The organism is Pseudoduganella sp. SL102 (assembly GCF_027856995.1).
Lineage (GTDB): Bacteria > Pseudomonadota > Gammaproteobacteria > Burkholderiales > Burkholderiaceae_D > Rugamonas > Rugamonas albidiflava.
The window spans coordinates 4,474,581-4,935,953 of the sequence record NZ_CP115554.1; the positions used below are offsets into that span (position 1 = coordinate 4,474,581).

Sequence of the window (461,373 nt, forward strand, 5' to 3'; positions counted from 1 at the left end):
GCTGCTGACAGCCGCGATTTTCGCGCTCGATGCGTTGACCTCGATGGACAGCGCGATCGCCGTCATGTACGTGGTCGTGGTCCTGGCCACCGTCCATGTCTGGCCCACGCGCGTGCTGGCGGTGACGGCCCTGTGCCTGGTGCTGACGGCCACCGCGCACCTGGTCACCAGCTGGTTCGGCGTCGTCAATTCCTCGCTGGCGCGCTGCGCCGTCAGCCTAGCGGCGATCGGCATCAGCGGCTACCTGGCCCACGCCGGCGCGCAGGCCACCGCCCGCCTGCTGCAACGCGAGGAATCGCTGCGGCTGTCGCGCATGCAGCTGGCGCACGTGACGCGGGTCACGACGCTGGGCGAACTGGCGGCGTCCATCGCCCACGAGGTGAACCAGCCGCTGGCCGCCATCTCCGCCAATGGCGAAGCGGCGCTGCGCTGGCTGCGCCGCCAGCAGCCCGACCCGCAGGAAGTCGAACATGCGCTGCAGCGGATGCTGGCCGACACCTGCCGCGCCAGCGAAGTCATTCGCCGCATCCGCGCGCTGGCGCAAAAGGGCGAAGCCACGTTCGCGCCGGTCGACCTGGCCGGCATCATCCACGATTGCGCGGCGCTGCTGCAGCGCGAACTGGCCAGCCATGGCGCCACGCTGGTCGTCGAGGTGGCGGACGGCCTGCCGCCCGTCCCCGGCGACCGGGTGCAGCTGCAGCAGGTGCTGATCAACCTGCTGATGAACGGCATGCAGGCCATGGAGCCGCGCGGCGGCACGCTGCGTCTCGTCGCGGCGGCGCTGCCGTCCACCCATGGCGACGGCGTGCGCATCGCCGTCACCGACCAGGGCCCGGGCATCCCCGACGACCAGTGCGGCCGGCTGTTCGAGCCGTTCTACAGCACCAAGCCGGACGGCATGGGCATGGGCCTGCCGATCTGCCGCTCCATCGTCGAGGCGCATGCCGGGCGCATCGCGGCCGTGCCCGGCGGCCCCGGCGCGACGCTGGAAGTCACGCTGCCGGGCTACCGGCAGGCTGCCGCATGAAGCCGCTCGTCTACATCGTCGACGACGACGCGGCGCTGCGCGAGGCCCTGTCGAGCCTGTTGCGCTCGGCGGACATGGACGTGGCCACTTTCGGTTCCGTCGCGGACTTCATGGACCACTGCCGCGACGACCGCAACAGCTGCCTGCTGCTGGACGTGCGCCTCGGTGGCCACAGCGGCATGGACCTGCACGCCGAGCTGAAGTCGCAGGGCTGCGCGCTGCCGGTCGTCTTCATGACCGGGTTCGGCGATATCCCGATGTCGGTGCGCGCGATGAAGGCCGGCGCCGTCGACTTCCTCGCCAAGCCGGTGCGCGTGGAGGAATTGCTCGACGCCGTCAACCAGGCCCTGGCCCGCGACGCCGCCGACCGCACCGAACATGCCACCCTTTCCGGCCTGCGCCAGCGCTACCAGGCGCTGACACCGCGCGAACGGGAAATCATGGCGCTGGCCGCGCGCGGGCTGATGAACAAGCAGATCGCCGCCGAAGTCGGCACCAGCGAAATCACCGTCAAGATCCACCGCGGCCAGGCCATGAAGAAGATGCAGGCCAAAACCTTCGCCGACCTCGTGCGCATGGCCGAAGCCCTGGACCTCCGCTGACGCCCCTGCACATCCGCGACACCCGAAAACCGGTGACAGGCTCCGATTATGAAACCGGTGAAAAAAAACCGGTGACAGGCTCCGATTTCGTTTGAAACCTCATCTTCTTTCGGTAACTCGTATCCGGTTGCGTTTTCAGTTTCGCAATCGCCTGGAAGAATATTCGGAGCCTGTCACTGGTTTCGAAGACGTAATCGGAGCCTGTCACCGGTTTTGCGAATTGCTTGGAAACATAATCCGAGCCTGTCACCGGTTTTGCGTCACCGGTTTTGCCGAGGCGCTATACCCACGTATGATTCCCCTCCTCCGCCGCGCCCGCTAAGCTTCTGCCGATTGCACCACCAGGAGCCGAAGTGTCCCTTTCAGATCAGGAAGTCTGCATCGTCGACGACGATGCGTCGGTGCGTACGGCTGTCAGCAGCCTGGTACGCTCGCTGGGCCTGCGCGCCCGGCTGTTCGCGTCGGCCGAGGAATTCCTCGCGGCCGGCTGCGCGGCGGACCTGGTGATCTCCGACCTGCAGATGCCCGGCATCAGCGGCATCGAGTTGCTCGAGCTGCTGCGCGGCCGCGCCGACCAGGTGCCGTTCATCGTCATCACCGCGTTCCTGCAGGATGCCGTGAAGGGCCGCGCCACCCAGGCCGGAGCCGCCTGCGTGCTCGGCAAGCCGTTCCGCGCCGATGCGCTGATCGGCTGCATCGAGCGCGCGCTGGCGGCCGGCCCCGATCATACCCACGTATGATTTCCGCCTCCGGCACGCCGCCCTATGCTGTATCCACGATGAACGGCGGCACGGGCAACCAGGCCGCCGGCATCACCGACCAACTCCCAGCCAACGAGTCGCCATGAGACAGCTGACGATCCCCCGCGCCGCGCCGCCGATGCCGGCCATCCATGAAACGCCGGCCGACCGGCACGAGGCATTGCACGACAGGCACGAGGCGCAGCATGAACGGCACGAGGCGCTGCGCGCCGAAGAGCGCCTGCGCTGCGCCCGCGACGTGCACGACATCGTGCTCCAGGACCTCACCGCCGTGCTGCTGCAACTGCGCGCCGCCAGCGGCAGCGGCGATCCGGCGCAAGTGTCGGCCTGCCTGGCCACGGCGATGCTGGCCGCCGAGCAGGGCCTGGCCAGCGCCCGCGATTTCGTGCGGCGGCTGCGCGCCACGGCGCCGCAGCGGCAGCGTTCCGCCAGCCTGGGCACCACCATCCGCGCGGCGCTGGACACCCAGCCGCTGGCAAACGGCAACCGCGGCACCCGCCTGCGCCTGCAGCTCGACGACGATGCCGTGCTGCCGCCCGCGGCGTGCGAACAGGTGGCGATGATCGTTCGCGAAGCGGTCGGCAACGCGGTCAAGCATGCGCGCGCCCGCACCGTGTCGTGCCGCCTGCGGGTGCGGGCCGGCCGCGTGCAGGTGCAGGTGCGCGACGATGGCAAAGGCTTCGATCCCCACCTGCCCCGCGCCGGCTTCGGCATCGGCGGCATGCATGAACGGGCGGCGCTGGCCGGCGCCGCCCTGCAGGTCGACAGCGCGCCCGGGCGCGGCACGACCGTCCACCTTTCCCTTCCACTCGACGCAGGAGAATGACATGTCCATATCCGTGATGCTGGTCGACGACCACCCCCTGGTACGCCTCGGCATGGCCGGCGTGGTATCCCGCCAGCCCGGCTACGCCGTCACCGCCGAAGCGGCCGATGGCGCCGAAGCCATCGACCTGTACCGCCGCATGCGCCCCGACGTGGTGCTGATGGACCTGATGATGCCGCGCGTCGGCGGCCTGGAGGCGCTGCACGCGATCCGCGAACTCCACCCCGAGGCGCGGGTGGTGATGGTGTCCGGCTCCGACGGCGAGGAGCACGTCTACCGCGCCCTGCACGCCGGCGCCCGCGCCTACCTGCTCAAGGATGCGCCGGAAAGCCAGCTGGCCGAATGCCTGCAGGCGGTGGTGGCCGGGCGCCGCTACGTGCCGCCGGACGTGGCCACCCGCCTCGCCGCGCGCCTGGACAACGATGCGCTGACGGGCCGCGAGCTCGACGTGCTGCGCTTCCTGGCGCAGGGCCTGTCGAACAAGCTGATCGCCCGGGCGGCCGGCATCGCACCCGGCACCGTCAAGTACCACGTGAAGAACATCATGGCCAAGATGGGCGCCTCGTGCCGCACCGAGGTACTGCGCGAGGCCGTTCGGCGCGGCATCGTCGATCTCGCGCACTGAGACGCGGGTCCACCGCGGCGGCCCGGGGGCGGCCTGGTGGCCGCTTGGTGGCGGGAGCGCCATGGGGTACAATCCCGTGCTCCTGATAATTCATTCTCATTTCGATGATCGACCGACCCCGCTTCCGATACCGCCGCGCCACGCGCGGCCGGCTCGCGGCGTGGGCGGTCCCGTTGATCGCCGCGCTGGCCGGCATCATCCTGCTGGTCCAGCTGTTCGCCGCGGCCGCGCACCACGACCACGAACTGGCCGCGAAGTCGCAGCATTGCGTGGCCTGCGCGCTGCATGCCCATCCGGATACGGCACCGCCTGGCACGCCACCCGAAGCGGCGTCGCCCGCCCGGACGCTGCTCGGGATGCTGCCCCCGCTCGCGCGCGCCGTATCGGCCGCGCCGGCAGCTGACCACCTGCTGCCCCCATCCCAGGCACCGCCGCCGTTCCTGTCCTCCCGCTGATACCGGCCGCGCGCTCACTTGCGCCGCGCGGCTCCCACCGTCGACACGCCCGGCTGGCGGTGCGCGCCCGCGCGCGCCGTCATCCCGGGTGACAGGAACACCATGAACCACCACACCGATTCCACGAAACGGCGACTGGCGCTGGCCGCCGCCCTGGCCGCGACCGCGCTGCCGCATTCTTCTTCCCTTGCCGCCGATGCCGGCACTGTCGTCATCGAGGGCCAGCGCGGCGGCTACCGCACGCTGGCCGTGGCCGGCGCCACCAAGACGGATGTGCTGCCGAAGGACTTGCCGCAAAGCGTGCGCACCCTGGCGGGCGAGCTGCTGCAGGACGCCGGCGTGACCTCGCTGGCCGGCGCGCTGGACCTGGCCAGCGGCATCGCCCGCCAGAGCGACCTCGGCGGCCTGTGGGACAGCTACGCGATGCGCGGCTTCACCGGCGACCCCAATTTCGGTTCCGACTACATGGTCAACGGTTTTTCCGCCAGCCGCGGCTACAACGGGCTGCGCGACATCGCCGGCACCCAGGCGGTCGAGGTCCTGAAAGGCCCGGCGTCGGCGCTGTATGGCCGCGGCGAGCCGGGCGGCACCGTCAACATCCTCACGAAGAAGCCCCGCTTCACGCCGCGCTACGCACTGGAAGCGGGCGTGGCCAGCCATGCGACGCGGCGCGTGGCCGCCGACCTCACCGGGCCGCTGTCGCAATCCGTGGCGTACCGCCTGAATGCCGCGCACCAGGGCGGCGACAACTTCCGCGGCCTGCACACGGACCGCGACTACCTTGCGCCATCGCTGCTGTGGATGGCCGGGCCGGACACCACCGTGTCCTACGAAGTGGAAGCGTCGCGCCAGCGCTCGCCGTTCGACCGCGGCATCCCGGTGCCGGATGGCCGCCCCGAGGTACCGGTGGAGAGCTTCCTCGGCGAACCGGCCGATGGGCCGATCACCGTGAAGTCGCTGGGCCACCAGGTGTTCGTCCAGCATGGCCTGGGCAATGGCTGGTCGCTGCAGGGCGGCGCCGCCTACCGCGACAGCTCGCTGGCCGGCTATTCGACGGAAGCCAACGACGTGCTGCCGGACGGCCATACCCTGCGGCGCCAGCAGCGCTTCCGCGACTGGTCCGCCACCGACCGCTCGGTGCGCGCCGAGCTGCTGGGCAGCGCCAGCGTCTTCGGCATGCGGCATGCGCTGCTGGTCGGCGTGGACGCCTACAAGTTCGACGACACCCGCCTCCAGCTGCGCCGCAATCCTTCGGCCGCGAACCCGTACGCGATCGACCTGTATGCGCCCGTCCATGGCGGCACGGCCGCTCCGCTGGCCGTGTCGGTCGATACGCTGGAACACCAGCGCGCCCATGCCGTCTACGCGCAGGACCAGCTTGCCCTGGGCGAGCAATGGAAGATGCTGCTCGGCGTGCGGCACGACCGCTACCGGCAAACCGTGATCAACCACCGCACGGCGGCCGTCAACGCGCAGGCGCTGTCGGCCACCAGTCCGCGCGCCGGCATCGTCTGGCAGCCGACCGGCGCGTTGTCGCTGTACGCCAGCGCGGCGCGCGGCTTCCGCCCCAACAGCGGCATCAGCGTCGACAACCAGGCGTTCCCCGCCGAGCGCAGCATCGCTTATGAACTGGGCGCGAAGGCGGAAACCCGCGGCGGCCTGGCCGGCACGCTGGCGCTGTACCGCATCGACAAGGAAAACGTGCTGACGACGAACCCCGCCAACACCGATTTCGCGATCGCGGCCGGCGAGGTGGCCAGCCAGGGCGTCGAGCTCGACGTGTCCGGCGAACTGGCGCGCGGCGTGCGCCTGTCCGGTGCCTATGCGTACACCGATGCGCAGGTCACCCGCGGCGACGCGGCCATCCCCACCGGCAGCCGCCTACCGAACGTAGCGCGGCACAGCGCCAATGTGCTGCTGGTGGCGGGCAACGCGGTGGCCAGCATCGGCGGCGGACTGTCGTATGTGGGCGAGCGCCGTGGCGACGTGGCGACTTCCTCCGGCTTCATGCTGCCCGGGTACACCACCGCGCGGTTGCTGGCGACCTGGCGCCCGGCGCCGCGGTTGAAGCTGGCCGTCAACGTCGACAACCTGTTCGACCGCCGCTATTACGCCAGCTCCTACAGCCGGCTGTGGGTCGCCCCTGGCAGCACCCGCACCGCCTCCCTGACCGCCACGTACGTATTCTGAGGACAGACGCTTGAACCATTCGAACCGGATCGCCTCGATCGACATCGCGCGCGGCATCGTCATGCTGCTGATGACGGTCGACCACGTACGCGAAACCTTCGTCCTGCAGCACCAGGTGGGCGACCCGATGGACGCCGCGGCGACCGACCCGGCGCTGTTCTTCTCCCGCATCGCCGCGCATTTCTGCGCGCCGATGTTCGTCTTCCTCACCGGCCTGGCGGCCTGGCTGTATGCCAACCCGCCGTCCGGCCCGCGCCATGCCACCGGCTTCCTCGCCAAACGGGGATTGCTGCTGGTCGGCCTGGAACTCACCGTCGTCAACTTCGCCTGGACCGGCTCGCTCGCGCCGTCGACGCTGTACCTGCAGGTGATCTGGGCGATCGGGCTGGCGATGCTGGCGCTCGCGCTGCTGCACAAGCTGCCGCTGCTCCTGCTCGGACTGCTGGGCGCGGCCATCGTGGCCGGCCACGATGCGCTGTCGTTCGCGCCTGAGCCGGGGACGCTGGCCGCGGCGGCATGGACCATCCTCGAACAGCGCGGCTTCCTGCTCGACGGCCCGCCGCGGGTAAAGATCAGCTACCCGCTGCTGGCCTGGGTCGGCGTGATCCTGCTCGGCTATGCGGCCGGCCCCCTGTATGCGCGCGCCATGTCGCCCGCGCTGCGGCGCCGCCGGCTGACCGGCATCGGCGCCGCCTGCCTCGTGCTGCTCGCACTGCTGCGCGGCCTGAACGGCTATGGCGAACCGGTGCCGTGGACCGCGCACGCCGACCCGCTGCGGACCGCGATGTCATTCGTCAATTTTACCAAGTACCCTCCGTCGCTGGATTTCATCCTGCTGACCCTGGGCGTGGGATGCATCGTGCTGGCGCTCGTCGAGCGGCCGATGCGGTGGAGCGGGATTGCCGCCGTGTTCGGCGGCGCCCCGATGTTCTACTACCTGCTGCACCTGTACGCGCTGCTGGTGCTGCAGCGGATCGCCGCCTTCATGCTGGACGTGCCGCGCGCCGACCTCGATCACGTCTGGCAGGTGTGGCTGGCGAGCGCGTTGCTGGCGGTGGCGCTGTACTGGCCGACACGCTGGTTCGGGCAGTACAAGCGCAGCAGCGGCAAGGCGTGGGTGAAGTACTTCTAGCATTGCCGAGGCCGTGTCAGGGTGGCATTGCAGGGGTTTCGAGGAGCCCTGCTCCTCGCCTGCAATGCGGTAATGCCATGCAAGGCATTACTCCATTCCATTGCAGGGGTTTCGAGGAGCCCTGCTCCTCGCCTGCAATGCGGTAATGCCATGCAAGGCATTACTCCCTCCAGGCACCATGACACGGCCTCATCAGCTAACCTGCGTATCCGGAAACGCATTGGTGGGCTTGGCCCCCCACAGCGCATAGAACAGGATGTACAGCTCGCACACGACGGTCAGCAGGAACGACATCTGCAGGCCGTACATGTCGGCCAGCCAGCCCTGCACGACGACGAGGGCACCGCCGGCGATCGCCATGATCAGCAGGCCGGCGCCTTCTTCGGTCAGCGGCCCCAGCCCGCGGATCCCCAGCGTGAAGATGGTGGGGAACATCACCGAGTGGAACAGGCCCACGGCCACCAGCGCCCACATCGCGGTCGGGCCGGAGGCGAAGGTGGCGACCAGCATCACGATGAAGGCGCCGATGGCGGCGCCGGCCAGCACGCGCTCGGCCGGGATCGAGCGCATCAGCACGCTGCCGGCGAAGCGGCCCACCATCATGCCGCCCCACAGCAGGAACAGGTAATGCGAGGCGCCCTCGTGCGTCAGGTTGCCGATGTCCGGCTGCGACACGAAATTGATGAACAGGTTGGCCACGCCGATCTCGGCGATCAGGTAGATGAAGATGGCCGGGATGCCGAACACCAGGTTGCGGTGCTTCCACAGCGAATGGGCGCCGCGCTCTTCCTTCGACACGCGGCGCGACGTCATCGCCGGCAGCGGGTAGCGCGCGATGATCACGGCCAGCAGCACCAGCACGGCCGCCACGATCAGGTAGGGCAGCTGCACGGCCTGCGCATCGGCCAGGCGCTCGGCCTGGGTCAGCACCTGGCCCGCCTCGGCGGTGCCGCTGGTGGAGCGGCCCAGGATCAGGTAGCCGCCGAACAGCGGCGCGAACATGGTGCCCAGCGAGTTGAAGGCCTGCACCAGGTTCAGGCGCGCCGATGCCGTCTGCGGCGGGCCCACCACGGCCACGTAGGGGTTGGCCGCCACCTGCAGCAGCGTGATGCCGCAGGCGATGACGAACAGCGCGACCAGCGTCACGGCGTACGACGGCAGCCGCGCCGCCGGGATCATGCCCAGCGCGCCGGCGGCCATGATGCACAGGCCGACCACCATCGCCTTCTTGTAGCCGACCCGCTCGATCAGCCGCGCCGACGGGATCGACGCGACGAAGTAGGCGATGAACCAGACCGATTCGATCAGCGTCGTCTGTGTATAGCTGAGCTCGAACACGCTGCGCAGGTGCGGCAGTAGCGTGTTGTTGATGACGGTGATGAAGCCCCAGATGAAGAACAGGCTCGCGAGCAGCGAGAGCGCCGACTTGTAGCTGGCAGGCGAGGCGGCCTGTCCATCCAGTGTCGCGCCTGCGGAGGTGATTGGGCCGGCCACGAAGGTTCCTTTGTCGGAGAATAAAAGCACGTATCGTAGGGCCGGGGTTGCCGATTGACCAATTCCATTAATGATGGCCGCTATATCGATTCATGATATCTCGGCCATTATTTTTCCGTCCGGGCGGGCGTTTCGGGCGCCGCGGCGCCGATATTGTTGCGTTCCGTACAATGCGCGGCCGTGCGGCCGGGCCAACAGGTGTATCCTGCGATGAATATCGGCTTTCATGGCGCCAGCGTACCCGCGGGCGCCTTCCATTACCGGACTTTCCATGCCCTTCAGGTTCGCCAGCTTGCGCCCGCCCCCTTGGGCGGCCCTGCGCCCCTACCTGGTGTTCATCCTGCTGTGGCCGGTGGCCGGGCTGCTGATCGCCGGTGCCTCCTGGCTGTTCCTGCTCAACAACTTCAGCCGCGAACTGGCCGCCGCCGAGCACCAGGTGCTGGCCGCCACGCTGAAGGTCGCCCAGGATGGCGCTACGCAGTCCCGGGCCAACCTTGGCATGATCGACCAGGTGCTGACGATGATCCGCGTGCAGTGGCAGGCGCTGGATGGCGCCATGAAGCTCGACCAGTTCGGCAAGATGGTCGATCCGGCCGGCATGCCGCTGCGCATCAGCGTGTTCGACGCGAACGCGCGCCTGCGCATGACCAATGCGAACGGCCTGTGGGCCGCCGACGAGCTGGCCCGGGTTGCCGAGCTGCCCTTCTTCGCTTCCCAGCAGTTGCGCGCCGCGGACGACATGTTCATCGGCATGCCGCTGCCCGACCGGACCCGCATGCGCTACATGGTGCGTTTCTCCCGCAAGCTGCTCGACCGGGACGGCGAATTCGCCGGCGTGGCCGTGGTGTCGATCGATCCCGCCAACCTGATCGCGGAGTACGATGACGGCCACCTGGGCAGCCACGGCTTCCTGGCCGCCGTGGGCAGCGACGGCACGGTGCGCGCCTTCAAGCTGGGCGAGGCATTCCGCCGCATCCAGCTGCTGCCGCCGCCGCTGCAGCAGGCGCTGACCAGCAGCAGCGGCAGCGCATTCGTCCGCGGCGCCGAATTCGGCGACGGGGTCGGCCGCTACGTGGGCTGGCAGGCGGTCGAAGGTTTCCCGCTGATGGTGCTGGCCGGGGCCGACCAGCCGCATGCGCTGGCCCTGGTGCGCGAGCGCGAGCGGGCCTCGCGCCAGACCGCCGTCGGCGCCTCCGTGGCACTGCTGATCTTCGTGCTGGTCGGCATGGCGCTGTCCGGCCGCCTGGCGCTGCAGCGCTACCGGCTGACGGTGGCGCAGGATGCCTACCGCAAGGCCACCGAGGCCAGTACCGAGGGCTTCTTCATCACCGCGCCGGTGTTCGGCGCGAACGGACGGATCGTCGACTATGTCACGATCGACTGCAACGAACAGGGCGCGGCGCTGTCGCACAGCACGCGCGAGGCGCTGATCGGCAAGCGGGTTTCCGCGCTGAGCCGCGAAATCCCCGTCGAACCGGCCGTGGCATTGCTGGCGCAGGCGATGGAGCAAGGCAGCGCCGAGGGCGACATCGAATCGACGTTCGGCGGCGAGACCACCTGCGTGCGCGTCAAGGTGCGGCGCTCCGGCGACGTGCTGGCCGTGACGCTGCGCGACGTGACGCTGGAACGGGCCCACCTGTCGAACCTGGAGCGCAAGAACTTCGAGGATGTGCTGACCGGCCTGCCGAACCGGGCGTGGGTGGGCAAGTGCCTGCCCGAGGCGGTGGCCCGCGCGCAGGCCGGCGGCAGGCTGCTGGCCGTGCTGTTCATCGACCTGGACGGTTTCAAGGCCGTCAACGACACCTTCGGCCACGCCGCCGGCGACGAATTGCTGCGCATCGTGGCGCGCCGCCTGAAGGTGGCGGTGCGCCCGGGGGACCATGTGGCGCGGCTGGGCGGCGACGAATTCATCGTCATCCTGGAAAACCTGAACGGCACCGGCGAGGCGGCGCAGGTGGCGGCGCGCGTGCTGCAGGCCTTCCATGCCGGTATCGCGATCGGCGCGGGCACCGCCAGCGTCGGCGCCTCGGTCGGCATCAGCATGTGCCCCGGCGATGCGCACGACGTCGACACGCTGCTGCGCCACGCCGACATCGCCATGTACGAGGTGAAAACGCGCGGCAAGAACGGCTACCAGTTCTTCGACCCGGCGTTCTACGGGGCGATGCGGCAACGCAAGCAGCGCGAACGGGAACTGCAGGCCGCCATCGCCGCCAACGAATTCGTGATGCATTACCAGGTGCGCGTGGAAGCCGCCACGCAGCGCGTCGCCAGCCTGGAAGCGCTGGTGCGCTGGAACCATCCCACCGCCGGCCTGCTGTACCCGGACGAGTTCATCCCGCTGGCCGAGGAAACCGGCATGATCGTCCCGCTCGGCGAGCTGGTGGTGGACAGCGTGTGCGCCCAGATCGCCGCCTGGACACGCGACGGCTGCGCGCCGGTACCGGTGTCGATCAATGTCTCGAGCCGGCAGTTCAACGAGCGCGACATGCATGCCCTGTTCCTGCAGTCGCTGGAGCGGCACGGCATTCCCGCCGACCGGGTGGAGATCGAGCTGACCGAATCGACCATGATCCGCGACCCGGTGCGCACGTCCGAGCGCCTGCAGGCCATGCACGCGCTGGGCATCCGCCTGCTGGTCGACGATTTCGGCACCGGCTACTCCTCGCTGTCGATGCTGCAGCAGCTCGATTTCGACCTGCTCAAGGTCGACAAGTCGTTTACCCACCGGCTGGGCGGCGACGGCCAGGGGGAAATCCTGTTCACCGCCATCATCACGATGGCCCACGCGCTGGGGATGAAGGTGGTGGCGGAAGGCGTCGAGCGGCCCGAGCAGGCCGACTTGCTGGCGCGCCTGCAGTGCGACGAGCTGCAGGGGTATTACATCGCCTCGCCGCTCGACGCGGTGGGCGTGCAGCACGAGATCCGGCGGCGGCAGGCGGCCATGCACTGAGCGCATGGTGCCGGGCCGCCCGGCGCGCCCCGGCCGCTACTGCTTCGTCCGGGCGCCGGACAGCGCCGCGAAACGCGCCATCTCCTCCTCCGTGAAGCCGGCCAGGCGCCGCGCCTCCAGGTTGAACGGGCCTTTCAGCACCGGCGCGCGGTACTTCTCCACCAGCTCGTCGTAGGTGCCGTAGGGTTCCAGCCCCTGCCCTTCGCATAGCCAGCGGTACCAGCGGTTGCCGATCTCCACGTGGCCCACTTCATCGCGCAGGATGATGTCGAGGATTTCCGCCGCAACGCGGTCGCCCGCCTGCGCCAGCTTGGCGCGCATCGGCGGCACCGCGTCCAGCCCGCGCGCTTCCAGGGTGCGCGGCACCAGCGCCATCCGGGCCGTGATGTCGCCGCGCGTCTTGTGCACCATTTCCCACAGGCTGTCGTGGCCCGGGAAGTCGCCGTACGCGTGCCCCAGCGTGGCCAGGTGGGCAGCCAGCAGCCGGTAGTGAGTGGCTTCCTCGTTCGCCACGCGCAGCCAGTCGGCGTAGTACTGCTCGGGCATGCCGGGAAAGCGCCACAGCGCGTCGAGCGCCAGGTTCACGGCATTGAATTCGATGTGGGCCAGCGCGTGGATCAGCATCGCGCGCCCTTCCGCGGTGGCCATCGAGCGGCGGCCCACGCTGGCCGGCGAGACCAGCTCGGGGCGTGCCGGCCGCCCCGGGATCGCCGGCGAATCGGCCAGCGCGGCGCCGGCGTCGAGCGCACAGGCGCCGTCAGCCCAGGCGGCCGCCATGCGCGCTACTTCGCCAGTTTTCGCGACCGGGTCGGTGTCGAGCAGGCAGCGCAGCGCCCAGGCGCGCAGTTCGGGAGACGACGACGGGTCCGATGACGAAGAGTGGGATGGCGAAGAGCGGGATGGCGGCGTGGGGGATGGCGGCATGCTGGATGACGGCATGGGAAACACCTCGTGCGAAGGCAAAAGGCGGGAGTGTAGCAAAGCCGCGGCAGGCGCGCCGCGGATCGGGGCACAGGGCCCGTGCCGGATGGCCGGCATGGGCCCCGCCGCGCCGTCAGCGCTGGGGAGCGATGCGCAGCACCACGCCGGTATTGCCGCGCGTGGTGCCGGTGGCGTTGCCCAGCACGTACAGCTCGCCGGCGGTATCCTGCGCCATGCCCAGCACCGGCATGCCGAGCGGGTCGCGTTTCGGCGCGATCAGCCGCTCGACCTGGTTGCGCACGCCGAGCGTCATCAGCTTGCCCGTGCCGTCGTCGCCGACATAATCGGCGAAGACGTACTGGCCGCTCAGTTGCGGGATCGAGGTGCCCGTGTAGACATATCCGCCGATGACCGCGCGGCGCAGCGTCGGTTGCCCGACCCCGTCCGAGTGATCGTATTCGGCCAGCGGATCGACCAGGTTGGCCGGGGCGCCGGGGCTGGCCGTGTGGATGAAGCCCGGGGCGCTGCCGTTGGCGTCGAACAGGAAGCTGCCTTCCTTGATGCGCCAGCCGTAGTTGCCACCGGAAACGATGATGTTGACTTCCTCGATCGCGCCCTGCCCCACGTCGCCGGCCCACAGCCGGCCTTCGCCATCGAAGGCCATGCGGAACGGGTTGCGCAAGCCATACGCGAAGATTTCATCGGCGCCCTCGCGGGCCACGAACGGATTGTCGGCCGGGATGCCGTAGGCGCCGTTGGCGGCATTGCTGCCGAGCGGGTCGATGCGCAGGATCTTGCCCAGCACGTTGCCCGGCGCCAGGCTCTGGCCATTGCCTTCCGGCGCGTGGCCCGGCCCCTGGTCGTCGCCGCCACCGCCATCGCCGAGCGAGATGTAGAGCATGCGGTCGGGCCCGAACGCCAGCGCGCCGCCGTTATGGTTGCCCTGCAGCTTGGCGATGCGCATCAGCACGCGCGCGCTGCCCGGATCGACGACCGGGCTGGCGCTGCCCGGATTGGCCACGCGCCATTCGGACACCACGTTATGGTAGGCCGGCGCCGTGCCGGCCGGCAGCGTGGAAAAGTCCGCCGTGCCCAGCGCCGGCTCCGACGTGTACAGGTAGAAGCGGCCATTGGTCGCGTAGTCCGGATGGAAGGCCAGCCCCAGCAAGCCACGCTCGTCGCGCTCGTTGAGCGGCACGAGCCGGCTGGCGACGTCGAGGAACAGGGCCGACGAGCCTTTGGACACCGCGCCCCGCACCGGCGCTTTCACGATCTTGCCGACCTGGTCCACGATATACAGGAAGTCCGGTTCGCCCGGTGCCACCGCGCCGGCGACGGGTGCCGTCAGGCCCGCCAGCAGCGGACGCAGCGACACGCTGACGGCGCTGGCGGGCAGCGTGCCTGGTATCGGATCGGCGATCGGGGTGTTCTGGGCCAGCGCGGCGGGTGCGGCGAGGGTGGCGGCAAGGGTGGCGGCAAAGGTCGTGGTAGCGCAAACAGCGGCGATGGAAGGTGCAAGGGACAGCGGGCGAATAGGTCTGCTGGTCATGGCGGTCTCCGTCTTGGATGTGGCAATCGGGGGAAAACAAGGAAAACCAGGAACTGATGGGTGGCGCGAATGCTGGAAAATCATGCTCCACTACCGCTAGTCACACAAGCATGCTCTGCTGTCCCGTGCGTAAAGTGTCGAGTTTTCGCTGCGTTTTTCCGATGCAATATTGCCTGCGAAGATCCGCTCTTTCCAACGATCAAAATCACGCCCGGTCCGGGCGCAAAAAAGCCGCCCGGAGGCGGCTGATGCATGACCGGCTTATTGGCCAGCTTGTTGGCCAACCACTGGCCAGCTCACCGATCAGCGGTCGTTCTTGTGGCTCTGGCGGCCGGCGGCGGCGTGCTGTTCTGGCGAGCCGCCCTGCGTGCCGCGGCCACCCTGGTTACCGGACTGGCTGTTGCCGCGGTTGCCCGACTGGCTGTTGCCGCTCGAGGCGCTCTGGCGGTTGCCGTCGTTCTTGTGGCTCATCTGGCCGGCGCGGCGTGCTTCTTCCGACGTGAACTCGTGGGCGTTGCCCGAGGCGTGGGCGGCACGGCCGCCTTCCGAGGCGATTTCACGCTGGCGCTGCGGATCCATCGATGCAAAGCCGCGGTTGCTGGTGCCGGACTGGCTGTTGCCGCCGTTGCCCGACTGGCTGTTGCCGCGGTTTTGCGTGTGCTGGTTGTTGCCTTGCGGATTGTTGTTGTTCGAACGATTGGCTGCCATGATGATCTCCTTGTTGAGTTGAACATTCAGATCCTTCATGCGACCTGGTGATGCAGTTCGCTTGAAGGAGCCGCCATGGTAGGCCGGTCCCGCGGGATTTTTTATAAGCCCTGCCCTTACCGGCACGTAGGACTGCGCGCCACGGCCGGGTCGGAACGATCACTCAACGTTTGCAACAGGTGATGCCGCGCGCCCGCGGGCGGCCTGCCGCGGCGTGCAGCCATAGCGGCGCCGGTAGGCGGTGGCGAAATTGGTGGCCGCCGAGTATCCCGCCACCGCGGCCGCGTCGGCCACGCTGCCACCGCGCATCAACACGTCGTGCGCCCGCTCCAGGCGCAGCATGCGCAGGCGCTCGAACACGGAGCATCCCCAGGCGCGCCGTGTCAAGGCCTGCAGGGACACGGGATTGGTGCCGATGGCGCGCGCGATATCGGCCATGGATAGCGCTGATATCGACAGCCCCGGCGTGGACAACCCCGACATGCAAGGCACGGCCGCCGATGGCGCGTGGGTCGGCATGTTCGGCATGTTCGGCAGGGCGTCGCTGGCCGCCGCATGCAGCAACTCATCGAGCCGGCGCAGGCGCCGCCGGTCGATCTCGCGCAGCGCGGGCGTGCCGGGCACGTGCTCACCCACCGCCGCCAGCGCTTCGGCCGCCAGCTCCAGGCAGCGCGCTTCCAGCCGCAGGCGGTGCAGGCCCGGCTCGAACGATGCCGGTTCGAGGATGGCCCGCGCCAGGTCACGGGCCCGTGCGGACGGCGTCCAGGGCTGCCGCGCAAGGTGTTCGCGGCAAAAGGCGCGCAGCGCGGCATGGTCGCCGTGGGCCGCCAGTCCGCCCTCTTCGATCCACTCCGGCGTCAGCGTCAGGCTGACCTTGCGTTCGGTGCGGCCGGCCTGCCAGCGCCGCGCGAACAGGTCTTCCTCGGCCAGGTTGACGAGCGCCCCGCTGGTCCGCTAGGCCGGATCGGCGGAGCGCGGCCCCAGCTGGAAGCGGTGGTGGCCGAACGACAGGTCGGTGGCGCCGTCGACCAGCAGCACGATCTTCACGGCCGGGTCCAGCTGGTTGCTGGTGTCCATGGTGCGCAGGTCGCGCACGCAGGCCGCGTGCAGGATCAGGCCGGGGCGCAGCTTCAGCGTGTCGAACTGGCCGTGCAGCACCTGTTCGTCGGCGGGCGCGCTGTCGTTGAAGGTGTACGCGGCCCCCAGCAGTCCGGCGCTGCGGACCAGGTCGGCCCGTGTCACGTAGCGCATGGTTCCGCATGGGTACCGGGTGCTCCCCGATTTCTTTTCGGACTCAAACATATTCTTATTTTTAACAAATATCCCTTTTGCAATAGTCTGCCACAATTCCCGTTTTTCGCAAATAAGAATCATTCTCAAATGGGGAAGTCCATGAAATCCGCAGTCCTTCGCCGCCGGCCGCTGGCTGGCGCCGTATTTTCCACCTTCGCTACCACCCTCGCGTCCCCCTTCTCCCGCACGCTGGTCACCACCCTCTCCGCCGGCCTCTCGCTTGGCGCCGCCTGCACCGCGCACGCCCAGGACAACGAAGCCCTGCCCACCGTCGTGGTCACGGCATCGGCCCACGAGCAGGCCGTGCGCGACGCCCCGGCCAGCATTTCCGTGCTGACCCGTGCCGACATCGAAAAACGCCCGGTCCTGGAAATGGCCGAGCTGCTCGGCACCATCGAAGGCGTGTCGCTGTCGCGCGGCGGCAACCTGGTGCCCGGCGTGCAGCTGCGCGGGCTGGGCGCCGCCTACACGCTGTTCCTGGTCGACGGCAAGCGCGTCAACTCCACCAGCGCCAGCTTCCGCGGCAACGACTACGATACGGGCTGGGTGCCCACCACGGAGATCGAGCGCATCGAGGTGGTGCGCGGGCCGATGTCGTCGCTGTATGGCTCGGATGCGATCGGCGGCGTGGTCAACATCATCACGAAGAAGGTCGGCAAGACCTGGCGCGGCACCGTGAAACTCGATGCCGTGGCGCCGCGCGACGACGCCGCCGGCGATACCCGCTCGGCCAGCGTCAGCGCCAGCGGTCCGCTGATCCCCGACGTGCTGGGCCTGCGCGTATCGGCCGGCTACGACAGGCGCGATGGCGACGGCCAGGTGAATGCGCCGGTCAATGGCGTGGCGCAGGCCGGCATGCCGCTGATCGCCAACCGGCAGTACAGCGCGCTGCTGTCCTGGCTGCCCGCCGCGGGCCATGAAGTGAAGCTGGGCCACGACACCAGCCGGCGCGACCACGGCGGCTTCATCCTGGAACGCGATGCCAGCTCGCTGAGCCACTCGGGCCGCTACGGCTTCGGCCGCTCGGACCTGTCGATCAACCTGGACAAGACGCAGAACCTGGTCGGCACCGTCACCGGCCAGAAGAACCCGAACGAAGCCCGCAACGACACGGTCAACGGCAAGCTGGTGCTGCCGTGGGAATCGGCCGGCCACACGCTGACGGTGGGCGGCGAAGCACGCCGCGAGAAGCTGCACGATCCCGCCAACGTGACCGGCCTGCCAGGCACGCCGGGCTACCGCGCCGATCCGGACATCGCGGTCCGGCAGGAAGCGCTGTTCATCGAGGACGAGATCGTGCTGCCGGGCGATGTGCGCGTGACCCTGGGCGACCGCTACGACCACCACGAGAACTTCGGCGGCCACCACAGCCCGCGCGCCTACGCCGTGTGGCACGCGGCGCCGCAGTGGACCGTCAAGGCCGGCTGGGCGCGGGCCTTCCGTGCACCGACACTGCTGCAGGGGTCCAGCAACTGGGGTTCGGTATCGTGCGGCAGCGCCACCGTGGGCTGCTACATCATCGGCAGTCCCGACCTGAAGCCGGAAACCAGTACCAGCAAGGAACTGGGCATCCTGTATGAACAGGGCCGCCTGGCCGGCGGCGTGACCGCCTTCCACAACAAGCTGCGCGACATGATCGACATCACCAGCCGCACGTCGGACCGCGCGCTGGCCCCGTCGTATGCCAACTTCAAGGGCTTCCTGCCGGATGGCCGGCCGGTGTTCGCCTACCAGAACATCGCCAGCGTGCGCACCCGCGGCATCGAGGCCAGCCTGCGCGCCACGCTGACGAACACCGTCACGGGCCGTGTCAACTACACCTACACCGACACCAAGAACACCAGCGGTGCGAAGGACCTGCCACTGGTCTACCGGCCGCGCATGAACGCCAACGTGTCGCTCGACTGGCGTCCGGCCGACGCGTGGAGCACGTCCGCCACGGCGCGCTACATCGGAGAGCAATACCTGAACGTGCCCGCCAGCGGCGTGAACATGCTGCGCAAGGGTGGCTATACGGTGGCCGACCTGTCGGCGGCGTTCCGGGCCGGCCAGTACACCGTCAGCGCCGGCGTGCTGAACGTGGCCGACCGGGGCACGCAGCGCGACGTCTCGGCCGACTTCAACGAGGAAGGCCGCCGGCTGTTCCTGTCGCTGCTGGCGAGGTTCTGATGCGGCGCTTCCTCGCAATCGCGGCGCTGGCGGCGCTGTGCTCTTCGGCGCTGGCGGCAGCCGCCGGCCTGCCCCGCTTCACCGGCACGCTGGCCGCGCAGACCCACCGCGAGCATCCGGTGGAACTGGCGCCCGGCGATTTCGTGCAGGGCCTGCTCGCGGGCCAGGGCATGCGCCTGGTGCTGCTCGACCGCGATGGCCAGCGCGCCCGCATCCTGGCCAAGGGCCGGCGCGACGAGCAGGACTTCATGTTCATCGCCGGCGACCGCGGGCCGTACACGCTGGACGTGCGCGCCCCGGTCGCGGGCTCCTACGAACTCCAGTTGACGCGGCAGGTACCCCGCGCGGCGCAGGTGGCACCGGCCGTGCTGCCGGACAGCCCGAGGCTGCGCGCCCTGCGGGACACGCTGGCCGGCGGCGGCGGCACCGAAGCCTTCTGGGCCGAGGCGGCGGCGGGCGGCGGGCCGCTGGTCGAAACGGCGGGCGTGGTCCCAGCACTGGAGAAAGACGAAGTCCTGCTGACGTTCCTGTGGCGCGGCGCCGTCGCCAACGTGCGCATCCTGGGCGCGCCATCGTCCGACCACGATGCGATGGCGCGGCTGGGCGACAGCGATGTCTGGTACCGCAGCTACCGCGTGCCGGCCAGCACGCGGCTGTCGTACCGGCTTGCGCCCGACGTGCCGGACTTCGACGGCACGCCGTCCCAGCGCCGCCGCGCGATCCTGGCGACGGCGCAGCGCGATCCCCTCAATCCGCGCAGTTTCCCCGTGAAGCCGCTGGACCGCTTCGATGGCAATTCGGTGCTGGAACTGCCGGCCGCGCCGCCGCAGGCGTGGGTGGAACCGCGCCCCGGCATCGCCGCCGGCACGGTGGAAACCTTGCGGCTGGCCAGCCGGGAACTGGGCAACGAGCGCGACATCGTGCTGTACCGCCCGGCCGGCTGGCAGCCCGGCGCGGCCGGCAATGCGCTGGTGGTGCTGTTCGATGCCGAGAACCTGACGACCGAGGTGCCGGCATCGGTCATCCTCGACAACCTGGCTGGCAGCGGCGCACTGCCGCGGACCGCGGCCATCCTGGTCGCCAACCCCAGTGCCGAATCGCGCGGCGCGGAATTGCCGCCAAACCCCGCGTTCGCCCGCTTCCTGGCGACGGAACTGATGCCGTGGGCGCGGGCGCGGGGCGTGTACGCGGAGGCGGCGAAGACCGTCATCGGCGGCGCCAGCTACGGCGGCCTGGCCGCTGCCCACGCGGGCTTGCGCCATCCCGAGCTGTTCGGCAACGTGTACAGCCAGTCCGGCTCGTTCTGGTGGTCGCCCGGCCGCGAGGAACCCGAATGGCTGACACGCGAATTCGCCGGCGCGCCCGCGGTGCCGGTGCGCTTCCTGCTCGAAGCGGGCCTGTACGAAACCGGCCGCGCCGGCTCGCCCGGCATCCTCGACACCACGCGGCACCTGCGCGACGTGCTGCGCGCCAAGGGCTACCAGGTGGCCTACCGTGAATTCGCCGCCGGGCACGACTGGTACCACTGGCGCGGCAGCCTGGGGGACGGGCTGGTGGAGCTGCTGGGCAAGCGGTAGCGGTGGCGCTGGTCGGGAAATCGGTGACAGGCTCCAATTTCGATGCCGGGAAAGACCGCTCACCAGGCTCGAATGTCGTTGAGGAAAGCCCACCCAAGTGCAAATTCCGGGGTCAGGATGGAGTGCTGGCATGCATGCCAGCACCGTTGCGCAGGCGCGAAGCATGCTTCGCGAAACCCTGCTTCACCCCGCCGGGTCTGACCCCAGCCCTCCGCCGTTGAGGTGAATGCATGGGCTTTCCCTGCGTCGGCAGCCTGTCTCTGCGTTATTCACGATCATGATAGTCAACATCCAAACTCGAAATTGGCCTTATATCTATCGAGACCGTACCATTCGTCCATCGCATAACGCCAACGACATCGAGAACCGCCATGAACGCCACGATCACCGCCTCCCCCGCCGCCAGCGAACGCCGGTCCGGCTCCGCCATTGCCCGCGCGCTCCGCAACGTGCTTGCCTTCCTCCGCAACGCCATCAAGCAATACGGCGCGCCTTACCTGAACGGCCCGCTGCCGCCGCTGTAACAGAGTCCGGCAGGAGGTCAACCGAAAGCCAGGGTTGCCGCCCTGGCTTTTTTCTTTGCAGAAAGATATTCATTCGGGCAGAAATAAGAAAAACGTATATTTACATGACGCAACAGTGATGACAGGCCTCCAAGAGATATACAAAACACTTATCGCCGGCATGGGAAATCAAAATTGGATCTATATCTGGACGGCGCGTAAGATCCAACCATCGCCAACGCAAACGCATTCAGGAGCATGACCATGACGACCACCACCGCACCGCGCTTCGACACCGCCACCGAAACTTCGGGCTTTTCCCGCCTGGTTTCCGCTTTCCTCGCCGAACTGCGCCGCGCCATCGAACTGGCTGGCGCGCCATACGTGAACGGCCCGCTGCCGCCGCTGTAATCATCAGCCGCCGCAAATGAAAAAGCCTCCGCTCGCGGAGGCTTTTGTTTTACCGGCCCGCGCCGTCAGTGCGCATGCCGCGGCGCCCGCGTTCGGACCGCCGGCATCGGGAACCGCGCCGACTCCACGGCGAACCGGTCGCCATCGCGGCGATTGTCCGGCGCCGACAGCACGCGCGTGATCACGTTGCGCGGCACGCCTTGCGCCGCCATGTACACCCAAGCGTTCGCCGAGCCGCGCTGGGCATCGACCACCAGGCCCTGCCGCACGACGGCTTCCATATCGCTGTTTCTTCTTGCTTGACGCTTCATCATGGCTGCTCCACTGGTTGGGGTCCCGGTTCGATCGCCGGCACCGTCTGCCTTGCCAGCACGGCGAGCTCGGGGCCGCCGTTCCGCAAAGCCTGGATCACCCGCGCGACCAAAGCCTGGTCGGCGAGTCCGTACTCCTGGGCCTTGATGCCCTCGATCTGCAACTGCATGGCGCGCAGCTTGCGCACCGCTTCGGAATCCTCGCCATCGGCACGCGCCGCCTGCTCCAGCAGCACCTCGGTGATCAGCCCGAGCTGCTTGCCGTACGATGCCACTTCCTCGAATGCGCGCCGTTCGATGCGCGCATTGCCGGCCCCGGGCCGGATCAGGTTCTGGAACCAGGTAATGTCGGGATCGATGGCTTGCGACACGGCGCCGCTGAACGGGAAGTAGAACTGCGGTGCCAGGTGGAAGCACAGGAAAGGAATCATCTGCCAGCCTTTTAATTGTTGAATGACGGAAGCGGCCCCGGACAGGCGCTGGTAGCGCTCGCCGCGATGTATTCAACATGGTAGCGTCTGGCAGATAAAAAACTGTCATCGATTGTAACCACTGCCTGCCGGAAACAGCCCGGCCGTCAATTCCGCGCCGGCTCGGCGGCCGGCATGCGCGGCGGTACCGTGCCGTTGAGCCAGTAGTCGCCGATCATCCGTTCGCGGAAGATCGCCGGGTTGTGCGACGCGGCCGTGCGCGCGTTGCGCCAGTGCCGGTCGAGCCGCCGCGCCTCGCTGGTGGCCGATGCGCCGCCCACGTCGAACAGCAGCGTGCTGGCCTGCAGCACCAGGTCGATCACCACCTGCTGCGCCTGGAACGCCTCGATCTCGACGGCGGCATACAGCGCATCGTCCGCGCTGCCGGCCCGGGCGCGCTGCCAGGTGTCCTCCAGCGTGCGCGCGACCGTGCCAACGAGGCTGTCGGCCGCATACGACAGGCTGGCGATCCGCCCGACCACGCGCTGCACCAGCGGATCCTCGCGCGGGCTCGACTCGCCCGGCACGTCGAAGGCGCGCGTCTTGCGCTGCACGAAGGCGATCGCCTCGCGCAGCCCGGCGCGGGCCGCCCCGGCCATGCTGGTCAGCAGCACCAGTTGCAGGAAGGCCTTGTTGTACGAGGCCGGCACCGTGCCGTCGAAGCGCCGCACCACGTGCTCGTCGCGCAGCCGCACGTTGTCGAATACAGTAGTGCCGCTGCCGGTCATGCGCTGGCCGAAACCGTCCCAGTCGTCCAGGCGGGTCACGCCCGGCAAGGTGGCGGGAAAGGCGATGCTGGCCAGCTGCTCGCCATCCTTCGCCGTCGCCACGATCCAGTCGGCGTAGATGGTGCCGGTGCTGTAGAACTTCTTGCCGTTCAGCAGCCAGCCGTCGCCATCGCGGACGATGGTGGTGCCGATCGTGGTGCTGGCGGACTGCTCGGCCATCGCGTAGCCGATCAGCGCCCCGTCGGCCACCTTGGGGAACCAGAATGCGCGGGTGGCTTCGTCCTCGTGGTTCAGACGGCTTTCCAGGAAGGAGAAGTGACCGCGCAGCAGGTGCGAGACATTCGAATCGGCGGTCGCCAGGTCCAGCAGCAGCGTGAAGAACTGCGGCAGTGTCGCGCCCAGGCCCCCATAGCTGCGCGGGATGCGCAGCGCGCCGAAGCCCGCTTCGCGCAGCAGCCGTACTTCGTCGAACGGCAGGCGGCGCTGCTGCTCGCGCTCGACGGCGCCCAGCGCGATGCGCTCGAACACCGGCCGGAAACGCTCGCGCAAGGCCTCGGTGGTCCATTGGGCGGCCGTTGGAGCCGGCTCCGGCCGGTATGCGGCCGGGTGGAAAGATGCGTGGATATCGCTCATGGTTTCTCCGTTCAACGGAATGCGTACTGGATGCCGGCGTACACGCCGAAGCCTTCGCCGGGCGCCGAACGGCGCTGGTCGGTGCCCGCGTCGTTGTAGGCCGGCGCCACGCTCGATACATAATGCTTGTTGGCCAGGTTACGCAGGTCGACGAACACCTTCCAGCCGTCGCGCGGATGGTCGTAGCCGACGCTGGCGTTGACGATGCCGTAGCCATGGGTGCGGAACGAGTTGGCGTAGTCGACATCGATCCGCGACGCCGCCTGCACCGACAGTCCGCCGTAGAAACCGCCCGGGTGCTCGTACTGCAGTTCGCCCTGGTAGAAGCGTTTCGGGATTCCCGGCAGCGTATTGCGGCCGAAGCGGGCATCGTTGCGGAAATAGAAGTCGTTCAGCGTGAACGACTGGCGCGCCGACAGCCGGCCCGCCGCGCCGCCCTCCCACAGCTGCGATTCGAGCCCCGCCTCGATGCCCTGGTGGACGGTGGGCGTGGCATTCGACTCGGCCGTGATCGCCGCCGATGTCGCCGAGGCGGGAATCACCTCGACCGACAGCAGCTCGTTTTTCACCAGCGCGCGGTACACCGACAGGCTCCAGTTCGAGTCGAAGGCGCGGCCGCGCGTGCCCAGTTCCACGCTGTTGGCCTTCTGGTCCTTCAAGTCCAGGCCGCGCCGCGACAGGCCGGTGGCGGGGCCGGTCGTGAAGGTGGGCGGAATCGTCAGGAAGGCCCAGGAGTTCGGCGGCTCGACCGAGCGGCTGACGTTGCCGAACACCTGGATCTCGTTGTCGAAGGTGTAGCGCAGCCCGGCACGCGGCGCCAGCGCCGTGGTGCTGCGGCGGTACGGTTCGTTCGTGACCGGATACACCACTTCCGTATAGCGCTTGGTCTTGATGGCGGAAACGCCGGTCGTCAGCCACAGGCCGGGCGCCACTTCCAGGTCGTTGCCGGCATGGAGCACGTGGTCTTCGCCATCGTACTCGGCGCGCCGGATCAGGGTGCCGACCGGCAGCGCGGCGGTGGCCGCCGCCGGGATGCGCACCCGCGTATCGAGCCAGCCATGGTTCAGGTGACTGGTCGACAAGGCGCCCACCCTGGTTTCGCTGCGCTTGCCGAACAGCGTATCGCGGCGCGCGTACTGCAGCGAGAACGAGGTGTCGGCGAAGCCCCAGCTGCCGACATTGACGGCCAGTTGCTGGTCGATCGGGTAGTCGTGCACCACCAGGCCCGCCTCCAGCGACGAAGCGTCGTCGATGGTCCAGGTGGTCTTGTTGGCCAGCCAGCGCGAACCGGGCTGGTTGCGGTGCGCGTTCTGCGCAACGGCGACCGGGTTGGCCTGGCGCGGGTCCTGTTCCACCTGCGCCACGGTCAGCGCGCCCGGTTGCCAGTTGTCGGTCTTCCGGTAGCGGAAGTAGAAGCGCGTATCCAGGTTCGGGGCGATCCTGTAGCCGAGGTTGCCGATGAAGCCGCGCGACTCGCCCTGCGACAGCGCCTGGTAGCCATCCCGCTCGGAGGCGATGCCGGCCACGTAGTAATCCCAGTCGCCGATCGCGCGGCCCGAACTGACGGCCACTTTCTTGTAGCCGAAGCTGCCGGCCTCCACGCGCGCCTCGAAGGGCGCGGCATCGCGGCCGGTCCGCGTCACGTAGTTGATCGCGCCGCCCAGCATCAGCGCGCCCGCGTCGAACGCGTTGGCACCGCGCAGGATCTCGGTGCGCGACAGGCCGAGCGGCTCGAACAGTTCATACGGCGTGCCGCCCGGCCCCGTGACGGGCAGGCCGTCGAACAGGAACAGCGTGCCGGAACGGAAGAAATTGGTGCCGCGGTTGATGGCCGAACCGCGGATCGAGATCTTGATGCCGTCGGTGCCGCCGGCCGCCTGGGCATACACGCCCGGCTGGAAGGCCAGCACGTCTTCGTTGGTGAACACGCGGCCCCGCTCGACCCGCTCCTGGCTGACGACGCTGACGCCGCCCGGTACCTCGTCCAGCCGCAGCCTGGCGCGGTCGGCGCCGTTCAGGGCCTTGCCGGCGACGTGCACGGTACCGGCCATCGCGATGCCGGATTCGGCTTCCGCCGCCGCGCTCGCGGCAGCCGCGGCCCCGGCCACCTCGGCCTGCTCCGCCATGGCGACGGCCAGCGCGGGCGCCGCCTCCACGGCGGCAACGGCCGCGGCAACCGATGCCGCGTGCGCCGGTGCCAGCATGGCGCACAGGGCCGCCGCCGCCGCCGCGCTGGCGGTCAGCGCGCCGCGGCCTCTGTTGTTCCGGTTCTTCTTCTGGGTGTTCGACTCTGCCTGGTACACGTGCGGTTCTCTCTTTCGATGGATGCGATGGGAATGGTGAATCGCAAGTTACCGAACCGTGCCGCGTTGCACAAACAATCAAAAGTGGAATCGATATGAACGCCGCCGATATATGGATCGGCGGCTCCGCACCGCTTTGCAAAGTAGCCGTGCACGTTTTCGATATCCATATTCGGAACGCTTCGTTGTCATTCGCGCATGGATAACTATCATGGTGGCGTGATAGTGACCGGAGGGACCGATGAATTTCCAGCAGCTGCGCTTCGTGCGCGAAGCCGTGCGCAACAACCTGAACCTGACCGAAGTGGCGGCCGTGCTGTACACGTCGCAGTCGGGCGTGAGCAAGCAGATCAAGGACCTGGAGGATGAACTGGGCATCGAACTGTTCGTCCGTTCCGGCAAGCGCCTGACGGCGCTGACGCGTGCCGGCGACGGCGCGGTGCAGATCGTCGGCCGCATCCTGCAGGAGACGGAAAACCTGCGCCGCTATGCCAGCCAGTATGCGGGCGTGGACAGCGGCCGCCTGGTAATCGCCGCCACGCACACGCAGGCGCGGTACACGCTGCCGAAAGTGGTCGAGGAATTCAACCGCGCCTATCCGAAGGTCACGCTGGAACTGCACCAGGGCACGCCGCGCCAGATCGCCGCGATGGTCAGCGAAGGCGACGCCGACATCGGCATCGCCTCCGAGGCGCTGGACGCGGCGTCCGCCGTGCGGGCATTCCCCTGCTTTACATGGAGCCACCGCGTGGTGGTGCCGGCCGGCCATCCGCTGCTGGCGCGCACCCCGGTCACGCTGGCCGACATCGCCGCCCACCCGCTGATCACCTACAACGAACAGTTCACCGGCCGCAAATGCGTGGACGCAGCGTTCCGGCAGGGCGGCCTGGTGCCCGACCTCCGGCTGACGGCGATGGATGCCGACGTGATCAAGACCTACGTGCGGCGCGGCCTGGGCATCGGCATCGTCGCCGAGATGGCGCTTGACGACCTGGCGCAGTCCGGCCTGCACGTGCTGGAGACGGACGGCGAACTGTTCGGCTCGTGCACGACGATGCTGGGCGTGCGCAACGGCGTGTTCCTGCCCAGCTTTGCCTACCGCTTCATCGACATGTTCGCGCCGGGGCTGCAGGTGGCGCCGCAGTAGCTGGCCTCCTGCAGGTGCCCGGCGTGGTGTACCGGCCGGCCTGGCCTGGGCAACGATGAGGGGACCGGTTCGCACGATAGCGGCGCGGCCTCCATCTCACCCAGCCAGGTAAAGATCTCCCCCGTGCGGATTGCGCGGAACTGTTCAGGCGCGGCCTATTGCCGTTTCGATGCCATCGGGTCGAGCTTCCGTTCGACCGGCAGACGCAAGGTCAGGCGCGTGCCGGCAGCATCCGACTCCAGCATGATCCCCGCACCGATCGAGGCCGCCCTGCGCAGCTGGTTACGCAGCCCCTTGCCCTCCTTGCCCAGCCCCGCCTCCAGCGAAAAACCCACGCCGTTGTCGCTAATGACGACCAGTACGGCATCGGCCTCGACACAGGTAGTGACGCGCACTTCCGTCGCTTCCGCGTGCTTGACGATATTGGCGAATCCCTCCTGCAGGATGCGCAGGATGTGCAGCGCATTGCGGGGATCGATCCATTCGATGACCGGTACATTCTGCACCTCCCAGCGCAGGTTGATGCCGGCGCTCTCCAGCCGCGGGCCCAGGCGGAATCGCAATGTCGCCAGCAGCAGCAGCAGGTCGGCCTGCACCGGCTCCATCGAGTCGATCGTGAGCTTCAAATCGTCGATGCAATTCTTCAGGATGTCGGCGACCATCGCGGGATCGGTGTGGCCGCGCTCCACGGCCAGCAGCGCGGTGAGCAGCGAAGAACCCATGCCGTCGTGCATATCCTGCGTCAGGCGCTGCCGTTCATCGTGGAGGGTCTGGACAAGGGCGATTTCACGCAGCCTGCGGTGGCTTTCCTGCAGTTCATCTTCACGCTCCTGCAAGCGCTGCTGCAGTCCGGCATTGACCAGCCTGACGCTGTCGTTGGCTTCCAGGAAGCGGCGATAGATGATGTACATGAAGATCAGGAAGGCGCCGATGTTGTTGTAGGGGCCCAGATAGATGTTCTCGATATCCACGTAATTATTCTGCAGGAGCCAGTCATAAACACCCAGCAATAGCCCGACAATGCCCCAGATACTGAGCAGCAGGCCATCGTTCGAGTGGCTGCGCCAGCATTGATAGCCACCTACGGCTCCCACTGCGGTGCCAACGAACATCAGGACGATGTAGGCCAATGGCGCCAAGGTATAGGCATCGAGAATGGTTGCGAACGTCGGCAAGGTAATGACCGCAACGCAGGCGGTGACCGTGCAGACTGTCCGATCCAGCCAGGGCACGGGGTGCCGATGGAGATGGTTCAGGAAGAAGTGGGTGACGAGTACCATCCAGAAAATCGCATTGATGGTCAGCCAGGTAAACCATTCATCGCTGACCGGCAGGCGACTTTCACCCACGTGGTAATGCAGGGTGCGCAGGAACGAGGCAACCGATATGGCGAAGAACAGCAGGTAAATGGTTTCGCTTCGCAGGCGCAACCATACGAAGAAGGAAAACACGCCGACGGCCAGGAAGGCTGCGCTGCTGGTATAGGGCAGTTGTACCTGCACCAGGTAGCGCGCCCGGTAGCGCCAGTTCAGGGCGTCGGAGCCCAGCCAGACCGTGGAAATGCCACCGCCGGACGTGCTGGGACGCTCTATGCGCAGGAAAATGGTCCGTGGCGGCGGGACGTTCGATGTGTCGGCCAGTGCGATCCAGAGGGGAATGTTCCAGCCGTTCCAGTAGGTATTCTGGTGCGACTGGTACAACAGCCGTTTGTCGCCATACACGGCGATCTGCCCATCGGTTTTCCAGCGCGGTATGTACAGGTAACCTGGCGTGGCGGAAGCCGGGAAGGCGGGGACCTGCAGGCGATACCAGATCACCACCGTTGCCGGGCCGGTCGAGCTGTCCTGGCTGGCCAGCGGAGTAAGCTGGCGAATCAGCGCATGTGGCAACGCGACCCTGCGCCACTGGCCCCGCAACTGGTCGACGTCAATTTCATAGGGCGGGTCGGAATATCCGCGGCCCCCGGCGACCATGATGTCAGCCTCGGTCAGGTGCAGGGGCATTTCGGCCCGTGGTGCCCCGGCTTGCGCCCACGCGAGGCGAAACAGGCTGCACAACATCATCACGGCCAGCACCCGTCGCATCGCTTCAGTCTTCCAGCAAGCCCTGGTGCCTGGCCTCGTAGATCGCCTCGGCCTTGGATGTTACCTGGAGTTTCCTGTAAATACGGCGCACGAAGGTCAGCACCGTGTGACGCGAGACCGAGATCAGCTCCGCGATTTCATCGGCGGTGAAGCCCTTGGTGATCAATTCCAGGACCTGCTGCTCGCGGGCCGACAGCGGAGGCCGCGATGGTTTCGGCAATGACGGCAACGGCGCCGGCACCACGGGATTCTTTTCTCGAAAGCGCATCAGGATCTGGCGTGCAATGATCGGGCTGATGGGACTGCCGCCCAGATGCAGGCTGCGGATCTCCACGACCATGCTGTGCGCCGCGCTATCCTTGAGCAGGTAGCCGCTGGCACCGGCTTCCAGCGATTGCATCACATGCATTTCATCGCCAAAGACAGTGCACACCATGATGCCGCAATCCGGCTGCTTCAAGTGTGCCGAATGGATCACATCGATGCCTGAACCGTCCGGCAAACCCAGATCGACCAGTAACACATCGATGTGCAGCACGTCGAGCAGCTGCATGCCCTGCGCACGCGTGCTGGCGACCGCCAGCAATGTCATGTCGGGTGCGCCATCGATCATATGCCGCACCATGTGCTGGAAATTGACATCGTCTTCCACGAGGACGACCTGGATGACGCCGTTGCTGGACGTTGTGTGCATGAGGAAGCCGAAAGTCGGCGCGGGGCGGGCCTGAAAGAGTGACGCCCGTGCGCGCCAGGCACGGTGCGGGTTCCCCATCATGCCACATCCCGTGTCATTCACCGACAGGGAAAGCTGTTTCCGTGTCACCAGTTCTGGGGACAAACGCCGTGTCGCCAGTTGTGGGGACAGACCGCGGCCCACCCCGGAAATACAATCGGTCCACTCGACGAAAACCGGGGAAACACAAGCGCGATCATGAACCGGGCAACATCGATTGATCGACCAGCGCAACGCTCGTCGATCAATCCCCATGATCCTGTCGATGCGTATTTTCATTATCTCGGCCGCACGCCCGACCGGTCCGCCAATTTGTCCTGACTAACCGAGGAATCAACATGCAAAGCACATTCGAGGAATACGTGACAACCGCCACAGCCGCCGGTAGCGTTCCGGCCGACGATGGCCTGGAGGCTGTCGAAGCAGCGTCAATGGACGGCCCAGCCAGCGTCTTTCAAGGGTACGACTCGTTCATGAGCGCTATCCGCAGCGCTGCTGTCACGGGGACGACCAGCTCCACGGGCGCGAGCAGCGCCATGACCTACACGATCTGTACGACGATGGAGGAGATCAGCAATGCGCTGTCGATTTCCGCATCGGTCTCGGCATCATGCGGATTCGGTTCAGTCGATGCAAAATCCGAGTTTGTCAGCAAACTGAAGGTAACGCGCACCAGCGTTCACCTGGTTGCGTATGCAAAAGCCGTTACACAAGGCACTCAATTCGACAGTGTTTCACTCAAGATCACCGCGCCGGACGATGCCAGGACCTTTTTCAGGATCTACGGCGACAGCTTTGTCAGCGCCATCGAGCGGGGCGGCGAATATGCCGCCGTATTCTCCTTCCAATCCAGGACCACGGATGAACAGACCGACGTCCTGACCACGTTGAATGTCAATGGCATCAGTACGCAGGGCACCATCGAGGCTTCCCTCCAGGTCAACCTGCAAAATGCCTTCAGGAATATCGAAACGACCAAGTCGTTGACGCAATTCGTCCGGGGCTCGACAGCCAAGGCGCCGGATGCCGACGATATCGTCCAGTTCGCACTGGATTTCCCATCGAAGGTTTCCGCCACCGACCTCGTCACCTTGTCCTATGCCACGTCCAGTTATGTCAGGGTTCCGGATTTTCCGCCGCCGCTGATCGATGACTTCCTGACGATCCAGGATAACGTCGCGCTGTTCGTCGGCACCCCCGATGAGCCCGGTTTATCGGTCCTGTTTGCAAAGGCCAATAGCCTGGCCGCCAGCGTCACGGAACTCGAGGATCTTTACCAGTTCTACGCGTACCGCGGCGATACTAAACTTACCGAGCACAAGAAACTGCTGCTGTCGGATATCCAGACCCTGAAGACTATGTTCAAGCAAATGGAGAAAGACCCGACCAAGGAATACACCAACCCCGACTTGAACTCCAGTGGCTGGACGCCGCCGGTCCTCAATTACACGCTTGGCACCACCTCCTTGTCCGGCGGCGGCGGCGATCATTTTTTCAGCGACGTATCGGCGGACCACGTTCGCCAGAAAACCAGGATTGCAGAGATTGTCGGATGGGGCGGAAATGTGATCGATTCCATCACCACCACGTATTCCAGGGGCGGAATCATGCATAGAATGGACCGGCGCGGCGGCGATGGAGGCGATAACCAGAGCACCTTGACCTTGCAACCGAACCAGCGCATCACCAGTATCCAGACAAGATTCGGTAATGTGGTGAACTGGATATCCTTCAAGGGCGCGGATTTCGAAGTCACTTGCCCGGCCGACCCCCAGGGCTGCGATGGACAAGGCTACTGGACCGAGCCGGCAGACGAGTGCACGCGACTGCTGGGATTCAGCGGTTCGTTCGGGAACGTCCTGGATCACCTCGAGGCCGTCACCGTGCGATTCTCGCCGGCGACATTCGGCCCCGCGTGAACCGGTGCGGCGGGCAGCGAAGGAACAGGTGCAAGGGTGATCCTGCCCGCCGTATCTCACGTTTACGCTATCCCGGCACCAGGTCGTCGAACGAGGCACTGCTGCTGCGGTGCAGGGCCGCGTACATGCCGCCCCGCGCCAGCAGTTGCCGGTGGTTGCCCTGCTCGACGATGCGGCCGCCGTCCAGCACCACGATCAGATCGGCGTCGCGGATGGTGGCCAGCCGGTGGGCGATGATGATCGTCGTGCGGCCCTGGCGCAGCACGTTCAGCGCGCGACCGATTTCCTGTTCCGTGAAACTGTCGATGTTGGCGGTGGCTTCGTCCAGGATCAGGATCTTCGGCGACGCCAGCAGCGCGCGCGCAAAGCTGAGCAGTTGCCGCTGGCCGACCGACAGGTTGCGCCCGCGCTGGCCCAGCTGCGTGTCATACCCCTGCGGCAGCGCGGCGATGAAGCCGTGCGCATGCACCGCCTTGCAGGCATCGATCACCTGCTCGCGGGTGGCGCCGGCCAGGCCGTAGGCGACGTTGTCGGCCACGCTGCCGCTGAACAGGAACGGCTCCTGCAGCACCATGCCGACGTGCCGGCCCAGCGAATCGAGCGCCAGTTCGCGCACGTCGCGCCCGCCCACCGCCACCGAACCCTGCCAGGCGTCGTAGAAGCGGTGCACCAGCGCGGCGATGCTGGTCTTGCCGGAGCCGGTCGGCCCGACCAGGGCGACGGTCTGGTACGGCGCGATCCGCAGGTTCAGGTCATGCAGCACCGGCTGGCCGGGCCGGTAGCCGAACGTCACGTGCTCGAACGCCACCGATGGCGGTGCATCCGTCCACGCCGCCGCGTCCGGGCGGTCTTCCAGCGTGACGGGCACTTCCAGCACTTCGATGATGCGCTGGCCGGACGCCATGGCCCGCTGCATCACCGTGTACTGCATGGCCAGCGTGCGGATCGGGTCGAAGCAGCGCTGCACGCAGAAGATGAAGGCCAGCATGACGCCGACGTCCTGCTCGCCGGCCAGCACGGCACGGCCGCCCACCACGACCACCACGGCCATCGCCAGTCCCGTCAGCAGGTCGACGGCCGGCATCATCACCTGCGACACCAGCGAGGCACCGGTCTGCGCTTCCAGGTTCTCGCGCGCCCGTTCCTCGTAGCGCCGCAGGTTGACGGCTTCGCGCCGGTTTTCCTGCACGGTGCGGATGCCGTTGATGTTTTCCGCGAGCGCCGCGTTCACCGAGGACGACGCCTCGCGCGACCGCGCGAACACCCGTTTCGCCCAGGGCAGCCACGCGTGCCGCAGCACCAGCAGCGCCGGCACCACGCCCAGTGTCAGCAGGCCTAGCTGGAAGTCCATCGCCAGCAGCAGGATCACCAGCCCCGCCAGCAGGAACAGCTCGCCCAGGGCCGTGACGGAGGTTTCCATGAATTCCTGCAGCGCGTTGACGTCGCCCTGCAGCCGCGCCATCAGCCGGCCGACATGCGTCTGGTCGAGGATGGCCAGCGACACGCGCTGCAGGTGGGCAAACATGGCGCGGCGCAGGTCGAAGATCACCCGCTGCGCCAGCCGCGCCGCCAGCCATTCCTGGAAGAAGGTCAGTATCGCATTCACCACGACCAGCAGTGCGAACGCCGACAGCACCGTGTCGAAGGCATGCGCCGACCGTCCCAGCGCGCTGTCGACCGCGTGCCGGATGGCGACCGGGATCAGCACCTGCACCACCGTGTAGAGCAGCACGAGCAGCACGACCACCGCCAGCATGGCGCGGTGGCCATGCATGAATTGCCACAGCCGCGCCGTCACGCTGCGGTCGAAGCGGGCGAAGACTTCCTCCTCCTGCCCGCGCACATCGTCATTCACGAAAGCGCTCATGTGCCCACTCCCGCCAATGGTTCGTCCATTTCCGGCGCGCCGTCGTGCTGCCTGTCGTATTTTCTGTCATACCGTCGGTCGTTCCGGGCACCGTCCAGGCCGTCGCGCGCCGTGCGGTGCTGCAGCGCCCACAGCTCGGCATAACGGCCGCCGGCCGCCAGCAGCGACGCGTGGTCGCCCCGCTCCACGATCGCGCCGCCATCGAGCACGATGATGTGATCGGCATGCCGCAGCGCGCCGAGGCGGTGGGCGATGATCACGGTGGCCGCGTCGCGGCAGGCTTCGCGCAGCGCCTCGCGCACCCTGGCCTCGGTGACGGGGTCGATGGCGGCGGTGGAATCGTCCAGCACGACCACCGACGGGTCGCCAACCAGTGCCCGGGCGATCGTCATCCGCTGGCGCTGGCCGCCGGACAGTGCGGCGCCCCGTTCGCCGACGCGCGTGGCATAGCCATGCGGCAGCCGCGCGACATGGTCGTGGATCTGCGCGATGCCCGCGGCGGCCGTCACGGTCGCCGCGCTGGCGTCAGGCGATGCATAAGCCACGTTGTCGTGCACCGACGTATCGAACAGGAAGTTCTCCTGCTGGACCAGCGCCACGTCGCGGCGCAGCGAGGCCAGCGAGACGTCGCGCACGTCACGCCCACCCAGCGTGACCCGGCCGCTGCCGGCATCGTAGAAGCGCGACACCAGGTGCGCGATGGTCGACTTGCCGCTACCCGGGGCGCCGACGATGCCGAGCACCTGCCCCGGCGCCACCGTGAAACTGACATCGCGCAGCACCTCCCGGCCGCCTTCCACGTAGCGGAAACCGACGTTCTCGAAGCGCAGCGTCTTTGGCCCCGCCGGCAGGTGCGCCGCGCCGGGGCGGTCGGCGATCTCCGGCACCGCATCCAGCACTTCGAACAGCCGCGCGCCCGATCCCGTGGCGCGCGCGCTGGAATTGACTACCATGCCGACCTGGCGCAGCGGCTGCTGCAGGATCGTGATGAAGGTGAGGAACTCGGTCAGCGCGCCGACCGTCAGTTCGCCCGTGGCCACGCGCCGCCCGCCCACCCACAGCACCAGCGCCAGCGACACGTAATAGAAGAACGTCATCAGGCTGATCGATCCCATCCGCTCGGTGATGCGGGCGTTCGACAGCCGCAGCGCGCGCCGGGAGATCTCGTCGAAGCGCGCCAGTTCGGCCAGGCTCGAATGAAAGGCGCGCACCACCCGCACGCCCTGCAGGTTTTCTTCCATCCGCAGCGTGAGCTCGGCCATCATTTTCTGCAGGCGTTGCCAGCTGGCGCGCAGCCGCACGGCGGCACCCGCGGCGATGGCCAGCACGAACGGCACGAAGGACAGCGCCAGCACGCCGAGGCTGGCATCGACACTGAGCAGCCGCCACGAGCCGACGCCCAGCAGCAGCGCCAGGGTAATGGCGCGCAGCACGCCGAATTCAAAGAAGGCGCGCACGCCTTCCAGGTCCAGCATGCCACGGGCGATCAGGTCGCCCGTGTGGATGCGGTCGTGATAACCGAACGACAGCTGCTGCAGCTTGTCGAAGAACGCCAGCCGCAGGTCGTAGGCCACGCGCTGCGACAGCGTTTCCCCGCAATATCCCTGCAGGCCGGTCAGCGTGCCGCGCATGGCGCACGCCGCCACGATGAGCAGTGCCGTCCAGGTCAGCGCCTGTCCGGCATCGGCCAGGGTTGCGCCACCAGGGTGACCCGCCTGGTCGACGGCCTGGCCCAGCAGCCGGGGCATGACCAGGTTGAAGACCGCCGCGCCGAGGGCACACGCCACCGCGGCGGCGCAGCGCCACGGATGCCGCAGCGCCAGCCGCAGCAGGCGCCCCAGCACGCGGGGCATCGCGTGGACGTCGACGTATTCTGAAAACTGCGCGGGAACCTGCGCTGAAGACTGCGGCGATGCGGATGGTTCGGGTGCCGCCGCCGTCATGCCCGCGCCACCCGGCCCGTCACCGGATAGGCCGGGTCGGTATAGCCGGGCGTGCTGGGGTGCCCGGGCGGCACCAGCCGGTCGAACAGCGCCTCATCCTCGGCGGTGAAACGGTAGCGCAGCGCGGCACGGTAGTTGCGCCACTGGTCGAGCGTGCGCGGGCCGCCGATCGCGGACGACACAAGCCGGTTGTTCGATACCCAGGCAAACGCGAACTCGGCGGTCGTGATGCCGCGCGCCTGCGCCGCTTCGCCGATGGCCTGGGCCAGCGCCAGCGACTCCGGCCGCCACTCGGTCTGCAAGGCACGCGTATCGTTGCGGGCGATACGGCTGCCCTCTTCCGGCGCCGCGCCGGGACGGTACTTCCCCGTCAGCACGCCGCGCGCCAGCGGGCTGTAAGGCACCACGCCCAGGCCGAAATGGGCGGCGGCCGGCAGGTGTTCCACTTCCGGCATCCGGTTCGCCGCGTTGTAGTAAGGCTGTGTGACGACGGGCCCGGCGATGCCCAGCTGCCGCGCCAGGTGCGCCACCTCGGCGATCTGCCAGCCCTGGAAGTTGGACAGTCCGTAGTAGCGGATCTTGCCCTGGGCAAGCAGGTCGCCCAGGGCGCGCAAGGTTTCTTCCAGGGGTGTCAGCGCATCGGGGCGATGCAGGTAATAGATATCGATGTAGTCCGTGCCCAGGCGCGCCAGGCTTTGTTCGGCCGCGTGCAGCACGCGGCCGCGCGACAGGCCCGACTGGTTCGGCCCGTCGCCGGCCTTGTGGCCGACCTTGGTCGCCAGCACCCACTTGTCGCGCCGCGCGGCGATGGCCCGGCCGGCCACGCGTTCCGATTCGCCGCCGTTGTATACGTCGGCCGTGTCGATGAAGTTGATGCCGTGTTCATGCGCATCGTCGATGATGGCGCGGGCCTCGGTCTCTCCCGTGGCGCCGCCGAACATCATCGTGCCGAGGCACAGCGGAGAGACGCGCAGGCCGCTGCGCCCCAGTTGGTTGTAGTCGCTCATTGCTATCCTTGCACCCTGTCCTTGATTGTCATGATCATGCCTTCGCCAGCCACACGTTGGCGAAGTTGTTGCGCGTCGGGTACGGGAGTTCGTCCGCATTCCGCAAACGCCGGTTGTACACCGAGAAGAAATACACTTCGAGCAGCGGCAGCACCGGCAGTTCGGCCTGCACGATCTGCTGCACGCGCTTGTAGTTCACCTTGCGCAGGGCGGGGTCGGCGCCCGAGCGGGTCGGTTCCAGCAGCGCATCGATCTCCTTGTTGCTGTAGCCGGACACCTTGCTCCACGGGACGCCGCGCCGGTCGCCGCGCTGGCCGAAGCGCACGTCCAGGCTGGCCTGGGGATCGCGCGACCAGCCGCCCCACGTGCTGATCACCTGGAACTTGCGGTCGGTGAACACGTCGCGCGTCCACGTCGACAGGTCCTTGCCGCCGAGCGATGCATCGATGCCTACCTTGCGCAGCGCCTGCCGCACGAACTCGCCGGTACGCCGGTAGTCGTCGCCGAACGGAATGAAGTCGTGGGTCAGCTTGAAGCGCCAGCCGCCGGCCTTGCGGGGGAACCCGGCGGCGTCCAGCAGCTGTTCGGCGCGCTTCGGATCGAACGGATACTTCGGCACGTCCTTCGTGAAATACTCGGCCACGCCGGATGGCACCGGCGCATCGAGCGGTGCGCCGAAGCCGCCCCACACGGTCTTCACCAGCGCCGCGCGGTCGATCGCATGGGCGATGGCCTGGCGCACCGCCAGCTTGCCGACCAGCGGATCGCGCAGGTTGAACTCCAGCCAGTACGAATTCGGCTCGTACTGCTTCGTGTCGATCACCAGGTCGCGGTGGCCTTTCAGCCGCGCCACGTCGCTGAACGTGATGGGATTGCGCGCGGCGAAATGGGCCGCGCCGGTTTCCAGCGCGGCGGCGCGGCTGGCCGAATCGTTGATCACCTTCCAGACGATGCGGTCGAGGTAGGGCTGGCCGGCGATGTAGTAGTCCGGATTGCGTTCCAGGACGATGTGGCTGCCGCGCTGCCATTCCTTGAAGCGGAACGGGCCCGTGCCCACCGGCCTGTTGTTGTGCGGATTGGTGACGATATCCGTGCCTTCGTACAGGTGCTGCGGCAGGATCTGACCGGCGCTCTGGCCCAGGTAGCGCATCAGGATCGGCCACTTCTCCTTCAGCCTCAGCACGATCGTGTGCGCGTCGGGCGCCGTCACCCGGGCGACCGCGTTGGTGATGGTGGAGAACTGCAGCGGCCAGATCTTCTCGATCGAGAACTTGACGTCGCCGGCATCGAACGGATGCCCGTCGTGCCACTTGACACCCTTGCGCAGCCTGATCGTGATGTCCAGGCCGTCGGCCGACTGTTCGGCGGAAAGGCCGAGGCGCGGCAGCAGCTCATGCTGGTTTCCCTCGACGAACAGGCGGTCGTAGATCTTCGACGTGACCAGCGAGATCGGATTGGCGCCGTTCAGGTGCGTGGCCAGCGTGGCCGGTTCGGGGAACGCGATCGCCACCAGCGTGCCGCCACGCACGGGCGTCTCCGGCGCGGCCAGGGCGGCGCCGGGGAACATGCCGGCGGCCAGGGCGGCGCCGCCGAACCGGAACAGCCGGCGGCGCGAAGGATCGGCCAGCGCGGTCAATACAGGATTGTCGGATCGCAGCATCGGCGCCCTCCTCACAGGCCTGCCGCCAGCCGGGGCTGCGGCAGCTCGCCCGTCAGGGGTTCCGGCCCTTCCGGCATGGCCTTCGGCTGGTTCGGCTGCTCGGCCCACTTCGGCCGGCGCAGCGGCACCTTGTCGTTCACGTAGTAATTGCCGACATCGAACAGGCGCCAGCGCACCGGATCGTGCAGCGTGTGGGTGCGGGCGTCGCGCCACAGCCGGTCCAGGCCGTGGTCCGGCGCCGTCGAACGTGTACCCGCCAGCTCGAACAGTTTATTGGTGATCAGCAGCGCGCTGTGCGTGCTGGCCGCCCGCACTTCCGAGACGGCGATCGCGGCGCGGGTCCAGTCGGCCGCCAGGCCCGTCGCGTAAGCCTTGTCGACCAGCAGGCCGGCCCGTTCCAGCAGTGCTTCGGTACCGTGCAGGGAAACGGCCAGGTCGCCGATCTCGCGGATGCTCAGCTGGTCTTCCTCCCACACCGCCTCGGCCGGCGCATCGTCCGCCTTCGGATTGCGCTGGCGGATGAAGGCCACCGTGGCCTCGAAGGCGGCGCGGGCGATGCCGGTATCGATCCCGGCGTGCATGATCTGGCCGACCGGCCCGACCGGCTTCACGTGGTCGGCATTGACCGAATGGGGCACCAGCCATTCCGGCTTCAGGTACGCGTTGTCGGCGATGACCGTGCCGCTGGCCGTGGTGCGCTGGCCGAACGACGCCCAGTCGTCGACGACGCGCAAGCCTTCGGCCGTGCGCGGGTAGATCGCCAGGAAGTGGCGCTTTTCCTCGTCCGCCACCGCCACCGGCACCCAGTCCGCGAACAGCGCGCCGGTCGAATAGTACTTGCGGACATCGACCCGGTAACCCTCGCCGTCGCGGCGCAGGCTGACCTTGCGGTCTTCCGGCCGGCGCACGTCCGGCTCGACCAGCGCGTTGCCGAAATGGTCGCCGGCCAGCACGCGCTCGAAGAAGAATTGCTTCTGCGCCGCGCTGCCCTCGTGCCGGACGATCTCGAGGATGAAGTAATGGTTCTGCGGGATCTGGCCGATCGAGCCGTCCGCCGCGGACAGGATCGCGAATACCCTGGCCAGCGTGGCATAGGAGACCCCGGCGCCGCCGTACTCGCGCGGCACCGTGATGCCCCACAGCCCGCTCAGGCGCAGCTGGCGCAGCTCGGCCACGGGCAGGCGGCGCTCGCGGTCGCGCAGTGCGGCGCCGGGTGCGAAGGCGGCTGCCAGCGCCGTGGCCACGTCGATCGCTTCGGCGTCGTCGCGGATCACGTGCACGCGGCCCTGGCCGATGGCGGTGATCGAGGCGTGCGCGCCGGATTGTTCGGTACTCTTCGCTACCGTGGTCGGCAGGGTATTCAATGCTTCGTTGCTCATCGTCGGTCCAGTCCAGTCCAGTTCAGTTCGGTTCAGTTCAGCTTAATTGCGCAGTTTCGGGTTGAAATAGTCGTTCAGCGCGTCGCCCAGCACGTTCAGGGCCCACACCGTCAGCATGGTGGCGGCGCCGGGGATGGCGATCATGTACCAGCCGGTGCGGATCGCCTCGCGGCCGGTGCCGATCATGGCGCCCCAGCTCAGCGCGTTCGGATCGCCCAGGCCGAGGAACGACAGGCTCGACTCCAGCAGGATGCAGCCGGCCACCACGATCGAGGTGCTGACGATGATCGGTGTCAGCGCATTCGGCAGGATGTGGCGCAGGATGATGCGGGCGTGGCTCATGCCCGCCGCCAGGCCGGCCTGCACGTATTCTCGGTTGCGCAGCCGCAGCACCTCGGCGCGCACCACGCGGGCGGTATGCACCCATGACGTGACGCCCAGCGCCAGCACGACCACCCAGATCGACGGTTCCAGCACGGCCACCAGGATGATCGCCAGCAGGAAGCGGGGAACGATCTGGAAGAAATCCGTCACCCGCATCAGCGCGTTGTCGGCCCAGCCGCCGCAGTAACCGGCCAGCGTTCCCACCACCACGCCGATCAGCAGCGTCAGGCCGGCCGACGATGCGCCGACCAGCAGCGAGACGCGGGCGCCGTGCGCCAGGCCGGTGGCGATGTCGCGGCCCATCAGGTCCGAGCCCAGCGGGTGGGCCCAGTCCTGGCCCGGCCACAGGTACGGCGTGGCGACCATGTCGTGCGGATCGCCCGGAAAGAATACCGGCGCGGCCACCGCGGCGAACAGCACCAGCAGCAGGATGGCCAGGCCGGCGGCGGCGGAAAGGGGAATCTTCATTGTTCGGCTCATTTGCGCAACTCGATGCGGGGGTCCAGCGCGGCGTACAGGATGTCCAGCAGCAGGCTGGTGGCCATCACCAGCAGGGAGCTGAGGAACAGCATCGACAGCAGCAGGTTGGTGTCGCGGTTGACCACCGCGTCGTAGGTCAGCTTGCCCAGGCCAGGCCACGAGAACACCGTCTCGATGACGATGCTGCCGGCCAGCAGTTCGCCGAAGTGGCCGGCGATCAGGGTCAGCACCGGCAGGATGGCGTTGCGCAGCGCGTGGCGGAACACCACCACCGGCTCCGACAAGCCTTTTGAGCGCGCCGTGCGGATATAGTCTTCCTGCAGCGCGTCGACCATCGACGCCCGGGTGAAGCGGGCGTACACGGCGATCGAGTAGACCGCCAGCGTGGTGGCCGGCAGTACCAGGTGCCACAGCACGTCACGCGCTTCGCTCCAGCGCCCCTGCGCCTCGATGCCCACCTCGCGCATGCCGTCGATGGGGAACCATTGCAGCGTGACGCCGAACAGCACCACCATCATCAGGGCCAGCCAGAACACCGGCACCGAGTAGCACAGCGCCATCAGCGCGGACACGGCGCGGTCCAGCCGGCCGTTGCGCCAGCGCGCGCACAGCACGCCGAGCAGCACGCCGATCACGACGGCCAGTGCGAGGCTGGTCAGCCCGAGCAGCGCGGTGGCGCCGACCCGGTCGCCGATCAGTTCGGCCACCGGGGCGCCGAAGCGGTGCGAGTAACCCAGGTCGAATGTGAACAGGCGGCCCAGGTAGGCCAGCAGCTGCATGTGCAGCGGCGCGTCCAGGCCGAACGAGGTGCGCAGTTGCGCCACCTGGTCTTCGACGATGGCGCCCTCGACCTGTGCCGACTCGGCGGCCACCACTTCGGCCAGGTCGCCCGGCGCGGCCTGGATCAGGATGAAATTGAGGATGCAGATGCCCAGGATGACGGGCACGAATTGCAGCAGCCTGCGCTGGATATAGGCTCTCATAACGACGCTTTCACAAGGGACACTCTCATGCGGTTCATTCAGGCGGTGCGGACGGCCAGTGCCCCGTCCAGCGGGATCGCCGGCGGCTCGGGCCAGGCCGGCGTGGCGGCGATCAGCGTGCGGGTATAGGGATGCTGCGCGCCGGTGAACAGTTCGTCGCGCGGCAGCGTTTCCACCGCTTCTCCCTTCTGCATCACCATTACGCGGTCGGCGATGTAGTTGATCACCGACAGGTCGTGCGAGATGAACAGGTACGACAGCCCGAACTCGTGCTTCAGGTCGACGAACAGGTTGAGGATCTGGGCGCGCACCGACACATCCAGCGCGGACACCGGTTCGTCGCAGATCAGCAGCTTCGGGCGCAGGATCAGCGCGCGGGCGATGCCGATGCGCTGCCGCTGGCCGCCGGAGAACTCGTGCGGATAGCGGCGCGCCGCGGCGGCCGGCAAGCCGACGGCGTCGAGCATCGCCGCGACCCGGCGCTGCCGCTCGTTCCGGTCGCGCACCTTCTGGACCACCAGCACTTCGTCCAGCGCGTCGCCGATGCGCAGGCGCGGGTTCAACGACGCGTACGGGTCCTGGAATACCATCTGCACATTGGCGCGGTGCGGGCGCAGCGCGCGGCCGGTGAGCGGCGCGATGTCGGTGCCGTCGAGGATTACCTGGCCCGCGACGGCGCGGTTCAGGCCGACGATGGTCTTCGACAGCGTCGACTTGCCGCAGCCCGATTCGCCGACCAGCCCGAGGGTTTCGCCACGGCCGATCTGGAACGAGACATCCTTTACGGCGGAAATGGTGCCGTAGCGGGAAGAGTATTGCGCCACCAGGTTGCGGACGTCGAGGACCGGCAGCTGGTGGATGGCGGCCGGACGCGGCGCCGGCTGCCGTTGCTCCTGTTCCGTGAAACTGAAGCTGCGTTCGCCGGCCGCATCGACGGCATGGCGGATCTCGGCCAGCTTCACGCGGCTGTAGTGGCAATCGGCATCGACATGCAGCGAAGAGTCCAGCAGGCCCTGGCTGTAGCGGTGGCGCGGCGCGAAGAAGACCTCGTCGCGCGTGCCCTCTTCCACCTTGCGGCCGTGCTGCATGACGGCCACCCGGTCGGCCCACTGGCCGACGACGGCGAGATCGTGCGTGATCAGCAGCAGCGACATCGACAGCTGCCGGCGCAGGCTGGCCAGCAGCTCCAGCACCTGGGCCTGGATTGTCACGTCGAGCGCGGTGGTGGGTTCGTCGGCGATCAGCAGGCGCGGTTCGCAGGCGACGGCGATGGCGATCATCACACGCTGCCGCTGTCCGCCGGAAAGATGGTGCGGGTAGTCGTCGACCCGGCGCTGCGGCTCGGGAATGCGCACCAGGTCGAGCAGTTCGATGGCGCGGGCACGGGCCGCCGCGGCGCCCAGCCTGCGATGGCGGCGCAGCACTTCCTCGATCTGCGTGCCGATCGTCAGCACCGGATTGAGCGACGTCATCGGCTCCTGGAAGATCATGCCGATCGCGTTCCCGCGCAGGTCGCGCAAGGCACGCTCCGGCGCCGCCAGCAGGTCGCGCCCTTCGAACAGGATCGCGCCATCGACGCGCGCCTGGTGCGGCAGCAGGCCCGCGATCGCCCCGGCCGCGGTCGACTTGCCGCAGCCGGATTCGCCGACCAGTGCCACCACTTCGTTGCGATGCACGTCCAGGTCGAAGCCCTGGACCGCCGCGCCGTTCGGATACCACACGTCGAGCTTGCGCACCTGCAGCAGCGGTGCCGCGGCGTCGTTACCCGCCTGGTGCCAGGGTGCCGTCATTTCCATGTGCGGAACCTCGCTGCGTGGTGGTTGCCGGGCAGGCGCGCGCGGCCGGCGCCGAACAGTTTTTCGCGCAGCGTGCCTTCCTTGTACGAGGTCTTGTACAGGCCGCGGTTTTGCAGCTCGGGGATGACCAGTTCGATGAAGTCGCGGTAGCTTTCCGGCGCCACGGTGCGGGTCAGGTTGAAGCCGTCGAGGTCCGTTTCGGCGACGATCCGCTCGATCTCGTCGGCCACCTGCGACGGCGTGCCGACCACGGGCGGCTGCTGCGAGCCGAAACGGCGCGCTTCGAGCAGCTTGCGGCGCGTGGTGCCCGCCGCCAACCGGCCGGCACGCGCCTCGCCGACGCGGCGCAGGCGGTCCGGATACAGCGCCTCGAGCTTTTCCTCGGTGATTTCCTCGTCCAGGCCGAAGCGGTTCAAGTCCACGCCGGTGCCGCTGACCATGTGCGCCAGCGCCCCCTCCGGGCTGGAATAGCCGCGGTACTCCTCGAATTTTTCCCGCGCCGCCTTTTCATTGGTGTCGACTACCACGGTGAGGCCGGAGAGGATCTTGACGTCGTCGCGCTCGCGGCCCGCCTCCACGGCCTGGCCGCGGATCGTGGAGACGATCTTCGCCAGCGCGGCGCGGTCCGGGCCACCCGTGAACACGCACTCGGCGTGGCGGCCGGCAAACGCGTTGCCCCGCTTCGATGCCCCTGCCTGGTACAGCACCGGGGTCCGCTGCGGCGACGGTTCGGTGAGGTTGTAGACGTTGTCGATCTTGTAGAACGGGCCGTCGTGGCTGACCCGGTGAATCTTCGCCGGGTCGGCGTAGACGCCGCGCTCGCGGTCAGCCAGCACGGCGCCGTCTTCCCAGCTGCCTTCGAGCAGCTTGTAGAACGCGTCCATGAAGTCGTCGCCGCGGTCGTAGCGGTCGTCGTGGTCGTGCTGCTGCTTCAGGCCCACGCCGCGCGCCGCGCTGTCCAGGTATCCGGTGACGATGTTCCAGCCGATGCGGCCGCGGGTCAGGTGATCGAGAGTGGCGAAGCGGCGGGCGAACAGGTACGGGTGCTCGTACGTGAGGTTGGCGGTGACGCCGAAGCCGATGTGCTTCGTGGCCTGCGCCATCAGCGGCACTACGTAGCTCGGGTCGTTGACGGGCAACTGCACCGCCTCGCGCGCCGTGACGTCGATGCCGTCGCCCAGCACATCATAGACGCCGACGATATCGGCCAGGAACACCGCGTCGAACAGGCCCTTCTCCAGCAACTGCGCCAGTTCGATCCAGTACTCCGGTTTGCGGTAGTCGACGGAATTGTCGCGCGGATGCTTCCACAGGCCGTGGTGGATATGGCCCACGCAGTTCATGTTGAACGCGTTCAGGCGAATCTGCTTCGCAGTTTGCTTCGTCAATTGGTGCTCTCCGCTGTCATCACCGGGCCCAATGCCCAGCCGCAATGCAGCGTACCAGCGCCCCTTGCGAACCGAAACGAACCATTTCGCAGTTGGTAATGCGGCGTTTCGTCATAAGCAAAGCAGCCGCACTGCTAAGCACCGATGCGCTCGCAAAAGATTTCCTCAAACCGGGGTCCGACCCTAATGCCGCTTGGTTAAGCGTTATCCAACCCATTGAAAGCGCATGCATTCACCCCAACGGCGAAGGGCTGGGGTCAGACCCGCCGGGTCTGACCCCGGCATTTGCACTTGGGGTAGGCTTATCTAAACGGCATTAGGGTCAGACCCCGTTTTCTGGAAACATTTCCTGGAATCGGGGACAGTCCCCATTTTTTGGAAACTTTCGCCAATTGACTCCTTGCCCATATATCCCTACACTGGCTATTGGTTGCGCTAACAATGATAATGCCGGGGGAAGCGGATCATGGTACCGGCGCCCCACAAAGACGGAGAATGATAGCGTTGATATACGCTACCAAGCCCCATCGGACAGCGCAGCGAGACAACTTGGAGGATTCGTGAAGCATGTACCCCATGGGCGGCCGCTGGCTGCCCGGTTCGCACGCCCGTTGCTGGCGGCCCTGTGCCTGGCCGCGCTGCCGGCCACCGTCATGACCGTCGCGGCGGCACCGCTGGAAGCGGCTGACAAGCAGTCGCCGCGCCAGCGCATTCCATTCAATGACGGCTGGAAGTTCCACCTGGGCGACCCGGACGGCAATTCGGCGCCCTACCTGTACGACATCCGTCCCGAAGTGAAGGAATCGGCGGATGGAAAAGTGGCCGATGCGATGCCGGAAGAAGCGGCGCGCATCGCGCGCGGCAACGCGCCGCTGCTGAAACCATGGGTCCTCCCGACCGGCAACGCCTTCATCAAGGACCCCGCGAAGCGCCACGCGCGCCCGGCCAGTGAACCGGCCATCGATGCGCCTTATGCGAAAGCCGGTTTCGACGACAGTGCCTGGCGCGCCGTGACGCTGCCGCACGACTGGGCCATCGAAGGCCCGTTCCTGACCACCGGCCCGTATGGCGGCATGGGCCGCCTGAAGACATGGGGCCCGGCCTGGTACCGCAACAAGATCACGGTGACCGGCGCCGATGCCGGCAAGCCGGTCTTCCTCGATATCGACGGCGCGATGGCCTATTCGTCGGTCTGGATCAACGGCAGGCTGGCCGGCGGCTGGCCCTACGGCTACAACTCGTTCCGCATCGACTTGACGAAGTACCTCAAGCCGGGCGACAACCAGCTGGCGATCCGCCTCGACAACACGCCGGAATCGGCGCGCTGGTATCCCGGCGCGGGCCTGTACCGCAATGTCTGGCTGACGAAGACCGCGCCGCTGCACGTGGGCCAGTGGGGCGTGCAGGTGCGCACGCCGAAGGTATCGAAGGAGTCGGCCCAGGTGGCGTGGAACGTCACGCTGGACAATGCCGGCGGCGCGCCCGCCGCGGCCGACGTGACCACCGAACTGTATGCGCTGGACGACAAGGGCCGCATCACCGGCAAGCCCGTGGCCACCGTCGTGTCGCCCACCACGACAGTCGCGCCGGGCGCCAGCGCCACCGTGGCCGGCGAGACCACGCTGAAGAACCCGCGCCTGTGGGGTCCGGTGCCAACGCAGAAGCCGAACCGCTACACGGCCGTCACCACGGTGCGCCAGAACGGCCGCGTGATGGACCGTTATGAAACGCCGTTCGGCATCCGCGAGCTGCGCTTCGACGGCGTCAAGGGCATGTATATCAACGGCGAGCACGTGCCGATCCGCGGCGTGAACAACCACCACGACCTGGGCGCGCTGGGCGCCGCCTTCAATGTCCGCGCCGCCGAGCGCCAGCTGGAGATCATGCAGGAGATGGGCATCAACGCGGTGCGCATGAGCCACAATCCGCCCGACCCGCAATTGCTGGAACTGACCGACCGCATGGGCATCCTGGTGCAGAACGAGGTGTTCGATTCATGGGAGCGCAAGAAGACGCCGCTCGACTTCCACCTCATCTTCCCCGACTGGCACGAGCAGGACCTGCGCTCGATGCTGCGCCGCGACCGCAACCACCCGTCGATCGTGATGTGGAGCGTGGGGAACGAAGTGGGCGAGCAGTACACCGGCGAGCATGGCGCGGCGATCGGCCGCAAGCTGGTCGGCATCGTGCACGAGGAAGATCCGGATGGCCGCCCCGCCACCACGGCGATGAACTGGGCCAAGCCGGACATGCCGCTGCCGGCGACGATGGACGTGATCAGCCTGAACTACCAGGGCACCGGCATCCGCACCCTGCCCGGCCAGTTCCCGGCGTTCCACGAGAAATTCCCCGGCAAGGCGATCCTGCACACGGAAAGCGCCTCGGCCCTGTCGTCGCGCGGCGAATACCAGTTCCCCGTGCCGGGCGCGCTGAGCGCCGCGGTACGTCCCGGCGCCGGCGGCGATCCGAAGACGCAGCAGGTCTCGGCCTATGAACTGTTCGCGGCGGACTTCGGCAGCTCGGCCGACCGCGCCTTCGCCTCGCTCGACCAGAACCCGTACACGGCCGGCGAATTCGTCTGGACCGGTTTCGACTACCTGGGCGAGCCGACGCCGTACTACGGCGCGCGCAGTTCGTATTCCGGCATCGTCGACCTGGCCGGCTTCAAGAAGGACCGCTTCTACCTGTACCAGGCGCGCTGGCGCCCGGAGCTGCCGATGGTGCACATCCTGCCGCACTGGACGTGGCCCGACCGCGTCGGCGAAGTGACGCCGGTGCACGTGTTCACGTCGGGCGACGAGGCCGAGCTGTTCGTCAACGGCAAGTCGCAGGGCCGGCTGAAGAAGGCCCCCTACGCCTATCGCCTGCGCTGGGATTTCGTCGCGTATGAACCCGGCACCATCGAGGTGGTGGCCTACCGGGAGGGCAAGGAATGGGCCCGCTCGTCCGTGAAGACGGCCGGCGCGCCCGCCGCGCTGCAGGCCAGCGCCGACCGCGCCACCATCGCCGGCGACGGCAAGGACCTGTCGTTCATCACCGTGCGCGTGGCCGACAAGGCCGGGCTGACGGCGCCGCGCGCCAGCAACGCGGTGCGCTTCACGGTCGAGGGCCCCGGCGAACTGGTCGCCACCGACAACGGCGACCCGACCAGCTTCGTGTCGTTCCAGTCGCCGCAGCGCGCGGCCTTCAACGGCCTGGTGCTGGGCATCGTGCGCGCCAGGCCCGGCGCCAGGGGGCCGATCACGGTGCGCGTGACGGCCGACGGCTTGCAACCCGCCACCGTCGCGCTGCGCAGCACCGGCCGCTGAACCGGTTCGCCGGAGCGCGCCACGCTGGGTGGTGCGGTTGTATTTTCCGTCACGTTTTGTCATGCTGTGCCCCGCGGTGCTCCACACCACCGCAGGGACTTCCATGACCGCCGATGCCACCACTTCGCCACGCCTGACCCGCACCGCCTTCCTGGCCGGTGCGCTGAACCTTTGCCTGTACCCGGTGCTGACCACGCTGGCCGGCAACGCCATCCTGCTCGGCCTGGAACAGGCCCGTGAAACGCTGGTGGCCTTTGGCGAGCCCGATGGCGCGGGCACCGCCGATCCGCTGGCCTCGCCCAGCTATGCGCTGTTCATCGCCGCCCTGGCCTACTGGGCCTTCGCCAGCTGGTACTGCGCGCGCATCATGCTCGGCAAGCGTTTCCCGCGCGACCGCCTGCGGCCCTGCATCGACGAGCGCTTCGCCGATATCGCGTCGCGCTGGCTGCCGCGCCTGCTGGGGCTGCTCAGCGTGGTGCCGATCACCGTCTTCTTCGTGCTGGCCACGCCTTCGCCGCGCTACTGGGTCGCGCCGGCGGCGCTGGCCTTCACCTTCCTGGGGCTCGTGGTGTTCCGGCGCCACCTGCCGGCCGCGCACGCCGGCTGGTCTTGCCGCGACGACGATCCCTACCCCCGCTTCGCCAGCCTCAGTCGCGGCGCCATTGCCACCGTGCTGGCCATGTTCGCGATTTCCTTCGGCGTGCTGCTGGCCACCGTGGCCGGCCGCGAAACCGCCGCCCGCGCGATCGGTTCGCCGGCGCTGGTGCTGATCGCCCTCGGCTCCTGGACACTGTTCGGCAGCGTCGTGCTGACCTATTGGCCACGCAGCGGCGGCTGGCCGTCGCTGGCGCTGCTGCCGTTCGCGCTGGCCTTCGTGCTGTCGTTCTTCAATGAAAACCACTTCGTGGCGGGCGACGGCGTGCCGGCCGGCAGTGGCGCCCGCCCCGCCTTCCCGGAAGACCTGGAGGCGTGGAATGCCGCCCGCGGAGCACGGGGCGACGATCCGATCTACCTGATCGCGGCCGCCGGCGGCGCCTCGCGCGCCGCGTTCTGGACCGGCGTGGTGCTGACCAACCTGGAAAACCAGGCGCGCCTGCGCGACCGCGAATTCGCCCGCAACGTGTATGCGGTCAGCGGCGTGTCCGGCGGCAGCCTGGGGCTGGCCGCCTACGTGGCCGCGCTGGCGGCCGAGCGCGAGACCGGGGCCGATGGCAGCGGCCCGCTGGCGCCGCGCCCGACCGACTTCCTGGCCCGCGACTTCCTCGCGCCGGCCGTGGCGCAAATGCTGTACAGCGACACCATCGCCCGCTTCCTGCCGTGGCCCTGCATCGCCTGCGACCGCTCGCGCGGCCTGGAAGAAGCCTGGGCGCGCGACTGGGGCCGCCACAGCCCGGCACAGGCATCCTGGTTCACGCAGCCGCTGCGCGCGGCGGAGAGCACGCCGAGCGTACTGCCACGCACCATCTTCAATACCACCACGGTCGGCGACGGCCGGCTGGTGGTGCAGTCGGACCTGCACTTCGTGCCGACCGATGCCTACGACGTGTTCGACGGCACGCTGGCCACGGCGCGCCTGACGCGCGCCGGCGCCATCCACAACTCCGCCCGCTTCACCTATGTCAGCCCGGCTGCGGCGATCCGCCACGCGGACGGCGGCACGGTGTGGGACTACGTGGTCGACGGCGGGTACTTCGAGAATTCCGGCGTGGCCGCGCTGAATGCGATGATCGGCAAGCTGCAGGGCGGCACGCCGGCCCAGCAGGCGCTGGCACGGCGCATCGTCGTCATCGTCATCGAGAACGATCCGGCCGGCAGCGCGCAATGGATCTGCGATCCGAAGCCGCAGCCCAGGTCGCGCAAGCTGCCGATCGCCATGGAGCTGAGCGCGCCGGCGTTCGCGCTGTACCAGACACGCACCGCACGCGCCCACGCGCTGGAAGCGGAAACCATCCGCCTGCTGGGCGGCTGCGCGGCCGGCCGGGTGATCGAACTGCGCTACCCGGAAGCGGACCGCAAGCGCCCCGGCCACTTCGGCGCCGGCCTGCTGAACGACGACCCGCCGATGAGCTGGTTCCTGAACGCGGCCAGCCGCACGCGGATGGCGACGGTGCTGTGCAGCGACGGCCGCTGGGATCCGCGCGACCTGCTGGCCCGCGAATGGCGGCGCGCGCTGGGCTGGATCGACCGGTCGGCGGAACGGCCGGGCACGCCGCGCGGCGACGCGTTCGCGCCGGCCGACACGACGCTGGCCTGCGGGCGCCGCCAGGGTAATTAAGGCGCGATACCCTTGCCGGTGGCGGCCCACCAGATGCCGCCATACAGGTGGTCCAGGTACTGCGGGTTGCGGTACATGTTGACGTCGTGGCCCAGCGCGGTGACGAACACGCGGGCCTTGTTCGCACCATTGCCCCCCCCCACATGGTGATACCAGCTGACCGGGTGCTCGGCGCCCATGCCTTTCGCCACCTGGCCAGGCCAGATCCTCGTCGGATCGTAGCTGCGTTCATCCACGTTCAATACGGGCCGTATCGCCACGTTGTGCGGGTTGGCCAGCTCGTACCACTCGTCGCTCCAGATCCAGCGCGCGGGTACCCCGAAGGTGGCCGGGAACGTTGGGTCGACGGTGCGCACCACGGCCGTCTGCATCATCGGGTGGATCGTAAACGAACGGCCGACCAGCTTTTCGTACCACGGCCATTTGCCTGGCGGGATGATGATGGCCCGGTGCACGATGGCGACATTGCCGCCGCCGTTCACGTATTCCTCGAATTTCCTGCGCTGCGCCTCCGAGAATTCCTCGCCGGAAGTATTGAGCAGCACGATGGCGGCATACTGTTTCAGGTCGCCGTCCAGCGCCCACAGCTGGGTCGCATACGTCATGCCGAACGCGTGCAGCTTGCCCAGCTGCTCGAAGCTGTCGCGCGCGACCGGGATGTATTCGTAGTGGTACTTGTTCGGCGCCGCCAGCACCAGGAGCTTGAATTGCGGATCGGCCCAGGCGGGATTGCACAGGGCAAGACAGCTGGCCAGGATGGCGGGAAGGAACGGGCGCATGGGCGAACAGTCGGGCTGACCGGAGTGGAGGACGCCACAGCATAGCGCAATGCCTTCATCCGCATCAACGATGCTGTTCACTGCGCTCATGGTCGATGCGGCCGACCTGCCCGGCGGCGCGGTGACCGGCACCGCTGGCGCTCAGAGATCGATCGCGGCGCTCAGCTGCACGGTACGCGGCGCCGCCTGCGACAGCGTGCCGTAGGAGGCCACGCCGCCCCAGTAGCGCCTGTCGAACGCATTCATCAGGCCCGCCCGCAGCGTCACCGGCCGCCCCGCCACTACCGTGGCGCAGCGCGCGCCGATATCCACCCTGGTCCACGATGGCACCGATTGCAGGTTCGCCTGGTCGACGTATTCCTTGCCCGTGTAGGTGAGCGCGCCGGTGAGCGTAACGGGGCCTGCATCCCATTCTCCGCCCAGGTTCGCCATGGCCCTGGCCACGCCCGGCGGGCGCCGCCCCAGCGTGGCCGGATTGTTGGTGCGTGTCAGCTCCCCGTCGATCAGCGTCACGCCGCCCAGCAGCCGCACGCCAGGCGCCGCGCCGCCGGACAGGTGCAGCTCCACGCCGCGGTTGCGCTGTTCGCTGTCGGGACTGTAGACCGTGCCGTACAGCTGGCCGCTCGGCTTGGTGATCTGGAAGGCCGCCAGCGTGGCCAGCAGGCCGGCGACCTCGGACTTGGCGCCGATCTCGACCTGGCGGCTCTTGTACGGCGCGAACACCTGACCCGCGTTGCTGGCCGTGTTCGGCGCGATATCGCCCTTGCTCAGGCCCTGGATGTGGTTGGCATACAGCGACAGCCGCGGCGTGGCCTTGAACACGACGCCCGCCAGCGGCGTGACGGCGGTTTCATCGTAGCGGGCCGTGCGCAAGCCGGTGGCGGCGTTGAAGTTCTCCGATTCCACGCTTTGCCGGCGCAGGCCCAGCGTGGCTTGCAGCCGGCCATCGAACAGGGCCAGCGTATCGGCCACGGCAAAGCTGGACAGCGTCGACTCGGACAGCTTCGGAACACGCGCCGGTTCCGGCACCGCCTGGGCCGCCGCCGCGACTGGGGCGTAGAGGCTGGACCGGATGATGGTTCCGGCGTTGCTGGCATTGGCCAGCCGGTCGTGGTACGCGTTCGCCATCAGCACCAGCGCGTGGTCGACCTGCCCGGTGCGCAGCGCGGCTCGCAAGCCCACGTCCGCCGCGGCGCGATTGATCTGGAACTTGAAGTGCGTCGGCATCGCCGAGGTGTCGCCTTGCGCGTTCAGGATGGTCGGCGTCTGCTCGGAAAGCCGGCCGACGTCCGATTTGGCCGCCCCCAGATCGGCGAAGACCGTCACCTTGTCCGACAAATCGTATTCCACGTGGCCCAGGGTCGACACATCGCTCGAACGCCACCAGCCCCACTCCTGCGTGACGTTGCGGCGACCATCCGGGGCCGCCGGCACGGGCAGCCCAGGGCTGACCAGGAACGGCCGGGTGGGCGCATCGATCTTGCGGTACTGGCCGATCAGGTCCAGCGTGGCGCGCAGGCGCCGGCCCCGGTAATCGAGCGCCAGCGCGGCCACTTCGGCGCGCGCGTCCTGCTTGTCCAGCGCCGTGTCGCCCTGGCGGTGCAGCGCGTTGAAGCGGATGCCGAAGTCGCCCTGCCGGCGGCTGACGTCGACCGCGGTGCCGAACTGGCCATCGGCGGCGTAGTCGAAGGTCAGCCGCGTCAGGTCGCTGTGCAGCGAACGCTTCGGCACGGCGTTGACGACACCGCCCACGCCGCTGTTCGGCGACATCCCGTACAGCAGCGCGCCCGGCCCCTTCAGCACCTCCACGCGCTCCAGGTATTCGGTGGACAGATGGTAGTTCGGCGACACGCCGTACACGCCATCCAGCGCCACTTCGCTCAGGTTGCCCTCATTGACGGGGAAGCCGCGCAGGAAGAACGAATCGGTCACGCCGCCGGTCTGGCCGGTGAAGCGGGCCGACGAATCGCCCCCCAGCACCTCGGCCAGCGTGACGGCCTGCTGGTCGCGCATGCGCTGCGACGTGTAGGACACGATGCTGAACGGCTGGTCCAGCACGTCGCGCTCGCCCAGCAGCCCGGCACGGCCGCGCTTCGCCACCTGTTCGTTACCCTCCCCCTCGGCGGTGACGACGACCGTCGGCATCGTGGCAGCCGTGGTTTCCGCGAGGCTGGCGGCGGCGGGCAGCGTGCCGGCGATGAGAAGTGCGAGGGGGCGAAGAGCGGCGCGCATGGGGATGGTGGTTGTCAAAAGATCAGCATCGTATCGCAAATACGAATCATTCTCAACCGGAATCATTCTCAACCGGAATCATTCTCAACCGGAATCATTCTCAACCGGAATCATTCTCAACCATATACCGCCCGCCGACCGCCGTGCTCGCCGCAAACTCGTGCCGGGAATCACGCCGAAGGGGCGCGCTTGCCAGCGTTGCGCCGGCGCCGGTACACTGCGCGTGCCGGCACACGGCCCGCAAGCCGGTCGATGCAGTATCAGGGATACGCCATCGGGCTACCTCGCCCAACGGCACTCGAACGACATCTGAGGGATTGCGGCATGCTGGAATTCGTACTGTACGTCTTCATGGAACTATTCCTGTACAACCTCGGCAGGGTGGTCATCTGGATGCTTTCGCTCGGCCGTGTTCGCGCCGAAAACCTGAAGGAAGCGTTCGCCATCGGGAAACGCGACCACGTCACGCACGGCGGCCCGGCCGTCGTGCCGGCTGCCGCCGGCCAGCTGGTCGGCGGGCTCGTCTTCACGCTGATCCTGATGGGTTTGTTCGCGTTGTACCGCTAGACCGCCCGGCGTTTCAACGGCCCCGCGGCACGCCCAGCGTACCCAGTACCTCCAGGCTGCCGTCTGTCCGCGCCCGCGCCACCACCATTTCTCCCTGCGACAGGCTGGTACCGGTCAGCGCCCGCACGTTGACGTCATGCGTCACCAGCACCAGGTTGCCCGGAGCGCGGTAGGCAGCCACGTACGTGCGCACGGCGGCGGTTTTGCGGTCCGCCACCGCGGCATCTTCCTGCCAGATCGAGTCCACCATCGGCGCCGGTTCGGCACGGCCGAAGGCCAGTTCGGCCGTGTCCACGCAGCGGCACCAGCGGCTGGCCAGCACGCGGCCGACCGGCACCGCGTGGCGGCGGAACGCGGCACCGATCGCGGCGGCATCGGCCCGCCCGGCCGGCGACAGGTTGCGCTGGGTGGCGCAGTCGCCCAGCCTGAAGCCGGCGGGGTCGCCGATGCCGGGCGTGGTGACGGCATGGCGCATCACCACGACATGTCCGCCATCGGCCAGGCGCTTCCACAGGCCGGCTTCATCGGCACGGGCCGGCGAAGCGTGCAGCAACGCTGCGGACAGCAGGAAGGTTAGCGAACGTGGCATGACGGCTCCCGGTGGTGGTCCGGGAGAGCGCACTGTCCCGGTCTCGCGATGCGCTCACCATGATGAGCGATGGGCACGGCGATTATGCAGCGCCGCAGCGTAATATATCAGCGTTCCACAGCTGATCCGATACGCTCCATGCCCCTTCGCCGAACCTGCCTCGCCCTCGCCATTGCCCTGCTCTCCGCCAGCCACGTCCATGCCGCCGATTTCGACCTGGCGCGCGAGGGCGTCACCGCCGCCGTGCTGGCGGAAGACCACGCGACGATGCGGATCGCGGCCGACCTCGTGCGGCGCGATTTGCGCGCGGTCGGTGGCGCCGCGGCGGCCCGCGCCGGCAAGCTGGAAGACTGCAGGGAAGTCTGCATCGTCATCGGCCGGCACGATTCGGCACTGCTGCGCGGGATCGCCCGCGCCGAAGGGCTGGACTTCACCGCGCTGGCCGGCCAGTGGGAAAGGTACCAGCGGGTCGGCATTGCTTCCCGTGCCAGGCCGGGCACGCGGCTGCTGGTGATCGCCGGCTCGGACGTGCGCGGCGCCGTGTTCGGCGCGGTCGACCTGACCCGCGAACTGGGCGTCTCCGCGTGGGAATGGTGGGCCGACGTGAAACCGGCGGTGCGCGAGCATGTCGCCGTACGCGGCGAGAACATCCTGTCCGATACGCCATCGGTGCGCTACCGGGGCATTTTCCTCAACGACGAGGACTGGGGCCTGCAGCCATGGGCCGCGAAGACCTACGATCCGGCCGGCGATATCGGCCCGGCGACCTATGCGCGCATCTTCGAGCTGCTGTGGCGCCTGAAGGCCAACCTGGTGTGGCCCGCCATGCACGACTCGACGAAGCCGTTCTACCAGGTGCCCGGCAACGCGCAGGCGGCGAAGGATTACGCCATCATCGTCGGCACATCGCATGCCGAGCCGATGATGCGCAACAACGTGCGCGAGTGGAACAAGCGCGATGGCGACTTCAACTTCTTCACCAACCGCGAAGCCATCACCCGCTACTGGAAGACCCGCGTCGATGAAACGAAGGGCGCGGAGGCGATGTACTCGATGGGCATCCGCGGCGTGCACGATTCGGCAATGGAAGGCGCGGGCACGATCGACGAGGCGCGTGCCGGCGTCGGCGCGGCGATGGCGGTGCAGCGCAAGCTGCTGGCCGAGGCCTGGCGCAAGCCGCTGCCGCAGATCCCGCAGGCACTGACGGTGTACAAGGAAGTCCTCGACATCTACAACAGCGGCCTGCAAGTGCCGGACGATATCACGCTGGTCTGGCCGGACGACAACTACGGCTACCTGCACCAGCTGAGCACACCCCGGGAAGCGGCGCGCGGCGGCGGCACCGGGCTGTACTATCACCTGTCCTACTGGGGCCGCCCGCATGACTACCTGTGGCTCGCCACCACGGCGCCGGGCCTGGTGCGCGACCAGCTGCAGCGCGCCATCGCCACCGGCACCGACCGCGTCTGGGTGGCCAACATCGGCGACATCAAGCCGGGTGAATACCTGGCCCAGTATTTCCTCGACGCCGCCTTCGACAAGCGCCAGCTGGACCGCCCCGCCCACGCCCACATGGAGGCGTGGTTCGCGCAGCAGTTCGGCGCCGCCCAGGCAACCGCCATCGCCGGCGTGATGCGCGAGTTCTATGCGCTGGCGTGGGAGCGCAAGCCCGAATACATGGGCTTTTCGCAGACCGAGCCCACCACCCCCACGCGGCAGTCGGACTACCTGCAGTCGGGCGGCGAGGAAGCGGAACGGCGCCTGGCGCGCTATGAAGCGCTGGTGTCGCGCGCGCAGGCGATCGGGGCCGCGCTGCCGGCCGACCGCCAGGATGCGTACTTCCAGCTGGTGCTGTACCCGGTCCGTGCCGGCGCGAACCTGAACGCGCGCATCCTGAAGCTGGATTTGGCGGCGCAGTACGCCCGCATGGGCCGGCCGTCCGCGCAGCACTACGCGCAGGCGGCGAAGGCGGCGCAGCAGGCGATCGCCGCCGATACCGCGCACTACAACGCGCTGGCCGGCGGCAAATGGCGCGGCATGATGGACGCCGCGCCGCGCCGCCTCCCCGTATTCATGGACCCGGTGTTCCCCACCTATGCGGCGCCGGCGCGCGGCGATTGCGCCCTGGCCTTCCCCACGCCGCTGTCGGCGCAGGGCGGCGCATTGTGGTTTACGCGCGGCGTGCCGGAGACGAAAACGCTGACGGTGATCCAGTACGGCGGCACGCCGCTGCGCTGGTCGGCCGGCCAGGTGCCCGCCGGCCTGCGCCTGTCGCCGGCCGGCGGCATGCTCGATGCCGCCAACGGGTACGAGCAGCGCATCGCCGTCACGTACGACGGCCGCGGTAACACGGGCGGCCTGCAGGTCGGCTGCGGCGAGCGCCGCCTCGCCGCCCGCGTACAGCTCGCGCCCGGCGCCGATGTGCCCACCGAACACGAACGGATCATCACGCTGCCGGCAGCGGCCGCCAGCGCCACCGGCTGGACGCCGGTCGATGTCGGCAGCCTCGGCACCGCGCAGCGCGCCGGCTTCTCGCTGCCTCCGCGCGACGACCCGGCCGGCGCCCCCGCCCTCGAATACACGTTCCACAGCCACACGAAGGCCGAGGCCCGTTTGCGCATCGTGGCCGTGCCGGTGCATGCGCTGACCTCGGCCAGCAGGCTGCGCATCGCCGTGTCGCTCGATGGCCAGGCACCGGTGACGCTGGACTTCGCCACCGTGGGCCGCAGCGACGAATGGAAGCGCAACGTGCTGTCGAACAGCGCCGTGCGCACGCTGCCGCTGCCGGCGCTGCCACCGGGCCGGCACGTGCTGCGCGTGCATGCGCTCGATCCTGGCTTCGTGCTGGACCGCATCGAGGTGGTGTTCGATGGGGCGCCGGTGTATTACGGAGCGGCGCCGGCAGCGGCACCCTGAGCGCCGCCCGCCGCGCCGTTACCGGTGCAGCTCGCCGGCACGCTCGGGCTGGTACACCACCTCCAGCAGCTTCACCGTGAAGGCGGCGCCATCGGGCCGCGTCCAGGCGATGCTCTTGCCGGTCTCCAGGCCGAGCAGCGCGCTGCCGACCGGGGTGAGGATCGACAGCCGGTCCGCGGCGCCTTCCATGTCCCTCGGGTAGGACAGCACCATGTCGTGCTCCACGGGGTCCTTGTCGAGCACGAAGCGCACCCGCGAATTCATGGTGGCCACGTGCGGCGGCATGCCTTCCGGCTCCACCACGTCGGCACGCGACAGTTCCTGCAACAGTGCCTGCTGGGCCTGCGCCTGCGCCGCGGGCAGCGCGTCGAGCAAGGCTTCCAGGCGGTCCATGTCCAGCGACGAGACGACGATGTTCGGTTTCATGAGTATCTCTGCAATAGTGGCCCGGCCGGCGGCCGGGCGGTCAAATCGGTCCGCCCGGTCAGGCGGGCGGCATGGGCAGGAAGGATGGGGCCCGGGAGGCCAGCTGGCCGGCGGCCGGCTGGGAGTTCCTCACCGAGCCCGGGAAAGCCGGGCGAGATCTCGCGAGCACAGCGCCAGCGCGGGCGCGGGAAAGAATGCCAGCCGTACGGACGAGCAAACGCCTCCCTCGTTCAGGGGCGAACCATGGCTCCGGCAAGGAAGTGATGGGTTCGTGGTCGGCATGGGTATCGGCGAACGCCGAGGAGCGTCGCTCCGGCTGATTATACACAGTCAAACTACCGGCCATGGCGGGCTGGCCTGCGGGATGCCGGAATGTCACGTATCATCCCGGTCTTGTCGATATTTCATATGTGAAGGACCATGGATCCCGCTGTTTCCTCCAATACCCGCCCGTTCTTCGCGCGCCCGCGCACCGTGTTCATGCTGGCCACGCTGTGCTGCCTGCTGTGGGGCAGCTCCTACCCGTCCATCAAGACCGGCTACGAACTGCTCGGCATCGTCCAGCACGACGTGCCCTCGAAGCTGATCTTCGCCGGCTACCGCTTCCTCATCGCCGGCCTGTGCCTGGTGCTGCTGGCCATCGTGCTGCGCAAGCCGGCCTTCCAGCTGAGCGGACGCCAGCTGCGCCAGCTGGGCATGCTGGGCCTGGCGCAGACCGGCCTCCAGTACGTGTTCTTCTACATCGGCCTGGCTTACACGACGGGCGTGCGCGCATCGATCCTGAATGCCACCACCACCTTCTTCAGCGTGCTGCTGGCGCACTTCATCTACCACAACGACAAGCTGTCGCCCCGCAAGGCGGCGGGCTGCCTGCTGGGCTTTGCCGGCGTGGTCGCCGTCAACCTCGGCAGCGGTCCGCTCGATATCGCCTTCACCCTGCAGGGCGAAGGCTTCATCGTGATCGCCGCGTTCGTGCTGTCCGCCGCGTCGATCTACGGCAAGCAGGTGTCGGCCGGCATGGATGCGATGGTCATGACGGGCTGGCAGCTGGCGATCGGCGGCGCCGCGCTGCTGGCGGGTGGCTATGCTACCGGCGGCACGGTCGGCAACATGACGCTGGTCCCGGCACTGCTGCTGGCCTACCTCGCGCTGCTGTCGGCCGTTGCGTTCACCTTGTGGAGCCTGCTCCTGAAATACAACCCGGTGGGCACCGTGAGCGTGTTCGCCTTCCTGATCCCCGTGTTCGGCGCGGCGCTGTCGGCGCTGTTCCTGGATGAAAGCATTCTCGAATGGAAGAACCTGGCCGCGCTCGCCATGGTGTGCGCCGGGATCTGGCTGGTCACCCGCCAGCCCAAGTAATCGCGTCACCGGACCTCATGGGGGCGCTTCCTGTTCGGGCGGATAAACCAGGTTGCCGCCCTCCACCCGCGCAAAGCCGGTCAGCACATGGGGACGCGTCTTGCCACGGTTGATGATGTGCAGGGCCGCGATGCCGCGCACGGCCAGCGCGTCGGCCACCATCGAGCGGTGGCAACGCCAGGGCACCGCTTCCGCGCACATCAGCGCGATGCGTTCCCGCCCTGCCAGGGCAGCCACCTCGTCGACGCCATGCCAGAATGCATCGGTCTGCATGTAGTCCGCATAGCCGCGGAACGACTTGTTGCGCCAGCCGGCATTCGGCGAATCCTTGCGCGGGTGCCGGAGCCCGCCCAGGGCGCCGATGTACTGGTACGCGATGCCGGCGTCCGCCAGCGAGGCAGGCAACTGGTCCTGGCCGAACTGGGGATTGTGGCGTGACTTCGGCACGGTGCGGATATCGAGGAGCCGCGCGACGCGGTGCTCGCGCAGCAGGTCGATGAATTCCTGGATCGGGCGGTTCGAGTGGCCGATCGTGAAGACGGGCTCCATGTGCGGCGGGCTCCTGTGATGGGATGAACCGCCATTGTCGCGCCGCCCGCCGTCACGGGGCGCCACGATGCCGGCGCCGCGTTGCCAGCGCGCCGGAGCTTACCAACTAGTCGATTGCACTTGACTTTTGGTTAACATTAGCCGATGCTGCCTTGCACCATGACTGCCGGAGCATCGCATGCACCCACTCGACCGCCGAAACAATACCGACATGGCGCGCGAGATCGATCGCGCCATCTCCATCGAACACCAGGAAGGCACGCTGAAAGCGTGGTCCCATCTCATTCAGATCGGGATTTCGCCGAACGCGATCCGCCGCATCCTGGAACTCGATTCCGGTGCCCGCCGCCGCCGCCGCGCCGCGATTCCGCTGGAGGAAGCCGAAGCATAAGCACGTGTGCGGGCGCACAAAAAAAAGCCGCGCGGACCGAATGGCCCGCGCGGCTTTTCCTTGACTGCTAGCCGGCTCAGGCGGAAATCACGCCCGCGCCCGGCGAAGCCTTGCACACATAGATGGTGGCGCCCTGCCCGTTGGGACCCGGGTACTGCTGTTCCACCGCGGCGCGCACCGGCGACACCAGCGCTTCCGGCACCAGCGCCACCACGCAGCCGCCGAAGCCGCCGCCGGTCATCCGCACGCCGCCCTGCCCGCCGATGACGTTCTTGACGATCTCGACCAGCTGGTCGATCAGCGGCACGGTAATTTCGAAATCATCGCGCATCGACGCATGCGACGCGGCCATCAGTTCGCCCATGCGCGCCAGGTCGCCCTGGCCCAGCGCCGCGTTGGCGGACAGCACGCGGGCATTCTCGGAAACGATGTGGCGCGCACGCTTGAGCGTGACGGCATCGAGTTCGCCGCCGCGCGCATCGAGCATCGCCTGGTCCACGTCGCGCAGCGCCTTCACGCCGAAGTGGCTGGCGGCCGCCTCGCACTGCTTGCGGCGCGTGTTGTATTCGCTGTCCACCAGGCCGCGCTGCACGTTCGAGTTGAAGATCATGATGGCCGCGCCGGCCGGGATCGGCACCGGCGTGGTTTCCAGCGAACGGCAGTCGATCATCAGCGCATGGCCGGCCACGCCGGAAGCGGAAATGATCTGGTCCATGTTGCCGCACTTGGTGCCGACGAAATTGTTCTCGGCACGCTGCGCGGTCAGCGCGATGTCGATCGGCGTGACCTTTTCAAAGCCCGGCAGCGTGGCGAACAGGCGGCCGATGGCCACCGTCAGCGACGCCGACGACGACAGGCCGGCACCCTGCGGCACGTCGCCCGACACCACCATGTCGAAGCCCTGCAGCGGCAGGCCCTGCTCGATCATGTCGATGATCACGCCGCGCACGTAGTTGGCCCACATGGGCTCGTCGCGGCGCTCGATCGGCGCATCCAGCGAGAACTGGTCTTCGGCGCCCGCGTAGTCGGCCGCCACGATGTGCACGATGCGGTCGGCGCGGCGGCGCGCGGCGATCACGGTGCTGTAGTCGATCGCCGCCGGCAGCACGAAACCGTCGTTGTAATCGGTATGCTCGCCGATCAGGTTGACGCGGCCGGGGGCCTGCACCACCACTTCGGGTGCGGCACCGAACTTGTTCTCGAACGCGGTGCGGGTATGGTTAATCAGCGTATCGCTCATCAGGATCTCTTCTTGTTTGCGTGGCTATTTGGATGTTGTATTCGATGCTCGTCTTTGTCGCTTACGGGCGCTGGAGGTAGTGTACATCCGGCAGTGCGCGCAATTGCGCCGCCGCCTGCTCCGGTGTCAGGTCGCGCTGCGCCTCGGCCAGCATTTCATAGCCGACCATGAACTTGCGCACCGATGCGGAACGCAGCAGTGGCGGATAGAAGTGCGCGTGCAGCTGCCATGGCTCGGTGCCCGCCTCGTCGTCGGCCTTGCCGTCGACAGCGTACGGCGCGCCGTGCCAGCCCATCGAATACGGGAACGAGGTCTGGAACAGGTTGTCGTACTTGATGGTCAGCTGCTTGATGGCCACGGCCAGGTCGGCGCGCTGTTCCTTCGTCAGGTCTTCCAGGCGCTTCACGGCGAAGCGCGGCAGCAGCAGCGTCTCGAACGGCCAGCTGGCCCAGTACGGCACCACCGCCAGCCAATGTTCGGTACCGACCACGGTGCGCTCGCCCGCCGCCGCCTCGCGCTCGGCATAGTCGAGCAGCATCGGCCGGCCGTTTTCCCGGTGGTAGGCGCGCTGTTGCACATCTTCCTTGGCCGGCGAATTCGGGATGAAGCTGTTGGCCCAGACCTGGCCGTGCGGGTGCGGGTTGGAGCAGCCCATCGCCTGGCCCTTGTTCTCGAACACCTGCACCCACGGATACGTCTTGCCCAGCTCTTCGGCCTGCGCGCACCAGGTGTCGATCACCTGTTCCAGCCCCGGCAAGTCCATCTCCGGCAGCGACTTGCTGTGGTCCGGCGAAAAGCAGATCACGCGGCTGACGCCGCGCGCGCTGGTGTTCTGGAACAGCGGGTCGGTGCTGGCCGGCGCGTCCGGCGTATCGGCCATCAGCGCGGCGAAATCGTTGTTGAAGACAAACGTTCCCTTGTAGTCGGGATTGACTTCGCCATTCACGCGCGTGTTGCCGGCGCACAGGTAGCAGTGCGGATCGTGGGCGGGCTTCGGTGTATTGTCGACCGCTTCCTGCTGCCCCTGCCAGGGGCGCTTGGCGCGGTGCGGCGAGACGAGCACCCACTCGCCGATGAGCGGGTTGAAACGACGGTGTGGATGGTCTGTGGGATTGAACATACGGCTCCTGTTTCTGTGGCTTGCTGTGAGACTGTATCGAGACTGTACCGATACCGGGCGGTTGCCGGCGCACCATGCGGCTCGCCGGCCTCGGCAGGCGAAGCGGAGCGGGTGTGCAGGAAAACCGGGCGCGACCCGGCATGATAGCGCGTTGCGCGCAATCATGAAGCCGGGCCGCGTGAAGGGTGCGGGCTAACCCGCGGGGAAGATTACCACCATGCGCCGTAGACGGCGATGAGGATCGCGCAGATGATGGCCGAGCCGATCGCGAAGCTGCGTTCGACGCGGAACATGCCGGTGTCGACGATCATGCGCTTGGCTTCGCCCGAGACGGCCGAGGTCTTGCTGATCAGGACCATGCCCGCGACGACCACCCAGAACACGATGAACATGCGGTCCAGGAACGGGATCTCGTAGACGCCCGTGCCATTGTCGACGGCAAAGCCGATCGGTGCCAGGAACGACAGGTCCATCATGCCCGGCAGGAACTTCAGGATGATCGACAGCACCAGGCCGCCCACGGTGGCGAACATGGCCGCGGCGTGGGTGGTCTTCTTCCAGAAGAAGCCCAGCAGGAACATGGCCAGGATGCCCGGTGACACGAAGCCCGTGTATTCCTGGATGAAGGCGAAGCCGCCCTTCTTGTCGATGCCGAGGAACGGCGCGATCAGCGCGGCAATGGCGATCGACACCATGACCGTCAGGCGGCCGACCCACACCTGCTTCTGCTCGCTGGCGGTCTTGTTGAAGTGCTGCTTGTAGATGTCCAGCGTGAAGATCGTCGCGATACTGTTGGCCTTGCCGGCCAGCGAAGCGACCACGGCGGCGGTCAGCGCGGCGAAGGCGATGCCCTTGATGCCGGTCGGCAGCATGGCCAGCAGGGTCGGGTAGGCACGGTCCGGATTCAGTTCACCACCCACGCGCATCGAGTCGCCCAGCGCGCCGGACTTGTCCAGTGCGTAAGCGGCGATACCTGGCAGCACCACGATGACCGGCATCAGCAGCTTCAGGAAGGCGGCGAAGAGCAGGCCCTTGCGCGCCGTCTTCAGGTCCGCGCCCAGCGCGCGCTGCGTGATGTACTGGTTGCAGCCCCAGTAGTTCAGGTTGACGATCCACATGCCGCCGATCAGCGTCGTCAGGCCCGGCAAGTCCATGTAGTTCGGGTTGCCGCGGTCGAGCACCATGTCGAAGTGCTCGCCGGCCCGCACGAACAATTCGCTGGCACCGGCGATCGAGCCGCTCTTGCCGCCCAGCGTGGCCACCAGGTCCAGCGCGATCCAGGTGGTGACCAGGCCGCCGACGACCAGGCACAGCACCTGGATCACGTCGGTATAGCCGATCACCTTCATGCCGCCCAGCGTGATGATCGCGGCGAACACGGCCAGGAAGATCATGCAGGCGAACACGTTGATGCCGGCCACACTGGAGATCGCCAGCGCGCCCAGGTACAGGATCGACGTCAGGTTGACCACCACGTACAGGCCCAGCCAGAACAGCGCCATCGTCGTGGCCACGGCCTTGCCGTAGCGCTGCTCGAGGAACTGCGGCATCGTGTAGATGCGGTTCTTCAGGTACACCGGCATGAAGAACACCGCCACGATGATCAGCGTGGCCGCGGCCATCAGTTCATACACGGCGATCGCCATGCCGATCTTGAAGCCGGAACCGCTCATGCCGATGAACTGTTCGGCGGAGATGTTGGATGCGATCAGGGAGGCACCGATGGCCCACCAGGTCAGCGAGCCTTCGGCGAGAAAGTAGTCATGCGAAGCCTGGCCGGAAGTGCTCTTTTTTCGGCGGTAGATCCAGATGCCGTAGCCGGAGATGACGATGAAGTAAAACAGGAAGACAAGCGTGTCCAGGGTCGAAAATTGATTCATCGGAATATTTTTGAGTGTGTCTCTGGTAATGGGCGGTCTTGGATTTCCGCCCTGCTTCTACTTATTGGGACGCCGGTCCGGCCTACGCTCATGGCCGGCTCCAGCGCCTTTTTTCCCCAATGCGGCGACAGGATGCACCACGCAGTGCCCCTGTCGGCGATCGCGACCGGAATCACTCAGCAGGTTGATTGCTGGACGGCTCAAATGGTCATTGTTGCGATAGCGCTAACTATACCATGGGCAATTACATAGCAGACACAAAAAATGTAGTCGAACATGCGCTTCCGGTGCGGACGAGCGTCAGGTAATGAAAAATTACTACGCCCGCTGTTGAATATGTGAACTGCAAGGAAAGGGAAACGCAGCGGCGCGCAGTGCGCGTGTCGAGGAAAAGCTCAGGTACCGAAGCGCACCGGCTCCGGCGGGGGAAACAGGAAGGTGCCCAGCACGCCGTTGCGGCCATCGTGTTTGACGGCATACAGCTGCGCGTCCGCGGCCGAGATCAGCGCGTCGGCCGATAGCGGCCACGCCGCCTGCGCGCCGGGCACGCAGGCGACGCCGAAACTGGCCGTCGCGCTGACGTCGACGCCGTCGCCGATGCGGCATTGCGCGCTGGCGAAGGTGGCACGGATGCGTTCGGCCAGCGCCAGCGCCAGCGGCCAGTTCCGTCTGGGGCAGCACGACGAGGAATTCCTCGCCGCCGTAGCGCACCACGCTGTCGACTGTCTCGCGCGTCATCGCTTGCAGCAGGCCGGCGAAACTGGCCAGCACCTGGTCGCCCGCCGCGTGGCCATGGGTATCGTTGATGCGCTTGAAATGATCGATGTCGCACAGGATCACCGACAGCGCGGTGCCATAGCGGCGCGCCCGCGCCAGCTCGGCGGCCAGCAGGCCCTGCTGCAGGACCCGGCGGTTGTGGCAGCCGGTCAGCGGATCGCGGTCGGCCATCTGCCGCAGCAGGATGGTGGCGCAGAACTGCTCGCGCTGCGACAGGTGCAGGCGGCGCGCCGCCAGATAGCCGAGCACATTGGAGAGGATCAGCAGCAGGACCAGCGTCAGCACGTCGTCCGTCTTCAGGTAGCCCTGCACCACCTGCATCGCGCCGAACACGGCGCTGGAGCCGGCCCCGATCGCCACGGTGTAGCCCAGGCGGTTGGGGAAATTCACATACACCGCCATCACGATCAGCGCCTGGGACATCACATTCCATGGCAGCGTGCCGGGCTGGTACCAGCACACCACCATGAACACGGCCAGCGCCACCACCAGCAGCGCGCTGGAGGCGCCGGTCGAGGTGGCCACCGATTCCGGCCACCGGCAAATGGCGAGGTAGCCGCCCAGGGCCACCAGCGCCACCGCCACGCGCAGCGCGATGAGGGCGAAGGCGATCCCGGTGGGGCCCAGCGTGGCGATATCGGTGGCGCCGAACACCACGTAGAATCCCGCCGCGCACAGCAGGCTGGTCTTCAGCTGGGCGTTGCGTTCCGGCAGACAATGCTGAAGGAAACGCGCTTCGCATGCCGGATCCGCGAATTCCGCGCGCCGGCGGTCGATGGTGAGTCGGGAGGTGGACAGGTCTTGGAGAGGCACAGGGTCGTTCCGGCAGCTGGCGGTTATAGGGGGCCGACCGCCCGCACCACGCGGCCGGCTACCTCCCGCGCTGGCGCGAGGGTGTCGCCAACCCGGCCATTCTACTTCAAAAGGAAACTTTTATTGCCGTGTGGCATTTTTATAGAGTGTTTCCTCACTTTGGCAACGCTGCCGCCACCGCCGCCCGGTCCCCGGCACCGTCCGGCGCGGCGCCGGGCGTCGCCGGCCGCCAGGGATACGTGAAGAGATAGTGGCCGGCACCAATCCGCAGCGTCACGTCGTTCCCGGTCTGCCGCGCGCCCGGCGGCACTTCGCCGTCGAGCGACAACTCTTCCAGCACGGCGCCCGGCAGTACCACGGTCGACCGCGTGTTCGGCGGCACCGCCACTGCCAGCCGCATCGTGCCTCCCCGGAGGTCCCAGCGTGCCGCCAGCCGGCCGTACGGCGTTTCCACCGCCGCATCGACCCACGTCAGCCCGCCGCCGGGCCGTGGCCGGACGATGCTGCGCCGGTAGCCGGGCGCCGCCGGGTCGGTGTCGATGCCGGCGGCCACGGCATACATCCACTCGACCACGGCGCCGTACGCATAGTGATTGAACGAATTCATCGCCGCATCCTGGAAACCGCCATCCGGCCGGATGCCGTCCCACCGCTCCCAGATCGTGGTGGCGCCCTGTTTCACCGGATACAGCCAGGAAGGATAGGTTTCCCGCGTCAGCAAGCGCCACGCCGTCTCGATCTGGCCATGGTCGCCGAGCGCGAACAGCAGCGCCGGCGTGCCGAGGAATCCGGTGCTGAGGTGGTCCTTGCGTGCCGCCACGGCGCCGGCCAGGCGCCGCGCCGCCGCCGCGCGCTGTTCGGCCGGCAGCAGGTCGAAGCGCAGCGCCAAGGCATAGGCCGTCTGCGTGTTCTCGCCGACCCGCCCGCTCGCGGTGACGAACTCGCGATTGAACGCTAGCCTGACGCGCGCCGCCAGGGCAGCGTAATGGCGCGCGTCGCTGTCCTTGCCGAGCACGGCGGCGGAACGCGCCAGCAAGTCCGCCGAGCGGGCAAAGTAGGCGGTGGCGACCAGGTCCTTGCCGGTCGTCGCGCCCGGATAGTCGCGCGCTTCGTGCGCCGGCGCCTGGTATGCCAGCCAGTCGCCGAACTGGAACCCCGTGTTCCACACGCCGTCCGGCGCCCGGCGGGCCACATGGTCGACCCATGCCTTCATGCTGCCATAGTGCCGCGCCAGGATCGCCCGATCGCCATATGCCTGGTAGATCACCCACGGCACCACGGTCACCGCGTCGCTCCAGCCGGCGGCGCCGTCGATGCTGGCCTTCTTGCGCGACACGATATCGGGAATCACGAACGGGATGCTGCCATCGGCCTTCTGGTCGGCCGCCAGGTCGTCCATCCACTTGGCCAGGAATGCCGCGCTGCCGAAGTTGTAGGTGGCGGTGCGGGCGAATACCTGCACGTCGCCGGTCCAGCCCAGGCGCTCGTTGCGCTGCGGGCAGTCGGTGGGCACTTCGAGGAAATTGCCGCGCTGGCCCCACTCGGTATTGCGCACCAGCCGGTTCAACAGCGGATGCGAGCTTTCCCAGCGGTTCGGAACCCCCAGGTCGCTGTGCAGCACGATGGCCGTCAGCGCCTCCAGGCCGGGCCGGCCCGGGAAGCCGTCCACGGCCACGTAGCGGAAACCCTGGAAGGTGAAGCGCGGCTCCCATGTCTCGCCGGGGCCGCCCTTCAGCGTGTAGCGGTGCGTCTGCGCGGCGGTGCGCAGGTTGGCCGTGTAGAAGTTGCCGTCCTTGTCCAGCACCTCCGCATGACGCAGGCGGATCGTGGTGCCGGCCGGGCCGCGCACGGCCAGGCGCACCCAGCCCGCCATGTTCTGGCCGAAGTCGAACACCGTGTCGCCTTGCGGCGTGCGCAGGATGCGTTGCGGACGCACTTCCATGATGCGCCGCACACCTGGCGCCGCCTGCCCGGCCAGCGCATCCTTCGGATGATCGAGCACGGCAACGGTACGCCAGGCCTGGTCGCCGAAGCCGGGCGCCGCCCAGCCGGGCTGCTCCAGGCGGGCATCGTAGGTTTCGCCTTGCAGCAGGTCCGACGACAGCACCGCGCCGGTCGAGGCGCGCCATCTGTCGTCGGTGACGATGCGCGTGGCCGTGCCATCGGCATGCGTCACGCGTAATTCGGCCAGCAGGGCGCGCCGGGTGCCGTAATGGTCGCGGCCATTGAAGCCGATGCCGCCGCGGTACCAGCCGTCGCCCAGCATCGCGCCGATGGCGTTGTCGCCCTGCTTCAGGTGGCCGGTGACGTCGTAGGTCTGGTAGTGCAGCCGCTTGTCGTAGCTGGTCCAGCCGGGGCGCAGCACCTGGTCGGTCACCTGCCGGCCGTTGACCTGTGCCTCGTAGACGCCCAGGCTCGTGATATAGAGCCGGGCCCGCACGACGGGACGGTCGAGCCGGAACTGCCGCCGCAGCAGCATTGCCGGCCCCGGTGCGCTCTTTGCCGCCACGGGGTCGGCCGTGATCCACCGCGCCCGCCATTCGGCGGGCCTGACGAGGCCCGCCTCGAAGTATGCCGGCACGCTCCATGGCGAGACCGCATCCGCGCCGTTCCAGGCCCGCACGCGCCAGTACACGCGCTGCCCCGGCGCCAGGAGCGGGCCGCCATACGGCACATGCACCGAGTCGGCCGTGTCGACGCGGCCGCTGTCCCACAGCGGCGCGCTGCCAAAGGCATCGGGCGCCGCCGCAACCTGCACCTGCCAGGCCCGCTGCACCGCGCCGCGCTCGTGGAAGCCCAGCTTCCAGGCCAGGCGGGGCCGAGGCACATCGATGCCGACCGGGTCGGTCATGTATTCAGCCGTCAGCGCGAACGGCGCCTCGGCCGCACGGGCCGTGCCGAACGCCATGGAGGCCAGCACGCACAGCAGGCAACACCGCAGCACGCGCATCATTCCAGCCTCGCTTGCGCCCACGCGGCAAGCACCGGCGGGCCGGCCTTGCCCTGCTCCTCGACGACCAGTTCCAGCAAGCGCACCCCGGCCACCGGCACGTCCAGCCCCGCAGGTGCCGCGACGGCCCGCTCGGCAAGCACCTTGCCGTCGCCCAGCACGCGAAACGTGGCGGTGGTGCCGGCATCGAGCGGCCCGACGGTGGCCCGGAAGGTGCGGAATCGGCTGTCCAGCGCGACCTGCAGGCGGGAATTGCCGAGCACGCCCAGGCCGTCGTCGTGCCGCTCGCCCGCCAGCACCAGCGGCTCGCCGGACGGCGCGGCATTCACCTGCGCCGGCACCCACGCCGGATCGACCCGGCGCCCTGCCCTGCCATCCTCCAGCACGCGGATCCTCCCGGTCATTTCAGTCAGGTGGACGCCCGCCAGCGGCATGCCGGTCACGCGCAGCAGCGCCGTTTCGCGCGGGCCCAGGCGCCGCGTGACCGTGTCGCCTTCCAGGCGTTCGGAACGGCCCCCCCAGACGTCGCGCACCGCCACGCCGGGCCGCAGGCGCAGACGGTGCAGCGGCACCGAGACGGTAAGCGGCCGGTTGCCGCGGTTGACCAGCGCCACCGCCTTCGCGCCACGCTCGCGAAGCGCCTTGACGATCACTTGCGCGTCGCCGTCCCGGCTGACCGTGATGCCCTGGTTGCCGGCCGGGTCCTGGTCGATGGCGATCGCTTCCCGGTTGCCGGCGATCGCGATCAGGCTGTCCGGCGATCTCGTCAGGTCGTAGCCAAGCAGCAGCGGCGCCCCGAGGATGGCCCACAGCGACAGGTGCGCGCGCGCTTCCACCAGGCGTCCGGCGCCGAACTCGCCGTTGCCGATCTGGAGCATGTCCGGATCGTTCCAGCGGCCCGGCCCGGCATACAGCGCGCGCCGCTCCGCCGTGTCGAAGCTGGACAGCATCGATTCCCAGGTGGCGCGGATATCGGGGCTGGTACGCCACAGCTGCCCGTACTTGCCGGCCCAGTTGGCGGCATCGGCTTCGCCCCAGGTGCAGATCGACAGCATGTAATCCCCGCGTGGCCGTACCGCCGCGATTTCCGCCGCCAGGCTGGCGTACAGCGCTTCGACCTTTGCCGCGTCTCCTTGTTCCGGCCGGTGGCGCACGATGAATGGCCCCAGCTCCCGGTACGTGCCGTCGCGGACGTGCCTCCTGTCCGGCGCATAGTCGGCCATGCCGCACGCATCCACCTTCAGGTAGTCGATACCCAATTCGCCGAACATCAATTGCATGTCCTGCCGCTGGAAATCCATCGAGCCGACTTCCCGTTCGGCCCGCGCGCCGGCTGGCAGGTTCGGGCTGCTCGGGTCCCACGCCTGCGAACAGATATTGCGGCCGATGTCCGTGTACAGGCCGGCCTTCAGTCCCATCGCGTGCAGCCGGTCGACGAACGGCTTCAGGCTGGTCCTGCCGTCCGGCGTGGCGGCGCTGGGGAACATCGACGTGCGCACCAGGATGCGGCCATCGGCGCGCCGTGCCAGCCACCAGCCGTCGTCGACGTTGACGTAGCGGTAACCGGCAGCGGCCAGGCCGGACGACTTCAGCTTTTTCGCCACGGCGAGGATCTTCGCCTCGGTGACTTCGGTGCGGAACGCGTTCCATGGATTCCAGCCCATCGGCGGTGTCGCCGCGGCATTGTCCACATCGGCCATATCGGCCGCGTGCGTCGGGACACCGAAAAGCGTCCCGGCCAGCAAGGCCAGCATCATCTTCATGCGCATCGCAGCCTCCGCTCCTTACAGGCCACGGTACACCAGGCCCACCGTCACGCGGCGGCCCGCATAGGCGTAGTTCTGCAGGTACGGCGTCCCATCGCTGTAGCCGGTCGAGGCGATGCTGCGCGTTTCGGTCTGGTTCGACAGGTTGCGCCCTTCGACGAACAGTTCCAGTTCCGGGCGCAATTTATAGGAGATGCGCGCGTCGATGAAGCGCGTCGCGTCGCGGATGTTGGCCGTGCCCGGATTCCATGGCAGCGCCGCCGGCGCGTTCACGTTGAACGCCGGGTACGAGTTCAGGTTCGTACCCGTCGCGCCGCACGGCGCCGTGCAGCCGTAGTACGCGGCCACCGCCTGCACCGCCACGCGGGCGGCCAGCTTGCCGTCGTCGTACCACAGCGCCAGGTTGTACGAGTACTTCGGCTCGCCCGACTGCGGCTGTGCCTCGCCGGTCAGCGGGTCGATCATGGCCTGCTGCATCGTCGACTTCTGGCGCGTGTAGTTGGCGTCCAGGCCCGTATGGCGCAGGTATGAGGGCAGGAACGTGAACGCGCTGCGGGTCCCGAATTCAATCCCGGTGCGCGTCGCCGGCGGGCCGTTCGTGTACGTGGTGTAGTCGAACACGATGTCCGACAGCGGCTGGCCCGTCACCGGGTTGACGCCGGAGGAGCCGGCGAACAGCGGCACGTCGAACACGCCGGTGGTCTTGTTCGGGCCGATGCGGCCTTCCTGGCGATACCCCGCCACGCTGAACATGGTGTCGGCGTTCGGGTACCATTCCACCGACAGGTTCTGGTTGAAGTTGCTCTGCCCCTGCAGCGCCGGATTGCCCACCGTGTTGCAGCGCAGGTTGCCGTCGTCGCCCTCCACGTCGCCGGCATCGCGCTCGTCGTACGTGCAGGTGCCCGAGGCCAGCAGCCGCGAAACCGGCGGCAGCGCCGACGACTTCGCCGCGCTGTAGCGCGCCACCAGCTGGTTCGGGATCAGCCACAGGCCCACGTTGTAGCTGGGCAGGAAGACGTGGCTGGTGGCGTCGATCGCCGTGTTCTGCGTGACCGAGCTGGTGGCGATGCCGGCTTCCGCGTCCGGATTGGCCGGATCGAAGCGCGGTGTCTTCGTGATCACGCGGAAGGTCATGCTGCCGGTGCCCTGCACCTTCCGGTGCACGTAGCGGTAGCCGAAGTTGCCGTCCACTTCCCAGCCGAACGGCAGCGCGCGTCTGGTGAACGGGATCGTGTCGAAGCCGAAGTCGGTCATCAGGTAGAACGCCCTGGATTCCTCGCGCACCTTCGCGATCGGCTGCTGGTACACCTGGCCATCGCTGCCGGCGCACTCCCTGGTGCAGTGGTAGTCATAGTTCGGCATCTTGAGGATGTCGATCACCTTCAGCACGTCGAGCTGGCTCCAGTTGTCCAGCGTGTTCCCGGGCCGGCCCGAGGCGCCGTTGAACAGCTTCGTGGCGGTCGCCGGGTCGGTCATCGCGGCGCCCAGCAGGTTCTGGAAATCCTGCATCGGCAATACCCAGGTGCCGGACAGCGACGGCGCGGTGCCCGGCGTGTAGCCGTACTTGCAGGCGTTGGCGGTGCCGGCGGAACCCGGCGTATCGGTGCAGCCGCGGATCACGCCGCGCACTTCGGTGCTCGGCACCGTGATCGCCGGACTATAGTTCGGCTGGCCGGCCGTGCCCTGCGCCGTGCGCACCGTGTAGCCGCCGGCACCCCAGCTGTCGTTGCCGCTGCGGCGCAGGTTGAAGCCGGACTTCAGGTATTTGAAGACGGGGATCCTGTCCGACAGCGCGTACGACAGGTCCAGCTTGGCGGTCTGCTCGTCGGTCTCGCGGATCTGCGGGCTTTGCCACAGCAGCGTGCGGTCGCTGGTCACGTTCGGCATGGCCGGGTTGGTATTGACCACCGTGGCGCCGTAGTTGGCCGGATCGCCATTGTCCGGAATGCCGTTGGCGAAATCGTAGCCCCAGGTGCCGTTCGGGCCCACCGAGGCGGTGGCCGGGCCGGCATTGTTGAAGCTGACCGACCAGCGCGCGTTGGCGCGGCGGAAGTCCGAGCGCGATGCGCCGACCAGCAGTTCGGCCGTCAGCGCATCGCGCTTGAAGGTACCGCCGAACTGCAGGTACTTCGTGTTCACTTCCATCAGGTTGCGGATCTGGTCGGTACCTGCGCCACCGTTGTCGAGCGAGAAGCTGGTCAGGTGGTGGGTCGCGTCGACCACCGCGGTGGCCGGGTTGAAGTTCACGGCCGCGCCGCGCACCACGCCGGTACCGCTCGCGCCCAGCCCGTAGGTGTAGGGCGACGTGTGGTAGCCGATGCCCGGCGCCGCCGTGCGCACGCCGTTCGCATCCACGTAGTTGCCGGTGCCGTTGACGCCCACCTGGCCCAGGTTGTAGGTCATGTAATGGTCGTCCACCGTGCGGCGGCTGTACGACCCCTTGGCGTACACGGTGAGATGCTCGTTGACCTTGAAGTCGGTACGCAGGTCGATGCCCTTGCGCACATCGACCTGGCGCTTGACGAAGTAGCGCAGCAGTTGCGGGCTGTAGTCGTTCCACTGGTTCAGGCACGTCAGCAGCTCGTTGCCGCGGTGATCGATCGCCTTGTTGATGTTGTCGGACGACAGGCCGGCCAGTGCGGCCGAGGTCTTCGTCAACTGCGGGAACGCATTGAAGCATTCGTCCTTGCTCTGCGCGGCGGCGGCGCGCCGCAGCAGGTCCTGCGGCGTCGCGCCGGAAAAGATCACGCGGCCGCCGGCGTCCTTCAGCGTGGTGGTCGGTTCCAGAGAAGCGGGGTTAGACATGTCCAGCGACCCTGGCTGGAAGGTAAACGTCTTTTCCGGCGAATTGTCGATGTCCACGTAGCGGCCATAGCCGTTCTGGCCGCTGCCCGAGGTCTGCGTCTGGTGCGCCTCGTTGTCCAGCTTCTGGTAGTTGGCGTTCACCACCACGCCCAGCCGGCCGTCGCCGAACTGGCGCGCGCCCGTGAAGGACACGTCCGGCGTCCACTTCTCGTTCAGGCTGTGCTGCGTGCCCGAGGCGCGCACCGACACAAACGGTTTCCTGAAATCGAGGCCGGTGCGGGTCTGGATGCGGATGCCGCCGCCCAGCGACCCTTCCACCATGTCCGCCGTCTGGCCCTTGATCACGTCGACACTCTTGATCAGGTCCGCCGACAGCGAACGGAATTCCACCCCGCGGCCATCGCCGCCGCCGTTCAGGTCCGAACCGCCGGCCGACTGCACCGACATGCCATCGAGCTCCACCCGCGTCAGGCTGGCACCGTTGCCGCGCACCGACAGGCTGACGCCTTCGCCGTACTCGCCCCGGTCGATCGCCACGCCGGCCATCCGCGAGATGGCTTCGCCGATATTCCGGTCCGGCAGGGAGCCGACGTCCTCGGCGACGATCGAATCCATCGCGGTGGAGGCATTCTTCTTGCGGTCGATCGACGACTGCTGCGAACGGCGCGTGGAGACGACGACTTTTTGCACGTCGCCGGGATCAGCCAGCCGAGCGGCCGTGTCACCGGATGGCGTGCTGGCTGGCGCGGGCGGGGCGGCCTGCTGGGCCAGCGCATGGCCGGCCATCAGCGAAGCCAGGGCCAGCGATACCGCGCGGGCGGCGATCGTGGGCTGGGGGAAGGCGCGTGTGCGATTCATCGGTCGGTCTCCGGTAGTGTGTGGTGATGGCAGCCGTGGCACTGCCTTGTCCGATAGACGAGTCCTGCGAACACCTTCCGCCGCTTTTGCGCAAACAATCACGCAAGGTGAGCGTTTCGGCCGCCGCCGGTGAAATAGTCACGTTTTCGCTCAATGGCTGCTTGAGCCGTGCCCCTGAACCGTGTATACATGCACACACTATTGATATGCCGCAGCCCCCCCGGCAGTACGGACCAGCGGCAACGAGACTGACCTCGCGGACGGAGGAGACCCATGGAACAGAGCATCGCTGCACACGGAAACGGCGGAATCGCGCGCGCCGTTCGTCATCACGGTGGGAGGCCCGCATGATCGCGCCGCTGGATCCCGCCATCGTCGCCTGGGTCAGCGCCAACGTGATTCCGTATGAAGCGGAACTGCGGCAGCGGCTGCGGCGGCTGTGCGGCAGCGACGCGGAGGTGGACGACCTGGTGCAGGACGTCTACTTCCGCATACTGAAGATGGACACCGTGCAGCACGTGCTGGAACCGAAGGCGTTCCTGATGCAGGTCGCCAAGAACATCCTGGTGGACAGGTTTCGCCGCGAAGCCATCGTCCACATCGAGGCGGTGGCCAGCCTGGAAGCGCTGGACGTGGCCGATCCCGGACCGTCGCCGGAGCGGGTGGCGCTGGCCCGGGCCGAACTGAAATGGGTGCTGGGCCTGGTGGCCAACCTGCCGGAGCGCTGTCGCCGCGTGTTCAGCGCGCGCAAGATCGACGGCCTGTCGCAGCAGGAAACGGCGCAGCGCCTGGCGATCTCGGAGAACGTGGTGGAAAAGGAAATGATGCGTGGATTGAAGCTGGTGGCCGAGATGGTGGCGCGTGTCGGCGTCGAGGGTGGCGCCGCTGCCGGCCAGGCGGAACTGGCGCGCCGCGCCCCGCGAAAGCACAATGTCTAGCACCGACGACGACGCGCTGGCATGGGTGGCCCGTGAAGCGGCGGGCTCGCTGGACGCCGACGCGCAGGCCGCATTCGAAGCCTGGTACCTGGCCAGTCCCAGGCACCAGGGCGCCTACCTGCGCGCCCGGGCCATCGCGCACTCGGTGGACGGGATCACCGTGCAGGCCAGCCTGAAGCCGGCTGCGCGGCACGCCGGGAACGAACCGCCCCTGGATGACTTGCCGTGTACGGATGCACACGCTGCCACCGCGGCGAACCACGGCCCCGCCGCCATGGAAGCGGCGCCGCCGGCGCGTGGCCGCCGCGCCTTCGTGCTCGGTGGCGCGCTGGCCGCCGGCATCGCCGCGCTGGCGGTCACGTCGCTGGCACCGGATCTGCTGGGCCCGGTCACCTATGAAACGGCGCGCGGCGAGTTCCGCAAGGTGCAGCTGGCCGACCGGTCGACGGTCAGCATCAACAGCGCCAGCCTGGTGGAGGTGCGGCTGACCGATGCCCAGCGCCGTGTCGCGCTGACACAAGGCGAGGCGTGGTTCGAGGTGGCGAAGGACAGGGCCCGGCCGTTCGTCGTGGAAGCCGGCGACCTGCGCGTGCGCGCCGTCGGCACCGCGTTCTCGGTGCGGCGCCACGCGCAGGGCGCCGAGGTGCTGGTGACCGAAGGCGTGGTCGAGGTATGGGCCAACGGCGGCACGGCACCGCGCCGCCGGGTCGGGGCGGGCGGCCTGGTACTGGTATCCGGCGACGGCAGCGGCCCCCGCATCGACACCGACCCCGCCGAGGTGGCGCGCCGGCTCGCGTGGCGCGAGGGCAAAGTGGTGTTCCAGAACCAGCCGCTGGACGATGCCGTGGCCGAATTCAACCGCTACAACACGCGGCAGATCGTGGTGGCCGATCCGGCCCTGCGGCGCAAGCCGCTGGTGGGCCATTACCGGATCGACCAGCCGGAGGAATTCGCCAACGACGTGCACGCGCTGCTGAACGTGCCTGTCGCCATCCGCGCCGACACCATCCAGATCGGCACGGCGCGCTGAGGCGCCGCCCGATGCGCCATTGCCGATGAGGTTCCGCAGCCTGATGTTCGCGGCGGTGGCGGCCATTGCGCTGCCCTGCCCCGCCCTGGCCGCCGCCGTGACGGTGGCGCTGCCGGCCGGCCCGGCCGCCCTGACGATGCCCGAATTCGCCCGCCAGGCCAACCTGCGCCTGCTGGCCAGCGGCGACGACCTGGCCGGCGTGCGCACCCGGGCCGTGCACGGCGCCTTCACGCCGCGGCAGGCGCTCGACCGGCTGCTGGCCGGCACCGGCTTGCTGGCCACGCTCGCCACGAACGGCACGGTCCTGGTCCGGCGCGCGCCGGTGCCGCCTGTGTCCTCCGTGCCGCCGGAACCGCCACCGCCTGCGCCGCCGGCAGCGCCGCCAGCCAGGGTCACGATCGTCGGCACCCGGGCCGCCGAGCGGGACTCGATCTCGCACAAGAAGCATGCCGCCACGGCGGTGGACGTGATCAAGGCCGACGAGCTGGGTGCCTTCCCCGACCGGAACGTGGCCGAGGCGATTTCACGGGTGGCCGGTGTCACGCTCGACCGGGGCGAATACGGCGAAGGCACCACGATCAACGTGCGCGCCAACACGGCCGAACTGGTGCGGGTGGAGATCGATGGCCTCGGCGTCCAGGCGGCCGGCGGCACGGACCTGAACAATGGCGGCTCGGGGCGCGGTGTCGACCTGCGCGAACTGTCGACCGACCTGATCAAGAGCATCGAGGTGGTCAAGGGCGCCACCGTCGACATGACCGAAGGCTCGCTGGGCGGCGGCGTGCTGATCCGCACACGCTCCGGCCTGGATTTCAAGCAGCGCCACGTGGCGCTGCGCGCCGCCGCGCAACGTAATTCGATCAACGGCCGCACGGCGCCGAACCTGAACTTCCTCTTCGCCGACCGTCTACTGGACGGTCGCATGGGCGTGGTGCTGAACCTCACCCGCGCCGCCGCACACAACGAGAACCACACGGCGCTGTACTCGGCCTACAACCTGGGCGCGGTCCGGCAACTGGATTTCGACGGCTCGCCGGACAAGACGTTTTCCTTCAATCCCGCCACCATCAACCTCGCCGATCCCGCCGCCACGGCGCCGCTGGCACGCTGGGACCGCACCGGTGGCGGCACGTTCGATGCGCTGAGCCCGCTCCAGATCGTCCAGCGCTCGGCCGCCGCGCAAAGCAAGGCCGACTGCCATGGCGCGTTCCCGCAGTACACGGCGGCCGAACTGGATGCGATCGCCGGCCGGGCCAACCGGGCCACCGCGCAAAGCCACCGCGCCAACGAACTCCTGAGCTGCCTGAACCAGTGGAACGACTACACGCCGCAACAGGTGCGCTACCTGGTGCGCCGCGAGTACGACGAGCGGCTGTACGGCGACCTGCGGCTCGACTTCAAGGTGAGCGACAGGCTGTCGCTGTACGCCAAGTTCAACCGCAACACGCGCAAGATCGACGACGAGCAGTCCTTTTTCTCGCTGGGGAACATCAACGTCAATCCGACCGGCCGCTACGTCGACACCGGTGCGGCGCCGGCCATCGCGCGCACGCCGGCGCCCGGCGCCAACACGTATTACTATCCCTCGCCCGTCAACCTGGGCGGCGGTACCGGCACATGGCGCGGCCTGACGGATGGCTCGGTGGCCAATGTGGTGCCCGGCTCGGTGGTGGTCGATGCCAGCCACCACCTGCTGCGGTACACGATCGCCGACGCCTCCGCCAACGTGGACCAGATCTACGACCGGATCGAAAGCTCGTCGCAGTATGCGCAGGCCGGCGGCACCTGGCGTTCCGGCCCGTGGCGCGCCGAGTTCCTGTACGGGCACGCCCGCTCCGATGCCTGGCGCATGCAGTGGCGCACCAACTTCGGCTACACGTACGGGTCGGCGACCCTGTCGGTGGCGCCGAACGGCATGTGGACGCACGCGCTGCCGCCCGGCGTGGCGTACGACCAGGCGAACGTCGCCAACTACGGCACGCTGAACGCCCCGGCCGAAGCGGCGGCGCCGCGCACCTCGGCCGCCACCCAGCTGACGATGGCCAACCCGAGGATCATGGAACGGCGCGAGGACACGGCGCGGCTCGACGTGGCTTATGCCTCCGCCGGCCGGATTCCCTTCCTCGGCCGTCTCAGGTTCGGCCTGCAGGGGCGCGACTACGGCACCGTGAACTGGTCCGGCGCCGGCTACACGGTGCGGCCGGCCAGTGCGGGTACGCCCGCCGTCGTGGTGCCGTGGGCGCAGGTACGCGGCAGCTTCCAGGCGTGCGAGAACACGCCGGGATCGCTGGCTCCCGGCGGCCGGCCGTGCCAGTACGGCACCGGCTACGGCAGCGACCCGGCCACGGCGTTCTCCGGTTCGATCGTCATGACGCAGGCGCAATACCGGGACATCGTGGCGCAGGCGCTGACGAAGAATGCGATCCGCTATCTCCACAGCGCGCGCGGCGTCCCGGACGGCATGGTGGCCGGATGGACGGAAGTCGACGTGCGCAAGGTGATCGCGCTGACCGGTGTGCGGCATTTCAACCTGGACTGCGTGAAGACGTGCCGGGGCACCGATGGCCAGCTGCACGAGCAGCCGAAGAGCGCCGTCGACGAGCGCGTGCTGGCCGGCTACCTGAGCGGCGATTTCACCGTCGACCGGTGGCCGCTCACGGCGCTGGCCCTGCCGTTCGGCTCTTCCATCGAGGGCAATTTCGGCTGGCGCGTGGTGCGCACCGACGTCGCCGGCACCGGCCTGATGACGCTCCAGTCGGTGACGAAGACGGCGGCCTACGAGCCGGACGACAGCGATGCCGCCGCCGGCATCGCGCGGCAGTCCGTGGCCCGCAACACGACGCTGCGCAGCGGCGGCACCGACGTGATGCCGGTCCTGAACCTGGCCTGGTGGACGGCCGGGAACCGCCTGGCCGTGCGCTACCACCGCGCCAAGGCGATCGCCCGGCCGCCGGTGCAGTACCTGTACAGCAACAACGTCACCTGTACCTACGACGAACGCCGGCTCGACGGTACAGCCGCAGGCCCACAGGCCAGTGGACCGGAGCAGGACATGACGTGCGACGGCACGCTGGGCAACCCGGGATTGCGCGCCCTGAGCAGCCGCAACCAGAACCTGTCGCTCGAGTGGTACCCGAACCGGGACACGATGCTGTCGCTGGCCGGCTTTCGCCAGCGCGGCCTGAGCGGCGCGCCGATGCGGGTGGCCGTCTACGCGGCGCAACCGTTCGCCGGCGCGGGCATCGCCGACCCGGCCACCGGCGCCGACCTGTCGGCCCTGCGCTATGCGTACGCCACCTATGTCAACGGCCCGTCGACGGCGCGCAACGGCATCGAGGCAAGCGGCAAGAGCGCGTTCACCTTCCTGCCGTCGATCCTGCGCCATACGGGACTGGATGCGAACTACACGCGCATGCGCTCGAAGGTGCTGGGCGCACCGATCCGCGACCTGCTGACCGGCGCGGCGCTGGGGCCGCAGCGCGAGCTGCGCTACACGTGGAATGCCTCGCTGTGGTACGACGACGGCAGGCTGCAGGCGCGCGTGGCGGTGCAGAGCGCCGCCGGGTCGTTCCGCGAATTGCCGGCCGGCGCGAACCATTACCCGGCCGTCGGCGTCGAAAGCGCACCGGCGCTGCCGTTCAACCCGGCGTCGCCCACTTACAACAGCGCCACGCGCTTCGTCGATGCCCGCATCGCCTGGCGCCTGTCGCGCCATGTCGAACTGTTCGCGGAAGGCCGCAATATCGGCCGCGCCGCCGAATCGACCTCGCACGGGCCCTATGCGGCGTATGCGGATGGCCGCCCGAACCTGCTCGACTATGCCTATTCGGGCGCGCAATACCTGTTCGGGATCGTCATCCGGAATTGATGCTCGCGATCGGGGCCGCGATGCGGCACCGTATCGGCCATCACGGGACCGGTGTCAGCCGGCTTCCAGAGCCCCGAGCAGTGCCGGCAGCGGCGCCGGCTTGGTGAGGTGCAGGTTGAAGCCGCAGGCGGCGGTGCGGGCGCGCGCCTCGGCATCGCCCCAGGCGGTCAGCGCGATGATGCGCAAGCCGTTCAAGTCCGGCATGGCGCGCAGCAGTTGCGCGACCTGGTAGCCGTCCATCTCCGGCATGCCGATATCGAGTAGCACGACATGGGGCTGGAAGCCATGCACCGTGCGCAAGGCGCTCGGGCCACTGAACTCCACCGCTACCTCATAGCCGGACAGCCGCACGAGTTCCGCGAGCAGCTCCGCGGCATCACAGTTGTCGTCCACTATCAGGATGCGCCGCATGGCAGCGCCCTTGTCCCCGTCATTGCCCATCATGCCGCCCGATCCCGTGTTCCCGCACTCATACCGGGACATTACTCCTTATCGCGCGGAAACTTGTAGGACGGAATCCCGGCTTCCTGTCGGAAATGGACTTGCTGCAATTTAATGCATCACGAAAAACTTCGTGATATATCAGTCAACCGATGTGTCGCCCGGGCGCAGCAGCCGCCAGGCCGCACATTCCGCTACGCCCAGCGTCTGCGCGCATCCCCGAGCACATGGGTCCAGACGGGATGTTTGCGCAACCAATTTATGTTAGATCACCAATAGTTGCACTTGGCAAGCGCTTGTTCAGTGAACTGACTGAACAACAACGCCTTACAAGTCGGCATTGCTAGGGCTGGCGAGTTCGTCTAAATTCGCTCCTGGATGGGTGAAAACGGTTTCAACACGAAAGCCGCGCCCTCACCCACCGGTGTGCCGGGCTCCAGCAGAGGGCCGGCACGCAGGTCAACTATAAAAAACACAGGAGACAAAGTGAGAAACCTTCAAAAGACGGCGATCGCCGTGGCCGTCGCTCAACTCGCCATCTGGTCGCACGGGACCGTCCTGGCCCAGGAAGTTAGCGCTAACGAAAACCAGTCCGCGGGAGCCAACAGTGCCGTCGTGGTCGTCAGCGGTCAGCGCGCCGCCCTGCAATCGGCGCAGAAACTGAAACAGGATGCCGACGAGGTGGTCGACTCGATCGTGGCCGAGGACATCGGCAAGCTGCCCGACCGTTCGGTAACCGAAATCCTCAGCCGCGTGGTCGGCGTGACGATGGACCGCAGCATGTCCAACGACCCGCAGCACTATGCCGTCGAAGGTTCCGGCATCGCCATTCGCGGCCTGACCTACGTGCGCTCCGAACTGAACGGCCGCGAGTCGTTCTCGGCCAACGGCGGCCGCTCGCTCAGCTTCACCGACGTGCCGCCGGAACTGATGGCTGGCGTCGACGTCTACAAGAACCCGTCCGCCGAGCAGACCGAGGGCGGCGTGTCCGGCCTGGTCAACCTGCGCACGGCGATGCCGTTCGACTTCAAGGGATTCAAGGGCGCGATCTCCGGTTCGTACACCTATTCGGACCTGCGCAAGGGCCAGGCGCAGCCGACCGGTTCTCTGCTGCTGTCGGACCGCTGGAATACCCGTTTCGGCGAGTTCGGCGCGCTGATCGACCTGGCTTCGTCGATCAGCCATACCCGGACCGATGAAATGTTCATCGAAGCCTACTACCCGAACCTCAACGTGGAGCCGGGCAGCACGCGGTGGATTCCGCGCGGCGCGCAGTGGCGCTCGATGAACTGGGAACGCGACCGCAAGGGCCAGTACGCCGCCTTCCAGTGGCGGCCGAACCGCGACATCACCGCGGCGCTGACCTACTTCCAGTCGAAGTACAAGGAAGGCTGGTCCGAAGTGGCGCTGCTGTCGCAGGAAACCGGCGACCGGCCGTACGGCATGCAGGTGGAGAACGGCGTGTTCGACAAGAACGGCGCCTTCATCTCCGGCGTGATCTCGAACCCGGCCAACGGCGGCATCAACCTGAACTCGGACCGCCGCGTGTCCGACCGCCGCTCCGCGACGCGCGACCTGGCACTGAACCTGAAATGGCGCATTTCGCCGGCATGGAGCGCGACGACCGATTTCCAGGTGGTGCGCGCCAGCACGGAGGCGCTCGATTCCGACGTGGCCACCGGTATCCGGATGCAGAAGGAAACGCTGGACCTGTCCGGCGACCTGCCGAAGATCACGTTCGACGCGGACGATGTCGCGTACCTGTCGGACCCCAAGAACTACTACTGGGCCTACACGATGGAGCACAAGGACCGCTCCAAGGCCGAGAGCAAGGCGTGGAAAACGGACTTCAAGTACGAATTCGACCATCCGGTGCTGCGCGACCTGCGCTTCGGCGCGCGGCTGCAGAACCGCAATTCGCGCAACCAGAACACCAACCCGAGCTACAACTGGCAGGCCATCAGCCAGCCGTGGATGCTGGGCTGGCAGGTCGATCGCCTGGCCACGCTGGATGACCCGAAGTTCGCCGGCGGCGCCACGCTGCGCACACTGGACAACTTCTTCGGCGGCGACGTGAAGGTGCCGGCGATCATGTTCCCGGACGACGCGGTGGCCCGCGGCTATCCGGACAGCTATGCCAAGCTGCACACCTACCACGACATCCTGTGCGCCGAGAAGGGCACCACCTGCACGCCGTGGCCGGCCGCGACCTTCGACAACGATCCTGCCGGCACCAACTTCCAGGAAGAAAAGACCCGCGCGTTCTATACGCAGCTGCGCTTCGGCTGGGACAACCTGAAGTATCCGGTCGACGGCAATATCGGCGTGCGCTACGTGAAGACCAAGTCGACCGCCTTCGGCTACACGACGTACAACCCGACGATCCCGACGTTCGAGGATGCCAGCCAGGTGATCGACCGCAGCAAGATCGTCATCATCGAACCGTTCGCCACGCGCCGTGACTACGAGAACGAGTACCACAACTGGCTGCCCAGCCTGAACCTGCGCCTGAAGTACAACGACCAGCTGCAATTCCGCGCGGCGATCGCCCGCTCGATGTCGCGGCCGGACTTCTCGCAGATGAAGGCCTATACGCCGCTGTCGCAATCGATCACGACCGTCACCGATACGGCCAACAATATCGTGACCGTCACCAATACGTCGCTGACCGGCACCGGCGAAGGCAACCCGAACCTGCGCCCGACCACCGGCACCTCGGTCGACGTGACGGCCGAATGGTACTTCGCCAAGGCGGGCTCGCTGACACTCGCGCTGTTCAACAAGGACCTGAAGAACATCATCGTCAACCAGATGTACAACTACGAGGTGCAGGACGTGGGCGGCAACGTCCAGCGCTTCGCCGTCACGGGCCCGGTCAACGGCGCGCACGGCTATGCGCGCGGCTTCGAACTGGCCTACCAGCAGTACTACGACTGGCTGCCGGGCTACCTGAAGGGCCTGGGCGTGCAGGCCAGCCTCACGTACGTGGACAGCAGCCGCAAGCTGGACAACCCGGTGTTTTCCGAGTACTGCTCGGGCAATGCCGATGCCAACAACCTGAACCTGTACATCAACGGCTGCGACACCGATGGCCGCACCTTCGGCAACATGCCGCTGCAGGGCCTGTCGAAGCACACCATCAACCTGGCCCTGATGTACGAGCGTGGCCCGATCTCGGCACGGGTGGCCTACAACTGGCGCTCGCGCTACCTGGCCGGGGTGAACCAGTGGGGCACGCGCGACACCAACGGCACGGACAGCAACCCGGCCAGCCCGACGTACGGCCAGCACAACGTGGCATGGGGCCTGCCGCTGTGGCAGGAACACTATGGCCAGGTGGATGCCTCGGTGTTCTACAACGTGACCGAGAAATTCCGCATCGGCCTGGAAGCGCAGAACCTGAACGACGCTACGTCGAAGCAGACCATGCAGCAGCACGCCGGGACGTTCGGGCACGCGTGGTTCGTCACCGGCCCGCGGTATACGATCCAGGCGAACTACTCGTTCTGATGTAGACAGTCCGCCGGCGGCCGGCAGCTTCTTGCCGAAGCTGCTGGCGGCCGACACCGGTTTTTTTACGCGAACAGTTGAATCATGCGACAAGCAAGGCCAGTTTCACTATCATGTGCCGCGGCTTTTTAAAACGACCAAGGAAGAGAAATGCAAACACGACAATTCGCCGGCTTCGCCATCCCCGAAATCGGCCTGGGCTGCTGGCAGCTGGGCGGCGGCTGGCGCGACGACTGGGACGACACCATCGCCCAGCAGACCCTGTCGGCCGCCCATGATGCCGGCGTGCGCTTCATCGACACGGCCGACGTCTACGGCGACGGCGCCAGCGAACGTTCGATCGGCAAATTCCTCGCCACCCGCAAGGATCCATCGCTGGTGGTGGCCACGAAGCTGGGCCGCGCCGGCATCTACCCGGATGGCTACACCCGCGGATCGCTGCGCGACGCCACGCTGCGCTCGATCGACCGGCTCGGCGTGGACGCGCTGGACCTGACACAGCTGCATTGCGTACCCACCGACGTGCTGCGCCAGGGCGACGTGTTCGAATGGCTGCGCGAGCTGCAGCAGGAAGGCCTGATCCGCCGCTGGGGCGCCAGCGTGGAGTCGGTGGAAGAAGGCCTGATCTGCCTGGACCAGCCAGGGCTGGCGTCGCTGCAGGTAATCTTCAACATCTTCCGGCAAAAGCCGGCCGAGGAACTGCTGCCACGCGCGCATGCACAAGGGGTCGGCATCATCGTGCGCCTGCCGCTGGCCAGCGGCCTGCTGGGCGGGAAGATCACCCGCGAGACCGTGTTCCGCCAGGACGACCACCGCCACTTCAACCGCGATGGCCAGCATTTCAACGTGGGCGAAACCTTCGCGGGCCTGGAACTGGAGCGCGGCATCACCGCCGCCGAGCAGGTGGCCGCGCTGGTGCCGCCGGGGCTGACGATGGCGCAGATGGCCTTGCGCTGGATTCTCGATCACGAAGCCGTGTCCGTGGTGATCCCCGGCGCCAGCTCGCCGTCGCAGGTAGTGGCCAACGTCACCGCCGCCGACGCCGCCCCGCTGCCGGCCACGCTGCGCGCCGCGCTGGCCCAGGTCTACGTGCAGCACGTGCGCGACCACATCCGCGGCCCGTACTGATCGCGGCACCGCTTCGCGGCCTTGCGTGCCGCGAAGCCGGCGATATGGGATAATGGCGCTTTTTCCGATACGCATCGCCATGGAACGCTCAACCCGCCAGCGCACCGCGATTCGCGCGGCGATCGAAGCCGCCGCGCGCCCGCTCAGCCCCCACGAAATCCACGACGCCGTCCGCGTGACGGTGCCGGAGATCGGCATCGCGACCATCTATCGCAACCTGAAGCTGCTGCTGGGCGAAGGCGAGATCCAGGCCGTCACACTGCCGGGCGAGAATCCGCGCTATGAAACCTCGCACCTGGCGCACCATCACCACCACCACTTCCACTGCGTGCCGTGCGACCGCGTGTTCGAAGTCGAAGGTTGCCCCGGCCGGATGGACGACCTGGCGCCCGCCGGCTTCGTCATCGACCGCCACGAACTGACCCTGTACGGCGAATGCGCCGAATGCGCCGCCAAGCGCAGGGGCAAGGCGGCCCCGGAACCTGCCACCGCTGCCACCAAGCGGCCGGCACGCGCCCACAAGCATTAATCGGCAAGACCATTCCGCTGCGGCGATCGTGTAGCCCCTGCCGACATGGTTCAGTCCGCTCAGGGGGTAATGCCGCTAAGTTAAGCGTTACCCGATACGTTGGAAGCGCATGTATTCACCCCAACAGCGAAGGGCCGGGGTCAGGAAGAAGTGCTGGCATGCATGCCAGCACCGTTCCGCAGGCGCGAAGCATGCTTCGCGAAACCCCTGCTCCACCCCGCCGGGGCGCAGTCGGGGTTTCAAGGAGCATCGCTCCTTGCCGACGTAGCGATACTGGCTTACAAGCCAGTATTCCTCCCTGACCCCGGAATTTGCACTTGGGGTGGGATTATATAAGCGGCAATGGCGTCAGGGGAGCATCGCAGGGAATGGCGCAGGAGTTCCGCAGTGCGCTGCTCTGCGCCAGGCACGCTGACACCGGCTCGGCAACGGCGATCAGAACGTCACGCGCAGCCCGGCCGTCAGGTTACGTCCCGGCAGTGGCGCGGCGGCCTTGATGAACGAGGTATGGCTGTACGCCAGCTCGTCGGTCAGGTTGTTCAGCCGCGCATACAGCTGCACCGGCAGGCCGGCGATGCGGGTGTTGTAGTGCGTGCCCAGGTTCAGCATGTTGTAGCCGGAGGTACGGCTTTCCTGTTCGGCCACGTCGTCCTGCGTGGCGACGCGGTAGGCTTCGATCATGCCGTGCCAGCCCTGCCATTCGCCATCGAGCCTGGCGCCGATGCGCCCGGCCGGGATGCGCGGGATGTTGCCGCCGCCATTGTCCAGCTTCGCGCGGACGTAGTCGCCGAACAGCGTGGCCTGCAGGCCGGCTCCCAGCTCCTGGCGCAGTTCCCCTTCGATACCGGTGAACGTGGCATCGCGCTGCGCGTACTCGACCAGCTGGAAGCCTTCGTGGTTGTCCAGCGTGCGGGCGTAGATGTAGTTGTCCACGCGGTTGTGGAAGGCGCTGACAGAGAAGGTGGTCGGCCCGGCGAACTTGCGCAGCGTGATGTCCAGGTTGTTCGAGGTTTCCTTCGCCAGGTTCTCGTTGCCGATCTCCCAGGTGCTGGTGGCCAGGTGGATACCGTCGGCATACAGTTCCTCGGCGGCCGGCAGGCGGTGGCTGCGCGAGATGGCGGCTCGCAGCGAGTACTGCGGCGCGAACTTCCAGACTGCGCCCAGCGCGAGCGAGGTACCACGCGCATCGCGGTCGCGCTCGCGGGCGCCCTCGACCTCGATATCCTGCCATTCGTGGCGCAGGCCCGCCTCGAAGCGCCAGGCGTCCAGGCGGTATTCCTCGGTCACGAAGGCGGCATGCTTCTTGGTCAGCGTGGCCGGCACGTAGGCTTCCTCGCCCAGCGCCGCGAAATCGCGCCGCGTCGTCTGCAGGCCGATCACGCCGCGCCAGCCGGCCACCGGCTTGTGCTCCATTTCCAGGCGCGCGTCATGCGCCTTGCTGGTGAACGTGGTCGCCACCTCGCTGCCCTCGATCTCGTCGTGCCGGTAATCCGTGAACGAGGCGCGCAGCCGCACCTTCGAGAAACCGGCCAGCGGGTCGCGGTACTCGCCGCGCACGTCCCAGCGGTCGCTGTCCAGTTTGACGTAGGGTACCGGGCCTTCCTCGTGTTCGTGCCCGTGGTCGTGGCCTTCTTCCTCTTCTTCTTCCTCGTGGTCGCCGCAATGCAGGTGGTCGCCATGCGGATGGCAGCCTTCGAATTCATGGCCGTGGCCGGGAATGCCGTACTCGGTGCGCTCCTTCGTGTAGGCCGCGCCCAGGTAACCCCGCGCGCCGATCCACGACACGCCGACCGTGCCCGTCTCGGTATCCTTGTAGCTGCCACCGACGCGGCGCCCTTCGGCCCAGTCCTTGCCGACGCGGTAATCGTCCGCATCGCGCTTCACGCCCTCCGCGTGGAAGGCCACGTTGCCCGCCGCCGCCGTCATCTCGAAGGCGCCGGCCTTTTCGCGCGCCGCCGAATTCGCGCGCAGCTCGGCGCTGCCCTCGACAGCCTTGGACGGCAATGCCGTGGGGATCTTCCGGTCGATGATGTTGACCACGCCGCCCACCGCGCCGCCGCCGTAGGCCAGCGCCGACGGGCCGCGCAGCACTTCGATGCGCTCGGCCAGCAGCGGCTCGAACGCCACCGCGTGGTCCGGGCTGACGGTCGACGCATCCTGCACTTCCGCGCCGTCGGCCAGGATTTTTACGCGCGGGCCATCCATGCCGCGGATGACCGGCCGGCTGGCACCGGCGCCGAAGTGGCTCGACGTGATGCCCGGCAGGCGGCCCAGCGTTTCGCCCAGGGTCGATTCGCGCACCCGCACCAGTTCGGCGCCGGACAGCGTGGTGGCCGGCGTGATCATGTCGTCGGACAGCACGCCCAGCGCGCTGGCCGAGACCAGCACGGTGGGAATGCTGTCCGGATCGCCGCCATGGCGGTCGCCGGCCGCCTGTGCGGTCTGCGCATGGGCGGCCGGCGAGGCGCAGAACGTGGAACCGAATGCCAGCGCGATGGCCAGCGCGAGCGGAGTGCGTTTGTCGTACATGGAATGCGATCCTTGTGATGGGTAAGCAATTCCACTAATTATAATGATAAGTCATTATCGTTAGAAGAGGTAATTGATCCCATCTGATCGTCTCCGTGCGAACGTTCCCGTCGGGGACGGCCCGCCACGTCACGCAGGTGATGCCGTGCCCGTCGTCCTCATCGCATCCGATCCGACCGCTCCGCAGCGATCCACGGCCACGCGAGGCGCTGTCATGCCACTGCCAGCACTGCGCGCACTTCCGCCGGCACGGCCGGCTTCAGCAGGTGATGGTCGAAGCCGGCGGCGCGGCCGCGGGCGCGGTCCTCGGCGGCGCCCCAGCCGGTCAGCGCGGCCAGCCGGATGGCCTGCATGCCGGGCATGGCGCGCAGGCGGCGCGCGGTTTCGTAGCCGTCCATGCCCGGCATGCCGATGTCGAGGAACACCACCTCGGGCTGGAAACCGGCGGCCAGTTCCAGCGCGGCGGCGCCATCGGCGGCGACCCGGATCTCGTGGCCTTCCAGCGCCAGCAGGTCGGCCAGCGAATGCGCGGCATCCACGTTGTCGTCCGCGATCAGGATGCGCAGCCGCCTGCCCGCGGCCGCGTCGGGCGCCGGCGGCGCATCCACGGCGGCCACCGGCGATGCTTCCGCGAGCGGCAGCCGGATCGTGAACGTGCTGCCCTGCCCCGGGCCCGCGCTGGCCGCCGTGGCCGTGCCGCCATGCAGCGCCACCAGCCGCCGCACCAGCGACAGGCCGATCCCGAGCCCGCCGTTGGAGCGCTCCACGTGGCGCGCTACCTGGGTAAACATGTCGAACACGGCGTCGAGCGATTCCGGCGCGATGCCGATGCCGTTGTCGGCCACCGACACGACCGCCATGCCCTCTTCCGCATGGGCGGTTATGCAAATCCTGCCGTTGCGGGGCGTGTACTTTGCCGCGTTGGTCAGCAGGTTGCCGATCACCTGGCTGATGCGCACCGGGTCGGCATCGACCGGCAGCGGCGTGTCCGGCAGGTGGACCGCCAGCTGGTGGCCGGCCGCGTCCAGCGCCGGCTGGGTGGCCTCGATCGCCACCGCCACGATGCGCTGCAGTTCCGTGAGCTCCCGGTGCAGCACGATCTTGCCGCTCGAGACACGGGCGATGTCGAGCAGGTCGTCGATCAAATGCGTCATGTGGCTCAGCTGGCGGTCCATCATGCCGCCCACCCTGGCCACGGTTTCCCGGCTGCCGCCGGAAAGGCGCAGCAGTTCGAGCCCGTTGCGGATCGGCGCCAGCGGGTTGCGCAGCTCGTGCGCCAGCACGGCCAGGAACTCGGACTTGTGGCGGTCCGCCTCGCGCAGCGCCTCGGTCGAGCGCACCCGCTCGATGTGTGCCCAGCAGCGCTCGACCACCGCCTCCACCAGCGCCAGTTCCTCGGCGGTCCAGCGGCGCGGATGCACCTGGTGCACGGCCATCATCGCCACCAGGTGGCCGCCCTTGACGAGCGGGCAGCAGATGATGGCCTTGATGCCGATGCTGTTGAACATGCCGTCGCCATCGCCTGGCGCCAGTTCCACGTCGACGTCGTTGATGACGAGCGTGCGGCCGATGCGCAGGTTCGACGTGGCGCGCGAGCCGAACAGGTCGAGCGAATACACACCCGCGGTGCTGATCGCGCCCGGCACGCGCCAGTCGTGCCGGATCGTGAAGCGGTCGTTGTCCGGCTCCAGGTCGGCATAGGCCACCCGCGTCACGCCCAGATGCTCGCCCAGCAGCCGCGTGGCTTCTTCCATGATGGCGCGCGGTTCGCTGGCTACCCGTGTGGCCTCGCCGATTTCGTCGAGCAGCCGCAGGCGCTCCATCGCGTCGTCGCGCTCGCGGCGCGACGCCACCCTGGCCGTGGTTTCCACGCAGGTGACCACCAGGCCGGCGATCATTCCGGCGTCATCGTGGATGGGGCTCGTGAAGAACGTCACGTAGATCTGCTCGGGATAACCGTTGCGCTCGACGATGAATGGATGGTCTTCCACGGCGCCGGTGGCATGGCCGCGCAGCGCATCGTCGAGAATCGGGGCGGCCAGGTCGGCGAGCTCGGGCCAGGCCGCGCGGACCGGCCGGCCCATCACGCCGCCGTGCGCACGCGCGCCCAGCAAGGTGCGATAGCCATCGTTGAACAGCAGGCGCAACCCGGCGCCCCACATCACGCACATCGGCTGGCGCGACTGCAGCACCATGCCGGCCGCGGTGCGCAGCGCCGAAGGCCACCCCGCCACCGCGCCGAACGGCGTCGCGCCCCAGTCGAACGCGTCGGCGAGAACGAGGGCGGGCACGGAGCGGTGGTCGGACATGGCAAGGGACAACGTGGCGCGGCATGCCGCAAAGCCGCACCTTACCATGCCGGGAAACAACACGTCGCCGGGCAGCACCCCTGTCCGCCGTGACCACCCATCAACGGCTGTTCCAGAAAAACCGGTGACAGGCTCCAATGTCGCTTGGATAAGCCCACCCCAAGTGCAAATTCCGGGGTCAGGGAGGAATACTGGCTTGCAGGCCAGTATCGCTACGTCGGCAAGGAGCGATGCTCCTTGAAACCCCGACTCTGCCCCGGCGGGGTGAAGCAGGGGTTTCGCGAAGCCTGCTTCGCGCCTGCGCAACGGTCCTGGCATGCATGCCAGGACTCCCTCCTGACCCCAGCCCTTCGCTGTTGGGGTGAATGCATGCGCTTCCAACGTATCGGGTAACGCTTAACTTAGCGGCATTAGTGGCAGGCTCCATTTGTCGGGAAACATTGTGGACTCCCCGCAGGCGTCCGATACAGTCGCCTACCTGCCCGTGCCGACCGGCGCCACCGCCTTCCCGTTCCTGACCGGCTCACCCACGTCACCCGGCCGGAACGGCACGGCCATCGGGTCCATCGGCTGGATCGAGCCATCGGGATTGAACGCCATCCTCGCCAGCACGGTCTGGCGCTGGTAGCCGTTCCCCTGCGGCAGCGCGTGGCGGTGATAGGCGACGTACCAGCGATCGGTGCCCGGTACGTTGACGACGCTGTGATGCGCGGTGGCGACAGCCGGCCCGCTGCGCCGCAGCACGATGAAATCCCGCTCCGGCGAACGCACCGGGCCGAGCGGCGAATCGGCCACGCCCCAGCCCACCCGGTAGTCCGGGCTGCGCGCGTCGTCGATCGACCACATGAAGTAGTACTTGCCGTTGCGCTTGAAGACCACCGGCGCCTCGCGGTGGTCGCGCAGTTCGATCGTGTGCACGGGGCCATCCAGCGTGACCATGTCCGGCTTCAGCTTGTAGACGTTGCCCAGCTTGCCGTTGCCGTAGTAAAGATAGGCCTGGCCATCGTCGTCGATGAACGGATACGGGTCGATGGTATTGGTCTGCACGCCCGTGCCCTTGGCGACCAGCGGCTTGCCCAGCGCGTCGACGAACGGGCCGGTGGGCGACTTCGACGTAGCCACGCCGATATTGCCCTGCGCGCAGAAGTACATGTAGTACGTGCCGTTACGCTCGATCACGTCCGGCGCCCAGGCTTCGACCTTGGCCCATTTCAGGTCGTTGGCCACGTCCAGGATCATGCGCTCCTTCTTCCACTCCACCAGGTCCTTCGACGACCACACGGAAAAATCGGTGGTCTGCCAGTTCGGCTTGTCCGATGTGGGATATATATAGTAGGTGTCGCCGAACAGCCGGATCGACGGATCGGCCGTGAAGCCATCCAGGATGGGCGGCGGGGCCGGCTTCGGCTCCACTGCTTCCGCCCTCGGGCGCGCGGTGCCAAGCTCCTTCGCCAGCCAGGCCGGCACCGCCAGCACACTGCCATGCCGCTGGCCGTCCGCCACCGAGACTTGCGCCGACACATCGGTCCACGTCTTCCAGTCGGTGGTCTGGAAGGCGCCATAGCGCTTGTCCGCATAGAAGTCGACCAGCAAGGTCGTCCTGCCGTCCTGGGTGTACAAGGTCGGCCCCTCGGCGCGCAAGCCGCTGACGATCGGCTCGGGCATCACCCGCCAGGGACCGAGCGCGCGGTCGGCCACGGCCCATCGCACCGCGCCCCATTTGCCCGCCTTCTGCCGGTCGCCTTCCTTGAAGACGCTGAAATAGCGGCCTCCATCGCGCACCACCGTGGTATCGATATGGTCGAAGCCGGGGTCGAGGAACAGTGCCGGTTCGCTGAACGTGACGAAATCCTTCGTCGTCACATAGTACGTGCGGTGGTTCATCCGCTCGGCCGATTTCGTCTCCGGGAAGCGGCCGTCGATGTCGGACGATACCGTGATCACATACTGCCCGCCCGCTTCATCGTAGAACGTCTCCGGTGCCCACGCATCCGTGGCTCCCGCGGTCTTCTCGAAGATCGGCAGGTAGCGCTGGGCCGACCAGTTGACCAGGTCCGTCGATGCCGCGTAGCCGATGCCCCTGTCCTTCCAGCCGGTGGTCCATACCATGCGGAACACGCCGTCGGGGCCGCGCAGGATATGCGGGTCGCGCATCAGCCCCGATCCGACCGAGGGGTTCAGGAAGATCTTGCCCAGGTCCGTCCACGCCTTGCCGTCCGCGCTGGCCGACAGGTGCAGGCCGTCGCCCTTGCCGTGGAAGGAAGTGAACAGCCACGTGATGTCGGGCCACTTCGATTGCTGGGCCTGGGCACCGGCGGCAAGCGCCAGCAGCGCCATGGCCAGCGCGGGGCGGCGCCAGGTCGGATTGGTGGGCATGGTCTCCTCCTTCGTCGTGCAGGGTTCGTCGTGCAGGGTTCGTCGTGCAAGGTTCGTCGTGATGGGCGCCGTACCTTAGCACGCAGAGCGGCGGCTCGAGCGGCACCCGGGGCGATCGCTCATCGGGTTGATCGGACGGCCGTGCCATCTCCCTGCCATGGCGGCGCTATAACGCTTCCGGATAGCGCGCGGCAGAAATGGAATAGCAACGGTATTGCAATAGGGTCTACACTTTTCGGTCCACCATCACACGTGCAACCCATGTTCAGACGCCTGTTTCCCCTTGTCGCCTTCGGCTTCCTCGCGCTCGCGGGCGCGACCGCGCATGCCGCCGAAGCCCCGGTCCGCGAACGGATCGCCTTCAACGCCGACTGGCGCTTCCACAAGGAAGCCTTCCGTGAAGCGGAATTCCTCAAGGGCGACGCCGGCAGGAGCGGCCCCTCTGACCAGCCAATCGCGCAGCCGGGCTTCGACGACAGCGCCTGGCGCAAGCTCGCCGTGCCGCACGACTGGGGCATCGAAGGCCCGTTCCGCCAGGAGTACCCGAACGACACGGGCAAGCTGCCGTGGTGGGGCACGGCCTGGTACCGCAAGCACTTCACGCTGCCGGCCACCGATGCCGGCCGCCGCGTCTACCTGGACATCGATGGCGCGATGTCGAACGCGCAGGTATGGGTCAATGGCCGGCACGTGGGCGGCTGGCCGTACGGCTATGCGTCGTGGCGCGTCGACCTCACGCCGCACGTGAAACCCGGCGGCGCCAACGTGGTGGCGGTGCGGCTCGACAATCCGCCGGCCTCGTCGCGCTGGTACCCGGGCGGCGGCATCTACCGCAACGTGTGGCTGGTGAAGACGGCGCCGGTGCATGTGGCGCAGTACGGCACCTTCGTCACCACGCCGCTGGTGACAAAGGAATCGGCAACCGTGAACGTCGAGGTCACGGTGGACAACCGCGGCACGGACACCGAAGTACAGGTCGCCAACGAGATCTACGCACTCGATGGCGCCGGCAAGCGCACCGGCCCGGCCGTGGCAAGCAAGGCACCGGCCAGCCCGTGGAAGGCGCCGGCCGGCCACCAGGTGCAGCTCACGCAGGCGCTGGCCGTGGCCAATCCGCGGCTGTGGAGCACCGCCGCGCCGCAGCGCTACGTGGCCGTCACGACGGTGACCGACAAGGGCCGCGTGGTCGATGTAGTGGAGACGCCGTTCGGCATCCGCACCATCGCCTTCGATGCGGAGCGGGGCTTCCTGCTGAACGGCACGCGGCTGACGATCAACGGCGTGTGCCAGCACCACGACCTGGGCGCGCTGGGCGCGGCGATCAATGTCCGCGCGCTGGAACGCCAGCTGGAGATCCTGCGCGAGATGGGCGTGAACGCGATCCGCACCAGCCACAATCCGCCGGCGCCGGAACTGCTGGACCTGGCCGACCGCATGGGCTTCGTGGTGGTGGCCGAAGCCTTCGACATCTGGGGCCTGAAGAAAACGCCGAACGACTATCACCTGCATTTCGCCGAATGGCACGAGAAGGACCTGCGCGCGATGATCCGCCGCGACCGCAACCACCCCAGCGTGATTGCCTGGAGCATCGGCAACGAGATCGTCGAGCAGGGTGCGCGCGAAGGCTGGAAGGTGGCGGCCCGCCTGTCCGAGATCGCCCGCGGCGAAGATTCCACACGCCCGACCACGGCGGCCTACAACCATGTCGGCTCCGGCTACAACGGCTTCCAGAACGCCGTCGACGTGTTCGGCTACAACTACAAGCCGCACGAGTACGCGAAATTCCACGAGCACGCGCCGCACATCCCGCTGCTGGGCAGCGAAACCGCGTCGACCGTCAGCTCGCGCGGGAAGTACTTCTTCCCCGTCAGCGACGACCAGTCGAAGGGCCAGGCCAACTTCCACGTCAGCAGCTATGACCTGAGCGCGCCGCCGTGGGCCTCGCCGCCCGACAAGGAATTCCGCGGCCAGGACGACAATCCGTTAGTGGCGGGCGAATTCGTGTGGACCGGCTTCGACTACCTGGGCGAGCCGACGCCGTACAACAGCGACAGCACCAACCTGCTGAACTTCACCGACCCGGCGCAGCGGCAGCGCATGGCGCAGCAGCTGGACAGCCTGAAGAAGATCGCCGTGCCGTCGCGCAGCTCGTACTTCGGCATCGTCGACCTGGCCGGTTTCAAGAAGGACCGCTTCTACCTGTACCAGGCGCGCTGGCGCCCGGAGCTGCCGATGGCGCACCTGCTGCCGCACTGGAACTGGCCGGAGCGCGTGGGCCAGGTCACGCCGGTGCACCTGTACACGTCCGGCGACGAGGCCGAGCTGTTCCTGAACGGGCAATCGCTGGGCCGCAAGAAGCGCGGCCCGCGCGAGTACCGCCTGCGCTGGGACGACGTGGTCTACCAGCCCGGCACGCTCCAGGCGGTGGCGTACAAGGACGGCAAGCGCTGGGCCGAGGACACCGTGCACACCACCGGCAAGGCGGCGAAACTGCTGCTGTCGGCCGACCGGCAGGCGATCCGTGCCGATGGCGACGACCTGTCGTTCGTGACGGTGACGATCGCCGACAGGGATGGCCGGCCGGTACCGCGCAGCGGCAACCGCGTGAAGTTCACGCTGAGCGGGCCGGGCGACATCATCGCCACCGACAACGGCGATCCGACCAGCTTCGAATCGTTCCAGTCGCGCGAGCGCAATGCGTTCAACGGCCTGGCGCTGGCGATCGTGCGCACGCGCGCGGGACAGCCGGGCAAGCTGGTGTTGACGGCAACGGCCGATGGACTGGGCAGCACGAAGGTGACGCTGGAGAGCAAGGCGCCCTGAGCGCACAGGGTTCAGGGGCAGACGCGATGCCGCTTGGATAAGTCCACCCCAAGTGCAAATTCTGGGGTCAGAAAGGAATGCTGGCATGCATGCCAGCACCGTTCCGCAGGCGCGAAGCATGCTTCGCGAAACCCCTGCTCCACCCCGACGGGTCTGACCCCAGCCCTTCGCTGTTGGGGTGAATGCATGCACATCCAATGTGTCGGGTAACGTTTAACGTAGCGGCATTGGAGGCAGAGGCAAGCGGGTAGCGCCAGGAGGCTTCCGGCTGCGGGCTGCGGCTACAATAGCCGCTTTGTCCGGCTTCGCCCTCCTTCATGATCCCCGGCCTGCCCGCCTCCCCCTTCCGCCTCGACCGCACGCGCAACGCATCGGCGCAGGTGTTCGACCATTTGCGCCAACTGATCGTGACGCTGGCACTGGCGCCGGGCACGCAACTGCACCGCAACGAGCTGGCGGACTACTACGGCCTGTCGTCGACCCCGCTGCGCGATGCGCTGTCGCGGCTTGGCGAGGAACGCCTGGTCGACATCGTTCCGCAGCAGACGACGACCGTCAGCCGCATCGATGTCGACGCGGCGCGGCAGGCGCACCTTCTGCGGCTGTCGCTGGAACTGGAAGTGGTCAATACGCTGGCGCGGGCGCCGGATACGTCACTGGGCCTCGCACTGGAACAGCACATCGCACAGCAGCGGCTGGCCGCGCAATTGCAGGATGATGCGGCGTTCGACCGCGCCGGCACGGCGTTTCACCGCCAGCTGTTCGAGTTCGCGCACGTTGCCGACCTGTGGGAACTGCTGCAGCGCCAGGGCGGCAGCCTGGAACGGCTGCAGCGCCTGCAGCAGCGCGCCGATGTGGAACGCGTGCTGGCGGATCATGCCGGTATCGCGGAGGCGATCGCCGCCGGCGACGGCAGGCTGGCGATGGACTGCGTGCGGCGCTGCCTGGGCGATGCACTGGAGGGGGTCGAGGCTATCCGGGAACAGTATCCGGAATACCTGGCACTCGGCGCCGGCGCCTGAGGTTAATCCCGCGCGAGACTCGGCTTGTTCGGATGGTAGGTCCAGCCGGGCACCAGGTAGCGCATCGCCATCGCATCGTCGCGCGCGCCGCCGGCCACTTCCTTGTATAGCGCGTGGGCCGCCTCGATGCGCTCCATGTCCGGCTCGATGCCGAGGCCCGGCTTGTCCGGCACCGCCACGGCGCCTTGCTCGATGCGCAGCGGCTCGCGCGTCAGGCGTTCCGCGCCCTCCTGCCAGATCCAGTGCGTGTCGATCGCGGTGATCTCGCCCGGCGCCGCGGCCGCCGCATGCGTGAACATCGCCAGTGACACGTCGAAGTGGTTGTTCGAATGCGAGCCCCATGTCATGCCCCAGTCGTGGCACAGCTGCGCCAGGCGCACCGAACCCTGCATGGTCCAGAAATGCGGGTCGGCCAGCGGGATGTCGACGGCGCCCAGCAGGTGCGAGTGGCCCATCTGGCGCCAGTCGGTGGCGACCATGTTGGTGGCGGTGCGGATGCCGGTCGCGCGGCGGAACTCGGCCATCGTCTCGCGGCCCGAATAGCCGTTTTCCGGGCCGCACGGGTCCTCCGCGTAGGCCAGCAGGTGGCCCTTGCCCTTGCACGCGGCGATGGCCTGCTCGAGCGACCAGGCGCCATTCGGGTCCACCGTCACGTTGCCGTTCGGGTGACGCGCCTTGATCGCCGCCACCGCCAGCAATTCATCGTGCGGCGACATCACGCCGCCTTTCAGCTTGAAGTCGCGGAAGCCGTATTTCGCCACCGCCGCATCGGCCAGGTCGGCCACCGATTCCGGCGTCAGCGCCTCGCGGTGGCGCAACTGGTACCAGTCATTGCCAGGATGGGAAGCGTCGGCCGCGCGCAAGTACGGCAGATCCGTCTTGCCGGCATCGCCGATGTAGAACAGGTAGGCCAGCATCGTCACGCTGTCGCGCTGCTGCCCGTTGCCGAGCAGTTCGCAGACCGGCACCCCCAGGTGCTGGCCCAGCAAGTCGAGCAGCGCCGCTTCGACCGCGGTGATCACGTTGTCCAGGCGCAGGTTGATCTCGTGCGGCTGGCGCAGCACGGCCGCTTCCGCCTCGTTGGTGACCTGGTGCTGCATCCCGCCAGCCGCTCCGAATGCGGCGCGCAAGCTGTTCAACGTGCGCTGGTAGCGGCCTACCGGCATGCCCACCACCAGCGGGACGATCCGTTCCAGCGCCTTGAGGATGCCCTCTCCGCCCGGCACCTCGCCCATGCCGGTATGGCCGGCGCTGTCGGTCAGCAGCACGATATTGCGCGTGAAATACGGCGCATGCGCACCGCACAGGTTCAGCAGCATGCTGTCGCGGCCCGCGACGGGAATCGCGCGCATGGAGGTGATGACGGGAGTGGTCGAAGTCATGGTCGGATGGGCAGGAAGTAAGTCGCTAGCGGTCAGCAATGTGTCCGAAAACCGGGGTCAGACCCCGGTTTTTGGAAAGATATTGGCAAAGCGGCATACACTCCGCCGTGATGCACTAATATATCACGGCGGGCGAGATGACAGGCGGCAAATCAACCGGCCAGGTAGTCCGGATACTGCTCGCGCAGGGCGATGAGCCGGGACAGCGTGCCGCTCAGATGGTGCCGGACGCATGCCTCGGCACGGCCGGCATCCCCGGCGGCGATGGCGGCGGCGAGGTCGGCGTGCTCGCCCAGCACCGATTCGGCCTTGCCGTTCAATTGCATGTGCAGCCGTCGCAGGCGATCCATGTTGCCGCTGTTGCCGCGCATCAGCCGCCACAGTTCCGGCGCCCGGGCGGCGGCGAACATGCGTTCGTGGAAGGCCTGGTCGGCATGGATGAACGCTTCGACATCGCCCCGCTCCAGGCATTGCCGCTGCCGCGCGACCAGTGACTGCAAGGCCTGCGCGAGATCCGGGTCGCGCCGCCGGGCCAGCGTGCGGGCGATTTCCAGTTCCAGCGCCAGCCGCAGGAAGTGCGCGTGGCGCGCCGAGTCGATGTCGACCGCGCTCACCCGCGTGCCGTGCTGGGGGAAGATGTCGACCAGGCCCTCTTCCTCGAGCTTGAGCAGCGCATCGCGCACCGGCGTGACGGAAACGCCGTAGCAGCGCGCCAGCTCGTTGCGGTCGAGGTCTGTGCCCGGCTTGAACGCCAGCGTGACGATGGCGGCGCGCAGATGCTCATAGACTTGCCGCGCCGCGCCGTGCGACCTGTCGATCACGAAGGGAGCGGCCAGTTCAAGCATTGCCGGGGTGCGCCGATGCGGCAGGCCGCGCGCCGTAGGCATCGCGCAGCGCGCGCAAGGCCAGGCCGATCAGGTCGCCCGCCGTCAGCCCGGCATGCAGCTGCGTCGCGTTGCCGTAGGCGATGTCCATCACCAGCGCGCCCAGTTGCAGCACGGGGACGGGCGCCACACCGCCCGGGAAGATCTTCGTCAGCCGGGAGCCCACCTGGTGCCACTCGTCGTCGAACATTTTGGTATGGCGCGCCGCCACGGCGGCATCGGCGCGGGCGAGGCGGGCCATGTCCACCACCAGCAGGCGCAGGTCCGGTTCGTGGCGCATGCCGTCGGCCCAGCCGCAGACGGCGGCGATCAGTGCATCGGGATCGTCCAGCGCATCGAGGCGGCGGCACAATTCGTTGGCCTGGCCCAGGGCGTAGAAATCGAACATCGCGAAGAACAGCTCGTCCTTCGATGCGAAGTTCGAGTACATCGCCCCTTTCGAGTAACCCGCTTCCTCGGCGATGCGGTCGATCGACGCGCCGGCATAGCCCTCGCGGGTAAACACGACGGCGGCGGAAGCCAGCAGGCGTTCGCGCGTGCGGGCGCGGCTTTGTTCCCGGGTCAGGCGCAGCGGCCTGGCAGGGGGGATACCGGCGGGCGTTGCAGTGGCGGCGGCAGATGCGTCCTGGTCAGTCATGATCCTGTTCGTAGAAGGGTCAGCCCGCGTCGCAGATGACGGTCGGCGTGACGGACATGCCCACCTTCAGCAGCTGCGCGGCGCGCTGCCCCGGATCGATGACGATCTTGACGGGCAGGCGCTGCACCACTTTCGTGAAGTTGCCGGTGGCATTGTCCGGCGCGATCGGCGAGAACGATACGCTGCTGGCGGGCGCGAGGCTGTCGACATGGCCGGTCAGCGTGGTCCCGGGCAGCATGTCGACCGCAATTGTAACGCGCTGGCCGGCACGCATCCTGGCCAGCTGCGTTTCGCGGAAGTTCGCCTCGATATAGGCATGCTGCAGCGGCACGATGGCCAGCATCGCCGCCCCCACCTGCGCATAGGCGCCGACCCGCACGGCGCGCTGGCCGACGATACCGTCCACCGGCGCCTCGATGCGCGTGTACGACAGGTTCAGCTGCGCGGCCGCGAGGGCCGCCGTGGCGCGCGCCACCTGGGCCTCGGCCTGCGCCACCTGGGCACCCAGCACGTCGAGCTGCTGCCTCGCCGCCGCCAGCGCGGCCATGTCGGCCGCATGGTTCGCCGCGGCGGCTTCGGTCTGCGATTCGGCCTGCTGGCGGTCCTGCACGGAAGCCGATCCATCGGACGCCAGGTCGCGGTAGCGTTCCGCATTGGCCTTCGCGTATTTCAGCGTGGCGGCGCCGGCATCGATCGCGGCGGCGGCGCGCCGGATGGTGCTGCCTTGCTGGGCCGTGGCGGCGCGGGCGCTGGCCAGGTCGGCCTGCGCCCTGGTCAGCTCGGCGCGGGCGATGTCGACGGCCACCACGAAATCGCGGTCGTCGATCCGCGCCAGCAGCTGACCCTTGCGCACGGCCTGGTGGTCCTCGACCAGTACCTCGGCCACCTTGCCGGCCACCTGCGGCGCGACCAGCGTGAAGTCGGCCGTCACGTAGGCGTCGTCGGTGCTCTGGCGGCTGCCGCCGCCTTCATCATGGGTCAGCGACCAGGCGCTGCCGGCTGCCAGCGCGGCAAGGAGCACGCCGATGGCGATTTTTGCGGAAGTGGGAAGAGACATCGTATCCTCGATTGATTGCAATTATTGTTTGGACGGCAGCGCGGGCGGCGCGATGTACTGCAGCGACAGCACGGGCGGAACCAGGGCCAGCGCCAGTGCGCCGAGGGCAGGGTAGCCATCGGCGATTGACAGCACGAAGGCCTGGTGCGACACGCGCCCGGCCACGCCGGCCAGCGCGTCCGTCGGCATGGCGCCGGCGCTGCGGCGCATGTTGGCGGCACCATCGAGCAGCACGTTGGCATGCGTGGCTTCGCGCACCGCCAGCAGGCGCGCCACGATGGCGCTGCCGAACATGGTGCCGAAGGCGCGCAGCGTGTTGACGATGCCGGACACCTGCGGCCCTTCCATCGGCTGCACCACGCTGGTGGCCAGGAACAGAAGCGCGATCACGGCCATCGGCTGGCCGAACGCATGCAGCGCCTGCGCCAGCGCGAATTCGGCCGCCATCCATTCCGGCGTGATGCGCGAGCCTACCCAGCAGGCAGCAGCGATCAGCACCAGGCCGGCGCAGAACACATGGCGCGCGTCGATCCATTTCTTGTACAGCAGCCAGGACACTGCGGGACCGAGGATGAACTGCGGCAGCCCGACCTGCAGGCCGATGACGGCCAGCTGCGGCGTACGGAAATGCCACGCATGGCCCAGGTAGTCGGCCGGCAGCAGGGAGCCGGACAGCAGCACCACCAGCATGCCGACAAACACCGTGAAGCCCAGGCCCAGGTTGCGGCGGTGCAGCAGCTGCAGCTTGATGAAGGGCATCGGGTGGAACCATTCGCAGACCAGGAAGATCGCCAGCAGCGCCGATCCGCCGCCCAGCAGCCAGCACACCAGCACGCTGTTGAACCAGTCCAGCCGCTCGCCCTGCGACAGGCCGATGCCGATCATGACCAGGCCGGCCAGCCCCGTCACCAGGCCCGGCAAGTCGATCTGGCGGAAGCGCTCCAGGCGCACCGGGTCTTGCGGAATGCCCCACCCCACCGCGGCCAGCGAGAACAGCGCCATCGGCACCGTCTGCCAGAACAGCAGCCGCCAGTCGGCCACGCCATCGGTCCATGTGGCGGACAGCCAGGTGGCCACGTTGGGCGCGAAGGTGGCCGTCATCGCATACAGCGCCAGGCCATACAGGCGGATCGGGGCCGGGAAGAAGCGCAGCGCAGCGGCCATCAGCACGGGGATCAGCAAGCCGCCGAAGAAACCCTGCAGGCAGCGCAGCACCAGCAGCGCGGCCGGATCCGGCGCCAGCGGCGTGGCGAGGCCGAGCAGCGTGAAGATCGCCACCACGGCCATGTGGTAGCGGCGGAACGAGAACGTGATCGCGAACCACGCCGAGAACGGCATCGCAGCCAGCTCGAAGGCGCCATACAGGCTGGCGACCCAGCTGCCGTCGTCGATGCCCATGCCGTACACGGCGCGGATGTCGCCCAGCGCCAGCGTGCCGATGCGGCTGTTCAGGCCCGACATCATGGCCGCCACGAAGACGCCCATCACGCCGGTGAAAAGCCGTGGGCCGAAGGGGTGGATGGCGGGTGCGGGTGGCGCAGCGGGAGTCGGTGCCGGTCCGGCCATGCTCAGTTGCGCGGTCATGCTCCCTGCTCCCGCGCCGGCTTCGCGGCCAGCCGGAGCGCTGCCCCGACCGCTGCCTGCTGCGCCTCCGCCAGCGTGGCGCAGGTGCCGCCATCGGCCAGTCCAGCATCCTCCCAAGTCTGGATTTCCCAGTGCCAGCGACCATCGAACTCGTCCGGCCAGACGCACAGGCGGCGGTGGTCAACGCTGTAGAGCTCGGCGTCGAGATCGAGCACCCACAGCGGCAGGTCGGATTCGTCGGAAGGATGCCAAGCGTGCATGGGCAGTCGGAAATTGATGAAAAGCATCAATTATACCGACCGGTATTTGAATTACAAGCGGTATTACACTTGTGAAGTTTTTGCCGGGTAAGCCACCGATATGGTGTCGGACACCGGCTTTACGGTGTCGGTCACCGGTTTTCGCGTGCGTTCCCGCAGAAGACCGGTGTCCGACACTTTTCCTGATGAAGCCCAGGAAAAATGTCCGACACCAGGCGCATCGCGGCTAGCGGTTTTCCAGCCAGTCGGCCAGCACCTCGTCCGTGTGCTCGCCCAGCATCGGCGGGGCGCGGTGGTACGTGACGGGCGTGGCGGACATGCGGATCGGGTTGGCGACCAGCGGCACGGTGCCGGCAAGCGGATGCGGCATCTCGATGCGCATGCCGCGCGCCTGCACCTGCGGGTCGTCGAACACCTTGTCGAGCGTGTTGATCGGGCCACAGGGAACGCCGGCGCCTTCCATTCGCGCCACCCAGTCGGCCGTGGCGCGGGTGACCGTGACCGCATGGATGCCGGCGACCAGTTCCGCGCGGTGCCGCACCCGCTGCGGGTTGGTGGCATAGCGCTCGTCGCTGCCCCACTCCGGCCGGCCCAGCACCTCGCACAGCTTGCGGAACTGCCCGTCGTTGCCGACGGCGACGATCATGTAGCCGTCCGCCGTGGCGAACTCCTGGTAGGGAACGATATTCGGGTGGGCATTGCCCATCCGCCGCGGCGCCGCGCCACCGACCAGGTAGTTGGACGCCTGGTTGGCCAGCACGGCGACCTGCACGTCCAGCAGCGCCAGGTCGATGTGCTGCCCTTCGCCGGTGCGCTCGCGGTGCGCCAGCGCGGCCAGCACGGCATTCGATGCGTACAGTCCCGTCATCACGTCGGTCAGCGCCACGCCCACCTTCATCGGGCCGCCGCCCGGTTCGCCGTCGGGCCGGCCGGTCAGGCTCATCAGCCCGCCCATGCCCTGGATCAGGAAGTCATAGCCGGCGCGCTGCGCGTACGGGCCATCCTGCCCGAAGCCGGTAATGGAACAGTAGATGAGACGGGGATTGACGGCCGCCAGGCTGGCGTAATCGAGCCCGTACTGCGCCAGTCCGCCCACCTTGAAGTTCTCCAGCACCACGTCGGCCCGTTCCGCCAGCCGCCGCACCAGCGCCTGCCCCTCGGGCGTGGCGATGTCGATCGCCACCGAGCGCTTGTTGCGGTTGGCGCTCAGGTAGTAGGCTGCCTCGCTGGTCGGATTGCCGTCGCCGTCGGGCAGCCACGGCGGCCCCCAGGCACGGGTATCGTCGCCGCTGCCGGGCCGCTCCACCTTGACGACATCGGCACCCAGGTCGGCCAGCAGCTGGCCGGCCCACGGCCCGGCCAGCACGCGCGACAGGTCCAGCACCTTCAGGCCGGCCAGCGCGCCGGCGTTGATCGCGTGCGCCATGGCGGTCAGAACGCCGCGATGCCCGTCATCGCGCGGCCGAGGATCAGCGCGTGGATGTCGTGCGTGCCTTCGTAGGTGTTGACCACTTCCAGGTTGACGAGGTGGCGCGCTACGCCGAATTCGTCGCTGATGCCGTTCCCGCCCATCATGTCGCGCGCCACGCGGGCGATGTCCAGCGCCTTGCCGCAGGAATTGCGCTTCATGATCGACGTGATCTCGACGGCTGCCGTGCCCTCGTCCTTCATGCGGCCCAGCCGCAGGCAGCCCTGCAGGCCCAGCGTGATCTCGGTCTGCATGTCGGCCAGCTTCTTCTGCACCAGCTGGTTGGCGGCCAGCGGCTTGCCGAACTGCTTGCGGTCCAGTACATACTGGCGCGCGCGGTGCCAGCAATCCTCGGCCGCGCCCAGCGCGCCCCAGGCGATGCCGTAGCGGGCGCTGTTCAGGCACGTGAACGGGCCCTTCAGGCCGCGCACGTCGGGGAAGGCGTTTTCTTCCGGGCAGAACACCTCGTCCATCACGATCTCGCCCGTGATCGAGGCGCGCAGGCCCACCTTGCCGTGGATCGCCGGCGCGGTGAGGCCCTGCCAGCCCTTCTCCAGCACGAAGCCGCGGATCGCCCCTTCGTCATCCTTGGCCCACACCACGAACACGTCGGCGATCGGGCTGTTGGTGATCCACATCTTGCTGCCGCTGAGCTTGTAGCCTCCGTCGACCTTCTTCGCGCGGGTGATCATGCTGCCCGGGTCGGAGCCATGGTTCGGTTCCGTCAGGCCGAAGCAGCCGATCCATTCGCCGGTAGCCAGCTTCGGCAGGTATTTCTGTTTCGTCGCCTCGTTGCCGAACTCGAAGATCGGCACCATCACCAGCGACGACTGCACGCTCATCATCGAGCGATAGCCGGAATCGACGCGCTCGACCTCGCGGGCCACCACGCCGTAGCTCACGTAATTCAGGCCGGCGCCGCCGTACTGCTCGGGAATCGTCACGCCCAGCAGGCCCAGCTCGCCCATCTCCCGGAAGATCTCGATATCCGTCTTTTCGTTGCGGAAGGCTTCCAGCACGCGCGGCGCAAGGCGGTCCTGGCAATAGGCGCTGGCGGAATCGCGCACCATGCGTTCCTCGTCGGTCAGTTGCTGGTTCAGCAGCAGCGGATCATCCCAGTGGAAGGCGGCTTTGTGCTTGGATGTCATTTCAGGATCTCGGGCAGGTTGAACATTAACGCAATGTACAATCACGCCAAACGTGCGGCAAACGTTTTATACGCACTGATCTGTGCGGTTTACGCACTTGGAGAACCCGATGCGCAGGAAAATCCCCTCTACTCTCGCCCTGTCCGCGTTCGAAGCGGCGGCCCGCCACCAGAGCTTCACCAAGGCTGCCGACGAGCTGGCCGTCACGCAGAGCGCCATCTGCCGCCAGATCGGCGCACTGGAGGAATTCCTCGGCGTGGCCCTGTTCCGGCGTGGCCGGCGCGGCGTCGCGCTGACCGAAGCGGGCCAGGCCTACAGCCGCAAGGTAACCGCCCGGCTGGACGACGTGGAACGCGATACGCTGGAACTGATGGCCGGCGGCGGCGCCGGCGGCACGCTGGAACTGGGCGTGGTGCCGACATTCGCGACGAAATGGCTGTTGCCGCGCCTGCCGCGCTTCCAGGCCCTGCACCCCGGCATCACGGTCAACCTCGCTTCGCGCACGCGCCCGTTCCTGTTCGACGAAACGCCACTGGATGCCGCAATCCACGCCGGGACCGGGTTCTGGCCGGGCACCGAGGGCATCGTCCTGATGCATGAAGACCTGGTGGCAGTGAGCAGCCCGGCCCGCCTTGGACCGGCAAGCGTCACCATGGACTGGCAACGCCACCCGCTGCTGCAGATCAGCACCCGTCCGTACAACTGGCGCGACTGGTTCCGTTCGCTGGGTCTCGCCGTGGACCACGACATGGCCGGCCCCCGCTTCGAACTGTTTTCCATGGTAGCGGAAGCAGCGGTGCACGGCATGGGCATCGGCCTCGTGCCCCAGATGCTCGTCGAGGATGAGCTGGCCCGCGGCACCCTGGTACTGGTCACGCCGCATGTGTACCGCGGCGACAGGTCATACCGCTTGCTGTACCCGGAGCACAAGACGGAACACGCACCGCTCGCGGCCTTCAGGCAATGGCTGGCGGATGAGGCGGCACAGTACCCTCGGGCGCGAAGCAGGTAGTCCAGGCGAGGCGACCGGCAAATGCTATAAATATATTTTCTTGACGGCCATACATGTGGATGCAAATATAGCAACTTTCAACCACAGGAAATGTCATGCGCCTTCCCGTTCTGCTCGCCGTCCCCCTCGTGTCGCTCCCGGCCCTCGTTGCCATGCCGGCCCAGGCGGCCCTTGTCCAGTATGCCTATACGGCCACCGTTTCGAAGATTGCCGAAATTCCAGGCGGGACGGGAACCGTCAACTGGCTGGATTCCAGCACCCTTGCAGGGCCGACGATCTCGGTCGGCAATACCTGGACGGGCACCTTCTTTTACGACACCGACCTGGCCCTGGACACGTACCAGCCCGGTCCGGAGGAACACGGCAGCTACCAGATGTATACCGGGGCTATCGGCTCCACCATCACGGATGCGCAAACCGGCCTGTCGTTCAGCTCTGATCCGGCACTGAGCTGGCTATCGCGGCTGTCCGTGCAAGACTCGCCAGACGGTGCGGGTTCGGACTCTCTGTCGTTCACAGCCCACCGTTCCGGTACGGATTTCGAAACGGGCTCGTTCTGGTTCCATGACCTCCATGGCAATGCGCTCGCAAGTTCCGCCGTGCCATCGAGCTTGGCACTTGGCGACTTCCAGTTTGCCCGCGTGAGCTACAGCTTCCTGCAGGACGGTACCAATAACTGGATGAGTGCCGATGCCGACATCACCTCGCTGACGCTGGTGACGGCCCCGGTTCCCGAACCCTCGACCTACGCCATGCTCGGCCTGGGCCTGGCAGCACTGGCGATGACAAAGAAGCTGCGCCGCGCCTGACATGCGCGCACGCGATTCACGGCTGGTCCATCGCCGCGAATCGCTCCACCAGGAAATCGACGAAGGTCCGTATCCGCGCCGACAGCTGGTGCCGGTGCGGATACACCGCATGGATGTCCGCATCCGGCGTGCGGTAGCCCGGCAGCACCTGCACCAGCCGGCCGCTTTCCAGGTAGCGCTCGATATCCCAGCCCGCGCGCATGAGGATACCGTGTCCGTCCAGTGCCCAGTTCACCGCGATCTCGCCATCGTTGGTCGTCAGGTTGCCGCGCACCTTGACGGCAACCGCATCCCGCTCGCCCTCCTTGCCCGCATGCAGCCGCCACACGCCATACGCCTCGTCACCCTGCCGGATCGCGATGCAGTTGTGCCGCGCCAGGTCGGCCGGTGTCTTCGGCTCGCCGTGGCGGGCCAGGTACTTCGGCGCGGCGCACAGCAGCCGGCGGTTGGCGGCCAGGCGGCGCGCGATCACGCGGGTATCGGCCGGCGCGCCGAAGCGGATGCACACGTCGAACTGGTCGTCGGCCAGCGGCGGCGGGTCGACCGACAGTTGCAGTTGCACGTCCACTTCCGGGTAGCGCAGCACGTACTGCGAAATCGCTGGCGCGATGTGCAACCGTCCGAAGCCCAGCGTGGCGTTGACGCGCAACTGGCCTTTCGGCGTGCCTTTCGACTTCGTCAGCATCTGTTCCAGGTCGGCCAGCTCCTGCAGGATGCGCTGCGCATGCTCGTACAGCACTTCTCCCTCCGCCGTCAGGCTCATGCGCCGCGTGGTGCGGTTCACCAGCGGCACGCCGATACGTCCTTCCAGCAGTGCGAGACGCTTGCTGACGGCGGACGTGGTGATGCCCAGTTCCCGCGCCGCGCCACTCAGGCTGCCGATGGTGGCCAGCGTGACGACGAAGCTCAGTTCCGCAGGTTGCAGGTTGACGTTCATTCTTGAGCTCCAGGTTAAGAACGGATTGAGTTTAATGGCCATTCGTGCGCGGGTCCACCCGCTACAGTGAGCCCACTTTCAATCGTTCCAATGAGGAGACAGCATGAAGACCTACCAGATCGCCACCATTCCCGGCGACGGCATCGGCAAGGAAGTGGTACCGGCTGGCCGCGAAGTGCTGGCGGCGCTGGCCGCCGGCAGCGCCACCTTCAAGTTCCAGTTCGAGGATTTCGACTGGGGCGGCGACTATTACCGGCAGCACGGCGCGATGATGCCGGCCGATGGCCTGGACGCGCTGCGGGGCAAGGATGCGATCCTGTTCGGCTCCGCCGGCGATCCGGACATCCCCGACCACGTCACGCTGTGGGGCCTGCGCCTGAAGATCTGCCAGGGCTTCGACCAGTACGCCAACGTGCGCCCGACGCGCATCCTGCCCGGCATCGATGCGCCGCTCAAGCGCTGCGCGCCGGAAGACCTCAACTGGGTGATCGTGCGCGAAAACTCGGAAGGCGAATACTCCGGCGTGGGTGGCCGCGTGCACCAGGGCCACCCGATCGAGGCGGCGACGGACGTGTCGATGATGACCCGCGTGGGCGTCGAACGCATCCTGCGCTTTGCCTTCCGGCTGGCGCAGTCCCGGCCGCGCAAGCTGCTTACCGTGATCACCAAGAGCAATGCGCAGCGCCACGCGATGGTGATGTGGGACGAGATCGCGCTGGAAGTGTCGCGCGAATTCCCCGACGTGAAATGGGACAAGGAACTGGTCGATGCCGCCACCGCGCGGATGGTCAACCGCCCCGCCACGCTGGACACGATCGTGGCCACCAACCTGCACGCGGACATCCTCTCCGACCTGGCGGCCGCGCTGGCCGGCAGCCTGGGCATCGCCCCCACCGGCAACATCGATCCGGAACGCCGCTATCCGTCGATGTTCGAGCCGATCCACGGTTCCGCGTTCGACATCATGGGCAAGGGCCTGGCCAATCCGGTCGGCACGTTCTGGTCGGTGGTCATGCTGCTGGAACACCTGGGCGAGCACGAAGCCGCCGCGCGCGTGATGGCGGCCATCGAGCACGTCACCGCGAACCCGGCCCTGCACACGGGCGACCTGGGCGGCAAGGCCACCACCGCCGACGTGACGCGCGCCGTCTGCGACTTCCTGGCGAAGGACGAGGACCGCAAGGCCGCCTGATCTCCCGGCATCATCGTTGCCCGTTCCGACCAGCCGCCGAGAGCCAGGCGGAGCGGGTGCTGCAGTACCCTCACCAGGGCCCTCACCGGGACCATCATGGAGACAAGCATGTCAAAACGATTCTTTGGAAAGCTGTACGTGCAGGTGCTGATCGGCGTGCTCGCCGGCGGCATCCTCGGCGTCCTGTATCCGCACTTCGCGGCGGACCTGAAGCCGCTGGGCGACGCCTTCATCCGCCTGATCAAGATGGTGTTCGCGCCGGTCATCTTCGCGATGGTGGTGCTGGGCATCGCCAAGATGGACAGCATGAAGGAGCTGGGCCGCGTCGGTTCGCGCGCGCTGATCTACTTCGAAGTGATGTCGACATTCGCACTGGGCCTGGGCCTGGTGGTCGTCAACCTGGCCAGGCCCGGCGTGGGCATGAACGTGGACATCGCCACGCTCGACACCGCCGGCATCAGGAACTACACCGCCGCCGCCGGCCACTCCGGCGGTTTCGTCGATTTCCTGCTGCACATGATTCCCACCAGCGTGGTCGAGGCGCTGGCGAAGAACGACATCCTGCAGATCCTCGTCTTCGCCACCATGTTCGGCGTGGCACTGTCGCACATGGGCCGCCGCGCCAAGCCCGTGGTCGATTTCCTCGAAGCGTTCAGCAACAGCATGTTCATCGTCGTCGGCATGATCATGCGCGTGGCGCCGCTGGCCGCGTTCGGTGCGATCGGCTTCACGGTCGGCAAGTACGGCCTGGGCTCGCTGGTGTCGCTGGGCTACCTGATGGCCTGCATGTACCTCACCTGCTTCGTGTTCGTGGCGGTGATCCTCGGGCTGGTGGCGCGCATGTCCGGCTTCAGCCTGTGGAAGTTCCTGCGCTATATAAAAGACGAGATCTTCACCGTGCTGGGCACCAGTTCGTCCGAATCGGTGGTGCCGCAGCTGATGCGCAAGCTGGAACACGTGGGCGTGTCCAAGCCGGTGGTCGGCCTGGTGATCCCGTCCGGCGTCACCTTCAATCCGGATGGCCAGTGCATCTACTACACGATGGCGGCCATCTTCATCGCCCAGGCCACCAACACGCCGCTGAGCCTCACCGACCAGCTGGTGGTGCTGGCCGTGCTGATGGTGACCTCGAAAGGCTCGGCCGGCGTCACCGGTTCCGGCTTCATCACCCTGGCGGCCACGCTGGCCTCGATGGGCAAGATCCCCGTCGAGGGCATGGTGCTGCTGCTGGGCGTGGACCGCTTCATGTCCGAGGCGCGCGCCATCACGAACACGATCGGCAATGCCGTGGGCACGATGGCGATCGCCCAGTGGGTGGGTGCGCTGGACCGCGGGCAGATGGACCGGGTACTCGGCGGCCAGTCGTCGCCCGAAGAACTGCGGGCGCTTTACCAGCCGGAAGGCGACGGCGACCAGGGCGCACCGGAACTGGTGCCGGTGCACAAGGTCTCCGCATGAGCTGTACTATCCGTTTATCGAGCAAGCGAGGAGACAACGATGGATGACACCGAAGCAGGCGCGCTGCTGCGCCGCATGCTCGACGCGGCCATCGCCGCATCGCAGCCGGCGCTGTGCATACCCGGCCAGCTGCCAGCGCCTGGGGAAGTGGCAAGGGGCCGGCTGATCGTGATCGGCGCCGGCAAGGCGTCGGCCGAGATGGCCCGCGCCGTCGAACGCAACTGGAGTGGCCCCCTGGCGGGCCTGGTCGTCACCCGCTACGGCTACGCGGTGCCGTGCGAACGCATCGAGATCGTCGAGGCGGCGCACCCGGTACCCGATGCGGCAGGCCTTGGCGCCGCGCGCCGGATGCTGGAGCTGGTGCGCGGCCTGTCCGAGGAGGACACTGTCCTGTGCCTGATCTCCGGCGGCGGCTCCGCGCTGCTGCCGCTGCCGCTGGAAGGCATCACGCTGGAAGACAAGCAGCTCGTCAATGCCGCACTCCTGAAATCCGGCGCGACGATCGGCGAGATGAACTGCGTGCGGCGGCACCTGTCGGCCATCAAGGGCGGCCGGCTGGGCGCGGCCTGCCATCCGGCGCGCCTGGTCACCCTGCTGATCTCCGACGTGCCCGGCGACGACCCGCGCGACATCGCGTCGGGCCCCACGGTGGCCGATGCCAGCACTTGCGAGGATGCGCTGGCGATCCTGCGGCGCTATGGCATCGCCTTGCCGGAGCACGTGCTCGACGTGTTGCGCAGTGGCCGCGGCGAATCCGTGAAACCGGGCGATCCGCGCCTGGCCCGCGCCGAAGTGCGGCTGATCGCCACGCCGCAGATGGCGCTGGAAGCGGCAGCGCGCGTCGCGCTCGACGCCGGCATCACACCGCATATCCTCGGCGACAGCCTGGAAGGCGAAGCGCGCGACGTGGGCAAGGTGCTGGCCGGGATCGCGCTGCAGGCGGCGCGCCGCGGCCAGCCGTTCGCGGTGCCGTGCGTGCTGCTGTCGGGCGGCGAGACCACGGTCACGGTGCGCGGCAACGGGCGCGGCGGGCGCAATGTGGAGTTCCTGCTGGCCTGCGCCCTCGCCCTGCGCGGCGAACCGGGCGTGCATGGCCTGGCGGCCGATACGGATGGTGTCGACGGGCAGGAGGAAATCGCCGGCGCGGCCATCGCGCCGGACACGCTGGAGCGCGCCTGGGCCGCGGGCTTGCGCCCGCACGACAGCCTGGACGACAATGACGGTCACGGCTTCTTCTCAGCGCTGGGCGACAGCGTCGTCACCGGCCCCACGCTGACCAACGTCAACGATTTTCGCGCGCTGCTGGTCGTGCCGCCGCGCGCCACCTGAAACGGGAACCCCATGCACCGCCAACGCAATGCAAAGATCGTCGCCACCCTCGGCCCCGCCAGCTCCGATCCGGACACCATCCGTGCCCTGTTCGATGCCGGCGCCGACGTATTCCGCCTGAACTTCAGCCACGGCAGCCATGCCGACCACCGCCAGCGCCTGGAGACGATCCGCGCCATCGAAGCCGAAACGGGCCGTCCGGCCGGCGTGCTGCTCGACCTGCAGGGTCCCAAGCTGCGGCTGGGCACCTTCACGGAGGGCGCCGTCACGCTGGCCGCCGGCGATGCGTTCCGGCTCGACCTCGACCGCGAAGTGCCTGGCGACGCGCGCCGCGCGCCCCTGCCCCATCCCGAGATCTTCGCCGCGCTGGTACCCGGCACCGACCTGCTGGTCGACGACGGGCGCGTGCGCCTGCGCGTGGATGCCTGCGGGCCGGATTTCGCGGACACGCGGGTTGTCACCGGCGGGCGCATCTCCGACCGCAAGGGCGTCAATGTGCCGGGCGTGGTCCTGCCGCTGTCGGCGCTGACGGACAAGGACCGGCATGACCTGGAGTTCGGCCTGAAGCTGGGTATCGACTGGGTCGCGCTGTCGTTCGTGCAGCGGCCCGAGGATATCGCCGAGATCAAGGCGCTGGTCGGCAACCGCGCCGCCATCGTCGCCAAGCTGGAAAAGCCGGCGGCGATCCACAGCCTGGAAGCGATCGTGGCCGAAGCCGATGCGGTGATGGTCGCGCGCGGCGACCTGGGCGTGGAAATGCCGCCGGAACAGGTGCCGGCGATCCAGAAGCGCATCGTGCGCGCGTGCAGGAAGGTCGGCAAGCCGGTGATCGTCGCCACGCAGATGCTGGAATCGATGGTGACGGCACCGGTGCCCACCCGCGCCGAGGCCTCCGACGTGGCCACCGCGATCTACGACGGCGCGGACGCGGTAATGCTGTCGGCCGAATCGGCTTCGGGCCAGTATCCGCGCGACGCCGTGCGCATCATGAACTCGATCATCGCGCAGACCGAGGCCGATCCGTACTACCGCGAGGAACTGGCGATCGCCGGCGGCGCCGCGGCCACGCTGGCCTCCGACGGCATCGGCATCGCCGTGCGCAGCGTGACCGAGGCGCTGCGCGTGGCCGCCGTGGTCGCGTACACGTGCTCGGGCTATTCGGCGCTGCGCATGGCCCGCGAGCGGCCACGCGCGCCGATCATCGGCATGACGCCCTCCGTCGAGACGGCGCGGCGCCTGGCGCTGGCCTGGGGCGTGCATCCCGTGCTGTGCCCCGCAGTGGCGGACGTGGCCGAGATGAGCGACCAGGCCTGTGCCATGGCACTGGGCGAAGACATCGCCCGGCCGGGCGATACCATCGTCATCACGGCGGGGATGCCGTTCAGCGTGCCCGGCACGACCAACCTGCTGCGTATCGCGCAGGTGGGCTAAGCGTCTGCGCGGCGGCCGGACTTCGCCAGCAATCCGCTCCGGTTCGCGAAGGCCGGGTCAGCCGCCAGCGGCCAGCGGGCCCGGATACGCCTCGCCGACATAATCCGTTCCGGCCGCCCGTGCGGCGGCCAGTTCCGCCCGCACCTGCGCCCGTGTGAGCTGGTTCGCCGCAGGCGTTCCGGCCGGGCCGGAATAGGCTTCGCCTTCGTACAGCGCCCCCGCGGCGCGGGCCACCTCCAGCTGGGCGCGTACCTCGGCCCGTGTCAACGTCGACGGGATGTCGAATTGCAGCGCCTGGTAACCTTCGCCGCCGCTGCCCAGCGTGCCGGCGGCGCGCGCCGCGAGTACCTCGGCGTGTACCTGTTCGCGCGTCAGCGATTGCGATTGGGCGTTGGCGGCATTGGCGATGCCGGCGGCGGCCAGGAGGATGGCGAAAATCGTGGTGGTGGTGGTTTTCATGTCGTGCTCCGTTGAAGTAGGTGTAGGAGCATTACAACCGGCGCGTGTATATGGCATATGTCACGGATACCTTCCGGTGTCAGCCCGGGTATCGTGCATGGGCGCTGATACATCGGGATACAAAAGAGCCGTAGCGTTCTTCGGCACCGATGCGGCGCCAAAAAAAAGGCGCTGTTCGCGTTGGATAGCTTTGCCGTTGAGAACGAAACTTTGTCCCAAGTCGAGCTCGACAAAAGAGCCGATCAGTTAGTCTGGCGCCACGGCAACGCGCAACCAGTGCCGCGGTGCCGTCAGCTCGGCGGCATCGAGCACACGTAGCCAACCGGTGTAACTCGCCAGGTAGCGGCTGGCGACACCGTTGAATCGCCGCAACCAGGTATTGAAGCGGCCATGCCATCCGTTGACACCCTGGATATGCAGTGCACCGCGTGATCGAATGCCGGCACGCACGTTGATCGCTTCGTGCGTGATGCCGGCCTGCTTCGCAAATGCCTGGTACGCCTTGGCGGCATCGGTCACGAGCAATGCATCGGGCGCCAGAACGGGCTTCAGGTGTTTCATCAGCTGCCTGGCACTGACCGGGCCGCGGCCCGTGACGAAGTCACAGGTTTGCCGGTTGCGGTCACGGGCGACGAGGATGCAGTCCAGCTCGCGGCTGATGCCGCGCCGGCTGGCCTTGCCGCCGCGCTTTCGGGGCGGGCGGTCCAGGTGGCGCGAGCCTTTTTGTGATTCCAGATGATAGGTTTCGTCAGCCTCGACGATGCCGGACAACTGCGGACGGGGCGCCCGGAAAATGGCGGCGACAAAACGGTGGCGCCATCGAAAGCTGGTCGACTTGGCCACCGCGACGCGCTTGGCCGCCGGACGCACCGGGGTCGACTCGATCAGGCATTGCAAATAGTGCAGCCACTTGTCGCGCAGGCGAAGACGGGCAAGCGGTGTTCCGGTCAAGGCATTGAAGCTGCGTCGGCAGATCACGCAGCGATAGCGCTGCAAGCCACTGGCCTGTCCGCAACGGTGGGACCGCTGGCAACCGCAATGGGGACAAGGCGGCCTTCCGGCGGCTTCCTCGATCAGGCGAAGACACTGGCCTGGTTGCTCGACGCTGGCCAGAAGGCCTTGCAGCAATGTGACCTGATCTTCTGAAAGCTGTTGCTGCATCAACGCTTCGATCAGTGCTCCAACCTCCGCCGTGCCCATGTCGCCTCCTGATATACATGAAGTAGCTCAACAAGAGGTCAGACCGTCATTCCGCCAGGAAGTTCCCACAATTACCGCGTACAGCGCCAAAAAAAATGCCGGCTCTGGGCCGGCGAAGTCCAATTCTCTGGGAGAGTTGGAGGAGACAGGTGCATCATCGCATCCACCCCGTCATTGCGCCACTTTATTTCCCGCATACCTCCCATCAGCTTCGTGAATGACGGGAGGAAGGCTGCCGTTCCCGGAACTCCCCGGAGCCGGCTTACTTGACCAGCGATTTGGTCAGCACCACGCGCTTGATGTCGCCCACGACGAACAGGTAGCAGAAGATCGCCACCGCCGCATTGGCGCCGACGAACACCAGCGCGCCGGCGAAGGAACCCGTGTTCTGCACGATGTAGCCGATGACGATCGGGGTGGTGATGCCGGCGGTGTTGCCAAAGGTGTTGAACAGCGCGCCGGACAGGCCGCCCGCTTCCTTCGGCGACGTGTCGGCCACCACCGCCCAGCCCAGCGCGCCGATGCCCTTGCCGAAGAAGGCCAGCGACATCACGGCCACCACCAGCATGTCGGTCTCGATGTAATTGCAGCCGATCATGCTCATCGACAGCAGCATGCCCAGCACGATCGGCACCTTGCGCGACACCGACAGCGAATGGCCCGCCTTGCTCAGGCGGTCGGACAGCCAGCCGCCGGCGATCCCGCCCAGGAAGCCGGCGATGGCCGGCATCGACGCCACGAAGCCCGCCTTCAGGATCGTCATGCCGCGTTCCTGCACCAGGTAGACGGGGAACCAGGTCAGGAAGAAGTACGTCAGCGTGGTGATGCAGTACTGCGCCACGTACACACCCAGCAGCATGCGGTTCGACAGCAGCTCCTTGATGGCGGCGAACACGTCGACCTTGCTGGGTTCCGCGCCGTGCCTGGTCTCTTCCAGGTCGACCAGCGCGCCGCCTTCCTTGATGTATTGCAGCTCGGCGGCATTGATGGACGGGTGCCGGCGGGGGCCGTGGATCACCTTCAGCCAGATGAACGACAGGCCGATACCCAGCGCGCCCATCACATAGAACACGCTGTGCCAGTCATAGGTGTGCACCAGCCAGCCCATGATCGGGGCGAACAGCACGGTGGCGAAGTATTGCGCCGAATTGAAGATGGCCGCGGCAAGGCCCCGTTCCTGGGTGGGGAACCACGACGACGCGATGCGGCTGTTGCCCGGGAACGAAGGCGCTTCGGCGGCGCCCACCAGCAGGCGCAGCGCGAACAGCATGGCCACCGCGGCGCCGCCGGTAAAGAGCCGATGGCGCCCGTCAGCATCGTGAACAGCGACCACAGGAAGATGCTGAAGAAGTACGTGATGCGGGTGCCGAAGCGGTCCAGCAGCCAGCCGCCCGGCAGCTGGGCCAGCACGTAAGACCAGGCGAACGCCGAGAACACGTAGCCCATCTCCACGGCCGACAACCCGAGATCGGCCTTCAGGTTCGGGCCGGCGATCGAGATCGTGGCGCGGTCCGCATAGTTGATGGTGGTGACGGCGAACAGCATCGCCAGAATGGTCCAGCGCGCGCGGGTGCGCGTCTGGGTCGCGGCGGCGGCGGTGGCGGATGGTGCGTGATCCATGGGGTCTCCTGTCATCTTGGTCTGCTCCAGCCGCCCCGGGCGGCTGTCTTGTACCGCACGATCATATGCGCGGCACCGCTGCCCGACAAACCAAAGTGTGATGACACCTATTCACAAATTGAATTACTGGTTTTGGACCTCCAGGGGTTGGCGTCACCGCCGATGCAAATTTGCCTACGCAGAAACCCGTACCCGACATCGATCAGGGACTTGATCGAGTCATCAACGGCATCGGTGGCTCAGCGCACATCGAAGGTGGGGAGGACTTCGTTGAGGAACAGCTGCAGGACGGGATTGTCGTTGCTGCGCCGGTAGGTGCACACCATTTGCACCGGTTCGGTGGCCATTTCTCGCAGCACGATGCCTTCGAAGTGCAGGCGCGAGGCACCGGCGGCGATCAGCGCCGCGCCCATCCCTGCCCGCACCAGCGCCAGCATGGTGTGCACTTGGCCGATATGCTCGACGATGTCCGGCACCACGCCGTCTCGGGCGAAGCGTTCGGTGAGCATCTGGTGGAAGGGCCGCGCCTCGTAGGGCGAGTACATGATGAAGGGCTTGCCGTGCAGGCTGGCGAGCGTGGGCGCTTCCGGCCATTGCGCCGCTTCGCTTTCCGGGATCGCCAGCATCAGCGACTCGGTGGCCAGGCGCAGGCTGGCCAGTTCCGCGTTGATCGGGTGCGGCCGCATCAGGCCCAGGTCCAGCTGGCCGGCGTTGAGCATCTCGACCTGCGTCGTGCTGACCAGCTCCTTCAGGGTCAGCGAAATGCCGGGGGCGCGGTCGCGCAGGCGCCGCACCACTTCCGGCAGCAGGTTGTAGCCGGAGGCGGAGGTAAAGCCGATGGCCAGCGTGCCCTGGTCGCCCTTGGCCGCGCGGCGCGCCGTGAAGGCCGCCTCCTCGGCCATGCGCAGGATGCGCGCCGCCTCGGGGAAGAAGGCCCTGCCGGCCGCCGTCAGCCGCACGGTGCGGCTGTTCCGTTCCAGCAGCTGCGCGCCGACGTGGTGCTCCAGCAGGCGGATCTGGCGGCTCAGCGGCGGCTGGGTCATGTTGAGGCGCTCGGCCGCGCGGCTGAAGTGCAATTCCTCCGCGACTGCGACGAAGCAGCGGAGCTGGCTGATCTCGAACATCGGTAAGCGATTCCCGGAACAATGGAGCAGCCATTCTACGGTAGACAGCGCGGCAGGCATCGCGGTAGACAGCGCGGCAGACATCGCGGTTGCCACTGCGTAGCCATTGCGGCGGTCATGGCACAGCCATCGCCGTCGCCACCGGGGAAGCCATCGCGTTCGCGATGAAGGGTGCCATCGGGCAGCCAGCGCGGTAGCACGCGTACCACGTTGGCCGGCTTCGCGGCAGGATCGGCGGAGCCGGGCCTTGCACCTTTGTCTATAATGGCCAGCCCATCCCCTCACCCGCCGATCATGACTTCGTTGCCACCATCGTTCTGGCCGCTGGCCGCCACCTGGATGCTTGCCGTACTGTCGCTATGGGTACCGCCGCTGGGCCGCCTGCCGGCCTGGATGGCCGGGCTGGCCATCGCCATCGGCACCGCCCTGGCGCTCGGCGCGATGCAGCCGGCCGGCGCGCTCGCCTTGCTGCTGCTGGCCGCGCTGTGCGCCGGCTGGCGCACAGCCACGCACCGGCTGGCGAAGGGCCTGCTGCTGGCGGCGATCATCGTGCTGTCGCTGGCGCTCGCGCTGCACGTGGTGCCCGGCTTCGCCAATCCGCTCCTGCTCGACAAGGTGCAGGTCAGCGCGGCATCGAAGCCCGTATCGCTGTACCTGAACCTGGACAAGACGGCGGTCGGCATCATCCTGTGCGCCACCTTCGCCGTGCCGGCGAGCGGCCGCGCCGCGTGGCGCGCCGTCGTCGCGGCCTGGCCCGTGATCGTGGCGACACCGCTCATCGCGCTGCTGGCCGGCTACGGTGCGGGTGTCATCGCCATCGATCCGAAGTGGTTCGCCAGCTGGTTTGCCGCCTATGCGCCGCTGTTCCTGCTGACGAACCTGTTCACCACCTGCCTCGCCGAGGAAGCGTTCTTCCGCGCGCTGGTCCAGGGGCGCCTGGCCGATGCGCTGTCGAAGCGGCCGGACGGCGCGCGCATCGCGGTCGGCGTGGCGGCCGTGCTGTTCGGCGTGGCCCATGCGCACGGCGGTCCGGCGCTGATCGTGCTGGCCACGTTCGCCGGTGTCGGCTATGGCATGGCCTACCAGCGCAGCGGCCGGATCGAGGCGGCGATCCTCACGCACTTCGCGCTCAATGCCACGCACTTCCTGATGTTCACCTATCCGGCGCTGCGCTGAGACTCGCGTTGAAAATTTGCCTGGAAAATGGAGTATGTCCCAGTTTTTTCGCGACACGTTGAAAGCGCATGCATTCACCCCAAGAGCGAACGGCTGGGGTCAGGCCCGCCGGGTGTAGCAGGGGTTTCGCGAAGCCTGCTTCGCGCCTGCGGAACGATGCTGGCGTGCATGCCAGCATTCCTCCCTGACCCCGGAATTTGCATTTGGGGTGGGCTGATCCAACCGGCACCCAGGGCTCCCTCTTTTTCGCGCAATATCTCCAAGTAAAAAAAATGCCGGCGCTGGGCCGGCTGAAGTCCAATTCTCTGGGAGAGCTGGAGGAGACAGACGCATCTTCGCATCCGCTTCGGCATTCCGCCACTTTATTTCCCGCATGACACAGATCAGTTTCATGAATAACTGTCTGCGAAGCAACGCCCTCAGCGGCGCGCGAACCCGGTAGCGCAACCAGAAAGTTTCCAACGCGGTGCCGACTTGGGCTACCATACGGCGATGGTTGCGCTATTCATTTGCTGCGTGCGATTGGTATAGCCACCGGGAAGCGGCGCGACCGATCCTCATAACGATAAAGCGAGACATCATGACCAACACGCAACGGACCTCTTCCGACAGCGCTACCGGCCGGCTGGGCGTCACGGAGAAAGTCGGCTATTGCCTGGGCGACCTGGCGGCCAACCTGATCTTCCAGACCCTGCTGACCTTCATCGCCTTTTTCTACACCGACGTGTTCAAGGTGTCGCCCAACGCGGCGGCCAGCATCATCTTCATCGGCGGCATCGTCGGCGCCTGCTTCAACCCGCTGATGGGCCTCATCGCCGACCGCACCGTGACCCGCTGGGGCAAGTTCCGGCCGTGGATCCTGTGGACGTCGGTACCGTTCGGCCTGATCGCGATCCTCGCCTTCAGCACGCCGGACCTGGGCCCGGACGGAAAGATCATCTACGCCTCGCTCACCTACGTGCTGCTGATGCTGGTATACTCGGCCAACAATCTGCCCTACTCGGCGCTGTCCGGCGTGCTGACCGGCAGCATGAGCGAGCGTAACAGCCTGTCGGCCTACCGCTTCGTGGCCGTGATGGTGGCGCAGTTCATCATCCAGGTGCTGCTGCTGCCGCTGGTGCTGATCCTGGGCGACGGCGACAAGGTGGCCGGCTTCCGCAACACGATGATCATCTTCGCCGTGGCCGGCACGATCTGCTTCCTCATCACGTTCTTCACCACGCGCGAGCGCATCGTGCCCACCGCGGCGCAGCGTTCCACCATCGGCCAGGACATCACGGACCTGCTGCGCAACCGCCCCTGGATGGTGATGCTGGCGGTGACGATCCTGGTGTTCGTCACGCTGGCACTGAAGGGCGGCATGTACATCTATTACTTCCGCAGCTACCTGTCGGCCACGCACCTGGCCACCTTCCTGCAGGACGTGGGCTTCAACGGCTTCATCGCCGGGCTGAACGCCGTGCTGGCGAGCGTGGGCCTGACCGCGTTCCAGTGGCCGGAAGACGCGCCGACTTCGGCCTTCAGCGTGTTCAACGCGATCGGCATCGTGATGATGATCATCGGTATCGGCTTCTCGCGCCCGCTGGCCGACCGCTTCGGCAAGCGCGAAGTGTTCGGCATCGCGCTGTTCATCTCCACCATGTTCATGCTGGCGTTCTACTTCTACGCGCCCACCTCGATCGGCCTGGTGTTCGTGTCGCAGCTGCTGCACGGCTTCTTCTACGGCATCACGATCCCGCTGCTGTGGGCGATGATCGCCGACGTGGCCGATTATTCGGAATGGAAGAACAACCGCCGCGCCACCGCCCTGCTGTTCTCGGCGATGATCTTCGGCCTCAAGGCGGGCCTGTCGGTCGGCGGCGCGCTGGTCGCCGCCCTGCTGTCGACGGTCGGCTACGACGCCACGCTGGCCACCCAGGCACCGGCGGTGGCGGACGGCATCCGCCTGTCCGTCAGCCTGTACGCGGCGATCCCGTTCCTGCTGGCCGTCGGCTGCCTGGCCTTCTACGAGATCCGCAAGTCGACCGAACGCACCATCGAACAGGAACTTGGCCTGCGCCGCGCCGCGCAGCAGTGAGATGAAGTGAGCAGCGCCGAGCTGCCCGCATAACAACACCATTACTCATCAAAGCAAGCATATGGCACACAACGAAGACGACAAGCGCAAGCACACGCTGGCACGCGTGGAACAGCTGAACACGAGCGCGATCTCGCAACCGCTCGTCAAGCACCTGTACACGGCCGATCCGTCGGCCCACGTGTTCGACGGCCGCATCTACCTCTATCCGTCGCACGACATCGAAGCGGGCATTCCCTTCAACGACAACGGCGACCACTTCGCGATGGAGGACTACCACGTCTTCTCGATGGACCGGCCGGACGGCGAAGTGACCGACCATGGCGTGGCGCTGCATGTCGCCGACGTGCCGTGGGCGGCGCGCCAGATGTGGGCGCCGGATGCGGCGCGCAAGGATGGCAAGTACTACCTGTACTTCCCGGCCAAGCGCGCCGATGGCATCTTCCAGATCGGCGTGGCCGTGTCGGACAGCCCAACCGGGCCGTTCGCGGCGGAGCCGGCACCGATCGAAGGCAGCTACTCGATCGACCCGGCCGTGTTCGAGGATGGCGGCGAACACTATCTCTACTTCGGCGGCATCTGGGGTGGCCAGCTGCAGAAGTACCGCGACAACGTCTACGGCGCCGCCAACGAGGAACCGGCCGACCACGAACCGGCGCTGCGGGCCCGCGTGGCGCGCCTGTCGGCCGACATGAAGCAGTTCGCCGAAGCGCCCCGCGCCATCGTCATCCTCGATGAAGACGGCAAGGAACTGCTGGCCGGCGACCATGACCGCCGCTACTTCGAAGGCCCGTGGATGCACAAGTACCAGGGCAAGTACTATTTCTCGTACTCGACCGGCAACACGCATTTCCTGTGCTACGCCACGGCGGACAACCCGTATGGCCCATTCACTTACCAGGGAAAAATCCTGACGCCGGTGATCGGCTGGACCACGCACCACTCGATCGTCGAGGTGGATGGCCGCTGGTTCCTGTACTACCACGACAGCAGCCTGTCCGGCGGCGTCACGCACCTGCGTTCGGTGAAGGTCACCGAACTGTTCTACGACGAGGAAGGGCGCATCGTCACGCTGTATCCGTATGGCGAGGACAACCAGCACGTGGATATCGCCTGACCGGGGTGTCACTGCATGCGAATGGCCCGGCAGCGCTTGCTGTCGGGCCTTCTTTGCGTTCTGGGGGCTTCACGGGGCGCAGGGCATGAGCTGGCGGGGGCGGTCGCCAGGCAGCCAATCGATGCGCACCGACCGAAATGCAAAATCGCCGGGCATGTTCTGGTCGATCTGCAAATGAGGTACCATCTGTCGCGCGCCGCGCGCCCGTATGGCGGCGTGTCGAACCTGTTCGACAAGGCTTGCTCACTGCCGGCCGGCGGTGTACGTCTCGCCGGCTTCGTCAACCACCGTACCGGCCTGCTGCGTCCCTGCCTGGCTACGGCCGCTCGTTCGATACCGCGCCATCTTTGATCTTTAGGATGCTGTAGCCATGAATGATTATTTGCCGATGCGCCGCCGTCTGCTGGAGTCGGGCCTGGGCGCCGCCCTGGCGACGGCACTGCCGCGCGCCGCCCTGGGCACCGCACCGGGGACCCCGCTGGCCGTCGGCGGCTTGCCCGTCACTTGCAATCTGACCTTGCCGATCGCCTGCACCGCCAAGACCCTGGCGAACCAGCGGGCCGGCCTGGGACCGGCGCCGTTCGTGTATCACAAGTACAGTGGCTGGCCCGAGATCAAGGAGTCGCTGATGACCGGCCGCATCCAGGCCGCCTATATGCTCGCGCCGCTGGTGATGGACCTTGTGAACACCCGCATTCCGCTCAAGATCGTCTCGCTCGGGCACCGCTCCGGCGCGGTGATCATGGTGCGTACCGATGCGAGCTACCGCAGGTTTCGCGACTTGCGCGGACGCGCCATCGCGGTGCCGAGCCGCTTCGCGGTCGACTATCTTTTCCTGCGCAAGATGCTGGCACGGGAAAACATGACCTTGAAGGACATCGAGATCATCGAGATGAACCCGCCGGACATGCCCGCAGCCCTGTATGCCAGGGCCGTCGATGCCTATTGCACCGGCGAGCCGTTTGGCGCGGCGGCCCAGCGCGCGGGCTATGCGCGGCCCCTGGCGATGACGCGGGATGAATGGCGCAACTATATCTGCTGCGTGCTGACGGTGCGCGACGACGTGATCCAGACCCGGCGCCCGCTGGTGCAGGACCTGGTCGATCACATCCAGGCCGCTGGCACCTGGCTCGACCAGGGGCCCGCAAACCGGGACCGCGCTGCCCATATCGCCGGCGACAAGAAGTTTTTCAACCAGGATCCGAAGATCATCAAGTTTGTCATGGAGACGCCGCACGATCGCGTTACCTATGGCGACCTGCGGATGATCCGTTCCGAGTTCGACGAATTAATGCAGCTCTCGCTCGAAGCACGCACTCTCAAGAAGCCGATCGCCTACGAACGCTATGTCGACGACAGCTTCTTCCATGCCGTCAAACCGCTCAAGCTTGCCCTATGAAGATCCTTGTCCTTGCCCTGCTGCTGTGCACGGGCGCAGCCTGTGCCCAGCAGCTCAAGTCCGGCGTATTCGAGCCGCCCCGTGCCGCGCCGGAGATCGCCCTGCCGGCTTCCACCGGCAAGCCCTTCAAGCTGACCGACCTGCGCGGCAAAGTCGTGGTGCTCGAATTCGGCTTCAGCCACTGCGAGACGGTGTGCCCGGTGTCGCTGGCGGCGCTGGCCGAAGCCAGGAAGCTTGTCGGCCCGGCGGCCAGGGACGTCCAGGTGCTGTTCATCAGCGTCGACCCGGAGCGCGACACGCCCGAGCGCCTGCGTACGTACCTGGCGCAGTTCGACCCCGGCTTCATCGGTATCACCGGCACCCCGGCCCAGATCGCCCAGCTGCTCAAGGACTATGGTATCGCCGCCAGGAAGCATCCCATCGGCGGCGGCAGCGACTATTTGATGAGCCACTCGTCTTATTTGTACTTCATCGACCGTCAAGGGCGCCAGCGCGCCATGATGCCTTTCGGCCGCCCCGCCAGCGAGATCGCCCACGACCTGGCGATCCTGCTGAAGCGCTGAGGCATGCGACCCTTGCGGCCTCTCTGGCTGGCATTCGCCGTCGCTGCCGCGATCTCGGCATGGAGCGCGTTCGCGCCCCTGCCGGACGAGAGCAGGGACGAGCTGTTCGAGATCCCGAAGGGGACCTGGGCTCGCCGCATGGCTGGTGACAAGGTGGACATCCTGCCCGACACGATAACCCTCACTGTCGGCGTGAAGGATGTACTCCTTCTGCGCAACGCCGACACGGTGCCGCAGATCTTCGGCCCCGTGCTGATCATGCCCGGGCAGGATTTTCGCCTGCCGTTCGACACGGTGTCGGTCAATGAATTCAATTGCTCCGCCCACAGTAGCGGATCGATGAAGGTCATCGTCGAGCCCCATCCGGCGGCGGGCATCGCACGCCTGAAGTGGCGCGTGCGCCGGGCGAGCCGCGTCTTGCCGGCGTCATTTCATTAATTCGCGTTAGGGAAGTACTCGCACGTGGAAAAACTCAATCGAATCTGGCCCCCTGTCCTGTTATTGGTCGTCCTGGTCGCGCTCTGGCACTACACCGTCACCTTGACCCAGTCGGTTATTTTCCCGACCCCCGGCCAGGTGCTGGACGGGACCATCGAGCTGGCGGCCGATGGCACCTTGTGGAAGCACATCGGCGCATCGCTGCAGCGGGTCGCCACAGGCTTCCTGCTGGCCACCGTGGTAGCGATCCCGATCGGCCTGTGGATGGGCCGGGTGCACGCGGTGTACAACACCCTGAACCCGGTATTCCAGATCCTGCGGCCGATATCGCCCATCGCCTGGATCCCCCTGGCTATCCTGTGGTTCGGCGTGGGCGACATGGGACCGGTATTCCTGATTTTCCTGGCGTCGGTGTTTCCGATGATCGTGCAGACAGCAAACGGCGTTCATACCATCGAGAAGCGCTATATCCACGCTGGCATGAATTTCGGCGTTTCACGCTCCAAGCTGTTCCGCCAGGTGGTGGTTCCGGCCGTGCTGCCCGATATCGTCGTCGGCATGCGCGTCAGCCTGGGTGTGGCATGGCTGGTGGTGGTGGCGGCCGAAATGATCGTGCGCAGTTCCGGCCTCGGCTTCATGATCATCGACGCGCGCAATGCGGGCAATCGCTATGACCTGGTGATCGCAGCCATGGCCATCATCGGCATCATCGGCCTGTTGCTGGACATGATGATGCGGCGCCTGGAAGGACTGGACTCGGTAAGGTGGCGCTATGGACACTAAAATCAGCATCGACAACATCAAAAAGAGCTTCTCGCGCAATGGCCAGCGGCTCGATGTGGTGGACGGCCTGACGCTGGAAGTCAAGGACGGTGAATTCGTCGCCATCGTCGGGCCATCGGGCTGCGGCAAGTCGACCATCATGAAGATGATCTCCGGCTTCGAGCAGCCGGACACCGGCGCCGTGCGCATCGATGGCCAGGTAGCGAAGGGGCCGAGCCCGAAAGGCATCGTGATCTCGCAGAGCGGCTCGGTGTTCCCCTGGCTGACCGTACGGGAAAACCTGATGTTCGGGCTGAATCAGGGCACCGCGGCGGAAAAGCACCGTCTGGCCGATCACTACGCCGAGATGGTGGGACTGAAAGGATTCGAGCATGCCTATCCGCGCGAACTGTCCGGTGGCATGCTCAAGCGGGTGGAGATCGCCAGGGCCCTGGTGGTGAAGCCTGAAATCCTGTACATGGACGAACCGTTCTCGGCCCTGGACGCGTTGATGAACTTGCGCATACGCGATGAGCTGCTGCGCATCTTGCAGGAGGAACGCCACACGGTCATCCTGATCACCCACGATGTCGAAGAAGCCCTGTACCTGGCCGACCGCATCATGGTGCTCTCACCCCGCCCCGCAAAAATCCAGCGCTCCTTCGCTATCGACGCCGCACATCCCCGCAAGCTGTCCGAGCCGCGCTTCCAGGAAATGAAGGACGCCATCCTGGCAGAACTGGGCCTGACGCTTCGGTAGAGCTGCGGCATGGAGCAGTATATGGAGCAGTATATGGAGCAGTATATGGAGCAGTATATGGAGCAGTATGCACCGGTGCTGTCCGACACCTGCATGCCGGAGCGCCCGGCAGTATTGGACGCCGCCTCCTGGCCGCTATATCAGGAAGGAAGCGGCTATTCGAACCCGCGGCTGCCTCAGGCGGCAGCCTTCTTCCGCCGCCCCGCCACCGCCAGGATGCCCAGGCCGGCGAACAGCATCGCCACGCTGGCCGGTTCCGGCACGGCGCTCACGTTCGTGTAGGTGCCGTCGAAACTGTACGTGACGGCCAGGCTGTCGATCGTGGTGGCGCCCATCAACTGCGCAAAGGCGGCATTGCCCGCGTAGTCGCCCAGGAAGCGCAGCGTGTAGCCGGCGCCGTCGTGGGTCAGCGCCAGGGTCTCGCCGGCAGCGACCGCGCCCAGGCCCTGGAACGTCAGCACGGTATCGCCCAGCACGATGGCCGAGCTGTCGGCCAGCGCCAGGCTGGCGAATGCCTGCGACGCGGCGCCGGCCAGGTCCAGCGTACCGCCGCCCAGCAGCAGTGCGCTGCCGGCCGCCACCACGTCGGCGCCCTCCAGCGCCAGCGTGCCACTGCGCAGTTCCACGGTCGTGAAACCGGTGATCGCGCCGGCGTAGCCGAAAGCGTTGCCGGCACCGGTGTCGACCACCAGCGTGTCGGTGCCACCGCCGCCATCCACGCTGCCCACCACGATGGCATTGCCGCCGCTGATCACCAGCGTGTCGTTGCCGGCACCGAAGGCGATCGCCCGCCCGCTGCTGCCGCCATCGATCGTGCCGGCATTGGTGATGGTCGCATTGTCGCCATTGGTACGGATCGCCGCGGCCGTGCCGCCGCCGCGGAAGGTGCCGCCGGCACGGTTGTCGATGATCACCGTGTAGCCGCTGGCCGCGCCCGTGACGGCGATGGCGGAGTCGCCCTGGCCGCGGATCATGCCGCCGGCGGCGTTGACGATCGCGGCGTTGCCGTACAGGCCTTCGCGCGTGCCGGCCAGCGGGCCGTTCGTGATGTCGTTGCCGGCCAGCGTGATGCCGCGGCCCACGGCGCCGCCATTGCCGGGCGCCACCAGCCCTTCGATCGTGCCGGTATTGAAGATCGTGCCGCCGCCGGCCGAGATGCCTTCGCTGAAGGCCAGGCCGCCCGCTTCCACCGCGTTCAGCGAGCGGATCACGCCGCTGTTGGTGATGTGGACCAGGCCATCGACATCGACGCCATCCCCATCGCCCGAGACGCCGTTCCCGGAAATCAGCCCGCCGTTGACGATGGTGACCAGCTGCCTGCCATTGAAGCCATCGACATTGATGCCGGAGCCGTCGTTGCCGCGCACGATGCCGCCGGCCAGGTTGGCGAGATCCAGCGTCGAAGCGGTGTTGGCGTTCTTCTGCTCGAACGTGATGCCATGGCGGCCGGCGTCGACCAGGCCGGTGGCGGCATTGGTAACGCGGATGCCGCTGCGGTCCTGGCCATCGATGCCGTCGCTGCTGGCTCCGACCGTTGTCACGGAACGGATCGTGCCGGCGTTGAACAGTACGCCGCCTTCGCCCGGACGCACCGCATCGGCTTCGCTGGCCAGCAGCAGGCCGCCGGCGAAGTTGTTGATCGTGTTCGCGCCGGTGACGGCGTTGAAGTCGACCGCCTGGGCGCCGCCCGCGGAGCCGTTCAGCGACACCATCGATCCGTAGTTGTTCAGGATGACGCTCGACGCGGCGCCGTTCACCTGGATCACGTCCGCGTCGGCGGTGCGGACCAGGGCCGCCGCATTGGTGATGCTGCCGTTGTTGATGACGAATTCGGTCACGGCGCCGCTGGCGCGGATCGCGCGGCCACTGCCCGTCTGGGCGATGGTGCCCAGGTTGTTCACCGTGGCCTTGTCGCCGGTCACCGCCACCGCCACGGCCGATCCGCCCACTGTCAGCGCGGCGCCGGCGGCCACCGTCCCGGTATCGCCCTTGCCGAGGTTTTGCGCGGTCGTGCTGGTGCCGGTGATGGTGAACGCTGCGGCATGGGCCAGCGCCGGGCTGGCCAGTGCGACCGCCAGCACCAGTGCGTTGAACGGCAGGCCGGTGCGGCGGCACAGGAACGGGGAACGTGGCAGGGACATCGATGGACTCCGGGAGAAAAGATAGTTGTCAAAGTTAAACTACTTTGATGACAACCGTGTGACCCCGCAGTCTTCGCTGCTACGGCATCCTGCCCGGCAATGCGGCCGCCTGGCGGATCCAGTCCGCCAGCGCCTCCTCGTCGAGCATGTCGTCCTCATGGATGTGGAAGTAGCGCGTGTCGTCGCCCTTGCTGGCCACCGGCGGCGGTGGCTGGAGCGAGGCGCCCTGGAAGAACGCGACCTTGATGTAGCGGTTGAAGCAGTGCAGTCCGAGGAACCAGCCCGTGTCGCCGGCACCATACAGCGGCGAGTTCCATTTCACCGCCTTGCGCACGCCCGGCACGGTACGTTCGACCAGCGCGTCGAGCCGCTTGCCGGCCGCGCTTTTCCAGCCCGGCATGGCCGCGATGTAGGCTTGTACAGGTTCGTCGCCGTCGCCCTTGGCGATCTGCGGATTGCCGCCCGAAAGCAGCACGGGTGGCGTGGGGCCCGCGCCGGATTGCGGCGGAAGGCTGGCGCGGGAATGTCTGGTGGTCATGGCATGCTCCCCAAATGCGATCACGCGAGCATAACGCAGGGTGCCGCCCCCGGTCCAGCCGGTCATGGCGCCTCGAAGCGCTGCCGGTAGCCGCTCTCGCCGAAGCGCTCGACGATGAAATCGATGAACAGCCGCGTCTTCGCCGGCAGCAGCTTGCGGCTCGAATAGTAGATCGACAGCGGCCTGCTGCCGGCATGCCATCCCGGCAGTACGCGTACCAGCTCCCCGCTGTCGAGCAGTGGCAGCGCATGCGGCAACGGCAGCAGCGCGATACCCATGCCGCTGGCGGCGCCGCGCGCCATCGCTTCCGGATCGTTCATCACGGCCACCGGGCGCACGGCCGCGAAGACTTCCTCGCCGGCGGCATTGTTCAGCACCCACGGCAATACCCGGCCCGAGTCCAGCGAACGGCGCACCACGCCGCAGTGCCGCGCCAGGTCGGCCGGCTCGGCGGGCGCGGGATGGTCGCGCAGGTAGGATGGCGCGGCCGCCAGCACGATGCGCACGCGGGCCAGCTCGCGCGCGACCACGCCCTCGGACAGTTCGATGCCGCCGCCGATCGCCACGTCGAAACCGTCGGCCACCAGGTCGGCCTGGCGATTGTCGAAGTGAATGTCCGGCACCACGGCGGGATAACGCCGCACGAATTGCTCGACGAGGGGCAGGATGTAGAGGCGCCCCACCGTATGGGCCAGTGCGATCTTGAGCGAGCCGGCAGGTTGCCCGGCGCCCTGGCGCAACTCGGTCAGGGCATCGCCGATATCGCGCCATGGCCGGCTCACCTGGCCGTACAGCCGCTCGCCGTCGGTGGTCAGCGCCAGGCTGCGCGTGCTGCGCTGGAACAGCCGCACGCCGAGCCGCGCCTCGAGCCGCGCCACGCTCTTGCTGACCGCCGCGGGGGTGATCCCCATGCGCCGTGCGGCGGCCGAGAAGCTGTGCTCATCGGCCGCGGCGAGGAAGGCGTCGAGATAGCTGCTCAGTTCAGTATCCATGCGGTCATTTTATACCGTGGGTTGAAACTGAAACGGCCATTCATGCGCTACCGCGACGGTCTCGCCGTGGCCATACTGTGTCCATCCCCACTCACTTTCAAAGGAACACACCATGACCACGATACTCGACGGCAAAGTCGCCTTCATCAACGGCGGTTCGCGCGGCATCGGTGCCGCCACGGCACGCCGGCTGGCGCGCGATGGCGCCACCGTCGCCATCGGCTACGCCGCATCGGCGGCGGCCGCTGAAGCACTGGTGACGGAGATCACCGCGGCCGGCGGAACCGCGCTGGCGATCCGCGCCGACGCGGCCGATGCCGCCTCGCTGAAAGGTGCGATCGACGCGGTAGCCGACCGCTTCGGCCGCATCGACATCCTCGTCAACAATGCCGGCGTGCTCCGTCTCGGCGACGTGGCACAGTTCTCCCTGGAAGATTTCGACCAGACCGTGGCCGTCAATGTGCGCAGCGTGTTCGTCGCGTCGCAGGCGGCGCTGGCGCACATGGGCGAAGGTGGCCGCATCATCAACGTCAGCAGCACCAATGCGCTGCGCATGCCGTTCGCCGGGGGCGCGGTATACGCGATGAGCAAGTCGGCGCTGACCGGCCTGGCGAAAGGCATGGCGCGCGACCTGGGGCCGCGCGGCATCACCGTCAACAATGTGCAACCGGGTCCGGTCGATACCGACATGAATCCCGCCGATGCCGAATTCGGCGCGGTGATGCACGGCCTGATGGCATTGCCGCGGCATGGCCATCCCGATGAAGTGGCCGGGATGATCGCCTACCTGGCCAGTCCGGAAGCGGCGTTCGTCACCGGCGCCGACCTGCTGATCGACGGCGGCTTCGCGGCCTGAGCGCCGATGAGCTGGTGGCGGGCGATGCGGCCCGCCCTGCCTTACTGTGCCAGCACGCGCTCCAGGGTGGCGAAGAAGGCGTCCCGCTCGAACAGCGTCTTGACGGAACCGTCGGGCAATTCGAGCACTTCGCTGACGTCGGCGCGCATGTCGGCCACCACGCCGCCGGCGCGCAGCATCTTCGGCGACGGCCGCCGCGCGCTGGCCGGCAGGTGCACGATGCTGTCGACCCGGTCGACGATCACGCCATAGCGCTCGGTGCCCCGTTCCAGCACGAGGATGCGGCACTCCGCGGTATCGTCCAGCGGCGGCATGCCGTACAGCCGGCGCAGGTCGATCACGGAAATCACCTGGTGGCGCAGGTGCAGCATGCCGTGCACGCAATCCGGCGCGCCGGGCGGGCGCGTCATGCCGGGCGCGTACGGGATCAGCTCGCGCACCTGTCCGATGTCGGCCGCCCACGGGCTGCCCAGCGCGAACGCGAGGTAGACCTGCTTGCGCGCCGCGGCGGTACCCGCGTTCTTCGCCGCCTGCGCCTCGCCGGCTGCCTCGTCGCCGTAGATGCGTCGGTGGCCCGCGCAGACTTCGGCCAGTTCCGTATCGCCCAGCACATGGGCGTGGTCGAGGAACAGCGTGTCCGGGCCATCGGTACGCGGCAGGCAGCCGCGGAACATCGCGCCGCGCCGCGTGCCCAGCAGCGGGATCGGCAGCACGTCGCTGTCGAAGTAGTGGATGATGGTGTCGACCGAATCGACCACGAAGCCCAGCAGTTCCTCGCCGATGCGGGCGATCAGGATACGCCGCCGCACCTGGTCTGCCTGCGCGGGCGCGCCGCCGACCAGCGCAGCGAAGTCGACGATGCCGACGGCACGGCCGCGGAAGTTGATCCAGCCCTTGCACAGCGGCCCGGCCATCACGGACGTGCGCAGCTCGGGCACGGCGATGATTTCCTGCACGGCCGTCATCGCGAACGCGAACGACGTGCCGCCCGCGGAAAAGCACAGGCACTTGCGCGCCTCGGCATGGCGCAGGAAGCGGGCGCGCTCGGCGGCCCGCGCGGCGGCCGACATCGAGCGCACCTGCGGCACGTTATCGATGCGCACCAGCGCCTCGGGCACCAGTACCTGCAGCAAGCGCTCGCCGTCGGCCAGCAGGATCGTGCCGCCGATCACGGATGACCGCCCGCCGCCATAGCTCACGGTACTGCGCTGCTCGGGGCGCACGCGCAGCACCTCGCCGGTGGCGTCGAACACCAGGCCGACCAGCACTTCCTCGTGATCGAGGATGGCGATCTTCTGGGTCGCATCGGCCGGCGGGGCCGACGGATCGAAAATGCGCGCCAGGTTGACGATTGGGATCGCCGTGCCGCGCAGCGTGAAGATGCCTTCCAGGCAGTCCGGCGACAGCGGCATGCGCGTGACCCGCTCCGGGTAGCCGACCACTTCGCGGATCGCCAGCGCCGGGAGCGCGAATTCGGCGCCGCCCAGGTGGAAGGAGCCGAACAGTTCCAGCCCCGCCGCGTCGACCAGCGCCCGTGCGGCGGCCGCGCGCGCGGCGGCCATCGCCTCGGCGGCGGCGTGCACCTCCGGCGCCGGGGGCACGCCGGCCGCGGTCATCTGAAGCGTATGCATGGTTGCGCCGCGCCGCTCAGACGGTGAAGCCGGAAACCGTCTGGTTCAGTTCCGAGGCCGTGCGGTTCAGTTCCTCGGTCTGCACGGCGATGCTGTCGCACGAACCGGCCGACTTCTCCGATTCCTCGGAGATATGGGCGATCGCCACCGCCACCTCGCGGGCCGACAGCGACTGTTCGTTGACCGACGCCGAGATGTCGCCGATCGCCACCGACGTCCGCTCCACGCCGGTAGCGATGCGGTCGAACGCATCGCTGGCCTGGCGCGAGATCTCGCTGCCCTGCGCCACGCGCTTGACCGATTCCGTGATCAGCTTGGAGATTTCCTTGGTGGCCTGCGACGAGCGTTCGGCCAGCTTGCGCACTTCGTCGGCCACCACCGAGAAGCCCAGGCCGTGCTCGCCGGCGCGCGCCGCCTCGATCGCCGCGTTGAAGGCCAGCATATTGGTCTGGCTGGCGATCTCGCCGATCACCTTGACGATCTCGCTGATGTCCTCCGACGACTGGTTGATCAGCGCCATCGCCTCGATCGAGCGGGCCACGGCCTTGGCGCCCGTCTCGGCGGCTTCCTTCGTGCTTTGCGCCAGCGTGTTGGCTTCGTCGGCGCCGCGCGCGATGGTGGCGATCGACGCGGTCAGGCCGTCGACCGACGCATTCATCTCCTCGACGGTGGCGCCCAGCGCCTGGGCGCCACCCGCCACCACGTTCGAGCGCTCGGCGATGGTACCGGCCGATACCGACAGGCGCGCCACTTCGGACACCACGTGCGCGATGACGCCGCGCAGGTCGGCAATCATCTTGCCGACGCCGGCGCCCAGCTGGTCGACCGGCTCGCTGCCGTTCATCTCGAGCGTGCCGGTCAGGTCGCCGTGCGCGGCGCGTTCCACCTGGGCCAGCAGCAGCGCCACCTTGCGGCGGTCGGCCTCGTTGCGGCGCACGACTTCCTCTTCCAGCGCCACCTGGGCGGTGATGTCGGTGGCGAACTTGACCACCTTGACGGGCTTGCCGTCCAGGCCGAAGATCGGGTTGTAGGTGGCCTGGATCCAGATCACCCGGCCATCCGCGCCGACCCGCTTGTAGCGGCCGGCATCGAACTCGCCGCGGTTGAGCTTTTGCCAGAACTTGCGGTATTCCAGGCTGGCCGCGTAGTCGTCCTCGCAGAACACCCGGTGGTGTTCACCCTTGACGTCGGAGAGTTCGTAGCCGGTGACGGCCAGGAAGTTCGCGTTGGCGTCCAGCAGCAGGCCGTTCATGTCGAACTCGACGACCGCCTGGGCCTTGTCGATGGCGCTCACCAGGCCCGCGTGCTCGATGGCGCGCACCTTGTGGGCCGTGATATCGCTGGCGAACTTGATCACCTTGCACGGCTTGCCATCCTCGTCGAGGATCGGGTTGTACGACGCCTCGATCCACACGTCGCGGCCGCCCTTGCCGATGCGGCGGTATTGCGCGCGCTCGAATTCGCCGCGGCGCAGCCTGGCCCAGAATGCCTCGTACTCGGGCGAGCGCACGTAGTCGGGATCGCAGAACATCGAATGGTGCCGGCCCACCACGTCGTCGAGCGTGTAGCCGAGCGTGGCCAGGAAGTTCTCGTTGGCGTGGATGATGGTGCCGTCGAGGTGGAATTCGATGATCGCCTGTACCCGATCGACGGCGCTGCCGATGTCGTGCGCGTCGGCGCGGAGATCGGGTTTGACGGCGGTGCGGGCGGGGGCGGCGGCGATGTTCATGGCGGGTCCTGGTATCGATGGGGTGGATCCGCCTGGCGGCGAACCGGCGCGACATGCTTGCAGGTCGCACCCCATTATTACGCCGCTATTGCCTCAGGTAAAGTTTTTCCCAGCTGAACTTTTAACAATGTGTCGCGCTGAAGTTACATTCAAGCCATTGCTGACCGGCGCGACCAGGCGATACTCACCAATACTCACGGTTTCCCGCCGAACCGCGCGGATACTTGGCAATACGTACCGTTACTCGACAATGCGGACCGATACTCGGCAATATCCAGGGATAGACGAAAACCGTCAGCCGACAACCACTGTGTCTCGGGCGGCACGCGCCCACACGCATCGCGCGCCATGACGCGCGGTGCCGGACACCTTGCATGTCCGGCACCTGCTCCACTCGGAGCCTTACTTCGGCGCGAGCGCGCCCTGCAGCTTGCCGGCGGCCGCCGCCAGCGTGCCGTTCGGCTGGCGCACCTTCACCAGCACGCTGGCAATGCCCGCCTCCGTGCTCGCCTGCGGGCTGTGGATCACTTCATAGCCCGGATCGGCCGTGAATGTCACCGCCTCGCCGGAACGCGGCACGGTGGTACCGTTGGCGTCGACCAGGCGGGCGCGCGCGAACACCAGGTCGCCGACAGCGGGCGGCACGCCCATGTCGTCCAGCGCCACGTCCAGCTTCACCGCTTCACCTGGCGTGCGCACCTTGTGCTCGGCCACTACCTTGCCGCCCGTGTAGGCCACGGCCACCAGCTCGCCCGGCTGGAAGCCGCCGGTATCGAATTCCACCGGCGGATGCTTCAGCCGCGGATGGGTGGACGACGGCGCCGCCTTCTTGCGGGCCACGACCTTGCCGTTCAGGCGCAGTTCCACTTCCCCGGCGTTCGTGAACACGCGCACGCGCGGCGACGATTCCGGCGTCCAGTAGCTCGCGATGAACACCATCGGGCCACCGCCCCACTGCGCATTCGCCTGTTCCGGACTGCGCTGCGAGCGGAAGAATTCGGCCGCGAACTTCGGCAAGCGGTCGATGCTCACCACGCCGGAAGCTTCCAGGTCGGGTGCATAGCCACGCGCGTAGTCGAACATCACCCAGTAGCCATCGGCGAAGGCCGGCGTGGTGAAGTTGTCGTCATGCGCTTCGGCCACGTTGGCGGCCTGCTGCAGCAGGTGCTTCTCGCCTTGCGACAGCAGCTGGCGGCTGGACCGGTCGGCCGGCTTCAGGTCGCTCCAGGCACCCTGGTTGAAGCCCGCGTTCATCGCATAGTATTCCCAGTCGCCGTACTCGGAAACGATCAGGGGTTTCTTCGGCAGCGGGTGCTTGTCGCCGATCCTGTGCTGGCGCGCCTGCATGTAGATGTCGTAGGAGCGCGGCAGCCAGCCCACCGAGAAGGCCTGGTCGCCCGGATATTCGGTGTGCACCGTCTTGTGCAGCGTGTCGACGAACGCGTCCGGCATGTCCGTCTCGTTCAGCGAGCATTCCCAGGCCAGCACGCTGGCGTGGTTGCGGTTACGGCGGATCATGTCTTCGCAGGTCTTGATGACCTGCCGGCTGAAGGCCGGGTCCTTGTTGAAGTATTGCCAGCCCGGCACGCCCGGGATCACCAGCAGGCCCAGTTCATCGGCCGCGGCCATGAAGGCGGGCGACTGCGGATAGTGCGACAGGCGGATGTAGTCGAAGCCGTATTTCTTCACCAGCAGCGCGTCGCGGTATTCGGCCTGCGGCGACAGCGCGTAGCCCACGTGCGGATATTCCTGGTGGCGGTTCACGCCGCGCAGCTGCAGCGGTTCGCCGTTCAGCACCAGCTTGTGCTGGTTGTCGAACGACAGGCGGCGGATGCCGATGCGGGTCTGCACGCTGTCGCCGGCGCCTTCGCCCACGACAGCGGTGTCCAGCACATGCAGGTTCGGCGCCTGCGGCGACCACAACTGCGGCTGCGCGACGTCGAGCGGCATCGTCACGTGGCGGCGTTCGCCCGCCTTCAGCGTGACCTGCTGCTCGGCGCGGGCGACTTCCCTGCCCTGCCATGCCAGCGTATTGCGCACGGTGACGGTACGCGCCACCTTCGCGGTATTGGCCACTTCGGTTTTCACCTGCACCGTGGCCTTCTCCTTGCCGGCCCGCGGGAACGTGACGAACACGCCGCCGCCGGCCGGCGTGGCGGCCAGCATTTCATCGGTGATGTGCACCGCCGGCTTGGTGATCAGGCTGACGCCACGGTACATGCCGCCGTGCTGGATATAGTCCAGGTCCTTCAGCGGCTTCGGGCCGGTGATAGCGTTATCTTCGTTGTTCGCGCGAACGATGACTTCGTTCTTGCCGCCTGCCTTCAGCAGCCCGGTCACGTCGAAAGCGAACGGCAGGTAGCCGCCCAGGTGCTGGCCCAGGTGCTTGCCGTTCAGCCAGACATCGGCCACGTTCATCACCGCCTCGAAGCGCAGGATGGCCCGCTCGCCCGGCTTCAGCGCGGCGTCGAAGGTCTTCTTGTAGAACACGGTGCCCTGCCATGGCGCGGTCGGCACGCGCGGCTCGATGTGCGCCGCATGCGGCAGGTCGACCGTGCTCCAGGCGCCGGCCGGCACCTTGTCGGCGGTGATGGCCTGCTTGCCGTCGGCACGGTGGAACTGCCAGGATTCATTCAGGCTGGCCGTCGCGGCCTGCGCGGCGCCGGCCAGCGCCAGCGCGGACAACAGTGTGGAGATTAATGCGGGGGCCAGCGCGGTGCGCGCCAGGCCGCGCGGGGCGGAATGCAAAGTGCGAAATGGCTTCATTCGTCTCGGAGTATGGTTGATGGGGCCGATCCAAGTCGGCGCGTGATTGTACGCGATGCAACCTTCCTCCACTGCCGGAGCCAATCTACTTGTCGCGCTTTTCCCATTCCTTCGACTCGGTGGCGGCTTTCTCCTTGCAGGCCTTGCGGTCGTTCCAGTCGACCAGCTTGTCGCAGGAGCGGCCGTCGTCGTGCGGCAGGTACTTGCAGCCGGCCAGGCCGAGTGCGAGTGCGGCGAGGAAGATGGCTTGATAGCGGGCTCTGAACACTACGGTGGTCTCCTTATTTCTTGCGGATGCGGTGGTGGATATCGTTCACGGCCATCAGCGCGGCCGTGGAAAAGAACTTGTGGTACTCGGCCACCATCTCGCCCTGGACGATGACGGGATCGGTGGCTACCAGCGCCTTTGCTTCATCGATGTCGGCGGTGGCGAACACGAACATGCCGCGCAGGCCGTTCACACCGTCCAGCGGACCCGCCACAACGAGCTTCTTTTCCTTCGCCAGGCGCTCCATGTTGGCGAAGTGGCCGGCGAACATGCGGTCCCGTTCCGCGCCTTTCGGCACCGGCGTCGTACCGGTTTTCAGCAGCACCAGCACATAGGGCCGCATGCCCTGCTCGCTGCCGCCGAGCGATTGCGCCAGCGCCGCGTCGTAGGCCGGCGGCGCCGCCGGCGTGACTTGCGCCTGCGCCGACAGGTGCAGCAGGGCCGCGGCCATCAGCGGCGGTGCCAGCAGCGTGGACAGTCTGGGCAGCCTTGGCAGTCTGGACATCGCGCACCTCCGCAAACAATAATCAACATGTTGACACAACCACAAAATCAGCGCAATCCGGACCGCGCGCCGCGCTACCATCACGCATCCGAACCGCGCCACCCACTGGAGACCCGATGCCCCGCCCGATGTCCTGCCTGCCCGCCTTGCTGCTCGCGCTCGTCGCTTCCGCTACCGCCGCCACCGCCAATGCGGGCCAGCCGATCGCGCAACGCTTCAATGCCGATCCATCGCCGCACTATTTCACGACGCAAGACGGCACGGCGCAGGATGGTGGCAAGTTCTACCTGTACGCCACCGACGACGCCAGCAACTCCGGCAACTACTGGGATTCGACGACGTGGCGCCTGTACACGTCGCCGGACATGCAGGCGTGGACGGATGCCGGCATCCCGCTCGACGTAAAGGTCTTCAAGTGGGCGCGGCCGGATGCCAAGGCCTGGGCGCCGGAAGCGGTGCAGCGCAATGGCAGGTTCTACTTCTATGCGCCGGTGGGCGGCGACACGATCGGCGTTGCAGTCTCGAACCGCCCCGACGGCGGCTTCGCGGATGCCCGCGGCACGCCGCTGGTCGACAAGGCACGCGACACCAATGCCGGCGACGAGCCGATCGACCCGGCCGTGTTCATCGACAAGGATGGGCAGGCCTACCTGTACTTCGGCACCCGCGTGCCGAAAGTGGTGAAACTGAAGGCCGACATGGTCACGCTGGACGGCCCGATCCTCGACGTGGCGATCGGCAGCTTGCCGCCGCTGGAGAAGACGGAGAAGCCGGACAAGGCCAACAAGACGGGCAGGAAAGCCTATGGCGAAGCGCCGTTCCTGCATGAGCGCAACGGCACGTACTACTTCACGTTCTCCACCGGCTGGCCGGGCCAGATCGTGTACGCCACCGGCACCTCGCCGCTGGGACCCTTCACCTATCGCGGCGTGGTGCTCGACTTCCTGAAGATCTCGACGAACCACCAGGCCATCCTCGAGCATGCCGGTAAAAGCTGGCTGTTCTACCACGACAGCCTGCTGCCGGGGGGTGGCAGCCACCGGCGCTCGATCGCCATCGCGCCGCTGGCGTATGGGGCGGATGGGAGCATCCGGCAGGTGCCGCTGGAAACGCGCTGACAGGGCACCGCCGCAGGCCGCCAGGCTGCTGAGTGCCAGGAGACCCGGCCACTATCGGGCAGGTTCACTGAACGGAGCGGCCCTCAACGACGCTTCAACTCGATTGCATGGGTAGCAGGCGCGGTGTGTAGCGCGACAGCACTGGTGCGCATCTCGTCACGCGCATGCCTGATCACGGATCGCGAGGCGGCTATACCGAGCCCTCCCATGACACAGGCGACCACGATATCCGGCCAGCCAGCTCCGGTGCCGAAAACACCCGCGGCGGCCAGCATCACCGCCATATTGCCGATGGCATCATTGCGGGAGCACAGCCAGACGGAACGCATGTTCGAGTCGCCGTCCCGGTATGCATACAGCAATCCGGCCACGGCGAGATTCGATGCCAGCGCCACTGCGCCGATGCTCCCCATCGCTACCGGGGCCGGGACAGTCCCGTTCGCGAAATGCCAGGCTGCGGCCAGCAGGACAAACACGCCGTAGCCGCCCATCGTTGCCCCTTTCAGCAGGGCGGTGCGCGAACGCCAGACTGGCGCCAGCCCCAGCACGAACAGCGAAACGCCATAGTTAGCCGCGTCACCGAAGAAATCGACAGCGTCGGCCAGCAGCGAGACCGAGCCGGACCGGATGCCACCAAACAGTTCGACGGCGAACATGACAGCGTTGATGCACAAGGCGATCCAGAGGATGCGACGGTATTTCGCGTCGACGGGTGGTTTGTCGGAGGAACAACCTCCGGAGCAACAGGCGGACATCACAATCTCCATCAAGGTATAGTGCCATTTAAAACCCTGTAGCCGCTACAGAGTCAAGCGCTCCTGCCAGGAAGAATCATGAAAATTGGTGAATTAGCGAAGCAAACCGGATGCGATGTGGAAACCATCCGCTTCTACGAAAAGTCGGGCCTGCTGGATGAGCCGGTGCGCACCGCTTCGGGATACCGTGCATACCAGGCCGTGCATCTGGAGCGCCTGCAGTTCATCCGGCACTGCCGCTCCCTCCAGATCGGACTCCAGGACATCCGCACCCTGCTCGACCTGCAAGCACGGCCTTCGGCGGGATGCGACCACGTCAATGCGCTGCTGGACCAGCATATCGCGGCGGTGCAGTCGCGGATGGCCGCTCTCCGGACGCTGGAGACGCAACTGATCGCCTTGCGCCGCAAGTGCAACGCCCCGCATTCGGTGGAAGAGTGTGGCATCCTGCAAAACCTGGCGGATCGCGTGCCGTGAATGCCGCCCACGACGCGGCTGCGCAAGCCGTCGCGCTAGCCGTCACATCAACCGGCCAGCGCTGAATCCAATTCGCCCTCCCCTGAGTTTTCCTCGTTTGTCTTGATCACCCCCGTCGGCGACGATGGCGGCACGACATCAACAAACCGGAGACTCAAATGTTACTGAAAGATCGCGTGGCAATCGTGACCGGCGGCGCCGGCATCAATGGCCTGGGCTTTGCGACGGCGCGCATGCTGGCGGCGCATGGCGCCAGGGTGGTGATCACCGACCTGGCGGGCGCCAATCCGGCCGGTGCGGCGGCCGAGCTGGGCCCGCAGCACCTCGGCCTGGTGGCGGACGTGACGAACAAGGAACAATGCGAGGCGGCGGCGCAGGCCGTGCTGGAGCGCTATGGCCGCATCGACGTGCTGTTCGCCAACGCCGGCATCACGCAACCCCGCAAGACGCTGGACATCAGCGCCGACGATTACGACGCGGTGCTCGACGTGAGCCTGCGCGGCACGCTGCTGATGGCGCAGGCCGTGCTCCCGGCCATGCAGAAGCAGGAAAGCGGCAGCATCATCTGCACCTCGTCCGTCTCCGCGCAGCGCGGCGGCGGCATCCTGGGCGGACCGCACTACTCGGCCGCCAAGGCTGGCGTGCTGGGCCTGATGCGGGCGATGGCGCGCGAATTCGGCCCGAGCGGCATCCGCGTCAACGCCATCACGCCAGGCCTGATCGCCACGGACATCATCAAGGGCAAGCTGACGGAGGAACGCAAGGGCGAGATCGCCAACGACATCCCGCTGGCCCGGCTGGGCAGGGCCGACGACATCGCCGGCGCCGTCGTGTTCCTGGCCAGCGATCTGTCGGCGTACTGCACCGGCGTCACGCTCGATGTCAATGGCGGGATGCTGATCCACTGAGCGGCGGCGGGCGCGGTGAAGCGCCCTTGCCGCTCGCACAGGACCGGTGGCGGCTCATGCGGTGCTGCTAACGATAATCCGCCGCGCTGAACGGATAGGCGTAGATGTTTTCAATGAACCGGCCATTCTCGCGCCGTTGCCGGGCCAGGTACAAGGTGGTGCCGTGCACGAACGGGGTGAATTCAGCGTCGGCGGGATCGGCGGAATTGATCGGGGCCTTGAGCCGGCGCGGCGCGCTCCACTGGCCATTCTCGCGGAAGCTGATGAACAGGTCGGGTTGATCCTCCGCTGTCGCCGCCGAAAAATAGATCAGGTAACTTTCGTCGGGCGCCACGTACGGGTTCGACTCGCGGGCCTGCGTGTTGATCGGCAGGCCGAGGTTGCGCGGCACGCCATGGCGGCCTTCGCGCAACGCGGACACCCACAGGTCGGAGTCCATGCCGGGGGCATTTTTCATGAAATAAATGCTGCCATTGGCGGTGATCGCGGCGGACGATTCCGATTCGTCCGTGTTGATGTCGTGGCCCAGGTGGCGCACCGCGCCCCACCCCTGCGCGCCGCGCTCGACAGCATAGATATCGAAGCCTTTGCGCGCCGGCTTGTCCGGTACCGGGCGGTTCGACTGGAAGATCAGGGTCTTGCCGTCGGGGCTGAACATGGGATCGATGTCCTTCCAGCCCGGCGTGCCCGAAAACGGCGCCACCGACGGGGCCTGCCACGCGCCGTTCACCTTGCGCGTCTCCATGATCACCAGGCGCTCGCGGCCGCCACCGGACGCCACCCAGAGCGCGTGCGCGCCGTCGGGTGCCAGCGTCAACCCGAACGCGCCATCGTCGGAGACGACACCGGGAAGGAATTTCGCCGGATCGACAACGGTGGGCGCGGCGAATACTGCCGAGCAGGACAACAAGACCATGCCGACGATCATTTTCATCCATCACCTCCAGCGCCTGTCTATAGGTATTGATCGCGGGCCGCCATCGCGGGCCGCGGCCCGGAGCAGTCTAGCACCGGGAGAAGCTTGCCGGCAGGGCCGACGAGGCAGCGCAAGTCCCCCGCACCCTACGTTACAAAGGTCGTTACGCCCTACGGGCTGGCGCCATCCGTGACGAATCCCCTGATCCAGTCCGCCACCGTCCGCACCGCCTGCAAGCCCTCGCGGCTCTTCGGCACGGCCAGGTAATGCCCGGTGGCCTCGATGGCCAGTTCGCCGAACGGACACACCAGCCGCCCTTCCTTCAGGTAGTCCTGCACCAGCACCGTGCTCTCGATGCACATGCCCAGGCCATTCTCGGCCGCGCTCAGCGTCATGAACGCACGGTCCAGCCGCAGGCCCCGCACCGGGTGCCGGCACTCTGGCGCGAAACGGGCGATCCATTCATCCCACGACGCCAGCGACACATCGTTCTGGATCAGGTAGAAGTTCTCGATATCGGCCGGCGGCAGCGGCAGGGCCCAACCGTCGACCAGCTTCGGGCTGCACACGGGCAGGTAGCGTTCGCGCTGCGAGATCGGCTCGACATGCACGCCGGCCGAGGCGGTCGGCCGGCCGTACAGCACGGCCACGTCGACCCCGCTGCTGGAAAAGTCGGGCGGCTGGTGCACGGCCCACAGCCGCACGTCGATGTCCGGATGGGCGCGCAGGAAGGCCGGCAGTTGCGGCATCACCCAGATCGCCGCGAAGCTGGGCGCGCACTGGATCGTCACGACCTGCTGCTTGCTGCCGCGGTCGAGGATGGTACGCAGCTCGTCGTCGATGTCGCCGAACGAGCGGCGGATCACGTCATACAGCCGGGCGCCCTCCTCGGTCGGCACCACGCCGCGCCGCGCGCGTTCGAACAGCAGCGTGCCGAGCGCCTCTTCCAGCGTCTGGATCGAGTGGCTGACGGCCGATGCCGTGATCGACAGTTCCTGCGCCGCGGCGGCGAAGGAACGGTGCATGTAGGCGGCCTCGAAAGCCTGCAAGCCCTTCAGGGATGCCTTGCGCAGGGCGCGGTATCGTTGAACTGGTTTCATCTATCGCCAAGAATTACTCGCTATACGGTCCGTCTTTGCATTCTTACACTGGTTTCGTGACAAGACCAATGATTCGATACCGGAGACACCCATGAAACTTGCATCACCAGACGTGAACGTGCCCGACCAGCTGCTCGCCCTGCAAGGCGCCGCCCACCGCATCCGCCGCTTCGCGTTGCGCATGGGCGAGGTGCAGGGCCAGGGCTATGTCGGCCAGGCGCTCGGCATGGCCGACATCCTGGCCGTGGCCTACCGGCACGCGCTGCATTATCGTGCCGGCGAGCCGGAATGGGAAGGCCGCGACCGGTTCCTGCTGTCGCATGGCCATTACGCGATTGCGCTGTATGCCGCGCTGCTGGAGGCCGGCATCCTGCCCGAGGCCGAGCTGGAAACCTATGGCAGCGACGACAGCCGCCTGCCGATGTCCGGCATGGCCACCTATACGCCCGGCATGGAGATCTCCGGCGGCTCGCTGGGCCAGGGCCTGACGATCGCGGTCGGCATGGCGCTGGGCCTGCGCCAGAAGAACAACCCGGCGTTCGTCTACAACTCGATGTCGGACGGTGAGCTGGACGAAGGTTCGACCTGGGAAGCGGCACTGTCCGCCGCGCATTTCGGACTGGGCAACCTGATCACCCTGGTCGACATCAACAACCAGCAGGCCGACGGGCCGTCCAGCAAGATCCTCGGGTTCGAACCGCTGGCGCAGAAGTGGGAAGCGTTCGGCTGGCATGTGCAGCGCGCCGACGGCAACGACATGGCCGCCGTGCTGGCCGCCTTCGATGCCGCGCGCAACCATCCGGACCCGCAACCGCGCGTGATCCTGTTCGATACGCTGATGGGTTCCGGCGTGCCCTTCCTCGAACAGCGCGACAAGAACCACTTCATCCGTGTCGAAGCCGACGAATGGCAGCAAGCCATCGCGATCCTCGACGAGAAACAAGCCAAGGCAGGAGACCAGCAATGAACGCCCCCATGAGCAAACCGCGCCTGACCACGTCGGCGATGATCGCCTCCATCGCCAGCGAAGGCCAGCGCACCGTGGCCGCGCCGTTCGGCAACGCCCTGGTCGAGCTGGCCGGCCGCCGGCCCGACATCGTGGGCATGAGCGCCGACCTGGCCAAGTACACCGACCTGCACCTCTTTGCCAAGGAATTTCCGGAGCGCTTCTTCCAGATGGGCATGGCCGAGCAGTTGCTGATGGGTGCCGCCGGCGGCATGGCCAAGGAAGGTTTTACGCCGTTCGTCACCACCTACGCGGTATTCGCGTCGCGCCGGGCCTATGACTTCATCCACCAGGTGATCGCCGAGGAGAACCTGAACGTGAAGATCGCCTGTGCGCTGCCCGGGCTCACCACCGGCTACGGCCCCAGCCACCAGGCCACCGAGGACATCGCCATCTTCCGCGGCGTGCCGGGCCTGACGATCGTCGATCCCTGCGATGCGCTCGATACCGAACAGGCCACGGTCGCCATTGCCGAGCACCAGGGACCGGTCTACATGCGGCTGCTGCGCGGCAAGGTACCGCTGGTGCTGGACGAGTACGATTACAAGTTCGAACTGGGCAAGGCCAAGCTGCTGCGCGACGGGCGCGAGGTGCTGGTGATCTCCAGCGGCATCATGACCATGCGCGCACTGGAGACCGCGCAGGCGCTGAAGAACGATAATGTCGGCGTCGCCGTGCTGCATGTGCCGACCATCAAGCCGCTCGACACCGAAACCATCGTGCGCGAAGCGTCGCGCAGCGGCCGGCTGGTGGTGGTGGCCGAGAACCATTCGGTGATCGGCGGCCTGGGCGAGGCGGTGGCGGGCACGCTGCTGCGCGCGGGCGTGGCGCCGGCCTTCCGGCAGATCGCGCTGCCCGACGCGTTCCTCGATGCCGGCGCGCTGCCGACGCTGCACGACCGCTACGGCATCTCGACGGAGGCGATGGTGGCCAGCATCCGGTCCTGGCTGCGCTGAGCGCGCGCTGCACCCATTGCACCGGGCAGCGATGCCCGGCATGCGCAAGGAGGCGGCAAGACCTCCGGCGCGATGACAGAACAATTTGGAGACACGCATGAAAACACCGATCGTCACACCCGCGGCAGGTGCCGCCTATCACTCCGGCGTCGACGACGTCGAAACGCGCGCCTATGCGAAAGTCACGCGCCGCCTCGTGCCCTTCCTGATGCTGTGCTACCTGGGCGCCTACCTGGACCGCGTCAACGTGGGCTTCGCCAAGCTGCAGATGCTGTCCGACCTGCAGTGGAGCGATACCGTCTACGGCCTGGGCGCGGGCGTCTTCTTCATCGGCTACTTCCTGTTCGAAGTGCCGAGCAACATGATCCTGCACCGCTTCGGCGCGCGCCGCTGGCTGGCGCGCATCATGATCACCTGGGCCATGATTTCCGCCAGCTTCGCCTTTGTCAGTTCGCCGACGATGTTCTACGTGCTGCGCTTCCTGCTCGGCGTGGCGGAGGCGGGTTTCGCGCCGGGCGTGATCCTGTATATCACCTACTGGTTTCCGTCCGCACGGCGCGCCAAGGTGATGGGGCTGTTCTTCATGGCGATCCCGCTGGCTTCCATCGTCGGTGCGCCGCTGTCCGGCTGGATCATGGAAGCGTTCGCCGGCGTGCAGGGCCTGCGCGGCTGGCAGTGGCTGTTCGCGCTGGAAGCCATCCCGTCGCTGATCCTCGGTGTCACGATCCTGTTCTACCTGGACGACAGCATCGCCAGCGCGAAGTGGCTGTCGCCGGAGGAAAAGGCCGTCCTGCAACGTAATATCGCCACGGAAAACGATGGCAAGGTGGCGCACCAGACGATCCGCGACTTCCTGGCCGACCGGCGCCTGTGGCTGCTGACCGGCATCTACTTCTGCATCGTGATGGGCCAGTACGGCCTGACCTTCTGGCTGCCGACGATCGTGCGGAACGCCGGCGCGACCGGCCTGTGGGAAGTCGGCATGCTGGCCGCGATCCCGTATGGCGTGGCGCTGGTCTGCCTGCCGCTGGTGGGCCGCAACTCGGATCGCACCCGGGCGCGCCGGCTGCACTGCGGCGTGCCGATGCTGGCGGCCGCCGCGGCCTTGTTCGCCCTGCCTTTCACCGACGGGATCGGTACCGCACTGGCCCTGCTCAGCGTGGCGGCCGCCGGCGCCCTGTGCGGCACGTCGCAGTTCTGGGCGCTGCCGACGGCCTTCCTGGGCGGCATGACGGCGGCCGCCGGCATCGCCACCATCAACTGCATCGCCAACCTGGCCGGCTTCTTCTCGCCCTCGCTGGTGGGCTGGCTGAACGACTTCACCGGCAAGCAGGGCGCCGGCCTGATGCTCACCTCCGGCATGCTGCTGCTCGGCGCCTGCCTGGTCGTCCTGTTGCCGAAGCAGGCCGTCGACCGCTGACCGCTTGCCGGGAGATCTCCCGGCAGTTCCCCTCGCTTTCCTTCACGACGCCGGCCCGGCAAGGGTCCGGCGCGTCCATAAAAAAACCGGAGACACCATGAAACGCAAGCTCGCCTGGGGCGTTTGCGCCCTCGCCTGCGGCACCGCCGCGGCCCAATCGAATGTCAGTGTGTATGGCCTGGTGGACATGAACGTCGGCGCCGTTTCCGACGCCGGAGCCAATGGCGGCAATGGCGGCAATGGCGGCAATGGCGGCAACATCGTGCGCGTCAATTCCGGCGGCATGAACACCTCGCGCCTCGGCTTCACCGGCAGCGAGGACCTGGGCGGCGGCCTGAAGGTGCTGTTCCAGCTGGAGATGGGCATCGCCGCCGATACCGGCGTGGCCGACACGCCGCTGTTCAAGCGCCAGGCCACCGTGGGCCTGGAAGGCCGCTGGGGCACCATATTGCTGGGCCGCGCCTTCACCACCGTGTACGACTTCGTGCTGCCCTACGATCCGATGGGCTACGCGCCGCAATATTCCTGGGCACCAGCCGGCAATGCCAGCGGCGCCAGCAAGTACGGCATGGCCTTCGCGTTCGACAACCTGGTCAAGTATGCCGGCAAGACCGGCAACTGGGCCTATGGCGCCAGCTACGGCGCGGGCGAAGGCAGCTCGTCCGGCGATGGCAGCAAAGGCGCCGTGGCGGTCAACTACGCGAGCGGCCCATGGTCGGCAATGGCTGCCTATGAACGGATCAACGGCGTGCCCGACGCCACCGGCGCTCGCGGCGACACCACGGCATGGCACCTGGGCGCGATGGTCTCGGCCGGCAACGTGAAACTGCAGGCGGCGATGCGCGACTACCGGCAAGGAATGGCAGGAGCGGCGGGAACGTCCGCGCTGAAGGCACGGCTGTATTGGGCGGGAACGAATGTCATGGTGACGCCGGCCGTCACGCTGGCCGGCGTCGTGTACTACCAGGATGTGCGGCACGGGCCCATCGAAGCAGACCCGGTGATGGTCGTCGGACGGGTGCGCTACGCGCTCTCGCGCCGTACCGACCTGTACGTCACCGCCGCGTACGCAAAGGCGAAACACGGCCAGCTGGTCGGCCTCGCGCGGGACGAGCCCGGGTTCGGCAGCCGGCAGAAAAGCGTGCTGGCGGGGATCCAGCACCGGTTCTAGCCGGCATGCCCCTTGCGCATGCTTACCCCACAGGCAAAGGCCGGGGTCAGGGTGGAGTACTGGCTGGCAGGCCAGTACCGCTGCGCCAGCAAGGAGCGATGCTCCTTGAAACCCCCGGCTACGCCCCGACGGGGTGAAGCAGGGGTTTCGCGAAGCATGCTTCGCGCCTGCGGAACGGTGCTGGCATGCATGCCAGCACTCATTCCTGACCCCAGGTTCTGCACTTGGGGTTACTTCATGTGCCGCCGAATGACATGCTCTGATCAGGCGTGGGACAGGTGCCCCTCTTCCTGCCCCTCAGCTTCCTTTGTGCCGGACCCATTGAAGAACACATTCAGCACCACGGCGGCCACGGCGGTCAGCAGGATACCCGACTCCAGCAGCGGGTGCAGGCTGTGCGCCATCTGCTGCGCCCAGTGCGGCGCCACCAGCGGAATCAGGCCGAAGCCGATCGACAGCGCGACGATGTAGAGGTTGAAGCGGTTGGTGCGGAAGTCGACACGGTTCAGGATACGGATGCCCGCCGCCGCCACCATGCCGAACATCACGAGCCCGGCGCCGCCCAGCACGAACTGGGGAATCGCCTCGACCAGCGCGGCCAGCTTCGGCAGCATGCCCAGCACGATCATGATCACGCCGCCGGCTACGCACACCCAGCGGCTCTTCACGCCCGTCACCGCCACCAGCCCCACGTTCTGCGAGAAGCTGGTGTGCGGGAAGGTATTGAAGATGCCGCCGATCAGCGTGCCCAGGCCGTCCGTGCGCAGGCCGGCGGCCAGCTTCTGCTGGTCGACCTTGGTGCCGGTCATTTCGGACAGCGCCAGGAACATGCCGGCCGACTCGATCATCACCACGATCATCACCACCGTGAGGGTGAGGATCATCACGATATCGAAGGTGGGCGTGCCGAAGGCGAACGGCGTGACGAGCTCGAACCATTTGGCGCCTGCCACCTTGGCGAAGTTCATCTTCCCCATCGAATACGCCACGGCGCAGCCGGCGACGATGCCGAGCAATACGGAGATATTGCAGAGGAAGCCCCTGGCATAGCGCACCGTGAAGACGATGAACAGCAGCACGAAGGTGGCGATGGCCAGGTTGTCCAGCGCGCCGTAGTTCGGATTGGCCAGCGTGGGGATCGGGCCGGGCAGCTTGGCTGCCAGCGGCGCGGCGGAAGCGGCGGCGTCGGCCTTCAGCTGGTCGACCATCGTGACCAGGGTGGGCACGTCGACCGCGCGCGCGGCGGAATCGGGGCCGCCCATCGCCCAGCCCACCCCTACGCGCATCAGCGTGATGCCGATGACGAGGATGATGGTGCCGGTGACGACCGGCGGGAAGAAGCGCAGCATCCGGCTCATCGCCGGCGCCAGCAGCAGGGCCAGCACGCCGGCACCGATGCCGGCGCCGAAGATGGCGCGGGCCCCATCCACGCCCGGCAGGCCGTTGGCGATCGCCACCATCGGGCCGACGGCGGCAAAGGTCACCCCCATCATGACGGGCAGGCGGATGCCGAAGTACCTGGTCATGCCGAGCGACTGGATCAGCGTGACCAGGCCGCAGCAGAACAGGTCCGCCGAGATCAGCATCGTCACCTGTTCGGGCGACAGTTGCAGTGCGCGGCCGACGATCAGCGGCACGGCGATGGCGCCGGCATACATCACGAGGACGTGCTGCAGGCCAAGGGCGCCCAGGCGGCCGAGCGGCAGGCGCTCGTCGACCGGGTCCACCGGCGCGGATGTCCGGGCCGGGTCCAACTCTTGTTGCTTCATGCTTGTCTCCTGGTTGTTATATAAAACTTCAGAATGCATGCTGCTCATCGGCCGGACCCGGCACGTCTTACACGTATTGCGCTTGCCGCCTGACTAGATGACGGCTTGTTTCATGTCGGCTTGTTTCATGACCGCTTGTTTCATGACGGCTTGTTTCATGACGTCTTATTCCGTCTTGGCACCGTCCTCGTACCACTTCTTCAGCAGGTCGCGCTCGCCCGGGGTCATGCTCGTCGCGTTATTCAGCGGCATCAGCTTGACCACGACCGCCTGCTGGTAGAGGGCCTGCGCATGGCGCTTGATCTCGCCGGTGGAATCGAGGCGGATGCCCTTGCTCTGCATCGCCGCCGAGTGGCACATCACGCAGCGCTGGTCGACCACGGCCTTCACCTTGGCGAACGGGTTTTGCGCGATAGCGGCGGTGGCATCGCCCGCGGCTGCCGGAGCCGCCGCTTCGACCGGTGCTTCGGCCTGTGGTGCCGGGACCAGCCAGATGATCAGTGCGACCATCGCCGCGGTACCGCCGAAGGCGTGTTCCCATGGAACGCGCTTGCCGTGCACCAGCGCCTTGTGGCGGGCCACGAAGCTGTGGCGGATCAGGGCGCCCGTCATCATCATCAGCACCAGCACGATCCAGTTGTGTTCACCGGAGTACAGGAAGCCGTAGTGGTTCGACAGCATGGCGAACAGCACCGGCAGCGTGAAGTAGGTGTTGTGCACCGACCGCTGCTTGGCGCGCCAGCCGTAGATCGGATCGACCGGCTCGCCGGCCTTCAATTGCTTCACGACCTTGCGCTGGCCTGGAATGATCCAGAAGAACACGTTGGCGCTCATCGCGGTGGCCATCATCGCGCCCACCAGCAGGAAGGCGGCACGGCCGGCGAACAGCTGGCAGGCCAGCCACGAGGCGAACACCACGAAGCCGAACACGATCAGGCCGACCTTCATGTCGCCGTTCTTGGTACGGCCCAGCGAACGGCAGATGGTGTCGTAGATCAGCCAGAACACGACCAGGAAGGCCAGCGCGCCGATCACGGCCGACTGGGCCGGCCAGTCGTACACGGTCTTGTCGACCATGAAGGTGCCGGCATTGAACAGGTACAGCACCGTGAACAGCCCGAAGCCGGACAGCCAGGTGGCGTAGCTCTCCCAGTAGAACCAGTGCAGGTGATCCGGCATGGACTTGGGTGCGACGAGGTATTTCTGCGGGTGGTAGAAACCACCGCCGTGGACGGCCCACAATTCGCCGTCGACGCCCTTGGCGACCAGGTCGGGCGCGGTGGGCTTCTCGAGACTGTTATCGAGGAAAACAAAGTAGAACGACGCGCCGATCCAGGCGATCGCGGTAATGACGTGGGTCCAGCGCAGCAGCAGGTTGACCCAGTCCATCAAGTACATATCCATAGAGCCTCAAACAAGCAGAGAAGCACGGTGTGAAAACCGTACTGTCCCCTCACCACAGCGGGCTCTGTGTGGGGCAAATCATCGCAACCATCGGCAGCGCCCTGGTGGGCGGTACCGGTGTGCTCCGCGGCGACACTAGTAACTGTATACGATCCAGTCTTCGCTGGATATACGTTAGCTAACTTATTGGCTGATGTGGTTCAGGAACCACGGTACGTCGAATACGACCACGGGCTGACCAGCAGCGGCACGTGGTAGTGGCCGGCCGCGTCGGCGATGCCGAAGTCGAGCGGTACCTCGTCGAGGAAGGCCGGTTCCGGCAGGCGCACGTCGCGGCCGCGGAAGTATTCCGCCACCGAAAACACCAGGCGGTAGCGGCCGGCGGCCATCGTTTCCGCATTCAGCAGCGGACCGCCATCGTTGCGGCCGTCGGCGTTCAGCGTCAGGCTCTTGATCGTGGTGACGGTGTCGCCATCGATACGCTGCAGCTGCACACGCATGCCGGCGGCCGGGCAGCCGTGCATCGTGTCCAGTACGTGGGTGCTCAAATGTCCCATGGGGCTCCTTTTTCTCAGTATGGGCCGGCGGGATTGCCGGCGGGGCTTATGACAATCAGTGCACAAACTTCACACAACCATCAATGTACAGGATTGCATACACTTTTTGCTTTTCTTTTTTTGAAAAGTGTATACACTCTGGTTCACATGTCAACCAGTTTATGTTCTGCTCACCTGTTCCGATCACTCGATTCATGACCCGAACCCGCACCCAACTGAAGATCGTCGCCACCGACCTGGCACCGGATGCGCATGCGCCGGCGGCCGGCGCCACCCAGCGCATCGTCGATTCGATCACCGCCGCGATCGCCGAACGCCGGCTGATGCCGGGCACCAAGCTGTCCGAACAGAAGATCGGCGACCTGTTCGAAGTCTCCAGGACCGTGGTCCGGCAAGCGCTGAACCAGCTGAGCCGCGACCGCCTGGTGGTGCTGGAACCGGCGCGCGGCGCCTTTGTCGCCACTCCCACCGCCGAGGAAGCGCGCGACGTGTTCGAGATGCGCAGCATCCTGGAAACGGCCGTCACCAAGCGGCTGTGCGCCACCATCACGGACGAGCAGATCCGCCAGCTGCGCGAACACCTCGCGCTGGAGGGCGCCGCCGTCAGCGATGCGGCGGTGCCGGGGCGCACGCGCCTGCTGGCGGACTTCCACCTCGTGCTGGCGCGCATGCTGGGCAACGAGGTGCTGACGCAGATGCTGAGCGAACTGCTGACCCGTTCCTCGCTGATCGCGCTGATGCACCAGTCGTCGCACTCGGCCGGCGAGTCGCACAGCGAGCACGTGGCGATCGTCGACGCCTTCGAGCGGCGCGACGTGAAAGCGGCGGTGCGCCTGGTGGGCAAGCACCTCGTCAACGTGCAGCACAACCTGAACCTGGATCCGCAGCAGGTGGATCTGGCCGAAATCCTCAACCGATAGAAGAAGAGCAAACATGAATCCTCGCTATCCACGCGACCTGAAAGGATATGGCCGCGAGCGGCCGCAGGCGAACTGGCCGGGCGGCGCCCGCGTTGCCGTCCAGTTCGTGCTGAACTATGAAGAAGGCGGCGAAAACTCCGTGCTGCACGGCGATGCCGGCAGCGAGCAGTTCCTGTCCGAGATGTTCAACCCGGCCGCGTTCCCCGACCGCCACCTGTCGATGGAAGGCATCTACGAATACGGCTCGCGCGCCGGCGTATGGCGCATCCTCCGGGAGTTCGAGAAGCGTGGCCTGCCGCTGACGATCTTCGGCGTGGGCATGGCGCTGGAGCGCTGCCCGGAAGTGACGGCCGCCTTCGTGGAACTGGGTCACGAGATCGCCTGCCACGGCTGGCGCTGGATCAGCTACCAGAATGTCGACGAAGCCACCGAGCGCGAACACATGGCGCTGGGCATGCAGGCCATCGAAAAGCTGACGGGCGCACGCCCGCTGGGCTGGTACACGGGCCGCGACAGCCCCAACACGCGCCGCCTGGTGGCCGACTACGGCGGCTTCGAGTACGACAGCGATTACTATGGCGACGACCTGCCGTTCTGGCTGGACGTGCGCAAGACAGACGGCACCCGCGCGCCGCAACTGGTGGTGCCGTACACGCTGGACTGCAACGACATGCGCTTCGCCCTGCCCCAGGGTTATTCGCACGGCGATCCATTCTTCCAGTACCTGAAGGATGCCTTCGACGTGCATTACGAGGAAGGCGCCGAGACACCGACCATGATGAGCATCGGCATGCATTGCCGCCTGCTGGGCCGGCCCGGCCGCATGAAGTCGCTGCAGCGCTTCCTCGACTATATCGGCCGGCATGACCAGGTATGGGTCGCCCGCCGCATCGATATCGCGCGCCACTGGAAAGAGGCGCATCCATTCAACCCCGACACCGCTTTCGCCTGGGACTAATATGCCTCATCCAATGCTGACCCTGGAACAACTGAACAGCGCCACGCAGGCCGACTTCACGGCCTTTCTCGATGGCGTCTATGAACATTCGCCGTGGATCGCCGAGCAGACGTGGCACGCCCGCCCGTTCGCCAGCCTGGCGCACCTGAAGCGCGCGCTGATCGAAACGCTGCGCAGCTCCCCGCACGAAGCCCGCCTCGGCCTGATCAAGGCCCACCCGGAGCTGGCCGGCAAGGCGATGGTCACGAAATCGCTGACCGCCGAATCCACCAACGAACAAAGCAAGGCCGGCCTCACCGATTGCACGCCGGAGGAATTCCAGCGCATCCAGCAACTGAACGCCGACTACAACGCGAAGTTCGGCTTTCCGTTCATCCTGGCCGTGCGCGGCCCGCGCGGCCTGGGCCTGAACCGGCACGAGATCATTGCCACGTTCGCCCGCCGCCTGAACAATCCGGTGGAGTTCGAGTTCGACGAAGCGCTGCGCAACATCCACCGCATCGCCGAGATCCGCCTGAACGACAAGTTCGCCACCGAGCCGGTGCTCGGCAACCTGGTGTGGGACTGGCACGAGGAACTGGCGCGGCACACGGAAACCGGCTACGCCGAGCGCGGCGAACTGTGCGTCACCTACCTGACCGATGCCCACCGCGCCGCCGCCCGCGAGCTGGCCAGCCGCATGCGCGAGGAATGCGGCTTCGATGAAGTCACCATCGATGCCGTCGGCAACGTCGTCGGCGTCTACTTCGGCAGCGACCCGCAGGCGAAGCGCCTGCTGACGGGCTCCCATTACGACACCGTGCGCAATGGCGGCAAGTACGACGGCCGCCTGGGCATCCTGGTGCCGATGGCCTGCGTGCGCGAACTGCACCGCGCCGGCCGCCGCCTGCCCTACGGCATCGAGGTGGTCGGCTTCGCCGAAGAGGAAGGCCAGCGCTACAAGGCCACCTTCCTCGGTTCGGGCGCGCTCACCGGGCACTTCAACAAGGCCTGGCTCGACCAGCTCGATGCCGACGGCGTGCCGATGCGCGCGGCGATGGCCGCCGCGGACCTCGACATTTCCGCCATCGATGCGCTGCAGCGCGATCCGTCGCGCTACCTCGGCTTCGTCGAGACGCATATCGAGCAGGGCCCGGTACTGAACGACCTGGACCTGCCGCTGGGGATCGTCACCTCCATCAACGGCAGCGTGCGCTACGTGGGCCAGGTCACCGGCATGGCCAGCCATGCCGGCACCACGCCGATGACGATGCGCCGCGACGCCGCCGCGGCCGCCGCCGAACTGGTGCTGTACGCGGAAAAACGCGGCGGTGCCGTGCAGGACCTGGTGGCCACCGTCGGCATGCTGGAAGTGCCGAACGGTTCCATCAACGTCGTGCCGGGCCGCTGCCGCTTCAGCCTGGACGTGCGCGCCACGACCAACGAGGTGCGCGACGCCGCCGCCGCCGACATCCGCAAGGAACTGGCCGCGATCTGCGAACGCCGTGGCCTGCAGTACATGCTGGAAGAAACCATGCAGGCCGATGCCGCGCCGTGCGCGCCGGAATGGCGCGCGCGCTGGGAAAGCGCCGTCGAGGCGCTGGGCCTGCCCGTGTTCCGCCTGCCGAGCGGCGCTGGACTTGACGCGATGATGCTGCACCGCGTGATGCCGCAGGCCATGCTGTTCCTGCGCGGCCTGAACGCCGGCATCAGCCACAACCCGCTGGAATCCATCACCAACGACGATACGGAACTGTGCGTGCGCGCATTCCAGAACCTTCTCAATCAACTCGCTTCGGACCTGACATGACCACCAACATGACCACCTCTGCCCCTTACGCCACCCTCGACGCCTGGATCGACGCGCACTTCGACGAACAGGTGCGCTTCCTGCAGGCACTGGTGCAGGTGCCGACCGACACGCCACCCGGCAACAACGCGCCGCACGCCGAACGCACCGCCGAACTGCTGAAGGAATTCGGCTTCGACGCCGAGCAGCACGCCGTGCCGGAAGAGCGCACCCGCGCGGCCGGCCTGGAAACCATCACCAACCTGGTGGTACGCCGCAAGTACGGTGAAGGCCGCACGGTGGGCCTGAACGCCCACGGCGACGTGGTGCCGCCGGGCGAAGGCTGGACGCAGGACCCGTACGGCGGCAACGTCGTCGACGGCAAGCTGTATGGCCGCGCCGCCGCCGTGTCCAAGTGCGACTTCGCCACCTTCACCTTCGCCACCCGCGCGCTGGAAGCGCTGGGCGCCCCGCTGAAAGGCGGCGTGGAACTGTACTTCACGTACGACGAGGAATTCGGCGGCGAACTGGGCCCGGGCTTCCTGCTGGAGAACAAGCTGGCCAAGCCGGACGTGCTGATCGCCGCCGGCTTCAGCTACCAGGTGGTGACGGCCCACAACGGCTGCCTGCAGATGGAAGTGACGGTACACGGCAAGTCGGGCCACGCGGCCGTGCCGGAAACCGGCGTGGACGCGTTGCAGGCGGCCACGAAGATCCTCACCGCGCTGTATGACCAGAACCGCCAGTACAAGGAAATCCGCAGCAACGTCAAGGGCATCAATCACCCGTACGTGAACATCGGCCTGATCGAGGGCGGCACGAACACCAACGTGGTGCCGGGCAAGGTGGTCATGAAGGTCGACCGCCGCATGATCCCGGAAGAAAATCCGGCCGAGGTGGAAGCCAGGCTGCACCGCGTGATGAAGGAAGCCGTGTCCGATTGCCAGGGCGTGACGATCGAGATCCGCCGCATGCTGCTGGCCAACGCGCTGCAACCGCTGCCGGGCAACGCCCCGCTGGTCGATGCGCTGTCGCGCCACGCCACCGCCGTGTTCGACGAAAAGATCGGCGCCGCCGGTACCCCGCTGTACACGGACGCCCGCCTGTTCGGCGAAGCCGGCGTGCCCGCCGTGCTGTACGGCGCCGGCCCGCGCACCGTGTCGGAATCGAACGCCAAGCGCGGCGACGAGCACATCGTGCTGGAAGACCTGCGCCGCGCGACCAAGGTCGTGGCGCGCTCGCTGTTCGATCTGCTGGATTGATTTTCAGATTCGTGGAATGAAGAAAGCCCGGCCTCGCGAGAGGTCGGGCTTTTTTGTTCGAGAAGCGCTGGCCAGGAGCACCGTTCCGTGTCATCGACTAGCGATAACTCAGTACGGCTTCGTTGGCGTGGCTGTTGATCGCTTCGAGCAACGCGGCGTTGCGCTTGTACTTGGCGCGGAGCTTCGGCAACTGCCGACTCGCAGCCCCGCAGTATTTTCGAACGTCACGCTCGATTTCCCGCTTTTGATCTTCCGGCAATTGCCCATCGTACTCGCCGCCGAGATGCTCGCAAGCTTGCGCATTCGCGACGAAGGCCTTGATGTCGCGCGGGAGCGATTTCGAACCGCAGAGCGCTGGAAGGTGGGTGGCAAAGAGGATCGTGAAGATCAGGTGAAATCGCATGCCATCCTCCAGAAGTCCATTACCGGATTCGCCGCTTGCGCAGGCTGGCTACGCACCGCCATTCCGCACGATGAAGGGGCGCCGTTCGAAACATGGCGCCCTCTGACCGGCTAGGCGGCAGCGGGCGCCGGCTCGCGCAGCATTGCCCTGATGCCCCGCAATCCCTGGCGGATGCGGGCTTCGTTCTCGATCAGCGCGAAGCGGACATATTCATCGCCGTATTCGCCGAAGCCGATACCCGGGGAGACGCAGACCTTGGCCTGCGCCAGCAGGCGCGTGGCAAATTCCAGCGATCCCAGGTGGCGATACGCTTCCGGAATGCGCGCCCAGATATACATCGACGCCTTGGGTTTTTCCACCGGCCAGCCGGCTTCGTTCAAGCCCTTCACCAGCACGTCGCGCCGGCGCTGGTACTGCGCGCAGATCTCGCTCACGCACTGCTGGTCGCCTTCCAGCGCCGCGATGGCTGCGACCTGCACCGGGGTGAAACTGCCATAGTCATGGTAGCTCTTGATGCGTGCCAGGGCTGCCACGAGTTCCTTGTTGCCGACCATGAAGCCGATGCGCCAGCCGGCCATGTTGTAGCTTTTCGAGAGCGTGAAGAATTCGACGGCGACGTCGCGCGCGCCCGGCACCTGCATGATCGACGGCGCCTTCCAGCCATCGTAGACGATATCCGCGTACGCCAGGTCGTGCACGACGAGGATGTCGTGCTGCCTGGCCAATGCCACCACGCGCTCGAAGAAATCGAGTTCCACGCATTGCGCCGTGGGGTTCGATGGAAAGCCGAGCACCATCATTTTCGGTTTCGGATAGCTTTCCCGGATCGCCCGCTCCAGTTCCAGGAAAAAATCGACGCCGGGGGTCATGCGCACCGAGCGGATATCGGCGCCGGCAATCACCGCGCCCCAGATATGAATGGGGTAGCTGGGATTGGGCACCAGCACGGTATCGCCACGGTCCAGCGTCGCCAGCATCAGGTGGGCCAGGCCCTCCTTCGAGCCGATGGTGACGATGGCTTCCGAATCGGGATCGATGTCCACGTCGTAGCGCTTCTTGTACCAGTGCGAGATGGCCCGGCGCAGGCGCGGGATGCCTTTCGAACTGGAGTAGCCGTGGGTATCGGGGCGCTGGGCCGTGTCGGTGAGTTTCTGGACGATATGGGCCGGCGTGGCGCCGTCCGGGTTACCCATCGACATGTCGATGATGTCTTCGCCGCGGCGGCGCGCCGCCATTTTCAGTTCGGCGGTGATATTGAAGACGTACGGAGGCAGGCGATCGATGCGCGAAAAGCTGCGCGGAGTGCGGGATGTAGTCATGGATGATGTTCACGTAAGCGCCCGGAACCGTCCGAGCGACGCTGATGCATTATTTGCATCGAAAGCCATCATACGAGAAAGCCGGTTCCGATGACAAGTGCCTTTTAAACCCTGCCTCGCGCACGGACAGGCGTCCCCTGCGCCGGGATCTGGCGGAACTCGCTGGCCCGTATTCTTCGACACCGAATAATGTTAATGTGGCCGTTTTCACCACAAGAGGGATGTCATGTTCAAGAAATTCGCAGCGGACGCACTGGGCATCAGCGATGTCGGCGTCATCGTCGGCCCGGCCGACTACAACAAGGTCGACGCGGACGACTACCTGTTCAGCGAGGACGGCGAACAGATCTTCTTCCTCATCAAGAGCAAGATGGACGAATACTGCTTCACCAACCTGGCGCTGATCCACGTGGACGGCGACTCGGCCGTATCGTCGAAACGCACGATCAAGCGCTACGAATATGCGTCGCACCAGATTTCCGGCGTCAGCATCGAGACCGCCGGCACGCTGGACATGGACATCGAGCTGAAATTCGCCCTGGACGAGACGCGCTTCTCGATCGACGTGAAGAAGTCCTTCATCGAACAGCTCAAGGATGTCTACAAGGCCCTGATCACCATCGGCAAGCAGCAGCGCCGCGATGCCGTCTGCCGCAAGCATGCGCTGCAGGCGCTGGAAGCCACCACCTCGGTCCACAAGCTCAATATCGCTCCCGAAGGCGGCACGCTGACCACCCAGTTCAATGCCCTGCTTGACGCGCTGAACACCGCCGTGCTCGATACCCACACCAAGCGCGATTTCAGCGACGTGTTCACGAAGTACATCCACAACTGAGCGATGTTCGCAGGTCGTGAGCGGCCTGCGCCCGCGTCGCCTGGCGCCTCACGCCTGATAGGTGGCGTTCACGAAGGCGACGGTCAGCGGGATGGCCGCGATCGCGATGAACAGCGGCATGAGCGCGAGCAGGCGCCGGCCGCGGCCCGCACGTGGGTTGCGGACCCTCGACTGCTTGTACGACCTGACGCCGAGATAGATGGCCAGCGGGCCGAGCACGAAGAACGGCAGGACCGCCCAGCCGGTCACGAACAATAGCAGGGAACAAAGCAGCGACAGGAACGCCATGTATGTGATGTGGAAACGGATGAGTGATTCGCAAGCATAGCACCAGCCGTGGCGCTTCCAGCCGCACCGTTCGGGACCGCCGGCCGGAGCCATGTTTTCAATCCCGTGGTCCAAGTCCCCTGCTCCAATCCCCCTCTTTGATCCCCTCCTTCAAGCCCGTGTATCATTCAGGGACTTTGCAACCAGCAGCAGATTTCCACAGACAGGCGTCGGTCCGCCGGATCGACGGGCAATCCATGAAGAACAATTCAACAGGTGGCCTGGTGTATTCCACCGAAACGGGGCGCATGTGTCCCGGCTGCCGCCAGCCGGTGGCGGCATGCCAGTGCAAGGCCGCGGCCGCGCCGAAAGGCGATGGCGTGGTGCGCGTTTCGCGCGTGAGCAAGGGCCGGGGCGGCAAGACGGTCACGGTCGTCAAGGGCATGGCGCTCGACGCGGCGGACCTGGCCGCGTTGGGCAAGCAGTTGCGCACCGCTTGCGGCTCCGGCGGCACGGTGAAGGACGGCGTGATCGAGATACAGGGCGATCACTGCGATCTCGTCATGGAAGCGCTGCGCAAGCATGGCCACGATCCGAAACGTGCCGGCGGCTGACACCTAGAACCACGCATCTCCTCACCGGCCCGCGCGCTGCGGCGGCCATCATCTCCACCATTACAGAATGCCTATGAAAACAATCTGCTTTGCGGCCGCCATGGCCTTCGCGACGGTGACCTGGGCCGCGCCCGCGGCGCCGGCAGCGCCCGTGCAGACGCGCGACGTGCCCGTCAACGTCTTCATGCAGGGCCGCCTGCCGCAGCCGATCGCGCTGAACGTGCCGGTGCCCGTCCAGTACGCGCAGTCGAAGGTCAAGCGGATCGGCTATTCCTACTGGATGCGCCCGGAAGACGCGGCCACCGCCACCGCCGACAAGCTGCCCACCGCCCATGGCTACATGTACGGCTCGATGGCGACCAGCGTCACGTACGATGCGCGCTACAAGGTGTTCTACGGCATCGACGACCCGGGTTCGCTGAACAAGCTGAAAGAGTCCGCCACCAACGTGCAGGTCCGGCAGTTCAAGGATGGCAAGCATCCGGCCGTGATGATCTCGATGATCAGCCGGAGCACTGGCCAGCCGGCCTACTTCATGTACATGTCCACCGGCGTGAAGAAGGACGTGTTCTTCCTGGTGCTGCGCGCCCCGGACGGCCGCCCCGATATCGGCGCAGCCGTGTGGGAAAAGCTGGCGCAAAACATCAAGTAAGCGTTGCCGTGTCCAGCGGCCGCGCCATGTACACCGCGCCTTCGCCATAGGTGGCGAGCCGGGCACGTTGCCCTGCATCCCGCAACGGCTGAACGACATAGCCACGCCGTGCCCAGAAATCCAGCGAGTCCTGCACCGACACCAGCGCGGTATGGCGTAATCCCGATAGCCGGCCTTGCGTCCAGAGCGATTCGAGCAGCGCCTGCGCCAGGCCCTGCCCCGCGCAGGCCGGGTGGACCGCCATGTCGTGCAGGTACAGCGTGTTCGCCATGTCGTCCGGGACCTGGAAATCGCCGTGCAGCGGCGTAATCTTCCCGTACGACGAGCGATACGCGGCCAGATAGGCGTACACCTGCCCATCGCGCTCGTACACCAGCGAGCAATTCGCCGCACTGGCCAGGCGCCGCAGGTACACGTCGCCGCTTTCGATGAATGCGTCGCCGTAGCAGGCCCGCTGGATGTCCAGCAGCATTGGCAGGTCGTCAGGATGGAGTGCGCGCAGGATGGGCGCGGAGGGTGCGGGGATCAGGTTCAACATGGTCGATTGCAAGAGAGCCGGGATATTACCGCATCCCCGCACCGGCGGGCCCACATAAGAAAAAGGGACAGGCCCCACGCCTGTCCCCTCCCCCATTCCACAGCAAAAACAGATTACTCCACGCGCACCACGTGCAGCAGGTTGGTCTTCCCGGCCGAGCCGGAAGGATAGCCGGCGATTACGACCACGTCGTCGCCCAGCGTGGCAAGGCCGCATTGCACGGCGGCGGCCGGCGCGTCGGCGATCATGCCGCCCAGCGTCGTCGCCTCGTCGAACGGCATCGGGTGCACGCCCCAGGCGATTGCCAGACGGCGAGCAATCGCCGGTTGCGGCGTCAGCGCCAGGATCGGCGTATTCGGCCGTTCACGGCTGGCGCGCAGGCAGCTCGCGCCAGACAGCGTGTAGGTGACCGTGGCGGCGGGCTTCAGCAGCCGGTCGACGCGGCGCAGCGCACAGCAGATCGCGTCGGCCGTCGTCGCCGTGGCCGGCGAATGGCTGGCATCGAGTCCCTCGCGCCACAGCGGGTCCTGCTCCACTTCGGTGATCACGTTGTCCATCACCGTCACGGATTCGACCGGGAACTGGCCGGAAGCCGATTCGGCGGACAGCATCACCGCGTCGGCGCCCTGGTAGATCGCGGTCGCCACGTCGGAGACTTCGGCGCGTGTCGGTACCGGCGCGGCGATCATCGACTCCAGCATCTGCGTGGCGACGACGACCGGCTTGCCGGCCGCACGGGCCGCATGCACGATGCGCCGCTGCAGCACCGGCACCTGGTGCGCCGGCAATTCCACGCCCAGGTCGCCACGCGCCACCATGATGCCGTCGGCCAGCGCAACGATGCCATCCAGTGCATCGATCGCGGCGGGCTTTTCCAGCTTGGCCATGATCCACGCCTTGTCGCCGACCAGCGCGCGCGCCTCGGTGATGTCTTCCGGGCGCTGCACGAACGACAGCGCCACCCAGTCCACGCCCAGTTCCAGCCCGAAGGCCAGGTCGGCGCGGTCCTTTTCCGTCAGCGGAGAGATCGGCAGCACCACGCCCGGCACGTTGACGCCCTTGCGGTCGGACAGCACGCCACCGGTCAGCACCGTGGTTTCGGCATAATCGGCGCTGCAGGCATCGACCCGCAGGCGCAGTTTGCCGTCGTCGAGCAGCAGGTCGGTGCCCGGCTCCAGCGCGGCGAAGATTTCCGGGTGCGGCAGGCAGGCACGTGACGCATCGCCCTCGGCCGGATCCAGGTCGAGCCGGAACGGTGCGCCATCGCGCAGCTGCACCTTGCCGCCGGCCAGGCGCCCGATGCGCAGCTTGGGACCCTGCAAATCCATCAGGATGCCGATCGGCCGACGGATTTCCTTTTCCACCTCGCGGATGGTGCGGTAACGCTCGGCATGGTCGGCATGGCTGCCGTGGCTGAAATTGAGCCGGAAGACATCGGCGCCGGCCTTGGCCAGCGCATAAATCGATTGGTACGTGGAACTGGCCGGCCCGAGGGTGGCCAGGATCCGTGAGCGGCGCTTGCGCAGCATGCGTTCTCCAGGGTGTTAAATAGTCAAGGCAACGGGGATCAAGGCAGCGGATTCAAAGCGGCAGAATCACAGCAGCAGAATCGCCCGGAAGTCGTTGACGTTGGTAAGTGTCGGGCCGGTGATCAGCGCGTCGCCCAGCGCGCCGAAGAAGCCGTGTCCGTCGTTGTTGTCCAGGCTGTCGCGGGGCCGGATGCCATGCGCCCAGGCGCGCGCCAGCGTGTCCGGGCCGATGAAGGCGCCCGCCACTTCCTCGGCGCCATCGACGCCATCGGTATCGGCGGCCACGCCATGCACGTCGGCCGCGCCATCGAGCGCGATCGCCAGCGCCAGCAGGAATTCCACGTTGCGCCCGCCGCGCCCATTGCCGCGCAGGGTCACCGTGGTTTCGCCGCCGGACAGCAGCACGCATGGCGGCTTCACCGGCTGGCCGTGGCGGTGCACCTGCAGTGCGATGCCGCCCATCACGCGCGCCACTTCGCGCGCTTCGCCTTCGATACTGTCGCCCAGGATCACCGGCGTCACGCCCGCATCCAGTGCCACCGCGGCAGCCGCTTCCAGTGCCATTTGCGGCGAAGCGATGATGTGGGTCGTGACGTTTTCCAGCCGCCGGTCGCCCGGCTTGACGGTTTCGCCGTCGCCGCTCTCGAGCAGGCGTCGCGCGCCGGCCGGCAGGTCGATGCCGTAGCGCTTGACGATGGCCAGCGCGTCGGCGCAGGTGGTGGCATCGCCCACGGTCGGGCCGGAGGCGATGTCGGCCGGGTGGTCGCCCGGCACGTCGGAAATCAGCAGGTTTACCACGCGCGCCGGGTAGCAGGCCGCGGCCAGCCTGCCGCCTTTAATGGCGGACAGGTGGCGCCGCACGCAGTTCATTTCAGTGATGGTGGCGCCGGAGGCGAGCAGCGCGCGGTTGATCGCCTGCTTGTCTTCCAGCGTCACGCCGGCACCGGGCAGCGGCAGCAGCGAGGAGCCGCCGCCGGAGATCAGGCAAATCACCAGGTCGTCGCTGGTGAGTCCCTGTACGGCGCCGAGGATGCGCTCGGCCGCGGCGCGGCCGGCCGCGTCGGGTACCGGGTGCGCCGCTTCGAGGATCTCGATGCGTTCGCACGGCACGGCATAGCCGTAGCGGGTGACCACGATGCCTTCCAGCGGCCCCGCCCAGTGCTTCTCGAACGCCTGGGCCATTGCCGCCGATGCCTTGCCGGCACCGATGACGATCGTGCGGCCCTTCGGCGCCGGCGGCAGGTAGCGGCCGATGGTCAGCGAAGGCTGCGCCGCGTTCACGGCGGCGCTGAACATTGCCCCAAGCAGTTCACGCGGCGCGGCACTCATTTCGTGTTCCCTGCCTGCTGGCCGATCTCGAAGTTGGCCATCACTTCCAGCGCCCGCACCATGGCCGAGTGGTCCCAGCCGCCGCCGTCGCGCGCGGCGCAGGCGTTGAACAGTTCCTGCGCGGTCGCCGTATTCGGCAGCGACATGTTCAGCTGGCGCGCGGTGGTCAGGGCCAGGTTCAGGTCCTTGCGGTGCAGGTCGATGCGGAAGCCCGGATCGAAGGTGCGCTTGATCATGCGCTCGCCGTGCACTTCCAGGATGCGCGAGGAAGCAAAGCCGCCCATCAGGGCTTCGCGCACGCGGGCCGGATCGGCGCCGGCCTTGGCCGCCAGCAGCAGCGCCTCGCCCACGGCTTCGATGGTCAGCGCCACGATGATCTGGTTGGCCACCTTGGTGATCTGGCCGTCGCCGTTGCCGCCCACCAGCGTGATGTTCTTGCCCATCAGCTGGAACAGCGGCTTGACGGTTTCGAACGCCTTGTCGCTGCCGCCGACCATGATCGTCAGCGACGCGGCCTTGGCGCCCACTTCGCCGCCCGACACCGGCGCATCCAGGTATTCGCAGCCCAGCGCGTTGATGCGCTTGGCGAATTCCTTGGTGGCCACCGGCGAAATGGAGCTCATGTCGACGACGATCTTGCCGGCCGCCAGGCCCTTCGACAGGCCGTGCTCGCCGAACAGCACGTCTTCCACGTGCGGGGTGTCCGGCACCATCACGATGATGATGTCCGCGGCCTTGGCCACGTCGGTACCGCAGGCGCACACGCTGGCGCCGGCTTCGATCAGGTTCGACGGGGTCGGCGTCTGCGAGTACGTGAACAGTTTGTGTCCGGCGTCCGCCAGGTGTTTCGCCATCGGGGCGCCCATGATGCCCAGGCCGATGAATCCGATATTTGCCATGATGTTCTCCTCTGTGTTCTCTTCAGTTGTCGGGGTACTGCCGTGGTTTGACGGCTTACTTCACTTCCTGCAGCCAGCGCAGGCCTTCGCGGGTGTCGCCGGCCGGCTTGTATTCGCAGCCGATCCAGCCGTCGTAGCCAAGCTTGTCGATGTGGCGGAACAGCCAGCCGTAGTTGATTTCGCCGGTGCCCGGTTCGTTGCGCCCCGGGTTGTCGGCCACCTGGATATGGCCGATGCGGCCAAGGTGGCGTGTCAGCGTGGCGCCCAGCTCACCTTCGGTGCGCTGCGCGTGGTACACGTCGTACTGCACGAACAGGTTGTCCGAGCCCACCTCGTCGAGGATGCGCAGCGCCTGTTCCGTGCGGCTCAGGTAGAAGCCCGGGATGTCGTAGGTGTTGATCGGTTCGATCAACAGGCGGATACCCGCTTCCTTCAGCTTCGCCGCGGCGTAGGCCAGGTTGTCGACGACCGTCTGGCGCAGCACGTCTTCGGTCACGCCGGCCGGCGCGATGCCGACCAGGCAGTTCACCGTGCGGCAGCGTAGCGCGGTGGCGTATTCGATGGCCCGGTCCACGCCCTGGCGGAACTCTTCCACGCGGTCCGGGTGGCAGGCGATGCCACGCTCGCCCTGCTCCCAGTTCCCGGCCGGCAGGTTGTGCAACACCTGGGTCAGGCCGTGCTGTTCCAGCTGCGCCGCCAGTTCTTCCTTGGCGAACGGATACGGGAACAGGTACTCGACACCCTTGAAGCCGGCGTCGGCCGCGGCCTTGAAGCGTTCCAGGAACGCCAGCTCGTTGAAGAGCATGGTCAGGTTGGCTGCGAATCGTGGCATCTCAATCTCCTCTTATTTCAGGTTGCGCTTGGCGACGGCGGTCGGTGCATCGCCTTCTTCGGTGGCCAGCGCCTCGAACTCGTTGATGGCGTTGATCTCGGTGCCCATCGCGATGTTCGTCACGCGTTCCAGCATGATCTCGACCACGACCGGCACGCGGAATTCCTTCATCAATTCGCGGGCCTTCGCGAAGGCTGGCTGGATGTCGGCGATTTCACGAACGCGGATCGCCTTGCAGCCCAGGCCTTCGACGACGGCCACGTGGTCCACGCCGTACACGCCCAGTTCCGGCGCGTTGATGTTTTCAAAGGCCAGCTGCACGCAGTAATCGATGTCGAAGTTGCGCTGCGCCTGGCGGATCAGGCCGAGGTAGGCGTTGTTGACGACAACATGCAGGTACGGCAGGTTGAACTGGGCGCCGACGGCCAGTTCCTCGATCATGAACTGGAAGTCGTAGTCACCCGAGATGGCCACGACCTGGCGTTCCGGATCGGCGGCGCACACGCCCAGCGCGGCGGAAATGGTCCAGCCCAGCGGGCCGGCCTGGCCGCAGTTGATCCAGTTGCGCGGCTTGTAGACGTGCAGGAACTGGGCGGCGGCGATCTGCGACAGGCCGATCGTGCTGACGTAGCAGGTGTCCTGGCCGAAGGCCTCGTTCATTTCTTCATAGACGCGCTGCGGCTTGATCGGCTCGTTGTCGAAGTGGGTCTTGCGCAGCATGGTGCGCTTGCGCTCCTGGCACTCGGCCACCCAGGCCGAACGGTCCTTCAGGGCGCCCAGCGCATCCAGGCCGCAGGCTACGTTGATCAGCTGGTCCAGCGCCGCGCCGGCGTCGGACACGATGCCGTAGTCGGGGCCGAACACGCGGCCGATCTGGGTCGGTTCGATATCGATGTGGACGAACTTGCGGCCTTCCGTATACACCTCGACCGAGCCGGTGTGGCGGTTGGCCCAGCGGTTGCCGATGCCGATCACGAAGTCGGAAGCCAGGATCGTGGCGTTGCCGTAGCGGTGCGACGTCTGCAGGCCGGCCATGCCCGCCATCAGCGGGTGGTCGTCCGGCAGCGCGCCCCAGCCCATCAGGGTCGGGATGACCGGCACGTTCAGGATCTCGGCGAACTCGCGCAGCTTGGCCGCCGCGTCGGCGTTGATCACGCCGCCGCCGCACACGATCACGGGGCGTTCGGCCGCATTCAGCATTTCCAGCGCCTTCTCGGCCTGGGCACGGGTGGCCGCCGGCTTGTACAGCGACAGGCTTTCATAGGTGTCGATGTCGAACTCGATCTCGGCCATCTGCACGTCGAACGGCAGGTCGATCAGCACCGGGCCGGGGCGGCCCGAACGCATGATGTGGAAGGCCTGCTGGAACACGCGCGGCACCAGTGCCGGTTCGCGCACCGTCACCGCCCACTTCGTGACCGGCTTGGCGATCGATTCGATATCGACGGCCTGGAAGTCTTCCTTGTACAGCCGGGCACGGGGAGCCTGGCCGGTAATGCAGAGGATAGGTATCGAATCCGCGATTGCCGAATACAGGCCGGTGATCATGTCGGTGCCCGCCGGGCCCGACGTGCCGATGCACACGCCGATGTTGCCGGCCTTGGCGCGGGTGAAGCCCTCGGCCATGTGCGAGGCGCCTTCAACGTGGCGTGCCAGCACGTGGCGGAAGCCGCCATCCTTCTTCATCGCCGAATACAGCGGGTTGATCGCCGCACCCGGCACGCCGAATACGGTCGAAATTCCTTCCTTGCGCAGTACTGCTGCCGCTGCGTCGATTGCTCTCATACGGGCCATGCTCGTCTCCTGGTTTCCAAACAATGACCCCAGCATACGGAGATGGCGGAAACAGTTGAATTGCTGCTAGTATTCGATCAGTCGATACTTGGAGTATGGAATTGGACCGTTACACAGAAATCCGCAGTTTCTTGCTCGTTACCGAGAAAGGCAGCTTCGCGGCTGCCGCTGTTGCCGAGGGCGTCACGCCCGTGGTGATGGGGCGCCGCCTGGACGCCCTGGAACGCCGCCTGGGCGTACGCCTGATGCACCGCTCAACGCGGGGCCTTACCCTCACCGCGCTGGGCGAGCAGTTCATCGAACCCTGCCGCCAGCTGTTGCGCGATTTCGACATCGCCGAAAACAGCATCAGCGCGGGCCGCGCCACGGTGCGTGGCCACCTGGTCGTCTCGGCGCCGGCGGCGTTCGGCCGCTCGCACGTGGCGCCCCATGCGCCGGCCTTCCGCTCGCACCACCCGGAACTGAAGATGTCGTTCAACCTGACCGACAGCGTGGTGGACCTGGTACGCGAAGGCTACGACATGGGCATCCGCATCGGTGAAGTCACCGATCCGAACTACGTGGCCGTGCCGCTGTTCCCGAATCGCCGCGTGGTGTGCGGCACCACCGCCTACTTCGAGCGCCACGGCATTCCCCGCACGCCGGACGACCTGGTGCGGCACAACTGCCTGGCGTTCAACCTGCAGGGCGGCCAGCAGCGCGGCTGGATCTTCCAGGACGGCGGCAAGCCGTTCGCCGTGCGCGTGGATGGCGACCTGTCGTGCAACGACGGCGAACTGCTGTTCGACTGGGTCAAGCAGGGATTGGGGATCGGCTGGCGCTCGACGTGGGAAATCCAGGCCGAGCTGAAACGGGGGGAACTGGTGACGGTGCTGGACGAATACGCGGTGCCGAGCTATCCGATCCAGGCAGTGTATCCCCAGCAGCGCTACCTGCCGGCGAAGATCCGGCATTTCATCGATCACCTGAAGCTGGTGTACAACGCACCGGGGTACTGGGAGAAGGCGCGGGGCAGCTGACCGCGCGGACATGCGCTCCGGCGCGCCGGGGGCGCATCGGAGCGCGGCAGCGCCGTGCTGCTTACGGCTTCACGATCAGGATCGGCACCAGGTTCGCGTTCGCAGCGAACTGCGTACCCCAGTCGACGCCCTCATACGACCAGCCATTGTTGATGTCGAAGGACACCGCACGGGAATTGCCGGGCGCTCCTGTCAGGTCGACCAGCATGCTTGCCGAGTATGCCTGCTCGACAACGGCGCCGTTGTTCAGCGGCTGGGTGCTGAACATCAACAGCACCTTCTGGATCGGCACGATCACGTCGAGCCCGTTGCCGAACAGCGGGAAGGCGCACAGTGGATTGTTTTCCCCTTCCACCAGCTGGGAAATCCCGGTCGTGAACGGCGTGCTGACGGTATTGCTGATCGAGATCGCACCGGCCGTGCCGCCGGCCTGCACGTTGCCGATACCGGTCTTGTCGGTCACGACGAGTGTCTGGTCGAGACTGATGGGCGAGGTGAAGGTGGCCGTGATCGAGCCGCTGCTGATCTGGTCGGAGCCGCTCGTGTAAGCGCTGTATGACTCGGTCCACTCCACCTCCGTCTGCGTCGAGAAGGTACTGGTGGAGAACCAGACGACCGGTACGCCGCTGCCCATCGACGATTTTACCGCCTTGAAACCGTACAGCTGGTAATTGTTGTCTGACAGTGCCTGTACGGTATCGATGCTCATCGTGATGGAAACACCATACTGGTTGCCGATACGCGCTGCCGCGGCCGGCGAAGTGATGTCGACCTTGATCGACAGCTTTTTCGCGGCGTTCTCCAGCCGGTTCACGTTCATCGGCACGGCACCGCGTGCGACAAAACCGTCGTCGTCGACGCGCGGCTCGTACCGGTAGGCGAGCGGATCGAAACCGGCCTCGGCGATGATCTGCTGGACCTGGCCTTCGGTGATCTTGCTGCTGACGAAGTCGTATACATGCGTGACTACTGCGCGTTCTAGGACATCCATGGTGATTCTCCTGGTTCCGGGGTTTTGGGGAAGTCTTCGTGGCGGCGTGCCGCGTCGACAGGTCCAGAATAGGCGTGCGCCAGCGTCGAACCGGGATCAGTCCGGCATCACTTCGGTGTCAACCGCGCAAGCACGTGCGTCAACGATTCGCCATATTCGCCGCAACGCCGCCACACGGCGCTTGAGCCTTCGCAAATGGTGAGCGACAATCAGTCTGTTTCGCCGGCGCCGGCCACTTCCCCAGCGGGCGGCGCCTGGCTTGCTTTGCGCTAGTGACTGCGCTACTGACCGCGCTTCCACCGCCCGGAAGACCGGTGACCCGGCGGGCGGAAACTTGCTTGCCAAAGGAGCAGCATGGACACCGCACAACAGCACGACTTTCGCGCGGTGCAGGACGGCCGCGTGACCCTCGACGCGCGCCGCCTCAAGGCGCTGCGCCAGCAGCGCGGGCTGAGCCAGGAAGCCCTGGCAAGACTGTGCTTCGAACAGCGCCTGTGCGTCTCGATCGCATCGATCAAGCGTGCCGAAACCAGCAAGTCCGTGCTCTACCGCACGGCCAGCCACCTCGCCCGGGTATTCGGCAGCGATATCGAGGCGCTGGTCGCGGGTCCGCAGGAGCAGCAACAGGCGAGCGCGCCGGATGCCGGCGCTGACCAGGAGGTGCGCAGCGTCGTGATCCTGGAACTGCCATCGGCCCCGCTGCCGGAAGAAACGCTGGCCGCGATTCGCCAGCTGGTGCTGCAATTCGGTGGCAGCCTCGCGGACCCTGGCCTGGCGGTCTTCGGACTGCCAAAAGCCTATCGCAGCGATGCGTTGCGATGCGTGCAGTGCGCCGTCGAGCTGGCGCAACTGCTGCGTGGGCGCCATGCCGCGCTGCTGATCGGCAGTGGCGACTGGCCGCCCCCGGCATCACGCCGGTCGTCGGCGCTGCCGGACACGCCGGGCGATCGTGCGGTCTTTAGTCCTGGCACGGTATTCGTCGAGCGCAGCCTGAGCCTGCAGTTGCGCGAACGTTTCGTTTTCGCGCCGTCGCTGGCGATGCCGGGCCACGTGCGGCTGCTGCATTCCTGCCATTCCGAACGCGTCGCGCAGTATCCGCTGATCGGACGCTACGTGGAGATCGGCCAGTTCAAGGCGGCGCTGGATAGCACGCAAACGTACCAGACGGGGCATATCTGCTACCTGCGCGGCGTGGCAGGCATCGGCAAGTCCCGGCTGATGAGCGAGTTCATCGAGATTGCCGAGCAGGGGCAGTTCGACTGCCACGTCGCTTCGGTCCTCGACTTCGGCCAGGAGGGCGATGCGGCGCCGCTGCGCATGGTGGCGCGGAACCTGTTCGCCCTGCCCCGCAGCACGGCCAATGCCGGGTTCCAGCTCGGCGAGCAGATGCGCCGGCTGCAGCTCGACGAAGCGTTGACGGTGCATTATCACGCCCTGCTCGGCCTGGCCCCGCCGCCCGATCTGGCGACGGTCTATGCGGCGATGACGCATGCGACGCGCCGCCAGTTCCAGGTCGCCGCGCTGCGGCAGCTGATCATGCGCCGGGCGATCGAGCGGCCCGTGCTACTCGCCGTCGAGGATATACACTGGGGCAATGCCGAGCTGCTGGAAACGCTGGGAGAACTGCTGCAGGACGTGCAGGAAGCGCCGGTCATCTGGCTGCTGTCGTCGCGCTTCGAGCAGGATCCGCTGGAAAGCACGCTGCGCCCGTACCTGAATGGATCACCGCTGACGGTGTGCGACCTGCCCGCCTTGCGCAATACCGAAGCGCAGACGCTGGCGATGCAATTCGGCAGCCAGGACGCCGACTTTCACGCACAGTGCATCGCCAGCGCGCAAGGCAATCCGCTGTTCCTGACCCAGCTGCTGCAGGCGGGCCGCTCAGGCGGCGTGCCGAGCAGCCTGAAGAATCTCGTGCAGACAAAGCTCGACCAGTTGCCGGCGCCATGCCGCACGGCGTTGCGCGCCGCGTCGGCGCTCGGCCAGCGCTTTTCGCTCGACCTGCTGCGCCAGCTGACAGGTGATCCGGCATGCGACATGGACCTGCCGCTGCGCCACCATCTCGTGCGGCGCCTGGCGCGCGACGAGTACCTGTTCGTGCATGACCTGGTCATGCAGAGGATCTACGAGTCGCTGCCGGAACGCCAGCGCACCGGACTGCATGCGGCGATTGGCGCCCTGTACGCCGGTCGCGACGCCGTGCTGAGCGCCCAGCACTACCACCGGGCCCGGCATCCGGCCGCGCCCGCTGCTTTCCTGGCCGCGATCCGCGAGCAGATGGCCGCCTACCAGTATTTCCGGGCACTGGAACTGATCAGGCAGTGCCAGGAAGTGGACTATGCGGGCCGGGACGATTTCGAGCTTTGCCTGCTGTCGGGCCGCTGCCATGCAAAGATGGGTGAAACGCGGCGTGCCAAGGCATGCTTTGCCGATGCGCGCATGCTGGCCCCGGACGACCGTCGCCGCATCGCCGCCGTGATCGGCCTGGCGCAGACGCTGAACGTACTGGAGGACATGACCGGGGAAGAGGCGCTGCTCGATGAAACCATTCCGCTGGCGGTGGCGTGCGGCGACGACGCCGGCCTGGCCGAGTTGTACTACCTGAAGGGGAATATCTATTTCCCGCAGGGTCGTTTCGCCCGGAGCCGCGGCTTGCACGAGCAGGCGCAGTATCACGCACGGCGCGGCAATGCGGTCAGCGTCGAGGCGCGGGCACTGAGCGGCATTGGCGATTCGTACTACGGCGAGGGCCGCATGCGCACCGCGTACGATGTGTTCGATCGCTGCCTGGGACTGTGCGAGCAGCATGCGCTGACCGAGATCGAGGCGTCGAACCGCTTCATGCGGGGCACCGCGCGCATCTACCTGAACCAGTCCCGCGATGCGCTGGAGGATGCATTGCAATCCGCGGAGCTCGGCGCCCGGGTCGGCAACCGGCGCGCCGAAATCGTGTCGCGCCTGACGGCCGGCTGGGTGCTGCTGGCCGACGGCCAGGTGCCGGCCGCGAGGGTGCAGGTGGAAACCGGGCTGGAACTGGCCCGCAAGATCGGCGCGGCGCGCTTCGAACCGTTCCTGAACGAGAGCCTGGCCCGCGTGCTGCTGCTGGAGGGCCAGCCGGCTGCCGCGCACGAAGCGATCCTGTCGGCTTGGCGCCAGGTCGAACAGCTGCGGCTCGAGCGCTTCATCGGCCCGTGGGTCGTCAGCACCCTGGCGACGTTGGAGCCGGATCGTACGCTGCGCGACGAGGCCTTGCAGCGCGGTGCGACGCTGATCGAGCAAGGCTGCGTGGCGCACAACGTCTATCGCTATTACGTGAACGCGATCGAAGCACGACTGCTGCACGACGAACTGGACGCCGCCCGCGCGCTGGCCAGCGCGTTCGCCGATTTCGTCAGCGCCGAGCCGTGTCCCTGGGCCGCATATCACCTCGAACTGGCCCGGCATTGGGCCGCCTGCCGGCTGCGGCCCAACCCTTCGGCCACGGCGGCGCTGGAGGCGACACTGGCTGCTGGCCGCGCCGCCGGCCTGGGCTGGGTCATGCCACGGCTGAACCTGTATCCGCGGCAGGCTCCGTTGCTTCGCTAGCCATGCCGAGCCACATCACCAGCTGCCGGGACTGCTGCAGGCATTGCTCTTGCAGCCCGGCGCCGTTGGTCCATCCTCCAGCAAACAGCAGCGGGCACTTGACCTTGCCCGCGCTGCTGAACGCCACGGCGGTCGCCTGGTTGTACGCGGCGATTGCGTGCTGTGCCCGGTAGCAGGCGGCGTCCAGCACGTTATGCTTGAACATGGTCCAGGCCTTGCCAGCCAGCCGTGAGCCCATCGGGTGCGCCCGCCCGTACTCGGCTGGATGGTAGCCACCGCGCACCGCCTCATGTTGCAGGCTGCGCTGGGTCGCGCGCGGCAAGGCAGCGAACAGCCGCGGGTGGACGCGCCCGGTGCCCTGCACGCGGTCCAGCATGGTATCGATCGGGATGCGGTTCAGGTCATCGACCAGCGACACGAAAAACTGCGGCAGGCCCGCCTGGTTGTAGGGCGGATTGACCGGATCGTTCTGGTGCAGCGGGCACACATAGCTCATCCGGTATGGAAAGACGCTGTCCGCCCGGCTGCGTTTGAGTACATTGTAGGTGCGCCAGATATTCCGGCTGGGCGGCATCACGCCGTCATAGGTATGGCAGACGGCATAGCCGAATGTGTAGTCGATGCTTTCGAGCACCTGCCGCAGCTGCGCGCCAGCCGCGGCGACGCCGTCGCCGAACGCGACGATGCGGGCAGCGTCGTCGGCGTGCGTGGCCATGACGCACAGGTCGAACGTCGCGTCGGGCAGGCCCTCGCGCGCCAGCGTGACCTGGCCGGGATTTACGGTCACGTGCACCGCCGCATCCGTATGTAGCCGCACGGCCGCGTCACGACGATGTCCGGCGGTCAGCCATGAGGCAAGTGCCTCGAGCCAGGTCTGGGCGCCCATGTCGAAGTAGCGCCGGTCGGGCGCCACGCCGCCTTCCTGCAGCTGGTAGTACTCGAACGGCGCGAGCAACGGCATCACCTGCGGGCCGCGCTCGTCGGCGAAATACATCGCCGAGATGCGTGGATAGTATATGTCGTCGCGCACGCGCTGCAGGCACGGCGGCAGCGCCGGGTCGCTCCAGTCGACATGCACCTTCAACTGCAGCGCCGCCGCGGCCAGCATCTGCTGCGGCGTTTCAATGCAACGCTGGAAGAATTCGCCCACCGTGTAGTCGGGCGTAATGTCTGGCAGGAGATCGATGGCGGCACGGTGTACCACGGCGATGAGCAGCGCGAGCAGGCCGTCGTCGGCACCGGCCACGCTGAAACGGGGATCGGTGACGCCTGTCGTGAGTGCCGAATCGTCCGTCAATGCCAGGCTCCCGTCGCCGCTGAAGTAGCTGGTCGTATCCTGCAGCGGCTTCATGTTCTGCAGATAGCCGATGTCGTCCATCACCTGCTTCAGCAGATGGTACGTGGCGAGGTTGACATCGTTGACACCCAGGTCCGCCCAGCGCAGGTAGGCCCGGTTCGGACCATCGGCATCGACCCGGTCGCCCAGGTCGACAAGCACGGTCTCGGCATTCCCGCCGAGCGCTGCCTTCTTCTCGAAGATGTCGATCGAGAGCGGCCCGGGGCAATGCTTTTGCAGGTAATACGCGGTGGACAATCCGGCCACGCCGCCACCGACAATGGCGATGCGGACCGTTTCACTGGACAGGGACATGATGGGCTCCGTGGATAGGCGACGAGCCATTATCGGGCGCCATCCCGGAGGGGCACAATAAGGTGCCGTCCCTTGATACCGAACTGATCCTGCTTATGGGAAAGTACCGCCGGTGGACTGCCGGTGGCGCGTCAGAACTTCGCCACCGCCGCCGGCCCGTCCAGCTGCTTCACGACGATGTTGCGGTAGAACGTCTCGGCGCCTTCGGACTGGATCGAGAACTTGCCGCGCGCCAGCGGCACCGTCTTGCCATCCACCTTCTGCAGCGAATTCTCGCCGCGGAAGACTTCATGGCCGTTGACGATGTGGATCAGCGTCTTCCCGTCGGCGATCACTTCCATCGTGTTCCACTCGCCGGACGGCTTCTCGTAGTTGCCTTTCTTGAGGATGCGCGCGGCCAGGCCGGTGCGCAGCGGCAGCGACGGTTCGTAGCGGAAGAACTTCCAGTCGCCCTGGTTGGCGTCGCCCACGCGGGCGTCGACCGTCACGCCATCGAGGCTGTGGTAATCGCCGCAGTCGCCTTCCTGGATCTGGAATTCATGGCTGCGCATCCAGTGGCCGCTCTGCGCGCCTTCCGGGCCGACACCGTAGTACAGCAGGCCGCTGTCGCGCGGCGCGTCCAGCCGCGGGAACCATTTCTTCTGGCCCCACTTGACGTCGAACTTCAGGTGGAAGTTGGCGTATTCGCCGGTGGTGTGCACCCCGCCCCACTCTTCGCCGGAAACGCGCAACATGCCGTCGACCACCGAGAACACCTTCTTCGGATCGCTGTTGGCGCCGCGGATCGTGGTCGGCGTCTTCATGTTGTCCGAGGTGGGCTGCATGCTGACCCAGGTCGTCCAGCCGGTCAGGTCCTTCCCGTTGAACAGCGGCTTCCACCCGCCGTCGAAGGCAAGCGCGGGGGCGCAAAGGGCGATGGCGGCGGTGAACAGGCCAATACGGGCGGAACGGAGGGTCGGGGTCATGGTGTCTCGCTGTGGAATTAGAATAGGAACAACAATGGTAGCGCAAGAATGGTAGCGCAATCTTACCGCGATTCCGCGCCGACCGGCTATCACGGAATCGGCAATCGCCGACTACGGCGTCAAATCCGTAGTGCCGAATTCGTTATAAATTTTTCCGATTTCCTGACACTTCCGGAATTACCCGAATGCTACTATTTATCGCATAACAAAACGGAGACAGCCATGCGGAGACAGCCATGAGCACCATCGTCCTTGGCAGGGGAGTCGTTGTATCCCAGGGTACTCGCGAGGAGCGCCTGCAAGACGGACCGCACGCCGACACGCAGCGGACATCGCACCCCGGCCACGCCGGCCGGGACGCGCCGCGCGCCGCCGCACAGGCGGAATGTGCCAATTTTTTTACCGCGCATGGCATCTCCAAGCCCAGCGCATTGTTCGACACACTGTCCGATACGTACTACTTCGCCAAGAACCGTGCCGGCCAGTTCGTGTGGGGCAACCGGCTGCTGCAGGAACAGCACGACCTGGGCGACGTCAACGACATCCTCGGCAAGACAGACCATGACTTCTTCCGCCGCGACATCGCCGACCGCATCCGCGCCGACGACCTGTCCGTGATCGAGCGTGGCGTCACCGTGAAGAACAAGCTCGAGGTGCTGGGCAGCGAAAGCGGCGAACTGACCTGGCTGTTCACGACAAAGGCGCCGATCCGCGACCGCGATGGCGAGATCGTCGGCATCGAGGGATTCTCGCGCGACGTCAAGCGCTCGCAGGATGTCATCGCGCCCTTCCACGAATTCCGCGCCTGCATCGAATACCTGCAGGCCCACATGATGGAAACCATCAGCATCGAGCACCTGGCGCGCCTGTCCTGCATGTCGCTGTCGACCTTCGAACGCAAGTTCAAGCAGCATTTTTCGCTGACGCCGAAACAGTACATCCTGCACCTGAAGGTACAGGAAGCCTGCCGCCTGCTGCCGCAAGTGAACAACATCGCCCGCGTGGCGGCGGAGACGGGCTTCGGCGGCCAGAGCTACTTCACCAAGCAGTTCCGCACCGTGGTCGGCATCACGCCGAAGCAGTACCAGCTGGCGCTGGCCGGCCGGGGCACCAGCGTGCGCCGCCCGCGCCTGGCCCCGGCCTGACGCGGCGTTGCGCCGGCAACCCTTGCCGGGTTGCCTGATTTCGTAGTCTTTTTGGAGGAGACCCCCCATGAACCGTGGAGAACAAGGGCCGCAAGAGCCCTCCGACGTACCACACGCCAATGCACTGCCCTCTGCTGCACGCCCGGCAGGCTCCCATGCCGGGCGCTTGTATCCCGAGAATTCGCGCCGTTCCGCCCTGCTGCGCATCGGCGCGCTGTGCGGGCTGGCCCTGTCCGGCGATATCCTGGCCGCCGTCACGGCATCACCGGCAACGGCGCGCCGGAGCTGCTGACGCGCGACGAGCTGGCGCTGACCGGCGTGCTGGCCGAGCTGATCATCCCTCAGACCGACACGCCGGGTGCGCTGGCGGCCGGTGCCCACCGCACCATCGACCACCTGCTCAAGGCCTGCGTGCCGAAACGCGACCAGGCCGACTTCCGCGCCGGCCTGGCGCGCATCGAGGAAGCCGCGCTGGCCCAGGGCGGCAAGCGCTTCGGCGCCCTGCCGCAAGCCCGGCAAGTGGCGCTGCTGCACGCCATCGACAATGGCACGGCCCCCTTCAAGGGAACGGACCAGCATTTCTTCCGCCAGCTGAAGAGCTACGTGGCGTTCGCCTACTACACGTCCGAGGCAGGCGCGTCGAAGGAACTGGCCTACCTGCCCTTCCCCGGCGGCTACACCGGCAGCATCAAAGTCACCCGATCCACGCGCACCTGGGCAATCTGACCATGGAACCTGTCTCGTCGTTTTACATCAAGACCAGCCCGGAGCGTTTCGACGCGATCGTCGTCGGCTCGGGCATCACCGGCGGCTGGGCCGCCAAGGAACTCACGGAACGCGGCCTGAAGACGCTGATGGTCGAACGCGGCCGGCCGGTCGAACACGGCGTCGACTACATCGGCGAAAACAAGGACCCGTGGGTCATGCCGAACCGCGGCAAGGTCGACGCCACCGTGGCCGATGAACAGTATTTCAACCAGAAGATGTGCTACGCCTTCGACGAGCACACGCAGCAATTCTTCAACAACGACCGCGACATGCCGTACTCCACGCCCCAGGGCCGGCCCTTCAGCTGGATCCGCGGCAACCAGCTGGGCGGCAAGTCGCTGATGTGGGCCCGCCAGTCGTACCGCTGGAGCGACCTGGATTTCGAGGCCAACCTGAAGGACGGCCATGGCGTGGACTGGCCGATCCGCTATGCCGACCTGGCGCCGTGGTACAGCCACGTGGAACGCCACGTGGGCATCAGCGGCAGCAAGGAAAACCTGGCGGTGCTGCCGGACAGCGAATTCCTGCCGGCCTTCGACTTTAATACGGTGGAACTGGCGCTGAAGAAGAAGTTCGACGCGAAATACGCGCCGGCGCGCATGATCATGGGCCGCACCGCCAACCTGCGCACGCCGGGCGAAACCCAGCTGGCGCAGGGCCGCGGCCAGTGCCAGGCGCGCAGCCAATGCCACCGCGGCTGCTCGTTCGGCGCGTATTTTTCAACGCAGAGTTCGACCCTGCCGCCGGCCGTCGCCACCGGCCGCCTGCGCATCGCCACCGACAGCATCGTGCACAGCGTGATCTACGATCCGAAGACCAATCGCGCCACCGGCGTGCGGGTGATCGATGCGAAGACGCTGGAGATGCGCGAATTCCATGCGAAAGTCGTGGTGCTGTGCGCGTCGACGCTGGCCTCGACGGCGATCCTGCTGAACTCGAAGTCGGAGGCTTTCCCGAACGGCCTTGCCAATTCGTCCGGCGTGCTGGGGCACTATTTGATGGACCACCTGTTCGGCGCCGGCGCCAGCGGCCGGGTGGAAGGCTTCGAGAACGACTACTACCAGGGCCGCCGCCCCACCGGGCCGTACATCCCGCGCTTCCGCAACGTGATGGAGAAGCACGAGAAATTCCTGCGCGGCTATGCGCTGTCCGGCGGTGCGGGCCGCGAGGGCTGGACCTCGGCCGCCTGGAAGCCCGGCTTCGGCAAGGACTTCAAGGCCATGATCAGGAAGCCCGGCGCCTGGCGCTTCGGCCTGGGCGGCCAGGGCGAAATGCTGCCCCGCTTCGAGAACATGGTGAGCCTGCACCCGACCAGGAAGGACAAGTGGGGCATGCCGCAGCTGCACATCGACTGCAGCTATTCGGACAACGACCGCAAGATGCAGCAGGATATCGCCGATACGGCCGCCAATATCCTCGAGGACCTGGGCCTCAAGGATATCGAGAAGCACATCAAGTCGCTGGAGGACTGGCCGCCCGGCCTGTCGATCCACGAAATGGGCACGGCGCGCATGGGCCGCGACCCGAAGACGTCGGTGCTCAACGGTTACAACCAGGCGCACGACGTGCCGAACCTGTTCGTCACCGATGGCGCGGCGATGGCGTCCTGCGCCTGGCAAAACCCGTCGCTGACGTTCATGGCGATGACGGCCCGGGCCTGCGCCTATGCGGTGGACGAGCTCAAGGCCGGCCGCATCTGACTACGCATCCGACTACGCATCTGACTACGCATCTGACTACTCACAATGGAGACGAGATGAAAACATTCCGGACGATCCCCCTGGCCGCGCTGGTCGCGCTGGCCGGCGCAGCGTCATTGGCGCAGGCCGCGCAGCCGCGCCTCGGCGTGCAGCTTTGGTCCGTCAAGGACGAGATCAAGCAGGACTTCGAGGGCACGCTGGCCAGGATCGGCCAGCTGGGCTTCCAGGGCGTGGAATTCGCCGGCGAGTTCGGCCCCTACAAGAACAACCCGGCCGGCCTGAAAGCCTTCCTGGACAAGAACAAGCTGCAATGCGCCGGCGCGCACATGCATTTCGACGCGCTGGACGACGCCCGATTCGAAGCCACCACCGCCTTCTACAAGACGCTGGGCTGCTCGAACCTGGTGATCTCGATGGATGCGCGCGGCAAGACGACCGAGGGCAGCGCACAAATGAGCAAAGAGCTGACGGCATTGTCGGGCAGGCTGGCCGGCAAGGGCATGCGCATCGGCTACCACAACCACGCCGAGGAATTCGCCGGCGCGGTGGGCAGCACGCCGTGGGACGTGATCGCGAAGAACACGCCGCAAGCCTCGATCATGCAGCAGGACGTGGGCTGGACCACCTATGCCGGCAAGGACCCGGTGGCGTACGTGCAGAAATACCCGGGCCGCACCGTGACCACGCACTTCAAGGCCAAGCTGGCCGAAGGCGCGTCCGGCACGCCGATCATCGGCCAGGACAAGACCGACTGGGCCGGCCTGGCGCGCGCCGTGCGCCAGGTGGGCGGTACCGACTGGATCATCATCGAGCAGGAGGAATATCCGAACGGCATGGGCCAGCTGGAAACGGTGGCCGCGTCGCTGAAGGGCCTGCAGGCCGTACTGGCCAAACTGCCGAAGCAATAAGATGAGCCTTTCCGTACGTTTCAGCCATGTCGTCAAGGAGTTCGGCCCGGTGCGCGTGCTGCACGGGGTCGACTTCGCGCTGGAGGCGGGCCGCGTGGTCGGCCTGCTGGGCGAGAATGGCGCCGGCAAGTCGACCCTGATGAAGATCCTGGCCGGCTACGAGCGCCCCACCGGCGGCCAGCTGGTGGTGGACGGCGTGGAACGGCGCTTCGCCAGCGCGCGCGATGCCGAGGCGCTGGGTATCGCACTGATCCACCAGGAATTCAACCTGGCCGAGCACCTGAGCATCGCGCAGAACATCTTCCTCGGCCACGAAAAGACGCGCGGCTGGCTGCTGGACCACCGCGCCATGGCGCGCGAAGCCGCCCAGTACCTGGAACAGGTGGGCCTGGCGGTCGATCCGGATACCCGCGTGTCGGAACTGATCGTCGCCGAAAAGCAGCTGGTGGAGATCGCCAAGGCGCTGTCGCGCAAGGCGCGCCTGCTGATCATGGACGAGCCGACGGCCACGCTGTCGCCCGGCGAGACGGCCAAGCTGTTCAAGCTGATGGCGCGGCTCAAGGGCGAAGGCGTGACGATCGTCTACATCTCGCACAAGCTCGACGAGATGGAGGCGCATACCGATGAAGTGGTGGTCATGCGCGACGGTAAATTCGTCACGCGCGCCAACACGGCGGACGTGAACCGTCAGCAGATGGCCAACCTGATGGTGGGCCGCGACGTGTCCGACATGTTCCTGCCGAAGGCGCCGCCGCCCGCCAGTGCGCCGGTCCTGCTGGGTGTCGCAGGGCTGACGGTGCCTGGCTGGGTGGAAAACCTGGGCTTCGACGTGCGCGCCGGCGAGATCCTCGGCTTCGCCGGGCTGGTCGGCGCCGGCCGCACCGAGGCGTTCGAGAGCATCGTCGGCCTGCGGCCCCGCAGCGGCGGCACCATCGCCATCGCCGGCAAGACCGTCAGGATCCGCAGTCCGCGCGACGCGATGGCCGAGGGCCTCACGTACCTGAGCGAAGACCGCAAGGGCAAGGGCCTGCACATGGACCTGGGCCTGCGCGAAAACCTGACGATGATGACCCTGGAGCGCGATGCCCGGCCCTGGGTCGACCCGAAGGCGGGCCGCGCCGCGCTGGACCAGGCGATCGCCGACTTCGGCATCCGGCTGCGCGACCCGGAATGCGCGGCCCGCTCGCTGTCCGGCGGCAACCAGCAAAAGCTGGCGCTGGCCAAGTACCTGCGCCCCGGCCCGAAAGTGGTCGTGCTGGACGAGCCGACCCGCGGCGTGGACGTGGGCGCCAAACGCGACATCTATGCGCTGATCCACCGCCTGGCCGCCGAGGGGCGCGCCGTGGTCGTCATCTCGTCCGAACTGATCGAACTGATCGGCCTGTGCCACCGCGTGGCCGTGCTGCACGGCGGCCGCCTGAACGCCGTGCTCGGGCCGGACCAACTCACCGAAGAAAACCTGATCTCCCATGCAACCAACACCCACCACTGACGGCGGCGGCGCCCTGCCCGGCACGCCCGTGAAAGCCGCTGACCCCGCGCTCGCGCGGTCTCTCACTGGCTCACTCTCCCGATTCAAGGGCGCCGGCCCGATCGTGGCCCTGGTCCTGCTGTGCATCGCCGGCGCCCTGCTCAATCCCGGCTTCGCCACCTTCGACAACCTGATGAACGTGCTCACGCGCACCGCCTTCATCGGCATCATCGCCGTGGGCATGACGTTCGTGATCGCTTCCGGCGGCATCGACCTGTCGGTCGGCTCGATGGCCGCGCTGATCGCCGGCGTGATGATCGTGGCGATGAATGCCCTCGCCCTGGGCGCGTCGCCCCCCTCCGCGCTGGCGATCGTTGTGATCGGCATCGGGCTGGCCCTCGCCTTCGGCGCCGTGGCCGGCCTGGCGCACGGCTTCCTCGTCACGCACGGCCGCATCGAAGCGTTCATCGTCACGCTCGGCACGCTGGGCATCTTCCGCGCCGTGCTCACCTGGCTGTCCGACGGCGGCGCCATCACGCTCGATTTCAATCTGTCCGAGACGTACGGGCCGGTGTACTACCAGAGCGTGCTGGGCGTGCCGATCCCGGTCTGGATCTTCGCGCTGGTCGCGATTGCCGGCGTCGTTATCCTGAACCGCACGCCGTTCGGCCAGCACGTGCAGGCGATCGGCTCGAACGAACAGGTGGCGCGCTATGCATCGATCCGCGTCGACCGCGTGAAGACGCTGACCTACCTGCTGCTGGGCGTGTGCGTGGCGATCGCCACCATCCTGTACGTGCCGCGCCTGGGCTCCGCCACGCCGACCACCGGCATCCTGTGGGAGCTGGAAGCGATCGCCGCCGTGGTCGTGGGCGGCACGTCGCTGAAAGGCGGCTCGGGCCGCATCATGGGCACCGTGGTCGGCGCGATCCTGCTGTCCGTGATCGGCAATATCCTGAACCTCACCAGCATCATCAGCGTGTACCTGAACGCCGCCGTGCAGGGTGTCGTCATCATCACCGTGGCCTACCTGCAGCGCGGCCGCCGTTAAGTATTTACCTGGATATTTACCTGGATATTTACCTGGAACCGATATGTACTCATTTACTCTCTCCTTGAACAAGATCGCCGCCGCCTGCCTGCTGGCCAGCGCCGGCCAGGCCATCGCAGCGCAACCCGCGGCCGCCCAGCCCGTCACGCTGGGCGTGGCCATTCCCACCGCCACGCACGGCTTCACGGGCGGCATCGTCTGGTGGGCCAACCAGGCCAAGAAGGAACTGGAAGCGGCCAATCCGAACCTGAAGGTCATCGTCAAGACGGCCGGCAGCACGCCGGAGCAGGCCAACCAGGTGCAGGACCTGCTGGTGGTGAACAAGATGAACGCGCTCGTGATCCTGCCGCTGGAATCGGCTTCGCTGACGCAGCCGGTCGCGCAGGTCAAGAACAAGGGCGTGTACGTGACGGTCGTCGACCGCGGGCTGACCAGCCCGAACGCTCAGAACGCCTACGTGGCCGGCGACAATACGGCCTTCGGCCGCCTGCCCGCCGAATACCTGGCGAAGAAACTGAACGGCAAGGGCAATATCGTCGTGCTGCGCGGCATGCCGAGCACCATCGACAACGAGCGGGTGAACGCCTTCAACGCGGAGATCGCCAAGCATCCCGGCATCAAGGTTCTCGACGCGAAGTACGGCAACTGGAACCGCGACGATGCCTTCAAGGTCACCCAGGATTACCTGACCCGCTTCAAGCAGATCGACGCCGTGTGGGCGGCCGACGACGACATGGCGATCGGCGCGCTGAAGGCGATCGAGCAGGCCAAGCGCACCGACATCAAGGAAGTGTTCGGCGGCGCCGGCGCCAAGTTCGCCGTCAAGAAGGTGATCGATGGCGACCGGCTGATCCAGGCGAACGTGTCGTACTCGCCGAAATTCATCTACGACGCGATCAAGATGACGGCCAACGCGCGCCTGAAGGGTGAGACGCTGCCGGCCAAGACGATCATCCCGTCGGTGCTGATCACGCGCGCCAACGCCAGCCAGTTCTATTACCCGAATTCGCCGTATTGAAGACAAAAGGAAAAGCATGAAGACCATCAAGGGACCGGCGATCTTCCTCGCCCAGTTCATGGGCGGCGAGGCGCCGTTCGACACGCTGGCCGGCCTGGCCGGCTGGGCGAAGGGCCTCGGCTACGAAGCCGTGCAATTGCCGACCGACCCGCGCCTGATCGACCTGGACAAGGCCGCCGACAGCCAGACCTATTGCGACGAGATCGCCGGCGTGCTCGCCGAGCACGGGCTGCAGATCACCGAACTGTCGACGCACCTGCAAGGCCAGCTGGTCGCCGTGCATCCGGCCTACGACCAGCTGTTCGACGGCTTCGCCGCGCCGCACGTGCGCGGCAATGCGCAGGCCCGGCAGGAATGGGCCGTCAGCCAGGTGAAGGCCGCGGCGAAGGCGTCCCGGCGCCTGGGGCTGTCCACGCATGCGAGCTTTTCGGGCGCGCTGGCCTGGCCCTACCTGTACCCGTGGCCGCAGCGGCCCGCCGGCCTCGTCGAGGAAGCGTTCGGCGAACTGGCGAAACGGTGGAAGCCGATCCTCGACGTGTTCGACGACGCCGGCGTGGACGTCTGCTACGAGCTGCATCCCGGCGAGGACCTGCACGATGGCGTGACGTTCGAGCGCTTCCTGGCCGCCACGGGCAACCACCCGCGCGCCAACATCCTGTACGACCCCAGCCACTTCATGCTGCAGCAGCTCGACTACCTGGCCTTCATCGACATCTACCATGAACGCATCAAGGCTTTCCACGTCAAGGATGCCGAGTTCCGGCCCGACGGCCGGCAAGGGGTGTACGGCGGCTACAGCGGCTGGGTCGACCGGGCCGGCCGCTTCCGCTCGCTGGGCGACGGCCAGATCGATTTCACGGGCGTCTTCTCGAAGCTGGCGCAATACGACTACAGCGGCTGGGCCGTGCTGGAATGGGAGTGCTGCCTGAAGCACCCGGAAGACGGGGCCCGCGAAGGCGCGGCGTTCATCCGCCGCCATATCATCCGCGTGGCCGAACGGGCTTTCGACGATTTCGCCGGCAGCGGCACCGACCGCGCCGCCGTGCGCGCCCTGATGGGGATCGACGCATGAGCATCATCAACACGAAGGGCGCCGGCACGCCGCTGCCCCGCAAGCTCCGCCTCGGCATGGTCGGCGGCGGCGACGGCGCCTTCATCGGCGCCGTGCACCGCATCGCGGCACGGCTGGACGACTGCTATGAAGTGGTGGCCGGCGCCCTGTCCAGCAATCCGGAGCGGGCCCTGGCCAGCGGCACCGCGCTGCGTTTCGATCCGTCGCGCTGCTATGCCGACTTTCGTGAAATGGCGCGCGCGGAAAGCCAGCGGCCGGACGGCATCGACGTCGTCGCCATCGTCACGCCGAATTACCTGCACGCGCCGGTGGCCACCGCCTTCCTCGAAGCGGGCATCCACGTCATCTGCGACAAGCCGCTGGGCATCGCCACCGCCGAAGGTGAAGCACTGGCGTCGCTCGCGCGTGAGAAGAACCGGGTCTTCGCGCTGACCCATACGTACACGGGTTATCCGATGGTGCGGCATGCGCGCGAACTGGTGGCGGCGGGCGAGATCGGCGATGTACGGCTGATCCATGTCGAGTACGCGCAGGACTGGATGGCCGAAGCGGGCCCGCAAAGCGAGCAATTCCAGCGCACCAACTGGCACAACGATCCGGAGCGGGCCGGCCCCACCGGCTGCACCAGCGATATCGGCACGCACGCGTTCCACCTGGCCGGCTTCGTCAGCGGGATCCAGCCGAACGAACTGCTGGCCGAGCTGCACTCGTTCACGCCGGACCGCGTGCTGGACGACCACGTGCAGGTGATGCTGCGCTACCCGAACGGCGCGCGCGGCATGCTGTGGTCGAGCCAGATGGCGACCGGCTGCGAGAACGCGCTCAAGCTGCGCGTGTTCGGCTCGAAGGCCAGCCTCGCCTTCGACCAGGAAAACCCGAACGAGCTGTGGCTGACACCCCTGGGCGGCAGTGCGCAGCGGCTCACGCGCGGCCGCGTGCGCGGCGCCGCGGCGGAACATGCCACGCGCGTGCCGTCCGGCCACCCGGAAGGTTACCTGGAAGCGTTCGCGCAGCTGTACCGCGATGCCGCCGCACGCATCCATGCCGTGGATGCCGGACTGCCGGTTCCAGCGGAGAGCGCCGACCTGCCGACCGTCGACGATGGCGTGGCCGGCATGCGCTTCATCGATGCGGTGCTGGAGAGCGACCGGGGTGGGTCGCGGTGGACTGCGCTGCGGTAGCGCACTGCCGTCTTGCCCAGGGTGTTGTCGCGCGCACGTGCCGGCAACACCCGTCCCGAAGGGCCCCCCGTCGGCCCGCACGTTCCCCCTTCCCTCCTGAAAATATTGTCGTCCAGTTACATTGTTTACATTGACTTAAGAATGCGAATCGTTATCATTCACGTTCCTAAGTAAAATGACTACCGGTGCACGTCTCGTCCGCACCGATCACTGGACAACAACATGAACAAGAAACACCGCCCGGCCCACGGGCACAAGCTGGGCCGCCTCTCGATGGTGGCCGGCCTCACCGTCACGATGCCGCTGGGCGCCCTCGCCCAGGTCGCCGAACAAACGCAGCCGGTCATGCCGACCGTCGAAGTGCAGGCGCAGAAGGAAGGCGACAACGGCTACACCACGCGCGTGGTGGGCACCGCGACACCGCTGGGCCTGTCGATCCGCGAAACGCCGCAGGCGGTTTCCGTGATCACCCGCGAACGCATGGAAGACCAGGGCCTGGCCACCATCACGGACGTGGTCAACAACACCACCGGTGTCTCGGTGAACCAGTATGAAACGCACCGTGCCGGCTTCACCGCGCGCGGCTTCGACATCACCAACCTGCAGATCGACGGCATCCCGACGACGTGGGAACAGTCGTGGAGCGCCGGCGAAACGCTGGGCAGCCTGGCCATCTACGAGCGCGTGGAAGTGGTGCGCGGCGCGACCGGCTTGATGACCGGCGCCGGCAATCCTTCCGCCGCGATCAACCTGATCCGCAAGCGCGCCACCAGCAAGGAACTGAGCGGCACGGCCGAACTGGGCATCGGCCGCTGGAACGAGCGCCGCGCCATGGTGGACGTGGGCACCGGTCTGAACCAGAGCGGCAGCGTGCGCGCCCGCGTGGTCGGCGAATACCGCCAGGCGGACAGCTGGGTCGACTACCTGGAAAACAAGGACAAGACGGTATTCGCCACCGTCGAGGCGGACCTGGCACCGGGCACGCTGCTGTCGGCCGGCTTCAGCCGCCAGGAAACCGATCCGAAAGGCTCGATGTGGGGTGGCCTGCCTTACTACTACACCGATGGCACGCCGACCAACTGGGACCGCTCGAAGACCACCGCCGCCGACTGGACCACGTGGAGCAGCAGCTACAACAACGCCTTCGTCAACCTGGAACACAACTTCGCCAACGGCTGGCAGGCGCGCGGTTCCTTCAGCCGGGGCGATCGCCGGGGCGATTCCTACCTGCTGTACCTGTCGGGTGTTCCGGACCGCGTGACGGGTCTGGGCATGTCCGATTTCTCGGGTTCGTACAACACGCGCTCGAAACAGGACGACATCAGCCTGCACGCCAGCGGCCCGTTCGCGCTGGGCGGCCGCCAGCATGAAGCGGCCTTCGGCTACCTGCATTCGAAGCAGGAATTCATTTCCGACAGCCGCGCCGCCGACTACGGCACCGTCAGTTCGGCCGTGGGCGACTTCAACAGCTTCAACCCGGGCGCGTATCCGGAGCCGTCCTGGGGGCCGCGCACGTTCTACGAAACCAGCGAAACCAAACAGGAAGGCCTGTACGGCGTGGTGCGCTTCTCGCTGGCCGATCCGCTGAAGCTGATCATCGGCGCGCGCGTCAGCAACTATGAAAAGAGCGGCCACGGCCTGTGGACTGCCGCGTACACGATCAAGAAGAACCGCGAAGTGACGCCGTACGCCGGCCTGGTCTACGACATCGACCGCAACTGGTCGGCCTACGCCAGCTACACCGACATCTTCCAGCCGCAGAACCTGAAGGACATCAACGGGGGCCAGCTCGATCCGGTGGTCGGCAAGAGCTATGAAACGGGCATCAAGGGCGCGTTCCTGGACAATCGCCTGAACGCGCAGTTCTCGGTGTTTCGCATCAAGCAGGACAAGCTGGGCGTGGAAGCGGGCCTGATCGACCGCGACGGCACCGGCCCGCTGCTGCCGGAAGCGTACTACCGCGCCGCCGAAGGCGCGGAGAGCAAGGGCTTCGAGGCCGAAGTGTCGGGCGAACTGGCACGCGGCTGGAACGCCACCGCCGGCTATGCGTACTTCAAGGCCGAGGACGCGGCGGGTGTCGAGTTCAACAGCATCTACCCGCGCAAGACGTTCCGCGTGTTCACCACCTACCGCTTCCCGGGCGAGCTGAGCAAGCTGACGGTGGGTGGCGGCGCGAACTGGGAAAGCCGCACCTGGACCAACGACCCGACCGCGCCGGCCAATACCGGCGGCCAGATCGTGCAGGGTTCGTTCGCGCTGGTCAACCTGATGGCGCGCTACGACATCAACGACCGCCTGTCGGCCCAGCTGAACGTCGACAACGCGTTCGACAAGACGCACTACGCCATGTTCTCCGCCTTCAACGCGATCACTTACCAGGCGCCGCGCAGCGTCTCCGCCACGCTGCGGTACAAGTTCTGATCCCGCTGCACGCGTGAAAAAGCCCCTGGATTGCTCCAGGGGCCTTTTTTTGAAGATTTTTCCGATGTACGAGATTCGGTCCCAATTCACCCAAGGGCAAGTTCCGGGGTCAGACCCGGCGGGTCTGACCCCAGCCCTTCGCTGCTGGGGTGAATGCATGCGCTTTCAATCTACCGGATGACACCTGACTTAACGGAGTTGAGGTCCGTCCCTCACTGTTTTATTACAGCGCCCAGCGCATCGACAGCCCGATCACCCGGTCATAGCGCCGGATGTCGCGCGGGTTGCTGGGGATGCCGTGGTAGTCGTGGTACTTCCGGTCCGTCAGGTTTTCCACGTCCAGCGTGACGCCGATCTTGTCGTTGATCTTGTACGTGATCGACGCGTCGGCGGTCTTGATCGGGTCGACGATCAGGTCGAAGCCCAGGCCGCGGTAGTTGTAGGTATCGACGAACTTCGAGCGCCAGTTGTAGGCCAGCCGGCCGGACCATGGGCCGCGCTCGTACAGCGCGACGATGTTGTAGGCGTTCTTCGACATGTTGACGAACGGGCTTTCGATGCCGCGGTCTTCCAGGTGGCCCTGCATGTACGTGTAGTTCGCTTCCAGCCCGAAGCCGTTCAGCCAGCCCGGCAGGAAGTCGTAGAACTGGCGGTACGCGATCTCGATGCCTTTCAGCTCGCCGCCTTCCATGTTGCGCGGGCGTTCCACGAGGTAGCGCGTACCGTTGACCGTTTCAAAATCCTGCCGGCGGATCACGTAGTTCTTGAAGTCGTGCTTGAACAGCGTGGCCGTCAGGCTGCCCGTCGGCGCGAAATACCACTCGGCCGCCACGTCGACATTGGTGCCCTCGATTGGTTTCAGGTCCGGGTTGCCGCCGTTGCCGTTCGGCTCGACGGTGCCGCCGCCGCCCGCGTTATACGTGGTGCCCGGATTGAAATCGGCGAACGCCGGACGCTGGATCGCCTTGCCGGCATTCAGGCGCAGGACCACGTCTTCCACGGGCATGGCCTTCAGCGTCAGGTTCGGCAGCGCGTCGGTGGTGCTGGTTTTCTTGTTCACGGCCACCGGGTTCAAGACGCCGTTCGTCCATACGCCGTTGAAGCCGTTCACGTCCAGCTCCGTGCGCACCACGCGCACGCCAGCCGTGCCTTCCACCGGCATGCCGGCCACGGTGAAGCCGAACTTGGTCTTGCCGTAGATGGCGCTGGTGTCTTCCTGGTTGGTGTACAGCGAGTATGGGTCGGGGGCGCCCTTGCCGGCCGGACGTCCATAGGCCTGGCGCAGCGTGTCCATGTTGGCGTGCATGTAGCTTGCGCATGGGGTGATCCACGAAGCCAGGCCGTAGTCGTTGGCCATTTCCATCGACTGGCAGGCGAAGCCCTGCAGCGACGTCACTGCAGGCAGGCCGGCTGGCGCGCCGATCTGGCCATTGCTTTCGTGCTGGTACTGGGCCTTGCGTTCCGCCAGGCGCATGCCGAAGCTGATCTCTTTCAGGAAGCCGTCCGAGCCGGGATTCCACGTGGCATCCACGCGCCAGTCGTTCGACTGGCCGCGCGCATTGCTCCAGTTGTCGAACAGGGTGTGCAGGCGGTAGTTGGCCGGGTTGTCCATGTCGTAGCCCGGATACGTGAAGTAGCCGCCACCGTTGCGGTAGGTTTCCCCGGCCACGGTCGGCGGCGATGTCAGCAGGTCCAGGATGGGGAAGTCCTGCTTCCATTTGCTGTTGGTGCGCGCCAGCTCGGTGGTGATGGTCCAGTCATCGTTCACCTTCCAGCGCGCGCCGAACGCGCCCTGGTGGGTTTCCGAATCGTCGTTCGGCGCCTGGGTGGACGACAGGGCAAACGGATTCGAATTCACGCTCGTCATGGTGGCGACCTGGTTGGTGCCCGGGATCAGCGTGTACTGCGTGCTCGGGCTCCAGGCCTGGCCAGCCACGAAGAACTGGCGCTGCGCGTCATGGTCGATGCGGGTCGACCAGCCTTCGGCGAACATCTCGAGCGAGCGGTTCGGGCGCCACTGGAAGGCCCAGTTGGCGGCCGTGCGTTCGCGCTTGCCCTGGTACAGCGTGTGGCCCAGGTCGAGCGGTCCGGTCACCGGCGAGCCCGCACCCAGCACCGCCACGGGCGGCGAGTTCCACGTCACTTCGTCATGGTAGTTGCCCTTCTGGTAGGACACGCCGAGCAGCGCGCCGAATTCGCCGAAGTCGCCTTTCCAGCGGTTGCTGATCGTGCCGGAAGCCTGCGGGTCGTTGGTGTTGGACTTGTCGCGGTTTTCCACGCGGGCCTGCACGTTGGCGGAGAAGCCCTTGAAATCGAACGGACGCGCGGTGCGCACGTCGATCACGCCGGCGGTGCCACCCTCCACCATCTCGGCGCCCTGCGTCTTGTACACGTCCACGCGCTGCAGCATCGTGGTGGGAATGTCGGCCAGGTGCAGGCTGCGGTCGCGCGACGTATAGACTTCGCGGCCGTTCAGCAGGGTAACCAGGCCGGTCAGGCCGCGGATCACGACATTCGACGCCTCGCCGTATTCGCGGCGGATCTGCACGCCGGAAACGCGGCCCAGGATCTCGGCCACGTTCTTGTCGGGGAACTTGCCGGCTTCCTCGGCGACGATCGAATCGATCACTTCATCGGAATTGCGCTTGATCGCCTGCGCGCTCTGGGCGGCGCGGCGTACGCCGGTGACCACGACCGTGGTGGCGGCGGTGGCCTGCTGTTCGGCCGCCACCTGGGCATCCTGTGCCCACACGGACGCGCTGGAAAGGATGCCCGCGCCAGCCAGCGCGGCAACCGACATTTTCATTTTCAAATTGCGGGATGGGCGGACCGCGCCGGTTCCGGTGTCATTCATGCTGCATCTCCTGTGGTTCTGTCTTTTTTATGCGCTGCGTGGGCAACGTTTCATGGTGCTGCGAATCCATCTTAAGTGAGTGGAAAATTACCGATCCAATCAATTTTTCAGGGTTTTCGATACCGAAACTGGTATCACGCATCATTTCTGGCCGCCCGTCTGGCCACCTGAGCGATCCCCTGCCGCGATACGTCGTCCAGACCCTTTTATCGACGTGCACAAGAGTGACGGCGCTTCGGCCGACCGGTATTGTCGGGTGGCATCCGCGCGCCCCAATTGACCGTGCGGATGCCAGGCCAGGAAGCTGGCAAGGTGCCAGCCAGCCATGCACACGGGACAGCACGGACGTTCGGTTTTTTAACCATATTGTGACCATTTCGCAACAAGAGCTTCCACCAGGCCGGTTCCCCGACCGTGGGCGGATGCCAAATACCCTTTGCATGAGTGGGCAATGCAGGCTAATCTGCCCCTTGCGGGCTTCCCGATGGCGGAACGCCGGCCGGCGATGGAGACCCGAGCAATGAGAGATTCACGCCACGATGCCGACATGGCGCGCACGATCGATATCGCGCTGGTCCTGCAAAAGCTGCGCGGGACCGAAGAGGCCACCGACTACCTGCGCTGCGCCCACGTGGCCGAGGCGCTCGTCGCACGCGTGCTGTCGCCGGGCTGCTCGCGCGCCACGATGACGGTGGTGTGGCGCAGGCCGCCAGAAACTGGCGATGGGCCGTGCGAATTGGAAGCGCCCAGGGCGCCCCGTTTCTACCATGTCGACAGCCGGCGGCACGACGTGGTGCGCGCGGCAGTGGTGCAGGCAGCCATCGCGCTCGCCGGGAAGATGGATCCCGCCCGGGCCGAGCGGCTGCTGCGCCGCGAGGCACTGTCCGACGAAACGATTGCCCGCGTGCTGTCCGGCGACGACAGCCGACGGCGCCTCAGGTAACGGCACAACCCGGCGTAGGCCCCACCGCAGCGCCGCCTTCCGCGCGGAGCAACGATACTTCATGAACGATGATTCATGACCGATCTTCATGACCGATAATCATTAACAATAATTAATGATTCGGCCATTCCCCCTTCAGCCGCCACGCGGCATAGTGCGGGGTGGACTCCATCGTTAACCTGTCATCCGGACCATTCATGCCATTTTCCCTTCCCCGGCGCCGCGCGGGCCTGGCTGCCGCATGCGCCGCGGCAGCGCTGGCGCTGTACGGCTGCGGTGCCGACCCCGCCCCGAAAGCCGCCGCCGTTCCCCAGGTCGCCACGCTGACCGTCGAGCGCACCAGCGTGCCGCTGGCCCTCGAACTGCCCGGCCGCACGGCGCCGTTCCTGCTGGCCGAAGTACGCGCGCGGGTCGACGGCATCGTGCAGGACCGCCGCTTCACCGAAGGGGCCGACGTGCGCAAGGGCGACCCGCTGTACCTGATCGATCCGGCGCCGTACCGGGCCGCGCTGTCGAGCGCCCAGGCCACGCTGCAGCGGGCCCGGGCGAACCTGGCCAGCAGCACGTCGCAACTGGAACGCTACAAGGTGCTGGTCGGCGGGAATGCCGTCAGCAAGCAGGCGTTCGACAATGCCGAAGCGGCGCAGTTGCAGGCCGCCGCCGACGTGGCCGCGGCGGAAGCGGCCGTGACCACGGCGCGCATCAACCTCGGCTATACGAGCGTGACCGCGCCCATCGCCGGGCGCAGCAGCGTATCGCAGGTGACCCAGGGCGCCTACGTGCAGGCCGGTTCGGCCACGCTGCTGACGACGATCCAGCAGCTCGACCCCATGTATGTCGACCTGCAGCAATCGAGCGCCGAGGGCTTGGCGCTGCGGCGCGATATCGCCAGCGGCAGCCTGAAGCTGGAAGGTGCCGGCAAGGCCCAGGTGCGCCTGAAGCTGGAAGACGGCAGCACGTACGCGCACCCGGGCACCCTGGAGTTTTCCGGCGTGACCGTCGACCGCGATACCGGCTCCGTCACGCTGCGCGCCCGCTTCCCCAACCCGGACAAGCTGCTCCTGCCGGGCATGTTCGTGCGCGCCAGCGTGGAACAGGGTGTGCGGCAGGGTGTGGTGCGCGTGCCCGCCACCGCCGTGACGCGCAACCCGCAGGGCGAAGCCACCGTGATGCTGGTCGGCGGCGGCAACAAGACCGAGGTGCGCACGGTGCAGGCCAGTGCGCTGGTCGATGGCCACTGGCTGGTTGAGCACGGCCTGGCGGATGGCGAGCGCCTGATCGTCAGCGGCGTGCAGAAGCTGCGCCCCGGCATCGTCGTGACGCCGCGCGCCGCGGCACCGCGCAAGCTGGCCACCGCGCCTGCCGCGGCCGCGCCTCCCACGGCCCCCGCGGCCCGCTGAGGATGAGCACCCATGGCTAGATTCTTCATCCAGCGGCCCATCTTCGCGATCGTGATTTCGCTGCTGATCATGCTGGTCGGCGGCATCGCGCTGTTCAAGATGCCGGTCGAGCAGTATCCGCCCGTGTCGCCACCGTCCGTGCAGATCCAGGCCAGCTTCCCCGGCGCCTCGGCCGAGACCATGGCCAACACCGTGGTGCAGGTGATCGAGCAGCAGATGACAGCGATCGACAACCTGCTGTACATGACCTCCACCACCGACGATACGGGCCAGTCGACCACCACGCTGACCTTCGCGCCGGGTACCGATCCGGACATCGCCCAGGTGCAGGTGCAGAACAAGCTGCGCTCGGCCGAGCCGCGCCTGCCTTCGGAAGTCCAGCAGTCGGGCCTGCGCGTGACGAAGTCGACCAGCGATTTCCTGATGGTCGCGGCCTTTGTTTCCGAAGACAACAGCATGACCAAGTTCGACATCGCCAACTACGTGGCGTCGAACATCCAGGACCCGCTGTCGCGCATTCCCGGCGTGGGCAGCCTGAACGTGTTCGGCACGCAGTATGCGATGCGCATCTGGCTCGATCCCGTCAAGCTGACGGGTTACGCGCTGACGCCGCTGGACGTGAACCGCGCGATCCAGGCGCAGAACGTGCAGATCTCCGGCGGCCAGCTGGGCGGTTCGCCCGCCGTGGCGGGGCAGACCCTGTCGGCCACCATCAACCAGGCCAGCCTGCTGCGCACGCCCGAGGAATTCCGCCGCATCCTGCTGAAGGTGCAGCCGGACGGCTCGTCGGTGCGGATCGGCGACGTGGCGCGCGTGGCGCTGGGCCCGGAAAACTACAACGTCGACGTGCGCTACAGCGGCAAGTCGGCGTCCGGCGTGGGCATCCAGCTGGCGCCGGGCGCCAATGCGCTGACCACCGCCGACGCGGTGCGCGCCCGACTCGACGAGCTGAAGGCGTTCTTCCCGCGCGGCCTGGTGGTGGTGTACCCGAACGACGTGACGCCGTTCATCGAGGTGTCGATCCACGAAGTGGTCGTCACGCTGTTCGAGGGCATCGCGCTGGTGTTCCTCGTGATGTACCTGTTCCTGCAGAACCTGCGCGCCACGCTGATCCCGTCGATCACCGTACCGGTGGTGCTGCTCGGTACCTTCGGCATCATGTCGGCGCTGGGCTTCACCGTCAACACGCTGTCCATGTTCGGCCTGGTGCTGGCCATCGGCCTGCTGGTGGACGATGCCATCGTGGTGGTGGAAAACGTCGAGCGCGTGATGCACGAAGAAGGCCTGGGCCCGTACGAGGCGACCGAGAAGGCGATGAGCCAGATCACCAGCGCGCTGGTGGGCGTGGCGCTCGTGATCTCGGCCGTCTTCGTGCCGGTGGCGTTCTCCAGCGGCACGGTCGGCGCGATCTACCGGGAATTCTCGCTGACCGTGGTGGCATCGATGCTGCTATCCGTCTTCATCGCGCTGACGCTGACGCCGGCACTGTGCGCGACGATGCTCAAGCGGCCGGACCCGGACCACCATGACAAGCGCGGCTTCTTCGGCTGGTTCAACCGCGGCTTCGACAAGAGCCGGGACCGCTACCTGGGCGGCGTGGCCGCCATCGTGCGCCGGCGCGGCGTGTGGATGGCGCTGTACGTGGTGCTGGTCGGCGTCGTCGCGCTGCTGTTCCTGCGGCTGCCGGGCGGCTTCCTGCCACGCGAGGACCAGGGCTACATGTTCGTGCAGGTGCAGACGCAGCCCGGCAGCACGCTGGAAACCACCGGCAAGGTGCTGGAAGAAATCAACCAGTACCTTCTCAACGACGAAAAGGCGATGGTCGATTCCACCTTCGCCACGATCGGCGCCAGCCAGCCGAACCGGGGCCAGAACCAGGGCCGCCTGTTCGTGCGGCTCAAGCCGTGGGACGAGCGCACCGGCGACGAGCTGTCCGTCTCGGCGCTGAGCAGCCGCATCTCGGCCCGCTATGGCGACTTCCAGGGTGCCCAGGTCACCGCGGTGGAACCGCCGCCGATCCGCGGCCTGGGTTCGGCCACCGGCTTCTCGCTGCAGATGCAGGACCGCGGCGGCCTTGGCCACGAGGCGCTGGCGAAGGCGCGCGATCAGTTGCTGGACCTGGCGAAGAACGAACCGGCGCTGGCGCGCGTGCGCTTCACGGGCCAGGCCGACAACGCCACCTACAAGATCGACATCGACCGCGAAAAGGCCGCCGCGCTGGGCGTCAACCTGACGGATGTGGACCAGACCTTCTCGACGGCCTGGGGCTCGCGCTACATCAACAACTTCCTCGACACGGACAACCGCATCAAGCGCGTGTACGTGATGGCCGATGCGCAGTTCCGCATGAATCCCGACGACATCCGCTTCCTGCACGTGCGCAACGCGGCCGGCACCATGGTGCCCTTCTCCGCGTTCGCCAGCGCCCGCTGGACCTGGGGCGCGCCCGCGGTGCAGCGCTACAACGGCATCGCCTCGGCCGAGATCCTGGGCCAGCCCGCGCCCGGCCACAGTACCGGCGAAGCCATGGAAATCATGGACCGCCTGATGGGCCAGCTGCCGGACGGCATCGGCTACGAATGGAGCGGCATCTCGCTGCAGGAAGCGCAGGCCGGCGCCCAGGCGCCGCTGCTGTACGGCCTGTCGATCCTGGTGGTGTTCCTGTGCCTGGCCGCGCTGTATGAAAGCTGGGCCATTCCCGTCTCCGTGATCATGGTGGTGCCGATCGGCGTGCTGGGCGCGCTGGCCGCCGCCACGCTGTTCGGCCTGGAAAACGACGTGTTCTTCCAGGTCGGCCTGCTGACGACAATCGGCCTGTCGGCCAAGAACGCGATCCTGATCGTGGAATTCGCCCGCGAACTGCAACTGGAAGGCCGCGGCGTGCTGGAGGCCGCGATGGAAGCGGCCAAGCTGCGCCTGCGCCCGATCCTGATGACGTCGATGGCGTTTGTGCTGGGCGTGCTGCCGCTGGCCATCGCCAGCGGCGCCGGCGCCGCCAGCCAGAACGCGCTCGGCATCGGCGTGATCGGCGGCATGCTCACGGCCACCTTCCTGGCCACGTTCATGATTCCGCTGTTCTTCGTGCTGGTGGCCGGCAAGATCAGGGACCGCCGGCGCGCTGCATCGAAAGCTGGTATTCACCCGCGGGCTGACGGCACGCCGGCGGGCCAGGAGGTCAACTGATGAAACACTTGCCCGTCTTGCTTGCGGTCGCCGCGCTGGCGTCGGGCTGCACCTTGCAGCCCGCCTACCAGCGCCCGGCCGATCTTGCGCCAGCGGCGTTTCCCATCGGCCCGGCCTACGTGGCGGCGGCTTCCGCGAACGCCACCCCGGCCGCGGACACGGGCTGGCAGGATTTCCTCGCCGATGCGCGCCTGCGCCAGCTGGTCGGTCTCGCGCTGGCCGGCAACCAGGACTTGCGCATCGCCCTGCTCCGTGTCGCCCAGGCGCGCACGGCGCTGCAGTCGCAGCGCAGCGCCGCCCTGCCCCAGGTGGGCGTGGAAGCTTCCGGCACGCGCGGCAGGAACGCCGCCGGCGCCGCCACGCACGCCAATGCCGTCGCGTTGTCGGCCGCATGGGAGGTCGACCTGTTCGGCCGCCTGCAAAGCCTGACGGATCCCGCCCGCGAACAGTACGTGGCCAGCGCCCATGGCCGCCAGGCCGCGCACATCCTCCTCGTTGCCCAGGTGGCGGAGCAGTATTTCGCCATGCTGGCCTACGAGGAACAACTGGCCGTCACCGAGGAAACGCTGGCGGCGGCGCGCGAGTCGTACCGCATCGTCAAGCTGCAGTTCGATACGGGCACCGTTTCCGAACTCGATGAAACGCTGGCGCGCGGCACGCTGGAACAGGCGCAGGCCAACCATGCGGCGCAGCAGCGGCTGCGCGCGCAGGCGGAGAACGCGCTGGTGCTGCTGCTGGGGCAGCCCCTGCCGCCAGCCCCGGGCCCCGCCACGCCGCTGGACCGGCAGCCGATGCTGGCCGCGCAGTTTCCCGCGCAGTTTCCCGCGCAGTTTGCCGCGCAGTTTCCCGATATCCCTGCCGGCCTGCCGTCCGACCTGCTGCTGCGGCGGCCGGACGTGCTGCAGGCCGAGGCGCAGCTGCGCGCGGCGTACGCCGACATCGGCGCGGCCCGCGCGGCATTCTTCCCGAACATCCAGCTCACGGCCGCCGCCGGCACGGCCAGCACCGCGCTGGGCCAGCTGTTCGAGGCCGGCACCGGGGTCTGGTCGTTTGCGCCCAGCCTGGTGCTGCCGCTGTTCGATGGCGGTGCGCGCCAGGCCAGCCTGGACAACGCCCGCATCGCCCGCGATATCGGTGTGGCGCAGTACCGGCAGGCGGTGCAGGTGGCGTTCCGCGAGGTGGCCGATGGCCTGGCCGCGCGCGGCACCTACGATAAGGAACTGGCCGCGCGCCAGCGCGACGTCGCGGCCCAGCAGCGCCGGCTGGAACTGGCCGAGCTGCTGTATTCCAGCGGCGCCAGCGACTACCTGGCCGTGCTGGCGGCGAAAACGGACCTGTACAATGCCCGCGTCTCGCTGATCGCGGCCCGGCAGAACCAGCTCGCCGCGCTGGTGGGGCTGTACCGCGCGCTGGGTGGCGGGTGGCTGGAACGGACCGGAGAGACGCCGGCGCGGGCCGATGCCGGGGTGGCGGCGCCAGCCAGCTGATCCGGTCAACCCAGGCGCGGCTGCCGGGGTCGGCCCCTGGTGCCGTCCAGGTAAGCCTACCCCAAGTGCAAGTACCGGGGTCAGGAAGGAATGCTAGCATGCATGCCAGCATCGTTCAGCAGGCGCGAAGCATGCTTCGCGAAATCCCTGCTTCACCCCGCCGGGTCTGACCCCAGCCCTTCGCCGTTGGGGTAGATGCCTGCGTCAACCACACGCAAGCAGATAAAGCAGATGAGCACACCATGAAACTCCTCCTCGTCGAAGACAACGAACGGGTCGCCCGCTTCGTCAAGAAGGGCCTGGCCGAAGCGGGCCACACGGTCGATCACGCCGACAACGGCCGCGACGGCATGAACCACGCCGTCAGCGAAACTTACGACGCGATCGTGATGGACCGCATGCTGCCCGGCGGGATCGACGGCCTGGCCATCGTGGCGGCGCTGCGCCAGCAGGGCAACCGCGTGCCGATCCTGATCCTGTCGGCGCTCGATGGGGTGGACGAGCGCATCCACGGCCTGAAGAGCGGCGGCGACGATTACCTGGTGAAACCGTTCGCGTTCGGCGAACTGCTGGCCCGCCTCGACGCCCTGCTGCGCCGCGCGCAACCGCAGGCGGTGGACACCACGTTGACGCTGGACGACCTGAGCATGGACATGCTGGCCCACAAGGTGACGCGCGCCGGCAGGCCGGTGGCTCTGCAGCCGCGCGAATTCAAGCTGCTCGGCTACCTGATGCGCCACGCCAACCAGGTGGTGACGCGCACGATGCTGCTGGAAAATGTGTGGGACTACCACTTCGATCCGCAGACCAACGTGATCGACGTCCACATCAGCAAGCTGCGGCAAAAGATCGACGCCGGCTTCGGCAAGCCGCTGCTGCGCACCGTGCGCAACGCCGGCTACATGCTGACCGACCAGCCGTAGCGGGGACCAGGCATGAGACTCCCCGGCTTTTCCGCCCGCACCATCGCGATCGGCTATGCGTTCGTCAGCCTGCTGGTGCTGGCGATGTTCGCCGCGCCGCTGTGGTACGCATGGCACACCAACATCCAGGAAGTGCGCACCGAGCTGCTGGCCTCCGAAGCGCAGCGCCTCGCCAACCTGTTCCGGCGCGGTGGGCCGGCCGCGCTGACCACGGCCATCGACAGCCAGGTGGAGGGCACCAACGATGGCGTGCGCAAGATCATCCTGTTGATGGCCCCGAACGGCGCGAAGCTGGCCGGCAACCTGCCCGCCTGGCCCGGCGGCTTGCCGGACCGCGACGGCGTCAGCTCGGCCACCATCCGCGTCGACGGTGTGCCACGCCGGATCGAACTGGTGCGCGTAACGCTGGGGCGTGGCTACCGCCTGCTGATCGCCAGCAACCTCAATCGCTTCGACGAGCTGGAACGGCTGTTCGTGTACGGCTTGCTGGGTTGCGGCGCGGCCGTGCTGGTGGGCGCCGCGCTGGGCGGGGTGCTGATCCGCCGCGCCCTGCTCACGCGCGTGCAGGGCATCAGCCAGACCACGGCCGCGATCATCGAGGGCAAGCTGTCACGCCGGCTCCCGGCACCGCGCGATGGCGACGAACTGCAACTGCTGACGCGCACCGTGAACCGCATGCTGGACCAGATCGAACACCTGGTGACGGGCGTGCAGGACGTGTCGAACGCCATCGCGCACGACTTGCGCACGCCCCTGTCCGAACTGCGCGCCCGGCTGGAAGAACTGTCGGTCAACCGCCCGAACGAGGAAGAAACGTTTGCCGAGATCGATGCGGCCATCAACGACGTCGACCGCGTGATGAAGATCTTCAATGCGCTGCTGCGCCTGGCCGAGATCGACAGCGGCAGCCGCCGCAACGGTTTCGTGCCGGTGGACGTGACGAACCTGGCGGCGGAAGTGGCCGAATTCTATGCGCCGGTGGCGGAGCTGCGCAATATCGCGCTGGCGTTCACGCCGCGCGGCGCGCTGCGCGCCGTCGGCGACCCGGTGCTGCTGGCGCAGGCGCTCGGCAACCTGGTCGAGAATGCGTTGAAGTACGCGCCCGAAGGCGGCGTGATCGCCATCGCCGTGCAGCGCCCGCAGCGGGACATGCTGGAAATCGTGGTGAGCGACAATGGCCCCGGCATCACGGAAGATGAACGGCCGCGCGTCGTCGAGCGCTTCTACCGGGGCGACACCAGCCGCGGCACGCCCGGCGTGGGCCTGGGGCTGTCGGTGGTCTCCGCCGTGGCACGCCTGCATGGCGGCGTGCTGCTGCTGGCCGATAACAGGCCGGGATTGCGGGCGACGCTGCAGGTGGCGGTCAGCCCGGCCGGCGGCACGCAGGCCTGATTCGGCGCGACGCCGCCCGTTCGCTACGGGTGGCGCCAGGGCCGGAAGACGACCACCCGTCGCTGCCCCAGGCCCGTCGTCAGTTCGAGAAGTCGCACATCAGGACAGCACGTGCGGTTCCGTCTTCCACCAGCAGTTGCGGCCGCGACGGATCTTCGTTGCCCGTTGCCGGCTTCATATTGCCAAGCGATTTGGACACGGCCGCCAGAGAACCGGCGAACGTCAGCGAGATGCCGTTGATGCCGTTATCCTTGCCGACCCAGCGCTCGATACCGGTCACCGCGGCACCGCGATACGACGCGCCCGTCACCGGTGCGGTCAGGGTCCAGGAATCGCCATCATCCTTCACCTGGATCCGGCCAGCGCCGATGGCTGCACGCATTTCGGCACCGGCTTTGGCGGTCGCCGGCGCCTTGCCCGAATGCGTCGTCAGCCATCGCAGTACCGCGTCGAATTTCGGATTGCTGCCGGCGCAGTCCTTTTCCATTCCGGCGAAGACCGGCGTCAGGTCCAACGTGGCTTTATTTCCGGTAGCGCCAGCACTGGTATTGCAAAGCGCCAGGATGATCACGGCCCCGGCTGCCGATACGGATGTCGATAATTTCATGTGTTCGAATGGATACAGGTTTGAATGGCGAATGGCGTCGCCAGGCACATACGCTTGGCAGGTAGTGGCTGCATCGCGCATGCTTTGAATACGGGCGCTTCCTGGAAATTACTGCGCCAATGCTGCCGGGGAAGGATCCATGATTTCTTGGCCCGCATGATCCGGCGTGAGCGCAAGTTCGACGGCAACTTCGCCATCGAACCTTGCGTCATGGGGATATCACCGTCTGCAGATCCGGACGAAAGTCCGGATAACGCGCCGTCAACTTCCACGCGCCGGTAACGGTCGGTTCCTTCAACATCGCAGGCGTCGAAACATGCATGCGTATTTTCCGGCGCCCTGCGCGCTGAATACAAGCGAGCCGCTATCAGCCGCGACGCATCAAGGAAGCACGGCGGCGCCAGCTGGCCGGCCAGCTTTCCGGACAATCAGCCCTTGACGAAACGGATGGTCAGCGGATAACGGTAGACGGCACCGTTGCTGGCCTTGATCGCAGCGATGACACACAGGACGAGGTTGCCGAGGATGGCGACCCAGAACAGGAACAGGCCGATAAGGACGAACGACAGGATGAAGCAGCCGACATAGGCGACGAGCAGGGTCAGCTGGAAATTCAATGCTTCCCGCGCGTTATCCGCCGAAAACGTATCGCTGTCATTTTTCTTGATCAGGTACAGGACAAATGGTGCCAGCCACGAAAAGAAAATCCCGCCGATATGGGCGAGGATGCCGAAGGTCTTGTCACCTGTGTAGTTTGTGTTCATTGCATTCCCTGGTTTCTACCGTAGCGGTAAGTTGTATGTTTTATTTTGCTGCCCGCTTCACCCGTCATCTTTTCCATCAGCGAGAAAAGAACAGCTTCATGGCGCGTTTCTCGCGTGCCTGGTTGAATGGGGGCCGCAGGCGAACTTGTTTACCAGACGACCGCGCTGCTCAATGAACCGCCGGCGTTACGCTGGAATTACCATTCTGCATCACATATAAACATTTTGCAACTTCTGTTGCCAAATTGGCAGACGACATGCAAGCACCGCCGTGGCATGGTCGGCAGCCATGCGAAAGCCGGCACGATCGAGTTTTAATGCAGCGCTAAGGGCCAGCGTTAATACTCATCGGCCATCACGGATTGTTATCCGCCCAGCCCCTGAATCCGCAAGGATCGAGGCACATCCTGGACTGAAGAATAATGAAGAGAGTCTCGATCCTGATCGCAGCGACGATCGGCGCAATCCTGTTCACCGGAATCGGCTTCGTTACGGGCGCCATTACCGCGGGCACCAGGGGCTGGTTTACGCCGGTGGTGCGCGTCGTCGTGGAAAACCAGAGCGGCGAGGACATCACGAACGTCGTGCTGACCCATCGAGCGGGCGGCCAGGCAAGCACGGTGCAGTTGCCCGCCCTGGAAAACGGCCAGTCGGCCGAGTTGAGATACTACGCGGGCAATGCCGGCGGCTACGAGATCAGCGCGACATTGGCCGACGGCAGAACGCTGAAGGGCGGGTCCGGCTATGCCGAAGGCGGAAATTCGACGAGGGAAGTCATCACCGCATCGAAAATCACGGGCAGTCCCGGCTCCCTCTAGTGATCAGGATGACCGCTGTCGATCCCGGATTCCGCGAGTGTGCAAGCGAGCCTGCCTCGACTTTCCTGGGGCGCCGTGCACTGCAATCCGGCGCCATACGCCGCGAGCGCTTGTCCGTACACTGCGGCTTGCCCGATAATCGCCGGACCGGCCGCCGCGGCGCCTTGCAATCGACTGGCCGCCCCTTCACCTGCAAAGGACAGAACCATGAACAGGCCCGGAAGAACGTCGCTCTTGCTGCTTGTGCTGTTTTCCTGCGTCGGCTGCGACCAGGCGACGAAACAGCTTGTCCGTGTGTGCCTGCCGGACCCCGTCACGTACTCGTTCTGGGGCGACTTCGTGCGCTTGCAGCATGTGCAGAATCACGGTGCCTTTCTCAACCTTGGCGCCACGCTTCCCGAGCCGGTCCGGTTCGCCATCTTCACCATTGCCATTGCCCTCGTGCTGGCCGGCCTGGTGGCATACGCTATCCGGAAGCCCGGCATCATCACGATCCACGTCGTGGCCATCGCGCTCATTGCCGGCGGCGGCGCCGGCAACCTGATCGACCGGATCCTGTTCGGCGGCGGGGTGACCGATTTCCTCAATATCGGCATCGGGCCGCTCCGAACGGGCATCTTCAACCTTGCAGACGTGGCGATCATGGCGGGTGCCGGCTTGCTGCTGTACCGGGGCCGCCGTGGCGGAGGCGGGATACCGGGCCGCAGGTAGAACAATTGTGCGCGGTGACGGGCGCTACATGCCCAGCCACCGCAGCACCAGCGGAATCAGCCCCGGCGCCAGCAGCGCGGTCAGCACCCCATTCAAGCCCATCCCCAGGCCGGCGAACGCGCCCATTTCCGCGCTGACCTGGAACGCCCGCGCGGTGCCGATGCCGTGCGACGCCACGCCCAGCGCGAAGCCGCGCACTTCGTGGGAATGGATCTTCATCCAGCCGAACAGGAAGCGCGCGGTGACGGCGCCGAAGATGCCGGTGCCGATCACCAGGACGGCGGTCAGCGATGGCAGGCCGGCCAGCCGTTCCGACACGGCCATGGCGATCGGCGTGGTGGCCGATTTCGGGCCGGCCGAACGGGCCAGTTCCGCCGTCCCGCCCAGGGCAACGACGATGCAGACCGCCGAAACGATGGCCGTGACGGAACCGCATACCAGTGCCAGCGTCACCGGCAGGAAAGCGCGGCGCAGGCGGGGCAACTGGCGCACCAGCGGCACGGCCAGCGCCACGGTGGCGGGGCCGAGCAGGAAATGCACGAACTGGGCGCCGGCGAAGTACCGCTCGTACGACATGCCGGACAACCACAGCGCCGCGCAGACCAGGGCGATCGCGATCGCCACCGGGTTGGCCAGCGGCGAGAACCTGCAGCGGGCATAGATGGCTTGCGCCACTGCGTAGGCGCACAGGGTCAGTGTCAATCCCAGCAGCGGCGAGGCGGAAAGATAGACCCAGAAGGAGCGCAGCTCGGCCAGCTCAAACATCGCCATCCTTCGGGCTGGCCGCGCGCAGCACCAGGGCCGTCACGGCCAGCGTCAGCAGCGTGCTGCCCATCAGGCCTGCCAGCAGTGCCAGCCAGTGCCCGCTGCTGGAAGATGCCGCCGCCACGATGCCGACGCCGGCCGGCACGAACAGCAGCGACAGGTGGCGCAGCAGCTCGTTGGCGTCGGCTTCGATCTTGCGCAGCAGCGCCGGCGCCGCGACCAGCGCGGCGAACAGCAGCAGCATGCCGATGACCGGCCCGGGAACGGGCAGGTGCAGCACATAGGCGATGCCCTCCCCCAGGCACTGGAACAGCAGCAGGATGGTAAAGCTCACGAGCATGGCGTTTCCTCTTCGGGTTTTATCGGTGATGTCTTGTCCGGGTTGCGCAGCGCGCCGCTGCGGGCCATTCGCAGAACGCGTCGGCCGCCAGCGTGCGCAGCCAGCGGTTGCCTTTGTCCCGATTGTAGCGCCCGTGCCGGAACACGCCGGTTTGCAGCGCGGCGAGCCATCCGCGATCACGCTGCCCCATGGCGAACAGCGCACCTTCCTCGAGGATGGCGACACGGTCGTGCTGCGCGGCCGGGCCTGCCGCGCCTCGGCTTCGGCGAGGCTGCGGGCGCGGTTCTCCCGCCCCGCCGAGCGCCCGGGCCGCATGCGCGCTCATGCCTGCGCAAGCCTGCTACACTGGAATGGCGGCGGCGTGGAGAGCATGGACGCGGAGAGCATGGACGCGAAGATCATGGACGCTAAGGACATGGACGCTAAGGACATGGGACGATGAGCATCCGGCAGCGCAACAACGTGAAGGCGTGGGGCAGCGGTTCGACGACGCTGCTGTTCGCGCACGGCTTCGGCTGCGACCAGTCGATGTGGCGCTTCCTGCTGCCGGCCTTCGAAGGCCGCTACCGCATCGTCGTCTTCGACGCGGTCGGCAGCGGCGCCTCCGACTGGAGCGCCTACGATCCCGCCCGGTATGGCACCCTGCTCGGCTATGCGCGGGACGTGCTGGAAATCGCCGATGAATTCGCCGAAGGGTTTGCCGACCGGCCGGTGGTATTCGTGGGCCACTCGGTGGCGGCCATGGTCGGGCTGCTGGCCACCATCCTGCAACCGGGGCGCTTTGCCGCCCAGGTGATGGTCAGCCCGTCGCCGTGCTACCTGAACGATGGCGACTACCGCGGCGGCTTCTCGCTGGCGGACATCGAAGACCTCCTGCAGACGCTGGCGGACAACTACGAGGGCTGGGCGCGTGCCATGGGCCCCGCCATCATGGGCGTGCCGGCCCGGCCCGAGCTCAGCGGCGAACTGGTCGACAGTTTCTGCCGCGCCGATCCGGCCATTGCCGCCCACTTCGCCCGCGTGACCTTCCTGTCCGATCACCGTGCCGACCTGCCCCGTTCGACCACGCCGACCCTCATCCTGCAATGTTCGGAAGACCTGATCGCACCACGCGCCGTCGGCGAATTCACGCACCGTGCGCTGCGCGGCAGCGAATTGCACGTCATCGATAACATCGGCCATTGCCCCCACATGAGCGCGCCGCGCGAGTGTGCGGCCGCGATGTCGCCCTTCCTGCGGCAATGGACGGATTGACCCATGGCCGCCACGCGAGGTCCCCTGCCAGACAAGCCCGCTTCCCGCGATACCTTGCCGCAACCCGCCCGGCCGCTTGACCAGGCATCGCTTCCCCTGGGCGAGGAACTGTTCGACCATGCGCCGTGCGCCCTGCTGCTGACCGATCCGGACGGCACGATCCTGCGCGCGAACGGCACCAGCGTGGCCTGGCTCGGCTACCCGCAACACGAGCTGACCGGCGGCATGCGGCTGCAGGACTTGCTCAGCATCGGTGGCGGTGTGCTGTACCAGTCGCACTGCCAGCCGCTGCTGCGCCTGCAGAACGCCGTGGCCGACGTGCAGATCGACCTGGTGCGGCGCGATGGCGCACGCGTGCCGGCGCTGCTCAACGCTACGCGCCGCCGCTTCGCTATCGGAGTGCTGGATGAACTGGCTTTCTTCGCCGCCGGCGACCGCCGCGCCTATGAACGCGAGCTGCAGCGCAGCCGGGCCGAATTGCTCGCCGCGCAGGCGGCATCCAGCGAAGCGACGACCAGGCTGCGCGCCGCCATCGGCGAACTGGCCGCCGCCGAGCACCGCCGGCAGGAGTTCCTGGTGGCGTTCTGCCATGACCTGCGCAATCCGCTGGCGCCCATGCGCAGCGGGCTGGACCTGCTGAAAATCATGCTGCCGCCCGATCACGGATCGGCCCGGCTGGTGGCAATGCTGGACCGCCAGCTGCGCGAACTGGTGCAGCTGGTCGACAGCGTGGCCGATGCCGGCAGACGCACCCCCTGGGCGGCGGGGATGGCGCGGCACCGGACACACCGCCGCCGCCCTGAACGGCAGCCGGTGCGTCAGCCCAGCAGTTTGTCGAGCGTGGCCGGCAAGTCGCGCACGCGCGTGCCGCAGGCGTTGTAGAGCGCGTTGACCACGGCGGCGGCGGTACCCGTGATGCCGATCTCGCCGATGCCGCGCGCGCCGGCCGGGGCATGCGGGTCGGGTAGATCGGTCCAGATCACGTCGATCGGCGGCACGTCCAGATGCGACGGCACGTGGTAATCCCACAGGCTGGGATTCATCACACGGCCGTTGCGCGGGTCGGACTGGGTTTCCTCCATCAGCGCCATCCCCAGGCCCATGATCATGCCGCCCCGGAACTGGCTGGCCGCCGTCTTCGCGTTCAGGATGCGGCCGCAATCGAAGGACCCCAGCAGCCGTGTCACGCGCGGCTCGCCGGTGACCACGTTGACGCGCGCTTCGCAGAAGATCGCGCCGGTCGAGTGCATCGACCAGTGCCGCGCTTCCAGCGGCGGCGCGGCCTGCCCCTCCACCTGCAATTCGTCGCGGCCGGCGCGGGCCAGCAGTTCCGCATAGCTGGCGCGGCGCAAGCCATCGCCCGCCTTGCACAGGCCACCTTCCAGCCCGCGCACCTCATCGAAGTGCAGTCCGTCGAGCGCGGTGCCGTGGCCGCCCAGGCGCAGCAGGTCGGTAAACAGCGCGCGCAAGGCGGCAATGACGGATGCGCCGATCGCCGCTGTCTGCTGCGAGCCGCCGGCCAGGATCGTGCCCGGCATGGCCGAGTCGCCATACGATACCGTCACGTTTTCCAGGGGCACGCCGAGCCGGGCCGCGACCAGTTGCGCCTGCACGGTCGCGGTCCCCATGCCCATCTCGTGGGCGGCAACTTCCACCCGCACGCGGGCTTCGCGCGTCAAGGTGATGCGCGCCGCGCCGCCACCCATGCGGTAGTAAGGATAGGTGGCGGTGGCGCAGCCCATGCCGATCCACCATTCGCCCTCGCGCCGCATGCGCGGCCTGGCTTGCCGCTGCGCCCAGCCGAAACGCTCGGCACCCATCCGGTACGCTTCCACCAGATGGCGCGACGAGAATGGCGCGCCGGTGGTGGGATCGTGGTCCGGCTCGTTGCGGCGCCGCAGTTCGATGGGATCGATGCCCATCCGTTCGGCCAGTTCATCGACAGCGCACTCCAGCGCGAACGAGCCGACCGCTTCGCCCGGGGCGCGCATGAAGGTGTTGGCGAGCATGTTCAACCGCACCGCCTCCACCGACAGCTTGAAGCTGCCGGCGCTATACAGCGACTTGGCCGGCATGATGAAAGGTTCGGCCAGGCCGTTATGGGGCGACATCGCCACCATGCCGGTGTGGACCAGGGCCGTGAAGCGGCCGTCGTCCGCCGCGCCGATGGCCACGCGCTGCTCGGTCAGCGTGCGCCCGCCGGCCACACGGTACACGCCTTCGCGCGACAGCATCAGGCGCACGGGCCGGCCGGCCAGTTTCGACGCGGCCGCGGCCAGCACCTGGTGCTGCCACAGCAGCTTGCCGCCGAAGCCGCCGCCGACGAAGGGCGACGTCACGCGCACCTGCTTTTCCTCGATGCCGAAGGCCTGCGCCAGCGACCACGCCGTGTGCGCCACCGCCTGCGACGCATCGTGCAGGCGCAATTCCTCGCCATCCCAGGCTACCGTGACCGCGTGGAGCTCGATGGCGTTGTGGTTCAGCCGGGGCGTTGTATACGCGGCGTCCACGCGGTACGGCGATGCCGCCAGCGCGGCTTCCGCGTCGCCGACCCGCACGTCCAGCGGCTCGCCCATGAACGCGGCGGCCTCCATGCCCCGCGCCTTCGCGGCCGCCACCGACGTGGTTGCAGGCTCTTCGTGATACGTGACCCGGACCAGCGACTTCGCGTACTCCGCCTGCTCCTGGGTCTCGGCCAGCACCAGCGCCACCGGCTGGCCGTTCCAGTGGATGGCGTCGTCCTGGAACACGGGCAGGTCGTCGCCGTGCGCGGCCTTCGGCTGGGTGAAGATCATCGGCACAGGTTTGATGCGCGGCGCGTTCCGGTACGTCATCACCAGCGCCACGCCGGGCGCCGCCTCGGCCGCCGCGGTATCGAGCGTGGCGATACGGCCCCGCGCGATGGTGCTGTACACCAGTGCCGCATAAGCCATGCCGTCGAGCGCGAACTCGGCCGCGAACGGCGCCGCGCCGCGCACCTTCACGGCACCGTCGACGCGCGATACGGGCGCGCCGATCAGCGCATGGCCCTCGGCGATCAGCGGGTCGGGAATGCCGCCGGGGATGAACGCATCGGGCGCCAGCTCGACCGCCTTCTGCATCGCGGCCTGGACTGCTTTCTGAAGTATGCTCATCGCGGCTCCTCACGATCGGGTATCGACGAGACCACCCAGCACGGCCACGATGGCGCGGCGTGCCAGGTCGATCTTGAAGGCGTTGTCGCGCAGCGGCCGCGCGTCGGCCAGTTCCGCGGCGGCCGCGGCGGCGAACAGCTCCTCGGTGGCGGGCCGGCCCTTGAGCATCCCTTCGGCCGTCCACGCGCGCCAGGGCTTGTGGGCCACGCCGCCCAGCGCCAGCCGCACGTCGCGCACCACACCGTCGTGCACGTCGAGCGCGGCGGCCACCGACACCAGCGCGAAAGCGTAGCTGGCCCGGTCGCGCACCTTGCGGTAGCCGGACCGGGCGGAGAAGCCCAGCGGCGGCAGTTCGATGGCGGTGACCAGTTCGCCGGGCCGAAGCACGGTCTCGCGTTCAGGATGGTCTTCCGGCAGCAGGTGGAAGTCCGTCAGCGGCACCGCGCGCGCGCCGCCCGTCCCTTGCAGGTGGACGATGGCATCCAGTGCGGCAAGCGCCACGCACATGTCCGAAGGATGGGTGGCCACGCAATGCGCCGAGGCGCCCAGGATCGCATGCATGCGGTTGAAGCCCTCCAGTGCATCGCAGCCCTGCCCCGGCTCGCGCTTGTTGCAGCGCGAACCATCGCTGTCATAGAAGTAGCCGCAGCGGGTGCGCTGCAGCAGGTTGCCGCCGACCGTGGCCATGTTGCGGATCTGCGGCGAGGCGCCGGCGGTGATCGCGCGCGTCAGCAGCGGGAAGCGGGTGCGCACGGCGCGGTGTTCCGCCAGCGCCGTGTTGGTGGCCGCCGCGCCGATCAGCAGGCTGCCGTCGGGCCGCTCGTCGATCGCGCCGGACAGCCCGGTGACATCGACCAGCATGGCCGGATGTTCGACCGTCTCGCGCATCAGGTCCACCAGGTTGGTGCCGCCGCCGAGGTATCGGGTGCCCGGCATATTCCCGCGGGCCACCGCATCGGCGGCATCGGCCGCGCGGGCAAAGGCAAAGGGTGTCATCGCGGCTCCTTCGCGTGGTGTTCCGCGACGGCGTCGACGATGCCGTTGTAGGCACCGCAGCGGCACAGGTTGCCGCTCATCCGTTCGCGGACTTCATCGTGGCTGAACTCGACCACGTCCGCCGCCAGGTCGGGGGTCACGTAGCTGGGCACGCCCCGTTTCAGCTCGGCCGCCATCCCCAGCGCGGAGCACAGCTGGCCAGGCGTGCAGTAGCCGCACTGGAAACCATCGTGCTCGATGAAGGCCTGCTGCAGCGGATGCAGCATATCGCCGGCGGCAAGGCCTTCCACCGACGTGACCGAGCGCCCCTGGTATTGCACGGCCAGCGCCAGGCAGGACAGGATGCGGCGCTCGCCGTCCGCCAGCACGGTGCAGGCCCCGCAGGCGCCCTGGTCGCAGCCTTTCTTGGTGCCGGTCAGGTGCAGGTGTTCGCGCAGCAGGTCGAGCAGCGATACGCGCGGGTCGGTGGGCAGCGGCGCCTCGGCGCCGTTGATGGTGAGAGTGGCTGGGACGAGGCGGCTTACCGGTGCATGGGTAACGGCCGGATCGGCAACTGCGCTGGGGGCTGGCATCGGCGATTCCTTTCGGCTGGCGGTGGGAAAGACCGGCGGGCGAAACCGCCGGTCGTCGACGGACAACTACCGAGTGTAATGCCGCGAAAACGTTTGCGGCGCCACGCTGGGCCGGGGTAACGCGGCCTGGAAGGGCGCTGGATTGAACAACAATGCGGCCGGCGCGGCAAGCTGCTGTCAGGTCAGGCGCCTGCCCTCGGCGCAAGCCTGCATCAGTTGCTCGAGCCGCTTGCTGCGCGTATCTTCCCGCTTGGCCTTGGTAATCCAGTGCAGCAAGGTCTTGCGGTAGCCGGGCGGTGCGGCCTGGAAGTAGTCCCACGCCGCCTTGTCGCGCTGGAAGCGTTCGCGCTCGGCATCCGCCAGCTCGGGCATGTCACTCCGCTCGTGCGCGTAAATGCCGGACTTCGCCTCGGTGCGCAGCGCGAAGGCCGCTTCACCGGCCGGTGTCATCTTTCCCTCGGCGCGCAGCTTGTCCATCTTGGCGATGTTCACCACGCTCCAGATCGACGACGCCTTGCGGGGCGTGAAGCGGATGGAATATGTCGCGTTGTCGATGCCCGTACGGCGTCCATCGATCCAGCCGAAGCACAGCGCTTCATCGACCGATGCGGACCAGCTCATGCATGGCTGGCCCGAGCCGACCTTGTGGAAACCGACCAGCAGTTCGGTCGCGCTGGCGGCGTGCTGTTCAAGCCAGGAACGGAAGTCCCGCGCATCGGCGAAGAAAATTGGTGTCATGGCGCCATTATGCGGCGAACGCAAGCTAAAGCGATGCCGTCGATCCGCGCGGTTAAATCGACATGTAACGATTCCTGTCATTGATGTGCATCAGGACAAGGCTGGGTTATACTGCTTGCCGGGTGTTCGTACCGCAGGGGTACGGCAGGACATGCGTTGGTCGGGCCGCCGCGCGGCTTTCTTGCGACCACCATGACCATCCATTCTTTGCCGCACTGCCACGCCGTTCCCCCTCATGCCGTTCCCTCTCATGCAGCCCCGGAGGCCGCATGATCCGCGTCGAACGCAGCCTGTCCCGCACCTTCAAGGAATTCATTCAGTCGAGCAAGGCCGGCGGCATCGTGCTGATCGTCTGCACGCTGGTTTCCCTGTCGATCGCCAACTCCACCTTCGGACCAGCCTACCTGCACTTCTGGCACCAGGTCGTGGCCGGGCTGAGCGTCGAACACTGGGTCAACGACGCGCTGATGGCCGTGTTCTTCCTGCTCATCGGCCTGGAACTGAAGCGCGAGCTGTACAACGGTGAATTGTCCGACCTGCGCAATGCCATGCTGCCGATGCTGGCGGCGGCCGGCGGCATCGCGGTGCCGGCCCTGATCCACTTCGGCTTCAACGGCGGTACGGCCACCCAGGCCGGGGTCGGCATTCCGATGGCGACCGACATCGCGTTCGCGCTGGGCGTGCTGGCCCTGCTCGGCAGCCGGGTGCCGGCCTCGCTGAAAGTCTTCCTGACGGCGCTGGCCGTGATGGACGATTTGGGCGCGATCATCGTCATCGCGCTGTTCTACAGCACCGACCTGTCCTTCCTGTATCTGCTGGGCGCCGCGGCCGTCTTTGCCGCGCTGGCGGCGATGAACCGGCTGCTGCGCGTGGCCGCCCTGCTGCCCTACCTGCTGGGCGGCGCGCTGATGTGGTTCCTGATGCTCAAGTCCGGCGTGCACGCGACCATCGCGGGCGTCCTGCTGGCCTTTGCGATTCCGTATTCCGCGAAGGAAGACGATGAGGCATCGCCGTCGCACCGGCTCGAACACTGGCTGCACAAGCCGGTGACGTTCCTGATCCTGCCGGTCTTCGCGCTGGCCAACACGGGCATCGTGATCGGCGCGGACTGGGCCACGGAGCTGATGAGCGCCAACAGCCTGGGCATCATCGCCGGCCTGGTGCTCGGCAAGCCGGTCGGCATCGTGCTGTTCAGCTTCGCGGCAGTGGCGCTGAAGCTGTGCCGGCTGCCGCTGGACCTGGCCTGGCGGCACATCGCCGGCGCCGGCCTGCTGGGCGGGATCGGCTTCACGATGTCGATCTTCATCACCAACCTGGCGTTCGTGGGGCAGGCGGAGATCATCAATGCATCGAAGATGGCCATCCTGGCGGCATCGCTGGCCGCGGGGCTGCTCGGCTTCGCATGGCTGAAAGCGAACGGTGCTCCGCTGGCCGGCGACCGCGATCCGGATACGATGGATTACGAATCGGGCCCGGCTGCCTGAACGCTGGCGATGGTGCCGGTGGCGCCCGCCTCGTCACCAGCATGCTGACGAGGCTGGACGCCTGCCTCAGCCCGCCAGCCATGACATTTTGATCGAGCATTCGGGAGGGCCAGGTGATAAGCTGACGCTCCACGAGTATTCTCCAGGGAGCGTCCATGTCGAATCTTGAAAAGAAGTGGTGGTTTATTGGTACCGTGAGCTTTCTCACGGCGCTTGTTACGCTCCCGTTGCTCGAGAGTGCCGGGATATTCCCGATAACTGGCGTTGCTCAATTCGTGGTCGGCATCATCTGTTTCCACGCGATCTTCCGGCTACTCTCGACTGCCGTGCGGTTCGCGTTCTTGTTCGCGTTTCCATCCAGTAAATTACTGGACTGATCCGGTTTTCCGGGAATTTTTCACTGTCTGCCCGGACTGATCTCCTGTCAATGCCGCGCTGCTTTCGGCAACGGAAGCTGCCGATAGTGACCATCGCCAATCCTGGATCTGGTACGCCTCGCTTACACCAACCGGCCTCTACAAACCGGTGCGATTCGGACAGCTAACCTGGCGCGACAGTCTGCGCTGTTCTGGCTCGGCAACCCGCCATGCAGCGGCGAACGGCCGAGTTCGACCAAAACCGGATCTGGAATCTGGCAAAGTTTTCCGGCCGTCTGCTCGCGGGACACCGCCTTGACCGTCTGATCCGAGCGGTTCAGGTCAAGCGCAAGCCGAGCAACTCAAGTAGACGGGGTACTCGGGCGCGCAGGCACTAAGCCTGCCGCGTACTGATCCACCAGGATGTGCCACCCGCATCGAGCACGCCGCCGCGCTTGTCGGGGTCTTCCTTGCGCACCGGGGCCTGGAGCGGTTGGGCTCCTGCCGCGAGCGCCTTGGCATACGTGGCGTCCACGTCGGGCACGTAGACATGCACGTGGGCGGGCCGCGGCTCCCAACCGGCGTTCGGGTCCGACAGCATGACGACGGTGTCGCCGATGCGCACCTCCGCGTGGAGGATCGATCCGTTTTCGCCTGGATGGCGGTACAGCTCCTGGGCATCGAACACGGTTTTCATGAAGTCGATGACCGCCGCCGCGCCGTTGACGACCAGATAGGGCGAAAGGTCGCTGTGGCCCTGTGGCTTGTAGTCGGTCATGTTACGTCCTCTATTGGTTGACGGGACCGCACAGGATAGCCCAACGTTCGCGACGGGGGATGGACTGCTGGCATGAGCCGCTGCGCTGACCCCGGATAGGCGGCTATCGGATGCATTGACCGGTTGCCCGGACGTCAGTCCGCAAAGCCGGACATCCGATGATTCGCATCTTGCCGGGTGTGCAGTGAACGCACGACGACGCGTGACGCCTTTGATGAAGCCAACGCAGCGGAACCCGTCGTCCCGCGTTCACTGATGCATTATTGAACGCGACGCATGCGCCGGCGTGCAGCCAGCCCCACCAATCCCACGGCCATCATCGCGTAAGTAGCCGGTTCGGGGACCGGCGACAGCGTCACGACAAAGCCGCTACCGGTGTCATCCATGCCGTAAAAGGTCCGTCCGTCGGCCGACACGCCAAGCGGCAATGCGAGAATACGTCCCTCGAGGTCCACCCCTTGGCTGGTGATGTAGTCGGTCAGGCTGAGCATGCCCTGCCCTTCGATCCAGATGGTGCCTTGACCGAAGACAGCGGGACCGAAGCCCCGGTCGTAGCCGACAATGATCTGGCCATCGGCCGAGATGCCGGTTGCCCCCTGGAAGTCTGCCGTCGGGTCCAGATCACCCAGCCACTCCGTTTGCTGGGTGACGGTGTTGTAGCGCCAGGTCTGGCCATGAATGCCATCCCCGACGATCCAGTTGCCATCCGCCGATACCGCACCCGCCTCCTGCAGCGCGTTGCCCTGGCCATCGACCATGTTGTGCAAGGTGCCGTTATCCCAGTAGGCACCGGTCCATTGCCCGTCCGGCTGCTCGACCCAGCCGGCGATGATGCTGCCATCATGGGAAACGCCGTTGGCACGTGACGAGCCCCCGATCGAGCCAAGGTCGGTCATGCCGCCGGCGGGAGTCGACGCGATCGCATGCGCGGTGGCGCCGCCGACCCACCCCAGGCCAACCACGGTCTTGCCATCGCCGGAGATATTCCAGCCGGAGCTGGCCGAGTTATCCAGGGTGCCGCCGATGCCGCCCAGTGTCGTCCACTGGCCGGTGCCGACCGAGTAGTAGCCCGCGTAGTTCAGGCCGTCGCTTCCGAAGGCCGAGCCGGAGATGCGTGATCCATCGGCCGACACGCTGGCCACCCCGCCTTGCCATGCCCCGCCGATGGACGTCACGCCGGTGGCAGCGGTCCACATGTAGTACGAATCGTTGGCGACATAAGCGCCGATCACGCTGCCGTCAGCCGATGAACCCGAAACCGTGATGCCATACCCGAGATCCCAGAACTTCCCCGCCGCGTGAGCGCAAGGTGCGGTAACGCTACCAAAAACAGCGGCTGCCGCGAGAGCAAAACGAACTGAAGCCTTCATGTGGTGAACCTCCATATCGATGAGTCATGCTGGGATCGCCAGCTCGGGTAGAACAGTCGAACCCCGCAGCCGCAGATAGCGACGGCGGGGCCGACCTGATGCCGATTATTTGAACGAGTAATCCAGCGCGGCGTAGAACTGGCGTCCACGCGGATCGGTATAGCTGGGATCGTAGCCGACCGAGAAACTGAACAACTGGTTCGAGCGCGGTGGATTCTTGTCGAGCAGGTTCTTGATACCAGCCCGCAGCCTGAGCCCGGTCGTGATCCGATACGCGCCGGTCAGGTCCAGCAGGGAATAGTCCTTGACGCGATGGACCGACCCGTCGGCCAGCAGGTTCTGGTCGCGATAGCCGCTCAGGTAGGTTTGCTGCAAGGTGAGGTTGAGGGGGCCTCGTTCGTAGTCCAGGCTCACCGTGTGGCGCCAGCGCTGGACGATCTGGTCGTTGGTGTACACGCCCAGCGCGCTGATGTCCGGGCCGTCGTTCGCTTCGCGCGTCTTGTATTCGAAAACATACGTGCCATTGAACCCGATGCCGAACCTGCCCACGTCGGTGGCCGGCAGGCGCCAGTTGATGCCCAGGTCGGCGCCCGAGGTTTCCAGCGCGCCGATATTGCGCAGCCGCGAATCGATCGACAGGATCGGTCCCGGGATCCCCGGCAAGGCCGGATCGGGCTCGCCACGGATGATGTAGGCGGCATTGCGCACCGGGTCGGTGAAGTACGAGCCTTCCGGCGAGACGATCACATCGGTCTTCTTGATGCGCCAGTAGTCCAGCGTGGTCGTGAGGTCGCGATACGGTTCGAGCACCAGCCCCACCGAAAACTGCTTCGATTCCTCGGGGCGCAGCGACGCCGAGCCGCCCCGGAGCTTATCCGGCTGCAAGCCGCAGTAATCGGGATTGTCGGTGTTGTCGATCGCCCCGACCTGGATGCAGCCGAGCGGGTCGTTGTAGATGCCGTTGGCCTGGCCCAGCCGCACCGGGCCGTACAGGTCGGCAAGGGATGGCGCGCGGAAGCCGGTGCCATACGAGCCGCGCAGTACCACCTGCTTCGTCGGATTCCAGCGTACGCCGATCTTGGGGTTGGTGGTCGAACCGACGTCGTTGTAGCGGTCATGGCGCAGCGCCAGCTGCGCTTCCAGGCTTGCCAGTACCGGCAAGTTGAACTCGGCATACACGGCCTTGACGTTGCGCCCGCCCGAGAACGGCGTGGCTTCCCCCTCGCCGCGGATTTCCCCGGCCGCCAGCAAGGCCGAGGGCGTGAAGGCCATCTTCTCGCGGCGGTATTCAGCGCCGACCGCGACGGCAGCGTTGCCGCCAGCCATCGCGAACAGGTCGCGCGTGGCCTTGATATCGAACGAGTCGGTGGTGCCGCGCGAATGGCGTGCCAGGTCGTTGATCTTGGCCGCCGCCAGCAAGGCCTGGCCGTCGGGACCGGAGGGTCCGAAAGGATTGATGTTGCCGCTCGCGAAAGCCGCGTCGAACAGCGAGGTCTTCACGTAACCGTCGACATATTTGTCGTCGACCTCGTTGACGCTGTGGTTGAGCGCCATGTCGTAGTCCCATCCCAGCACGACGCCCTTGACGCCAGCCACCATGCGCGTGGCTGTCGCATCGATCTCGTTGGTGCGCGGTCCCCCTTCGGTCAGGCGCATGTTGACGACGAGCGGCGTCTTGTCGGTCGTGATCAGCGCATGGGGATAGTACTGCCCGGCCAGCGGATAGATCTCGCCCGAGACCGTCAATGCGCTGATGCGGTAGATGGTCGATGTCCTGTTGACGAGCAACTCGCCGTACAGGGCGGTGTCCTTGTCGAGCGCGAACTGGCCCCGGGTGAGCAGCGACGCGCGCTTCGATTCCGGGAAGAGTTCGGTGTCCTGCATGTAGTCGTACATGCAGGCCGCGGGACCGACGAAGCTGTCCGGCGCATACACGGTGGCCGGCGGATTGCAGGTCGGCGCGCTGGGATTCAACCGCGGACCGGTGGCGGTGGTGCCATTGGCGCGCGTGCGGCGGACGTTCGCGGGAAAGGTATTCGAACTGCCCGAGTCGAGATTGATATCGGGCTGGAAGGCCGAACCGATCCAGCTGCGCTGCGACGAGCGCAGGCTGCTGGTGTCCTGGAAATCGAGCACGGCCAGCACGTTGTAGCGATCGGTCGCCAGGTCGCCGATGCCGCCCGACAGGGTCGCCATTGCCTTGCGCGCACCGCCGTGTTCGGTGTCGGCGTAATAGGCGCTGGCGTCGACACCTTCGTAATTGCGGCGCGTGATGAAGTTGATCACGCCGCCGATCGCATCGGTGCCGTAGATCGCCGAGGCACCGTCCTTGAGCACTTCGACCCGGTCGATCGCCGCCGACGGGATCGCGTTCAGGTCGACGCCGGCGTTGCCGCCAGGGGAGGCAAAGTTCGCCAGGCGCCGGCCATTGAGCAATACCAGCGTCGACGACACGCCGATGCCGCGCAGGTTGGCGCCATTGAAACCGCGCTGCCCGGCAATGTCGCTGAAACTGGCGCCGTCGGTCAGCGCGGCCGTGTTGGCGGACACTTTCGACAGCAGTTCAGCCGCGGTGGTGACGCCGCTCTTGTCGATATCGGCACGGGTGATCAGTTGCACCGGCAATGCGGTTTCGGCGTTGAGGCGCTTGATCGAAGAACCTGTGATTTCGACCCTTTGCATCGGTTGGATTTCTTGCGCGGCGGCCGGCAAGCCCAGGGAAGCCAGCAAGCCGGCGGTGGCGGTGACGCCGAAAGCCTGCAAGATACCGGCGGCGATACGCGTTGGAACCGGGCGGTTTCCGTGCTGATATGACATTCAATCCCTCCAGGTGATTTCAATCGTAATGTTCTTGAATTTCCATTGCCTGCCACGAGTTGACTGCCGGCGCGGGTCTTCGCCTCCACGGCGGCTCGCCGATCTGGCGGCAATTAAAAGAAATATGTTTGCGACTAAACGGGATTTGGCGAGGGCGGTCTCAAACGATGCGGGATCGGCCGCCGTTACCGGTGGCGATATATTCGCGAACGCTGGCGCCATGCGCGGTCATTCTCCGTGTCGATGTACAGGGATTTCGCATCGATGTAGCCGATGAGCAGAGTTCCCGCTTTTACACTAGCGCGGACGGGACAAATGAGCAACGGATTTGGCGCGGATTGCACCATCTTGCAAGCGATGTGTAAAAAATAATACATCTATGGAACGATACAGGTGGTGGATGGACGCTGTTGAATCAGCGCCCGTGCGTGAGCGAACCATGGCGCGGCCAGTTATTCAATCGCGGGAATATGGACAGCCGCCAGTGATTCCGGGCGCCAGCCTGCGGTAATGCCGTTAAAATATGGCCACCCAAAGGCAAATTCCGGGGTCAGACCCGCCGGGTCTGACCCCAGATCTTCGCTGTAGGGGTGAATGCATGCGCCTTCACATGCCAGCATCAGTCTTCAAAGGAATTGTTAATACCAGTCCGCAGGGAATAACACGCCGGAATTGACATCCAGATGTTTGTACAACGGCACGCCGGTCCAGTCGGTCAGATTGAAGACACCAGCCGGGTCGGCCAGCTTCCGTACCTCGACGGTGGAGACGGTTAGCGGTGTCTTGGGCTCGCATACGCTTGGCGGAACGGAGGGGCGAACAAAGTACACCGCGCTTTCCGTCGTTGTCGAAGGGTTGGTGACCCGTTTCGCCGTGACAGGCTTGCCGTCGCCATTCCCTTGCACCAGTAATGCGGTTTCGACGCCGATGCCGATTCCGCGCGCGGTCGCATTACCGCTGGAGGATGCGGGAAGTACACCGCCGGCGCAGCCGAAGGTCCCGCTCGCGCTTGCTTTCGGTGCCACGATCCTTGAAATGAAGGCAATGAAGCGGCCCATGCGATCGCGGCTGTCGAAATGCGAATCGAAGATCAGGCTTGCCAATGCGGGAGGGGCGATGAAACCGCCTTGCAGGCTCAGGGGAGCCGGGTCGAAGGTTATATCCTTGTAGTACGGATCCATCATCGACAGCTCCGACGTGGCGGACTTGTAAAGTGCGGAATAATCGAACTGTCCCAGCACCGCCAGCCCGGCGCTGGTACCGCCCACCGGGACGTTTTTCGCCATCAGTGATTTCAAGGTCTGTTCCAGCGCCGTGCCCTTCCAGAAACGAATGTAATGGCTCTGGTCGCCGCCGGCGATAAAGACGACGTTGGCCCGGGCCAGGATGGCATTCACGGCCGGACTGTTGGCGGCCTTGATACTGGGGATCACAAGCGTTTCAACGGAGCTCAGGCCCAGCGAAGCGCCGCCCACCCACAGCTCGGCGATCGTCGTGGACGTCGACAAGTCTTCGTCGCTGTAGTAGATGTAGGGGTTATAAGCCTCCGTGCCGGTGGCGCGGATCACCACGAACCGCCCACCTGTTCCCGGCGTAATGCCGGCCCGCTGGATCAACCATCGAAAGGCGGGATCCACGTCGGGGCCGCCGCCCATGAGCACGAATGATGGCGTGGGAAGTACCGACGGTGCCGTGACCGGCGCATCGACATCACCCGTCGCGAAATAGGAATACAGCGGAATAGGTTGCGCGGTTTCGAATTTCGGCGCTGCCAGTGCGGGAGCGGCAGGTAAAACCGCCGCCATCGCGAGCACGATGCCGCCGAGACTTGCAATGACCGGCTTGAGCGACTGGGAGAAAAGGCGTGTCAACATGTTTCGAGCTCCGGTAATGGCTGATTGAGGGATTGCGCATGTTTTCAACAACTGGCTCCAGGGTCAGGCCAAAGCTGTTTTTATAGCGTGGCGCCGCTTGAGTGCGCCTGACATCACCAGCAAACCGCCCAGCACCATCGCATACGTGGAAGGCTCGGGTACTGGCGCAATACCGAAGGTCAGCGTGCCGGAGTTCCACACGCCTTCGGGCTCGTCGAATGCCAGATCCTTGAAGCCGTCGTGAAACTCCAGACGCAAGATGCCATCGGCCCCCACGGCAAAAACCTGGCCGATCTCTGCCAGATCCTGGAATCCGGCGTAATCCGTTGTGCCATCAAAATCGTCGCCATCACCGGGCGTAAATGTGACACCGTACCCCGATGTGTCGCTGAAAGTGACCTGCATTTCGGAGAGGTAGCTTCCCGCATAACTCGTCACGTTGACGTTCCATTCGAGACTGGTAATGGACGCTCCGGCTCCCACGTAGAAGTCACGGATAACGTTGCTCGTTGCGCCCCTCTCGTCGTTATTCAGGATGCCTGTGACATCCACCTGCAGTTCTTGCATCGCAATACTCTGGCCAGACACGGTGTCCGTATTGGCACTCATTGCTTGCGCCATACTAAAAATCATTGCCGCAGAGATTAGTAATGAGTGCCGCACAGCCGTCATTTTTGTCATGATATTTTTCCACAAGTAAATACCACTGCACGCAGGAAAACACTCGACGGGAATATCGGCATCGAGCGTTCGAAAGGGTCAGCCGTAATCCATTGCATGAGACAAGGCCAGTGTATCGCTAACTCGTGCTGGCGAATCGCTGGCGCTAAAGAAAATCCGGCGGCGATTTTTCTTTGCAGTGCTAGGCGAATCCTTGGGGGGCCGTGAAAACTGCTTTTAGGTGGGAAATAACACGTAGCGGATCACAATGAGCATCTTCGGAAGCCGTGACGAAACGGCGGCATGGGAAACCGCGCACGGCGGACATTGCGCCCGCCCTGTACAACACCATCATCGCCGCCGCGGACCAGTGAAACGCAGGCTGTCCGTGGCGGCTTCGCTGTAGACCGCCTGGGTTACGAAAGCTGCGCGGTGCGGCGGGCGCGGCGCCTTGCCAGCGCGCCGATGCCCGCCAGGCCACCCAGCAGCATCAGCCCGGCCGACGGTTCGGGCACGGGGCTGATATTGATGGCCCCCGGACCGCCGGCCGTGATGCTGAACTCCCCGAATTCGCCCATGTAGCCGGTTACCACGAAGGTATAGTGCTTGCCGGGCTCCAGAAACGTCTGCATCGCGGAGAAATGGTAGAGATTGTCCGAGATGTTCATCAGGTTGGTACCCGGGTCATTCGGATCGAGCGCGCCATTGTAGAGGAAGGTGATGCAGGCGAATTCGCAGCTCGTCAGGAACGAGTTTTCCCAATTGAACGGGCTTGGCCCGGGGCCGGTGACGACGTCGAAAGCCTGATAGGCGACGGGCGTGGCCGATGGGTCGGGAGGGGTGCCCCACGGGGTGGGAGAAATGAACGTCGGGCCGAAACTCGTGTCGCCGGTGACCGTCACGATCTCGGCGGACGCGTGCTGGACGACGCCGGCCAGCAGCAGCGTGGCGGCGATCGTATTGCGGAGCATGTTTTTCATCGGTTCTCCTGGTCAGGCTGCGGTGTGGATGGATGCTCCGGCGCGGCGGCGCGCGGCGACACCGAGGCCGGCCAGGCCTGCGCCGAGCATCAGCCAGGTCGAAGGTTCCGGCACGGGATTGAGCGGGGTGATCTCGTACGCGCCGATGGCGGAGACGGTGGTGCTGAAAAAGCCGAAGGTCGTGGCGTCCTCGCCCGTGACGAGGATCGTGTAGTGCCCCTCTTCCAGCGGGCCGTGGAAGTATGCCGAGCTGTCGGAAGCCCCATAGCCGTTCGCAAAGAGGAAGTTGGCCGTGGGATTGGCCGGGTCGAACGTTCCGGTGTAGATGTACATCGAACAATCGAAGGCGCACGTGGTGGCGAAGTTGATGTCGTCCAGGTACTCGAGGGCATGAACGTCGTAGGCCCGGTACGCGGTGTCGGGAACCGGCTCATAGAAGGGCCAGTTGCCGGGGCTCTCGTTGATCCGGTCCCAGGTCGGTCCGCCGGTCGTGTCGCCGGTGAAGGTGGTGATGGTGGCGCCGGCCTGTTGCGCGAAGCCGGCCAGCAAAGCGGCGCCGAGCAGCACGCGGCGCAGGATGGGTAGTGGCATTGAAGAAGTGCTCCTATCGTAAAGCCCGTACTGGTCTCACGCTGGCCCGGCAAAGCGTGGCTCGTGGCCATGCTGCCAGGCACAGACATGCCAGGACGAGATGGATCGATCGATGATAGCGCTAACACATTTAGCCCGACACCGGGTGGATTGCCAGCGGCAGCACGTCGCATCCAGCCGGTGCGACTTGCCGCCGCCTTCGTCCCTAAAGGTCGGAACCCGTGCACCGGCGGGGTCCTGATGAATCGCCGGCGCATGGTAAATAGTAAATCGGGATGCATGGATGAGGTTGAAGGATGATAGCGTTATCAAACAATCCATGTTCCCAGCGGCTTTTTCGTGTCTTTTTTGTCACAGTAGAGCACTCCGGAACAGCCGGCCCGGCGGCACTAGACACGAAAAACCTGGGAACGCGGCGGCGCGCCCCCACCTGGCGGTTATCTTCGACCAGACAAACGCCACATGCGAACGCTCCTGCTGACCCTCCTTGCTGCCGTGCTCCTCATGCTGGGCTACGAACTGGCGGCGCCGGCCATCGAACGGGCCCTGTATCCGATGCGCCTGGTGGCGATGCCGAAGCCGCGCACGCTCCCCGTGCCGGTCGAGGGAGTTCGGGCACGGGCGCTGCGCGACACGTGGGGTGGCGCACGCGGCGCGGGGCGCAAGCACGAAGGCATCGATATCTTTGCAAAGCGCGGCACGCCCGTGCTGTCGAGTACCGAGGGGATCGTCACCCAGGTGGGCACCAATCGGCTCGGCGGCCTGGTGGTGTGGGTGCTGGGGCCGGGTGGCCAGCGCCATTACTACGCCCACCTCGACCGCTATGCGGACGTGGCAGAAGGCACGCGCATCCAGGCCGGGCGGGTGCTGGGCTATGTCGGCGATTCGGGCAACGCGAAAGGCACCCCGCCGCACCTGCACTACGGCGTGTACGACATCGGCGGCGCGATCAATCCCTATCCGCTGCTGCGCTGTGCACCCGCCGACATCGCGGCGGCGACCACGCAGGCACCTGCCGAGGCACCGGATTGCCAGCGGCTGTCCGGCGGGCCAGGCAAGGCTTAGAGCGCCTGACAGAACCTCGGCGAGGGCGCGGCATGAGTCGCTCCGGCAGTGCGCAGCTTGAGTCGAGAAGTTTTCTCTGGGGGCTGCAGGCTACCCATCCCTTCATGCCAGCGTTGCGATGATTTCCCGCAACCACTGATGCGCAGGATCCCGATGAGAACGCTCATGCCAGAGCATGACCATGTCATAGCCGGGAACATCCAACGGCGGTTCGATAACCTGCAGTGCTTGCGTATTGCGCACCAGACGCGAGGGCAACATCGCCACGAGGTCGGTACTGGCCAGGACGGACAGCATGAGTAAAAAGTGTGGAACGGAAAGGACCACCTTGCGCTTCAATCCGGCGTTGGCCAGCACATCGTCAGTCGCGCCATGGAAGCCGCCGCGATCCGGCGACATCATGACATGCTCCAGTTCGCAGAACTCCGCCAGCGTCAGTCGCGCGCGCAAACGCGGATGCCCCGCTCTACCGGCAAGTACATAGCGCTCTGCGAAAAGCTTGCGACGGCGCAGTCCGGGAGGGGAGCCTTCTTCAGTATGGAAGGCGAGGTCCACTTCCCCCTGTTCAGCTTGTTTAGCAATGTGTGACGGTACCAGGTCCAGTACTGCAAGCCGGGTTCCGGGCGCTGCCGCCCGGATAGCGGTCATCGCCGGTAGAAGGATGGTCGCCCCACTGGAGTCCGAAGCAGCGACGCGCCAGGTGTGTTCGGACTCGGCCGGGTTGAACGGGCGGCCTGGCGTTACTGCGCGCTCCAGCGATTCCAGCGCTTCGCGCAATGGCTGGCGCAACTCCTCAGCTCTCGCGGTCGCCTGCATGCCACGCGGACCAGGCAGCAGGAGCGGATCACCAAAAATATCCCTGAGCTTGGCAAGGTGAACGCTGACGGAGGGCTGTGAATAGTTAAGGCGCCGGGCTGCGCGCGTGACATTCCGCTCAGCCAACAGCACGTCGAGGGTGACCAGCAGGTTCAAGTCGAGGCTTCTCAAATTAATCATCTTAATAGCTCGTATATTGACAATTCATTTTTAATATACCTGAGGGGAGCCTATCCTGTCGCTTCTGTTAACGCCTAAAGATCACTCATGAACATTCTTCTCATCCATGCGCATCCGGAATCCAGGTCCCTGAACGGAGCGCTGAAAGATTTCGCCGTACAGCGCTTGAAAAGCGCTGGACACCTCGTGCAAGTGTCGGATTTGTACGGTATGCAATGGAAAGCCATTGTCGATGCCGCGGACACCACCCAACGGCTGTCCACGACCCGGTTCGACGTGGCCTTCGAATCCAGGCATGCTTTCGAGAACGGCTTTCAAAGTGAAGACATCACCCGCGAGCAAGAGAAGCTGTTGTGGGCCGATGCGGTGATTCTCCAGTTCCCGCTGTGGTGGTATTCCATGCCGGCGATTTTGAAAGGCTGGATAGAGCGGGTATATGCGTTCGGCTTCGCCTATGGCGTTGGCGAGCATTCCGACACACACTGGGGAGACCGTTTTGGCGAGGGCACCTTGGCTGGAAAGCGGGCCATGCTCATGGTGACAGCAGGTGGTTGGGAATCACACTACGGCCCGCGTGGCATCAACGGTCCGATCAACGACATGCTCTACCCGATCCAGCACGGTATTCTGTTCTATCCGGGCTTCGACGTCCTGCCGCCGTTCGTGGTGTACCGAACCGGCAGCACAGATGAGAGCAGGTTTGCTCGCATCTGCGACGAACTCGGACAACGTCTCGACACTCTCTTCAGCGCGGATCCCATCGCGTTCCGTCCTCAGAACAAGGGCGATTACGATATCCCGGCGCTGACCTTGCGGAGCGACATTCTCCCTGGTCAAACCGGTCTTTCATTACACCTCTCAGGCCGCAATGACAGGAATCTGAAGTAGCCACACAAGCTGCAGTGGACAACGCTCTGCCAATTCCGGGCAGGCAGAACACGCCCGACCGGCGAGAACCAGCCGTCCTGGCCCATCTTGAATCGAGGAAGTACTCATGAATATCACTGCAAACAAGAATCTCGTCAAACTCTTCTTCAGCCACTTTCAATAAGGTGGCGTGAACGAGATTCTTGACATGATGAGCGATGACGCGACCTGGTGGGTCAACGGGAAACCGCACTTGTCAGCTATTTCCGGATTGCGGACGAAAGAAGAAATGCGGCCGGTATTCAACGATCTCTTCGCCTTTTTCGACGGCCGGCTGGCAATGCAGTTGAAGAGCTCAATTGCGGAGGGCGATATCGTCGCTGCGGAAGCTCGCTCGCTGGGAGAAACAAGAAGCGGGAAAATATATGAGAACGAGTATCACATTCTGTTCCGGATTCGAGACGGAAAGATCGCCGAAGTTCGGGAGTACACTGACCTGTTGCATACGGCAGAAGTCATGAATGGATAATATTCATTGCGGCGGAATACTGATCAGCGGTCTGGTTACTCTTGGTACGCTGACAAAACCTCTCAACGTATCTCCAACAGATGAGTGAGCACGCAAGCGAAACGCAGGCTCGATCCCACATGATCTGGTCATACTCTCGAAGGCGCCGCAGGACTACCACGTGGTCGCGTTGCCAAACACCGGCTTGCATTCATTGGTGAGGGCGACGCCAGCACGTCATGCCGCTGCCGCACCCAAGTTCACGCAGCAGGAATTCCCAAGGTATCCAGTGTTGAGAACAAACAGAACGCCGGTCAGGGCTGCACGATCGTTGATCCGCGGTCGCCCCCTTTCGGCGAGCGACTGTGAGCAGGCAGGTGGGACTCTATAAGGGACCAAATAAGGGACCAAAGGTCGTCGGGGAGAAGTGCTTGGGCCATTGCATCAGTCCGACAGTGAAAACGGCCGTCATCTTGTGCGCGGACAGCGGCCATGTACGCCCGCTTCCGCCCCAGAGCCGACCTTTGCACCCTCGACTCGCCACGCTTTCGCATGTACATCCCCACTCTTCCAATAATCTTAGTGCTATAAGCACTTTCGGACGGTTCAGCATTCTCGTGGTAACGGAATTCAACCGTGCCAAGGGTGGCAGAAACCGCATATCGCCCCGGTTGCCTCATGCGTCCCGGAACTTTCGTGCGCCAAGCACGATTATCACCGCCGTGGCTAGCACTAGAATACAGAACAGTGCTAGAAACAGCTCGGCGTACGACGGCGCGAAAAGCGCGGCCAAGGCAAGCAAGGCTGTGGCAATAGCAGCTCTAGAGAGCCACTTGGCGGCCCAGCGGTGCAATTGCCTGGGATCAGTGATCTTGGCATAGTCGATTGTTAATATATGGGATTGCCCAGCGGACAGGACCAGTTTTGCTACGCCGGCTAATACCAACGCGCCGAGCAAGATTGCGATATAACTTTGTTCCATAGCGCTCCCAATAGATGACAGGCGAAGTCAGGGACAGGCTTACTGTAAGCATATCGAGTGCACGAAAATTCGTTCACCTGCGAACGAAAATGTCTTACTGAAAGCAAATAAGCTTAAAGCAAGGTAGGGCGATGTCGAACAGGGGCTTCTGGCCAAACTCGACCGTTCGCCGCAGCATACCAAGTCGCAGACCGGGAAAAGGCAGAGACTGTCACGACGGGCGGCTCCCGCCCCAAAGCGGACGCATAATCAGCTTACGTAGGCTTACTGTTTCGCGTTGCTAAAGCGAGTGATGTCGCCGTTGCAATGCCAATTCCAATTCCAAGTGCAAATCCCAAAATCGAGTCACCGAGAGCAACAGCAAGTGCTGTCCCGGCACCTGCTCCCGCTCCGGCACCACTTAAGATCGCTACAAACATTTCATTCCTTCACATTGAATGAGGATTGAGGATTCAGGAATTACCAATGAGAAGCTCATCAATTCGCGTAACTTGGTTGCAAGACCGATGAATCCCCTCTTGTGACAGAAGCCTATCCTCCTCAAAACAACCTCTTACGATTAACTGCACCTAGCTAAACTCGGCCGTTCGCTGGCGTAACAGGCCGACAAGCCGGATAGATACAGACTGTCACGACCGCAACTTCTGCTCCATAGCAGATAGCTACCCGAGTTGATGGAACTTCAGTGAACTACTCACACAAACAGTGTGCCTGTAAGGAGAGTCCCTGAAGCTCCGATCACAAACAATAAAAACATCGCAATCCGCCCGTCTCGATTACCTGCCAGGGAGAGCCGCCAGAAGTACCGGAAATACCCAAATCTATCTCGCTTTGTCCTGCCGCTACCAACGTGACGAATGTAAAGCAGGTTATTGATGACGCTGCCCCCTATCAGGAGCACTGCGAACAATGGTCGATAGAGGGCAAGCCATTGCATTAATTCCATGATGAGGTTTGTTCTAAATAGTCTTTTAAAGTGTTGGCATCTGGTCGCTTCGCGATGCAGTGAAGGTCGGCTCCTGTCCGAAAGCGGCCGATCGCATTGCCAAAGTGTACGTGGTGGTTGCGTCCAGGACAAGCGGCAGGTTCCGTTAGGCAGCCTTAAGCGGACTGACGCATCACCTGCCACAGACCGCCTGCAAGCAATACAAGCACGAGGCAGGCAAAAAAATAGTCCAGTACATCAAGGCCATCGGTGTAGATGATCCCGATCTTGGGGCTGATCGGGTCGTATCGAACTTTTATGTGGTTTCCCGGTTGAATTTTTTGGAGCTGAGCAGTGATCAATGCTTTGGTACGATCACAGCCAGCATTTCCAGCCAAAGACGTAGAAAGCCGGTTCGACACGTATATCCTCCCGTCGACGGAATATCGGTATCGTAGTCGGACGCACCAATCGGTTGAGCGGCCCGCCCGTTGATAGATATCACTGCTCAACACTGTTCCATACGTAAATGGCCATGAAATCGAGGCAATCTTGTCAGCCGATCGGGAAAATGTAAAAAAGCCAAGAGTCAGCGAACTCAAGATAAAGAGCCAGCCGGAAAGCTTCATATTTTTATTATTCAGCGCTTGCGAGGTACTAATCCTTGGAATCTGTTCTATAAGGAATTCTGCGTGCTAGAAGTCCGCTTCTGGGCCGAAAGCAGCCGGTCGCAATGGCTCAGTGTACGATACTGTTGCTCTCAGGACAACCGACCGGTTTTGTTACGCGTTCTTGGTCAGTGAGCGAGACGCTCGCACACCCCGTCACTCGGGCGGGCATCCGGCTCAGCAACCGCCCTGCCCGCCGCCTTGCCCGCCACTCTCCCGATCCCGCACGCCGGCGGCGATCGCTTCCGCCAGCTTGCCAAGCGCCGCCCGGTGCGCCGCCACCACGCCTTCGTAGCCGGCACCGGCCTCCTCGCGCAGCACGCTGCGGCAGGTCAGCACGGTGCCGCTGCCCACCTGCCGCACACTCCACACGGCATCGACCAGGGCATGGCTGCCCGGCACGGATTCGAAGCGCTGCACATTGGTGCTGATCCGGTACACCGCCGCGCCATCGGGCGCCGGCGTGCGGTAGACATCGATCGCGCCGAGCCGCGCCGTGACTTCTTGCGACAGCGCGCCGCCGATTTCGTCGGCCAGCGGGCCGGCCCAGCGGTGCTGGTCCAGCACCTCGACCCGCCCTTCCCCGCCCGTACCGACAACGAGCTGGTTGCGCTGCACCTGCGCCGGGATGTTCACGGCCAGCATTTCGATGTACATCCTGGCCGCGGCCGGTGCCGGCGCTGGCGCTGGCGCTGGCGTGGCGCCGCCGGACAGCGTATAGAAATGGTCGGCCGGCGGTGCCGCGCAGCCGGCCAGCAATCCGGCCGCCAGCGCCAGGCAGGATGCGAGGGCACGGTTCATTTTTTCTTCTCCTGCGGTTTGCCGCGAATCAGCGATTCCGGATGGCGTTCGAGGTACTCGGCCAGCGCATCGATGGATTCCATCGTGCGCGTCACTTCCTGCAAGGTGCGGCGCAGGTCGGACTGCAGCGGCGCATCCTGCGCCAGCAGGCTTTCCGCGCTGGCAAAGGTTTTACGGGCCGAGGCCAGCGTCTCCGTCACTTCCGGCAGCACCTCGCCGTCGACGCGCTCGATCGTCGTGCCCAGCTTCTCGAGCGTGGTGTTGGCCTGCGCCAGCGTGCGGTTCAGGTTCGCGCCGATCTCGTCGAAGGGCACCTTGTCGAGCTTGCGGGCAATGCTCAGCAGCTGGCTTTGCAGTTCGTCCAGCGAGCCGGGCACGGTGGGCAGCACGAGCCGGTCCGGTTCCACCACCAGCGCCGCCTTCGGCGCGTTGGGGAAGAAGTCCAGCGCGATGTACAGCTGGTTGGTCAGCAGGCTGCCGGTGCGCAGCTGGCCGCGCAGCCCCCGCCCGATCATGCGCGCCATGGTGTCGTGGCCGGCCTGCACGTCGCCCGAATACGCGTCCAGGAAGCGCTTGCCCAGCCGGCCCGGGTACAGGTCGATCGTCACCGGCATGCGGAATACCCTGCGCACGCGGTCGAATTCCACGCCGACCGCGCGCACCTCGCCCAGCACGATGCCGCGGAAGTCGACCGGCGCGCCCGGCACCAGGCCACGCAGCGACTGGTCGAAGTACAGCACCGCCGCCACGGCCGGGCCATCGGGCGCGCGCAGTGCCGCGGCGCGGTCCTCGGCGAGGATGAAGCGGGTACCGGCCGGCGCCGCCGCCGCGGGCTTGCGCCCGTTGCCGGACTCGAAGGCGATGCCGCCCGTGGCCAGCGCGGCCAGCGACTGCGTGTTCAGCTTGAAGCCTGCGGCGTCCAGCCGCAGGTCGACCCCGCTGGCATGCCACCAGCGCGTGTCCGTGCCGACGAACCCCACATAGCGGTCTTCGACGAAGACGGACATGTCGATGCCGTCGCCTTCCCGGTCCAGTTCGAAGGATGCCACCTGGCCCACGCGCAGGCGGCGGTAGTAGACGGGTGAGCCGATGCCGACCGATCCCAGGCTGTCCGCATGCAGCCGGTATTCGCGTCCCTTGAGGCCGGGCGGCACGGCCGGCGGCGTGTCGAGCCCCTTGAAGACGCTGGTGGTGGTTTCCCTGCTGCCCGGCGCCGCGCCGATATAGGGACCGGACAGCAGCGTGCCCAGGCCCGACACGCCGCTGGCGCCGATCTGCGGGCGCACCACCCAGAAACGGGTGTCCTCGGCGGCGAAGCGCCGGGCCTCGCGCGCCATCTGGATCTTCGCGTCGACCCGGTTGGCATCCTCGCCCAGCGTGACGGCGACCACTTCGCCGATGTCGACATCCTTGTACTTGACCTTGGTCTTGCCCGCCTCCAGGCCTTCGCCGGTGGCGAAGCTGACGGTGATCGTCGGCCCGCGGCTGGTCATCCAGTTGACCACCTGCGTGGCGCCGATGATGGCCGCCAGCACCGGGATAAGCCAGATCAGCGAGGGCAGCCAGCGGCTGGGCCGGTCGACGGCGGGTGGCGGCAGGTCTTGCTCAGGCATGTAGTTCTCCGTTACTTTCTCCGTTGTTTTCTCCGTCGGTTTCTCCGCCGATGCGGCCGCGGGGTGCCGCGCTGTCGAGCGGATCCCAGATCAGCCGCGGGTCGAAGCGGCTCGAAGCGATCATCGTCAGGATCACCACGCAGCCGAACGCCAGTGCGCCCGGGCCGGCCGTGATCACGGCCAGCGCCTGGAAGCGCACCAGCGCCACGGTCAGCGTGACGACAAAGATATCGAGCATCGACCAGCGGCCGATGAATTCCACCACCCGGTAGAGGCGGGTGCGGCCGGCCGGCGCCCAGCGCGATCCCCACTGCGCGGTGCCGGCCAGCAGCGCCAGCGCCAGCAGCTTCGACACCGGCACCAGCGCGCTGGCCACGAAGAACACGATGGCCAGCCCGGGCGAGCCGGTGTTCCAGCACAGCGCCACGCCGCTCATGATCGTGTCGCCGCCGGTGCCGCCGAGCGATTCCGTGTACATCACGGGCAGGATGTTGGCCGGCACGTACAGCAGCGCGGCCGCGGCCAGCAGCGCCCAGGTCCACGTGATGCTGTTGGGGATGCGCCGGTGCAGCACGGCGCCGCAGCGGCGGCAATGGCGCCCCTCGCACGCGCCGCCATTGAGCAGGCCGCACGCATGGCAGTCGATCGGCTGGCCCGGGGCGGCAGGCGCGGGGGCGGAAGCCGGGGCTGTGGAACCATGCCGGGGGGCGAACCGCTCGCCCAGCCCCCACAGCGCGCGCGGTTCGTAGCGCAGCGCTACCGCGCCCAGGATCGTCAGCGCGCCAAACGCGAACAGGCCGGGATGGGGTATCACCCGCGCCATGCTGGTCATCTTGATGGCGGTGACGAGGATGCCGATCATCAGCACTTCCGTCATCGCCCAGTGGCGCGCGCCCTGCACCACCCGCAGCAGCAGGTGGAAGCCGGGTACGCGGCGCCCGCGCAGCAGCCCGGCCGACACGTACAGCAGCGCGCCCAGTTCCAGCGCGGGAAATGCCACCACGAAGAAGAACACCATGGCGGCGATCACCTCCATGCGCTCGTTCCACAGCACGCCGATGGCCTGCAGCAGCGTGGCGCCCGAGGTCAGGCCATTCATTTCCAGTTCGACGATGGGAAAGCACTGCGCGATCAGGTACACCAGCACGGCGCCCATCGTGACGGCCACCATCGATGCGGGCGTCGGCGCCGGCCCGGTCGCGTACCAGCGGTACAGCACGTTGCCGCAACGGGTGCAGCGGGCCCGCTGGCCATCGGCCAGCGGCCGCCAGCGGTGCAGCGCGCCGCAATCGTGACAGCTGACCGGTTCCCCTTCCGTCACGGCAGCCTCCATGCGGCGGCCGCGCCGGACGGCGAGGGGGCAAGCGGTGTGTCGTCACATGGCAGCATCGGTTCTCCGGGCACGGCGGACAGTCGCATCTTGTCATTATGACCAGAGGAAGGAAAGCCAATGCGCACGATTGGCGCGCCCGCCGCATGCCGCCGCCGGAAAGCTTGTCCGTTCGGCTATGATGGGGCACCCCGTGGTCCCTTACGCGACCCGCTCACAATAATAATCAGCCATCAATACAAGTCATGAAGCGATACACTCTGCCGCAATCCTCGTTCCTGCTCCTCCTCGGCATCGTCACGCTGGCCTTCTTCTGGATCCTGCTGCCGTTCTCCGGCGCCGTGTTCTGGGGGGTGGTCTTCTCGATCGTTTTCGCGCCGCTCTACGCACACCTGCTGAACGCGCTCGGCAACCGCCCCAACCTGGCCGCCTTGCTGGCCCTGGTGGTGATCCTGCTGATGGTGATCATGCCGCTGGCGATGATCGCCGCGTCGCTGGTCGACCAGGCCGCCACCGTGTACGGCATGATCGAAACGGGGCAGATCGATTTCGGCAGGATGTTCCAGCAGGTGATCGGCGCGCTGCCTTCCTGGGCCCTGTCGCTGCTGGAGCGCTTCGAACTGACCAACCTGACCTCGCTGCAGGCCAAGCTGACCGCCGCCGCGGCGCAGATCAGCCAGGCGACCGCGCGCTATGCGATCAACTTCGGCCGCAATGCCTTCGACTTCCTCGTCAGCACGACCGTCATGCTGTACCTGCTGTTCTTCCTGTTCCGCGACGGGCGCACGCTGGCCGCGCGCATCAAGCGCGCGGTACCGCTGTCCTCGCGCTACAAGAAGCCCCTGTTCGACAACTTCACCACCGTGATCCGCGCCACCGTCAAGGGCAACGTGCTGGTGGCGATGGCGCAGGGCGCGCTGGGCGGCGCGATCTTCTGGTTCCTCGACGTGCCGGGTCCGCTGCTGTGGGCCGTGGTGATGGCCTTCCTGTCGCTGCTCCCGGCGGTCGGCGCGGCCATCATCTGGGGCCCGGTGGCGATCTACTTCCTGATCACCGGCGCGATCTGGCAGGGCGTGGTGCTGACGACGTTCGGCGTGGTCGTCATCGGCCTGGTCGACAACCTGCTGCGCCCCCTGCTGGTGGGCAAGGACACCAAGCTCCCCGACTACATCGTGCTGTTGTCGACCATCGGCGGCATGGCGCTGTTCGGCCTGAACGGCTTCGTCATCGGGCCGGTGATCGCGGCGCTGTTCATCGCCTCGTGGGACCTGTTCTCGAACGCCGACGAATTCCACGGCGAGTAAGCCGGCACGCCGATGGCATCAAGGCCGCGCACGCGCCACGACTTCCACCCCGCGGTCGCCGCCTGGTTCGCCGCGGCGTTCCCGAAAGGCGCCACCGAGGCACAGCGGCGCGCCTGGCCGCTGATCGCCGCAGGAAAAACCACGCTCATCGCCGCGCCCACCGGATCCGGCAAGACCCTCACCGCTTTCCTGGCGGCGATCGATGCGCTGGTGCGCGAAAGCAGCGCAACGCCGCTGCCGGATGAAACCCGGGTGCTCTACGTCTCGCCGCTGAAGGCACTGTCGAACGATATCCGCGTCAACCTGCTGGCGCCGCTGGAAGGCATCGACCGCGAACTGGCGGCGCTGGGCCTGCCGCCGCACGGCATCCGCAGCGCCGTGCGCACCGGCGATACGCCGCAGGCCGAGCGCAACGCCGCGCGCAAGCGGCCGCCGCACATCCTCGTCTCCACCCCCGAGTCGCTGTACGTGCTGCTGGGTTCGGACAGCGGCCGGGCCATGCTGTCGACCGTGCGCACGGTGATCGTCGACGAGATCCACGCGGTGGCCGGCAGCAAGCGCGGCAGCCACCTGTCGCTGAGCCTGGAGCGGCTGGCCGCGTTGCGCGCGGAGGGGCCCGGAGCGCCGCATGGCGTGCCGCCGGTGCGGGTCGGCCTGTCGGCCACGCAGAAGCCCTTGCACACCGTGGCGCAATTCCTGGCCGGCACCGGGCGCCCTTGCGAGGTGGTCGACGTGGGCCACGTGCGGGCGCGCGACCTGGGCCTGGAACTGCCGCCCGTCCCGCTCGAAGCGGTGATGCCGAACGACGTGTGGGAGCGCGTCTACGACCGGCTGGCCGAACTGTCGGTGCTGCACCGGACCACGCTGGTCTTCGTCAACACGCGGCGCATGGCCGAGCGGATGGCGCGCCACCTGGCCGACCGGCTGGGTGCGGGGCATGTGGCAGCCCACCACGGCAGCCTGGCCAAGGAATTCCGGCTGGACGCCGAGCAGCGGCTGAAACGGGGCGAGTTGCGCGTGCTGGTGGCCACCGCCTCGCTGGAACTGGGCATCGACATCGGCGACGTCGACCTGGTCTGCCAGATCGGCTCGCCGCGCAGCATCGCCGCGTTCCTGCAGCGGGTCGGGCGCTCCGGCCACCACGTTGGCGGCCTGCCGAAAGGCCGGCTGTTCCCGACCTCGCGCGACGACCTGGTCGAGTGCACCGCCCTGCTCGATTGCGTGCGGCGCGACGAACTCGATACGCTGCGTGTGCCGCTCGCCCCGCTGGACGTGCTGGCCCAGCAGGTCGTGGCCGAGGTGGGCGGCCGCGAGTGGCACGAGGATGCCCTGTTCGACCTGGTCCGGGGGGCGATGCCGTATGCGGCGCTGGCGCGGGAAAGCTTCGACGCCGTGCTGCGCATGCTCACCGAAGGCTTCCACAGCCGCCAGGGCGTACGCGGCGCCTACCTGCACCGCGACGCCGTCAGCGGCACGGTGCGGGCCCGGCGCGGCGGGCGGCTGACGGCCGTCACCTCCGGCGGCGCGATCCCGGACAATGCCGACTTCACGGTGCTGCTGGAACCGGGCGGCCAGAACGTCGGCACGGTGCACGAGGACTTTGCCGTGGAAAGCCTGGCCGGTGATGTTTTCCAGCTCGGCAATACGTCCTACCGGATCGTGCGGGTGGAGGCCGGCAAGGTGCGCGTGGAGGATGCCCATGGCGCCGCGCCCAACATCCCGTTCTGGCTGGGCGAGGCGCCGGGCCGCAGCGATGAGCTGTCGATCGGCGTGGCGCGGCTGCGCGGCGAGATCGACCGGCTGCTGGGCGAGCGGGACGACGGCGAGGAAGCAGTGGCCCACGCGATCGGCTGGCTGGCCGAACACCTGGGCCTGGGCGACGACGCGGCGCGCCAGGTGGTCGACTACCTGGCCCGTGCCCGCGCGGCGCTGGCGGCGCTGCCCACCCGAGACACGCTGGTGATGGAACGCTTCTTCGACGAATCAGGCGGCATGCAGCTGGTGCTGCATGCGCCGTTCGGCAGCCGCATCAACCGGGCCTGGGGGCTGGCCCTGCGCAAGCGCTTCTGCCGTACTTTCAACTTCGAATTGCAGGCGGCGGCCACCGAGGATGCGATCGTGCTGTCGCTGTCCGAAAGCCACAGTTTTCCGCTCGATGAAGTGTGGCGCTACCTGCGTCCGGCAACGGCCGAGCATGTGCTGGTGCAGGCGCTGCTCGATGCGCCGCTGTTCAACGTGCGCTGGCGCTGGAACGCGACGACGGCGCTGGCCCTGCCCCGCTTCGCCGGCGGGCGCAAGGTGGCGCCGCAGCTGATGCGGATGAAGAGCGACGACATGCTGGCCGCCGTGTTCCCGGACGGCGCCGCGTGCCTGGAAAACATCGTCGGCGAGCGCGAACTGCCCAGCCACCCGCTGGTCGACCAGACGCTGGACGACTGCCTGCACGAAGCGATGGACAGCGAAGGCTGGCTGGCGCTGCTGCGGCGGATCGAGGCGGGCGAGGTGCGGCTGCTGTCGCGCGACCTGCCGGCGCCGTCGCCGCTGGCGATGGAAATCCTCAACGCCCGTCCCTACGCCTTCCTCGACGATGCCCCGCTGGAAGAGCGCCGTACCCAGGCGGTGCTGAACCGCCGCTGGACCGATCCGGCGTCCACCGGCGACCTGGGCGCCCTCGATGCCGGCGCCATCGACGCGGTGGCGCAGGAAGCCTGGCCGCGGGTGCGCGACAGCGACAAGGCGGGCGACGAGATGCACGAGGCGCTGGTGGCGCTGGCCTGCGTCACGCGTGCGGAGGCGGCCGCCAACGAAGGCTGGGAAACATGGCTGGCGGCGCTGGTGGCCGGCGGGCGCGCCACGCGGCTGCAAGGCGGCGGGCCCGATTTCTACGTGGCGCTGGAGCGGCTGGCCTGCCTGCAGGCCGCTTATCCGGATGCCGTGGCGGCGCCGCCGCTGGCGATGCCGGAGCGCCTCGCGCGCAACGGCGACGACGCGTGGACGCGCGATGCGGCGCTGGTGGAACTGCTGCGCGCCCGCCTGTCCGGCTTCGGTCCGCAACCGGTAGCCGCCATCGCCGCGTCGCTGGCCCTGCCGGACAGCACGGTGGCGGTCGCGCTGGCGGCGCTGGAGAGCGAAGGCTACGTGATGCGCGGCCGCTTCACGCCCGGCGCGGCGGGCGAGGAATGGTGCGAACGGCACCTGCTGGCACGCATCCACCGCTATACCATCAAGAGCCTGCGGCGCGAGATCGAACCGGTGGAGCGGCAGGATTTCATGCGCTTCCTGTTCGAGTGGCAGCATGTGAGCGACGACACGCGCCTGCAGGGCAGCGACGCGCTGCCGCAGGCGCTGGCCCAGCTGGAAGGGTTCGAGGCGGCAGCCGGCGCCTGGGAAAGCGAGCTGCTGGCCACGCGGGTGAAGGATTATTCGATGACCTGGCTCGACGACCTGTGCCGCGCCGGCCGCATCGTGTGGACGCGTGTCGGCGCGCCGTCCAGCGCCAGCGGCGGCCCGGTGCGCGGCACGCCGCTGGTTCTGCTGCCGCGGCGGCAACTGGCGCTGTGGCACGCGCTGCCGGCGGTGGCCAGCGAGGTGCAGGTGTCCTCGCGCGCCATGCGCGTGCTCGATGCGCTGCGCGGCCATGGCGCGATGTTCTTCGATGAGCTGGCCCACGATGCCCGGCTGCTGCCGGCCGAGCTGGAGGATGCGCTGGGCGAACTGGTGGCCACCGGCCTCGTCAACGCCGACAGCTATGCCGGCCTGCGCGCAATGCTGGCACCGGCCAGCAAGCGCAACACGCTGGACCGGCGGCGCCGCCGCGGTGCCGGCCCGACCATGGAAGAAGCGGGCCGCTGGGCGCTGGTGCGCCGCGCCGACGGCGTGACGGTCACCGAGCGCGGCTCCACCGCCGCGCCGGCGCCGCGGCCGGTACCGTCACGCCGCCCGCGCACGGAACCGGCCACGCTGGAACACATCGCGATGACGCTGCTGCGCCGCTACGGCGTGATGTTCTGGCACCTGCTGGAACGCGAACCGGGATGGCTGCCGGCGTGGCGGGAGCTGCTGCCGGTCTACCACCGGCTCGAAGCGCGCGGCGAGATCCGCGGCGGGCGCTTCGTGGCCGGCCTGTCCGGCGAACAGTTCGCGCTGCCCGAGGCGATCCCGCTGCTGCGCGAGATGCGGCGCCGGCCGCACGACGGCGGCCTGGTGCTGGTGTCGGGTGCCGACCCGCTGAACCTGTGCGGCGTCCTGCTGCCCGGCGACAAAGTGCCCGCGCTGGCCGGCAACCGTGTGCTGTTCCGCGATGGCTTGCCGGTGGCGACACTGGTGGCCGGCAAGTTCGGCTACCGGGAATCGCCCGCGCCGGCGGAACGCGAACTGCTGCACACCCGGCTGCTCGGCCGCAACTGAGCGGCGCCGCCCGGCGGTGTGGCTTTTCCGGCCACACCCCGATCCGCAACGGGCATTCCGCTCGTATAATCATTCACGGGCTGGATCTCTGCAAGCCCTCATGCCCTCATGTGCCGCCATGCGCCGCCCAGGTGCCGCCATGCGCGCCCATGCGTATACATGCGTATGCATGCGTCCCTTGCGGCTTCCATGAGCGCAGTTCCTGATGTCGGCGACAGGAGAACACGATGGCCAGGCACCCGCATCTCCCCACTGCCGCGCCCGGTGCGCCACCCGGGCGGCGACGTGATTCGCAACGCGGCCCGCTCTTCAATTCGCTGACTCGTGCGTTGCCTGCATTTTCCGCCGCGCTGCTGGCCGTTCTCCTGTCCGCCTGCGCGGGCGCGCCGAAGGCCGAGCCGCCACCGGCGCCGCCGACCGTGATCCAGGCCACCATCGCCGTGGCGGCCGATGCCAACCCCGATGCCGGCGGCCGCGCCTCGCCCGTCGTCGTGCGCCTGTTCGAACTGAAGAACCTGGCTACTTTCGAGAAGGCGGATTTTTTTTCGCTGTTTGAAAAGGGCCGGGAAACGCTGGGCGCCGACCTGCTGTCGGACGAGGAATTCGTGCTGCAGCCGGGCGAAAGCAGGCGTTTCGAGCGGCGGCTACAGGACGGCGCGCTGCACGTGGCGGTGGTGGCCGGCTTCCGCGACCTCGACCGGTCGTCGTGGCGCGGCAGCATCGCCGTGCGTGCCCGCGCCACCACGCCCGTCGCCATCGGCGTGCAGCAGCGCCGCATCACGATCTCGGACAAGTAGCGGGTCCCGGCCCGCCCTACCCAGCATGCAAGCCTGGAGACAAGGATCAGCACCATGTCGTGGGAAAGCAAAGTCATCTGGTCGGAAGGCATGTTCCTGCAACCCCAGCACTTTCAGCAGCATGACCGCTACCTCGAAAGGCTGATCGAAGCCCGGGCCCGCCCCACGCTGCCCTACGGCTGGGGTTTCACGCGGCTCGAGCTCGACGAAACGGCGCTGGCGCTGGGCAAGGTGGCGCTGGCGTCTGCCAGCGGCCTGTTCCCGGATGGCACGCCGTTCGACTTTCCGTTCACCCATCCGGCCCCGGCGCCGCTCGATATCCCGGCCGATGCGCGCGACCAGCCGGTGGTGCTGGCCGTGCCCCTGTGCCGGCGCGGCGGCCGGGAATCCGACTACCACGCGGCCCGCCACAATGGCGCGAACCATGGCACGAACGATGGCACGAACCACAACACTACCGCGGACGGCCTGGCGCGCTTCAGCGTCGGCATCGTCGAGGTGGACGACAGCACGGCGCAGGGCGCCGTGCCCATCGAAGTGGGCCAGTTGCAGCTGCGCCTGCTGCTGGGGAAGGATGCCACGGATGCCTACGCGTGCGTGGGCGTGGCGCGCGTGGCGGAGCGGCGGGCCGACAACGCGTTGCAGCTGGACCGGCAGTACATCGCGCCGGCGCTGGCGCTGCAGGCCAGCGTCACGCTGTCCCGCTACTGCGACGAAGTGCATGGCCTGCTGCACCAGCGCGGCAACGAACTGGACACGCAGCTGGGCCAGCCGGGGCGCGGCGGCGTGGCCGAAATCGCCGACTTCCTGCTGCTGCAGACGGTCAACCGCTACCAGCCGCTGTTCGCGCACCTGCGCCAGATGCCGGCGCTGCATCCGGAACGGCTGTTCGCCGCCATGCTGGGCCTGGCCGGCGACCTGGCCACGTTCAGCCGCGCGGACCGCCGTCCCCCTGCCTATCCCGAATACCGGCACGACGACCTCCGGTACTCGTTCACGCCGCTGATGGCGGACTTGCGGGCCTCGCTGTCGATGGTGCTGCAGCGGAGCGCGATCGCCATCGAACTGCAGGACCGCAAGTACGGCGTGCGCCTGGCCGTGCTGCCCGACCGCGGCCTGCTGAAAAGCGCCAGCTTCGTGCTGGCGGTGAATGCGCAAATGCCGTCCGAAACACTGCGCACGCGCTTCCCGAGCCACGTGAAGATCGGCCCGGTCGAACGGATCCGCGATCTCGTCAACCTGGCCCTGCCGGGCATCGCCCTGCGCTCGATGCCGGTGGCGCCGCGCCAGATTCCCTACCACGCGGGGTTCAACTACTTCGAGCTGGAGCGCAGCGGCGAATTATGGGGCCAGCTGGAGCACTCCGGCGGGCTGGCCATGCACATCGCCGGGGATTTTCCCGGCCTGGAACTGGAATTCTGGGGAATTCTGGGAAAGTAAGGGGCGATCATGAGCCACGACGATCCATTCGCGTTGCCGGACTCCGAGCATACCGTGGTGATACCCACGCCGGGCGGCCGGGCGCATGCGCAGGCGGCACGGCAGCGCGCCGGCGCCGGCCCGGGCGCCGCGGCGGCCGGGGTGGCCGGCGCCGGCTACGTACCGCCGGCCGAGGTGTCCGGCCTCAATCCGCTGGTGGCCGCCGCCAATCCGCTGCTGGGCGTGGTGCCGCAACTGCGCGCCACGCTGCAGCATCCGGATCCGGCCGGCGTGCGCGAATTCCTCGCCCAGCAGATACGCGAATTCGAGCGGCGCGCCAGGGCCGCCGGCATCCCCATGGAACAGGTGATCGCGGCGCGCTATGCGCTGTGCACGCTGCTCGACGAGGCGGCGGCCTCCACCCCGTGGGGCGGCTCCGGCAGCTGGGCCAGGGACAGCCTGCTGGTCACCTTCCACAACGAGGCGTGGGGCGGCGAGAAATTCTTCCAGCTGCTGGCGAAGGTGGCCGAAACACCGGACCAGCACCGCGACCTGCTCGAATTGATGTACGTCTGCCTGGCGCTGGGCCTGGAGGGCCGCTACCGGGTGCTGGACAATGGCCGCGCGCAGCTGGAAGCCTTGCGCGAACGGCTGGCCCTGCTGCTGCGCAAGGTGCGCGGTGAGTACGAACGCGACCTGTCCCCGCGCTGGCAGGGCGTGGCCGTGCAGAGCAAGGCGCTGCTGGCCGCGCTGCCCCTGTGGGCCGCGCTGGGCGTGCTCGGCCTGGCCATGCTGGGCGCCTACCTGGGCTTCAGCTATTTCCTGAACGCGCGCTCCGACCCGGTGTTCACCGGCATCCTGGCGCTGGAGGCCAGGCCGGACCCGGTGGCGGTCGCCGCCCTGCCCGCCCTGGCCCCCGCGCCTGCCCTGGTGCCCCGCCTTGCCGGCTTCCTGCGCCCTGAAATCGAGCAATCCCTGGTCGCCGTGCGCGACGAACAGGGCCGCAGCGTGGTGACGCTGCGCGGCGACGGCCTGTTCGCGCCCGGCAGCGCCACCGTGTCGGCGCCCTACCACGCCGTGCTGGACCGCATCGCCGCCGCGCCGAAGGCCGTGCCGGGCTCGGTGCCGGTGATCGGCTATACGGACAACCAGCCGATCCGCTCGGCGCGTTTCCCGTCGAACTGGCACCTGTCGCAGGAACGGGCGCGCACGGTGGCCGGGCTGATCGCCGGCAAGGCGCCGCCGGCGGGCCGCTACAGCGCCGAAGGCCAGGCCGAAGCCCGGCCGGTCGGCGACAATGCCACCGCCGAAGGCCGCGCGCGCAACCGCCGCGTGGAAATCGTGCTGGTCCCGGCCGGGAACTGAGCCATGAAAAGCCTGCTCTCCCTGCTGCTGCACCGCCGCGTGACCACCGGGCTGGGCCTGGCCGCCTTCGCACTGCTGATCTGGCATGTCGGGCCGCTGGTCGCCATCGCCGGCTACCGGCCGCTGGAACCGGCCCGCATCCGGCTCGCGCTGATCTGCCTCGTCGTGCTGGTCTACGTGGGCAAGGCGCTGTGGAAACTGTGGCAGGCCCGGCGCGCCAATGCCAGCCTGATGAACGGGTTGCTGCAACAGGCGCCGGCCGCTGCCAGCCCCGGCGACACCATGGCCGCCGAGGAACTGGCCACGCTGCGCAAGCGTTTCGAGGGCGCGGTGGACGTGCTGCGCAAGGCACGCCTCACCGGCAAGCCCGGCGCACCGGGGCGCTGGCTGGCCAGCCTGGGCCGGCAATGGGTCTACGAACTGCCCTGGTATATCCTGATCGGCGCGCCCGGCTCGGGCAAGACCACCGCGCTGGTGCATTCGGGCCTGCAATTCCCCCTGAGCGGGCAGTTCGGCCGCGAAGCGATCCGCGGCGTGGGCGGCACGCGCAACTGCGACTGGTGGTTTACCGACGAAGCCGTGCTGCTGGACACGGCCGGCCGCTACACCACGCAGGAAAGCGACCAGAAGACGGACAGCGCGGCGTGGACCGGCTTCCTGCAGTTGCTGAAGAAGTACCGCGTGCGCCGGCCGATCAACGGCGCGCTGCTGACGCTGAGCGTGCCCGACCTGCTCGGCCAGTCCCCGGACGAGCGGGCCGCCCACCTCGCCACGCTACGCAAGCGTCTGCACGAACTGCACGAGGAGCTCGACATACGCTTCCCGCTGTACCTGCTGGTGACCAAGCTCGACCTGCTGCCCGGCTTCATGGAATTCTTCGGCGAGCTGGGCAAGGAGGACCGCGCCCAGGTGTGGGGCATGACCTTCCCGATCCGGGACGCGGCCGGGAAAGACGCCACAACGGGTGCGGCGCGAAGCGCGGGCAAGACTGATGGCAAGAACGAAGGCCCGGCTGATACGGCGCCCGATTTCGGCAACGAATTCGCAGCGCTGGAGGCACGCCTCAACGCCCGCCTGGTCGACCGCATGCAGGCCGAACGAGACCCGCAGAAACGCGCGCAGCTCTATCTGTTTCCCCAGCAGTTCGCGGCGCTGAAGGGCACCCTCGGCGAGTTCGTCGAGGGCATCGTCAGCGATTCGCGCTTCGCCGAACGGCCGCTGCTGCGCGGCGTGTACTTCACCAGCGGCACCCAGGAAGGCAGCCCGATCGACCGCATGCTGGGCGGCGTGGGGCGCGCCCTGCAGCTGGACCGCAAGATCCTGCCGCCGCAGTCGCCCACCGGCAAGAGCTTCTTCATCACGCGCCTGCTGAAGGACGTGGTGTTCCAGGAAGCCGGGCTGGCCGGCACCAACCTGCGCCGCGAACGGCGCCGCGCGCTGGTGCAGCTGGGCGCGCTCGCGGTGGCCGCCCTGCTGGCGGCCGGGATGATCGTGGCGTGGGCGGTCAGCTATGCGGGCAACCGCGCCTACGTGGCTGGCGTGCAGGAGCGCCTCGATGCGATTTCGCAGCAGGTGCGGGCGCTGGAAGCCAACCGCAGCGCCGACGTGGTGGAACTGCTGCCGGTGCTGCGCACGGTGCGCGACCTGGCCAACGTGCCCGGCCAGGCACCGGGCGAAGCGCCGTTCGCGATGGGCGCGGGCCTGTACCAGGGCGACAAGCTGGCGTCCGCCGCGCAGACGGCCTACCGCAACCTGTTGCGCGACGTGTTCCTGGCGCGCCTGGAAGCACGCGTGCGCCAGCAGCTGCAGGGCGCCGGCGGCAATCCGGAATTGCTGTACGAAGCGCTGAAGGCCTACATCATGCTGCACCAGCCGCGCCATTTCCAGGGCGCGGCGCTGAAAGCCTTCATCACGGCCGACTGGGAAAGCTCACTGCCGCGCAGCGTGACGCTGGAGCAGCGCCGCGAACTGGAGTCGCACCTCGATGCGCTGCTGGCCGGCGAACGGCCGACGGCGCCGCAGCCGGCGGACCAGCAACTGATCGCCAGCGCGCGCGAGGCCGTGGCCCGCACGCCGCTGGCGGTGCGCATCTACAACCGCATCAAGCGCGGCGGCGCCGGTGCCGACCTGCCGGAATTCACGGTGGCGGGGGCCGCCGGCCCGGCCGCGCCGCTGGTATTCGCACGTGCCAGCGGGCAGCCGCTGACCAGCGGCGTTCCCGGCCTGTACAGCGTGAATGGCTACCGCAACGCGTTCCTGAAGGAGGCCGCGCGCGTGACCGGCCAGCTGGCCGACGAGGAAGGCTGGGTGCTCGGCCTGGCCGAGAAGGACCGCCGCTTCACCGATCCCGCGCAGCGAGCCGGCCAGCTCGACGAAGTGCGGCGCCTGTACCTGGAAGACTATGCGCGCATCTGGCGCGCCTTTGTCGACGATATCAAGCTGGTGCGCGCCGGCAGCCTGCAGGGCAGCATCCAGACGGCGCGCGTGCTGTCGATGCCGGACTCGCCGCTGCCGGCGCTGCTGCGCGCCATCGTGCGCGAGGTCACGCTGGTGCAGGGCGATGCGGCGGACAAGAGCATCGCCGACAAGGCCGGCGATACGGTCGAGAGCACCCGCAAGGAACTGATGAAACTGTTCGGCAGCGAAGTCGTCAAGCCGGCCGCCGCCCGGGAGACTCAGCCCGAGCGCATCGTCGACGACCGCTTCGACGACCTGCGCCGACTGGTCGCCGGCGCCGGCCCGGGCCAGCCGGCGCCGATCGATGCCACGACTTCCCTCATCAACGAGCTGTACACGCTGCTGACGGCCACCGAAGCGGCGCTGAAGGGCGCCAACACGCCGCCGCCCAGCGATGTGCCGAACAAGGTCAAGGCCCAGGGCGGGCTGATGCCGGAACCGGTGCGCTCGATCCTGCTCACGCTGGCCTCGGGCAGCGCCAGCCAGGCCCTGGGCCTGACGCGCAGTAACCTGAACCAGGCGATGGGTGCCACGCTGGGCGAGTTCTGCAACAACGCCGTGACGGGCCGCTACCCGTTCACCAAGGGCAGCCCGCGCGACGTGACGCAGGACGACTTCAGCCGCCTGTTCGCGCCGGGCGGCATGATCGACGACTTCTTCCAGAAAAACCTGGCGCAATACGTGAATACCAACACGCGGCCGTGGAGCTTCCGCTCGGTGGGCGATGCCACGATGGGCGGCTCGTCCGGCGCGCTGCTGCAGTTCCAGCGCGCCCAGGTGATCCGCGACGTGTTCTTCCGCGGCGGCGCGGCCGCCGGCATGCGGCTGGAACTGAAGCCGGTGATGATGGATGCGTCGATCACGCAATTCACGCTCGATGTCGATGGCCAGCTGGTGAAATACAGCCATGGCCCGCAGGTGCCGGCCCAGGTGCAGTGGCCCGGCCCGCGCGGCAGCACGCAGGTGCGGCTGCAGGTGACGCCGCCCAGCGCGGCCGGCGCCTCGGGCCGTACGTACGAAGGCGCCTGGGCGCTGTTCCGCCTGTTCGACCAGGCCCAGGTGGATGGCACGGGCCAGCCCGAGAAGTTCGTCGCCACCTTCAACGTGGACGGCCGCCGCACCCAGTTCGAGGTACTGACCAGCAGCGTGCGCAATCCGTTCCGCCTGGCCGAACTGGAACAGTTCCGCTGCCCGGGTGTGCTGTGACGCTGGCGCCCGCCCTGGTCGCCGGCTGGTACGGCAAGCTGCCGGCGCTGGGCGATTTCGCCTCGCGCCGGCTGCCGCCAGCCTTCATCGGCCCCTGGGACGCGTGGCTGCAGCGCGGCATCGCGTCCAGCCGCGCCACCCTGGGCGATCGCTGGCTCGACGTCTACCTGAACGGCCCGCTGTGGAACTTCGCCCTGTTGCCGGGCGTGTGCGGGGACAGCGCGTGGCTGGGCACGATCATGCCCAGTGTCGACAAGGTGGGCCGCCATTTCCCGCTGACGATCGCCCTCGCCGTGCCGCCGCATGCGGGCATCCTGCGCACCGTGGCATCGGCGCGCGAGTGGTTCGCCGCCATCGACCGTGCCGCGCTGGCATGCCTGGACATCCACTGCCTGCCGGAGCAGCTTGAAACGCGGCTGGCCGAAGTGCCCTTCCCGGCCCTGCCCGCCATCGACGAGCGCGCCGGCGACGGGCTGGCGGCGTGGCTGGCGGCCAGGGCGGCGGGCACGCTGGTGCTGCACCTGCCGGCCGGCGTATCGGCCGCGGACGTGCTCGGCGCCGCGGCCCGTCCCGGCGGCGTCGATGGTTCATGTTCTGCCGATGCTGCCGATGCTGCCGAGGCTGCCGATGGTGCCGATGCCGCCCGTGCCGCCGGCAGGAGCCTCTGGTGGAGCGACACCACCACCAGCGCCGCCACCCGGCTGCTGGGTTTCCGCGGCTTGCCGGCCGCCGACCAGTTCGCCCTGCTGCTGGACGATGCGGACGGGCCGCCGCCATGAACGAGGACCGGGACGGGGACCGCACCATCATGCCGGCCGCCGTGCCGCTGGTGATCCTGGAAAGCGCCAACAATGCGCTGCCCTCCGGAACCCGGCTGGCCGAGTTCGAGATCGCCGGCCTCATCGGCCAGGGCGGCTTCGGCATCGTCTACCAGGCCTACGACCACTCGCTGCAGCGCACCGTGGCGCTGAAGGAATACATGCCATCGGCGCTGGCGGCGCACGCCGGCACCGCGCAGGTCACGCTGAAGTCGCCCCGGCATGCCGACACGTTCCAGGCGGGCTTGCGCAGTTTCGTCAACGAAGCCCGCCTGCTGGCCGCGTTCGACCATCCCGCGCTCGTCAAGGTCTACCGGTTCTGGGAAGATAACGGCACCGCCTACATGGTGATGCCGCTGTATCGCGGCGCCACGCTGAAGCAGGTATTGCGCGACCGCGCCGCGCCCCCGGACGAAGCCTGGCTGCGCGCCCTGCTGGCGCCGCTGCTCGACGCCCTGGAACTGCTGCACCAGGAACAGTGCTACCACCGCGATATCGCGCCGGACAATATCCTGATCCTCGACGATGGCCGTCCGCTGCTGCTCGACTTCGGTGCCGCCCGGCGCGCGATTGCCGGCAAGGTCGACGCGTTCACCGTGATCCTGAAGCGCGACTACGCGCCCGTGGAGCAGTACGCCGACATCCCGTCGATGACGCAGGGCCCCTGGACCGACCTCTATGCGCTGGCCTCCGTGGTGTACCTGGCCATCACGGGCAAGCCGCCCATGCCGGCCGTGTCGCGCATGATCGACGACCCGCATGTGCCGCTGGGCCGGGCGGCGGCCGGCCGCTACAGCCCGCAGCTGCTGGACGCCATCGACCACGCGCTGGCCGTGAAGCCGGAAGACCGGCCGCAAAGCGTCGCCGAACTGCGTGCGCTGCTGGGGCTGTCGAGCGGGAACGGCGAGGGTTCGCGGCGTGGTAAACCGGCGCCCGCCCCCGCCTGGCACCGCCTGCGCCTGGGCGGCCTGGTCCTGGCCGGCGCCGCGGCCATCGGGCTCGGCACCAGCCTGCTCGCCGACCGGGACGGCCCGGTGATGCCCGCCCCGCAGCCCGAGGCTGAGCGTGCCCCGCCTGCCGCCACGCCTTCGCCAACCGCATCGGCACCTGCCGACCCTGCTTCCGCAGTGCCGGCGGCGCCGCAGCCATTCGACCCGGTGCGGGCGCTCGACGAAGTGTTCGAAGCCCGCAACCGCGACCATGCGGTGACGATCTCGATCGAACGGGCGCAGGTGCGCATCGGCGTCGATCCGCTGCGCTTCGCCATCCGCTCGTCCAGGCCGGGCTATGTGTACCTGCTGATGGTGGGCACGGACCGCACGCAATTCTGGCTGCTGTTCCCGAACAGCCTCGATGCCGACAACCGCATCGCCGCCGGCAGCGAACTGGCGCTGCCGCGGGCCACGTGGCGCATGACCGCCGCCGGGCCGCCCGGCACCAACCAGTTCGTCGCCATCGTGTCCGACCGGCCGCGCGACTTCCGTGGCGCCGGGCTGAAGGTCCTGACGCCGTTCAGCGAGTTCGACCTCGGCACCGCCAGCAACGGTGCCCGCGTGCCGGGCACCGCAAGCCCGCTGTTCGCCGGCACCGCGCGCTGCGACGGCGTGCCGGCCGCCCAGTGTTCCCCGTCGTACGGCGCCGCGGTGTTCTCGATCGCGGAGGTTGCGCCGTAGCGAACGCCTACCGGTCCAGGTTCACGATCGTCACCCGGCGGTTTTCCGGCGCGGCGGGCACGGTCTTGTTCATCAACTCGCTGGCGCCCTTGCCCACCGCCTGCAGGCGTCCATCGTCGATCCCGCCGTTCTTGACGAGGTATTCCCGCACCGATTCCGCGCGCGCCTGCGACAGTTGCTGGTTGGCCGCCGGCGCGCCGCGCGGATCGGCGTGGCCCTCAATGGCAAAGCGGAACGGCGCCAGCTTCGCCGAGCCCAGCGCCTGGCCGACCACGCCGAGCGATTGCCTGGCCTGCTGCGTCAGGCGCGCCGAGTTGGTTTCAAACGTGATCAGCAGCGACGCGCTGGGCCGCTTCGGCGCCGCGCCTTCCGCTTCGACGCGGATGCTGCGCGTCCTGGCCGGGGCGGCCGGCGCGAGCGCGTCGACCAGCGCCGCTTCGGTGACGTCCTGCGGGTTCATGACCTTGTCTTCCTGTGCGTTGCCCGGCAATGCCAGGAACAGCAGCGCCAGCAGCGACGCCGCCAGTACCGCATGCTTCGAATGCTCGTGCGCTTTCATGTTCGACTCCTTTGCCGCCCGTCATGGCGGCGCCTCGGGTTGCCCCTGCTTCTCGTGCGCGTGCTCCTGGTGCGCGTGCTCCTGGCATGCCACCACCAGCGCCGAATAATTGTCCTGGCCTTCGCTGCCCTCCGAAATCACGCGGCTCTCCAGTTGCCTCAGCCAGGCTTCGCCCGAAGCGGCAAGCGACAGCGCGCCCTCCATGTGCAATTCATCGACATACTCCCAGAAGCCATCCGTGCACAGCAGGAAGATGTCGCCGTCGCGCAGGGCGAACGCGGCATCCTCGATGCGCGGTTCGAACTCCGCGCCATCGCCCAGCGCCGCCAGCAGCAGGTTGCGCTGCGGTGCGCCGCGCAAGTCTTCCGATTGCAGGTAGCCGGCATCCACCATGCTTTGCAGCACGCTGTGGTCGCGCGTCTGCAGGATGATGCGCCGGTCGCGAAAGCAGTACAGGCGGGTGTCGCCGATATGCCCCCAGATCGCCGTGCCGCGCGCCGGGTCGACGGCCAGCACGACGACCGTGGCGCGCATCCGCGCATACTGCGGCGATTGCTGCTGCATGGCGACGATCGCGCTGTTGGCCCGCCGCAGCGCTTCGGCGATGCCGCCGGCGCTGCAATCGGGGCGCTGGCGGAACCAGGCGAGGATTTCGGCCACCGCCAGTTTCGAGGCGACGGCGCCGCCCGCATGGCCGCCGGCGCCGTCCGACATCACGCAGCAGCACGCGCTTTCGTTCGACCAGAAGCCGTACGCATCCTCGTTGACGGGCCGCCCGCCGGGCTTGGACAACACGGTGATCTTGAGTTCCATGATCGCCTTCGCGCTAGCGGCCGCCCTCGTCGCCCCGGGCCAGCTTGTCGAGCTGGGCTTCGTAGGCGTTCAGGAAGGCCTTGCCAAACCACGCATGGAAATCGTCTTCCGCCTCACGCGTGAGCTCGGAATACATTTCCGCATACAGATCCCACAGCTTCGCCTTGCGGTTGGCCGGCAGCAGCGTATCGACCAGGCTCTTGCCGCTCAGGCGGCGCTCCAGCTGCGCCGGATCGAAGCGCTGCAGCACGCCGGCCAGCGCAGCGCGCATGCCCGCCATGAATGCGAACTGGTGGGCACGCAGGTCGTCGTGGGCATCCTTCATCGCCACCAGCGGCGGCATGAAACCCTGGCCGCGCGGCGCCAGCAGGTGCGTCAGCGCCACTTCCACGTTCGGCGAGAATTTCAGCGGGTTGTTCTCGCGCGTGACGATCATCGTCATCTCGGCATGGATCTCGCGCTTGATGACGGCACGCGACAGCAGCAGGTCCAGGGTGCCCTGGGTCGCCTCGCGCAGCAGCTGGCCGAAGGTGTGCATCATCTGCGGCGTGAGCGGGCCCCGCACGTCGAGGTCGGGCACGCCGGCCCCGGCCAGGAAGGCGCGCAACAGCTCGGCACTGTCCGCCTGGGCGTTCCCGGCAGGCTGCGCGCCGGATTCCGATGGCATGGCGGGGGCTGGCTGTACGGCCTGGGATGAGCGCATTGCCGGACCTGGCGGCATCGCGTGCGCCGGCGGTGCGCCGTGGGGCGCCCGCGGAGGCGGAGCCGGTTGCAAGTTCGGGGCGCCGTGGGGATGCGGGTCCGCCTGCGGTTGCACGTTCGGCTGCGGACTCGGCACCGGCGGCGGATGGGCGACCGGCGCTGCCGAGGTGGCGGCGCGCGCCCCGGCGGCTGGCTGTCCCGTGGCGGCTGGCTGCGCCGTGGCGGCAGGCTCGGCAGCCCGGGCCGTCGGCTCCGGCGCAAGCACCGGGCCTGGCTGGGTGGTGGGCGTTTCCGCCTGCCGCCCGCGGGCCTGCCTGGCCGGCGACTGGACGATCATCGTCTTGATGCCGTCGCCGCCCGGCAGCTCGTCCGGTGCGTTCCACGAGACCACCATGTTGCCGCCGTCCGCCGGACCGTCTGGATGGGACGGCTCGGCGTGCTGCGCCGCCGGCGGCGTGAAGGCGCTGCGGATTTCCGGTGCGTCGTCGCGCTGGCTGGCCGGCGCGGGCTTCGGCGCGGGCACCGCGCCGATCGCCACGAGCGGGTCCACGCTTGCCGCGCCGGATCCGTTCGCGCCGCCGGGCGCCAGCGGATGGCCGTCGGGGAACAGCTCGCTGCCGGCGGCGGGACCGAGGTCGTAGAACTGGTTGATATCGGTCCGTGGGGCCTGGCCGAGCCCCAGGTCGAAATCGTCCGGCAGGGGCTGGCGCGGATCCGGCGCGGGCGCGCGCGGCACCAGCTCGGAGAAACTGAAGTCGTCCGGGATGCCCCCGGCGCCCGGCGCATGGGCGAAGCTGCCCGACGGCGGCGCAGGGGAGAAGCCGCCCGATGACGGCGCGGCGGCGCTGTCGAACAGGCCGAGCGGGTCGTCTTTCGGCACGCCCGCCAGCCGGGGTTCCGTGTCTCGCATCGCCGGCATGGCCGATGGCGGGCCCGCGGGCAGGTTCGGGGGCAGCGATGGGGACATGACAGGGGACAGGACGGGGGACAGGACGGGGGACCCGGCGGGAGGCGCGGCTGGAGATCTGGCGGCGAGCCCGGCATGCGGCGCCGCAGGAGGCACGGCAGGCGAGACGCGCGCATCGGCGACGGCGAGCGTATAGCCGCCGATGCGCAATTCGTCGCCGTCGGCCAGCGTGGCTTCGTTGCCATGGCCGAGCGGGCGGTCGTTGACGAAGACGGGCGACGCGTTGCTCAGGTCGCGGATGACATGGCGGCCATTTCGGAACAGGACCATGGCGTGCATGCGCGACACGTAGCGGTCCGGGTCGGGCAGGACCAGCGCATTGCCGTCGGCGCGGCCGATGACACCGCCCAGTTCGCCGAACTCGCCGGCCAGCGGCACCTCGGTGGCCTGGCCGTTGTAGGAAACTGCCTTGATCGTCAACATCAGCGCTCCCACGATCTGCCTGCGTTGGTTCCATGTAATGTGCCGGATGACACTTGACTTCATGGCATGACGGGCAATGATCAGCACTCAAATTCTAGCAGGGTGGCGCTGCAAACTTCCCCACCATGCGTGCAAATAACCGCGCCGCGCATCACTGGAGCCACAGCCACGCGCTGGTCGCGCCGAACAGCGCCGCGACCAGCAGCCAGGTCTTGCTGGCCGGCCGCAATCCGCCATCCCGCAACAGCCGCACGGCCGCTGCGGCGAGGAAGGCCAGCGCCAGCACGGCAAACACGACGCGGGCATGCATGCGTCAGCCCATCGCGCTCAGCCAGCGCGCCTGCCGCCACGCCGGCGCGGCGGTCTGGAACAGCTTCGTGCCGGGCTGCAGCAGGCACAGGTACTCGGCCGCGGCGATGCGCTGGCGCTGGCCGCCGTCGCGCAGCACGCCCTGGCAGTGCGCTACCGCCGGCGCCTGGCCCATGAAGTAGCGCACGCCCGGGGCAAAGCGCTTGCCGTTCGCCGCCCACCATGCGCTGACCGCGGCGCCGTCGGGCCAAGGCAAGGCGTCGTCGTCGTCCATCGCCACGTCGTCATCGTCCGGATCGTCGCTGGGGCCCGCGGCGGCGGCGCCGGGGGGCGGGCGATCGAGGGCAAGCGCGGCAATGTCCACCCCGGCAATGGTGGCGAACGCTTCGCCGGCCAGGCGGGCCAGCGGCGGCTCGTCCATCAGCCGGATCAGCCAGGGCACGTACGCCACGTCGCCGCTGATGCCGGCGCCTTGCACCAGCAGCCGCCGGTCCGGCAGCGCCGGTGCCACCGCCTTCAGCCAGGCATTGGCATCCGGCAGGGCCAGTACTTTCAGCAGCAGGCGAAATGCACGGGTGCCGGCGCCGGTCCGCTCCAGGGCGCCGGCCTGCAGCGCGGCGGCGGCCTGCGCGGGTTTGCCGAGCAGTGCGACCGACCTGGCCGCCCACAGCCGGCACTCCGGGTCGCCATCCCGCAGCGCCGCCGCGCATGCCGGCAGCGCATCGGTGCGGCCGCCCTCCCCGGCCATCCGCAACGCGCGGGCGCGCACCTGCGCATCGGCATGCCCCAGCGCCGTATCCAGGACATTGCCGCAGTCCACCTGGTGCATGGCGCAGGCCGCCAGGCCGATGGCGTGCCGGAACGCGTCGCCCGAACGCAGCAGCGGTGCGATAGTACCCTTCAGCCGCTGCCCCGAAGCCCAGCCGAAGCCCGCGGCCAGCGCCGGCCGCAGCGGCGCGGCCCCTTCCGCCAGCGCGAACAGCGTGGCCAGGTGTGCCGCATGCCCGCTGTCGAGCGCCAGTACCGCGGCGACGAACATGCCGCCCGCGCCCTCTGCCAGCACGGCGTTCATGGATAGCGCCTGCGCGTGCCCGCCCGCCACGGCCAGCCCGTCGAGGTGGGCGGCCAGGCGTTCATCGAAACGGCCCAGCTCGCGCAAGCCGACGTGGGGGGCGTTCACGAATGCCCCACGGCGCGCGAACAGCAGCACGGCTTCCTCGGCGTGCTGCGCGACGATATGCGGGAGTGGCTGTTCCGAGATCGCATGCATGGCTGGTCGCTGTCCCGGGCGGCGTCAGTCGACGGCTATTGCCGCCAGCGTGCGCGGCTGCCAGTCGAACGCGCACACCATGTTCGCGAGGATTCCCCAGGCACATTCGCTGGCCATGAAGCGGTCCACCGCCACCTCGATCGTCACCGGATCGAACTGGCTGACGAAACCCGCAATCGAGTCGGTCACCGCCGGATGGCCCACCGGCATGGCGAACGCTCCCGCTTCGAGCAGCGCGTACCAGGGCCGCACCCACGCGGCGAACCGCGTGACCTGGTCCGGGAACAGGCGGTTGTCCACCTCGACGAGGCAGCGGCGCACCTTGGAGAAATCGGTGTCCTCGAAGGCCAGCAGCGCGGCGGCACGCGCACCCGGGGTGGGATAGGCCGCCTCCTCGTTGTCCTCGTCCGGCCAGTCGGGTTGCACCGGCTGGGCATGAATATGTTCCGTGTCCATCACCTGGATCGAGTCGACCAGCACCTTCTCTGCCCGCAGCCTGGCAACCATGTTGCGCAACAGCTGGAAGGCGCGTTCGTCGATGTTGCAGAGCTGTAGTAACTGGAGACCGCATGCCTCCGATGACAGCGCGGCCCCCAGGAACTCCATGGAGCTGGGGCCCGCTATGCCGCTGCACGGAAAGGCACCGCGAAATCCTGCATTGGCCAGCGCGTGCATGGCGTTCGATACAGCCTGCTGGTCGGCGACGGCCGGCGGCCGAGCGAACTGGTAGCTGACCGCCACGTGCACCGTGGCGGCGCTCATGCCCTGCAGCACCAGCAACGGCAGCGCGTCACGCGTCGGCCAGGCGGTGGAACCAAGCTTCGGTGCGGTCGACATAATCGGTTTCAAGGTTGAACGAGGGCGAGCGTTTCGCGGCACGGTCGATCCACGGTGCCAGCAGGCCGTAGATCTTCTGGTAGTGCGCGAGCGGTTCGCGCCGGTTCCGGTCGCCCAGGATGGGTGCCTCGCCAGCCTTCAGGACAATCCCGTTGGGCAGGTCGATCAACGCCACCTCGGCCGGCAAGGCCTTGCGCAGTGCCGCCTTGCCGCCGAGCTGGTCCAGGATTTCCGGCCCCAGCGCGGTCAGCCAGCCCACGCCCTTGACGCCATCGCTGCCCACGGCGAGCGCGTCGTCCACCATGCGCGGGATGTCCAGCGCGCGAAAGCGCATGCCCATCGCCCACGCATGCGTCTGCGCCTCTTCTTCCTCGTAGCGCGAGGTGTTCATGCCGAAGCCCGCCAGGGCCGAGCGGAACTCGATGGCCGAGCAGGTATCGACGAACACCTCCAGCAGCGTGGCGGCATCGCACACGGCGGGGTCCAGCGACATGGCAATGACCCTGGCATCGTCTTCCGAATGGTCCGGGTAGGCCGGCTCGGTCCCGTACACATGAAAACTGTCGCGCGGCGCATCGTTCGGCGATCCGGTGGCCTGCAGGTCCAGGCTGATGAACTCGCGTGGAGGCGCGCCCGGCTGCAGCCACGTGGCCAGCAGGTCGAACGTGGCCTTGCTTGCCTTCTTGTGGCGGCTCATGTTCTCGGTCGCATAGTAGGGCGGCAGTTCACGCTGGTAGAGGCGCAGGTAGCGGTCATACGCTGACAGCACGCCCTTGGGCTGCTGCGACAGCAGCTTGTTGGTGTACACCGACATCGTGTAGCCCAGCGCAACGAGGCGCACGTCTTCGGCGAGTTCGATGATGGCCTGTGCGCCGGCGATGTCGCCGGCCGCCGGCGTGGCGTTCTTCGTCCCTGGTTTCGTCATTGGCTCGTTACCTCTTCTTGTAGGTGCATGTGCAGCTTCCTTTCTTGTTCGCCGCGTCGCGCGGGGTCATGGCGTCGACCTTCTTCACGCCGGGAATCTTCTTGTAGCTGGTCCGTTCCTTCTGGGTCATCATCTGCGCCGACGTCTTCGTCAGGTCCGACGGCCATTTTCCCTTCAGCGGCGCAGGCACCTTTTTCTTGCATGGAAACTTGGCATCGATGATGCGGTCGCCGAACATCACATCCGGGATCAGCCGTGCCTTCTTCGGCGGTTTCGGGAATCGGGGCGATGCCTTGATCCCGGCCTTCTTTGCCGCCTTCGACGTGCGCAGCGCATGCATCACGCAGGAATGCTTGGTCGTGCTGAGGGCGCGGCAGTCCTTGCCCTCATCCTTGTGGTCGCTCTTGACGTAGCTGGCCTTGTCGCAGCAATCGATCGCGCACGCGATCATCTGGATCTCCGTCAGGCCGGCCGGGATGACGGGAATCTGGAACGCCCCCGCGATATCGACGGTGTTTTCATGGTTCTGGAATTTCTTGTCCGTCAGCCGGCAGGCATTCTTGCCATCCATCTTGACGTCGAACGAATACAGGATCCACGTCGATTCCTTCATGAACGTGCTGGACTTCACGCCGCCGGCCACGCCGGGGTTGTCGCCGTTCGACAGCGAGAATTCCGAGCCCTTGATGGCGATCATCATGCCGCCGTCGGCCTTCACCGTGGTGGTGCCCTTGGCCAGCGTGATCGATTGCGAGATGTTCGGATACGGGATCGGCACCGGGCCGCCCGGCGTCGGTGTCTTGCACACGTCCGGGATGGTGGCGATGGACACGCAGTTGCTGCCCTTGTGCACCAGCGAATTCGATGCGCCGTTGACCTTGATCGTTACCGGCATGGCGTCCTCCTCATCGCCAGCCCGTCGCCATCAGCGCGGCCGCGCGCTCGCCGCCTTCCGCGCTGGCCCAGGTGAACGCCAGCTTGCCGCGCGCATAGCCCTTGGCACCGGCGATGGCGGCCAGTGCCAGATGCAGCGGCGCGCCGGCGGCGCCCACGTCGCCCCAGCAGTCGGCGGGAGCGATGAAGTCCGACACCGATACGAACGCCTCCTTCGTGCGCACGGCCGTGAACGCATACTCGTCGGCGCGGTAAGGCTCGCCGTTCATGTCGCAATAGACGTCCGTGATCGCGCCATCGCCGCCGGCCAGCGGCGCGAGCGCCTGGCGGAACGCCTGTGTCAGCCCGGCACCGGTGCACACGGTGCGGGTCTTGATCCGGCAGGCTTCCATGCCCGCGCCGACCGACAGGATCCTGCCGAGCGAGCCGCAGCCCAGGCGTGCCGCGACCGGGCGCCGCATCGCCAGCACGGCTCCCGCCCCTTCTCCGGGCACGAAACCCCACGCGTTGTTCAGCGTGCCGGCGCCGTGCAGTTGCCCGCAATGCTCCAGCCACTCCAGCGTTTCCGCCTCCAGGTAGGAGTCGACCCCGGCCACCACGCAGGCATCTAGCGCACCCTGGTGGAGCAGCCTGGCCGCGGCGCCCAGCGCCAGCAGGCCCGCCGCATGGCCGGCCGGGAATACCTCGATGCCCGCCAGCCGGTCGCCGAAGCCTGCGCGCACCGCTGCCACCAGCGCCGCCCGCACGTCCGCATCCAGCCCCGGCCTCGGTGCCGGCAGCCCCAGCACGAGCCCCGTGCGCACCGGTTCCGCGCCTTCCGGCAAGTCCGTCACCGGCGACAGCGCCTGCGCGACCGCGGGCAGCAGCAACGCGGCAAGGCGCGCGGCGCCCGACAATCCCGGGTCCAGCCAGGGCGCCGGCGCCGCGCGCATCGGCTCGCCCGCGCGATCGATCATCCACGGGTGCTCGACAAAGCCGCTGATGCCGGCCCGCACGGCCGCGGCGCTGGCCCATGCATCCCGGCCCACGGCGGTGGCCGCGCCCGGCGCGGCAATATGGATGGGTTCGCCGTTCACGTCAGCCCACCGCGAACCCGACCGGCGCGCCGGGCCGCCCGCCGGCGCTCAGGTCGTCCTTCAGCGTGACCGTGGTGCGCTCCAGCAGCTGCACCTTGAAGTGGCATGGCAGCGCCGAATGCCAGACCAGCGAGACGCGGGGAAAATCCGGCTCGATGATCACCGTGTGGAGGTTGCGCACGGTGTGGACTTCGCTGCTGCCATCGAAGAAGCGGGTTTCAAAGCCCAGGCGCAGCTTCGGCAGCGCGAACTGCAGGCGCCCGTGCGGCGACAGGTTGACCAGCGCGACCGGCTCGCCCCCTTTCAGGAATTGCGCCGCCTGCTGGTCGCGCGGCGCGCACTGGTAGAAACGCTCGTCGAAGTCGGCCGGCGGCAGCGGTTGCCGTTCGCGCATCCAGGCATCGTCGTAGGTGCCCGCGAATGCCGCGCGCGGCTGCCAGTGGCCGGCGAACGCGCCGAAGCCGGCCGGCTCCGGCCGGTCGTCCCAGGCGGCGGTCAGGCTGTCCGGGAATTCCACGTTGGGCGCGGCCATGCCGGCCAGGTGCTCTTTCGCGGCGGCGAATCCGCAGCCAACGGGGTTGCGCCAGTCCCAGTCCCGGTCGGGCCGCGCCGATTTGCTGTCGAGGCCGCCATAGGCGCGCTCGTACACGAGGGGCATCACCGTAAACGGTTCCGGTTCGGACAGGCGCCCGCCGGCCCAGTGGCGGTCGCCGAAGATGCGCACGACCTTCTGCAGCGGGCCGACACGGAAGCCCGCATCGCACTGCGTCACGGGCTGGCCGCCGGGCGCATGCGCGTTGCCGACCACGATGATGTCGGTGGTCTTCTTGGCCAGCACCAGGTCGGCCTCGTAGCGGATGCTGCTCATGGCGGCCTCGCCGTGGTATTCCGGGATGCGCAGCACGGGCGGCTGGATGGCCGACACCGCCGTGCTGCCGTCCGGGGCGATGTCGAAGGTGGCCTTGACGGCGACCAGCCAGATCTCGGCGCCGTCGCGGTCGCGCGCCCAGCCACGTTCCGCCGCGAAGGGAGTGCTGTTCTCGAGCTGCCACATGCGCGACTCCTAGTTGATGTCGACGGCTGCACCCTTGATCTTGTTGCAGCCGGTGGAGCGGCTGACGATGTAGTTGCCCTTGATGATCACCTTGCCGGCGCGCGTGAGCGTGATGCTGGCGTCGCCGCAGCGCAGCACGACTTCCCGCTCGGCGCGGATTTCCACGCGCTCGCCATCGCACCACGCCACGTTCCCCGGCTCCACGGCCGGCGCGGGTTCGGGGCTGCGCTCATGCTGGATGACGCCCAGGATCAGCGGCCGCTCCGGCAGCCCGCCTTCCAGCACGGCCACCACTTCGGCGCCCACTTCGAGGCGGCGCAGCGGCACGGTGCTGCGCGCCCTCACCACGTGGCCGGGCAGGCTGGCGATGCCGGCGACCAGCGGCTGGTCGTCCAGGTCGAAGCCGACGAACCGCAACAGCACGACGGGCAGCTGCATCTGCGCCGGCGGCACCGGAGTCCCCGGCGCCTGCTGCACCGGCATCTCCAGCACGGGCATCTCAGGCATCGGCATTGCGGGAATCGGTGCCTGCGGCCCGGCCACCGCAGGCCTGGAAGCGCCGTGCGCGCCTTCCCCGCCATCGGCAACGATCGGATCGAACGGGTCTGCCGCGATGTCCATGGATACCCCTTTGTCAGTTGATGGCGACCTTGCTGCCCTTGATGACCACGTTGCTGCTGGCCTTGACGCCGATCTTGCCGGATCCCTCGACCGTGATGTTCTTGCCCTTGATGAGCACCGAGCCATCCTTCTTCATCGTGATGCTGGCGGCGCCCGTCTTGATCGTCACCGAGTCGCCCGCTTCGATGACGAGGTTCTTGCCGACGTTGAGCACATCGTCCTTGCCGACCTTGGCGGAGCGGCCCTTGCCGACCGACGACGACTGGTCGCCGCCGATGTCCTCGCTCATGTCGGTGCCCACGCTGACCGTCTGCCCGGCGCCCACGCTGAGCGACTGCGCGGCGCCCACGCTCACCGCCTGCACCGCGCCGACCGTGACCAGCTGCGCCGCGCCCACCGTGACTTCCTGCGCGCCGCCCACCGTAATGGTCTCGTTGACCCCTACCGTGTGGGTGCGCTGCAGCGCCACGGTCGCCGTTTCGCTGGCGCCCACCGAAATCGTGCGGTTGGCGCCGATCGTGATCGTTTCGTTGGCGCCCACGGTTTCCGTGCGGTTTACGCCGATCACGATCGTTTCGTTGCTGCCCACCTGTTCGCTGCGGTGCACGCCGATCGCGATGGTTTCGTTATTGCCCACCGTTTCGGTGCGGTCGTGCTTTACCTGCGTGGTTTCATCGTGGTCGATGGCCTTGCGCCGGTCGTGGCCCACCCAGTGCGTTTCATCGTTTTCCACCTCGATGTCCTGGTTCTTCTCGGCGTGCAGGTACACCTGTTCGGCGCCCTTCTTGTCCTCGAAGCGCAGTTCGTTGGCGTTGGCGGCCGTGCCGCCTTTCGACGAGCGGCTGAGGATCCCCGTCTGCGTCATGTTGGCCGGCAGCGCGTAGGGCGGCATCTGCTCGGCGTTGTACACCCGGCCGGTGACGATCGGGCGATCCGGATCGCCTTCGAGGAAATCGACGATCACTTCCTGGCCGATGCGGGGGATCGCGACCATGCCCCAGTTCTTGCCCGCCCAAGGGTGCGAAGGGCGAATCCAGCACGAGCTGTTCTCGTCCTTCTTGCCATAACGGTCCCAGTGGAACTGCACTTTTACGCGGCCATAGCTGTCGGTATAGATTTCATCGCCGGCCGGGCCCACCACCACGGCTGTCTGCGGCCCCTGCACGAACGGCTTGCGGGTCGTGCGCGCGGGGCGGAACTGCTGCCGGCTGCCCAGCGCCGTGAAGGCGCAGCTGTAGGTGGCCCCCGGGTGCGCGCTGTCGAACGATTCGAACTCGTTCGATGCCAGCTGGTGCGTGGCGGCGATGACGAGGTATTCGCCATCCTGGTCGGCGCGCGCCTGCCCGTTCAGCGTGAACAGATGCCCCACGCGCAGGCCGCGCGCATTGGTTTCGCCGCGCGCCTGGTCGAACCGGGTCTGGCATTCGTCGAGCCGGCAGCGCACCGCCTGGTCGCCCTCCGCCGCCTGCACATATTCACCCGGGTAGTCGTAGATCTCGTAATCGCCCAGCACGTGCTGGCGGCGGATCCGCGTCGACACCGCCAGGTCCACGCTGGGGCGCTCGAAGTCGTAGTCCTCCAGCGCGTAGTTGCCGGCCTGGATTTCACGGGCATGGTGCCACTGGCTGATGTATTCCTTCTCGGGCCGCACCACGCGCTCGGCCGCGATGAAATCCAGCGTTTCGCACCCGGCGGCGCTGCCGTGCGCGCTGATGGCGTCGACCAGCACCAGCGTGTGGCGCCCTTCCTGGTGCGTGAAGTAGTAATAGATGCCCTCCTGCTCCATCAGGCGGCTGACGAAGTTGAAGTCCGTTTCGCGGTACTGCACGCAGTACGTCCACTTGCGGTAAGTCTCGGTCAGGCTGAAGGTCACGTCGGCCACGCCGTGGTCGCTGAACACCTGGCGCAGGATCTCGGGCACGGTCGCTTCCTGGAAGATGCGGCAGTCCGCCGTGCGGGTGAGGAACCACAGCCAGGGGCGCACGGTCGCGCGGTACAGGTGATAGCGGCCGTGGCTGCCGGCCTGGGCGAAGCGGGTGACATAGCCGTTGAAGTGGCGCACGCTGTCGTCGAGCTGCTCGAGCATGACCGTGACGTTCTTGCCGAGGATCCCGTCGATGTCGATATCGCCGCGCTCGCCCAGCAGCTCGATGTCGAACTCGCTCAGGCGCGACAATTCCTCGCGCGCCTGCATGCGGTGGAACAGCAGCGCGCCCTCGCCCAGCGGTGTCACGATTTCCATCGTCCTGCGCATGCCGAACTCCCCCTTGCCGTTCATCGCTCAGTCGAACCGGTAGACAAACTCGCCATCCTGCACGCTCACTTCCACCCGCCGCACCGGGTTGCCGCCCATGATGCCGAGCAGGAATTGCTCGCTGATCTTCGGCAGCATCGTGTTGGTGAGCAGCGCGTCGATCACCCGGGCGCCGCTTTCCAGCTCGTTGCAGCGGCTGGCGATCAGGCTCACCACCGCTTCGTCGCAGGTGAATGGCACATGGTGCTGTTCGGCGATGCGGGTGCGGATGCGGCCCAGCTGCAGGCGGATGATGTTGGCCAGCATCTCGTCCGACAGCGGAAAATACGGGATCACGACGAGGCGGCCCAGCAACGCCGCCGGGAACACCTTCAGCAGCGGTTCGCGCAGCGCCTCGGCAATGCCGGACGGCGCCGGCATCAGCTCCGGGTCCTTGCACAGCTTCATGATCAGCTCGCTGCCCACGTTCGAGGTCAGCAGGATCAGCGTGTTCTTGAAGTCGATGTAGCGGCCTTCGCCGTCTTCCATCCAGCCCTTGTCGAAGACCTGGAAGAACAGTTCATGCACGTCCGGATGGGCTTTTTCCACCTCGTCGAGCAGCACCACGCTGTAGGGCTTGCGGCGCACCGCCTCGGTCAGGATGCCGCCTTCGCCATAGCCCACGTAGCCCGGCGGCGCGCCCTTCAGCGTGGACACCGTGTGCGCTTCCTGGAATTCGCTCATGTTGATGGTGATGATGTTTTGTTCGCCGCCGTACAGCGCCTCGGCCAGCGCCAGGCCCGTCTCGGTCTTGCCCACGCCGGACGGCCCGCACAGCATGAACACGCCCACCGGCCGGTTCGGATTGTCGAGCCGGGCGCGCGACGTCTGCACGCGGCGGGCGATCATGTCGAGCCCGTGCCGCTGGCCGATCACGCGTTCACCCAGCGTATCCGCCAGCTTCAGCACGGCCGCGACTTCGTTCTTGACCATGCGCCCGACGGGGATGCCGGTCCAGTCGGCCACCACGCCGGACACCGCCAGCGCATCGACGGAGGGCATGATCAGCGGAGATTCGCCCTGCAGTTCGCGCAGCTGCCCTTGCAGGCCGTGCAGCTCGGCCAGCAGTCCGGCGCGGGTTTCGGGTGTCATCGGCGTCATCGGCGTCACGGACGTCATGGCCGCCGCCGATGCCGCGCCTTCCCCGCTTTGCGGCACGCTTCCCGACACGCCTGCTGCCAGGCTTCCCGCGATACTCCCCGGCGCACTGCCTGCCGCGCTTCCGGTGACGCTTCCCGCCGGGCTGGCCGCCACGGAAGTTTCCGCCGGCGCCAGCGTTGCCGCTCCGCCATCCACTTCCGCGCCGCCGGCACGCAGCTGCCGGCGCAGCGCCAGCACCTGGTCGACCAGCGCCTTCTCGCTGGCCCAGCGCGTTTCCAGTGCCTGGTACCGCTCTTTTTCCGCGTCCAGGCGACCCTGTGCGGCGTTGCGCCGCTCGCCGACATCGATGCCGACCGCTTCCTCGCGGCCGATGATGCCCAGTTCGACGTCGAGCGCGGCGATGCGCCGCCCGCTGTCTTCCACCTCGGCCGGGGTGGCATGCTGGCTGACGGCCACCCGCGCACACGTGGTGTCGAGCAGGCTGACGGCCTTGTCCGGCAACTGCCGCGCCGGGATATAGCGGTGCGACAGGCGCACCGCCGCTTCGATCGCCTCGTCGAGCACCTGCACGCGGTGGTGTTTTTCCAGCGTCATCGCGACGCCGCGCAGCATCAGGATGGCTTTTTCCTCGTCCGGTTCGGCGACCTGCACCAGCTGGAAGCGGCGGGTCAGCGCCGGGTCCTTCTCGAAGTACTTCTTGTATTCGGTCCAGGTGGTGGCGCCGATGGTGCGCAGCGTGCCGCGCGCCAGCGCCGGCTTGAGCAGGTTGGCCGCGTCGCCCGTGCCTTCCGCGCCGCCGGCGCCGATCAGCGTATGCGCCTCGTCGATGAACAGGATGATGGGCTTCGGCGCGCTCTGCACTTCATCGATCACCTGGCGCAGCCGGTTCTCGAATTCGCCCTTCATGCTGGCGCCGGCCTGCAGCAGGCCGATGTCCAGCGTGTACAGCGACACCTCCTTCAGCGCGGGCGGCACGTCGCCGCCGGCGATCCGGGCGGCGAAGCCTTCCACCACCGCCGTCTTGCCGACCCCGGCCTCGCCGGTCAGGATCGGATTGTTCTGGCGGCGGCGCATCAGGATATCGATGATCTGGCGCACTTCCTCGTCGCGCCCCGTCACCGGATCGAGTTCGCCATTCCGGGCGCGCGCGGTCAGGTCGACGGCGAAGCGCTTCAGGGCTTCCTGCTTGCCGAGCTGCGCCGGTGCCATGGCGCCGCCGGGCCGGCCGGGCGCGGCGTGGGCGTCGGCCACCGGCGCCACCGCTTCGGGCGAGCCGGCCAGGATTTTCGCGAACTCCTCGGTCAGCGTGTCGAGCTTGACGCGCTCGAACTGCGGCGAGATGGCCACCAGCGTGTTGCGCAGCGACGGCGTCTTCAGCATGCCCACCACCAGGTGCCCGGTGCGCACCTGCGTTTCACCGAACATCAGCGTGCCGTAGACCCAGGCACGCTCGACCGCGTTCTCGATGTGGGTGGACAGGTCGCTGATCGACGTGGAGCCGCGCGGCAGGCGGTCCAGCGCGGCGGTGATGTCGGCCGCCAGGCGCGACGGATTCATGTCGAAGTGGCGGGCGATGCGCTGCAGGTCGGAATCCTGCGCCTGCAGGATCTGCAGCAGCCAGTGCTCCAGTTCCACATAGGGATTGCCGCGCAGCTTGCACAGCACGGTGGCGCTTTCGATGGCCTTGTAGGCCAGGCTGTCCAGCTTGCCGAACAGGGCGACGCGGCTGATGTCTGCCATGATGGTTCCTTTCTTCAGGCGGCGTGCGCCGCCATGTTCGCTGCGGTGCGCTCCATGTCGATGACCAGGTGGCCCGCATCCGCCGCGTGGGGCTGCCGGCCGAGCCAGGTGGTCCAGCCCAGCCGCCCGAAGCGGCCCGGGCGGGCCTGCGGCACCTGCTCGCGCCGCAGCACGAGGCGCACATCCCACGCGAGTTCCACGTTCAGGTACTGGCGCACCCACGCCAGCAGGCGCGGATGGGCCGTGCCGCCCGGCAGGAAGCTCTCGTATTGCGCCAGGGTCAGCGGGCCCAGGCGCAGGCGGAACTTGTGCTGGCGGTCCCACACCCGGCTGCCCAGCACGGCGCCGGTGCCCAGCCCATGGTGCTGTCCCCGGCCACCCCGCCCGGCGGCGGCGCCCAGACGCGTGCATTCGTCTCGCGGCAACGCCATCCAGTGGCCGACAAACGGTTCGAGCTCGACAGGCAGGCGGAAATAGCCGGCCAGCAGCGCCACCAGCCCGTCGCCGTTGCGCACCTGCCGCGCCAGCAGCCCGGCATGGAACAGCTTGGCGAAGTCCTCCACGGCATCGCGGTCGCGCAGCGTGGCGTCGCCCAGCCCGCACAGCGCGCCCAGGTGGAACGAAAACCGGTCGTCGCGCGGGCGGTCGAGGTTCACCGTGGGCTGGCCATTCGCCCAGGCGCGGTAGAACAGCGCCAGGAAACGGTGGTGGAAAATGTCCAGGAAGCTCGCCAGCGTGGCATCGTCGCCGTGGCGCAGCCGCTCGCTGGCGAACTCCGTCAGGTGCAGCGGCAGCGGCCCGTTGGGACCGAGCAGGCCGAAGAAGCGCACCTGCAGCCGCGGCGCCACCGCGCCCGGCGGCGTGCCGAACGACGACAGCGTGGCCGGTGCGAACGTCAGCGCCGGTTCCTGCGCCAGGCGCACCGGCTCGTCCGCCGGGCGCAGCGCCGTGCCGAGGCGCGGCAGGTGCGGGAACAGGCACTCGATCCGGCGCATGGCGTGGAAGAAGTCGACCCGGTAAGGCGCCTGGGCCAGCGACTGGAAGAATGTCAGATGATCGGCCTGGTCCCGCATCGCGGCGCTCCGTGGAAGATTTCGCCGCGCGCGGTGGAGCGCAGCACGGTTTCGGTAAAGGCATTGATGGAGGCGTGGCGGGCGAAGAATTCGGCCATCACGCTGCCGAACAGGTAGGCGCTGCCGCCCTGGAAGCCCATTTCATCGACTTCCAGGTCGATGCGGATACCGCGGCCGAACGCGATCGGGCCGCCACCGGGCAGGCGCCGCACGGTGGCGGCCGCGCGCACGGCACGCAGCGCGTCGATCTGGCTGCGCATGCCGTGCTCGCTCCCGGCCGCATACAGCCCCAGCATCTGGCGCAGCACCGCCGCACTATCGTTTCCGTCTCCTGTGTGCCGGCCCCCCCTGCTCCCGTCCCCCTTCCTCCCGTCCCCCTTGTTTTCGGCTTCCCTGTTCTCGCCGACATCGAGCAGCGACAGGTAGTTGAGCGACAGGTGGCTGATGAAGCGCCAGGCCGCGGCGCCGTCCCAGGTGGGCGAACAGGGTTTCGACGGCCCCCTCACGCAGCGGATCGCCGTGACGGGCGCGGCGATGTCCAGAGAAAAATCGGACTCGCCGGCGCCGAGCGGCAGTTGCAGCGGCAGGTCGCGGTTGGTGCACAAGGTGGCAACGGACAGTTGCCGCAGGCTGTGGCGGTGCGGCGCCTCGGCGGGATCGACCAGCGAGATGAAGACTTCGCTGCCGACATAGCTGGAACGGAAGCCGTTGCGCTTTTGCGCTTCCGACGGCAGCCGCGGCTCGCGCAACACGGTGAAATAGGCCTGGTCCGCCGCGTTCTCGTGGCAGGCCGAATAGATCGGCGCGAAACGCTGTTCGCTGTCGGCTCCCACGCCATGGCCGACCACGCTGCCGACTTCGTACACTTCGTAATCCATCGGCCGCGTGCGGTCCGGCACCACGTGGTATTCATGGCTGGCGTCGCCCAGGTGGATGCGGTCCGCACGGCGCGGGAACAGGTTGATCGCGGGCGCGCAGAACAGCGAAAAGCTGGCACGGTCGACCACGCTCTCCAGGCCCGCATCGCCCCGCTCGAACAGCAGCACGATCTCGAGCTCGTTGCCGGCGCAGCGCCGCACCGCCGGACCGATGCCTCGCAGGTCCATGAACAGGAAGCGCTGCGGGAAGGCGAAATATTCGTGCAGCAGCCGGTAGCCCTGGAACGAGCGCAGGCCGACCGGCAGCAGTGCCTCCTCGTCCCGGCAGCCCACCGGGGCGACATGCGTGGCATCGAGGAAGTCATGCCAGGGCCAGGGCCGCGCCGCCGGCGCCACCAGCACGCCCGCGCAGGCACCGAGACACAGTTCATGCAGCTTGGCGGCGATTTCATCGCTGCCCGAAAAGAACAGCCGCAACTCGTCCAGCCCGAGCTGGTTGAACGCGAGGCCGGCGCTGGTGCGCAGGCGCAGGCGCACGCCGCCCTTGATGCGCCGGGCGACCGGCAGCGACGTCAGGGGCAGATCGGGGGCGTAGGTAAAATAGCGGGCATCGGCCAGCTCGATGGGCCACAGGCGGACATCGTGCGCGGTGCGGAACTCGCATGGCGCCGTGTCATGCTTGCCGGGCGCGCTGCGCAGCGCACTGCCGCGCGGGATCACGACGCCTTGCGCGAGGTTCGGCTCATCCGGCTGGGGCTGGAAGCGCGCGATCATCATCGATGGCGTGGGCGCCAGATAGTTCGGGTAGACGATTTCCTGCAGGCGCTGGGTGAAGCGGGGAAATTCCGCGTCCAGCTTCAGCTGCACCCGTGCCGCCAGGAAGCCCACGCCTTCCAGCAGCCGCTCGACATACGGATCGGCGACCTCGATGCCATCCATGCCCAGGCGCCCGGCGATCTTCGGGAACTGGCGCGAGAATTCCGCGCCCATTTCCCGCAGGTGCTGGAGTTCCTGGTTGTAGTAGCGGAGGAGACGGGGGTCCATCGGCGAGCCCTCAGGCACCCTTGCCCAGGTCGCGGATCTCCACCGCGCCGGTTTCCAGGTCCACGTCCGTGCGCAACAGCAGTTCCAGCGGTACCGGCTGCGCCCACAACTGGCCGCGGATGCGGATGCTCACGATATTGTGCTGGTCCAGCATCGCGGCGCCGGCCAGCGCTTCCACCTGCAGCGAGGCGGGCGTGATGCGCGGCTCGAAGTCGAGGATCGCCTGCCGGATATTGCGCTCGATGCCCGGCAGGTCCAGCGTGGACGCGGTTTCGCCGGACAGCGCCGGCAAGCCGAAGTTCAGCACGGAGCGCTGCGCGTAGGGATGCCCCGCCAGCTCGGCGTTGCCGGGCCGTACCGAGTTGAACAGCCAGCCCAGGTCGCGCAGCACGGCCTCGCGCAATTGCGCCTTGCTCAGTACGCGGCCCTCGCGCGACTCCTGCTTGCGGTGCGGCTCGCGGTCGACCAGCCGGTCGAGCAATGACGGCTGCAGCCTTTCCTGGGCGGTGAGCTCGGCCATGGTTCAATCCTCTCCCGCCGCGGCTTCCGGCAGCGCGTCGAACACGATGCGGCGGATATCCATCAGCGGTGTTTCGCCGGCGTCGGTGACGAACATGCGCTGCCCCAGGCCATGGAAGGTGCCGGGTGCGGCCTCGTGCCAGGCGGTTTTGCGGCTGAGCAGCAGCAGGCCGTCGTCGCCCAGTGCCGGGTAGCGGGTGGGGATCAGGCCGACCGTCTCGCCGCCATTGGCGAAACGCAGGTGCGCCGGCATCCATACGGCGTCGCGCAGGTCTTCCGGAGCCTCGATGGCGATCTCGCTGAAGCGGGTGAACGGCACCCAGTAATACTTGCCGTCGATGATCGCTTCGAGCACGGGTCCCAGGCGCGAATCGCCGTCCGCGATCCACGCGAACGGCGTACCGTCGATGGTGCCGCCGGATGGGGCGGCTTCGTCGTACGCGCGGCGGCGCAGCGCGGCGGCGCCCTCCCCCTGGCCCTGGCCCTGCCCGGTCATCAGCAGCGATTCGATGAGCAGGGCCAGCCACTGTTCGGGCTGGCCCAGGACCATCGGCGCGGCGCCGCCTTCGAAGACCCGGGCGCGCTGCACCTCGCACCGGACCGCCGCGCCGTACATTTCCCGCATCGCCAGCGCGGACGCGTCGAGCTCGGCAGCAACGCCCAGCTGGGTGAGCGCGCGCTCCCACTGCCCCAGCACGGCAAGGAGCTGGAACAGGAAGATGCGCAGCTTCGGATCGCCGGGTGCATTGCGCACCAGCGCCTGCAGCTGCTGCAGCGCCATGCCGGGATCGCCGTCGCGCAGGCTTTCCTCGGCCGCCGCCAGCCCGTTCATGGCCGTGCCGGGGTAGCCACCGCCCGCCTGGTTCGCCGCCGCGCTTCCCGCCGCGTTCTCTGCCGCGCCTGCTGTTGTGCTTGCTGCCGCGTTTGCTGCTGCGTTTGCTGAGTCATCACTGGCCTTCGTAGAGATCCATCTCGAACGACGTGACGCCGCGCGAGGCGCCGTCGGTGCCCTGCGGCAGGTATTCCACGGCAAGCTTGCTGAAGGCGATGCTGACTTCCTCGTTCAGCTCGGGGATGCCCGCGAACGTGCCGGACGCCGTGGCGATGGCCGTGATCCGGGCCTTCTCCAGGCGGATCCGCAGGTACTCCACCGCTTCGGGGCCGCCCGCCTTGCGCACGGTCAGCACCACTTCCTTCAGCAACTCGTTGCTGCGCAACGCCGACATCAGCGCCGTGGTGGCACGGTCGACCCGCTTGACCGCCTTCAGTTCCTGCACCGTTGTCTTGCCGGCGGCCTGGCCATGGATGAAATTTCCCTGCATTCCCCACGACCAGCCCAGCAGGTCGATTTCGTCGCGGTGCGACGCATCCTGTGCTTCCCCCTTGATGGCGCCCTGCCGGGCGCCATCGATCTTGAGGAACATGTCGCCGAGTGCCATGCCATCAGACCTTGGCGTTCTCCGCGATATGCCACGCGGCCTCGACCGCGGCATCGCCGGAACCGTCTTCCTTCTGGGGGAAATACTCCAGCTTGTATTCCGCGAAGTTGAGCGACACATTCTCGGTCAGCCTGTCTTCGCCGCCGCTGCCACCGGTGTTGTACGTGGTGACAAGCACCTTCTTCAGCGTGAGCTTCAGGTATTCCAGCGGCGAATCGCCGCCTGCCTTGCGCACCACCAGGGTAGCTTCCTTGTAGTGCTTTCCGCTGCAGGTCGCCATCAGCAAGTTCGGCGACGCCTTGTCGACGTACTTCGTCAGCGACAGATCCTGCACGCTGGCCTTGCCCGATCCGCCGCCCTGCGCGGTATGCATCGTGCCCGACTGGGCAGCGCCCCAGCTCCACGCCAGCACATCGATTTCTTCCTTGTGCTTGCTGTCACGGGACTCGCCCTTGACATCGTCCAGCTTCAAAAACATATCGACAGCCATGGTCATCTCCTTTTGATCACCCCTTCAGAACATCCGGGCCGCCGGATCATGCGGTTTTCTCCGACGGCAGCTTTGATACCAGACTCAGTGACACGGTCAGCCCCTCCAGCTGATAGTGCGGACGCAGCGAAAACTTCGACGTGTAATAGCCGGGATTGCCCTCCACTTCCTGGACCACCACCTCGGCGGCGGCCAGCGGCTTGCGGGCTTTCACCAGCTCGGAGGAATGCGCCGGATCGCCATCGACATACTTCATGATCCAGTTCTGCAGAAAGCGCTGCATGTCGTCGCGTTCCTTGAACGTGCCGACCTTGTCGCGCACGATGCACTTCAGGTAGTGGGCGAAGCGGCAGCATGCGAACAGGTACGGCAGGCGGGCGGCCAGCCGGGCATTCGCGGTTGCGTCCGGGTCGTCGTATTCGAACGGCTTCTGCAGCGACTGCGCACCGATGAACGCGGCGAAGTCCGAGTTCTTGCGGTGCACCAGCGGCATGAAGCCATTCTTCGCCAGCTCCGCCTCGCGGCGGTCGCTGATCGCGATTTCGGTCGGGCATTTCATGTCGACGCCGCCGTCGTCGGTGGGGAAGGTATGCGTGGGCAGGCCCTCGACCGCGCCGCCCGCTTCCACGCCGCGGATCCGCGAGCACCAGCCGTACAGCTTGAACGAGCGGTTGATGTTGGTCGCCATTGCATAGGCGGCGTTGGACCAGGTATACCTGCTGTGGTCGGCGGCGCCGGTATCTTCCTCGAAGTCGAATTCCTCTACCGGGGAGGTCTTGGCGCCGTAGGGCAGGCGCGCCAGGAAACGCGGCATGGCCAGGCCGATGTAGCGGGCATCGTCGGATTCGCGCAGCGAACGCCACGAGGCATACGACGGAACGGAGAAAATCTTCGTGAGATCGCGCGGATTGGCCAGTTCCTGCCACGAGTCCATCTGCATCACCGTCGGGGAAGCACCGGCGATGAAGGGCGCGTGCGCGGCCGCCGAGATCTTCGCCATCTCGGCAAGCAGTTCCACGTCCGGCGGGCTGTGGTCGAACGCGTAGTCGCCCACCAGGCAGGCGAACGGTTCGCCGCCGAACACGCCGTACTCTTCCTCGTAGACCTTCTTGAACAGCGGGCTCTGGTCCCAGCTCATGCCCTTGTAGCGCTTCAGGGTCTTGCCCAGGTCGTTCTTGGAGATGTTCATCACGCGGATCTTCAGCATCTCATCCGTTTCCGTGTTGTTCACCAGGTAGTGCAGGCCGCGCCAGCTGCCCTCGAGCTTCTGCAAATCGGGATGGTGCAGGATCAGGTTGACCTGCTCGGTCAGCTTCTTGTCGAGCTCGGCAATCAGCTGGCCGATCGCCTTCAGCGCATCGCTGCTGATCAGCTGGGTCTGCGACAGCGCCAGTTCGGCCAGCGTGCGCACGGCATGCTCGACGGCGCGCGTGTCTTCCGGGCTCTTGGACCGGAAGTCTTTTTGCAGCAGCGAGGCGAAGTCGTCACCGTCGAGCGTGACGCCTTCGAACTGCTGCTGCTTGGCGAGTTGTTCGGTTTCAGCCATTTCCTGGGCTCCCAATTGGTTGTGACAGGCGACGAGGTGCAAACAAACAGTAAGACTGGTCAGCAACGAGGCTGGTCAGCGAGGATGCCGGGCAGCGAGCGTGCTGGTCAGCGAGCATGGTGGTCACCGATTGTGCTGGTCGTTACGGACGACGAGCGCTGGCGGTGGCAGTTGCTGCGCCGCCGCTCACGGTGGCGTACCGTCCGGAGCGCCGGCCGCCGTTGCGTCCGCCGCGGCCGGCTTCGGGCTGGCCGCGAGCGATTTCAGCAGGTCGGGGTTGTTCAGCACCTTCGCGATCAGTTCTTCCGCCTTGGTCTTGCCATCCATGAAGGTCATCAGGTTCGACAGCTGCTGGCGCGCTTCCAGCAATTCCTTCAGGCCGTCCGTCTTGCGCGCAATGGCGCCCGGCGAAAAATCGTCCATGCTCTGGAAGGTGATGTCGACGCTGATATTGCCGTCGCCGGTCAGCGCGTTCGGCACCTGGAAGGCCACGCGCGGCGCGATCGCCTTCATGCGGCTGTTGAAATTGTCGACATCGACTTCCAGGAAGCCCCGCTCCGGCACGGGCGGCAGCGCTTCCTTCGGCTTGCCGGACAGGTCGGCCAGCACGCCCATCACGAAGGGCAGCTGGATCGACTTCTCGGCCCCGTACAGTTCGACGTCGTATTCGATCTGCACGCGCGGCGCCCGGTTGCGGGCGATGAATTTCTGACTGCTGTCTGCCATGATCGATTTCTCCCAGATGAACAATCGGACAGCCTGCGGCAGGCCGTGGTCCGATCCTGCAATCGCCGAGGCTGCACGCCCGGCGGCTTACTTGGCATCGCCCTTCTTCAGCCCGGCGATGTCTTCAATACGGTTCAGGCTGTCAGGCGCGAGTTCGCGGATGATGTCGACGAAGCTCTTGTTCAGCATGCGCTGGCCGCGCCGGATGAACAGGGGTGCCGGATTGCCGGGCTCGGTACGCTCGAAGAAGCTGCAAATGCTGTCCAGCTGGCGGATGGCTTCCTCGCGGTTGAGGACTTCGCCATGCCAGCCATGGCCATTCGCCGCCCCGCCCTGGGCTCCATTCGGGGCGGTGCCATTCAGGGCCGTGCCATTCATGGGCGTACCATTCATGGGCGTACCATCGGCGGACATGCATTGCGCGTTTGTTCCCTGGCTGGCCGCCGGTGTGCCGATGGCGCTTTCGCACAGCGGCGCGACACCTGCCAGCGTGTCGGCCAGCGCTCCCAGGTTGAGCGTGACGTCCGGCTCTTCCTTGCCCTGCACCAGCCGTACGATGGCCCTGGCCAGCCGCAGGCTGGTGACGACGCCTTCCAGGTTGGCGCGGTTCTTGTCCACCGACGCCGCGATCGCGGCGGCGATACCGGCGATGGCGCGCACGGTTTCGCCCTGCGCTGGCGGCTGCTTGCCCGCGGCGACCAGCGCTTCGCGCACGGTCACGCGCACCAGCGGCGCGCCGGGCACCAGCCAGGCATTGCGCACATCGCGCACCAGCCCGCCGTGATCGGCCAGGGTGGCCAGTACGTTCATGCGCACGTGGGGGTCGTGCTCGCCGTCGATCGCCAGCGGCGGATGGACACCATCCCAGTAACGGTCGAGCAGCCCGTGCACCAGCGCCAGCCCCTCCGCCAGTCCGGCAAGCTGGGCGGTGCGCACCAGCGCCCTCGTCAGCAGCACGGCAACCCGCAGGTCCTTGGTGGTCTTGAAGAGTTCGACGGCGCGGTCGCGCACCGCCGACCAGTCGGGCTCTTCCGCAGGAACGACGACATCGCCCAGCCGCTGCTCGCCCTTGCCGGCGGCAAAACGCTCGAGCTCGTCGATCGGCTCGTATTCGAGGTAGGGGCCGCAGGGCGACGGGCCCTCGACCGGGGCCAGCAGGGCGTCCACATCAAGCACAAAGAACTCCTTCGCGTTTGACAGAATGTCCGCAGGGTTGCATCCATGCCGGTCCGGGGCGGGCGCCGCGGACCGGGGCCGTTGCGTTGGCGGCCGTCGATGCTTGCGAAGGGCGGACTCTTCGTGATGTGACTGAGGTGACGCGCGTGCCTGCTTTGCCTGCTTGCTTGCTTGCCTGCCTGCCTGCTCTGCCCGGAAGGCGCTTAACGGTGGCTTTCCGCACGCGAGGGAGTTTGCCTTTGTCGAAACGGCACTTCCCCGTCCTTGCCAATTCTAGAACTGCCCGGCGCACATGTTGATCTTTTTTTTCATCGCCGGCCGGAGTGTGGATTTTTTGCACAAGCGGGTCCGTTTGTCGCTTTCACGGGGGCACGAGTGTATGATCAAACGGACATTGTTCGCGCCCCTGCAAGGCGCGCCGGACGCTGGTTCCACGCACGGGTTCTCATCCGGCCAGCTTCGCAGCCGGTGTCATTGCCAGTCTCATTGCCAGTCTCTTTGTCAGTGTCTTTGTCAGTCTCTTTGCCAGTCTCGTTGTCAGCTTCATCGTCAGCCTCATCGTCAGCGTCATATCGTCCGCACCATCATGAGCGAACAGCACAGCAGCGACACCGAACGTACCTCCGTTGCACCGCGCCGCGTGCTGTCGAACGCGCTCCCCGTCGGCACCCGGCTCGGCGAATTCGAAATCACCGGCGTCATCGGCCAGGGCGGATTCGGCATCGTGTACCTTGCACGCGACCACGTGCTCGGGCGCGATGTCGCCCTCAAGGAATACATGCCGGCCGCATTCGCCGGAAGGGACGATACCCACGTCACCATCCTTTCCGAGAACTACGCCGAAACCTTCATGCTGGGCTTGCAGAGCTTCGTCAAGGAAGCGCAGCTGCTGGCCAAGTTCGACCACGCGTCGCTGGTGAAGGTGTACCGCTTCTGGGAAGCCAACGGCACCGGCTACATGGCGATGCCGTTCTACGACGCGCCGACCTTGAAGCAGATGCTCAAGGACGACTACCACACGTGGGCCGACGAGGCCTGGCTGAAGAACTTCCTCGGCGACGTGCTCGATGCGCTGCAGGTCCTGCACGCCAAGCAGTGCTACCACCGCGATATCGCGCCGGACAACATCCTGATGCTGGAGCGCCGCAAGCCGGTACTGCTCGACTTCGGCGCCGCGCGCCGCGTGATCGGCGACATGACGCAGGCGCTGACCGTGATCCTCAAGCCGGGCTTCGCGCCGATCGAACAATACGGCGAGATGACCAATATCAGCCAGGGGCCGTGGACCGACCTGTATGCGCTGGCGGCGGTGGTTTACTACATCATCACCGGCAAGGTGCCTCCCGCCGCGATGTCGCGCCTGGTATCGGATTCCCTGGTGCCGCTGTCCGTCACCGCGCCGGAAGGCTTCAGCGTGCCGTTCCTGCTGGCGCTCGACGCCGCGCTCAGCGTGCGGCCCGAGCAGCGTCCGCAAAGCGTGGCGCAGTTCCGCGCCATGCTCGGGCTGCCGCCCGGCAGCGATGCGGGGGGCAGTACCACCATCGCCCCGCCGGGAGCCGGCAGTCATGGCGGCCTGGCGGGGCCTCCCGCAACAGGCCGCGCTGCCGCCACGGCGCTGACGGGCGCCGCTCCGGCCAGCCGCCAGCCCGCAGGGCCGCCGGCGACGGAACCCGCCGCGACGGGTCCGGCAACGACCGGCCAGTCCGTGCCGCCCGTGTCCATTCACCCGACCACCCGCCCCGCCGCGCCCGTGCAAGACCTGGAAGTCACCGTCATCCCCACCCATCCGCACGGCAGCGTGCGGCGCGGCCCGCCCGCCGCGCCGGAGGAACCGCCAGCGCCGCCCGCCACGGTGCCGCCAACCATCATGCCGCCAGCCATGGAGCCGCCCGCCAGCGAGCCGGTCCAGCCGAAGAAGCGCCCGGTCGGCCTCATCGCGGGCGGCGGCCTGGCGCTGCTGGCGCTGGGCGCGGCGTTGCTGTGGCCGCGCGACGAGCAGTTGCCGCCCGCCGTGCAGGCGGCGGCCGTGCCCACGGCGGTGGCGCCGCCGGCTGCCGCCACGCCGGTCGCAATGCCAGTCGCGCCCGTTCCCCCGGCCTGCCCGCTGAAGCTGGCCGATGGCACGCCAGCCTGCCCGGCCATGGTGGCGGTGGCGGGCGGTTCTTACCGGATGGGCGCGATGCCGAACGATCCGAACGCGGCCGCCGAGGAATTCGGCGCCGTCGCCGCCACGCTCGCGCCGTTCGAGATCGCGGCGCGCGAAGTCTCCGTGCAGGACTGGCAGCTGTGCGTGGACGACGGGGCCTGCAAGGCAGCCGCCGGCGGGGCGGCGGCCGATGGCAAGCTGCCGGTGACGAACGTGAGCTGGGATGCGGCCCGGCAGTACATCGGCTGGCTGTCGGACAAGACGGGCACCCCCTATCGCCTGCCCACGGAAGCGGAATGGGAACATGCCGCCCGGGGCGGCGCCGCCACCACCTTCCCCTGGGGCGACGTGATCGGCGAAGGCAATGCCCATTGCGGCCAGTGTGCCAGCCCGTTGCCGATCAGCGGGCCGGCCCCGGTGGGCAGCTTCAAGGACAGCCGCGGCTTGCACGACATGGTCGGCAACGTGTACGAGTGGGTGGACAGCTGCTGGCACGGCAGCCACGCCGATGCGCCCAGCAAGCCCGATGCCGGGGAAAGCGCGGCTTGCCAGAAGAAGGTCCAGAAAGGGGGAGCGTTCGACTCTCCGGAAGCGGATGTCCGTCCCATCGCGCGAACGTGGGGTAATCGCGCCGATGCCGATCCGCGGGTAGGGTTCCGGCTCGCCCGCTGACGCAATCTCTCGCCCCTATCGGAAAGGGCCGCCATGAAGCCTGCTCGCCTGCTTGCTCGTTACCTCCCGGGGCCATCTTGCCTGGTTCAGTCCTGCCTTGGTCTACCCGGTGCAGTTCAATCGTGCTTCGTTGCATCCTGCGTGGATCGATCACCTTTCGTCGCCAGGCGCGCCATGCGCTATGCGATGCCGGCCCTGGTAGCCGGCCTGCTGGTTGCCTGCGCCGCTCCGGAAGAAAAGCGCCCCGCCGCGCCCCCTCCCCGCCGGCGGCGACCACGCCGGCACCACCGCCCGCGCCGCCGCCGGCGCCCGTGATCCCGTCCATGCCGATGCCCGAACCCGTGCCGTCGGCATCCGCGAAGGAACTGGCGGACGAGGCAAAGCGCCTCACCGGCATGCAGAAGAAGTACTTCAGCGTGTTCAAGATCGACGAGGCGGGTAGCGGCCTGAAGGCGCGCGACAACGCGATCGGCGTGTACGACCTGCGCCGGCCGCCGCGCGGCAATCGCCTGCGGCTCGTCGTCACCCAGCCTTCATCGAAACCGGCCCGGCTGACGGTGGGGACGTACAACGTGTCGCTCGACACGGCGATCGACTATGTCGAGACGCAGACCTGCAAGTCCGCTTCGTGCGCGGGCAAGACCCAGAATTTCGTCCGCTCGCTGAAGAAGGTCTACCGCATCCAGCTGTCGCCGCGCAACCAGTTCTACGGGGCGCAGGATATCTCGCTGGCGGCGGCGGGGACGCCGGGCAATTACCGCAGCACGTTTTCGGACGTGGTGGTGACGGTGCGGCGGATTTCGGTGGCACCGGTGGGGGCGGATATTTCACCGAAAGAATCAGCTCGATAACGCGGGCACCATAAGACGATATTACAATCGTCTTTTCTGCGGTGTCCCTCTTCCTACCTTAGAAGCGCATTTATATGCATGTAAGCGGTTAAGTGTTATTGCGAGCGCTTTGCAGCGCTAGATCATAGCCGATGGCTTGATTTTACTATGCTTTCCCATTACCCAACGATTCGGAAGTGCTTACTCATTCTTCCCGCTGGCATGATTAAACGCTCGATCGACTTTCGAACTGCCCGAACAGCAAAGTCGATTCACTGCTGCTATTTGCGAACTCTACAAAGGGCTAAACTGCCTCGGACGGTGGTCGCACTGACTGCTTACCAGGCAGGATTGTGTGGTGCAGAGATGCTATTTTTCGATGGTGGTTTTAGAGAATCGGGGAGCGCGTAGAATAAAAACGAAATGACGCGCTGTGTCTTTTCAAGGCGAGCTCTTCATTTGACGCTCGTATGAAGATGAGCTATGCGCAGAAAAAATGCATAGAGGAAGGAAAAGAAATGAGCTTCTCCGACGATGCTTACAAAAAAATGATTGACTTGTATAACAACCATGCTCATGAGTGCGGCATTCGGATAATCTCCCTGCACCCAGGCAAGGTAGCCACGGACTGTATCACCTATGTCATCAATGTGCTGAGCTACGCATTTGAGCGGAACGACGACAAACTGACGGCTAGTAAGGTGAGGACACTCGGCAAGTATGGCACTGAGTTGGCGGCTTATTTGGTGTCGGACCATGGCTGGAAAGCGGTTTATCTTAATCCCGATGCCAACCATCCGCGCGATAAGGATTATGAGCATGTTAAAACCTATAAAGAGGTCAAAGCAAAACTGCCCTACTACAAGATTCCCATCGCTCACTTGGTCGTTAACTATACGCCAACCGCGCAAGCCGATCCTAACTTTGTCAGCTTCAAGGGCAAAGGGATGTCGTCTGAGCCGACTGTCGAGGACGATAGTCAAATGGCTGAATTGAAGAAGATAAAATTCGGTGTTGGGATATCCAGAGGCGGACAACACACTTGGTTATATTCGACAGGTCTGGTATATGAGGTCCATTTGGACAAGATCGGAGCGGAGCTGTATGAGAAGACAGACATTGAGCTATTCGATTGGCTCTCTGGGGCAATCATCATACCGCCCGACGCTTATGCTGCCGCAAAATTCGACAGGATCGGGAATGAAGAGGGAATATTCGATTTTCTTCACGGCCTCTTCAAATAATTGAAACAGTAAAGCTGACGCGTGCGTGCAATGATCTGCTCCTTTACATCTTTGAGAACGAGGGGACGCGTGACCTTGGGCACGCTGCTTCTGGCAGTCGCGCAAATAGCCGCAGCAGACTCGTTGCTCTGTTCGAAAGTCAATTCGAGATTTGCACTATCGGCCGACATCTTCGGCGAATGGGTGGGGCCGGATGGCGATGAGAAGAGTCAATATCGCGTCTCCCGAGTGGAAATTCGCAAAGCAGGTTTTTCCAATGGTGTCGAACAGCGCTTCGTCGAGCCCATCGCAAGCTTCGGAATGACGGGAGCTTGCTGGACGGTATGGTCCCCCGATGAAGAATATGTCGCATTGCCGCGTGATGGATTCGAAGGCTTCAGTATCAGCCCGGTGCGCAGTCTGCCGACAACATCATCGAACAAGCCGTTGTCTGACTCCGTCGCGGTACGCTACCGGCAAAGGCCACGGTCAGTATGGCACAACTTTCGAGGCTGGTCTGGAGACCACACATTGTTGTTCTACGTAGAGATCGACAATTCCAGAATTCCCTTTGCCTACGATGTGAAACACAAGGCCCTGACTTCACCCGTGGCGCCGATTTTGGTGTTAGACGCGGTCAACGAATCCGCCGCAGTGATGATTATCTGGGGCCGCTAGCGATTGGTAAGCGTGTGCTCGCCGATGGAGGAGACAGACGTAGGGGTGATTGTTTCCAGCGGTGTGGCACGCATCAACTCGCTCCGTGCTCATTAGGGTCAAGACAGCTCAGGAACAACGCCTCTATTTCAGTCGACTGGTTCACTGTTGAGGTTTGCAAAAGCGTTTGTTATATACAGCCGACGGTGCCTTCGAACGCACGTCGGAGTGCCATCGGCGTCGACTCTATTTAATCGATGACTGTGCATAACGGCAGTTAGCATAAGTCGTAACATGCCCACTTTGTATCAATTTCTTAGTGCTGCTAAGTAATCGAGCGATTTTAGGGTACGTCGAATGGTCAGAATGGCGATCTTCGCTTCGGTGAGATCAAGCGTCATACTGGCAGCACGACGACACAGGCCCACACTTTAAGTTTATCTACCCGCGCGGCTGGCTGCACGCCAGCACGGCCTCGCGCAGCCACCGGTGCCCGGGATCGTCCTGCCGCCGCACGTGCCACGCCTGCTGGTATGAAAAGCTGGGCAAGGCGAACGGCGGCTTGAAGCGCCGCAGCGCCTTGTGGGGCTGCATGGCGCCGGTGGTGCGGCTGGCGGCGGTCAGGATCAGGTCGGTGCCGGCGATCAGCTCGACAGCCGCGCTCCAGTGCGGCAGGGCCACGGCGATGTGCCGCTGCAGCCCCAGTGCGCCCAGCGCCTTTTCGATTTCATCGTACGAGTCCGGCCGCAGGGCCAGCTTCACGTGCGGCCGTTCCAGGAACTCTTCCAGGCCGAGACCGCCCTTCGCCGGCAGCGTGGCCTTGTCCGCCAGGCTGATGAATTCTTCCTGGAACAGGTCCTGCACGTGCACCGTTTCCGGCCGGTCGGGGAAAATGCCCAGCGCGATGTCGACTTCGCCGTCCACCAGTTGCGCCAGCATCGCATCGCGGCTGGCCTGGCTGACGGCCAGGTCGATGCCGGGCGCGTGCCGGCGCACGTAGCGCACCAGCGGCGGCAGGATGATGCGCGCCGAATAGTCCGACAGTGTCAGGCGGAAGCGGCGCCGCGCCGCCGCCGGATCGAACTGCTCTTCCCGCAACAGGCCGTTGAGCGTGCCGAGCGCTTCGCCCAGCGGGTCGACCAGCGCCTGGGCGCGCGGCGTCAGCGCCATGCGGCCGTCGCGGCGCACCAGCAGCGGGTCGTCGAAGTGGGCGCGCAGCTGGGCCAGCGCGTGGCTGATGGCGGGCTGGCTCTTGTGCAGCCGTAGCGCGGCGCGGGTCACGTGCCGTTCGGCCAGCAGGGCATGCAGCGTCAGCAGCAGGTTGAGGTCGATGCGCCGCAGTTCATCCATGGTGCTTGCTCATGATGCTTGTTTATCCTGCTTATCTACGATGATTTCCATGGTGATTATCCATGTCGCGAATAGTACACGTGCGCGGGAACGATTTCCATCGATCCCGTCGATGCACGATCATACGCTATCGCAATAGTTAACCACCAGGATTTCCATGTCCCGCAAACGCACGCACTCCACCTCGCTGTTCACCGCATTGTCCAGGGCGTCGGCCAGCCCGCTGCTGACCGCCGTGCTGGCGATCATCCCCGTCGGCGTCGCCCTGCTGGCCGGTGCCGCCATGCCATTCCATGCCCCGGGCCATGCCGCGCCGGTGCAGGACCCGGGCCATCCGCTGTGGGAAACGCTCGCCGTGCCGCTTGCCTGCGGCATCATCATCCTGGCACTGGCGATCCTGGTCCGGGCGACGGCGGCGGCAACGACGACAGCGGCGGCAACGGGCCGCGCCACCGGCCCGGCGATTCAGCGCAGCTCGAACAGGTAGTCGCCGCCCGCCTGGTGGCCGGCGGCGGTCACCGAGCCATATTTCGGCGTCTGCGGGAATTCCTTCCTCACGCCGGCCTGCACGTCGGTGAAAATCGTGCTGCCCGGCGTCCAGCTGGCCACCGAGCGCATCGCCGCCATCAGGTTCCAGGCGAAGATCGAATGGCCATCCTTGCCTTCGTCGGCCACCGGTTCGTCGCCGCCGGAAGACAGCACGACGACGGAGCGTTTCGCCAGCACGCCTTCCACCGTCACGTCGCGCCCCACGGCCGCCATGCCGTCGCGCGCGAATGCGCCCGAATAACAGCTGTCCGAGACCAGCGCCATCTGGTTCGCACGGATGCCCGACAGCATGCCGGCCACGTCGCTGTTCGAGATCCACTGCGCCGGATCGCTGGCCTGCGCATCGGCCGGCAGCCAGTACCCCGCGCCGTTCCTTTCCAGCGAGTAGCCGTGGCCGGCGTAGTACACCACCACGCTGTCGCTGCTGCCGATTTCCGTCGACAGCTCGTTCAGCGTGCGGATGATGTCGGCCTTGACGGGGTTGCGCACCACGCGCACTTCATAGCCCAGCTTGCTTGCCAGCAGGCGGGCGACCGCATCCGCGTCCGGCACGGCGTTTTCCAGGCGGGGGATGGTCTTGTCCTGGTAATCGTTGATGCCGAACAGCACCGCGATCTTCCGTTCGATCCGCGGCACGCCAGCGCTGCCCGCGCTATTCGCGACTTTCGGGTTATTCGCATTTTTTGCGGTCTTCCCGCCCGCCACGCTGTCCGTGCGCCCCGCCGCGGCTTCCTGCTTCACGGCCACCTGCAGCCTGGCCGCCTGCGCGGCCTCGCGCTGGGCGCGGGTGATGCGGCAGGCACCGCTGCGGGCTTCGTCGACCGTGGCGCACGGCCGCACATCGGCCAGGCCCGGGTCGATTTCCAGCTGCCAGATCGCTTCGGCGAACAGCTTGCGCTTGAAATTGCGCCGCTGTTCCAGCAGCCGCGCCAGCTCTTCCTGCGTCATCGCGGCGATGCGTACGGCACCGAACGTGCGGGCGGCGCCGGCATCGGAAAGGTCGAACAGGCCACCGCCGCTGCCGCGGGGATCGAACACGGGCATGGCGCCGCGCAGCCCGGCATTGATGGCTGCCACGCTGCCGCTGCGCGCCTGCTGGTGCGGCCTGGCGGCGGAATCGTCCACCTCCAGTGCCAGCGCCACCGCATTGCCCGGCGCCTGTACGAAGACATAGTTCGGCGCCGCCAGGCCGGTACCGATGACAGGGTACAGGCCCGGACCCGCCAGCGCCGTGGCGCCGCTTTGCCAGGCCAGCGTGCCGGTGGTGGCGGAGGCCAGCGTATCGGCGCCCCGGAAGCCCGTGACGGTGCCGGCCAGCCCGGCGACCGGCAAGCCGGGTTCTCCCGTTGCCGGGCCGGCGTGGTACACGAGCGTGGCCGGCGTGATCGCTCCAGCGTTGCCGCGGGCCGTGGCAGTCACGATGCCGCCGCTGCCCGCCAGGTCCACGGTGCCGACCCGGTAATTGGCGGCGTCGGCCCCGGAAAACCGGAATGTGCCCGTGGCGGTGACGGCCTTGCCCTGGCCCACGCCGGCCGACGCGTAGTCGCCCTGCTCCGGCCCGACGACCGCGAGCGCATCGCCAGCCACCACGCCTTCCGGCACGAACCGGCCGGCAGCCAGGCTGGCGGCGGTGCCGGCATCGTATTCCTTCACGACGGGTCCGCCGATACCGATCGCCAGCGGCCGCGGCGAGATGGCGGCCGTGGCCAGGCCGCTCCCCGCCAGCACGTAGTTGGCCGCGTCCGCGCCCGCCAGCCTGCCGCCGGTCACGGTTACCGGCTTGGCGGTGCCCGCGTTCCCGGTATCGAACAGGCCGGTGGCGCCGTCCAGTGCCAGCACATCGCCCGGCAGGGCTTCCGACAGCGCGCCGGACAGCACGGCATCGCGCGTGCCGTCATACACCTTGTCCGCCGCCGTGATGCCGGCGAGGGAAATGGGCCGCGGCGTGATCGCGGCCGTGATGGGGCCGCCGCCTGCCAGAAGGTAGTTGCCGGCATCGGCGCCGGCCAGCGTGGCGCCGGTGACCGTGACGGGCTTGCCGGTGCCGGCATGCCTGTCGCCGAACCGGCCGGCCGCTCCGGCCAGCGCCAGCGCATCGCCGGGCAGCGTTTCCGCCAGCGCGCCGGTCAGCGTTGCCGCGCGCGTGCCGTCGTACACCTTGTCCGCCGCACCGATCCCGGCAAAGGAGATCGGCCGGGGCGCGATGCTCGCCGTCGTGGTGGCGGCTGTCCCCGCCAGCAGGTAATTGCCGGCATCGGCCCCGGCCAGCGTGCCGCCGCTGATGGTGACGGTCTTGCCGGTGCCCGCATGCTTGTCGCTGAACTGTCCGGCCGCTCCCGCCAGCGCCACCGCGTCACCGGCCAGCGCGCCCGACAGCGTGCCGGACAGCGTGGCGTCGCGCGTGCCGTTGTACACCCGGTCGACGGCCGTGATGCCGCCGATCGCAATGGGCCGCGGCGTGATCGTCGCCGCCAGCGCCGGTGTTCCAGCCAGCAGGTAATTGCCGGCATCGGCACCGGCCAGCGCGGCGCCGGCGATCATCACCGGCTTGTCCACGCCGGCGTGCCGGTCGGCGAACTGGCCGGTGCCGGTGCCCAGCGACACGTCGTCGCCGGCCAGCACCTCGGCCAGCACGCCGGACAAGGCGGCGTCGCGGGTGCCGTCGTAGACCCGGCCGGCGGCCACGATGCCGGCCGCCGAAATCGCCAGCGGCGCGATGTCGGCCGTGGTAGTGGCATCGCCGTCCAGCGCGTAGTTGGCGGCGTCGGTGCCCGACAGCGTGCCGCCGGACACGGTGACGGTCTTGCCCCGCCCGGCGTGCTTCGTGTCGAACGCGCCGGTGGCCCCGTCCAGCAACACATCGTCGCCGGCGAGGATGCCGGACAGGGAGCCGCCCAGGCTGGCCCTGCGCGTGCCATCGTAGACCTTGCTTTCCGCCGCCAGGCCGTCGGCCGTGATGGCCTTCGGCGTCACGTCGCCCACGTAGGACTGCGCGGCGCCATGCACCGGGCGGCCATGCGGCGTGACGACGCCGAAGAAGCCGCCTTCACCCTCGTGGACGATGGGCTTGTCGCGCCCCGCGTGCCGGTCGTCGAACGTGCCCTGCGCAACGGCGCCGCCGCCGGGCGCCAGCACCGCGAAGCCCGGTGGCGCGTCGTGCGACAGCGCGCTCGTGAATTCCGCCCGCGTCGTGCCGTCGTACGGCCGCCCCGCGTCGACCCTGACGGCGATGGCGGCGGGCTCCGCCAGCATCACGCCATGCGCGCCCACGGCGGGGAATGGCGCCGCGGTGCCGAACGGCGCAGCCACCTGCACGAAGGTGTAGTCCAGATCGGCCAGCGCCGCGGCGGGAAAGTCCGCCAGGCCGCGGTCCAGGTAGATGAGCCAGCGGCCCTGCGGCGTGGCCAGCGTGCTGCCGGCCCCGGACAGCTCGCCGGTGCCGATCACCAGCGGCGAGCCGGCGGATGCCGCCCGCAGCGTCGCATTGTCCAGCCGCGTGGTGGCCGACGTGATGACGATCTCGCCTGCCTCGATGGCGGCCCCGTTCGCCGCACCGGCGATCGATGTCGCGCCGCTGACGATCGACAGGGTGCCGGAAAGGTCCACGCCGGTACCGGCCAGCGCGACCGTGCTGGCCGTCAGCGAAACGGACGCGAGGGCCGTGGGCGCCCCCGGACCGGCGCCCAGGTTCGCGTTGGCCAGCATGGCGCTGCCGGCCGAGATATCGATATTGCCGCCTGGCCCGCCGATGCGCGAGCCGCGCAGCGAAAACTGGCCGGCCACCACGCCGACCTGCCGCCCGTCCAGCGCGCTGCCGCCGGCCACATCGACGCTGCCCCCGACCACCGAGATGGCGCCGGCGCCCGCCGCCACGGTGGCGCCCTGCAGCCCGACCGAGCGGGCCCCGCCCAGGCTGCCCGATCCGCCGCCCAGGCGCACATCCCCGCCGCCGGTCTCGATGCGGGCGCCGTTGCGCAGCAGGATGGCGCCGGCGTTGTTGCCGTCCCGGTCCGCGGTAAGGTTCACCTGCATCGGATTGGCGCCGGCCGCGATGCGCACGCCGGCATTGACGACGATATCGTTGTGCGCCTGCAGCGTGAGCGATCCGCCGCCGGCCGCTTCGCCGTCCACCACGAGATCCCCGGCCACGACGATATTGCCGGCCTGCGTGGCCGCCGCGCCGCCGCCGGTGCGCACGATCACGTTGACGCCTTCGGCCAGCGCATCGGTGATCGTGGCGGGCGCAATGCGCGCATCGTTGGCGTTCGACGTCATTTCCAGGCCGGCCAGGTCGTCGAAGTCGACACCGCCCTGCGAACAGCAGCCGCCGATCGTGATGTTGCCGGGATCGAGCAGCCAGCTGCCTGCGCTGCCCTTGGCGGCGGCGGCGCCGACATCGACATGCCGCGGCCGGGCATCCAGGTAGCGGCCCGAGGTCTCGACCAGCCCGCCATCGCCGCCGCCCGGGCCGCCCCGCGCCGCGATGGTGCCGAACACGTACGTGGCGCGGTCGCCCCACAGGATCACCTTGCCGCCGTCGCCAGTCGCCGTCGCGCTGGCCGTGACCGACGCGTCCGGCCCCAGCCAGGTGGTCTCGGCATTGGCGATGGCCGGATTGGCACCCTGGTAGTCGCCGCCCACCAGCACTTCGCCGGCGCCGGTGGCGCCCGAGGCGTCGACGCGGGCCTGGCCCTCCAGCGCCACCCGCCGGCCCAGCAAATGGATGCGGCCACCGGTGCCGCCGCTGCCGGCCGCGGAAACGCTGCCCTGCACCAGCGTGGCGCCGCCGGCCGATGCCACCAGCACCCGGCCGCCGGCCATCGTTCCGGCCGCGCCGGCGCTGGTCTCGCTCGTGGCACCCAGCCGCACGTCGCCCTGCGCGCGGATCACCACGCGGCCGGCCGCGTCGGTGCCGATGCTGTCGGCACGCACGATGCCCTGCTGGTTGACGATGCCGGCATGCACGTCGATGCTGCCGCCGCCGGGCGCCAGCAGCGTGCCAAGGTTGACCGCCTCGTTGGCGGGTGCCGCCATGCGCACGGTCACGTTCGGCATGCCGGAGTCGACCAGCTCGACACTGCCGCCGGCGGCCAGCACGATCTGGCCGCCGGGACTGTGCACCAGGCCTTCGTTGCGCACCGTGCCGCCCACCAGCCAGACGCTGCCGCCGAAGCTGGTATGGATCCGGCCCGCGTTCACCACGTGGCCGCCGGCGGCGGCGCTGCCGTCGAAGCGGGCCCGCCCGGCCAGGAAATCGGCGTTCGCGACGCCGTGCGTGGCGGCCACCAGCGCGCCGACATCGATGCGCGCACCAGCGCCGAACAGCACGCCGTGCGGGTTGATGAGCCAGACCCCGCCATTCGACGACAGGCTGCCCAGGATCGCCGACGGGTCGTTGCCGACCACCCGGTTCAGCACCTGGCTCGCGGTACCCTGCTGGGCGAAGTGCACGCCGTTGCGCGCGCCGATCGAAAACGCCTGCCAGTCCAGTATCGCGTTCGGGCTGTTGGCGATGGTCATGCGCTGGCCGTCGCTGGCGATGGCCGCGGTGCCGTGGACCACCGTGCCGCCGGCCGGCAACTGGGCCGCCGCCGGCGCCGGAATCGCGCCAAACGCGGTGCCGAGCGCCGTGCGAAGTACTGTGCCAAACGCCGTGGCGATGGCCGCGGCTCCGGTGTGGCGCGCCAGGCCGGCACGCCGCTTCCCGGCCGCGGCGGAAGAACCCTTCGACTGTTGCATGATGAAAGCCCCGTCAGAAAACCACGTTGAGCGCGACATGGCCCCGCACGGTACCCGCCGCGGTGGTGATGCCGCGTTCCAGTGCCCGGCCGATGTCGAGGCTGGCGCTGGCGTTCTTGCCCAGGGCGATGCGCGCGCCGATGCCGGCCGCCGTCAGCCGGCACGACGTCCCGCCGGCGCTGTCGCATGGCAAGCCCTGGTGGTTCACGGCCCGGCCGTGATCGGCGAACAGGTAGGGCCGCAGCCGGTAGCCGCGCGCCGGTTCGAGCGGCGGCGCCGCCACTTCCAGCCGGCCCAGCAGGCCGCTGTCGCCGGCCATTTCGCGCTCGGCGTAGCCGCGCACGCTGCCGGCGCCGCCGATGCCGAAGCGTTCCCCGGCGATCAGCGCATGCGGGCTGTACTGGAGATCAAGGCGGCCGTTGACCGAGTATCCCGGCGCCAGCGCGCGGTCGGCGAACCCGGCAAGCCTGGCGATGACGTAGCTGCGGCGTGCACCGGGGCGCGCCGCGGAGAAGGTGGCGGCGGAACTGCCGCCGGCATTGGCCGACAGGCCCGCGCTGAGGCCCCAGGCCAGCCGCGCGCCCTGCTTCTGGCCCGTGTACGACAGGCTGACCGGCAGCGTCGTCACGTCGACCGCCGACGTGCCGCAGCCGGCCGGACCGAATTCGCCCACCGTGCAATCGTCCCGGTAGCTGCGCCGGTCCAGCCCCAGCGTGACGTGGTGGTCGTATTCGCCGATCCGGTCGAGGTTGCGGTTGGCGCGCAGGCCGGCAACGCTGCCGCGGCCGGTGAACCGCAGCGGTCCCGCCGGCGTGATGGTGCTGCCGTTGCTCACGCTGGAACGGGCCACGAACGCATCGAGCGACGCGGCATGCGCATACAGCGGCACGCGGTAGCCGGCGCTGAAGATCTTCACCCGGCCCGGGTCGTCCGGCGAAGTCTGGACCTGCAGCGTGCCGACATGGTCCCGGCCGAACAGGTTCGCATGGCGCACGCCCGCGCTGATCCGGTGCCGGCCGGTGACCCGGGTGCCGGTATTGTCGTAGCCGGCCAGGTATTGCAGCGGCGGCGTGTCGCTGACGGCGATATCGGCATCGATGTCGCCCGGCCGTGCCCCGGCGGTCAGCGTTACCTTGACGTTCTTGGCGGGGTTGTCGTTGCTCAGCTGGATATCGCGGTCGATGTCGCGCACGCGCGGTGTCGCCCCCTCGCGCAGGCCCGGCAGCCCGGCGCGGATGTTTTCGGCCGAGAAATGCTTGTTCCCAGTGATGCGCAGCCGCGCCAGCCGTCCCTCGACCACCCTGATGACGATCGTCCCCGAACCGGCGTCCTGTTCGGGAACGTAGGCGACCACGCCGCCATACCCTGCAGCGCGATAGGCTTCCTGGATGCGCGCCGCCACCGCGTTCAGCTCGGCCATGCTGCGCGGCGCGCCGGCCACGCCGGCCGTCAATGCCAGCAAGGCCGGTTCCGGCAGCAAGGTATTGCCCTCAACTTGCACGGTGTGCACGGACGCCGCTGGCGACGGGGCCGCGGGGACCGGCGCGGACGGCGCCTGCGCGGCGGCGCCGGTGGGGATGGCCAGCACGGCGGCGCAACAGGCCGTTCCGCCCAGCGCCCGCAAGCTTGCGCTGCCAGGGCTGCGCATGGCCGGGGGCGCGGCACGCCTGCCCAACCAGCCATAGAACCAGGCGAGGCAAACAGGGTGCATGCCCATCGCATCTCCTCCCGCGTGGCCGCTGGCGCAGGCGCCGGAACCACGCATAGCACCCGCATCGAACCAGCGTCGAACCAGCGTCGCAGCATCGGGTCGATCGGTAGCGTGTTGAAACCGCGCACCGGGATCCCTCACCTGATTCAGTATAGGGCGGTAACGCCATGGCTGCCGGTCATCTTGCGGTCGTGGTCCTGCCACAACACGCGGCAATGCCTTACACTTGGCGATCCACCAATGCGAGGAAATGGCAATGACCGACTGGTCCTCGGGCTACGTGTCCGACATCGGCTACACCTATGGGGTGTATTCGGAATTGAATCCGCTGCGCGTGCGTCTCGCGTTCCTGAACGCCGGGCTGGTGTTCCCCGAACACGGCCACGCGTGCGAACTGGGCTTCGGCCAGGGCGTCAGCGTCAATGTGCACGCGGCGGCGTCGGGCACCGCGTGGCACGGCACCGACTTCAACCCCGCGCAGGCCGGTTTCGCCCGCGAGCTGGCGGCCGTATCCGGTGCCGGCGCCTGCCTGACCGACGAGTCGTTCGCGCAATTCTGCGCGCGCGCCGACCTGCCCGATTTCGATTTCATCGGCCTGCACGGCGTGTGGAGCTGGGTATCGGACGAGAACCGGCGCGTGCTGGTCGATTTCCTGGCCCGCAAGCTGAAGGTGGGCGGCGTGCTGTACATCAGCTACAACACGCAGCCGGGATGGGCGGCGATGTGCCCGGTGCGCGAACTGATGACGCGCCACTACGCCACGATGACGGTGCCGGCCGCCGGTACCGGGCAGCGCATCGGCCAGTCGCTCGACTTCGCCACGGCGCTGCTGGCCACCAACCCCGGCTTCGCGCGGGCCAACCCGAACCTGGCGGGCAAGGTGGACATGCTCCGGTCGGCCGACCGGGCCTACCTGGCGCACGAATACTTCAACCGCGACTGGCAGCCGATGTCGTTCCCCGCGCTGGCCGAGTGGCTGGCGCCGGCCAAGCTGGAATTCGCCTGCCCGGCCGTCTACATCGAGCATCTCGACAGCGCCATCGTCACGCCCGAGCAGTCGCGCTTCCTGCAGGGCGTGGGCGACCCCGCCTTGCGGCAGCTGGCGTTCGACTTCATGATCAACCAGCAGTTCCGGCGCGACTACTGGGTGCGCGGGGCGCGCCGGCTGGCGCCGCTGGAACGCGTCCGGCTGTTGCGGCAACAGCGGGTGGTGCTGGCGATGGCGCCGGAAGACGTGGTGTACACCATCCAGGCCGGCCAGATCGAAGTCAGCCTGAACGAGGCGATGCACCGCCCCGTGATCGAAGCGCTGGCCGACCACCGGCCGCATACCATCGGCGAACTGGAAGGAGCCTGCGCGGCGGCCGGGCTGACGGCCCTGCAGACCCGGCAGGCCGTGTTCCAGATGGCCGGCACGCAGCAGGTCCAGCCCGCGCAGGACGAGGCGGCCGTCGAACGGGCCCTGCCCGCCTGCCGCCGGCTGAACGAACGCCTGCTGGCCGTTGCCGAACATGGCGGCGAGATCAACTACCTGGCGTCGCCCGTCACCGGCGGCGGCATCCCGGTCCCGCGGCTGCACCAGCTGTTCCTGCTCGGCCTGTCGCGCGGCCATGCCCAGCCGGGCGAACTGGTCGCGTTCGCGATGGCGCTGAACGGCGGGCAGGACTTGCGCAAGGCGCACGGCGAAGCGGCCGCCACCACGGACCAGCAGGCCGCGCTGCTCGAACGCGCCGTGGCGGCCTTCCTGCGGCGTCGCCTGGCTGTGCTGCGTGCGCTGGCGGTGGTACCCTGACAGCATCATGAGCACACCCACCTTCTGGCGCGACGACGCCCTGCCCTTCCTGGAAGCGCGCGCCATCGCCGATGGCCGCGGCATCTGCTATGCCAAGCACTCGCACGACACGTTTTCGATCGGCTCGATCACGGGCGGCGAAAGCCTCTACCTGAACGGCCGCGTGCGCGAGCATGTCGGCGCCGGCACCGTCGTGCTGATGAACCCCGGCGACGTCCACGCCTGCAATCCGCTGGGCGAGCAGCCGTGGTCGTACCGTATGTTCCACGTCGACAGCCGCTGGCTGGGCGAGGTACAGGGCGGAGGCGCCGGTTTCCAGCCTTATGCCGCCGTGGCGAGCCGTGCCCCCGGCCTGTTCGCGCGGCTCGAAGCGCTGTATGCGACTTGCTCGGACCCGGCCGCGGAAACACTGGAAAAGCAGGGCGCGGCGCTGGACTTCTTCACGTTCATGCACGGCGTGCTGCAGCCGGCACCCGCCGCCGCGGACCCGCACCACCAGGTGCGCCGCGCCGCCGAGTACCTGCGCGAGCACCGCACCGGCATGCCCACGCTGGACGACCTGTGCGCCGCCACGGGGCTGTCGCCGTCCTACCTGATCCGCGCCTTCAAGGCCCGCTATGGCATGACGCCGCACGCGTACCTGGTCGATTGCCGCATCCAGTACAGCCGCGAGCAGCTGCGGCGCGGCCGGCCGATCGCCGACGTGGCGCTGGCGGCCGGCTTCGCCGACCAGGCGCACCTGCAGCGCGCCTTCAAGCGGCACGTGGCCGCCACGCCGGGCCAGTACCGCACCGTGCGTTAGGGACAGGCCCAACGGGCCGTCAGTTCGCCAGCAGCCACGCGGCGCTGGCGGCCAGCAGCGCGGCCATCGACCGGTTGAACAGGCGCACGCGCGCCGGATTCGCCAGCCAGTTGCGCAGCGCCGTGCCGGCCCATGCCCAGCAGAAGATCGACAGCCAGCACACCACGAAGTAGATGGCGGCGAACTGCCACACCAGCGGGCCGTCGCCATCGACGGCGTAGGCGCCCATGCCGGACACGGCGGCCAGCCAGGCCTTCGGGTTCAGCCACTGCATGGCCGCGCCGGTGAGCAGCGACGGGCCGCGCGCGGTGGCGTGGAACGACAGTTCGCCATTGTCGGCCGCCAGCTGCCAGGCCAGCCAGAACAGGAAGGCGATGCCGGCCCAGCGGATCGCGACCATCAGTTGCGGCCACCGTTCCAGCATCTCGTACAGGCCCAGGCCCACCAGCAGCAGCAGCACGGTGAAGCCGATGGTGGCGCCGCTCACGTGGCGCATGCTGGCCACCAGCCCGTGCCGGGCGCCGGCGCCCAGGGCCACGATGTTGACGGGCCCGGGGGTGATCGAGGAGGCCAGCGCGAAGGCGGCCATCGACAGGTAAAGAGTCATGCGAAGCGCTCCCTGGAGTAAAGGTAGCGCCACGATACGGGCCGATGGCGGCCCTGTATTGAACGAAATTGCCCTGGCCGCGGGCTTGCCCCGTCAGCTGGGCACTGCCGGTTCGGCCGCGGGTTTGGGCAGGCCGCTGACCACGGGTTCGGACGGGTCGCGCTGCAGCACCAGGCGATGCAAAACACCGGCCGCCGCACCACCGATCAGCGGCGCGATCCAGAACAGCCACAGCTGCCCCAGCGCCCAGCCGCCCACGAACAGTGCCGGGCCCGTGCTGCGCGCCGGATTGACCGATGTGTTCGTGATCGGGATGCTGATCAGGTGCACCAGCGCGAGCGCCAGTCCGATGGCGATACCGGCGAAACCGACGGGTGCGCGGGCGTGCGTCGAGCCCAGCACCACCAGCACGAACATGAAGGTCATGACGAGCTCGGTCAGCAACGCCGATGCCAGCGAGTAGTTGCCGGGCGAATGCTCGCCGTAGCCATTGGCGGCGAAACCTGCCTGCACGTCGAAGCCCGGCTTGCCGCTGGCGATCAGGTACAGCAGTGCCGCCGCCACGATGGCACCGGCTACCTGGCTGGCGATGTAGGCCCCCAGGTGCCTGGCCGGAAACCGGCCGCCGGCCCACAGGCCAACGGAAACGGCCGGGTTGAAGTGACCGCCCGAGACCGGACCGAGCGCGTAGGCTGCGGTCAGCACTGTCAGCCCGAAGGCCAGTGAAACGCCGGTCAGGCCGATACCGACCTCGGGAAACCGCGCCGCGAGCACTGCGCTGCCGCAGCCTCCCAAGACCAGCCAGAACGTGCCGATGAACTCCGCAAGAACTTTACTGAACATGATTCCTCCTGGTTTGCGCGGCAGGGCCGTCCAGGAAGTGTGGGCAGCCAGATGCCGCCGCACCATGGTACGCTTGCCGGCTTTACGGAGTAACAATATTTCCGGCGTTGTGCCGATTTGGCACGGATCCGGCGGGCACTTGCGAAAGGATCGCCGGCCGCGGCCAGCCGGTCACGCTGCAGTCACCGTGCGCAGCGCCTTGCGCACGGCGGCGCCCAGCTCGGCGATCAGGAAGGGCTTGCGCAGGATTTCCACGTCGCCGACCGCATGCCGGATCGCATCCATGTCGGCATAGCCGGTGACCACCACGATCGGCAGGCCGGCAAAGCGTTCCCTGGCCTTGCGCGCCAGTTCCGCGCCGGTGATGCCCGGCATCAGGTAGTCGGTCACCAGCACGCCGGGCCGGCGGCCGGCCAGCGCGTCGAGCCCGGCGGCGCCGTCGGCCGCCTGGGCCACCTGGCAGCCCAGCGTCGCCAGCGCATCGGCCATGCAGGTGCGCACGAAATCGTCGTCCTCGACGACCAGTACCTCCAGTCCGTCGAGCGGCGTGCCCTGTTCGGCGGCATCGGTTTCGCCGGTTTCCCGGCCGTCGCTGGCGGGCAGCCACATCTCGACCGTGGTGCCCTGCCCCGGCGTGCTTTCCAGGCGGGCGATGCCGCCCGACTGCCGCGCCATGCCATACACCTGGGAGAGGCCCAGGCCGGTGCCCTTGCCCACCGCCTTGGTGGTGAAGAAGGGTTCGAACACCCTGGCGGCGATGTCGGCACTCATGCCGGGGCCATTATCCGAGACAGCGATGCGCACGTAGGCGCCCGGCTCGCTGTCCGGCAGCAGCCCGGCCGGCGGGCGCGGCAGCGACGCATGCAGCACGATGCGGCCACCGCCGGGCATGGCGTCGCGGGCGTTGATGACCAGGTTCAGCAGCGCCATCTCCATCTGGCTGAGGTCGGCCAGCACGGCGGCCACGCGCGGCGCCACGCCGGTGACGATCTCGAATGCGTCGCCCAGAAGGGGCCGCGCCATCTGCAGCACCGAGTCGAACAGCGCCGCCACGGGCAGCGGCCGCAAGTTCAGCGTCTGGTTCCGGGCGAACGCCAGCAGCTGCGCCGTCAGCCTGGCGCCCCGCTCGCACGCCGCCTTGGCCGTTTCCGCGCGGCGCCGCACGGCGGCATCGGTGCTGGTGGCCAGGATCAGTTCCATGCTGCCCTGCACGACATTGAGCAGGTTGTTGAAGTCGTGCGCCACGCCGCCCGTGAGCCGGCCCAGCGAGTCCATCTTCTGGTACTGCAGCATGGCCTGCTGCGCCTTCTCGCGCTCGATCACCTCGGCGGTCAGCCGGTCGTTCGCCTGCGCCAGCGCGCGGGTGCGCTCGGCCACGCGCGATTCCAGCGTGGCATTGAGCACGGCCAGTTCCTGCGATACCTGCTCGCGGTCGGCCAGCACGGCGCGCGCCTGGTATTGCCGGTGCCGCGCGCGCAGCGCCGCGCCGGTGGCGCTGCCCAGCGTTGCCGCGCTCAGCGGGCGCTCCAGCAGGATCACGTTGCCCAGGGAAGCGAACATGGCGGTCGACGGCGGCCCGGCCGGCTCGATCCGCCGGCCCAGCAGGACGATGAAGGGAAAGTCCGACCACGGCTCCTGGGCCGCCAGCCAGGCGTGCAGCGGCGCCAGGTCGGCGCCGTGCAGCGCCTCGTCGGTCACGATCGCCGTCGCCGCGCCGGCCACGATGCCGGCGGCCAGCGCGGGGAAATCGGCGACGATGTCGCAGCGTGCGCCGTGGCGGGCCACGACGCCGGCCGTCACCTCGGCATCGCGGCCGCGCGGCGCCAGCACCAGGACGCGCTGTTCCGCGGCGTCAGGCCGGTGCATCGGGATCGGTGGCCATCATCTGCGTGCCTCCACGGTAGCTCGGCAGGCCCGTCAGCACGCCGTCGAAACCGGCCAGCGGCGCGCCGATACCGATGCCACCGCTGTGCAGTCGCAGTTCATGGATCGTCAGCGCGTGGCTGGTGGTGCGGTTCTTGACCACCGTGATGGCGCGGCGCAGCTTGCCGGCCGCCTCGAAGAAGCGCAGCAGCACGGTCGCGTCGCTGAGGTAGCTCAGGTCGACATCGCGCTGCATGTCGCCCACCAGGCCGTGTTCGCCCAGCACCAGCATGGTCGTCACGCCCTTCTGGTTCAGGTAGGCCAGCAGCTCGTGCATCTGCAGCGTCAGGTAGTGCTCGCCCGGCATCGCCTGCAGGTAGGCGTTCAGGCTGTCGATGGCGAGGAATGTCACGCCGCCGGTTTCGACGGCATCGCGCAGCATCTGCGCGAACTCGCCCGGCGACAGCTCGGCCGAGTCGATGTGGCGCACGTTGACGTGGCCGGAGGCGAGATACGGGCGCAGGTCCATGCCCAGCGCCGTGTTGCGGGCCATGAACGTGCCCAGGCCTTCGTCGAACAGGTAGAACGCGGCCTTCTCGCCGCGCTCGAGCGCCGCGAGCATGCAGCGCACCGTGACGGTGCTTTTGCCGACGCCCGAGGGGCCGACGATCAGCGTATTGGTGCCGGCGATCAGCCCGCCGCCCAGCAGCGCGTCCAGTTCGCCGCTGCCGGTGGTGTGCGCCGCCGGCTCGAAGGTGCTGGCATGCTCCGCCGCCACCAGCCGGGGGAACATGCGGATGCCGCCGGTCTCCAGAACGTAGTCGTGGTAGCCGCCGCGGTAGGCGATGCCGCGCATCTTGATGATATTGACCCGGCGCCGCTCCTTGCCGAATTCCTGGGCGATCTGTTCCAGGCTGATGACGCCGTGCGAGATGCTGTGCAAATGCTGGTCCGACTGGCTGCTCTTGTCGTCCAGCAGCAGCACCGTGCAGGCCCGCGCCGTGAAGAACTGTTTCAGCGCGAGGATCTGCCGGCGGTAGCGCAGCGGGTTCTGTGCCAGCAGCCGGAACTCGGACAGGCTGTCGAACACCACCCGCGCCGGCTGCACCTGGTCCACCCGGTCCAGCACGCCGCGCGTGGTCTCGCCCAATTCCACCTCGGCGGGATGGAGGATCGACTGCTGGGCGTCCGGGTCGAGCACGGTTTCATCGGCCAGTTCGAAAACGTCGATGCCATCCAGCGACCAGCCATGGCTTTCCGCCACCGCGTCGAGCTCGTCGGCCGTCTCGGACAGCGTGATGTACAGGCCCCGCTCGCCCCTGGCGCGGCCGTCGAGCAGGAACTGCAGGCCGAGCGTGGTCTTGCCGGAACCGGGCGACCCTTCGACCAGATACACGCGCTCGGCGGTCAGGCCGCCGCACAGGATATCGTCCAGGCCCGAGATACCGGTGGAGAGGCGATGCGTCGGCTTGCGCGTGGCGCGGCGCGTTGTAGCAGTGGAATCCATGCTTGTGATCCAGAAAAGGTGTAACGGTTGTGAATTGATTATAGATGAACGTCAATAACAGGCACGGACGGCAGCCCGCACGGCCACCCTGCTCGCCCCGGCTGCACAGTTGACAAGACGTTGGCGCCAGGGTAATGCCGCGGCCACGATCTGTTGTCACGGAGACGCAGTCGCTGGCGAAATGCATGCCACGCCCGCCCACCGGCATCGTGTGCGCGCCGAACGACGCTAACATTGCCGCCTGGATACACGGCACTTGGTACGCTTCCCGCATCTCGGAGAACTCAGCATGAAACTGGCAACACTCACCCCGGCGCGCGGCGCATTGTCGCTGAATGCGCGCATCAGCCTGGCGGCATCGGCCCTCGTCATCGTCAGCCTCGCCATCACCGCCACCGTGACCGGCATCCGCGGCCGCGACGCGGCGCAGGATGCGGCGATGCGCCTGGCGCGCACCACCGCGGCCGAAGCCGCCGACGCGCTGCAGGGCCGCCTGGGCGGCAACCTGGCCGCCGTGGCGACGCTGGCTGGCGGGCTGGGCAATACGCTCGCCGCCAGCACCGCGCTGAACCGCGACCAGGTAGACAACCTGACCAAGGCGGTCCTGCTGGGCACCGAGGACCTGGTCGGCGCGTCCGCCACGATGGAGCCGAATGCGCTGGACGGCAGGGATGCCGAGTTCGCCGGCCAGGCCCCGCGTTTCGACGCTTCCGGCCGCCACATGCCGTATTTCTCCCGCAAGGCGGGCGGTGGCGTCAACGTGGAGCCGATCGTGTTCGTCACCACGCCGGGCGGCAACGACTGGTACGACGTGCCGAAGAAGACCGGCAAGCGGTATTTCTCCGAACCGTACGTCTACCCGATCAATGGCAAGGATGTGCTGATCGCCTCGCTGGTGGCACCGATCGTGGTCCAGGGCCAGGTCCGCGGCGTGGTCACCGGCGACTTCATGCTGACCAAGCTGTCGGGCATCCTGGCCGGCATGGAAACCATCGAGGGCGCCGAGCTGGCGCTGGTGTCGAATGGCGGCCTGTATGCCAGCCATCCGGCGGCGGCCCGCAACGGCAAGCAGGCGGACGACCTGCCGGCCGCCGCGCTGGAAGCCGTCCGTGCCGGCAAGCCATACCAGTACAGCGATGGCGGCATCGTGCACCTGCTGCAGCCGGTGCGCCTGCACGACGATATCGCGCCGTGGTCGGTGCGCCTGTCGTTCCCGGAAAGCGTCGCCACCGCGCCGGCACGCGAGCAGCTGACGTACACGCTGGCGGCATCGGCACTGTGCGCCCTGATCGCCGCGATCGCCATGGTCTCGGTGCTGCGCCGCCTGACCCGGCCGCTGCGCGAACTGGCCCGCACGATGACCCAACTGGCCGGCGGCAATGCCGACCTGTCCGCCCGGCTCGCCGTGAAAGGCAGCGACGAACTGGCCGTGATCGCCACCGGCTTCAATGGTTTCGCCGCCAAGATCGAGCGCGTGCTGGCCCGGGTGCGCGACAGTTCCGGCAGCGTGGCCCAGGCCAGCGCGGAGATCAGCCAGGGCAACCTGGACCTGTCGGCCCGTACCGAGCAGCAGGCCAGCGCGCTGGAGGAAACGGCCGCGTCGATGGAACAGCTGACCGGCAGCGTGCGCCAGAATTCGGACAACGCGGCGCAGGCGCGCCAGCTGGCGGCCAACGCCTCGGAGGTGGCGCTGCGCGGCGGCGCCGTGGTGGCCCAGGTGGTCGATACCATGGCGGCGATCGATGCCTCGTCCAGCAAGGTGGTGGACATCATCGCCGTGATCGACGGCATCGCCTTCCAGACCAATATCCTGGCCCTGAACGCGGCCGTGGAAGCGGCGCGCGCCGGCGAGCAGGGCCGTGGCTTCGCGGTCGTGGCCAGCGAGGTGCGCACGCTGGCGCAGCGCTCGGCCAGCGCGGCCAGGGAGATCAAGGCCCTGATCGGCGATTCGGCGGCCCAGGTGCAGCGCGGCAGCGCGCTGGTCAAGGATGCCGGCGCCACCATGGACGGCGTGGTCGCCAGCGTGCGCCAGGTGGCCGACATCATTGCCGAGATCGCGGCGGCGGGCGCTGAACAGAGCGGCGGCATCGGCCAGGTCAACCAGGCCATCGTGCAGATGGATGGCGTGACCCAGCAGAACGCCGCCCTGGTCGAGGAGGCGGCGGCCGCGGCCGAGAGCCTGAAGCTGCAGGCGGACACGCTGGTGGCGCTGGTGGGCGAGTTCCGCATCGGCGCCTGAGTACGCTCTTTCCCGGCGGAATCGGACCAGCCCTCCGGCGGAGCGGCGGCATAATGGCGGCATCGCCATTTCCACGAGGGCTTTGCCATCCGCCATGCCTGACCAGCCCACGGAACCGCGGCAGCGCCTGCGGGCACTGCGCGACACCGTTCTCGCCGATTGGATCCACGCCGTGCGCGCCCATGTGCCTCGCGCGGCCGAGCTGCCGGAGCCGCTGATCATCGATACGCTGCCGGCGTTCTATGACAAACTGTGCGCCGCGGCGGCCGGCGAACGCACCGACTACCGGCTCTCCACGCTGGCCTCGGAGCATGGCGGCGAACGCGCCCGCCTGACGCGCTACGACGCCGAGATGGTGGCCCACGAGTTCCAGCTGTTCCGCGCCGCCACGTTCGCCGCGTGGCACCGGGCCGGCGCCGCCCTGCCGCCGGACGTGGCCGCCACCATCAACGGCATGATCGACGAGGCGATCCGCGAATCGATCACCGGCTTCGTGCTGGCCGAGGCGGCGGCCCGCGAACAGTTCTTTTCCGCGCTGGCCCACGATATCCGCACCCCGCTGTCGACCGCGGCGATGGCGGTCGAGCACATTTCCCACATCGACGATATCGCCGCCGCGCGCCGGCTGGCCGAGCTGGCGGCGAAACAGCATGCGCGCATCGGCACCATGCTGGCCGACATGCTCGATGTCACGCTGCTCAGTTCGAAGCAGGGCGAGACGCTGGACATGCAGGCACTCGACCTGGGCGCCCTGCTGCACGACGTGACCGGTTGCTCGGCCATGGCGTGCGGACGCCGCATCGACGTGTCCGCCGAGCCGGCGCACGGCTACTGGCACCGCGAATCGCTGCGCCGGGCGATCGAGAACCTGCTCGGCAATGCCGTCAAGTACAGTACCCCCGGCACCACCATCACCGCCGCGCTGCATTGCTACGGCGGCCGCGTGGCGCTGTCGATCGCCAATGCCGGGCCGCCGATCCCGCCCGAGCGGGTGGAAGCCTTGTTCCAGCTGTTCCGGCGCGGTGCGGCGGGGGAAGAACGGGGCTGGGGCATCGGCCTGCCCTTCGTGCGCAGCGTGGCCGAGCGGCATTGCGGCAGCATCACGGTGGAATGCCGCGACGGCCAGACTACCTTCACGCTGGACTTTCCGATCGACCCGCGGCCGTTCCTGCCGGCCCGCGGCGGGGTGGCGCAGCGCCACCCATGAGTGTGGAGAGAACGCCATGACGCCAACCACCGATGCCCGCTTCGCCGGCACGCTGCCGTACCATTACGAGCGCCTGCTGGTGCCCATGCTGTTCGAGCCATACGCGCTCGACCTGGTCCGGCGTGCCGCCGCGCTGGCGCCGGCGCAGGTGCTGGAGATCGCCGCGGGGACGGGCATCGTGACCCGGCACCTGGCGGCGGCGCTACCGGCGGCGCACATCCTGGCCACCGACCTGAACCCCGACATGCTGGCCGTCGCGCAATCGGCCGTGGCGGCCCCGCTGGTGACCTGGGGGCAGGCCGACGCGATGGCACTGCCATTCGGCGACGGCAGCTTCGACCTCGCGCTGTGCCAGTTCGGCGCCATGTTCTTCCCCGACAAACCGGCCGCCTTCGCCGAAGTGCGCCGGGTGCTGCGCCCGGGCGGCCGGTTCCTGTTCAATGTGTGGGATGCGCTGGCCACCAACGAACTGGCCAGCGTGCTGCAGGCAGCGATGGACACCTGCTTCCCGGCCGATCCGCCACGCTTCTTCACGCGCACGCCGCACGGCTACCACGATCGCGCCGCCATCGCGCGCGACCTGGCGCTGGCCGGCTTCGCCCGCCCCTCGATCGACACGGTGGCGCTGCCGGGCAATGCGCCGGGCGCCCGCGCCGTGGCGGAAGGATTTTGCCAGGGGACCCCGCTGCGCGCCGAGATCGAGTCCCGTGGCGGCGACGTCATCGCCGTCACGGCGGCCGCGGCGGATCACCTGGAGCGGCACTTTGGCGCCGGGCCGTTCCGTGCCGGACTGCAGGCGCACGTCATTTCGGCGCTTGCGGCATGAAGGCGCGCTCCATCGTCCAGCGCGCCACTTCCTTGCCCATCGCCGCGCCCGCCGACGTGCCGAAGCGGAAGTGCATGCCGCCCCAGATGCGCGCCATGCGGCTTTCCTCGGCCAGCGCATCGGTATCGGTGTAGGTGCGGCTGGTTTTCGTCACGGCGCTGTCCCACGTGAACGTGACCCGGCTGGTGCCGTAGTAGCGGCGCAGCAGTTCCCCCAGGGTGGCCACCGAACACGTATGGGCGGCCGGATACTCCGGGTAATTCGGCGTCGGCAGCACCGGCTGCCATGCCGGGTCCGCCGTGGTGGCGGGATTGCCGTCCGTGTCCGCCAGCGTGATGGCGCTTTGCGGGCGCCACATGTCGTAGTGGTACTTGGCCTCCAGGCAGGCGCCGATCGCATCGCTGTAGTTGGCATAGATGGCCGCCATCAGCCGGGCCGCCTCGACCGGATCGGCCGTGGTGCGCGCGAAGCGCCCGAAGTTGCGGGTGAAGTACGGCGGCGGGACCTCGGAGTGGAAGCGCGCCGTTTCCAGCTGTTCGGCGGTGCGCCGCGTGCTGGTCTTGCCGCCCAGCTCCCTGGCTTCATCGACATCGGCGGCGTACTGCGCGCTGTCCAGCGCGGGTGGCGGCGGCGCCCGGAACTGGGCCATGGCCGTCATCGTGAATGGCCGGATCGATGGCCAGAACCGGTTGACCGGGTCGCTGCCGCGGAACCTGCCCGGCGCATCGCTGGCCGCGTACGGCGGCAGGACGGTGGCGCGCCCGTCGGCGGCCCGGCGCGCCACGTGCGCCGCGGCGGCCGCGCTGCCCAATGCCGCGCCGCGCGCCTTGCCGGGGGTGTCGGGCAAGGCGGCCATGAATTGCTCGTAGGCCTGCTGGTACCCGGCCGCGCGGCCCGGGAACAGCACGCGCAGCACGCCATGCGCGGCGCTGGCCGTGGCGGCATCGAGCGATGCCTGCGCATCCACCTGCGCCGGCGCGAACAGGAATGGCCGGTAGCGGCGGTCGATGGCCATGGCCGCGTCGTACATCGCCAGGTGCAGGGTCGCCATGTCGGCCGGGAACGCCGCGTACTTTTCCGCTTCCGTCGCCGCGTTGGCGGCCTTGGCAAGGACGGTGGCGGCGCCGATGTCGTGCCAGTGCGCGACGGCGTTGGCCTTGTCGGCCACCAGTACCACCGGGGCGGCCTGGGGCGGATGCGCGCAGCCGCACAGCGCGGCGGCAAGCACGATGGGCAGCGCCACGGCGGCGCGCAGTCGGACAGGCAGGTGCGAACGGTTCATGGCATTCTCCGGACGCTCGGCCAGGCGGCCGCGACAATTCAGGATACGGCAATCCGGCGCCGCCGCAAGCCCCATGCGATGCGCTGTGCTGCTCTGTGCTGCCGGCGCCACAGCCCCAGGCGGCGCCTGCCGTGCCACATACGCGAGCGTCGCGCCGGCATTGCCAACCTGTTGTGCGCGAGGGCCGGGCCGGCATTGCTAAACTGTTGTCCAGTCAGGACAGCACATCGCACAGGATGACGCGGGCCGGCCGCCGGCGCGCCACGAGACAAGGCACACATGTTCGGAGACGCTCGCGTTGTACGCAGGATGGCCTCGCTCGGCCCCCGGGCCCGCTGGGGTGGCGCCGTGCTGCTGGCGGTACTGGCGGTGGCGCTGCAGATGCTGCAATGGCGCTTCGATGGCGGCCGCGCACCCTTCCTCGTGTTCAGCCCCTGCCTGGTGTTCGCGGCCGCCGCGTTCGACCGGGGGCCGGCGCTGCTGGTCTTCTTCACCGGGCTGGTCGCCGGTACCTGGATGCTCGAACCCAACGGCGCACTGCCCGGCTGGGCCGGCAGCGACCCGGCGGCGATCGCCGCGTACACGCTGCTGGGCCTGCTGTCGATCTACCTGGGCGGCCTGGGCCGCATCTATGCCGGCCGCGCGCTGCGCGCCGAACAGGCACTGGCCGACGAGCGCGTGGCGCAGAGCGAGGCGCAGCGCGACCACCTGTACCGGCTGCTGCTGCAGGCGCCGGGCTTCGTGGTGATCCTGCGCGGCCCGGCCCACCTGATCGAACTGACCAATACGGATTTCGATGCGCTGGTCGGCCGCGGCGGACTGGTCGGCACACCGTTCGCCGGCGCCGTGCCGGAACTGGCGTCGGCGCACCTGGTCGCCCAGCTCGACGCGGCATTCGGCTGCGGCACCTCGTACGCGGCGCGCGAGACCCCCGTCTACCTGGGCAGCGGCGCCAGCCCGGCCGAGCGGCTGCGCTACATCGACTTCGCGCTGCAGCCCATCGGCGACAACGGGCATCCGACCGGGGTCTTCCTGTCCGGCGTGGATGTCACCGAGGCACGCCGCGCGCGCGAAGCCCTGCTGCTGAACGAGGAACGCCTGAAGGAAGGCTTGATGGCCGCCCGCATGGCGGTGTGGGAATTCGATCTCGTGCGCGACGAGGTCTTGTTCTCCGACAGCGCCGTGGTCCCGTTCGGCGCCTCGCTGGAGGAATTGCGCCGGCCGTGGCACCTGGTCCACCCCGACGACCTGCCGCGCCTGCTCGAAGCGCGCACCGAGGCGATTGCCCGGCACGGCGGCTACCAGATGATCCTGCGGGCCCGGCGGGCGGACGACGGCACCGCGCTGTGGCTCGACCTGCGCGGCCGCTGCATCGTCGACAGGGACGGCACGGTGGCGCAGCTGCGCGGCGTGACGATCGACGTGACCGCCCGCGAAGTGGCCGAGCAGGGATTGCGCGCGGCCGAGCGGCGCAAGGATGAATTCCTGGCGATGCTGGCGCACGAGCTGCGCAATCCGCTGGCGCCGATCAGCGCGGCGGCCACGCTGCTGCAGCGCGGCATCGCCCAGCCGGCCCAGGTGTCGATGGCCGCCGCGATCGTGGCGCGGCAGGCGGCGCACCTGTCGCGCCTGGTGGACGACCTGCTCGACGCGGCGCGCATCAGCCGTGGCAAGGTGGCCCTGGTGCGGCGCCCGTTCGACTTGCGCGAGGCGGTGCGCGATGCCCTCGAACAGGTGAACCCGCTGATCGCTGCCCGGCACCACCAGCTCCAGTCAGCGCTGCCGTCCGAACCGGTAGGGGTCGATGGCGACCGCGCGCGCCTGACGCAGGTGGTAGCCAACCTGCTCAGCAATGCGATCCGCTTCACGCCCGCGGGCGGCCGGATCGACGTGACGCTGGCCAGCGCCGGCAACCAGGGTGGGGACGGCGACAGCGGCGGCGGCCATGTGGAACTGGCCGTCAGCGACAACGGCTGCGGCATCCCGGCCGACCTGCTGCCGCACGTGTTCGGCCTGTTCACCCAGGGCGAACGGGGCGCCGACCGCTCCCAGGGCGGGCTGGGCATCGGCCTGGCCATCGTCTCCGGCCTGGTGGCGCTGCATGGCGGCAGCGTGCACGCGGCCAGCGACGGCGCGGGCCGGGGCGCCCGCTTCGCCGTCACGCTGCCCACCGTCGACCTGCCGCCGGCGCCGGCCACCGCCACCCCGCCCGAGGCGCCGGGCAAGGCCCTCGACCTGCTGCTGGTGGACGACAACCGCGATGCCGCCGATACGCTCGCCATCCTGCTGCGCGGCGCCGGGCACCGCTGCACCGCCATGTACGATGCGGAGTCGGCGCTGGAGGCGGTGCGCCAGCGCCTGCCGGATGCCTGCATCCTCGATATCGGCCTGCCGGGCATGGATGGCTACACGCTGGCGCGCGAGATCCGCGCCGTTGCAGCCGGCACAGGGGGAAGTTCGAGCGCTGAGGCAGCCGGGAGCGCAAGCAAGATCGCGAACGACGGCGCACCCCGGATCGTGCTGTTCGCGCTGAGCGGCTACGGCCGCGCCGAAGACCGGGAGCGGGCCACGGCAGCCGGCTTCGACCGCCATTTCGTGAAACCGGTTTCGCCGGAAGAGCTGCTGGGCGCCCTCGCCGCCGCCTCGGCGCCCGCCTCCCCGGCCACGCCATGACCGGCGACCAAGGGGCGCAGGGTCCGGCACCGGCCGCTTCGCGCAACGCGAGCGCGCGCCGCCACGGGCCGGTCTACAATGGCGCAATGCTCCGTTCGCTTGCCGCCCTCTTCCTGGCCGCCGCCTGTACCTGCCCGGCCGCCGCACCGCTGCGTGTCGGCGGCTTCATCGTGGCGCCGCTGGTGCTCGGCGAGCCCGGCAAGCCACTGCGCGGCGCCCTGCGCGATTTCATGGAGCGCGAAGTGATGCCGGGTGGCGTGGCCTTGCGGTGGATGCCGCCCACTTCTCTGGCCGAGGCATATGCCGGCCTGCGCGATGGATCGCTCGACGTGGTGCTGGTGGCCAGCGGCGAGGCGGCGCGCCAGCCCGGTGCCGCGCCGTTCGACTGGAACTTCCTGCTCACCCGCCCGCACCTGGCGGTGCGCGACGATTCGCCGCTGCGCGCCGTCCCATCGCTGCACCGGCTGGCCGGCCTGGAGATCGGCTGGGTCGCCGGCCCGAACCTGTCGCCGGGCCTGCGCAAGTCCGGCGCGAAGTGGCTGCGCGCGGAGGGCGCCGACTGGCAGATCGAGAACCTGCGCCGGCTTCGGGCCGGCACGCTGGACGCCGCCTACTTCGAGAACGAATACTCGCCCGCCTACCTGGCGCGCATGGCGGGCATGCCGATCCGGCTGGTGCGCCTGCCGATGCCGCCACGCCCGTTCTTCATGCTGTATTCGCTGAAGGCGAAGAAGGCCGATATCGCCCGCTTCGACCGGGTGGCCAGCGCCGCGTTCGAGGGGCGCCGCTTCCACGACTTCCTCGAGCGTTACCAGGGGACCGGCGTGCCGGCGCCGCGCTGACGATGCGCACCGGTTGGCTTGACGCACACATCAAAGCGGCGCTGCTCAAGGCGCCGGCGACGCTGGCCCTCGCCCTGGCCACGGCCTGGGGCGCGCTGGCGCTGTGGTTCCAGCCGCCGCCGCTGCCCGCCGTCGCCGCCGGCCTGGCGTGGTGCGCCATCGGGCTTGCCGGGATCGCGGCGCTGTGGCTGCGGCGCGACAGGCGCTTCCGGGTCGGCGCCGCCGTCGCCTGCGCCGTGGCCGCGGTGGCGATGACGGCGTGGTGGCAGACGATCCGGCCGTCGCACGACAAGGCATGGGCGGACGATGTCGCCCGCCTGCTCGACGCGGACGTGGACGGCGACCGCGTCACGCTGCGCAACGTGCGCAATTTCGACTGGCAAACCGAGCTGCGCTACACGCCGCGCTGGGAAACCCGCCAGTACGACCTGGCGCAACTGGCCTCGGCGGACCTGATCCTGTCGTACTGGATGGGGCCGCACATCGCGCACACCCTGGTTTCGTTCGGCTTTGCCGACGGCCGCAAGCTGGTGTTTTCGCTGGAAATCCGCAAGGAGCGGCATGAATCGTTTTCCGCGCTCGGCGGCTTTTTCCGCCGGTTCGAGGAAGTGCTGGTCGCCGCGGACGAGCGCGACATCGTGCGCACGCGCAGCAACGCGCGCGGCGAACAGGTCTACCTGTACCGGTTGCGCGCCACGCCGGAGCAGCTGCGCGCCGTGTTCCTGGGCTACCTGGCGCAGGCCGCGCAACTGCGCCACACGCCGGCCTTCTACAACACGCTGACCAGCAACTGCACCACCGTGGTGTTCGACCTCGCCCGGCAGATCGCGCCAGGGCTGCCGCTCGACTACCGGCTGCTGGCATCCGGCCATTTCGCCGAGTACGCCTACGACCAGGGCGCGCTGACGCCCGGTTTTCCGTACCGCGTGCTGCAGCAGCGCGGCTTCATCAACCCGCGCGCGCAACGGGCGGACGCGGCGGCGTTTTCGCGGGCGATCCGGGCCGGCATCCCGGGCGTGCCACCCGACGAAACGCGCTGAAGGCAATAGCGGCGCGGCAACGTGGCACATGATGCAACGAAAATTAAAATTCGTGCCAGAAACATCAAATCGTGACATCATGGCAGGTCATCGTTTCGCCAGCTTCCATGTCTTCCGACCGCACGTCCCCATCCCCCGCCCTGCCCCACGGCGCGAAATCCGAGCTGCGCTTTCGCGCCCTGTTCGAACAGGCGCCGGTCAGCATCCAGATCCTCGCGCCCGACGGGCGCACGCTGGGCGTCAACCAGGCCTGGGAAGACCTGTGGCAGATCCGCGAAGGCTCGGCCGTGAAGGCGCACGTGCTCAGTTCGGCCTACAACGTGCTGCACGATCCGCAGCTCATCGCGCACGGCATCGCCCCGCTGCTGCAGCGCGCGTTCGACGGTGAACCGGTCACGCTGCCGGCCATCCGCTACGACGTGGCCACGCTGGATGGCGACGGCCCGGCGCGCTGGGTGACCGCGCGGGCGCACCCGATCAAGGATGACGACGGCCGCGTGCTCGAAGTGATGCTGATCCACGAGGACATCACCGAGCGCCTGGCCGCCGAACAGGCGCTGCTGGAGCAGGACCGCCGCAAGGACGAGTTCCTGGCCATGCTGGCCCACGAGCTGCGCAATCCGATGGCGCCCATCTCCGCCGCTGCGGACCTGCTCCGCACGCTCGGGCCCAGCGAGGAACGGGTGCGCAAGGCGAGCGAGGTGATCAGCCGGCAGGTGCGCCACATGACGTCGCTGGTCGACGACCTGCTCGACGTGTCGCGCGTGACGCGTGGCCTGATCCAGCTCGAACGCTCGGTGGTGGAAGTGGCCGCCATTGTCGCCAATGCCGTCGAGCAGGCGCGCCCGCTGATCCAGGCGCGCGGCCACGCGTTCGCCATCGAAGGCGATACGGACGGCATCCGCCTCCTCGGCGATCCGCACCGCCTGGTGCAGGTGGTGGCCAACCTGCTCAACAACGCCGCCAAGTACACGCCGCGCGGCGGCCGTATCGCGCTCGCCGTCGCGCGCGCCGGCACGATCGTGACGATCAGTGTGCGCGACAACGGCATCGGCCTCGACAGCGAGCTGCTGCCCCATGTATTCGACCTGTTCACGCAAGCCGAGCGCTCGCCCGACCGCGCGCAGGGCGGCCTGGGCATCGGCCTGGCGCTGGTGCGCAATATCGTCTCCATGCATGGCGGGCACGTCACCGCCCACAGCGACGGGCCGGGACTGGGCAGCGTGTTTACTGTGACGCTGGAGGTCGCCGACGATGGCGGCGGGCTGGTAGCGGCCGCCTGTGCGTGACCTGCCGCAGCACTGACGAGCCTCCGTCGGGCACGACCCTCGCCAGTTTTTGAATTCGCTTCCCACGGCTTCCCGATGGTTGCATCGCTTGTCCTGTACCTGATCCCCTACATTGCGCTCTTCGCGCTGGCCGTGCGGATGCCCGGATGGCGGTCGCTCGCGGCCTGCACGCTGGTGGCGGGCCTGCCGCTCGGCTGGTTCGCGTGGGATGGCTTCCGGTCTGTGGAAACTGCGCCCGGCGGCGCGGGCCTGTTCCTGCTCATGGGGACACTCTTCATCTGTTCGGCCATCGCCGGATTGCTGGCGGGCGTGGCGACCCGCACCGCGATGCTCTGGCGCCCGCGCATCGGGCAGTCGCGCACGCGGTCCGTGTTCCTCGTGCTGGCGGGATTCCTGGCCTTGCCGGCGTTCCTGGGAGGCGCGTCATGGTGGTCGGAGTGGCAGCGCCGGCCTCCCGACGGGACCTGCCTGGCAGCGAAACACCACGTCACCATCGCGGGCGCGGATCTCTGGCTGCCTTCGGCGCCCGTTTTTGCGCCCTGGACGGGAAAAGACCAGTTGTATCCGTTTTCAGTAAATCGCCGCATGCGCGACTTTTGCAGCCTCAGCCTGGAAGCGGAACAGCCGGTCACGCTGGTGAACCTGTCGATCGATGTCGGGAAGCTGGGCTTCGAAGGCCGTCCTTCGCGGGATCGATTCTGCGCGTCCGGCGACCGGGACCTGGCAAAGCTGCTCTGCCCTGCCGAAGTGCGGGCGGGCTTTCCCCATACGATCTCGGTATATTCGCCGACCGGCCATGACTATCGGCGAATGCTGGCGAGCAGCCGTGGCAGCCATGCGGCATTCGTGAAGGAAGAAACTGCCGCTGTCCGGTCCGGGCAGGTCCTGGAAGCCGCGGCCGCCGGCGATTTCAACCGGTATGCCAATGGATACTGGGTCGCCCGCGACAAGACGTGGCGTAACGAGGCGGGCGAACCATATACCTTGTATTGCTATGACAGCCCACCAGCCGGCATGCTTCATTGCAGCACGACGTACCGTTTAAAATGGGGCCCCGAGGTCTGCTACAGTTTTCGCGCCCATCAGGATGAAGTGGCGTCGGCCGCAAACACAGTCGACGCGAATTTTCAGGCGCTCATGAGGATATTGACGAGAAAATAGCGGCGGACGTGAAAGCACGGCCAGGCCATCCGGGTGATCGATAAGGGAGATCGGGAAATGAGTGAGTCGAGCGAGCCGATGGGGCCATTAGTCAGTCGAGGTTGCCAGGTACTGGCACCGGGCCGTCCCATATTCTTCGCCAGGGTCGGCGTTTTCCGGCCGACGCAGGTGGAAGGCAAATGGTGGCAATGCAAACTCAGCTTGCCCGGCATCGTCGATGACGAGCGTGTCGCCTTCGGCTGCGACGAGTGGGATGCGCTGCAGGCGGGCATGCAGATGGTGTGGATCGAGCTCGACCATAAGGCGCGGACCGGATGGACATTCACGTGGTGGAATGGCGAGAGTTCCGACGTCAACCAGTTGTTGCCGCATTGGGGGCGTGAGTTGCATCCGAGGCGCTGATCGACCTGCCATGCCTGGGAAGCGGATCCTCGGCAATTAGCTGTCAGGCCCGCTGGAGCGGAAAAGTGCATATTGATCTTGAAACGTGGTTGATCGATACAGGCGATATCGTTATTCGCAAACTCCAGGATAAGGGGAGTGAATTCCTTGCCCCGGTTGAACAGGCGGTTCTATGGATGTGGGATATTGATTACGCCGTAAGAAATTCCGGCTCTTTCGGTCCTCTACAGGATAGTAGTTCGTCCGCCATCACTGATTTTCTTGTTTTTTCAAGGCAGTCCGGACTGGCAAAATTGGCCGCGTTTCTTGTCACGGCTACAGATGAAGTGAATTTTTGTAGTCATTACGATGAGAACTTCAAGGAAGCGTGCGGCGAACTGCGTAGCCTGTACTGCGAGTGCGTGCTTGAGTGCGTGCTTAATTCGATTTCCACTCAGTAGCCGAGTCAGCTGGCTCTTGCAGGTATGCGACCGGCGTATCCAGCGAACGCCAGGTGGCGTTGTGCTGGGATCGTCATTCCGAACGGGCGCGCATTCTTGGCAGCTCATCAACGCAATAATTCAGCTTTACTTCCCTAGTTCTCGAGATACCGCACTGCTGGGCTGAGCTTGTGCGTGCGGAAGTGGAAACGCGCCACCCTCGCCAGCTGGGTTTTCCGGCCAGTCTAAATCGGTCCAGAAACATCGATAATCGTCTAATTCGCTCTGGTCTTAATGTTCTTCTATCGCATATCCTCTAGAAATCCTCCGCACAGAGTCTAATTCGATCCAAATCAAATATCTCGAAGTCTATAACAACCTTATTGCACCCCATCGGTCCAAACAATTAGACCCATTGAGAAAGGACCGGATCATGGAATACGAAGCGAGACAGGCTGTATATCTTCCTGTGGAGGATTATCTGCAACTGGAACTATATCTGGGCGAGACCCGTCCGGGCGTAAAAGTGGAGACTGTCGCGGCTGAGTTGCTCAGGCGTTGGCTCGCTTCTGAAACCGGTCGGCATTCCTTGCGGGTGAACGGGCCGGCCTTGCGAGGCTTTCAATGGAAAACGCTGTTTCTGCCAGAGGGGACGATGCTGCGCACTACGTACGGCGAAACAGCTGAGTTTGCCAAAGTCAGCGGAGACCGCATCGTTTCGGACGACGGCGCAACCATGACGCCATCGCTGTTCGCCAATCGCCACGGCAAGGGTCGGAACGCCTGGCGCTTCATCTGGTTGCGCTTTCCCGGCTACGATCGATGGATACGGGCCGACGACTGCCGGGCGCGCGAGGCAGGTGTCCGACTAAAACAGTCTCATGGTATGGCAGACCAGTCTAAAACAGTCCGGAATGCACATGCCGCCCAGTCTATTTCGGTCCGTGATTCGCGTGAAAAAGGCGAGTCTGATCTAACATTCGGGGCGGAGTGCTGATTCAAGACCGTTATAGACTATACCGGCCCGTTTTAGTGCGTTTTAGAGCGCCTGGCAAAACCGGCCGCTCGTCCTCGGAGCGACGATATCGTACGCTGAGGCCATGCGGCGGTCGCTTTCGGCACAGGCTGTGTAAAAACTCAGAAATGGATAGAGGTGATCAGTTTGCACCCGGCCACTGCATTTCTGCGGTTTGATGGGGCGCTACGTGAGCTGTTCCCATCTTTCGAGCTCGGCGACTGGACCAGTAGGATAACCGCTGCAAACGCACGTTGTAATGCCTGTAAAAGGGCATATGCCCTGACTGCTTCGATCATGCCATCGACACCAAGTAACGTCATCAAGCGCTTCAAGTTATAGGCGAGCACGTGCAGGCTCATCTCGGCCTTCACACGCTCAAGTCCTTTTGTCAGGAAATGCGTGGCGCCCATCCATGACTTGATCGTCCCGAAGGGATGCTCGACCGAGCAACGCCGGATTCGCATGGCGTCCGGATTTTGTTCAAGACGCTCCTGCATGTCGTCAAGCACGTCCTGGTGTTCCCAGCGCGTCACCCGGCGCTCCTGGCTCGGCGTGCACTTATCCTTGAGCGGGCAAGCCTTACAGTTCGAGCTCCAGTAGCGATGAAGCGTCATGCCCTTTTCAACGCCGGAAAATCGCCAGATCAGGGATTGGCCAGCTGGGCAGCGGTACTCGTTCTTCTCCCGATCGTAGACGAAATCGGCTTTGTCGAATCGCCCGTCGGCCTTGGCATTGGACGTCTTTGTCGCTGGCACTACTGCAGTGATGCCGGCTTGGCTGCATGCCAGGACTTCCTCGCCTTTGAAGTAGCCGCGATCAGCGATCGCAGTTAGCGTGTTGGTCCCGATTGCAGTGCGGGCCTTCTTGGCCATCCCTGACAGTTGATCGCGGTCGCTGCCGATATTGGTTACCTCGTGCTCGACGATCAGGTGGTGCTTGGCGTCGACCGCGGTCTGGACGTTGTACCCGACGATGCCCGAGCCTCGCGTCATCATTGAACGGGCATCCGGATCGGTCAGCGAGATCTGCGTTTCGCCAGTCGCTTCCAGCTTCGCTTCGATTTCCTTAAGGACAGCCATCTGCGACTTCATCGCCGCGATTCTATCGTTCAGCCGGGTGCTGCGCGCTTGTTTCGTCGCCGGTTCTTGCCTGTCAGCCGTGTCCAGGTCTGCCAGGTAACGACCGATGTTGGCCTCGATCTCTTCCATCCTGCGCTTGAGCTTGGCCTGCGTGAAATTGCGATCACTGCTGTTGACTGCCTTGAACTTGCTGCCGTCAATTGCGACCATTGCATCGGCGAACAGGTCCAGTTGCTGGCACAGTACGATGAACTGCCGGCAGACATTGCGAATCGCCTTGCCGTTGTCCTTTCGGAAGTTGGCAATCGTTTTGAAGTCCGGCGTCAGCCGCCCCGTCAGCCACATCAGTTCCACATTACGCTGCGCTTCACGCTCGAGCCGCCGGCTCGACTGAATGCGGTTGAGGTAGCCGTAGATGTAGAGCTTGAGCAGTACTGCTGGATGGTAGGACGGTCGTCCGGTCCTGGCCGGCTGCACACGCCCGAAGCCGAGTTTTCCCAAGTCGAGTTCTTCTACAAATACATCGACCACGCGAACCGGATTGTTCTCGGCCACGTAGTCGTCCAGCAGCTCAGGCAGCAACGTCCCCTGTCCTCGGTCTTCGCCTTCGATGAAACGCTTCATCTTGCACCCCGGTTGATGAGATACTCACCCAACGTTTACCGAACTGGTTTCGTTTACACTGCCGGCGTTTTTACACAGCCTGGGCAAGAAGCGGACCTTCGCCCACGATATCCAATCGATAGATAGAAAGCCCAGCATGAATGAACGTCCTGTTCCGGAAGCAGCTATACGTGACCCAAATTCCGTCGAGTTGCTGCGGGTATGGGTAGCTGGTGGTCAGTTGCATTGCTCGCTCAAGATCGGGATGTACCGTGATGGAATGGGTATATCAGAAGAGATGGCCTGGGGAACCATCCTTGCGGATGCAGCGCGTCACATTGCCAATGCGCTGCAGGATGGCGGCAGCCTGTCTCAGACAGAGAGCCTCGCCAGAATTGCAAGGAAATTCAACGAAGAAGTATCTGAACCGTCGTCAGAGCTGAACGGCGGTTTTGTTTAGTTAGTCGCTGCCAGCGGCCCCGCTAAGCCTTGAACAAATGCTTCCGCGCCTCCTGGCTGATCGCCACCGTGGCCGGATGGCTCAGCCGCCGTTCGGTGGTGATCGCGTACACCTGGTCGACGACATCGCCCGCCTCGCCGAACTGTTCGACCTGGTACTGCTTGCAGATGTAGTCCGCCAGCACGCCGGGCGCGAAGAACAGGCCGGCGCCGGCCTGGCCAAAGGTCTTCATCATCGCGCTGTCGTCGAATTCGCCAACGATGCGTGGCCGCACCCCATGCTCTTCCAGCCACTTCAACACGCGCGGGCGCGTGGCGAAATCCTCGCCCGGCAGCAGCATCGGCATCTTGTCCAGGCATTGCGGGAACGGCCCTTTCAGGCGCTCGCGCAATGCCGGCGCGCCGAAGATCTTCAGCACGCTCTCACCCAGCAAGTGGGAAAAACCGCGCACGGACAGGTGCTGGGGCATGGGCCGGTCGGCGATGATCAGGTCCAGCCGGTGCACGGCCAGCTCGCCCAGCAGCGTGGCCAGGCGCCCTTCCCGGCAGACCAGGCGCACCGGCTCGTCCAGCGCCAGCGCGGGTGTCAGTACCTGGCTGGCGACCATCTTCGACACCGAATCCGCGCAGCCGACCAGGAAGCGGGTGGCGTGCACCGACTCGTCGTGCAGCGCCTCGATGAGTTCATCGCCGGTGCGGAAAATCGTGTCGGCATAGCTCAGCACGCGAGTGCCCGCCTCCGTCAGCTCGAGTGTGCGGCCGGCGCGGCGGAACAGTTCGACGCCCAGCGTTTCGGCGAATTCCGTCAGCTGGCCGGAGATCGACTGCGGCGTCAGGTGCAGTTGCTCGGCGGCGCGGGCGATCGTGCCAGTGCGCGCCACCATCCAGAAATAGCGGAGATGCTTGTAATTGAGGCTCATGGTGAAAGGTCGGGCAGTCTGGCGCCGGAACGCTGACAAGAATGCAATTGCTCAGTTTTTTCGATGTATTCGCTTAGTATATTCGATTTGTCCTTTCAATCGAGCGACGTTATCCTGCCCCTGTTGATAATTCATAAGAAGGTGGTCGAAATGACTGGACTTGAGAATATCGCCACACCGGGGATGTGGGCCGGATTCGTGGCGTTCGTGCTGGTAATGCTGGCACTGGACCTGTTTGTCTTTGGCGGCAACAAGGCGCACAAGGTGAGCGTGAAAGAAGCGGCCGCGTGGTCGGGCGTGTGGGTCACGATGGCACTGCTGTTCAACGCCGGCCTGTGGTGGCACCTGAAGGGCACCGTGGGCGAAGTGGTCGCCGACCAGAAGGCGCTGGAATTCCTGTCCGGCTACCTGATCGAGAAGGCGCTGTCGGTCGACAACGTGTTCGTGTTCCTGCTGATCTTCGGTGCCTTCCAGGTGCCGCCGCAGTACCAGCGCCGCGTGCTGATCTATGGCGTGCTGGGCGCGATCGTGATGCGGGCCGTGATGATCCTGGCCGGTGCCTGGGTAGTAAAGGAATTCTCGTGGGTGCTGTACCTGTTCGGCGCGTTCCTGCTGTTCACGGGTATCAAGATGCTGATGGCTTCCGAGCAGGAGCCCGACGTGACGCAGAACCCGGTGCTGAAATTCGCCAAGAAGCACCTGCGCGTGGCCGAGGACGAGCATGGCGAGAAGTTCATGGTGCGCAGGAACGGCCTGCTGTACGTGACGCCGCTGTTCCTGGTGCTGATCCTGATCGAAGTGACCGACCTGATCTTCGCGGTGGATTCGATCCCGGCGATTTTCGCGATCACGACCGATCCGTTCATCGTGTTCACGTCGAACCTGTTTGCGATCCTGGGCTTGCGGGCGCTGTACTTCCTGCTGGCCGACATCGCCGACCGCTTCCACCTGCTCAAGTATGGCCTGGCGCTGGTGCTCGCGTTCATCGGTACCAAGATGCTGATCATGCCGTGGTACCACATGCCGGTGGAGGCTTCGCTGGTGGTGGTGGCCTTCCTGATCGGTGCCAGCGTGCTCGCCAGCCTGCTGCTGCCGCCGAAGAAGACCGGCAACTGATGCACATGTCCGGCGCGGCCCCGCGGGGCCGCCCGGCGAGAAATTGAATGACATCCGATAACGACAAAGGATAGAACGATGCGCAAGTATGAAACCAACAGCCCGCGGGCCCGTGCCCGCCTGCTGGCCCTGTCGATGGTGGTCGATGGCCACCTCGACCCGGCCGAGCTGCAGGTGCTGGAAGATTCGCCCGTCCTGCAGGACCTGGACATCGACTGGACGCTGTTCAGCGAAGTGCTGGACGAACTGTGCAGCGACATGCTGGGCGGCACCGTGCGCAACGGCGCGGTGGAGATCGGCCCGGCGCTGCTGGACAGCGTGCTGGCAGAAATCACCGAGCCCGCCCTGCAGCGCCAGCTGCTGGTGGCGATGCTCGATATCGTCGAAGCCGACGCGCGGCTGGCCCATGCCGAGCGCCTGCTGGTGACGCGTGCCGGCCAGTGCTGGATGCAGGATGCCCAGGCCGACCCGCTCCCGGCCTGACGGCCGCGCCGGCAAGTCTTCCGGTAAAAGGCACCAAACAAAAACGGTGACAGTCACCGCTTTTGAAGCGTTGCCCGAGATATAAAAGCGCCTGCATTCACCCCAACGAAAGCGCCTGCATTCACCCCAACAGCAAAGGGCTGGGGTCAGACCCGCCGGGTCTGACCCCGGAATTTGCACTTGGGGTGGGCTTATCCCGAAACAAATGGTGACTGTCACCGTTTTTGCCTGTACAGCTTGCTCGTGCCGGGCACCATGCGATTAGGCGGGACCGGCGGCTTCGTTTACCATGTCGGTCTTTGCCACCACGCCGGCGCCTGAATCTTGAAACAGACCGTCCTCCACCCCGCGCGCACCGTGATCCTGGGCTTTGCCCTGGCGATCGCGGTCGGCACCCTGCTGCTGATGCTGCCCATCGCGCGCGCCGCGGGCGTGCCGGCGCCGCCGATGGTGGCATTCTTCACGTCGGTGTCGGCCATTTGCGTGACGGGCCTGGTGCTGGTCGACACCGGTACCTACTGGTCGGTGTTCGGCCAGGTCACGATCATGGTGATGTTCCAGCTGGGCGGCTTCGGCATGATGACGGCGGCGACCCTGCTGGGCCTGATGGTGAACCGCTCGCCGCGGCTGCGCACGCGGCTGGTCACACAGACGGAGACGCGTTCGCTGTGGGTCGGCGATATTTCCAGCGTGGCCAAGCTGGTGCTGGGCGTGACGGCGCTGTCCCAGCTCGTCATCGGTACCTTGCTCACGCTGCGGCTGCGCATCGGCCACGACATGGCGTGGGGCGACGCCGCCTGGACGGGCTTCTTCCACGCCGTGTCGGCCTTCAACAATGCCGGCTTCTCGATCCACCCGGACGGCTTCATGCGCTACGCCAGCGACGCGCTGATCCTGCTGCCGGTGATGATCGCCGCCGTGGTCGGCGGCATCGGCTTCCCCATCCTGAACGACCTGCGCGACCGTTGCCGCGATCCGCGCCACTGGTCGCTGCACACCAAGCTGACGCTGGCCGGCACGCTGGTGCTGGTCGTTTCCGGCTTCTTTGCCATCCTGCTGTTCGAATGGGACAACGCGAAGACCTTCGGCCCGCTGTCCATCGCCGACAAGCTGCTGAACAGCCTGTTCATGTCGGCATCGGCGCGCACCGTGGGCTTCAACACGGTCGACATCGCCGCGCTGACACCGGAAACCTGGGCCCTGCACTACTTCCTGATGTTCGTCGGCGGCGGCAGCGCCGGCACCGCGGGCGGCGTGAAAGTGGGCACCGTGATGATCCTCGTGCTGCTCGTCATCGCCGAAGCCAAGGGCCATACCGACACCGAGGCCTTCGGCCGGCGCGTCGGCGCCTCGGCGCAGCGGCAGGCCATCACCGTGATGGTAGTGGGCAGCGTGATCGTGGCCGCGGGCACCATCGCGCTGCTGCGCATATCGCATTTCCCGACCGACCAGGTGATCTTCGAAGTGATCGCCGCCTTCGGCAGCGCCGGCCTGTCCACCGGCATCACGGACGACCTGCCGCCGGCCGGCCAGTTCGTGCTGGCCCTGCTGATGTTCTTCGGCCGGGTCGGCACCATTACCCTTGCGACCTCGCTGGTCATCGGCGAACGGCGCATGCCTTATCGTTATCCTGAGGAGCATCCAATTGTGGGGTAGGATTTTTACGGAGCAGTTCGCGTTTTCCGCCAGCGACAGCGTCATCGTCATCGGCCTGGGCCGGTTCGGCGGCGCCGTGGCGCAATCGCTGATGCACCTTGGCCACGACGTGATGGGCGTCGACAAGAAGGAAGAGCTGGTGCAGGTGTGGGGCGACCGCCTCACGCATGCCGTGCAGGCCGATTCCACCAACGAGAACGTGATGCTGCAGCTGGGCGTGGCGGACTTCTCGCACGCCATCGTGGCGATCGGCTCCGACCTGGCGGCCAGCCTGATGACCCTGATGGTGCTCACGGAACTGGGCATCAAGGATATCTGGGTCAAGGCGCTGACGCCCGAACACGGCCAGATCGCCACCCGCATCGGCGCCCATCACGTGGTGTATCCGGAGGCGGACATGGGCGCACGCGTCGCCCACCTGATCACGGGCCGCATGATGGACTTCATCGAATTCGAGGACGGCTTTGCGATCGCCAAGATCCATGCGCCGGCCGACACCCACCATGTCACGCTGGCCGAATCGCATGTGCGCACGCGCTATGGCGTGACGGTGGTCGGCGTGAAGCGCCAGAACGAAGACTTCCAGCACGCGCGGCCGGAAACGCGCATCCTGCCGGCCGACTTGCTGATCGTCTCCGGGCCCACCGGCAAGATCGAACAGTTCGCCGGCGGCGACAAGGCGAAAGGCCGAAAATAGGCACGCGGGCAGCCCGCGCCAGGGGAACCTAGCGCGGCGGCAGCAGGTGGCGGAAGGTGGGCTCGATATTCCTGGCGTGCAGCAGGCGCACGATGTCTTCCAGCGTGGCGTCCTTCAGCAGCAGCCCGGGCGGCACGGCCGGCACGGCCGGCACCGGTGCAGCCACGGCATCCGTCGCGGCCTGCGTCTCGGCTTCGGCCGTGCCGGCGCCGCGCGCCAGTACCGCCAGCGCATGCCGGAACTGTTCCTGGCTGATCGATTCCAGCCCCTGCAGGAACGCCGCCTGGGCTGCCGGCGGCGGCGGCATCTCCAGCGCCGGTTCGTCGGCGAACGATGCGCCCATGCCGGGGTGGATGAACGCGGCCCACTTGCCCGTGGCGCCGTTCAGGCAGGGCGGCAGCTCGACCAGCGCCAGCACGCCGTGCTGCGGCAGGGCCACGCCGGGGCAGTAGGCGGCCACCACCTGCCCGAGGAATTCCTGCGCGATGGCGGCCGGCACCGGTTCCTGGAACGACAGCCAGAGCCGGAACCCGGCAGCGCCGGAGATGCTCACGGCCGGTGCCGGCAATCCCAGTTCGCCCTGCAGCGCGTTGGCCGCCTCGCAAAGGCGTTCCCACGGGTCGGCGCCGTTGGCCTGGGGCTGGCGGTCGAACGGGATGACGATGGCGCGCACCGCGCCGCCGTGCGCGAGATCGAAGGCGCGCGTCATGCGCCCGTCGAGATGCTGTTCGAGCCCCTCCGGCACGGGTGCGCCGGCGGGCAGGTACAGGCGGAGCAATTGCGAAATGAGTTCGTGCATAGTGTTCCTCGGTTTGCTGTCGGCCGGCAGCCGGCCACGGTAGTTCCTGCAACCGCCATTATCGCCGGAACAGCCCGTGGCGGCCGGGTCCGTGCACTACAATGGCGGTCTCCCGCCACGATCCGTCCGAAAGATCCATGAGTACCACCGACCTGCCCTTCCGCGCCACCACAGACGAAGCCTGCGCCTGGCTGGCGCTGCAGACCGCATCCCCCTGGACGCTGGCCCGCCTGCTCGAGCATGGCCTCACGCCCTATGTCTGGCTGGACTACGATCCGGCCTACCCGGAACTGTTCGGCGACGCGAACGGCGGCTATGCGGCGCCGATCTTCTTCGAAGGCGACATCGCGCGGCTGGCGGCCGGCAGCGACGACGTGCTGATGACGATGACGAAGGATGCGTACAAGATCGTCGCGCGGCTTCCCGAACCGGGTTTCCGGCGGCCGCTCGACCAGCTGCGCTTCCAGAAGAAAGACCTGGAACGGCTTGCCGGCAAGCTGAAACACGAGGCGGAGGCGGCGGTAGAGTCGCCCGCCCGCCCGGCGCCGGCGGCCAGCGAATCGCAGTACGGCATCGGCAAGGCGGAAGTGCTGGCGGCGTTCGCGCGGCTGGTGCGGCTCGACCTGGACAAGGCGCTCGACGAGGCGATCGGCATCTTTGGCGACGACGGCGCGCGCGTCAAGGCCAGCGCGAAGAAATCGAAGCGCAACGCCGTGTGGAATCCGGTCACGCTGGCGCTGGGGTTGCACGACGTATACCGCGTGCCGCTCGGCCCCCTGAAACGGGCCTTTGCATCGCATGACTTCCTGCATGCCTGGCAGGACGACTGGGAGCAGTCGCTGTATTTACTGGGTAAGTAGCCCGCGCCGGGCAAGCAAGCCCTTCAGGCCGGGCGTGCCAGCAGCCGGCGCAGCTGCGCGGCCTGGTAAGCCCCGAAGGTATCGCTGAACAGGCAGCGGATCAGCGGATCGTCGACCACGTCGGCGCCGGCGAGGGCGCGTTCGGTGCCGGCATCGAAGGCGGCTTCGCCCACGGGATCGTTGATGCGCAAATACACCGAGGTCAGCGCCTCGCCTTCTTCCAGCGCGGCCCACAGCCTGGCGGCCGGGATTTCCGTGAGCCAGCCGGGCGCCGCGGCGCTGTCGTCCAGCACGGCCGGGCCGCCCGGTGGCAGGCGGTAGCGGAAATGCGTGGCCACGCCCGCGTGATCGTAGATCGACAGCTGCCAGGTGCGGGGCTCGTCGAAGTATTCCGACGCGGCTTCCACCGCCCCGTACTTCGCTGGCAGTCCGGTGCGGCAGTAATCGGTCACGCGGGCCAGCTGCGCCTCTGTCAGGGGGCCGAACTGCCGGGCGATCTCGCTGGTGTGCGGCGCGGCGGCGTTGCCTTCGTACGTGTAATCGACATCCTGCGGGCCGACGGGAAGCACCCAGCCGAGGGGCGGCGCCGGCCGCAGCGACACGGCGTCCAGCGTCACCGACACGGATGGATCGAGACGCATCACCGTGGCCGTGGGCAGCGCCCGCGTCACTTCCGCCGCGAAGAGGGCATACGAGATCGGGAAGAACGCGCGGTTGTACCAGGACCAGGGTTCCTGCCGGAACTGGCAGGAACTGGGCACGACATAACGGGGCGCCAGCGCCTGCAACTGGGCGATCCATTCTTCCGGCAGCTCGGGCGGCGCGGCCGTGAAGCGCGACGGAGCCAGCACCTCGAGTTCGCGCATGGTCTGGAAGGGCCACAGCACCATGTCCCATGGGCCCTGCTCGACCAGCTGGGCAAGCGTGCCGTCGTCGATCCATGAATCGACGACGTTGAGCACGTTCATGCCGGCCGCCCGCACCTGGAACATCGAGTCCACGTCCGCATCCATCGCTTCGCGCGGCGTGACCTGGAACGCGCCGATCTCGACGGGTTCATTCAGCCGCAACTGCGTGACTTGCGTAAAACCCAGCTGCCGCACCATGTCGAACAGCTCGCCGAACAGGCAATACAGGTACAGCGGGGTGGCGCGGTCGAGCAGGTCCAGGCTGTCCAGCGAGCAGTGGTCATCGTGGAAGTGCGAAATGAAGACGGCGTCGAAGCGCTCGCGGCGGATCTGGTCGACGTCGAAGCGCACGTCCGGAAAGGCGTGGCAGTTGCGGCTGAACGGATTCTCGAAGACCGGATCGAACGCGATGCGCGTGCCGCCGCACGCGAACACATAGCCGGCGTGCAGGATGCGGGAAATGGTGAGGGCGGGCTGGGTCATCTGTCGGGCTGCGGGCGCTATAAAGCCGCCAGTGTACCCGCCGGCTTCATTATCATGGCCAACCCCGCTACACTGGCGGGTTCCGAACCGCAACGCATGCCTCCACACCATGAAGATTTCACAACGCGCCAAAGCCATCGACCCATTCTTCGCCATGGAATTCGGCAAGCGCGCCGCCGCGCTGGGCGAGCTGGGACATGACGTGATCCGCCTCAGCCTGGGCGAACCCGATTTCGGCGCGCCGCCCGCCGTGCTGGCAGCAGCGGCCGAGGCGGCGCGGGCCGGCGCCCTGCCCTACACGGCGGCCCTCGGCATGCCCGCGCTGCGCCAGGCCCTGGCCGGCTTCTACCTGCGCGAGCACGGCGTATCGATCGCGCCGGAACGCATCATCGTCACGGCCGGCGCCTCGGCCGCGCTGCTGCTGGTCACGGCCGCGCTGGTCGATCCGGGCGACGAAGTCATCGTGGGCGACCCGTCCTACCCGTGCAACCGCCAGTTCCTCGGCAGCTTCGGCGCCGATGTCCGGCTGGTGGCCACCGGCCCGGCATCGCGCTTCCAGCTGGACGCCGCCAGCGTGCAGGCCAACTGGAGCGAGCGCACCCGCGGCGTGATGGTGGCGACGCCATCGAACCCCACCGGCACCTCGGTCCCGCCGGACGAGCTGGCCGCGATCTGCGACTGGGCGCGCCGCCACGACGCCTGGCGCATCGTCGACGAGATCTACCTGAACCTGGGCGACCGGGATGGCGCGGGCCGGCCGCCGCAAACCGTGCTGGCGTTCGACGACGACGCCATCGTCATCAACAGTTTTTCCAAGTACTTCGGCATGACGGGCTGGCGGCTCGGCTGGTGCGTGGTGCCCGAAGCGCTGGTGCCGACGATGGAGCGGCTGGCGCAGAACTACTACATCTGCCCGTCGACGATCGCCCAGCAGGCGGCGCTGGCCTGCTTCACGGACGAGTCGCTGGCCGTGTGCGAGGAGCGGCGGCTGGAATTCGGCCGGCGCCGCAAGCTGGTGCTGGAAGGCCTGGCCGGCATCGGCCTGCCCGTGCCCGTGCCGCCGGACGGCGCGTTCTACGTGTACTTCGACGTCAGCGGCACGGGGCTCACGTCGTGGCAGTTCTGCGAGCGGGTGCTTCAGGAAGCCCATGTCGCCCTCACGCCCGGCAAGGATTTCGGGCAGTGCGGTGCCGATGCCTACGTGCGGCTGTCGTATGCGGCCAGCGCCGCGCACTTGGCCGAAGCACTCCGGCGGCTGGGCGAGTTCATGGCGCGCCTTCGCTCGACGTGACATAACGCGGCCATTGATACGGCGCGATCGGTTCACTATGAGTGATTGATTCAATTGGTGATCGATTCAATTAGTGACTCGGTGGAATCAGCAATTGGTTTGTTCTTGAATTGATCAGCCTTTAAGATCGCTTCAAGCAAAGCCGGGAAAGACCGTCCCGGCAAGTTCCACCACTCACTGGATATCACCATGACCACCACCGTTTCCGGCGCTCCCACCGTCACCGACATGCGCGTCGTGCCCGTCGCGGGCCAGGACAGCATGCTGCTCAACCTCTCCGGCGCGCACGGCGCCTGGTTCACGCGCAATATCGTGATCCTGACCGACAGCGCCGGCAATACCGGCCTCGGCGAAGTGCCGGGCGGCGAGAAGATCCGGCAGACGCTGGAAGATGCCCGCCAGCTTGTCGTCGGCAAGAGCCTGGGCGAGTACAACAACATCCTGAACGCCATGCGCACCACGTTCGCGGAACGCGACGCGGGCGGGCGCGGCCAGCAGACCTTCGACCTGCGCATCACGATCCACGCCGTGACGGCCATGGAGTCGGCGCTGCTCGACCTGCTGGGCCAGTTCATGAACGTGCCGGTGGCCGACCTGCTGGGCGAGGGCCGCCAGCGCGACAAGGTGGAAATGCTGGGCTACCTGTTCTACGTGGGCGACCGCAACAAGACCAACCTCGACTACCGCGCCGAGCCGGATGCGGGCGACGCCTGGTTCCGCCTGCGCAACGAGGAAGCGCTGACGCCGGAAAGCATCGTGCGCCTGGCCGAAGCCACCCGCGAGCGCTACGGCTTCAATGACTTCAAGCTCAAGGGCGGCGTGCTGAGCGCCGATGCTGAAATGGAAGCGATCGTCGCGCTGCACGAACGCTTCCCGCAGGCGCGCGTGACGCTCGATCCGAACGGCGCCTGGTCGCTGAAGGAAGCGGTGCGCGTGTGCCGCGACAAGCACGGCATCCTGGCCTACGCGGAAGACCCGTGCGGCGCCGAGAACGGTTTTTCCGGCCGCGAGGTGATGGCCGAATTCCGCCGCGCCACCGGCCTGCCGACCGCCACCAACATGATCGCCACCGACTGGCGCCAGATGGCGCATTCGATCCAGCTGCAATCGGTCGACATCCCGCTGGCCGATCCGCACTTCTGGACCATGCAGGGTTCGGTGCGCGTGGCCCAGCTGTGCCAGATGTTCGGCCTGACGTGGGGCTCGCACTCGAACAACCACTTCGACATCTCGCTGGCGATGTTTACCCACGTGGGGGCCGCCGCGCCGGGCAAGGTGACGGCGATCGACACGCACTGGATCTGGCAGGATGGTCAGCGCCTGACGAAGGAACCGCTGAAGATCGAGGGCGGCTTCATCGGCATCCCGCAAAAGCCGGGCCTGGGCATCGAGCTCGACGAGGCGGAACTGGAAAAAGCGCACCAGGCCTACAAGAACATGGGCCTGGGCGCGCGCGACGACGCCGCGGCCATGCAGTTCCTCGTGCCGAACTGGCGGTTCGACAACAAGAAGCCCTGCCTGGTGCGCTGACCGGTCGCGTCACCGCAAGGCCGGCAACGACTTGCCGGCCGGTGCCGTCACGGCCGCGACCCGGAACTGCTGCATCAAGGTACTGAGCACCTGGGCCTGCTGCCGCAGCGATGCCGACGCCGCGGCCACCTGCTCGACCAGCGCCGCATTGTTCTGCGTATCGCGTTCGAGGCCGGCCACCGCTTCGTTCATCTGTGCGATGCCATCCGTCTGGGCAAGCGAGGCGTCGCCGATGCGTGCCATCAGCGCGCTCACGCCGCCCACCCGGTCCAGCATGCCGCCCATGGTGGCTTGCGCGCCGGCGGCCAGGTGGGTGCCCTGCCCGATGGTCGCCACCGATTCGCCGATCAGCGCCTTGATCTCGCGCGCCGCGGTGGCCGAACGCTGGGCCAGCGCCCGCACTTCGCCCGCCACCACCGCAAAGCCGCGGCCCTGTTCGCCGGCGCGGGCCGCCTCGACGGCCGCGTTCAGCGCCAGGATATTGGTCTGGAAGGCGATGCCGTCGATCACGGCGATGATGTCGACGATCCTGGCCGCCGAGCGGCTGATGCCTTCCATCGTGGTGCTCACCTGCGCGATGGCGCTGCCGCCCTGCCCCGCCACGTCCGCCGCGCCCTGCGCCAGGCGGGCGGCATCGATGGCCTGGCTGCCGTTGACGCGCACGGTCGTGGCCAGCTGGTCCAGCGCGGCCGCCGTTTCCTCCAGCGTGGCGGCCTGGCGTTCGGTGCGGCGCGATAAATCCAGGTTGCCATGCGCGACTTCCACCGAGGCCGCATCGATGGCCGCCGCCGCATCGCGCACGCCGCCTACCGTCAGCGCCAGGCGGCGCGCCATCTCGTTCAGCGCATCGAGCAGCTGGCCCACCTCGTCGTGGCGGCCATGGCGCAGCGTGCCCGTCAGGTCGCCTTCGGCGGTGCGCTCGGCAAACGCGACGGCATCGCGCAGCGGCCGCACGATGCTGCGCGTGAGCAGCAGCGCCAGCACGGCGCCGGCCACCAGCGCGGCCAGCCCGAGGCCGCCCAGCAGCACGCGCATCGCCGCCAGCGTGGCATGCGAATCGTCCGACACCTGGCGCGCCGCGCGGGCCTGGTGCGCCAGCAGCGCGTCGAGCGCGCCCATGTAGCCGGCCAGGCGCGGTTCGAAGTCCGAAGCGATCAATGCGTCGACCTGCTGGGTGCGGCCCATTTCCTTCTGGTTGAAGATCTCGTCGCGCGCGGCGCGGAAACGCTGCTGTTGGCGGTGCACCGCGGCGATCAGCGCCAGTTCGCCGGCATCGCCCCGCAAGGCCGCCAGCTGCCGCTCCAGCCGCTGCGTGACTTTCTCGCCGGCCGCCAGTTGCGCCATGAAGGCGTCGCCCACTTCCAGGCTGTCGCTGCGCGCGATCGACAGCGCACGCAGCGCGTTGAGCTGCTCGCTGGCGCGCAGTTCGATGGCCAGGCGCTGCCGCGCCAGCTTGTCGTCGACCAGCAGGTCGGCATTGCCGGCCACTTTCTGCAGCGACCAGAGGGAAGCGAGGGTCACCATCGCCAGCATGGCGAGGATGGCGGCGAAGGCGGCAACGACGCGGGAGCCGGTGTGGCGGCGAAAGATGTTCAGCATGGCTTGGGTCGGCTGGAAAAACGGACACGGGGCCGGCAACGGCGTACACACGCGGCCGGCGGCTTTCGGACGGCGCCCATTGTAGGAAGCGGGTATGACGCCAATGTGACATATAGCAACATTTCATACTCATTGGCATTTCCGACGGCCGCGCCGCCATGGCCGGTAATGCGCCTGACATAATCGATGCGTAGGCTGTCGAATACATCGTGCACGCCGATGGTGCAATGTCGCGCCTGTACCGGAACGCATGGCGGGTCAAAGGCGGTAATGCGGTGTAAAGATGCCGATTCATCGAGAACAGAATGGCGCAATGCCGTTACAATACGCGTTCGCCATCCGTAAAATACGCGCCTGCGCCCCGCCGCATTGCACAGGTCCATTACGCCGTTCAATTGCTGGCAGAATAAAGAGAGACCAGAAGTCCGGTAATGCCTTCCGAATCATCACGCATCCTCATTTGCCGCACCGATAATATCGGTGACGTCGTGCTCACCCTGCCGCTGGCCGGGTTTCTCAAGCAGCATATTCCCGGTGTCGAAGTCGACATGCTGTGCCGCGCCTATGCCGCGCCGGTGGCACGCTGCAGCGCCTTCATCGACCAGGCACTTGCCCTGGAAGAGCTGGACATCGAGCGCTTCTTCCAGGAGCACGAGTACGACACCGTCATCTTCGCGTTTCCGCACCGGGCCCTGGCCGCCGCGGCGCGCCGTGCCGGGGTGCCGAACCGCGTGGGCAGCAGCCACCGGCTGCACCACTGGTGGAACTGCAACCGGCTGGCGCACTTCACCCGGGCACGTTCGCGCCTGCACGAGGCCCAGCTCAACTTCGCGTTGCTGAAACCGCTCGGCATGGACCACCTGCCGCCCCTGCCGGAAATCGTGCCGCTGTATGGCTTGCGGGCGCCGCATGGGCCGGACATCGCTGAACTGTTCCGCCCGGCGCCTTTCAACCTGGTGCTGCATCCGAAGTCGAACGGCAATGGCCGCGAGTGGCCGCTGGCGCGCTACACCGAGCTGGCGGCCAGGCTGGCCAGCGATCCGGGCATCGCGATCTGGATCACCGGCAGCCGTGCCGAGGGCGAACTGCTGGCGCGCGAAGCGCCGGCCCTGCTGGCTAGCCCGAACGTGCGCAGCCTGTGCGGGCGCTACGACCTGGGCGGGCTGGTGGCACTCATCGGCATGGCGGACGGGCTGATCGCCAGCGGCACCGGGCCGCTGCACATTTCGGCAGCGCTGGGCCGCAATACGCTGGGCCTGTTCCCGCCGGTGCAGCCGATCGACATCGCCCGCTGGGGCGCACTGGGCGCGAACGCCACGTCGCTGTGCGGTGCCCGGCAATGCGACACCTGCACCGGCGCGCAGGCCTGCACCTGCATGGCCGCCATCAGCGCGGCGCAGGTGGCGGACGTGGTGCTGCAATGGCGCGACGGGTCCGCGGCACGCCACGCCGACCGCTTCGCCGAGGAGCCATGACGCCGCGGCTCCTGATCACCCTCGACTCCATGCGCCACGAGAATACCGGCCTGCATACCTTCGGCCGGAGCCTGGGGCGCGAACTCGTCAGGCAAGGCGCCGGCGCGTTCGGCATGAGTGCCTACACCTATCCGCCGCAGCGCGGGGTGCTGGGCGAGCAGGCATCCTATGTGCCGCACCACAGGTACCACCGCTGGTATTTCCCGCGCGGCGGGGAGTTCGATATAGTGCACTTCGCGGACCAGTATTGCCGCTTCGGCCCCGCGCGCGTGCGCGCCAGGACGGTGATGACCGTGCATGACCTGAACCAGGTGCATGAACATCCGGCGGGCAGCCGCAAGCTGGCGCGATACCTGCGCCGCATGGCGCGCAAGATCGCCGGGGTCGACCGGGTGGTGGCGATCTCGGAGTTCGTCAAGGCCGACATCCTCCGCTGGTTCCCCGAAGCGGACGGGAAGATCTCGGTGATCCACAACGGCGCCGATGCCAGCCGCGCCCCGGATGGGCACCAGCCGCGTTTCAAGCCGCCCGGCCGCTTCCTGTTTACCGTCGGGATGGTGTGCCCGAAGAAGAATTTCCACGTGCTGGTTCCCCTGCTGCGCGGCACCGGCTACACGCTGGTCGTCGCCGGCGTCGTCAAGGAAGGCTACCGGCAGAAGATCCTGGACGAGGCGGCGCGCTTCGGCGTGGCCGGCCAGGTGGCCATCACCGGCCCGGTGAGCCAGTACGACAAGGACTGGTACTACGCGCACTGCGAGGCCTTCCTGTTCCCGTCGCTGGCCGAGGGCTTCGGCCTGCCGGCGCTGGAAGCGATGCACCACGGCCGGCCGGTGTTCCTGTCGCGCCTGACCAGCCTGCCGGAAGTGGGCGGCGAGGCCGCCTGCTACTTCGATCACTTCGACCCGGACCACATGCGCGAAGTCTTCACCGCCGGCATGGCCCGCTTTGCCGACGGCGATGGCGCCCAGCGTGCCCGCGCGCACGCTGCCCGGTTTACGTGGGAAAGAGCGGCGCGCGCCTACCTCGACCTGTACCGGCAATGCCTGGCGGCCTGAATCGCCGCCCCGCCAGATGCGTTCTCTCATCATATTGACTACACGGACGCGCGTGCGGCACTAAAATCGATCGTTTCGTGACAATTCCTGCTTGCCGGGCGACCGGCGCTACCGCATGCATGCCATGGGGATCAACCCACTACCGACCACATGATCATTTCTTCCGCGACCGATTTCCGCGCAGCTGCACGCCGCAGGCTGCCGCCCTTCCTGTTCCACTATCTCGATGGCGGCGCCGGTGCCGAGCAGACGATGGACGCCAACATCGCCGACCTGCAGCGCGTCAAGCTGCGCCAGCGCGTGCTGAAAGGCTCGGAGCAGCTCGACCTGTCGACGGAATGGTTCGGCACCCGCCACGAGCTGCCGATCGCGCTGGCGCCGGTGGGGCTGACCGGCATGTATGCCCGCCGCGGCGAAGTGCAGGCGGTGCGCGCGGCCTGCAAGCGCGGCATCCCCTTCATCCAGTCGACGGTGTCGGTCTGTCCGCTGGCGGAAGTGGCCGCCGCGGCGGACAAGCCGATCTGGTTCCAGCTGTACGTGCTGAAGGATCGCAGCTTCATGCGCGACGTGCTGCAGCGCGCCAGGGCGCTGGGCGCGACCACGCTGGTGTTCACCGTCGACATGCCGGTGCCGGGCGCGCGCTACCGCGATGCGCACAGCGGCATGAGCGGACCGAACGGGCCGCTGCGGCGCATGCTGCAAGCCATCGCGCACCCGCGCTGGGCCTGGGATGTCGGCCTGTTCGGGCGCCCGCACGACCTGGGCAACATCTCGGCCTACCGCGGCCATGCGACCGGCCTGGCCGACTACATCGGCTGGCTCGGCGCGAACTTCGATCCGGCGATCGGCTGGCAGGACCTGCAGTGGATCCGCGATGAATGGCAGGGTCCGATGATCATCAAGGGCATCCTGGAAGCGGACGATGCGCGCGATGCGGTGGCGTTCGGTGCCGACGGCATCGTCGTGTCGAACCATGGCGGGCGCCAGCTCGACGGCGCCCTGTCGACCGCCAGCGCGCTGCCGGCGATCGCCGAGGCGGTCAAGGGCAAGACCACCATCTTCGCGGACGGCGGCGCGCGCACCGGCACCGACGTGTTCCGGCTGCTCGCCCTGGGCGCCGACGGCGTGCTGCTGGGCCGCGCCTTCGTGTACGCGCTCGCCGCACAGGGCGAGGCCGGCGTCGCCAGGCTGCTGGCCATCCTCGAAAAGGATATCCGGACCAACATGGTGCTCACCGGCGTGAAATCCGTGCGCGAGATCGGCCCGCACCTGCTGGCGCGCTAACCCAGCTCCCCCGTCCTCGCATCTTGCCAAAAATCGGGGACAGTCCCCATTTTTGGGCAATGCTCCCTGAAACCGGGGTCTGCCCCCGGTTCTCGGCAACAGCGTTGTTTTACGACCAGCCCAGCAATGCGGCTCGCTGCGTAAGTCCCTGATTTCACTCATGTTGCCAAAATTCGGGGACTGTCCCCGAATTTTGGAAATATTTCGCTCCCTCAACTTTTCTACGTGTGTCGTGCTGCTCCGCGTCGGCACCGCCGCGCCTGTCGAGTGCCTGTAGTGAAAATAAAACAACAGGACTCACCGGGCGCATCGCGGCATGCAATCTCAGTAGTATTATTACAGGGACCTGGCTAGACGGGTGGCGGCTGCCGCCTGCGCCTCGTGCCTTCGATAACAACGACAGGGAGACACATGAACATCGGAAGTAGTTTGATTTCACACTGGCGCATTGCCATCGTCGCGGCCAGCGTGCTGGCGGGTTGCGGCGGCGATGCGACGGACGGCCAGCAGAGCGCCGCCACGCCGCAGCGCCAGGCCAGCGCGGTAAAGGCCGCCAGTGCCGCCACGCCCGTGGCAGCGGGCACCATCCGCATGCATTTCCACCGCATCCAGGGCGACGAAGCCCAGTGGGGCGTGTATTCGTGGGATGGCCCGCTTCACCCGAGCCCGGCCTGGATCACAGGCCGCTTCATGTTCGCCAGCCGCGACGCGTTCGGCGGCTATGTCGACATCCCGCTGGCGGCGGGCAAGACCGCCATCCAGTTCCTCGTCACGGACGGCAACGGCACCAAGAACTGTTCCGCCGACCAGCAGGCTCCCCTGCGCCCCGACGTGATGACCGCCGGCCAGGAAGTGTGGATGCTGGAAGGCGACTGCACCGTGCATGACAGCCAGCCGGCCCTCAGCTTCGGCAACCTGGGCAGCGCCAAGGCGCATTGGCTGTCCGCCACCACGCTGGCCTGGCCCGGCGCGCCGGCCAACGCCACCTATAAACTGTTCTACGCGACCCATGGCGGCCTGGCGCCCACGCCCGACGCGACGACCGGCCTGGCCGGCGCCGAAGGCAGCCTGCCACTGCAGCCGGCCGCCCTGCCGGACGCCATCCGGCAGAAGTTCCCGCACCTGGCCGGCGCCACCGGCCTGCGCCTGGCCGCGGCCGATGCCACCGCCACCAACCTGGCACGCCTCGCCAGCGCCCAGTTCGCCATCGCGCAGTTCGGCGCGGATGGCGCGCTGGTGCAGGTCACCTCGCTGCAGCAGGCCGGCATGCTCGACGACGTGTTCGCCGCACGCGCCAGCGATGCGCAGCTGGGCGTGACGTTCGACCGCCAGGGCGTGCCCACCTTCCGCGTGTGGGCGCCGACCGCGAAGGCCGTGCAACTGGACGTCTATGCCAGCGCCACCGCCTCCAGCGCGAGCTCGGTGCCGATGACGCGCGATGCCGCCAGCGGCGTCTGGTCGTACACCGCACCGAATGCCTCGTGGACGAACACCGCCTATTACACCTACACGGTGCAGGTGCTGTCCCGCTGGGCCAACAACACGCTGGTGACGAACACGGTGACCGATCCGTATTCGCTGAGCGTGTCCGCCAACAGCAAGCGAAGCTTCGTCGCCAACCTCGACAGCCCGCGCCTGAAGCCGGCCGGCTGGGACCACCAGCCCATCCCGAAGCTGGCCGCCGCCACCGACATCGCGCTGTACGAGTTGCACATCCGCGACTTTTCCGCGTCGGACGATACGGTGCCGGCCGCGCACCGCGGCAAGTACCTGGCCTTCACGGACACGGAAGCGGCGCCGATGCGCCACCTGAAGTCGCTGCAGAAGGCCGGCATGACCCACGTGCACCTGCTGCCCAGCTACGACTTCTCGAGTGTCGACGAAACCGCGTGCGTGACGCCGGCCATCCCCGGCGCGGCCGCCGACTCGACCGCGCAGCAGGCCGCCGTGGCCGCCACGCGCGACACCGACTGCTTCAACTGGGGCTACGACCCGGTGCACTACAACACGCCGGAAGGCAGCTACGCCACCAATGCCGCCGACGGCGCGGTGCGCGTGCGCGAGTTCCGCGCGATGGTGCAGGCCCTGCACGAAGCCGGCCTGCGCGTGACGCTGGACGTGGTGTACAACCATACCAGCCAGTCGCAGCAGGGTCCCCTGTCGGTGCTGGACCGCATCGTGCCCGCCTACTACTACCGCCTGGGCGCCGAGGGCAATATCCTGAACGACAGCTGCTGTGCCGACACGGCGCAGGAAAACGCCATGATGGCCAAGCTGATGATCGACTCGGTGGCGCTGTGGACGAAGCAGTACAAGATCGACAGCTTCCGCTTCGACATCATGGGCTTCACGCCGCTGGAGCTGATGAAGCGCCTGCAGGTGGCCGCCGACAGCGCCGCGGGCCGTCCGATCTACCTGTATGGCGAAGCCTGGAACTTCGGCGCGGTCGGCAACGACGCCCGCTTCGTGCAGGCGCGCCAGGCCAATATGTTCGGCACCGGCATCGGCTCGTTCAATGACCGCATCCGCGACACGGTGCGCGGCGGCGGCTGCTGCGACACCGGCGCGGCGCTGGTCGACCAGCAGGGCTTCATCAACGGCGCCGGCCTCGACCCCAATGCCCAGTCGACGCAGACGCGCGACGATACGCTGCGCCTGGCGGACCTGGTGCGCGTGGCACTTTCCGGCACGCTGCGCGACTACCGCTTCGTCGACCGCTTCGGCAACCTGCGCAGCAACGCCGAGATCGACTACTTCGGCCAGCGGGCGGGCTTCGCCGGCAGTCCGGCCGAGACCATCAACTATGTCGAGGCGCACGACAACCAGACCCTGTTCGACGTCAACGCGCTGAAACTGCCGCAGGCCACCCGGCCGGCCGACCGCGTGCGCGTGCAGACGCTGGGGGCGGCCATCAACATCCTGGCGCAGGGCGTGCCGTTCATCCATGCCGGACAGGAAATCCTGCGTTCGAAGTCGCTCGACCGCGACAGCTACAACGCGGGCGACTGGTTCAACCGCCTCGACTACAGCTATGCGTCGAACAATTTCGGCGTGGGCTTGCCGCTGGCGGAAAAGAACGAGGAAAGCTGGCCGCTGATGGCGCCGGTGCTGGCCAATCCGCTCATCAAGCCGGATACACAGGCGATCCTGGCGGCGAAAGGCGGCTTCGAGGAATTGCTGGCGATCCGCCAGAGCAGCACGCTGTTCCGGCTGCGCACGGCCCAGGATGTGATCGACCGCCTGAAGTTCCACAACACGGGTCCCGCACAGGTGCCGGGCGTGGTGGCGATGAGCATCTCGGGTGCCGAGCCGAGGCCGTATCCGGGCGCGAAATACAAGCGGGTCGTCGTGCTGTTCAACGTGGACAAGGTGGCCAATACCGTCACCATTCCGGAACTGCAGGGCCGCAAGCTGAAACTGCACGATGTGCAGCGCTTCGGCAGCGACGCGGTCGTCAGGGCTTCGGCCTACGACGCGGGCGCGGGCAGCTTCACGATCCCGGCGCGTACCACGGCGGTGTTCGTGCAGCACGCCAGCGACTGACCGTGACCGGGCGCGCCGCACAGCGCGCCCATTGCCGGCGCCGGGGCCCGCAGGGCCAACCGCGCGCCGGCGCCGCCCGGCCCATTCCAGGCGCCTCAGTCCAGCCGCCTCAGTCCAGCCGCCTCAGTCCAGCCGCCTCAGTCCAGCCGTTTCAACCGCTGGCCGTGGATGCCCCACCGGCAATCGGTGCCATCCACGTTGCCGCACAAGGCCCAGCCGGTGCCGATCTTCGCCACGGTGACCTCCGTGCCGAGTTCGGCCGCCAGCTTCGCGGCCCAGCCCGCGGCGGCCCCCTGCCCCTTGAACAGTTCCTTCCCGTCGTAGAGGACGGTGGCATCGAATACAGGCATGGCGAATACAGTCATTGCAATCTCGGTCAACAGGGAAAAGGACATCCTACCATTCACGCCCGCGAGCTGCGAAGCAATGCCGCGGGCCGCCGGAGCCTGGTCGAACGTACAAGTTTTCGGCGCGGCACGTCAAGTATTTTTGAAAGTAGTCTGACTACATGTAGTAATTTTACGAAAATAAGCCTATTTCGCTGAAACTTGCTACAATCATCAGCGCCCCCACCGGGCCATGACATTCCCATAACTCTTCACATCGAACGATATGCAAAATCGCGCCCTCAACGCCACCGCCGACCATGCCTCGCCCTTTTCTCCCACAGCGCCCGACCAGGCCAAGGATGCGCCGCTGAAGGAAGACATCCGCCTGCTCGGCCGCCTGCTCGGCAACGTGATCCGCGAACAGGAAGGCGACGCGGTGTTCGATGTCGTGGAGGCGATCCGGCAGAGCGCCGTGCGTTTCCGCCGCGAAGACGACCGTGCCGCCGGCGCCGAACTGTCGGCCCTGCTGGCCAACCTGGCGCCGGAGCAGACCAATGCCGTGGTGCGCGCGTTTTCCTACTTCTCGCACCTGGCCAATATCGCCGAGGACCGCCACCACATCCGCCGCCGCCGCGCCCACCTGCTGGGCGGCTCGGCACCGCAGCCGTCGTCGGTGGCGTTTTCGGTGGCCCGGCTGAAGGATGCCGGCGTCGGCCGCGACGCGATCGCCGCGTTCCTGCGCGAAGCCCTGATCTCCCCGGTGCTGACGGCGCACCCCACGGAAGCGCAGCGCAAGAGCATCCTCGATGCCGGGCTGGCGATCGCCCGGCTGCTGGCCGAGCGCGACCTGCCGCTGACCCCGCGCGAGCGCGAACGCAACGTGCAGCTGCTGCAGGCGCGCATCGCCACGCTGTGGCAGACCCGCATGCTGCGCTATGAAAAGCTGACGGTGGCCGATGAAATCGACAATGCGCTGTCCTACTACCGCACCACCTTCCTGCGCGAACTGCCCGCCGTGTATGACGACGTGGAACGGGAAATCGCCCACGGCTTCGGCGGCGGCGCGCTGGACCTGGACGACGCCGACTACCTGCAGATGGGCAGCTGGATCGGCGGCGACCGCGACGGCAATCCGAACGTCAACGCGGCCACCATGCGCCACGCGCTGCTGCGCCAGTCGGCCACCATCCTCGAGTTCTACCTCGATGAAGTGCATGCGCTGGGCGCCGAGCTGTCCACCTCGACCCTGCTGGTGCCCGCCAGCGAGGCGCTGCTCGCGCTGACCCGGCAATCCCCGGACGACTCGCCGCACCGCAACGACGAACCGTATCGCCGCGCGCTGATCGGCATCCATGCGCGGCTGGCCGCCACGGCGCGCGAACTGGGCGCGGCGGCGATCCTGCGCAAGGAGCCCGGCGCCAGCGCGCCCTACCGCGACGCGGAGGAACTGCACGGCGACCTGTCGGTCCTGGCCGCGTCGCTGGCCGCCAACAACGGGGCCATCCTGGCCGAGCCGCGCCTGAACGGCCTGCTGCGCGCGGTGCGGATCTTCGGCTTCCACCTCGCCTCGCTGGACATGCGCCAGGGTTCGGACGTCCATGAAGCGGTACTGGCCGAGCTGTTCGCCCGTGGCGGCGTGGAGCCGGATTACGCGGCGCTCGGCGAGGACGCCAAGGTGGCGCTGCTGCTGGGCGAACTGGCCAGGCCGCGGCTGCTGTTCTCGCCGTTCCTGGACTATTCCGACACCACCGCTTCCGAGCTGGAAGTGTTCCGCACGGCGCGCGAACTGCAGCGGCGCCACGGCCAGCGGGCCATCCGCCACTACATCATTTCGCACACCGAGACGGTGTCCGACCTGCTTGAAGTGCTGGTGCTGCAAAAGGAAACCGGCCTGCTGCATCCGGACGGCATGCGCGGTTCCGTCATGGTGGTGCCGCTGTTCGAGACCATCCCCGACCTGCAGCGCGCCGCCGCCATCATGGCGCAGTGGATGGCGTTGCCGCCGGTGGCGCAGCTGGTCGCGCACCAGGGCCGCCTGCAGGAAGTCATGCTGGGCTATTCGGACTCCAACAAGGATGGCGGCTTCCTCACCTCGAACTGGGAGCTGTACCAGGCCGAGCTGGAACTGGTGGACGTGTTCGCCGCCGCCGGCGTGCGGCTGCGCCTGTTCCATGGCCGCGGCGGCACCGTCGGCCGCGGCGGCGGCCCCAGCTACGAAGCGATCCTGGCCCAGCCGCCGGGCACCGTGAATGGCCAGATCCGCCTCACCGAGCAGGGCGAAATCATTTCGTCGAAATTCTCGAACGCCGAGATCGGCCGCCGCAACCTGGAACTGCTGGTCGCGGCCACGCTGGAAGCGGGCCTGCTGCCGGGTGGCGCTTGCGCCGGCCCGCAACAGGCGCCGCGTCTCGCCCTGTTCGAGGAGGTGATGGCCGAACTGTCGCAACGGGCGTATCACGCCTACCGGGGCCTGGTGTATGAAACGCCCGGCTTCACCGACTACTTCTTCGCTTCGACGCCGATCGCCGAGATCGCCGAACTGAACCTGGGATCGCGCCCGGCGTCGCGCAAGTCGACGCGGCGCATCGAAGACCTGCGCGCCATTCCGTGGGGCTTCTCGTGGGGCCAGTGCCGCGTGCTGCTGCCCGGCTGGTACGGCTTCGGCAGCGCGGTGTCCGGATGGCTCGGCGAAGACCAGGACGGCGAACGCCTGGCCACCCTGCAGGAAATGGCCCGGCACTGGCCGTTCTTCGCCACGCTGCTGTCGAACATGGACATGGTGCTGGCCAAGACCGACCTGGCGATCGCTTCGCGCTATGCGGCCCTGGTGCCGGACGAAGCGCTGCGCCAGCGGATCTTCGACCGCATCGCCGCCGAGCACGCGGCCACGGTGCACTGCCTGGAGCGCATTACCGGCAACGCTGAACGGCTGGTGCACAACCCGGCCCTGGCGCGCTCGATCACGAACCGCTTCCCGTACCTCGATCCGCTGAACCACCTGCAGGTGGAACTGATCGGGCGCCACCGTGCCCACCCGGCCGCGCCGGAAGACCGGCACAACCGGGTGCACCGCGGCATCCACCTGTCCATCAACGGCGTGGCGGCGGGCCTGCGCAACACGGGCTGATGTTTTAGCCGACGTCTGGGCTCAGGACCTGCCCGGGGTCCGGGCTCAGAACGTCATGCGCACGCCGGCGCGGTAGGTGCGCCCGACCGCGTCGTAGATCGCCGGGTTGAGCGCCAGGCTCAGGTTCGTCTGCGGCACCAGCACGGGGTCGCGGTCGGCCAGGTTGTCGACCTTGAAGTAGGCGGCTACCCCCTTCGAGAAGTTCCAGGTGCCGCCCAGGTCGATATAGACCGCGCCCGGCATGTGGTTGTCGTAGATGGTCGGGTGCGCCGCGGTGGGCAGCGGGCAGTTGGTCTGGCACTCGATGTACTCGTTGTTGAACACGCCGGAACTGATCCACCGCTCGGTCAGCGTCAGCCCGGCCTTCCCGCCCAGCAGGCCGTCCCACGACTGCGACAGCATGGCTTTCCATTTCGGCGTGGCCCCGGTCATGTTGCCGGCGCCTTCGCTCGGCGTCGTGCCCGGCACGCCGGGATCGGAGATCGCGTGGATGGTGCGCGTCGCCAGGCCGCGCAGCGTCACGCTGCCGGGCAGGCCGTAGTCGGCCATGTTGACGCGCCAGGCACCCTCGATATCGACGCCGCGCGTATGCAGCGAGGCGAAGTTGAAGCTCTGCGCCAGCACATAGTTGGTGCCGGCCGGGCCGTCGATCGATACGGCGGCGCACACCTCCTGGTTGCCGCCGTAGCACAGGTCCACTTCCTGCTGCGGATTGAGCGAGCTGATGACGTTCTTCACCTTGATGTCGAAATAGTCGACCGACGTTGCGCTGCTGGATCTGGATCGACGAGCCCTGCGCATTGTTGACCGCCTGGTTGGTGACCGTCATCGCGGCATACAGCTCGGAGAGGTTGGGCGCGCGCACATCCGCCGAACTCACCGCGCGCAGCCGCAGGCCGTCGACCGGCGTCTTCCAGGTGGCGCCGATCTTCCACGCGCGGGCGTGGCCGGCCGTGCTGTACTTTTCCTCGCGGTCGGCGATATTCAGGTTGGCCTCGCCCCAGGTGGCCGATTTCAGGAACGGGATGTTCAATTCCACATAGGCTTCCTTGACGTTGAAGCTGCCCTGGCCATTGTGGTAATTGCCGGCGAACCAGTTGTCGCCCGTGGCCGACAGCGTGGGATCGAAGGGATGGCTCGGGCCGTAGGGCGACTCGTATGCCACGCCGGCGCCGTACGGGTCGCCATGCACCGCGTACTTCTCGCGGCGGTACTCGGCACCGAAGGCCATCGACACCGGGCCGGCCCAGCCTTCGGCCAGCTCGCCGTTGATGTTGATGCTGGCGACATCCTGGCTCGAATCGGTGTGCTGCATCGGGCCGTTGCGGGGCGCGATGTAGTGCCAGCCCGCCAGGTCGATCGGCACATCGCCGAAGATGTTGACCGGCTGGCAGCCGGCCGCGCGCGCCTCGGCGCTGCGGCACACCACCTGGCCGGTTGCCGGGTCCCTGACGGCATCGATGGCGAAGTTGTAGCGGCGGTTCAGCGTGATGTCGCGCACGTGGATCACGGTGGTGTTCTCGCCGTGTTCGGCATAGGCGTCGTACGACCAGTCCCGGCCGAACAGGGCGAACCTGCCGTCGGCCCCCACCACGAAGCGGCGCTGGGTGCGCGTCGGGTGCACGTTGATGTTGGCCGGGAACTGGGCGTTCGCGGTACCGACCGGCATCACGCCGTCCGGGTAGCCGGCGGCGCAGCCCGCCGCCACCGATGCGGGCAGGAAGGCGTTATCGCAGCGGATCGACAGGTTGCCCTGCTTGGCCGCGCCAGGGTTCGGCGAGAACGCCGACTTGACCTGCGCCCAGTTGACGGTGGCGTAGATTTCATTGTTTCCGTCGAGATCCCAGGACACGCGCCCATACGCCACCTGCCGCTTGAAGTTCATCGCCAGGTTGGTGCCCGCGCCGACGCTGCCGGACCGGTCGCCGCCGATGCAGAAGTTGCCGACGCAATCGGTGCCGTATTCAAAGGGGTACGGCGTGCCGCCAGGGCCGAACGCGGTGCCGCGCAATGGCCCGGCGGTGATCAGGCCGTACTTCGCGTACTGCACATGCTGGGCGTGCACGATGCTGCGGTAGCGCGGCGCGCCGGCCGCCTGCATCGCCCGGGTCGATTCCTGCAGGGCCGGATTGTTGTACCAGGTGCGTCCATTCGCGCCCACTTCGCCGAAGCCCGGCGAATCGATGCCGTTCTGCTTGGTGAACTCGCCGCTGGCCGTCACGTGCAGCCGGCCATTCACGAAGCCCTTGCCCCATGCGGCCTGCAGCGTGCCGCTCTTGTCGTCGTCGTACTTCGTCATGCCGCCGGCGATATTGGCCTTGAAGCCGGCGAACTTCTTGTCGGTGATGAAGTTGACCACGCCGCCGATCGCATCCGAGCCATACGATGCCGAGGCGCCGCCGGTCACCACGTCGACGCGCTTGACCAGCAGTTGCGGGAACTGGCTGACATCGGTGATGCCGGTGACGTTGGCACCGACCACGCGCTGGCCGTCCAGCAGGGTCAGCGTGCGGATCGTGCCCAGGCCGCGCAGCGACAGCGACGACAGGCCCTGGATGCCGCTGGACGTGCTGAAGGTATTCGTGGTGCGCCCCGTGCTGCCCTGCAGGGCCGGCAGTTCGACCAGCGATTCGAACATGTTCGGCTTGGCCGCCTTGTCGAAGTCGGCGGCCGTCAGGCTGGTGGTCGGGGTCGGCTGCGTGAAGCCACGCGCGGCGATGCGCGAGCCCGAGACGACGACGGTGCTGGACGGGGTCACAGGCGCGACGGCGGAATCCACCGGGGCTGCCTCCTGCCCGGCCTGCCGGGCGTCGCCGGGCTCGGCGCCGGCGGTCGCTGGCGCACCGGCCTGGGCATGCGCGTGCGTCGCCAGGATGCCGCAGGCACCGGCCACGGCGAGGTGAATCAATCTGCGTTGAAATGGGGTGTTCATCGGGTCTCCGTATTTTTTTTGATGGGCCGCACCGCCGAAGCGGTGGGCCGATACCCGATGACATCTTGTCTGCTGGAGTGCCAGGTCCGGGAGCGGGCGGGTTGCGCCACGGTTCCGGGTCGCAGCGCTGGCCGTCGATGACGACGCCAATGCGACGACTGTATTTCCCCACTCCGGCGCTCTGCGGCGCATTGGACGATTCGTCGCGTCTCCGCGGATGGTTTCTCGCGGCGGCCTGACGATCAGTACACTCAATGTACGACGGTGCGTGGGCAGACCGCTAATCACTTTTTATGTGCTACCGATACCGTAACGGATATCGCTTTACGATCGGCACACAGGCACGGCGCGTTGCGAGCTTCGATCATCATGAAGGCGGCGGAAACATATATAAAAGTCAAGCATTGTTTGCTGCTGGCGTAAATTTACAACGAAAAATGTGACAGCGCCGTCACTACGGCTGAGTCCAGAACCCGCATGGACGCTACATTTCATGACATTTGGTTACATGCATGTGACCAGCCTCGGCAAACAAACTGAATTAAGTTATTCCTAAGTAGTTGTTGCGAAGACAAGCGCCAGGAGTACAGTAGAGCTGCACCCGCCATAAGCGATGTGCCTTTCCTAACATACCTGTCAAGGAGTTCACTGTGCGTATTTCCCGCTTTGTATCGACCGCAATCGCTTCCGCAGTCCTGCTGTGCGCCGTCGGCGCCGCTCACGCAGAAATCACGACATATACCAGCCAGGCCGCCTACCTGGCTGCGGTGGGTAACACCGGCGTCGATACGTTCGATGACCTCGACGTGGATGCGTATGACGGTCCGCTGGACCGCTTCGCGGGTGACTACGCCTACACCGTTTCCGCAGGGCCCGAGTCGAGCACGCTGTACGGTGCAAGCGATGACTTTTCCGACATCTGGCTGTCGTCGGACAATCGCCTTGACCTGATCTCGTTCGACGCATCGAGCCCGATCGCCGGCGCCGGTGGCTTCTTCTTCGGCTCGGACCTGTTCGGCTCGTCCACGCCGGCCGGGTACCTCGTGCTGAGCGCCACCGACAGCACCGGCGCGACGGTATCGTACACGCTGGATAACCCCGGCTTCGATTCATTCGTGGGCTTCGTGTCGACCGGCGACCTGCTGACGCTGACGATGACGGCCGAGGACCAGCCGGGCGTGTGGGCTACCGTGAACGACCTGCACCTGTCCGTGGCGGCCGTGCCGGAACCAAGCACCTACGGCATGCTGCTGGGTGGCCTGGGCCTGGTCGGCTACATGGCTCGCCGCAAGGCAAAGAAGGCCTGAGTCCGCAAGGCGGCCAGTGAACACCCGCGGTTGAGACCGCGGTGATAGGAAACCGCGGTCTCAACCGCGGTTTTCCTGGAGGATTCTTCGCATCGCCGCGGATGCTTTCTGGCGACGGCTGACGATCAGCGCATCCGATGCGCGACGCCTTGCAAGTAGACCGCTCATCGCTTTCAGGTCCCACCGATAGCGGAACCGTTATCGCAGTGGTCCGGCCACCTTTCATGGTCACACTCCATACTATCTTGCAAGCATCACCCATCGTGCAAACGAGGCGCAACCACGTTTGGAAGTCAAGCTTTGTTTGCTGATGGCGTAAATTTACAACATCAGAATGTGGCAGCCTGGCGAAAACGGCTGAGCCCAGAACCCGCATGAACGCTACATTTCATGACATTTGGTTACATGCGTATGACCAGCCTCGACAAATAAACTGCATTAAGTTATTCCTAAGTTGTTGTTGCCAAGACAAGCAGCAGGAGTACAGTAGAGCTGCACCCGCCATAAGCGACGTGCCTTTCCTAACATACCTGTCAAGGAGTTCACTGTGCGTATTTCCCGCTTTGTATCGACCGCAATCGCTTCCGCAGTCCTGCTGTGCGCCGTCGGCGCCGCGCAAGCAGAAATCACCACATACACCAGCCAGTCCGCCTACCTGGCCGCGGTGGGCAACACCGGCGTCGATACGTTCGATGACCTCGACGTGGACGCGTATGACGGTCCGCTGGACCGCTTTGCCGGCGACTATGCCTACACCGTTTCCGCAGGGCCGGAATCGAGCTCGCTGTGGGGTGCAAGCGATGACTTTTCCGATATCTGGCTGACCGGGGACAATCGCCTTGACCTGGTATCGTTCGACGCAGCGACCCCGATCGCCGGCGCGGGCGGATTCTTCTTCGGCTCGGACCTGTTCGGTTCGTCCACGCCGGCCGACTACATCGTGCTGACCGCCACCGACAGCACCGGCGCGACGGTATCGTACACGCTGGAGACGCCCGACTTCGATTCGTTCGTCGGCTTTGTGTCGACCGGCGACCTGCTGACCCTGACGATGACGGCCGAGGACCAGCCGGGCGTGTGGGCCACCGTGAACGACCTGCACCTGTCCGTGGCGGCCGTGCCGGAACCAAGCACCTACGGCATGCTGCTGGGCGGCCTGGGCCTGGTTGGCTACCTGGCGCGCCGCAAGGCCCAGAAGGCCTGATTCCGCGGACCGGAGCGACACCGCGGCTGGTGCCGCGGTCACAGGAAACCCGCGGCTGGCGCCGCGGGTTTTTTATTGGACGATTTCCGTCCGACCATCGCGGCCCCCCCGCATCAGCTCCAGCAGCGCGTATAAATGCCGGGAATCTGGAACATGCGCACATGCCGGCCATCCTCGACGACGATTTCCGCCTCCAGGAATCCCAGCCGCTGCAGCTGTTCGATCTGCCTGGCACGCGGGCCGTCGTCGTCGTCGAACAGTTGCGCCACGTCGTCGAGCTTGAAGCGGGTGAACTTGCCGGCACGGCAGTTCATGACGAAGCCCACCGCCACGCGGAAATCGGCCACCACTTCCTTGTAGCTGTGCTCGGATAGTTCCGTCAACGCGCCCACCACGCTGGCTTCGGAAAACAGCGGAATCGTGGCCACCGCGCCGCCATTGCGCACCTTGTCCCGCAGGATGTTCAGGAACAGGATGATCTGCCTGGGCGACACGCGCTTGTTGGCGTTTTCCAGCCCGTCGAACAGCCACTGGCGGAAGCTCTTGCCCTCGATCTCTTCCGGGAACAGCACGCGCAGCATCATGTCGGTGCGGGCGCCCGCATCGTCGGCGAGCCTGGCGATGACGTCGCGGATCGCACCGATGCTGGCATTGCTGGCGGCGCGGTCGACCAGCTGCGCGACCAGCCGGTCGGCCGACCAGCGCAGGCTGGCGGTGCGCGAGACGAACTTGTTCTTTTCCTGGATGTCATAGATCTCGAACAGGTCGTTGCGCAGCAGCACGGTCAGCCGGATCGCCTCTTTCTGCGACAGGTACGATTCCGCCAGCATCAATCCCTGTACCAGCGATTCCTGCACGGCGCGCTCGTATTTGTGCGACTCGTCGATCTGGTCGAAGATCACCACCATCGACTTGCCCAGCGCGACCAGCAGAGCGTCCGTGCTGGCCAGGAAGCCGACGATGTTCAGCGGGCTGCGCGAGCGGATGCCGCCGCCCAGCGCCTGGTCCACCTTGACCGGCCCCACGGTGAAACTCACCTTCTCGGGCAGGAAGGCCCTGAGGCCGGCCAGCAACGCGGCGCCGCGCGGCTCGCCGCGGATATTCCCGCCCTGGTGGACTTCGCGCAGCAGGCGCCGCGCATCCCTGCCGTAGCCGGCCGCGCCCGGTCCCAGTGCGCCGGCCTGGTCCTGCAAGGCCTGCGCCGCCAGCGTGGCCACGTACAGCAGCCAGAAGGCCTTGAACTTTTCCGCGGAAGCGATGGGTTGGCTGACCGCCAGCGCCTGCAGGAAATCGTTGGGGTTCTGCGAACCCACCACCAGCACATTGTCCGGCACCTGGCCGCCGATGTTCTCGCTCATCATGCGGAAGATCGCGCTCTTGCCGGCGCCACGGTCGCCCAGCACGATGGTTTTCTCGCGGCGCATGATGGGACCGACATCCTCGGGGATGGTGAAGCTGGTGCTGAACAGCTTGTCGCGTTCGGCCGCTTCGTCGCCGAAACCCAGTTGCGACAGCAGCACCGGCGTGCCCAGCACACGGTCGCGGATCAGGTTGGCCCGCAGTTCAGGCGTCTTGATCGAGAAGGTGTCCTGGTCGACGGTGACCAGGCCCCAGTCCACCGCGTGGGCGGTCCAGGCATTGAACACTTCCTCGGGCAGCGCCGACCATGCCAGCAGGCGGGAGCGGGCAACCGGCTGCAGGATGGCGCAGGCCAGCAGGTAGCGTTCGCTGCGGGCCGCCGGCAGTTCATCGTCGATATTCGACAGGATGCTGTCGACATGTTCCGCCACCAGCCGAAAATCGGCCGCGAACGCTTCGCCACGGGCCATCCGCTGCGCGATGGCCGGGTCCAGGTCGGACCACAGCAGCACGTTCTTGATGGCCTTGGGGTGGCCGCGGGTTTCCCGGAACATCGCCGCCAGGCCTTCGGCATCCATCGGCGGCCTGTTCCGCCGGGCGAGATAGCGCTGCACGAGGGCGTCGGTCTCTTCCCGGGTCAGCTCGTCCAGCGAGACGAACCCGAAGCGCCGCGCCAGCCGCGTGTCGTCCCGGTGGACAGGACTGCCGGCCACCACGACCTGCAGCACGTCGCGCGGCACGCCGCCAGCCCAGTCGAGCAGGCGTTCGGCGGACAGCCGGTCGGCGATGCCGTCGACGCCGTCGAGCAGCATGAAGATGCGCTGGCCAGGCTCGACGATGCTTCCGGCAAGCTGGAACACCCGCTCGGACAGGCCCCGCATGTATGCCGCCGACAGCAGCGCGGAGCGGATCGACGACAGCTCGGCAATCCGCTCCTGGTCCACCGAGCGCGCCTGCAGCAGCAATTGCACGAAGGCCGACAGGACCTGCCCGACGACGTTTTCCGAGTCGGGCGAAAAAAGGTCTTCAAAGGCGACCACGTGGCCCGCGCCGCGCAGCTGCTTGGCCAGCATGCGCAGCGTGAGTGTCTTGCCCGAGCCGGGTTCGCCGGCCAGGAAGACGTGCGGCCGCTCCGGCGCGAACAGCAGGCCCTGGATCCGTGCCAGCACGGGCCGCTGGATCACGGTGGAGCCGAGGTTGTCCAGTGCGTCCTGATAGTCTCTGAGTGCGCTCATGGGGGCCACCTGGAAGGGGAACGGCACGGCTGGGCCGCTGCGGCAAGCACCGGTCATCGACGGCGCTTGCGGCGAGCCGCGGCGCCCTGTCCATGGTATCGCCAAAGTGGCCCGCCTGCGCGGGCATCGTTGCGCGCGAGGGGAAGGGGCGCCATGGGCGTCCCGACCTGCCCGCCCGGCCCGCCGCATGACTAGCCGTCTGCAATGAACAAAAAGCCTCACTTGTCGCGCAACGTTATGCATAAGCCAACAAAAGGCAACATGGCATGCCAAAATCTTGTCCAGCACCCTCACCGCCGCCAGCGCCGCGACAGCGCGGGCGCCGGGCATTGCCCATGTCGCCGCTACTTTCCAAGGGGATTTCCAATGAAAAAAGCACTTGCCGCCGCCGTACTGGGCATGCTCGCGATCGGGAGCGCCTCCGCCGAGGTCGTCTATTTCGGCTACCAGGGTTTTTACGACAACATCGCCGAAGCCTTCGATCCGGAGCGCTGGGTGACTGGCCGCTTCGTGGCCACCGACGTGGACCAGGACGGCGCCTATTCCCAGAATGAGCTGAGCATCCTCGAGTTCGGCAAACTGTCGATCGGCAATTGGTGCACCAGTACTACCGACGGCTTCGAATGCCTGACCGGCTTTTCCTACGGGCCCGACACCGGCCTGAATTTCCACGCCATCACGCTGGAAGAACACCCCGACACGTCCACGGCGACCGGCGTCTTTATCGGCCAGTACTACCAGCACATTGTCGAGGCAGGGGGCAACTTTGTCTTCGTCGACCTGGCATGGACGCCGGAGACGCGGCTGTATGTCAGTACCAGCCCCGTGCCCGAGCCCGCGACCTGGGCCATGCTCGGCACCGGCCTGGCCGGCCTGCTGCTGGCACGGCGCCGCCGGGCTGGCTGAGCCGAAGCGCGTGGCCCGTTACCCATTGCAGCACCGGCATGGCGACGCGCATGTCGTCAGGCCGGCGTATTTTTCCTCGACCTCATGGAGACCGATGCATGCAAAAACTGCTCGTTGCAACCCTGTTGACCGCCGCTGCCACCGCTCCCGCCCTGGCGGCGCCCGGCTACAAGTTCACCGTGCTGGGCGACTGGAGCCGGATACACGACATCAACAACCTCGGCGTGGGCGCCGGCCAGGGCGGCGAATGCTGCGATTATGTCGCCCAGACCTACTCGGCAGCGGGGATCGCCGCCGTGCCGCTGCCCTCCTCGATCGTCAGCAGCGGCGCGTGGGGGATCAATGACCACGGCACGATCGTCGGCACGGCCGGGACGTCGACGTGGGAGGAACGCGCATTCGTGTATGCCAACGGCACCTACCGGGACCTTGGCGGGCTGGCTGGCGACTCGAGTACGGCACGCGCCGTCAACAACGCCGGCTCCGTACTGGTGACCTACGGGAAGCCGAACGACCTGGCGTTCGGCAGCTACGTGTGGAGCGAAGCGGGCGGCATGGTCGACCTGGGTTCGCTGGGTGGCAACTACACGTGGGGCAGCGCGCTGAACGAGCGCGGCCAGGTCGCCGGCATTTCCAGCACCGAGGAAGGCTATGGCCGCGTGTTCCGCTGGACCGACGGGGAAATGGAAGACCTGGGTACCTTCCAGTCCGAGTTCGGCTACAGTGTCGACGGCATCTCGGAACAGGGCGAGGTGTTCGGCAGCCGCGACGAGATGCACTCCAGCCATGCCTACATCATCCGCGCCGACGGCATGGTGGAGGACCACAGCGACCTGTCGCGGATTTCGTATATCGACGCGGGCGGACGCATCTACGGAACCGACCAGGCTGGCTGGGGCGTCATCGTCGAGGATGGCGTCAAGACCAGCATCGCCGCGCTGACCGAAGGCGCAGCGGGGTGGTCGTTCGGCACCACCGCGGTCAATGAAGCGGGACAGATCCTGGCGACCGCGCACGACGGCACGGATTACCGTGTCGTGCTGCTGTCGCCGGTGCCGGAACCGGCCACGTACGGGATGCTGCTGGCCGGGGCGGCCGTGCTGGGCTGGGCCGGGCGGCGCCGCCGCTGAGGCAGACAAGCCGGCGCGGGACGCGCCGGCTCTCCGGGTGCGGGGCGCCTCCGGCAACGCATGGCGCCGCACGCGATCTACCAGCAGTTCTCGAACGCGATCCCCACCGGCCTACCCGCTCAGGGTCTTGCCGAACACGCCGTTCGCGGCCAATGGATCGCCATCGGCCGCCGCGGCGCGGGCCGCGTCGTTCCAGCGCGCATGCGTGAAGAACAGGCGCAGTTCGGGGCGCTCGAAGTAGCCGCGCCCTGAAGACAGCGCCACCGCGCCGGTGAACTTGGTCAACCGCCGCGCCTCCCCATGGCGTGGCGCCACCCGGTCATGCCCGAGGTCGGCCAGCAGCTTCACATGGTCGGTGATGCCATACGAGACGCGCCCGCCCGCGCTGGCCCAGGTCTTCGCCTTGGCCGGATCGTGCGCCGTATCGCGCTGCCACACGGCGACCAGCTCGGCGCCCAGCCGCGCCGTGACCTGGGCATGCCAGCCCTCGACGATGCGCAGCCGGTGCACGTCGCTGCCGTTGCTGGTATTGCCCGTCGCGCCATTGTCGGCGCCCGCGCCGGTGCCCCACTGGAGCGCAAGCCGGTTCTCGCCGCCGCCGGGCAAGCCGCCCTGCCGGTGCTGCACGGTCAGCATCGAGCCGCCGTGGCGGTCGCCCTCGCCATTGCCGTGGATGAGCGTCACGCCGAATTCCAGCGCCCCGCCGGGATTCACTTCCAGGCCGCGCAGCTGGAAGTCGTGCCGGCTGGCCGTGTCGCCGACCGGCATGGTGGGCATGGTCTCCCGGTCGTCGTGCAGGAACGCGTAGCTGAAACGCAGGCCGCCGACCGGCAGGTTCTCGATGCCGCCGCCCAGGCCGGACGGATTCCAGTACATGAAGTCGGTGATGTGTGTCGATTCGCGCTTGTAGTAGCGCCGCCCGGCCCACAGCGTGGCGCCGCCCAGGGCGGGCAGGTTCTCAAGCGCCAGGTAGGCTTGCGGCAGGCCGATGGACCAGCCGCCCTGCGGCCGCCGCGCATTGCTGGACGCGGCATCGTTGGCCAGGTTGAGCATCGCGTAGCCCTTCAGGGCCGAGCCGTCGGTGCCGCGCTGCAGTTCCTGGCCGAGCAGCAGCTCGCCATAGACACCGCATTCGTTGCCCAGCCGGTACTTCGATTCCGCGCCGGCCAGGCCGAAGCAGGTTTGCCCGCCATGCTCGGAATTGACGCCGGCGTGGGCGCGCAGATACGGCTGGACCTCCACGGCGGCCGCGGGAAAAACCGGCGCGAGCGCGAGCAGCGCCAGCGCGATGCGATTCATGCGCATGATGTCTCCTGATGGTTTCTATTGGTTCGGAGTCCGCGTGCCGGAACGGCGCGCGAACGCGAGGCAAAGCGGGTCCCTCCCGCCGCGGCACGGCGCCGCGGCAGCTTCAATGGGTCGGGACGGGATGGGTGAGCCGTTCCGGCGGCGCACCGGACGGCTCGGGTGGCAGGCGGGGAAAGTCCGCTGCCCGGGTGGCGCTGCGCCGTTAGTCGAGCAGCGCGTCGGCTTCCTGCGCGGACGGGGCATAGGGCCCAGCATGCATCGCGGCCACCGCGGCCACCGCCGCGATGCGGGCCAGCTGGCGTGGCGCCGGCAGGTCCGGATGCAGCAGCATGCCGCTGATCCAGCCCGCCATCGATGCATCGCCGCAGCCGACGGTGTCGACGACCGCCACGCGGCGCGCCGGGGCTTCCAGCACAGCTTCTCCGCTGATCAGGGTCAGGCCATCGGCGCCGCGCGTGAGCAGGATCTCGGCGTCCGGCGCCAGCGCGCGCAATTCGGCCAGCGCGTCGCCCGGCGAGCGGCCCGGGAACAGGCCTTCCAGGTCTTCATCGGACACCTTGATGTAGCTGGCGATCGCGGCGACCTGCTGGAATACCGGCCGGTAGGCGGGATCGCGCATCTCGTTGCGGAAGTTCGGATCGAAGGCGATGCGGCGGCCGGCACGCCGTGCCAGCACGGCCTGCTCCACCAGCCGCTGCGCCAGGGGCTGGCGCGCCAGGGACAGGCTGCCCAGGTGGATCACGTCGGCCGCCTCGATCCATCCCTCCGGCAGCCGCGCGGGCTGGAAATGCAGGTCCGCGCTGTTCTCCCCGAGGAAGACATAACGCGGCGGATGGCGCGACGTCACCATGGCGATGAAGGGCGGCGCGTCGGCGCGCTGCAGGAAGCGTTCATCCAGGCCGGCCTGCCCGCTGGCCGCGGCGATCTCGTCGCCGAAGGCATCGTTGCTGACGGCGCCGGCATAGCCGGTGTGCAGTCCCAGCCGGGCACCTACCCGCGCCACGTTCCAGCACGAGCCGCCGGGGTGCGAGTGCCAGGTGCCGTCGTCCTGGCGGATCATGTCGGTCAGGGCTTCGCCAAAGACCACGTAGCGGGGAAATCGGTTGTCTGTCATGTTTGTTTTGCCTGTCTCGGTTAATTTGTTGTAGTTGGCTTGTTGCGGTTGGCTTGTTGCGGTTTGCCTGTTTCAGTTGGCTTGCTGCTGGTGGCGCCATTTGTCCAGCATCACGGCCAGCACGATGACCGTGCCCTTGGCCACGTACTGCCAGAACGACGACAGGCCGAGGATCGTCAGGCCATTGTTGAGGAGCGCGATGATCAGGGCACCGATGACCGTGCCCCAGATGGTGCCCACGCCGCCCATCAGGCTGGTGCCGCCCAGCACCACGGCGGCGATCGCGTCGAGCTCGTAGCCGGAACCCCAGTTGCCGTTGGCGCCATACAGGCGGCTGGCGGACATGGCGCCCGCGGTACCGGCGCACAGCCCGGAGAACGCATACACGAACACCGTGACCAGGCCGACCTTGATGCCGGTCAGGCGCGCCGCCTGCGCGTTGCCGCCGACCGCGTACACGTGCATGCCCAGCACCGTGCGGCGCAGGATGAACCAGGCCACCACCACCAGCGCGGCGGCCACCCACACCAGCCACGGCAGGCCGGCGAAGCTGTCGTTGCCGATCCACTCGAAGCTCGGGATGTCCCGGTTCAGGATGGTGGTACCGTCCGCCAGCAGGTAGGCGCTACCGCGCAGCGCGGTCATCGTGCCCAGCGTGACGACGAAGGGGTTGATGCGGAAGCCGGCCACCAGCACGCCGTTCAGCAGGCCCAGGCCGAGACCGGCCGAGAGGAATACCGGCAGCGACAGCGCCGGCGCATTGCCCGGCAGCGAGGCGATCATGCCGAGCACCGCCGACACGGCCAGCACCGAGCCCACCGACAGGTCGATGCCGCCGGTGAGGATCACGAAGGTCATGCCGGTGGCCAGCACCAGGTTGATGGAGGTCTGGCGCAGCACGTTCATCGTGTTGGCCGAGGTGGCGAAGTTCGAGATGCCGTCCTCGGCGAAATACCCGGTCAGGAAGTAGAACACGATGTACAGCAGGACCAGTACCGGCAGCATGCCGAGCGTGGCGAACATGCGCGAGATGGCGTGGCCGATGCCGCGCTGCCCGGCCGCGCGCGGCGCCGGGGTGGCAGGTGAAGGTCCGTGGTCCTGGGTGCCGCGGTCCGGCGCCGCGGCCAGCGATGAAACGTCGAGGGTCTTGCCTGGATTGATGAGCATGATGTCTCCTTATGCGGCCTGGGCCAGGGTGGCCAGCGCCATGATGTTTTCCTGGGTGATGCGTTCGCCTTCCAGTTCGCCGGCCAGCCAGCCTTCGCGCATGACCAGCACCCGGTCGCACACGCCGATGATCTCGGCCAGCTCGCTGGAGATGCACAGCACGGCGACGCCCTCGCCGGCCAGTTCGTGGATGATCCGGTAGATCTCGTGCTTGGCGCCGATGTCGACACCGCGCGTGGGCTCGTCGAGGATCAGCACGCGCGGCCCGATGGCCAGCCAGCGCGCCAGCAGCAGCTTTTGCTGGTTGCCGCCCGACAGGCCGCCGATGATGCCTTCGGGCCCGGCCCCGCGGGCAGAGAGGCGGGAGATCGCCGCGCGGGTCACGCTCAGCAGTTCGCCATGCCGCAATACCCCGCAGCGGGCATGCACGCCGAGCACGTTCATCGTCACGTTCGCCAGCAGGGACTGCTGCAGGAACAGCCCTTGCCCCTTGCGGTCTTCCGGCACGTAGGCGATGCCCAGCCGGATCGCATCGGCCGGCTCGCGGATCGTCACCGGCTGGCCGTCGACCTCGATCGTGCCGCCGGCGCGCGGGTCGGCGCCGAACACCAGGCGTGCCAGCTCGGTGCGGCCGGCGCCGACCAGGCCGGCAAGCCCGACGATTTCACCGGCCCGCACTTCCAGCGAGGCCGGCTGCACCCTGGCGCCATGCACGCCATCCAGCTTGAGCCGCACGGCGCCGGGTGCGCGCTGCCGGGCATGTTCGTAGAAGCCACCGAGTTCGCGGCCGACCATCATGCGCACCACCGTCTCCGGGGTGGCTTCCTCGCGATCGAGCTCGCCGATCCAGGTGCCGTCGCGCAGCACGGTCACGCGGTCGGCCAGCATGCGCACCTCGGCCATGCGGTGGCTGATGTAGATGATCGCGATGCCGCGCGCGCGCAGGTCCCGCATCACGTCGAACAGGCGCCCGGCCTCGCGCTCGGACAGCGCCGCCGTCGGCTCGTCCATGATCAGCACGCGGCTCTCGTGCACCAGCGCGCGGGCGATCTCCACCTGCTGCTGGTCGGCGATGGACAGCCCGCTGGCGATGCGGGTGGGAGCGAAGGTGGCGCCGAGGCTGCGCAGCACTTCGGCGGCGCGGCGGTTCATCTGCGCGGTATCGATGGTGCCGAAGCGCCCGCGCGGCTCCGCGCCCATGAAGATGTTCTGCGCCACGGTGAGGTTGGGCGCCACCGACAGCTCCTGGTAGATCAGGTTGATGCCGCAGGCGCGGGCGTCCGCCGGGCAGGCCAGCCGCACCGGCTTGCCGGCGACACGGATCTCGCCGGCATCCGGCTGGTACACGCCGGCCAGGATCTTCATCAGCGTGCTCTTGCCGGCGCCGTTCTCGCCCATCAGCGCGTGGATCTCGCCGGGGCGGATGCAGAGCTGCACGCCGTCGAGCACCGTGACGGCGCCGAAACGCTTGCGGATGCCGGATACGTCGAGCACGGGTTGCGGGATTGCTGTTGCCATGTCTCCTCCAGTGAGGTTGTCTTTGTGTGTCGCGGGAGCGTGCCGGGACCTAGTGGCTGGCCCAGCCCTTGTAGCCCGCCACGTTGGCCTTGGTGATCGCCGGGGTAGGAATCAGCACGACGGGATTGGCCGGCCGCTTGCCATGCATGATTCCGTAGCCGATCTCGATCGCCATCGTCGCCATGCGGTACGGGTCCTGCGCGGCGGTGACGGCGAAAATGCTGTTCTTCGATCTCAGCGCCGCTTCCGCATCCGGTGCGCCATCGACGGAAGCGACCATCCGCACGTCGCCGCGGCCGGCCTGCTTGACGGCCAGTTCGGCGCCGATCGCGGACGGGTCGTTGATGGCGAACACCGCGTCGATGCGGCGGTGCGCGATCAGGATGTTGGTCATCACTTCCATGCCGCCATCGAGGCTGCCCTTGGCATCCTGGTTGTCGGACACGACCCGGATGGCGGTGCTGGCGAAGGCCTTGCGGCAGCCCGCCACGCGCGCGATCACGGCGGTGACGGGCGGGCCGTTGACGATCACCACGTTGCCCCTGCCGCCCAGCCGCTCGACGATGCGCCGGCACGATTCCACGCCGGCCATCGTGTTGTCGGACATGATCGTGGCGTCGGCATTGTCGGCGCCGACGTCGACCGCCATGACCACGATGCCTGCGTTGCGGGCCTTCTGCAGCACGGGCGCGATGCCTTTCGGATCGGTGGCGTTGACGACGAGGATGTCGACCTTGTTGGCGATGAAGTTCTCGATCTGGCCGACCTGCGTATTCAGGTCGTACTTGCTGGAGACGGTGGTGACGCGCACCTTGTCGCCGCCGATCTTCCTGGCCGCATCGGCCGCGCCCTTGCCGATGGCCACGAAGTAGGGATTGGCGAGGTCGCTGACGGCGACGCCCACCGCCTTCAGCGGCCGCGCCGCGCAAGCCTGGCTGGCCATCGCCAGTGCGAGAGCCGCGATGCAGGCGGCCAATGGATGTCTTGTCATTGCTGTGTCTCCGCGTGGTTTGTAGAGGGGCGGCGCGCTGGGTGCCGCCCGCGCCGATGCCGCTGCCGGCACGCCGCTCTGGTGTGATTCTGTCGTCACGAGCGAACTTTACACGTGTCGACTTTTTCACGTCAACTGGTTTTTTTACAACAGCTCGGCGGTGGTTCGGCTGGATAATTCCATGGGGGAAAATGCTTGGCACCATGGCTTCGCACAGGGCGGCCCGCAGTCGATGCACCGCGTGATGCGCCGACCACAAAGCGCTTATTGCAGACGAGTATTTTTGCTATGATGGGGGCGCCATCAAGGCATCGCACGGTCCGGCGCAGCCCCCTGCGCAGCCCCGGATCATAGGCCGGGAGACTACATTACACGTGTCAACACAACGAATGAAAACAGCCAAGAATGCCGCTTCCGCCGGGCGCAGCCAGGAATCCCGCGGCCCCGTAACGATGCACGACGTGGCCGCGCTGGCCGGCGTGTCGCGTGCCACGGTCTCGAAATATTTCAACGATGGCGAAGGCCTGAAGCCGGATACCAGGGCCCGCATCGAGCAGGCCTGCCGCGAACTGGAGTATGTGCCGGACCCGCATGCGGTCAGCCTGGTCAGGGGACGCTCGCGGATCGTCGGCGTCGTGCTCCCGGTCGTCAACGAACCCTTCTTTGCCGAGGCGCTGCGCGCGATCGAGCAGAAGGCCAAGGCGCTGGGCATGGATGTGATCATCCAGTGCTCGTACAACGATCCGGCCGAGGAAGCGGCGGCGCTGATGACGATGCGCTCGATGAAGGTGGCGGGCGTGGTGCTGACCGCGGTCGCGTCGCGGCAGAACCTCGACCTGCTGCGGCGGCTGGAACAGGAAATGCGCATCGTCTACCTGGACAGCTTCGTGCACGAGGACTGCGACTACGTGATGAACGACAACCGGCAAAGCATGGCGATGCTGACGCGCTACCTGCTCGGCCGCGGCCACCGCCCCGCTTACCTGGGCGCCCCGCCGGTCGCGCATCCTTCGCCCACCGAGCGGCTGGCCGGCTACCTGGACGCGGTGGCGGAAGCGGGCATGGCGCCGCTGGTGCTGCCGGCCAGCACGCAGCCGACCTGGGATTTCGAGGCGTACGGGTTTCGCCACGTGCTGGACTGGCTCACCAGCGGTGCCTGGCAGCGCAGCGGCGCCACCGCCCTCGCCTGCGGCACCGACCGGCTGGCGATCGGCGCCATGTCGGCCTGCCGGCGCTTCGGCCTGGAACCCGGCAAGGACATCGCCATCGCGGGGCATGACGACCTGCCGATCTCCGCCTACCTGCACCCGCCGCTGACCACCTTCCGGCAGGACGTTGCCGCCATCGGCGTGGCCGCGATGGAATGCCTGCAAGCCCAGCTCGATGGCACCGGCGCGGGGCCGTACCGGAAACGTTTTACAGGCGGCCTGGTACCGCGCGAATCCGCATAAGCCGACGGAGATCGCGCAAATCGCTTACACTGCATCAGTGATTTGACTGACGAAAGGTAAGGCATGCAGCGATATGACGTAGGACTCGTGGGCTACGGCCTGGGCGGCGCGATTTTCCACGCCCCGATGATTGCCGCCATTCCCGGCTTGCGCCTGGCGGGATTGCCAGCCGCAGCGCCGATCCGGCCACCCTGCACCCGTATCCCGGCGTGCGCCTGGACGACACCCCGCAGGCGATGCTGGACGATCCGGCCATTGCGCTGGTGGTGGTGTGCACGCCGAACGCCAGCCATTACGCGCTGGCCAAGGCCGCGCTGCAGGCCGGCAAGCATGTGGTGGTCGACAAGCCGTTCGTGCTGTCGTCCGCCGAGGGCGACGAACTGGCAGCCCTGGCACGCGACCGCGGCTTGCGTCTCGCGGTCTACCAGAACCGCCGCTGGGACGGCGACTTCCTCACGCTGCGCCGTACGCTTGAATCGGGCGAACTGGGCGCGGTGCACACCTACCGGGCCCACTTCGACCGCTACGCGCCGCAGGTAAAGGCGCGCTGGAAGGAACAGGCGCAGCCGGGCGCCGGCGTGTTGTGGGACCTGGGCTCGCACCTGATCGACCAGGCGCTGCAGCTGTTCGGCAAGCCCCACGCCGTCACCGCGCACCTGTCGACGCAGCGCGACGGTGCGCAGGTCGAGGATGCGTTCGAGCTGGTGCTGGACCATGGCGGCACGAAAGCCGTGCTGCATGCCGGCGCGCTGGTCCGCGCGCCCGGCCCGCGCTACCAGGTGCATGGCACGCTGGGCAGCTTCGTCAAGGTCGGCATCGATCCGCAGGAAGACGCGCTGAAAGCGGGCCAGCGGCCGGGCGATGCGGGCTGGGGCCACGATGCGCCCGCCAACTATGCCACCGTCACGCGGGCCGATGGCTCGCGGCATGCCGTCGAGACCCTTCCCGGCGCCTATCAGGCGTTCTACCAGGGCATGTACGACGCCATCGCTGAAGGCGGTGATGTCCCTGTAAAAGCCGAGGAGGCGGTGGATGTGATCCGGGTCATCGAACACGCCCTGCGCAGCCACCGCGAACGCCGCACCATCGATCTCACCTGAGGAGACTGGAATGCACGAAGACTTTGCCGGCCTGCTGCAGGCCCTGGCGCTGCAGGAGCAGCAGTTGCAGTTTGCCGCGTTCTCGAACGCCGACGCCCTGGCGGTCGGCTTGCGCATTGTCGAGCGTGCCCGCGCGCTGGGCAAGGCGGTGACGGTGGACATCACCCGCAGCGGCCACCAGCTGTTCCACCACGCCATGGACGGCACCACGCCGGACAACGCCGACTGGGTGCGCCGCAAGAACAACGTGGTGCAGCGCTATGGCCGCAGCTCGTGGCACGTGGGCACGCGCTACCGCAGCAGGGGCAAGACCTTCGAAGCCGACAGCGGCGCCGATGCCAGGGACTTCGCGGCCCACGGCGGCGCCTTTCCCATCATCCTGCGCGGCACGGGCGTGGTCGGCACGATCACCGTTTCCGGCCTGCCGCAGGAGGAAGACCATGAGATGGTGATCGCGGTATTGCGCGAGTATCTGGACACCGTGCAATGAGCGTGGAAGGCCTGGTCCCGCAATCGCGGCGGCTGGACGAGATCTGCGCCTATCTCGGCCAGCACTACCGGATCGGCATCGAGGATATCTGCCGGCTGTTCGGCGTCACCCGCGATACGGCCCGCCGCGACGTGGTGCGGCTGGACGCGGATGGCCGCGCCCTGCGCGTGCGCGGTGGCGCCGTGCTGCCGCCATCGGCCCGGCAGGTGCGGCATTACGCCGGCCGGGGCAGTGCCTCCTCCGCAAAGCAGGCGATCGGCGCCGCGGCGGCGGCGCTGATCCGCGACGGCGACCGGGTATTGTTCGACACCTCCACCACCGTGATGGAAGTCGCACGCGCGGTGGCTGCCGCGCGGCTGCATGCCGTGACCAATTCGATCGACATCGCCGAAGCCCTCGGCGGGCGCGAGGGCGTGGAACTGCACCTGACCGGCGGCCGTTTCAACCCGTGGCAGCGCAGCCTGGAAGGCCCGCAAGCCCGCCTGGGCCTCGCGCAATTCGACTTCGACAAGGTGATCCTGGGCGCCTGCGCGCTCGACCCGGACGGCCTCACCTGCCCGTCCGACGAGGAAAGCTCATTGAAGCAGGCGATGCTGCGTCAGGCCAGGCAGGTGATCGTGGTGGCGGAAGCGGCCAAGTTCGGCGCCGCGTTCCTGCACCGCCTGTGCACGTTCGAAGCGATCGACGTGCTGGTCACGGACCGGGCATTGCCGGCCGTGGTGGCCGAACGGCTCGCCACGCTGGGCGTGGAGGCGGTGGTGGCGGGGGACGGGGCAGCAAGGCCGGCTGGGGGCTGACGACGGGAATGGCCGTGTGAACGGGGCGCCCTTCCCTGCCAGGAAGAGCGCCACGTCCTGCGTTACGCGTTCGTGTGGGTAGCCGATTCCTGGGGCGGCCTGCGCAGCGCCTGGACAAGCGCGGCGGCGGTCGCCACCGTCGATGCCGAGGTGGGCTTTGCCGGCACGAATTCCCATACCTGGGCCGCCCCCGCGTCCGACACATGGAATCCCAGCACGTTTTCCGGATACCTGGCGAGACTGGCGATCTGGTCGATATCGCAGGTGGCGGCGCACGCCATCAGGATGGCGCCCGGCTTGGCAAGCTCGTTCAGCCGGCGCACCAGCCCGCCCGCCACATCGGTCCCCGCGCCCATGGCATCGACGATGACGTCGCAATCCTTCAGGTGGTGCAGGTTGATGGTGCCCGCCAGCAGCGCCACGCGCCGGTCGCGCTGGGCCGCCGTGAGTTGCCCGGCCACGCGGGAAGCCTCGCAAGCCGCGCGCACCGATGCCGTGGCGGCATCGAGCGTTTCGCGCGCCGGCTCATACACGGTGACCGGGATATCGGCATCCAGCAAATCCCTGGCGATCGCCATGCCCGTGGCCGTGGCGCCGATGATGCCAACGCGGGCGACCCGCTGGGAGAGGTCGTGCGATGCCGGTTCGTGCGCGGCAGTGTCCCCGCCCGGCTCCTGTGCGGAGACTGCTGCCCGGGCGTCATCGCGGCGCTGCGGATGGGGGCGAACCTTGACGGCCATCGGCGGCTTGCCGGCGCCCGGCCTGGCGTGGGACTGGATATCGTTCTGGTAGTGCGACATGTGAAGCTCCTCGAGATGAACTGAAACCTGTGCGTTGGCGCTCGCCCCATCCGGGGATCGCCAACCGATGATTCATCATAAGCTCCACGTGCCGGAAACTCTTATATCTTATAAAACAGCGGCGACTAAATTATTTGCGCAAAATCATGGACTTGCGCCGGATGTTTCGTATTGCGGAATGAACTTCTGCGCAACGGGAAACAAGCACGACAATAGTCACCACGATCGTTTCACGATGCGGAACGAGTTTCGATACCATGAAAACGCATCACAGCGGCCTGCCTGTATTCAGCGCTGCCGGCGCCGCTGCGGCAATGGGAAAGATCCGGTCATACGCCAGATTGAACAGGAACCCGTACACCAGGTAAAAGACCACGATCGCCAGGTCCATCAGCAGCGCCTGCCACAGGCCGATCCCCAGGTACCAGGCGATCAGCGGAATCAGCATGACGACCAGTCCCGCCTCGAACAGCAGCGTATGCGTGATCCGGATCGCCAGGGTCTTGTGGACACTGCCGCGCAGGCGGCGCATGGCCCGGTCGAAGCCTACGTTGAAGACGAAGTTCCACAGCGTGGCGAGGGTGGCGGACGCGATGCCGATGAAACCCATCTGCTCGACCGGATGGCCGAACACGGCGGCCGATCCCGGGATGAAGATGGCGAGGGCGACAGCCTCGAACAGGAGCGCGTGCCGTACGCGATCGCCGAATGTACGCATGGATTTTCTTTCGTGTTGACGGAACGAAAGCATGATCGCATACTCGACAAATGGATGCATACCGGCAAATTCGAGGCATGGTGCTTCAAATTTGAACCATGCAATCTCGTGAAACATTGCGTCTACTGAAACAGCGGTTCCCCTGAAACAGCGATCACCATGAAACAGCTCGACTGGAATGACTTGCGCATGCTGCTGCTCGTCGCGCAGGAAGGTACCTTGCGCGGCGCGGCCAGGAAGGTGGGCGTCAGTGCGGCAACGCTGGCCCGCCGGCTCGACGACCTGGAACAGGCGGTCGGGCAGAAACTCGTCGAGCGCTACCAGGGCGGCTGCATACCGACCGCCTTCGGTGCCGATATCGTCGCGCTGGCCGGGCAGATGGGCGAGATCGCGCTGGAAGTGGAACGCACGCGCGACCGGCAGGATGCGCATGCCGCGTCGGGCCTGGTGCGGATCAACACCGACGAATGGCTGTCGTACTTCCTGACGACCCGGTTCGCGCGCTTCCATGACGCGTACCCCAACGTCGAGGTGGAAATCGTGACGTCGCACCGGCCGTACAGCCTGGCGCGGCGCGAAGCCGACATTGCGATCCGGCCCTACCGTCCGGAACAGCTCGACCTCGTCACGCGCCGTCTCGGCACCCTGTCGTTCGGGCTGTATTGCAGCCGCGATGTGGCGGTGCGCCATGCCGCCGCCCTGGCCAGCGAAGACTGGGCCAGCCTGCCCTTCGTGGGTTTCGACGAGCCGCGCGCGGAGTTCCAGTCCGACCGGTGGCTGCGGGCGCTGCCCGGCGCGCCGGCGCCGTGGATGCGGTGCAGCTACGGCCTCGGCATCCTCGATGGCGTTTCCCACGGCGCCGGGCTGGGCGTGCTGGCGACCTTCCTCGCCACCGACCAGCTCGACCTGGTCGCCGCGCTTCCCCATATTCCCGAGCTTGACCAGGAAATCTAGCTATCGATGCACAACGGCTTGCGCACGAGTGCGCGTATCCGGGCGGTGGTCGATTTCGTCGGCCAGCTGTTCGGCGAGTACGACGCAACGGGACGCTGAGCCGGGACACGGGCAGTGCGGAGCGCTGTGTCGCGACGCCGTTGTCGCGACACGGCCTTCGGCACTGTAGGGTGCGCCGCCCGGTGCGGCGCTTCTCTACACTCTCGGGGCTGCCTGCCGGGAACGCCTGCCGACCAGGCGTCGGCCATGCCGCCGGCCGGCGAAACTTCCCTGGAGGGCATTTACCATGCACATCATCCTTGGCGGTACCGGCCGGGTTGGCTCGGCAACGGCGCTGGCCCTGTTGCGGCGCGGCGAACCGGTGACGATCGTGACGCGCAACGCCGCGCGTGCGACCAGCCTTGCGCAAGCCGGCGCACGCATCGCCGTCGCCGACATCCACGAGACCGGCAAGCTGCGCGAGATCCTGCGCGGCGGCACAACGGCATTCCTGCTCAATCCCCCGGCCGATCCGTCCACCGACACCGACGCCGTGGAGCACGCCACTGTCGATGCCATCGTTGCCGCGGCCAGCGGCGCGGGCCTGCAGAAAATCGTCGCCGCGTCGACCTACGGCGCCCGCCCCGGGCCGCCCTGCGGTGACCTGACGGTGCTGTTCGACTTCGAAGAGAAGCTGCGCACCCTGGGCATGCCGCTCGCGGTGAACCGCGCGGCCTACTACATGAGCAACTGGAGCGAGATGCTGGACATGGTGCGCGAACGGCGCACGCTGCCGAGCTTTTTCCCCGAAGACCTGGCCATCCCGATGGTCGCGCCGGCGGACCTGGGCGAACAGGCCGCGCGCCGGCTCATGGCGCCGGCGGATGACACCGGCGTGGAATACGTCGAAGGGCCGGCGCTGTACACGCCGCGCGACGTCGCCGACGCCTTCGCGTCCGCCCTCGGCGAGGCCATCGATGTCGACGTCATTCCCCGGGACGCATGGGAAGCCACATTCCGCCAGCTTGGCTTTTCGGAACCGGCCGCGCGAACCTATGCCCGCATGACCGGTACCGTCGTGGACGACGCCGGCAAGTGGCCCGCCACGCCGGTGCGGGGCACCACCACCTTGCAGGCGCATATCCGCGACGCCGTGGAGCGCGGCCGCGAAAGGCGGTGAAAAGGGGTGCCGCCGTGGCCGAAAGGCAGTCTCGCTGAGGCGATGAGCCAACCGGCACGCATGCCGAAGGTACATTGACGATGCAACAGCGCCTCGCCGAATGCGGTCAGCCCCGCGTCGCCGGCAGGCGGATGGCAAAGGTGGCGCCCTGCCCGCGCCCGGCACTGCTGACGCTCAGCGTGCCCTGGTGCAGCTCGACGATCCGGCGTGCGATGTACAGTCCCAGCCCGAGGCCCGTGGCGTTATTGTCCTGCTGCAGCGTGAAGGCATCGAACACGCGCGGCAGGTCGTCCGGTTCGATGCCCTGGCCCGAGTCGGCGATATCGATGGCGACCGTGTTGCCGCTACGGCCGACCGTGATGCGGATGACGCCGCCCTCCGGGGTGAACTTGACGGCGTTGAACAGCAGGTTCCAGATCACCTGCTGCAGGCGCCGGCCATCCGCTTCCAGGCGGATATCGTCGCCATGGTCGGCCGGCGTGACCTGGATGAGGATACGCTTGGACTGCGCGAGGGTTTCCACGGTCGAGATCGCATCGCGCAGCACCTGGCCCAGGCTGACCCGCGTGCGGGTGATCGACATGTGGCCGGTCAGCGTGCGCGCGGCATCGATCAGGTCGTCGACCATGCCGGCTTCCTGGCGCACGTGCACGCGCATCGTTTCCAGCCCGCTGACGGCGGCCGGCGGCAAGTCGGCAATGGTGCGCAGCATCACCTCGATGCGCAGCGCCAGCGCCGACAGCGGCGTGCGCATCTCATGCGATACCGTCGCCAGGAACAGTTCGCGCGTGCGGTTCACGCGCGTCAGGTCGTCGATGATCTCGCGCTGGCGGTCGAGCGTGCGCGACAGCGTGCCCAGCAGCGCCGTGTAGGTAGCCATGCGCTCCGCGGACACGGGTGCGTCCAGGCGCGCCTCGTTCCACAGCACATGGCCCGGCAAGCCGATCTGCCGGGCGATGCGCTCGCATTCCAGCGGCGAGCTGAAGTCGGCGAAGCGCCAGCCGAACACCACCACGCCGTACAGCTTGCCGCCCAGCATGAGGGGCTGCGTGCAGACGCGCAGGCCGCCGAACTGTGCCGACGCAGGTTCGCCATCGGCGCACACCGACTGCACCAGCGTGCGCTCGAGCGCCGTGCCCGGCCCATCGTCGGCCCACAGGGTGGAGCGGGCCAGCAAGGCGGCCAGGCGCGAGCCTGTCTTGGGGCCGATGCGGCGCACGCCGGAGATATCGAAGGCCGACGTGACGAGGCCGGTCGCCTCGGTGAACTGGAGCAGCGGCGTCTCCCAGTCCTCCCAGTCGACCGGCGTATTGCCTGGCAAGCTAACCGTGATCATTCGGCGCGATCATTCAGCGTCATCACTCCGGCGTTTCGGTAGGCAAGTCCGCGGATTCCGGCATGGGCTTGCCCTTGGCGACGGCGCCCTCGATCAGTGGACTCTGGCGTGACGGCGAGCGCGACAGCAAGCCGTAATACGAGGAGAACGGCAGCTGGGGCACGGCACCCGACTGGGTGGCATCGTCGCTTTCATCGAGCAGCAGCAGGCCGCCTTCGCCGATGGTGTATTCGCGCGTCACCTGCAGGTTGCGGCTGCCGCGCACTTTCGGCACGGCGATGGCCCGGCGCAGCACGGTCGATACCTCGACATAGTTCAGCAGGATGATGTTGTCGACCAGATGCGAGCCCTTGAGTTCTTCGCTGATCTGCGATACGCCCAGCAGCTCCGGGCTTTCGTAGTTGAACAGCGTGGTGGCCAGGCGGTTCTTGAAGAACGTGGCCAGCGCATACAGGTAATCGGCCACTTCGCTGCGGCTGGTCATCTCGTAGACGGCGATGGAATCGAACACCACGCAGTCGATCCGCTGTTCCTCGACCAGCCTGACGATGCGCTCGAAGTGCACATCGAGTTCCAGTTCCAGCGGCGATTCGTAGTGGATGAACAATTCGCCCCGGTCGACCTGCCCCTGCAGGTCGAAGCCGAGCGAGCGGGCGTTGCGCATCAGCTGGGCCGGGTGTTCGTCCAGGCTGACCAGCATCGCCTTGTGGCCGGTCCGGATCGCCTCGGTGAGGAACTGCACGCTCAGCACCGTCTTGCCGGTGCCGGAAATGCCGCTCACCAGCGTGACGGAACCCTTGTAGATGCCGCCGTCCATCATCTTGTCGATCGCCGGCGAGCCGGTCGACAGGCGCTCTTCCGACGTCGGCTGGTCGACCGAAGCGACCGGGCGCGACTGGGCACGCCGGTAGACATGCACGCCGACGGCCGGCTCGATGCGCATCGTGTGGCTGCCGCCGATGAAGTCCTGGCCGCGCGACTTCATGACTGCCAGGCGGCGGTGCACACGCCGGCGCATTTCTTCGCGCGTCAGCGAAATGATGGTGTCGAAGACGAAGCGCTCGTGGGCCGACACGCCGGTCAGCGACTCGTCCTTTTCCGCCGTGACCATGGTGGTCACGCCCAGCCGCGTGAGGCCTTCGATCAGCAGGTGCACGTCTTCGCGGAACGGCATGTCGTTCACCTCGGCATACAGCCGCATCGGCGTCAGCCCATCGATCAGCAGGCGCCTGGCGCCCATCGCCACCAGCGATGCCGCGAAGGCGCCGTCCTGGCTGCGGAATTCGCTGAGCAGCACGGCCGGGCTGGTCTGGATGATCTTGATCTTGCCCTGGTCGATCATGCCCTGCAGGTCCCAGTCGAAGCCGGCCGCGTCGCGCAGCAGCTTGGCGGAATCGAGCTCGAAGGAGACGATGGCGCCGGGTTCGTCATGGTCCCTGGCGCCGTGGTAGATGAAGCCCAGGCCGAGCGTGGTCTTGCCGGAGCCCGGCGGGCCCTCGACGATCAGGTTGTTGTTGCGCGGAATGCCGCCATGCAATATTTCGTCAAGGCCGACGATGCCGGTCTTCACTTTGTCGTTCATGAATTGCCCTTTTCATATGTTAGTTCCAGCTTAACATGCGTTTGCGCAACTCACACGCACGCTCGCGCCCGCCCGAGGGAGGCTTGTCGATCTGGTGGAACCGGGGATGTGCAAGGGCGAGTTCTCGTGCCGGCGGCAGAACGCGCCAGGCCGGCAGGGTGGAAGGAGCCGGCGCATGGCCGCCGGCGGCCATGCGCTAGAAGGCGTGCCGGACGCCGACCATGGTGCCGAACTGCGTGGCGCCGGCAGCGGGGGCCGAGCCGGGCGCACCGCCGCTGACCGAACCGGTGTCCATGCCGATGCCCGACTCCAGCGCGAACACGGCGTGCATGCCACCGCCGAGGTCTTCGCTGCCGCGGATGCCCCACCGCGAAGGAAAGGTGCCCGTGATGGTGGGTACCCGCGTCAGGCTCCTGCCCGACGGCCCCACATGGTTCACGTACTCGACACCGGTGTCGAGTACGCCGTACAGCGTGACCGGCTGGGCCGCGGCCGTTAGCGGCGCGCCGACCATCATTGCGCTTGTCATCGTCATGGCCATGGCCGCGGCCATGACCCGATTCCTTGTCTCCATCGGTCTTCCGTTCTTGTCGTGTATCCAGGGTTGTGCCGGATGTGCGGCCGCCTCAACCACCCTTTGCCGCCGTGGCATCGCCGCGCAGCAATCGGGAACCGGCGTGCAGCGATGCTGCGGCAACGGCGGCCAGCAGCGCGGGCATCGCCAACGCCTGCAGCAGCGTGACCGGATCGATGTCGCTCGCCACGCCGATCCCCGCCAGCTGGATGCCGAGGATGCCGCCGAGGCGGCCGACACTCTGCATCCAGCTCAGGCCCGTGGCGCGGGCCGCCACCGGATAGACCGACGTCGCCAGCACCTGGAAACCGGTTTGCCCGCCCATCACCAGCACACCCGCCAGGAAACCCGTCGACAGCAGCGCGGCACTGCCCCGACCGACAACCGCGACCCACAGCAGCGAAACCAGTGCCGCGCCGAGGTAGGTGGCCACCACGACCGCCCTGCTGCCGAAGCGGTCCATCAGCCAGCCGATCAGCAATGCGCCGATGGCGCCGCCCGCCTGCAGGCTCGCGCCGCTCAGCGATGCGGTCGGCGCGGGAACTCCCTTGAAGGTCAGGAAGCTGGGCAACCAGTTGATCAGCGTGAACGTCATCAGCAAGCCGGCACCGTTGGCGAGCCACAGCAAGGCGGTCTTGCGCCGGTAGGCAGCCGACAGGATGATCGACAGCGGATTGACCGCCGCGGCCTGCCGCTCCGGCAAGGCGGGCACCTCGACCTGCCTTCCCACGATGCGCGACAGCAGGGCCGCGACGGCGCCGCGGTCGCCCCTGCGTTCGGCGAGAAAGCCGATCGACTCCGGCAGGCGCCAGCACAGCCATGGCAGCAAGGCCAGCGGCAGCACCGCGCCGATGACGAACATCGCGCGCCAGCCGTGCTGCTGCGTGACGATGGGCGTGAGCCAGCCAACGGCGGCGCCGCCCAGCGTGTAGCCGCAGTACATCGAGGTGATCAGCAGCGCACGCCGCCGCGCCGGCGCGTATTCGGACACCAGCGTCACGGCGCAGGGCATGGCCGCCCCCAGTCCGAGCCCCGTGACGAAGCGCCATGCCACCAGCGCTTCGAGCGAAGCACAGTAGGCCGTTGCCAGGTTGGCCAGGCCGAACACGGCCACGGCGCCCAGCAGCAAGGGCCGCCTTCCTACCCGGTCGGCCAGGATCCCCGCGCCGCAGCCGGCGATCATCAGCCCGGCGACACCGGCGGTGAATGCCGGGGTCAGCGCGCCCTTGGCGAGCTGCCATTCCGCGCCGATATAAGGCGCGAGAAAGCCGATCAGCACCGTGTCCAGGCCATCCAGGAACATGATCAGGAAACACAGGATGAATACCGCCCACTGCAGTCCGGACAGTGGACTGCCATCGACCAGCGTGCGATAGCTGCCGCCCGCTTCATGGTGTGACGTCATCGTACTTTTCCGTTTGCTCGGCGATGCCCGCTGCGGCCGGTCGCATGTACCGCTTCGGGGCCGGGGGCAAGGATTTCAGGGAGTGCCGGCAGGGCAGGCGCGCAGGCGCCCGTCGCGGCACGGCGTGCCGCTGTCGCGGTGGATCTCATGGGTGTCTCCGTATCGTTGTCGTGGACGCGGCAGTTGCCTGCCTGTCCGCTGCAGTATCGCTACGGAGCGTGGAGTTTGTAAAATTGAAAGCCTGGATGGAAGGTATCCGTCCGGGCGATACGTGCGCCCGGACGGCCGGGTGCACCGTCTCAGTCGAGCTGGCGCACCGTCAGCGTGACGTAGCCCCGGTTGTTGGCATAGAAAGCGAAAGCATCGTTCGCGTAGGCATGGAAGTAGCCGGAACGCTGCGCCGTGTAGTCGCAGCCGGTACCGATCCGGAACGCTTCGTGGGGCTCGGGATTGCCTTGCCGTTCACCGCGTCCGTTGGCGATCGCTCCCGTCAGGCAGAACCACGGCCAGTCGTCATGGCGCCGCGATGCGCGGAATTCGGCATGCGGATTGCCGGTGAGTTCGCGGAAGGCGGCCTCGAAACGCCCCACCACATTGGCACCGATATGCGCCAGCTCGGCGATGCTGAACTTGCCGTCCTCCGTTCCCGCGGGCCCGCAGACGACGGAGCCGTCGACCCACTGGCCGCGGGCCTCGAACCGGTAGCGCCGTCCCGCTTCGAGCCACAGGCCGGTCGGGTTCCACGGTTCGCGCGCGTAGATCTCGATGGCGCGGCCGTCCGGCGTCAGGTGCGGCTGGCGATACGGGCACTGGGTGATGGGCGGCTTGCGCAGGCGGTCCAGCGCCGACCGGTGGAAGTGCTGCTCTTCCAGCAGCGAAGGAATGCTGCGCGGCTGCGTCTCGAGCAGCGCGAACACGCCGGTGCGCGGGTCGTGCAGCATGTCGTGATAATCCGGCCTGACCTGCTCGACCATGCCGTCGTTGAAGGCCAGCCCGGCTGCTCTCGCCTCGCCGATCATCCATGCCAGGGCGCCGTCGGACAAGCCACATTCCCGGTAGCCGCCGCCGACATCCGAGTGCACGCCGGGGAACCACAGCTGCTGGACATCGGCGTCCGGCGCGACATCGGTCCATAGCGTGGGCGCGAAGGTCTTGCGTTGCTCGTCCATCGCCAGCGCATGGCGCGCGGTCCGCACATTGCCGCTCAGGGAGGTACTGTGGAACATGTGGTCCTTGGGATCGTCCACCAGGTCGAGCCAGCCCATGTCGTCGGGGATGCCCAGCGCGCCCACCGTGTCCCACACGCCGAGAAAGCGCACCGGTATCGACTCGCCGGCGGCATTGTGGAAACGCGCTTGCCCGATCCGCTCGCGCACGGGCGCGATCGGCTTGCCCTCCCGGTAGCCATCCTCGAACAGGCGTTCGATGGCATCCCACGACCCGGATGGCGCATCCTCGCCGACGCGCAGCAGGCCGCAGCAGTTGATGAAGCCCACCAGGCTGCGCACCGTGTAGGCCCCCCTGCTGAAGCCGAACAGGTACAGCTGGTCGCCCGGCTCGTAGCTCCGGCACAGCCATTCGTACGCGCTCAGGATGTTGCGCGACAGCCCGGTTCCCGTGCCGCCGCCCAGCATCTTGTCCAGCTTCGACCCGCCGGCCCCCACGCCGGGGTGGTAGTAGACGCGCTGGGTATTGTCGCTGGCCAGCGCGTTCGCCATGCGCACGACGTTGGTCGGCGCGGCGACTCCCCCATCCATCTGGTCCCGTGAGTTCCAGGTTCCATCACAACAGACAACCAGTCGCCGCATCGCATCCCCCTGTGTCATCGCCAAGCGCCAGCCGCTTCGGAGCACGCTTGCAATTCTGAACCTGGCGCGGCGAGCCAGTTGTCACCAATTGTCGCCATTGCCCTGAAGAGGCCGGATCGTCGGCGGAAAGCCACGGAACCAGCGGCGGCGCCGGCTGCACTGCGGCGCCCTGTTGCGCGAGCATTGCGCCAGGCGATGGCGTGCTGGCCGGGCCAGCTGTTTCGCCACGGCGCCGCAGCGCGGGATCGATGGTTCAGCGAGGTGCCACGCTGATCGCCGAAACGATCGCCTTGCCCTTCTTCGACACGAAGCCGATGCGCGCCATGCCGCCCTGCACGGTGATGGGAACGATCCGTTCATGGGCGACCATCGTTCCCGCCTCGGCAGCGATATCGACATTTTCCAGGACCACCTGTCCGCCGGCGACGACGTCGAAGACCCGCTGCCCTTTCCCGGCTTTCCCGTCCGGCTCGACGAAGCGCAGCGTCAACGCATACTCGCCGTCCGGCAGCGGCAGGTCATAGTGGAAGTCGCCGGTACGCCAGGCCTGGTAGAGGCCCTGGTCCTGCGCGCCGCCCACGACCTTGTTCGGGCGCTTGCCGAACCCGGCGCGATTGAGCAGCTGCCCTTCGCCGCCCGTGAAGAAATCATCCGAACCATGCAGGCCCGCCGCGGTATCGGTCACCGCCACCTGCCCGGCGAGGATGCGATAGGTGCCGGGCCCCTCCTCGCGCTGCCACACAGCACGGTCCCGCATGTCGCGCCCCGCCAGCGATGCGCTCACTTCCACCACGTTGTCGCCCTTGGCCAGCGCGACCCTGCGCCAGCGGCAGACCCGTTCGATGCAGGCGGCCGTGCCGAGGTCCCTGCCGTTCACGGTCAGGCGCGCCTCGGCCGCATTGCTGTAGGCCTTCACGTCGGCGAACGGGCTGGCGCGCCGGGTATAGCGGTGCCCGGCCAGGTACAGCATGGGCTCGGGGTTCCAGTGCGCCTTGTAGAAGTAAAAGGCTTCCTTGCGCACGCTCCGGTCGAAGCTGACGATGCCCTTGTTGTTGGTGTCCGTCAGGTCGCCCTCCTGCCGCGAGGGCGAACTGAAATCGAACATGTTCCACAGCCAGGTGCCCCACAGGTAGTGCCGGTCGCGCAACTGCGGCCACGAGGTCTCGTGGACATGGGCCTGGAACTGCTCGGGATGCGGCCGGCCCATCGCATTGACGGGGCCACCCAACGGATTGTCCGAGTGCTGCGTGAGCCCGCCGCCGGCACCGTACTCGGTCACGCTGAGCGACTTGGCCGGATAGTGCGCATGCACGCGGTCGAGGTACTTGCCCAGGTCGCCCGTGGTGCCGTAGTACCAGCCGGCATAGACGTTGACGCCGAAGACATCGACGGCTTCCGGCGGCGCGTCGAGCCCGGCCTGCTTCTCGCCGGGCGTGGTCTCGCCCGGGATCGTGCCGCAGCACGACGCCAGCACGGCAGGCCGTGAAGGATCTTCATCGCGGGACAGCTCGGCCAGGCGGCGCAGCAACGGCAGCGTGGCCGGCTTCAGCGGCGACCACAGCCCCATGAGGTTCGGTTCATTGGCGATCGACCAGGCGGCGATGGATGGGTGATGGTGGTTCTGGCGGATCAGTTCGCGGAGGTGCGTTTCCGCGTTCTCGATGAAGGCCGGCGTCGCCGCAGCGATGCCGTGCGGCGCCGTGAGATTGACCAGCGGGATCTCGGCCCAGACCACCAGCCCCAGGCGGTCGGCCAGGTCGTACTCGGCCTGCGCATGCTGGTAGTGCGCCAGCCGTACCGTGTTCGCGCCGATTTCCGTGATCAGCGCATAGTCGCGCGCCAGCTCCTCGTCCGTGCCGGCCCACCCGTTCTCGCCGCTTTCCTGGTGGCGGTTCACGCCGTGCAGCGCCAGCCGCTTGCCGTTCAGGAAGAAGCCGCCGTCCGGATCGAAGCGCATGGTCCGGATGCCGATATTGCGCGTCACCGTGTCCCGCAGCCGCCCCGCGGCGAGCACATCGACTTTCAGGCGGTACAGGTAGGGATCGGCCCTGCCATTCCACAGGCGTGCGCCGGGAACCGCCAGCGTGACCTTCCGTTCCTCACTGGCGCCGGACCGCACCTGCAGCTTGTCGCTGGCCGATGCCACCACGGCGCCAGCCGCATCGAGCAGCGCATAGCGCACGGTGGCAGGCTCCGCCTTGCCCGTATCGTTACGGACCCTGGCCACCACCTCGACGGTGGCCGAACTGTCGCCGACCTGCAAAGTCCGCGCATACACCCCGGGGCCGCCGTGATCGTCCAGTTCGAGGTGCAGCGGATCCGACGTCACCAGCGACACTTTGCGGTAGAGCCCGCCGAACATGAACCAGTCTCCTCCCATCGGCAGCGTCTCGGCCGTCGCCGAACCCTTGGTTTCAGGCGCCGTGTTATCGGTCCGGACCATCAGCCGGTTGGTTCCCGTGCGCAGGTGGTCGCTCACGTCGAAGCGGAATCCGGACACGCCGCCACGGTGCGTGCCGACCTTGCTGCCGTTGAGCCATACGTCGGTCACGATGCTGGCACCGTCGAACTGCAGCCAGCTGCGGCGCGGCTTCGCCGCCGCCGCGGGAGCCTTGAAATCAAGCTGGTACCAGCCTTGTCCGCGGCGGTCGTCGTAACCCGGTGCCTTGTCGATGTGGCCGCCGATGCGGTTCCACGTATGGGGCAGCGTGACCGCCCGCCAGGCGGGGTCCGCTGCGCCAGGCTCGGCGCTGCCATCCTGCCGGAACAGGAAACGCCAGCCCTGGTCCAGCACGGCCTCGGTCCGCACCTTGGCGACGTACGCCGCCGCCATGGCCGGGCTCGGGACGCCAGCGCACAGCGTTATTGCCACCATGACCGCCGCTCCCCACGAGTGTTGCATCCTGTTCACATTGTCTCCTCACTAAAATATTAGTGCCGAGTGTACTGACCGCGACACGGCCCGGCAAAACGGTTCTGCCGATACCTTCTATCGATAAAAGCGCTTGGACAGCGTGAAAAAGGCACGGCTAGGATGTCGAACCGCCGCCATCGGGTGCTAGCTAATATATTAGGGTATTAGCTCCGGGCCATGCCTTGCGAGCGGCAGGCGGCGTGCATACCGCCCGATGGACCGCCACATGGCGCCCACCAGCGGCGCCCTGCCCGCCCGTCTCCACCGAACGGGTTCGGCCCCCCGGCAGCCGGGAACCACAGCAGTCCCCACACAACAATGACAGGAGGAAGACGAAATGAAGTCATACAGTGCGCCCACGGCCACCCCGGCGTATCTCCGCAGGACGGTGATCGCCACCGCAATCGCCCTGGCCGGACTCGGCGTGTCGCCATCCGTGCTGGCACAGGAAGCCGCGCGGCGGGACGACCCGGGCGAAGCCCTGCAATCGGTGATCGTCACGGCCCAGAAGCGCGCCGAACCCATGCAGAAAACGCCGGTCGCCATCAATACCGTGGACGCGAAGGCCATCGAAAACCAGCGCATCGTCGCCTTCGACGACCTGACGCGCGTGGCACCTTCGATGACGGTGACGCAGAACAGCACCAACAGTTCGGTCTCCCTGCGCGGCGTGGGCACCCAGTCCGTCAGCATCGGCGTCGAATCCGCCGTCTCCGTGATCGTCGACGATGTGCCCGTGGTCCAGCAGTTGCAGGCGTTCGCCAATCTCAGCGACGTCGAGCGGATCGAGGTCCTGCGGGGCCCGCAAGGCACGCTGTTCGGCAAGAACGCCGCCGCGGGGGTCATCAACATCGTCACGAAGGAATCGTCCGATTACCTGTCGGGCAGCGTGCAGGCCACGCTCACGAGCGACCATGAAAAGCGCGTTGAAGCCTCCGTGAGCGGACCGATGGGAAGCCATGCGGGATTCCGGCTCAATGCCTACCGGGCGCGCCGCGACGGCTATATCGGCAACGTCGCCGACGGTGCCCGCGTCAATGGCGAGAATGCCAAGGGCTTGCGGGCCCGCCTGGACTGGCAACCGCTGGCGGACCTGAAGCTCCGGCTCATCGCCGATTTCGCCGAACGCGATGGCCTGGGACCCAACCCGGTGTACCTGAGCGTGCCCGCAGGCGCGATGCTGTTCGGCCAGATCGACCTGTCCACCCGGCTGCAGGGACTGGCACCGGGCGCCGATAATTTCGCGATACGGCAGGACGAGAACGGCAGCTTCAAGAGCACGCAAGGCACGTTCAGCGTTGCCGCCAACTGGCAGCTGGGCCGGCATGTGCTGACCTCGATCACCAGCTACCAGGACTGGAAATTCGACTACACGATGGATCTCGATGCGGCCGACGTCGACCTGCTCGGCGCCCTCACGCGCGGTGCGGCCCACGGCGGGCTGGTCGCGGGCGGGCCCTTCCGGTCGACGATGCTGACCCAGGAACTGCGCCTGGCATCCAGCGGCGGCGGCAACCTGAACTACCTTGCAGGCCTGTACTACGCCAACGCCGGCAGCGATCGCGCCTACCACCGCGGCCCCGTCGCGTTCCTGGCGAACTGGAATGCACACGCGGACAACCGGACATCCGCCGTGTTCGGCCAGCTGGACTACAAGATGCGCAACGACACCAGGCTGGTCGCGGGCATGCGCGCCAACCACCAGAGCATCGGCGTCGCATTCAACGAGCTGCAGCTTGCCACGCCTGCGCGGTACACCGGCGAGACCAGCGAGAACGCGGTCACGGGCAAGCTGTCGCTGCAGCGCGACGTGGCGAAGGACGTGATGGTGTTCGGCTCGTTCTCCACCGGCTACAAGGGCTCGGGCTACGATATTTCCAGTGGCTTCAACCAGTCGCGCGCCGACCATCCGGCGGCGCCGGAGAAATCGGCATCGTTCGAACTGGGCATCAAGAGCCGCTTCCTGAACAACCGGCTGCAACTCAACGCGACGGCGTTCCTCACCGACTACGACGGCTTCCAGGCGCAATCGGTGATCATCGACAGCAGTACCGGCCTGCTGAACCTGCGCCTGAACAATGTCGGCAAGCTGCGCACCCAGGGGGTCGAGCTGGAAGCCGCCTACAAGCCCGCCCGCGCATGGCTGTTCGAAGCCGCCGCTGCCTATACCGATGCGACCATCCGCAGTTTCCCGAACGCGAATTGCTACCCGGGCCAGGGCGCGGAACAAGGGTGCGTGACGATCGGCGCCGTCCGCGTGCAGGACCTGGCCGGCAGGAAGCTCCCCAACGCGCCCCGGCTGAAAGGAACGCTGGGAACCACGTACGATTTCGCCGTCGGCGACGGCGACCTGCGCGGCACGGCGAACCTGAATTACCAGTACCAGAGCAAGGTCAATTTCGACCTGTTCCAGAATCCGCTGACCGTGCAGGGCGGCTATGGCGTCGTCAACGGCAGCCTCGCCCTCGGCGACAGCCAGCGCGGCTACAAGGTGACGTTCTTCGCCAACAATCTGTTCGACAAATCGTACGCGGCGAACATCGGCGACAACGCCGGCGTGTTCGGCGGCGTGCATGTGCTGACCGCCACGTTGCCGCGCAATGCCCGGCGGTATGTGGGCATGCGCGTGAAGTACGAGTTCTAAACGACCGAGAGGAAACGGCCGTCGCCTTGCGGCGGCCGGCGATTCCCGGGTGCGGGTCGCCCCCCTCCCCTTGCGTCATCCCGGCCAGGTATCGACGGAACCGTCGCCTGGGATCGGAAAAATCGTTTTTACTTGTCATCCCCGTGTTGATATCTTGAAAAAAGACGCACGGCATGCGCTCACCCGCATGACCCGCCGCACATGACGACACGGAGACCACCATGATATCGAACCATCCTCCCGCCGGCGCAGCCGCTGGCCACGCACCTGCCGGGACCGCCGCCGCTCCAGCCATTCGCGATGAGGTCTTCGGCATGGCGCTGGCCTGGTGACGCCCTGCGCCGCGTGGCGCTCGAGCAGGCAATAGCAGCATTTTAACCATTGCGATCCCTTCCGCGGTCATGCGCGGGAGTGGCTTTTCACATCCCCGATTTCCACACCGGTTCCGCGGAAACCCCGCAATGCCACTGAACGAATAATGCTTTTCGATCAGTCATGCCAGAGAAACCTGGCCCGGGACAAGCCGGGTCCGGTCAAAAAAACAGCACGCCGGCGCCAGTTCGGCCGAACCCCATCCACAGGAGGAGAACAACGTGCATTCCAGGAACGCCATGCAGTTCAAACGAACGACCTTTGCCATGCTGTTCGCCGCCGCTTTCGCCGGGCAGGCCGGCGCGCAGCAGTCCACCCGCACCGACCGGCAGGAAATCCAGGAAGTCATCGTCACCGCGCAAAAGCGCCCCGAGGCGGCTTCCCGCACGCCGGTATCGCTGACGGCGCTGAGTGGCGACGAACTGCAGAAGAAAGGCATCCAGAACGTCGAGGACCTGACCAACACCGTTCCCAACGTGCAGATCGGCACGGAGAGCGCGGGTAACACGACCATCTATATCCGCGGGATCGGCAGCAACAACACCACCGAGCAGGGCGATCCGGCCGCGGCGTTCCACATCGACGGGGTCTACCTGGCGCGGCCGGACCAGGCACGCAATGCCTTCCTGGACGTCGAACGCGTGGAGGTGCTGCGCGGCCCGCAAGGCACGCTGTACGGCCGCAACGCCACGGCAGGCGCGGTCAATGTCATCTCGAACAAGCCGGGCGCGGAATTCGATGCGAGCGCGAACGTCGAAGTGGGCAACTACAACCTGCGCCGCGCGGAAGCCATGCTGAACGTGCCGGTCAACGAGACCGTGTCGCTGCGGGCGGCCGTGCTGGCCAGGAGCGAGGACAACTACATCGAAACCCCGCGCGCGACCGGCAATCGGGCCAGCCAGAAAACCGGCCGCCTGCATGCGCTGGTCAAGTTCACGCCCTCCTCCACCTGGCTGGTCACGCTGGACGGGTCGGAATTCCAGGGACCGACCAGTGCCGGCGTGCCGTTACCGCTGACCGTGGAGCGCGGCAGCGGCGGGCAGCGCAACGATACCGTGTTGCGCGCCGATGGCCGCGCCTACTACACCGGCGTCACGTCCGAACTGACTACCGCGCTGGACAACGTTACCTTCACGTGGCTGGCATCGACGCGCAACCGCCGCCTCGACTGGGCAAGCCGCCTGGTCACGCCGATGGCACCCGATGGCAGCGAGAACGGTTCGAGCACCCGTTCCGAACAGCTCTCCAACGAGTTCCGGCTGTCGTCGTCCGGCAATGGCCCGCTGCGCTGGGTGGCCGGACTGTATTTCTTCAGCGAGACCCAGGACACGCAGGGCGCGTTCTCCGATGGCTTCCTGGATTTCGACATCGACGATGCCGACGCGAAATCGCGCGCCCTGTTCGGCCAGGCGACCTACGCCTTCACGCCGGTACTGCGCGCAACGCTCGGCCTGCGCAGTACCCGCGACGAGAAGTCGTGCGGCGAATGCGTGCGCTACGTGGCCGGCTTCGGCGCGACGACGACGGAGGAGCGCAACTGGTCGCACAACGACTGGAAGCTGGGCCTGGACTACGACCTGGACAAGGACACCATGGCCTACGCCGTGGTGGGCAGCGGCTACAAGGCGGGCGGCTACAACCTTGCCGCGCCGGCCGTGCCCTTCCTGGGACAGCCGGCGGCGCCGGTGCATTTCTACGAGCCGGAACAGCTGCTGTCGGCGGAAGCGGGCATCAAGGGCCGCATGCTGGGCAATCGCGGCCGCTACACGGCGGCCTTCTTCGTCTACGACTACAAGGACCTGCAGGTCAATACCCTGCTGCCGCTGGGCGGCGGCCTGACGACGGGCGGTGTCGGCAACGCGGCGAAGGCGAGGGTCTACGGTTTCGAGGCGGAGGGAAGGCTGCGCGCCGGGCAGAATGGCACGATTACCTCGTCGCTCGGCCTGACCAGCGCGAAATACGACACCTACACTTCCTGCACCGATGAACTGGACGGCACGCGCCTGGATTGTTCGGGGAATTACCTGCGCAATGCGCCGAAAGTGACCGTGACCCTCGGCTACGAGCATTTCATTCCGCTCGAGCAGGGCGAACTGGTGGCCCGTATCGACACCCGCTATGCGTCGAAGTACTACAACGACGACGCCAACAGCGACGTGTTCACGCAGGATTCCCATACCCGCACCAACCTGTCGCTCCGCTACGACGCGCCCGGCGGCCGCTGGTACGCCACGGCCTATGCGCGCAACCTGGAAAACAACAACGTGATGAATGCGCGGCTGTCCAACACCGTGTTCGGCGCATTCGGCTATACGGCCGCACCGCGCACGGCGGGCTTGTCGATTGGCGCGCGCTACTGATCCGCAGGCTTCCTGCACCGGACTTCCGGCCCGCCGGAACGGGCCGGTTATTTGAAACAGATTCTTGAACAGACAACCATCACACGAAGGAACCCCATGACCGATTTCGACAACCAACCGAAGACCGAACGCCGCCGCGCATTGCTGGCCGGTGCGGGCCTGATCGGCGCCGCCCTGCTGCCGGCAGGCGTGAAGGCAGCGCCGGCCAGCACCGGCAAGTTCTCGTTCCCCCGCGGCTTCCTGTGGGGCGCCGCGGTGGCCGGGCACCAGGTCGAAGGCCAGAACATCAACAGCGACGCCTGGCTGCTCGAAACCGTCGAACCCACCACGTTCGCCGAGCCTTCCGGCGACGCCTGCGACCATTACCGGCTGTACGCCGAAGACATCGCCATGGTGGCCGCTCTCGGGCTCAATACCTTCCGCTTCTCAGTCGAATGGTCGCGCGTGGAGCCGGAGAATGGCATGTTCTCGGAGGCCGCCCTGGCCCATTACCGCGATGTGCTGGAGGCTTGCCGGAAGCACAAGCTGACGCCGATGGTCAGCTACAACCACTTTTCCAATCCGCGATGGTTCGCCGCGCTGGGTGGCTGGGAAGGGGAAGACGCGCCACGGCTGTTCGCCCGCTACTGCGCGAAAGTCACCGAAGCGCTGGGCGACCTGATGGAACTGACCACCACGTTCAACGAACCCAATCTGGCCAAGCTGCTGTTCGGCTTTCCCGGCCCGCTGCAGCAGTATTCCGGCAATCCAAAGGAAAAAGCCATGCTGGCGCGCGCCGGCGAAGTCAGTGGCACCGGCCGTTTCTCGGCGTGGATATTCGGTGACCTGGACAAGATCCAGGCAGGACAGCTTGCCGCGCACCGCGCCGCTTTCGAAGCCATCCATCGCGTCAAGCCGTCGATGAAGGTCGGCCTCACGATCGCCATGGCGGACGACCAGGCGGCGGGCGCCTCGGATGACACCATGCGGCGCAGGCGCGAGATCGCCTATGGTCCATGGCTGGCACTGGCGGCGAGCCATGCCGACTTCGTCGGAGTCCAGTGTTATACCCGCGCCCGGATCGGCGCCGACGCCGAATTGCCGGCGCCCGACGGCGCCCGCCTGACCGACATGCGCTACGAGTTCTATCCGCAGGCGATCGAAGGCGCGTTGCGCCATGCGGCGTCGCGCGTGCGCAAGCCCTTGTATGTGACCGAGAACGGCATCGCCACGATGGATGACCGGCATCGCGAGGAATATATCCGCGTGGCCGTCGGCGGCGTGGCGCGCTGCATGCGCGATGGTATCGACGTGCGCGGCTACCTGCACTGGTCGTTGCTGGACAACTTCGAATGGATCTTCGGCTATGGTCCCCGCTTCGGCCTGGTGAGCGTCGACCGCAAGACGCAGCAGCGCACGCCGAAGCCCAGCGCGCGCCTGCTGGGCACCATCGCACGCCAGAACGCCATCGCCGTCGACAACAGGTAAGCGGAGACCCCATGCTGAAACTGACCCTTGCATTCCTGCTGGGAGGCGCGGCCTGCGCCGCCGGAGGTCTTGCGCTGGCTGCGCCGGCCGAACGCGCCGTGGCACCGGGGTCGCGCCAGCGCCTGTTCGTGCTGACCGACATGGAAGCCGATCCGGACGATGCCCAGTCGCTGATCCGTTTGCTGCTGTACGCGAACCAGCTCGACATCGAAGGGATCGTCGCGACCACGTCGGTGCACCTGAAGGACGCGGTGCATCCGGAATCGATCCGCACCCTGGTCAGGCGTTACGGCCAGGTCCAGCCCAATCTGCTCAAGCACGAGCCAGGCTTTCCCGCCGCGGACCGGCTCCTGGGCAAGGTCAGCCAGGCATTGCCGGTCTACGGCATGGCCGGCGTCGGGGACGGCAAGGATTCGCCGGGTTCCGACCTGCTGGTGCGCGCCATCAAGGCGGATGACCGGCGCCCGCTCTGGGTGACCGCCTGGGGCGGGACGAATACGCTGGCGCAGGCGCTGTACCGCCTGAAGCAGACGACACCGGCGCCACAGCTCGACAAGGCGCTCGGCCGCCTGCGCGTGCATGCCATTTCCGACCAGGACGACAGCGGCGCCTGGATACGCAAGACGTTTCCGTCGCTGTTCTATGTGGTGAGTCCTGGCGGATACGGCAACGCGACCTGGCTCGGCATCAGCGCCGTCGTCGACGGCATCGACAACGCCAATGTCGGCAATGCCTGGATCGCCGCCAATATCCAGCAGGGCCACGGCCCGCTGGGCGCCGCGTATCCCGACGTGGCGTGGGGCATGGAAGGCGATACCCCCAGCTTCCTGGGCCTGCTCCCGAATGGCTTGAACGTGCCTGACCGTCCGGACTGGGGCGGCTGGGGCGGTCGCTATACGCTGCGCACGCCCGGCCTGGACGAGATCGACCCGAAGGGCTTCAACGGCGGCGTGCCGGTCGAGGCGGAAACCCGCCCGATCTGGACCAACGCCAGCGATACCATGACGTCTCGCCCGCGCATGGAATACAACCGCTTCCACCGCGACGACAAGGCGGCCCCGAAGGAATTCACCGGCCCCAAGGTCACGCTCTGGCGCTGGCGCGACGACTTCCAGAACGATTTTGCCGCGCGCATGCGCTGGACGACCCGGCCGTATGCCGGGGCGAATCACCCGCCCAGGCCCGCACTCGGTCACGCCAGCCAGCTGACGGTGCGGGCGGGCGCGCCGATCCGGCTCGACGCGAGCGCCTCGACGGACCCGGACGGCGACAGCCTGAGCTATCATTGGTTCCAGTACGGCGAGGCGGGAACGCTCAAAAGCAGCATCCCGATCGGCGCGGACAACCTGGCGCGCCAGACCCTCACTGCCCCCGACGTCGACAAACCGGAAACCGTCCACTTCATCGTGCGGGTCACGGACAAGGGAACGCCTGCGCTGACGCGCTACCAGCGGGTGGTGGTGAACATCGTGCCGAAGAACTGACTCAGGCCACCGGAAGGTGGCCCACGCGCCCTCCTTCCCTGGTTACGCCTGGAATCTGTCGGTCGACCTGGCCATCGGGATTGGCGCGCGCACCGGCGAGATCGTGGCGTATGGGCCGGCACGTGCGGTGTCCATCAGCATCGAGCGGAACCACTGATGCGAGGGATCGCGGTCGAGCACCTGGTTCCACTGCATGCACATCTCCACCGCCGGAATGTCGAGCGGCAGCGGCAGCAACCTGATCGGGTAAAAGCGCGACAGCGATTTCGCCAGGCGCGTGTGCATCGTGGCGATCCGGTTGGTGCCGATCACGAAGTGGGGAATGCTCGTGAAATTCGTCGTCACCTCGACGCGCCGGTCATAGCCCGACACCTTCATGAACCATTCTTCGAAGCTCACGATCGCCGCGCCGAAGCGCGACGATACATGGCCCAGCGACATGTATTGCGCCATCGTGAGCTCGTCGTCGATCAGGGTATTGCCGGTCCACGCGATGCACGTATAGGTTTCCTCGAACAGGACCTGCACCGGGTGCACCTCGGACATGAACTTGCGCGGCAGGATGATCAGGTCGGCTTCGACGCGCTCCAGCAGGTCGGTCGGGCTGGCCGACATCGGCAGGATGTCGAGCGTGATGTTCGGCGCGGCCGTGGCGAGCAGCGTGGCCAGGTCGCCCAGCACCACGGTCGAGATGTAATCCGATGCGAGTACACGAAAACCCCGCACCGCGGTGAGGGGATCGAACTCCGGCCGGATGTCGACGGTGGCCTGGATCTGCAGCAGCACCTTGCGCACGGGGTCCGCCAGGCTGGCGGCGAGCGGCGTGAGGATCAGGTTGCGGCCGACCGGCATCAGCAGCTCGTCGCTGAAATACTCGCGCAGGCGGGCCAGCACGCCGCTGGTGGCGGACTGGCTCAAGCTGAGCCGCCGCGCCGCCCGGGTGATGCTTTTTTCGCTGAGCAGGATGTCCAGCCCGACCAGCAGGTTCAGGTCGAGACGATTGAAACGCATGGTGTCCCCTTTGATATGTTCTGAAACGATGATGCCACAGTCCGGCCGTGGCAGGCCGTGGCAGGCAACGCAAAGGAGATGAGGTGACACCGACCGCCGCGATGCCCACGGCGGCGAACCCGGTCTGGAATCCGGGCTGCTGCGCGGTGGCGCCCGCCATGGCGGGGCCGAGCACCCCGAACGAAATGCTCATGACCAGTCTCCATTGTTCGATATTGTCCCGGGACGATAGCAGCGCTTTCCCGCCAGGGAAAATCGCTTTTGCCGATGGCGGGTATTGGCGCGGCCGCTGGCCGGGGTATCGAAGGGGCTGGAGGCGTCAGGCCGCCCGGGTCGTTCAGTAATAGCTCAGCGCGTTGAAGATGGTACGGCGCGTGTCCTCGATGCGGCGGCGGCCGTGCATGACGCGGGCGTTGTCGATGACGACGATGTCGTTGTCCCGCCAGCCCACGTCCACCGTGTGCCGCTGGCAGACTGCGTCCAGCGCCGCGCGCATCGCTTCCGGCAGCGGCGTGCCGTCCGCGAACGTGATCCGGGGACGCTCGTAGTTGAACGACGGACCGAAGATGCTGTTGGCGAAGGCCGGCCGGCCGGGGCTGAACGGCGAACGGGCCAGGATCGACGGCGTGCGGAAGCTGTACGTGACCGAGTGATCCGCGTTCAGTTCGATCTGCGTGTTCACGTTCCCGTCGAGAAGGGCCAGCAGGCGCTCGAAGCAGGTCCGGGTGTCCGCCGCTTCCTGGCCGGCATCGGACGCATGGCGCACGTAGTTCTTCCACAGCGCTTCGCCGACGCTGCGCGTGTAGACGATGTCCTGCCCCAGCAGCGCGGTGCGCATCTGCGGCGACAGGTCGCGGTACACGGCGGCGCCGTCGCAGACGGTGGTCTGCGACCCCACGGCCGGCGCCTGGGTGCAGAAGAACCAGCACAGGTCGGGCCAGAACGGGCTGTTGCCGTTTTCGCAGTGCAGGCCGATGGCGTCACTGCCCGCGTCGACCTTCTGCGCCAGCACCTTGCCATCCTGGTCGTGGAACTGGCGGGCCGGATCGAGGCTGATGCGGCTGCTGTGGGCGCGTACCAGGTCCGAGAAGCCCGGCACGTCGCACGGGAAGCCGCGCAGCACGACGTAGCCATGAGCGCCCAGCCAGCCGGCCAGTTGCGCCTTGCCGATCGAAGCCAGCGTCTCGCCCGCCTCGCCTTGTACCACCAGTCCCGCCTGGCGGGTATGAGCTGCAGTTTGCACGTGATTCTCCAGATTTCAACGTTGATGAAGGGCGGAGGCGGCTGCCGGGAGGCTGCCTGCCTGGTACTCGTGGGCGTGGTCTTCACGGACATGACATTCGCGGACATGACATTCGCGGACATGACTTTCGCGTACATGACATTCGCGTACATGACATTCGCGTACATGGCGCTCCACCTCCTGCCGGCGCGGCCGGCCCGTGACGGTGAACAGGCGGGCCCGCAGCGCCGGCGCGTCGGCTTCGAACACGAAGGTGCTGGCACGCTCGACGCCGGAGAGCCAGCGTTCGCCATGCCGTACCAGTGCGTGCCGCAGCGCGCCCTGGTCGACGCCGGCCGCCGTGAGCACAAAGGCCGACAGTGTCTCCTGCCCTTCGCCCAGCAGCACGATATCGGCGACGCCCGCCACGCTGCGGTACGACGCCTCGGCAGGTTCCGGCGACACATTGCGGCCGTGGGCCGTGATGATCAGGTTTTTCTTGCGGCCGATGATCGTGATGAAGCCGTCGGCGTCGATCCCGGCCAGGTCGCCGGTCCACAGCCAGCCCTCGGCATCGGTATGGCAGGCGCTGGGATCGCTGCCGCTGTAGCCGGCGAACAGCGAGGCGCTGCGCACGCCCAGTTCACCGTCCGGCCCCAGCTTGCAGGAAACGTGCGCCAGCGGCTTGCCGACGCTGCCGATGCGGTTTTCGGCCCGCGTATTCCATGAAACCACGGAGCTGTTTTCGCTGAGGCCATACCCCTGCAGCACGGTGACGCCGCGTTGCGCCAGCCGTTCGATCGTGGCGGCGGCGACCGGTGCGCCACCCGCCGCGATCAGGGGCACGGTCGAGCGGCCGAACAGCGCCTCGCACAGCGCCGCGGTATCCAGCTCCGGCAGGCGGTCCGCCGCATTGGCCAGCGCTTCCACCAGCGACGGCGGCAGGGTCACCGCGCTCGGGCGGGCGCGCCGCAGCAGCGCGAGCTTGTCGGCGGCCACCGCGCCCGGATCGCCCAGCGGCGCCTCGCCCACCGGCGGCAGCACGACCGTGCCGCCCGCCGCGAACGGCATGTACAGCGCCGTCACCTGTTCGATCAGGAGGCTGAACGGCACCAGGTTCAGGTAGCGCCTGTAGTCGTCCCGCGTGGCATGCCGCCACAGCGATGCCAGCAGCGCATCCAGGCCGTTCGCGCGGATCCGTACTCCCTTGGGCGCGCTGGTGGTGCCCGATGTGTGGATCACCTTGCAGACGCGGTCCGCCTGCGTGCCGGCGGTCAGCGCCCGGGACGTCACGGCGGCGGCGCCGTCGACCAGCTGGCCGATGGACAGGCAAGGCATCGCCTGGAACGCGTGCGGCGCATCGGCGCGCCATGCCTCGAAGCGGCGCTGGCCCGCGTCGTCGGTCAGCACCACGCTGCAGGAAGCCAGCAGGTGGGCGGCCTGCTCCGCGCTGAACGCCAGCGGTACCGGCACCTCGACATGGCCGCCCATCAGCAAGGCCAGGTCGGCCTCGATCCAGGCGATGGAGTTGGCCGCCACCAGTCCGACGGTGCTGCCCGGCGCGCACCGCGCAGCCAGCGCCACCGCCAGTGCGTTGCACTCCTGTTCGAGCGTGCCGTAATCGACGACACGGCCCGGCGACACGGTACCGTCGAGCTGCACGATCGCCACGTCGCCGGCGCGTTCCCGCATCGCGGTGCGGATACTGTCGATGAAGTGCATCATGCCGCCTCCTCCACCATCGCCGCGTTCGCCGTTGCGTGTTCGCCACCGCCGGCGACTTCGCCAGCCAGCAGGTGCTGGTTGTAGCGGCAGCTGACGGTGTCGAAGAATTCGCCGAGTGCGTCGACGCGGATCAGGCCCGTGATCGGCCGGGTGTCGTAGTAGGTGCCCCAGGTGACGCCCACCACGGCCGGCAGCCGGGCGGGATCGGCCGCCGCGATCGGATGGAAGCGGAGTTTCATCGCCTCGAAGCAGCGCCGCAGCTTCGCCGTGACGGTGCAGATCACGCCGCCCAGCCCCAGGTACCAGCAGACCAGCGGCAGTGCGCGCATCAGTTCCGTGCCGATGGTGGGCTCGAGCGTGGCCAGCGTCGTCACCTCGGCGATATCGCGCCGCGCCACGTCGCGCTGGAAGACGTCTGCCAGCATCTGTTCAAGCGGCGCGTCCAGGTAGTGCTCGGAGAACAGCGGCGCCCTGCCGGCGAACGACAGCCCGGCGCACGCGATGGCCGCGCCGCTCGCCAGGTCGATGCCGACGATGAAGCGGTGCGGCCGCGGCGCGATGGTGGCGCCATAGGCGCGCTGGTAGACGGTACGCGCCAGCTCGACGGCGGCGCCGTAGTACCGGTCTTCCGGACCGACCAGCCTGAAGACCAGGGACCGGTCGCCGAGTTCGAGCTGGAACGAAAGGCCGGAGGCTGTCGCGGGCCGCGCGGCGGCACCCGGGGTGCTTGCGGAATGGATGTTCACTACGTTGTCGTTGGCTGCTGGTGTATGCATGGCGTTCCCTGGAGGTTCGATGGTCGCTGGAGAGAGGATCGGACGAACACGCCTTCGTCCCGGCCTGGCCGTGGAAAAGCACGACCAACGACGTGCATCGTATAGAACGAATGTTTGGCAAATGAAGCGGATGTTTCGGAGATGTGTATCGCTTCGTCAGGGCGCGGCGACGATATTTTCAGCAACTGTCGGCACGGCCGAGTGGTATCCCGGCCGTGGCGCATCGGTCAGAACGCGTAGCGCATGCCGAGCGCGATGCTGCGGCCCCTCAGCGGCGACTGGTTCTTCACGAAGGAGGTGTGGGCAAAGGCCAGTTCGTCGCCAAGGTTGGTGCCCCGCGCATACAATTCCAGCGACTGTCGCAAGCCCATGTCCAGCCGATACGCCAGGGTCGCGTTGACCATGTTGTAGCCAGCCGTCTCGGTTTCATAGGAGGCAATCCGGCTCTGGCCGAATGTGCGCGACATTTCGACATCCGCCGAGAGCGGCCCCCAGTGCCTGTCGTAGCGGACGCCGAGACGTCCGCGGGGAATGCGCGGCAGATGATCGTCCATGCGCTTCATCCGGGCATGGACAAAATCGCCGAACACCGTAACGCGCGAAGCGGGTGTCACCTGGTAACTCACCTGGCCATCGATGCCGGTGAAGCGCACATCGGCCGCCGTGTAGGCCAGGAAGTTGTGCGCAATGCCAGTGGCCTTTTCAGTCTCGATCAGCCGCGCGAAAATGTAGTCGCCGACGTCCTGGTAGAACACGCCGATCTCCCCTTCGAGCAGACCACCGGACTTCCGGAAGGTCAGGTCGACCGAGTCGGTGGACTCGAGCACATCGCCCACGGGGCGCCTGCTCTCCTCGAAGACGGGGTTGTTCACCGCCAGCCCGAGCTCGTAGCTGTTGGTCGAGAGATTGTTGCCGCGGGCGTAGAGCTCGCGCACGTTCGGCGCGCGCTCGGTGTGGCCGAACGACAGCCCGACCGAGTACCCTTGTCCCAGGTTCCAGACGCCCCCCAGCGACGCCGAAAAAGGCTGGTGCTTCGTGCCGTGATTCCTATCGAGGAAATCATCGACATACTCGGACTCGAGGATCTGCCGCCAATCGCTGCCATACCACTCCGTGAACATCGCTTCATACTCGGGCGTCATGGTGGCAAGGAATGTGGGCGCCGGCACGCGCATCTCGCGCCAGTCCTTGCGCACCGCGAATTCGAGGTCGACCGCGCCGAAGGATCGGCGCTCGCTCAGGAACAGGCCGACATTCTTCGTCAGGTGGTAGTAAGGCGGGACCAGTCCGTAGGCATTCTCCGGAAACGGCACATGCAGGTCTTCGACATTGATGCCGCTGAAGGTGCCATCCGTGTACTGTGCTCCCAAGGTGCCGGTAAAACCCAGCAAAGGCCGATGGGTCAGCTCGAGGCGCCCATCCCACACCTTGTTGGTATAGCGCGTGAACAGCATGGCGCCATCGATCTCGTCATGCGCATAGTCCGTGTGCGACACGCGCAGGCGCGTATGGGCAATTCCCGGCAGCAGGTCCGCATAATCCGCACGGATATCGACGCGGTCGCTGCGCAATGCAATGGACGCGGTATGGCTGTCGGGGGAGCCGAAGGGATCGTCGAACCCGCCGTGCGCCGTGCAATGGAGGTCCATGTCGTGCGTATGGCATACGCCGTTCAGGTGGCTATGGCCCGGCAGTCCATACCTGCTTTTCATGCGCGTGAAGGCGGCGCCGATATAGCCTTTCGCGGTGATCCACGACGCGCCGATCGAATAGCTGGTGTTCTCGGCGAAGGAATCGGGCAACTCGTCCACCCCATAGTCCCCCGGCACCTCGTAGTTGCCGGCATGCCGGCGTACGCCCTCGGCGTGGATCGCGAACTGGCCCGTGCCGGCGGTGACGCGGCCGACGGCGGTCTTCTCGCCGTCGCCGAAGCCGTAGCGCGCTTCGGTCGCACCGGCCAGGCCGCCGGCCGGCAGCCTGCTCGGCACTTTACTGTCGATCAGGTTGATCGCCCCATTGACCGCGTTCCCGCCATAACGGATGGCGGCCGGCCCGCGGATGATCTCGATGGCGTCGAGCAGCAGCGGGTCGGCGGTCACCGCGTGATCCGGCGAAACCGAGGAAACGTCGAACAAGGCCGCGCCATCGCTGAGGATCTCGACGCGTGGCAGGGTCTGCCCGCGGATGACGGGGCGCGACGCGCCACCGCCGAAGCTGTCCAGGTGGACACCGGGCAAGCCGGCGATCGTCTCGCCAAGCCCGCCCTGCCGGCGATGAACCAGCTCGGCGCCGGACAAGGTTTGTGACAGCGTGATGGCCGGCCGCACTTCCACGCCCCTGTTTGCGGTGATGGTTACCGTGTTGTCGATGCCGCCCGACGCGACCAGCGGACCGGATTCCATCGCCTGGGCCCACAAGACGGTCGGCAGCAGTGCAAGCACACCGGCGGTCCCCCTGAGCGCGGGTCTGTTTTTCATAATCATGTTCTTCCTGTTTGAATGGTCGTGCCATGGCCAACGCCGCCTCATCCGGGCATCACAGCGCGTGGCTGCGTCGATCTTTCTGATAATGCGAGTGCATTATCGATAAAAGATGTGGCGATGGCAAGGCTTTGTATTGTCGTTATTGGTGGGCGGGCCATGCCGCCGGCCGCTGTTGACCCGACGCCGGCTTGGCGAAGCGGGCGGCCCCATGTACAGTTGATCAAGAATCAACCCATCGACCCATTACGCGACTGCGCCCTCCCATGCCCTCCATCTCGCACCTGCGCCTTGCCTTGCTCGCCTGCCTGTTCATGCTCGCATCCTTCGCCCTGTTGGCACAGGCACATGCGCAGGCGCCCGCCGCCCCAAGCGCGGAGCTGGACGTCGCCAACCGGGCCATCTTCGTGTTCCGCGCGCCGCTGGCAGGATATTCGCCGGCGGACCGCGCCGTGGCCGCGCAGCGCCGCCTCGACCGGGCGCTCGCCGGAAAGGGACCTGGCGTGACCAGCATCCGCTCGATCCCGGAAGGCGCCCAGGTCCTGCTCGATGGATCACCGCTCTTCCTGGTCACCCCCGGCGATGTCAACCTGCTCGCCGGCGACACACCCGACACCGTCGCGGCCGACAGCGCGGCGCGGCTGACAGTAGCGCTGAGAGAGAAGACCGAACAGGCCAGTCCGCGCTATCTCGCCATTGCCGCCGGACTGGCGTTCGTGACGATGCTCGCCTGGGTGCTCGCCCTGCGTGGCATCGGACTGGCGCAGGGGTGGGCGGACCGGCGCCTGCAAGTGTTGCTGGCCAGGCGGCTCGAACGGCTCAGTTTCCGCAATGTGCGCCTGCTGGACGCGGAGCATTATGTCGGCCTGGTACGCAGGCTGGCGATCGCCGCCGCCTGGGCGCTCAGGCTGCTGGCGACCTATCTCTGGCTCGCTTTCGTGCTGCGACAGTTTCCCTATTCGCGGGCCTGGGGCGAATGGCTGCAGGGGCACCTGGTCGATACCAGCGCCTATATGGCGCGCGGCGTGGCCGCCGCGGTGCCAGGATTGCTGATCGTACTGCTGATTGCCGCCGCGGCACGTATAGCGACGCTGACGGTCACTTCGATATCCCGGCGTATCGAAAGCGGGCAACTCGAGGTCGGCGGACTCGACCGGGAGACGGCCGCGCCCAGCCGCCGCCTCGCGAACCTCGTGATCTGGCTGTTCGCACTGGCCATGGCCTATCCCTACCTGCCTGGCTCGCATACGGCGGCTTTCCAGGGCGTTACGGTGCTCGCCGGCCTGATGGTATCGATCGGCGCCTCCAGTATCGTCGCCCAGGGCGCGGCCGGCCTGATCCTGATGTACACCCGGCCGCTGCGCAAGGGCGAATACGTGAAAATCGCCGAGACCGAAGGCACGGTCGCCGAACTCGGCATGTTCAGCACCCGCCTGCGCACCGGTCTCGGCGAGGAGGTGTCGATACCGAATGCCTATGTGCTCGCCAATACGACAAAGAACCTGTCGCGGGCGTTCCCGGGCAGCGGTTTCGTGGTCGACACCACGGTCACCATCGGCTACGACACCCCGTGGCGCCAGGTGCACGCGATGCTGGAAACCGCGGCGCGCAACACGGAAGGCATGCTGGAAACGCCCTCTCCTTTCGTCGCGCAGACGGCGCTCTCCGACTTCTACATCGAATACCGGCTGGTCGCCTACGCCGACGTAAGCGCGCCGCGCGCCCGCGCCGAACTCTTGAGCCACCTGCACCAGGGCATTGTCGACGAGTTCAACCGCCAGGGCGTGCAGATCATGTCGCCGCACTTCACGCAGGAACCGAAGGTGGCCCAGATGGTCCGGCCGGCTGACTGGCACGGCCCCGCGCCGCAAGCGTCGCCGGCGGGGGCCGCCGGATCGCTTTCCGAAAAAGCGACGACGTGAGCAAGGCCGTTCGCCCGGCCGGCCTGTGCGCTCCTGCGGTACCCATACGGGACTATGGCGGTTGAAGGCTTGCGCCGGCATGAGCGACGCACGCCGTCGTGCCGAGGAACGGCTTCCAGGCTGCCTTCAGCCTTGCACGCGCTGGCAAGGCGTGATCCCACTAAATATCCTTCGCCATGGATAAGGATTGACGGAGCCGTGGGTCAGCAGCTCAGCGCGGCGTCTTCAGCAAACCCGAGACGAGCACCACGAAGCTGTCCACCGCCATCCTGGAAGTGGATTCGGGATCCTCGGCATGGGCGATCCACAGCGCGGCACTCAGCAGCGCGCCATTGATCAGGCGTGACGTTGCCGGCGCATCGACTTCACGGATCACCCCTTCTTCCATCAGCAGCTCCAGGCTGCGCTGGGTACTGCGGATACAGGAATTCTGGCCCGGCCATTGCGACGGGTCGCCCAACACCGCCGGGCCGTCGAGCAGCATGATGCGCTGGATCTCGGGCTCGGTTGCCATCTCGATATAGGCAATGCTCTCATCGACAAAAGCATCCCAGGTCGTGGGCGCGGCATCCATGATCGCGGCGAGCCGTGCCGTCATTTCCCCATCCACCTGGGCGATCACGGCTTCCAGCAGGCCCTTCTTGTCGCCGAAGTGGTGATACAGCGCCCCACGGGTCAACCCGGCCTGTGCCGTCAAGTCGTCCATTGAACTTTCCGCGAACCCCTTGCTTGCGAAGGCGGCCCTTGCCGCATTGATCAGCTTGGCCCGGGTCTCGGCCATCATTTCCACTCGCTTCGGTGCCATCCAGTCATCTCTCCAATATTTTTCACATACATCGCGTATGTTAATTGACATACGCGATGTATGTGAATAGTATAGCTCACATACGCTTCGTATGTGAAAAACCTCACTACGTGCACACTCCCCTATTCGAGAAGGATCGGCCATGCTGGATGCACGCCCTGTAGTGATCGGCTTGATCGTCAACCCCGTTGCCGGCATGGGTGGCCGCGTCGGCCTCAAGGGCACTGATGGCGCCGGGACGGTCGCGGAAGCCCGGCGCCGCGGTGCCCGCCCGGGATCGCCGGACCGTGCTGTGAAAGCGCTGTGCCACCTGTCCGCATCGGCACCGACGGCGGCCGTCACCGTGATGACCGGTTCGGACGCGCTTGGCGAGGATGCGGCAAGGGCGGCGGGATTCGTGCCGGTGATCGTTCATCGGCCGGCAGGCGCAAGCACGGCGGACGATACGCGCGCAGCGGCCCTCGCCATGCTGGCGGCGGGCGTCGAACTGCTGCTGTTTGCCGGTGGCGATGGCACCGCGCGCGACATCCTCGATGCCGTTGGCGACCGGGTACCGATCATCGGCATTCCCGCCGGCGTCAAGATGTACTCCGCCGTCTTCGGCACCAGTCCCGCGTCCGCGGCCGCTCTCGCGGCGCGCTTCCTGGCACGCGATCCGGCCGTGCGCGTGCGCGAGGCGGAAGTCATGGACATCGACGAAGACGCGGTGCGCGCGGACCGCGTATCGACCCGGCTCTATGGCGTCGCGCAGAGTCCTTTCCTGCCTGCTTTGTCGCAAAACGCCAAGGCCGGTTCGATCCTGCGCGAAGATGTCGCGCTGGAAGCGGCCTGCCGCCAGGTCGCGCGTGACATGCTGCCGGGCCGCCTGTACATCGTCGGCCCCGGCACGACGACGCGCCGCGTGATGGCGGCCCTTTCACTGCCTTCGACCTTGCTCGGTGTCGATCTCGTGCTCGACGGCCGGCTGGTCGCGTCCGACCTGGACGAGGCGGGGCTGTTGCGGTGGATGGACGGCAGGGAAACCTGGCTCATCACCGGCGTGCTGGGCGGCCACGGCGCCCTGTTCGGACGCGGCAACCAGCAAATCAGCAGCAATGTACTGCGGCGCGTGCGGCGCGATCACATCATCGTCATCGCTTCGGTCGACAAGCTGCTCGGCCTGGCGCCGCGCCGCCTGACAGTCGATACCGGCGACGTCGAACTCGATGCCGGCCTGGCCGGCTACCTGCCGGTGCGCACCGGCCCCGACCGTTCCCTCTTCTTCCAGGTGCAGTCCTGACCTGGACCTACCCCAGCCACACGAAAGGATGTCCCCCCATGAGCAAGCCTCATCCCTATATGGCGAACTCGGTGCCCGAGATCCAGCGCGAGATGCTCGCCGCGATCGGCGCCGAGAGCCTCGACCAGCTGTTCAGCCAGATACCCGCCGCGCACCGGACCACGCGGCCGATCGACCTGCCGCCGGCCTTGACGGAAAGCGAGTTGCGCCGCCACCTGGTCGAGATCCTGTCGAAGAACCGGACGGCCGAGCAAAATCTCAACTTTCTCGGCGCCGGCGTCTGGCAACACCACGTGCCGGCCGCCTGCGACGAAGTCGTGCGCCGCAATGAATGGCTGACGTCCGTGTTCGGCGAGCCCAGCTCGGACCACGGCCGCAACCAGGCATGGTTCGAGTTCTGCAGCCAGCTCGGTGAACTGCTCGAGCTCGACCTGGTCGCGCTGCCCGTGCGCAGCTGGGGCGTCGCGGCCGGCCACGCGATCCGGATGGCAGCCCGGCTCACCGGACGCAACGAGGTCGTGATCGTCAGGGCGATCGATCCGGAACGCCTGGCCGTGATCGAGAACTTTTGCGAGCCGGCGCAGATGCCGGGCCACATCGCCATCCGCCACGTGGAGTTCGATCCCGCCACGGGCGTGATGGACCTGGATCACCTGCGCACCCAGGTCGGTTCCGACACCGCCGCCGTGTACTTCGAAACGCCGTCGTACCTGGGCATCATCGAGCATCAAGGCGAGCAGATCGCGGCGATCGCCCATGCGGCCGGGGCGGAAGTGATCGTCGGCGTCGATCCGATCTCCCTCGGGGTACTGGCGACGCCAGCGAGCTATGGCGCCGACATCGTGGTCGGCACCACGCAGCCGCTGGGCGTACACATGAACATCGGCGGCGGCGTCAGCGGCTTCATGGCCTCGCGCGACGAGGAACGCTATGCGCGCCAGTATCCGACCCTGTTCATCAGCATCGCCGAGACGACGGTGCCCGGCGAGTTCGGCTTCGGACTGAGCCTGTTCGAGCAGTCTTCCTACGGCTTGCGCGACAAGGGCAACGACTGGACCGGCCACTCGGTGTACATGTGGGCCATCGCCAATGCCGTGTACATGGCGATGATGGGGCCGCAGGGCTTCCAGGAAGTCGGTGAACTGATCCTGCAACGCGCCCATTACGCGGCCCGGGCCCTGGGAGCGGTTCCGGGCGTGCGCGTGACGTTTGCTTCCGGGTTCTTCAAGGAATTCGTCGTCAATTTCGACGGCACGGGGCTGAGCGTGGCCGACATCAACCGGCGCCTGCTGGCACGCGGCATCTTCGGCGGCAAGGACCTGAGCCGCGAGTTTCCGCACTTCGGCGCCAGCGCCCTGTACTGCGTCACCGAAGTGCATACCCAGGCCGATATCGACCGCCTGGCCGGCGCCTTGAACGAGGTAATCAATGATGAATAACGTGACGAGCAACGTGATGAATAACGTGATGAATAACGTGATGAACAACGCGATGAATGACGCAAGGAAGGATACGATGAACAGGCCGGTGAAGGAATACCATGCCCCCGTCTGGAACGAGCCGGTCATCCTGGAAATGGGGTATCCGGGCCGGCGCGGTGTCGTCTTCGCTCCGGTCGAGGAAGCGGTACGGCACGCCGTCGGCGCGGCCAGCGACCTGGTGCCGGCCGCGGTGCGGCGCCGGAACAAGCCGGCGCTGCCGGAAATGTCCGAGCCGGAAGTGCTGTACCACTACCTGCGCCTGTCGCAGCAGACCCTGGGCATGATGAACATCAGCCTGTTCGGCACCTGCACCATGAAGTACAACCCGCAAGTCAATGAGGCGCTGGCGTGGCGCCCCGAAGTGACCCATGTCCATCCATTGCAGGACGAAAGCACCTTGCAGGGAGCGCTGGAAATCGTGCATGGCATGGACCTGATCCTGCGCGAGCTGTCGGGCATGGACCAGTTCGTGTTCCAGGCGGGCGGCGGCGCGGATGCGGCCTACACCAGCTGCGCCGTGACGCGTTCCTGGTTCGCCGCGCGCGGCGAGCTGGAACAGCGCAACGAAATCATCACCACCATCCAGACGCACCCGAGCAGCGCGGCCACCGCCGCAGCGGCCGGCTTCAAGGTCGTTACGCTGATGATCGACGAGGAGACCGGCTATCCATCGCTGGCGGCACTGAAGGCGGCGGTATCGCACCGCACGGCGGCGCTGATGGTGAACAATCCGGACGACATGGGCGTGTACAACCCCGAGATCAGGGAGTGGACCCGGATCGTCCACGAGGCGGGCGGCCTGTGCTTCTACGATCATGCGAACTTCAACGGGGTCATGACCAGGCTGCGCGCGCGCGAGCTGGGGTTCGATGCCTGCATGTTCATGTTGCACAAGACCTTCGGTGCGCCGAAGAGCGGCGTCGGCGGCCCGGCGGTGGGCGCCTACGGCTGCTCGGCCGAACTCGCGCCGTTCATGCCGAAGCCGCTGGTGGTGCGCGATGGCGAGCGGTACCGGCTCGATCACGACCGCCCCCACAGTTGCGGCAAGATCCGCGAGTTCTGGGGCAACGTGCCGGTCATCATCAAGGCCTATGCATGGGCGCGCTCGATGGGCGCGGCCGGCATGGCGCAAGCCGCAGATATCTCGGTGCTGGCCAATAACTACATGGAGAAGGGCCTGCTGGCTATCCGCGGCGTGACCCGTTCCCACCCCGACGCGACCAGTCCACGCCTGGAAATGACGCGCTACAGCCTCCAGCAGCTGAAGGACGACACCGGCGTCGATGCGCACGACGTGCAGAACCGCATGACCGATTTCGGCATCGACGCGATGTGGAGCAGCCACCACCCATGGCTGGTTCCCGAGCCCTTCACGCCGGAGGCTGGCGAAATGTACGGCAAGGAGGCGCTCGATACCTGGATCGCCGTCCTGGCGCGCATCTCCGATGAAGCGTATGCCAACCCCGAACTGGTGAAGACGGCGCCGCACAACCAGGCCATCCACCGGCTCAAGGGGGCCCACCTCGATGACCCGTCGAAGTGGGCGATGACCTGGCGCGCCTACCGGCGTAAATCGTCAACGGCCTGACTCACTTCGGCGCGCCAGCCTGGCGGCGCCTGCATCCCACAAACATCGTCCACCACGACAAGGAGGAGACACCATGCTGGATCTTGGCAGAACGTTTTTGCAAAGCGTCGAACGCAGCCCGCATGCGCTGGCGGTCGTCGACGGCGAACAGCGCTTGAGCTATGGCGCCTGGTACGACCGCATACAGCGCGTGGCCGCCGGCTTGTCCGCATTGGGCCTGGTCCGCGGCGACCACCTGGTGGCCGTGCTGCAGAACCGCCTCGAGATGGCGACCCTCCATTGGGCCTGCCAGTTCGCGGGCATCGTGATCACGCCGCTGAACTGGCGCGCCACTGCGGAGGAAGTGGACCACTGTGCCACCGATTCGGGCGCGCGGGCGATCGTCTACGAGGCCATCAGCGCGGCGGCGGTCGCCGGCAGCGTGGCCGCGCGCAGGCTGACGCGGATCGCAGTGGGCTTGTCCGAAGGAGTCATGCCGTTCGAGGTTTTGCTCGCCACGGCGCCGCGATCGCCGATCCTGCAGGCGCGCAGCGACGATTTTTCGCTGATGCTGTACACCTCGGGCACGACGGGCCGGCCGAAAGGCGTGCCGCGCCGCCATCGCGCCGAGCGCGCGGCGGCGCTCGGCCATGTCGCCCAGAACCTGTACCGTCGGGGCGAGCGCACCCTCGGGGTGATGCCGCTGTATCACACGATGGGCGTGCGCTCGCTGCTGGCGATGGCCCTGGTCGACGGCACCTTCGTCTGCATGCCGCGTTTCGATCCCGGCCTGGCCTTCCAGCATATCAGGAAGGAGCGCATCAGCAGCCTGTACCTGGTACCGACGCTGTACCACGACATGCTGGCGTGGCGCGAACGGCACGGAGCCGATGTCTCGTCGGTGCGGAAGCTGGGCTATGCCGGCGCACCGATGCCCGAGGGCCTGCTCAAGCGGCTGGTCGAGGTATTCCAGCCCGAACTGTTCGTCAACCATTACGGATCATCCGAGGTCTTCACCTTCGCCTACACCCAGGAAGCACAACGCAAGACCGGCAGCGCGGGCCGCGCCGGTCTCAATACACGGATCCGTATCGTCCCACTGGGCGCCGACTCACCCGACTTGCAGGCCGGCCCGGACGAGGAAGGACAGATCATCTGCGAGCTGGAAGGGGAAGAAGCCTTCGAGGGCTATCGGAACCGGCCCGAAGCGAACGACCGGGCGATCCGGCACGGCTGGTACTTCACCGGCGACACCGGCTATTTCGACGGGGATGGCGACCTGTTCGTCACAGGCCGGGTGGACGACATGATCATCAGCGGCGGCGAGAACATCTCGCCGGCCGACATCGAATCGGTCCTGTCGCTGCACCCGGCGGTCGACGAGGTGGCGGTGGCCGGCCTGCACGATGAGCGATGGGGCCAGCGCGTGGTCGCCTTCGTCAAGGCCAGGGGCGACACGAGCGCCAGCGCGCTGGATGAGCATTGCCGCAATTCGAGCCTGCTCCAATTCAAACGGCCACGCGACTATGTGTTTGTTCGCGAGATCCCGAAGTCACCGGTGGGGAAGATCTTGCGGCGCAAGCTGGTGGCGGGCGAGTATGAAGCATTGGTGCCATCCGCGATCACTGGCTCACCTCACTGATCGGCTCGGGGATGGCGAGACGCCGGCTTCGCACTGGAGTTCGGCCGGCGTCCGTTTGCCGTCAAGGGAAGCTCAAGTCATTACCGAGCACCCTGAGAAGGGCGAACGCGACGAGCGCCAGGGCCGACAGCGACAGCAGGAAGACCGCGGCCACCGTGCCGGCCGCGCGCAGCACTGCGCGCTTCTCCGCCACCTTCTCCTTCCCCTTCTTCCCTTGGTCGTAATGCCACTTGATGGCGTAGAACATGCCCGTCGCCAGCGCGAGAACCTTGAACGTACCGGCGACTATTGGGAACCAATCCATGATGTTGAGTACTTTCGAGGCTGTTGCTTGACTGTCTATCGTGAGGAGCACTATGCCGAACGCGGCTCCAGGCATTCGTCTGTCCGGCCAGGCCATTCGAGACGCCAGCGGGCGGTATGGAAGGATGGCCAGCTGCAGGTGTGAAGGCATTCTACTGAAAAGCAATATCCATACATCGGGACAAAATGTCCCAGTTGAAAGCCGGGCAAGATGATGGTTTTTCCATTGCCTCCCGCCGGCTGCAGCGATGGACAAAGCGCTGAAGCCCGGGCCACCGCCTCGCCCCGCGGCACGAGTTGGCAGAAGAGCTGGCTGTCGAGCTGACGACATTCACGCGCATACGATGGCGCCAGAAGGTGCAGGGGCGGGTCAGACAACAGCGGCGTCGTATGCGTCGGGCCGCCGCTCCAGCAAGCATGACAGGCGCTGCAGGCCTGCTCGCAAGCGGGCACGGTCCTTGACGCTGCCCAGCGAGATCCGGATCGCGTTTTCCGGCTCGCCACCGGTTGTGAATGCCTCCGCCGGTACGACCGCCAGCCCTTCGGTTTCCGCGGCTTGCGCGAGCTGGTACGACCGCCAATAGCTCGGCAGCTCGACCCAGATGTGCAGCCCATCGCCCGGTGGGGCATAGCGTCCCGCCAGGACGTCGCGCGCGATGCCGTGACGCACGCGGGCTTCCTCTCGCACGCCCTGCATCAAGGTGCTTGCCGAGCCGTCGAGGATCCACTGGGTGGCCAGCGCAGCCGTCAGCGGGGCGGCCATCAACGCGAAGGACCTCAGGGCCGCCAGGAAGCGTGCACGCTCGACAGGGTCGCGCACAACCACGAAAGCAACGCGCAGCCCGGGCGTAAGGCACTTCGACAAGGTGGCAATGTAATACGCGTGTTCCGGCGCATAGGCAGCAATCGGCGGCGGTGGCGACTCGGCGAGCAGCCAGTAGGGGTCATCCTCGATGATCCGCGCGTTGCACCGTTTTGCCACGGCGGCCAATTCCCTGCGCCGCTTTTCCGGCATCGTGACCGTTGTCGGATTCTGTAGTGTCGGGTTCAGGTAGACGAGCCTGGCGTCATGCTGCCGGCAAGCTGCCTCAAGCGCCTGGGGCAGCATTCCATGCCTGTCCGTCCCGACCGGCGTGACACGGCGCCCGAACTGGCTCGCGGCCGCACGCAGCCCGGGATAACCCGTCGGTTCCACGAGAATGGCATCGCCGGGCTCGGTCAGCACCAGGATCAGTGCCGCAATTGCCGCCTGTGCGCCGGGACAGACGACTACCTGGTCCGGATGCACTCGTCCAAACATCGGCGCGATCCACCGGGCCCCGGCTTCGCGGTCGGAAGCGCTGCCGCCGCCCAGGTGGTAAGTCATCAGCAATTCGTTATCCGCCCGCATCAGCACTTGCGCGAGACCTTGTTTCAGCAGGTCGCCGAAGTCGACGCCGTCCGGCGGCGGCGGTGTATTCATGCTCAGGTCGAGGACCGGCGCCAGTTCCGCCTTCGGCGCCGCAACGTAGGTACCGCGGGCGCCACGCCCTTCCAGCAGATTCCTGCGCCGGGCTTCATCGTATGCCCGGGTGACCGTCGTCAAATCCACCTTCAGCCGCGCAGCCAGCTCGCGCTGCGGAGGCAGGCGGTCTCCCGGCTCGAGCAACCCATCGGCCACAGCCTGCTGCAATGCATCCGCGATCTGGAGAAACCGGGGGCCAGCACCTGCTTGCAGTTGCGGCAACCATGATGGCAAAGGTGGATCTTGCATGGTTTTTAACTGGGACATTTTGTCCCGATGTATGGAAATTGTTTGGACGTAGTATGCCTCGGAAGGCGTGGAAGGACCAGTGATGCACGACGCCGACAGGTGCCCTCCTCCTCATCCGCAATTACTTGGCGAAACCCGGCAGTTCGCCATTTTGATCTCAAAAGGCAGACCTGATGAAAGACATGAACACTGTGTACGGCATGGCGGCCACTCCGGCGCATGTGGAACACCCAAGAACACCCGATTACGTGAAACCGGTCACGCGTGTGTGCGCGTATGCCATGCTGGCCATGCTGATCGGCTACACCGTCCAGCTGATCAATGCGGTGGGCGATATCAGTGTCCAGGAAAAGAACGTGATTCTTTTCTGCTCCGCCGTGACGCTGCTGCTGATCATCCCGATCATCGGCCTGAACATCTATTTCGTCTCGCGCCACCGTGCATCCAGCACGGCCGCCGAAAACTCGTCACCGCGCCTCCACGCGATCGGGAAGGAGGCTGCGTCATGGGCTAAACCTGTCGCCATCATCGCCGTCCTTACCTTGTTGAGCTGGGGTGGGACGCACTCGCTCGACCTGATCAGGTAGCCCGCCCGCGACGCACCCTGGTTACGCAAACTACGTCTCCATTCTCCCACTCCCTGCAAACCATGCAGCTCGCTACTTCTGCATGAAAATACTGTTGGGATCTTCGCTGTAATCGCCGAACGGTCCGCGCTTCCGGTACCCGCACCGTTCGTAAAAGGCAATCGCTTCCGGCTGCAGATAACCGGTTTCCAGCATGAACCGGGCACACCCGCGCCGCCGGCCTTCTTCCTCGAGCAGTGTCAGCACGCCCCGGGCCAGGCCCAGTCCGCGTTGGTCGGGCAAGGTGAACATCCTTTTCACTTCGCCGTACTCGCTGCTCAGCACGAGTGCGCCGCACGCCAGCGCCTTCCCCGTCCCGTCACGTGCTACGGCGAACAGGACATTCGGCTGGCATAGTGCCTCCATGTCGATGCCGTGATGGCTTTCGGCCGGATACAGCGGCACTTGATATTCATCGAGCAAGGTGATGAGGGTTACAATTTCCGCCTGTCGGGGCGATTCGAAGGAAATGTTCATGGCAAAAGGGGCAGTGGTCCGCAGACCGTTGTCAAATTGAGCAACATGATTCTACTATAGTAGAATCCACTATGGTGGAAGAATGTCTAATGACCTGGACGGCGTCATCGCCAAACGCCTGCGCGAAGAGCGCCTGGCTCGGGGATGGACGCTTGAGCGCCTGGCCGCCGAATCGGCCGTGAGCCGCGCGATGATCTCGAAAATCGAACGTAACCAGACCAGTCCAACTGCGGTCCTGCTCGCCCGGCTCACCGGCGCCATGAACCTCACCTTGACATCGCTGATGAGTGAACGAGGGGTGGCGTCGCCATCGGTTCGGCGGATGCATGACCAGGACGTATGGCTGGATCCGCAGACGCGCTATATGCGGCGCCTGGTTTCCGGCGGCGACGCGGAGGTGGAGATCGTCGCGATCGAGCTACCCGTGGGGGCCGTTGTCGAGTTCGGAGGATTGCCAGGCGACCTGCACGAAGAGCAGGTGCTGATGCTCGAAGGCGTCCTGACCCTGCAGGCCGGACAAATTCAATCGAGCCTTCATCCGGGCGATGTTGCGCGGTTCAGCGCCGATCAGGTCCACGTCTTTTCAAATCACGGGCAATCGGTGGCACGCTATCTGGTCATCAAGCGGCAAGCGTGACTTCGGCTGCCTGGGCATCCAGCCTGCCCCATCATTCCACTCGACTATCCCGAGCTTCCGTCATGTCCCGGGCGTGCAGCGGAACACCTTGCAGCAGACCGCCGGACACGCCAGCACCTCGACCACGGCGACCCCGCCTGGGACTCATGCTGTCGCGTGGCGCCTTCGGCCGTTGAGGCGCACTGTGCTCGCACAAACGCGCTGCCAATCTTATCTTTCGGTCCTGGCTGGGATATTCTCCACGTACCGATTAATCACTGAAAACTATCCCTTGCCGGAACCGATCTCGAACCAGCGCCGCGCGCACGTGCGCAGGTTGCTAAAAGTAGAAGCCTCGCTCAGCGACAACGCGAGCCCGCACGTCTGGCGTGCCCAGCTGATCGATATTGCGCGCATGGGGGTTGGATTCGTCACATCTGAAATACTGCCGGAAGCACGCCACTATGTGCTGGACTTTCGCTTTCCCGACAGTGACATCCACGACAAGGTCGAGATTGTCATCGTCTACCGGCGCGCCATAGGCACCGAGGGTCGCTATCACTACGGCGCCCGGATCCACGCCATGACGCAGGATTGTGTTGACCGGATCGTCGAGTATGTGACCCGGGCGGAGCCGCATATTGGCCAGGTTCGATAGCATGGCGTTCCCCATTGCGTCCGGTCGACATACCGAATCGGAATTGCCATGACTGCTGAGTCGGTCCGATTATGCGCTCTGGATTCTCATTACGGCTCGTCAGCCGATCTGCCGCTCGAGAGGACGTTGACGATTGTGCCCCACAGCGTGGTGTATCCGCATGCTTTGCATCTCACGCCACGCGTACGGGAGATTGCGAATTTCGCGTTGGAGAGGTTAGCTGAGGACTGGGTAAAGTTACGGGCAGCGTGTTCTTGAGCGAGCGATCCGCTGTGGTACTGCGGACAGTGCGGCAAGATTGCATGAATTCGCATGCTGGCCCGCTCGCCCTCAAGACGCCGCTGCCGCCTTCAACCCCGCCGCAAGGCGCGCGTTCTGGCGCTCCGCGTAGCCCTTCAGGAACAGGATCAGCAGCGCGGAGAATATCGCCGCTCCGGTCAGCGCGTACCAGCCGGCGTGAAAGCCGCCCGACCAGTCGCGCAGCCAGCCCAGCGCCTGTGGCCCGAGAAAGCCGAAGATACCGCCACCGAGTGCGGTGATCCCCATCAGCGGGCCCACGTCTCGGCCGCGCATCAGTTCCGAAATGGTCGGGTAGAGCTGGTTGGTCGAGGCCAGGCCCAGCGAGATCAGCAAGGCGGAGGCGACCTCGAACACCAGCAGGTTATGCGAGGTCATCGCGAGACAGGCCGGGATCATCAGGATCATCATGCCGGCCAGGACGTTCCAGCGGTTGAAGCGGTCGGCCAGGTAGCCGCTCAGCGGGTTCAGGACGATGGCCAGGATGTAGGACATGCTGATCACGGCCGCGGCATCCGATGCGCCGAGCCCGAAGTCGGCTTTCAGCACCGACGGCAGGAAGAAGGTGGCGGCGAAACCGCCTGCATTGGTCAGGCCGAGGAGTGGAATCGTCCACACGATCGGGTATCTGAAAGCGGAGAAGGCGCCCTGCCCTTTCGGGCCGCCTTTCTGGATCACTTCCGGGCGCTGCTGGTAAAACATCGAAAACACGACCAGGCCAGCGATGGTCATGCCGCCGAAGCCCATCACGGCTTCACGCCAGCCCCAGGCTTCAGCCAGGCTGGCGCAGAACGGCGCACCGAGCACCGTGGCCAGGGCCGAGCAGGCACCCAGCACGCCCATCGCGCGTCCTTTCAGGTGCGGGGGCGCGGTCAGGGCAATGGCCGTCATCACGCACACGAAGGCCAGGCGATAGCCGAAGATCCACAGGGCGCGCGCGGTCAGGCCCTGGCCGAAGCTTTCGGCCACCGAGAGACCGAACAGGCCCGTGGCGAGGATCGCCATGCCGATGATCAGGATGCGCTTTTCGCCGTACTGCTTGGCCAGGATGCCGGCCGGGATGCTGACCACCAGCGCCACCAGTCCGTACACGCCGGTGAACAGGCCCATTTCCGAAAAGCTCATCGCGAAATCGTGCTGGATCGCCGGCAGCAGCGGCGCGAAGCCCAGGCTGGACATCTGCAGCGCCATCATCGCGATCACGGTCGCCAGGTAGTAGATGACCCAGCGCTTCTGGGGCGCCAGTGCCGGTCCTGCGTTGTCTGCCATCATGTTCGTGTCTCCTTGGATGTTTTTGATCGTGCCTTGTCAGATGGCGCCGTCAGCCTTCAACCGCTCGAACTGTTCCTCGCTGTAGCCGAGCAATTCCCGATACACTGCCTCGTTGCTGGCGCCCAGCGTCACCGCCGGCTTGTCGAAGCCCGTGAACGAATTCGACATCCGGATCGGCAGGCCGCCGACCACGATGTCTTCCACGGCGCCGTAGGTCGGGTGCTCGAGCTTGGTGGTCTCGCCGCGCATCAGGAGATTCGGGTCGCGCATGGCGTCGGCGGGGTTGCGCACCGGGCCGCTCGGCACCTCGAAATCGGCCAGCAGGTCGGCTGCCCGGGCGGTCGTCATGGTGCGGGTCCACTGGCTGATCATGTCGTGCAGCGCGACGTGGTTGCGCACGCGCGCGTCGCGCCCGCCGAAGCGATCGTCGGCCAGCAGCTCTTCGCGGCCCATGGCGCGGAACAGGCCGGCCACGAACTCGTCCTTCGGCGCGCAGATCGAGATGTAGCCGTCGCTGGTGGGGAACACGCCGAACGGGGCCAGGCGCGCCATGAAGTTGCCGGACCGGGTAGGTCGGCCCAGCTTGACCATCATGTCGAAGGGCTCGGCCGCCACCAGGGCGCTCAGGGCGCCCAGCAGCGAGACGTCGACGTGCTGGCCCTGCCCGCTGGCGCGCGCCTGCATCACCGCGGCCAGGGTGCCGATGGTGGCGAACAGGGGCGCGGTGAGGTCGCCGAACGGGACGCCGACCCGCACTGGTGGATCGCCTTCATTCCCGGAGGCCAGCATCATGCCGCTCATCGCCTGCACGATGTTGTCCATCGCCTTGTTCTGCTTCGGGTTGACGTTGGCCCCGAAGCCGCTGATCGAGGTGAACACGATCCGCGGATTGACTTCGCTGCAGGCACGGTAGCCGATTCCCAGGCGGTCGGCCACCCCGGCGCTGTAGTTCTCCACCACCACATCGGCCTTGCGCACCAGGTCGAAGAAGATCGCACGCGATTCCGGGTGCTTCATGTTGAGCGTGATGGCTTCCTTGTTGCGGCCGCGTTCCAGCATGGCGAGCGACAGGTCGTCCTCGTGCTGTTTCGCGACCTTGATGCCCTCGCGGCCCAGGTAGGGCGAGTTGGTGCGGGCCGAATCCGGATTTCTCGGGTTCTCGACCTTGATCACGCGCGCGCCCAGGCCGGCCAGCAGCAGGGTCGCATAAGGACCGGCGAGCGCCGTGGTGAGGTCCAGCACGGTGACGCCCTCGAGCGGGCGCGGAAGGTTGTCGGTATTCTGTTGCATGCTGTCCCCTAGTTCTGCTTGGTTGCTTGAATGCGGTTGGCGATGAATTCTTCGACGATGCGGGTCATGGCCGCGTCGTCCCACAGCCGGGCGTCGACCATGTTGGCTTTCAGCTCGACCACTGGAATGCCGGCCTCCTCCAGCGCGACTTTCGTCATGCGGTTGCCGAACGAGGCCATCCGGTCGTGCGTCGGGGTCAGCATTACCGCGCCATCGGCGCCGTAGATGCGGGCCTGCTCGATGATCCAGTCGGCCATCCATGGCGGCACGTGCAACTGCTCGTTCATGCTGACGTGGCGCGAAGCCAGCGCGCGCATTGCCTGGCCCGGCTCAGCGCTGAAGTAGCGGCGGTAACCATCGGACAGGAAGTTCGAGTACATCGACCAGACGAAGACGGCGCCGTATTTCTCCTCGAAGGCGCGGTAGAACTTCGTGTTGAACCACAGGCCGTTGCCGACCCATAGCAGGCGGATGCGCTCGTTGCTGCAGGCACCGACACCGGCAGCGATGCGCTCCCGGACCTCGTCGCGGTAGGCGCGCAAGTGCCTGACGGACCAGTCACTGCCGCGGTCCCAGGTCGGTGCCATGACGTTGGCCAGCTGTTCGGTCAGCGGCACCGGGCACGGACGGGCGGCGGCGATCAGGTCGCGCACCTCTTCCACGATCTCGCCAGCCTCGTTGATCCGGTCCATCTGGCGCACGAATTCGGCATGATCGAAGCCGCGGCCGCTGAGCGTCTCGACGGTGCGCACCAGGGCGTTGAGCTGATCGACCTGGAAGTCGAGGCGATGAGTCTCATACAAGGCTTCCCAGTCGCGGTGCGAACGGGTCCACCAGCGCTCGCCCAGGACGGTGCTTGAACTCGACTCGAGCGGGAAACAGGGCACGCCGCCGTAGGCCTGCGACCACTTCTCCATGATGCGCTGGCCATAGTCGTCGCGGAAGCGGTTCAGGAACAGCATCGGCTTGGGCAGGCCGCCATACGGCGCCAGGCCCGAATCGGTATCGAGCGTGGTCATCAGCGGCAGGCTGGTGTAGCGCGGCAGGCGTTCGTGGTAGCCCAGCCTGTCCATCACCGAGAAATAGTGCGGCGACAGCTGTTTTGCGGCCACGATCGCCGAGTACCACACCACGGGCACGACGGGGATGTCCATGGTGTGCAGGATCTCGGCCGGCGCAACGGCATCCGAGATCACGTAGGGCTCGCCCCCTTCCAGCACCCGTTTGCGAAAACCGATGAAGTCCTCTTTCTGGTGCTCGTTCGCGAGCAGCGTCGAGCGCAGGCGCCCGTCCTGCGGCTTGGGTTGGTTGCTCATGGCGCCCTCTCTTCGAGCAGCGCCCGGATCGCCGCCTGCTGGGCGGCGCGGTCGGGCGCGCGATAGGATTGACGCTGCAGGAGCACAGCCGGAATCCCGCGCGCCTCCAGCAGCCGTTTCTGTTCCGGATAATCCCAGCCGAGGGTGTCGTCGAACTCGTCGTGGAAGAACACGACGCCCTCCACCCGCGCCTGCTCGACGATCTCCAGGAAGCGCCGATCCTGGGCAGCCTGGGGGAAGGAGCGGATGCCCGGCGTGTGCAGGTGGTAGTGCTGCGCCAGCGCAGCGAGCGGCTCGATGCCTTCGTCCACCAGGTGCTCGAAACCGCGTTCCCCACTGACATGGTCGTCGGCCACGATATGCGCGTTCAGCGACTCGACCAGCTCGTAGAACGCGGCATTGTCGTGCGGCGCTCCCTTGACCATCAGGCGCATGCCGGTGCGCAGCGGCATGCGCGCGGCTTCATCGCAGGCATCGCGCAGCATGGCCGCGGCCGCGGCCGGCCCGGCATAGCCCGCGGCGCCGGTGGCGCGCAGCATGTCGGCGCCCGCAATCCGGCCCTCGCGGCGCAGTGAGTTGAGCGCCTGCAGGGCCGCCCGGCTGCCGTTGACGACGGCGATCGCCTGGCGCAGCCCGGCCGCGTCGATGGCGCGCCCGCCCAGCTTCTCCAGCCGGGTCTTCAGCGCGGCCAGCCGCCCCAGTACGTACTGCCCGGTCGACAGGTAGGGAGTGTGCAGCACGTCGAACAGCACCACTTCGGGAAACGTGGTCTCCGGCAGCATGCGGCGCGTCTCCAGCAGGAAGTAGTACAGGTAGAGATAACCGTTCGAGCTGCGCGGGATGACGATCAGGTCGGCCAGGTTGTAGTGGCCGGTGACGACGCGCTGGTACACCGAACGCAGGTCGCCGTCGAAGTCGTCGTCCAGGAAGCGCTCGGCCAGCGGGGTATCCTCGCGCGGGTCGCCGCTCATCAACAGTGGATGGGCGCCGGCTGCGACGATCAGTTCGACCGGCGTAGCATTGCCGAGATAGGCCACCACGGGAGTGCCGGCTGCGCGTGCGCGCGTGGCGCCGGCAAGGCGCTCGTCATAGGCCCGGCGCAGGGCGTCAAGCGGTCCGGAGGGGCTCATGCGTTCATTCCTTCCTGCGGCTGCGCGCGCGGATCGGTGACTACGACGCGCTCGCCGTCCCAGGCGAACTGCGCCTTCATCCCGGCGTCTCTGGTGATTTTCTCGACATAGGCAGCCACCGCACGGCCACGCTCGCAGTCGCCGAGCACCTCCGGCTGGCCGCTGCCGCGGATCCAGACCGGCCGGAAGCCGGCGCTCACGCGGCCGCCGGCACCGATCCGGAAGTCGGCGATCATGGTGTTGCGCGATTCCGGGTGGAATGGATAGCACGCGCATTCTGGGTCGGGGGTGAAGCCGAACAGCTTGCGGCGGCGCTCGGCCCAGGCCAGGCGCGCCGGGTGTGCATTCTTCTCGACATTCAGGGCGCGGGTTACGGTGACGAAATTGCCCAGGCCGTGGAAGATCGGCCTGCCCTTGTGGAACTCGATGCCGCGCGCAATGTGCGGATGGTGACCGACCACGATGTCGGCGCCGGCCTCGATGGCGGCGCGCGCCACCGGCCGCTCGTACATCGCCAGCTGGGCCGGGGTATGCACCAGGCCCTTGTGCAGGGCAACCACCAGCACGTCGACCTCGGCGCGAAGAAGCTCGATGTCGGCCTGCATCGCCTCCAGCGTGGCGGGCGTTGCAAAGGTATAGGTAAGCGGCGGCCCGCCCGGATTGGCGCCTTCCTGCTCGTAGTGCGAGAGCACGTGCACGTAGGCGCAGCCGGCCTTGCCCGCCCCGGCCCAGGAATCCCTGGGGCCGACGCAGTTGTAGCTCAGGAAGCCGAAGCGCAGGCCGTTGCGCGTCAATACCGCCGGCTGGCGCGCCTCGACCAGGTTCTGGCCGGCCCCGAAGGACCCGATGCCGTTCCCGCGCAGGGCAGCCATGGTGTCCTCGATGCCCTCGGCACCGCGGTCGCAAACGTGGTTGCCGGCCAGGCTGGCGGCATGGAAGCCGGCCCGCGCCAGCGCGGCGATCTTGCCCGGGTCGGCCGCTTCCGCCGGAATGTCCGACTGCAGCTCGGTCCCGCGCAGCGTGTACGGCGTCTCGACATGGCCGACCAGCAGGTCTGCACTGAGCAAGACCGCGCGCGAGGGCTCGAAGAAGAAGTCCGGGTCCGGTTCGTCGAGGACCAGGTCCCCGACCATCATCAGGCTGGTCATGGCTTTCCTTTCACGATGGGCAGCACCAGGTGCGAGGCGTGCACGGTGTCCCGGTAAATGGTCCAGCTGGGGGCAGGGTCGCGCACCGCGCGCAGTTTCTCGCGCGGGTCGGCGCCGGTCAGGGTCAGGCGGTAGCGATGGCCGGCCTGGAATACGTAGGACACCGGCATCAGGTCGAATTGCAGGCGCACCGGCCGGCCCGGCACCAGCGGCCTGGCATCGGCTTCCAGGTAGGTCGGCCACAGCATGCCATCCGGCAGCCTGTAGGGCGCCTTGCCGAGCTTGCGCAAGGAGGCCTTCAGGCGTCCCTCGCTCACCATGGTGATCCCGCCATCCGGGGCCACGTCTTCCAGGTAGGCGAACAGGGGACCATCCGTGGCGGTGGCCGATACCCACAGGTCGGCCACCGGGAAGCCAGTGACTTCGGTGTCGGCCTCGAGCACCGGACTGGTGAAGGTCAGGCCCTTGCTGTCCTGCGGACAGGTTGGTCCCAGGACGCGGTTGCCGTGCGGGCAAGGCAGCGGCTCGTAGTCGACCTTGAACGTGATCGGAGCAGCCGTCGCGCCGGGGGCACGCGCGCCGAAGGCATGGTCGTTTGGCGCGAGCCGCGAGGGCGCGCCCAGGTAGAGACGGGTCTTGCGCGCGGGGCGCAGCGGCCATTTCTCTGCGGTACGCCATTCGTGGCCATCGGGCGCGCCTCGCACGTTCGCGGTGGTGTAGTGGATACGCGGCTCGTCCATGATGCCGTTCCTGGCATCCTTGAGCCAGTAGTCGAAAAAGCGCAACGCCTCGGCGGTCATGGAAAAATCCCCGCTTTCGCAGTGGCCCCAGGGTCCGATGATCAGTTTCGTCGGCTGCGGCAGGTTTTCCAGCACGATCAGCCCCTGGCCGCGGAAGTCGTCGTTCCAGCCGCCCTGCACGTAGACCGGGACCCTCGACGCCCGCACCTGGTCGACATGGGTGCCGATGCTGCCCTCTTCCCAGAACCTGCTCCCGGTCAGCGGTGATACCGAATCGCGGAACGGCATCCCGCTCCACAGGTCGAGCAGATCGGTGTTGGCTGCGTGTTCGCGCGCGGCCTGGGCCAGCAGGACCTTGTCCCCGTCGCCGTCGACTGGCGTGGACCGCATGTCCTGCTCGAAGCTGCCTTGCGGTCCGGTACCCCAGTTGGCCAGGATCCCGCCGCGCAAGCCGCCGCTGTACTTGTCCCAGTTGAAGCAGCCCGCGAACACGGCCTTCAGGGCCGGACTCGGCATGGTCAGGAAATGCATGGCGGCGTCGCCGGTGTTCGAGCAGCCGAAGCCGCCCACCTTGCCGTTCGACCAGGGCTGGGTGGCGGCCCAGTTGATCAGGTACTGGGAGTCGGCAGCTTCCTTGCGGTCGTGGTAGCCGCGGCGTACGCCAAAGGAAGCTGCAATGCCGCGCCGCTCGACCTGCATGTAGACATAGCCGTGGTTGGCGAGCTGGATCATCTGCAGGCTGAAGCCGCCGGCACCGGAACGGTCATCCGCGTCCTTCATGCGCTGTCGTGCCGCGGTGGCGTGGTAGATCACCGGGAACGGGCCGGGCAAGGCCACGCCATCCTTTGCCGGGCGATAGATGTCGGCCGCCATCCGGGTCCCGTCGGGCATCGGAATGTACATCGAACTCATCACGACCTCGTTCTGCGCGGCAGGCAAGGGCTTGCCGAAGGCGCCTGACGGCGTGGGCGGGGCCGACACCGCAGCGGCCAGCGACGCCGTGCCGGCCGCGCACATTACCGCGAGCAGAACGACTGCCAGGCCGGATCTCCTCATGGCTGTCCCTTCCGATCCGCCGGGCCGCGCGTCATCGGACTGGCGCAGGAGCCGGGAGTATGGTTCGTGCTGCCGCGGGAAGTGCCTGTCATGCCATGCCTCCGGAATCTAGTTATCGATTATATTGGTTATATCGTATAATTGTTTTGACCGGAACGCAAAGCAAAAATCCATGGGCGCCGGTGTAGATGTCGAGGCCCGCCACGACGCGTGGTTCCATACCCAGCCATCGCAGTCAAGCAAGAAAATCCGCAGGCATCCCCGCACGGCATCCCATACCCGGTTCTTGCATATAATGCTGTCCCCACATAATCAGGACCAGCACGCCCAGCGGGCTGGGCTTCAATCACTTTCGCCCCCATGCCGACCAAAAAGCAAAAAGAGTTCGTCGACGCCGTCCAGGAAGCCGCCGACCAGCCCCTTAACCAGGACATGCTGTTGAGCCTGGTTGGCTACAACTGTCGCCGCGCGTACCTGGCCATCATGCCGCTGTTCCACGAGCGCATGAGCGAACTCGACCTGCGAGCGGTCGACTTCTCCGTCCTGAGCCTGCTGCTCGCGAATCCGAACATCACGCAGAAGCGCCTGTCCGGCGCAATCAATGTGTCGCCGCCCAACCTCGCGATCCTGCTCGATCGCCTGGAACTGCGCGGGCTGCTGGTGCGCCAGCGTAATCCGCTCGACAAGCGCTCCCAGACCCTGGTGCTGACCAGGGAAGGAGCGCGCATGGCCGCGCAGGCCGAGCAACGCGTTGCCGCGCTCGAAGCGGAAGCGACGGCGGCACTCTCCGACGCAGAGCGTGCCCAGTTGCTCAAGCTTCTCCAGAAGCTCTTCACGCCGGCGTGTGAATGATCCCGCATCGTCCCGCCGCGCATGAACAGTGTCGGGATCGGTATCCGCATGATGCCGACCCTGTTACCACTTCTTGGTGAGCGACAGCGACACGAAGCGGCCCACGGCGGAAGCAATCTGCGAATCCCAGGCACTCTGGCCGTTGATCACCACCGGCGGCTGGCGGTCGAACACGTTCAGGGCATTCGCCGACACGATCACGCCGCCCAGGCCATAGCGCGCGCCCTTGTCGAATGCGTAGCTCACCGTCAGGTCGGTGGTCGTCTGGCTCGGCACGCGCGTGTTCGGCACCAGCGCCGTGTTGGTGTAGTCGCCGGTGTAGTTCGCGAACACGCTGGCACTCCAGTTGCCCGTTTTCCAGCCGAGGTTGGCGCGCATGCGCAGGCTGATCGGGTTGCCGAGAGTGTCGACGGCATCCACGAACGGGCGGCCTGGCACGTTCGAGCGTTCCAGCTTCAGGATCTTGGCGACGTTGAAACCGACCAGCCAGTTGCCGTACGCGTTATTGAAGGTGTAGCGGCTATCCAGGTCCAGCCCCTGCTGCCTCAGGCTGCCCAAGTTGCTGCGGCGGCCGTCGACGATGACGCCGATGTTGCCCGGCGCTTCCGGCGGGCTTTGCAGGTTCGGGCTGGCATACAGGGCATTGACCGTGGCGGCCGACGGGTTGCGCTGGATGTAGGTGGCGAACAGCGCCTCTTCGGCCAGCACGGCGCCCGGCACCACGTCGATGCGGTCGGTGTAGTTGATCTTGTAGTAGCTGGCCGTCAGGTTCCAGCCGCGCACGGGTTTGATGTCGAGGCCGAAGGACCAGGTCTTCGCCTCTTCCGGTTTCAGGTCGGGATTGCCGCCGTTCACCAGGATGCCGCGCCGCACGCCACCCGGCGCGGTCGGGTCGGTAAAGTTCTGGACGAAGATGTTGGTAAGTGACAGGCTGGACAGCGAGCCGAGATTGTCTACCAGCGAAGGCGCACGGAACGAGGTGCCGTAGGTCGTATTCAGGCTGAACTTGTCGTTGACCGCCCAACGCACGCCCACCTTCGGATTGGTCGTGCTGCCGAAGTCCGAATAGCGCTCGTAGCGGGCTGCCAGCGACAGTTCGAGGCGCCTGGCCCAGGGGGTCGCGTTGGCGCTGCCGATCAGCGGCACGAACAGCTCGGAGTATACCGACTTGACCTGCCTGCTGTTCTGGAGTTCCGAGAAGGCCGGCGTCGGGGTAGGAGTGGTGACGTTCTGCAGCAGGCCCTGCTCGAACTCGACGTGGCGCGCCTCGGTGCCGACCGCGAGCCGGACGTCGCCGCCGGCAATCGTGAACAGTGGGCCGTCCAGCTTGACGGCAAACGCGGCCTCGGTATTGATCGCGTTCTGCTCCCGATAGGCCACCACGCCAGGGAACCCGGGATTGCTGCCGGCAACCGCGCTGAATGGATTGAGGCTGCCGTCGGCGATCGCCACCCCCAGTGCGCGCGTATTGATCAGGCCCACGCGGTGGACGAAACCCTTGGTGCGGCCGTAGGTAAGTGAGCTGTTGGCCTGCCAGCCGTTGTCGAACGAATAGGTCAGGCCAACCGTGTTCAGGGTGTTCTTCTCCGTGCCGCCCAGGTTGAGGTCGACGTCGTCGAACAGGAAACGGTAGGCCACGGTCTGCGAGGTGGCCGGTGGCGCGCCGGCCGGACGCACGAAGTACGGGCTGGTGCTCGGGACGGTCAGGTTGGAGCCGACCGGAGCCACCACCTGGTTGTAGTCGCGTTCGGAATACAGGCCCTCGTAGAACACTTCGAGGCGGTCGTTGAAGCGGTGGAACGCATTGCCGTAGACGGTATCGCGCTTCTGCGACGGAAGGTAGTCGCCGAAGGCGCCGGCGTCGAAGCGGTTGCCGGTGCCGGCCACCAGCTGGGCCGGGGTCAGGTTCACGCCATTCTGGCCAGCCGGGATCGGATAGATGGTCGTCCCGATGAGCACGTTGCCGGGCGCCGACTGGGTCGAGCGCTGGTCGGTGCCGCCGTAGCGGCGCAGGTCGTTCGAAAAGAACGGGCGCGCGCTGGCAGACAGGCTGCCGCGGTCGTTGTGCTCGTAGGCCACGAACACGCTGCCCTCGTCCCAGGTCTTGCCGAAGGTCTGGCTGAAGATCTTGTGGTTCATGCCGTCGGCGTGGCCGTAGCGCACCGATGTTTCGGCGGTATCGGTGTTGCTGCGGGTGATGATGTTGACCACGCCTGCCACCGCATCCGAACCATAGATCGCTGACGCGCCGTCCAGCACCACCTCCATGCGCTGGATCGCGGCCGCAGGGATCTGGTTCGGATCGGACAGCGACTTGACGACCCCGCTGGCGGCCACGCGGCGGCCGTTAACCAGCAGAAGCGTGGCTTCGTTGCCGATGCCGCGCAGGTTGATGCCGGAAGTGCGCGTGGTATTGGCCGAGGCGTCCTGGGCGCCACTCAGACGGCTCTCGTCCGCGCCCAGACTGATCACCTGCGGCAACGTACGGGCGATGTCGCTGCTGTTGGTTGCGCCGCTGGCTGCGATCGCATCCCGGCCCAGCGAGAGCGCGGGCGAACCGACCGCGCCCACGCCGCGGATGCTGGAGCCGGTCACCACGACCTCCTGTATTTTCTGGGGCGCGGCAGCGGCAGCGGGTTCGGACGGCGGAACGGGCGCAGCCGATGCGTCGGCCGCGCTCTGGGCCAATGCCGTTGCGGGAATGCCGCAAGCCAGGCACGTAGCCGCGAAGGCGATCGCCGTCATGCGTTGGCGCGTGGCGCCGCGGGCGCAGCGGTATTCGGCCACTCCAGCGCCGGAACGGGTGGATAGGTAGCTGGGCACGTTCGTCTCCGTATAATGGTTATAAATCGTATTGTTTATATCCTATAACGATTTCCCTCGATTGCAAATATCTTTTGCGATTTCACGGAGATTTTTTGGTTCACACAATAATGGTTATGTTCTATAAGCGGATGAGCGTGACGAGGATCGGCTGGCGGCGTCCTGCCGCGATGAATCGCCAAGCCTGGACGGGAGGACCCTGCCCGCGAAGATGGGCAGGGGAAGGAAGAATTCAGGAGCGCGCACCCCTACGTCGCGCGGCGCCGGTGTCGCCGGGACCTCGCGCGGCGCAAAGGCGCAGCGCTATTCTGTACGGATGGGTTGCGTCGCCATGCAGCGCGGCAGGACCTGTCCGGGAAGGGCGAACGGCGCAGTGCCGGCCGCCTCCAGGGTCCCCAGCAGCGTGCACGCGTCGTAGGGCCGCAGGAACGGCGCCGGCGCATGGTCGACGAAATGCGATGCGCCCAGCCCGGTAGCGCCGGCCAGCGCCGTCATGCCGCGCGCCGACGTGTCGGGCCAGTTGCCGCTGCGGATGCGCCCGACCAGCGCATGCACGCCCGCCACCACCTCGGCCGGGGTGAAGGCGCAATGACCGGCGCTGTGGGTATAGGTCTGGCGCAGCTGCGCGCCCTTGCCGGCCCGCTGCACGGCCTGCTGGTACTCCTGTTGCGAGGCCGGCACCGAGATCGCGTCGCCAAGTGCATTCATGGTCAGCACCGGCATCGCCAGGTCGCCGTCGAACACGCTGGTCGCGACATAGGCCAGGGCCTGCGGATCGGCGCGCACGCGCGGCGCCCGCTCCAGCGCGGCCAGGTCCTGGTCGAGCGACAGCCCCGCCTTGCGGTACATGCGGCGCACCAGACCGTCGCGGTCTGCCGCGGCCAGCAGCGCACCGTAGTCGACGCCGGTATTGGCGCTGACGTTGCCGCCGCTCAGCCTCTCGAGCTGGTGACGGCTCCCCATGCCCTGGCGCAGCAGGCCACGCACCAGGCTGTCGGCCAGGCCGCGCGCGCGCGCCTCGTCGTCACCCGCAGCCGGTTCCGGTTTGCGCGGATCCGACCATTCGGGCAGCTGCGCGATCCGCGCCGCAAGGGCAATGCGGGCGCGCCCGGCCGGCGTCTTCTCGGCCGCTTCCAGCATGGCGGTCCATGCGGGCCAGGCGCCGGTCTGCCAGTCGTCCGGGATGCCGGTCACCGGCAGGCCGGACTCCGGCGCCAGCAAGACCTTGGCGATGAACAGTCCATCCAGCTTGCCTTGCCACTGGCCGACCGCCCCCGACAGCCCGCCGCAGCGGATCATGGCGCCGGCCCAGCGCTTCGGGTAGGCCTGCATCGACACCGCCCCGACGTGGCCGCCCTGCGACTGGCCGAACTGGATCGGCATGGCGGCCTTGCCGTACCTGGCCTCGAACAGGTCGAGGGTCTCGATCGCGTTGGCGGCCGCCTGGTGCAGCTTCCAGCCTGTCACCGTGCGGGTGGTGCCAGCGGTCGCGTAGCCTTCGGCCTGCAGCGCCAGGGACTCGGGGCCCGGCGCGGCGCTGGCATAGTCGAGGCCGACCAGCACGGCGCCGTTCCAGCGCTCGGGCATATCGAAGCGGTATGGCGTGCCGTCCTTCAGCGTGCCTTCGGTGGTCGCAACAGGACCGGCGGCGCGCGCGGCGCCGGCCAGCGCGGCGCAGGCAGCGAGCACCAGGAGTTCTCTTCGCCCAACCACGGCTCGCGCCATGCGAATGCCCGACAGCGGCGTAAGCGGCTTCTCGAAAATCATCCCGGCCTCCAAAGTGCATATCACATTTAATATTTATATATTATAACGAATACACGATGTGGTACAAGCAGGTTAGTTATTGTTCATAACAATGGCTGCTTGGCGGTGGAGACGGGTGTGCCAGGCCCGAAGCTGGCCATGTCAGGCGGCCGAAGGCAAGGCGCGCTGGCTAATCCGGGGACGGCGGGGCTTCCAGGAAAACTTTCTGCAGCAATCCAACGAGCTGGGCGCGCTCGGCGTCACTGAGCATGGAGGTGGCCTTGCGCTCGAGTTCGGTGACGGTCTTCTCCGCCTTGGCGCATAGCTTGCTGCCCTCGGCAGTCAGGACCAGGGTTTGCGAACGCTTGTCGAGCGGATTGCGCTGGCGCACCAGCAGCCCGCGCGTTTCCAGCCGGTCAAGCAGGATCGCCAGGTTCGGTGGCGACACATTGACTGCCTTTGACAGGCGCTTCTGGGTGATGTTGGGATTCGCGTTCAGCAGGCTGAGCACGGCGAAATCGACGGCGCGCAGTTGCAGCTTGCCCATCCGTTCGTCGAAATGCGGGATGATCGTCAGGTAGGCGCGCCGCAGGTTGTAGCCCACCAGACTCAGCAGCAAGCGCTGATCGAGCGGCTGCCCCGCGGCTTCCTGCACGGCGTCGGCGAGTTTGGCGTCTGGGCGCTTTGCCATGGTCATAGTTTTGAAATAAAACTATTATAGGTAAAAAATGTTGGCGGACAAAGCGCGTATCGGCAGTGCAAGGCTTGCGCATCCATTGGGGTGATGGCCGACACTGCGGGAACAAAAAGGCCTTAATTAAGGCGCTGTGCGCGCTAATTGGGGGAACTGCCCGCCGGAATCACGGTCTGACTTCCCGTTGAGATACTTCATGTATATCAGGAGCGACATGGGCACGGCGGATGTTCGAGTACTGATCGAAGCGTTGATGCAGCAACAGCTTTCAGAAGATCAGGTCGCATTGCTGCAGGGCTTTCTGGCCAACGTCGAGCAACCAGGCCAGTGCCATCGCCAGATTGAGGAAGCCGCCGGCAAGCCGCCATGTCCACATTGTGGATGCCAGCGCTCCCACCGTTGCGGACAGGCCAGTGGCTTGCAGCGCTATCGCTGCGTGGTGTGCCGGCGCAGCTTCAATGCCTCGACCGGCACGCCGCTGGCCCGTCTGCGCCTGCGCGAGAAGTAGCTGCAATACCTGCAATGCCTGATCGCGTCGCCCCCTGTGCGCTCGGCAGCCAGGTGCGTTGCAGTGGCCCAGTCGACCAGCTTTCGATGGTGCCACCGTTTCCATCGCGGCCTTGTTCCGGGGACCCCGTCCGCAGCTTTCCGGCATCGTCGATTGACGAAGAAGGAGTGCTCGCTTGCAAGCGAGCACCGCTGCATAGGCAACGAGCGGTGCTCGCCGAACCCCTACTACGCCTTATCATCTGGAATCACAGAAGGGCTCGCGCCACTTGGATCGCCCGCTACCCAAGCGCGGCGGCAAGGCAAGTCGGCGCGGCAATAGCAGCGAGCTGGACTGCATCCACGTTGCCCGCGACCGCAACCGGCAAGCCTGCGACTTCGTCACGGGCCGCGGCCCAGTCACTGCTGGCCAGCTGATGAAACACCTGAAGCCCGTACTGGCGCCCGATGTGCTGCTCGTCAGCGATGCCACCAAGGCGTACGAGGCATTTGCGAAGCGGGCCGGCATCGCGCATGAAGCGATCAATGTGCGTGCTGCCATTCGGGAACGCGGCGCGCTCCATATCCAGGGTGTCAATGGATGGCATGGCCGCTTCAAGACCTAGCTGCTGCGATTCAACGGTGTTGCCAGCCGCTACCGGGAAAATTACACCGGCTGGCTATGTGTGCCCGATGCCGCAGTGCGGACGACACCGCGGCAATGATTGCGCAATGCCGTGGCGCCAGCCTAGGGGCATCGGCTTTTTGTCGCGCTCGGCATGCAAGAACATGGATCTCAAGTCGAAGCTTCTCGCATTCGTGCAGCGGTTTTCGCACACTCGAGATCTTCTCTAGTAGTCACGAGAGCGCTCCACGGTATGGATTAACGGTTCGAAAAAAGCGTCCTGGAACTGAGGCAAGCGTAGCTGCACCTGAGGGAGGGCAACGATACCTCAAAGGGAGGTGTCAGGCTATCAGCAGATCATCCAGGGTAGACGATGTCCACTGACTGCAACGCAAACAGGTAGTAGCGTGCATTTCGATCTGAATTAGACGAGTGAGGCCCACTCGTCCCATTAGCAGAAGAAATGATTGGCAAATCGTAGCTTGAGCAAGTACAAGTTAAACCATGCCGCGACGGGCCTGCTCCGCCGCCAACGAAGTCAGACTCACGAACACAAATCGGTTGCGACGACAGCAGATCTATATCGACCAAACTACGAACAATGACGGTCACCATCTCCACGCCCCCTCGAACTGTTCCGCGAGGCGGCAAGCATTCCTGCGCCCTACCATTCTTATTTCCGCGAGCAAGTAAACGGCGCATTGGGTCTCCGTCCGTTCAGCCGTCCGCTGTATCGCAGGTAGGCATGCATGGATGATTTGCACTTCGGAAGCGGCCTATCCTACCGGGGGCCCTGGTCGCCACGTCTAGACCTCACTTAAATGGCGAGTATTAGATCCAATTCGGATAAGCTCCACCAAATGCGCGAGGAGAGTAGCTCTCTATCAGATGCAGATCTGAATCAGAGACCTTACTTAAGCTTTTCAAAAGCGAATACTTCTCTATATATTTTTTAAACTTTGACCCTCGAGCAGCCAGTCCGTTATAGAATAACAACGCAACTTCAGCATTCGAAAGCTGAGCGCGTACAATCTTTGCATAAAAATCGGAATTTGGAATATCGGAATTATCAAGAAACTTAAAAATATTGTAAAGCAAAGTAAAATAGTGCCCTACTTCTTGCCCATTACCCCCGTAAAACTTCTCATACGCTTCGTCAAACGAGGTTTTATCAATCCCCGGCGATTGCCGTATAGCGGTCAAACGATTCAGGAAAAGTTGAATACTATCTCGCCCCTTAACAATGCCAGTTGAAGTTCGCAGATCAATACTCTGCAATAGTTCATTATGAAGAGCTAACAAATTATAAAAAGACGACTCAAACGCTTGCTGAGCTGTTAGACTCGCTTGTGCCAAAGCTATTTTCTTTGAATCTTCATTTTGCTGAGCCGTGAGCCGATATTCCTTTAGTTGCAAACTAAACGTGGCTAACAGAGCTAAGAGGCCGAGGAAGCTTAGTGTTGGGTTTAGTAGCCCCCCGATAAAATCGCCAAATTGCCCCCACCGCTCATGAGAAGAAGACAAGCCGTGATGAAATATCCAGAGATATATCCCAACCAAAGAAACTGCTATACAGACCGCAATTGCTGCCAGACTGCGCAGTCTTTTGAGCAGATCTTCCGCCTCATCCATTTTTTTCATAGACAGCAACACTAATAAATGAAGTTCCTCTTACCCACCTTATTTATGGCAGGATCCTTATATAACATCATTCGTATACACATTATGTATCGCGGATCTTTAACATAATAGTCTTTTCCTTTTTCAGTTCTGCACAAAACCGGGTTATCACCTGTCGACAACTCCCCAAGAATCGTACCGATTCCCATGTTGGTTTGCGGAACCGTATCGGGGAACTCCCTCCTGATCAAGTCGTCAATCACTCCCGAGTCAAACTGCGCTCTAGTAAGCTTCCCAACTACATATAATACCTGATTCCTCCTGGCAACTGTCGTGTCTCGGCTGTTCAGATGAAATTGAATGACTGAATAGGACTTACGAAGCCCTTTCATAAGCCAATCTTGGTCGGCTCCGGGTAACAGATCCTCATGATACAACCAACTGTTATCTTCTATTTTGTATGCAAGTGCTTCGCAGTATTCGTGTACCCGTTGCGGAATTCCCAAGGTCACCCGATACGTATGGGCAGATATTCGATTCCTTTGACTTTCTTCTAGTGATACTCCGAGCTGCGCAAATCCCCGACTAATGAATTCTGCCACCTGTCCGGCTGTAAGTCCGCTAATCTTCGTCAACTCTTCAATACGATTTGCAACTGAATCTAAATGGTCTGTTTTTGTATAATAATCCAATACTCCATTCGGCACCCCAACAATTAGAAAATTGACATTGTTTTGCGCATACTTGACGTCATCTAAAAGTATCACAACATTTGCCAACTCCTCCATTAACGCGGGCTTCGAAAAAATAGACTCAAGGTTATCAAGAACTATAATTTTTTTCAGATCGCTATTCTTCCGAAACTCGCGAAACGCTGATAGCAGTACTTCTGATTCAACCAGATCTCGACTGCCAGCGGCGCCGCCCGTGCAATACTCGTAGATCGAGTCACAAATTTCCTCGGTCAACGAATCTTTTCTAGCCGCATTTGCGCAATTTGCAACAATGTAGGGTATTCCGAGTTGGCTTAATACCTTTTTGTAAAGCCACGATTTCCCGTTACCACTTTCTCCGAAAATCAGTGTATGCGTATTCTTCGTTAGCGAACGGCTTAATTCCCTTTCCAGTGCCGGCCGCTGGACATACATTGCCTCGTTAATTTCTGAATTTCGTGGAGTAAAAACATCACTGATTGCTTTTCTTAGCGCCATTCCAGCCCCCTGCGGAATATAAATATTATTTAATTAGAACATATAATTTTAACACAAGCAACTTAATTTATTCGAAGCAACCTGAATGAGCACTTGCGGTGCACTGCTTCCGCATTCTCGCACTCTGATCTGGAAGTTTTGCCTATGCCTCGCTATTTGTTGTAGAGATTGCAAAGCCTCCGACGGCCGTTTCTATGCGCGACTGCCCACCTAGGCCAACCGCAGCTTGCGTGATGTGCGAGACCACTCTTGGGGTCGCGGGCCCTCCCCGCAGATACCGAAGAGCAATTTTCCTTGGAAGATTGATGCCCACGAGCAAAATTTTCAGAGTTTCTTGCAAAGTCGACCACGGCAGTGGCGGATGACGACCACGAACCGTCCACAGACGACCACGAATGCGGCCACACTCCGACCACAAAAGGCCACAGCGTGACCACAGCACGGCCATAAGGCGTCAACAATCAGCCCACATCCTCGCCGGCTTAACGTGTAGCGATGATTGGAAATCACGCAGGGGGAATCTCGCTCGCATTAAAGGAAGAGCTTTCTTCAACTGAAATACCGCTAGCTTGGTTGTAATCGTCGGAGAATTCAGAGAACCTAATCAAGAAGATTCCCTCAAACTGGGTATCTCCGCTGACTGGCGACGAGCTTTGGCCCCACCTTTGTGCGAGAGAGCAGCAGCATGCGCAGCAGGACGACGACACGAATAAGCCGAATGCGGCGCCAGGAAAGCACCTGAATACGCAGAAGCCCCGCACACGCCTACCGGCTACCAGCGCGTCGAGCAATTCTGATCAGCTGATATCCAAGTCGTCGAACATGACACGGAATCGACCGACCAGTTGCATTGAGTAGTTCGCTTCGGATCTGGTGGGAGTATATAGATAAGCGGTCTGAGCAGGTTATGATGTTTGCACAATGACATCCAACCCAGCGTGAGTACCTCTAAAATGTCACATGGTTTCCAGAAAGCATGGCGGTGGATCAGTCAGGCTTCGTAAGCCGACTCATGGTCTCGCCAGAGTATTATCGTAGGTGCCGCCAATACACTACCCACACGTGAATCTACATCCGTTTCTGCGAAACACTCATTGTAGCCTATCAATACGTATTGCGAGCAACTGTCGCTATGGCGGAATAAGAGATCGCTAGTCTTTTGCTGGGGCGTATATAGCGCCTATCCCCAATGCTACGCATGCGGCACATCCGCATGTAACATTTTTTAGCGTTCGCTTCTTCAGCCCTAACCAATCTCGGGACACGAATAAAACGAGGTCTTCGTCATGGAAGCAAGCGTTACTCAGACGCTTCGTCCTCTGCGTCAAAAATTCGTTAAGCGCTTTTTGTCTACCTACGACTCAGGGGTTTGCTGGAAAAATGAGCCTTCACGGAGACGTAGCCTTGAATACCGCCACTGCCGACATATCAAATTTAGCCTTAACCTACTCAATACCTAAGCACTTACGGTCTGTGCTGCTACGTCTGGCATTCTAATAAAGGTGGATAAAGCGTCCGTCAGCATAACCGGACGAATTGACATAGAAATTTACTCCGCTTTCAACCAGCGCATTTCTCGAAACAAAATCCGTAAAAACCAACGCGGTAGTGCATTTTCCGCCATGGGACTAGCAATCTATGCCGAACGCCACAATTTATGCAACTGTATTCGTCGTGGGCTCGCCGACATATTACTGCACGCCAGCGGCCACGTCCATTGGGCTGCCCCACTTCAGGAAAAACGCAAAGAATGGATCGGTCACGTGGAGCTCCTGATCTTCCTTCACCCAATCGATAACAGGTGTAGCAGCCTCATCATCGGCTGCGATCTCCGTCATTTTATCAAGCACTCGCGAAACCTCGTGTGCTTGAGGAACGTTCGTCGCTAAAATCTCACGAATCGCTGCACGCAGTGCTTCATAGTCAACCTTTTCCATGCCAGGTGCAAGTCTCGCTAAGCCAAGAAGCACCACACGGTAAATATCTGCAGTACCACCTGCGGTCAGCGGACGCGGCATTCTGTCTGAGCGCTGGCGCGGGCCTTTCGCTAATTTTTCGAACACAACTTTTCCGGTACTTTCCGCAATTTCTCTAAACAGGCTATCATTCACCGTTGTAATCTTTAACCGCTGCGACATAGTCGCCTTGACACTATTCTGCGCACAAAGAGCCTTACAAAACTCTTGCATAAGGTGTGGACTACCATAAGCCTCCTTTGCGAGTCGTTCTGATAATTGATCACTTATCTCAACGTTTAATAGAGGGAACCCCTTCTCTGGAATTTCCTTCAACTCATCAATGCTCCACACAGGCACGGGGATCCCTTCAAGTCGCCCAGTCATTTCCCGTTCGACCTTCACCGCATCATAACGTCGATGCGGAATTGCGATAATAATGACAGCATGACCGTCGAAGACTAGCGGCTTCAAGGCACGAATAACACTTGCCTGAAGCTTCCGTTCCAAGTAATGAAAATCATCAATAATTAGAGGCTTTCCTGTTTGGCGCAGCTGCGTTATAGCGGCTATACGCGGCGAAACTGAAAGGCTTCTCCGACCAGTCGATGAGGTTCTTTGCGTAATCGCTGTTCCGACTTTTCCTTTTGCCTTAGCTATTAATGGAATGGAGCCCTCGGCCTCAGCTTCCCCTCCGAGCATTTGTTCGGATTCGCCGGATTCCTCCATCTCCTTATCTGAGTAACCTCCTATTTCATCAAGGACAGCGGTCCATAGATCATTTTCAGAACTTACCGTCCCACCATCAATCCAAATGTTATCGCCCGTGCCTCTAGAATAAATCCGGTTGACCAACACAGTTTTCCCCGACTTCGTCGCTCCGGTAAGCGTCACCAGTTTGCATAGATTATCATCAACTGTTCTTAAGCTCTCCTCTAACTCCCTTTCGGCGCGTTGAATGTAAGTGTGCTTGGGCATACCGCCAGGGACGAACACTTGCGTCGCTTTGTAATGATTCATCAGTTGGTCCTGAGCCTATTTGGGAACGGATCACCACATGTTATCACAGAGCGCACATGCCGACGGCCCCGCCCAGTGCAATACAACTTATGCAACATAAATGAACGCGATTGGTTGCATAAGTCATGCGAGTCAAGCAGTTCGAGTCGTCGTGATCTGCACAGGCTCCATCTCTAGAAATTCAGAGCCTTGAAGAATAATCGAAGCTGCGCCGATTGTCAGCGATGCACGCAGCGACGATCCGCCGCAGGGGCAGCGATTGCATCAATTGCCGACAAATTATTCTGCATGCCTGAGACCTCTGCCTGTAGATTCGCCAGCAAGAAAGTGATGCCGTCAGTCGTTGGGCTGGCCAAAGGAGGGTGAACCAGCACCACTTTCAAAACACTTGATCTCCGCAGCGCGCATCGACAGTTCTACAGCGTCACGCACCTCAAGCGTTCGCTCTAGCCCGCATGCGCCAAGCTGGAGGTGTCCGTCAGATCGTGGGAAGCTCACTTCTTCTGAGCTTGCTTATAGATGATCTCGCCTTTTCCTACCGCGTTGACCACCCCACTTTAAAAGCCAGCGTGTAATCACGCTGAGTACGCTTTCCTTCTGTTACCATCTCGCTCTCCTCAACTACGACAAACTAGTATAGGACGGGACACGGCGTAAAAAAAGCCCCTGAAATCAGGGGCTTAGTCTTGATGAGTTGCCGGTGAATGCCTGAGCATTCAGGCTATCCCATCATTCCCACTCAATAGTCGCCGGCGGCTTCCCACTGATGTCATACACGACACGATTGAGTCCCCGCACCTCATTGATGATGCGATTGGAAACCCGGCCCAGCAACTCATGCGGCAGGTGCGCCCAGTGCGCCGTCATGAAGTCCTGCGTCTGCACGGCGCGCAGCGCGACGACGTAGTCATACGTGCGGCCATCGCCCATCACGCCCACCGACTTCACTGGCAGGAACACGGCGAAGGCCTGCGAGGTAGCTTCGTACCAGTTGCGCGGTGCGCCGTCCTGATCGAAACCGGGCACCACCACCGCTTCGTACGGCGTGTTGCGCAGTTCTTCGATGAAGATCGCGTCGGCGCGGCGCAGCAGGTCGGCGTATTCCTTCTTCACTTCGCCGAGGATGCGCACGCCGAGGCCCGGGCCCGGGAACGGGTGACGATAAACCATCTCGTACGGCAGGCCGAGCGCGACGCCCAGCTTGCGCACTTCGTCCTTGAACAGTTCGCGCAGCGGTTCCAGCAGCTGCAGCTTCATGTGTTCCGGCAGGCCGCCCACGTTGTGGTGGCTCTTGATGGTCTGGCCTTTCTTGCCCTTGCCGGCCGACTCGATCACGTCCGGGTAGATGGTGCCCTGCGCCAGCCATTTCGCGTTGGTCAGCTTGGCCGATTCGGCGTTGAAGACTTCGACGAATTCGCGGCCGATGATCTTGCGCTTCTGTTCCGGGTCGGTCACGCCGGCCAGGTGGCCCATGAACTGGTCGACCGCGTCGATGCGGATGACTTTCACGCCCAGGTTCTTGGCGAACATGTCCATCACCATCTCGCCTTCGTTGAGGCGCAGCAGGCCGTGGTCGACGAACACGCAGGTCAGCTGGTCGCCGATGGCGCGGTGGATCAGCGCGGCGGCCACGGACGAATCGACGCCGCCGGACAGGCCGAGGATCACTTCATCGGTGCCCACCTGGGCGCGGATCTTCTCGACGGCTTCGGTGATGTAGTCCGGCATGTTCCAGTCGGACTTGCAGCCGCAGATCTCGTGCACGAAGCGGCCCAGCATGGCCTTGCCCTGCACGGTGTGCGTCACTTCCGGGTGCCATTGCACGGCGTAGAACTTGCGCTCCTCGTCGGCCATGCCGGCGATCGGGCAGCTTTCCGTGGAGGCCATCAGCTTGAAGCCCGGCGGCATGTCCAGCACCTTGTCGCCGTGGCTCATCCACACCTTCAGCATGCCGTGGCCTTCGTGCGTGACGAAGTCGTTGATGCCGTTCAGCAGGCTGGTATGGCCGCGGGCGCGCACTTCGGCGTAGCCGAATTCGCGCACCAGGCCATTTTCCACCTTGCCGCCCAGCTGCGCCGCCATGGTCTGCATGCCGTAGCAGATGCCCAGCACCGGCACGCCCAGTTCGAACACGGCTTGCGGCGCGCGCGGCGAATCGCCTTCCAGCGTGGAGTTGTGGCTGCCGGAGAGGATCACGCCGGAAGCGCCGTAGTTGCGGACGAATTCTTCCGACACGTCGTACGGATAGACCTCGGAGAACACGCCGGCGTCGCGCACGCGGCGTGCGATCAGCTGGGTTACCTGGGAGCCGAAATCGATGATGAGGATCTTGGAGTGCATGTAATTGGCTTTACTGGACTGGAGAAAGCGGACAAAGAAGAAAACAAGAAGAAAACAGGAAGCGGAATGCGGAGGAAAAACGCCGGCGTCGAGGAACGCCGGCGTTTCAGGGGCAGCTTATTCCGAACGGTAGTTCGGCGCTTCCTTGGTGATCTGCACGTCGTGCACGTGCGATTCGCGCATGCCGGCGGAAGTGATCTCGACGAATTCCGCTTTCTCGCGCAGTTCGTCGATCGTGGCGCAGCCACAGTAGCCCATCGACTGGCGCACACCGCCCACCAGCTGGAAGATGATCGCCAGGACCGAGCCTTTGTAGGCCACGCGGCCTTCGATGCCTTCCGGGACGAACTTGTCGGCCTTGGCCGAGGCTTCCTGGAAGTAGCGGTCGGCCGAGCCTTCGGCCATCGCGCCCAGCGAACCCATGCCGCGGTAGGACTTGTACGAACGGCCCTGGTACAGGATCACTTCGCCCGGCGCTTCCTCGGTGCCGGCGAACATGGAACCCATCATCACGGTCGACGCGCCGGCGGCCAGCGCCTTGCTGATGTCGCCGGAGAAGCGGATGCCGCCGTCGGCGATGCAGGGCACGCCCGTGCCTTCCAGCGCCTGCGCCACGTTCGAGATCGCGGTGATCTGCGGCACGCCCACGCCGGCCACGATGCGGGTGGTGCAGATCGAGCCGGGGCCGATGCCGACTTTCACCGCATCGGCGCCGTATTCGACCAGGGCTTTCGCCGCGGCCGCGGTGGCGATGTTGCCGCCGATGACGTCCACGTGCGGGTATTTCGTCTTGATGTACTTCACGCGGTCGAGGATGCCCTGGGAGTGGCCGTGCGCCGTATCCACCACCAGCACGTCGACGCCGGCTGCCACCAGCAGGTCGATGCGTTCCTCATCCTTCGCGCCCACGCCCACGGCCGCGCCGACCAGCAGCTTGCCGTGCTGGTCCTTCGAGGCGTTCGGGTGTTCCGTGGATTTCTGGATGTCCTTCACCGTGATCAGGCCGCGCAGCTCGAAGGCTTCGTTGACGACGATCACGCGCTCCAGGCGGTGCTTGTTCATCAGGCGCTTGGCCTCGGCCGTATCGGCCGTTTCGCTGACGGTTACCAGTTTTTCGCGCGGCGTCATCTTGGCGCGCACTTCCGCGTCCAGCTCTTCTTCGAACCGCAGGTCGCGGTTGGTGATGATGCCCACCACCTGGGCGCCTTCGACGACCGGGAAACCGCTGATGCCATGCTGTTCGGTCAGCTTGATCACGTCGCGGATCTTCATGTCCGGCGGAATCGTGATCGGGTCGCGCAGCACGCCGGCTTCGAAACGCTTGACCTTCGCCACCTCGCGGGCCTGGTCGGCCGGGCGCAGGTTTTTATGGATGATGCCGATGCCGCCTTCCTGCGCCATTGCGATCGCCAGGCGGCCTTCGGTGACGGTATCCATCGCGGCCGACAGCAGCGGGATGTTCAGCGAAATATTGCGGGTCAGCTTGGTGCGCAGGGACGTATTGGCAGGCAGGACGTTCGAGTACGCGGGAACGAGGAGCACGTCATCGAATGTGAGTGCTTTTTGAAGAAGACGCATGGTAGTTTTCCTATCGGCGCAAAAGTGAATTATACAGAAGTTGGCGCAATAAGTCCTTGCATTATGGAAAAGTTGGTGCTTTCGAGATTGACACCCGGGCGCGATCGCGGTCCAATCACATAAATTCTTCACGGAAACAAATCGAATGAAACCAAGGCAATGGATGCTGGGCGCCCTGCTGCTGGCCTGCGGTGCGGCGGCTCACGCGCAATGGGAATGGAAGGATGCCAACAACAAGCGGCACCTGTCGGACCGGCCGCCGCCACCGTCCGTGCCGGCATCGCGCATCCTGAAAGCGCCGCGCGGCCAGATGCCCGACCTGCGCCGCGAAATGGCGGAGCCGGCACCCGCAGCGGCAGCGGCAACGGGTACGCGCGAGAAAAGCGCACCCACCACGGCGGACCGCAATGCCGAGTTCAACAAGCGCCGTACCGAAGCGGCCGAGCAGGCACAGAAGGCTGACCAGCAGGCGCGGAACAAGGCGGCCGGCGCGGCCGCGTGCGACAACGCGCGGGCCAACCTGCGCGTGCTGGAATCGGGCATCCGCATCGCCTCCACGGACCGCAACGGCGAGCAGGCGTTTCTGGACGAAGCACAGAAAGCGGAACAGGTGCGGCGCAATCGCGACACGCTGGCCACCCATTGCCAGCAATAAAGTTTGACCACGCACAAGAGCGCCCATCATAGCCGCGGTCGTCTCAACGATATAAGCCAGACTACGCAAAGCCTTATCCGTTGAACCGACCAGCGAGCGAAAAATGAATGCTTTCACGAACGTGCAAATCATTAACGGGCCCAATGGGGAGCCCGTGTATGTCGTCATCCCATATACCACCTACATGCAGACGCAGTCGCGCCACAAGGACACCGACGTGCCGCACCAGGTAGTGGGCATGATCGCCGAAAACGCCTGGACGCCGGCGCGCGCATGGCGTGAATACCTGGGCCTGACGCAACTGGAAGTGGCGACCCGCATGGGCATCACCCAGCCGGCCTATGCGCAGCAGGAAGTGGGCTTGCGGCCGCGCCGCTCCACTCGCGAACGCATCGCCATGGCGCTGGGCATCGCGCCCCGCATGCTGGACTTTTAACGTTGGCGTATTGGTACAACAGGCCTTGAAAGAGCCCCGCTCGACCGCGGGCCGCGTGCTAGGCTGATTGGATTCACCAGCCAGCAGCGAGGCCGACATGAAGCGCCCGTCATTGTGCTTGCCATTGTGCTTGCCATTGCGCCCGTCCTTCATCAGCGCCGCGTTTTCCGCCGCGGCGTTTCTCTCCACCGTCCCTGCCGCGGCAACCGCCGCGGCAGCGGGCGCATCACTCGGCCCCCTCACCTTCATCCTCGTCGACCTGGACCTGGCCGACGGCATCGATCCATCGATCACATTCGCGGGCACCTCGGGCAGCGCTGTCGCGCCGATGGCGGTCGCTCGCCTGACGCTCGATGGCGCGTCCACAGAGACGGCATTCCCGACCTGGACGCACCCCGCGCCGATCGAGGATGCCGTCGAGCAGGGTACCGTGTCGCTGCGTGCCACGGCGCAGTTCAGCCTCGCCGGCCGCGAATCTTCTTCCGGCGCCCTGCTGGCGGCGGCGGTGGCGACGCAGGTGCTGGTGGCGGAGCCCGGCCTGGCGGCCATCAGCAGCCTGGCCGTCGACACCGGCTCGACGGCGTTTACGCTGGCGCCGAACACGGCTGTCGTGTTCAGCGTGCCATACGATGTCAGCCTGTCGACCGAACCGCCGCCGGGCGCCGGCGAACGGCTGGAGGCCGGGGCGGTAGAGGTGTGGCTCGACGTAGCCGGTCTCGGCAACGCCCATGACGAGGTGCGCTGGCTGAACCAGGCACCGGACGGCACGGGTTTCCTCGAGGTGTCGGTGCAGAACTATGGCGGCGTCGACGGGAGTGGCGTGTTCCGCTATGGCACCGAACTGCAGGCCGAATCCATCACGCCGGTACCCGAGCCGGGCATGCTGCCCATGCTCGGCGCCGGGCTGGCACTGCTGGCGGCCTTCGCTGGCGGGAAGGCGTTTGCTCAGGAAGCGCTGTCGCGCTTGGCGCGCCGCCGCCGGGCATCCTTCGGATCGGCGATCAGGGCCCGGTAGATCTCGATACGGTCGCGTGGCTGCAGCACGGTATCGAGGGTTTTCTTCTTGCCGTAGATTCCCACCGGCATGGTGACGAGATTGATTTCCGGCGCTTCCTGCAGGATGCCGGACAGCTCGATGGCCTGGCCGATCGTGGTGCCCGCCTCGACATCGAGCGCGCGCAGGATCGGCATCGCCACCGACGTTGCATCCGGACCCGGCGCCGGCGCGTAACTCAGCGAAACCTTGATGCGCTCGGCCATGCTGTCAGCCATACACCGTTTCAGCGCGCTTGCAGAACGAATCGACCATGCTGTTGGCGATCATGCCGAACACGGGGCCGATCACCTGCTCGAGCAGGCGGCTGGAGAATTCGTATTGCAGGTCCAGTTCCACCTTGCAGGCATCGTCGCGCAGCGGCTTGAAGGTCCAGGTGCCGTGCAGCGTCTTGAACGGGCCGTCGACCAGGTTCATCTTGATGGCCGTGGGTGGCGTGTTCGTGTTCGACGTGGTGAAGCTTTGCTTGACGCCATGGAAATTGATGCCCACCGACGCCACCACGGAATTCTCGCCCCGCTCCCGCACTTCCACGCCGCCACACCATGGCAGGAATTTGGGATAATCCTCCACCCGGTCCACCAGGTCGAACATCTGCTGCGCGCTGTATCCAAGGAATACCGATTTGTGCACTACCGCCATTTATTTAACCGTTTGATATCATGTTGGACAAATCGCGCCCTGGCGCGAATGAAGACTGTAGTTTAACCGACCCGCGCCTGCGGCACGTTCCATAAGAAATTCACATGACCATCGCTGATAACCGCAAAGCCTTCCACGACTATTTCATCGAAGACCGCTATGAAGCGGGCATCGCGCTCGAGGGCTGGGAAGTGAAGGCAATCCGCGATGCGCGCGTCCAGATCAAGGAAGCTTACGTTACGATCCGCGATAACGAACTGTACCTGTTTGGCGCGCATATCAGCGCACTGCCCACGGCTTCCACCCACATCCACCCGCAAGCGGTGCGCACCCGCAAGTTATTGCTTCACCGCCAGGAAATCGACAAGCTGATCGGTAAAGTCGAACGCTCCGGCTACACGCTGGTGCCGCTCAACCTGCACTTCAAGGGCGGCCGCATCAAGTGCGAGATCGGCCTGGCCAAGGGCAAGAAGCAGCACGACAAACGCGCCTCCGAGAAGGACCACGACGCCAAGCGCGAAGTGCAGGCGGCGATGAAGCAGAACCGGCGCTGACATGCCGGGCGATGCGAAGGCGGGGCAACGCGGCATCAGCCTCGCCGCGCTCGCGAGCCTGGTGGTCCTCGGCGTGACCGTTCCCATCGCCAACCGCGCACGGGGCGGAGGGTTCCGTGGCGGCCTCTCGGGCTGCGGGGACTGGAACTTCACGTGCCTGGGCGACTTCCTCCTGGTCTACGCGATCGGCTGCGGTATCGGGCTCATTCTTGCGCTGGTGGCCTTTGCGTCCACGGGGCCGCGCAAGTTGCTCAACTGGTCCGTGCTGCTGCTGAGTATCGGGCCACCGCTGTACCTCGTCATCCAGATCGCGATGGCCTAGGCTGCAAGGCCGGCGTTGGCACTTCGCAAAGCCGTCGCACGGTTGCCACGGCACGGTACGCGGGATTTCCGTGCGGCAATGGCGCGTGCTACACTTTCCCGGCTATTCACTCCGGGTTCTCCCATGCTTGCCAAAGTCGCTACTGCCACCGCCCTTGCCGCCGCCCTGGCTGGCTGCGCCGTTCCCTACACGCCCGCCCCGCTGGCCACCAATTTCCCGACCGCGCGCCAGGAAAAACTGCAGGCCGCCGCCCACTGGAACGCGATCGCCGACCACATCGAACAGCGCGTGGTGACGGAGATGAAGAAGCACCCGCAGCGCCCGTTCCACATCGCCGAGGACAAGGATGCGTCGCCGTTCAAGCGCGCCGTGACGAACCAGGTCATCACATCGCTCGTCAAGGATGGCTTCGTGGTGTCGCGCTCCCCGGCCGGCGCGTGGAAGGTCGAGCTGGATATCCAGGCCGTGACGTTCAGCCCGAACCGTCCGCAGTACCGCTACTCCGGCGCGCACACGGCGATCGCCAATGGCGCCTGGGTGCTGTCCGATATCGACCCGACCGTGGGCCTGGTCGCGCTGGCCGGCGCGGGCGATGCCTATCACTGGTTCCACAGCCAGTTCGCCAAGGGCGCGACGCCGGCGACGGAAATCATCGTCACGCTGTCCGTCGGCGACCAGTTCCGCTACCATGCCCGTTCCACATCGGCCTACTACGTGGCCGATATCGACCGCGCTCTGTACGGCATCAAGGAAGAGGACAAGCAAGTGAGCAAGGTATTCCAAGTGCAGGGGGGCCGCTGATGCGCGCCGTCGCCCTGCCCCTCCTGTGCGCGGCATTGCTGGGTGGTTGCGCCAGCGCGCCGCCGAAGGAAGAGGCGAACTACGCCACGCTGTCGTCGAACCAGTTCGTCAGCGCCAACTACAAGGCGGCCGATGCGCTGCTGGTCCAGCTGAACGGCAAGCTGTCGGCGGACAAGCCGCTGATCATGGCCACCATCGTCAACATCGACGCGCTGGAACAGACGTCCACGCTGGGCCGCCTGATTTCCGAGCAGGTATCCACGCGCATGGCCCAGGGCGGCCTGAAGATGCTGGAAATGAAACTGCGCACCTCCGTCTACCTGAAGCGCAACCAGGGCGAACTGATGCTCACCCGCGAGATCGGCGAAGTGGCGCAGACGCACAGCGCCCAGGCCGTGGTGGTCGGCTCGTATGCCGAAACCAGCGACATGGTGTTCATCAACGTGAAGGTGGTGCAGCCCACCACCAACTTCGTGCTGGCCGCGCACGACTACGTGCTGGCCAAGGAAGGCATCGTCCGCTCGATGCTGCTGCAGCGCTGACAGGGGCTGGCGGCCCGGCTATAGTGGCGCTTTCAACCATGAAAGCCCGCCATGTTCGACCGCTGCACCTGGCTGAACGAGCCGCCTTCCCACCACATCGATGATGGCGCGCTGCAGGTCGTGACCGGCGACGGCACGGACTTCTGGCGCATCACCAGCTATGGCTTCATCCGCGACTCGGGCCACTTCCTCGGCCAGCCGGTCGCGGCGCCCTTCACCGCGCAGGTGCGCGTGGAGGCCGACTTCACCGAACTGTATGACCAGGCCGGGCTGATGGTGCGCATCGATGCGCACCGCTGGCTGAAGGCGGGCGTGGAATTCTCCGACGGGCAGGCGATGCTGAGCACCGTGCTGACCAATGAATTATCGGACTGGGCGACCATGCCCGCGCCGCCGCTGCCGGAAGGCTTCTGGCTGCGCGTGACCGTCGAGAACGGCGCCATCCGCATCCAGTACTCGGCCGACGGACGCACCTGGCCGATGCTCCGGCTGGCGCCGTTCCCGGCTGCGGAACAGTACCTGGTCGGCCCGATGTGCTGCACGCCGCAACGCGCCGGGCTGGCGGTGCGCTTTTCTGACTTCACGGTGGGGCCCGCGCTGGGCAAGGACCTGCACGACCTCACGTAGCGGCCAGCAGCCCCGCCACCGCCGGCAGCACTTCCTGCGCGGGCAGCGCCAGCTTCAGCGTGATCAGTTCGTCGGCCCGGGTCTTGCCGGCGTTGACGGCCGCGATCGGCTTGCCCGCCGCCGCGGCCAGCTTGCAGAAACGGAAACCGGAAAACACCATCAGCGACGAGCCGACCACCAGCAGGGCGTCGGCCTCGTCCATCCATTGCAGCGCGTGGCGGGTGCGCTCGGCCGGGATGTTATCGCCGAAGAACACCACGTCCGGCTGCAGCACGCCGCCGCATGCCTCGCAGTGCGGCACGATGAATTCCTCCAGTGCTTCCGGCTCGACCTGCGCATCGCCGTCCGGCAGCGGCTGGGCCAGCACGCTGCCCAGCGCCGGATTGTCGCGCAGCAGGCGCTGCTGCAGTTCGGCGCGGTGCTGGCGGCGTTCGCAGGCCAGGCAGCGCACCGTGTGGATATTGCCGTGCAGCTCGATCAGGCGCGCGGTGCCGGCACGCTGGTGCAGGCCGTCCACGTTCTGCGTGATCACCTGGCCGACCCTGCCCGCGGACTCCAGCCGCGCCAGCGCGCGATGGCCGGCGTTCGGTTCGGCATGCGCCAGCGTCGGCCAGCCCACCATGCTGCGCGCCCAGTAGCGGCGGCGCAGCGCATCGCTGCTGCGAAATTCCGGCCCCTGCACGGGCGCCTTGCCGCGCCTTACACCTTCCTCGTCGCGATAGCCCGGGATCCCGGATGCGGTGGACAGCCCGGCGCCCGTCAGCACGAGCACGTTGCGGTGGCGGTCGAGAAACCCCGCCAGCTGGTCGATCTGTTCGTTCATGGTGTTCCTGCGGCCCGAAAGCTCCCATGTGAGGCCGTTCAGCGCCAGTCCAAGGCCGCGTAACTTACGGCCGAGCTGGTCGCAAAACAACAGCGGGACACACCAGGGACAGTCCCGACGTTGAAGCACGCGCCACCAAGCTCCCGCGCCGTACGGCTGAGCTGGTTGTTAAACAACATGGGGACAGTCCCGCCGGGAGGGACAGTCCCCAGTTTTTTTACAACACTGACTTTTACAACACGATGCGTGGCGCTCAGTTGCCGCGGAAGCGCAGCGTATTGATCAGCGTATTGGTCGTGTCGATGTCGGCCAGGGCTTCGCCGGAAATGCGCAGCAGGCTGCGCTCGCGCAGGCGCAGCAGTTCGTCGATCAGCTGGGCGGACGGCATGGCCGCCAGCGCCAGTTCGATCGGCTGGATGCCCTCGTAGCTGCCATGGCTGGCGAACAGCGCCGCCAGCAATTGCCGGGCGGCCGCTTCGTCCAGCCTGCGTGGCGGGGCGGCTTTTTCCGAGGGGGGCGAATCGGACAACTGCTGCACCAGCGCATCGAAATGCATGCCCGACAATTGCGGGCGCGTCTGCAGGTAGAACTGGCGCGCCTTGCCTTCCAGGCGGCGCGGGTCGAAGGCCAGCAGCGCGTCCCGCCCTTGCGGGCCGCCGGCGCGCAGCATGAACGTGGCGGCGCGCGCGAACGTGTCGGCGTCCGTGCTGTCCAGCAGCCTGGCCACGGCCGGCACGCTGTCCGGCGAGCCCACCCACATCAGCACTTCCAGCACGCGGTTGACGACAGCCGGGTCATTGAGCAGCCCGCGCAGGTGCTGCTCGGCACGGGTGCCGAATTGCCCGTACAGGTAGATGCAGACGGAGGTCGCGTCGACCGTGTAGCCATGCTGCGGCACCAGCACGGTCACGTCGCCGCGCAGGAATACCTTGTCGATCAGCGGGAACAGCCGGGGGTCGCGGTCGGCCGCGCTGGCGTGGAGGAAGCGGAACAGTTGCTCGGCCTGCGTCTTCGGCACGATGCCGGCCGGGTCGATCGCCAGCAGTGCCTGCATCGACAGCGCGCGGTCCGCGGGTTCGCCCAGCGCGCGCAGGAAGTAGCCGACGTCCAGCAGCACCAGCTGGCTGGGTTTCGGCTTCTTCAGCTCCGCCGCCAGTTCGCGCCGCAGCACCGGCAGCGCGGTTGTCTTGTGGTTGCCGAACCAGCGCCATGCCGCGTCGAGATCGCGGCGCTGCCGCTGCGCCTCCTGCCCGGCGGCCGCTGCCGGCATGGCCCGCATCCGCGCCAGGCGCTCCAGTGTTTCCTGTTCCGGCAGCGCCGCCGACGACGACGCGATTGCCGCCATGGCCAGCATCGCTGCCGCCATGGCCTTGTTCAATACCGCCATGAAGCTCCCTATTTGCCCTGCAGCCGCGTTTTCTGGTCTTCCACCGCGGCGCGCCATGCGTCGAAATGTTCGCTATCCTGCCACAACTCGCGCAACTCCGAGCGTTCGGAAAGGATCAGGTCGATGGCGCGGCCAGCCTTTTCCAGCAGGTCGGCGCGCGGCTTGTACTTGGCCTTGACGACGTCGACCCACGCGTCGATCGCGGCCGAGTCGTCGTCCTTCGGGCCGCCCCGGCCTTCCAGCCGCAGCAGCGTCTCGACGGCGGCCAGCCCTTCTTCGCCGAACGGCGCGTCCAGGTAATCACCGTTCTCCGGCGACAGCACGTTGTCCAGCGTGTCGCCGATGAAGTACAGGTCGTTCGACTCGTGCAGGTCTTCCGCCCAGTCCTGCGCGACATCGTTGCCGTATGGCCCCATTGCCCATGCTCCCATGCTGCCTCCCTGTTTCTGCGTTCGTTAAGTACGTTACTGCCTTACCGCGTTACATGGATTATTACGTCATGACGGCGTGCGCACCACGCGCGCCGTGTTCTGTGTCTTCACGACCTGCATCGCGGTGGCGATCAGGCTGCTCATGTCGCCCAGGTTGGCGGGCACGATCAGCGTGTTGTTGGTCTTGGCCAGTTCGCGGAACGCGTCCACGTACTGTTCGGCCACCTTCAGGTTCACCGCCTCTTCGCCGCCCGGCTGCTCGATCGCCGAACCCACCTGCCGCAGCGCCTCGGCGGTGGCTTCCGCGATCGCGATGATCGCGTTGGCCTCACCCTGCGCGCGGTTGATGGCCGCCTGGCGTTCGCCTTCGGAACGGGCGATGGACGCCTCGCGCTCGCCGGTGGCGATGTTGATCTGTTCCTGCTTGCGCCCTTCCGAGGCGGCGATCAGGGCCCGCTTGTTGCGTTCGGCCGTGATCTGCGCCTGCATCGCGTGCAGGATGTCGGCCGGCGGCGTCAGGTCCTTGATCTCGTAGCGCAGCACCTTCACGCCCCAGTTGGCGGCCGATTCGTCGATCGCGTTCACCACGGTGGTGTTGATGTGATCGCGCTCCTCGAACGTCTTGTCGAGCTCCATCCGGCCGATCACGGAACGCAGCGTGGTCTGGGCCAGCTGCGTGATCGCGGCGATATAGTTCGACGAGCCGTACGATGCGCGCATGGGATCGGTGACCTGGAAGTACAGGATGCCATCGACCTGCAGCTGCGTGTTGTCCTTCGTGATGCACACCTGCGACGGCACGTCGAGCGGGATCTCCTTCAGGATGTGCTTGTAGGCGATGCGGTCGACGAAGGGCACCACGATGTTCAGGCCCGGCGCCAGTGTCGCATGGTATTTGCCGAGCCGTTCGACCACCCACGCATGCTGCTGCGGCACCACGTTGATGGTCTTGAAGACGAAGACCAGCGCCACCGCGAGGAAGACCAGTGCCACGCCGCCGAAAGTAATATCCATGCATTCTCCTTGTTATTGTCGTTGTCGTTGTCGTTGTCGTTGTCGTGGTCAGGCGCCGACGATCAGCGTGCTGCCGCGCACTTCGCGGATCGTGTAGGTGCCTGCCGCAGCCGGTGCGCCCGGTGCCAGTTCCACATCCCACAGCGCGCCGCGGTACATCACGCGCGCCGTGTGGCCATCCCAGTGCGGCACCTGCACGGGCTGGCCGATGTCGAGGTTCACGTCCGGGTTGCGCGATGCGGCGACCTGCGCCGGCTGGTTGCGGCGCCGCCGGCGCAGCAGCACGGTGGCGATCACGGCGACCAGCGCGGCCGCCAGCATCTGGCCCGGCAAGTCGATGCGCAGCGCCGCCACCAGCGCGCCGGCCAGCGCACCCAGCGCGATCATCAGCAGGTAGAAGGTGCCGCTGAACAGTTCCAGCGCCACCAGCACGCCAGCGGCGATGAGCCACATGATCCAGTCAGCCATCTGTTTGTCTCCCATGAAAGTAAAACCCTCGCGGCCCTGGGTAGAGCGGCGAGGGTTGACGTAACGATAGAGCAATTTCAGGCTGTTGAACAGTTGGTGTTCGCGCAGGCACCGGGAATCTGCAGGAGAGAACCGGTCGGTCCGCCGCAGCGGTCCGACACCGAAAAGCCGGTGTCCGACACCAGGGCCGGCAAGGCCCCGGGCGCCCCGGCTGCCTTACTTGCGCATTACTTGCGCAGCTCAGCCAGCTTTTGCCACGTATCGATGACCGAGTCCGGGTTCAGCGACATCGACTCGATGCCCTGCTCCATCAGCCACTCGGCCAGGTCCGGGTGGTCCGAAGGACCCTGGCCGCAGATGCCGATGTACTTGCCCTGCTTGCGGCAAGCGGAAATCGCCATCGACAGCAGCGCCTTCACGGCCGGGTCGCGTTCGTCGAAGTCGGCGGCCAGCAGTTCCATGCCGGAGTCGCGGTCCAGGCCCAGGGTCAGCTGGGTCAGGTCGTTGGAGCCGATCGAGAAGCCGTCGAAGTATTCGAGGAACTGGTCGGCCAGCACGGCGTTCGACGGCACCTCGCACATCATGATCAGGCGCAGGCCGTTCTCGCCGCGCTTCAGGCCATTCTTGGCCAGCAGCTCGACGACCTTCTGCGCCTGGCCCAGCGTGCGCACGAACGGCACCATCAGTTCCACGTTGGTCAGGCCCATGTCTTCGCGCACGCGCTTCATGGCCAGGCATTCCATGGTGAACGACTCGGCAAAGTCAGCGGAGATGTAGCGCGCCGCGCCGCGGAAGCCCAGCATCGGGTTTTCCTCGTCCGGCTCGTAGCGCGAACCGCCGATCAGCTTCTTGTACTCGTTGGACTTGAAGTCCGACAGGCGCACGATGACCGGTTTCGGCCAGAACGCGGCGGCGATCGTGGCCACGCCTTCGGCCAGCTTGTCGACATAGAACGCCTTCGGCGAGGCATGGCCGCGCGCCACCGATTCCACGGCCTTCTTCAGGTCCGGATCGATGTTCGGGTATTCCAGGATCGCCTTCGGGTGCACGCCGATGTTGTTGTTGATGATGAACTCCAGGCGGGCCAGGCCCACGCCGGCGTTCGGCACCTGCTGGAAATCGAAGGCCAGCTGCGGGTTACCCACGTTCAGCATGATCTTGACCGGCAGCTGCGGCAGTTCGCCGCGCGAGACTTCGGAGATTTCCGTTTCCAGCAAGCCGTCGTAGATCTTGCCTTCGTCGCCTTCCGCGCACGATACGGTGACGAAGGTGCCATCCTTCAGCAGCCCGGTCGCATCGCCGCAGCCGACCACCGCCGGCACGCCCAGTTCGCGGGCGATGATCGCCGCGTGGCAGGTACGGCCGCCACGGTTCGTCACGATCGCCGAAGCACGCTTCATCACCGGTTCCCAGTTCGGGTCGGTCATGTCGGCCACCAGCACGTCGCCGGGCTGCACGCGTTCCATCTCGGACGGGTCGCTGATCACGCGCACCGGGCCGGCGCCGATCTTCTGGCCGATCGCGCGGCCCGATGTCAGCACGGTACCGGTCGACTTCAGCTTGAAGCGCTGCTGCGCGTCGGTGGCCTTCTGCTGCGACTTCACCGTTTCCGGGCGCGCCTGCAGGATGTACAGCTTGCCGTCGCGGCCGTCCTTGCCCCACTCGATGTCCATCGGGCGGCCATAGTGGTTCTCGATGATCACGGCGTATTTCGCCAGTTCGACCACTTCGACGTCCGTCAGCGAATAGCGGTTGCGCAGTTCGATCGGCACATCCACGGTCTTCACGGAGCGGCCGGCGCGGGCCTCGCTGGTGAATTCCATCTTGATCAGCTTCGAGCCGATATTGCGGCGGATGACGGGCGACTTGCCCTGCTCCAGCATCGGCTTGTGCACGTAGAATTCATCGGGATTCACGGCGCCTTGCACCACGGTCTCGCCCAGGCCGTAGCTGGAGGTGATGAACACCACGTCCTTGAAGCCCGATTCGGTATCGATGGTGAACATCACGCCGGCCGCGCCGGTATCGGAGCGCACCATGCGCTGCACGCCCGCTGACAGCGCTACCTCGGCATGCGTGAAACCCTTGTGCACGCGGTAGGAAATGGCCCGGTCGTTGTACAGCGATGCGAACACGTGCTTCATCGCGTCCAGCACGTTGTCGATGCCGACCACGTTCAGGAAGGATTCCTGCTGGCCCGCGAAGGAAGCATCCGGCAAGTCTTCCGCGGTGGCGGAGGAACGCACGGCGAACGACACTTCGGTTTCCGAACCGGCCACCAGGTTGTCGTAGAACGTGCGGATTTCCTGCTCCAGGCGCGGCTGGAACGGCGTATCGACGATCCACTGGCGGATCTCGGCGCCGGCCTGCGCCAGCGAACGCACGTCGTCCACGTTCAGGTCGGACAGGCGGTTGGCGATGCGTTCGGCCAGGGGCGCGCCGCCGTCGATGCTGTGCGACAGGAAGTCGCGGAAGGCCTGCGCCGTGGTGGCGAAGCCACCCGGCACGCGCACGCCGGCGCCGGCGAGCTGGCTGATCATTTCGCCGAGCGAGGCGTTCTTGCCGCCGACGGATTCCACGTCGGTCATGCGCAGGTTTTCGAACGACGCCACGTAGGTCGAAACCCCCGTGGCATTTTCGCCGGCCTGCGCCTGGTCGGGAATAACAAGTGCTGCGTTGGACAAGTTGGTCATGGTGACACCTTACTGATGATGGGAATCTGTTGGCCGTCCATGGGGTTGCCCCGGCTGCAGTGAGTCTCTCGACTTCTTGGTGTTATTCTTGGCGTCGCGCAGCGCATTCTGACCGTTGCCGGCCATTTTACAGCCTGTGGCGAAAATTGACAGTTCACAATCAAAAGCTATTTTCATGACATCCGAACAACGCCCGACCTCCGCCCGCACCGTATTTTTCGTTTCCGATGGTACCGGCATCACCGCAGAAACCTTCGGCCACTCCGTGCTGACCCAGTTCGAGATGCGCTTCCGCCAGATCCGCCTGCCCTTCATCGACACGGTGGACAAGGCCCACGCGGCGGCCCGCAAGATCAACGAGGCGGCCATCGCGGACGGGCAGCGCCCGATCATTTTCAGCACGCTCGTGCAGGCCGAACTGTCGTCGGTGATCCGGCAATGCAGCGGGCTGCACATGGACCTGTTCCAGAGCTTTGTCGCGCCGCTCGAGGAAGAACTGGGCATGAAGTCCACGCACACCATCGGCCGCTCGCACAACATCGTCGACAGCGAGGAGTACCGCAACCGCATCGAGGCGATCAACTTCTCGCTGGCGCACGACGATGGCCAGTCGCACAAGAACCTGGCCGAGGCGGATGTGATCCTGGTCGGCGTGTCGCGCTCCGGCAAGACGCCGACGTCGCTGTACCTGGCCATGCAATACGGAATCAAGGCGGCGAACTATCCGCTGATCCCGGACGATTTCGAGCGCGGCAAGCTGCCCTCGGCGCTGTATGCGTACAAGCCGAAGATCTTCGGGCTGACCATCACGCCGGAGCGGCTCACGGAAATCCGCAACGAGCGGCGCGCCGGCAGCAAGTACGCGTCGATCGAGAACTGCCGCTATGAAGTCAACGAAGCGGAAAACATGATGAAGCGGGAAGGCATCCGCTGGCTGTCCTCGACCACCAAGTCGATCGAGGAAATCTCCACCACCATCCTCCAGGAGATCAGGCCGCACCGCCGCGAATACTGATCTCCAGCCTTGCGGAGAAGCGGCAGGCCGCCGGCCGGCCCGCCACCCGCTTACGGCTGGCCGTTGCCGCCGGCGACTCCGTACACGTGGCCCGTGGTGTAGCTGGAGTCGTCGGAGGCCAGCGTGACATAGGCCAGCGCCAGCTCGGCCGGCTGGCCGGGGCGCTTCATCGGCGTGTCGCCGCCGAAGTTGACCAGCGCATCGGGCTCCTGGCCGCCGCACACCTGCAGTGGCGTCCAGATCGGCCCGGGCGCCACGGCGTTGACGCGGATATTCTTCTCGGCCAGCTGCTTGGCCAGCGATTTCACGAACGCCACCTGGGCCGCCTTGGTCTGCGCATAGTCGAGCAGGTTGGCCGACGGGTCATACGCCTGCACGGATGCCGTGACGATGATCGCGCCGCCGTTCTTCATGTGCGGCACGGCGGCCTTGCAGATCCAGAAGTTGGCATACAGGTTGGTTTTCATCGTCCAGTCGAACTGCTCGGTGCTCAGGTCGAGGATGGAATCGATGGATTGCTGCCGGGCCGCATTGCTGACGAGGATATCGAGGCCGCCCAGCTGTTCCGCGGCCTTGTCGACCAGGGTCCGGCAAAAACCTTCGTCGCGGATATCGCCCGGCAGCAGCACCGCCTTCCTCCCCGCCTTCTCGATCAGCGCCTTGACTTCCTGCGCGTCCGGTTCCTCGAACGGCAGGTAATTGATCGCCACGTCGGCGCCTTCGCGGGCATACGCGATCGCGGCGGCGCGGCCCATGCCGGAATCGCCGCCCGTGATCAGCGCCTTGCGGCCGGCCAGGCGGCCGCTGCCCCGGTAGGTCGTTTCGCCATGGTCGGGCCGCGGCGTCATCTTGCCGGCCAGCGCCGGCCACTCCTGCTGCTGGCGCGGGAATGGCGGGCGCGGATACTTCGGGTTGCGGCGCGCGCCGCTGCCCTGCCCGCCGCCTCGTGCATCGCCCTGCTGCGCCATCGCGCCGCCCGCCGCGGCGGTGCCCGCCGCGGCAATCGTGGTGGCCACCGCGCCGACGAAGCGGCGCCGCGATGCCTGGATATCCTGTTCGGTCATGTCTTGCTTGTCGCTGGGTTCCATCGGGTGACTCCTGGTCCTGGGGTTGGTCATGGGGGGTGTGCCGTTTGTGTAAACTGCCGGGATGACAATGTAGACAGAAAAAAAACCCGCTGCCACACCTTTGCCGCCGGAAAGCTGTCACAACTTGCGGCGCCCCGCCGTCTTGTGGAGACCATCCATCCGCCATGAAGCCAGAAACCATGAACGACCACACCGTTGCGCAATTCGACGCCCTCCGCCCCCGCCTGTTCGCACTCGCCTACCGCATGCTGGGCATCCGCGCCGACGCGGAGGACGTGGTGCAGGATGCCTGGCTGCGCTGGGCCGCCAGCAGCCATGACGCCGTGCAGTCGGCCGAGGCGTGGCTGGTGACGGTCGCCACCCGGCTGTCGATCGACCGGCTGCGCAGCCGCAAGGCCGAACGCGAAGCCTACGTGGGCTGGTGGCTGCCCGAGCCGCTGGTGGAACTGGACGAGCACACGCCGGAAACGGCGGCCGAGCTGGCCAGCGAGGTCTCCGTGGCGATGCTGTGGGTGCTGGAGCGGCTGGCGCCCGAGGAACGGGCGGCTTTCCTGATGCGGCAGGTGTTCGACCAGGATTACGCGGACATCGCCGCCACGCTGGGCAAGAGCGAAGCGGCATGCCGGCAGCTGGTCTCCCGTGCGCAGGCCCGGGTACAGCAGGAAACGCCGCGCTTCACGGTGCCGGAGGACGTGCACCGCGACCTGCTGGCGCGCTTCATGCAGGCCGCCGCCGGCGCCGACCGCGAAGCGATGAAGACCTTCCTGGCCGGCGACGTGCGGCTGGTCTCCGATGGCGGCGGCAAGGTGCCCTCGTTCGGCAAGATCCTGGTCGGCGCGGCGCGCATCGCCGGCGTGTACTGGTCCGTGGAACACGCCAACCCCGGCAAGGTCACGTACCGGATGGCGCGCGTGAACGGGGAGCCGGGCATCGTGCGCTATGTCGGCGGCATCGTCGAATCGGCGCAGGCGTTCATCATCGAGGGTGACCGTATCGTGGCGATTTATGCGATCCGCAATCCGGACAAGCTGGCGGGTATCGCGGCGCTGGGGTGAATACGACTGGTGTTTGTGACAAATGCCGTGGAATGAAGCGCTACTCGAAACATTGAAGGCGCATGCATTCACGCCAATAGCGAAAGGCTGGGGTCAGACCCGCCGGGTCTGACCCCTGATTTGCACTTGGGGTAGGCTTAATTCAATCAGACCGCCACTGCCCGGACGAGCCACCAAGACGTGACGCCCGACGTTCCCTGCCGCCAAATGTGCGCGGGCGAACCGACCGGTCCGGCAAGCAACGGTAGCATCCACTCATCAAAAGGGCGGGCGCCCGTTTGCCATCGCGCGCCCGTCTTCTCCTCGTACCGGCCGCCGCGCGGCGCGGTGCTTCCCGATGCAGGCCCCGCCCTGCCATTCATCCCGTCCGACAAGGAGAAGACATGGACTATGTAGTGCTAGGTAACGACCTCAATACCTGGATGATCGCCATCGGCATCGCCGCCGCCGTCAGCATGGCGCTGTACGCCGCCAAGCGCTTCCTGGTGCGCCGCATCGGCGCGTTCGCCGAGCATACCGCCACCCACGTGGACGACATGGCCGTGCGCGTGCTGAAAACCACCAGCACGGCGTTCATCGTGGCGATGGGCCTGTATGCCGGTACCCAGTGGCTGCTGCTGTCGCCGAAAGCGGAAACGCTGCTGCGCAACCTGGCCGTGGCCATCCTGCTGCTGCAGATCGCCCGCTGGCTCGACGTGGGCGTGCGCGGCTGGATCGATTTCTACCGCAAGAAGCGCGGCGCCACCGACGTGGCCGCGACCACCTCCACCGCGGCGCTGACCTTCGTGGCGCGCGCCGCGCTGTGGGCCGTCATCCTGCTGATGATCCTCGATAACTTCGGCGTCAACATCACCACGCTGGTGGCCAGCCTGGGCATCGGCGGTATCGCCGTGGCGCTGGCCGTGCAGAACATCCTGGGCGACCTGTTCTCGTCGCTGTCGATCCTGCTCGACAAGCCGTTCGTGGTGGGCGACTTCATCACTGTCGACGACCTGGCCGGCACGGTGCAGTACGTGGGCCTGAAGACCACCCGCATCCGCAGCCTGAATGGCGAGGAAATCGTGTTCTCGAACAGCGACCTGCTGAAGAGCCGCATCCACAACGTGCGGCGCATGGAAACGCGGCGCGTGGTGTTTTCCGTGGGCGTCACGTACGAGGTGACCGAGGAGCAGCTGGAGAGCATTCCCGGCATGCTGAAGGACATCGTGTCGGCCCAGCCGCAGCTGAAATTCGACCGCGCGCACTTCAAGTCGTATGGCCCGTCGTCGCTCGACTTCGAGGTGGTGTACGTGATGCAGACGCCCGACTACGGCCTGTTCATGGACACGCAGCAGGCCATCAACTTCGAGCTGTTCAAGCGCTTCAACCGGGCCGGAATCGAGTTCGCATATCCGACGCAGACCGTGAAGCTGTCGAACCCGGAAGTGCTGCGCGGCGAGGCGACCAACGAAACCTACGACGGTACCGAGGAACGGCGCCGGCCGGCTCCCGAGCCGCGGCCGAAGTCGCAGTAAATTCATTGTTGCAGTGATCCTTAATGTCCCATTGATGCACCAGGGCGCATCGATCCACAGCGTCGCATTGCTCCAGCACCGTAATACATTCTTACAAATGTATTGTTAGAAATATAGTATAATGGCGCCGCATTCTCCGGGATGCGGCGCTTTTGTCATCGAAGCACCATCCCTGCCGCTTCCCTCCTCTGGCAATGGCCGGCATGCCGCCGCCGTTGCGTCCGTACGCGTGAACGGTCCACCGCGACCGTGGCTTGCACACGTTAAATCCAGTTTGGCGCACCTGCTAAGCGCCCGACGCATCGCTACTTTAAGGATGAATCGCCATGGCAATTCTGCAGTCCCGCGTTTCCCCGACTCTTTCCACACCCGCTGTCTCCTCGATCACCCCCGGTCATTTCCTGCTTGCTACCGATCTCGACGGTACCCTGCTGGCCGGCACCGCCGAAGCGCGGCGCCGCGTGCGCGAGCAGTTCACCGCCGCGCCGCGCAATGCCCGGCTGGCGTTCGTGACCGGCCGCGGCCTCGAATCGATCCTGCCGCTGCTGTCCGACCCGACGATTCCCATGCCGGACTACATCATCGCCGACGTCGGCGCCACCATCGTGCATGGCGCCGACCTGCAACCGGTGGGCAACCTGCAGCAGGACATCGCCGCGCGCTGGCCCGGTTCGCAGGCCGTGCTGAAGGCACTGGCCGGCTTTCCACGCCTGCGCCGCCAGAGCGTGCCGCAAGAGCGCCGCTGCTCGTTCGTGGCCAGCGAGGCGGACGTGACGCCCGCCCTGCGCGCCGCCGTCGAGGAGCTCGACTGCGACCTGCTGATGTCCGCCGGCGCCTACCTGGACGTGCTGCCGCGCGGCGTGGGCAAGGGCCCAGCGCTGCTGGCCCTGGCCGAAGCGGCCGGCATCGCGCCGTCGTCGATCGTGGTGGCCGGCGATACGCTGAACGACCTGTCGATGTTCGAGACCGGCCTGGCCGGCATCGTCGTCGGCGCCGCCGAACCAGCACTGGTACAGAAGCTGCGCCGCCGTTCCAGTGTGTACATCGCCACCGGCGAAGGCTGCGACGGCATCCTGGAAGGCCTGGTGCACCATGGCGCCCTGCCCCGCGCCGGCCAGCCGGCACCGGTGGCCGGCGCGCATGGCGACGCCGACCTGGTGATGGTCTACCACCGCCTGCCGTTCGACGAGGTGACGGAAAACGGCGTGCAGTCGCGGCGCCGCCCGAAAAGCCCGAACGGCATCATCCCCACGCTGCTGCGCTTCTTCGCCGGCAGCCGCAAGGGTTCCTGGGTGGCGTGGTCGCAGCAGGACAGCCGCGCGCCGGAAGATTTCGAGACACACGTCGCGGTCGACGAAGTGGCCTACCCGCGCCTGCGCGCCGCGCGCGTGGCGCTGACGGCGCAAGACGTGGACCTGTTCTACAAGAAGTTTTCCAAGGAGGCGTTCTGGCCGATCATCTTCTCGTTCCCCGACAAGGCCGAGTTCAACGCCGCCCATTGGGAACGCTTCCTGGAAGTGAACCGCCTGTTCGCCGAACAGACCGCGCGCGAAGCGGCCGACGGCGCCGTGGTCTGGGTGCACGACTACAACCTGTGGATGGTGCCGGCCTTCCTGCGCCCGCTGCGGCCGGACCTGCGCATCGCCTTCTTCCACCACACGGCGTTCCCGTCCAGCGACGTGTTCAACATCCTGCCATGGCGCCGCGACATCATCGGCAGCCTGCTGCAATGCGATTACGTGGGCTTCCACATTCCCCGCTATGTCGAGAACTTCGTCGACGCGGTGCGCTCGTTCGCGCCAGTGGAACGGGGCCCGGCGGTGCCGTGCGCGCCGCGCTTCCTCACCTACGGCTGCGCGCTGGGCGTGGACACGATGACGACGTCGATCGAGGCGGGTGGCCGCACCGTCGCGCTGGGCGCGCATCCTGTCGGTACCGACGTGGCGCTGATCGAGGGCCTGGTCAGCCAGCCGCAAGTAGCGGAGAAGACCGCCGCCATCGAGGATTACCTGGGCGGCACCACCGGCATCGTCTCCATCGAACGGCTCGACTACGTCAAAGGCTCGCTGGAAAAGCTGCAGGCCTTCGAACGGCTGCTGGAACGGCACCCTGAACACATCGGCAAGGTGACGCTGCTGAACATCATCACGCCGGCCGCGCCGGGCATGGAGATCTACGACAGCCTGCGCGTGGAAGTGGACCGCGCGGTGGGCCGCATCAACGGCCGCTTCTCCACGCTGGACTGGGTGCCGGTGCGCTACTTCTACCGCTCGCTGCCGTTCGATGAGGTGATCGCCCATTACGCCGCCTGCGGCGTGGCCTGGATCACGCCGCTGCGCGATGGCCTGAACCTGGTGGCCAAGGAATACGTGGCGTCGCGCAAGGCGGCCGGGAAATCCGGTGTCCTGATCCTCTCCGAGTTCGCCGGCGCCGCCGTGGAACTGCACGGCGCGCTGCTGACGAATCCCTACGATGCCAATGCCATGACGGCCACGCTGCACCAGGCGCTGACGATGGGTGAAGAGGAACGCGCCTATCGCACCGCGCGCATGGCCATGATCGCCACCGAGCACGATGTGGCGCGCTGGGGTCGCGATTTTCTCGAGGCGGTGATGGATACCGGCGCGGACGAGGAACGGGCGGCCGCGTGATGGGACGCTGGCGGGCGTCCGATGACGGCACCGCCTTGCGCATGCAAATCTTCCTGGGCGGCGTGGCAGCCGCTGGAGAAGCGCCGTTCGATGCGCCTGGTGTCGGACGGCTCGACGTGCGTGGCACGCCAGGCGAACCCCAAGTGCAAACCCTGGGTCTGACCCGGCGGGTCAGACCCCTGCCTCTGCCGTTGGGTTACATCAGAAAAACTGCCGCCACTCGACGAGCCACTTGGGGAACTCGTCCACCGGCATCGGGCTGGCGATGTAGTAGCCTTGCGCGTAGGTGCAGCCGAGGCCTTGCAGGAAGTCCCAGTCCTGCTTGGTCTCGACGCCGACGGCGCACGAGGTGCGGTCCAGGCTGCGCGCCAGGCCCAGGCACGATTTCAGCACGGTGCCGATGGCGCGCTTGCGGGAGGCGCCGTCGACGAAGCTGCGGTCGATCTTCAGTTCCGAGAACGGGATCGAGGCCAGCAACTGCAGGTTCGAGCGCCCCGTGCCGTAGTCGTCGATGGCCAGGCCGAAGCCCATCATGCGCAGGCGCAGCAGGCGTTCCAGGAAGTGCGGATCGGTCTGCAGCACCGACGATTCGGTGATCTCGAAGGTGATGTAGCCGGGCAGGATGCGGTGCCGTTCCAGGCAGGCGCCGATCTGGGCGATGAACTGCGGGTGCGACAGCGTGCCCGGATCGACATTGATCGAAAACGAGACCGGCATGCCCTGGTCGTGCAGGGTGCGGCAGGCCGCCACCGATTTCTCGATCATGCTCCAGTCGAGGAAATCGATGCGCCCGGCCGCTTCCAGCGCCGGCATGAAGGCCGCCGGGCCCAGCACGCCGAGCTTCGGGTGCCGCCAGCGGGCGAACATCTCAAGCCCCTTCACCTGGCCGGTTTCCAGCTCGATCCTGGGCTGGAAGAAGGGATCGAACTCGCGCGCCTGCAGGCCCTTGCCCACTTCGGCGAACGTGAACGGCGTGACCGGCGCCCCCGCGGCGGTTTCCGGCGGCCGCGTGTAGTTGGCGACCAGCGCTTCCAGGCGCGGCGCGGAGACCGGCTTGGCGACGGCGCCCAGCAGGTCGACCCCGTAGGCCAGCGCCATCGTCTCGACGGAAAACAGGATGTCGCCGCTTTGCGCACCGACCACGATCAGGCCGGCGCGGCAGCGGTCTTCCGCCAGGCGCCGGATCAGTTCCAGCCCATCCATGCCGGCCAGGCCCAGGTCCATCACGACGATATCGATCGCCGGCGCCGCGCCATGCAGGGCGCGCAGCGCGGCGTGGCCGTCCGGCGCAAAATGGATGTGCTGCGCGCCGGCACTGCGCAACAGCCCGGCCAGCAGCTCGCGCTGCACCGGTTCGCTTTCCGCCACCAGGAACTGCAATGCGGCGATCTCCATGCTCCCTCCGTTTCAGCCGGCGCGCGCCTGGCTTTGCCTGACCTGTTCGAAGAAACACACGGCCGCGCAGGCGGCCACGTTCAGCGATTCCACTTCCCCCAAGTGCGGGATCACGACCTTGTGGCTGGCCAGCGCCAGCAACTCGTCGGACACGCCCTGCCCTTCATGGCCGAATACCCATGCCACCGGCCGCTTCAGGTCGACGTCGTACAGCTTCTGCTTCGCATAGCCGCTGGTGGCCAGCGTGGCGATGTTCGCGCCGGCCAGCAACGGCGCCAGCGCCACGTTCTCGTAAATCTCCAGCACGAAGTGCGCGCCCATGGCGGCACGCAGCACCTTCGGCGACCAGCAGAATGCCGTGCCGGGGCTGCAGTATATCTCGCCGATGCCGGCGGCCGCCGCGCTGCGCAGGATCGAGCCCACGTTGCCGGGATCCTGGATATTGTCCAGCAGGACCGCATTGGCCGCCAGCGCCGCCGGCACGGCCGGGCGCGGCATCTCGACCAGGAACAGGATGCCCACGCCATGCTCGACCTGCGACAGCGGCTCGTACAGCGCGTCGGGCAAGTGCAGCACGCGGCCGTGATGCGCCTCCAGTTTCGCCACCAAAGCGACGATTTCAGGATGGCGCAGGCCGCTGTCGCTGACGATGCACTGTTCCGGCTGGCCGCGCATCCGCAGCCAGGTTTCGCACAGGTGCACGCCGTCGAGCAGCGTGCGGCCGGCCTTGCGCAGCGCGTGCGCATTGGTGGCCAGGTGCTTCAGTTCCTTGTACTGCGCGTTGTCGCGCGAAGAGATTGTCTTCACTGCGTGTTCTTCATTGAGTGGATGTCAAAACGCCAGCTCCAGCAGTTCGCGCACGGGGGCGAAGGAGCGCCGGTGCACCGGCGTCACGCCGTGCAGCTTCAGCGCTTCGAGGTGCTGCGCCGTGCCGTAGCCCTTGTGCTGGTCGAAACCGTATTGCGGATACTTCCTGTGCAGCTTGCGCAGCGCATCGTCGCGCGCCGTCTTCGCCAGGATCGACGCGGCGGAGATCGATTCGATCTTGTCGTCGCCATCGACGATGGCGATGGTCTGGATCTTCATCACCGGGCACTTGTTGCCATCGATGAGGGCCAGCGTGGGAATCGTCTCGAGCGCATGCACGGCCCGCTTCATGGCCAGCAGCGAGGCCTGCAGGATGTTCAGCTTGTCGATCTCCGCCTCGGAGGCCTTGGCGATCGCCCAGGCGATGCAGTCGCGCTTGATCAGCGGCGCCAGCTCTTCGCGCCGGGCTTCGGTGAGCTTCTTCGAGTCGCGCAGGCCGGCGATGGGCCGTTCGCGGTGCAGGATCACGGCGGCCGCGTACACGGGCCCGGCCAGCGGGCCGCGGCCCGCTTCATCCACGCCGCAGATGATCTCGTCGAGGGAATACGGCAGGTCGTCGAACAGGCCGCCCTGCGGCTCATTGCTCATTGCATTGCCCTTTGCGCTGCCTTTTGCGCTGACTTTTGCGCTGACTTTTGCGCTGACTTTTGCGTCATCCAGTATGGTCACGTGGTTCTTCCTATGACTTTCAATACGGCCTCGGCGCTCGCCTCGGCGGAGTTGCGCAGCAGGCTGTGGTGCATGTCCGTGAAGCGCCGGATCAGGTTCGCACGGTGCGCCTCGTCCGTCAATTGCTTCCACAGATGGTTGGCCAGCGACTCGGGGCTGGCATGGTGCTGCAGCAGCTCGGGCACCAGGAACTCGCGCGCCAGGATGTTCGGCAGGCCGATCCAGGGCTGGTACCCCATGTGCCGCATGATTTCCCACGAAGCGCGCATCATCCGGTAGGCGATGACCATCGGCTTCTTGTACAGCGCCACTTCCAGCGACGCGGTGCCGGAAGCCACCAGCACGGCATCGGCCGCGCAGATCGCCGCGTGGCTTTCGCCATCGAGCAGCTGGACCGGCACGTCCTGCAGGCCGGCCACCCGCACCAGTTTGGTGAAGTATTCCTTCTGCTTTTCGCCCGCCATCGGCGCCACGAAATGCAGCGACGGCTCGCGTTGCAGCAGCAGCTTCGCGGCGCCCATGAAGGCCGCCGTGTTGTACTTCAGCTCCCCCATCCGGCTGCCCGGCATGATGGCGACCACCCTGGCGTCGTCGGCCAGGCCGAGGTGGCGGCGCGCCGCCGTCACGTCCGGCACCAGGGGGATCAGTTCCGCCAGCGGGTGGCCCACGTAGGTCACCGGCACGCCGGCCTTGCGGTAGATCTCTTCCTCGAACGGGAAGATCACCAGCATGTGCGAGACATTGCTGACGATCTTCTTGATCCGCCCGCCGCGCCACGCCCAGATCTGCGGCCCGATGTAATGCATGGTCGGGATGCCGGCCGCCTTCAGTTCGCCCTCCAGCCCCAGGTTGAAGCCCGGGTAGTCGGCGCCGATGAACACGGCCGGCCGCTCGGCCAGCAGGCGGTCGCGCAAGGTGCGCTGGATGCGTTTCAGTTCGCGGTAGCGGGGGATGATCTCGAACAGGCCGCGCACCGTCATCGTCTCCAGCGGCACGTCCGACTGGAAACCCTGGGCGATCATGGCTGGTCCGCCGATGCCGTGGAAGCGCGCCTCGGGCAGGTGCGGCCGCAGGCCGGCCAGCAGGCGCGCGGCCAGCATGTCGCCGGACGGTTCCCCGGCGACGATGGCGATGGATGGCTGCCCGGGCGCCGCGGTGGCCGCCTTGGCGCTTCCTTCACGCATCTCAGCGGACGATGCCACGGGAGGCGGTATCGAGGAAGGTGCGGAATTCGCGGATCTGCGCGGCGGCATCGGGCGTGGCCCGCTCCTGCTCGAGCAGCGCCGCCTTGGCCTCTTCCAGCGTGTGGCCCGAGCGGTACAGGATCTTGTACGAGGTGCGCAGCGCGTTGATCTGCTCGCGCGTGAAGCCGCGGCGCTTCAGGCCTTCGATGTTGATGCCGTGCGCCTGGGCCGGATTCCCGTTCAGCAGCACGAACGGCGGCACGTCCTGCGTCAGGCTGGTGCTCATGCCGACGAAGGCATGGGCGCCGATCTTGCAGAACTGGTGCACGTTGGCATAGCCGCTCATGATGACCCAGTCGCCGATCTCCACGTGTCCCGCCATTTGCGCGTTGTTCGAGAAGATGGTGTTGTTGCCGACCACGCAGTCGTGCGCCAGGTGCACATAGGCCGAGATCCAGTTGTCGTTGCCCAGCTTCGTCACGCCCTTGTCCTGCACCGTGCCCAGGTTGAACGTGCAGAACTCGCGGATCGTGTTGCGGTCGCCTATTTCCAGCCGCGTCGGCTCGCCATGCCATTTCTTGTCCTGCGGCGGCGCGCCGATCGACGAGAACTGGAAGAACTTGTTGTCGGTGCCGATCGTGGTGTGGCCCTGGATGACCACGTGCGGGCCGACCCAGGTACGGTCGCCGATGACGACATCGGGCCCGATGATCGAATACGCGCCGATCGCCACGCCCTCGCCCAGCTGTGCCCCCGAATCGACGATCGCGGTTGGATGAATGGTCGTCATGCTGCCTCCTTCTGTTGCCCCACCGGCTTACGCTGCGTCGGCGGTGTTACGGATGGTGCACATCAGGTCCGCCTCGACCGCGGTCTGGCCGTCGACGCTGCCCACCGCCTTGTACTTCCAGATGCCGCGCGACACGCGCACGATCTCGACATCCATCTTCAGCTGGTCGCCGGGGCCCACCGGGCGCTTGAAGCGCGCGTTGTCGATGCCCACGAAGTAGACCACCGAATTCTCGTCGGGCTTGATGCCCATCGTCAGGAACGACAGGATGGCCGCGGTCTGCGCCATCGCCTCGATCATCAGCACGCCCGGCATGACCGGCTTGTGCGGGAAGTGGCCGTTGAAAAATTCTTCGTTGACGGTCACGTTCTTGATGGCGGTGATCGTCTTGTTGGCTTCCCAGTTCAGCACCCGGTCCACCAGCAGCAGCGGGTAGCGGTGCGGCAGCAGTTCCTTGATCTGGTTGATGCACAGGGTCTTGTTTTCAGCAGTGGTCATGATTCGTCTTCTTGCTCGTTGGTTTTGTTATTGATCGTCTTGATCGATTTCTCGAGTGCGCGGATCTTCTCGCGCATGGCACCCAGGTTCCGCACGATGGCCGCGGATTTCTCCCATTCGCTGTTTTTCGCCAGCGGGTAGAAGCCGGTGTACTGCCCCGGCTCCATGATCGAGCGCGACACCATGCTGGCCGACGACACGTGCACGTGATCGACGATCGTCAGGTGGCCCAGCACCATCGCCGCGCCGCCGAACGTGCAGTACTTGCCGATCTTCGCGCTGCCGGCCACGCCCACGCAGCCGGCCATGGCCGTGTGCGCGCCGATGTGGCAGTTGTGGCCGATCTGGATCTGGTTGTCGAGCTTGACGCCGTCCTCGATGACCGTGTCGGCCAGCGCACCGCGGTCCACCGTGGTGTTGGCGCCGATATCGACGTCGTCGCCGATCACCACGCGGCCGACCTGCGGGATCTTGATGTAGACCCCGCCTTCATTGGCGAAACCGAAGCCGTCGGTGCCGATCACGGCGCCAGAGTGCAGGATGCCACGCGCGCCGATCACGCAGCGCGCGTGAAAGGTGACGTTGGCGAAGAAGTGCGTGCCCTCGCCGACGACGGCTTCGCGGCCGATGAAGCAGCCGGAATCGATCACGGCATGGGCCTTGACGATGGCGCCGGCCTCGACCGTTACATGCGGCCCGATATGGGCCGTGGCATCGACCTGCGCGGACGGGTCCACGTACGCCGTCGGGTGGATACCCGGCGCCGGCACGTGCGCCGTCAGCGCCTCGAAATACTGCGCGGCGCGCGCGAAGTACGCATACGGGTTCTTCGTGACGATGCGCGCGCCGGCGTAGGCCTGGGCGACGAGCGGGTCATCGTTGGGCGACAGGATCAGCGCGGCGGCGCGGCTCTGCCCGGCCTGCGCGCGGAATTTGCTGTTGGAGAGGAAACTGATGTGTGAAACGCCGGCGTCCGTCAATGGCGCGATCCCCACCACCTGCAGGTCGGGGTCGCCGATCAACTCTCCGCCGAAGCGCTCGACCAGGTCTCCCAGTCGAATGCCCATGAACTATCCAATCAAAAGTGGAAAAGCCGGCCAGCCCACCGCAGAGCGACAGGCTGGCCGGCGTTTCGGTGATTACTTGTCGAGTGCCGCCAGCACCTTGTCGGTGATGTCGATGCGCGGGTTGGCCCAGACGGCATCCTGCAGCACGATGTCGAACCCTTCGGTCAGGGCCAGCTGCTTGATGATCCGCGTGGCCTTCTCGGCGATCGCGGCGCGCTCCTCGTTGGTCCGCTGGGACAGGTCTTCGCGGAATTCACGCTGGCGGCGCTGGAGATCCTTGTCCAGCTCCACCACTTCGCGCTGGCGCTTGGCACGGTCCAGTTCACCCAGCGTGGGCTCGTCCTTCGTGTATTTTTCGGTGGCGGTCTTCAGGCGCGCACCCAGTTCGTTGAGGGCCTTCTCGCGCGGCGAGAATTCTTCCTTCAGCTTGTCGCCGGCCAGCTTGGCCAGCTTGGATTCGTTATAGATGCGCTCCGGGCTCAGCCAGGCGATCCGCGACGACTGCGCATTCTGCGCATGCGCGGTCCCCAGCGCGGTCCCCAGCACCAGCGAGCCCAGCGCCATGATGGCGAACAGCTTGCCAAGCGTGGCAGATGCAGTCTTCAAGATGATTCTCCTCTACTCAATTGCCCCGACATCACCCGATGCGCGCCATTGCCGGCATCAGAAGCCGGTACCCATCTGGAACTGGAAGCGCTCCAGGCGGTCGCCAAATATCGGGTTAATAGGCTTAGCATAACTCAACTTCAGCGGGCCTACCGGGGAAATCCAGCTCACGCCAAGACCGGTCGAGAAGCGCAGCTCGGACAGGCGCATCTTGGCCCCTTCCTGGTAGACCTGGCCGCCATCGAAGAAGGCGAACCAGCGCAGGCTGCGGTCCTTGCCCTGGCCGGGGAACGGGAATTGCAGCTCGGCATTGCCGATCAGGCGCGAGGCGCCACCCAGCGCGTCGCCGTTGGTGTCGAGGTAACCCAGCGACGAGCTGTAGTAGCCGCGCACCGAGCCGATACCGCCGGCGTAGAAGTTCTTGAACACCGGATACGGCCGGTCGCCGATGCCGTGGCCATAGTCGAACTCGCCCTTCAGCGCCAGCGTGGCCCAGCTCGTGATCGGGCGGTACCACTGCTGCTCGTAGACGGCGCGCACGTATTTCGAGTCGCCGATCAGGTCGATCTCCAGGTTGGCGCGCTGGTAGCGGCCGATGGTCGGCGTGACGGCGCTGTCGCGGCTGTCGCGGCCCCACGCGATCGTCAGCGGCACCGAGTTGGACGATACTTCGCCCTCGCCGCTGGCCGGGCCGCCCAGGTCGCGCACGTACTGCTTGAAGTAGTTCGGGCTGGTCACGTCGGTCTTGATCGTGGCGCGTTCCAGGCCGATGCCGAAGAACACGGTATCGACTTCGGAGAACGGCACGCCCCAGCTGACGCGGCCGCCGGTCTGCTTGATCGAGTACATACCCGTGTTGACGGCCGGCGGATCGAAGGTACGCAGGTACAGCTCGTAGCTCTGCGACACGCCGTCGTCCGTGTAGTACGGATTGGTCTGCGAGAAGGCGATCGTGCGGCTGTACTTGCTGGTGTTCAGTTCCAGGCCCACGGTGTTGCCGGAGCCGGCGAAGTTGGCCTGCTGGATCGAGGCGGACAGGCTGAACTTCTCGGCCTGCGAGAACGCGCCGCCGATCTGGAAGTTGCCGGTCGGCTTTTCCACCACCGTCAGGTTCACGTCCACCTGGTCGGAAGTGCCCTGCGCTTCCGGCGTGTCGACCGTCACGTCCTTGAAGTAGCCCAGGCGGTCCACGCGGTCGCGCGAGAGCTTGACCTTGTTGGCGTCGTACCAGCTCGATTCGAACTGGCGGAATTCGCGGCGGATCACTTCGTCGCGCGTGGTGGTGTTGCCCTGGATGTTCATGTGGCGCACGTAGGCGCGCTTGCCCGGATCGATGAAGAACGTGAACGCGACTTCGCGCTTTTCACGGTTCACTTCCGGGTTGGCGTTCACGTTGGCGAAGGCGAAGCCGAAGTTGCCCAGGCGGTCGGTGATCAGCTTGTTGGTGGCGGTCAGGCGCGCACCGGAATACGTTTCGCCCTTCTTCAGCAGCACCAGCGAACGCAGTTCGTCTTCGCGGCCATACATCTCGCCTTCGAACTTGATGTCGGAGACGGTGTACTTCTCGCCTTCGGTGATGTTGATGGTGAGGTAGATGTCCTTCTTGTCCGGCGTGATCGAGACCTGGGTGGAATCGACGTTCATCTCCACGTAGCCGCGGTCCAGGTAGAACGACTTCAGCGATTCCAGGTCGCCGGTCAGCTTGGTCTTGGAATACTGGTCGGCCTTGGTGTACCAGCTGAACCAGCCGGACGTGTTCAGTTCCAGTTCCTTGCGCAGCTCCTTGTCGGAGAAGACCTTGTTGCCGACGATGTTGATCTGCTTGATGCGGGCGATCTCGCCTTCGTCGACATTGAACATGATCGACACGCGGTTGCGCTCCATCGGCGTGACCGTGGTGGTGACCTTCACGCCATACAGGCCGCGCGACAGGTATTGCCGCTTCAGTTCCTGCTCGGCGCGGTCGACGGTGGCCTTGTCGAAGGTCTTGGCTTCGCCCACGCCGATATCCTTCAGCGCGGTGACCAGCATGTCCTTCTCGAATTCCTGCGTGCCGGTGAAGTCGACCTTGGCGATCGCCGGGCGTTCCTCGACGATGACGACGAGCACGTCGCCGTCCTTTTCCAGCCGCACGTCCTTGAAGATGCCGGTCGCGTACAGCGCCTTGATCGTGGTGACGGATTTATCGTCGCTGAACGTTTCGCCCACGCGCACCGGCAGGTAGCTGAACACGGTGCCCGCTTCGGTACGCTGGATGCCTTCGACGCGGATATCCTTGACGACGAAGGGTTGGACGGCGAAAGCGCTGCCGGAGCAGAAAGCCAGTACAGCGGCGCCGATCAGTGTGCGGCGAAATGAAGGCGAGGCAAAGCGGTCAGAAATGAATTTCATTGGCATTAAAATTGGCTCGGAAGCTGCTTCGCGATAATCCGGACAGCACCTTTCGACACCTCGCCCGCAATCATTCCGAACCAGCTTCCCAAATACGAGACTGCACACGCGGCCAGGCGGATCACAGCAACCGCGCGACATCGTTGAACACAGCGAGCGCCATCAAGGTCACCAACAACCCGACACCCAGACGCTGTGCAATCTCCCCAAAACGCTCCGGCACCGGGCGCCCAGTCAAAACTTCCAGCGAATAATACAGCAAATGGCCGCCATCCAGAACCGGTATCGGGAGCAAATTCATCACCCCAAGGCTGATGCTGACGACTGCCACGAAGGACAGGTAGCTCGCCAGGCCGATGCGTGAACTCTGGCCCGCGTAATCGGCGATCGTGATCGGTCCGGTGACGTTCTTCCACGAGACCTCGCCGATGATCATCCGGCCGATCATGCGGACCGTCAGCACGCTGGTGTCCCACACCTTGCGCGCCGCCTTGGCCACGGCGGCGAACGGCCCGTCGGCCACGACGATCATATCCGGCCGGCCCAGCAGCTCGACCTTGATCTTACCGACTGTTACACCGTCTTTACCGGCCACCGCTTCGGGCACCACCAGCACCCGCACCGTTTCGCCATCGCGCCGCACGTCGAGCTGCACGGTGCGTGCCGCGGCCTCGCGGATGGCGGCGCTGAACGCGCCGATATCGAGCACCGGCTTGCCATCCATCGCCACCACCTGGTCGCCGCCGCGCAGGCCGGCACGGGCACCGGCGCCGGCCGGATCGACCTTGCCCAGCACGGGCGCCGGCAGCCAGATGTTGAAGCCCAGCTCGCCCGGCACGTCGCCGTCGAGGTCGACGGCGCGCAGCGTGGCGGCAGGCACCGTGAACGTGTAGCGGCCGCGGCCCGGCCGCTCGGCCTCGATGCGGGCGCCCTCGCCGTCCTTCGATGCGACGACCGCTTCGATGAGCTGCCAGCGCAGCTCGGACCAGCCGGCGACGGCGTTGCCGTTGACGGCGCGGATCACGTCGTCGCGATCGAGGCCCGCCAGCGCGGCCGGCGTTTGCGCGCCGGGCGCAGCGATGCGCGTGGCCGGCTCCTCGATGCCGACCATGTACAGGCCGGCGAACAGCACGATCGCCAGCAGGAAGTTGGCGATCGGCCCCGCGGCCACGATGGCGATGCGCTTCCACACGTTCTGCCGCGTGAATTCGCGCGGCAGGTCGGCGGCGGGGATGTCCTTCACATCCTGGTCGCGCGCGTCGAGCATCTTCACGTAACCGCCCAGCGGCAGCGCGGAGACCGCCCATTCCGTCTGGTCCGGACCGATCTTGCGCGACCACACCACGCGCCCCATGCCGACCGAGAAGCGCAGCACCTTCACGCCGCACCAGCGCGCCACCAGGTAGTGGCCCAGTTCGTGGATGACCACCAGCGTACCCAGTGCAACGAGGAAGGCGGCGACCGTCTGCAGCAGGTTCATGGCGATAGTCTCGGGTGGAATTCAGGTGAAGTTGAAAGGCGGGTCGGCTGGAACCCGGTTCAGGTCAATGCGCTCGGGTGAAATTCGGCCCGGTGAGTTCAGCCGGGTAAGATTCAGCCAGATGAGATTCAGCCAGCTGGAATTCAACCAGGTGAAAATCAGCCGGGGCGAATCCAGCAGGCGTGAATCTCAGCCGGCTGAAATCCGGCTGGATCAATCTCAGCCTACCGAGTGTAACCCGGTCAGGCGCTGGCCGCCTTCTGCGGATGGCCGAGGGCGGCGATGGCGCGTTCGGCCGCGGCACGCGCCGCCGCATCCTGCGCCATCACGGCATCGATCGACGACGCCGGGCCGTGCGGCAGCGCATCCATCACGCCGGCGATCACGCGGTCGATCTGGCGGAAGCCGATGCGCTCCTCGAGGAAGGCTTGCACGGCCACTTCGTTGGCCGCGTTGAGCAGCGCCGGCGCGGTGCCGCCGGCGTTCAGGGCGTCGTACGCCAGCGCCAGGCACGGGAAACGGTTGAAGTCGGGCTTCTCGAACTGCAGCGTGCCGACCTGCGTGAGGTCGAGCTGGGCGACACCCGAGTCGATGCGTTCCGGGTAAGCCAGCGCATTGGCGATCGGCGTACGCATGTCCGGGTTGCCCAGCTCGGCGATCACCGAACCGTCGGCATACGACACCATCGAGTGGATCACCGACTGCGGATGGATCACGACCTCGATCTGCGCGGCCGGCGCGCCGAACAGCCAGTGCGCCTCGATCACTTCCAGGCCCTTGTTCATCATCGTGGCGGAGTCGACCGAGATCTTGCGGCCCATCACCCACTTCGGGTGCTTGCACGCTTCGGCCGGCGTGACGGCATCGAGCGTTTCCACGGCGCGCTTCAGGAACGGCCCGCCGGAGGCGGTGAGCAGGATCTTGGTGACGCCGGCGGCCGCGGGCACGCGGCGGTAGTCGGCCGGCAGGCACTGGAAGATGGCGTTGTGCTCGGAGTCGATCGGCAGCAGCGTGGCGCCGCTTTCCTGCACGGCATCCATGAACAGCTGGCCGGACATCACCAGCGCCTCCTTGTTGGCCAGCATGACTTTCTTGCCGGCCCGCGCGGCGGCCAGCGTGGGCGCCAGGCCGGCGGCGCCGACGATCGCGGCCATCACGCCATCGACTTCGCCGGCGGCGGCGATGTCGCACAGCGCCTGTTCACCCCACGCCACCTGGGTTGCCAGGCCCATCGCCCGCAGCAGCGCGGCCAGCTGGTCCGCCGCGTCGGCGGTGCCCACGACGGCCACTTTCGGCTGGAACTGCCGGCACTGCGCGGCCAGTTCCTCGACCCGGCTGTGCGCGGACAGCGCGTACACGGTGTAACGGTCGGGATGGCGCGCGATGACGTCGAGCGTGGAGACGCCGATCGAGCCGGTGGCGCCGAGGATGGTGATGCTTTGCATTGTCATTTCCTTTGAGACTCGCCAGGACCGGCGATGGCCGGACATCGCGCCGCCACCGGTGCTCGTGGCACGGCGCGAGGCCACGTCGACGCCAGGGCCGATGCCGGCATGTACGCGTTACAGCCAGCCGCCGATCAGCGCCGCGATCGGCAGCACCGGCACCAGCGCATCAATACGGTCGAGCACGCCGCCGTGGCCGGGCAGCAGGTTGCTGCTGTCCTTGAAGCCGGCGCGGCGCTTCAGCTGGGATTCGAACAGGTCGCCGACGATCGACGCGCCGACGATCACGGAGAGCGTGACCAGGGCAATGCCCCAGCCCAGTTTCGCCTGCATGCGCACGGCGAAGGTATCCTGCAGCCACGGCTGGTATGGCGCGGCCAGGATGGTGGCGATGGACAGCACGAGCACGGCGATCCAGCCGCCGATCGCGCCTTCGACCGACTTGCCGGGTGAAATCGAGGGGGCCAGCTTGCGCCTGCCGAACTTCTTGCCGGCCGCATAGGCACCGATGTCGGCGATGAACACGAGCGCCATCGCGGAAACCAGGTACAGCGCGGAACGCTGGAACAGCACGAGGATCGCCACGAAACACGAGACCACCGTGGCCGCGTACACCATCGCCAGCAGCGTGTTGCCGAAGCCTTCCAGCGGCGGCAAGCCCACCTTCAGCGACGGGAAGAAGCGCAGCAGCCAGATCGCCACGCCCAGCGCGAGCCAGAAGCGGGCCTGCTCCAGGCCGGCGTTGAAGAAGAACGTGTAGGCGAACGCCACCGTCCAGCAGGCCGCGACGACGATGGGTGCGCGCAGCTTGAACAGCCGGAAGCTTTCCCAGGTGACGGCGAGGAACGCGACGGCGACCAGTGCCTGCACGGCCGGCAGCGAACCGGAGAACAGCACCGCCACCAGCACGACGAACAGGATGACGGCAGTAATGATCCGGGTTTTCAGCATGCTCGTTGGTGTTGTTATTTTTTCAGTTGTTCGCCGGTGCGGCCGAAGCGGCGCTCCCGGTGCTGGTAGGACGCAATGGCTTCGTCCAGCTTCTCGGCGGTGAAATCGGGCCAGTACGTGTCCGTGAAATACAGCTCGGTGTAAGCCAGCTGCCACAGCAGGAAGTTCGAGATGCGCTCTTCGCCACCGGTGCGGATGAACAGGTCCGGCTCGGGCGCATACGCCATGGCCAGGTGCGGCGCCAGCTGCGCTTCGGAGAAATCCGTGGCGCCGGGATGGGCCGCCACCATCTTGCCGATTGCCTGCATGATATCCCAGCGGCCGCCATAGTTGGCGCACACGGTCACCGTGAGGCGGGTGTTGTTGGCAGTCTTGCGCTCGGCGGCCGAGATCATGTCGCGCAGCTTGCCGTCGAAGCGGGACAGGTCGCCGACCACCTTCAGGCGGATGTCATTGGCGTGCATCTTGGCCACTTCGCGCTCGAGCGCCGTGACGAACAGGCGCATCAGCAGGGACACTTCCTCTTCCGGGCGGCGCCAGTTTTCCGAACTGAACGCGAACACCGTCAGGTACTCGATACCGCGGCTGACGCAGGCCTCGACGACGGTGCGCACCGCCTCCACGCCCTTGACGTGGCCCGCCACGCGGGGCAGGAAGCGCTTGGTGGCCCAACGGCCGTTGCCGTCCATGATGATCGCCACATGGCGCGGCACATTCGGTACATCGGGCACCGCGGTCGTCGAACTGGTATATCTCATTAGTAACGCTTTTACGCCAAAAGATGAACTGTACAAAAAAAACCGGGGACAGGCACCTATTTTTCAAGAAATATTTTCTTGATAATGGGGCTCCTCGATGTTGCGGAGAGCGCTTGCGAACCGGGGTCTGTCCCCGGTAAGTGCCGGCTCTCGCGCTCGCAAGCAACTAAACAGGGGACTGACCCCAGATTTTTGCCGGCATTGCGACGGCGCAGGCAAAAATCTGGGGTCAGTCCCCTGGAAAAACCGGTGGCAAGCGCTGGAGCCTTCACTTACCGGGGACAGACCCCGGAACTCAACCGTTCTTTGCTGCTTCGGGTGTTACACCGTCAGCACTTCCTTCTCTTTCTCGGCAACGATCTTGTCGATGTCGGCAATCGCCTTGTCGGTCAGCTTCTGCACGTCGTCGGAGGCGCGGCGCTCTTCGTCTTCCGAGATGGCCTTGTCCTTGGTGAGCTTCTTGAGCTGTTCGTTGGCGTCGCGGCGGATGTTGCGGACGGCGATCTTGGCATCCTCGGCTTCGCCCTTGCACAGCTTGACCATTTCCTTGCGGCGCTCTTCGGTCAGCGCCGGGGTCGGCACGCGGATCGTGTCACCCTGGGCGGACGGGTTCAGGCCCAGGTCCGAATCGCGGATCGCTTTTTCGATCGCGGCGCCCATCTTCTTTTCAAACGGGGTCACGCCGATGGTGCGGGCGTCGATCAGCGTCAGGTTGGCCACCTGGTTGATCGCCGTGGGATTGCCGTAGTAATCGACCGTCACGTGGTCGAGAATGCCCACGTGGGCACGGCCGGTACGCACTTTTGCCAGGTCGCTTTTCAGCGTTTCCAGCGATTTCGCCATCTTGTCCTGGGCGTTCTTCTTGATGTCAGCGGTAGACATGCTGCTCTCCTGTGTTTTTACGAATTCTGTTTGATCTATGATAGCGCCTCGGGTCAGCGCATGACCGTCGCGAGCGGCAGCAGTTGCGATTGAAGCACGGAGCCGTACTCAATGTACGGCGAGTACTGGAGATCGCCAATGCAACGCGCAGCAGGTCAGGCGCGACCCCCTCACACGTGGACGAGGGTGCCTTCTTGCTCACCCATGATCACGCGCATCATCGCGCCTGGCTTGGTGATCGAGAAGACCTTGATCGGCAGCTTCTGGTCGCGGCACAGCGCGAAGGCGGTGGCGTCCATCACCTGCAGCTGCTTGGCGATCGCTTCGTCGAAGCTGATGGTGTCGTACAGCGTGGCTTCCGGGTCCTTCTTCGGATCGGCCGTGTACACGCCGTCGACCTTGGTGGCCTTCAGCACGATCTCGGCCGACATTTCCGAACCGCGCAGCGCGGCGGCGGTATCGGTGGTGAAGAACGGGTTGCCGGTGCCGGCCGCGAAAATGACGACCTTGCCTTCTTCCAGGTATTGCAGCGCCTTCGGGCGCACGTAGGGCTCGACGACCTGCTCGATGCCGATCGCCGACATCACGCGCGCGACGACGCCCACGTGGCGCATCGCGTCGGCCAGGGCCAGCGCGTTCATCACGGTGGCCAGCATGCCCATGTAGTCGGCGGTGGCGCGGTCCATGCCTTGGGCGCCAGGCGCCACGCCACGGAAGATATTGCCGCCGCCGATCACGACTGCCAGTTCCACGCCCAGTTTCGCGACCTCGGCCACGTCGGCGACCATCCGCTCGATCGTGCCGCGGTTGATGCCGTACGGGTCATCGCCCATCAGGGCTTCACCGGACAATTTGAGGAGGACGCGCTTGTAGGCTGGTTTTGACATGAGCTGGGGCTCCTAAGTAAATGTATTCGGTGACATCCCGGCGGCAATGATAGCTGTAAAGCTCCTTGTGCCGGGGTGGTGCTCCAACCGTGCGACCTTCTCGAGGGACGGATGGATATTGCGTTCGGTACAGAGTCGCGGGAAGGCATTGTGGGGCACCCTTGCACCCCCAACGGCGAAGTACAGGGGTCAGACCCGGCGGGTCTGACCCCGGCTTCTGCCGGTGGGTATTGCTTGAGGCCATGGGCGCCGTGGCAATTCCCTGCTGCGAACTCTAAAAAAACGGGCCTTGCGGCCCGTTTATTTGATTACGCTCCCTTGGAAGCAGCCATCTGGGCTGCCACTTCAGCGGCGAAATCGTCCACTTTCTTTTCAATGCCTTCGCCCACCACGTACATGGTGAAGCCTTTCACGGTCGCGTTGGCGGCCTTCAGCATCTGCTCGACGGACTGCTTGTCGTTCTTCACGAATGCCTGGTTCAGCAGCGACACTTCCTTCAGGTACTTCTGCACGGAACCTTCGAGGCGCTTGGCGACGATTTCCGGCGACTGGGCAGGCTTGCCTTCGGCGGCGGCCTTGGCTGCGTCCTCATCGGCCTTGGCCTGGGCAACCGAGCGCTCTTTCTCGATCATTTCGGCAGGCACCTGGTCCGCGGACAGCGACACCGGCTTCATTGCGGCGATGTGCATGGCGACATCCTTGCCCACCTGGTCATCGGCGCCTTCGAAGTCGACGATCACGCCGATCTTCGTGCCGTGCAGGTACGACGCCAGCTTGCCGGTCGTCTCGAAGCGCTGGAAGCGGCGGATCGACATGTTTTCGCCGATCTTGCCAACCAGGGCGGAGCGCACTTCTTCCAGCGTCTGGCCGGATTCGGTCGGCAGCGCCAGCAGGGCAGCCACGTCGGCCGGGTTCTTCTCGGCAGCCAGGCGCGCGGCGGTGTTCGCCAGTGCCAGGAAGTCGTCGTTCTTGGCGACGAAGTCGGTTTCGGAGTTCACTTCGACCAGGGCGCCCACGTTGCCCGAGATGAATGCTGCGACAACGCCTTCAGCGGTCACGCGCGCGGAAGCCTTGGCTGCCTTGCCGCCCAGCTTGACGCGCAGGATCTCTTCCGCCTTGTCCATGTCGCCGGCCGCTTCGGTCAGGGCCTTCTTGCATTCCATCATCGGTGCGTCGGTCTTCGCGCGCAGTTCGCCGACCATTGCTGCGGTAATCGCTGCCATATGTTTTCTCCTGTATTCGGTGGGGTTGCCGGGGCGGCGCCTTGCGGCAGCCTGCTCATCCGGCGTCTCGTTAAAAAAAAGGGGAGCCGGAAGCCACCCCTTTTTTCTAGGCTAAATTAACAGCCTAATGTGTAGTGCCGATGTCCGCCCGGAGACGGACATCGGGACCGGCCTTGCTTACGCCTGCTCGTTGACTTCCACGAACTCGTCGCCTTCTGCCGTCTTGATCGACTCCAGCACTTCGGTCGACGCGTTGGCACGGCCTTCCAGGATCGCATCTGCCACGCCGCGGGCGTACAGGCTGATTGCCTTGGACGAGTCGTCGTTACCCGGGATGACGTGGGTCACGCCGGCTGGCGAGTGGTTGGTATCGACGATGCCGATGACCGGGATACCCAGCTTCTGGGCTTCGGTGATCGCGCCTTTGTGGTAGCCGACGTCGATCACGAAGATCGCGTCAGGCACGCCGCCCATATCCTTGATGCCGCCGATGGACTTCTGCAGCTTTTCCATTTCACGGCTGAACAGCAGTGCATCTTTCTTGGTCAGCTTTTCCACGGAACCGTCGGCCACTTGCGCTTCCATGTCCTTCAGGCGCTTGATCGAGGTCTTGATGGTCTTGAAGTTGGTCAGCATGCCGCCCAGCCAGCGCTGGTCGACGTAAGGAACACCTGCGCGCTGTGCTTCGGCGGCGACGATGTCGCGTGCCTGGCGCTTGGTGCCCACCATCAGGATCGTGCCACGGTTGGCGGACAGTTGGCGAACAGTCTTCATCGCCTCCTGGTACAGCTCCATGGTCTTTTCCAGGTTGATGATGTGAATCTTGTTGCGGTGGCCGAAGATGAACGGAGCCATCTTTGGGTTCCAGAATCGGGTTTGGTGACCGAAGTGGACGCCGGCTTCCAGCATTTCACGCATCGTTACAGACATGTTTTACTCCAGGGTTGGGTCTGGAACCAGCTCAGTCACCCTTGCGGGCACCCTTGCAGAGCAGGTTCGAGTTTATTAAAAAGTGGGGTTTTTACAACATTGCAAGGAACGAGTCCGAGCAACCCGGCATTTTAGCGGAAGACCGGTAAACAATCAAACGTTCTTCTTGTGCATCGCCAAGGCCGGTCGTCCGCTCCCCGCTCAGAACTGGTACCTGGCCGTCAGCCTTGCGCCACGCGGCGCGCCCGGCATGTTCAGGTTCGGCGCGCTGCCATGCCCGGACACGATATAGCCGCGGTCGAGCAGGTTGCTGACATTGAGCTGCAGGTCGATGGCGGCGATCCGGTAACCCACCATCGCGTCCACGGTCGCATAGCCCGGCAAGGTCACGGTGTTGCCCGGGTTGGCGAAGCGCTCCCCCACAGCGACGAAGCCCACGCCGGCACGCAGCGCCGCGCTGAACGATTTCGCGATCCACAGGTTGGCACTGTGCCGCGGCGCCAGCGTGGCACGCTTGCCCTCCACGGGCACGCGCTTGAGCACGTTGTCGCTGCTGTCCAGCGCCGGGGACGACGTGACTTTCGCATCGAGGAACGAGTAGCCGGACCAGACCTGCCAGCCTTGCGCGAACTGCCCGGCCAGCGTCAGCTCGAGGCCGTCGGAACGCTGGGTACCGACCGGCACCAGCGTATTAGTGACGGGATCGGTGAACTTGACATTGGTCCGCTCCAGCCGGAACAGCGCGGCGGTCGCGGAAACGGCGCCGCCCAGGAAATCGAACTTGCCGCCGATTTCCTTGTTGGTGGTTTCCTCGGGCGCGATCTGGGCATTGTTCGCAGCCAGCGGGAAGTTCTCGGCGGAGGGCTGGAACGAGCGGCTGAACGACGCATAGTACGACTGGCTCGCGCCCGGCTGCCAGACCAGGCCGGCGCGCGGGCTCCAGTCCGCATCCACGCGCTGCAGGTTCGACTGCCCTGCCCGGCGCTCGCGGGTTTCCTGCTCGAAGCGGTCGTAGCGCACGCCGGCCAGCGCCTTCCATTCCGGCGCCAGCTCGATCAGGTCCTGCACGTAGGCGCCGCGCGTGGTGAAGATACCCCGGTTATCCGTGGCCGGCGCCGCATCCACCGCCAGCGGCAGCACGGGCAGCACCGGATTGAACAGTGCAACGGTGGCCACGTTGCTGCGTGAGCGGTTGACCTGGTCCTTGTCCTGCTTGCCCACCTCGACGCCGTACAGGATCTTGTGGGTCATGCCGGCCAGCGACGCGGTATGCGTGACTTCCGTCTGGTTGAACCAGCCCTTTTCTTCGCGGCGCAGGTTGGTGCGGTTCAGCGAAGCCGTCAGCGCGGCCTCGTTGACGGCGCCGACCAGCGTATTGTTGCGCGACAGCGTGTAATCGTACTTTCGGAAGGCGTTGCGGATAGCAAGCCGGTCACTGAAGCGGTGCTCCAGCGTGAACCCGCCGGCCGTGACCTCGGCGTGCGAGTAATCGGCATCGCGCGCGTTGGCGGCACCATAATACGTGCCGGCCGGCACCTCCACGGGGCGCCCCTGGAACGACGGGATGCCGAAGTCGGTCACCCGGCGATCGGACAGGTGCTCGGCCTGCAGCAGCAGGCTCGTGTCCGCACCCAGCGGCACCATCAGGGATGGCGCGATCGCATCCCGGTCGAGGAATTGCTGGTCGCGGTAGCCATCGGCCCGCTCGACCGCGCCGGTCACCCGGAACGCCATGCCCTTCCCGCCCAGCGTGCGCGCGATGTCCACTTCGCCGCGCCGCCCGTTGTGACTGCCCACGCGCACGGTCACCTCGCTGCGGTCGATCCCCGGCCGCTTGGTGATGCGATTGATCAGGCCGCCGGACGAGCCGCGTCCGTACAGCACCGCCGCCGGCCCTTTCAGCACCTCGATCCGTTCCACGTTCGACATGTCGCGGAAGTACAGCGCATCGTCGCGGAAGCCATCCACGAACTGGTCGGCAATGGCGGAAAAGCCACGCAGCGTGACCTGGTCGCGCTGGCCATCGCCATGCGACAGGCCCACCCCGGGCACGGACTTCATGGCATCTTCCATCGACAGCACCGCCTGGTCGCGCAGCAGCTGTTCGGGGATCACATTGACGGTCTGCGGGATGTCGCGCAGCGGTGCTTCGATCTTCATGGCGCTGGTCGAGGCGGGCGGGTTGTAGGCCGCCGCGTCGGCGCGGGCACCCGTGATGGTGACAACGGCCGGCTGGCCCTCCACCGGCGCATCGGCCGGACCGGCCAGCGCGGCGCCATGGACAAGCAGCAGCACGGCCACTGCGACGGGTGTCTGTTTCAGGATCATTGTTGTTCTCTCTCTCGATGGAGCATCCGGCACGACCACGGCGGGCACACACAAATGCGAATAATTATCATTCATATTATTTCATGAATGCTAACTTGTGGCAATGTGTGGCAGCCGATGGGTAGCAGGCGATGAGCGCCCCGGGCTATCGGACGGCGCCGTACGGCTCAGCGGCGTATCCTGAATGCCCCTATCTTCTGGAGGTGGACATGGAATCGAGCCGACTCGAGCAACTGGAACAAGGGCTGCGGCATGCACTGCAACTCGTCGAACGCGACGAAAGCGGCGCACAGGGCGAACTGGAACGGAGCCACCCCGCGGCGAGGGCCGCCGAAGCGGCGGAAATGATGCTGCCCGAGCCATTGACCCTGGCCTCGCTGGCCGAAGCTATCCGCCACAAGATCGACACCGTCCAGGTGTTGCTGGAGCGCGCGCGCGGGCACGAGAAATTGCCGCCCGATGCGCAACTGGCGGCGGACGAAGGGTATATGACGGGTGCCGACGACCTGACGCAACACCGCGCCGGTTCCTGACCGCCGCGTTACCGGCACGGACGACCGGCGCGGCGTCCGGCGCCGCCCTGCCCTCCTCGCGCCACATAGAGGACATCGCGCCGCATCGCGGCGCAGCCTCGCCGCCAGCCTTGGCCTGCCGCAAGGCCGGCGCCGGAAATTTCGATATTTTGCTCCTGAGCACAATTCTCAGGAGTAATCATGGCAGTCGTTTTCCCGCACCACGCCCGCTGTCACCGGTGGCGTACAGCAACCAGCCTGCTGGCGCTGACAACCGCCCTCCTCCTCGCTATCGGCCGCCCGGCCTGCGCCGCCGCCGAATTCCGCGACCGCAGCGTGATCGGCCACTGGAAGCTCGTCGCCGTCCTCGACCTTGCCTCGATCGCTTCGCTCGATGCGGCGGAAGCGAAAACACTGCTGGGGAAGACCCTGGCGATCAGCGCGACGGACGTGAAGGTGGACCAGGAAGTCTGTCCCGCGCCGGAGTTCTGGGCGGAACGGGTCGCACCCGAA

General features: G+C 66.6%; 362 protein-coding genes and 3 pseudogenes (2 of these 365 running past the window's edge). 165 read left to right on the top strand and 200 right to left on the bottom strand.

All coding sequences use genetic code 11. The features are described from left to right. The 8 genes from OU994_RS18980 to OU994_RS19015 all read left to right on the top strand — a co-directional run. Nucleotides 1-1,027, top strand: the 3' portion of a protein-coding gene (locus tag OU994_RS18980) for a sensor histidine kinase (RefSeq protein ID WP_281607167.1). 44 nt of this gene lie to the left of the window's left edge; the window shows 1,027 of its 1,071 coding nt (coding positions 45-1,071); its start codon lies off the left edge, out of view; it ends in the stop codon at nucleotides 1,025-1,027. Beyond that, entirely contained in the window at nucleotides 1,024-1,629 is a 606-nt protein-coding gene (locus OU994_RS18985; RefSeq protein WP_281607168.1) for a response regulator transcription factor, read from the top strand. Before OU994_RS18980 ends, OU994_RS18985 begins: the two co-directional genes overlap by 4 nt. Before the next feature lie 353 nt (nucleotides 1,630-1,982). Beyond that, complete coding sequence (locus tag OU994_RS18990; RefSeq protein WP_281607169.1) at nucleotides 1,983-2,369, top strand: response regulator transcription factor; 387 nt, start codon at nucleotides 1,983-1,985, stop codon at nucleotides 2,367-2,369. Nucleotides 2,370-2,472: 103 nt separating this feature from the next. Further along, nucleotides 2,473-3,216, top strand: coding sequence for a sensor histidine kinase (locus OU994_RS18995; protein WP_281607170.1), 744 nt, complete (start codon nucleotides 2,473-2,475; stop codon nucleotides 3,214-3,216). 1 nt (nucleotide 3,217) lies between these two features. Beyond that, entirely contained in the window at nucleotides 3,218-3,841 is a 624-nt protein-coding gene (locus OU994_RS19000) for a response regulator transcription factor (RefSeq protein ID WP_281607171.1), read from the top strand. Nucleotides 3,842-3,945: 104 nt separating this feature from the next. After that, nucleotides 3,946-4,296: a hypothetical protein gene (locus OU994_RS19005; protein ID WP_281607172.1), complete on the top strand. Its 351-nt coding sequence runs from the start codon at nucleotides 3,946-3,948 to the stop codon at nucleotides 4,294-4,296. 102 nt (nucleotides 4,297-4,398) lie between these two features. Then, complete coding sequence (locus OU994_RS19010) at nucleotides 4,399-6,486, top strand: TonB-dependent siderophore receptor (protein ID WP_281607173.1); 2,088 nt, start codon at nucleotides 4,399-4,401, stop codon at nucleotides 6,484-6,486. 10 nt (nucleotides 6,487-6,496) lie between these two features. Continuing rightward, nucleotides 6,497-7,618, top strand: a complete 1,122-nt coding sequence (locus tag OU994_RS19015) for a DUF1624 domain-containing protein (protein ID WP_281607174.1) — start codon at nucleotides 6,497-6,499, stop codon at nucleotides 7,616-7,618. Between the two features lie 192 nt (nucleotides 7,619-7,810). Here the strand turns inward: OU994_RS19015 and OU994_RS19020 are convergent, their stop codons facing one another. Next, nucleotides 7,811-9,112, bottom strand: coding sequence for a sugar MFS transporter (locus OU994_RS19020; protein ID WP_281607175.1), 1,302 nt, complete (start codon nucleotides 9,110-9,112; stop codon nucleotides 7,811-7,813). Between the two features lie 271 nt (nucleotides 9,113-9,383). On the opposite strand from OU994_RS19020, the gene OU994_RS19025 reads away from it, so the two are divergent. Beyond that, nucleotides 9,384-12,065, top strand: a complete 2,682-nt coding sequence (locus tag OU994_RS19025; RefSeq protein ID WP_281607176.1) for an EAL domain-containing protein — start codon at nucleotides 9,384-9,386, stop codon at nucleotides 12,063-12,065. A gap of 36 nt (nucleotides 12,066-12,101) precedes the next feature. Here OU994_RS19025 and OU994_RS19030 read toward each other — a convergent pair whose 3' ends face one another. The 5 genes from OU994_RS19030 to OU994_RS19050 all read right to left on the bottom strand — a co-directional run bounded on the left by OU994_RS19030 (nucleotide 12,102) and on the right by OU994_RS19050 (nucleotide 16,494). Next, nucleotides 12,102-13,004 carry a ferritin-like domain-containing protein gene (locus tag OU994_RS19030; protein WP_281607177.1) on the bottom strand — a complete coding sequence of 301 codons (903 nt, stop codon included), beginning with the start codon at nucleotides 13,002-13,004 and terminating at the stop codon, nucleotides 12,102-12,104. Between the two features lie 115 nt (nucleotides 13,005-13,119). Then, nucleotides 13,120-14,535 (bottom strand): sorbosone dehydrogenase family protein, encoded by a 1,416-nt coding sequence (locus tag OU994_RS19035; RefSeq protein WP_281607178.1) that lies wholly within the window; start codon nucleotides 14,533-14,535, stop codon nucleotides 13,120-13,122. A gap of 303 nt (nucleotides 14,536-14,838) precedes the next feature. After that, complete coding sequence (locus OU994_RS19040) at nucleotides 14,839-15,243, bottom strand: KGG domain-containing protein (protein WP_281607179.1); 405 nt, start codon at nucleotides 15,241-15,243, stop codon at nucleotides 14,839-14,841. 159 nt (nucleotides 15,244-15,402) lie between these two features. After that, entirely contained in the window at nucleotides 15,403-15,867 is a 465-nt protein-coding gene (locus OU994_RS19045) for a helix-turn-helix domain-containing protein (protein ID WP_281607180.1), read from the bottom strand. A 330-nt stretch (nucleotides 15,868-16,197) separates the two neighbouring features. After that, nucleotides 16,198-16,494, bottom strand: a complete 297-nt coding sequence (locus OU994_RS19050) for a hypothetical protein (RefSeq protein ID WP_281607181.1) — start codon at nucleotides 16,492-16,494, stop codon at nucleotides 16,198-16,200. A 141-nt stretch (nucleotides 16,495-16,635) separates the two neighbouring features. Here OU994_RS19050 and OU994_RS19055 point away from each other — a divergent pair, with 141 nt between their 5' ends. From OU994_RS19055 to OU994_RS19070, 4 genes are all read left to right on the top strand, one after another. Further along, the gene (locus OU994_RS19055; protein WP_281607182.1) at nucleotides 16,636-18,705 is read left to right on the top strand and encodes a TonB-dependent receptor domain-containing protein; all 2,070 of its coding nucleotides are present in this window, start codon (nucleotides 16,636-16,638) and stop codon (nucleotides 18,703-18,705) included. Beyond that, nucleotides 18,705-20,282, top strand: coding sequence for an enterochelin esterase domain-containing protein (locus OU994_RS19060; protein ID WP_281607183.1), 1,578 nt, complete (start codon nucleotides 18,705-18,707; stop codon nucleotides 20,280-20,282). The genes OU994_RS19055 and OU994_RS19060 overlap by 1 nt, the downstream gene beginning before the upstream one ends. Nucleotides 20,283-20,653: 371 nt before the next feature. Further along, nucleotides 20,654-20,806 (top strand): hypothetical protein, encoded by a 153-nt coding sequence (locus OU994_RS19065; RefSeq protein WP_281607184.1) that lies wholly within the window; start codon nucleotides 20,654-20,656, stop codon nucleotides 20,804-20,806. A 243-nt stretch (nucleotides 20,807-21,049) separates the two neighbouring features. Further along, nucleotides 21,050-21,196 carry a hypothetical protein gene (locus tag OU994_RS19070; protein WP_281607185.1) on the top strand — a complete coding sequence of 49 codons (147 nt, stop codon included), beginning with the start codon at nucleotides 21,050-21,052 and terminating at the stop codon, nucleotides 21,194-21,196. 65 nt (nucleotides 21,197-21,261) lie between these two features. Here the strand turns inward: OU994_RS19070 and OU994_RS19075 are convergent, their stop codons facing one another. From OU994_RS19075 to OU994_RS19090, 4 genes are all read right to left on the bottom strand, one after another. Continuing rightward, nucleotides 21,262-21,510: a hypothetical protein gene (locus OU994_RS19075; protein WP_281607186.1), complete on the bottom strand. Its 249-nt coding sequence runs from the start codon at nucleotides 21,508-21,510 to the stop codon at nucleotides 21,262-21,264. Continuing rightward, nucleotides 21,507-21,938 carry a hypothetical protein gene (locus tag OU994_RS19080; protein WP_281607187.1) on the bottom strand — a complete coding sequence of 144 codons (432 nt, stop codon included), beginning with the start codon at nucleotides 21,936-21,938 and terminating at the stop codon, nucleotides 21,507-21,509. The genes OU994_RS19075 and OU994_RS19080 overlap by 4 nt, the downstream gene beginning before the upstream one ends. Nucleotides 21,939-22,084: 146 nt before the next feature. Further along, the gene (locus OU994_RS19085) at nucleotides 22,085-23,338 is read right to left on the bottom strand and encodes an acyl-CoA dehydrogenase family protein (protein ID WP_281607188.1); all 1,254 of its coding nucleotides are present in this window, start codon (nucleotides 23,336-23,338) and stop codon (nucleotides 22,085-22,087) included. An 11-nt stretch (nucleotides 23,339-23,349) separates the two neighbouring features. After that, nucleotides 23,350-25,641, bottom strand: a complete 2,292-nt coding sequence (locus OU994_RS19090; protein ID WP_281607189.1) for a TonB-dependent receptor domain-containing protein — start codon at nucleotides 25,639-25,641, stop codon at nucleotides 23,350-23,352. Nucleotides 25,642-25,882: 241 nt separating this feature from the next. On the opposite strand from OU994_RS19090, the gene OU994_RS19095 reads away from it, so the two are divergent. Then, nucleotides 25,883-26,788 carry a LysR substrate-binding domain-containing protein gene (locus OU994_RS19095; RefSeq protein ID WP_131145566.1) on the top strand — a complete coding sequence of 302 codons (906 nt, stop codon included), beginning with the start codon at nucleotides 25,883-25,885 and terminating at the stop codon, nucleotides 26,786-26,788. Between the two features lie 155 nt (nucleotides 26,789-26,943). Here the strand turns inward: OU994_RS19095 and OU994_RS19100 are convergent, their stop codons facing one another. After that, entirely contained in the window at nucleotides 26,944-28,872 is a 1,929-nt protein-coding gene (locus OU994_RS19100; protein ID WP_281607190.1) for a sensor histidine kinase, read from the bottom strand. A 4-nt stretch (nucleotides 28,873-28,876) separates the two neighbouring features. After that, on the bottom strand, nucleotides 28,877-29,566 hold the full coding sequence (locus tag OU994_RS19105; protein ID WP_281611669.1) for a response regulator transcription factor: 690 nt from the start codon (nucleotides 29,564-29,566) through the stop codon (nucleotides 28,877-28,879). 377 nt (nucleotides 29,567-29,943) lie between these two features. Between OU994_RS19105 and OU994_RS19110 the strand changes: the two genes are divergently transcribed. Beyond that, the gene (locus OU994_RS19110) at nucleotides 29,944-31,524 is read left to right on the top strand and encodes a jacalin-like lectin (RefSeq protein ID WP_281607191.1); all 1,581 of its coding nucleotides are present in this window, start codon (nucleotides 29,944-29,946) and stop codon (nucleotides 31,522-31,524) included. Between the two features lie 67 nt (nucleotides 31,525-31,591). Here OU994_RS19110 and OU994_RS19115 read toward each other — a convergent pair whose 3' ends face one another. Genes OU994_RS19115 through OU994_RS19155 form a run of 9 tightly spaced genes read right to left on the bottom strand, consistent with a single transcriptional unit; the run spans nucleotide 31,592 to nucleotide 44,411 of the window. Continuing rightward, nucleotides 31,592-33,391, bottom strand: a complete 1,800-nt coding sequence (locus OU994_RS19115; protein ID WP_281607192.1) for an ABC transporter ATP-binding protein — start codon at nucleotides 33,389-33,391, stop codon at nucleotides 31,592-31,594. Continuing rightward, nucleotides 33,388-35,334: an ABC transporter ATP-binding protein gene (locus OU994_RS19120; RefSeq protein WP_281607193.1), complete on the bottom strand. Its 1,947-nt coding sequence runs from the start codon at nucleotides 35,332-35,334 to the stop codon at nucleotides 33,388-33,390. The genes OU994_RS19115 and OU994_RS19120 overlap by 4 nt, the downstream gene beginning before the upstream one ends. Beyond that, a complete protein-coding gene (locus OU994_RS19125; protein ID WP_281607194.1) occupies nucleotides 35,331-36,341 on the bottom strand; it encodes an aldo/keto reductase in 1,011 nt (336 codons plus the stop codon). The genes OU994_RS19120 and OU994_RS19125 overlap by 4 nt, the downstream gene beginning before the upstream one ends. Before the next feature lie 34 nt (nucleotides 36,342-36,375). Then, entirely contained in the window at nucleotides 36,376-38,001 is a 1,626-nt protein-coding gene (locus OU994_RS19130; protein WP_281607195.1) for an ABC transporter substrate-binding protein, read from the bottom strand. An 11-nt stretch (nucleotides 38,002-38,012) separates the two neighbouring features. Then, on the bottom strand, nucleotides 38,013-39,380 hold the full coding sequence (locus OU994_RS19135) for an SfnB family sulfur acquisition oxidoreductase (RefSeq protein ID WP_281607196.1): 1,368 nt from the start codon (nucleotides 39,378-39,380) through the stop codon (nucleotides 38,013-38,015). A 42-nt stretch (nucleotides 39,381-39,422) separates the two neighbouring features. Further along, on the bottom strand, nucleotides 39,423-40,232 hold the full coding sequence (locus OU994_RS19140; protein WP_281607197.1) for an ABC transporter permease: 810 nt from the start codon (nucleotides 40,230-40,232) through the stop codon (nucleotides 39,423-39,425). A gap of 8 nt (nucleotides 40,233-40,240) precedes the next feature. Further along, nucleotides 40,241-41,227: an ABC transporter permease gene (locus OU994_RS19145; protein WP_281607198.1), complete on the bottom strand. Its 987-nt coding sequence runs from the start codon at nucleotides 41,225-41,227 to the stop codon at nucleotides 40,241-40,243. A 38-nt stretch (nucleotides 41,228-41,265) separates the two neighbouring features. Beyond that, the gene (locus OU994_RS19150) at nucleotides 41,266-43,023 is read right to left on the bottom strand and encodes an ABC transporter ATP-binding protein (RefSeq protein ID WP_281607199.1); all 1,758 of its coding nucleotides are present in this window, start codon (nucleotides 43,021-43,023) and stop codon (nucleotides 41,266-41,268) included. After that, the gene (locus OU994_RS19155; RefSeq protein ID WP_281607200.1) at nucleotides 43,014-44,411 is read right to left on the bottom strand and encodes an LLM class flavin-dependent oxidoreductase; all 1,398 of its coding nucleotides are present in this window, start codon (nucleotides 44,409-44,411) and stop codon (nucleotides 43,014-43,016) included. The genes OU994_RS19150 and OU994_RS19155 overlap by 10 nt, the downstream gene beginning before the upstream one ends. Before the next feature lie 560 nt (nucleotides 44,412-44,971). Here OU994_RS19155 and galB (OU994_RS19160) point away from each other — a divergent pair. Continuing rightward, nucleotides 44,972-47,719 (top strand): beta-galactosidase GalB, encoded by a 2,748-nt coding sequence (gene galB, locus OU994_RS19160; protein WP_281607201.1) that lies wholly within the window; start codon nucleotides 44,972-44,974, stop codon nucleotides 47,717-47,719. Nucleotides 47,720-47,822: 103 nt separating this feature from the next. Then, nucleotides 47,823-49,994 carry a hypothetical protein gene (locus OU994_RS19165; protein ID WP_281607202.1) on the top strand — a complete coding sequence of 724 codons (2,172 nt, stop codon included), beginning with the start codon at nucleotides 47,823-47,825 and terminating at the stop codon, nucleotides 49,992-49,994. Here the strand turns inward: OU994_RS19165 and OU994_RS19170 are convergent. Both OU994_RS19170 and OU994_RS19175 read right to left on the bottom strand, forming a co-directional pair. Next, nucleotides 49,991-50,773: a ThuA domain-containing protein gene (locus tag OU994_RS19170; RefSeq protein ID WP_281607203.1), complete on the bottom strand. Its 783-nt coding sequence runs from the start codon at nucleotides 50,771-50,773 to the stop codon at nucleotides 49,991-49,993. The two genes, OU994_RS19165 and OU994_RS19170, sit on opposite strands and share 4 nt — an antisense overlap. Before the next feature lie 141 nt (nucleotides 50,774-50,914). After that, on the bottom strand, nucleotides 50,915-53,005 hold the full coding sequence (locus OU994_RS19175; protein WP_281611670.1) for a TonB-dependent siderophore receptor: 2,091 nt from the start codon (nucleotides 53,003-53,005) through the stop codon (nucleotides 50,915-50,917). A 324-nt stretch (nucleotides 53,006-53,329) separates the two neighbouring features. On the opposite strand from OU994_RS19175, the gene OU994_RS19180 reads away from it, so the two are divergent. Then, nucleotides 53,330-53,572, top strand: coding sequence for a hypothetical protein (locus OU994_RS19180; RefSeq protein ID WP_281607204.1), 243 nt, complete (start codon nucleotides 53,330-53,332; stop codon nucleotides 53,570-53,572). A 13-nt stretch (nucleotides 53,573-53,585) separates the two neighbouring features. On the opposite strand, the gene OU994_RS19185 is transcribed toward OU994_RS19180, so the two are convergent. Further along, the gene (locus OU994_RS19185) at nucleotides 53,586-54,161 is read right to left on the bottom strand and encodes a histidine phosphatase family protein (RefSeq protein WP_281607205.1); all 576 of its coding nucleotides are present in this window, start codon (nucleotides 54,159-54,161) and stop codon (nucleotides 53,586-53,588) included. A gap of 138 nt (nucleotides 54,162-54,299) precedes the next feature. Between OU994_RS19185 and OU994_RS19190 the strand changes: the two genes are divergently transcribed. Continuing rightward, nucleotides 54,300-57,077 carry a glycosyl hydrolase 115 family protein gene (locus OU994_RS19190; protein WP_281607206.1) on the top strand — a complete coding sequence of 926 codons (2,778 nt, stop codon included), beginning with the start codon at nucleotides 54,300-54,302 and terminating at the stop codon, nucleotides 57,075-57,077. A gap of 18 nt (nucleotides 57,078-57,095) precedes the next feature. Here OU994_RS19190 and rnk read toward each other — a convergent pair whose 3' ends face one another. Further along, the gene (gene rnk, locus OU994_RS19195; RefSeq protein WP_281607207.1) at nucleotides 57,096-57,503 is read right to left on the bottom strand and encodes a nucleoside diphosphate kinase regulator; all 408 of its coding nucleotides are present in this window, start codon (nucleotides 57,501-57,503) and stop codon (nucleotides 57,096-57,098) included. A gap of 420 nt (nucleotides 57,504-57,923) precedes the next feature. Between rnk and OU994_RS19200 the strand changes: the two genes are divergently transcribed. After that, a complete protein-coding gene (locus tag OU994_RS19200; RefSeq protein ID WP_281607208.1) occupies nucleotides 57,924-58,862 on the top strand; it encodes a DMT family transporter in 939 nt (312 codons plus the stop codon). 15 nt (nucleotides 58,863-58,877) lie between these two features. On the opposite strand, the gene OU994_RS19205 is transcribed toward OU994_RS19200, so the two are convergent. Beyond that, entirely contained in the window at nucleotides 58,878-59,411 is a 534-nt protein-coding gene (locus OU994_RS19205) for a DUF488 family protein (RefSeq protein WP_281607209.1), read from the bottom strand. Nucleotides 59,412-59,589: 178 nt separating this feature from the next. Here OU994_RS19205 and OU994_RS19210 point away from each other — a divergent pair, with 178 nt between their 5' ends. Further along, nucleotides 59,590-59,802, top strand: a complete 213-nt coding sequence (locus OU994_RS19210; RefSeq protein ID WP_131145553.1) for a hypothetical protein — start codon at nucleotides 59,590-59,592, stop codon at nucleotides 59,800-59,802. Nucleotides 59,803-59,878: 76 nt separating this feature from the next. On the opposite strand, the gene galK is transcribed toward OU994_RS19210, so the two are convergent. The 7 genes from galK to OU994_RS19245 form a co-directional block, all read right to left on the bottom strand. After that, the gene (gene galK, locus OU994_RS19215; RefSeq protein WP_281607210.1) at nucleotides 59,879-61,042 is read right to left on the bottom strand and encodes a galactokinase; all 1,164 of its coding nucleotides are present in this window, start codon (nucleotides 61,040-61,042) and stop codon (nucleotides 59,879-59,881) included. 61 nt (nucleotides 61,043-61,103) lie between these two features. After that, nucleotides 61,104-62,162, bottom strand: a complete 1,059-nt coding sequence (locus tag OU994_RS19220; RefSeq protein ID WP_281607211.1) for a UDP-glucose--hexose-1-phosphate uridylyltransferase — start codon at nucleotides 62,160-62,162, stop codon at nucleotides 61,104-61,106. 209 nt (nucleotides 62,163-62,371) lie between these two features. Then, nucleotides 62,372-64,042 (bottom strand): sodium/solute symporter, encoded by a 1,671-nt coding sequence (locus OU994_RS19225; protein WP_131145550.1) that lies wholly within the window; start codon nucleotides 64,040-64,042, stop codon nucleotides 62,372-62,374. 318 nt (nucleotides 64,043-64,360) lie between these two features. Next, a complete protein-coding gene (locus tag OU994_RS19230) occupies nucleotides 64,361-65,632 on the bottom strand; it encodes a GGDEF domain-containing protein (protein ID WP_281607212.1) in 1,272 nt (423 codons plus the stop codon). A 154-nt stretch (nucleotides 65,633-65,786) separates the two neighbouring features. Continuing rightward, nucleotides 65,787-68,585 carry a glycoside hydrolase family 78 protein gene (locus tag OU994_RS19235; protein WP_281607213.1) on the bottom strand — a complete coding sequence of 933 codons (2,799 nt, stop codon included), beginning with the start codon at nucleotides 68,583-68,585 and terminating at the stop codon, nucleotides 65,787-65,789. Continuing rightward, a complete protein-coding gene (locus tag OU994_RS19240; RefSeq protein WP_281607214.1) occupies nucleotides 68,582-70,351 on the bottom strand; it encodes an NPCBM/NEW2 domain-containing protein in 1,770 nt (589 codons plus the stop codon). The genes OU994_RS19235 and OU994_RS19240 overlap by 4 nt, the downstream gene beginning before the upstream one ends. Nucleotides 70,352-70,366: 15 nt before the next feature. Further along, nucleotides 70,367-74,011 (bottom strand): TonB-dependent receptor, encoded by a 3,645-nt coding sequence (locus OU994_RS19245; RefSeq protein ID WP_281607215.1) that lies wholly within the window; start codon nucleotides 74,009-74,011, stop codon nucleotides 70,367-70,369. A gap of 347 nt (nucleotides 74,012-74,358) precedes the next feature. On the opposite strand from OU994_RS19245, the gene OU994_RS19250 reads away from it, so the two are divergent. The 3 genes from OU994_RS19250 to OU994_RS19260 are packed head-to-tail and all read left to right on the top strand — an operon-like array spanning nucleotide 74,359 to nucleotide 79,847. Then, a complete protein-coding gene (locus OU994_RS19250) occupies nucleotides 74,359-74,949 on the top strand; it encodes an RNA polymerase sigma factor (RefSeq protein ID WP_281607216.1) in 591 nt (196 codons plus the stop codon). Next, nucleotides 74,942-75,979, top strand: a complete 1,038-nt coding sequence (locus OU994_RS19255) for a FecR domain-containing protein (protein ID WP_281607217.1) — start codon at nucleotides 74,942-74,944, stop codon at nucleotides 75,977-75,979. The genes OU994_RS19250 and OU994_RS19255 overlap by 8 nt, the downstream gene beginning before the upstream one ends. Nucleotides 75,980-76,004: 25 nt before the next feature. Continuing rightward, a complete protein-coding gene (locus OU994_RS19260) occupies nucleotides 76,005-79,847 on the top strand; it encodes a TonB-dependent receptor (protein WP_281607218.1) in 3,843 nt (1,280 codons plus the stop codon). A 54-nt stretch (nucleotides 79,848-79,901) separates the two neighbouring features. Here the strand turns inward: OU994_RS19260 and OU994_RS19265 are convergent, their stop codons facing one another. Next, entirely contained in the window at nucleotides 79,902-80,291 is a 390-nt protein-coding gene (locus OU994_RS19265) for a response regulator (protein WP_281607219.1), read from the bottom strand. Nucleotides 80,292-80,774: 483 nt separating this feature from the next. Here OU994_RS19265 and OU994_RS19270 point away from each other — a divergent pair, with 483 nt between their 5' ends. From OU994_RS19270 to OU994_RS19280, 3 genes are all read left to right on the top strand, one after another. Continuing rightward, complete coding sequence (locus OU994_RS19270) at nucleotides 80,775-83,798, top strand: TonB-dependent receptor (RefSeq protein ID WP_281607220.1); 3,024 nt, start codon at nucleotides 80,775-80,777, stop codon at nucleotides 83,796-83,798. Between the two features lie 150 nt (nucleotides 83,799-83,948). Next, complete coding sequence (locus OU994_RS19275; protein ID WP_281607221.1) at nucleotides 83,949-84,926, top strand: aldo/keto reductase; 978 nt, start codon at nucleotides 83,949-83,951, stop codon at nucleotides 84,924-84,926. A gap of 79 nt (nucleotides 84,927-85,005) precedes the next feature. Then, nucleotides 85,006-85,455 (top strand): Fur family transcriptional regulator, encoded by a 450-nt coding sequence (locus OU994_RS19280; protein ID WP_281607222.1) that lies wholly within the window; start codon nucleotides 85,006-85,008, stop codon nucleotides 85,453-85,455. Between the two features lie 435 nt (nucleotides 85,456-85,890). On the opposite strand, the gene OU994_RS19285 is transcribed toward OU994_RS19280, so the two are convergent. The 3 genes from OU994_RS19285 to OU994_RS19295 form a co-directional block, all read right to left on the bottom strand. Beyond that, nucleotides 85,891-87,984: a TonB-dependent receptor domain-containing protein gene (locus OU994_RS19285; RefSeq protein ID WP_281607223.1), complete on the bottom strand. Its 2,094-nt coding sequence runs from the start codon at nucleotides 87,982-87,984 to the stop codon at nucleotides 85,891-85,893. Between the two features lie 212 nt (nucleotides 87,985-88,196). Continuing rightward, nucleotides 88,197-90,293 carry an ATP-binding protein gene (locus OU994_RS19290; protein ID WP_281607224.1) on the bottom strand — a complete coding sequence of 699 codons (2,097 nt, stop codon included), beginning with the start codon at nucleotides 90,291-90,293 and terminating at the stop codon, nucleotides 88,197-88,199. Between the two features lie 474 nt (nucleotides 90,294-90,767). Further along, a complete protein-coding gene (locus tag OU994_RS19295) occupies nucleotides 90,768-92,669 on the bottom strand; it encodes a family 43 glycosylhydrolase (protein ID WP_281607225.1) in 1,902 nt (633 codons plus the stop codon). Between the two features lie 261 nt (nucleotides 92,670-92,930). Between OU994_RS19295 and galB (OU994_RS19300) the strand changes: the two genes are divergently transcribed. Both galB (OU994_RS19300) and OU994_RS19305 read left to right on the top strand, forming a co-directional pair. Next, entirely contained in the window at nucleotides 92,931-95,492 is a 2,562-nt protein-coding gene (gene galB / locus OU994_RS19300; RefSeq protein ID WP_281607226.1) for a beta-galactosidase GalB, read from the top strand. 317 nt (nucleotides 95,493-95,809) lie between these two features. Next, complete coding sequence (locus tag OU994_RS19305; protein WP_281607227.1) at nucleotides 95,810-96,514, top strand: GntR family transcriptional regulator; 705 nt, start codon at nucleotides 95,810-95,812, stop codon at nucleotides 96,512-96,514. 2 nt (nucleotides 96,515-96,516) lie between these two features. Here OU994_RS19305 and OU994_RS19310 read toward each other — a convergent pair whose 3' ends face one another. From OU994_RS19310 to OU994_RS19345, 8 genes are all read right to left on the bottom strand, one after another. Further along, nucleotides 96,517-97,896 carry an enolase C-terminal domain-like protein gene (locus OU994_RS19310; RefSeq protein ID WP_281607228.1) on the bottom strand — a complete coding sequence of 460 codons (1,380 nt, stop codon included), beginning with the start codon at nucleotides 97,894-97,896 and terminating at the stop codon, nucleotides 96,517-96,519. 152 nt (nucleotides 97,897-98,048) lie between these two features. Then, a complete protein-coding gene (locus tag OU994_RS19315) occupies nucleotides 98,049-98,741 on the bottom strand; it encodes a GntR family transcriptional regulator (protein WP_281607229.1) in 693 nt (230 codons plus the stop codon). After that, nucleotides 98,734-99,417, bottom strand: a complete 684-nt coding sequence (locus tag OU994_RS19320; RefSeq protein ID WP_281607230.1) for a TetR/AcrR family transcriptional regulator — start codon at nucleotides 99,415-99,417, stop codon at nucleotides 98,734-98,736. Before OU994_RS19320 ends, OU994_RS19315 begins: the two co-directional genes overlap by 8 nt. 19 nt (nucleotides 99,418-99,436) lie before the next feature. Next, nucleotides 99,437-100,474 carry an HlyD family secretion protein gene (locus OU994_RS19325; protein WP_281607231.1) on the bottom strand — a complete coding sequence of 346 codons (1,038 nt, stop codon included), beginning with the start codon at nucleotides 100,472-100,474 and terminating at the stop codon, nucleotides 99,437-99,439. A gap of 21 nt (nucleotides 100,475-100,495) precedes the next feature. Next, a complete protein-coding gene (locus OU994_RS19330; protein WP_281607232.1) occupies nucleotides 100,496-102,058 on the bottom strand; it encodes an MFS transporter in 1,563 nt (520 codons plus the stop codon). After that, entirely contained in the window at nucleotides 102,055-102,318 is a 264-nt protein-coding gene (locus OU994_RS19335; protein WP_281607233.1) for a hypothetical protein, read from the bottom strand. The genes OU994_RS19330 and OU994_RS19335 overlap by 4 nt, the downstream gene beginning before the upstream one ends. 226 nt (nucleotides 102,319-102,544) lie before the next feature. Further along, complete coding sequence (locus OU994_RS19340) at nucleotides 102,545-103,744, bottom strand: CaiB/BaiF CoA-transferase family protein (RefSeq protein ID WP_281607234.1); 1,200 nt, start codon at nucleotides 103,742-103,744, stop codon at nucleotides 102,545-102,547. A 5-nt stretch (nucleotides 103,745-103,749) separates the two neighbouring features. After that, complete coding sequence (locus tag OU994_RS19345; protein WP_131145525.1) at nucleotides 103,750-104,934, bottom strand: acyl-CoA dehydrogenase; 1,185 nt, start codon at nucleotides 104,932-104,934, stop codon at nucleotides 103,750-103,752. A 109-nt stretch (nucleotides 104,935-105,043) separates the two neighbouring features. Here OU994_RS19345 and OU994_RS19350 point away from each other — a divergent pair, with 109 nt between their 5' ends. Then, nucleotides 105,044-105,946 carry a LysR substrate-binding domain-containing protein gene (locus OU994_RS19350; protein ID WP_281607235.1) on the top strand — a complete coding sequence of 301 codons (903 nt, stop codon included), beginning with the start codon at nucleotides 105,044-105,046 and terminating at the stop codon, nucleotides 105,944-105,946. A gap of 95 nt (nucleotides 105,947-106,041) precedes the next feature. Beyond that, the gene (locus OU994_RS19355) at nucleotides 106,042-106,755 is read left to right on the top strand and encodes a PEP-CTERM sorting domain-containing protein (RefSeq protein ID WP_281607236.1); all 714 of its coding nucleotides are present in this window, start codon (nucleotides 106,042-106,044) and stop codon (nucleotides 106,753-106,755) included. A 16-nt stretch (nucleotides 106,756-106,771) separates the two neighbouring features. On the opposite strand, the gene OU994_RS19360 is transcribed toward OU994_RS19355, so the two are convergent. Next, the gene (locus tag OU994_RS19360) at nucleotides 106,772-107,692 is read right to left on the bottom strand and encodes a LysR family transcriptional regulator (RefSeq protein WP_281607237.1); all 921 of its coding nucleotides are present in this window, start codon (nucleotides 107,690-107,692) and stop codon (nucleotides 106,772-106,774) included. A 103-nt stretch (nucleotides 107,693-107,795) separates the two neighbouring features. On the opposite strand from OU994_RS19360, the gene OU994_RS19365 reads away from it, so the two are divergent. The 4 genes from OU994_RS19365 to pyk (OU994_RS19380) all read left to right on the top strand — a co-directional run bounded on the left by OU994_RS19365 (nucleotide 107,796) and on the right by pyk (OU994_RS19380) (nucleotide 113,102). After that, nucleotides 107,796-108,884, top strand: a complete 1,089-nt coding sequence (locus tag OU994_RS19365) for a tartrate dehydrogenase (protein ID WP_281607238.1) — start codon at nucleotides 107,796-107,798, stop codon at nucleotides 108,882-108,884. Between the two features lie 108 nt (nucleotides 108,885-108,992). Beyond that, nucleotides 108,993-110,342 (top strand): dicarboxylate/amino acid:cation symporter, encoded by a 1,350-nt coding sequence (locus tag OU994_RS19370; protein WP_281607239.1) that lies wholly within the window; start codon nucleotides 108,993-108,995, stop codon nucleotides 110,340-110,342. Nucleotides 110,343-110,381: 39 nt separating this feature from the next. Continuing rightward, the gene (locus OU994_RS19375; RefSeq protein ID WP_281607240.1) at nucleotides 110,382-111,671 is read left to right on the top strand and encodes a glycerate kinase; all 1,290 of its coding nucleotides are present in this window, start codon (nucleotides 110,382-110,384) and stop codon (nucleotides 111,669-111,671) included. Between the two features lie 12 nt (nucleotides 111,672-111,683). Beyond that, nucleotides 111,684-113,102 carry a pyruvate kinase gene (gene pyk, locus OU994_RS19380; RefSeq protein ID WP_281607241.1) on the top strand — a complete coding sequence of 473 codons (1,419 nt, stop codon included), beginning with the start codon at nucleotides 111,684-111,686 and terminating at the stop codon, nucleotides 113,100-113,102. Between the two features lie 57 nt (nucleotides 113,103-113,159). On the opposite strand, the gene OU994_RS19385 is transcribed toward pyk (OU994_RS19380), so the two are convergent. The 4 genes and pseudogenes from OU994_RS19385 to OU994_RS19400 form a co-directional block, all read right to left on the bottom strand. Further along, entirely contained in the window at nucleotides 113,160-113,561 is a 402-nt protein-coding gene (locus OU994_RS19385; RefSeq protein ID WP_281607242.1) for a DUF4148 domain-containing protein, read from the bottom strand. A 246-nt stretch (nucleotides 113,562-113,807) separates the two neighbouring features. Then, on the bottom strand, nucleotides 113,808-114,761 hold the full coding sequence (locus OU994_RS19390; RefSeq protein ID WP_281607243.1) for an IS1595 family transposase: 954 nt from the start codon (nucleotides 114,759-114,761) through the stop codon (nucleotides 113,808-113,810). 262 nt (nucleotides 114,762-115,023) lie between these two features. Then, a pseudogene (locus OU994_RS19395) lies at nucleotides 115,024-116,381 on the bottom strand (MFS transporter). A gap of 239 nt (nucleotides 116,382-116,620) precedes the next feature. After that, nucleotides 116,621-117,505, bottom strand: a complete 885-nt coding sequence (locus OU994_RS19400; RefSeq protein ID WP_131145516.1) for a LysR family transcriptional regulator — start codon at nucleotides 117,503-117,505, stop codon at nucleotides 116,621-116,623. A gap of 294 nt (nucleotides 117,506-117,799) precedes the next feature. On the opposite strand from OU994_RS19400, the gene OU994_RS19405 reads away from it, so the two are divergent. From OU994_RS19405 to OU994_RS19445, 9 genes are all read left to right on the top strand, one after another. Continuing rightward, the gene (locus tag OU994_RS19405; protein ID WP_281607244.1) at nucleotides 117,800-118,681 is read left to right on the top strand and encodes a CPBP family intramembrane glutamic endopeptidase; all 882 of its coding nucleotides are present in this window, start codon (nucleotides 117,800-117,802) and stop codon (nucleotides 118,679-118,681) included. A 580-nt stretch (nucleotides 118,682-119,261) separates the two neighbouring features. Then, nucleotides 119,262-120,758, top strand: a complete 1,497-nt coding sequence (locus OU994_RS19410) for an MFS transporter (RefSeq protein WP_281607245.1) — start codon at nucleotides 119,262-119,264, stop codon at nucleotides 120,756-120,758. A 61-nt stretch (nucleotides 120,759-120,819) separates the two neighbouring features. Then, nucleotides 120,820-121,875 carry a glycoside hydrolase family 43 protein gene (locus tag OU994_RS19415; protein WP_281607246.1) on the top strand — a complete coding sequence of 352 codons (1,056 nt, stop codon included), beginning with the start codon at nucleotides 120,820-120,822 and terminating at the stop codon, nucleotides 121,873-121,875. 174 nt (nucleotides 121,876-122,049) lie between these two features. Then, complete coding sequence (locus OU994_RS19420) at nucleotides 122,050-122,226, top strand: hypothetical protein (RefSeq protein ID WP_281607247.1); 177 nt, start codon at nucleotides 122,050-122,052, stop codon at nucleotides 122,224-122,226. A gap of 19 nt (nucleotides 122,227-122,245) precedes the next feature. Further along, nucleotides 122,246-123,274: an ABC transporter substrate-binding protein gene (locus OU994_RS19425; protein ID WP_281607248.1), complete on the top strand. Its 1,029-nt coding sequence runs from the start codon at nucleotides 122,246-122,248 to the stop codon at nucleotides 123,272-123,274. Beyond that, nucleotides 123,271-123,837 carry an SCO family protein gene (locus OU994_RS19430; protein ID WP_281607249.1) on the top strand — a complete coding sequence of 189 codons (567 nt, stop codon included), beginning with the start codon at nucleotides 123,271-123,273 and terminating at the stop codon, nucleotides 123,835-123,837. Before OU994_RS19425 ends, OU994_RS19430 begins: the two co-directional genes overlap by 4 nt. A gap of 3 nt (nucleotides 123,838-123,840) precedes the next feature. Then, complete coding sequence (locus OU994_RS19435) at nucleotides 123,841-124,275, top strand: hypothetical protein (RefSeq protein WP_281607250.1); 435 nt, start codon at nucleotides 123,841-123,843, stop codon at nucleotides 124,273-124,275. A 24-nt stretch (nucleotides 124,276-124,299) separates the two neighbouring features. After that, nucleotides 124,300-125,058, top strand: coding sequence for an ABC transporter permease (locus OU994_RS19440; protein ID WP_281607251.1), 759 nt, complete (start codon nucleotides 124,300-124,302; stop codon nucleotides 125,056-125,058). Continuing rightward, nucleotides 125,048-125,797, top strand: coding sequence for an ABC transporter ATP-binding protein (locus tag OU994_RS19445; RefSeq protein ID WP_281607252.1), 750 nt, complete (start codon nucleotides 125,048-125,050; stop codon nucleotides 125,795-125,797). Before OU994_RS19440 ends, OU994_RS19445 begins: the two co-directional genes overlap by 11 nt. Before the next feature lie 176 nt (nucleotides 125,798-125,973). On the opposite strand, the gene OU994_RS19450 is transcribed toward OU994_RS19445, so the two are convergent. From OU994_RS19450 to OU994_RS19460, 3 genes are all read right to left on the bottom strand, one after another. Next, entirely contained in the window at nucleotides 125,974-127,938 is a 1,965-nt protein-coding gene (locus OU994_RS19450) for a PEP-CTERM sorting domain-containing protein (RefSeq protein ID WP_281607253.1), read from the bottom strand. Nucleotides 127,939-128,017: 79 nt separating this feature from the next. Continuing rightward, the gene (locus tag OU994_RS19455; RefSeq protein WP_281607254.1) at nucleotides 128,018-128,476 is read right to left on the bottom strand and encodes a DUF1801 domain-containing protein; all 459 of its coding nucleotides are present in this window, start codon (nucleotides 128,474-128,476) and stop codon (nucleotides 128,018-128,020) included. A gap of 62 nt (nucleotides 128,477-128,538) precedes the next feature. After that, nucleotides 128,539-129,468, bottom strand: coding sequence for a LysR family transcriptional regulator (locus tag OU994_RS19460; protein WP_281607255.1), 930 nt, complete (start codon nucleotides 129,466-129,468; stop codon nucleotides 128,539-128,541). A gap of 112 nt (nucleotides 129,469-129,580) precedes the next feature. Between OU994_RS19460 and OU994_RS19465 the strand changes: the two genes are divergently transcribed. Then, nucleotides 129,581-130,324, top strand: coding sequence for an SDR family oxidoreductase (locus OU994_RS19465; RefSeq protein ID WP_281607256.1), 744 nt, complete (start codon nucleotides 129,581-129,583; stop codon nucleotides 130,322-130,324). Between the two features lie 41 nt (nucleotides 130,325-130,365). Here the strand turns inward: OU994_RS19465 and OU994_RS19470 are convergent, their stop codons facing one another. From OU994_RS19470 to OU994_RS19490, 5 genes are all read right to left on the bottom strand, one after another. Next, nucleotides 130,366-131,955: a chemotaxis protein CheW gene (locus OU994_RS19470; RefSeq protein ID WP_281607257.1), complete on the bottom strand. Its 1,590-nt coding sequence runs from the start codon at nucleotides 131,953-131,955 to the stop codon at nucleotides 130,366-130,368. Nucleotides 131,956-131,971: 16 nt separating this feature from the next. Next, entirely contained in the window at nucleotides 131,972-133,684 is a 1,713-nt protein-coding gene (locus OU994_RS19475; RefSeq protein WP_281607258.1) for a methyl-accepting chemotaxis protein, read from the bottom strand. Nucleotides 133,685-134,086: 402 nt separating this feature from the next. After that, nucleotides 134,087-136,450, bottom strand: a complete 2,364-nt coding sequence (locus OU994_RS19480) for a glycoside hydrolase family 2 TIM barrel-domain containing protein (RefSeq protein WP_281607259.1) — start codon at nucleotides 136,448-136,450, stop codon at nucleotides 134,087-134,089. A gap of 85 nt (nucleotides 136,451-136,535) precedes the next feature. After that, nucleotides 136,536-136,718, bottom strand: coding sequence for a hypothetical protein (locus OU994_RS19485; RefSeq protein WP_281607260.1), 183 nt, complete (start codon nucleotides 136,716-136,718; stop codon nucleotides 136,536-136,538). Nucleotides 136,719-136,731: 13 nt separating this feature from the next. Further along, nucleotides 136,732-137,223, bottom strand: a complete 492-nt coding sequence (locus OU994_RS19490; protein ID WP_281607261.1) for a YciI family protein — start codon at nucleotides 137,221-137,223, stop codon at nucleotides 136,732-136,734. 116 nt (nucleotides 137,224-137,339) lie between these two features. Between OU994_RS19490 and OU994_RS19495 the strand changes: the two genes are divergently transcribed. Further along, nucleotides 137,340-138,341: a family 43 glycosylhydrolase gene (locus OU994_RS19495; RefSeq protein WP_281607262.1), complete on the top strand. Its 1,002-nt coding sequence runs from the start codon at nucleotides 137,340-137,342 to the stop codon at nucleotides 138,339-138,341. Nucleotides 138,342-138,424: 83 nt separating this feature from the next. Here the strand turns inward: OU994_RS19495 and OU994_RS19500 are convergent, their stop codons facing one another. Beyond that, nucleotides 138,425-139,108 carry a cation transporter gene (locus OU994_RS19500; protein ID WP_281607263.1) on the bottom strand — a complete coding sequence of 228 codons (684 nt, stop codon included), beginning with the start codon at nucleotides 139,106-139,108 and terminating at the stop codon, nucleotides 138,425-138,427. A gap of 66 nt (nucleotides 139,109-139,174) precedes the next feature. On the opposite strand from OU994_RS19500, the gene cadR reads away from it, so the two are divergent. Both cadR and OU994_RS19510 read left to right on the top strand, forming a co-directional pair. Then, a complete protein-coding gene (cadR, locus tag OU994_RS19505; RefSeq protein WP_281607264.1) occupies nucleotides 139,175-139,573 on the top strand; it encodes a Cd(II)/Pb(II)-responsive transcriptional regulator in 399 nt (132 codons plus the stop codon). A 158-nt stretch (nucleotides 139,574-139,731) separates the two neighbouring features. Continuing rightward, entirely contained in the window at nucleotides 139,732-140,481 is a 750-nt protein-coding gene (locus OU994_RS19510; RefSeq protein ID WP_281607265.1) for an SDR family NAD(P)-dependent oxidoreductase, read from the top strand. A 67-nt stretch (nucleotides 140,482-140,548) separates the two neighbouring features. On the opposite strand, the gene OU994_RS19515 is transcribed toward OU994_RS19510, so the two are convergent. Further along, on the bottom strand, nucleotides 140,549-141,415 hold the full coding sequence (locus OU994_RS19515; RefSeq protein WP_281607266.1) for a hypothetical protein: 867 nt from the start codon (nucleotides 141,413-141,415) through the stop codon (nucleotides 140,549-140,551). Between the two features lie 152 nt (nucleotides 141,416-141,567). Continuing rightward, a complete protein-coding gene (locus tag OU994_RS19520) occupies nucleotides 141,568-142,497 on the bottom strand; it encodes a LysR substrate-binding domain-containing protein (protein ID WP_281607267.1) in 930 nt (309 codons plus the stop codon). A 91-nt stretch (nucleotides 142,498-142,588) separates the two neighbouring features. On the opposite strand from OU994_RS19520, the gene OU994_RS19525 reads away from it, so the two are divergent. The 4 genes from OU994_RS19525 (at nucleotide 142,589) to OU994_RS19540 (ending at nucleotide 147,050) form a co-directional block, all read left to right on the top strand. Then, the gene (locus tag OU994_RS19525) at nucleotides 142,589-143,464 is read left to right on the top strand and encodes a transketolase (RefSeq protein WP_281607268.1); all 876 of its coding nucleotides are present in this window, start codon (nucleotides 142,589-142,591) and stop codon (nucleotides 143,462-143,464) included. Further along, nucleotides 143,461-144,459 (top strand): transketolase family protein, encoded by a 999-nt coding sequence (locus tag OU994_RS19530; RefSeq protein ID WP_281607269.1) that lies wholly within the window; start codon nucleotides 143,461-143,463, stop codon nucleotides 144,457-144,459. Before OU994_RS19525 ends, OU994_RS19530 begins: the two co-directional genes overlap by 4 nt. 97 nt (nucleotides 144,460-144,556) lie before the next feature. Beyond that, on the top strand, nucleotides 144,557-145,879 hold the full coding sequence (locus OU994_RS19535) for an MFS transporter (RefSeq protein ID WP_281607270.1): 1,323 nt from the start codon (nucleotides 144,557-144,559) through the stop codon (nucleotides 145,877-145,879). A 97-nt stretch (nucleotides 145,880-145,976) separates the two neighbouring features. Further along, entirely contained in the window at nucleotides 145,977-147,050 is a 1,074-nt protein-coding gene (locus OU994_RS19540; protein ID WP_281607271.1) for a porin, read from the top strand. Nucleotides 147,051-147,313: 263 nt separating this feature from the next. Here the strand turns inward: OU994_RS19540 and OU994_RS19545 are convergent, their stop codons facing one another. From OU994_RS19545 to uraH, 3 genes are all read right to left on the bottom strand, one after another. Continuing rightward, nucleotides 147,314-148,819 carry a nucleobase:cation symporter-2 family protein gene (locus OU994_RS19545; RefSeq protein ID WP_281607272.1) on the bottom strand — a complete coding sequence of 502 codons (1,506 nt, stop codon included), beginning with the start codon at nucleotides 148,817-148,819 and terminating at the stop codon, nucleotides 147,314-147,316. Nucleotides 148,820-148,984: 165 nt separating this feature from the next. After that, nucleotides 148,985-150,223 carry a urate hydroxylase PuuD gene (locus OU994_RS19550; RefSeq protein WP_281607273.1) on the bottom strand — a complete coding sequence of 413 codons (1,239 nt, stop codon included), beginning with the start codon at nucleotides 150,221-150,223 and terminating at the stop codon, nucleotides 148,985-148,987. A 200-nt stretch (nucleotides 150,224-150,423) separates the two neighbouring features. Beyond that, nucleotides 150,424-150,780 (bottom strand): hydroxyisourate hydrolase, encoded by a 357-nt coding sequence (gene uraH / locus OU994_RS19555; RefSeq protein WP_281607274.1) that lies wholly within the window; start codon nucleotides 150,778-150,780, stop codon nucleotides 150,424-150,426. Nucleotides 150,781-150,974: 194 nt separating this feature from the next. Here uraH and OU994_RS19560 point away from each other — a divergent pair, with 194 nt between their 5' ends. The 4 genes from OU994_RS19560 to OU994_RS19575 are packed head-to-tail and all read left to right on the top strand — an operon-like array spanning nucleotide 150,975 to nucleotide 155,688. After that, nucleotides 150,975-151,700, top strand: coding sequence for a GntR family transcriptional regulator (locus OU994_RS19560; protein ID WP_281607275.1), 726 nt, complete (start codon nucleotides 150,975-150,977; stop codon nucleotides 151,698-151,700). Nucleotides 151,701-151,713: 13 nt separating this feature from the next. Next, complete coding sequence (gene puuE, locus OU994_RS19565) at nucleotides 151,714-152,658, top strand: allantoinase PuuE (protein ID WP_281607276.1); 945 nt, start codon at nucleotides 151,714-151,716, stop codon at nucleotides 152,656-152,658. A gap of 1 nt (nucleotide 152,659) precedes the next feature. After that, a complete protein-coding gene (gene uraD / locus OU994_RS19570) occupies nucleotides 152,660-154,447 on the top strand; it encodes a 2-oxo-4-hydroxy-4-carboxy-5-ureidoimidazoline decarboxylase (protein WP_281607277.1) in 1,788 nt (595 codons plus the stop codon). Further along, entirely contained in the window at nucleotides 154,444-155,688 is a 1,245-nt protein-coding gene (locus OU994_RS19575; RefSeq protein ID WP_281607278.1) for an ArgE/DapE family deacylase, read from the top strand. Before uraD ends, OU994_RS19575 begins: the two co-directional genes overlap by 4 nt. 97 nt (nucleotides 155,689-155,785) lie before the next feature. Here the strand turns inward: OU994_RS19575 and OU994_RS19580 are convergent, their stop codons facing one another. Then, a complete protein-coding gene (locus tag OU994_RS19580) occupies nucleotides 155,786-156,091 on the bottom strand; it encodes a hypothetical protein (RefSeq protein ID WP_281607279.1) in 306 nt (101 codons plus the stop codon). A 110-nt stretch (nucleotides 156,092-156,201) separates the two neighbouring features. Further along, on the bottom strand, nucleotides 156,202-157,410 hold the full coding sequence (gene alaC, locus OU994_RS19585; protein ID WP_281607280.1) for an alanine transaminase: 1,209 nt from the start codon (nucleotides 157,408-157,410) through the stop codon (nucleotides 156,202-156,204). Between the two features lie 226 nt (nucleotides 157,411-157,636). Between alaC and OU994_RS19590 the strand changes: the two genes are divergently transcribed. Next, a complete protein-coding gene (locus OU994_RS19590; protein ID WP_281607281.1) occupies nucleotides 157,637-158,245 on the top strand; it encodes a PH domain-containing protein in 609 nt (202 codons plus the stop codon). Between the two features lie 48 nt (nucleotides 158,246-158,293). On the opposite strand, the gene OU994_RS19595 is transcribed toward OU994_RS19590, so the two are convergent. Then, nucleotides 158,294-158,647: a hypothetical protein gene (locus tag OU994_RS19595; RefSeq protein ID WP_281607282.1), complete on the bottom strand. Its 354-nt coding sequence runs from the start codon at nucleotides 158,645-158,647 to the stop codon at nucleotides 158,294-158,296. A gap of 122 nt (nucleotides 158,648-158,769) precedes the next feature. On the opposite strand from OU994_RS19595, the gene OU994_RS19600 reads away from it, so the two are divergent. Both OU994_RS19600 and OU994_RS19605 read left to right on the top strand, forming a co-directional pair. After that, the gene (locus OU994_RS19600) at nucleotides 158,770-159,126 is read left to right on the top strand and encodes a translation initiation factor Sui1 (protein ID WP_281607283.1); all 357 of its coding nucleotides are present in this window, start codon (nucleotides 158,770-158,772) and stop codon (nucleotides 159,124-159,126) included. Nucleotides 159,127-159,199: 73 nt separating this feature from the next. Beyond that, nucleotides 159,200-159,778 (top strand): hypothetical protein, encoded by a 579-nt coding sequence (locus tag OU994_RS19605; protein WP_281607284.1) that lies wholly within the window; start codon nucleotides 159,200-159,202, stop codon nucleotides 159,776-159,778. Here OU994_RS19605 and OU994_RS19610 read toward each other — a convergent pair. The 6 genes from OU994_RS19610 to gcl all read right to left on the bottom strand — a co-directional run bounded on the left by OU994_RS19610 (nucleotide 159,771) and on the right by gcl (nucleotide 166,699). Further along, on the bottom strand, nucleotides 159,771-160,316 hold the full coding sequence (locus OU994_RS19610) for a GNAT family N-acetyltransferase (RefSeq protein ID WP_281607285.1): 546 nt from the start codon (nucleotides 160,314-160,316) through the stop codon (nucleotides 159,771-159,773). The two genes, OU994_RS19605 and OU994_RS19610, sit on opposite strands and share 8 nt — an antisense overlap. Nucleotides 160,317-160,429: 113 nt before the next feature. Continuing rightward, complete coding sequence (pyk, locus tag OU994_RS19615) at nucleotides 160,430-161,845, bottom strand: pyruvate kinase (RefSeq protein WP_281607286.1); 1,416 nt, start codon at nucleotides 161,843-161,845, stop codon at nucleotides 160,430-160,432. A gap of 66 nt (nucleotides 161,846-161,911) precedes the next feature. After that, nucleotides 161,912-163,174, bottom strand: a complete 1,263-nt coding sequence (locus tag OU994_RS19620) for a glycerate kinase (RefSeq protein ID WP_281607287.1) — start codon at nucleotides 163,172-163,174, stop codon at nucleotides 161,912-161,914. After that, a complete protein-coding gene (gene glxR / locus OU994_RS19625) occupies nucleotides 163,171-164,073 on the bottom strand; it encodes a 2-hydroxy-3-oxopropionate reductase (protein ID WP_281607288.1) in 903 nt (300 codons plus the stop codon). The genes OU994_RS19620 and glxR overlap by 4 nt, the downstream gene beginning before the upstream one ends. A 55-nt stretch (nucleotides 164,074-164,128) precedes the next feature. Continuing rightward, nucleotides 164,129-164,905 carry a hydroxypyruvate isomerase gene (gene hyi, locus OU994_RS19630; RefSeq protein ID WP_281607289.1) on the bottom strand — a complete coding sequence of 259 codons (777 nt, stop codon included), beginning with the start codon at nucleotides 164,903-164,905 and terminating at the stop codon, nucleotides 164,129-164,131. Between the two features lie 12 nt (nucleotides 164,906-164,917). Further along, nucleotides 164,918-166,699, bottom strand: a complete 1,782-nt coding sequence (gene gcl, locus OU994_RS19635) for a glyoxylate carboligase (RefSeq protein WP_281607290.1) — start codon at nucleotides 166,697-166,699, stop codon at nucleotides 164,918-164,920. Nucleotides 166,700-166,800: 101 nt separating this feature from the next. Here gcl and OU994_RS19640 point away from each other — a divergent pair, with 101 nt between their 5' ends. Beyond that, nucleotides 166,801-167,718, top strand: coding sequence for a LysR family transcriptional regulator (locus tag OU994_RS19640; RefSeq protein ID WP_131145475.1), 918 nt, complete (start codon nucleotides 166,801-166,803; stop codon nucleotides 167,716-167,718). A gap of 61 nt (nucleotides 167,719-167,779) precedes the next feature. Here the strand turns inward: OU994_RS19640 and OU994_RS19645 are convergent, their stop codons facing one another. Continuing rightward, nucleotides 167,780-168,709, bottom strand: coding sequence for a hypothetical protein (locus OU994_RS19645; protein ID WP_281607291.1), 930 nt, complete (start codon nucleotides 168,707-168,709; stop codon nucleotides 167,780-167,782). Between the two features lie 354 nt (nucleotides 168,710-169,063). Between OU994_RS19645 and OU994_RS19650 the strand changes: the two genes are divergently transcribed. Next, nucleotides 169,064-172,294 carry an AAA family ATPase gene (locus tag OU994_RS19650; RefSeq protein WP_281607292.1) on the top strand — a complete coding sequence of 1,077 codons (3,231 nt, stop codon included), beginning with the start codon at nucleotides 169,064-169,066 and terminating at the stop codon, nucleotides 172,292-172,294. On the opposite strand, the gene OU994_RS19655 is transcribed toward OU994_RS19650, so the two are convergent. Together OU994_RS19655 and OU994_RS19660 are read right to left on the bottom strand one after the other, a co-directional pair. Further along, nucleotides 172,245-173,945, bottom strand: coding sequence for an NAD(P)-binding protein (locus tag OU994_RS19655; RefSeq protein WP_281607293.1), 1,701 nt, complete (start codon nucleotides 173,943-173,945; stop codon nucleotides 172,245-172,247). The two genes, OU994_RS19650 and OU994_RS19655, sit on opposite strands and share 50 nt — an antisense overlap. Before the next feature lie 131 nt (nucleotides 173,946-174,076). After that, nucleotides 174,077-174,910, bottom strand: coding sequence for a DUF1080 domain-containing protein (locus OU994_RS19660; RefSeq protein WP_281607294.1), 834 nt, complete (start codon nucleotides 174,908-174,910; stop codon nucleotides 174,077-174,079). A 236-nt stretch (nucleotides 174,911-175,146) separates the two neighbouring features. Between OU994_RS19660 and OU994_RS19665 the strand changes: the two genes are divergently transcribed. The 10 genes from OU994_RS19665 (at nucleotide 175,147) to OU994_RS19710 (ending at nucleotide 187,645) form a co-directional block, all read left to right on the top strand. Then, the gene (locus tag OU994_RS19665; protein ID WP_281607295.1) at nucleotides 175,147-176,055 is read left to right on the top strand and encodes an AraC family transcriptional regulator; all 909 of its coding nucleotides are present in this window, start codon (nucleotides 175,147-175,149) and stop codon (nucleotides 176,053-176,055) included. A gap of 216 nt (nucleotides 176,056-176,271) precedes the next feature. Beyond that, nucleotides 176,272-176,781 carry a gluconate 2-dehydrogenase subunit 3 family protein gene (locus tag OU994_RS19670; protein ID WP_281607296.1) on the top strand — a complete coding sequence of 170 codons (510 nt, stop codon included), beginning with the start codon at nucleotides 176,272-176,274 and terminating at the stop codon, nucleotides 176,779-176,781. Between the two features lie 2 nt (nucleotides 176,782-176,783). Beyond that, nucleotides 176,784-178,523, top strand: a complete 1,740-nt coding sequence (locus OU994_RS19675) for a GMC oxidoreductase (protein ID WP_281607297.1) — start codon at nucleotides 176,784-176,786, stop codon at nucleotides 178,521-178,523. 56 nt (nucleotides 178,524-178,579) lie between these two features. Continuing rightward, nucleotides 178,580-179,431 carry a sugar phosphate isomerase/epimerase gene (locus tag OU994_RS19680; protein ID WP_281607298.1) on the top strand — a complete coding sequence of 284 codons (852 nt, stop codon included), beginning with the start codon at nucleotides 178,580-178,582 and terminating at the stop codon, nucleotides 179,429-179,431. A gap of 1 nt (nucleotide 179,432) precedes the next feature. Further along, complete coding sequence (locus OU994_RS19685) at nucleotides 179,433-180,923, top strand: sugar ABC transporter ATP-binding protein (protein ID WP_281607299.1); 1,491 nt, start codon at nucleotides 179,433-179,435, stop codon at nucleotides 180,921-180,923. Continuing rightward, nucleotides 180,901-181,953 (top strand): ABC transporter permease, encoded by a 1,053-nt coding sequence (locus OU994_RS19690; RefSeq protein WP_281607300.1) that lies wholly within the window; start codon nucleotides 180,901-180,903, stop codon nucleotides 181,951-181,953. Before OU994_RS19685 ends, OU994_RS19690 begins: the two co-directional genes overlap by 23 nt. 43 nt (nucleotides 181,954-181,996) lie before the next feature. Further along, nucleotides 181,997-182,971 (top strand): substrate-binding domain-containing protein, encoded by a 975-nt coding sequence (locus tag OU994_RS19695; protein ID WP_131145464.1) that lies wholly within the window; start codon nucleotides 181,997-181,999, stop codon nucleotides 182,969-182,971. Nucleotides 182,972-182,987: 16 nt separating this feature from the next. Continuing rightward, nucleotides 182,988-184,043: a sugar phosphate isomerase/epimerase gene (locus OU994_RS19700; protein ID WP_281607301.1), complete on the top strand. Its 1,056-nt coding sequence runs from the start codon at nucleotides 182,988-182,990 to the stop codon at nucleotides 184,041-184,043. Next, nucleotides 184,040-185,224: a Gfo/Idh/MocA family protein gene (locus tag OU994_RS19705; protein WP_281607302.1), complete on the top strand. Its 1,185-nt coding sequence runs from the start codon at nucleotides 184,040-184,042 to the stop codon at nucleotides 185,222-185,224. The genes OU994_RS19700 and OU994_RS19705 overlap by 4 nt, the downstream gene beginning before the upstream one ends. A gap of 222 nt (nucleotides 185,225-185,446) precedes the next feature. After that, nucleotides 185,447-187,645, top strand: coding sequence for a TonB-dependent siderophore receptor (locus OU994_RS19710; protein ID WP_281607303.1), 2,199 nt, complete (start codon nucleotides 185,447-185,449; stop codon nucleotides 187,643-187,645). Between the two features lie 223 nt (nucleotides 187,646-187,868). On the opposite strand, the gene OU994_RS19715 is transcribed toward OU994_RS19710, so the two are convergent. Further along, nucleotides 187,869-190,499: a TonB-dependent receptor gene (locus tag OU994_RS19715; RefSeq protein WP_281607304.1), complete on the bottom strand. Its 2,631-nt coding sequence runs from the start codon at nucleotides 190,497-190,499 to the stop codon at nucleotides 187,869-187,871. A gap of 520 nt (nucleotides 190,500-191,019) precedes the next feature. Between OU994_RS19715 and OU994_RS19720 the strand changes: the two genes are divergently transcribed. From OU994_RS19720 to OU994_RS19745, 6 genes are all read left to right on the top strand, one after another. Continuing rightward, nucleotides 191,020-191,442 (top strand): hypothetical protein, encoded by a 423-nt coding sequence (locus OU994_RS19720; RefSeq protein ID WP_281607305.1) that lies wholly within the window; start codon nucleotides 191,020-191,022, stop codon nucleotides 191,440-191,442. Nucleotides 191,443-191,639: 197 nt separating this feature from the next. Then, the gene (locus OU994_RS19725) at nucleotides 191,640-192,842 is read left to right on the top strand and encodes an efflux RND transporter periplasmic adaptor subunit (RefSeq protein ID WP_281607306.1); all 1,203 of its coding nucleotides are present in this window, start codon (nucleotides 191,640-191,642) and stop codon (nucleotides 192,840-192,842) included. Nucleotides 192,843-192,854: 12 nt separating this feature from the next. After that, the gene (locus OU994_RS19730) at nucleotides 192,855-196,025 is read left to right on the top strand and encodes an efflux RND transporter permease subunit (protein ID WP_281607307.1); all 3,171 of its coding nucleotides are present in this window, start codon (nucleotides 192,855-192,857) and stop codon (nucleotides 196,023-196,025) included. After that, nucleotides 196,025-197,512 carry an efflux transporter outer membrane subunit gene (locus OU994_RS19735; protein WP_281607308.1) on the top strand — a complete coding sequence of 496 codons (1,488 nt, stop codon included), beginning with the start codon at nucleotides 196,025-196,027 and terminating at the stop codon, nucleotides 197,510-197,512. Before OU994_RS19730 ends, OU994_RS19735 begins: the two co-directional genes overlap by 1 nt. A gap of 242 nt (nucleotides 197,513-197,754) precedes the next feature. Then, nucleotides 197,755-198,435: a response regulator transcription factor gene (locus OU994_RS19740; protein WP_281607309.1), complete on the top strand. Its 681-nt coding sequence runs from the start codon at nucleotides 197,755-197,757 to the stop codon at nucleotides 198,433-198,435. Between the two features lie 12 nt (nucleotides 198,436-198,447). After that, a complete protein-coding gene (locus OU994_RS19745) occupies nucleotides 198,448-199,827 on the top strand; it encodes a HAMP domain-containing sensor histidine kinase (RefSeq protein ID WP_281607310.1) in 1,380 nt (459 codons plus the stop codon). Between the two features lie 79 nt (nucleotides 199,828-199,906). Here the strand turns inward: OU994_RS19745 and OU994_RS19750 are convergent, their stop codons facing one another. Together OU994_RS19750 and OU994_RS19755 are read right to left on the bottom strand one after the other, a co-directional pair. Further along, on the bottom strand, nucleotides 199,907-200,515 hold the full coding sequence (locus OU994_RS19750) for a hypothetical protein (RefSeq protein WP_281607311.1): 609 nt from the start codon (nucleotides 200,513-200,515) through the stop codon (nucleotides 199,907-199,909). 347 nt (nucleotides 200,516-200,862) lie between these two features. Then, on the bottom strand, nucleotides 200,863-201,198 hold the full coding sequence (locus OU994_RS19755; RefSeq protein ID WP_281607312.1) for a DUF4870 domain-containing protein: 336 nt from the start codon (nucleotides 201,196-201,198) through the stop codon (nucleotides 200,863-200,865). A gap of 422 nt (nucleotides 201,199-201,620) precedes the next feature. Here OU994_RS19755 and OU994_RS19760 point away from each other — a divergent pair, with 422 nt between their 5' ends. After that, nucleotides 201,621-202,016: a hypothetical protein gene (locus OU994_RS19760; RefSeq protein WP_281607313.1), complete on the top strand. Its 396-nt coding sequence runs from the start codon at nucleotides 201,621-201,623 to the stop codon at nucleotides 202,014-202,016. A 207-nt stretch (nucleotides 202,017-202,223) separates the two neighbouring features. Then, the gene (gene lspA / locus OU994_RS19765) at nucleotides 202,224-202,727 is read left to right on the top strand and encodes a signal peptidase II (RefSeq protein WP_281607314.1); all 504 of its coding nucleotides are present in this window, start codon (nucleotides 202,224-202,226) and stop codon (nucleotides 202,725-202,727) included. 24 nt (nucleotides 202,728-202,751) lie between these two features. On the opposite strand, the gene OU994_RS19770 is transcribed toward lspA, so the two are convergent. Both OU994_RS19770 and OU994_RS19775 read right to left on the bottom strand, forming a co-directional pair. Next, nucleotides 202,752-203,492 carry an LrgB family protein gene (locus OU994_RS19770; RefSeq protein WP_281607315.1) on the bottom strand — a complete coding sequence of 247 codons (741 nt, stop codon included), beginning with the start codon at nucleotides 203,490-203,492 and terminating at the stop codon, nucleotides 202,752-202,754. Continuing rightward, nucleotides 203,485-203,832 carry a CidA/LrgA family protein gene (locus tag OU994_RS19775; protein ID WP_281607316.1) on the bottom strand — a complete coding sequence of 116 codons (348 nt, stop codon included), beginning with the start codon at nucleotides 203,830-203,832 and terminating at the stop codon, nucleotides 203,485-203,487. Before OU994_RS19775 ends, OU994_RS19770 begins: the two co-directional genes overlap by 8 nt. A 133-nt stretch (nucleotides 203,833-203,965) precedes the next feature. Here OU994_RS19775 and OU994_RS19780 point away from each other — a divergent pair, with 133 nt between their 5' ends. Genes OU994_RS19780 through OU994_RS19790 form a run of 3 tightly spaced genes read left to right on the top strand, consistent with a single transcriptional unit; the run spans nucleotide 203,966 to nucleotide 205,968 of the window. After that, on the top strand, nucleotides 203,966-204,274 hold the full coding sequence (locus OU994_RS19780; protein ID WP_281611769.1) for a hypothetical protein: 309 nt from the start codon (nucleotides 203,966-203,968) through the stop codon (nucleotides 204,272-204,274). After that, the gene (locus OU994_RS19785) at nucleotides 204,271-205,086 is read left to right on the top strand and encodes an alpha/beta fold hydrolase (protein ID WP_281607317.1); all 816 of its coding nucleotides are present in this window, start codon (nucleotides 204,271-204,273) and stop codon (nucleotides 205,084-205,086) included. Before OU994_RS19780 ends, OU994_RS19785 begins: the two co-directional genes overlap by 4 nt. A 3-nt stretch (nucleotides 205,087-205,089) precedes the next feature. Further along, the gene (locus OU994_RS19790; protein WP_281607318.1) at nucleotides 205,090-205,968 is read left to right on the top strand and encodes a histidine kinase dimerization/phospho-acceptor domain-containing protein; all 879 of its coding nucleotides are present in this window, start codon (nucleotides 205,090-205,092) and stop codon (nucleotides 205,966-205,968) included. Here OU994_RS19790 and OU994_RS19795 read toward each other — a convergent pair. The 4 genes from OU994_RS19795 to OU994_RS19810 all read right to left on the bottom strand — a co-directional run bounded on the left by OU994_RS19795 (nucleotide 205,905) and on the right by OU994_RS19810 (nucleotide 210,526). Then, nucleotides 205,905-208,220, bottom strand: coding sequence for a xanthine dehydrogenase family protein molybdopterin-binding subunit (locus OU994_RS19795; RefSeq protein WP_281607319.1), 2,316 nt, complete (start codon nucleotides 208,218-208,220; stop codon nucleotides 205,905-205,907). The genes OU994_RS19790 and OU994_RS19795 overlap by 64 nt on opposite strands. Before the next feature lie 9 nt (nucleotides 208,221-208,229). Further along, a complete protein-coding gene (locus OU994_RS19800; RefSeq protein WP_281607320.1) occupies nucleotides 208,230-209,216 on the bottom strand; it encodes a xanthine dehydrogenase family protein subunit M in 987 nt (328 codons plus the stop codon). Continuing rightward, the gene (locus OU994_RS19805; RefSeq protein WP_281607321.1) at nucleotides 209,213-209,788 is read right to left on the bottom strand and encodes a 2Fe-2S iron-sulfur cluster-binding protein; all 576 of its coding nucleotides are present in this window, start codon (nucleotides 209,786-209,788) and stop codon (nucleotides 209,213-209,215) included. Before OU994_RS19805 ends, OU994_RS19800 begins: the two co-directional genes overlap by 4 nt. A 177-nt stretch (nucleotides 209,789-209,965) precedes the next feature. Continuing rightward, on the bottom strand, nucleotides 209,966-210,526 hold the full coding sequence (locus OU994_RS19810; protein ID WP_281607322.1) for a YdeI family protein: 561 nt from the start codon (nucleotides 210,524-210,526) through the stop codon (nucleotides 209,966-209,968). A gap of 269 nt (nucleotides 210,527-210,795) precedes the next feature. Here OU994_RS19810 and nhaA point away from each other — a divergent pair, with 269 nt between their 5' ends. Together nhaA and OU994_RS19820 are read left to right on the top strand one after the other, a co-directional pair. Continuing rightward, on the top strand, nucleotides 210,796-212,010 hold the full coding sequence (nhaA, locus tag OU994_RS19815) for a Na+/H+ antiporter NhaA (protein WP_281607323.1): 1,215 nt from the start codon (nucleotides 210,796-210,798) through the stop codon (nucleotides 212,008-212,010). 155 nt (nucleotides 212,011-212,165) lie between these two features. Then, nucleotides 212,166-212,387 carry a hypothetical protein gene (locus tag OU994_RS19820; RefSeq protein WP_281607324.1) on the top strand — a complete coding sequence of 74 codons (222 nt, stop codon included), beginning with the start codon at nucleotides 212,166-212,168 and terminating at the stop codon, nucleotides 212,385-212,387. Between the two features lie 373 nt (nucleotides 212,388-212,760). Here OU994_RS19820 and OU994_RS19825 read toward each other — a convergent pair whose 3' ends face one another. The 7 genes from OU994_RS19825 to OU994_RS19855 form a co-directional block, all read right to left on the bottom strand. Further along, on the bottom strand, nucleotides 212,761-213,144 hold the full coding sequence (locus tag OU994_RS19825) for a VOC family protein (RefSeq protein WP_281607325.1): 384 nt from the start codon (nucleotides 213,142-213,144) through the stop codon (nucleotides 212,761-212,763). A 260-nt stretch (nucleotides 213,145-213,404) separates the two neighbouring features. Beyond that, nucleotides 213,405-214,514 carry a PEP-CTERM sorting domain-containing protein gene (locus OU994_RS19830; RefSeq protein WP_281607326.1) on the bottom strand — a complete coding sequence of 370 codons (1,110 nt, stop codon included), beginning with the start codon at nucleotides 214,512-214,514 and terminating at the stop codon, nucleotides 213,405-213,407. A gap of 105 nt (nucleotides 214,515-214,619) precedes the next feature. Then, complete coding sequence (locus OU994_RS19835) at nucleotides 214,620-217,331, bottom strand: TonB-dependent receptor (RefSeq protein ID WP_281607327.1); 2,712 nt, start codon at nucleotides 217,329-217,331, stop codon at nucleotides 214,620-214,622. Nucleotides 217,332-217,969: 638 nt separating this feature from the next. Next, a complete protein-coding gene (locus tag OU994_RS19840) occupies nucleotides 217,970-219,205 on the bottom strand; it encodes a cyanophycinase (RefSeq protein WP_281607328.1) in 1,236 nt (411 codons plus the stop codon). A 63-nt stretch (nucleotides 219,206-219,268) separates the two neighbouring features. Further along, complete coding sequence (locus tag OU994_RS19845; protein ID WP_281607329.1) at nucleotides 219,269-219,886, bottom strand: PEP-CTERM sorting domain-containing protein; 618 nt, start codon at nucleotides 219,884-219,886, stop codon at nucleotides 219,269-219,271. Between the two features lie 395 nt (nucleotides 219,887-220,281). After that, complete coding sequence (locus OU994_RS19850; RefSeq protein WP_281607330.1) at nucleotides 220,282-220,845, bottom strand: FxDxF family PEP-CTERM protein; 564 nt, start codon at nucleotides 220,843-220,845, stop codon at nucleotides 220,282-220,284. Nucleotides 220,846-220,857: 12 nt separating this feature from the next. Further along, nucleotides 220,858-221,436 carry a PEP-CTERM sorting domain-containing protein gene (locus tag OU994_RS19855; RefSeq protein WP_281607331.1) on the bottom strand — a complete coding sequence of 193 codons (579 nt, stop codon included), beginning with the start codon at nucleotides 221,434-221,436 and terminating at the stop codon, nucleotides 220,858-220,860. Between the two features lie 462 nt (nucleotides 221,437-221,898). Here OU994_RS19855 and OU994_RS19860 point away from each other — a divergent pair, with 462 nt between their 5' ends. Then, nucleotides 221,899-222,501, top strand: a complete 603-nt coding sequence (locus OU994_RS19860) for a M23 family metallopeptidase (protein WP_281607332.1) — start codon at nucleotides 221,899-221,901, stop codon at nucleotides 222,499-222,501. A gap of 102 nt (nucleotides 222,502-222,603) precedes the next feature. Here OU994_RS19860 and OU994_RS19865 read toward each other — a convergent pair whose 3' ends face one another. After that, complete coding sequence (locus OU994_RS19865) at nucleotides 222,604-223,497, bottom strand: LysR family transcriptional regulator (RefSeq protein WP_281607333.1); 894 nt, start codon at nucleotides 223,495-223,497, stop codon at nucleotides 222,604-222,606. An 87-nt stretch (nucleotides 223,498-223,584) separates the two neighbouring features. Here OU994_RS19865 and OU994_RS19870 point away from each other — a divergent pair, with 87 nt between their 5' ends. Together OU994_RS19870 and OU994_RS19875 are read left to right on the top strand one after the other, a co-directional pair. Next, nucleotides 223,585-224,385, top strand: coding sequence for an NAD(P)H-dependent oxidoreductase (locus OU994_RS19870; RefSeq protein WP_281607334.1), 801 nt, complete (start codon nucleotides 223,585-223,587; stop codon nucleotides 224,383-224,385). Nucleotides 224,386-224,554: 169 nt separating this feature from the next. Beyond that, the gene (locus OU994_RS19875; protein ID WP_281607335.1) at nucleotides 224,555-224,893 is read left to right on the top strand and encodes a nuclear transport factor 2 family protein; all 339 of its coding nucleotides are present in this window, start codon (nucleotides 224,555-224,557) and stop codon (nucleotides 224,891-224,893) included. Nucleotides 224,894-225,548: 655 nt separating this feature from the next. Here the strand turns inward: OU994_RS19875 and OU994_RS19885 are convergent. The 5 genes from OU994_RS19885 to OU994_RS19905 all read right to left on the bottom strand — a co-directional run bounded on the left by OU994_RS19885 (nucleotide 225,549) and on the right by OU994_RS19905 (nucleotide 231,182). Next, complete coding sequence (locus OU994_RS19885; protein WP_281607336.1) at nucleotides 225,549-225,854, bottom strand: hypothetical protein; 306 nt, start codon at nucleotides 225,852-225,854, stop codon at nucleotides 225,549-225,551. 1,101 nt (nucleotides 225,855-226,955) lie between these two features. Further along, nucleotides 226,956-227,408, bottom strand: coding sequence for a DUF3592 domain-containing protein (locus tag OU994_RS19890; RefSeq protein WP_281607337.1), 453 nt, complete (start codon nucleotides 227,406-227,408; stop codon nucleotides 226,956-226,958). A gap of 216 nt (nucleotides 227,409-227,624) precedes the next feature. Beyond that, on the bottom strand, nucleotides 227,625-228,248 hold the full coding sequence (locus OU994_RS19895; protein ID WP_281607338.1) for a membrane integrity-associated transporter subunit PqiC: 624 nt from the start codon (nucleotides 228,246-228,248) through the stop codon (nucleotides 227,625-227,627). Beyond that, on the bottom strand, nucleotides 228,245-229,861 hold the full coding sequence (locus tag OU994_RS19900; RefSeq protein WP_281607339.1) for an intermembrane transport protein PqiB: 1,617 nt from the start codon (nucleotides 229,859-229,861) through the stop codon (nucleotides 228,245-228,247). Before OU994_RS19900 ends, OU994_RS19895 begins: the two co-directional genes overlap by 4 nt. Continuing rightward, entirely contained in the window at nucleotides 229,854-231,182 is a 1,329-nt protein-coding gene (locus tag OU994_RS19905; RefSeq protein ID WP_281607340.1) for a paraquat-inducible protein A, read from the bottom strand. The genes OU994_RS19900 and OU994_RS19905 overlap by 8 nt, the downstream gene beginning before the upstream one ends. Before the next feature lie 254 nt (nucleotides 231,183-231,436). Here OU994_RS19905 and OU994_RS19910 point away from each other — a divergent pair, with 254 nt between their 5' ends. From OU994_RS19910 to OU994_RS19945, 8 genes are all read left to right on the top strand, one after another. Then, the gene (locus OU994_RS19910; protein WP_281607341.1) at nucleotides 231,437-232,495 is read left to right on the top strand and encodes an AI-2E family transporter; all 1,059 of its coding nucleotides are present in this window, start codon (nucleotides 231,437-231,439) and stop codon (nucleotides 232,493-232,495) included. Nucleotides 232,496-232,507: 12 nt separating this feature from the next. Beyond that, the gene (locus OU994_RS19915; protein ID WP_281607342.1) at nucleotides 232,508-236,902 is read left to right on the top strand and encodes a DEAD/DEAH box helicase; all 4,395 of its coding nucleotides are present in this window, start codon (nucleotides 232,508-232,510) and stop codon (nucleotides 236,900-236,902) included. 329 nt (nucleotides 236,903-237,231) lie between these two features. Next, a complete protein-coding gene (gene tssJ / locus OU994_RS19920; RefSeq protein WP_281607343.1) occupies nucleotides 237,232-237,699 on the top strand; it encodes a type VI secretion system lipoprotein TssJ in 468 nt (155 codons plus the stop codon). A gap of 54 nt (nucleotides 237,700-237,753) precedes the next feature. Then, entirely contained in the window at nucleotides 237,754-239,139 is a 1,386-nt protein-coding gene (tssK, locus tag OU994_RS19925; RefSeq protein ID WP_281607344.1) for a type VI secretion system baseplate subunit TssK, read from the top strand. Nucleotides 239,140-239,148: 9 nt separating this feature from the next. After that, the gene (locus tag OU994_RS19930) at nucleotides 239,149-240,483 is read left to right on the top strand and encodes a DotU family type VI secretion system protein (protein ID WP_281607345.1); all 1,335 of its coding nucleotides are present in this window, start codon (nucleotides 239,149-239,151) and stop codon (nucleotides 240,481-240,483) included. A 3-nt stretch (nucleotides 240,484-240,486) separates the two neighbouring features. Continuing rightward, nucleotides 240,487-244,146: a type VI secretion system membrane subunit TssM gene (gene tssM, locus OU994_RS19935; protein ID WP_281607346.1), complete on the top strand. Its 3,660-nt coding sequence runs from the start codon at nucleotides 240,487-240,489 to the stop codon at nucleotides 244,144-244,146. Next, nucleotides 244,143-244,925, top strand: a complete 783-nt coding sequence (gene tagF, locus OU994_RS19940; RefSeq protein WP_281607347.1) for a type VI secretion system-associated protein TagF — start codon at nucleotides 244,143-244,145, stop codon at nucleotides 244,923-244,925. Before tssM ends, tagF begins: the two co-directional genes overlap by 4 nt. Then, complete coding sequence (locus tag OU994_RS19945) at nucleotides 244,922-246,637, top strand: serine/threonine-protein kinase (RefSeq protein ID WP_281607348.1); 1,716 nt, start codon at nucleotides 244,922-244,924, stop codon at nucleotides 246,635-246,637. The genes tagF and OU994_RS19945 overlap by 4 nt, the downstream gene beginning before the upstream one ends. Nucleotides 246,638-246,644: 7 nt before the next feature. Here the strand turns inward: OU994_RS19945 and OU994_RS19950 are convergent, their stop codons facing one another. The 22 genes from OU994_RS19950 to tssA form a co-directional block, all read right to left on the bottom strand. After that, the gene (locus OU994_RS19950; RefSeq protein WP_131145417.1) at nucleotides 246,645-247,196 is read right to left on the bottom strand and encodes an OmpA family protein; all 552 of its coding nucleotides are present in this window, start codon (nucleotides 247,194-247,196) and stop codon (nucleotides 246,645-246,647) included. A 21-nt stretch (nucleotides 247,197-247,217) separates the two neighbouring features. Beyond that, nucleotides 247,218-248,009, bottom strand: a complete 792-nt coding sequence (locus tag OU994_RS19955) for a PP2C family serine/threonine-protein phosphatase (protein WP_165497624.1) — start codon at nucleotides 248,007-248,009, stop codon at nucleotides 247,218-247,220. Nucleotides 248,010-248,022: 13 nt separating this feature from the next. Next, entirely contained in the window at nucleotides 248,023-250,101 is a 2,079-nt protein-coding gene (tagH, locus tag OU994_RS19960) for a type VI secretion system-associated FHA domain protein TagH (RefSeq protein WP_281607349.1), read from the bottom strand. Nucleotides 250,102-250,252: 151 nt separating this feature from the next. Next, complete coding sequence (locus OU994_RS19965) at nucleotides 250,253-250,411, bottom strand: hypothetical protein (protein ID WP_281607350.1); 159 nt, start codon at nucleotides 250,409-250,411, stop codon at nucleotides 250,253-250,255. 3 nt (nucleotides 250,412-250,414) lie between these two features. Continuing rightward, a complete protein-coding gene (locus OU994_RS19970) occupies nucleotides 250,415-251,680 on the bottom strand; it encodes a TIGR02270 family protein (RefSeq protein ID WP_281607351.1) in 1,266 nt (421 codons plus the stop codon). Between the two features lie 24 nt (nucleotides 251,681-251,704). Continuing rightward, nucleotides 251,705-252,517, bottom strand: a complete 813-nt coding sequence (locus OU994_RS19975) for a hypothetical protein (protein ID WP_281607352.1) — start codon at nucleotides 252,515-252,517, stop codon at nucleotides 251,705-251,707. Further along, nucleotides 252,471-253,442, bottom strand: a complete 972-nt coding sequence (locus tag OU994_RS19980; RefSeq protein ID WP_281607353.1) for a type VI immunity family protein — start codon at nucleotides 253,440-253,442, stop codon at nucleotides 252,471-252,473. Before OU994_RS19980 ends, OU994_RS19975 begins: the two co-directional genes overlap by 47 nt. A gap of 7 nt (nucleotides 253,443-253,449) precedes the next feature. After that, complete coding sequence (locus OU994_RS19985; RefSeq protein ID WP_281607354.1) at nucleotides 253,450-254,337, bottom strand: DUF4150 domain-containing protein; 888 nt, start codon at nucleotides 254,335-254,337, stop codon at nucleotides 253,450-253,452. A 10-nt stretch (nucleotides 254,338-254,347) separates the two neighbouring features. Further along, complete coding sequence (locus tag OU994_RS19990; protein WP_281607355.1) at nucleotides 254,348-255,412, bottom strand: beta-ketoacyl synthase N-terminal-like domain-containing protein; 1,065 nt, start codon at nucleotides 255,410-255,412, stop codon at nucleotides 254,348-254,350. A gap of 1 nt (nucleotide 255,413) precedes the next feature. Further along, the gene (locus OU994_RS19995; protein ID WP_281607356.1) at nucleotides 255,414-256,466 is read right to left on the bottom strand and encodes a DUF2169 domain-containing protein; all 1,053 of its coding nucleotides are present in this window, start codon (nucleotides 256,464-256,466) and stop codon (nucleotides 255,414-255,416) included. A gap of 9 nt (nucleotides 256,467-256,475) precedes the next feature. Continuing rightward, entirely contained in the window at nucleotides 256,476-257,087 is a 612-nt protein-coding gene (locus tag OU994_RS20000) for a DUF6484 domain-containing protein (RefSeq protein WP_281607357.1), read from the bottom strand. A gap of 13 nt (nucleotides 257,088-257,100) precedes the next feature. Further along, complete coding sequence (locus tag OU994_RS20005; protein WP_281607358.1) at nucleotides 257,101-259,341, bottom strand: type VI secretion system Vgr family protein; 2,241 nt, start codon at nucleotides 259,339-259,341, stop codon at nucleotides 257,101-257,103. Between the two features lie 27 nt (nucleotides 259,342-259,368). Next, nucleotides 259,369-262,221 carry a type VI secretion system ATPase TssH gene (tssH, locus tag OU994_RS20010; protein ID WP_281607359.1) on the bottom strand — a complete coding sequence of 951 codons (2,853 nt, stop codon included), beginning with the start codon at nucleotides 262,219-262,221 and terminating at the stop codon, nucleotides 259,369-259,371. Between the two features lie 14 nt (nucleotides 262,222-262,235). Further along, nucleotides 262,236-263,294 carry a type VI secretion system baseplate subunit TssG gene (gene tssG / locus OU994_RS20015; RefSeq protein ID WP_281607360.1) on the bottom strand — a complete coding sequence of 353 codons (1,059 nt, stop codon included), beginning with the start codon at nucleotides 263,292-263,294 and terminating at the stop codon, nucleotides 262,236-262,238. Further along, nucleotides 263,270-265,216: a type VI secretion system baseplate subunit TssF gene (gene tssF / locus OU994_RS20020; RefSeq protein WP_281607361.1), complete on the bottom strand. Its 1,947-nt coding sequence runs from the start codon at nucleotides 265,214-265,216 to the stop codon at nucleotides 263,270-263,272. The genes tssG and tssF overlap by 25 nt, the downstream gene beginning before the upstream one ends. A 10-nt stretch (nucleotides 265,217-265,226) precedes the next feature. Then, entirely contained in the window at nucleotides 265,227-265,736 is a 510-nt protein-coding gene (tssE, locus tag OU994_RS20025; protein ID WP_131145403.1) for a type VI secretion system baseplate subunit TssE, read from the bottom strand. 3 nt (nucleotides 265,737-265,739) lie between these two features. Then, complete coding sequence (locus OU994_RS20030; protein ID WP_281607362.1) at nucleotides 265,740-266,567, bottom strand: type VI secretion system accessory protein TagJ; 828 nt, start codon at nucleotides 266,565-266,567, stop codon at nucleotides 265,740-265,742. 115 nt (nucleotides 266,568-266,682) lie between these two features. Beyond that, nucleotides 266,683-267,174, bottom strand: coding sequence for a type VI secretion system tube protein Hcp (locus tag OU994_RS20035; protein ID WP_281607363.1), 492 nt, complete (start codon nucleotides 267,172-267,174; stop codon nucleotides 266,683-266,685). 4 nt (nucleotides 267,175-267,178) lie between these two features. Beyond that, nucleotides 267,179-267,664: a type VI secretion system tube protein Hcp gene (locus OU994_RS20040; RefSeq protein WP_281607364.1), complete on the bottom strand. Its 486-nt coding sequence runs from the start codon at nucleotides 267,662-267,664 to the stop codon at nucleotides 267,179-267,181. A gap of 46 nt (nucleotides 267,665-267,710) precedes the next feature. Further along, on the bottom strand, nucleotides 267,711-269,210 hold the full coding sequence (tssC, locus tag OU994_RS20045; RefSeq protein ID WP_281607365.1) for a type VI secretion system contractile sheath large subunit: 1,500 nt from the start codon (nucleotides 269,208-269,210) through the stop codon (nucleotides 267,711-267,713). 186 nt (nucleotides 269,211-269,396) lie between these two features. Continuing rightward, nucleotides 269,397-269,936: a type VI secretion system contractile sheath small subunit gene (tssB, locus tag OU994_RS20050; protein WP_281607366.1), complete on the bottom strand. Its 540-nt coding sequence runs from the start codon at nucleotides 269,934-269,936 to the stop codon at nucleotides 269,397-269,399. An 87-nt stretch (nucleotides 269,937-270,023) separates the two neighbouring features. Beyond that, nucleotides 270,024-271,112, bottom strand: a complete 1,089-nt coding sequence (tssA, locus tag OU994_RS20055) for a type VI secretion system protein TssA (protein ID WP_281607367.1) — start codon at nucleotides 271,110-271,112, stop codon at nucleotides 270,024-270,026. A gap of 586 nt (nucleotides 271,113-271,698) precedes the next feature. Here tssA and OU994_RS20060 point away from each other — a divergent pair. The 4 genes from OU994_RS20060 to OU994_RS20075 all read left to right on the top strand — a co-directional run bounded on the left by OU994_RS20060 (nucleotide 271,699) and on the right by OU994_RS20075 (nucleotide 276,661). After that, nucleotides 271,699-273,930, top strand: a complete 2,232-nt coding sequence (locus tag OU994_RS20060; RefSeq protein ID WP_281607368.1) for an SUMF1/EgtB/PvdO family nonheme iron enzyme — start codon at nucleotides 271,699-271,701, stop codon at nucleotides 273,928-273,930. A 323-nt stretch (nucleotides 273,931-274,253) separates the two neighbouring features. Beyond that, nucleotides 274,254-274,781 carry a hypothetical protein gene (locus OU994_RS20065; protein WP_281607369.1) on the top strand — a complete coding sequence of 176 codons (528 nt, stop codon included), beginning with the start codon at nucleotides 274,254-274,256 and terminating at the stop codon, nucleotides 274,779-274,781. Between the two features lie 497 nt (nucleotides 274,782-275,278). Next, nucleotides 275,279-276,004, top strand: coding sequence for a hypothetical protein (locus OU994_RS20070; protein ID WP_281607370.1), 726 nt, complete (start codon nucleotides 275,279-275,281; stop codon nucleotides 276,002-276,004). 69 nt (nucleotides 276,005-276,073) lie between these two features. Next, the gene (locus OU994_RS20075) at nucleotides 276,074-276,661 is read left to right on the top strand and encodes a hypothetical protein (protein ID WP_281607371.1); all 588 of its coding nucleotides are present in this window, start codon (nucleotides 276,074-276,076) and stop codon (nucleotides 276,659-276,661) included. Between the two features lie 420 nt (nucleotides 276,662-277,081). On the opposite strand, the gene OU994_RS20080 is transcribed toward OU994_RS20075, so the two are convergent. Beyond that, entirely contained in the window at nucleotides 277,082-277,990 is a 909-nt protein-coding gene (locus OU994_RS20080) for a LysR family transcriptional regulator (protein ID WP_281607372.1), read from the bottom strand. A gap of 157 nt (nucleotides 277,991-278,147) precedes the next feature. Here OU994_RS20080 and OU994_RS20085 point away from each other — a divergent pair, with 157 nt between their 5' ends. Beyond that, a complete protein-coding gene (locus OU994_RS20085; RefSeq protein WP_281607373.1) occupies nucleotides 278,148-278,477 on the top strand; it encodes a hypothetical protein in 330 nt (109 codons plus the stop codon). Here the strand turns inward: OU994_RS20085 and OU994_RS20090 are convergent. Together OU994_RS20090 and OU994_RS20095 are read right to left on the bottom strand one after the other, a co-directional pair. Then, nucleotides 278,456-284,278: a YDG domain-containing protein gene (locus OU994_RS20090; RefSeq protein WP_281607374.1), complete on the bottom strand. Its 5,823-nt coding sequence runs from the start codon at nucleotides 284,276-284,278 to the stop codon at nucleotides 278,456-278,458. The two genes, OU994_RS20085 and OU994_RS20090, sit on opposite strands and share 22 nt — an antisense overlap. Nucleotides 284,279-284,291: 13 nt before the next feature. Continuing rightward, a complete protein-coding gene (locus OU994_RS20095; protein ID WP_281607375.1) occupies nucleotides 284,292-285,995 on the bottom strand; it encodes a ShlB/FhaC/HecB family hemolysin secretion/activation protein in 1,704 nt (567 codons plus the stop codon). A gap of 250 nt (nucleotides 285,996-286,245) precedes the next feature. On the opposite strand from OU994_RS20095, the gene OU994_RS20100 reads away from it, so the two are divergent. Together OU994_RS20100 and OU994_RS20105 are read left to right on the top strand one after the other, a co-directional pair. Continuing rightward, nucleotides 286,246-287,781, top strand: coding sequence for a class I SAM-dependent methyltransferase (locus OU994_RS20100; RefSeq protein ID WP_281607376.1), 1,536 nt, complete (start codon nucleotides 286,246-286,248; stop codon nucleotides 287,779-287,781). 7 nt (nucleotides 287,782-287,788) lie between these two features. Next, the gene (locus OU994_RS20105; RefSeq protein ID WP_281607377.1) at nucleotides 287,789-288,583 is read left to right on the top strand and encodes an AraC family transcriptional regulator; all 795 of its coding nucleotides are present in this window, start codon (nucleotides 287,789-287,791) and stop codon (nucleotides 288,581-288,583) included. 19 nt (nucleotides 288,584-288,602) lie between these two features. On the opposite strand, the gene OU994_RS20110 is transcribed toward OU994_RS20105, so the two are convergent. The 4 genes from OU994_RS20110 to OU994_RS20125 form a co-directional block, all read right to left on the bottom strand. Beyond that, the gene (locus OU994_RS20110; protein ID WP_281607378.1) at nucleotides 288,603-289,190 is read right to left on the bottom strand and encodes a LysE family translocator; all 588 of its coding nucleotides are present in this window, start codon (nucleotides 289,188-289,190) and stop codon (nucleotides 288,603-288,605) included. 93 nt (nucleotides 289,191-289,283) lie between these two features. Further along, nucleotides 289,284-290,033: an aquaporin Z gene (gene aqpZ / locus OU994_RS20115; protein WP_281607379.1), complete on the bottom strand. Its 750-nt coding sequence runs from the start codon at nucleotides 290,031-290,033 to the stop codon at nucleotides 289,284-289,286. A 171-nt stretch (nucleotides 290,034-290,204) separates the two neighbouring features. Next, nucleotides 290,205-291,899: an ATP-binding protein gene (locus tag OU994_RS20120; RefSeq protein ID WP_281607380.1), complete on the bottom strand. Its 1,695-nt coding sequence runs from the start codon at nucleotides 291,897-291,899 to the stop codon at nucleotides 290,205-290,207. After that, nucleotides 291,886-293,403 carry an ATPase domain-containing protein gene (locus OU994_RS20125; protein WP_281607381.1) on the bottom strand — a complete coding sequence of 506 codons (1,518 nt, stop codon included), beginning with the start codon at nucleotides 293,401-293,403 and terminating at the stop codon, nucleotides 291,886-291,888. Before OU994_RS20125 ends, OU994_RS20120 begins: the two co-directional genes overlap by 14 nt. Before the next feature lie 289 nt (nucleotides 293,404-293,692). Here OU994_RS20125 and OU994_RS20130 point away from each other — a divergent pair, with 289 nt between their 5' ends. From OU994_RS20130 to OU994_RS20140, 3 genes are all read left to right on the top strand, one after another. Then, nucleotides 293,693-295,642: a methyl-accepting chemotaxis protein gene (locus OU994_RS20130; RefSeq protein ID WP_281607382.1), complete on the top strand. Its 1,950-nt coding sequence runs from the start codon at nucleotides 293,693-293,695 to the stop codon at nucleotides 295,640-295,642. 94 nt (nucleotides 295,643-295,736) lie between these two features. Further along, a complete protein-coding gene (locus OU994_RS20135) occupies nucleotides 295,737-296,849 on the top strand; it encodes a sensor histidine kinase (protein ID WP_281607383.1) in 1,113 nt (370 codons plus the stop codon). Nucleotides 296,850-296,865: 16 nt separating this feature from the next. Beyond that, nucleotides 296,866-297,675 carry a class I SAM-dependent methyltransferase gene (locus OU994_RS20140; RefSeq protein ID WP_281607384.1) on the top strand — a complete coding sequence of 270 codons (810 nt, stop codon included), beginning with the start codon at nucleotides 296,866-296,868 and terminating at the stop codon, nucleotides 297,673-297,675. On the opposite strand, the gene OU994_RS20145 is transcribed toward OU994_RS20140, so the two are convergent. Continuing rightward, a complete protein-coding gene (locus OU994_RS20145) occupies nucleotides 297,653-298,957 on the bottom strand; it encodes a vanadium-dependent haloperoxidase (protein WP_281607385.1) in 1,305 nt (434 codons plus the stop codon). The genes OU994_RS20140 and OU994_RS20145 overlap by 23 nt on opposite strands. A gap of 279 nt (nucleotides 298,958-299,236) precedes the next feature. On the opposite strand from OU994_RS20145, the gene OU994_RS20150 reads away from it, so the two are divergent. The 8 genes from OU994_RS20150 to OU994_RS20185 all read left to right on the top strand — a co-directional run bounded on the left by OU994_RS20150 (nucleotide 299,237) and on the right by OU994_RS20185 (nucleotide 307,780). Next, a complete protein-coding gene (locus OU994_RS20150; RefSeq protein ID WP_281607386.1) occupies nucleotides 299,237-301,630 on the top strand; it encodes an ATP-binding protein in 2,394 nt (797 codons plus the stop codon). Next, nucleotides 301,627-302,472: a hypothetical protein gene (locus tag OU994_RS20155; RefSeq protein ID WP_281607387.1), complete on the top strand. Its 846-nt coding sequence runs from the start codon at nucleotides 301,627-301,629 to the stop codon at nucleotides 302,470-302,472. Before OU994_RS20150 ends, OU994_RS20155 begins: the two co-directional genes overlap by 4 nt. Nucleotides 302,473-302,474: 2 nt before the next feature. After that, nucleotides 302,475-303,512, top strand: coding sequence for a DUF4105 domain-containing protein (locus OU994_RS20160; RefSeq protein ID WP_281607388.1), 1,038 nt, complete (start codon nucleotides 302,475-302,477; stop codon nucleotides 303,510-303,512). Between the two features lie 107 nt (nucleotides 303,513-303,619). Then, nucleotides 303,620-304,801 carry a PAS domain-containing sensor histidine kinase gene (locus OU994_RS20165; protein ID WP_281607389.1) on the top strand — a complete coding sequence of 394 codons (1,182 nt, stop codon included), beginning with the start codon at nucleotides 303,620-303,622 and terminating at the stop codon, nucleotides 304,799-304,801. Nucleotides 304,802-304,876: 75 nt separating this feature from the next. Then, nucleotides 304,877-305,962: a hypothetical protein gene (locus OU994_RS20170; protein ID WP_281607390.1), complete on the top strand. Its 1,086-nt coding sequence runs from the start codon at nucleotides 304,877-304,879 to the stop codon at nucleotides 305,960-305,962. Nucleotides 305,963-306,019: 57 nt separating this feature from the next. Next, complete coding sequence (locus tag OU994_RS20175) at nucleotides 306,020-306,364, top strand: hypothetical protein (protein ID WP_281607391.1); 345 nt, start codon at nucleotides 306,020-306,022, stop codon at nucleotides 306,362-306,364. A gap of 65 nt (nucleotides 306,365-306,429) precedes the next feature. Continuing rightward, nucleotides 306,430-306,804 (top strand): hypothetical protein, encoded by a 375-nt coding sequence (locus OU994_RS20180; protein WP_281607392.1) that lies wholly within the window; start codon nucleotides 306,430-306,432, stop codon nucleotides 306,802-306,804. Between the two features lie 412 nt (nucleotides 306,805-307,216). Further along, nucleotides 307,217-307,780, top strand: coding sequence for a hypothetical protein (locus OU994_RS20185; protein ID WP_281607393.1), 564 nt, complete (start codon nucleotides 307,217-307,219; stop codon nucleotides 307,778-307,780). 296 nt (nucleotides 307,781-308,076) lie between these two features. On the opposite strand, the pseudogene OU994_RS20190 reads toward OU994_RS20185, so the two are convergent. Then, a pseudogene (locus OU994_RS20190) lies at nucleotides 308,077-309,504 on the bottom strand (IS1182 family transposase); the annotation flags it as partial. A 136-nt stretch (nucleotides 309,505-309,640) separates the two neighbouring features. Here OU994_RS20190 and OU994_RS20195 point away from each other — a divergent pair. Further along, on the top strand, nucleotides 309,641-309,943 hold the full coding sequence (locus OU994_RS20195) for a DUF5076 domain-containing protein (RefSeq protein ID WP_281607394.1): 303 nt from the start codon (nucleotides 309,641-309,643) through the stop codon (nucleotides 309,941-309,943). 22 nt (nucleotides 309,944-309,965) lie between these two features. Here OU994_RS20195 and nhaR read toward each other — a convergent pair whose 3' ends face one another. Next, nucleotides 309,966-310,862 (bottom strand): transcriptional activator NhaR, encoded by an 897-nt coding sequence (gene nhaR, locus OU994_RS20200; RefSeq protein WP_131145374.1) that lies wholly within the window; start codon nucleotides 310,860-310,862, stop codon nucleotides 309,966-309,968. 150 nt (nucleotides 310,863-311,012) lie between these two features. Between nhaR and OU994_RS20205 the strand changes: the two genes are divergently transcribed. From OU994_RS20205 to OU994_RS20220, 4 genes are all read left to right on the top strand, one after another. Beyond that, nucleotides 311,013-311,978, top strand: coding sequence for a TerC family protein (locus OU994_RS20205; protein ID WP_131145373.1), 966 nt, complete (start codon nucleotides 311,013-311,015; stop codon nucleotides 311,976-311,978). A 78-nt stretch (nucleotides 311,979-312,056) separates the two neighbouring features. Further along, nucleotides 312,057-312,461, top strand: coding sequence for a TerB family tellurite resistance protein (locus OU994_RS20210; RefSeq protein ID WP_281607395.1), 405 nt, complete (start codon nucleotides 312,057-312,059; stop codon nucleotides 312,459-312,461). Nucleotides 312,462-312,785: 324 nt separating this feature from the next. Further along, nucleotides 312,786-314,117, top strand: a complete 1,332-nt coding sequence (locus OU994_RS20215) for a TrkH family potassium uptake protein (RefSeq protein ID WP_281607396.1) — start codon at nucleotides 312,786-312,788, stop codon at nucleotides 314,115-314,117. Continuing rightward, a complete protein-coding gene (locus OU994_RS20220; RefSeq protein ID WP_131145371.1) occupies nucleotides 314,107-314,814 on the top strand; it encodes a TrkA family potassium uptake protein in 708 nt (235 codons plus the stop codon). Before OU994_RS20215 ends, OU994_RS20220 begins: the two co-directional genes overlap by 11 nt. Nucleotides 314,815-314,842: 28 nt before the next feature. Here the strand turns inward: OU994_RS20220 and OU994_RS20225 are convergent, their stop codons facing one another. After that, entirely contained in the window at nucleotides 314,843-315,613 is a 771-nt protein-coding gene (locus OU994_RS20225) for a hypothetical protein (RefSeq protein ID WP_281607397.1), read from the bottom strand. 137 nt (nucleotides 315,614-315,750) lie between these two features. Here OU994_RS20225 and OU994_RS20230 point away from each other — a divergent pair, with 137 nt between their 5' ends. Continuing rightward, nucleotides 315,751-316,473: a hypothetical protein gene (locus OU994_RS20230; RefSeq protein WP_281607398.1), complete on the top strand. Its 723-nt coding sequence runs from the start codon at nucleotides 315,751-315,753 to the stop codon at nucleotides 316,471-316,473. Between the two features lie 23 nt (nucleotides 316,474-316,496). Here OU994_RS20230 and OU994_RS20235 read toward each other — a convergent pair whose 3' ends face one another. Then, nucleotides 316,497-317,864, bottom strand: a complete 1,368-nt coding sequence (locus tag OU994_RS20235; RefSeq protein WP_281607399.1) for an MBL fold metallo-hydrolase — start codon at nucleotides 317,862-317,864, stop codon at nucleotides 316,497-316,499. Nucleotides 317,865-317,973: 109 nt separating this feature from the next. Here OU994_RS20235 and OU994_RS20240 point away from each other — a divergent pair, with 109 nt between their 5' ends. Beyond that, complete coding sequence (locus OU994_RS20240; protein ID WP_281607400.1) at nucleotides 317,974-319,155, top strand: pyridoxal phosphate-dependent aminotransferase; 1,182 nt, start codon at nucleotides 317,974-317,976, stop codon at nucleotides 319,153-319,155. 189 nt (nucleotides 319,156-319,344) lie between these two features. Continuing rightward, a complete protein-coding gene (gudD, locus tag OU994_RS20245; RefSeq protein ID WP_131145366.1) occupies nucleotides 319,345-320,685 on the top strand; it encodes a glucarate dehydratase in 1,341 nt (446 codons plus the stop codon). A 9-nt stretch (nucleotides 320,686-320,694) separates the two neighbouring features. Here the strand turns inward: gudD and OU994_RS20250 are convergent, their stop codons facing one another. Next, a complete protein-coding gene (locus tag OU994_RS20250) occupies nucleotides 320,695-322,284 on the bottom strand; it encodes a methyl-accepting chemotaxis protein (RefSeq protein WP_281607401.1) in 1,590 nt (529 codons plus the stop codon). Between the two features lie 431 nt (nucleotides 322,285-322,715). On the opposite strand from OU994_RS20250, the gene OU994_RS20255 reads away from it, so the two are divergent. The 4 genes from OU994_RS20255 (at nucleotide 322,716) to pulA (ending at nucleotide 329,641) form a co-directional block, all read left to right on the top strand. Further along, complete coding sequence (locus OU994_RS20255; protein WP_281607402.1) at nucleotides 322,716-323,759, top strand: glycosyltransferase family 9 protein; 1,044 nt, start codon at nucleotides 322,716-322,718, stop codon at nucleotides 323,757-323,759. Continuing rightward, nucleotides 323,756-324,814 carry a glycosyltransferase family 1 protein gene (locus tag OU994_RS20260; RefSeq protein ID WP_281607403.1) on the top strand — a complete coding sequence of 353 codons (1,059 nt, stop codon included), beginning with the start codon at nucleotides 323,756-323,758 and terminating at the stop codon, nucleotides 324,812-324,814. The genes OU994_RS20255 and OU994_RS20260 overlap by 4 nt, the downstream gene beginning before the upstream one ends. A 150-nt stretch (nucleotides 324,815-324,964) precedes the next feature. After that, nucleotides 324,965-326,098 (top strand): FMN-dependent L-lactate dehydrogenase LldD, encoded by a 1,134-nt coding sequence (gene lldD / locus OU994_RS20265; protein WP_281607404.1) that lies wholly within the window; start codon nucleotides 324,965-324,967, stop codon nucleotides 326,096-326,098. 429 nt (nucleotides 326,099-326,527) lie between these two features. Beyond that, nucleotides 326,528-329,641, top strand: a complete 3,114-nt coding sequence (gene pulA, locus OU994_RS20270) for a pullulanase-type alpha-1,6-glucosidase (RefSeq protein ID WP_281607405.1) — start codon at nucleotides 326,528-326,530, stop codon at nucleotides 329,639-329,641. 137 nt (nucleotides 329,642-329,778) lie between these two features. Here pulA and OU994_RS20275 read toward each other — a convergent pair whose 3' ends face one another. Then, entirely contained in the window at nucleotides 329,779-330,006 is a 228-nt protein-coding gene (locus OU994_RS20275; protein WP_281607406.1) for a hypothetical protein, read from the bottom strand. Nucleotides 330,007-330,253: 247 nt separating this feature from the next. Here OU994_RS20275 and ppc point away from each other — a divergent pair, with 247 nt between their 5' ends. After that, on the top strand, nucleotides 330,254-333,097 hold the full coding sequence (gene ppc, locus OU994_RS20280; RefSeq protein WP_281607407.1) for a phosphoenolpyruvate carboxylase: 2,844 nt from the start codon (nucleotides 330,254-330,256) through the stop codon (nucleotides 333,095-333,097). Nucleotides 333,098-333,142: 45 nt separating this feature from the next. On the opposite strand, the gene OU994_RS20285 is transcribed toward ppc, so the two are convergent. Then, nucleotides 333,143-333,898, bottom strand: a complete 756-nt coding sequence (locus tag OU994_RS20285) for a TonB-dependent receptor domain-containing protein (RefSeq protein WP_281611671.1) — start codon at nucleotides 333,896-333,898, stop codon at nucleotides 333,143-333,145. A 1,615-nt stretch (nucleotides 333,899-335,513) separates the two neighbouring features. Beyond that, nucleotides 335,514-336,221 (bottom strand): annotated as a pseudogene (locus OU994_RS20290) (TonB-dependent receptor plug domain-containing protein); the annotation flags it as partial. 458 nt (nucleotides 336,222-336,679) lie between these two features. Here OU994_RS20290 and OU994_RS20295 point away from each other — a divergent pair. Together OU994_RS20295 and OU994_RS20300 are read left to right on the top strand one after the other, a co-directional pair. Next, a complete protein-coding gene (locus tag OU994_RS20295) occupies nucleotides 336,680-337,336 on the top strand; it encodes a PEP-CTERM sorting domain-containing protein (RefSeq protein ID WP_281607408.1) in 657 nt (218 codons plus the stop codon). Between the two features lie 547 nt (nucleotides 337,337-337,883). Continuing rightward, complete coding sequence (locus OU994_RS20300) at nucleotides 337,884-338,540, top strand: PEP-CTERM sorting domain-containing protein (protein WP_281607409.1); 657 nt, start codon at nucleotides 337,884-337,886, stop codon at nucleotides 338,538-338,540. A gap of 113 nt (nucleotides 338,541-338,653) precedes the next feature. Here the strand turns inward: OU994_RS20300 and OU994_RS20305 are convergent, their stop codons facing one another. Further along, on the bottom strand, nucleotides 338,654-341,134 hold the full coding sequence (locus tag OU994_RS20305) for a P-loop ATPase, Sll1717 family (protein ID WP_281607410.1): 2,481 nt from the start codon (nucleotides 341,132-341,134) through the stop codon (nucleotides 338,654-338,656). Nucleotides 341,135-341,500: 366 nt separating this feature from the next. Here OU994_RS20305 and OU994_RS20310 point away from each other — a divergent pair, with 366 nt between their 5' ends. Both OU994_RS20310 and OU994_RS20315 read left to right on the top strand, forming a co-directional pair. Continuing rightward, a complete protein-coding gene (locus OU994_RS20310) occupies nucleotides 341,501-342,040 on the top strand; it encodes a PEP-CTERM sorting domain-containing protein (RefSeq protein WP_281607411.1) in 540 nt (179 codons plus the stop codon). 98 nt (nucleotides 342,041-342,138) lie between these two features. Next, nucleotides 342,139-343,170, top strand: a complete 1,032-nt coding sequence (locus tag OU994_RS20315; protein WP_281607412.1) for a PEP-CTERM sorting domain-containing protein — start codon at nucleotides 342,139-342,141, stop codon at nucleotides 343,168-343,170. A gap of 111 nt (nucleotides 343,171-343,281) precedes the next feature. On the opposite strand, the gene OU994_RS20320 is transcribed toward OU994_RS20315, so the two are convergent. From OU994_RS20320 to OU994_RS20340, 5 genes are all read right to left on the bottom strand, one after another. After that, on the bottom strand, nucleotides 343,282-344,475 hold the full coding sequence (locus tag OU994_RS20320) for a carbohydrate porin (RefSeq protein WP_281607413.1): 1,194 nt from the start codon (nucleotides 344,473-344,475) through the stop codon (nucleotides 343,282-343,284). 205 nt (nucleotides 344,476-344,680) lie between these two features. Further along, nucleotides 344,681-345,592, bottom strand: coding sequence for a carbohydrate kinase (locus OU994_RS20325; protein WP_281607414.1), 912 nt, complete (start codon nucleotides 345,590-345,592; stop codon nucleotides 344,681-344,683). A gap of 72 nt (nucleotides 345,593-345,664) precedes the next feature. Beyond that, complete coding sequence (locus OU994_RS20330; protein ID WP_373922472.1) at nucleotides 345,665-346,759, bottom strand: ribose ABC transporter permease; 1,095 nt, start codon at nucleotides 346,757-346,759, stop codon at nucleotides 345,665-345,667. Between the two features lie 9 nt (nucleotides 346,760-346,768). Further along, on the bottom strand, nucleotides 346,769-348,277 hold the full coding sequence (locus tag OU994_RS20335; protein WP_281607415.1) for a sugar ABC transporter ATP-binding protein: 1,509 nt from the start codon (nucleotides 348,275-348,277) through the stop codon (nucleotides 346,769-346,771). Between the two features lie 49 nt (nucleotides 348,278-348,326). After that, the gene (locus OU994_RS20340; protein WP_281607416.1) at nucleotides 348,327-349,268 is read right to left on the bottom strand and encodes an ABC transporter substrate-binding protein; all 942 of its coding nucleotides are present in this window, start codon (nucleotides 349,266-349,268) and stop codon (nucleotides 348,327-348,329) included. Between the two features lie 389 nt (nucleotides 349,269-349,657). On the opposite strand from OU994_RS20340, the gene OU994_RS20345 reads away from it, so the two are divergent. From OU994_RS20345 to OU994_RS20360, 4 genes are all read left to right on the top strand, one after another. Further along, nucleotides 349,658-350,719 carry a LacI family DNA-binding transcriptional regulator gene (locus OU994_RS20345; RefSeq protein ID WP_281607417.1) on the top strand — a complete coding sequence of 354 codons (1,062 nt, stop codon included), beginning with the start codon at nucleotides 349,658-349,660 and terminating at the stop codon, nucleotides 350,717-350,719. A 209-nt stretch (nucleotides 350,720-350,928) separates the two neighbouring features. Then, complete coding sequence (locus OU994_RS20350) at nucleotides 350,929-351,819, top strand: oxidoreductase (protein WP_281607418.1); 891 nt, start codon at nucleotides 350,929-350,931, stop codon at nucleotides 351,817-351,819. 10 nt (nucleotides 351,820-351,829) lie between these two features. Next, nucleotides 351,830-352,309, top strand: coding sequence for a heme-degrading domain-containing protein (locus OU994_RS20355; RefSeq protein WP_281607419.1), 480 nt, complete (start codon nucleotides 351,830-351,832; stop codon nucleotides 352,307-352,309). Then, the gene (locus OU994_RS20360; protein WP_281607420.1) at nucleotides 352,306-353,106 is read left to right on the top strand and encodes a DeoR/GlpR family DNA-binding transcription regulator; all 801 of its coding nucleotides are present in this window, start codon (nucleotides 352,306-352,308) and stop codon (nucleotides 353,104-353,106) included. Before OU994_RS20355 ends, OU994_RS20360 begins: the two co-directional genes overlap by 4 nt. A gap of 62 nt (nucleotides 353,107-353,168) precedes the next feature. On the opposite strand, the gene OU994_RS20365 is transcribed toward OU994_RS20360, so the two are convergent. Further along, the gene (locus tag OU994_RS20365) at nucleotides 353,169-353,906 is read right to left on the bottom strand and encodes a 3-hydroxyacyl-CoA dehydrogenase NAD-binding domain-containing protein (RefSeq protein WP_281607421.1); all 738 of its coding nucleotides are present in this window, start codon (nucleotides 353,904-353,906) and stop codon (nucleotides 353,169-353,171) included. 268 nt (nucleotides 353,907-354,174) lie between these two features. After that, on the bottom strand, nucleotides 354,175-354,741 hold the full coding sequence (locus OU994_RS20370; protein WP_281607422.1) for a PACE efflux transporter: 567 nt from the start codon (nucleotides 354,739-354,741) through the stop codon (nucleotides 354,175-354,177). A gap of 42 nt (nucleotides 354,742-354,783) precedes the next feature. Between OU994_RS20370 and OU994_RS20375 the strand changes: the two genes are divergently transcribed. Both OU994_RS20375 and OU994_RS20380 read left to right on the top strand, forming a co-directional pair. Next, nucleotides 354,784-355,578 (top strand): LysR family transcriptional regulator, encoded by a 795-nt coding sequence (locus OU994_RS20375; RefSeq protein WP_281607423.1) that lies wholly within the window; start codon nucleotides 354,784-354,786, stop codon nucleotides 355,576-355,578. Nucleotides 355,579-355,864: 286 nt separating this feature from the next. After that, nucleotides 355,865-356,737, top strand: coding sequence for an NmrA family NAD(P)-binding protein (locus tag OU994_RS20380; RefSeq protein WP_281607424.1), 873 nt, complete (start codon nucleotides 355,865-355,867; stop codon nucleotides 356,735-356,737). 106 nt (nucleotides 356,738-356,843) lie between these two features. Here the strand turns inward: OU994_RS20380 and OU994_RS20385 are convergent, their stop codons facing one another. The 6 genes from OU994_RS20385 to OU994_RS20410 form a co-directional block, all read right to left on the bottom strand. Continuing rightward, nucleotides 356,844-358,073, bottom strand: coding sequence for a sensor histidine kinase KdpD (locus OU994_RS20385; RefSeq protein ID WP_281607425.1), 1,230 nt, complete (start codon nucleotides 358,071-358,073; stop codon nucleotides 356,844-356,846). Between the two features lie 22 nt (nucleotides 358,074-358,095). Further along, a complete protein-coding gene (locus OU994_RS20390; RefSeq protein ID WP_131145339.1) occupies nucleotides 358,096-359,655 on the bottom strand; it encodes an ATPase domain-containing protein in 1,560 nt (519 codons plus the stop codon). A gap of 196 nt (nucleotides 359,656-359,851) precedes the next feature. Then, nucleotides 359,852-360,208, bottom strand: a complete 357-nt coding sequence (locus OU994_RS20395; RefSeq protein WP_373922473.1) for a porin — start codon at nucleotides 360,206-360,208, stop codon at nucleotides 359,852-359,854. A gap of 73 nt (nucleotides 360,209-360,281) precedes the next feature. After that, nucleotides 360,282-361,634 carry an MFS transporter gene (locus tag OU994_RS20400; protein WP_281607426.1) on the bottom strand — a complete coding sequence of 451 codons (1,353 nt, stop codon included), beginning with the start codon at nucleotides 361,632-361,634 and terminating at the stop codon, nucleotides 360,282-360,284. Nucleotides 361,635-361,933: 299 nt separating this feature from the next. Beyond that, nucleotides 361,934-363,460: a DUF2235 domain-containing protein gene (locus OU994_RS20405; RefSeq protein ID WP_307731723.1), complete on the bottom strand. Its 1,527-nt coding sequence runs from the start codon at nucleotides 363,458-363,460 to the stop codon at nucleotides 361,934-361,936. Between the two features lie 235 nt (nucleotides 363,461-363,695). After that, nucleotides 363,696-366,344: a glycoside hydrolase family 2 TIM barrel-domain containing protein gene (locus tag OU994_RS20410; protein WP_281611674.1), complete on the bottom strand. Its 2,649-nt coding sequence runs from the start codon at nucleotides 366,342-366,344 to the stop codon at nucleotides 363,696-363,698. Nucleotides 366,345-366,693: 349 nt separating this feature from the next. Here OU994_RS20410 and OU994_RS20415 point away from each other — a divergent pair, with 349 nt between their 5' ends. The 4 genes from OU994_RS20415 to OU994_RS20430 all read left to right on the top strand — a co-directional run bounded on the left by OU994_RS20415 (nucleotide 366,694) and on the right by OU994_RS20430 (nucleotide 374,683). Next, nucleotides 366,694-369,000, top strand: coding sequence for a TonB-dependent receptor (locus tag OU994_RS20415; protein ID WP_281607428.1), 2,307 nt, complete (start codon nucleotides 366,694-366,696; stop codon nucleotides 368,998-369,000). 611 nt (nucleotides 369,001-369,611) lie between these two features. Next, nucleotides 369,612-371,732, top strand: a complete 2,121-nt coding sequence (locus tag OU994_RS20420) for a TonB-dependent receptor (RefSeq protein ID WP_281607429.1) — start codon at nucleotides 369,612-369,614, stop codon at nucleotides 371,730-371,732. Between the two features lie 96 nt (nucleotides 371,733-371,828). Beyond that, nucleotides 371,829-373,199 carry a glycoside hydrolase family 1 protein gene (locus OU994_RS20425; RefSeq protein WP_281607430.1) on the top strand — a complete coding sequence of 457 codons (1,371 nt, stop codon included), beginning with the start codon at nucleotides 371,829-371,831 and terminating at the stop codon, nucleotides 373,197-373,199. An 11-nt stretch (nucleotides 373,200-373,210) separates the two neighbouring features. After that, nucleotides 373,211-374,683, top strand: a complete 1,473-nt coding sequence (locus OU994_RS20430; protein ID WP_281607431.1) for a DUF1593 domain-containing protein — start codon at nucleotides 373,211-373,213, stop codon at nucleotides 374,681-374,683. A gap of 42 nt (nucleotides 374,684-374,725) precedes the next feature. On the opposite strand, the gene OU994_RS20435 is transcribed toward OU994_RS20430, so the two are convergent. From OU994_RS20435 to OU994_RS20455, 5 genes are all read right to left on the bottom strand, one after another. Beyond that, nucleotides 374,726-375,694 (bottom strand): LysR family transcriptional regulator, encoded by a 969-nt coding sequence (locus tag OU994_RS20435; protein WP_281607432.1) that lies wholly within the window; start codon nucleotides 375,692-375,694, stop codon nucleotides 374,726-374,728. Between the two features lie 337 nt (nucleotides 375,695-376,031). Beyond that, the gene (locus tag OU994_RS20440; protein WP_281607433.1) at nucleotides 376,032-376,937 is read right to left on the bottom strand and encodes a TauD/TfdA family dioxygenase; all 906 of its coding nucleotides are present in this window, start codon (nucleotides 376,935-376,937) and stop codon (nucleotides 376,032-376,034) included. Nucleotides 376,938-376,952: 15 nt separating this feature from the next. After that, entirely contained in the window at nucleotides 376,953-378,641 is a 1,689-nt protein-coding gene (locus OU994_RS20445) for an AMP-binding protein (RefSeq protein WP_281607434.1), read from the bottom strand. Next, a complete protein-coding gene (locus OU994_RS20450) occupies nucleotides 378,638-379,417 on the bottom strand; it encodes a thermostable hemolysin (protein ID WP_281607435.1) in 780 nt (259 codons plus the stop codon). The genes OU994_RS20445 and OU994_RS20450 overlap by 4 nt, the downstream gene beginning before the upstream one ends. A gap of 227 nt (nucleotides 379,418-379,644) precedes the next feature. Continuing rightward, nucleotides 379,645-381,900: a TonB-dependent receptor domain-containing protein gene (locus OU994_RS20455; protein ID WP_281607436.1), complete on the bottom strand. Its 2,256-nt coding sequence runs from the start codon at nucleotides 381,898-381,900 to the stop codon at nucleotides 379,645-379,647. Nucleotides 381,901-382,163: 263 nt separating this feature from the next. On the opposite strand from OU994_RS20455, the gene OU994_RS20460 reads away from it, so the two are divergent. Beyond that, the gene (locus tag OU994_RS20460) at nucleotides 382,164-383,819 is read left to right on the top strand and encodes a mechanosensitive ion channel family protein (RefSeq protein ID WP_281607437.1); all 1,656 of its coding nucleotides are present in this window, start codon (nucleotides 382,164-382,166) and stop codon (nucleotides 383,817-383,819) included. Between the two features lie 211 nt (nucleotides 383,820-384,030). Here OU994_RS20460 and OU994_RS20465 read toward each other — a convergent pair whose 3' ends face one another. After that, nucleotides 384,031-384,624: a TetR/AcrR family transcriptional regulator gene (locus tag OU994_RS20465; protein WP_281607438.1), complete on the bottom strand. Its 594-nt coding sequence runs from the start codon at nucleotides 384,622-384,624 to the stop codon at nucleotides 384,031-384,033. 142 nt (nucleotides 384,625-384,766) lie between these two features. Between OU994_RS20465 and OU994_RS20470 the strand changes: the two genes are divergently transcribed. The 4 genes from OU994_RS20470 (at nucleotide 384,767) to OU994_RS20485 (ending at nucleotide 390,593) form a co-directional block, all read left to right on the top strand. Next, nucleotides 384,767-385,903, top strand: a complete 1,137-nt coding sequence (locus OU994_RS20470) for an ATP-NAD kinase family protein (RefSeq protein ID WP_281607439.1) — start codon at nucleotides 384,767-384,769, stop codon at nucleotides 385,901-385,903. A gap of 38 nt (nucleotides 385,904-385,941) precedes the next feature. Then, nucleotides 385,942-387,342, top strand: coding sequence for an aminomethyl-transferring glycine dehydrogenase subunit GcvPA (gene gcvPA, locus OU994_RS20475; protein WP_281607440.1), 1,401 nt, complete (start codon nucleotides 385,942-385,944; stop codon nucleotides 387,340-387,342). Beyond that, on the top strand, nucleotides 387,332-388,972 hold the full coding sequence (gcvPB, locus tag OU994_RS20480) for an aminomethyl-transferring glycine dehydrogenase subunit GcvPB (protein WP_281607441.1): 1,641 nt from the start codon (nucleotides 387,332-387,334) through the stop codon (nucleotides 388,970-388,972). The genes gcvPA and gcvPB overlap by 11 nt, the downstream gene beginning before the upstream one ends. Nucleotides 388,973-389,045: 73 nt before the next feature. Then, nucleotides 389,046-390,593: an AMP-binding protein gene (locus OU994_RS20485; protein WP_281607442.1), complete on the top strand. Its 1,548-nt coding sequence runs from the start codon at nucleotides 389,046-389,048 to the stop codon at nucleotides 390,591-390,593. Nucleotides 390,594-390,654: 61 nt separating this feature from the next. On the opposite strand, the gene OU994_RS20490 is transcribed toward OU994_RS20485, so the two are convergent. Both OU994_RS20490 and OU994_RS20495 read right to left on the bottom strand, forming a co-directional pair. Then, complete coding sequence (locus tag OU994_RS20490) at nucleotides 390,655-390,972, bottom strand: hypothetical protein (protein WP_307731725.1); 318 nt, start codon at nucleotides 390,970-390,972, stop codon at nucleotides 390,655-390,657. Between the two features lie 294 nt (nucleotides 390,973-391,266). Next, nucleotides 391,267-392,649 (bottom strand): PLP-dependent aminotransferase family protein, encoded by a 1,383-nt coding sequence (locus tag OU994_RS20495; RefSeq protein ID WP_373922625.1) that lies wholly within the window; start codon nucleotides 392,647-392,649, stop codon nucleotides 391,267-391,269. Between the two features lie 173 nt (nucleotides 392,650-392,822). On the opposite strand from OU994_RS20495, the gene OU994_RS20500 reads away from it, so the two are divergent. Beyond that, nucleotides 392,823-393,236, top strand: coding sequence for a hypothetical protein (locus OU994_RS20500; protein WP_281607444.1), 414 nt, complete (start codon nucleotides 392,823-392,825; stop codon nucleotides 393,234-393,236). Between the two features lie 72 nt (nucleotides 393,237-393,308). Here the strand turns inward: OU994_RS20500 and OU994_RS20505 are convergent, their stop codons facing one another. After that, nucleotides 393,309-393,752, bottom strand: coding sequence for a GNAT family N-acetyltransferase (locus OU994_RS20505; protein WP_281607445.1), 444 nt, complete (start codon nucleotides 393,750-393,752; stop codon nucleotides 393,309-393,311). A gap of 82 nt (nucleotides 393,753-393,834) precedes the next feature. On the opposite strand from OU994_RS20505, the gene OU994_RS20510 reads away from it, so the two are divergent. Next, a complete protein-coding gene (locus OU994_RS20510) occupies nucleotides 393,835-394,389 on the top strand; it encodes an XRE family transcriptional regulator (protein WP_281607446.1) in 555 nt (184 codons plus the stop codon). Between the two features lie 271 nt (nucleotides 394,390-394,660). Beyond that, nucleotides 394,661-395,026 carry a PilZ domain-containing protein gene (locus OU994_RS20515; protein ID WP_281607447.1) on the top strand — a complete coding sequence of 122 codons (366 nt, stop codon included), beginning with the start codon at nucleotides 394,661-394,663 and terminating at the stop codon, nucleotides 395,024-395,026. 330 nt (nucleotides 395,027-395,356) lie between these two features. Here the strand turns inward: OU994_RS20515 and OU994_RS20520 are convergent, their stop codons facing one another. From OU994_RS20520 to OU994_RS20545, 6 genes are read right to left on the bottom strand one after another with little or no spacing between them, the layout of a single operon-like run. After that, nucleotides 395,357-396,595 carry a nitrate/nitrite transporter gene (locus OU994_RS20520; protein ID WP_281607448.1) on the bottom strand — a complete coding sequence of 413 codons (1,239 nt, stop codon included), beginning with the start codon at nucleotides 396,593-396,595 and terminating at the stop codon, nucleotides 395,357-395,359. A gap of 36 nt (nucleotides 396,596-396,631) precedes the next feature. After that, nucleotides 396,632-397,885 (bottom strand): CaiB/BaiF CoA-transferase family protein, encoded by a 1,254-nt coding sequence (locus OU994_RS20525; protein ID WP_281607449.1) that lies wholly within the window; start codon nucleotides 397,883-397,885, stop codon nucleotides 396,632-396,634. A gap of 8 nt (nucleotides 397,886-397,893) precedes the next feature. Then, complete coding sequence (locus OU994_RS20530; RefSeq protein ID WP_281607450.1) at nucleotides 397,894-399,201, bottom strand: 2-hydroxyacyl-CoA dehydratase family protein; 1,308 nt, start codon at nucleotides 399,199-399,201, stop codon at nucleotides 397,894-397,896. Next, complete coding sequence (locus OU994_RS20535; protein WP_281607451.1) at nucleotides 399,198-400,331, bottom strand: 2-hydroxyacyl-CoA dehydratase family protein; 1,134 nt, start codon at nucleotides 400,329-400,331, stop codon at nucleotides 399,198-399,200. The genes OU994_RS20530 and OU994_RS20535 overlap by 4 nt, the downstream gene beginning before the upstream one ends. After that, nucleotides 400,328-401,479, bottom strand: coding sequence for a CapA family protein (locus tag OU994_RS20540; RefSeq protein ID WP_281607452.1), 1,152 nt, complete (start codon nucleotides 401,477-401,479; stop codon nucleotides 400,328-400,330). The genes OU994_RS20535 and OU994_RS20540 overlap by 4 nt, the downstream gene beginning before the upstream one ends. After that, the gene (locus OU994_RS20545) at nucleotides 401,476-403,275 is read right to left on the bottom strand and encodes a CocE/NonD family hydrolase (protein ID WP_281607453.1); all 1,800 of its coding nucleotides are present in this window, start codon (nucleotides 403,273-403,275) and stop codon (nucleotides 401,476-401,478) included. Before OU994_RS20545 ends, OU994_RS20540 begins: the two co-directional genes overlap by 4 nt. A 360-nt stretch (nucleotides 403,276-403,635) precedes the next feature. Between OU994_RS20545 and OU994_RS20550 the strand changes: the two genes are divergently transcribed. Then, nucleotides 403,636-404,127, top strand: coding sequence for a MarR family winged helix-turn-helix transcriptional regulator (locus OU994_RS20550; RefSeq protein ID WP_281607454.1), 492 nt, complete (start codon nucleotides 403,636-403,638; stop codon nucleotides 404,125-404,127). A gap of 63 nt (nucleotides 404,128-404,190) precedes the next feature. On the opposite strand, the gene OU994_RS20555 is transcribed toward OU994_RS20550, so the two are convergent. The 3 genes from OU994_RS20555 to OU994_RS20565 all read right to left on the bottom strand — a co-directional run bounded on the left by OU994_RS20555 (nucleotide 404,191) and on the right by OU994_RS20565 (nucleotide 409,387). After that, on the bottom strand, nucleotides 404,191-406,950 hold the full coding sequence (locus OU994_RS20555) for a TonB-dependent receptor (protein WP_281607455.1): 2,760 nt from the start codon (nucleotides 406,948-406,950) through the stop codon (nucleotides 404,191-404,193). A 303-nt stretch (nucleotides 406,951-407,253) separates the two neighbouring features. Continuing rightward, entirely contained in the window at nucleotides 407,254-408,639 is a 1,386-nt protein-coding gene (locus tag OU994_RS20560) for a hypothetical protein (protein WP_281607456.1), read from the bottom strand. A 247-nt stretch (nucleotides 408,640-408,886) separates the two neighbouring features. Then, complete coding sequence (locus OU994_RS20565) at nucleotides 408,887-409,387, bottom strand: MarR family winged helix-turn-helix transcriptional regulator (RefSeq protein ID WP_281611676.1); 501 nt, start codon at nucleotides 409,385-409,387, stop codon at nucleotides 408,887-408,889. 217 nt (nucleotides 409,388-409,604) lie between these two features. Here OU994_RS20565 and OU994_RS31770 point away from each other — a divergent pair, with 217 nt between their 5' ends. Next, entirely contained in the window at nucleotides 409,605-409,898 is a 294-nt protein-coding gene (locus tag OU994_RS31770) for a hypothetical protein (RefSeq protein WP_373922474.1), read from the top strand. 268 nt (nucleotides 409,899-410,166) lie between these two features. Further along, on the top strand, nucleotides 410,167-410,502 hold the full coding sequence (locus tag OU994_RS20575) for a hypothetical protein (protein WP_281611770.1): 336 nt from the start codon (nucleotides 410,167-410,169) through the stop codon (nucleotides 410,500-410,502). Between the two features lie 830 nt (nucleotides 410,503-411,332). Here OU994_RS20575 and OU994_RS20580 read toward each other — a convergent pair. The 5 genes from OU994_RS20580 to guaB form a co-directional block, all read right to left on the bottom strand. After that, a complete protein-coding gene (locus OU994_RS20580; RefSeq protein ID WP_281607457.1) occupies nucleotides 411,333-412,133 on the bottom strand; it encodes a putative phage abortive infection protein in 801 nt (266 codons plus the stop codon). 20 nt (nucleotides 412,134-412,153) lie between these two features. Next, nucleotides 412,154-413,332: an ATP-binding protein gene (locus tag OU994_RS20585; RefSeq protein ID WP_281607458.1), complete on the bottom strand. Its 1,179-nt coding sequence runs from the start codon at nucleotides 413,330-413,332 to the stop codon at nucleotides 412,154-412,156. 1,691 nt (nucleotides 413,333-415,023) lie between these two features. Further along, complete coding sequence (locus OU994_RS20590) at nucleotides 415,024-416,307, bottom strand: hypothetical protein (RefSeq protein ID WP_281607459.1); 1,284 nt, start codon at nucleotides 416,305-416,307, stop codon at nucleotides 415,024-415,026. A gap of 729 nt (nucleotides 416,308-417,036) precedes the next feature. Beyond that, nucleotides 417,037-418,647: a glutamine-hydrolyzing GMP synthase gene (gene guaA, locus OU994_RS20595; protein ID WP_131145312.1), complete on the bottom strand. Its 1,611-nt coding sequence runs from the start codon at nucleotides 418,645-418,647 to the stop codon at nucleotides 417,037-417,039. A 117-nt stretch (nucleotides 418,648-418,764) separates the two neighbouring features. Beyond that, complete coding sequence (gene guaB / locus OU994_RS20600) at nucleotides 418,765-420,225, bottom strand: IMP dehydrogenase (protein WP_131145311.1); 1,461 nt, start codon at nucleotides 420,223-420,225, stop codon at nucleotides 418,765-418,767. 145 nt (nucleotides 420,226-420,370) lie between these two features. Here guaB and OU994_RS20605 point away from each other — a divergent pair, with 145 nt between their 5' ends. From OU994_RS20605 to OU994_RS20615, 3 genes are all read left to right on the top strand, one after another. Then, nucleotides 420,371-420,880 carry a DUF4124 domain-containing protein gene (locus OU994_RS20605; RefSeq protein ID WP_281607460.1) on the top strand — a complete coding sequence of 170 codons (510 nt, stop codon included), beginning with the start codon at nucleotides 420,371-420,373 and terminating at the stop codon, nucleotides 420,878-420,880. Between the two features lie 103 nt (nucleotides 420,881-420,983). After that, the gene (locus OU994_RS20610; RefSeq protein WP_131145309.1) at nucleotides 420,984-421,316 is read left to right on the top strand and encodes a helix-turn-helix domain-containing protein; all 333 of its coding nucleotides are present in this window, start codon (nucleotides 420,984-420,986) and stop codon (nucleotides 421,314-421,316) included. 130 nt (nucleotides 421,317-421,446) lie between these two features. Beyond that, a complete protein-coding gene (locus OU994_RS20615; protein WP_281607461.1) occupies nucleotides 421,447-422,331 on the top strand; it encodes a hypothetical protein in 885 nt (294 codons plus the stop codon). Here OU994_RS20615 and OU994_RS20620 read toward each other — a convergent pair. Further along, entirely contained in the window at nucleotides 422,262-422,576 is a 315-nt protein-coding gene (locus OU994_RS20620) for an RnfH family protein (RefSeq protein ID WP_281611677.1), read from the bottom strand. The two genes, OU994_RS20615 and OU994_RS20620, sit on opposite strands and share 70 nt — an antisense overlap. Before the next feature lie 4 nt (nucleotides 422,577-422,580). Further along, a complete protein-coding gene (locus OU994_RS20625; RefSeq protein WP_281607462.1) occupies nucleotides 422,581-423,012 on the bottom strand; it encodes a type II toxin-antitoxin system RatA family toxin in 432 nt (143 codons plus the stop codon). A gap of 104 nt (nucleotides 423,013-423,116) precedes the next feature. On the opposite strand from OU994_RS20625, the gene smpB reads away from it, so the two are divergent. The 5 genes from smpB (at nucleotide 423,117) to OU994_RS20650 (ending at nucleotide 425,858) form a co-directional block, all read left to right on the top strand. Beyond that, the gene (smpB, locus tag OU994_RS20630; protein ID WP_130188867.1) at nucleotides 423,117-423,566 is read left to right on the top strand and encodes an SsrA-binding protein SmpB; all 450 of its coding nucleotides are present in this window, start codon (nucleotides 423,117-423,119) and stop codon (nucleotides 423,564-423,566) included. 1 nt (nucleotide 423,567) lies between these two features. Then, complete coding sequence (locus OU994_RS20635; protein ID WP_281607463.1) at nucleotides 423,568-423,888, top strand: hypothetical protein; 321 nt, start codon at nucleotides 423,568-423,570, stop codon at nucleotides 423,886-423,888. 123 nt (nucleotides 423,889-424,011) lie between these two features. Next, the gene (locus OU994_RS20640) at nucleotides 424,012-424,689 is read left to right on the top strand and encodes a hypothetical protein (RefSeq protein ID WP_281607464.1); all 678 of its coding nucleotides are present in this window, start codon (nucleotides 424,012-424,014) and stop codon (nucleotides 424,687-424,689) included. Continuing rightward, on the top strand, nucleotides 424,689-425,231 hold the full coding sequence (locus OU994_RS20645) for a FlgO family outer membrane protein (protein WP_281607465.1): 543 nt from the start codon (nucleotides 424,689-424,691) through the stop codon (nucleotides 425,229-425,231). Before OU994_RS20640 ends, OU994_RS20645 begins: the two co-directional genes overlap by 1 nt. Before the next feature lie 51 nt (nucleotides 425,232-425,282). Next, entirely contained in the window at nucleotides 425,283-425,858 is a 576-nt protein-coding gene (locus tag OU994_RS20650; RefSeq protein ID WP_281607466.1) for a DUF1349 domain-containing protein, read from the top strand. On the opposite strand, the gene OU994_RS20655 is transcribed toward OU994_RS20650, so the two are convergent. The 6 genes from OU994_RS20655 to ppsA all read right to left on the bottom strand — a co-directional run bounded on the left by OU994_RS20655 (nucleotide 425,851) and on the right by ppsA (nucleotide 432,665). Beyond that, nucleotides 425,851-426,681: an NAD-dependent protein deacetylase gene (locus OU994_RS20655; protein WP_131145302.1), complete on the bottom strand. Its 831-nt coding sequence runs from the start codon at nucleotides 426,679-426,681 to the stop codon at nucleotides 425,851-425,853. The genes OU994_RS20650 and OU994_RS20655 overlap by 8 nt on opposite strands. A gap of 253 nt (nucleotides 426,682-426,934) precedes the next feature. Further along, the gene (locus OU994_RS20660; RefSeq protein ID WP_281607467.1) at nucleotides 426,935-428,068 is read right to left on the bottom strand and encodes a hypothetical protein; all 1,134 of its coding nucleotides are present in this window, start codon (nucleotides 428,066-428,068) and stop codon (nucleotides 426,935-426,937) included. A gap of 8 nt (nucleotides 428,069-428,076) precedes the next feature. Further along, nucleotides 428,077-428,499 (bottom strand): DUF4259 domain-containing protein, encoded by a 423-nt coding sequence (locus tag OU994_RS20665; protein ID WP_281607468.1) that lies wholly within the window; start codon nucleotides 428,497-428,499, stop codon nucleotides 428,077-428,079. A 66-nt stretch (nucleotides 428,500-428,565) separates the two neighbouring features. Beyond that, a complete protein-coding gene (locus tag OU994_RS20670) occupies nucleotides 428,566-429,513 on the bottom strand; it encodes an SPFH domain-containing protein (protein WP_131145299.1) in 948 nt (315 codons plus the stop codon). Nucleotides 429,514-429,561: 48 nt separating this feature from the next. Beyond that, nucleotides 429,562-429,981: an NfeD family protein gene (locus OU994_RS20675; protein WP_281607469.1), complete on the bottom strand. Its 420-nt coding sequence runs from the start codon at nucleotides 429,979-429,981 to the stop codon at nucleotides 429,562-429,564. 227 nt (nucleotides 429,982-430,208) lie between these two features. Continuing rightward, nucleotides 430,209-432,665, bottom strand: coding sequence for a phosphoenolpyruvate synthase (ppsA, locus tag OU994_RS20680; protein ID WP_373922626.1), 2,457 nt, complete (start codon nucleotides 432,663-432,665; stop codon nucleotides 430,209-430,211). 184 nt (nucleotides 432,666-432,849) lie between these two features. Between ppsA and OU994_RS20685 the strand changes: the two genes are divergently transcribed. Next, nucleotides 432,850-433,689: a pyruvate, water dikinase regulatory protein gene (locus tag OU994_RS20685; protein ID WP_131145297.1), complete on the top strand. Its 840-nt coding sequence runs from the start codon at nucleotides 432,850-432,852 to the stop codon at nucleotides 433,687-433,689. A 50-nt stretch (nucleotides 433,690-433,739) separates the two neighbouring features. Here the strand turns inward: OU994_RS20685 and OU994_RS20690 are convergent, their stop codons facing one another. Further along, on the bottom strand, nucleotides 433,740-434,753 hold the full coding sequence (locus OU994_RS20690) for an SDR family oxidoreductase (protein WP_131149017.1): 1,014 nt from the start codon (nucleotides 434,751-434,753) through the stop codon (nucleotides 433,740-433,742). A gap of 188 nt (nucleotides 434,754-434,941) precedes the next feature. Here OU994_RS20690 and sigJ point away from each other — a divergent pair, with 188 nt between their 5' ends. The 3 genes from sigJ (at nucleotide 434,942) to ggpS (ending at nucleotide 439,997) form a co-directional block, all read left to right on the top strand. Further along, nucleotides 434,942-435,832 (top strand): RNA polymerase sigma factor SigJ, encoded by an 891-nt coding sequence (gene sigJ / locus OU994_RS20695; RefSeq protein WP_281607471.1) that lies wholly within the window; start codon nucleotides 434,942-434,944, stop codon nucleotides 435,830-435,832. A gap of 383 nt (nucleotides 435,833-436,215) precedes the next feature. Next, nucleotides 436,216-437,346, top strand: coding sequence for a mechanosensitive ion channel family protein (locus OU994_RS20700; RefSeq protein ID WP_281607472.1), 1,131 nt, complete (start codon nucleotides 436,216-436,218; stop codon nucleotides 437,344-437,346). Between the two features lie 326 nt (nucleotides 437,347-437,672). Further along, nucleotides 437,673-439,997 (top strand): glucosylglycerol-phosphate synthase, encoded by a 2,325-nt coding sequence (gene ggpS / locus OU994_RS20705; RefSeq protein WP_281607473.1) that lies wholly within the window; start codon nucleotides 437,673-437,675, stop codon nucleotides 439,995-439,997. A gap of 201 nt (nucleotides 439,998-440,198) precedes the next feature. Here ggpS and OU994_RS20710 read toward each other — a convergent pair whose 3' ends face one another. The 18 genes from OU994_RS20710 to OU994_RS20795 all read right to left on the bottom strand — a co-directional run bounded on the left by OU994_RS20710 (nucleotide 440,199) and on the right by OU994_RS20795 (nucleotide 460,348). Further along, complete coding sequence (locus tag OU994_RS20710; RefSeq protein ID WP_281607474.1) at nucleotides 440,199-441,392, bottom strand: EAL domain-containing protein; 1,194 nt, start codon at nucleotides 441,390-441,392, stop codon at nucleotides 440,199-440,201. Between the two features lie 12 nt (nucleotides 441,393-441,404). Further along, complete coding sequence (locus OU994_RS20715; protein ID WP_281607475.1) at nucleotides 441,405-442,199, bottom strand: RNA methyltransferase; 795 nt, start codon at nucleotides 442,197-442,199, stop codon at nucleotides 441,405-441,407. Nucleotides 442,200-442,223: 24 nt separating this feature from the next. Continuing rightward, nucleotides 442,224-442,847 (bottom strand): ribonuclease HII, encoded by a 624-nt coding sequence (rnhB, locus tag OU994_RS20720; RefSeq protein WP_281607476.1) that lies wholly within the window; start codon nucleotides 442,845-442,847, stop codon nucleotides 442,224-442,226. 77 nt (nucleotides 442,848-442,924) lie between these two features. After that, the gene (lpxB, locus tag OU994_RS20725; protein WP_281611678.1) at nucleotides 442,925-444,112 is read right to left on the bottom strand and encodes a lipid-A-disaccharide synthase; all 1,188 of its coding nucleotides are present in this window, start codon (nucleotides 444,110-444,112) and stop codon (nucleotides 442,925-442,927) included. A 1-nt stretch (nucleotide 444,113) separates the two neighbouring features. Next, the gene (gene lpxA / locus OU994_RS20730; protein ID WP_131145288.1) at nucleotides 444,114-444,902 is read right to left on the bottom strand and encodes an acyl-ACP--UDP-N-acetylglucosamine O-acyltransferase; all 789 of its coding nucleotides are present in this window, start codon (nucleotides 444,900-444,902) and stop codon (nucleotides 444,114-444,116) included. A gap of 27 nt (nucleotides 444,903-444,929) precedes the next feature. Next, nucleotides 444,930-445,400: a 3-hydroxyacyl-ACP dehydratase FabZ gene (gene fabZ / locus OU994_RS20735; protein WP_131145287.1), complete on the bottom strand. Its 471-nt coding sequence runs from the start codon at nucleotides 445,398-445,400 to the stop codon at nucleotides 444,930-444,932. After that, a complete protein-coding gene (gene lpxD / locus OU994_RS20740) occupies nucleotides 445,397-446,467 on the bottom strand; it encodes a UDP-3-O-(3-hydroxymyristoyl)glucosamine N-acyltransferase (protein ID WP_281607477.1) in 1,071 nt (356 codons plus the stop codon). Before lpxD ends, fabZ begins: the two co-directional genes overlap by 4 nt. A gap of 72 nt (nucleotides 446,468-446,539) precedes the next feature. Then, a complete protein-coding gene (locus OU994_RS20745; protein WP_229420795.1) occupies nucleotides 446,540-447,073 on the bottom strand; it encodes an OmpH family outer membrane protein in 534 nt (177 codons plus the stop codon). Nucleotides 447,074-447,130: 57 nt separating this feature from the next. Further along, a complete protein-coding gene (gene bamA, locus OU994_RS20750) occupies nucleotides 447,131-449,464 on the bottom strand; it encodes an outer membrane protein assembly factor BamA (protein ID WP_131145285.1) in 2,334 nt (777 codons plus the stop codon). Nucleotides 449,465-449,585: 121 nt separating this feature from the next. After that, on the bottom strand, nucleotides 449,586-450,944 hold the full coding sequence (gene rseP / locus OU994_RS20755) for an RIP metalloprotease RseP (protein ID WP_281607478.1): 1,359 nt from the start codon (nucleotides 450,942-450,944) through the stop codon (nucleotides 449,586-449,588). 242 nt (nucleotides 450,945-451,186) lie between these two features. Further along, complete coding sequence (ispC, locus tag OU994_RS20760; RefSeq protein WP_281607479.1) at nucleotides 451,187-452,389, bottom strand: 1-deoxy-D-xylulose-5-phosphate reductoisomerase; 1,203 nt, start codon at nucleotides 452,387-452,389, stop codon at nucleotides 451,187-451,189. 117 nt (nucleotides 452,390-452,506) lie between these two features. Then, a complete protein-coding gene (locus OU994_RS20765) occupies nucleotides 452,507-453,340 on the bottom strand; it encodes a phosphatidate cytidylyltransferase (protein WP_281607480.1) in 834 nt (277 codons plus the stop codon). 14 nt (nucleotides 453,341-453,354) lie between these two features. Further along, nucleotides 453,355-454,098: a polyprenyl diphosphate synthase gene (gene uppS / locus OU994_RS20770; protein WP_281607481.1), complete on the bottom strand. Its 744-nt coding sequence runs from the start codon at nucleotides 454,096-454,098 to the stop codon at nucleotides 453,355-453,357. 321 nt (nucleotides 454,099-454,419) lie between these two features. Then, complete coding sequence (frr, locus tag OU994_RS20775; protein WP_131145280.1) at nucleotides 454,420-454,980, bottom strand: ribosome recycling factor; 561 nt, start codon at nucleotides 454,978-454,980, stop codon at nucleotides 454,420-454,422. Nucleotides 454,981-455,150: 170 nt separating this feature from the next. Then, nucleotides 455,151-455,867 (bottom strand): UMP kinase, encoded by a 717-nt coding sequence (gene pyrH / locus OU994_RS20780; protein ID WP_131145279.1) that lies wholly within the window; start codon nucleotides 455,865-455,867, stop codon nucleotides 455,151-455,153. Nucleotides 455,868-456,175: 308 nt separating this feature from the next. Next, nucleotides 456,176-457,090 carry a translation elongation factor Ts gene (gene tsf / locus OU994_RS20785; RefSeq protein WP_131145278.1) on the bottom strand — a complete coding sequence of 305 codons (915 nt, stop codon included), beginning with the start codon at nucleotides 457,088-457,090 and terminating at the stop codon, nucleotides 456,176-456,178. 177 nt (nucleotides 457,091-457,267) lie between these two features. After that, nucleotides 457,268-458,020, bottom strand: a complete 753-nt coding sequence (rpsB, locus tag OU994_RS20790) for a 30S ribosomal protein S2 (RefSeq protein WP_130188838.1) — start codon at nucleotides 458,018-458,020, stop codon at nucleotides 457,268-457,270. 201 nt (nucleotides 458,021-458,221) lie between these two features. Further along, nucleotides 458,222-460,348 carry a TonB-dependent siderophore receptor gene (locus OU994_RS20795; protein ID WP_281607482.1) on the bottom strand — a complete coding sequence of 709 codons (2,127 nt, stop codon included), beginning with the start codon at nucleotides 460,346-460,348 and terminating at the stop codon, nucleotides 458,222-458,224. Between the two features lie 209 nt (nucleotides 460,349-460,557). Here OU994_RS20795 and OU994_RS20800 point away from each other — a divergent pair, with 209 nt between their 5' ends. Beyond that, complete coding sequence (locus OU994_RS20800) at nucleotides 460,558-460,881, top strand: hypothetical protein (RefSeq protein WP_131145276.1); 324 nt, start codon at nucleotides 460,558-460,560, stop codon at nucleotides 460,879-460,881. Nucleotides 460,882-461,061: 180 nt separating this feature from the next. Then, nucleotides 461,062-461,373: the 5' end (the start) of a hypothetical protein gene (locus OU994_RS20805; RefSeq protein ID WP_281607483.1), read on the top strand. It continues 435 nt past the right edge of the window; 312 of the gene's 747 nt are visible here — the first part of the coding sequence; its start codon is at nucleotides 461,062-461,064; its stop codon lies off the right edge, out of view.

Bases quoted from the DNA above. Each gene is read 5' to 3' on its own strand.
- OU994_RS19285 (WP_281607223.1), bottom strand. From the start codon at position 87,984: ATGTACGACAAACGCACTCCGCTCGCGCTGGCCATCGCGCTGGCATTC.
- sigJ (WP_281607471.1), top strand. From the start codon at position 434,942: ATGAAGCCAGAAACCATGAACGACCACACCGTTGCGCAATTCGACGCC.
- OU994_RS20400 (WP_281607426.1), bottom strand. From the start codon at position 361,634: ATGACGTCACACCATGAAGCGGGCGGCAGCTATCGCACGCTGGTCGAT.
- OU994_RS19750 (WP_281607311.1), bottom strand. From the start codon at position 200,515: ATGCGCGATGCAGCCACTACCTGCCAAGCGTATGTGCCTGGCGACGCC.
- OU994_RS19125 (WP_281607194.1), bottom strand. From the start codon at position 36,341: ATGAGCGACTACAACCAACTGGGGCGCAGCGGCCTGCGCGTCTCTCCG.
- OU994_RS19335 (WP_281607233.1), bottom strand. From the start codon at position 102,318: ATGCACGCTTGGCATCCTTCCGACGAATCCGACCTGCCGCTGTGGGTG.
- OU994_RS19755 (WP_281607312.1), bottom strand. From the start codon at position 201,198: ATGAACACAAACTACACAGGTGACAAGACCTTCGGCATCCTCGCCCAT.
- OU994_RS20150 (WP_281607386.1), top strand. From the start codon at position 299,237: ATGTTCGGAGACGCTCGCGTTGTACGCAGGATGGCCTCGCTCGGCCCC.
- OU994_RS19500 (WP_281607263.1), bottom strand. From the start codon at position 139,108: ATGGAGATTGTGATGTCCGCCTGTTGCTCCGGAGGTTGTTCCTCCGAC.
- nhaA (WP_281607323.1), top strand. From the start codon at position 210,796: ATGATCCGCGTCGAACGCAGCCTGTCCCGCACCTTCAAGGAATTCATT.
- OU994_RS19870 (WP_281607334.1), top strand. From the start codon at position 223,585: ATGAACATTCTTCTCATCCATGCGCATCCGGAATCCAGGTCCCTGAAC.
- OU994_RS19675 (WP_281607297.1), top strand. From the start codon at position 176,784: ATGGAACCTGTCTCGTCGTTTTACATCAAGACCAGCCCGGAGCGTTTC.
- lpxA (WP_131145288.1), bottom strand. From the start codon at position 444,902: ATGACGACCATTCATCCAACCGCGATCGTCGATTCGGGGGCACAGCTG.
- OU994_RS20550 (WP_281607454.1), top strand. From the start codon at position 403,636: ATGCCGACCAAAAAGCAAAAAGAGTTCGTCGACGCCGTCCAGGAAGCC.
- OU994_RS20375 (WP_281607423.1), top strand. From the start codon at position 354,784: ATGAAACAGCTCGACTGGAATGACTTGCGCATGCTGCTGCTCGTCGCG.
- OU994_RS20640 (WP_281607464.1), top strand. From the start codon at position 424,012: ATGCTTGCCAAAGTCGCTACTGCCACCGCCCTTGCCGCCGCCCTGGCT.
- OU994_RS19665 (WP_281607295.1), top strand. From the start codon at position 175,147: ATGAGCACCATCGTCCTTGGCAGGGGAGTCGTTGTATCCCAGGGTACT.
- OU994_RS20635 (WP_281607463.1), top strand. From the start codon at position 423,568: ATGCCGGGCGATGCGAAGGCGGGGCAACGCGGCATCAGCCTCGCCGCG.
- OU994_RS19035 (WP_281607178.1), bottom strand. From the start codon at position 14,535: ATGACCAGCAGACCTATTCGCCCGCTGTCCCTTGCACCTTCCATCGCC.
- OU994_RS19375 (WP_281607240.1), top strand. From the start codon at position 110,382: ATGGATGACACCGAAGCAGGCGCGCTGCTGCGCCGCATGCTCGACGCG.
- tssG (WP_281607360.1), bottom strand. From the start codon at position 263,294: ATGCGGGACCAGGCCGATCATCTGACATTCTTCCAGTCGCTGGCCCAG.
- OU994_RS19490 (WP_281607261.1), bottom strand. From the start codon at position 137,223: ATGTCCAGACTGCCAAGGCTGCCCAGACTGTCCACGCTGCTGGCACCG.
- OU994_RS20795 (WP_281607482.1), bottom strand. From the start codon at position 460,348: ATGATCCTGAAACAGACACCCGTCGCAGTGGCCGTGCTGCTGCTTGTC.
- OU994_RS20485 (WP_281607442.1), top strand. From the start codon at position 389,046: ATGCTGGATCTTGGCAGAACGTTTTTGCAAAGCGTCGAACGCAGCCCG.
- OU994_RS19900 (WP_281607339.1), bottom strand. From the start codon at position 229,861: ATGCCTGAGCAAGACCTGCCGCCACCCGCCGTCGACCGGCCCAGCCGC.
- OU994_RS20185 (WP_281607393.1), top strand. From the start codon at position 307,217: ATGGAATACGAAGCGAGACAGGCTGTATATCTTCCTGTGGAGGATTAT.
- OU994_RS20100 (WP_281607376.1), top strand. From the start codon at position 286,246: ATGACCGACTGGTCCTCGGGCTACGTGTCCGACATCGGCTACACCTAT.
- OU994_RS20580 (WP_281607457.1), bottom strand. From the start codon at position 412,133: ATGGATGAGGCGGAAGATCTGCTCAAAAGACTGCGCAGTCTGGCAGCA.
- OU994_RS19910 (WP_281607341.1), top strand. From the start codon at position 231,437: ATGAAGCGATACACTCTGCCGCAATCCTCGTTCCTGCTCCTCCTCGGC.
- OU994_RS20345 (WP_281607417.1), top strand. From the start codon at position 349,658: ATGAAAACAGCCAAGAATGCCGCTTCCGCCGGGCGCAGCCAGGAATCC.
- OU994_RS19520 (WP_281607267.1), bottom strand. From the start codon at position 142,497: ATGAAACCAGTTCAACGATACCGCGCCCTGCGCAAGGCATCCCTGAAG.
- OU994_RS20545 (WP_281607453.1), bottom strand. From the start codon at position 403,275: ATGAGGAGATCCGGCCTGGCAGTCGTTCTGCTCGCGGTAATGTGCGCG.
- OU994_RS20355 (WP_281607419.1), top strand. From the start codon at position 351,830: ATGCACGAAGACTTTGCCGGCCTGCTGCAGGCCCTGGCGCTGCAGGAG.
- OU994_RS20260 (WP_281607403.1), top strand. From the start codon at position 323,756: ATGACGCCGCGGCTCCTGATCACCCTCGACTCCATGCGCCACGAGAAT.
- lpxB (WP_281611678.1), bottom strand. From the start codon at position 444,112: ATGCGTGAAGGAAGCGCCAAGGCGGCCACCGCGGCGCCCGGGCAGCCA.
- OU994_RS20330 (WP_373922472.1), bottom strand. From the start codon at position 346,759: ATGCTCATCAATCCAGGCAAGACCCTCGACGTTTCATCGCTGGCCGCG.
- OU994_RS20665 (WP_281607468.1), bottom strand. From the start codon at position 428,499: ATGGGAGCATGGGCAATGGGGCCATACGGCAACGATGTCGCGCAGGAC.
- OU994_RS19080 (WP_281607187.1), bottom strand. From the start codon at position 21,938: ATGATTCCTTTCCTGTGCTTCCACCTGGCACCGCAGTTCTACTTCCCG.
- tssF (WP_281607361.1), bottom strand. From the start codon at position 265,216: ATGGACCCCCGTCTCCTCCGCTACTACAACCAGGAACTCCAGCACCTG.
- tssM (WP_281607346.1), top strand. From the start codon at position 240,487: ATGAAAAGCCTGCTCTCCCTGCTGCTGCACCGCCGCGTGACCACCGGG.
- OU994_RS20160 (WP_281607388.1), top strand. From the start codon at position 302,475: ATGCGCACCGGTTGGCTTGACGCACACATCAAAGCGGCGCTGCTCAAG.
- OU994_RS20000 (WP_281607357.1), bottom strand. From the start codon at position 257,087: ATGGACATCGCGGCAGACCCGTTCGATCCGATCGTTGCCGATGGCGGG.
- OU994_RS20500 (WP_281607444.1), top strand. From the start codon at position 392,823: ATGAAAGACATGAACACTGTGTACGGCATGGCGGCCACTCCGGCGCAT.
- OU994_RS19855 (WP_281607331.1), bottom strand. From the start codon at position 221,436: ATGCCACTACCCATCCTGCGCCGCGTGCTGCTCGGCGCCGCTTTGCTG.
- OU994_RS19360 (WP_281607237.1), bottom strand. From the start codon at position 107,692: ATGAACGTCAACCTGCAACCTGCGGAACTGAGCTTCGTCGTCACGCTG.
- OU994_RS20240 (WP_281607400.1), top strand. From the start codon at position 317,974: ATGAAGATTTCACAACGCGCCAAAGCCATCGACCCATTCTTCGCCATG.
- OU994_RS20120 (WP_281607380.1), bottom strand. From the start codon at position 291,899: ATGCACCGGCCTGACGCCGCGGAACAGCGCGTCCTGGTGCTGGCGCCG.
- OU994_RS19820 (WP_281607324.1), top strand. From the start codon at position 212,166: ATGTCGAATCTTGAAAAGAAGTGGTGGTTTATTGGTACCGTGAGCTTT.
- gcvPB (WP_281607441.1), top strand. From the start codon at position 387,332: ATGATGAATAACGTGACGAGCAACGTGATGAATAACGTGATGAATAAC.
- OU994_RS19470 (WP_281607257.1), bottom strand. From the start codon at position 131,955: ATGCATACGCTTCAGATGACCGCGGCCGGCGTGCCCCCGGCGCCGGAG.
- OU994_RS20170 (WP_281607390.1), top strand. From the start codon at position 304,877: ATGGTTGCATCGCTTGTCCTGTACCTGATCCCCTACATTGCGCTCTTC.
- gudD (WP_131145366.1), top strand. From the start codon at position 319,345: ATGACCACCACCGTTTCCGGCGCTCCCACCGTCACCGACATGCGCGTC.
- OU994_RS19825 (WP_281607325.1), bottom strand. From the start codon at position 213,144: ATGACCGACTACAAGCCACAGGGCCACAGCGACCTTTCGCCCTATCTG.
- OU994_RS20465 (WP_281607438.1), bottom strand. From the start codon at position 384,624: ATGGCACCGAAGCGAGTGGAAATGATGGCCGAGACCCGGGCCAAGCTG.
- smpB (WP_130188867.1), top strand. From the start codon at position 423,117: ATGACCATCGCTGATAACCGCAAAGCCTTCCACGACTATTTCATCGAA.
- OU994_RS20250 (WP_281607401.1), bottom strand. From the start codon at position 322,284: ATGCTGAACATCTTTCGCCGCCACACCGGCTCCCGCGTCGTTGCCGCC.
- OU994_RS19315 (WP_281607229.1), bottom strand. From the start codon at position 98,741: ATGCTTGAACTGGCCGCTCCCTTCGTGATCGACAGGTCGCACGGCGCG.
- bamA (WP_131145285.1), bottom strand. From the start codon at position 449,464: ATGAAATTCATTTCTGACCGCTTTGCCTCGCCTTCATTTCGCCGCACA.
- OU994_RS20325 (WP_281607414.1), bottom strand. From the start codon at position 345,592: ATGACAGACAACCGATTTCCCCGCTACGTGGTCTTTGGCGAAGCCCTG.
- tssH (WP_281607359.1), bottom strand. From the start codon at position 262,221: ATGGCAGACATCAGCCGCGTCGCCCTGTTCGGCAAGCTGGACAGCCTG.
- cadR (WP_281607264.1), top strand. From the start codon at position 139,175: ATGAAAATTGGTGAATTAGCGAAGCAAACCGGATGCGATGTGGAAACC.
- OU994_RS19275 (WP_281607221.1), top strand. From the start codon at position 83,949: ATGCAAACACGACAATTCGCCGGCTTCGCCATCCCCGAAATCGGCCTG.
- OU994_RS20275 (WP_281607406.1), bottom strand. From the start codon at position 330,006: ATGACTGTATTCGCCATGCCTGTATTCGATGCCACCGTCCTCTACGAC.
- OU994_RS20155 (WP_281607387.1), top strand. From the start codon at position 301,627: ATGACCGGCGACCAAGGGGCGCAGGGTCCGGCACCGGCCGCTTCGCGC.
- gcl (WP_281607290.1), bottom strand. From the start codon at position 166,699: ATGGCCCGTATGAGAGCAATCGACGCAGCGGCAGCAGTACTGCGCAAG.
- OU994_RS19710 (WP_281607303.1), top strand. From the start codon at position 185,447: ATGAACAAGAAACACCGCCCGGCCCACGGGCACAAGCTGGGCCGCCTC.
- hyi (WP_281607289.1), bottom strand. From the start codon at position 164,905: ATGCCACGATTCGCAGCCAACCTGACCATGCTCTTCAACGAGCTGGCG.
- pyk (WP_281607241.1), top strand. From the start codon at position 111,684: ATGCACCGCCAACGCAATGCAAAGATCGTCGCCACCCTCGGCCCCGCC.
- OU994_RS19885 (WP_281607336.1), bottom strand. From the start codon at position 225,854: ATGGAACAAAGTTATATCGCAATCTTGCTCGGCGCGTTGGTATTAGCC.
- OU994_RS19745 (WP_281607310.1), top strand. From the start codon at position 198,448: ATGAGACTCCCCGGCTTTTCCGCCCGCACCATCGCGATCGGCTATGCG.
- guaB (WP_131145311.1), bottom strand. From the start codon at position 420,225: ATGCGTCTTCTTCAAAAAGCACTCACATTCGATGACGTGCTCCTCGTT.
- OU994_RS20340 (WP_281607416.1), bottom strand. From the start codon at position 349,268: ATGACAAGACATCCATTGGCCGCCTGCATCGCGGCTCTCGCACTGGCG.
- OU994_RS20285 (WP_281611671.1), bottom strand. From the start codon at position 333,898: ATGCGCAGGGCTCGTCGATCCAGATCCAGCAGCGCAACGTCGGTCGAC.
- OU994_RS20130 (WP_281607382.1), top strand. From the start codon at position 293,693: ATGAAACTGGCAACACTCACCCCGGCGCGCGGCGCATTGTCGCTGAAT.
- OU994_RS20405 (WP_307731723.1), bottom strand. From the start codon at position 363,460: ATGACACAGGGGGATGCGATGCGGCGACTGGTTGTCTGTTGTGATGGA.
- OU994_RS19200 (WP_281607208.1), top strand. From the start codon at position 57,924: ATGGATCCCGCTGTTTCCTCCAATACCCGCCCGTTCTTCGCGCGCCCG.
- OU994_RS20005 (WP_281607358.1), bottom strand. From the start codon at position 259,341: ATGCGCAGGACGATGGAAATCGTGACACCGCTGGGCGAGGGCGCGCTG.
- OU994_RS20445 (WP_281607434.1), bottom strand. From the start codon at position 378,641: ATGATGCACTTCATCGACAGTATCCGCACCGCGATGCGGGAACGCGCC.
- OU994_RS20080 (WP_281607372.1), bottom strand. From the start codon at position 277,990: ATGGATGAACTGCGGCGCATCGACCTCAACCTGCTGCTGACGCTGCAT.
- OU994_RS20070 (WP_281607370.1), top strand. From the start codon at position 275,279: ATGAGCTTCTCCGACGATGCTTACAAAAAAATGATTGACTTGTATAAC.
- OU994_RS20210 (WP_281607395.1), top strand. From the start codon at position 312,057: ATGCGCAAGTATGAAACCAACAGCCCGCGGGCCCGTGCCCGCCTGCTG.
- OU994_RS19590 (WP_281607281.1), top strand. From the start codon at position 157,637: ATGTTCAAGAAATTCGCAGCGGACGCACTGGGCATCAGCGATGTCGGC.
- OU994_RS19530 (WP_281607269.1), top strand. From the start codon at position 143,461: ATGAACGCCCCCATGAGCAAACCGCGCCTGACCACGTCGGCGATGATC.
- nhaR (WP_131145374.1), bottom strand. From the start codon at position 310,862: ATGAGCCTCAATTACAAGCATCTCCGCTATTTCTGGATGGTGGCGCGC.
- OU994_RS19400 (WP_131145516.1), bottom strand. From the start codon at position 117,505: ATGTTCGAGATCAGCCAGCTCCGCTGCTTCGTCGCAGTCGCGGAGGAA.
- OU994_RS19095 (WP_131145566.1), top strand. From the start codon at position 25,883: ATGAATTTCCAGCAGCTGCGCTTCGTGCGCGAAGCCGTGCGCAACAAC.
- OU994_RS19100 (WP_281607190.1), bottom strand. From the start codon at position 28,872: ATGCGACGGGTGCTGGCCGTGATGATGTTGTGCAGCCTGTTTCGCCTC.
- OU994_RS19600 (WP_281607283.1), top strand. From the start codon at position 158,770: ATGAAGAACAATTCAACAGGTGGCCTGGTGTATTCCACCGAAACGGGG.
- OU994_RS20390 (WP_131145339.1), bottom strand. From the start codon at position 359,655: ATGAACGACAAAGTGAAGACCGGCATCGTCGGCCTTGACGAAATATTG.
- lpxD (WP_281607477.1), bottom strand. From the start codon at position 446,467: ATGGGCATTCGACTGGGAGACCTGGTCGAGCGCTTCGGCGGAGAGTTG.
- OU994_RS20585 (WP_281607458.1), bottom strand. From the start codon at position 413,332: ATGGCGCTAAGAAAAGCAATCAGTGATGTTTTTACTCCACGAAATTCA.
- uraD (WP_281607277.1), top strand. From the start codon at position 152,660: ATGCCTCATCCAATGCTGACCCTGGAACAACTGAACAGCGCCACGCAG.
- OU994_RS19430 (WP_281607249.1), top strand. From the start codon at position 123,271: ATGAAGATCCTTGTCCTTGCCCTGCTGCTGTGCACGGGCGCAGCCTGT.
- OU994_RS20460 (WP_281607437.1), top strand. From the start codon at position 382,164: ATGCCCTCCATCTCGCACCTGCGCCTTGCCTTGCTCGCCTGCCTGTTC.
- OU994_RS19180 (WP_281607204.1), top strand. From the start codon at position 53,330: ATGCTGGAATTCGTACTGTACGTCTTCATGGAACTATTCCTGTACAAC.
- OU994_RS20090 (WP_281607374.1), bottom strand. From the start codon at position 284,278: ATGCAACAGTCGAAGGGTTCTTCCGCCGCGGCCGGGAAGCGGCGTGCC.
- rseP (WP_281607478.1), bottom strand. From the start codon at position 450,944: ATGAACCTGCTGCAGACGGTCGCCGCCTTCCTCGTTGCACTGGGTACG.
- OU994_RS19305 (WP_281607227.1), top strand. From the start codon at position 95,810: ATGATCCCCGGCCTGCCCGCCTCCCCCTTCCGCCTCGACCGCACGCGC.
- lspA (WP_281607314.1), top strand. From the start codon at position 202,224: ATGAACAGGCCCGGAAGAACGTCGCTCTTGCTGCTTGTGCTGTTTTCC.
- puuE (WP_281607276.1), top strand. From the start codon at position 151,714: ATGAATCCTCGCTATCCACGCGACCTGAAAGGATATGGCCGCGAGCGG.
- OU994_RS19995 (WP_281607356.1), bottom strand. From the start codon at position 256,466: ATGTGGCAGCTCGAGAACAGCACTCCCTTCGCGGCGGAACGTGGCTGG.
- OU994_RS19370 (WP_281607239.1), top strand. From the start codon at position 108,993: ATGTCAAAACGATTCTTTGGAAAGCTGTACGTGCAGGTGCTGATCGGC.
- aqpZ (WP_281607379.1), bottom strand. From the start codon at position 290,033: ATGTTCAGTAAAGTTCTTGCGGAGTTCATCGGCACGTTCTGGCTGGTC.
- uppS (WP_281607481.1), bottom strand. From the start codon at position 454,098: ATGAGATATACCAGTTCGACGACCGCGGTGCCCGATGTACCGAATGTG.
- OU994_RS19770 (WP_281607315.1), bottom strand. From the start codon at position 203,492: ATGTTTGAGCTGGCCGAGCTGCGCTCCTTCTGGGTCTATCTTTCCGCC.
- OU994_RS19105 (WP_281611669.1), bottom strand. From the start codon at position 29,566: ATGCACACAACGTCCAGCAACGGCGTCATCCAGGTCGTCCTCGTGGAA.
- OU994_RS20110 (WP_281607378.1), bottom strand. From the start codon at position 289,190: ATGACTCTTTACCTGTCGATGGCCGCCTTCGCGCTGGCCTCCTCGATC.
- tssK (WP_281607344.1), top strand. From the start codon at position 237,754: ATGTCGTGGGAAAGCAAAGTCATCTGGTCGGAAGGCATGTTCCTGCAA.
- OU994_RS19265 (WP_281607219.1), bottom strand. From the start codon at position 80,291: ATGATGGGCAATGACGGGGACAAGGGCGCTGCCATGCGGCGCATCCTG.
- OU994_RS20610 (WP_131145309.1), top strand. From the start codon at position 420,984: ATGAATGCTTTCACGAACGTGCAAATCATTAACGGGCCCAATGGGGAG.
- OU994_RS19715 (WP_281607304.1), bottom strand. From the start codon at position 190,499: ATGAATGACACCGGAACCGGCGCGGTCCGCCCATCCCGCAATTTGAAA.
- OU994_RS19445 (WP_281607252.1), top strand. From the start codon at position 125,048: ATGGACACTAAAATCAGCATCGACAACATCAAAAAGAGCTTCTCGCGC.
- OU994_RS19465 (WP_281607256.1), top strand. From the start codon at position 129,581: ATGACCACGATACTCGACGGCAAAGTCGCCTTCATCAACGGCGGTTCG.
- OU994_RS19040 (WP_281607179.1), bottom strand. From the start codon at position 15,243: ATGGCAGCCAATCGTTCGAACAACAACAATCCGCAAGGCAACAACCAG.
- OU994_RS20135 (WP_281607383.1), top strand. From the start codon at position 295,737: ATGCCTGACCAGCCCACGGAACCGCGGCAGCGCCTGCGGGCACTGCGC.
- OU994_RS19685 (WP_281607299.1), top strand. From the start codon at position 179,433: ATGAGCCTTTCCGTACGTTTCAGCCATGTCGTCAAGGAGTTCGGCCCG.
- OU994_RS20685 (WP_131145297.1), top strand. From the start codon at position 432,850: ATGACATCCGAACAACGCCCGACCTCCGCCCGCACCGTATTTTTCGTT.
- OU994_RS19795 (WP_281607319.1), bottom strand. From the start codon at position 208,220: ATGAGCATACTTCAGAAAGCAGTCCAGGCCGCGATGCAGAAGGCGGTC.
- OU994_RS19605 (WP_281607284.1), top strand. From the start codon at position 159,200: ATGAAAACAATCTGCTTTGCGGCCGCCATGGCCTTCGCGACGGTGACC.
- frr (WP_131145280.1), bottom strand. From the start codon at position 454,980: ATGTCTACCGCTGACATCAAGAAGAACGCCCAGGACAAGATGGCGAAA.
- OU994_RS19915 (WP_281607342.1), top strand. From the start codon at position 232,508: ATGGCATCAAGGCCGCGCACGCGCCACGACTTCCACCCCGCGGTCGCC.
- OU994_RS20235 (WP_281607399.1), bottom strand. From the start codon at position 317,864: ATGACCCAGCCCGCCCTCACCATTTCCCGCATCCTGCACGCCGGCTAT.
- OU994_RS19660 (WP_281607294.1), bottom strand. From the start codon at position 174,910: ATGACCCCGACCCTCCGTTCCGCCCGTATTGGCCTGTTCACCGCCGCC.
- OU994_RS19175 (WP_281611670.1), bottom strand. From the start codon at position 53,005: ATGCGCGCCGCTCTTCGCCCCCTCGCACTTCTCATCGCCGGCACGCTG.
- rnhB (WP_281607476.1), bottom strand. From the start codon at position 442,847: ATGAGCAATGAGCCGCAGGGCGGCCTGTTCGACGACCTGCCGTATTCC.
- OU994_RS19650 (WP_281607292.1), top strand. From the start codon at position 169,064: ATGGACACCGCACAACAGCACGACTTTCGCGCGGTGCAGGACGGCCGC.
- OU994_RS20450 (WP_281607435.1), bottom strand. From the start codon at position 379,417: ATGCATACACCAGCAGCCAACGACAACGTAGTGAACATCCATTCCGCA.
- OU994_RS19055 (WP_281607182.1), top strand. From the start codon at position 16,636: ATGAAATCCGCAGTCCTTCGCCGCCGGCCGCTGGCTGGCGCCGTATTT.
- OU994_RS20085 (WP_281607373.1), top strand. From the start codon at position 278,148: ATGTCCCGCAAACGCACGCACTCCACCTCGCTGTTCACCGCATTGTCC.
- OU994_RS19110 (WP_281607191.1), top strand. From the start codon at position 29,944: ATGCAAAGCACATTCGAGGAATACGTGACAACCGCCACAGCCGCCGGT.
- OU994_RS19340 (WP_281607234.1), bottom strand. From the start codon at position 103,744: ATGGCGCACGCGATCAACGCCGGCGCGCTGGCCGGCCTGAAGGTGCTG.
- OU994_RS19240 (WP_281607214.1), bottom strand. From the start codon at position 70,351: ATGCGCATGAAGATGATGCTGGCCTTGCTGGCCGGGACGCTTTTCGGT.
- OU994_RS19280 (WP_281607222.1), top strand. From the start codon at position 85,006: ATGGAACGCTCAACCCGCCAGCGCACCGCGATTCGCGCGGCGATCGAA.
- OU994_RS19210 (WP_131145553.1), top strand. From the start codon at position 59,590: ATGCACCCACTCGACCGCCGAAACAATACCGACATGGCGCGCGAGATC.
- OU994_RS19620 (WP_281607287.1), bottom strand. From the start codon at position 163,174: ATGAGTGCCGCGCCGCGTGAACTGCTTGGGGCAATGTTCAGCGCCGCC.
- tssE (WP_131145403.1), bottom strand. From the start codon at position 265,736: ATGGCCGAGCTCACCGCCCAGGAAAGGCTGCAGCCGTCATTGCTCGAC.
- OU994_RS20315 (WP_281607412.1), top strand. From the start codon at position 342,139: ATGCAAAAACTGCTCGTTGCAACCCTGTTGACCGCCGCTGCCACCGCT.
- OU994_RS20425 (WP_281607430.1), top strand. From the start codon at position 371,829: ATGACCGATTTCGACAACCAACCGAAGACCGAACGCCGCCGCGCATTG.
- OU994_RS19350 (WP_281607235.1), top strand. From the start codon at position 105,044: ATGCGCAGGAAAATCCCCTCTACTCTCGCCCTGTCCGCGTTCGAAGCG.
- OU994_RS20395 (WP_373922473.1), bottom strand. From the start codon at position 360,208: ATGGCCGCGGCCATGGCCATGACGATGACAAGCGCAATGATGGTCGGC.
- OU994_RS20700 (WP_281607472.1), top strand. From the start codon at position 436,216: ATGGACTATGTAGTGCTAGGTAACGACCTCAATACCTGGATGATCGCC.
- OU994_RS20510 (WP_281607446.1), top strand. From the start codon at position 393,835: ATGTCTAATGACCTGGACGGCGTCATCGCCAAACGCCTGCGCGAAGAG.
- OU994_RS20030 (WP_281607362.1), bottom strand. From the start codon at position 266,567: ATGAACGGGCTGGCGGCGGCCGAGGAAAGCCTGCGCGACGGCGATCCC.
- OU994_RS19415 (WP_281607246.1), top strand. From the start codon at position 120,820: ATGGCACACAACGAAGACGACAAGCGCAAGCACACGCTGGCACGCGTG.
- OU994_RS19545 (WP_281607272.1), bottom strand. From the start codon at position 148,819: ATGAAGCAACAAGAGTTGGACCCGGCCCGGACATCCGCGCCGGTGGAC.
- OU994_RS19540 (WP_281607271.1), top strand. From the start codon at position 145,977: ATGAAACGCAAGCTCGCCTGGGGCGTTTGCGCCCTCGCCTGCGGCACC.
- OU994_RS19000 (WP_281607171.1), top strand. From the start codon at position 3,218: ATGTCCATATCCGTGATGCTGGTCGACGACCACCCCCTGGTACGCCTC.
- OU994_RS19560 (WP_281607275.1), top strand. From the start codon at position 150,975: ATGACCCGAACCCGCACCCAACTGAAGATCGTCGCCACCGACCTGGCA.
- OU994_RS19860 (WP_281607332.1), top strand. From the start codon at position 221,899: ATGCGAACGCTCCTGCTGACCCTCCTTGCTGCCGTGCTCCTCATGCTG.
- OU994_RS20605 (WP_281607460.1), top strand. From the start codon at position 420,371: ATGAAACCAAGGCAATGGATGCTGGGCGCCCTGCTGCTGGCCTGCGGT.
- OU994_RS19865 (WP_281607333.1), bottom strand. From the start codon at position 223,497: ATGATTAATTTGAGAAGCCTCGACTTGAACCTGCTGGTCACCCTCGAC.
- OU994_RS19355 (WP_281607236.1), top strand. From the start codon at position 106,042: ATGCGCCTTCCCGTTCTGCTCGCCGTCCCCCTCGTGTCGCTCCCGGCC.
- OU994_RS19645 (WP_281607291.1), bottom strand. From the start codon at position 168,709: ATGGATGTCCTAGAACGCGCAGTAGTCACGCATGTATACGACTTCGTC.
- OU994_RS19225 (WP_131145550.1), bottom strand. From the start codon at position 64,042: ATGAATCAATTTTCGACCCTGGACACGCTTGTCTTCCTGTTTTACTTC.
- OU994_RS19475 (WP_281607258.1), bottom strand. From the start codon at position 133,684: ATGAACATCGCCGCCGCCCCCGCCCGCACCGCCGTCAAACCCGATCTC.
- OU994_RS19655 (WP_281607293.1), bottom strand. From the start codon at position 173,945: ATGTCCCTGTCCAGTGAAACGGTCCGCATCGCCATTGTCGGTGGCGGC.
- OU994_RS20620 (WP_281611677.1), bottom strand. From the start codon at position 422,576: ATGGCCGAGCGCATCAAGGTTTCGCTGAGTTACGCGCCGGCGCCGGGT.
- OU994_RS20410 (WP_281611674.1), bottom strand. From the start codon at position 366,344: ATGCAACACTCGTGGGGAGCGGCGGTCATGGTGGCAATAACGCTGTGC.
- ggpS (WP_281607473.1), top strand. From the start codon at position 437,673: ATGGCAATTCTGCAGTCCCGCGTTTCCCCGACTCTTTCCACACCCGCT.
- OU994_RS19790 (WP_281607318.1), top strand. From the start codon at position 205,090: ATGGCCGCCACGCGAGGTCCCCTGCCAGACAAGCCCGCTTCCCGCGAT.
- OU994_RS20060 (WP_281607368.1), top strand. From the start codon at position 271,699: ATGAGCGAACAGCACAGCAGCGACACCGAACGTACCTCCGTTGCACCG.
- pyrH (WP_131145279.1), bottom strand. From the start codon at position 455,867: ATGTCAAAACCAGCCTACAAGCGCGTCCTCCTCAAATTGTCCGGTGAA.
- OU994_RS19835 (WP_281607327.1), bottom strand. From the start codon at position 217,331: ATGTCATATCAGCACGGAAACCGCCCGGTTCCAACGCGTATCGCCGCC.
- OU994_RS19730 (WP_281607307.1), top strand. From the start codon at position 192,855: ATGGCTAGATTCTTCATCCAGCGGCCCATCTTCGCGATCGTGATTTCG.
- OU994_RS20590 (WP_281607459.1), bottom strand. From the start codon at position 416,307: ATGAATCATTACAAAGCGACGCAAGTGTTCGTCCCTGGCGGTATGCCC.
- OU994_RS19760 (WP_281607313.1), top strand. From the start codon at position 201,621: ATGAAGAGAGTCTCGATCCTGATCGCAGCGACGATCGGCGCAATCCTG.
- ppc (WP_281607407.1), top strand. From the start codon at position 330,254: ATGCAAAATCGCGCCCTCAACGCCACCGCCGACCATGCCTCGCCCTTT.
- OU994_RS19295 (WP_281607225.1), bottom strand. From the start codon at position 92,669: ATGCCCACCAATCCGACCTGGCGCCGCCCCGCGCTGGCCATGGCGCTG.
- OU994_RS19460 (WP_281607255.1), bottom strand. From the start codon at position 129,468: ATGGATACTGAACTGAGCAGCTATCTCGACGCCTTCCTCGCCGCGGCC.
- OU994_RS20675 (WP_281607469.1), bottom strand. From the start codon at position 429,981: ATGGCTGACTGGATCATGTGGCTCATCGCCGCTGGCGTGCTGGTGGCG.
- OU994_RS20490 (WP_307731725.1), bottom strand. From the start codon at position 390,972: ATGCCTGGAGCCGCGTTCGGCATAGTGCTCCTCACGATAGACAGTCAA.
- OU994_RS31770 (WP_373922474.1), top strand. From the start codon at position 409,605: ATGGGCACGGCGGATGTTCGAGTACTGATCGAAGCGTTGATGCAGCAA.
- OU994_RS20145 (WP_281607385.1), bottom strand. From the start codon at position 298,957: ATGAACCGTTCGCACCTGCCTGTCCGACTGCGCGCCGCCGTGGCGCTG.
- OU994_RS19050 (WP_281607181.1), bottom strand. From the start codon at position 16,494: ATGCGCTACGTGACACGGGCCGACCTGGTCCGCAGCGCCGGACTGCTG.
- OU994_RS19895 (WP_281607338.1), bottom strand. From the start codon at position 228,248: ATGAACCGTGCCCTCGCATCCTGCCTGGCGCTGGCGGCCGGATTGCTG.
- OU994_RS19805 (WP_281607321.1), bottom strand. From the start codon at position 209,788: ATGCCAGCCCCCAGCGCAGTTGCCGATCCGGCCGTTACCCATGCACCG.
- OU994_RS20310 (WP_281607411.1), top strand. From the start codon at position 341,501: ATGAAAAAAGCACTTGCCGCCGCCGTACTGGGCATGCTCGCGATCGGG.
- OU994_RS19330 (WP_281607232.1), bottom strand. From the start codon at position 102,058: ATGACCGCGCAACTGAGCATGGCCGGACCGGCACCGACTCCCGCTGCG.
- OU994_RS19515 (WP_281607266.1), bottom strand. From the start codon at position 141,415: ATGAAAATGATCGTCGGCATGGTCTTGTTGTCCTGCTCGGCAGTATTC.
- OU994_RS20365 (WP_281607421.1), bottom strand. From the start codon at position 353,906: ATGTCGCACTACCAGAACGATATCCAGTCCCACGCCAGGCCGGGCGCC.
- tssC (WP_281607365.1), bottom strand. From the start codon at position 269,210: ATGGCTGAAACCGAACAACTCGCCAAGCAGCAGCAGTTCGAAGGCGTC.
- lldD (WP_281607404.1), top strand. From the start codon at position 324,965: ATGATCATTTCTTCCGCGACCGATTTCCGCGCAGCTGCACGCCGCAGG.
- OU994_RS20420 (WP_281607429.1), top strand. From the start codon at position 369,612: ATGCAGTTCAAACGAACGACCTTTGCCATGCTGTTCGCCGCCGCTTTC.
- OU994_RS19720 (WP_281607305.1), top strand. From the start codon at position 191,020: ATGAGAGATTCACGCCACGATGCCGACATGGCGCGCACGATCGATATC.
- OU994_RS19255 (WP_281607217.1), top strand. From the start codon at position 74,942: ATGTCTAGCACCGACGACGACGCGCTGGCATGGGTGGCCCGTGAAGCG.
- OU994_RS19510 (WP_281607265.1), top strand. From the start codon at position 139,732: ATGTTACTGAAAGATCGCGTGGCAATCGTGACCGGCGGCGCCGGCATC.
- OU994_RS20710 (WP_281607474.1), bottom strand. From the start codon at position 441,392: ATGGAGATCGCCGCATTGCAGTTCCTGGTGGCGGAAAGCGAACCGGTG.
- ispC (WP_281607479.1), bottom strand. From the start codon at position 452,389: ATGCAAAGCATCACCATCCTCGGCGCCACCGGCTCGATCGGCGTCTCC.
- OU994_RS19025 (WP_281607176.1), top strand. From the start codon at position 9,384: ATGCCCTTCAGGTTCGCCAGCTTGCGCCCGCCCCCTTGGGCGGCCCTG.
- OU994_RS20140 (WP_281607384.1), top strand. From the start codon at position 296,866: ATGACGCCAACCACCGATGCCCGCTTCGCCGGCACGCTGCCGTACCAT.
- OU994_RS20380 (WP_281607424.1), top strand. From the start codon at position 355,865: ATGCACATCATCCTTGGCGGTACCGGCCGGGTTGGCTCGGCAACGGCG.
- OU994_RS19840 (WP_281607328.1), bottom strand. From the start codon at position 219,205: ATGTTGACACGCCTTTTCTCCCAGTCGCTCAAGCCGGTCATTGCAAGT.
- OU994_RS19890 (WP_281607337.1), bottom strand. From the start codon at position 227,408: ATGAAGCTTTCCGGCTGGCTCTTTATCTTGAGTTCGCTGACTCTTGGC.
- OU994_RS19290 (WP_281607224.1), bottom strand. From the start codon at position 90,293: ATGTCCGACCACCGCTCCGTGCCCGCCCTCGTTCTCGCCGACGCGTTC.
- OU994_RS19065 (WP_281607184.1), top strand. From the start codon at position 20,654: ATGAACGCCACGATCACCGCCTCCCCCGCCGCCAGCGAACGCCGGTCC.
- OU994_RS20335 (WP_281607415.1), bottom strand. From the start codon at position 348,277: ATGGCAACAGCAATCCCGCAACCCGTGCTCGACGTATCCGGCATCCGC.
- OU994_RS19930 (WP_281607345.1), top strand. From the start codon at position 239,149: ATGAGCCACGACGATCCATTCGCGTTGCCGGACTCCGAGCATACCGTG.
- OU994_RS18995 (WP_281607170.1), top strand. From the start codon at position 2,473: ATGAGACAGCTGACGATCCCCCGCGCCGCGCCGCCGATGCCGGCCATC.
- OU994_RS19850 (WP_281607330.1), bottom strand. From the start codon at position 220,845: ATGAAAAACATGCTCCGCAATACGATCGCCGCCACGCTGCTGCTGGCC.
- OU994_RS20065 (WP_281607369.1), top strand. From the start codon at position 274,254: ATGCCGATGCCCGAACCCGTGCCGTCGGCATCCGCGAAGGAACTGGCG.
- OU994_RS19115 (WP_281607192.1), bottom strand. From the start codon at position 33,391: ATGAGCGCTTTCGTGAATGACGATGTGCGCGGGCAGGAGGAGGAAGTC.
- OU994_RS20535 (WP_281607451.1), bottom strand. From the start codon at position 400,331: ATGAGCCCCTCCGGACCGCTTGACGCCCTGCGCCGGGCCTATGACGAG.
- OU994_RS19010 (WP_281607173.1), top strand. From the start codon at position 4,399: ATGAACCACCACACCGATTCCACGAAACGGCGACTGGCGCTGGCCGCC.
- OU994_RS20105 (WP_281607377.1), top strand. From the start codon at position 287,789: ATGAGCACACCCACCTTCTGGCGCGACGACGCCCTGCCCTTCCTGGAA.
- OU994_RS19170 (WP_281607203.1), bottom strand. From the start codon at position 50,773: ATGCGCCCGTTCCTTCCCGCCATCCTGGCCAGCTGTCTTGCCCTGTGC.
- OU994_RS19130 (WP_281607195.1), bottom strand. From the start codon at position 38,001: ATGCTGCGATCCGACAATCCTGTATTGACCGCGCTGGCCGATCCTTCG.
- OU994_RS19345 (WP_131145525.1), bottom strand. From the start codon at position 104,934: ATGACATCCAAGCACAAAGCCGCCTTCCACTGGGATGATCCGCTGCTG.
- OU994_RS19425 (WP_281607248.1), top strand. From the start codon at position 122,246: ATGAATGATTATTTGCCGATGCGCCGCCGTCTGCTGGAGTCGGGCCTG.
- tssB (WP_281607366.1), bottom strand. From the start codon at position 269,936: ATGGCAGACAGCAGTCAGAAATTCATCGCCCGCAACCGGGCGCCGCGC.
- OU994_RS19070 (WP_281607185.1), top strand. From the start codon at position 21,050: ATGACGACCACCACCGCACCGCGCTTCGACACCGCCACCGAAACTTCG.
- OU994_RS20765 (WP_281607480.1), bottom strand. From the start codon at position 453,340: ATGCTGAAAACCCGGATCATTACTGCCGTCATCCTGTTCGTCGTGCTG.
- OU994_RS20195 (WP_281607394.1), top strand. From the start codon at position 309,641: ATGAATGAACGTCCTGTTCCGGAAGCAGCTATACGTGACCCAAATTCC.
- OU994_RS20360 (WP_281607420.1), top strand. From the start codon at position 352,306: ATGAGCGTGGAAGGCCTGGTCCCGCAATCGCGGCGGCTGGACGAGATC.
- OU994_RS20255 (WP_281607402.1), top strand. From the start codon at position 322,716: ATGCCTTCCGAATCATCACGCATCCTCATTTGCCGCACCGATAATATC.
- OU994_RS20645 (WP_281607465.1), top strand. From the start codon at position 424,689: ATGCGCGCCGTCGCCCTGCCCCTCCTGTGCGCGGCATTGCTGGGTGGT.
- OU994_RS19205 (WP_281607209.1), bottom strand. From the start codon at position 59,411: ATGGAGCCCGTCTTCACGATCGGCCACTCGAACCGCCCGATCCAGGAA.
- OU994_RS19985 (WP_281607354.1), bottom strand. From the start codon at position 254,337: ATGCCGGTAACGATCAAGGTCAACGGCGCATCGAATTCGCTGGTGCAC.
- OU994_RS19800 (WP_281607320.1), bottom strand. From the start codon at position 209,216: ATGACACCCTTTGCCTTTGCCCGCGCGGCCGATGCCGCCGATGCGGTG.
- OU994_RS19965 (WP_281607350.1), bottom strand. From the start codon at position 250,411: ATGCATGCCCGCGTCGTGTTTGCCGTGCTGGCGCTGGCCTTCCTCGCC.
- OU994_RS20655 (WP_131145302.1), bottom strand. From the start codon at position 426,681: ATGAACGAACAGATCGACCAGCTGGCGGGGTTTCTCGACCGCCACCGC.
- OU994_RS19525 (WP_281607268.1), top strand. From the start codon at position 142,589: ATGAAACTTGCATCACCAGACGTGAACGTGCCCGACCAGCTGCTCGCC.
- OU994_RS19955 (WP_165497624.1), bottom strand. From the start codon at position 248,009: ATGGAACTCAAGATCACCGTGTTGTCCAAGCCCGGCGGGCGGCCCGTC.
- OU994_RS20205 (WP_131145373.1), top strand. From the start codon at position 311,013: ATGACTGGACTTGAGAATATCGCCACACCGGGGATGTGGGCCGGATTC.
- OU994_RS19260 (WP_281607218.1), top strand. From the start codon at position 76,005: ATGAGGTTCCGCAGCCTGATGTTCGCGGCGGTGGCGGCCATTGCGCTG.
- OU994_RS20230 (WP_281607398.1), top strand. From the start codon at position 315,751: ATGAGTACCACCGACCTGCCCTTCCGCGCCACCACAGACGAAGCCTGC.
- pyk (WP_281607286.1), bottom strand. From the start codon at position 161,845: ATGCTGCGCAAGCGCCGCTCACGGATCCTGGCCACCCTCGGGCCGGCC.
- gcvPA (WP_281607440.1), top strand. From the start codon at position 385,942: ATGAGCAAGCCTCATCCCTATATGGCGAACTCGGTGCCCGAGATCCAG.
- OU994_RS19845 (WP_281607329.1), bottom strand. From the start codon at position 219,886: ATGACAAAAATGACGGCTGTGCGGCACTCATTACTAATCTCTGCGGCA.
- OU994_RS19420 (WP_281607247.1), top strand. From the start codon at position 122,050: ATGAGGTACCATCTGTCGCGCGCCGCGCGCCCGTATGGCGGCGTGTCG.
- OU994_RS19405 (WP_281607244.1), top strand. From the start codon at position 117,800: ATGACTTCGTTGCCACCATCGTTCTGGCCGCTGGCCGCCACCTGGATG.
- OU994_RS20040 (WP_281607364.1), bottom strand. From the start codon at position 267,664: ATGGCTGTCGATATGTTTTTGAAGCTGGACGATGTCAAGGGCGAGTCC.
- OU994_RS19165 (WP_281607202.1), top strand. From the start codon at position 47,823: ATGACCGCCGATGCCACCACTTCGCCACGCCTGACCCGCACCGCCTTC.
- OU994_RS20435 (WP_281607432.1), bottom strand. From the start codon at position 375,694: ATGCGTTTCAATCGTCTCGACCTGAACCTGCTGGTCGGGCTGGACATC.
- OU994_RS19950 (WP_131145417.1), bottom strand. From the start codon at position 247,196: ATGAAAGCGCACGAGCATTCGAAGCATGCGGTACTGGCGGCGTCGCTG.
- OU994_RS19365 (WP_281607238.1), top strand. From the start codon at position 107,796: ATGAAGACCTACCAGATCGCCACCATTCCCGGCGACGGCATCGGCAAG.
- OU994_RS19550 (WP_281607273.1), bottom strand. From the start codon at position 150,223: ATGGATATGTACTTGATGGACTGGGTCAACCTGCTGCTGCGCTGGACC.
- uraH (WP_281607274.1), bottom strand. From the start codon at position 150,780: ATGGGACATTTGAGCACCCACGTACTGGACACGATGCACGGCTGCCCG.
- OU994_RS20800 (WP_131145276.1), top strand. From the start codon at position 460,558: ATGGAATCGAGCCGACTCGAGCAACTGGAACAAGGGCTGCGGCATGCA.
- OU994_RS20690 (WP_131149017.1), bottom strand. From the start codon at position 434,753: ATGACCGAACAGGATATCCAGGCATCGCGGCGCCGCTTCGTCGGCGCG.
- OU994_RS19030 (WP_281607177.1), bottom strand. From the start codon at position 13,004: ATGCCGTCATCCAGCATGCCGCCATCCCCCACGCCGCCATCCCGCTCT.
- OU994_RS19725 (WP_281607306.1), top strand. From the start codon at position 191,640: ATGCCATTTTCCCTTCCCCGGCGCCGCGCGGGCCTGGCTGCCGCATGC.
- OU994_RS19735 (WP_281607308.1), top strand. From the start codon at position 196,025: ATGAAACACTTGCCCGTCTTGCTTGCGGTCGCCGCGCTGGCGTCGGGC.
- OU994_RS20525 (WP_281607449.1), bottom strand. From the start codon at position 397,885: ATGCAACAGAATACCGACAACCTTCCGCGCCCGCTCGAGGGCGTCACC.
- OU994_RS19535 (WP_281607270.1), top strand. From the start codon at position 144,557: ATGAAAACACCGATCGTCACACCCGCGGCAGGTGCCGCCTATCACTCC.
- fabZ (WP_131145287.1), bottom strand. From the start codon at position 445,400: ATGACCACTGCTGAAAACAAGACCCTGTGCATCAACCAGATCAAGGAA.
- OU994_RS19610 (WP_281607285.1), bottom strand. From the start codon at position 160,316: ATGTTGAACCTGATCCCCGCACCCTCCGCGCCCATCCTGCGCGCACTC.
- tagH (WP_281607349.1), bottom strand. From the start codon at position 250,101: ATGTTGACGATCAAGGCAGTTTCCTACAACGGCCAGGCCACCGAGGTG.
- OU994_RS20385 (WP_281607425.1), bottom strand. From the start codon at position 358,073: ATGATCACGGTTAGCTTGCCAGGCAATACGCCGGTCGACTGGGAGGAC.
- OU994_RS20415 (WP_281607428.1), top strand. From the start codon at position 366,694: ATGAAGTCATACAGTGCGCCCACGGCCACCCCGGCGTATCTCCGCAGG.
- OU994_RS19695 (WP_131145464.1), top strand. From the start codon at position 181,997: ATGTACTCATTTACTCTCTCCTTGAACAAGATCGCCGCCGCCTGCCTG.
- OU994_RS19190 (WP_281607206.1), top strand. From the start codon at position 54,300: ATGCCCCTTCGCCGAACCTGCCTCGCCCTCGCCATTGCCCTGCTCTCC.
- OU994_RS19310 (WP_281607228.1), bottom strand. From the start codon at position 97,896: ATGACTTCGACCACTCCCGTCATCACCTCCATGCGCGCGATTCCCGTC.
- OU994_RS19235 (WP_281607213.1), bottom strand. From the start codon at position 68,585: ATGATGCGCGTGCTGCGGTGTTGCCTGCTGTGCGTGCTGGCCTCCATG.
- glxR (WP_281607288.1), bottom strand. From the start codon at position 164,073: ATGGCAAATATCGGATTCATCGGCCTGGGCATCATGGGCGCCCCGATG.
- OU994_RS18985 (WP_281607168.1), top strand. From the start codon at position 1,024: ATGAAGCCGCTCGTCTACATCGTCGACGACGACGCGGCGCTGCGCGAG.
- OU994_RS20495 (WP_373922625.1), bottom strand. From the start codon at position 392,649: ATGCAAGATCCACCTTTGCCATCATGGTTGCCGCAACTGCAAGCAGGT.
- OU994_RS19830 (WP_281607326.1), bottom strand. From the start codon at position 214,514: ATGAAGGCTTCAGTTCGTTTTGCTCTCGCGGCAGCCGCTGTTTTTGGT.
- OU994_RS19140 (WP_281607197.1), bottom strand. From the start codon at position 40,232: ATGAAGATTCCCCTTTCCGCCGCCGCCGGCCTGGCCATCCTGCTGCTG.
- OU994_RS20505 (WP_281607445.1), bottom strand. From the start codon at position 393,752: ATGAACATTTCCTTCGAATCGCCCCGACAGGCGGAAATTGTAACCCTC.
- OU994_RS20320 (WP_281607413.1), bottom strand. From the start codon at position 344,475: ATGCGCATGAATCGCATCGCGCTGGCGCTGCTCGCGCTCGCGCCGGTT.
- OU994_RS19085 (WP_281607188.1), bottom strand. From the start codon at position 23,338: ATGAGCGATATCCACGCATCTTTCCACCCGGCCGCATACCGGCCGGAG.
- OU994_RS19185 (WP_281607205.1), bottom strand. From the start codon at position 54,161: ATGCCACGTTCGCTAACCTTCCTGCTGTCCGCAGCGTTGCTGCACGCT.
- OU994_RS20035 (WP_281607363.1), bottom strand. From the start codon at position 267,174: ATGGCACTCGGCGACATGTTCCTCAAGATCGATGGCGCCCGGCAGGGC.
- OU994_RS19450 (WP_281607253.1), bottom strand. From the start codon at position 127,938: ATGTCCCTGCCACGTTCCCCGTTCCTGTGCCGCCGCACCGGCCTGCCG.
- OU994_RS19480 (WP_281607259.1), bottom strand. From the start codon at position 136,450: ATGAAGCCATTTCGCACTTTGCATTCCGCCCCGCGCGGCCTGGCGCGC.
- OU994_RS20125 (WP_281607381.1), bottom strand. From the start codon at position 293,403: ATGGATTCCACTGCTACAACGCGCCGCGCCACGCGCAAGCCGACGCAT.
- OU994_RS19060 (WP_281607183.1), top strand. From the start codon at position 18,705: ATGCGGCGCTTCCTCGCAATCGCGGCGCTGGCGGCGCTGTGCTCTTCG.
- OU994_RS19135 (WP_281607196.1), bottom strand. From the start codon at position 39,380: ATGAGCAACGAAGCATTGAATACCCTGCCGACCACGGTAGCGAAGAGT.
- OU994_RS20470 (WP_281607439.1), top strand. From the start codon at position 384,767: ATGCTGGATGCACGCCCTGTAGTGATCGGCTTGATCGTCAACCCCGTT.
- OU994_RS19690 (WP_281607300.1), top strand. From the start codon at position 180,901: ATGCAACCAACACCCACCACTGACGGCGGCGGCGCCCTGCCCGGCACG.
- OU994_RS19145 (WP_281607198.1), bottom strand. From the start codon at position 41,227: ATGAGAGCCTATATCCAGCGCAGGCTGCTGCAATTCGTGCCCGTCATC.
- OU994_RS19245 (WP_281607215.1), bottom strand. From the start codon at position 74,011: ATGAATCGCACACGCGCCTTCCCCCAGCCCACGATCGCCGCCCGCGCG.
- OU994_RS20625 (WP_281607462.1), bottom strand. From the start codon at position 423,012: ATGGCGGTAGTGCACAAATCGGTATTCCTTGGATACAGCGCGCAGCAG.
- OU994_RS19980 (WP_281607353.1), bottom strand. From the start codon at position 253,442: ATGACGAAACCAGGGACGAAGAACGCCACGCCGGCGGCCGGCGACATC.
- alaC (WP_281607280.1), bottom strand. From the start codon at position 157,410: ATGACTACATCCCGCACTCCGCGCAGCTTTTCGCGCATCGATCGCCTG.
- OU994_RS19740 (WP_281607309.1), top strand. From the start codon at position 197,755: ATGAAACTCCTCCTCGTCGAAGACAACGAACGGGTCGCCCGCTTCGTC.
- OU994_RS19680 (WP_281607298.1), top strand. From the start codon at position 178,580: ATGAAAACATTCCGGACGATCCCCCTGGCCGCGCTGGTCGCGCTGGCC.
- OU994_RS19150 (WP_281607199.1), bottom strand. From the start codon at position 43,023: ATGGAAATGACGGCACCCTGGCACCAGGCGGGTAACGACGCCGCGGCA.
- OU994_RS20565 (WP_281611676.1), bottom strand. From the start codon at position 409,387: ATGGCAAAGCGCCCAGACGCCAAACTCGCCGACGCCGTGCAGGAAGCC.
- OU994_RS19495 (WP_281607262.1), top strand. From the start codon at position 137,340: ATGCCCCGCCCGATGTCCTGCCTGCCCGCCTTGCTGCTCGCGCTCGTC.
- OU994_RS20225 (WP_281607397.1), bottom strand. From the start codon at position 315,613: ATGCACGAACTCATTTCGCAATTGCTCCGCCTGTACCTGCCCGCCGGC.
- OU994_RS20370 (WP_281607422.1), bottom strand. From the start codon at position 354,741: ATGTTTCACGAGATTGCATGGTTCAAATTTGAAGCACCATGCCTCGAA.
- galK (WP_281607210.1), bottom strand. From the start codon at position 61,042: ATGAGCGATACGCTGATTAACCATACCCGCACCGCGTTCGAGAACAAG.
- OU994_RS20165 (WP_281607389.1), top strand. From the start codon at position 303,620: ATGTCTTCCGACCGCACGTCCCCATCCCCCGCCCTGCCCCACGGCGCG.
- OU994_RS19810 (WP_281607322.1), bottom strand. From the start codon at position 210,526: ATGACACCAATTTTCTTCGCCGATGCGCGGGACTTCCGTTCCTGGCTT.
- OU994_RS20660 (WP_281607467.1), bottom strand. From the start codon at position 428,068: ATGGCGGTATTGAACAAGGCCATGGCGGCAGCGATGCTGGCCATGGCG.
- OU994_RS20305 (WP_281607410.1), bottom strand. From the start codon at position 341,134: ATGAGCGCACTCAGAGACTATCAGGACGCACTGGACAACCTCGGCTCC.
- OU994_RS20175 (WP_281607391.1), top strand. From the start codon at position 306,020: ATGAGTGAGTCGAGCGAGCCGATGGGGCCATTAGTCAGTCGAGGTTGC.
- OU994_RS19975 (WP_281607352.1), bottom strand. From the start codon at position 252,517: ATGTCGACCGCACCGAAGCTTGGTTCCACCGCCTGGCCGACGCGTGAC.
- OU994_RS19385 (WP_281607242.1), bottom strand. From the start codon at position 113,561: ATGAAAACCACCACCACCACGATTTTCGCCATCCTCCTGGCCGCCGCC.
- OU994_RS19775 (WP_281607316.1), bottom strand. From the start codon at position 203,832: ATGCTCGTGAGCTTTACCATCCTGCTGCTGTTCCAGTGCCTGGGGGAG.
- OU994_RS20650 (WP_281607466.1), top strand. From the start codon at position 425,283: ATGTTCGACCGCTGCACCTGGCTGAACGAGCCGCCTTCCCACCACATC.
- OU994_RS19250 (WP_281607216.1), top strand. From the start codon at position 74,359: ATGATCGCGCCGCTGGATCCCGCCATCGTCGCCTGGGTCAGCGCCAAC.
- OU994_RS19435 (WP_281607250.1), top strand. From the start codon at position 123,841: ATGCGACCCTTGCGGCCTCTCTGGCTGGCATTCGCCGTCGCTGCCGCG.
- rpsB (WP_130188838.1), bottom strand. From the start codon at position 458,020: ATGTCTGTAACGATGCGTGAAATGCTGGAAGCCGGCGTCCACTTCGGT.
- OU994_RS19325 (WP_281607231.1), bottom strand. From the start codon at position 100,474: ATGTCTCTTCCCACTTCCGCAAAAATCGCCATCGGCGTGCTCCTTGCC.
- OU994_RS19970 (WP_281607351.1), bottom strand. From the start codon at position 251,680: ATGCATGCGATCTCGGAACAGCCACTCCCGCATATCGTCGCGCAGCAC.
- OU994_RS19120 (WP_281607193.1), bottom strand. From the start codon at position 35,334: ATGACGGCGGCGGCACCCGAACCATCCGCATCGCCGCAGTCTTCAGCG.
- OU994_RS19390 (WP_281607243.1), bottom strand. From the start codon at position 114,761: ATGGGCACGGCGGAGGTTGGAGCACTGATCGAAGCGTTGATGCAGCAA.
- OU994_RS19455 (WP_281607254.1), bottom strand. From the start codon at position 128,476: ATGACCACCAGACATTCCCGCGCCAGCCTTCCGCCGCAATCCGGCGCG.
- galB (WP_281607226.1), top strand. From the start codon at position 92,931: ATGTTCAGACGCCTGTTTCCCCTTGTCGCCTTCGGCTTCCTCGCGCTC.
- OU994_RS19705 (WP_281607302.1), top strand. From the start codon at position 184,040: ATGAGCATCATCAACACGAAGGGCGCCGGCACGCCGCTGCCCCGCAAG.
- OU994_RS19410 (WP_281607245.1), top strand. From the start codon at position 119,262: ATGACCAACACGCAACGGACCTCTTCCGACAGCGCTACCGGCCGGCTG.
- OU994_RS19220 (WP_281607211.1), bottom strand. From the start codon at position 62,162: ATGTTCAATCCCACAGACCATCCACACCGTCGTTTCAACCCGCTCATC.
- OU994_RS19575 (WP_281607278.1), top strand. From the start codon at position 154,444: ATGACCACCAACATGACCACCTCTGCCCCTTACGCCACCCTCGACGCC.
- OU994_RS20520 (WP_281607448.1), bottom strand. From the start codon at position 396,595: ATGATGGCAGACAACGCAGGACCGGCACTGGCGCCCCAGAAGCGCTGG.
- OU994_RS20095 (WP_281607375.1), bottom strand. From the start codon at position 285,995: ATGGGCATGCACCCTGTTTGCCTCGCCTGGTTCTATGGCTGGTTGGGC.
- tsf (WP_131145278.1), bottom strand. From the start codon at position 457,090: ATGGCAGCGATTACCGCAGCAATGGTCGGCGAACTGCGCGCGAAGACC.
- OU994_RS20455 (WP_281607436.1), bottom strand. From the start codon at position 381,900: ATGATTATGAAAAACAGACCCGCGCTCAGGGGGACCGCCGGTGTGCTT.
- OU994_RS20530 (WP_281607450.1), bottom strand. From the start codon at position 399,201: ATGAGCAACCAACCCAAGCCGCAGGACGGGCGCCTGCGCTCGACGCTG.
- OU994_RS19075 (WP_281607186.1), bottom strand. From the start codon at position 21,510: ATGATGAAGCGTCAAGCAAGAAGAAACAGCGATATGGAAGCCGTCGTG.
- OU994_RS19945 (WP_281607348.1), top strand. From the start codon at position 244,922: ATGAACGAGGACCGGGACGGGGACCGCACCATCATGCCGGCCGCCGTG.
- OU994_RS20540 (WP_281607452.1), bottom strand. From the start codon at position 401,479: ATGACCAGCCTGATGATGGTCGGGGACCTGGTCCTCGACGAACCGGAC.
- OU994_RS20670 (WP_131145299.1), bottom strand. From the start codon at position 429,513: ATGGATATTACTTTCGGCGGCGTGGCACTGGTCTTCCTCGCGGTGGCG.
- OU994_RS19700 (WP_281607301.1), top strand. From the start codon at position 182,988: ATGAAGACCATCAAGGGACCGGCGATCTTCCTCGCCCAGTTCATGGGC.
- rnk (WP_281607207.1), bottom strand. From the start codon at position 57,503: ATGAAACCGAACATCGTCGTCTCGTCGCTGGACATGGACCGCCTGGAA.
- OU994_RS19320 (WP_281607230.1), bottom strand. From the start codon at position 99,417: ATGACTGACCAGGACGCATCTGCCGCCGCCACTGCAACGCCCGCCGGT.
- OU994_RS19580 (WP_281607279.1), bottom strand. From the start codon at position 156,091: ATGCGATTTCACCTGATCTTCACGATCCTCTTTGCCACCCACCTTCCA.
- OU994_RS19785 (WP_281607317.1), top strand. From the start codon at position 204,271: ATGAGCATCCGGCAGCGCAACAACGTGAAGGCGTGGGGCAGCGGTTCG.
- OU994_RS19005 (WP_281607172.1), top strand. From the start codon at position 3,946: ATGATCGACCGACCCCGCTTCCGATACCGCCGCGCCACGCGCGGCCGG.
- OU994_RS20430 (WP_281607431.1), top strand. From the start codon at position 373,211: ATGCTGAAACTGACCCTTGCATTCCTGCTGGGAGGCGCGGCCTGCGCC.
- guaA (WP_131145312.1), bottom strand. From the start codon at position 418,647: ATGCACTCCAAGATCCTCATCATCGATTTCGGCTCCCAGGTAACCCAG.